This window comes from Haloarcula sp. CGMCC 1.2071, assembly GCF_037078445.1.
In the GTDB taxonomy this organism is placed as follows: domain Archaea; phylum Halobacteriota; class Halobacteria; order Halobacteriales; family Haloarculaceae; genus Haloarcula; species Haloarcula amylolytica.
Genome location: NZ_JAYMGY010000002.1, coordinates 220902 through 642415, shown reverse-complemented (window position 1 = coordinate 642415; position 421514 = coordinate 220902). Strand labels below are relative to the sequence as shown.

The window sequence follows — 421514 nt, the reverse complement described above, 5'->3', positions numbered from 1 at the left end:
AACCTGACCGTCATTACTACTGTCGGGACCGGTGAGATGTCCGGCGTTGAGTCCAATTAAACCGCAGGCTCCTCCGGTTGTGGTGCTCCCCCGCCAATTCCTTTAAGTTTCATCCTTGCAGACGTACTTCCCAGGCGGCTCGCTTCTCGGCTTCCCTAGGGCGCAGCGCAGGCTCGTAGCCTACGGCACACCTAGCGAGCATCGTTTACAGCTAGGACTACCCGGGTATCTAATCCGGTTCGAGACCCTAGCTTTCGTCCCTCACCGTCGGGTCCGTCTTCCTGAGGTGGTTTCCCCATTGGTGGTCCGTCCAGGATTACAGGATTTCACTCCTACCCCGGACGTACCCCTCAGGTCTTCCGGCCCCAAGCCGGACAGTTTCCGCTGGACGCCGACGCGTTGAGCGCGTCGATTTCCCAACGGACTTGTCCGGCCGGCTACGGACGCTTTAGGCCCAATAATATCGGCCATCACTTGGACTGCCGGTATTACCGCGGCGGCTGGCACCGGTCTTGCCCAGTCCTTGTTCCTGTACCACCTTACGGTACAGAAAAGCGAGGGCTATATGCCCTCACACTCGGAGTCCCCCTATCGCACTGTCGTGCAGTGTAAAGGTTTCGCGCCTGCTGCGCCCCGTAGGGCCCGGTATCTTGTCTCAGATACCGTCTCCGGGTTCTTGCTCTCACAACCCGTACCGATTATCGGCATGGTGGGCCGTTACCCCACCATCTACCTAATCGGCCGCAGCCACATCCTACAGCGCCGGAACGTTTCTAACTCTCGGCACTCCAGCATGAGAGTTATATCCGCTATTGGCCTCAGTTTCCCGAGGTTATCGCGGTCTGTAGGGTAGTTTGGCCACGTGTTACTGAGCTATATGCCACGGGTCTAAGCCCGTGCGACTAGCATGGCTAAATCGGACTCCGATAGCAATGGCCTCCGGCAGGATCAACCGGAATGTATCCCGGCACAATGCCGGGGGGTTAGGCGGGATCACACCCATATGATGGGTGTGGTCGCTATCGAAGGGTGTTCGAGGACACCCGTCGACCGAGTGTCACCGAACTATCAGGGCTAACATCAGATCCCATCTTGACGGCGGACCGCAGGGGTGGAATCCTCATTTCTTCGGACCTGATTGTTGTCTCGAAGCCACCATAAAGGCTTCGAGTTTCGTTGGCGAGCCGGCCCCGCCTGGTCCGTATCGGCAGGGGTTCAACACCCCGACCGAACGTCGTTCGCGTTCATTCCGAGTGCTTTATTACACTTAAGGGCATCGGAACGAGTGCGTTCGTTCGGGGGCGTCGGCCCCTGACCGCGTTCGCATTTCATTCCGATGGGTGAGCCACACTTAACCCCGTCGAAGGGAGTCGCCTACGGGACAAGATTACACGGGGGAGAGTGTTGCACACGACTGCAGACGGTCAGTACGGCGTGTCGGGAATGGGACGCCGAAACAGACGTCGACTCCGCGCGCGCACGAACAGTTCAGCAGCCGCTACCGACCGGGCGTTGCACCGAAAATGTCGGGAATGCGACCTAGATCTCGTCTAGGTGTTCGACGCCCTGCTTCGAGACGTTCCCTTTCGTGATGTCGCCGGGCATCCAGTCGGGTTTGTCGTCGGGTGCCTCCTCGACCCATGCCCACGCCTCGTAGATGTGGACTTTGTGGGTTCCTTTCTCCCGTAGTCGTATCTCCTCAGGGTCAGCCTGATCTTCACCGTCGGCCGGCTCGAGTCGACGTGCTGCCTTCAGCGCAGCCTGTCGAGGTGTTCCGCCCGAGAAGACGCTCGATTCGTCACCGTCTTCGCGCAGTGCGAAGTTGCGCTTGTCACTGTCGGGTGCCATGGATTTCACCGCTCCATGCCAATTCAGCACATGGCAGAACATAAATATACCCCCCAATCCGCCCTCCGTCGGGGGATGCTTTTATACACTGATGCCGTCGCGTGGTGTTTCGACCTCCGAAACCGGCCAATTCAAGGCAAATATTCGGACTGAAATCGTCACGCGCGTCCACAAAACCGCCAGCCAGCGACCGGCGGCACGGTAGACTTAAGTGTATCCTGCGGTGAAGTGCGGAGTAGGATAGCGCGATGGTGCGAAAGAAGAAGCTCAGCCCGAGTGGCGCCAAAGATGAGGACGGCGAGTACCACAACGTACATATCAACATTCACGAAGACGAGCTGGCCGTGGCCGGGATGGAGATCGGCGACGAGGTGTTCGTTCGCGTCCGTGACAACAAGATTATCATCCAGAAGGCCGACCCCGAAGAGGTCGAACACGACTTTTGAGGCACCATCGACGGTGACACAGTGCCACCGGGCGGAGATGCCGGAGCCATCGCCCGATATCAACCGATCACCACTGTTTTTCGGGCCAACCGGACTACCATCACAATGAGACCCTACGATATCGCGAAACCACTCCTGTTTTCACTGCCAGCCGAAACTGCCAACCGGAGCGTCCACCGACTGCTGGAAGCAGTCGACGGAACGCGGGTCGCCGAGGCGATGGCCGACCGCTACACCGTCGCTGACGACCGACTCGCAGTAGAGGCGTTCGACCAGACCTTCGACAACCCAGTTGGGGTCGCGGCCGGCTTCGACAAGAACGCGACCATCCCCGGAGCGCTGGCGTCGCTCGGCTTCGGCTTCGCCGAGGTCGGCGGCGTCACGGCCGAGCCACAGGCCGGCAACGCCCGCCCGCGGATGTTCCGGCTCAGGGAGGACGAGGCCATCATCAACCGAATGGGCCTGAACAACGACGGGGCCATCGTCATCGGCGAGCGGCTGAAGAACGTCGATGCGCCGTTCCCGGTCGGCGTCAACATCGCTAAGACGGAACACGTCGGAACGAGCGAGGCCCCCGAGGACTACCGGACCACGTACGAACACGTCGCCGAAGGCGGGGACTTCTTCGTCGTCAACGTCTCCTGTCCCAACTCGGAAGGATTCGAGGAGCTCCAGAACCGCGACGCGATGGAAGCCATCCTCGGCGAACTCCAGAACGCGGGCGCGGCCCCGCTGCTCGTGAAGCTTTCGCCTGACCTCCCCGAGCCGGCAGTCGAGGACGCGCTGGACCTGGTAACCGAACTCGACCTGGACGGCGTCGTTGCGACGAATACGACGACGGAACGGCCCGCCAGCTTACGCTCGCCGAACGCGGTCGAGACGGGTGGCCTTTCCGGGAAGCCGATCGAAAACCAGGCGACCGAGATGGTGCGGTTCGTCGCCGAGCGTGTCGACGTGCCCGTCGTCGGCGTCGGCGGCGTCTCGACACCGGAGGGCGCGTACAGGAAGATCCGCGCCGGAGCCTCGCTCGTCCAACTGTACACCGGCCTGGTGTACCGCGGTCCGTCCATCGCTCGCGAAATCAACGAGGGGCTGCTCGACCTGCTCGCGGAGGACGGCTTCGACTCGGTCGCGGACGCCGTCGGCGCGGACCTGTAGCCGGCGAATCTTGAAGTATAGTTGCGGCGAACCGCCAGCATGGATGACAGTCGCCGCACCCTGCACATCGCCTCCTGGGACGACCGCTTTCTCGCCTGGCTCCTCGACGTCCTGCTCGTCGGTGTCGTCCTTTCCGCACTAGGCGAGGCCGCTGGCGTGTTCTCGCTCCTTACCGGCAGCCTCTCAGTGACCACGCCGTTCACCGGCCTGAACGGACTCGGCCTGTTCGTTTACTGGACAGCTCTCGAAGGCCGGCAGGGCCAGTCGGTCGGGAAGATGGTGATGAACATCGCCGTCACGGACGAACGCGGCAACGCCATCGATTACGGCACGGCAGCCATCGAGAGCTTCGGGAAGGCGTTCCTGCTTCCGATAGACATCCTCGTCGGCTGGCTGGTGTACGAAGAAGAAGGGCTTCGGCTGTTCAACAAGCTCTCCTCAACCGTCGTCATCGAGACCGACGAGGAGGAGGCCGGGAAGCCAAGCGACGTGGAGTACGTGTATCCGGACGAGCGATAGGCCAACCGCTCGCGTTACTCCAGCGCGTCCAGTCGGAACTCGAAGGCCGCCACTGGCAGTTCCAGGTCATGCTCGACGAGTACCTTGGGATGAACCTCTCCGATGACGCCGACTGACTCGCCGTCGAGGACGACCTCGGCGGCGCGGCCGCCGATGAACGACGGATGCGTAGTCGGGGGCGTTTCGAGGTCCTTGTCGAAGGCGTCGGCGAGCGCCTGCAGGCGGGCCTTCGCGTCCTCGTAGGAGGCGTCCGTACGCGCGAGCGCGGCCGCGACGGTGCGGTGCTCGGCAACACCGGTGTTCTCCGAGTCGTCGAGGCCGGCGGCCAGCCCGATTTCGGCGAGGTCCTGCGGGTAGCTCCGGTGGGTGTTGTTCTCCAACACCATCATGATGGACGGGAGCGCCCACGTCCGGAGGATGGTGTAGTCCTCGCTGTAGGGCTCCTGGATGGTGACCGGGGCGGCCTCGCCGACGGCCTGCTCGCGGTTGCCACCGCTCGCCTGTTCGTCGGTCCGTGGGACCGACAACCCCATCCGCTCGAAGTTCTCGGCCTCGTTTATCATGTGGAAGTTCAGCAGGTCCTCGAAGCCCAACCCAACCAGAGCGTCGCGGGCGGCGTCCTCAAGCCGGGACCGCTCGTGGCGACCGCCGACAGTCGACACGTCGGGGTAGGTCGGTTCGAGGCTGTTGAACCCGAGCGCTCGGCCGATGTCGTCGATGATATCCAGCGGGTGGATGACGTCGACGCGGTAGGGCGGAACCTCAACCTCGTAGGCCACGCCGTCGTCGGATTCCGTTTCGGTCGCGTCGAGGCCGGCCCGCTCGGCGTAGTCGATTACCTCGCGGCTGTCCAGCGAGACGCCGAGGATGGATTCGATGCGGTCGTGGGTGACCGTCTTCGTCCGGACAGAGAAGTCAGGACGCTCCAGCGTCTTGCCGGCGTATTCGCCGGGCGCATCGTCGGCGTATGCCACGTCGACTTTCTCGACCTGGCCGCCGCGGGCGGCGAGCGCGTAGCAGACGATGTTACACATGTGGTCGATGGTCCACTGGTCGGTCCCGGTCATCTCGATGAACAGGTCCCGGGAGTCGACGCTGACCTCGGTCCGACGGCCGTTGATGACCGGCGGGAACGAGAACAGCCCGATGGCGTCGTAGATGGCCGGTACGCGGTCGAAGTCGGCCACGAGGTCGCCGTAGGTCTGGCCGGTCTCGTGGGACGCCATGACCTCGCTGGGGGTCATCTCCGCATCGGCGTCCAGCGGAACGAACGTCGCCTCGTCGGGGTCGGCGCTGGTGTAGGTGATAGACTTGCCCGTCTCGTCCGTGACCGAGTCGCCTTTCAACATTGTGAGGTCGTGAACCCCAATCGCACCTTTCGCCCGCTTGCGGCCCATCGTCGCGTGGAGCTTCTCCTGCAGTTGGATGAGCGACTCCAGCGCGGCCTCGTCCATGTCCAGCCCGCGGACGATAGCGCCGGTCACGTACGGGCGTTCGTCGGGCTGGTCCTCGACCTCGATGGTCCAGTCGGCGCTGTTCGTGTTGGGAACCTCCACGCCGCGGTCGTCGCCGTAGTGGTAGCGCAGCGAGCGGGCGACCCCCTCGACGGAGAGACGGTCCAGTCGGTCCGGGGCGAACTCCAGTTGGAACTCGTCGTCCTCGGTCCAGCCCTCGAACTCCAGCCCGAGATTGAACAGGTCCGACTTGAGTTCGTCGTCGTCTTTCTCGCTGTGGCCGGTCAGATACCGCAGTTCGTCGGGGTCGACGTCGACGACCGGCATCAGCGCATCACCTCCGTTTCCCGCAGCAGTTCAAGGTCACACAGCGTCCCGTGCACGTCGCGGATGTCCTCGAAGCCGTACATGAGCATGAGTAGTCGTTCGAGCGAGAGGCCCCACGCCATCACGTCGCAGTCGACGCCAAGCGGCGTAAGCACCTCGTCGCGGAAGATACCGGAGTTGCCGACCTCGACGACCTCGCCGGTCTCGGGGTGGGTGCCGAACAGTTCGAAGCTCGGCTCCGTGTAGGGGTTGTAGTGGGGCTTGAACTCCAGGTCGGTGATGCCGAACTGCTCGTAGAACTCCGTGAACGTCCCCATCAGGTCCCGCACGGAGAGGTCCTCGGCCATCACCCAGCCCTCGATTTGGAAGAACTCCAGCAGGTGCGTCGGGTCCAGCGTATCGTTGCGATACACCTTCTCGACGCTGAAGTAGCGCTCGGGCGGGTCTAGCTCACCCACCTGATGGCCCGAGAGATAGCGCATCGACAGCGAGGTGGTGTGGCCGCGCAGGTCCATCCCGCGAGCGATGTCCTCGGTCCACGGCGAGTGATACCCCTCGCCGTCGGGGCCGACGCCCTCCTTGTGGGCCGAGCGGACCCGTTCGACGAGGTCCGGGGGGAGGTGGCCGATTTCCTCGGGTTCCTCCAAGGCGAACTGGTCCCAGTGGGTTCGCGCCGGGTGGTCCTGTGGCATGAACAGGCAGTCGTTGATCCAGAACTGGGCGTCGGCGTGGGGGCCTTCCATCTCGGAGAAGCCCATGCCGACGAGCGTGTCCTTCACGCGGTTGGCCGTCTGGCGGAGGATGTGTTCCTTGCCGTGGCTCACGTCCTCGGCGTCGGCCTCGACGTTGTACTCGGTGAAGGCCACGTCTTCCCACTCACCGCTGGTGAGCAGCTCGGGGGTGAGCTGGTCGACGGTCTCGGCGGCTTCGACGCCCTCCATCAGCGCGGTGACGCCGTCGTCGGTGAGTTGGACCGAGCGGACGGTCTCCTCACGGACATTGAGGAGGCCACGCCGTTCCAGTTGGTCGAGCGCGTCCGCGTCGGCGTCTTCGACGCGTCCATCTGCGACGGCCTCCAGCGCCAACATCTCGGGATCGGACCCGGGATCGGCGTCCGGGTTGGCCGTGATCTCGCCGCTATCGATCTCGCCGTAGGCTTTGCGGGCGTAGTTCGAGAGCGCGATGTCGACCGCGCCGCCCTCGAGGCCGGACGCGCCAATGGCCTGTCCCATCTGGACTGGTCCGTCGGCAGCGCCAGCGTCGATAGCTGCCTCGTAGAGGTCCTGTTCGGGCAGGCTCTCGCGGACGTACTGGTCGCCCTCGTCGGTGAGTTCGTAGTGTTCCAGCGTCTCCTCAGCGACGGACACCAGCCCGTCGGCTTCGAGTTCGAACGCCGCTCTGGTGGCCGCTTCCGGTTTGAGGTCTGCGTCTGCGGCCACGTCGTCGATACGCCTGTCTTCCTGTGCGTCGGCGGCCTGCAGGACGGCCACCTGTGCCTGTGGTCGTTTCATACGGGTGTCTCGGTCTTGTGGGGATAACCGCGGGTCGCTCAGTTAACGGTTCTCACTTCCTGCTCGCGGTTTCGTCCGACTACGCCTCTCGACGCCGTCAGAGTCCACGCACGGTCAGGCAGTGAAAAAGAAGCCGAACCCCGGACTGTCGGATAGCTGGCGAGCGACGCCGGCACGGTGGGATTCGGGTGCCATATCTGAGCGATTGTGATTAGCGGCTAAAAGCGTTGCGCGTGTACTCGTCCCGACACGAGATAGGGTGTCTCGACCCGGTAGTCAGTCCGCGCTCGTCGGCGCGCGGTCGGAGTCGAGGTCGATATCGAGTTCGTCGAGCTTGTCCTCCCACTCTTCGCGTTTCTCCTGATGGTCTTCGAGGAACTCGGCCATCAGTTCGGCTGCCTGCTCCTTGCAGCCCCCACAGAGGCGCTCGCCGCCGACGCACTCGTCGTACACTTCCTTGGCGAACTCGTCGTCGTCACCCGAGAGCAGGTAGGCGTACAGCTCGTACACCGGGCATTCGTCGGCTTTCCCACCTTTCTCGCGCTGTTCCTCCGCCGTGGAGCGGCCGCCGGTGGTCGCCGACTTGACCTTGTCGTAGCCGTCCTCCGGGTCGTCGAGCAAGGAGATGTGCGAGGCGGGAATCGAGGAGGACATTTTCCCGCCGGTGAGGCCGGTCATGAACCGGTGGTAGATGGAGGACGGCGGCTGGAAGCCGTAGCCGCCGTTGTCGAGTTCGACCTGCCGGGCCAGTTCCTCGGCCTCGGCGTAGTCGAGGTCGAACGTGTCGATGTGCTCGTCGTACACCCGCTTCTCGCCGTCGATGGCCTCGATGAGCGCCTCGAAGGCTCCGTCGGTGGCGTTGCGGTCGAGGAAGCGGATACGCGGGCGGAGCAGTTCCTTCCCCGCCTCGTCGAGTTTGGCGACGACGGACTCGCGGGCGTCGGCGGGCGCGGGCTGGTGGTCGCGGAGCCAGTCGGCAGCCTCGCCACAGCGGGGCCGGTCGACGTCCTCGGCGTACTCCTCCCGAGCATCGTAGGCCTGCCGGAGCAGCGTCCGCTCGACGGCGTCGGCCTCGAAGCTGGCGAAGGCCTCCGTCACGCCGAAGAACCGCATCCGCGCGGCGAGGTCCCGGGCCAGCCGCATGTGGGGGTCCTGGTCCGGGCCGACAGGGATGACCGTCGGCTTCGGCCCGTCCAGTTGCGGGTAGAGGATGTCGGCCATCTGGGTGACGACCGACTGCATGTGGGAGACGTCCGTCTCGCCGTCGAAGTCGTAGATGGCCTGCAGTTCCGAGAAGTTCGCCTCCGCACCGAGTTCGAACGCCAGATCCTGCACCTCGCGGTTGTCGGACTGGCGGTACAGCGTCCCCTCGTCGGGGTCGAACCCGAGCGCGAGCAGCGAGAGGATGTAGTCCGTCGCGTGCTCGTCGATTTCATCCCACGAGAGCCCGCGGGCGCTGTGGGCTTCGAGGTCCGCGATAAGCGCGTGAGCGTCCCCGCCCTGCTGTTGATGCCAGATGATCTCGTCGAAGACCAGCTTGTGGCCGATGTGGGGGTCGCCGGTCGGCATGAACCCCGACAGCGCGGCGAAGGGGTCGTCGTTGCGCATCGCTTCGGCGACCGGTCGGTAGTCCCGGTGGCCGAAGATGACGCCCCGGCGCATCAGGTAGTGAGGGTTGGGGACTTCGGGGAGCACCTCGTCGAACTCCTCGATGCCGAACTGCTCGAACAGTTTGCGGTAGTCGGCGATGGTCGAGGAGCCCCACGGGTCGAGCGTCGCCTCGTCGGCTCCTTCGGCCTCAGTGCCGCCGTCCGGGAGAACCGGCTCGCCGCCGGAGAGCGCGTCGGACCCCCGCCACTGGGCACCCGACTGGCGGCGGTCCTCGTCGGGCGATGCGTCGTCGTGGTGGGAGTCGTCCGTTGTCATGGCTGTGGTGGGCTCGCGGTGAGCCACGTTACAGGTGCTTTGGTCCCGGTCGGCGCAAAAAGGGTTCGTTTCGGTTCGCCACGTCACGCGGCGTATCGGCGGATGTGCAACCAACTGTTGGGCTGTGAGCGAATCAGGGCGTCAGTCGCTCCACAGCCACCCACTCAATGTCGCCGCCGTCCGCCGTGAGCGCGAACACCATCGTCTTCCGGACGCCGTGGGCCAGGCGCACGTCCAGCGCGAGGTCCCGCGGCTCGAACCGGTGGCCGGCCGGCAGCACTCGGACGAGGAGCTCCGAGTGCCCGAGGTTCTCGGCGCTCTCGACATCGGCGTAGGTCCGGAAGTCCGCACCGAACTTGAAGCCGGTCTTCGGCGCGACGCCGCTGGTTCGCAGGGCCGCGTAGACAGCCAGCCGGCGGTCGAACCGGTCGCCTTCGACCTCGCGACCCCGCTCGACGATGGCGTCGGCCCCGCCGTCGACCGTGAGCAGACCTTCCTGTGCGAGATACGCGGCTTCCACGAGCGAGAGCTGGACTGCACCGTCGTCGCCGAGTTGCTGGCCGTAGAACGCCTGCTCGTACAGTTCCGCTGGCGGCTCCCAACACACCACCCGCTCGGCGAGCAGTTCCCCGTTCGTGGTCGGGACGACGGCGTCGCTAGTCCCCTCGACGCCGCGCTGGTCGGTGTCGAGGTACGTGACCTCACTCTCCTCGTCGACGACCGCAAGAACGCAGTCGCCGAGGTCAGCGGCGGCGACGGTGTCGCGCTCGCCGACAACCCGGACCCGGTAGGCCACCTCGTTATCCCACGGCCCCTTCCCGCGCGGGTAGACCACGAAGTCCGTGCCCGCGTCGTCGTCGACCCAGCCCTCGCGGGCCGGCGTGAGGTAGAAGCCGCGGTCCCGCAGGTCCTTGTAGACGGCAAAGTCGACCTCGGAGACGGCCGCCGACCCCAGGAAGGCCCGGAAGTCCATCCCGTCGATACTTTCGATGTCCCCGCGGTAGAGGAGGTGTGCGGCCTCCACCGGGGCCAGGTCGATGTCGCCGCTACGGACCTGGCCGTAGCCGCGCGAGTCGTAGAACCGCTCGCGCGCCTCGTAGCCGGCCCGCACGACATCACCGTCGAGCGTCAGTTCCATGCCCTGACGTGGCTCCCGCGGCGACAAAGCCCCTGCGGGTCCGGACTGTCAGGGTATCCATTTCCACAGTCGCGGATGCAGAGAGCCAGAAAGCCCCGAGACGCTGGGCTACTGCGACTCGCTGCGCGCTTCACTCACTCTGTTCGCTCCAGTGCTTACCTCGTCTCGAACGCCCAGCGTCTCGCCCCTTTCAGTCCCACCCGATAGCGGCTGAGCAACACGGGCTAGATAGGGCTTCTTCGCGGTTCGAAACTGCATCCCCAGTAAACACGGTTGCCGGAACTCACCCCCGTTCCGAACACGCCGAGTCCAGACACCGCGTTCCCCCGGCGGTTTCGAACAGCGGCAGGCCACACTCGCAGTCGCCGACGACGACACCGGACGGCATCGAGAAACCGGTGTCGCAGTCGGGGTAGTGCTCACAGCCGGCGAGCAGGCCACCGCGGCGGAGAATCAGCAGGTCGCCGTCGCAGTTGGGACAGTCCCACTCGCGGTCGAAGGCCGCAGTGACAGCGTCGTCCAGCGAGTCACAGTCCCGGTCAAGACACAGTTCGAACGCCCGCCCGCGTTCCACCCGAAGCGTGGGGAGCCCGCAGTCCCCGCAGCGGCCGCCGGTGACCGCGGCATCGCTCGGAATCCCGTAGGCGGCGTCACAGCCGGTACAGGTGACGTCGCTTCGGGTGCGGACCAGCGTCCCGGCGCAGTCGGGGCAGTCACGCACCGGGACACCGGCGTTCGAGGCCGGATAGCGGGCACTGCCGTGTTCCTCGTGGGGGACCACCCGGAGGAGTTCGTCGCCGTCGCGGGCGGTCACCGCGCCGTCGTCGATGGTGACGCTTTCGGCGCGCGTGAGCCACGCGACCGGCTGATACCCTTCGGCATCGTGAACGAGGACGGTATTGTCCGGTTTGACGACGACGAGCACGTCGCCGCGCTGCTCCCGCTCGCGCGTTCCCTCGAAAACGGTCGTACACTCGCCAGCTATCACACGGGTTCCGTCGTGCATGGGCCGACCTGGCCGGGTTCCGGTACTTAAACCCTCAGTCGGCCGACGGGGCTTCGTAGCGCGGTCGTCGCTCCCGGAGTCGGAACAGCCAAAGCCGTCGCCGAGCGACAGGGAGGCAATGAGCGAACCACCGGCGGCAGTCTGTTTCGATATGGACGGCGTGCTCGTCCAGTCCGAAGAGCACTGGGTCCGTGCCCAGCGCGAGGACATTCTTCCGACGGCCGCACCGAACGACGACATCCCTGTCGCCGCCATTACCGGTCGGAACTACCGGGAAGTGTATCCAGACCTCGACGCCGAGTACGACCTCGAAATCAGCCGCGAGGTATTCGAGGGCCTGTTCGAGGAGCACGGCGAGCGGATTTACGGCGAAGAGGCGGCCTTCCTCGATGGGGCGCACGAGTTGCTCGACGACCTTCGGGACGCCGGCGTCGCGCTAGCGCTGACGACATCCGCGCCGTGGGCCTGGATCGACGTGGCCGACGAGCGCTTCGACCTCCTCTCGAAGTTCGACGTCGCCATCAGTGCCGGCGACATCGACGGCCCCGGCAAGCCGGAGCCGGACATCTACGAGCGGGGCGCGGCAGAACTCGGCGTCGCGCCCGAGGACTGCTGGGCCGTCGAAGACTCCACCGCGGGCGCACGCGCCGCCGTCGCCGCCGGGATGACGACCGTCGGATTCCGGGGCGACGGCGACGAGACGGACCTGTCGATGGTCCACGAGATCGCGGACGACGCCGCGACACTACGCGAGGTGCTGTTAGGCGGTGTATAACAGCCGAGTACCGTCTCTTTGAGATAGCGGGGCGACTCAAAAGCGGAGCGAATAGCTATCCGGTATGGAACTGGGCCGGAGACCGGGAAGCGATACTGTTCGGGTGTTAGTACGGTGTGCAGAGATTCGAGCGTCACAAAACAGCGTGAAATGCCGGCGCGGAGGGGAAAGACCCGGCCAGGTCAGGCGGGGTCACCGTATCCTCGGCCCGCCAGCAGGCCGAAGACGTTGAGGGCAACGACACCCACGAAGATGAGGAAGCTCTGACTGTCCAGCCCGCCCAGCAGCAGCGGCGGATATGCCAGCGGCGTGACGATAGCCAGCCAGAACGCGATGAATTGCAGGGGACGAGTGAGTGACCGGAGGCTAAGGCTACTGGGGGCGGCTTCCATCGGGGAACGGAAGGGCGATGCACTGGACATTGTGGGCTTCCTCACTTCTTCGTAAGAACCCATACCCCCATATAAACGCCAGACCCTTGGGGATAATTCGTGCTCTTTTCGGAATGTTAACCGGATTTCAGCACCTTTCAGCGATGTTTCACGGAGCGCTGTAACGCTTTTAGATAGCTTTGTAAATTTTACCGAGCTATCTGAGCGCGTTTCAGAGAGACAGTCGAAACGTCGATTACCGGACCAGCACGGATCGGGTTTCGGTAATCGTCGGGAGCGGCAGCGCGGGGAACGCGACCTCGACGGTGAACGTGAGTTCGTCCGCGTCCGCGCCGAAGACGGCCACCGGAAGCGTGGCCTCGCCGAGATACGACGGCTTGGCGGTCATCTCACGCCCGTTGACCGTGACCCGCAGGCCCGCGCGGGCGCTGCCCCCGGTGTTTTCGACCGTTACCTCCCGCATATCGTTGTCGCCGGGCGCGATTGTGTCAGGGAAATCGCCCCAGTCGATGGAGACGACGGGGAGGTCCCGCGCGTTCGCCAGCACCTGCTCGGCGACGCCCTCGGAGAGTCCGGCCCGGACGAGGCCGTCTTCGCCGGCTTCGACCACGTCGGCGGGTGACGTGAGCCCCGCAGCGGCGAGTTTACCAGCACGGCCGCTGCCGACGCCGTCGATGGCGGTCAGCCCAACAGCGTCGGCGCTGATACCGTGTTCGACGCGGGCCTCGGCCCGACAGGCCAGGTTCGCGTAGCGGGCCGGCCCCAGCGTGTCGACGAACTCCCGCATCGCCGCGAGCAGGCGAAGGGCGTTCTGGCGGATGACCCACGCATCGCTTTTGAGTTCCGTGGGCGTCGTCCCGGTCATGCCCGAGCGGAGGATGGCCAGCACCTTCCGCTGGCCGGCGTCGAGACTGTCGTCGACGCTGTCTCCCAGAACTGCGTGGACGGCGTCCTCCTCGTCGGAGCGGGCGCTGACGCTGTCGAACTCCGTCGCGCCGGCCACCGCGGTCAGCAGGTCGTCCGCGTCAACGGAGACAGCGGAGTCCGGATCGGCGGCGTCCTGGCACCGTTCGGCGACGTCCGCGAACCGGCGCGCAGTCGAGAGCCGAAGGTAGAACTTCGAGGCTAGCTGGCCGAGCCGCGTCGGTTCGACGTTGAGGCCGTCCTGTTCGACGAAGCCCTCGTCGACGAGTGCGGAAAGCGTGTCACTGACCCGGTTTCGGAGGTCGCTGCCGGCGTCGTACTCGTCGGGGGCTGACTGCGAGCGGGCGTAATAAAAGGTCGTGGCGAGCCAGTCCATCACGTCGTCCACGTCGTCGATGGTCCCGAGCGCGATTTCGGCGTTCAGGTGGGCGTCGAGTTCCGCCGCGAGTCGGGACTCGATTTCCTTGCCGTCCCGGAGCAGGCGGCGGTACTTGTCGGCGTCCGAGCGGTCACAGACGACCCAGGCGTACCCCATGTCGTCGTAGCCGGGCCGGCCCGCGCGGCCGAGCATCTGGAGCACGTCAAGGGGACTCATGTCGACCTCGCCCTCCAGGGGATCGTGGAGTTTGGTGTCGCGGATGACGACACAGCGGGCGGGGAGGTTCACGCCCCACGCCAGCGTCGAGGTCGAGAAGAGCAGCTGAATCTTCCCCTCCTTGAACCACTGCTCGACTTTGTTTTTGTCCTCGCGCGCGAGGCCGGCGTGGTGAAAGCCCACGCCGTCCAGTACGGACTGGCGGAGCGTGTCGTTCGAGAGGTCGGCGGCGTCGTTGTGGAAATCGTAGTCCCCGCGTGCACCCATCGGGATATCTCGCTCGACAATTTCGTCGCGGGCCTTCTTCGCGGCCTGCACCGTGTCCTGGCGCGAGGAGACGAACACGAGCGCCTGGCCCTCCTCGCGGATGTGTGGCTCGGCGAGGTCAAGCGCCCGGTAGAGCCGCCGGTACTTGTCGGCGAAGGCGTTCTCACCGTGGGAGTAGGTCTTCACGTCGGCGTTCAGCGGCACGGGCCGGTACTCCTCGCCGAAGGCGAAGGTCGTCTCCTCGGGGGCGTCGAGCCAGTCGGCCACGTCGTCGATGTTCGGCATCGTCGCCGACAGCGCCACCACGCGCGGGTCACAGAGCCGGCGGAGCCGCGAGACGGTGACTTCGAGCACCGCCCCCCGCCGGTCCGAATCCAGCAGGTGGACCTCGTCGATGACACAGCAGTCCACGTCAGTGATGAACGAGTAGCGGCTCGTTTCGTGTTTCCGGGTGGCCGAGTCGGCCTTCTCCGGCGTCATCACGAGGATGTCGGCCCGCTCGGCGCGGCGGGGGTTCAGGTCTCGCTCGCCGGTGACGACGTAGACGGAGTAGCCCAACTCCTCGAAGCGCTCCCACTCGCTTTCCTTCTCGTTTGTGAGTGCGCGTAGCGGCGCGAGAAACAGCGCGGTCCCGTCCTCGGCGAGCGTCTTGCAGATGGCCAGTTCAGCCAGCGCCGTCTTCCCGCTGGCCGTCGGCGCGCTGACGACGACATTGTCGTCGCGGTTCAGCAGGGCCGGCAGGGCCGCCGACTGCATCCGGTTGAACTCCTCGAAGGGGAAGGCGTCAGCAAAGTCGGGGAGTACCTCCGCGACCGCCACAGTCGGCTCGCTGTCGGTTCGGGATGGCACGTCACAGTCGCAGTTCCGCGACGGCAAAGGCGTTTCTATGGGGGAGCGAAAGCGGGTGAGACGTGGCCACATTTGCGGGGTCGCCGTGTGGCTGGTCGTTGTGAGCGCCCCACACTGCTGGCCAAGAATTAACCCGGCCGGCTGACAGTGCGCAAGCGTGCCTCTCAGCGACCCCGAGGACTACTACGACGAGAACGACGAGAGCGAGTGGGACCGCCTGGCAGCCACGCTACACGGGCAGTTAGAGTGGACGGGAACCGTCGAACAGCTCGAAGCCAACCTTCCCGACACGGGACACGTCCTCGACGTAGGCGGCGGGGCTGGTCGGTACGCCGTCTGGCTGGCCGAACAGGGATACGATGTCACGCTCGTCGACCCAAGCGAGGGCCAGCGGGCTATCGCACGGGAGAAAGTCGCCGAACACGGACACGAGGAGCGGGTGACCGTCGGGGCGGGCGACGTACGCGACCTCGGGTTCGACCGGGACGTATTCGACGCGACGCTGTGTCTGGGTGGGCCGCTTTCGCATGTGCTTGACGCCGACAAACGGGCGGCCGCTGTGCGGGAAGTCCGTCGGGTAACAAAAGCCGGGAGTCCGGTGTTCGCGTCCGTCATGGGACGGCTCAATTGGCTGGTACTCTCACTGGTCGGCGAGTCGGAACACCTCGTCCATGCGGCCGAACTCGCCGAGACGGGCGATTACGACCGCCCCTTCGTGGCGCAACTCGGGCACGACGCGGCGTTCACCGAGACCCATTTCTTCCGCGCCGACGAGTTCGAGGCGCTGTTAGAGGCGGGCGGAGTAACCGTCGAGACGCTGGTCGGGCTGGAAGGGCTGGCGTCAGTACTCGCCGCCGCCCCGCTCCGGGGGACCGCTGACGAGCTGTCAGCGCACCAGCGGGCCGGTGTGCGAGCGCTCGTCGACGAACTCCGTACGGACCGGACCGCCGTCGACATGTCCGCACACATGCTTGCCGTCTGCCGGGCGTGAGTCGGCCACGCGGACAGTAGAGTGTGTGCTCGTGGGGACACGAGCGAGTGGCGGTCGCTTCGGCTGGGCCGCCTGCCCGTCCGATGGTCCGTCCACACAGTGGGTGACGGAACACGCGACCCCCGCACGTTTTTGACCGGGCGAACCTAACTCCGGGTAATGAGTCGTTCGCGCAAGCCTGACTGGCTGAAGATGCGGCCACCGTCGGGCGAGCGGTTCACCGATATCAAGCAGACGCTCCGGGACCGCAACCTCAACACGGTCTGTGAAGAGGCCAACTGCCCCAACCTCGGAGAGTGCTGGAGCGGGCGCGATGGACCGGGGACGGCGACGTTCATGCTGATGGGCGACCGCTGTTCGCGGGGCTGTAACTTCTGTGATGTCGAAACCGGTGGGATGGACCCGTTAGACCCCGACGAGCCACAACAGGTGGCCGACGCCGTCGCGGAGATCGGGCTGGACTACGTGGTGCTGACCAGCGTCGACCGCGACGACCTCCCCGACCAGGGCGCGGGCCACTTCGCCGAGACGATTCGCGCTATCAAAGAGCGCGACCCGTCGATTCTGGTCGAGTGTCTCATTCCCGATTTCCAGGGAGAACCGGACCTCGTCCGGAAGATCATCGACGCCGACCCGGACGTCATCGCCCACAACATCGAGACGGTCGACCGCCTCCAGTGGCCGGTCCGGGACCGCCGGGCGGGCTACGAGCAGTCCCTCTCGGTGCTTCGGCAGGTCGACCGCGAGAGCGACTGCTACAGCAAGACCAGCCTGATGCTGGGCGTCGGCGAGTACGCCCACGAGGTGTACCAGACGCTGTCGGACCTCCGGCAGGCCGGCGTCGACGTGGTCACCTTCGGCCAGTACCTCCAGCCCTCCCGCTCGCATCTGGAGGTCACGGAGTACGTCCATCCGGACGCCTTCGATACCTGGCAGCGGGTCGCCGAGGAGGAGTTCGACTTCCTGTACTGCGCCTCGGGGCCGATGGTCCGGTCGTCCTACCGCGCCGGCGAACTGTTTGTCGAGAGCGTCCTGCGTGAGGGCCAGAGTGCAGACGAGGCGCGGGCGAAAGTGCGCGCTGACAACTGATACATCGGAGTTATCACTAATAAATTGGGCAGAATTTAAACCGTTTCAGAGTGTCTTATACCCCCGTATTCCCAGTAATACCCACGTCGGAGATATTTTTCAGCCCCGCGAAAGCTCTAAAGGTAGTGCGAGTGAACAGTCGTCGTATGCCACTTCGACGGAGGCGGTTTCTATGAGTGTCCTCCAGCGCGACCCAGCGGACAGGGTACAGATTCTCGATGAAGACGGGACAGTGGTCGACGGCGCAACGGTGCCGGACCTCTCGGACGACGAACTGGTAGAGATGTATCGGTATCTCAAACTCGGCCGGCACTTCGACCAGCGGGCGGTGAGTCTGCAACGACAGGGCCGGATGGGGACCTACCCCCCGATGTCGGGACAGGAGGCCTCGCAGGTCGGCAGCGCCTTCGCTCTGCGCGACGGCGACTGGGCCTTCCCGAGCTACCGGGAGCATCTCGCCATGTACGTCAAGGGGTGGAATCTGTCGGACGACCTGTTGTACTGGATGGGGTCGGAGGCGGGTAATTCGCCGCCGGAAGACGTACAGGCGTTCTCGTTTGCGGTCCCGATTGCGACACAGATTCCGCACGCGACCGGGGCCGCGTGGGCCTCGAAGCTCAAGGGCGATGACACCGCTGCCCTCGTGTACTTCGGAGACGGTGCGACCTCCGAGGGCGACTTCCACGAGGGGCTGAACTTCGCGGGCGTGTTCGACGTGCCGGCGGTGTTTTTCTGTAACAACAACCAGTGGGCGATTTCGGTCCCGCGGGAGCGCCAGACGGCCAGCGAGACGCTCGCACAAAAGGCCAACGCATACGGCTTCGACGGCGTCCAGGTCGACGGGATGGACCCGCTCGCGGTGTATCAGGTGACTCGCGAGGCCGTCGAAAAGGCACACGACCCGCCCGAGGACGGACTCCGCCCGACGATGATCGAGGCAGTGCAGTACCGCTTCGGCGCGCACACGACCGCCGACGACCCGTCGGTGTACCGCGACGACAGCGAGGTCGAGCACTGGAAGCAGAAAGACCCGATTCCGCGGATGGAGGCGTTCCTCAGAGACCAGGGCCTGCTCGACGACGAGCGGGTCGACGCCATCGACGAATCGATTCAGGAGGAGGTGGCCACAGCTATCGACGAGGCTGAGGCGACCGAGCGACCGGAACCGGAGGAGATGTTCGCGGACGTGTACGCGGAGATGCCACAGCGACTCGAACAGCAACTGGACTACCTCGAAGACCTGCGCGAGCGACACGGCGACGAGGTGCTACTGGAATGAGTACACAGGACGCAGACACACAGAGTTTGACGCTCGTACAGGCCGTCCGTGACGGCCTCTACGGCGAGATGGAGCGGAACGAAGACGTGGTCGTAATGGGTGAAGACGTCGGGAAGAACGGCGGCGTCTTCCGGGCGACGCAGGGACTCCACGAGGAGTTCGGTGACCAGCGGGTCATCGACACGCCGCTCGCGGAGGCCGGCATCGTCGGAACGGCCATCGGCATGGCCGCCTACGGGCTCCGGCCGGTGCCGGAGATGCAGTTCTCCGGGTTCATGTACCCCGCGTTCGACCAGATCGTCAGTCACGCCGCCCGGCTTCGGAACAGGAGCCGCGGCCGATACAATTGCCCGCTCACCGTTCGCGCGCCCTACGGCGGCGGCATCCGCGCGCCGGAACATCACTCCGAATCCAAGGAGGCGTTCTACGTCCACGAGGCGGGGCTGAAAGTCGTCGTCCCGTCGACGCCGAAGGAGACGAAGGGGCTGCTGACGGCGGCCATCCGGGACCCGGACCCCGTCATCTTCCTCGAACCGAAGCTCATCTACCGGTCGTTCCGCGAGGAGGTCCCCGACGACCCCTACACGGTCGAACTGGGTGAGGCGAAGGTCCGTCGTGAGGGGAGCGACGTGTCCGTGTTCACCTGGGGCGCGATGACCCGGCCGACGGTCGAAGCCGCCGAGGAACTGGCCGAGGAGGGCATCGACGCCGAAGTGATCGACCTGCGAACGCTGTCGCCGATGGACACCGATGCCATCGTCGAATCGTTCAAAAAGACCGGGCGAGCGACTGTCGTCCACGAAGCCCCCAAGACCGGTGGACTGGCCGGCGAGATTATCGCCACCATTCAGGAGGAAGTCCTGTTGTACCAGGAGGCTCCCGTCACCCGGGTGACGGGCTTCGACGTGCCCTACCCGCTATACGCGCTGGAGGACTACTACCTCCCCGAACCCGCCCGCATCAAAGACGGTATCAGAGAGGCAGTGGAGTTCTGACGTATGTTCGAGTTCAATCTCCCGGACCTCGGTGAAGGGGTCGCAGAGGGTGAGGTGTTGACCTGGCACGTCTCGCCGGGCGACGCCGTCACCGAGGATCAGGTCCTCGCGGAGGTGGAGACCGACAAGGCCGCCGTCGACGTGCCGTCGCCGGTCGACGGCGTCGTGCAGGAACTGCACGCCGAAGTCGGCGAGATGGTACAGACTGGCGAGGTGCTCATCACTATCGACGAGGCGGGCGATGCCGAAGCGGACGACGCGGCGGCTGGCAGTGCGGACGACGCCGAATCGGCAGAAGCTACCACAGAGGCGGTAGCCGACGACGCTGCGAGCGAAACCACAGCGGCCGATGCGTCGGACCAGTCTGACGCAAGCACGGCCGACGGGCGCGTGTTCGCCTCGCCGAGCGTCCGTCGACTCGCCCGTGAGAAGGGGGTCGACATCGCGGCCGTCGACGGGAGCGGGCCGGGCGGTCGCGTCACCGAGGGGGATGTCGAGGCGGCCACAGCATCGGCCGCCGAGACGACCGACGGCGACGACGGCCCCACGTCGGTCGTTTCGGAGGCGTCCGACGACGGGGACGGCCCGACCACAGCAGTTTCGCAGGTCGACGATGCGAACACAGACGACGGGAATGCTGTCAAGTCAGCCGTCAGAAGTGTCTCCGGTGACGGACAGGCGGCCGCCAGTCGCGAGCAGACGCTGGCGACGCCAGCCACCAGAAAGGCCGCCCGCGAACTCGACGTGAACATCGACGCCGTCCCGACCGACCAGACCCGGGACGGCCAGCCCTACGTCGACGAGTCGGCCGTTCGGACGTACGCGGAGACCCAGCAGGCCGCGCAGGCGGCTGATGCCGAAGCCGTCAGCGCCGAAGGTGGCGCGGCGGGAACGGCAGCCGAGGCGGGCGACGCTGGGACCGAAACGACGGCCGTCGAGACGGGCGACGGCGAGCGCCGCGAACCGTACCGTGGCGTCCGTCGGTCCATCGGCGAACAGATGGCTCGGTCCCGGAGAGAGGTGCCCCACGCGACCCACCACGACCAAGTCGTCGTGTCTGGCCTCGTCGAGGCCCGTGAGCGGCTCGCCCCACTCGCCGAAGAACATGATGTCACCCTGACGTACACGCCCTTCGTGGTGAAATGCGTCGCCGCGGCGCTGGACCAGCACCCGGTGCTCAACACGGCGCTGGACACCGAAAACGAGGAAATCGTCTACAGAGACGTCCACAACATCGGCGTGGCGGCAGCGACCGACCACGGCCTTGTCGTGCCGGTCGTCGACGACGTGGACGGGAAGGGCCTGGTCGAACTCGCAGACGAGATCAACGACCTCGTCGGGCGGGCCCGAGAGCGTGACATCGAGCGGTCGGAGATGCAGGGCGGGACGTTCACCGTCACGAACTTCGGGGCCATCGGCGGCGAGTACGCCAGCCCGATCATCAACGTCCCCGAGACGGCGATTCTCGGGATCGGGGCGCTGAAGGAGCGGCCGGTGGCCGAAGACGGCGAGGTCGTCGCGAAACCCACGCTCCCGCTCTCGCTGGCAATCGACCACCGCGTCATCGACGGGGCAGACGCCGCGCGCTTCGTCAACACGCTCAAGGAGTACCTGGCGGACCCGACGCGGCTCCTGCTGGAGTAGCCGCTCGGGTTCGCAATCGAAACCGAAATTCGTCACTGGAACGACAGGGCTGGTGATGCCCTCCACGAGAGACACATGGATCTGGTACGGATTAGGCGCACTGTTCGTCCTGCCGCCGGGATGTATGGCCCTCGCCCGGCTGTCGATGGAACTGTTCATATCGTCGGGGTCGGCCAGTGACGGGAGTCTCGGAACGTTCCTCGGCGCGTTTGCTCTGACCGTCCTCGCCAGTTGGGCGAGTGTGCTGTTCAGCCTGCTTCTCACAGTCGGCCTCTTTCTCGACAGTCGACACCTCCGGCGGACCGACGGGGACTGGTCCCCGACACCGCTGTATGCGCTCGCCGGCATCGTCCACGGGGTGGGATCGACACTGCTCGCGGCGTTTGCGGTGTCGGTACCGGTCGTCGGCTACTATCTGTATCGGCGGCGCACGCGAGACACGACAGTGAGGTGAAGGGCGATAGCTTTTCACGGACCCGGACGAGGCACCGCTATGGTCGTTGGAGATGTCACTACTGGAACCGAACTGCTTGTTATCGGCGGCGGTCCGGGCGGCTACGTCGCCGCGATACGGGGCGCGCAACTGGGACTGGACACGACGCTCGTCGAGCGGGACGCCTACGGCGGGACCTGTCTGAACCACGGCTGTATCCCCTCGAAAGCGCTCATCTCGGCCTCGGACGTCGCCCACGACGCCCGACAGGCCGAGTCGATGGGCGTGTTCGCGGACCCGGCCGTCGACATGGCCGGGATGACAGAGTGGAAAGACGGCGTCGTCACACGGCTGACACGGGGCGTCGAATCGCTGTGTGAGAGCGCCGGCGTCAATCTGATTGAGGGGACCGCCGAGTTCGTCGACGACGGGACGGTCCGAGTCGCTCACGGCGGCGAGGGGCAGGGCTCGGAGTCGCTGTCGTTCGAACACGCCATCGTTGCGACGGGGAGCCGACCGATGGCGGTCCCCGGCTTCGAGTTCGACGGCGAGCACATCCTCTCCTCGAAGGACGCGCTCGCGCTCGAATCGGTCCCCGAGAAGCTGCTCGTCGTCGGCGCGGGCTACATCGGCATGGAGCTCTCGACGGTGTTCGCGAAACTGGGCGCGGAGGTCACGGTCGTCGAGATGCTCGACGACGTGTTGCCCGGCTACGAGGACGACGTCGCGGCGGTCGTCCGCGACCGCGCCGAGGATCTGGGAATCGATTTCAACTTCGGCGAGGCGGCCGACGACTGGGACGAGACAGACGAGGGCATTCGCGTCCAGACCGTCGACGAAGACGACTCGGTCACCGAGTACAATGCCGAGAAATGTCTCGTCGCGGTCGGCCGCGAGCCGGTCACGGACACGCTCGCGCTGGAGAATATCGACCTCCAGACGGACGAGAACGGCGTCATCCCGACCGACGACCAGTGCCGGACGGCGTTCGAGTCGGTGTTCGCAGTCGGCGACGTGGCCGGCGAGCCGATGCTTGCCCACAAGGCGATGGCCGAAGGCGAGGTCGCTGCGAGAGCCGCCGCCGGCGAACCGGCCGCGTTCGACCATCAGGCGATTCCCGCCGCGGTGTTCACCGACCCCGAGATCGCCACTGTCGGTATGACCGAAGAGGAAGCCGAGGCGGCGGGCTTCGAGCCGGTCATCGGACAGATGCCGATACGAGCTAACGGCCGCGCGCTCACGGTCAACGAGAAGGAGGGGTTCGTCCGCGTCGTCGCCGATGCCGATGAGGAATTCCTGCTCGGGGCGCAGATCGTCGGCCCGGAAGCATCGGAGCTTATCGCCGAACTCGGGCTGGGTATCGAGATGGGCGCGCGGCTTGAAGACATCGCCGGGACGATCCACACGCACCCGACGCTCTCCGAAGCGGTCCACGAGGCGGCCGCGGCGGCACGCGGCGAAGCGGTTCACACGCGCTGAGAACATTTTGGGCTGATTCGCGAAGATCAGTCAAACACAACTCTGTGGGCGTTTACTGACAGAGAGGCAGAATTTTGCGCCGTGCAAAAGGGTTATATTGTGGATTGAGTAAACTGTCGGTGACTAGGAACCGGTAAGATATGTCTACTGACTCACAGCCCGACGATACCATCGCCCAAGCGATCATTTCGGGGTCGACGTACGAGCGACTCCGCTATGAACGCCACTCGTATCTCAGACAGACCGTCCCGCGGACGCTCGCGCTCCAGAGCGCCCTGCTTGGTGCGCTGGCACTGTTACTACCGATCTACGGCCTGTATCCGGACAGCACCGCGGCGTTTCTCCCGTCGATCGACCCCGGCGTCGCTTCGCCGAAGGTGCTGTTGCTCGGACTGTTCGGCGGCTTCTTGCAGTTGTTCGGTGCGACGTTGCTCGTCGGGTCAGTTCTCTACCGGGTCCGGCTTGCGCCGCTGACCGAGCGACAGGCGCACGCGGCGCTCAACGCAGAGGACTTCGCCCGCTACGTCGGCCTTGGAACCGGCGGACTGGCGATCGTGCTCTCGCTTTGCCTGTTCGCTGTCGGCCTGGGCGGTGGTGACGCAGTGTCCGCATACATCGCGTCCACGGGTCGAAACCCGTTCGTCGACTCCGGGTTCGGCCTGTCGGTTGCGACGGTCTCACTGCTCGCCTTCGTCGCCAGCGTGACGGTTTTTTACGCCTCGCGATACCTTCTCGTTCACCTCGCGCTGTTCCATCGTAGCAACGAGTGAGGAGTGTCACCGTTGACCTCCTCCCACGCCTTCAGGCGTGGGCTTTCGCCTTGCTCCCGCTGTAACGATACAGCAGTAGCGGGATTTCGCGTCCGTGAAAAGTCGAAGACGCCGTCAGTTAGTCGCGACGTCGTTGATACCTGACTGTATCAAGAACCACGAAATGGGACCGAAGACGACGAACAGCAGGAACAGGACCACGCCGCTCTGGTCGGTGACGGCTTCCGCCGCGTTTGAGATCTGCCAGATCCCGATGATGTTTACGAGAGGAATGACTGCCAAAATGGGAGTCAGGTTCTGGTCTGTCCCTGCATCGAGTTGCTTGGCAGTCTTGTACAGCCAGTACAGGCCGTAGAGCGTTCCAGTCACGACAAACAGGACGACCTGCAGGCCGAGTGACCCGTCTTCGAACGCGGTTGCGTCAGTCACTTGCGGTGTTGCTGACATACAGTCGCTATTCGCTCACGCTTGCTGAAAAAAGTACACCCGCTGTAGATTCGCAAGCAGTCGGACGGGTGCCTGTCTGACACGGCACTGACGAGGACCTGGCACGGTTGTCCTGAACGGCGGCTGACGCCACCGAGACAGCGCCAGACGAATACCGCGACCGCCCCGGCACAGCGCTTGCCGATGACCACGGTTCTTTTGGTTCCCACCGCTGTACCCCGGGTATGACCACTGTTACCCTGGGTCCCGAGGGGACCTACTCCCACCGCGCCGCACAGGCAGTCACCGACGACGAGATATCCTTCTCCGAGTCGGTGACCGCCATCGTCGAAGCCGTCGCCAGCGGCGAGGCCGAGCGCGGCGTCGTCCCGGTCGAGAACAGCATCGAGGGCTCCGTCACCGAGTCACTCGACGCCTTCGCGGAGTACGACGTTGCCGTCGTCGAGGAGATCATCACACCGATCCGCCACGCGCTGCTCGCACAGGACGAGTCGTTCTCGCTGGTGGCCAGCCACGCGCAGGCGCTGGCCCAGTGTCGGGGCTGGCTCGACGAGCACTACCCCGGCGTCAACGTCGAGGCCGTCGCGTCGACGGCCCGCGGCGTCGAGCGCGCCCGCGGCGACGCGGACATCGCCGCAATCGGCCACCCCGAGAACGCGACCAACGGGACCGAACTGAAAGTGCTCGCCGAGGACATCCAGGACCAGTCCTCGAACGCCACCCGCTTCGTCGTCGTCGCCCCGACGAGCGAGCGCAGCGAGGCCGGCGGCAAGACCTCCTTCATCGTCTACCCCGACGTCGACTACCCCGGGCTGCTGCTGGAACTGCTGGAGCCGTTCGCCGACCGCGACATCAACCTCACCCGCGTCGAATCTCGACCCAGCGGCGAGCGCCTTGGCGACTACGTCTTCCACATCGACATCTCGGCCGGCCTCTACGAGCAGCGCACGCAGGACGCCCTCGCCGACATCGAAGACATCGCCGAGAAGGGGTGGGTCCGCCGGCTGGGGTCGTACGACTCGCAGACGGTTGTCAACTGAGTCAGCGGGACACCGCCGGCCCCGTTCAAGCGTTAAGTCCCGGGCCCGTGTACCCCCGTGTATGTCTGACCGCGATCCGTTCAGCGAGATCGAGCGCGCGTTCGATATGCTGGAAGAGCAGTTCGGCGTCGACATGGGCGCTATTCCAGTGGACGTCGTCGACGAGGGCGACGCCTTCGTCGTCCACGCGGACCTGCCGGGCTACGACAGCGACGACATCGACGTCCAGCTCGTCGAGGACCGAGAGGTCACCATCAGCGCCACGTCGAGCCGGGAGCAAGAGTCGACTGACGGCCAGTACGTCCAGCGCGAGCGCCGCCAGCAGTCGCTGAGCCGGTCGGTCCGTCTTCCCGAGTCCGTCGACGAAGCGGAGACCACTGCGAGCTACGACAACGGCGTTCTCACCGTTCGGCTTGAGAAGATCGTTCACAGCGAGGGCGACGACGGGACGGACATCCCAGTGAACTGACGATGGTGCTCGAACCCGGCACGGACGTGCCGACGATCAGGGCGACGAACCAGCACGGAAACCCGGTCCAGCCCGCCTTCGAGCAGCCGACGGTGCTGTACTTCTATCCGGCGGACGACACGCCGGGGTGTACGACGGAGGCGGAACAGTTCGAGGAGCACGCAAACCGGTTCGAGGACGCCGGCGTCTCGGTGTACGGCGTCTCGACCGACGGCGTGGAGAGCCACCGCGACTTTGCCGAGGCGAACGGCATCAGCTTCGACCTGCTGGCCGACCCCGAGGGGCGACTGTCCGAAGCGTTCGATGTGTCGCTGGTCGACGGACGGAGCCAGCGGACGACGTACGTCATCGCGAAGGAACGCGTCGTCGCCGTCTACGAGCGTGTCGGTCCCGACGGCCACGCGGCGAGCGTCTTCGAGGACCTCGTCGACACTGGATTAGTCAGCACCGAGTAGGCCGCAACAGGCCGTGTGGCGGACGCTCGGCTACTCGTCGATGTCGATGGCCGGGCGACCGGGACCGGCTTTGCCGACGAGGTCGGGGTCCGCTTCCGCTGGTCCCTGAACGGTTACGTCAGCGCCGAACTCTCGTTCGATGAGCCACGCGGCCCGTTCGAGCGCCGCCTGTTCGCGCTCGGGCGACAGTTGCTCGTCGAGCGACTGTGCGCGGCCGGCCACCTCCTTGGCGAAGTCCGCGGCCGCCTCGCCCTGCTCGCGCAGTTCCTCGTCCTGCATGACGGTCCCGACGACGTTGCCGTCGGCGTTTCGAGCGAGGTCCAGCACGCGGTGCTTCCACTGGGGCGCGACGGCGAGCGTGATGGTCTGTGGGTCCTCGATGCCGACCGTGTCGACGATATCGCGGATGTCCTCGCGGGTGTTCTCGACCAGCCGGCGCTCCATCTCGTAGTCTTCGGGGGCTTCAGGAGCCGGCCACTCGGCCTCCGCGATGAGGGCGTCGTGGCCCAGTTCGGCCCACATCTCCTCGGCGGCGTGGGGGGCGACCGGGGCGAGCAGTTTCGCCGCCGTCGCCAGCCCGCGCTCGAAGGTGTCGGCGTCGGGGGTGGTCGCTTCCTGATACCGGCGCAGCAGCGACACCAGTTCCCGCACGGCCTGGAGCGCGTGGTTGAACCGGAAGTCCTCGAACTCGGCCGTCGCGTTCGCCGCGGTGGCGTCGATTTCGCGGGCGACGTAGGCCGCGATGTCGTTGGTCTCCCCTGTATCAACTTCGCCGCTTGCGTACTCCGAAACCAGCGTGTACACGTTCTGGAGGAAGCTGTGGGCGGACTGCACACCCTCAGGGCTCCAGGCGAACTCCTTCTCTGGCTGGGCGGCCTCCATGATGAACAGCCGGGCCGTGTCCGCGCCGTACTCCTCGATGATGCGCTGTGGCGAGACGCCGTTGCCCAGGCTCTTGGACATCTTGTTGCCGTCCTCGCCGAGCACCATCCCCTGGTTCGTGAGGTTGGTGAAGGGTTCGCGGACGCCGTCGACCATGTCGAGGTCGTCCAGCACCTTCGTGAAGAAGCGGGCGTACAGCAGGTGCATCACGGCGTGTTCGATGCCGCCGACGTACTGGTCGACCGGCATCCAGTCGCTGGCCCGCTCGGCGTCGAAGGGGGCCTCCGTCATCTCCGGCGAGGTGTACCGCAGGAAGTACCACGAGGAGTCGACGAAGGTGTCCATCGTGTCCGTCTCCCGCACCGCGTCGGCCCCGCAGTCGGGGCAGTCGACGTGCTTCCACTCCTCGGCGGCGTCCAGCGGGTTCCCGGTGGTGTGGACGAACTCCGGCAGTTCGACGGGGAGGTCCTCGTCGGGGACCTCGACGTAGCCACAGTCCTCGCAGTGGATCATCGGAATCGGGGTGCCCCAGTAGCGCTGGCGCGAGATGCCCCAGTCCCGGAGGTTGTACTCCGTGCGGTGCTCGCCGTCGAACTCCTCGACGAACCGGTCGCGAGCCGCCTCGCTCGTGAGGCCGTCGAACTCGCCGCTGTTGACCAGCACGCCGTCCTCGGGATACGCTGCCGCCTGTACGTCGATGTCCTCGGGGTCAGCGTCCGCATCATCTGTCGGTTCGACGACCTGCACGATGTCGATGTCGTGGGCCTCGGCGAACTCGTGGTCGCGTTCGTCGTGGGCCGGCACGGCGTACAGCGCGCCCGTCCCCACGTCGGTCAGCACGTAGTCCGCGACGTAGACGGGAATCTCCTCGCCGGTGGCGGGGTTTTCGGCGTACTCGCCGGTGAACACGCCGGAGGTCACGTCCAGTTCATCCTCGTCGGCCCGCTCGGCGGTCTCGATGTACTCGGCGACCTCGTCGTTGTCTTCGGCGATTTCCTGAGCGACGGGGTGGCCCGGGGCCAGCGAGAAGAACGTCGCGCCGTGGATGGTGTCCAGACGGGTCGTGAAGATGTCCACGTCGCCGTAGTCGCCGACCTCGAAGGCGACGCTCGCGCCCTCCTGCTTGCCGATCCAGTTGCGCTGCATCTCCCGGACGTTGTTCGGCCAGCCGTCGAGGTCGTCTAAGTCTTCCAGCAGTTCCTCGGCGTAGTCGGTGATGGTGAAAAACCACTGGTCCATCTCGCGGGCCTCGATTGGCGTGTCACAGCGCCAGCACAGTTCCGCCTCGCCCTCGACCTGCTCGTCAGCGAGGACGGTCTCACAGGAGGGACACCAGTTCAGTTCGGCGGCCTGGCGCTCGACCAGCCCTTCCTCGCGGAACTGCTTGAAGAGCCACTGGTTCCACTGGTAGTACTCGGGCTCACAGGTCGCCAGCTCCCGGTCCCAGTCGTAGCCAAAGCCCATCTCCGTGAGTTGCTCGCGCATCGAGTCGATGCACTGCATCGTCCAGTCCCGCGGGTTGGTGTCGCGTTCCTCGGCGGCGTTCTCCGCGGGGAGGCCGAAGGAGTCCCAGCCCATCGGGTGGAGGACGCTCTCGCCGCGCATCCGCTCGAAGCGGGCGTAGGCGTCCGTGATAGTGTAGTTCCGGACGTGGCCCATGTGGAGGCTCCCGGAGGTGTACGGGAACATCGCCAGGATGTACTCCGGGTCGGTCTCGTCGTCGTCGATCCGGAACACGTCGGCCTCGTCCCACGTGCGCTGCCACCGGGGCTCGATCTCCGTGTGATCGAACCCCCGCTCGCGTTCCTCACCGGTCGTGGTCATGATATCGGAACATCCGGCAGCGACCGTGCTATACCTTTCCCTTCGGGAGGCTATCAGGGTCGGCCGCACGAGCCCACAAGCCGAATGGATGTGAATCCGGGGGACCGGCGTACCACAGAGCGGTAGCGTCGCCGCAGGTCGACCAGCCGCCGGCTATGCCTGACAGTCGACGTTGCCGATGTCGAATCGAGCGCCGCCCGACTCGCTCTCGGACATGGAGATCGTCCAGCCGTGGTCCGCGGCGACCCGGCGAGCGACGTAGAGTCCGAATCCGGTGTTCTCCGGGACAGCGGTGTGGCCCGCGTCGAACACGCGCTCCGGCGGTTCGACATCGATGCCCGGGCCGTCGTCAGCGACGAAGAAGCCGTCGGCCGTCGTACCGACGGTGACGGTGACCGACGCTCCAGCGTGTTCGAGCGCGTTCTGGAACAGTATCTGGAGCAACAGCCCGGCGGACTCCTGATCGGCGACAATGCGGGTGTCCCCATCGAAAGTCAGACACGCCTCACTGCCGGCGAGGGTGTCCCACACCTCCCGACTGAGACGGGAGAGCCAGACGTGTTTTCGCTTCGGAACCTGTTCGATCTCGTCGCGCTGGCTCGAGCGGTTCGGATCGCTCGTGGAGAGTTCGACCACGGTATCGATAATCGTCGAGATCTGGGAGAGCGACTCCTCGATGTCGGCGGTCGAATCGTCACAGTCAGCCAGTTCTTCGAGTCGCCCGTAGGCGATCTGGAGTTCGTTTCGAAGCTCGTGAGACGCCACGAGTGCGACTTTCACCATCCGTTCGTGCTGGCGGCGAAACGCGTGCTCGCGGAGCTTTCGCGCCGTGATATCCTGAGTGTGTCCGACGATTCCCCGAACGTTCCCAGCGGAATCGTACCACGGCATCTTGCGGGTGCGGACGTACGACGCGTCGAGATCGAGGAACTCCTCCACTTCGATCCGGTCCGTGTCGCCCTCGATGACGTCCATCTCATCACGCAGGGCCGCTTTCGCGTGTTCATCGGCCAGTTCCGGGACCTCGACGTCGGTGAGGCCGAGCCGGTCGGTCGGCTCGTTGAACCCCCGACCCATCAGGACGTGTCGGGCCTGCTCGTCTTTCGCGTACAGGTGGTCCGGCAGCTCGTTGAACAGGGAGAGCAACAGCGTCTCCATCGGGGACGGCGGGCGTCCGGCAACAGTCGGTGGCTCAGCGTCGAGACTGTCCCGGAGGGTCTCGGCGACGGCGTCTTCGAGACGTGTCGACGCCTCGACGGCCGTCACGTCGAGGGCATCCGGGACCGCCGACGGGTCCTCGCCAGCGACGATCACCGGCAAGTCGGGAAACAGCTTCCTGACGCCGTACGCGATATCGGTTCCGGACTGGCCATCGACTGTTTCGGGCAGAACGAGAGCGTGGAACGTCGAATGGGTGAGCGTGTCAAAGAGGGCCGTGAGGTCCGACAGATGCGTGATCGAAGCCGGCGTCTCAGCGAGAGCGGATTCGAGAGTCCCGGTATCCAGCCTGTCGGCTGCGACGACGAGCACAGATTTGCTACCCATAGTGCGTTCCCAGTGACCAAACTATTGCGTGTGGTGGACTGTCACTGTTTCGGGTGTTTCGAGGACCAGACGCCGCTCACAACTGCCAGTGCAGCGATGTCGCCCGGACTGTCGAGCCGATAGCGTCGCCGGTACTCCGGCCGAGAGAGCGGCGCCCCACACAAGATTTTTGCCGGTCTCGGCTGGTGTCGGGAGTGTATGGTACACTGCCCTGACTGCCAGATCTCGCTCGAAACGGCCGACGACATCGAGTTCGTCGAAGTGGACGCCAAGACCGGCTTCATCAAAGCCTCCAAGCGCTTTTACACCGCCAACTGCGCGGCCTGTGGCGTCACTATCGGTAGCGGCGTCGCCGGCGCGAAGTCCAACGGAGGTGCAGCCTGATGGTCCACTGTCCGGAATGCGACGCGGAGATGGCCAGCCCGGACGACGTAGAGTTCCTCGACATGGAATCGACGACCGGCTTCTTTACGGCCTCTAAACGGTTCTACCTCGTGGCCTGTGACAACTGCGGGGCTGCCATCGGCAGCGGCGTCGCCGGTGCGATGTAGCCGCCGGGCCTAGGCTTATACACGTCTCAATGCAAGAGAAAGTATGGCGGAATCACCTGACGACGACGCGAAGGACAGCGGACGACTGCCGAAGGCCCTCCGGTCGGTCACGCCGGGGTCGCGGAGCCGTCCCAACGAGGGGATGGACGTGATCGGCTGGGGCATGCTCGCCGGCCTGCTCGTCCTGCTGGTCCCGCTCCTGCCGTTTATCATCATCGTCTGGGGCATCTCGAAAGTGACCGACATGCTCACGCCCTCGTCGTAATCAGGTCGTATCGGTATCGACGAGGGAAAACGGCGTTCCGTCGCCCTCGTCGCTTGCGTTCTCGTAAACGACGTGCGCGGCCGCGACGTCCTGGATAGCTAGCCCCGTGGAGTCGAAGAGGGTTATCCTGTCGTCGTCGGTCCGCCCCGAGAGGGTGCCCGCGACGATGTCGCCGAGTTCCCCGTGGAGATTGTGGTCGGTCAGGACCCCCTCGCCCCACGGGACGTTGATCTCGCCGGAGTGGGTGCACTGTTCGTAGTTGTCGATGACGAGTTTCGCGTCCAGCAGCGTGCGTTCGTCGTGTTCCTGCTTGCCGGCGGCGTCGGCTCCGATGGCGTTGATATGTGTGCACTTTCCGACCCACTCCCGGTCCACGATGGGTGACTCGACGGGCGTAATCGTCGACAGCACGTCACAGCCGGCGGCGTCCTCGATGGTGCCCGCCCGCACGTCGAACCGGTCGGCGAACGCGTCGACGAACGCCTGCTGTTTCTCCGCGTCCCGGTCGGCGACGACCACCGTCTCGATATCTCGGACCGACGAGATAGCGTCCAGTTGCGTGTGGGCCTGCGTGCCGGCCCCGACCAGCCCAAGGGAGTCGGCGTCGGCGACGGCGAGATGATCGGTGGCGACGGCGGCCGCCGCCCCGGTCCGCAGGCGCGTCAGAACGGTGCCGTCCATCACGGCCAGCGGGAACGCCGTCTCGGGGTCCGAGTAGATGAGCGTCCCGAGAACGGTCGGCAGGTCGTGGTCACGGGGGTTGTCCAGGTGGACGTTCACCCACTTGACCGCGGCGGCGTCCCACGTCTCCGCGTTGACGTAGGCAGGCATCGACCTGAAGTCGCCGTTGTACTGCGGCAGGTCGACGTAGGACTTGGCCGGCATGATGGTGTTCTCCCTGGCATCGGCGGCGAAGGCCGCGGCGACCGCGTCGATGACTGCCGGCATCGTCGCATGGTCCTCGACCGCGTCCGCGCCGAGAAGTAGCGTCTGCATACGGTATGTTGACACTCGACGATATTCAGCCCTCCGCCGTCACAGGGGTTATATCGCCACACGACCAGTCACGGGTATGCGTCGCGGGGCGGCGATTGCCGCGGTCTGTCTCTGTCTGCTGAGCGCCGGGTGTGCCGGTCTGTTCGGGGACGGCTCGGCCGCCAGGGAGACGGTGACACCGGCTCCAGTCCCGACCGCGGACGCGCCGACGAGCCCCGAACAACGGGCCCCGGGCGTCGTCGGCGACCGCGTCGTCAACGCCACCGCGCTCGGCCGCGCCCACGTCAGCCAGCTCTCGAACACCTCCTATCGCGTCCACCACACCAGGACCGTCATGAACGGCAGCGGCCTGCACAGCCGCGTCCGGACCCGTGCCAGCGTCAGCGCGGGCTACGAGTCGTACACGGCCACCCGAACGATATCTGGGCAGAGTGTGACAGCGCGTGAGATCCACAGCACCTGGCGGGACGGCCGTGCGCTCAGGCGGACGACCGTCAACGGGTCGACGTCGGCGGAAGTGGTCGCGGACAGCCGCGGTATCGGTGGCCCGCCACGCTCACCTCGGGCCGCGCTGTTCTTCGAACCCACGTTCAACGGGCGTCTCATAGCGCTGCTTTCCGCCACTAACATCACATCCATCCGCCCCGGCGACGAGGTCATCAAGCAACTGTACGGCGTTCCGTTGTATCGCATCAAAGGAACCGGGTCGGCCGACGACAGCGCGGTTGCCACCCGTCCCGTCGACCGTGTGACCAACGTCTCCCTCTCGGCGACCGTGACGCCCAACGGCGTCGTCCGAGGCTACGCGCTCCAGTACACGGTCGTGAACGGAACGGATACCCACAGAGTGACCGAGATTCTCCGCTACAGCGACCTCGGAACGACGGACGTGGTGTTCGAAGACCGACAGCGGACCGAACGCCATCGAAACCGAACAGCGCGTCCCGAATGACGCGAGCAACGGCTGGACGCCGTCGAATCAGTCACAAAACGGAGAGAGGCCCCCACCCGCTGTCACCAGTCCGTCCCACCAAACGGACCGGGACAGTCGATACTTCGCAGAGACGTACCTAACTGTTTCTCCGGTTTCACGTCTCGATATACACGCTGAGATGACTCGGCGCGTTACAGAACCGCAAAAAAACCGAACCGCAAGCGGCGATTCGCTCGTTCGGAGGTCTCTCCGGTCGACCTCCCTGCTCGCGTGTCGCTACGCTCCCGCTCGCAATTCGAGGGCCCTCACTTCGTTCGGTCCCTCGCTTTGCTCACGGACTTCATCCGTTCGCTCGTTCGGAGACTTCGCTCCGCTCAGAACCTCGCTGTTCGCGGCTTTCGCCGCTCACTATTCGAGGGCCCCTCACTTCGTTCGGCCCCTCGCTTACATCATGCCGCCCATACCGCCGCCCATGCCGCCCATACCGCCAGGGGCGCCACCGGGGCCGCCGGGGCCGCCTTCGTCGCCGCCGGAGGTCGAGAGCTCGCCGGCAGCGATGATGTCGTCGATCTTGAGGACCAGGTTCGCGGCCTCTGCAGCCGAGGAGATCGCCTGTCGCTTGGCGTGGGCCGGCTCGACGACGCCGGTGTCGAGCGTGTTCTCGACGTCACCGGAGAAGACGTTCAGGCCGGCGCTGACGTCGCCGTCCTCGTGGGCGGCGCGCAGGTCGACCAGCGTGTCGATGCTGTCGAGACCGGCGTTCTCGGCGAGGGTGCGCGGGATGATCTCCAGCGCGTCGGCGAAGGACTCGATAGCGAGCTGTTCGCGGCCTTCGACGCTGTCGGCGTAGTCGCGGAGCCGGCGAGCGACTTCGACTTCTGGTGCGCCGCCGCCGCCGAGGACGCTGCCGTTGGCGACCGTCGCCGCGACGACGTCGAGCGCGTCCGTGACGCCGCGTTCGAGTTCGTCGACGACGTGGTCGGTCGAGCCACGGAGCAGGAGAGTGACGCCGTGGGCCCCGTCGCCGCTGCCCTCGACGTAGAACAGGCCTTCGACCTCGTCGCGGGTGATGGAGCCGTGCCCGAGGTCCTCCGCGGTCGCGGAGTCGAGGTCCGAGACGATGCGGGCCCCGAGGACTTCCTTGAGGAACTCGATGTCGGACTTCTTGGCGCGGCGGACGGCCAGGATGCCCTTCTCGGCGAGGTAGTGCTGGGCCATGTCGTCGATGCCCTTCTGGCAGAAGACGACGTCAGCGCCGGTGTCGGCGATCTGGTCGACCATCCGCTTGAGCTGCTCTTCTTCCTTGTCGAGGAAGTTCTGGAGCTGGCTCGGGTCGTCGACGGAGAGCTGCGCGTCGACCTCGGTCTCGTCGAGTTCGATGGCCGTGTCGACCAGCAGGACGTCGGCGTCGTCGACTTCGGTCGGCATCTCCTCGTGGACCGGGTCCTTGTCGATGACCGCGCCTTCGAGGAGTTCAGAGTTGCCGGCGGAGCTGCCGGTCTGGGTCTCGATGTTGAGGTATTCGAGGTCGGCGATGACGGAGCCGTCCTCGGCCTCGACGGTGACGGCGTTGACCGCGTCGACGATGAGCTGGGCGAGCAGCTCCTTGTTGAGCTCCGCGCCCTTGCCCGTCATCGAGGTTTCGGCGACTTTCTTCAGGAGTTCCTCGTCGTCGGGGTCGACTTCCGTGGCGATATCCGCGATTTCGTCCTTGGCCTGCGTGGCGGCCATGTCGAACCCTTTGATGATCGCCGTCGGGTGGATGTCCTGTTCGAGGAGGTCCTCGGCGTTCTTGAGGAGTTCGCCTGCGATGGCGACGGCGGAGGTGGTGCCGTCACCGGCCTCGTCTTCCTGTGTCTCGGCAACCTCGACGATCATCGAGGCTGTCGGGTTGTCGATGTCCATCTCCGAGAGGATGGTGACGCCGTCGTTCGTGACGGTGACGTCACCCATCGAGGAGACGAGCATCTTGTCCATCCCCTTCGGGCCGAGCGTCGAGCGTACTGACTCGGCGACCGCGCGAGCGGCCGAGATGTTGTGTTCCTGTGCAGACTTGTCCTTCATCCGCTGGGAGTCCTCTCCCAGGATGATCATCGGCTGGCCCTGCATCTGGCGTTGGCTCATAATCAAGCGAAGATTGCATGTGGTTCTATATAAAAGTACGGGTTATGGGGCGTTCGTCGGTCACCCATTGAGACAGCCAGAACAGGTGAAACCACCAGACAGAGGGAGTACGGTCCGTCGATAGTGGTAGCTGTTGGCACGCCCCATCAAGCGAGCGACGACCTGTTTATATATTCACTCGACGGGTTCCGTCCAGTGGACCGTGACCGACCCGACGACGAAGGCGTCTTTCGAGTCGGTGTCCCGTCGGAACTGGATCGTGTTCTTACCGAGGTGCAGTCGCTCGGGCGCAATCGTGTCCATCCAGAGCTGCCACCCCTCGCCAGGCGCGATGTCGAACCCCGACAGCGCCTCGCCGTTGACAACGATTTCGTGGTCGAAGTCCTCGACGTCGAACACCTGCATCTGCACGTACGGGTCATCCGGTGACGAGGTGGAGATGTCGAAGGAAACCGGATCGGTCGAATCACCGGTGTACTCGGCCCAGGGAACGTCGAGCGAGTCCGCCGACGGGCCGAGGAGCTGCTGGAACTGACAGAGCGCGTAGTTGGCACGACGTGACATACGGGTTACGTCTCCCGGGCGGTATAAAAATCAGTGGTCAGTTGCGGTCGCAGTGTCACCCAGAGGGAACAGAGCACGCACAGGAGAGCGGAGCGCCTATGAGTAGGGGGCTGTTGCCAGTCGGTATGGACGCTGCGCTTGGCCCGCCCGAGAAGATGGCCGAGCTCGAGGAGGACCTGACGCCGATGATGGCGCAGTACTACGAGCTGTGCCGTCAGTACGACGACGCCCTGGTCCTCTTTCAGGTCGGGGACTTCTACGAGGCCTTCTGTGCGGCCGCACAGCGGGTCGCCCGGCTGTGTGAGATCACGCTGACCCAACGCGAGGACTCGACCGGCGAGTACCCGATGGCCGGCATCCCCATCGACAACGCCGAGTCCTACGTCGAGACACTGCTGGACGCGGGCTATCGGGTCGCCATCGCCGATCAGGTCGAGGACCCCGACGAGGTCAGCGGCGTGGTCGAGCGGGCGGTGACGCGGATCGTCACCCCCGGCACACTCACGGAGAGCGAACTGCTGGGCGGGGCGGACAACAACTACGTCGCCGCCCTGACCGCTGGCGAGCGGTACGGGCTGGCGTTACTGGATATCTCGACCGGCGACTGCTACGCGACCAGTGTCGGCTCCGAAACCGCCGTCGCCGACGAACTCAGCCGGTTCGGCCCGGCGGAAGCCATCGTCGGGCCGGAGGTCGACGTGGACCGGGACGCCGTCTTCGGCCCGGCCTGTCTGGTGACGCGGTACGACGCGGCCGCCTTCGACCGGGAGCGCGCCGAGGACCGCGTGGGGCAGTACTTCGGCCCGCCGGAGCGCCTGCTCGCAGGCGACGCGGAAATCCGGGCCTGTGGCGGCCTGCTGGCCTACGCTGAGTACACCCGCGGCAGCAGCGGCGCGGTCGGCCCCGACGGCGAACCGGTCGACGCGGACGTGGACCCCGCCGGCACGCTCGACTACCTCAACCATCTCACGCGGTACGACCCGCGGGAGTACATGCTACTCGACGCCGTGGCCGTCGAGAGCCTCGAACTGTTCGAGCGGCGCTCGGTCCGGGGCCACGAGAACCGCACGCTAGTGGACACGGTCGACGAGACCGCCTGTGCGCTGGGGCGGCGGAAGCTGACCGACTGGCTCCGCCGGCCGCTGCTGGACGCCGACCGCATCGAGGCCCGCCACGGCGCGGTCGCGGAACTCCAGCGAGACCCCGCGACCCGCGAAGCGCTCTCGGGTCTGCTCGCGGATGTGTACGACCTCGAACGGCTCATCTCGCGTGTCTCTCGCGGCCGGGCGAACGCGCGCGATCTCCGGTCGCTGGCCGCCACGCTGTCGGTCGTGCCGGACATCCGGGACCACCTCGCGGACGCCGACGCCCGGCTGCTCGCGGACCTGCACGCCACGCTGGACCCGCTGGTCGACACCCGCGAGGAAATCGAGGCGGCGATCCGCCCGGACCCGCCACAGCAGGTGACGGAGGGCGGCGTCATCCGCGAGGGCTACGACGAGGAACTGGACCGGCTGCGCTCGACCGAGCAGTCGGGCAAGCAGTGGATCGAGGACCTCGAAGCCAGCGAGCGCGAGCGCACCGGCATCGACTCGCTGAAGGTCGGCCACAACTCGGTGCATGGCTACTACATCGAGGTGACCAACGCCAATCTCGATTCCGTCCCCGATGACTACCAGCGCCGCCAGACGCTGAAAAACAGCGAGCGCTACTACACGCCGGAACTCAAGGAGCGCGAAGAGGAGATTCTGCGGGCCGAGAGCGCGGCCGACGATCTGGAGTACGACCTGTTCTGTGCGGTCCGTGACGAGGTGGCCGGCGAGGCCGAGCGCGTGCAGGCGCTTGCCGACCGCCTCGCCCGACTGGACGTGCTGGTCTCCTTCGCCGAGGTCGCGGCGCAGTACGACTACTGCCGACCCACCGTCGGCGGCGACGGCATCGATATCACCGCCGGCCGCCACCCGGTCGTCGAGCGGACCGAGGACGCCTTCGTCCCCAACGACACGCATCTGGGCAGCGGGCCAGTCCCGGCGAGTGGAGACGGAAGCGGCGTCGCGGCGGACGATATACAGCCCTTCCTCGCTGTCGTCACGGGGCCGAACATGAGCGGGAAATCGACGTACATGCGCCAGGTCGCGCTGATCTGCCTGCTCGCACAGGCGGGGAGCTTCGTCCCCGCGAAGGCGGCCGACCTCCCGATTCTCGACCGGGTGTTCACCCGCGTCGGGGCCAGCGACGACATCGCCGGCGGCCGCTCGACGTTCATGATCGAGATGACCGAACTGGCGACGATTCTGGACGCGGCGACGGCCGACTCGCTGGTCCTGCTGGACGAGGTCGGTCGCGGCACGTCGACAGCCGACGGGCTGGCTATCGCCCGCGCCGTCACGGAGCATCTCCACGACGAGGTCGGCGCGTACACGCTGTTTGCGACCCACCACCACGACCTGACGGCCGTCGCCGCGGCGCTGCCCGGCGCGACCAACCGCCACTTCGAGACCAGCCGCGAGGACGACGACGTGCGCTTCGACCACGAACTCGCGCCCGGTCCCGCGGCGGCCTCCTACGGCGTCGAGGTGGCGAGCATGGCGGGCGTGCCCGAATCCGTCGTCGACCGGTCGCGGGACCTCCTGACGGATGCCGAGACGGCCGACTCCGGCACAGATTCCACTGCCACGGAGACTGGGCCGACGGAGAACGGAACAGCGGTGGCCTCGGCCGGCGAGGGTGGAGCGGACGGCCACACACAGGAGACGCTTCGGACGAATGGGGCCGCCGTCGAGGGAGAGTTACCGGAATCAGTGGCACAGCAGTTGGCCTCGCTCGATGTCGCGACGATGACGCCGATAGAGGCGATGAACGCGCTCGCAGACCTGCAAGACCGACTCGAATAACGCGGCGGTCAGCTATCGCCGTCGGCAGTCGGGTCCTCGTGCGGGCAGGCGAACATGGTCGCGACGAGCTTCTGTTCGGCGGCCCGCAAGTGCTTGTGCAGCGTTGGCTCCGAGATGTCGAGGAGTTCAGTCAGATCCGCGGCCGTTGCCCCGCGGGGCCAGTTGTAGTACCCCGCTTCGTGGGCCGTCGCGAGAACTTCCTGCTGGCGGTCGGTCAGTGGCTCGGTGTGGGACATGTAGTTCTGGAACCCGAACAGCGGCACGATGGAATCGCGCTGTTTCTTCGCCGCGAGTTCGGCATCCGAGTGGGCCGTCAGGAACGAATCGATAACCGCAGCCGTATCGGTTTGGTTCGGGACATCGGCTACGATAGTCCCCTGTCCATCGACACTCCGGGCAGTCTGTGGGACTGCCCCGGCGTCCGCGAGCGAGACAACGGGACAGTTGTCCCGCACGTTGATTTCGACGAGCCCACCGTCGCTGGTGCACTCAATCACCCGCGCCGCACCGCTGTTTTCGTCCTCGATGCGTTCGACAAGCCGGCCGGGGCGAGCACCCTCGACCGAAAAAAACTCGGCGTACGTGTCGTCTGTCTGGGGGAGACATTTTTCGAGAATCACGGAACACGATTCGGCTGCAGACACCGAAACGAAGGGATACGACCCATCAGAGAGGGTAAACTTCACACGGGTGACCGCCCGGCCGTTACCAGACTGTTGGGACATACATAAATGCAATCGGCATACTGTGAAGAGTGTTGGCATATATCGTGTTTCGGCGTTTACTATGCTAGCCACACTGAACTTTACATCTACAAGACAAATACGGCATGAGGTCAGAGAACCGTGTCCGGAATATCACCAACCGTTATAGAAGTCCACGGCACCGACCAGTCCATCGTCACGGCAGTCGTTCGCGCTGTCGCGACCGCGGAGAGACGGCCGGTCGAGACGCTCCCCCCACTGGCCGATAGTATCAATCCGGATGCACTGACGACGTGCATCGCTGATTCGAACACCGACGGCCATGTGGCGTTCGACTACAGCGGCTACCGCGTGGTCGTCGACACCGATGGAACGGTTACTGTGGACGGCTAAAGCGGTTACGGCGGCTCGAGCGAGACGAACTCCAGCCCTTTCTCGGCGAGCAACTGACGCGCTCGGTCAGTCACCGACGGAGCGACGAGGATGCCTCGGACCTCGGTGTCGGCGTGCAGGTCGCGCTCCAGGGCATCGACGTACCGACCCAGTTGGCCGACGGCGTCGGGACCCACGCGCCGGCGCTTGAGTTCGAGTATCGTCGTCCGGCCGTCGGCGTCCTCGCCGTAGATGTCGACTGCACCAGCGGGGGTCTCGCGTTCGGTCGCAAGCGGCGTAAAGCCCGACTCCACCAGCGCCGGCTCGTCGAGGATGCGGTCTTTCAGATCGGCCTCCGTTCCGGTGAGCGCGAGGTCCTTGGAGTCTGTCACGTCGAAGGCGGCGGCGTGGGCGACCGTTTCAAAGGCCACTTCGAGCGACTCCTCGGGGGTCGACCGCGTGGAGCGGACGACCAGCGAGCCGTCGTCGACGCTGATGCTGTGCTCACAGCCCGGCGGCTGCCAGTTCACCGGCTGTTGGCCCTCGTCGGTGTGGACCAGCGCGGCCCCGTCGGGCTTGAGCATCACATGGCGGTCGCCGAGCCCCAGCGAACTGGCCGCTCGGCCCTCGTACTCGACCGTACAGGTGCCGACGAGCGTCACCAGCGCGCCGCGGTCGGCGTTGCGCGACGCGAGGTCCAGCGCGTCGGTGGGGTCGGGGTAGGTCAGCGTCTCGACGGCGGTCACGGGTGGCGGTTAGCGGTCCCCGCGTAAAAAGGACGCGTCGTCAGGGCAGTGGACGGACGAAGCGCGGTTTCGGAGCGACGCGAGCAGGGCGCGACGAACAGTTTCCGGGTCGCAGCCGTCGCTATCGAGGGCGCGACAGGCCTCGTCCTTGCGGTCGACCCACCACCTCCGAAACGCATCAGCGTCGGTAGTGCGGGCCAGAACGATATCGTCGAGGTCCGACAGCGTCGGATCGAGCCAGCAAACGGTGTAGGTCCGGACCGACCCGTCAAGCACGACCAACCGGTCGTGGGTGGCATCGATGGCAGCGAGGACAGCCGACGCCGTCCAGTCGTTTCCGAGCGGTCGGGACTGGGCGATGGGGTCGGCGTCGACGCCCCAGTGTGCGATGCGGCAGTCGTAGCGGCCGTCGGGACGGGCGACAGCGACGAGCGTTCGACGACCCATCAGGGACCACCGAGCGTGTAAGCGGGCATGGGGTTCCGTGGCTCCGTGGTCCTATTTGAACGCTGGCCTACAGGATGCCTATCGAGTGCCCGCCAGCCCCACTGAAATCGTCGACCATTGGTAACCCGGCACAACCCTCAAGTAGTACGTTCACGTATCATTACATATGATGGTGAGCGAGTGGCTCTACGGCGCAATCGCGCTTCTCGTGGGGCTCCACGTCCTGACCATGCTGTACGCGTACCGGCACCGGGGTGACCCAGCCGGTGCGACCGGGCAGGGCGATACTGAAGGGCGCCGTGGCAGCGCCACCGACGACAGCACTGAATCCATCGACTGCCCCCACTGCGGGGCGAGGAACGAGCAGGACTACCAGTTCTGCCGGCAGTGCGTCGCCGACCTGACGAGCGGGAGCCCGCAGCGTCAGCCGACGGACCGAAGCCAGCCGTACTGACCGTTTACAAGGCCGGGGTCGAATCAACCGGATTGAGCGCTGCTGTCGGCCAAAGTATTTATTTCTCCGAATATATATTTGAATATACTGACGAACGGGGGTAGACTGTGGAAACCGTTATCGACGTACGTTCCTCGGGTCGACCGGAGATATTCGAGCGAGCGAACACCGACGGGCTGTTCGGACGCACGCGCCGCCTTCAGCAGCCGCTGGGGCAGTATCTACGGGGGACAGAGACGCCACGATATCTCGCGTACAACGACCGGTCCGGCATCGTCGCTGCCCGGGGGAACAACGAGTCGCTCACGCCGGCCGGCGACTACCGCGCGTATCTGCTTGCAACGAACATCCGGGTCGTGTTCGTCGTCGGCGACGACAACGGTGACCGGGCCATCTCGCTGCCCCACGAAGACATCGTGGCCGTACACTGTACGTCGGGGCTCCGCACATCGACACTCGAAATCGTCACCGTCGACGAAGACCGCTGGGCGTTCGAATGTAAGGGCGATCTAGCGCCAGTACGGACGTTCATCGACGAAGCCACACAGGTCTGGACCCGTACGCTAACCGAACTCGACCGGGCAGAATCCCAGGTCGAGGCTGCAACGGCGGCACTGGAGGCGGCGAACCCCGACGCAGCAGCCACGCACATCACGGCCGCACAGGAGGCACTCGATAGCGGACGGGAACGGGTCGAATCGCTGGGAGAGGGAGCGACAGCGACCATCGATACACGCCTCCAGTCAACGCAAGCACAGATCGACACCAGCCAGCGCCGACGGCACGTCAGGGCGGCCGAGGAGCACCGCGACGCGGCCCGGTACGCGTGGGAGGACCTGGCGTACGAGCGGGCCGCGGATGCGTACGCACAGGCCAGCATCGAGTACGACCGAGCGCTGGCGGTAACGGCACCGGAGCCGTCGGTAGAAGCCATCACGGACGCACGGGACGCAGTCGAGGCGGAATACGCCGAGCTCCTCTCGGCCCCAGTCGACGCGGCACAGGCGGCTGCGGGCGCGGCCAGAGCCGCGACGGACCCGGCAGCGCGGGCCACACATTGGGAAGCCGCCCTCGACCGATACCGGACGGCGTACGAACTGGACTGGGGTCGTGACCGCCGCTTCGACGGCGACCGGGCGTCGCTCCGGCAAGCGCTCGCGGACATCGCCGTTGCACTGGTGGATGCACACCGTGAAGCGGGGCGACAGGAGCTACGCGAGGCCAGCGACGAGTCGAAGCGAGAGGCACCCGGAATCGCGTGCGAAGACGCAGCGGCACACTTCGAGCGCGCACGCGAGGTGGCCGCCGAACTCGTGCCCGACAGACGCGAGCCGTCAGCGGACGAACTGGCCGCCGTATCCGAACAGGGTGTCAGTGCCGAGTCAGCGTCCAAAGGTCGGTAATTGTTTATCAGCGGAGAGTCGGGTATCGGTATGCGCTTTGGCATTATTTCGACGGCGAAAATCGCACGCAAGGACGTGATTCCGGGCATCCAGAAGTCGGACCACACGGTCGCGGCAATCAGCTCCAGAACCCGAGACCGTGCCGGCGAGGTCGCCGAGGGCCTCGGTATCGACAGTGCCTTCGGCGACTACGAGACGATGTTCGCCGAGGCGGACATCGACGCGGTGTACAACCCGCTTCCGAACGCGCTCCACGCCGAGTGGAGCCAGCGGGCCGCCGACCACGGGCTCGACGTGCTCTGTGAGAAGCCACTGACCGTCGACACTGCCGGGGCAGTGGACCTCTTCGACTACTGTGCCGAGCAGGGCGTCACGCTGATGGAGGCGTTCATGTATCAGTTCCACCCGCGGACCCGGCGGGCAAGGGAAATCGTCGAAACCGAACTTGGCGAGGTACACACCGTCGACGCGTCGTTCAAGTTCTCGCTTGACGACTCCAGTAACATCCGGCTGGACCCGGAACTGGCCGGCGGGAGCCTGATGGACGTGGGCTGTTACGCCGTCAGCGCGGCCCGGGGCTTCCTCGGCGAGCCGGACCGGGCGTTTGCCCATGCCCGGGATTCCCGGGACAGCGGTGTGGACACGAACTTCAGCGGCGTCCTCTCGTACGACGACGGGCGCGTCGCCTCGGTTTCCTGCGGGTTCGACGGGCCGAGACGGGAGTACTACCGGGTCGAGACCGACGACGGCTGGCTCGAAGCGCCGAACTGCTTCGGCCCGGAACACGACGAGTCAGTCTCGCTGACGTACAGCGTCGACGGCCGCGAGGTCACAGAGACGTTCGACCCGGTTGACCACTATCAGTTGCAGGTCGAGGCGTTCGCGGACGCCGTCGAGAACGACGAGACGCCGCCCATCGACCGGGCCGAGACGCTGGGGAACATGCGCGCCATGGACGCGCTGGCCCGGAGCGCTGACACCGGCCAGCCGGTCGACATCGCCAGTCCCGAGTGAAACGTAAATCGGGCGTGTACCACGACACGACGAGCGCGAAACGGTTTTGACTGCGGCGGATGAGGCACGTACTGTGACACCCCCAACAGTGACGCTTTCGAGTGGCGACGAACTACCGATGGTCGGCGTCGGGACGTGGGACATCGACGGCGATACGCTTCAGGAGTCCGTTCGAGCGGGGCTCGATGCGGGCTACGCCCACGTCGACACCGCCGAGGGCTACAAGAACGAAGCGGAGATCGGCGAAGCCCTGGCCGACTACGACCGCGAGGACGTGTTCCTCACGTCGAAGGTGCTGCCCAAGCACCTCGATTACGAGTCCGTCATCGAAGCCTGTGAGGCGTCGCTCGACCGCCTCGGGACCGACTACCTCGACCTGTATCTCGTTCACTGGCCGAACCCCGCTGTCTCTATCCGCGAGACGATGAACGCGATGGCGACGCTCCACGACCAGGGGAAGATCCGCAACGTCGGCGTCTCGAACTTCAGCGCGTACCAGCTCGGTGCCGCCCAGCACGTCGCCGACGTGCCCATCGCCGTCAATCAGATCGAGTACCACCCCTGGAACACCCAGAACCAAGTCGTCGAGTTCTGCCGCGACACCGACACCGTCGTCGAGGCGGCCGCGCCGCTGGGTCGAACCGAGGTGTTCGCCGATGACGTGATTCAGGAGGTAGCCGAGGAATACGACAAGTCGCCGGCCCAGGTCATCCTGAAGTGGGCGGTCGAGAACGACGTGGTGGTGCTACCGAAGTCCTCCTCGCCCGAGCACGTCCGACAGAACCTCGCGTTGTTCGACTGGGAACTCGACGCCGCCGACCGCGAGCGAATCGATGCCATCGAACGCGAGCAGGCGGTCTACGACACCGGCGTCAACGACTGGGACGACGACACCTACGGCATCTCGCAGTAGTCTCCGATGGTCACACCGCCCGCACTGGACCGCTGGGACGCCACGGCCGCGGCGAGCATTGCCGCTTTGCTTGTCGTGGCATACGTTCTGGTTCCGAACCCGACAGTCCAGTACGGGACGTGGCTGGTCATCTTCTGTATCTGGATGGCCTGGTTCGTCTCTTTCGGTGCCAGATGGTTATACGGGCCCTAGAGGAGTTCGTTGAAGCTTTTACTCGATTCCGTGTCAGCGGAGATTTATTTACTCCCGCTCTCTATACGCACTTGATGCCCCGTATCGAAGTCTCGGAAAACCTGTACCGGCAGATCGAGAGCGAAGCCAACAACGACGACTTCAACGACACGCTGTGGAAGATGGTGGGCTCCTATCGGCGGACGAACAACCCGGAAGCGGACCAGACGTAAACGCACGTATCGCAGTCGTCGACGTCCCGTAGCGAGACAGTTCTGAACGGCCAGTCGTCTCCGATAGCCGCTGTATCCGCGGTCGATTTGACGACGGTGTCCCCGTCACCGCGAGCGGCAATCACTGCCGTCGGTATGCATGTTTTTACGATTTGAGCCGTTGCGTACTGGTAATGAGGCCACGGATCGCCCTGCTGAACGCGGCCCACGACGGCGACGACAACCGCCGGAACTTCCGGCGGGAACTCGACGCCGACCTCGTGGAATACGACGTGACCGAGCGCGAACTGCCCGACACCTTCGCGTTCGATGGCTGTCTGGTCACCGGCAGTCGCGCGTCCGTCTACTGGGACGAGCCCTGGATACGGGACCTCGAATCCTGGGTCGCGGACGCGGTCGACCGCGACATCGCGTTCCTGGGCGTCTGTTTCGGCCACCAGCTGCTGGCGCACGCGCTCGGCGGGACCGTCGAGGCGATGGACGAGTACGAGATCGGCTACCGAACCGTCGAACACGACGGCGAGAACGAACTGCTCACCGGCGTCGACGAGTCGTTTACCGTCTTCACGACGCATTCGGACCGTGTCGCCGAGGTGCCCCCAGGTGCGACCACGTTCGCCGAGAACGACTACGGCGTCCACGGGTTCCGGAAAGAGAACGTCTTCTCGGTGCAGTTCCACCCCGAGTACGACCCCGAGACGGCCGAGACGGTGACGAAAGGCAAGGACGAGCAACTCTCCGACGAGCGCATCAAGGCGGTGCTTGACGGCATCACCGAGGAGAATCACCGCGCGGCCTGCGAGGCCAAGCGACTGTTCGACAACTTCACCGAGTTCGCCGTGCGTCACACGGGCGACGCGACCCGTGCCACCGCTGCCGACGACTGATTCTGTCGGTGCGGTGGGTCTACGGACATCAGGTGAACCGCCCGGTCTCGGCGTCACATTCCGCACAGCGTGTCACCAGCGCGTCCCGGTCGTCCGTCATCTCGACGTAGTTGTGCGTGCGACCGCCACACTCCTCGCAGTGCCGGAGCATATCGGTGTCGCCCATCTCCTGTGGCGCGCCGAGCGCGAGCGCGACGACGCGCTCGTCGCCCTCGTTGTACCCGCGTTGCCACTCGCCGGGAGCGAAGCGGATGGCGTCGCCGGCCTCGACGCGCACGTCGCCGTCCTCCGTCTCGAACGTCGCTGTGCCCGACTGAACGAGAAACACCTCCTCCTGACCCGGGTGACGGTGGTAGCCGAAGCCGAAGGACTCGCCCGGGGCCAGTTCGTAGTAGTTCAGCGCGATGTCGTCGGTGCCGAGCGGCCCGGCGAGCGCCCGCTTGACCGACGCCGGCCCCATTCGCGATTCGACGGCGTCGAGACTGACTTTCTCCATAGTTGCCATGTACAGCGGACAGTCCTTAACCGTTAGTCAGGGCGAGTCACAGCGGTGCCACTGGGGGCACGCCACGGCAGAAGCAGCAAAACGGAGCGTCGGTCACTCGCGTCGGTCGATGTCGAGTTCTTCGTCGAGGTCTTCGAGCCAGTCGGCGTCTTCCAGTTCCGCCATCTGTTCACGGAAATGTGTCTTGCAGACACCAACCTTGACGCCGTCGTTCTCGACGGCGATATCGGCTTCACGGTCGCAGTAGTGACACTGCATACCTGAATAGTAGTCCCGGACGACATTGAACCCTCGGGTTCCGTCTGCCGGTTGTCAGACGCTGAGCGCTGTTTCGACCCGACCCCAGGCGGCGGCGTCCAGGCCGGTGTCACCCAGCGTCTCGCCGTGAGCGTCGCTGCCGCCCGTCGGCACGAGGTCGTATCGCTCGATAGCGTCGTCGACGAGGCTGTCGTCGACCGTACGGCCGTAGGGGTACCACCGTTCGACGGCGTCGAGCGACGCACACTTGGACAGCGCAGCCGCCGTATCGGGGTATCTGAACGGGTGGGCGAGGCCGACCAGTCCACACGCCTCCGAGAGGACTGCACAGCCGCGCTCGAAGGACGGGACCTCTCGGGCGACGTAACAGGGACAGTCGTCGCCAATTAGCTCGTCGAATGCGGACTGGAAGGTGTGGTCCGACACCTCGGCGACTGCGCGGGCGATGTGGGGGCGACCCAGGCCGTCACGCGGTTCGACGGGCAGCGAGACGCCCAACCGGTCCTCGACACAGTCGATGATGCGCGCGCCGCGCTCGCGGCGGTTCCGCTGGACGTGCTCACACTCGGCCCGGAGTTCGTCGGTCGGGTCGACACCGTAGCCCAGCAGGTCCAGTCGCTGGGTCTCGGTTTCGACACGGAGTTCGATACCGTGGAGAAGCGTCACACCGTCCCGTTCAGTGACGGGGCCGTCGAGTTCAGGCTGAAGTCGGTCGTGATCCGTGACGGCGACAACCTCGACGCCCGCTCGTCTCGCGGCGGCCGGGACTTCGTCGAGGGAGAGCGTCCCGTCGGAGCGGGTCGTGTGTACGTGCAAGTCAGCGACGACCATACTACTCCCACAATCCCCAGCAGGAAGCCGCTTCTGGTCGAGCCATGTGTCGTGGGCACACGAAACGTGAGTTCCTTATACGCATTAAGGGATATTATGATTATCTATAGTGAAGGTTTATTATCGACCATGAACTTTCTCGGCATATGCGAATGCTAAGCAACGCGACGGACGCCTTCCAATCGTACGACTACCCGGTTTCCGCCGAAGAGATCATCGAGGGCGACGGCGACATGGAGCTCGAACTGCCAAACGGCACCGAACGGCTGGGCGACGCGCTGAGCCGGTCGGCCCCGGAAACCTTCGAGAGCGCGGAAGACGCCGAGTTCGCGGCGTTCTCGGGCGTGTCGAGCAAGGCCATCGGCCGGAAAGGCTACTCCGACCGCGACCCGGTCTGCATGGGCGAAGACGGGCCGGACGAAGTCTCCTTCTAACGGCCCTGCCGGTTACTTTCGGCTGACCGCGTCCCGCACGCGGCCCCCAGCTCTGGACGGGTTTCCCGTCTCCTTCGTTTTCACATGGGCGAGCAGCAGCGCTATCGCTGTCGGTGAGTGCACACACGGGAGCGGCTACCTGTCGAGAAAGTCCGGTCTGTCAACGGCGTCAGTGCTATCGATTGACTGTCTGTCCAACAGTTCCGAGGAGTCGAGTGCCGACGGCAGGCCGTCGCGGCCGCCGGTCGACACGTCGTCTTCGTCGAGATATGTCTTCTCGCCGTTGATCAGGTCGGCCCAGAGGGCGTCCCGGTCGGCGCTGGTCGTCTCCGCCGCTTCCTTCGCTTCGTTGCGGCCTTCGTCGTACGCGAGTTCGACCATGCTCTTGTGGTACGCCGAGTTCATCTCGGCGTAGATGGCTTCCAGTTCCTCGCGGTTGTACTCCCCGAGGCGCTCGGCGACGCCGATGGCGTAGGCCCGGTCGGTGGCCTCGTCCTTGTCAAGTGTTTCCCAGTCGGTCCCGAACTCGCGCTCGTAGCGGCTCATGTCTCCACTTTCCGGTCAGTGTGGACCTGCAGTCCGGCGTCAGAGAAGGAGATTTCACGGATGTCACAGTCGATGGCGGTGCCCCGCATCTTGATGACCTGGACGCCGCGGGTCATGCTCCCGTTTTCGAGGAAGTTGTGGAAGAAGACGACGCCGTGTGCGAGGTAGTGTTCGTCGCTGTAGGAGGACGGGTCGGTCATCTCAGAGATGAGCAACGTCGTCGCGTCCGTCTGTTTCAGCGCGGAGAGAAAGCCCGTGATCTCGTCTTCGACGTCGTTCATGAAATGCTGCAACAGCATCGTCGAGTCGATGACGACCCGCTGGATGTCGTTCTGTCTGATGTAGGCGACGAGGCGGTTCGTCAGTCCCCCTTCGCTGCCGAACTGCGTGATAGTTCGCTTTCCGCTCTCGGTGACGAGGTTGAGGAACTGGATGGCGTCAGACTGCATGGCCCGGTCGAACCCGAACTCGTAGCCGGCCATGTCCTGCATCAACTCCGTCTTGGTCTCGTGCATCGTCACGTACAGGCACGTCTCGCCCTCTTTGACGCCCTGTGTAATGAACTGTGAGCAGAAAGTAGTCTTCCCGCTGCCCGGCGGGCCGCTGACCACATAAAGACGATTCGGGAGTAGCCCCCCCTCAATGAGTTCGTCGAAGCCGGGGACCCCACTAGAGAGACGCATATCAGCTACCTGAGTCCGTCTGGACATATGCTTTCACATTCTATTTTCACCGGTGATAACTCATTCGGCTGCCTCAGCGTTCGAGGGCGCTGGGGTGGCTCTCAGCCAGTTCGAGCAGTCGCTCCGTGCCACCCTCGTCGAACCGCATCGGCCGTCGCCACCACGGCCCCTTCCCCGAGTCGGACGACAGGTCGGTGACCAGTTCGTTCGCGTCGGTGCCGCCGCTCGGTGCCGACAGCGGGACGACCGTGTCGTACAGTCGTGACTCGTCGGCGTTGCCGCGAATGAGAACGCGAGCGTCGAAGGGGTCGCGTTTCACATGGGCGTTCGAGGCGAACTGTGCCTGTTCCTCGGACGGGAGGTCCCGGTACTCGTCGCCGGTCACCGCGTCACGAGCGAGTTGGAAGTGGCCGATGACGTGGGCCCCCCACTTCGGCGACGCCCAGGCCGAACGCTCGTCGGCCATCGACAGCGTCGCGTAGAAGAACAGGTAGTCACCGGCCGACAGCTCCGAGAGCGGTCCGGCCTTCACACCGTGTTCGTCGCCGTACGTGTAGCGCTCGCCGCCGGCCTCGGGAAACTCCGGGTCGAAGTGGACCGGCTGGTCGGCCACCGCAGAAACGTCGGTCCGCAGGTCAAGGTCGCCGTAGGTCGGCACTGGCTCGCTGGTCGGTTTCGATTCGGGAATGGGAATATACTCGAAGGTGCCGTCGGAGAACAGTGGCCCGCGAAAGCCGGGCTCGTTCGTGTTCGCTCCGACGTTGATGGCGACGCTTCGCATACCAGGGGTTCGGTCGGTGCGGCAAAAGGACTGCCGGCGTGGCCGCACCGGCTACTGGCGGTCCGGCGGCGAGAGGTCCCGCTGGAACTCGTCGAACTGCTCCAGATTATCGGGCAGGGTAACGGACAGTTGCCGTTCGGCACGGCGGTCGACGTTCGCCCCCTCGATTGGCTCCGCGACGGACTCCCAGCCGTCCTTGACAGTCAGGGACTTCGCCGGCGTGCCGGCGGCGATGTGGTGGGCAGGGATGTCCTTGCCGGCGATGGACTTCGCCGCGAGGATGGCGTTTTCCCCGACTTTGACGCCCGCCCGGACCATCGAGTCGTAGGTCAGGCGCACGTCGTCTTCGATGATGGTGTGGTAGTTGTCGACATGGGTCTGGTCGACGGCATCGTGGTCGTGGCTGTAGACGTGGGTGTCGTCGGAGATAGAGACGCGGTCGCCGATAGTGAGTTTCCCGCGGTCGTCCAGGTGGACGTCGTCGTGGACGACGACGTTGTCGCCGACTTCGATGTTGTGGCCGTAGGTGAACGTGATGCCCTTGAAGAAGCGACAGCCCTCGCCACAGGAGTCAAAGAGGTGGTTGGCGAGCATCCGCCGGAACCGGAGCGCGAACTCGACGTTGTCCGCCATCGGTGTCGCGTCGAACTGCCGCCAGAGCCACTGGAGGTGTTTCGAGCGTTTGAACCGCTCCTCGTCTTTCTCGGCGTAGTACTCGCTTTCGAGGGTCGTGTTACAGGGGTCATACCCCTGAAGCCGGACCCGTTCGGCCGGGGAGATATCCGCGCCGTCCTGCCAGCGCTCGTAGGCGTCTCGGTCGCCGTGGAGGTCGACCAACACGTCAGTGACAACATCGCAGGTGTCCTCGTCACCGGAGAGGCGTTCGTCGACCTCATCGATAAACGCCCTAAGCCCCTCTTCAGCGAGCGGTGGCAGCGACACGTGACGCTTCGTCATGTCGAGTACGTGGCTTCGCGGGCAGATAGGGGTTTCCGTTACCTGAAACCTACCCAGTAACACCTGTGTCACGACACCGTGAACCACACAGCTCGGCGAGCAAGCCACAGTTAAGACGCCGCCGTTCCAGACGACGACATGGTCAGGTCGGACTTCATCATGGAGATACGGCGCTACATCGTCAATCCCGCCGAGCGCCGGCTGCGAGCGCCGTGGCGGGTCACACTGTGGGTGTTTCTCGCTGGGTTCGGCCTCGTCCTGCTCTCAGGAGTGGTCGCAGTGGTGTCGTCCGTGGTGGGCGTGACGCCAGCGATCGCAGTCGCGCGCCAGATTGCGCTCTTTGCGGCCGGAACCGTCGTGGCTGTCGTACTCGGCTATCTGCTGGACCGACGGACGCTCTCTGACTACGGGTTGGGGTTCGACCGACAGTGGTGGCGTGACGCCGCGTTCGGCCTCGCGCTCGGGGCGGGGCTTCCCACGCTCGTCCTGCTCGTCGAACTGGGTGCCGGGTTCGTGGAAGTCAGCGTCATCTTCGCTACCGTCGACAGCGGGCCGCTCCCACTGACCGCGTTCGGACCGCCGGTCGCTGTCCTCCTCTTGGGAGCGTTCTTCATCGTCCAGGCGACTGCCGAGGAAGTGCTCGTCCGTGGCTACCTGTTGACGAATGCGGCCGAGGGGCTCGCTGGCTGGGTCGGGAAGCGCCGCGCGGTCATCGCCGCGACGGCGCTGACGGGCGCGCTGTTCGGCGTCCTCCACTGGACGAACCCCAGCGCGTCGCTGCTCAGCGTGACCAACATCACCCTCTACGGCCTCCTGCTCGGTGCGTGTTACGTCCTGACCGGGCGACTCGGGGTCGCCAGCGGCTTCCACGTCGCCTGGAACTACACGCTGGCACTGCTTGGTTTTCCCGTGAGCGGCCTCCGGATGGGTGTCGCCCTGCTCTCGACTGATGCGACCGGCCCGACGCTGGTGACCGGCGGCAACTTTGGCCCCGAAGGCGGACTCATCGCGCTCCCGCTGCTTGGCGTCGGCGGAGCCGCGCTGTACTGGTGGGTCCGCCGCGAGTACGGCACGGTCGAACTGCTCGATGCCATCGCCACCCCCGAACTCCGGATTCGGACGCGGTCCGACACCGCAAACCAAGACGGCTAAGTGGACAGCGCCGCTACGTTGGGTATGGAATACGCGACACTCGGAAACTCCGGCGTCGAGGTCTCGGAAGTCGGATTCGGTGCCTGGGTCGTCGGCACGGACTGGTGGGGCGACCGAACTCGCGACGATGCTATCGACATGGTCCAGCACGCGCTCGAGGAGGACGTGACGTTCTTCGACACCGGCGACGTGTACGGCCACGGCGACAGCGAGGAGATCATCGGCGAGGCGCTGGCGGAACACCGCGACGAGGTCACCGTCTCGACGAAGATCGGCTACGACTTCTACAACAACCCCCAGGCTGGCCACGGCGAACTCCCGAAGAAGGTCACACCTGAGTGGGTTCACACCGCCGTTGACCGCTCGCTCGACCGCCTCGGCATGGACCACGTCGAACTCCTGATGCTCCACAACGCCAACGTCGACGAGGTCGACGAGGACGTCCTGGAGGCGCTGGACGAACTCCGCGAGGAGGGGAAAGTCGAGGCCATCGGCTGGGCGCTCGGCCCCTCTATCGGCTGGCTCGCCGAGGGCGACGCCGCGGTCGCCAACGAGTTCGACGCGCTCCAGACCGTCTTCAACCTCTTCGAGCAGACCCCCGGCCAGCACTTCATCGACACTATCCGCGAGCAGAACGCCGACACGTCGGTACTCGCTCGTGTCCCGCACTCCTCGGGCCTGCTGAACGAGCAGGTGACCCCGGAGACGGAACTCGGCAAGGGCGACCACCGTTCCCACCGGCCGAGCGAGTGGTACGAAACCGGCTGGGAGAAGGTCGAGGAAATCCGGTTCCTGGAACGTGACGGAGCACGGACGATGGGCCAGGCGGCCATCCAGTGGCTCCTCTACAACGACGAGGTGGCGTCGGTCACCCCGACGTTCCGGACGAACGCCGACATCGACGAGTGGGCCGGCGCGCCCGATACGCCGCCGCTCAGCGACGAGGAGTACGACCGCGTGCAGGAGCTATACCGTGATAACTTCGGCATCGACCGCGACGACGGGATGGACGCCCTGCGCTCGTCGGTCGGCGGTGCGGACCTCGAAGAGACCGGGATGAAATCTGCCGGGGACTGACGGCGAGGCGTTGGAGCGCCGACGCACAGGCCACGGCAGACCAGGCAGGCGACTGATTTTCTCGCTGTCCACCGACTTTCGTACCGTCCAAACATGGCGGTTGGACGCTGACATCTCCAGTCGACAGTTTACCCCTGGAGAACATCGACAACCAGACAGCCGTCTGTCGGTTCCCAGCTGTTACCCCTCTGTTTCGACAGGAGATGTACCGCCGTCTTGCGGTTGGGGTGGCGAAGTTTCACATTCACCACGGTGCGTCTGACGGCCGCAAGACGCCGGACGGAAGCGGGTTCGAGGTGAAACGGAGGGGTTCGAGGCGCGGGAGCAGTCCACATACCAGTCCGGGCGGACGCTGTTGCGGGTCTCGAGAACCGCCGGAGAAAAAGTCTGGAATCGTCGCGTCGGTAGTAGTCCTTAGGACTCGGGCTACTCGTTCAGCAGGCCGTCTTCTTCGACGCGCATGACGCCCTCGCCGTCCGGGAGGTTCGGCGCGTCGACGAGTTTGACGATGCGCTTGTTCCCCTTGGACTTCCGGAGGTACATCCGGAACGTGGAGGTGTGGCCGAGGATGTTGCCACCGATGGGCTGGGTCGGGTCGCCGAAGAAGGAGTCGGGGTTGGAGGCGACCTGATTCGTGACGACGACGGCGGTGTTGTTGAGGTCGCCGACGCGCATCAGGTCGTGGAGGTGCTTGTTGAGCTTCTGCTGCCGGTCGGCGAGTTCGCCACGGCCGACGTACTCGGCTCGGAAGTGGGCGGTCAGCGAGTCGACGGCGAGCAGGCGGACGGGGAACTCCTCGTCCTGACTCTCGCTGGCGATCTCCTGTGCCTTCTCGGCCAGGAGGATCTGGTGGTTGGAGTTGAACGCCTTCGCGACGTGGATCTTCTCCAGCACGGAGGCGACGAGGTCATCGAGCAGATCCTCGTCGGTCGGGTCTGCGTCGTCCTCCTCCTCGACGATGCCGTGGAGGACCAGCGTGTCTGCCAGTACCTCGTCGGCGAGGCCCTTGACCATCTGTTCGATACGCTCGGGTCGGAACGTGTCCTCGGAGTCGACGAAGATGGCGCTCCCTTCCAGCCCGCCGTGTTCGGCCGGCAGCTGGACGTTGACTGCGAGCTGGTGTGTTACCTGGGACTTGCCGGCCCCGAACTCGCCGTACACCTCGGTGATGGACTGGGTCTCGACGCCGCCGCCCAGCAGGTCGTCGACCTCGTCGACGCCCCAGGAGAGCTTCCCGATCTGCTCGCGGCGTTCGAGCACCGTCGAGCCGGTCTCGAAGCCGCCGATGTCGGCCGCCTCGCGGGCGGCCTGGATGATGTCTGCCGCCGACGACTCACCGATGTCGGCCGTGTTCGACAGTTCGCCGGGGGAGGCGACCGCAATCCCCTGATAGGAATCGTAGCCGTTGTCTTCGAGTTTCTCTGCTGTCGCCGGACCGACGCCCGGCAGCTCTTCGAGGTCCTCACTTGCGGACATGGACGTGCCTTGTGCGTCCGGGGGTATAAAGCCTCGTTAACACCAGAGTGAAAGTGAAAGTGTGGGACAGCGGCGTGATGGTTCGAGACGGAATCGGGAGTTTTAGATGCGAAGGGGAGTCGAAGTGCGGTGGAACAGATTCAGCCCAGACCCGTTCGACCGAGGTAGACGAGCAGGAGCAGCCCCACGAGAACGAGCCCCGTCAGCGCCGTCTCGGATAGCGGGACGTGGCCCTCGCCGAACGTGCCGACGAGCAGGAACGCAATGGCAACCGCACTGGGGATAGGTCTGGAACGGATCGACCGACCGAGCAGCCACAGCGACCACCGACGGCCGGTGAGCCGTGTGATAGATCGTGTGGCCAGCGAGCTGTTCGTTTCCGGTTTCTCGGCGGACTCGAACGCGTCGAGATCGGCGCGAGCGCCCGTCGCGATTTCGCCAGTGTGGCCGTCGCGGCTGGGCTTGACCGGCCGGACGTGGTCACCGACAGCGACGCCGCCGTCGATCATTTCACTCCCAGGGATGGTAGCCGGGGCGGTCCGGCCACAGCGGGTACCAGTACTCCTTGTCGTCCTCGACGGTGATTTCGTCGCTGAGGTTACTGTCCAGTTTGAACTCCGCGGAGGTGTTGCGCTCGTGGCTGTCGTGGGGGTCCGGCGCGAACGGGTAGTATGCGCCCCGACGGAACGAGTACACCCAGTAGACAGTCTGGTTGTCGCGCGCGTCCTCGAACGAGAACAGCGCCGCGAGCAGGCGCGACCCGTAGCGGCGCTCGACGAGCGTGTCCGCGGCGAAGTGGATCGACGTGAGCAGGTCCTCGAAGTCGTCATCGTGCAGGACGACCCACTGGTAGCCATGGTCGTCGGTCTCGAAAGTCGCGCGCGTTCCCGTCTCGACCATCCCAGCGTCGAGGATGGATTCGACCTCGTCGACGGCGTCCTGGAAGTCCGTGCTGTCGACGTCGGCGAAACACAGTGCCGCCTCGCCGGTCGGCTCGTACCCCAGGTCGGCCTCCATCGTGACGTAGGCGGTGCTCATCCCGAACAGGTCGTCAGGGTCGGCGTCGCGTGTCGCGTCTGCCTCGGCTTTCACCCCGAGGACGCTCTTGAGTCCGTCGAGCAATCCCATATGTGTGCCTCTATGGGCCGGAGCCCAAGGTGGTTTGCGTCTCGACTAGTTGCTGTGGTTGCGTACGAAGACAGGGACAACTGTTCTAACAGCCAGAAAGCCCCGAGTCGCTGGGCTACTGCGACTCGCTGCGCTCTCTGCTCACGGCGCTCTGCGCCGTTCGCATGGTCCGAGGGACCTGTGGTCCCTCGCTACTCACTACGTTGCGGTGCTTACGTCGCCTCGTACGCCCAGCGACTCGCCCCTTTCAGTCCCACCCGTTTCGGCTGCTCAATCAGCCACAGGAGGGACTGAAAGGGGCGGCTGGCTGAACGACGGCGGACGACGTAAGCACTGGAACGAACGGAGTGAGTGAAGCGCGCAGCGAGTTCGTCCGAGAGAGCGAAGCTCTCTCGTGATGACGAAAGACGCGTAGCGTCTTTCGAACCACCCCCGAGTTCAGACAGCCGGGGCTTTCTGGCTCTGTATAGCTGTCACGGTGAGAATCCACACTATCGCGTAGACGACTGCCGGCAAATCAGATAATAAACAGACGTTACCGACTTTCGAGTTCGCGTTCGAGGTCCTGCAGGCGGTCGATACGTTTCTCCGTCGACGGGTGGGTACTGGCCAGGCGGCCGATCCAGCCGACGTCGATGGGGATGATGAAGAAGGCGTTCATCTCCGCCTGGTCGCGCATGTCCTCCTTCGGCACTTTGTCCATCTGGCCGTCGATTTTCATCAGCGCGTTCGCGAGGGCGGCGGGCTTGCCGGTAATCATCGCGCCGCCGCGGTCGGCGGCGTACTCGCGGTAGCGGCTGAGAGTCCGGATCAGGAGGAACGAGATGACCCAGACGACCAGCGAGATGAGGATGGCGACGATGACCGGCACCTGTTGGCCGCCGCGCTCTCGACCGCCGCTGAACAGCCAGCCCCAGCGGACGATGAGGAAGGCAATCGTCGAGAGGAACGACGCGATGGTCATCACCATCACGTCGCGGTTCTTGATGTGGGCCAGCTCGTGGGCCAGTACGCCCTCCAGTTCGTCCTGATCGAGCGTGTCCATGATGCCCGTCGTCACGCAGACGGCCGAACTGTCTTTCGACCGGCCGGTGGCGAAGGCGTTGGGCACCCGAGAATCGGCGACGGCGACCTTCGGCTTCGGGAGGTCGGCCTGCTGAGCCAGGCGGTCGACAGTCCGGTGGAGTTCGGGGTACTCTTCCGGTTCGACCGTCCGGGCTCCCATCGAGTACAGGGCGAGCTTGTCGCTGAAGAAGAACTGCGCACCGAGGAACAGTCCCATGACGACCACGATGAGCGCGAGGTTCTCGAAAGCCACAACGAGCACTCCGAGGAAGACGATGTACAGCGCGAACAGCAGGAACATCGTCAGGGCCATCCGGCCGCGGAGCCCCCAGTCTGTTTGCCACTCCATGCCCCCCGATAGACGGTCGACACTCTAAAACCTCGCTATCGTGGGAAAGCGCCACACGGCGGGTGGTGCCTCGACAGGCGGAACACACGGCTTAAACGGTTCAGTACAGTAGGACCGGTAATGAGCCGGTCGGGAGAGTTCTGTCCACGCTGCGGTGACGAGATACCGGAGGGCACCGACGAGCGCCCGGAGCTTTCGGGTGCTGGCGGCCAGCGCAACTCCGAGCACGTCCTCTGTGACGCCTGCTACTTCGAGGAGTTCGACCTGGTGGATGCCCCCGACACCATCCAAGTGCGGGTCTGTTCGCGATGTGGCGCGGTCCACAAGGGGAACCGCTGGGTCGACATCGGTGCGGAGGACTACACCGACATCGCCGTCGAGCAGGTCAGCGAGGCGCTCGGCATCCACGTCGACGCCCAGTCGGTCGCCTGGCAGGTCGCCCCCGAGCAACTCGACAAGAACAACATCCGGATGCACGCGGAGTTCTCCGGCGTCATCCGCGGGACGCCGGTCACCGAGGAGGTCACCGTCCCCGTCCGCATCTCCCGGCAGACGTGCAAGCGCTGCGGGAAGATCGCCGGCGGGTCCTTCGCCAGCATCGTTCAGGTGCGGGCCGACGGGCGCGACCCGACCGACGACGAGCGCGAGCGGGCCGAAGAAATCGCAGAAGAGTACATCGCCGCCCGTGAAGCGACCGGCGACCGCAACGCCTTCATCACCGAAACGAAGTCCGTCGACGACGGGCTGGACATGAAAATCTCGACCAACCAGATGGGGCTGGGCATCGCCAAGCGCATCACCGCCCAGCTTGGGGGCTCCTACTCGGATTCGCGGCGACTCATCTCTGAGGACGAGGACGGACAGGAACTGTACCGGATGACCTACGCCGTCCGGCTGCCCCGCTACCGACAGGGCGAGGTCATCGACCCGGAGGACGGCGACGGGCCGGTGCTGGTCCGCTCGGTCCAGGGGAACCTCAAAGGGGTTCGCCTGGCGACCGGCGAGGACTACGAGGCCAGTTTCGAGGCCGGCGAAGCACCCGACGCCCGCCGGCTGGGCTTCCGTGAAGACAGCCAGCAGACGACCTTGGTCGCTGTCGAGGACGACAACGCTGTTCAGGTGCTTGACCCCGAAACGTTCGAGAGCAAGACCGTCCCGCGGCCGGGCTACCTCGACACCGACACCGACGAAGTTCCGGTGCTGAAGAGCCACGCCGGGTTACACGTTCTTCCAGCCGAGGGAGATGACACGGATACCGATGAGTGACGAGGGTGCCAGCCGCGAGCCGGGCGAGACGGACGGCCAGCGCCTTGCTGCCGTCGTCGCCAAACCTCGCTCGCAGGTCGCTATCGAGTCCCTGCGAGCCGAAGGCGTCTACGATGACACCAGAAGCGTCACCGAGTGGACCGCAGACAGCGTCGCGGTTCCGGTGACCGCCCCGCCACAGGAGACGCAGTTCCGGGAGGTCGTCCGGCAGGTCGGCGAGCGCCGGCTCAAGACCCTCGACGACCACCTCCGGGAGCGCGGCTGGACCGACGAGGAAATCGATGCCGCTCCGAGTTCTTGGGCCGTGCTGGGCTCCGTCGTGCTGGTCGACATCGGCAACAGCCCCAGACCGGCGGAGGTCGGCGAGGCGCTGCTGGCGCTCCACGGCGAGGCCGAGACGGTGCTGGCCCGCCACGGCATCTCCGGCGAGCACCGCGAACCCAGCGTCGAGGTCATCGCCGGCGACGGCGACACCGAGACGGTCCACACCGAACACGGCACGCGCTACGCGATGGACCTTGCCGAGGTGATGTTCTCGCCCGGGAACAAAGCCGAGCGGGCGCGGATGGGCGATACCGTTTCCGCCGAGGAACGCGTCCTCGACATGTTCGCCGGCATCGGCTACTTTACCCTCCCGATGGCCCGTGCCGGTGCGCACGTCACCGCCATCGAACGCAACCCTACCGCGTTTCGCTTCCTCGTCGAGAACGTCATGCTCAACGACGTGGACGAGCGCGTTCACCCGTATCGGGCCGACTGTCGAGACGTTGTGCCGGGCTTCGCTGAGGAGGCGCGCGCCGACCGGGTAGTGATGGGATACTACGAGGCCTCCGCGCCGCGCGCGGAGGACAGTCGGGCTCCGCCCGGCGCTTCCCACGAGTATCTCGACAGCGCACTGGACGCCCTCGCGCCCGGCGGCGTCCTCCACATGCACGAGGCGACGCCGGACACGCTCGTGTTCGACCGCCCCATCGAGCGCCTGGAGGCGGCCGTCGCCGAGGCCGACCGGGATGTCGAGATTCTGGACACTCGGCGAGTCAAGGAGTACAGCGAGGGCGTCGCCCACGTTGTCGTCGACGCCCGGATCCAGTAGGACGGGTTTACGCAAGCAACCAAGGTTAGAGAACGAATAACGCCCCAGAACAGACGGTCGTAACGCATAACTAGGCCAGTAATCAAGAACACGGCATGGACAGACAGCAGATACTCGCAATTATTCTGGTCATTCTGATGGTCGGTTCGTCGTTCGTCTACGGCGCGAGCTTCCTCTTTTAGTCCCACACGTCCGAAAGCGGGTGACTTCCGTTCCCGGACCGCGACCGAGAGCGGTCGTGCCGGCGTTTGGTCCCCGAACTGAGCGCCGAAAGCGCCTGGTCCGGCGCGAACCGCGGCAAATCGGGCTGTGAGAGGCGGTCGACCTGGGCGCGAAACCAGTCCGGCATATCGTGCTCGGCGCGCTCAAACAGGTCCAGCAGCGACGAGTCCGCGAGGTAGGTCGCCCCGTAGTCGTCGGGTGCACGAACGACGCGACCACAGGCCTGGATGACCGTCCGCAGTGCCGTCCGGTAGTACCAGCCCCACTGGTCGTCTTCGAGCCGCCGGGCGACGCGGGAGTCGCGGGTGTTTGGATAGGGAGCCTTGCACAGCACTTGCCAGCGACAGAGGTCGCCCTCAAGGTCCAGCGCCTCCTCCATCTTCACCGAGAGGAACACGTCGGGGTTGTCGCTGCGCTTCCAGGCGGACAGCGCCCCATCGCGTCCCTCTTTATCGTGAGTCCGGACGCGTGCGCCGACGCCGAAGTCGTCGAGGAGGTCCTTCAGTTGCTCCTGAATAGCGTAGGAATGGCAGTGAATGAGCCCCTTCTCGTCCGTGTGCTGTGCCATGATGCGAACGACGGTCCGGGCGATGTCGGGCAGCGTGTCGTCGCGGTGCTCGTAGGTCATCTTCCCCTGGGCCACGTCGTACAGCGGCCGGTTCTCGACGGGGAAGGTGTGGCCGACCTCCACGAGCGCGACATTGTTGGGGTCGAGGCCGACGTTGGCACAGAACGCCTCCTTGTTGAGGATGGTCGCCGACAGCAGGGCGAAGCGGTTGCCGCGGTCCCAGACGGTGTGTTTGAGGTACCGCTCGGGGTTCATCGGCTTGATTGTCACCGGCGCGTGCTCGCCGTCGGCCTGGTCGACGACCCAGGTGGTCGCGCTCTCGGTGTCGGTGTAGTCCTCGCGGAACCACCCCAGGTCCTGACGGAGCGTGTTCAACGAGTCCCGCTCAGCGACTTCCTCACCGGTCAGTTCCGTCTTGTTCCGCAGTTCCTTGACGCGGCGCTCGGCGAGGTGCTCGACGCGTTCGGTGAAGGCGACGGCCTCGTCCAGCCCGTCGATGTCCGGCACGTCGATGTCGTTCCACATCGGGATGGACTGCGGCGAGAGGTCGATGGTGGCGTACATCTCAGCCCACTCGCCCAAACCGTGGGCCTCGTCGATGACGACCACGTCGCGCTTGCCGAACACGTCGCTGCCGGCGGTCTGCATGAAGTACGCGAGTGTCATCGCGGCGATGCGCCGGTTCGAGGCGATGGCGCGGTCGGAGAAGTACGGACAGCGGTGCTTGACCTGGCAATCGAACTTCCGTTCGCGCACGCACGGGGCCTGGTTCACCGGTGTGTCCGTCTCGCCGGGGAGGATGCAGTCGTAGTTGTTTTTCCCACGGATGACACAGAGGTCCTCGAGCAGGGCGTCCTCGGCCACGTCGTCCAGTTGCGAGACCTGCGGCGTGGTGTAGTAGGCGTCGATGACCTGCTCGGCGGCGGCCTCGCCGGCGGTCCGGGCACACCCGGCGATGGCCCGAGCGAGCAGCGATTTGCCGCTACCGGTCGGGGCGCGAACGAGGACCACGTCCTTGCCGCGCTCGAAGGCCGCACGGATGTCAGCCAGGGCCTGCTTCTGGTTGCCCCGGTAGGACGGGGCCGGGAACTCGTCGGTAATCCGCGCGGGGTACACGCGAGAAAGCAACGGACGAGGCGGCCTAAACCTTTCCTGTCGTCGGATGAGCGTCGGCGGCTAGCCGAGATGACGGGTGTGAGTCGTGTTCACAGACACACGGTCGTGGCACTGGTACTCTCGGAAGTCTTATACATATATCCCCTGTACGTATATTTGCAATGGCAAACGGTAAGGTTGATTTCTTCAACGACACAGGCGGTTACGGTTTCATCTCGACTGAGGACGCGGACGATGACGTTTTCTTCCACATGGAAGACGTTGGCGGCCCTGACCTCGAAGAAGGCGAGGAGATCGAATTCGACATCGAACAGGCCGACAAGGGCCCCCGCGCGACGAACGTCGTCCGCAACTAAGGCAGATTTTCGGTCGCCTTCGGGCGACCACATCTGACACTTGTTCTTATCTGAAGTCACTCGACGAGCAGCGCGTACAGCACGGCACAGAGCCCTGCGACGGTCACGAGACCCCTGACGAGCAACACGATGCCAGCCCCAGCGCCCGCCCAGACAGCGACGGTGACGGCGGCGTAGACACCGGCGGTCAGCGACCCGATTCCGACGGCGAGCCACCGCATCTTCGGCGCGTCGTTGCGCCGATAGCCCCGGTAGGCCAGCGACGCGACGAACAGTCCGACGACGGCCGTCAGGGCTCGCGAGAGTTCCGCGACGGCGTCCGGCGCGAGCAGGTCGAGTGGGACCGTCACGACGACTCACCCCCGTAGACGGTCCACAGGATCGTTCCGAGCCCGAGCAGTTCGCAGGCGCTCACGAGGAGCGAGCGCCGGACGACGCCGACGCCGGTGGCCGTGGGGAGCGCGATGCGGAGGATCTCCGGTACAGTCGTGAGCAGGAGAAGCCCGACGGCGAGCGTCAGCATGCCCGTCCGGCCCGGCCCGCGACGATAGCCGCGGACGAGGACGACGGCGATAGCGGCCGAGAGCAAGACGGAGAGTATCGACAGCGCGACGACGGCCAGCGCAGTTTCCGGATCGGTTCCACCCGTGCGTATCTGCAGTAGCGTCGCGAACATCTCAGGACAGCCCCTCGAACAGGTCGGTGAATCGATCCGCCGGGTCCGACGAGGACCGCGTGACAGCCACGTCGTACGACCCGTCGGCGAACGTGACGGTCACTTCGTCGACGGTCGCGACGTAGCGCTTGTAGTGGTGTCCGTCGGGGTCGACGGCCTGCCGTTCGGCGACGAGGTCGGCGGCTTCCAGTCGGTCGAGGCGGCGGTACGCCGTCGGGTCGGACATCTCGCAGGCCGTACAGAGTTCGGAGACGGACATCGGTCCGGTGGTGAGTTCGGCGATGATAGCCCGCGCGTACTCGTCTTCGAGCAGCGCGAGCAGTTCGTCGTCGCCGACCGCGTCCATGTTCGCTTCCAGCGAGCGAGACGCAATAAAAACGGTCCACTGGCTTCCGAATCAGAAGCAGTGCCCGCGGTGATACGTCGGTCCCGGCCGGTCGTCCGGACATGCCACCCAAGTCACCGGAGCAAAGAGACAGCCGGACGACCCCGAGCGTCGTCGAGCGGACTGTCTCTCGCCTCGCCTGGCCGATCTGGAACAGCATGGACGACAGGCTCAGAGCGCCGCTTCGGGCGGTTCTCCCGGCGGTGCTGTCGTTTCTCGCCCTCGCGGCGCTACAGAGCGTCGTTCGGGCCCGATTCACGCACCCCATCCGAGAACCGCTCGAAGCGGCCGGGATCGGGGTGGTCCTCGTCGCCACGGTGTTCGTCAGCGCGCGGGTCCTCGACCGCCGACCCGTCGGCGAGTACGGCCTGTCGCTCGACCGACACTGGTGGCGGTCGTTCGCCGTCGGCGGCGCGATAGCGACCGTCATCAATGCCGGCGCGCTCGCCGTCGCAGTCGGCGCGGGCTGGGCCACTGTCGTCGGCGTCGCGGAGGGAGCCGGCGATCTCCCGTTTCTGCCGGCGATGGCCGTCGTCTTCAGCTACGTCGCCCTCGCGTCGGCGTGGGAGGAGATCGTCTTCCGTGGGGCGATGCTGAAGAACCTCGCCGAAGGGGCCGACGGGCCCGTCCCGCGGTGGGCCGCGGTCGGCGTGGCGGTGCTCGCGAGTTCGCTCGTCTTCGCCTTCCTGCACGGCGGGAAGGTCGACCACCCGAGCCAGTACGGCTATTACCTGCTCGCCGGACTGGTCCTGAGCGGCGCGTACGTCCTCACCGGCGACCTCGCCCTCCCGATCGGCTTTCACGCCTGGTACAACTTCACCCAGAGCGCGGTGTTCGGTCTCGGCCACTCACAACGGACGCCCGAGCTGATCGCAGTCGATATCGTCGGCCCCGCGCGCTGGATGGGCGAAGAAGGGATCGTCTACTCGCTCTTCGTGGTCGTCGGCGGCCTCCTGCTACTGGCGTTTCTCCGCTGGCGCGACGGCCGTCTTGGAATCGACGAGCGCGTGACGCGGTGGACGCCCGGATTCGAACGGGAGACGTGACGACTTAAAGGGCGGCCACGTCCGCCGCCGTCACCTCGCGGTCGTCGGGAAGCTGGTCGATGCAGTCGTAACAGAGGAAGTGTTCGGTGTCGTCGCCGAGTTCGAGGACGATTCCCTCGGTCGGCCTGGACTCCTGCGACCAGATGTTGGCGATGCCGCCGGCTATCGAAACGTTCGTATCGCACCCGTCGCAGGCTCTAGAGGCCATTAGCGAGTTTTTATGCGCTGTATACACTTCAAGGTAGCTGGCCCCTTCGCACAGTTCAGTGCAGTTAACTCTCGACATACTTTTGTCGTCCGATGGGCACCGTCCAGATAATGCAAATACTGGTCACAGGGGGTGCCGGGTTCATCGGCGGCCACCTGGCACAGCGGTTCGCCGCCGACAGCCACGACGTGGTCGTATTGGACAACCGCGACCCGTTCTACGATCTGGATATCAAGCAACACAACATCGAAGCTGGACAGGCGGCCGCCCGGAACAGCGACGGCAGCTACGAGTTCATCGAGGGCGACGTGCGTGACGCGGAGCTAGTGACGGACCTCGTCGCCGACGCCGACTACGTCTACCACCAGGCCGCCCAGGCCGGCGTCCGCCCGAGCGTCAAGAACCCCCGAAAATACGACGAGGTCAACGTCGACGGCACGCTGAACCTCCTCGACGCCTGCCGCGACGAGGGCATCGAGCGGTTCGTGATGGCCTCCTCCTCCTCCGTTTATGGCAAGCCAGAGTACCTGCCCTACGACGAGCAACATCCCACGACCCCCGTCTCACCCTACGGCGCGTCGAAGCTCGCCGCCGAGCGCTACGCCTGCGCCTACAGCGAGGTGTACGACCTGCCCGCCGTCGCGTTGCGATATTTCACCGTCTACGGCCCGCGGATGCGCCCGAACATGGCCATCTCGAATTTCGTCTCCCGGTGTCACAACGGCGAGCCGCCGGTCATCTACGGCGACGGCACGCAGACGCGCGATTTCACCTACATCGAGGACGTCATCGACGCGAACATGACGCTGTTGCACGAGGACGCCGCCGACGGCCAGGCAATCAACATTGGGTCGACGGACAACATCGAAATCAAGACGCTCGCGACGGAGATCCGCGACCAGATCGACCCGGACCTCGATTTGGTCTACGAGGAACGCCACGACGCCGACGCCGAGCACACCCACGCCGCGACCGACCGCGCCGAGGAACTGCTCGGCTACGACCCGGACCACACCATCCGGGAGGGCGTCGCGAAGTTCATCGACTGGTACCGCGACAACCGCGACTGGTACGAGCCGCTCGTTCGACAGTCCTGACGGGCGACACGAACAGGCCACGGTTTTAACCGCGTCCCGTCCTGCAGGAAGGGTATGCACGTCCTCGTGACCGGTGCAACGGGGTTCGTCGGGGGCCACCTCGCCCCGGCGCTCCTCGCGGCCGGCCACAGCGTCCGCGCGCTCGTTCGCGACCCGAGCGAGTACGCCCCGCCCGACGGCGTCGACGTGGCGACAGGCGACCTGCTCGACGCGGGCAGTTTCGATGCCGCCCTCGCCGGAATCGACGTCGCGTACTACCTCGTCCATTCGATGCGTGCCGGGACCGACTACGCCGAGCGGGACCGGCGCGCGGCGCGGAACTTCCGTCGGGCGGCCGACGCGGCCGGCGTCGACCGAGTCGTCTACCTCGGCGGCCTCGGCGAGGACGACGAGACGCTGTCCGAGCACCTCCGGTCGCGCCGCGAAGTCGAGTTCCTCCTCAAGGAGGGCGAGTACGACCTGACGACGTTCCGGGCGGCCATCATCATCGGCGCGGGCTCAGCGAGCTTTCGGATGATACGCGAACTGACGACGCGGCTACCAGTGCTGGTGACGCCGCGTTGGGTCCGGACCGACTGCCACCCAATCGCTATCGACGACGTCATCGCGTACCTGGTCGACGTGCTCGACACGCCGGAGACGGCCGGCGAGACCTACGAGATTGGCGGCCCGGAGGTGTTGACCTACGCGGAGATACTGCGGCGGACAGGGCGAATCATGGGCACGGGCGAGCCGAAAATCGTGCCGATACCGGTGCTGACGCCGAAGCTGTCTGCGTACTGGGTCGGTCTACTGACCGACGTGCCATCGAGCGTCGCCCGGCCGCTCATCCACGGGCTGAAGACGCCAGTGGTCGCGGACACCGAGGCCGCTCAGGCACAGTTCACGGTCGACCTGACGCCGTTCGCAGACGCGGTCTGGCTGGCCCTCAGCGAGCCGCGGAGTCGCGAAACGGCGCAGGCGGCCGCGGCCACGGGTGGTGCAGGCAGATGAGCGGCGACAGCGCCCGCCCGGAGTACGGCGAGACGTGGGTGTACGAGAGCATCATCGGCGCGCTGCCGGGGATTCGGCTACCGACGTGGGCAGCGATGGCGATACAGCTCCTCATCTTCGAGGTCGCCATCGTCGCTCTGTCGTGGTACTACGAGGTCTGGAGCGCCGCAATCGCCGGAACGGTCGTCGTGTTCGTCGCCACCATCGGGAGCGCCGAGATGCTCCGTATCAGCACGCTCATCCGCCGTATCGACGTGCCGCCGACCTACCGCGCGCTGCTGTTCGCCTCGAACGTCGAGGTCGTGTTGTCCGTCCTCGCGTACGTCGCCCTGCTCACCCACCTGTTCGTCTTCGACCCGCAGGTCAGCTCGACGCCACTTCTGGGCCAGCTGTTCGGGTCGGAGCCGCCGGTACTGGTGGTGTATCTGACCCTACTCATCCTCTGGGACGTGAGCTACCGTATCGGTACGGGCTGGTGGGCCAGCGTCACCGGGCTCTGGCGGTCGGCACGCTATCGGTTCGACCCCGAGACGGCACGGGTGTTCATCCGTGCGGATCTGGAGATATGGGGCTTTGGCGTCTTACAGCTCGTTCTCGTCCCGTTCATTCTCGACCAGCCGGTGCTGCTCGCGGCGCTGGTCGGGCACGTAATAGCCGTCACAGTCGTGACCGCTGTCTCTGTCGGGCTGTTACGCTACCGGTCGAGAACGGCCGCCGTCAATCAGCGTTGATCTGCTTGAACTGGTCAAGCAGTTCCTCTGTCGACTCATCCCCATCGTAGTCGACACTCCCGTGGTACGTGCTCCGGTTGTCGTCTTCCGATAGGTCGACTTCGCTGTTCTTGCGCTCACGGCGTTCGTGTTCGTCGTCGTCATACGCTCCCATCGACATAGGTTACCACAGTGAAGCTTGGTAGTTAGTCACTATCAATGTAACGGTGACCCTCGAAACCGTGATACACGGCCAATAAAGCGGTCAAACGGTCCGATCATGGGGAGTTCCAATAGGGCGGAACGCCCAAGACCACTGACCGTCTACACGCACCCGTGGCTGGTCCCTTACGTCTGCGACAGTCGAACGAGCGATGGAGCGAGAAGCGGGTCCGAACGGACCTGCTGACGCCGCTGCAGAACACGTTCGGTGCGACGATGAGCGGTCCGTGGTTCGCCCCACCGGAGGGGTGGGCCGCGCGCCGACTGGAGATGGATAATGGCGATCTTGCGCTGTTTTGCTGGAACGGCCAGCGAGCGTACTGGGTCGGGAACACCGAGACGCCCAAGACGCTGTGGCGGACGGAGAAGTACACGTTCGACGAGGTGCCTGACGACATCAGCGAGTGGATCCAGCGCGAGCTGTTCGCCCAGCTAGAGATCGAGGAGCCGTGGCTCACCGAGTACGAGACGCTGGCACGGTTCTTCTTGCCCGTGTTTCTCTCGAAGGACGGCCGGGAGTCGACCCGGCGGTTCTTCCGGGACCACGCCGGCGGCTTCCCGGACGCCGACCGGGCGGACGGGCTGGCGTTCTATGACGACTTCCTCACGACCGGCGCACTCGACGACTACCGCTACACCATGGCGAGCAAACTCGGGACCAGCGAGGGGTTCGACCTCTCGCGGATGCGAGCGACGATGGGCGAGTTCAACGTCGCCAAACTGCTCGTCGACGCGGGCAACGACATCAGGCCCGAGGTCGAACTGGATTCGGGCCACTCCGTCGACTTCCGGGTCGAAGACACGCTCGTCGAGGTCACCCGCCCGCGGCCGCCGTCCCGGCGACAGGTCGATACCGCCGTCGCCGCAGTCAAGACGTCCGGTGACGCCAAGACCCGTGATCAGTTGGCGGCCCACCCCGGGGCCGTCCTTGTCGTTGACTGCAGTTCCTTCCCGGACGACGACTGGAAGCGGGTCTACGGTGAAAAGCCGGACGTGGGCTACTCGCCGACCATCGTGTTCCGCGCCCGGCCTGACGGCAGTATAGAAGGGTACGCCTACGGCTCGGTTCCGTTCCCGCTCCCGTTTTAAACGAGGTACAACCAACGGTAGGTCGCGTTATCTTCCCCGAAATTCGGGGCGTAACATATAACGCGCCGGACCAGCAACACTGAGAGAGATAGCCGTGGTGGACGACACAGAGCAACCGGAGACCAGCGGCGCGGGACAGTCGGTCTCGGAGGTAATGGACCGACTCGAATCGCTCCGGTCTGAAGAAGAAGACCGCGCCGAAAGCGCCACCGCCGGCGTATTACTGGACCAGCTCCAAGAGGTCGAACAGCGACTGCTGGCCTTCGGCGAGGCCCTCGGCGGTACAGCCGACACCGTGACGGATCTCCCGTTCACCGAGGAGGCCGGGCTGGACCACATGCCCGAGCCGCTGTACGTCCGACACGACACCGAGATGCTGAACCAGGTCACGTCCTGGCTTCTCCAGGACCAGCACATCGGGTTAGTGAGTCCCTACGGAACTGGAAAGACGGCCTTCCGCGAGATCGTTCTTCGGGACCTCTCGAAACACGAGGGGTTCGTCATCACGCACCTGGACAATCCACGGGAGACCACCCCGCGAAAACTGTACCAGACAGTGCTGACCGCCGCCTACGCAGCGGGGTACTCCATCGACCAGCGCAACTACTCGCAGGTCCGTGACGGGATTCCGTGGGCGACGGCCGAGGCGAAAGACGCCGTCCACGAAATCGTCCGTCGTGTGCGCGATGACGGCAAGACACTTTTGCTGGTCGTCGACGAGATCGAGGTGCTTGAGGCGGACCTGCTGTCGCCGCTACAGGTGGCCGGCGACGCCGGCGTTCGGCTGTTTCTCACCGGAACGCCGGAGGGGAAGCGCCGCGTCGCTGAGATTCGCGGAACACTCGACTCCCGACTGCGCTACTACGAGGGTATCGACCCGTTTTCGCCGGACGACGTAGCCGAATACGCCGCCCGCTCGCTGGCGTATTTCCGGGGCGAACCCTACGACGGACAGGCCCCGGACCTGTTCACCCGGCCCGCAATCGAGGACATCCACGAGCGGACGGAGGGGAACCCCCGCGAGGTCCGTATCGAATGTCGCGAACTGTTCACCAGGGCAGCGTTCGTCTGGTACCGGACCGGCCAGGACATCTCCCGCATCCAGATCACGCCGGAACTGCGCCACCGTCGGTTCGGAATGGGCCGCTGAGCGGCCCTGAATGGGTATATAAACCACCCACGGTATACGGTATCACACTGTCGAGTGTGGCATGCAATAGGGCGATACAGCGGCCATCACCACAGCTTTTATATAGAATCACATTCAATCATCGTTTGACTATGGCTCAACAGCAGATGGGCAACCAGCCCATGATTGTACTTTCCGAGGAGTCCCAGCGGACATCCGGAAAGGACGCGCAGTCGATGAACATCACGGCCGGGACGGCCGTCGCCGAGGCCGTTCGGACGACACTGGGTCCGAAGGGCATGGACAAAATGCTCGTCGACAACTCAGGCTCGGTCGTCGTCACGAACGACGGCGTCACCATCCTCGACGAGATGGACATCGAGCACCCCGCCGCCAACATGATCGTCGAGGTCGCCCAGACCCAGGAAGACGAAGTGGGCGACGGCACGACGACAGCGGTCGTCATGGCCGGCGAACTTCTCTCGAAGGCCGAGGAACTCCTCGACCAGGACATCCACGCCAGCATCCTGGCTCAGGGGTACCGCCAGGCCGCCGAGAAGGCCAAGGAGATTCTCGAAGACAACGCTATCGACGTCGATGCCGACGACACGGAGACCCTCGAAAAGGTCGCCGCGACGGCGATGACCGGCAAGGGCGCTGAATCCTCCAAGGACGTCCTCGCCGAGCTCGTCGTCCGCGCGATCCAGTCTATCGTCGACGACGACGGCAGCGTCGACACCGACAACGTCCAGGTCGAAACCGTCGTGGGCGGCGCAACCGACGAGTCCGAGCTCGTCGAGGGCGTCATCGTGGACAAGGAACGCGTCCATGACAACATGCCCTTCGCCGTTGAAGACGCCGACATTGCCCTTCTCGACACCGCTATCGAGGTTCCGGAGACCGAACTCGACACCGAAGTCAACGTCACGGACCCCGACCAGCTCCAGCAGTTCCTCGACCAGGAAGAGAAACAGCTCAAGGAGATGGTCGACAAGCTCAAAGAAGCCGGTGCTGACGTCGTCTTCTGCCAGAAGGGCATCGACGACATGGCCCAGCACTACCTCGCCCAGGAAGGCATCCTGGCCGTGCGCCGCGCCAAGAAGTCCGACATCGAGGCCCTCTCGCGCTCGACCGGCGCGCGCATCATCTCGAACATCGACGACATCGAAGCCGACGATCTCGGCTTCGCTGGCTCCGTCGCCCAGAAGGACATCGCTGGCGACGAGCGCATCTTCGTCGAGGACGTCGAGGACGCCCGCGCTGTCACGATGATCCTCCGCGGCGGCACCGAACACGTCGTCGACGAAGTCGAGCGCGCCATCGAGGACTCGCTCGGCGTCGTCGCCGCTACGCTGGAGGACGGCAAGGTCCTGCCCGGCGGCGGTGCCCCCGAGACCCAGCTCGCCCTCGGTCTCCGAGACCACGCCGACTCCGTCGGTGGCCGCGAGCAGCTCGCCGTTGAGGCCTTCGCCGACGCCATCGACGTCATCCCGCGCACTCTCGCGGAGAACGCCGGTCTCGACCCGATCGACTCGCTGGTCGACCTCCGCAGCAAGCACGACGGTGGCGCAGTCACCTCCGGGCTTGACGCGTACACCGGTGAGGTCGTCGACATGGAAGAGGACGGCGTCGTCGAGCCGCTCCGTGTCAAGACCCAGGCCGTCGAAAGCGCAACCGAAGCAGCCGTCATGATCCTCCGCATCGACGACGTCATCGCTGCTGGCGACCTCAAGGGTGGCCAGGGCGACGACGACGAGGACGAAGGCGGACCCGGCGGCCCAGGCGGCGCGCCCGGCGGAATGGGCGGCGGCATGGGCGGCATGGGCGGCGGTATGGGCGGCATGATGTAAGCCACCTTTTTGCGCAGGGGCCTCGGGCGCTTCGCGCCCTCAACCCCCGCGCAAAAACGTGGGCGAAAAAGGCGGAATCGCCGCGATGCGGCGATTCCGAGAACCGCGGCCTTCGGCCGCGGATGCCTGCCTCGCCCGTCGATCTCGCAAAGAATCGGTGCGGTTCTACATTTTCTGTCTTTAGTCTGAGTGAGTGACGACGCTGTTTCGATTATCGAAGATATCGGACAGTACACACTTCGCAAGCAGACGCCACGGTCAAACCAGCGCGCCCCCTTAACACGGTATGGACCTGACAGGGACCGAACGGCGGCTGCTGTGGACCGGAACGGCGCTAGCAGGTGTGCTCCATCTGCTCGTTCCCGGCACGTTGCTGTCGCTAGCGCGGCTGGGCTATCGCTGGGTGCTGGCAGTGGAGTTCAGACCACAGGAACGGTCCCGTCGCCGGGTCAGGCTGCTCGGCGTCGCATTTCTCGCAACGGCGGCGGTTCTCAAGCGGGTATTCGGCTAAAAAGTTCGGTTACTGCACGGTGGACTCGACGTAGTCGACGGCGTCGGCGGGCGTCTCGACGTGTTCGATGGCGTCGCAGCCAGCCGCGCTGTCGAGGCGGTGGGTTCCCAGGCCGGCGACGGGCCGCCCCATGTCGAGCGCGTGGCCGAGTTCCGAGAGCGTCCCGGTGCCGCCGTCGACGGCGATGACGGCCGCGCCGTTCAGCACGACGAGGACGTTCCGGGCGTTGCCCAGCCCCGTCGCAATGGCTGTCTGGACGTAGTCGTTCGCGGCGGCACGGCGCTCGCCCGGCAAAATACCGATAGTGTGACCGCCCGCCTCGCTCGCACCGCGACAGACGGCTTCCATCACACCCGTGAGGCCGCCACAGACGACATCGTGGCCGTGCTCACCGAGCTGTTTCCCGACCTCGCGTGCCTGTTGGTACTGTTCGTCGGTAACTGTCGAGCCGCCGATGACCGAGACGCGCATGGCTGGTCGTTCAGCGGGAGACTAGAAAAACCGTCCCGGATTACAGTTGGTCGAGCCAGTCTTGCGCGCGGGACTCGTTGGTCTCGGTGATGTCGGCCAGTTCGGCCGCGTCGTACTCGGCCAGGTCCGCAACCGTCTCGATGCCGGCGTCGTGCAGCCGTTCGGCGTAGGTCGGGCCGATACCGGAGACGCTATCCACGTCAGCGGGTTCGTCGGTCGCGTCGTCTTCGTCCTCGGTAGCGTCGGCATCGACATCCTCAGTCGCGTCGACGTCGATGTCGGTGAGTTCCGACTGGTCCACTGTGTCGTCTTCAGCCGCTTCAGGGGACTCGACCTCGATATCGACTTCATCGGTTCCCTTGCTGCGCTCGGAGTACCACTCGGCGACCTCGGGCCAGAGGTCGGCGTGGGTCGACGACGAGACGGAGAGGCCGATGTGGCCCGTCGAGAACTCGATGGTTCGGGTGTCGTCGCTGGCGATGACGTCGTTGAACGGCTTGGAGGCCTCCGGCGGGATGAGGTGGTCGTACTCACCCATGAGCTGGAGGACTGGCATGTCGATGTTGTCCAGGTCGACGTGCTTTCCGTCGAGTTCCAGTTCGTTCTTGTAGAGTTTGTTGTCCTGGTACACGTCTTCGAGGAACTGAACGTAGGCCTCGCCGGCCACGTCGATGCCGTCACCGAGCCACTGCTCCATCCGGCCGAAGTTCTCGACGAAGCCCTCGTTCTCCATGTTCTCCGCGAACCGGATGTACTTCGTGACGTAGTTCTCGACGGGGTCCATCAGCGCGAAGCCGATGTCGAGCATGTCCGAGGGGACGTTGCCGAACGTATCGACGACGTCCTGCGGGGAATAGTACTCCTCGGAGCCCCACTCTTCGAGGACGCCGCCGGTGTGGTCGAAACAGAGCCCGGCGGCCATCAGGCCCAGGGTGTTGACCTTCTCCTTGTGGAGGGCGGTGTACATCACCGACATCGTGCCGCCCATACAGTAGCCGAGGATGTTGATGGCGTCCTGGCCGGAGCGCTCGCGGACCACGTCGACGCAGTTGTCCATGTAGCGGTTGACGTAGTCATCGAGCGTGAGGTGCTGGTCGAGCCGCGACGGCTCGTTCCAGTCGATGAGGTACACGTCGTGGCCCGCCTCGAGCAGGCGTCGGACGACCGACCGCTCCTCCTGCAGGTCGAGGATGTACGGCCGATTGATGAGGGCGTAGACGATGAGGATCGGAACGTCCTCCTTCTCCTCTTCGGGCACCTCGATACCGGCGGCTTCGGCGTCGTAGTGGAGGAGTTCGAGCTTGTTCTCCTCGTAGACGACGTCGCTTGGCGTCTGGCCGACTTCGACGGACTCCATCAGCTCCAGTCGCTCGTCGGCGATCTGACTGGTCTCGGCGGCGTCGGTCATGTTCTCCAGCGTCTTGCGCTGCCAGTTGAGCGCGGCCTCGAACGGATTGAACGGGTTACTGGACATGAGTTACTCTTCCATGTGTTCGAGAATGCGGTCGAGCTTCTGTTCGACCGCGTGCTGGCGGCGCTCAAGCTCGACGAGCCGCTCAGCAACTTCGTCGACATCGTTGCGCGTTGGGAAGCCCATTTGCTCCAGAGCGTCCTGACTCAGGTCGTCCGCTTCCTGTTGCATCTCCATCATCGACTCGACGAGCTGGCCGTTGGCGGCCGCGAAGGCCGAGGTGCCCATGACGTGTTTGAACGCCTCGTTGGCGGACTGCAGCCAGATATCACGGAATTCGGCGGGGTCGACGTCCTCGCCCTGTGCGGCGTCGGTCGAGCGCTCGACCATCTGCTCGGCGGCGTCGATCCACTCCTCGTAGGCGCGGTTGTAGCCGTCCATCCCGTCAGCAAGGTCCTCTTCTTTGGGAATCGTGTCCTCGACGGCGTCGGCCCACGACTCCACGAAGGCCGCCTGGGCCTTCATGTTCTGCTCCATCGAGTCAGCGACCGCGCTGTTCATCTCCTCAACCATCTCCGTCCATTCCTCCTGAATGTCGTTTGTATTACTCATAATAGTACCTCGGCGGCGGGCGCACAAAAAAACCGACTGTCGTATTTACGCTTCGACGTCGACAGCGTCGGCGGCTTCGGCCTGCACTTCCTCGACCTGCTCCTGAATCTCCTCGACCTGCTCCTGCACTTCTTCGAGTTGCTCGCCGAACTGCTCGGCGGCCTCGACAGACTGCGCTTCGAGTTCCTCGTGGGCCTCGACGAGCATATCGACCTGATCGTTGACGGCGGTGACGTACTCGTCGGTCATCTCGTCGTAGGTGTCAGCGCCCTCTGTGAGCTCCGTTTCCATGTTGTCGAAGACCTCGGCGTGGTTCTCGAGCAGGAAGTCGAACTGCTCGTCGACGGTCTCGCGGATCTGTTCGACGGTTTCGGTCATGCCGGGCATCGTCGACGCCATCGCGTCGAGGTAGCTGTGGAACGCGGTCTGCTGAAGCTCGACGCCGCGGCGCTGTGCCGACTCCTGCGTGTCGAGGCTGTCGATGACCGCGCTGTTGACGTTCTTCTGGAAGGAAACGCTCTGTTCGAGCGCCTTCTGGCTCTGCTCGATCGTGGTACGCTGCATCTCGAACGCTGTCGTGACGGGGGTTGTGTAGTCTACCATTGTTGGATTACTCGCTGTTGTTGTTGTTAGTGACCGGGAGGACGACGGCTTGAACGATATCGCCTTCGTCGATGCCCAGCGCCTCTCGCTCCGCATCGGGGATGCTGATCCGACCCCCGCTTTGCACGCGGGTCTTGAACGTCGCCATCTGACTCATGGCACCGAGCTGATTCATATCGAAACTCGGCATGCCACCGCTGGCGAACATCTGTTTCATCAGCTGCTGTTGCTGTTCCATCGCGTTCTCGCTCGCCTGTTGCATCCCCTTGAACATCGGAGGCCACATCAGGCCATCATCCTCGTCGGCCATCGGTCAACTACATGTACTCTCCTCAACAATATAAACCTTCCGCTGAAAACCATTGGGCACCATTGAGTGGTAGAGAATGGTATTACCGGTTGAGGAGCGTCGAGGGACGTGCTACGCTCTGTAGCACCGATAACGGCAACCCCAAATACGCGTCTGACGCCCGTTAGACGGCATTTACCGACAGCTGAGGCGAAACCAACACCAAGGTTTAATACTCCGACCAATAAATTAGCAGAACAGATGAGTTCTGAATCGCCACGAAACCCGCTGTTAGACACATGGACTGAAACATCGTCACATATGTTCAACAGCGTCGTTGCAGCTAACCGGGCAGCGTTCGCTGCGTTCGGCGTCCAGCAGGAGGACGAGAACGGCGTAACGCCCGCAGACCGTATCGAGCCGGACGAAGATCTCCCAGAATGGCACGTCTCGATCTCCGAAGACCACCCGGGCCGCCTCGGCGTCGGCGACCACGTCGATTTCACGAAGACGATCTCGGAGAACGACGTGCAACAGTTCGCCGCCGCGAGCGGCGACACGAACCCGCTTCACCTGGACGACGAGTTCGCAGAGCAGACGCGCTTCCGCGGCCGCATCGCCCACGGGACGCTCGTCGGCAGCCTCATCAGCGCGGCCTTAGCACGCCTCCCGGGGCTGACGATCTATCTCTCGCAGGACCTGGAGTTCCACAACCCGGTCCGTATCGGCGACCGACTCACTGCCGAGTGTGAAATCGTCGAGGACCTCGGCGACGAACAGTACCGGCTGACAACGCGCGTCCTCGCAGACGACGAAGTCGTCATCGACGGCGAAGCGGTCGTCCTCATCGACGACCTGCCGGAATAACTCAGCAGAACGCTCGAACGGCCCGGTTGAAACGGTCGGGGTGTTCCCGCGGCGGACAGTGCCCGCAGTTCTCGAAGATTTTCAGCGTACTATCAGTGACCGTTCCAGCCGCCTGCTCGGACCACCGACGGGGGAGCAGTGGGTCGACGGCCCCGTGAATCAACATCGTCGGCACGTCTATCTCGTCCAGCCGGTCGGAGTAGTCGGTCCGGAAACCGCACCACTGGAACTCGCTGCGCTGCCAGCGCCGCATCGCCCGGACGGTCTGGCGGTCGACGGCGCTGTCGACGTCGTCGACCAGTTGCTGGGGTGGCTCCCCGGGACCCATGCTTCGGAGACTGTTTCTGATCGCCGACTGGGACGATCCCACGCCCTGCCAGAGCATATTTCCGAGTATCGGCGTCTGCAAGACGCTGCTGGCCGCTGTGCGCCAGTAGGCGTCGGCTCCCAGCCCGTAGCTATCGACCAGTACCAGCCGCTCGACCGGGCCACCATCGAGCGCGTGGCCGAGCGCGATTGCACCGCCCATCGAGAGGCCCGCCAGCGCGGGTTCCTCGATACCGAGCGCGTCGATGAACTCGGCCACGGTCTCAAGGTAATAGTCGGTCGTGTACGCGCGGTCTGGCTTGTCGCTGTCGCCGTGGCCCGGCAAATCGAGCGCGTACACCGTTCGCTCCGGCGCGAGTGCGGGGAGTGCGTGACGCCACGAAACTGTCGCGGCGTCCAGCCCGATGCCGTGGAGAAACACCAAAGGCGGCCCCTCGCCGCCGGTCCGGTAGTGAATATCGACGTCCTCGCCGTCGACGGACAGTTCGACGCGCTCGGACGAAATCCCTGTCGTCATCGGCGTTCGTTCGGGACCGAGGGCGTATGAGCCTTTGTATCCGCCCAGTTATGACGGCGGGGGCGTCCGAAATCGGTCACTCTGATCGCTCGTACGCACCGTCTCGCTGGAGTCGGGCTTGCTCGCGGACGATAGCTGGTGTCCGACAGCGGCCCGGTTCGCCGGTGACCTGCGGGACGGTGCAGTTGTTACAGCTCTCACACAGCGCGTCTGAACCGTCGAGCAAGCGAGCGCCGAGGCGTGGCTCGGCATAGAAGGGGCGGGCCATCCCGACCGCGTCGGCTGCGGGGACGGCCCCAGTCGCACCGAGGTACCGGTCACAGTCGTCGCGCGTCCGGAGGCCGCCTTCCAGTAGGACCGGTACGTCCACGCGCTCGCGGACCGCCCGGCAGAAGTCGGCATTCCAGCCCGGATCGCGGCCGAACCGGCGTGCCTGCAGTCGATTGAGCAGCCGGACGGCACGCGCTCGCAGTCGGCCGCCGAAGACCGCCGCGTAGTCGTCCTGCAGGTCGCTCGCGTCCCAGGCCCGATCCGGGAACGCGCCGCGGACGATGCTCATGTCCCAGAACGGCGAGACCTCGACCGGAACGAGCCCGTCGTAGCCGATGGCCGCCGCCCGCTCGGCGATACCCACGCCATCCCTCCGAGTGAGATGCCGTCGAACGAAACTCGGCGCAACGGTCTCGGCTGGGACTTTCGTGACCAGTGGCACGTCTCCGGCGTGGTCGCGCACGGCGTCGTGGACGGCTTCGAGGAACCGAACGCCGTCCCTGAACTCGTCGTCCCGGCGGTTGTAGAACGGCGAGAGGAACTGCTGTATCAGGCTCATGTTCGCCGTCGAGAGGTGGATGCCGTCGTAGCCCGCGTCGACGGCGTAGCCGGCACACCGTCCGAACTGCTCGGCCAGGTCCCACACCTCGCTCGTCGAGAGCACGTCCGGCTGCAACGAAATCAGGCCCGCCCGGTCAAGCGCCCGGAGCTGCCACGGCGGGCGGCTGACAGCGAGCTGGCGCTGGTCCGGATGCTGTCGGCGATACTCGGCGTGCCACGTCGCCATGCTCCGGAGGCCACCGTGGGCCAGTTGCAGGAAGATACGGCCACCGTGGTCGTGGATAGTCCCGGTGAGCCGTTCGAGGCGCTCGACAAAGGCCGGGTCGTGGACCCGCGTCATGTTCGGCGCGGCACAGCCGCCGCGGTCGGTGACGATGCTCGCCCCCTGAAAGAGGAGGCCGACACCCGAGGCGGCCGTCGGTTCGAGTTCGTCGATGAGCGTGTCGACGGCCCCCTCGCCGTTGCCCGCACACTCCAGTACCGGTGCGCGGTACAGCCGGTTGGGGATCTCGACGCCGCCGATCTGCAGCGGCGTCTCCAGCGCGGTCACGACTGCTCGCGTTCGTCGAAGGTCGCCTCGGTACGGACGCCGTCCTGTGGTGTCACCTGCTGGATGGCCGCCCGGACTTCCGTCGGCGAATCGAACTCGCCGTCGGTACTGCCCGCAAGCGCGTCCGAGAGGTCCGCTGCGGGCGGGTCGGCGCTGCCGTATTCGTCTGCCAGTTCCGCCACGCGGACCGGGTACGCGGCCCCGCCGGTGGTGCGGTCGACCGTCGCCTCGACCCGGCGGGCGCGCTCGCTGGCCCGCTGCCGTGCCGTCCGCTGTGGGTCCATGTGTGAGAATAGCACAGTTATCGTCAAAATTCTATCGCTACTTCTCGACCGGCAACAGCGCAACGCGCTCCCGGACGGCGTCGGGAAGCCCGCCGGCCGTCGCGGCGAGTTCGGTGTCAGTCACGTCGAAGAACGACCGGACGCGGCCCTCATCGTACTCTCCCAGGGTAGACGCAGCCGTAAGCTGCTCGCGAACATCGCTCGCGGCTGCTTCGATACCGTTCTGGTTTCTTTTTCCTACGTGAGAATCTGTCCGTTCGTGGTCGACGATGACCGCGACGACGGGACAGGACCCCTTGCTGACGCCCATCGTCAGCGCGCGGTTGATCTGGCGACGGCCGGCCGCATACAACAGAATCTCGACGCCGAAGTCCTCGGCGATGGTGTCACCCCGCCCATGTGCCCGAGTTGCGAGGTCGACGGCCAGTTCGAGGTGAGCGCGGTCCACGACGTAGCGGGCGTCGAACGCCTGCACCGTGACGCCGTGGCGGTCACCGATTGCACTGAGCGTCTCTACGAACGATCCCACGTCATCAATATCGGCAGTGCCCTCGACGACCTGCATCAGAAATCACCCAGGCTCGACTGATCTTCGTTGGCTGTCGTTTCAGCGTTCGTGTCGCTATCCGAACCGTCGTCGAGGTCGACCTCCACGTCGGGCGCGGGCTCGACGCCCTCCATCGACGGGTCCCGGTGGCCGGCGTTCTCCAGTACGTTCTCGGCCGTCTTCCGGCGGCCCCGGAGCGCTGCCAGCACGACGGCTTTGTCCGCGTCCCGGAGCTGTGCGCGGTCGGTGATGCCGGCCTGGAACAGCCGGCGGGCGCGCTTGCGGCCGACGCCGCGAACGCCGGCCAGGTCGACCAGTTCCTCGCGCACACCGTGTTCGACGCGGATGCGGGCCTCGCTGATAGCTCGGGCGGCGTCCAGATCGACCTCGCTGGCCAGCGATTCGGCGGCTCCGAGCAGCCACTGGGCCGTCTCGACCTTCCCGCGGATGTCGCCCGGGCCGACGCCGTACCGTTCCGTGATGGTCGCCTCGTCGACCTCCGTGGCCCAGTCTTCGAGCAGGCGGGCGGTCTTCAGCGCCGAGAGCCAGTCTTCGAAACGGCCCTCCTCGAACTCCGAGGGCGTGGGGCCGAGCAACTCCTTCTCGCGCTCGAACAGCTCCATTTCGTACTCCTCGCGGTCGCCCGAACGAAGGTACAACTGGTACATGTCCGGCGTCCGCGAGACGAGATGGTACAGGCCCAGCGCGGAGATGTCGTCCGGGTCCCGGTCGGCGTTATTGCTTTCGTCGCCGTCCCCGGCCAGTTCGCTGGCGGTCGTGAAACCGCTGTCAGCCGGCGGTTCAGCGGGTGCGTCAGCCGGCGACCCGCTGGCCGAGGTGCTATCGCTGACGCCCCGCTCCCAGTCCCGGAGGCCGTCGACGATTTCGGCGGCGCTCATCGGGTCGAGATAGAGCCGCGAGACAGTGTGGCCCAGCGACGTGGCATCCAGCTCCCCGCTTTCGATTTCCAGAAAGTCATTGCGCTGGAGGTACGTGAGCACGTCATCGACGACCCGTTCGAGCTGGCCGCTGTCGTCGGTCTGGCTCGCGTACAGCGTCTGTTCGAGGAACTCGAGCAGCCCCTCGCGCGAGCGGGCGAAGCCGGAGGCGACAGTGGCGAGGATGTGGGTCCGCAGGGCCGGTTCGGCCGCGAGCTTCGACCGGACCGGCTCCGGGTCGGCCCAGACGTACCGTTCGAACAACTCGTCCACTTCGTCGTGACTTGAGGCGATGAGAACCGCCTCGCCGTATGGGTCGAGTCCCGGGCGGCCGGCCCGCCCCATCATCTGGTGCACTTCGAGCACCGACAGCGGGGCCATCCCGCCGGCCGAGCCGTCGTAGCGCCGCCAGTCGCGGACCACGACGCGCCGAGAGGGCGTGTTGACGCCGGCCGCGAGCGTCGGCGTCGCACAGACGACCTTCACCAGCCGGTCCCGGAAGGCGTCCTCGACGAGTTCGCGGTGGCCGCGCGAGAGGCCGGCGTGGTGGAACGCCGCCCCGTCCGCGACGGCGTCCGCGAGGTCGTCGCTCGTCTCCGTGTCGCTCACGTCACGGATTTCCTCGGCGATGTCGGCCAGTTGGGCCCGCTCCTCGTCGGTGAGGTGGGGGCGGACGGTGTTCGCCAGCCGGCCCGCGGCCGCCTCAGCGTTGCGCCGGGAGTTGACGAACACCAGCGTCGACCCGTCGTCTTCCAGCGTATTGCGGACGATAGCCGCCGTCTGCTTCTCGTTGTTCTGCACCGAGAGCCGCTGCTGGCTCCCGTCTTCGAGATGCAGCGCCTGCCCGTAGTGGACCCCCTTCTGGAGGTCGATGGGCCGCCAGTCCGAGTCGACGAGCCCCGCGTCGAGCCACGTCGCCAGCGCCTCGGCGTTGCCGATGGTCGCCGACAGCGCGACGGTCTGGAGGTCGGGGTTGAGCCGGCGGAGTTTCGCCAGTGTCACCTCCAGGGTCGGCCCCCGTTCGCCGTCGTCGACCAGGTGGACCTCGTCGGTGACGACGCAGGTGAGGTCCTCGATCCAGGGCGCGTCGTTGCGGACCAGCGAGTCCACCTTCTCGCTGGTCGCGACGACGATGTCCTTGTCCGCGAGCCACCCGCCCTCGGATTCGTAGTTCCCCGTCGAGACGCCGATGTCGAGGCCGTACTGTTCGAACTCCTCGAAGTCGGCCTGCTTCTCGCTGGCCAGCGCCCGCAGCGGGACGATGTACAGCGCCTTGCCGCCGCGGGCGACCGAGGAGAGCATCGCTAGCTCGGCGATGAGCGTCTTCCCGCTCGCCGTCGGAATCGACGCGACCAGGTTCTCCCCCTCCGTAACGCCGGCCTCGACGGCCTCGGCCTGGGGCGGGTACAGCTCCTCGATGCCGTCGTCGCGCAGGTGGTCCGGGAGCCACTCGGGCACGCCCGGCAGGTCCGCAACATCCATTACACCCCGTTTGGGCCCTGCCGTGATTTAAACTGTCGCACTGCAACCGCATCGACTCGCCGGCGTGTCGACCGCCGAGGGGAACGCCTTTGCCCGCGAGCGGCTAACACGAGGTATGCGAGTCGAGTACGACTACGACACCTGTATCGGGATGTTCCAGTGTGTCGCGGAGTGGGACGCCTTCGAGCGCGACGAGGACGCCGGCAAAGCGGTGCTGGCAGACAGTGAGGAACACGGAGAGGACGTGTTTGTCCGGGAGGTCCCCGACGACGCCGAACTGGACGCGAAGTTCGCGGCCCGGTCCTGTCCGGTCGACGCAATCACGATCTACGACGACGACGGCGAACAGCTCATTCCCTGATTATTCCCTCGACAGTCGCTTCGAGCACGACGCTTCCAGCGATATCTTCATCGACCGAGTCCACGACAGCTGGGTCGGCCTGACTGGGTTCGTCGCCGCGGCTGACGCGCCAGACAGTCACGTCACCGACGAGGTTCACACCGCCGTCCGCCCGCGGGTCGACGCTCGCCACGGTAAGTTCACAAACCAGCCGCTCGCCGGTGTACACCGGGCGCTGGAACCGCAGGTCCATCCGCGAGGCGAGCACTTCCAGATCGCCGCCGATGCTGGTCAGCAGTGACGCGGTGAGCAGCCCCTGGACCATCCGCCGCCCGTCCCCATCAGGCTCAGTATGGCGGGCCTGGTCGTCTCCGGAGAGGGCGGCGAACTGGTCGACGTCTTCGGGCCGGAACGTCCGCGTCTCAGTGAACGTCTCGCCGGCTTCGACGGGAGGCATGTGCTGGCCTGTCGGCGCTACGGGAGAAAAATCTACGGCCTCGTCCCGAAACCCACAGGGGGCTGGGCTCCTCAGATCAGAGCGATGTCGACTGGTGGTCCCCTCCGCCGCCTTCTGACTGCGTTCCCCGCGTTGCTGGCCAGTGCAGGGCTCGTCGACCGGGAGAAGGCGACCGCCGCGACGGACCTCGCCGCGCCGGTGATGGTCACGGGCGGCCTCCGGATCCTGCTGCGCCTCGCCGACTTCCTGATGGTCGGGCTGGCGCTCGGTGACGCGGCTATCGCCGGTCTCGAACTCGGCTTCCAGTACTACTTCGTCGGGTTCGGGCTCTCGCTTGCGGTCTCTTCCGGGACGATCAGCGTCGTCTCGCGGCTACAGGGAGCCGATCAACCCGAGCGGGCGAACCTCGCGGTAAAACAGTCGCTGTGGATCGCACTGCTCGTCTCCCTGCCGCTGTCGGCGCTCTGCTGGCGCTATCCGGAGCTTCTGGTGGGGGTTCTCACCGACGACGCGGCGACTATCCGGTTCGGTGCAACGTATCTCGCCATCGTAATGCTGTCGCTGGCCCCGCGGTTCTGGAGCATGGTCGCCGCCCGGGCACTGGCCGGCAGCGCGGACACGAAGACGCCGATGTACGTCCGCCTGCTCACGCTACCGACGAACGTCGCACTCAACGCCGTCCTCATCTTCGGCGTCGGCCCGTTCCCCGAACTCGGCATCGCCGGTGCGGCGTGGGGGACGACCATCGCGAACACGCTTGCAGCGGTGATTTTCCTTGGACTGTTGCTGTCCGGGCGCTACGTCGTCACGCTCCGGCCCGGCGGGACGCAGTTCAGCGCGGGGCTTATGCGCGAAATCGTCCGCGTCGCGCTCCCGCTGTCCGGGATGCGCTTGCTCCAGACGTTCGCCCGCTTCCCGTTCCTGTTCATCCTGGGCGTGCTGGGGACGCCGACGCTCGCGGCCTACGCCATCGGCCGCCGGGTCATGCTGCTGGCGCTGATGCCGGCGTGGGGGTACGCCACCGCCGCGTCGACGCTGGTCGGGCAGTCGCTGGGGGCCGGTGACGAGGGGGAGGCGACCGCCTACGGCTGGCAGACGCTCCGCGTAGCGCTCGCCGTCCAGCTCGTCGTGGCGCTCCTGCTCGTGGTGTTTGCCCGCCCCATCGTCGCCCTGTTCGGGACCGCCTACCCCGAACTGGCGGCCGCGTTCGTCCGCGTCTTCGGCCTGCTCGTTGCCGGGTTCTCCATCTCCCGGACGATGCGGGGCAGCCTGCGTGGCGCCGGCGACACCCGCTGGCCGCTGTACGGGACGTTTCTGGGCGGCTACTGCTACCGGCTCCCGGTGGCTGCCCTCGCGCTCCCGTCGTCGTTCGTCGTGACAATTCCCGTTCTCGACATCGCCGTCTCGCCGGGGCTTGGGCTCGGCCTGCCGGCCATCTTCGCTGCGCTCGTCGGCGATTTCTACCTGAAAGCCGCAGTCAACGCGGGCCGGTTCTGGTCCGGCGGGTGGCGCGACGTAGCCAGACGGTCCGGTGTCGGTACGGCCGACGACTGACGGCGAACGCTATCGTCCACACCGGCCCGCTGTCGACCGCGTCACTCGACCTGTGCGACGGCTTCGACCTCGACGACGGCCTCGGGTGTTGCCAGACCGCTCACCTCGACCATCGTCGCCACGGGGCGCACGTCGCCGAAGAACTCGCTGTGGGCCTCGCCGACCCGCTCCTGGTCGTCGATATCGGTGACGTACATCCGGGTCTGGACCACGTCCTCGATAGCGGTGTCGTGATCCGCGAGCGCGTCCTCGACGATACCGAAGGCGTGTTTCGCCTGTTCGTACGGGTCTCCCGGCGCGACGACCTCGCCGTCGTCGTCCGTAGCGATGGTCCCGGCAACGCGGACGGTATCACCCGCACGTATCGCCCGCGAGTAGCCGACTTGCTCTTCCCAGTCTGTGCCCGTGGAAGTGCGTTCGCGACCCATACCCAATAGACGCTGTGGGCCCCGAAAATCGTTTCTCAAGTTTTAATGTCCGGCCCGAGATACTCATTGGCATGAGCAAGGCTACGAAAATCGTCCTCGGAACAATCGGCGTGTCAGCACTGCTATCCATCGGCATCGTCATCAACCTCGTCCTGTTCTCGGCGTAGATGTTCACCGAGCGTTCACTGACCGGCGATCTGCCGGCAGTACGTGAGGCCTACGCCCCGGAGACGCTCGTACTGAACTGCGACCGTGACTTCGAGACGCTGGACCCCGCAGTCGCCGAGGAACTCCTGCTGGTGACCGACAGTTTAGATCAGATTTCCTACGACGGCGCGTGGCTGCCGACCACAGCGCCAGAGGTGCTACAGGAGTACATCGGCAGCAGCCTCACTATCGGGATGCCGGGCGACGGCGGCGTCGCCTGGACACACCAGACGGTTCCCCCCTGCGTGTTCGTCAAGCCCCGGCTGGAGACGTCGCCCGATGACTTCGTCTCGTTTCTCGTCGCCGAGGCGCTCGTCGAGGTCAGTCTCGACGAACCTGAGCATTTCCTTGGCTTCTTCAGCGAGCGCTACCCGGAGTTCGTGGCCGCCACCGAGGACCACCTCGATGCGAACGCCCGGTACCAGCTCGCAGCGGCGGTGTACACAGCGTATCTGGGCCTCCAGACCCGCGCGGAGTTCACCGACTGGGCCGACAGCTACCCAGAGCTACACGCGGCGTGGGACGACGCCGGCGAGCGTCTGCAGCCCCGCCTCGAAGACCTCCCCAGCGAAATCGCCCAGGGCCAGACAGAGTTCGCCGCGGCGGCCGAACTCGCCTGTAGCGGCGTCAAGCACGGACTCGACCTGCCCGCGCCGTTTGCCGCGCTCGACACCGACGCCTATCTGGAGTACGGTGCTGACTACGCTGTCCAGTGGGCCGAGACGACCTTCGAGAAGATGGAGTAACGGAGTGCCGTGTCGGTGCTCCAGTAAATACGATTTACTACGTTGTACTACAGCCGCTCCAGCACCGCGTCGGCGTCGTAGTTGAGCGTCAGCTCCCGCGACCGACCGCGACCCTCGACGTTGGTGTAGTCGGCGTCGATGATGTCGAGCTGGTCGAGCTTGTTGATGATCTCGGAGTACCGGGTGTAACCCAGGTCCGTCTGCTCGGAGAAGGCGTCGTAGATGTCGCCGGCCTGCTGGCCGTCGTGGGCGGCGATGACTTCCACGAGCGCGGTTTCCGAGTCCGACAGCTCCCGCAACCGGCGGGAGAGGTGGACGTATTTGGACTTGTCGTAGGCCTCCTCGACGTCCTCGGTTTCGACCGAGCGGGAGGCACGCATCTCGGCGTTCATGCCGGCCCGGCGCAGGAGGTCGATGCCAACCCGGAGGTCGCCGCCCTGCTCCTCGGTCAGTTCGGCGACGCGGTCCAGCACCGTGGGGCCGACGACACCTTCGTTGAACCCCCGGTCGGCGCGCTCGCCCAGGATATCCGCGATTTCGGCCTGTCCGTAGGGATTGAAATACACCTCCTCCGGACGGAACACGGACTGGACACGCGTATCGAGTGCGTCGATGACGTCCAGTTCGAGGTCAGAGGAGACACAGATGACGCCGATTTTCGCGCCGGAGTGGGCTTCGTGGGCGCGCAACAGCGAGTACAGCGTGTCGCTGGCCTCGCTCTCGTAGAACAGGTAGTTCACGTCGTCGAGGGCGACGACGAGTACCTCGTCTTCCTCGACCAGCTTGTCGGTAATCTGGGAGAACAGTTTCTTGAAGGAGATGCCCGAGGACGGCGGCTCGTAGTCGAATATCTCGGCGAACAGCCGCGAGAAGACGGCATAGCGCGTCGAGTCCATCTGGCAGTTCACCCGGACGGTTTTCACGTCCGTCTGGGCGGTGAGTTCGTCGAACAGTATCTGGACGGCTGTCGTCTTCCCCGTGCCCGGCGGCCCGCGGGCGATGACGTTGAGCGGGCGCGACCCGCGGACGGCCGGCCGGAGCGCGTACTTCAACGTCTCCATCTGTGTGTCCCGGTGTTTGAACGTCTCCGGGAGCCAGTCGATTTCGAAGACGTGTTCGTCCCGAAAGACGGACTCGTCCCAGCCGAGCATCCGGTCCTCGGGGTCGTCGCTCATCACTTTCACCGAGCTTCGCGGCCCACTTAACCATTTGCCACAGGTTCACGAGCAGTGACAGGTACACGAGGGACCGCGGTTTCGCTGGCCGTCCCTACTCGAACTTCCCGAGCAGGTCGCTGTAGAACCCATCGGCATCGTCGGCACCGTCGTCGGCGAGCTTCTCGACGATGAGCTCCGGCGTCGAACGGGCGAGCTTTCCCTTCACCGGCGAGCGCTCGACGCGCAGTTCGCCGTCTTCCAGCCCCTTGGCTTCGATGCCGTCGATGCTGATGTCGGTCTCGGCGGCCTCGCGGATATCGCGTGCGAGGTGGGAGACGAAAATCGCCGTGGCCTGCCGCTCGCCCAGCGCTTCGAGGATACCGGCCATGATCTTCGCGCTGGCACCGGGCTCGGTGATCGATTCGAGTTCGTCGACCAACACCATCACCGGGCGGTCGTCGGTCCCGGCCGCCGGGTCGTCGCTGTCCGTTGTCGCATCGCCGTCAGCTTCCGCTCCGTTCCCGTCCGCTTCCGTCGACCGGTGGTCCACGTCCGCGACGAGGTCGCCGAACTCCCGAAGCGTGGCCTCGAACGCGCCGGCGTCGAGCGTGCCCTGAGTCTTGGCGTGGTAGTGGAGTTCTGACACCCGGCCGACGCGGGCCGACTCCGCCGGGACGGGCAGGCCCATGTGCGCCAGCGTCGTCACCAGCGCTACGAGGTCCAGCGTCGAGGTCTTGCCACCGCTGTTGACCCCCGAGAGGACGGTGACGCCCTCGACAGCGTAGTCGACGGGCTCGACGGCGTCGAAGGGCACGTCGAGCAGTGGTGATCGTCCGCCCTCGATGGCGACGCCTTCGGACTCGGTCAGTTCCGGCATCGTGCAGTCGAAGTCCGCGGCGAAGCGGGCTATCGCCAGCTCCACGTCGAGTTCCAGCGCCGCGTCGACCAGCGCGGCAGCATCGTCGCGCATCTCGGCGAGGTCGTCGGCCAGCTCTCGCTTGCGGCGGGTCGCGCGCTGGTCGCGTGCGGCAGTCAGTTCCTCGCGGAGGCGGGCGACGACATCCTCGCTGTGTTCGACCGGGTAGGCCGGCTCGTCGGGGAACGCCCGGCGCGCCGTCGCCTCCATGTCTCGGAGCGCCAGCGCGTCGACGAGGTGGTCGCGGGCTTTCTCGACGGCGGCGGCGTACTCGTCGGCCAGTTCCCGCTGGAGCAGCGAGTCGACGCCCGCGCCGCGCTCGACCAGCGACAGCAGGTCCGTCCCCTCGATGGTCACGTCCTGCTCTTCGATGGCCTCCCGGAGATGGTCGTTGGCGACGCTCTCGGCGGTCGAGACCGCCGCGTCGAGGTCGTCGACGGCGGTGGCGAGCCGGTCGAGTTCCTCGTCGCCGCTAACGCTCCCGTCCTCGTCGAGCTGGTCGAGCGCCGACAGGAGCGTCTCCAGGTCACACGAGGCGTCGAGGTCGGCGACGCGGTGGACCTCGGCAGCGGCCCGTATCCGGTCGCGGTTGCTGGCAAAGAAGGTGAGGACTCGCTCGGGCACGACGGATTCGGGCTCTTCGAGCGCGTTCGGTTCCACCCGCACGTCGCCCTCGATGTCGACGCCGGCGAATGCTTCATCCAGCGCGACGACCGTCGAGTACGAGCGGGCGAGCTCGGCCAATTGGCGGGCGTCGTCGACGACCTCGACGCTGACCTCCGGAATCGCGGCCTGCGCGTCGGCGTACCGTTCGGCGTCGCGGGTCGCCAGACAGCGGTCCCGGACCCGCACGTCGCCGGGTTCAGAAAGCGGTTCGACGGCCGACAGGGCGTCGAGAACTGCCGGGTCGGGCTCGCGAGCCATCGCCGACTCGGCGAACGCCCGGACTTCCTCGATGCGACTGCGGACGCCGCTGGGGTAAACTGTCTCCAGTCGCTTCGCGGCGTAGTCGGTCACCGTCCGGTCGGTCAGCAGCGCCAGTGCGTCCTCGTGGATCTCTCTGGCGCGTTTCGTCGCGGTGAACCCGCCGGGGTCGTCGTGTTCGGCCCGGATCGCGCCGCGAGCGATGCGGGCGGCCCGGCCCTCGCTGATGCCCGGTGCGCGTGCGAGCGACGCCACGTCGCCGTCCCGGAGCGCCGCCTCCGGGTCGTCTAGTTCCCGGAGCGCCGCGGCTGTCTTCGCCCCGACGCCCGGAACCGATTCGAGCTCCATCTGCCCGCCCATTCGACGCCAGCGAGAAAAAACCCGTCGCCAGCGGCTCCGGCGACGGAGTGGGCGTCCGACACCGCTTCGACCACGTCAGCTGAACACCGAACGCGAAGGCGTTTTTGCGCTCCACCGAGAAGGGAATCCCATGTCTGCTGTTTCGGAGAAGCTAGCGGCCGCCCGCGAAGACCTCGAATCGCGAGACGGCGTGCTGATCGCCTTCTCCGGTGGTGTCGATTCGAGTGTCGTCGCCGCACTGGCTCACGACGCCCTCGGCGACGACGCCATCGCCTGTACCGCCAAATCTGAGACGCTCCCCGCCGCCGAGCTGACGGACGCCACCCGCGTCGCAGAGGAAATCGGCATCCGTCACGAGATTGTGGAGTTCTCCGAACTCGACAGCGACGAGTTCATCCAGAACGACGACATGCGGTGTTACCACTGCCGGTCGATGCGGCTGGGCGCGATGTACGACCGCGCCCGCGAGCTCGGCATCGACGTGGTGTGTGACGGGACGAACGCCTCCGACGTGGGCGAGGGCCACCGCCCCGGCCTGCGCGCCGTCGAGGAACTCGACGCCTACTCCCCGCTGCTGGAACATGACATCGAGAAGTCCGAAGTCCGCGAAATCGCCCGCGAATACGACCTCTCCGTAGCCGACAAGCCCTCCATGGCCTGTCTCTCCTCGCGGATTCCGACCGGCCTCGAAGTCACCGAAGAGCGCCTCTCCCGTGTCGAGAAAGCCGAGCGCCTCCTGCGAACGTGGGGCTTCGAACAGTTCCGCGTGCGCGATCACGACGGCCTCGCCCGCATCGAGGTCGGCGAGGAAGAGCTCGAAACCGCGCTCGACCCCGACTTCGTCCGCACCGCCCGCGACCACATCGAGGACTGCGGCTTCGACCACGTAACGCTGGACCTCCACGGATACGAAACCGGCAGTGTGAGCCCCGAAACGGAGGAGCCAGCCGAAGCGGAGACTGAGGACGTGGTCAGCAACGTGTTCGACGCCGACTACCCGTCCGTCGACTGAGGAGCCCACGCTCATCGAACATAGTTCTCAGCGGCGACGACCGCTCAGTCAAGCAACGTCCGCCAGCCAGTCAGTTCTTCGCCGACCAGTTCAGGGCCGTCCCCATCGAGCCGAATCTCGTTGACGGCGCAGTTCGGCTGCGAGTCCTTGGCCAGCGCCGCGTCCGGATCTTTGTCCGTGAGTTTCGCCAGCAGGACTTTGATGACGCCGCCGTGGGTGACCACCAGCGTCGTCTCGCCGGTGTCGGTGGTCGTAATCGCTCGGTCCCACGCCGACTCGACCCGCCCGCGGAAGGTCGGAATGCCCTCGCCGCCCTCCGGGGCCGCATCGAGCGAGATGACGCTCGCGTCCCGGTCGTGGTCGGGGTACTCGCCGAGCAGTTCCTCGGCGTACAGGCCCTGCACGATTCCGAAGCCGCGCTCGCGCCAGTCGGTATCGAATTCGGGGTCGGGCAGGCTGCCGTAGCCGTTCCCGACCGCAGCGGCCGTCTCGCGGGTGCGCCGGAGGTCCGAGGCGAAAACGCGGTCCACGTCGTAGCGGTCGTCCAGCCACGCGCCGAGCGCCCTGGCCTGCGTCTGTCCCTGGTCGGTCAGTTTGCTCGGTGCCCATCCCTGGATGCGCCCGTCACGGTTCCACGTCGTCTGGCCGTGCCGGGCCACGAGCAGCGTCTCCATATTATGCCTCCCCGCTTCGCCAGCGCGCGACGGCGATGGTCCCCTCGTAGAGGAGGATGAGGCCGGCGGCGACGGCGATAGCGGCGTTTCGCGGGAGGCTGAACTGGTTCACGAGGCGGAACAGCGTCGGGTCGGGGCTGCCGAGGTAGCCGACGACGATGGCGACGGCCCACACCGGCAGGCGGGCGGCCCGGAACCCGCGCCAGAGCCTGACCGAGCCGTAGTAGTTCTTGTTCACGTACGCCAGCGCCTCGAACAGGACGATCATCCCACCGCCGACGAGCATCGGTGTGGCGTTGCCGAGGCCAACGGCTGCGAGCGTCTCAGTAACCGTGGCCGGTAATTGCTCGTAGTAGCCCGTCGGTACCGGCGCGGGGCTGAGCACGTAGCCGGCGATACCGAAGACCAGCCACGCGGCGGGGCGGCGCGCGGCGAGGTCGTCCGCCGTCGGGACCGGCGACGTGCTGCCGGTCCAGCGGAGGAGCAGCAGGGTCCCCTCGAACAGCCCGATCATCGTCACGGCGACCATGAGCGGGGCCATCCCGGTCGGGTCCGGGCTGAACAGGAACGCCACGGCGGCGAAGCCACCCCAGAAGTACAGCCGCCGGTCCTGAAGCCACTGGCGCGTCGTCACGCCCATCATCACCGCGAGCATCACGAACAGCGGGATCTGGAAGATGAGCGCGAACAGCCCGAGCATCAGGATGATGAGGTTGAACGTCTCGCTCAGGCCGAAGGCCAGGTCGGCCGCGCGGTCGGAGTAGGTGATGAAGTAGTCGAACATCGCCCGCAGCACGGCGAAGTACGCGAAGCCGACGCCGACGGCTGCGAGGACCAGACTGGTCGGGACTGCCGCGAGGTAGTAGCGACGCTCGCGGGGGTACAGTCCCGGCCGCATGAACAGGTACGTCTGGTAGACGAACACCGGCAAGGCGGCGATAAAGCCGACTAGCGAGGACACTTTCAGCCGCGCGAGAATCAGCGCAAGCGGGTTGTACACGTTCGGACAGTCCGCCCCTTCGACGACACTGCCCTCGGCATTCGTCGCGACCTGACCGCATTGGCTTGCCGGGCCATCGAGGAAGGAGTACCACAGGAAATTGATGAGTTCGTCGGAGTACGGCAGGGCGATGACGGCGACGACGGCCATCACGCCGACGACGACGAACAGCCGCATCGCCATCTCCTCGACGTGGTCGGCGAGGGGCATCTCCTCGTCGTCGGGCGCGCCCTCGTCGACGATGTCCTCATCCGGGTCGTAGGTGGGTGCGTTCCCGCCGCCGTGGGTCGGTGCGGCACTGCCACCAGCCGGTGACGGCGTCGACTTGCCCCAGTCGGTCGGGACATCTGCCGGGACAGCGGCAGCAATGTCCGACGCGTCCCGGTCAAACAGCCCGGCGCTGGATTCGGATTCAGTCGGCGTGGCGTGAGAGCCAACGGTATCCTCATTGCCGCCGGCCGGTGCGGGACCGGGGCTCGTTACTTCGTCCGTCTCCCGATCGGCATCGGCCTCGGCCACGGGGTCGGTGGGGATCGACGACTCGTCGGATTCGTCGTCGGACGGTAGTGGCGGCTCTTCGGACCCGCGCCGCTCGTCGTCTGCGTCACCGTCCTCCATCTGTCCCGGGCTTAGACGGTGGGTGTTGTAAACTTTCTTTTCGAGCAGTGGCTGTCACCGGGATGAATAAATTGATAACGCCCACTGGGCTAGGCACAGAGAAGATGGCGAGTGCTATCGACGAGGACACCGTCCAGACGGTCCAGAGCGGGCGCGCCACGCTCGGCGCGATGCTCCGCTCGGCACAGGTGCACCTCCAGAAGGTGTTCATCGTCTTCGTCATCGGGATGATCGGCACGATCATGGGGCTGCAGTACGGCGTCTGGGACACGCTACGTGCCGATCTCCTGTACTCGCAGATGGACCTCACTACGCAGGAGGCCACGAGCATCGTGGCGGTCACGCCGTTCGACGTCATCCTCCTGCAGGTGAAAATCGGGGCCGTCATCGGGATTCTCATGTCGCTGCCGCTGTTGATCTACTTCGGCCGCGACGGGCTCCGCCAGCGCGGCTGGTGGCCGGCAGAACACATCCCGACCTGGAAGGGCGCGCTGTTCGTCACGATCAGCTTGGGTCTGTTTTTCGGCGGCGTCGCCTACGCCTACGAGCTGTTCTTCCCGCTGATGTTCAATTTCCTCGCCGGCGACGCCTTCAAAGCCGGCTTCACGCCGCAGTACTCCATCGTCAAGTGGTTCCAGTTCGTCTTCCTGCTGGCCGTCTCCTTCGGACTCGCCGCCCAGTTGCCCCTCGTGATGACGGTGCTCTCCTACACCGAAATCGTCCCCTACGAGACGTTCCGGGACAAGTGGCGCTACGCGGTGATGGGGATTTTCGCCTTCGGCGCGCTGTTCTCGCCGCCGGACCCCTTCACCCAGATTATGTGGGCCGCGCCGCTGTGTGGCCTCTACGGCATCAGCCTCGCGCTGGCGAAGCTCGCGATGCTGGTCCGTCGCTCCGGTGACCTGGTAAGTACGTGGAGCGTCGCCCGCGGGCACTGGAACACGATTCTCGGCGGTGCAGTGCTGGGCGGCGGCGTGGTGTACTACGTCCTGGCGACGCCGGCATTTCAGTACGTTCAGCGGTTCGCCGAGGTGTTCCCTTCCGACCGGCTCACCGGCGACATCCAGCCGCCAGCGCTGTTCGGGCTCCCCATCGAGAGCACGGCGCTGCTTCTCGCCGCCGTGTTCGGTGTCATCGGCGCTGTCGTCGTCCTCTACTACCACGTCCTGACCGCCCTCTCGGAGAAGGCCGGCCCCGGGCAGGTCGGCGACCCGACGGCCATCGACATCGACGAACTCAACGCCTCGGCCGTCGAGGTCGCCCCGCCGGAAGTGTTCGAGGAGATGACCGAAGACGAGGCGCTCGCTCACGCCGACCGCGCCCTCGCGGACGACAACAAGGAGAAAGCCCAGGCCGTCCTCGACCGGTGGGACATGGCCCACGAGGACGACTCGGTGGGTGAAGGTGGCGACGGCGCGGACGGGACCGCCGAAGCGGACGAGGAAGAGGCGGGCGTGTTCACCTCGACGACCGCCGGCATGGTCGACGCCTTCACCGAGGACGAGACCACCGAAGACGAGATCGGCGGCTACTACTACGACATCCAGTTCATCCTCAGCGCGCTGGCCTCCCGGGCGTTCGTGATTCTGGGCATTTTCGGGGCAGTGCTCGCCGCCGCGTTCCTGTTCCTCTACCAGGGCGGCATCGGGTCGATACAGCGGACGTTCGTCAGCCGACTCCCGCCGGAGATGGCCGCCGACGTGAGCATCGTCACGCTCCACCCCGTCGAGCACCTGGTGTTCATCGTCAAGTTCTCGACGATACTCGGGGCCGTCTCTGTCATCCCCGTGGTGCTGTACTTCGCGTGGCCGGCGATGCGCGAGCGCGGCCTCGTCATCGGCAACCGCAACATCCTGGGCATCTGGGGCGGGACGCTGTTCGCCGCGCTCATCGGCGGGAGCCTGCTCGGGTTCCTCTACGTGGCCCCGATGACCATCTCCTGGATCGCCTACGACCAGCTGAACTCGAACATGGTCATCGCCTACCGCGTGAGCAAGTTCGGTTGGCTCGTGTTCTTCCTCACCATCGGCATCGGCCTGCTGGCGGAGATCCCGGTGACGATGTTCCTGTTCCACAAGGGCGGCATCATCCCGTTCCACCTGATGTACGAGCGCTGGCGGGAGGTCGTCATCGCCATCGTCGCCCTCTCGGCGATTCTCTCGCCCAGCGGCATCTTCACGATGTTCATCGTCGGCATTCCGACCGCGCTGGCGTATATGCTCGGTCTCGGCATCCTCTGGGTGTACACGCTCGGCGGCCGGCGGACGACGAACCGCCGCAGCGAACCGGCTGACTGACCGCAGCCACGGACGCTTGGAATCGTATTCGACGATGATTACGCCGTCGTCGCTGTCATGGAACGTACGAAGATACTCGTAGCGGTCGGTAGCAGCGCTATCACCACGAATACAGCGACGAGCCCCCACCGCCAGCGGTAGACATCCGAGCGTTGCTTGCCGCTTCAATCTGCGGGTATATTCCACAACAGTAACTGCAAAACAAAACGAGTCAGATAGTCATCCCGGCGCATGCCGTCTACGTAGAGACAGACGGTCGTCGAACCACAGTACATATGCTCACCCCTGATATATTCCTCAGATATGCCCAAGATAAGCGTGGAGGTCCCGGCCGAACTGCTGAACGACATCGACAAGCACGTCGGCGAAGACGGGAAGTTCGTCAACCGAAGCGAAGCCATTCGGGCCTCGGTGCGGAAAACGCTCGACGTGCTTGACGACATCGATGAACGTCAGGGACGACTCGACGATGACCAGTGAGCGGTCGGAGGCGGTGCGCGTCGGCCTCGTCGCGCTGTTCGTGACGGCGCTGGTCACTTCACAGGTGACCGCTTCGAAGCTGCTCGCGTTCTCGCTGCCGTTCTCGCTCCCGCTCGCCGGGTCGACGCTCGTCCTGCCCGGGGCCGCGCTGGCGTACGCGCTGACGTTCTTCGCCTCCGACTGCTACGCCGAACTGTACGGCCGGCGGGCCGCGACGGTCGTCGTCAACGTCGGCTTCGCCATGAACTTCGTCCTGCTGGCGCTGGTCTGGAGTACCATCTTCGCCCCCGGGCTCCCGCAGGCGGCCCAGCCGGTGGATCTCGCGGCCTTCCGGAACGTTCTGGGGGCCAGCACAGCCATCGTCGTCGCCAGCCTGTCGGCCTACGTCGTGAGCCAGAACTGGGACGTGTTCGTCTTCCACTGGCTTCGGGACCGAACCGACGGCGAGAAACTCTGGCTCCGTAACATCGGTTCGACGGCCACCAGCCAGCTACTGGATACGGTCATCTTCGTCGGCGTCGGCTTCATCCTGTTTCAGGGCGTCCCGCCGGCCGAGGCACTGGCGCTCATCGTCGGCCAGTACTTGCTGAAGCTCGCTATCGCCGTCCTCGACACGCCGTTCGTCTACGCTGTCGTGGGCTTCGCCCGGCGAAACGACGTCGCACCGACCCCGGCACGGGCCGACTGAAAAACGACTGCCAGCGGCTCACTCGACCGGTTCGGCGAACGCGTACCGGGGCTTCACGTCGTCGATGCGGACCTCGACGGTTTCACCCGCTTCGACGCCGCTGACGAACACAGTGAAATTCTCGACTTTAGCGATACCGTCACCCTCCTCGCCGATGTCGTCGATAGTGACTTCGACGATGTCACCCTCGCGGACCGGCCCGGTCAGGCGGTGTTTCGCCACCAGATACAGCTCCGAGGAGGAGTCACGGGAGGCGTCGGGACGGACCTCACGGACGTACTCGAACTCCGGTTCGATATCGGCGATGAGGTCGTCGAGGTCCTGCCCGTCGAACACCTTCGCACAGAAGTCCCCGCCCGCGTCGAGCAGGTCCGTCGCCACTTCGAAGGCCTGCCGGACCAGGTGGACCGACCGGGCGTGGTCGAGGTCGTACTGGCCAGTCATGTTCGGGGCCATGTCTGAGATGACCACGTCGACCGGGCCGCCGCTGCCGTCTCCCTCGCCAACGATCTCGCGGATCTCGTCTTTCGTACTGTCCTCGGTCATGTCGCCGCGGACGTACTCGACGGTCGGTTCGGGGTCCTCCAGCTCGTCGATGGTCTGGCGGTCGACGCCGACCAGCGTCCCGCGCTCGCCGATGCGCTCGGCCGCGACCTGCATCCAGCCGCCGGGGGCAGCCCCGAGGTCGACGACGGTCCGCCCCTCGCCCAGCAAGCCGGCCGTGTCGTCTAGCTGCTGGAGCTTGTAGGCCGACCGCGCGCGGTACCCCTCCTGCTTCGCTCTGTTGTAGTAGTCGTCTTTGCCCGACATAGTTACCTCACACCGCGCTGTGACACGTTTTGAGCGCCGAAATGCGGCGAAATCGCAGTCATAGTAGTGGGAAGGCGGTCAGCGCTGAAATGGATGCCGACTCGAAGTTTCCGGCCGAGCCACGGCACGACAGTCGCCAGTCGATCGCCGCACCGACAATCAGGGCAAGCGCCAAGGACGTGACTACGTGCTTTACCATCAAGCCGAACACGTTCAGTACTGTTCTTACCGAGCAAGAACACGTCTCAGCGGCTGAGATTTGCCGTCTCCATATATACAGGTCACGCGCTGAGTCCTATCTGTAGGAAGTGACCTCCCAATGTCAACCATTCCGACGGCGACGCGGAGGCGGGTGTTAGAAGCCCTGGGCGTCGGCACGGCCGCGCTTGCGGGCTGTGCCAGCGCACCGGGCGCAAAAGAGCAACCGACCGAGGCGAAGACGACCCCACAGGAGCCAGCTATGAACGCCGCACAACAGACTGACGTCGACCGTATTGCCGCGGACCCGACCGCAATCCCGGACCCCATCGACCGGTCGGAGCCAAAGACCGTGTCGGTCGAGATGACCACCAAAGAGCAGGTCGCAGAGATTGAGCCGGGCGTCACCTACACGTACATGACCTTCGACGACCAGATTCCCGGCCCGATGGTCCGGGTCCGCCGTGGCGACACCGTCGAACTCACCATCACGAACGAGGAGGGGAACTCGATGCCCCACAACATCGACCTCCACGCGGTCCGCGGCCCCGGTGGCGGTGCTGAGGCGTCGATGGTCACGCCGGGCCAGACCAAGACGTTCCGGTTCAAGGCCACCTACCCCGGCGCGTTCATCTACCACTGCGCCGTCCCGAACCTCGATATGCACATCTCCTCGGGGATGTTCGGGATGATACTCGTCGAGCCGAAAGAGGGGCTGCCCGAAGTGGACCACGAGTTCTACTTCGGCCAGCACGAACTGTACACCACCGGCGACACCGGCGAGAAGGGGCACCACGACTTCGACATGGAGGCGATGGCGGCCGAAGAGCCGACGTACGTCCTGATGAACGGCGAGAAGTACGCAATCACGCCGGACGTTCACGGCGCGCCCAGCATGCAGGTGGGTGAGACAGCCCGGGTGTACTTCGTGACCGGCGGTCCGAACCTCGACTCCAGTTTCCACCCCATCGGCTCCGTCTGGGACGAGGTCTGGCAACAGGGCTCTATCGCCGGGCCGCCGAACAAGTTCGTCCAGACCACGCCGGTCAAGCCGGGGTCCTGTGCCATCGCGACCCTCCACGCCGAGGTGCCCGGGCCCATCAAACTGGTCGACCACGCGCTCTCCCGGGTCGCCCGCAAGGGCATGATGGCCGTCATCAACCGTGAAGGGGCGGCAAACCCCGACGTGTTCGAACCGGAGGTCTGACCGCTTCGCCGGAGGAACGCTCCGCACTGCCGCTTCACGTTCGGCCCGATTACTCGATAGCCGGTATCGCTCGTAACCGCGGCCCCGTCCGCGGTCGCTCGCGCGCACGCGGTTTCAATGAGGGACTTTTTAATGGATGGGGGCATAGTCCGGTTCAAGATGTTCAACGCCATCGTGAGCGCAGACACGCTCCAGGCGACTCTCGACTCTGTGAGCGTGCTGGTGGACGAGTGCAAGATCCACCTCGAAGAAGACGGGCTGGAAATCCGGGCAGTCGACCCGGCGAACGTTGGAATGGTCGACCTGCGGCTCGACGCGGCGGCGTTCGAGTCCTACGAGACTGACGGTGGGCTCATCGGCGTCAATCTCTCCCGGCTCGAAGACATCGCCGGCATGGCCGACGCCGGCCAGCTCGTCCACCTCGACCTGGACGAGGAGACCCGAAAGCTCCACATCTCTATCGACGGCCTCGAATACACCCTCGCGCTGATCGACCCCGACTCCATCCGCCAGGAGCCCGACCTCCCGGACCTGGACCTCTCGGCGAACATCGTCATCGAGGGGAAAGACATCGACCGCTCGGTGACCGCCGCGGACATGGTCAGCGACCACATCGCGCTGGGTGTCGACGCGACAGAGGAACTGTTCTACGTCGACGCCGAGGGCGACACCGACGACGTCCACCTCGAACTCACCCGCGACGACCTCATCGACCTCACCCCCGGGGACGCCCACTCGCTGTTCTCGCTGGATTACCTGAAGAACATGAACAAGGCCATCCCGAAAGACGCCGAGGTCGAGATGGAACTCGGCGAGGAGTTCCCGGTCAAGATGCACTTCAGCTTCGCAGAGGGGCAGGGCCGGGTCACCTACATGCTCGCGCCGCGCATCCAGAGCGAATAACGACGGATGGCGTCCGCGCCGCCGATTCCGGCCACCGACTGGCTGCCGGACAATGCCGAGACGGGGTCGCTCTCGCTGCCAGACGGCCGGCGGCTGGCTTACGCCACGTACGGCGACGCCGACGGCTATCCGGTCCTCTTCTGTCACGGGACGCCCGGGTCACACGTCGTCGCACGGCTACTCGCCGCACCGGCCCGCGAGCGCGGCGTCCGCCTCGTCACCCCGGACCGGCCGGGCATCGGGAACTCCGAAGACGCTTCTGTCACACTCGAGGACTGGCCGGACGACGCCGCACATCTCCTGTCCCATCTCGACATTGACGCGGCTGGTGCCGTCGGCTTCTCCGGCGGCGGCCCGTTCGCGCTGGCCTGTCACCGACTGCCCGAGATAGAGCGGATTGCCCTCATCGGCAGCAGCGGCCCCCCGTCGATCGGCGCGACGGGGCGCGTCCAGCAGTTCGCGGGGGCGCTGTCCCGCCACGCACCGTGGGCGCTCGGCCGGCTCTTTCGCCTGCAACGATGGTTCGCCCTCCGCCGGGACCCGTCCTACGCCGTCGGGTTCGTCGCCGAGGAGACGCCTGAAACGGATGCCCTGACAGCCGACGAGGTGGCCCGGATCGTCCGTGCGGATATGCTCACTTCGATGGCACGCGGTCCGAGCGGAATCATCCGCGAGCAGCGACTCCTCTCGCAGCCGTGGCCGTTTGCCCTCGAAGACATTTCGGTGCCGGTCACCGTGTTTCAGGGGCGAGACGACGCCAACGTCGCCCCGTCGACTGGGAAAGCCCTCGCCCAGCGGCTTCCGGACGCCTCGCTCGCCCTCGTCGACAGCGACCATCTCGGTACGTTGACAGCTGCTGGCGACGACGCGCTGGCCGCCGTACAGCGTCGCACACGCGTCTGACGTACCGTTTTGTGGGTCGGGTGCCAACGGGCCGGTATGGAGAACCTCGGGGACGCGTACAACGACCGGCGCTGGGAGGGACGCGATCCCCGCCGCGTCGTTGCCGGTGCGACCCTGGGGTTCGTCGGCGCGCTGGCGGTGGTCGTGGCGATACTTCTGGTGACGACGCCGCTGTCGGCAGTCGTCGGCGCAACCGAACCCCACGCTGCCGAGAAACTCGGCGGGACGCTGGGTGGGCTGGGAATCCCCGCAATGTTCCTGAGCGTCGTCGCCGTGCTCCCCTCGAGCCGCCGGGAACAGAGCGGTGTCACCGTCGGCGCATTCCTCTGTCTAGTCGGCGTCGGGCTGTTTCAGGTAGCATATCCCTACAACTGGACGGTGGGCGGGCAGACGCTGGCGTTCGAAACGACGATGGCGTACTTCATCGGGACGTGTGTGGCGTTCTGGTTCGTCTTTACCGCGATGGCGAGCTTCCGGCGTCGGAACAACCCACACGGCACCGTGAAACTGGAAATTTCGCACAAAGGCGAAACCAAGACTGTGCAGGTGTCCCCACAGGAGTACAAGCGCTACACGCAGGCGGTTCGTGGCGACGGCGGCACGACCGACGAGGTCATTCAGGAACTGGAGTCCCGAATCGAAGACTAAGCGTAGCTGAGCGTTACTCGGCGGCCGTCGTTTCGTTGCCGCTCCGGTCCGACTCCGTCATCGAGTCGCGGTCTGTCTCGTCGATCTCCGTCGTCTCGACTTCGGTCTCCTCGTCGTCATCGTCATTGTCGTCGGCATCTGCACCTTCGCCGACTTCCTCGACTTCGACATCCTTGCCAGCGACGCCGCTCTCCGAGATGACCGGCAGGAGGTTGTAGCCGCCGTTGCCCTTCTTGACGACGTTGATGTCGAAGACGAAGTCGACCGATTCGCCGGCGACGACTTCGAACGGCTTGGTGAGCTGGAGCTTCTCGCTCGGGATCTTCACATCGACCGACGCGCCGTCGACGACCCCGTCGACGGATTCGGCGTACAGTTCGATCTTGTTGTAGCGGCCCGCTTCGAGTTCGCCGTCGAGGACGCCGATGGCCTTGTCCCCGACGACCTCGGTGAGGTCGACGGTCACGCCGTCGAGTTCGCGGACGACGAAGCCGCCCTCACTCTCGTCAGCTTCCTCATCCGTGTCCTCGCCGTCTTCGGCCTCGTCCTCGGCGTCATCTACCGTTTCTGTCTCGGTCGACGCGGCCGTCTCCGTCTCAGTTGAGTCGGCCGTGGCCGTTTCAGTTGCCTCGGCCGTCGCCGTTTCCGTCGCGTCAGTCTCGGTCGCGTCTGCGCTTTCCTCCGTCGCCTCGTCGTCTTTCGCCCGGAAGATACGAGCCCTGGAGAACGACACGTCGAGCGAGTCGAAGTCGCCGATAGCCGCGGGCTGGTCGCTGATCAGCAGCCGGAACGTCCCGACAGTTCCACCGTCGTCCGTCATCGCGTCCTCGTCGGTGGAGCCGCCGTCACTGGTTCCGTCACCGCTGGTCCCGTCAGACCCGCCGGAGTCGCTCGACCCGGAACAGCCGGCGAGAAGACCGACCCCGACGCCCGCGCCCGTGGCGATGAACCGTCGTCGTCTCATCGGCCACGTCCCGTCTGCGCTGTCGTCGCTGTCGATTCTATCGCTGCTGTTGCGAACGTATTCATTCCATAGCGTGGGATGGGACTGGCGCGTATATGCCCCGCGATAGGTCAAATAGAACTGTACCTCTCTGAACGGAATGAACGGTCTGGCCGTATCTGAACGGTTTTACCCCCGTCGCTCCACGTCCTGATAATGGCAAACTCGAACGCGAAGGGCGACCGCCGCGAGCGCGAACTGGTCAACGCACTCGACGAGGCGGGCTTTGCGGTGATGCGCGCGCCGGCGAGCGGGAGCGCGACCGAGCGGGAACTGCCGGACGTGCTCTCGGGCGACGGCGAGACGTTCTACGCTATCGAGGCGAAATCCAGCGCCGGCGACCCCATCTATCTCACCGGTGAGGAGGTCGAGGCGCTACTGTTTTTCGCCCGGAACTTCGGCGCGAAGCCGCGTATCGGTGTCCGGTTCGACCGCGAGGACTGGTACTTCTTCCACCCGGCGGATCTCCACACGACCGACGGCGGCAACTACCGCGTCAAGAAGGAGAAGGCACTCTCCGACGGAACTGACTTCGATGAGTTCGTGGGTAACTCCGAGAAGGTCACGCTGGACGAGGTGGGCGACGACGGCCCCGACCAGAGCGTGCTGGACGTGCTGTCGGCCTTCGAGCGCGGTGACCTCGACAAGGAAGAAGCCGCGGCGATGCTAGAATAGCGGGTCGCAGGCCGTTGGTTACTGGGTCCCACCGCCGACGAGTTCGGCGTCCTCAACGCGGCGAAGTCGCGACAGGGGAAAGGCGTACTCTCGCGGGTCGGTCGCGCTGACGGCGTCGGAGAGATACGTCGCCAGCACCACGAGGTCGTCGGGCGGATAGCCGTCGTTGGTGTCGTAGTCTGCAACTGTCTCGTCTGTCGCCTCGATTGCCCAGTCGTCGGCCGGCGTATCGGTGACAGCCGTAACGACGAGTCTGTCGCCCGTCTCGCGGTCCCGCACGATGTCACCGGTCTCCAATCGGCAGTGCCCACAGAGGTGCGGCGTCTGTTCGTCCGGGGCGACAAAGGTGACAGTGCCACAGGCGTCGCAGGTCGCCCGTTCCTTGCCGGGCGGTGCGACCCGCTTGGCGGTGATTTCGATGGCGACGCGCCGGAGGTGTTTGCAGTGCTCGCCGCGGATGCGGTTGTCGGGGCAGGTACAGGCGTGCTGTCCGATGTCGACGAGGTACGTGCTTTCGCTCTCCGTCGTCACAGCGTACGTACTGCCCGCTCGCGGGCGCACGGCCATGCGCTCGGTCCAGGCGCGGGCGGCCCGGTCCGGGAGGGAACGGAGGTCCGGTGCAAGTGCGGTATGCTGCCGGTCGGCTGTTGGCTCGATGAACGTCATAGGTACGGACGCGGCTGTATTTTCCAATGCGTCCAGTTGAAACGTAGGTGCTACACGGCCCTAAATGGCTCGGCGGTCGGGCTCCGGCGCTTCGATACCCTTTTTGCCGGCCCTGTGAAACCGCAGAGCATGGATATCGAGCGGGAGACGCTCCTGCAAATCGTCATCTCGGCGGTCGCCGTCGTGCTGTTCGTCGGCGCAACTATCACCGCCTCACAGATGTATCTGGACGGGTCAACCGTAGAGGCGACGGGCGGCTACGCGCTTATCGGCGCAATCGGCCTCTTCGTCGTGTTTATGACCGCTGCCGGCCTCTGGCTCGAACGCCAGCAGTTCTAGGCGTCGGCCTCTTCGTCGTCCCCGTCCTCGCGCCAGTCGACCAGTTCCTCCTCGTCGGTGTCGTCTATCTTCTGCTCGTAGTAGCCCATCGGGTGGGAAATCGTCTCACAGAGGTCGTCCATGTTGACACAGTCGCCGTAGGACTGCATGGTCGAACACGCCGGCGTCGAGTACTCCGTCGGGCTGGTATCCCCGCGGATGTGGTCGACCTGATACCGGGTCGCCTCCTCGCCAAAGCCGGGGTTGACCTGGAACAGGTCGACGATTTCGTCCGTCGTCATCCCGATGCCGATGAGGAAGGTCGCGATGGCAAACCGGGAGTGGTGTTCGAGATGTTCGCCCTTCTGCACCTGGTCGAGCAGGGACTTCATACAGGGCGGGAACAGCTCGGGGACGACAGTGTCGATCTCGCGGGTGAGTTCCAGTTCCGAGAGGACTTCTTCGAGGCGGTCGACTTCCTCGGTCAGTTCGTCCGCGATAGCGTCAGGCACGTCGAACGGCAAGCCGTCGGTGACTCGGTGACGTATTGCCTGCTTCAGCAGGACGTTCAGTTCCTCGGCGGTGACCCTGACCTCGCCGTCGGCCAGTGGCCGATTGACCAGCCGCCAGGAATCGCCCCGCTGGTCGGCCGCCAGATCGAGATACGCGCCGACCTCGATGCGGTAGCCGTCACCCGTGTCGCTGACGGCACTTGCGAGGTCGAACTCCGCGAGGAGTTCCGTGCGGTCCAGCGTCTCCCGCTGGGTCGATTTCAGCTCCGTCGTCGTCGCGAACTCCTCGGTGAACCGGTCGTAGGCCGCCTCGGCCTCCGCCTGTGCGTACTTCCGGGTGCAGATGTGCACGTCGACGAGTGACACCAGCACGCGGGCGACCGGGTACGACAGCAGTTCGACGCGGGTCCGCCGGTGTGGCTCCCCGACAGTGCCGTCCGTGATTGCCGATTCGACCCGCTCCAGCGCGCGCGCCGTGACCGTCTCGTCCGTGGCGACGATTTCGCCCAAGTCCACCGCCGCGGCTTCGACGGCCTCCCGCGACCGCGCCAGAAACGGGTAGCGTGCGTGGAGCGGTTCCATTGCCACCACCTTTCGGATGGGAGCGAATAAAATTGCCGTCACCGGGACGGTCGGTGTCGGATTCCCGACAGCCGGTTCGAGAGTCAGTGCGGCGATATCGCGAGGCTATACATATAGTCCCAGGCCGGCGACGGGTGAATACAGCTAGTAGACAAACGGATGCCCGCCACTCTCCAGTGATAAGATGTGGTAAGGACGCGGGTCGGCGACTGCACACGGTTCGGTCGGGGAACCGGACCAGTGCAGTCATGCCCGACGAGGGAACTGCCAGACGAGACACGGAGCACATCGATGACGCACGAGCACGATACCGATTCACAAGAGAGCATCAGAGCGACATTCGAAGAGTACGACGTCGGCGTGGACACGGTCGCCCACATCGGCGACCCCGAAAACCCGTCCGCGTGGGTTCAGTCGACGGTCTTCGTCGACGTAACCGAGTAGGGCTGGGCGACGGTCTATCGGCGACACCAGCGGAGCGAGCGGTTCTGTATCTGTGTGAAGCGAGAGCCCTGCCTGCTACGGGCATGTGAGTTTCTGTCAAACCAGCGATAGCATTTACGCCACGGGGAGCGACCGTGTCGGTATGGTCCCCGTGTGGAGGTGCCTGCGCGATGAGTGACGCCGCCGCCCAGTCCGAGCGGTTCACCGAGGGCGCGCTGCTGTGGCCCCTCCTGACGCTTGCCGCGCCGCTGGTGGCGACCCAGCTCCTGCAGACGGTGTACAACCTCACGGACACGTTCTGGGTCCTCCGGCTGGGCACCGACGCGATGGCCGCGCTGTCGTACTCCTGGCCCGTCGTGTTCCTGCTCATCAGCGTCGGCGGGGGCATGACCGCAGCGGGGACCATCCTCGTCTCGCAGAACACCGGCGCAGAGAACGAAGGCCGCGTGAACTTCGTCGCCGGACAGACGCTGGGCTTCGTGACCCTGCTGTCGCTCGCCCTCTCGATAGCCGGCTATCTGCTGACACCGACGCTCCTCTCGCTGCTGGGCAGCCAGCCCGGGAGTGCCGTGCACACCATGGCGGTGTCGTACACCCGCATCGTCTTCCTCGGCCTGTGGTTCATGTTCGGCTTCTTCGTCTTCCAGGCGCTGCTGCGTGGCTGGGGCGACACGAAGACGCCGATGTACCTGATGACCGGCAGCGTGGCCCTCAATGTCGTCATCGACCCGGTGTTTATCCTCGGGTTCACCGACAACCCCCTGTTCGGCTGGCTCGGTCTGGAACCGCTGGCGGCGTGGCTCTACGCCCACACCGGCTTCGAGGGAATGGGCGTCGCCGGGGCGGCGATTGCGACGGTTGGCTCCCGCGGGCTCGCCGCGGTGGCGGGCTTCTGGCTCCTGTTCAGCGGTCGGGTCGGCATCACGCCGTCGCTGTCGGCACTGCGACCACAGATGGCACCCGTGCGGAAGATCGTCCGCATCGGCGCGCCGGTCAGCGTCGAGCAGAGCACACAGGCCCTGTCGGTCACACTGATGACCGTACTGATCGCGCTCGTCGGCGACAACGCCGTTGCTGCCTACGGCGTCGGGAGCCGCTTTACCACCATCGTCTGGCTCCCGATGGTCGGCATGAGCATGGCCGTCGAAACCGTCGTCGGCCAGAACCTCGGCGCTGGCCGGCGTGACCGCGCCAAGCGGGTCGTCTACCACGCCAGCGCCATCCTCGTGGCGGCGTTCCTGGTCGTCAGCGTCGTCGCGACGCTGTATGCCCGCCCCATCGTCGGCCTGTTTGCCGGCACGAGCAGCGGTCCCGTGGCCGACCACGTAGTGACGTTCATTCACATCGTCGCGCCCACCTACGCCGTGATGGCCGGCTTCCACATGATGAACGGCGCGTTCCACGGCGCTGGCGCGACCCGGCTCTCCATGATTCTGGGCCTGACGACGCTGTGGGGCTTCCGCGCCGCGCTGGCAGGGGTCCTCATCACCGTCGTCGGCCTCGGCGCAGTCGGCGCGTGGTACGGCATCGCCGCCTCGAACGTCGTCTCGACGCTAGCTGCGACCGTCTGCTTCCTGCACGGCGGCTGGCTGGGCAACTCGCTGGCGACCGAGGACGACGAGCCGGCCACCGCGACCGACGCAGCATCGGACGCCGAATCACCGGCCGAGGACGACGGGACAGCGACGTAACGTCCGCTCGTTCAATCAGTCACGGTGGGCGGTCCGCTGGCGAGAAATCGTCTGAGTATCGTAGCCTGTGTCCGGAACCGGACCGCAAACCCCGATTCGGTCGGAACAAGAAATATCATTTCCGGTGATGCCACTGCCGCAGCGTGGTTTTGCTGTCCATCTCCCGGGACGGTCCGCTGGGACGTTGAAACCGGGATGCTGTGCCAACGCTCATACTGTCGGCTGTAAGTCTGTGAAGAATTTCGCCACCCGGGGTGGCGAATATCTTAAAATAGTTACAGCCAACAGTATCAGAGGGAGCGCTGTACCGTCTCCGTGGCGCTCCGGACCACGGTCTCGGCTGGGACGTCTTCGGTGACGGTGGTTCCGGCACCGACGACGGCGTTTTCGCCGACCGTGACGCCCGGGAGAACCACCGCGCCAGCACCGACGAAAGCCCCGTTCTCGATGGTTATCTCGTCGAACGTGTCGTTCTGAAACTCCATGCCCGCGTCGGTGAGGTCGTGGGTTACGCCGACGATGGAGGCGTTGGGCCCGACCTGGACGGACTCGCCAAGCGTCGCGTTCTCGACGTAGGCGTTCGCGTTGATATCGGTCGGTCCGTGGATGGTCGCCTTCTTGATTGATGCCCCCTCGTAAATCTGGACGCCGTCACCGATGTCGGCGTCGTGGATCGTCACGTATTCCCGAATCTCGACGTTGCCCAGCGTCGCGTTCTCGACCTGGACGGTCTCGTGAACAGCCATATGCGGATGTCAGCGCCGACCGTAATCATCGTGGCGGCGGCCAGTGTCGGAACTGGATATGGGAGTCGTAGCGCGGCTCGAAAAAAGTCGCCAGTGGTCGGCGCTCTGGGAGGAATGCCGCCGCTCGACTGAAAGGCGGTCTTCGCTTCGTTCGGAGCGTCCTACGTCTCACGGGTCGCATCGCTCCCCGCACGGGTATTCGAGGCCTCCCGCTGGTCGGCCTCGCTATGTCTCGCGGGTCGCTGCGTTCCCCGCTGCGCGTTCCGGCGGGCCGCTCCTTACGGTCGCGCCCCGCCCTACGTCTCACGGGTCGCATCGCTCCCCGTTCGACTGTTCGGTTCTCGCGCTTGGCGCGAGAACCTACGTCCCGTGCTGCCAGGAATCCATATACTCGACCTGGGTGTCAGTCAGCGAGTCGAAGTCGACGCCCTCAGCGTCGAGCTTGATTTCCGCGACCTCCTTGTCGAGTCGGTCCGGGACGGCGTGGACACCGGCCTCGTAGTCGTCGCCGTTCTCGACCAGTTCGCGGACACAGACGGCCTGCACGCCGAAACTCTGGTCCATCACCTCGACGGGATGGCCCAGTGCGATGGGGGTCGCGAGATTGACCAGCCGGCCCTCGGCCAGCACGTTCAGGCGGCGGCCGTCGGCCATCTCGTAGGTCTGGACGCCGTCGCGGGCCTCGTAGGTGTCGGCGGCGAGGTCCGACAGCGCGTCGAGGTCGACCTCCACGTCGAAGTGGCCGGCGTTGGCGAGCAGGACGCCGTCCTGCATCGCCTCGAAGTGCTCCTCGACGATGACGTCACGGTTGCCGGTGGTCGTGATGAACACGTCACCCTCGGCGGCGGCTTCGGCCATCGGCTTCACTTCGTAGCCCTCCATGTGGGCTTCGAGCGCGCGGCGGGGCTCGACCTCGGTGACAATCACGTCGGCGTTCTGGCCGCTGGCTTTCATCGCAACACCCTTGCCACAGTCGCCGTAGCCGGAGACGACGACGGTCTTGCCGGCCCACGAGAGGTTCGTCGTCATGGCGATGGAGGCCAGCGAGGACTCGCCGGTACCGTGAACGTTGTCGAACAGGCGCTTCATCGGCGTGTCGTTGACCGCGAACACGGGGTAGTCGAGTTCGCCGTCCTCGTCCATCGCGCGCAGTCGGTGGACGCCGGTGGTCGTCTCCTCTGCACCACCGACGATGGTGTCGATGAGTTCCGGGTAGTCCTCGTGGATAGCCGCGACGAGGTCCATTCCGTCGTCGACAGTGATGGTCGGCTCGTGGTCGATGACGGCCTCGATAGCCGCGTAGTACTCCTCGTCGTCGACGCCGCGCTCGGCGTAGGAGGTGATACCGTCGACGGCGTCGAGCGCGGCGCTCACGTCGTCGTGTGTCGAAAGCGGGTTACAGCCGGTGATGGCGACTTCCGCGCCACCGATTGCGAGGATTTCCGCGAGGACGGCAGTCTTGGCTTCGACGTGCATCGCCATGCCGATTCGCTCGCCGTCGAAGGGCTGGTCGGCCTCGAACTGCTCGCGAAGCGCGCCGCAGATGGGCATGTGCTGGATGGCCCAGTCCATCTTTCGGCGGCCGGAATCGCGAGCCTCGTCGAGGTCGTCAAGTCGCTCGGAAATAGGCGTCGTCATGTCACGACAGAGGGAGAGAGTTCCTAAAACGCTACCGAAGCCGCTCAGTTACCGCGCTCGTCCGGCGGGCCGGCGTCGTCCGGTGGGCCACCATTGCCGCCGTTGTTGCCGTTGCCGCCGTCATCGTCGTCCTCGTCAGCGTCGTCTGGCTCCTCAGTCTCGTCGTCCGGTGCTTCGGTTTCGTTCTCGTCGTCTTCGGTTTCGTTCTCCGTGTCGTCGTCATCGCGGTCCTCGGGCGGCCCGGCGTCTTCCGGAGGGCCACGGCGGTCGTCCTCGGTTTCGTTCTCAGTTTCGTTCTCGTCGTCATCGCTGTCCGGGCCGCGGTCCTCGGGCGGTCCGGCGTCCTCGGGCGGGCCGCGTCGGTCGTCCGTCTCGTTTTCGGTCTCGTTCTCGTCGTCACCGAAGATGTCCGCCGGCGGGCCCTGTCGTTCGCTGGGGTGGGTCTCGTTGTCGTCGGACTCGTTTGCACCGGTGACGTGTGCGGGCGGGCCGGCGTGGTCCGGCGCGTTGCCGGGGTTGTTCGCGGTCACGAAGCTGGCGACGGCCGGGCCGATGCCGCCGGTCCGGTTCTCGTCGCTCAACAGGTCGCTCACGTAGGCCGACACTTCGAGTCCGAAGGTGTCGAATTCGGTGACGTTCTCGGGCGCGACGGTCAGGTCCGCCGTCGTCGTCGCGGTGTGGTTGTCGGCCGTCGCGGTCACGTCGACCGTGACGTTCTGCTCGGGCGCTGGCAGTCCGACCGTCCCGTCACTGTCGGTCGTGTAGTTGCCAGTTCCGGCGTAGGAAGCGTTGTCAGCTGTCGCCACGGCGACAGAGGCGTTCTCGACGCCCGTCTCGTTCTGTGTGACCGATACCGTCGCGCTGCCGGCGTCAGCCTGTGAGACACCGACCGCGAGGGTGTTCCCCGCGCCGGTGTTGCCGGCCGAGTCCGCAGCGGCCGCCAGACCCGGACCGACGGCCAGCAGGGCCAGTCCGACAGCGGCGTACAGTGCGAAGAGTTTGGTGCGCATCGTACCCGATACGTTCGCCGAGAGAGCGATAAACACCCCCTCCCGTTCAACTCGTTCACGCCGTTCGCAGCATCGACAACACCGCCTGAGATATATTTATACCGTTTAAAACCCGTTCTCAGCGTTTAATCAGACCAACTCAGTCACCGGCTCGTTCGACCAGCGCGGACGCGTGGTCGCTCGCTCGTTCCCGGACGGCCTGCTCGTCGAACACCTCGACAGTGCGGTCGCGCATGAGCACTTCGCCGTCACAGACCGTGTGGCGAACGTCGCTCCCGTGGACGGCGTAGGCCAGATGCGAGACGAGGTCGTGGGCCGGCGTCAGATGCGGGGCGTCGAGGTCGATGACGGCCAGGTCCGCGTTCGCGCCGGCTTCGATGCGGCCGCTGTCGAAGCCAAGCAGGTTTGCGCCGTTTTCAGTCGCCATCTCGACGACGGTGCTGGCGTCGACCGCGCTGGCATCGTCGGCCGCGAGCTTTCCGATCATCGCCGCATCGCGCATCTCGTCGAACATGTCGAGGTCGTTGTTCGAGGCCGCGCCGTCGGTTCCGATGCCGACGGTGACGCCGGCGTCCAGTAGGTCCTGTACCGGAGCCATCCCGCTGGCGAGCTTCATGTTCGAGGCCGGGCAGTGAGCGACGCCGGTACCAGTTTCGGCCAGCAGGTCGATCTCGCTGTCGTCGACGTGGACGCCGTGGGCCACGTAGGTGTCGCCGTCCAGCAGGCCGATGTCGTCGGCGTAGGCGAGCGGGCGCTGTTTGTGCTCGTCGACGATGGGTGTCACCTCGTCGCGCGTCTCGTTGGCGTGCAGGTGAATCGAACGGTCGTCGTCGAGGGCCTTCGGGACGTACTCGCGCAGATACTCCTCGCCGACGGTCGTCAGCGAGTGCGGTTGGAACGTCGTCCGAATCCGGCCATCGGCCGCCCCGTCGAGTTTCCGAGCCACGTCGAGGCTCTCCTGGAGGTCAGATCGCGCGGCCTCGTCGTCCTTGCCGACGGTGACTGCGGTAAAGCCCAGAACGGCCCGCATCCCGGCCTGGTCGACTGCGTCCGCGATTTCCTCGACCTCGAAGTACATGTCCGATAGTGCTGTCGTCCCCGACCGGATCATCTCGACCAGCCCGAGTTCCGCGCCGGCGCGGATGTCCTCGGCGGTCAGTTCCGCCTCGACGGGCCAGACGTCTTCCTGCAGCCAGGCGTCGAGAGGCTTGTCGTCCGCGAGGCCGCGCAGCAGCGTCATGGCGACGTGGGTGTGGGCGTTGACCAGCCCGGGAATGACCAGGCCGTCGCTGGCGTCGAGTTCGTCGTCGCCGTCCAGTGTGCCCGGTTCGTCGACCGCCACGATATCGCCGCTGTCCTGTGAAACCAGTACGTCCGCACGCTCGACGGTCAGGTCCGGCCGGAGGACCTGCCCGCCGGTGACGAGGAGTTCACTCATGGCGGTGGCTTCGCAACCGCGGGTCTTAGTTCGCCGGGTCCACAGCGCCGCTGTGTGGCGTGTTGCCACACCCCTGGAACAGGCTGACCGCCGAGACGGTGCCTGTTCCGTAGGGGTCTTTCCCCTCCGGCGCGTTCGGAAGGTCAAGAGCATGGCGACGGCAGAGCGCATCCGACAGCGGGTCAGCGCGATGCGGCACGGAAGCCCGGCCCGAATGCTGCTTGCCGTCGCTGCCGGCTGGTTCCTCGTCCTCGGGATGCGGTTCGTCGTGCCTGCGGTTCTGCCGACGATACGCGAGGAGTTCGTCATCTCGAACACACAGGCGGGGCTCGCGGTCACGGTGCTCTGGCTCACGTACGCGACGGTACAGTTTCCGGCAGGAGTTCTGATCGACCGGATCGGGGAGCGGACGCTGTTGGTGGCCGCGGCGTTGCTGTCCGGCGTCGGGTTGCTGGGCTACTTTTTCGCGCCGGTGTTCTCGCTGTTCCTCATCGCGACGGGCGCGTTCGGGCTCGGGACGGGACTGTACGGCCCCACCCGCGGGACCGCCCTCTCGCGGACGTTCGACGCCCGCGAGGGGACCGCCTTCGGTGTCGTGATGGCCGCCGGCTCTCTCGGAGCGGCCGCACTGCCCGCCGTCGCCGCGTTCGTCACAACCCGGTACGGCTGGCGGCTGGCGCTTGCCAGCGCCGCCCCCCTGTTCATGCTTGTCGCCGGCGCGCTCTGGCTCTCGGTCTCGGACCGTCCGACCGTCGAGTCCGAACGGAGCCTCCGGCGGGACCTCCGAACGGTCCTCGTCGGCTTTCGCAACCGCCGGCTCGTGCTGTCGGTCTCCGGCAAGACACTGATGCTGTTCGCGTTCCAGGCCGTGACAGCGTTTCTCACCACGTATCTGGTTACGGTCCGGGACCTCTCACAGGGGACCGCCGGGGCGCTCCTCTCGGTGCTGTTCGTCGGTGGCGCGCTCTCACAGACCGTCACCGGCCGGCTCGCCGACCGGTACGGAACGCCCAGTGTCCTGACCGGTGTCGCGCTCGTCAGTACCGTTCCGCTCGTACTCATTCCGTCCGTCCACGGCGTCGTGCCGCTGGCCATCGTCTCCGGTGTCATCGGGGTTCGGATGAGCGTCGGCCCACTGGCAAACGCCTACATCGTCGATACGCTGCCTGACGCCGCCGAAGGCACCGGCTGGGGCCTGCTCCGGACCGGCTTTTTCGGGATCAGTTCGCTGGGCTCGACCGCTGTCGGCCTGCTCGCCGACCAGAACCTGTTTTCGGTCGCGTTCTACGGTCTCGCCGGTCTGACGCTCCTGGCCGCGGCTACCTTCGTCGTCCTCCCACGCCGGGACCGCCTGTAACGGCTCCGTCCACAGCCGGTCAGTCCAAGGGGAAAGACAGTTGCCCCGCGGCCTGCCAGTAGGCGTATGCGAATCGCCGTCCCCAACAAGGGCCGCCTGCACGAACCAAGCGAGGAACTGCTCGAACGGGCCGGCCTCCACCTGGTCGACGGGGCCGACCGCCAACTGCACGCCGACACCGTCGACCCGGACGTGACCGTTCTGTACGCCCGTGCCGCCGATATTCCCGAATACGTCGCGGACGGCGCTGCCGACGTAGGTATCACCGGCCTCGACCAGGTCCGGGAGTCCGACACCGACGACCTCGTGGAACTCCGCGACCTGGAGTTCGGCCGCTGTCGCCTCGTCCTCGCCGCACCGGAGGACAGCGACATCGAGACCGTGTACGACTTCGAGGGCGGCCGCATCGCCACGGAGTTCCCCAGAATCACCCGGCGGTACTTCGACCAGGTCGACGTCGACGTGGACGTGACCGAGGTGTCCGGCGCGACGGAACTGACCCCTCACGTCGACATCGCCGACGGCATCGTCGACATCACCTCGACCGGGACCACACTCCGGATGAACCGGCTGGCCGTCGTCGACGAAGTCCTCGAAAGCTCTGTCCGCCTGTTCGCCCGCGAAGATACGGCTGACGACGAGAAGGTACAGCAGGTCGACACCGCGCTGGGCTCCGTCCTCGTCGCCGAGGACAAGCGCTATCTGATGATGAACGCCCCAGAGAGCGCCCTCGATGACGTGAAAGAGGTACTCCCGGGCATGGGCGGCCCGACCGTGATGGACATCGCCGGCTCAGACCAGCTCGCCGTCCACGCCGTCGTCGAGGAGCGCGCCGTCTTCGAGACGATCAGCTCGCTCAAGGACGTGGGCGCAAGTGATATACTTGTTACAGAAATAGAACGTCTAGTCGAGTAGGGTCTTTTAGCCCACGCTGCTCCTCGCACGCTTACACAGAGGACTCGACCCTGATACACTCGTCCGCGTCGATTGTGACGACGGACTCGCTGAACCGGAACGAGACCAGATTGCGCTGGCGGGTTTCATGCTCGCTGTCCCATCTGAACAGGTCATTCAGTGCTTCGGGGTTGACTACGCCGTACAGTGACGGGAGCGCCCGCGGGTGGCAGTCCTCAACGGTACTCACAGCCTGCACGACTGCCTCGCTTACCGATTCTGCGGGTCGGACCTCGCGGTTAATCATACTGAGACTATAATTCAGTTAATCTAATTAGTTTTGGTTTTCACTTTCGTTCTGTTATTTATTATCCGGGTGACTCGAAAGACAGCCCGCGAGTACTGTTCCGGGATACGCCTACACTAAGCTAAAGATGTTGTTCAGCGCGAACCCGAGAACGGCGGCGAAGGCCAGGTGCAGCGCCACGAGCGGGGCTGTCGAGCGGGTCGAGAGCCGGTACGTGGTACTAATTGCGATACCGTCGGCCACCATCGTGAGCACGAGGACGACCAGCACACCCAGATCCGCCGAGACGATCCCGGACTCGACCCCCCAGCGCTGGAGAATCAGGGAAACGACCGCCGGTGCGGTGGCGGCTTTGGCCGCGAGCTGGCTGGGCACGTCGCCGATGAAAAACGTCGCGGCCAGGTGGAGCGTGACAGCGTAGAAGAGCCAGGTGACGAGAACGGTAACGAGGACGGCGAGGATACCGCCACCGGTCAGGCTGGAGAACCCGGACTGGAGCATACCCGAGGTTCGGCGGCCGCTCGCTTGTGCGTTTTGTTCCCGGGCGCGACCGGCACGCTCATAGCCGCTCGGCCACACCGCTCGGGCGTGTACGTCCTCGAACTCGGCGGGCAGGACGACGCGTTCGCGCGGCGGGAGGCAGCAAGCGCCGCGAGCGCCGTCGACACCCTCGCGCCCGGACTGGCGACGGCACGGGGCACCAGCGACCGCGTTCGCCACCTCGCGTTCACCCACCGGGCCTGTGACCTGATCGGAACCGCGGACCCCGACATCGAAAGCGCCGCCGCGCTGCTGTCGGCCGCGACCATCGACCGCGAGGGGAGCGTCGCCGTGCGCGCGGTCGACGTGCGAGCGAGCACTGGCATCGACACACAACAGGCCGAGCGGACGCTGGGCGGCGTGCTCACCGACCGCGGCTTTCCCGTCGACCTCGACGACCCCGACCACGTCCTCTATGCCTATCTCTCGGATCCCGACGGCGACGAGGAGGACGGGACCGGCGAGGCCTGCTGTGCGCTGGGCTGGCTCGCCGCCGAGAGCGTGCGGGACTTCGGGGGGCGTCAGCCGACGGACCGCCCGTTCTTCCAGCCCGGCAGCATGGACCCGCTGGAGGCCCGCGCGCTGGTCAACATCGCCGGAGCAGGCCCGGAAGCCACGATACTGGACCCGATGTGTGGCACCGGCGGCCTCCTGCTGGAGGCGGGCCTCGTCGGGGCCGACGTGGTCGGCGGCGACGCACAGCCGAAGATGGTCTCGGGGACGCGCGAGAACCTCCGGTACGCGCTCGACGGCGATGGCCATCCCAACAGGGACGCCTATCCCGAACCGGGCGGCTGGGGGGTGTTCCGCTCCGATGCGTCCGCCCTGCCGGTGGCCGACGACGCCGTCGACGCCGTCGTCTTCGATGCCCCCTACGGCCGTCAGTCCCGTATCGAGGGCGAACTGGCTCCCCTCGTTTCCGGTGCGCTCGGCGAAGCCAGCCGCGTCGCAGGGCGGTGCGTGCTGGTCGCCGACCGCGACTGGCGCGAGGCGGGGAGCGATGCAGGCTGGACCGTCACCGACTACTTCCAGCGGCGAGTGCACCGTTCACTTGTCAGGCACGTCCACGTTCTTGGGTGAACATACGTACACTTTCTCTGGACAGGTGTTGTGATTTATTGCGGTATGAGCAAGATTTATGCCATGACAAATGCTAATTAGTACCAAGTATGCCGACGTGGTCAGACCCCGCCCCGTGCGACGACGACGAACAGTTATTCGAATGCCCGGACTGCGGAAAGCGCCTCTGTAGCGAGCGCTCGACGGTCTCCTGTGGCCGCTGTGAGACAGAAATGCAGAACCTCAGCGTGCCACGGCCGGAATAAAACCAGTCGCGTCCCGTTTTCTCGCCGGTTACTCCGACACGAGCGCAATCGCCCGCTCGGCGTCACCGTCCATCCGCTCCAGCAGCGACCGGACCCGGTCCCGGGCTTCGGCGTCACAGTCTGCCAGCACCATCCCTTCGTCCGGTTGGCCGTACACCACGCTGGCACCAGCAGGCGCGGCAAGCACTGCGGGGAGCGTCGCGAGGTCCTCCTCGCCGTCGACATCGAGAAGCGTCGTGTCGCCGCTGTCGATACCGTCCCTGAGCGCAGCAAGCAGTTCGGCGGTGAGTGTCGCGGCCGGGTTTGACACGTCTCGCTTCCGGTCAAACCCGTCGATAGCCGCCAACACGTCCGCGTCGACGGCCGAGCGTTTGGTCCGTTCGTCGACCAGCGCGAGGTCGGGCACCCGTCCGGCCTCGATGAGGTGGTAGGTGACCATGTCGCCGACGGCGATGATCGGGTCCCCAGCGTCGGCCAGTAGCGCCGCTGTGTCGGTATAAATACGTCCGAGCGGCTCTTTGAGTTCGTGTCGCAGGTCACTCGGGAGTTCGAGAACGACGTCGGACACGTTAGCGGACTTTCAGCGCGTACTTGCCCGGCTCAGTCACTTCCATCTCCGCGGCGATGTCGGAGCGCTCCGGATGCGCGATGACGACGTAGCCGGCCCAGTCCTCGGTCAGTGCGGTGCCGCCACAGGCCTCACACTGGCTTTCGATTTCCGCGCCCTGGACGCGGTGACAGTCGCGGCAGACGAGTCGGTCCGCCATCAGCTATCACCGACTTCCGCCGTCCCTTCGCGGCGCTCGCGCTCCTCCTGGAGCCAGCCGTGCTTGCCCAGGCCGACCTGTTTGGCCGTCAGGCCGATCTTGGAGTCGCGGGGATTGCGCTCGTCGATGCTCTTGGTGACGATGCGCGCCCGGACGGCGTCGCCGACGGTGAGCGTCCGGTTGGACTCCCGCGAAGCGAGCTGCTGGTTCTCCTCGTCGTAGGCCAGATACTCGTCGGATATCTGGGAGACGTGGAGCAGGCCGTCGACCGGCCCGATGCCGATGAAGGCCCCGAAGTTGACGACCTCGACGACCTCGCCGTCGACCACTTCCTGCATCTGTGGGTCGAACGTGAGGGCGTCGAACTCGGCCTCGTAGTAGACGCCGGGCTTGTTCGGCAGCACGGCACCGGTACCGATGTCGTGGACCTCGATGACGGAGACGACGCTGCCGACGTCCTCGTCCATTCGACCTTCGAGTTTCTCTTGCAGGAGCCGTTTGACCAGCCCCGGACTGACCTCCGCCAGAAAGCGTGGCGGGACTTCGACCGTATCGCGTAGGCGTACCCGTTTATACATGTGTTATGGTTGAGTGATACCCAGTTTGTTCCGGCCCCTTAAACTAATTACTGGAACGCCCGCGTCCAGCAGGCGTCGTTTGAGGGGGGTGTCGTTCGTGACCGCGTGTGTCGCATCGTCTGCCTGTGCCAGTTCGAGGACGGCGTCGTCCGCGTAGTCCGCCGCGGTCTCCCGAACCGTACACCGGTCGAGCAGGTCCTGCCCGACCGAGGCGGCCGTCGCTTCCGCGCCGGCTCCGTCGGCCAGTTTCGCCAGTTCGTCGCGGACGGCGGCGGGCGCGACATAGTCCGTCGCGTCCGGCAGCACTCTGTCGAGTTCCTCGAACAGCCGCACGTTGCATTCGACCGGCATCATCAGCGCGTTCGTGTCCAGCACGATCATCACCGCAGCGTGCCGACGCCGATGAGCCGCCACCGAGCGCCGACACGGCGGTTGATGGCGATTTTCGAGCCCGAGGCCGCACAGACCGGGCGCTTGAGCGCGACTTCACATTCGTCGTCGCGCGCGCTCGTGACCGAACCGACCGTGGTAGCGGTACCGATAGTCAGCATGAGCGGTTCGCCGGTCGAGATTTCGTCGACCTCGCCGCCGTCGTCGCCGACGATGCGTTCGAGCAGGTCCACGTCCATCGTGAACGTCTCGTGGACCGGCGGGAGGCTGCCGGGCGGGCCGGCGACCTGGCCGGCAAGCGCGTCGCCTTTCGTGATTGCGGGGTCGAGACCGGTCCCGACGCCGAGCAGGCCGCCCGGCGTGACCGTGTCCACGAAGTCACCGCCGGACTGCAGCGAGCGGACCGTCGTCGTCACGGGCTGCCACTCAGTCTTGCCGCCTTCCTCGACCTCGCGGCCGGGCCGGAGTTCGATTTCGTCGTCGACTTCCAGTTGCCCGCCTACGAGCGAGCCGCCGAGCACGCCGCCCATCAGGTCGTCCCAGGTCGTCCCGGGGCGGTTGATGTCGAACGAGCGCGCGACCATCATGCGGGCGTCCTCGTCCGGGTCCCGTTCCGGCGTCGGAATCTCGGACTGGATGGCCTCGATGAGCAGGTCGATGTTGGCCTCCTGACCCGCGCTGATGGGGACAATCGGTGCCCCCTCCGCGACGGTTCCCTCGACGAACTCCTGAATCTGCTCGTAGTTCTGCATCGCCCGGTCCTCGTCGACGAGGTCGACCTTGTTCTGGGCGATGACGATGTTGTCGATGCCGATGATGTCGAGCGCGCTCAGGTGCTCCTCGGTCTGGGCCTGCGGGACGGGCTCCGTTGCCGAGATGACGAGGACGGCCCCGTCCATGATAGCCGCGCCGGACAGCATCGTGGCCATCAGCGTCTCGTGACCGGGCGCGTCCACGAACGACACCGTCCGGAGGTGGTCGGTGTCGACGTCGTGGTCGTCGCAGTGTTCGTCGACGGTAAACGCCTCCGGCTCCTCGGCCTCCGGACAGCGACGGAACGTCGCGTCGGCGTAGCCGAGTCGGATAGAGATACCGCGCTTCATCTCCTCGGAGTGCTGGTCGGTCCATTCGCCGGACAGCGCCTGTACGAGCGTCGTCTTTCCGTGGTCGACGTGCCCGACGAGTCCGATGTTCACCTCCGGTTGTTTGTTCGATGTCATTTCGAGAGTAATCTTGGTGGAGTTTCGCCGCGTGCAACTGATAAACCTACTGTTTGCGCCCGGAGCACCCCCGCCGAACCCGGTTCAATCGCCGGTTTGGTCTCTGCTGACGGCGGCAACGTCACCATATTGCTCGGTATCGCCCTCGATATAGCGACGCGACCCCTGTCGGTTGGTGCGAGCGACAAGCTGTACGAGTCGGATGTCACGCCGGCAGTCGCCGTTCCGATAGCTCCGGTTTGGTGAGTGAGAGTCCGCCGCTGAGGCGAGCGTGGCTACAGCCCGCTCCCGTCAGAAGTGTTACGTAACTGTGTTTCTGTGAACGCTTTTGTTCCCACGGGAACAAGTTCGCATACGATGCGAGTCGATGAGTCCCCCGAAACTGATGCCGACATCGACCCGGCGACGGCGTTCTCGGTCATCGCGAGCGAGACGCGTCTGGACATCCTCGAGGCGCTGTGGCGCGCTGAGGACCGCCCGGTTCGCTTCTCGGAACTGTTTGATGCCGTGGATCTGTCCGACAGCGGGCAGTTCAACTATCACCTGCAGGAGCTCACCGGCCAGTTCGTCAGCCAGGGAGCGGACGGGTACGACCTCCGACACGCCGGGGCGCAGGTCATCCGTGCGGTGCGGGCGGGAACGTTCACACGGACGCCCGACATCGACCCGTTCCGGGTGACCGGCGCTTGTACGCGGTGTGGCGGCGGCCTGCTGGCCGAGTACGCCGACGAACAGTTCGCTATCGACTGCGAAGACTGCGGGAAGGCCCATGGCGAGTATCCGTTCCCGCCGGGCGGCCTGGTCGACCGGACACCGGCGGAAGTCGCGACGGCCTTCGCCGAGCGGGTGCGACACCTCCACTGTCTGGCCGCTGACGGCGTCTGCCCGGACTGCGCCGGCCGAATGCGGACAGATATATCTCGTGATGGCGACTGCTGTCTCGACGTGTCGGTCCGCGCCGAGTTCGTCTGTGAACAGTGTCGGCACGAACTCTGTTCGCCCGTCGGGCTGACACTACTGGACGACTCCCGCGTCACGGCGTTCTACGACGACCACGGCGTCGACCTGTCGAGTCGCCCCTACTGGACGCTCCCCTGGTGTGTCGACGACCAGTACACGACCGTCGAAGGCACCGACCCGTGGCGACTCGCGGTCCGGATTCCGCTGGCTGAGGCGGAACTGACCGCCTATCTGGACAGGGACCTCCAGCCAGTCGAGTTCGAGCGGCAGGCCTGCGGGCACTGAGCCGACCCGCCGGATATACGGTTGGGGCTGTGCCCAGCGAGCTATTTTCCCGCTGACTGAAATCGTCTTCAGGAGAGGGCCGGTACGCATCTCCCGCAGAAATATCATTCAGATTATATTTATCGCGTTTCGGGACCATCGTTTCACTGTAATGTACCAGCCTGCGCCCTACGCCGACCCCGAACTGTACAGACCGACGTATCCGCCGCTGACCGTTCGTTCCCTCCTCGGAGTGCTGACTGTGTATCTCGGCTTCCTGGCGATACTCTCACTGAGTCCGGTCCTTGTGCTGACGGCGCTGGCCTGTCTCTTCGTCGCTATGCGGTAACCGGGCGCGGGGCTTTTGCCCGTCCCAGCCCTCCGTCCGGCCGTGCGGGAGTTTGACTTCGAACTGGCGCTGTGTGCCCACCTCGAACGCGAGGGCCACCTGGTGAGCCGCCAGCTCGGCGGGGCCATCCACGGCCGGCGCGTCCTCGACACCGTCGTCGTCGAGCCGGGCCCCGAGTTCGACGAGCGGGCGGCCATCACTGCCGACCGGCTGCCGACGGCGGCCATCGAAAGCACCGTCGGCCCGGGTCGGGCGCGGTACTGGAAGGACGCCTTCGACTGCCACCCCGACCGCGCCGAGCGGGCCGTCGAACTGGCCGTCGATCGGGGCTTCTTCGAGCGCGAGCGTCGCGGCGGTCGGACGTACGTCCGCCAGACGACGCGATACCCCGACTGGGTCGGCGAAATCGTCGCCATCGAGAACAAGCCGGACCTGGGCCGGCCCGGCGACCTCGAATCGCAACTGCGGACCGACGTGTCGCTCGCGCTCGCCGACCGCGTCGTGCTGGCGACGGCCTCCTACGTCACTGGAGCCCACCTCAACCGGATCCCCGACGAAGTCGGCGTCTGGCGGTTCGACGCCGACAGCGGAACGATAGACGTCCGTCGGAAGGCGACACCACTGCCGACCGACGATACCGGCGTCGAACTGCTGGAGGAGGGGCCGGTCCGGACGGACGTGCGGATCGTCGATTCCGCTGAAAAGGCCCGCGCGCGTCGGCAACTGGCCGAGCGAGCCTACGGCAAGGGGTGGCGGAGTTTCGACTACCCAGCGTGTGACCACTGTTCGCCCGACAGCGACGGGAGTCCGTACTGCCAGTGGAAGGATCGAGCTGTCCGCGAGAGCGACGAATGCGGCCCGGACTGCGGGGGCTACGAGGCGGCCGACCCGCCGGCCGTCGACGGCGACTCGCTCCGGGCCGAGCGGACGCCGTGGCGGGCGGACCCCGACGGGCGCAGGCGTCGCCAGTCGGGACTGGATCGGTTCGGCTAGGAGAAGTCGTCAACGCTACCGGTCGTCGTCGCTTGACGACGCGTTATCGGGCGGGACGCCGCCATCGCCAGCGGTCGGACGGCCGTGCTGTTCGTAGTTGTCTTCGGTCACCGTCGGAGCCTCGGTTGCGACCTGCGCCGCGTGCTTCCTTCTGGCCTGATAGTTCGCCGCGGCCGCGAGCCCGATGCAGGCCACCAGTCCGACGACGAGCACCCAGTCGATGCTGCCCACGATGACCTGTTGGGCGGCGACTGCGAAGACGCCGCCACCCAGCGACAGCCCACCGACCTCCGCGATGCCGCGCCTGTCCATACAGCGGCATTATCCGCCAGTACCTATAAGCTACGGCCTGTTTCACGGAGCCGAATGGGCCATTAGAGCGTGAACCGCTCGCCGTCGAGTCCGATGTCGTCGGCGAAGGCCCTGTCCGCGGGGACGTAGTGCGCGGTGTGGACGATGCGGTAGTCGTCGGCCCCGATGTCGGCGGCGAAGTCCCGTGCACCGGTCAGGGTCATGTGTTTCGTCCCGAAGGTCCGCGGAACGCCGTCCTCGTCGTGGTGCGTACCGCCTTTCGGGTGATACTCGCAGGCTTCCGGATGGACGATGCCCTCGACGAGCGCGAGGTCGGCCCCGGTCAGCACGGATTTCGAGCGGTCGGGCACGTCGTAGCAGGTGTCGCCTGAAATCGACAGCACCGCGCCGGTCTGTGGTTCCTCGATTCGCAGGCCGTAGCACAAAAGCGGCGGGTGGGTGACCGGGACGAGCGTCACTTCGAAGCCAGCGACGGTGAACGGCTCGAAGGGGGTCTGTGCGTGGACCGACACCGTATCGAGGTAGTCATAGCGGCTCCGGACGCCCTCGGCGACACTCTCGCCGGTCACCGGGTCCGTCTCGTCGGCGGCGTGGACCGGCAGTTCGTCGAACAGTCGGTAGGCGTTGCCGAGGCCGTCGAGGTGGTCGAAGTGGACGTGCGTGACGATGGCCGCGTCCGGCAGCGGGACCGACTCGCGGAGGAACTGGTGGCGGAAGTCCGGGCTCAGGTCGATGAGCAGCGACTCCCCGGTTTCGTCGTTCGCCACGGCCACGGAGAACCGCGACCGCTCAACGCCCCCGGTCGGGTCGATGCCGCGCTCGCGGACGCGGGCCCGGAGTTCCTGGTCGGGGTCGCGCGCCCGTTCACACGTCTCGCAGTCGCACTGGACAGTCGGCGTCCCCGTCGTGTCGCCGGTCCCAAGCAGCGTGACCTCCATTACCGTCCCTTCGGAGGGCGACCCGCCTAAGCCCCTCGCTTTCGTTACTGGGTGTCGGCGATGTCCTCCGGATCGACGCCCTGTCGTTCCATCGTCGCCGCCAGCAGGGACTGTGCGCGCTCGTCGGAGAGGTCGTCGAACAGGCAGTCGAAAAACCCTTCGAGCAGTGCCGGTCGGATGCGCAGGTCGACGTACTCGACCTGTTTCCCGGCGATAACCACGTCTACGTCCCACTCGCCTTCGTCGGGGTCGGTCATGCGAACGTCGACCCACGACTCCGCGGGGTCGTCTGTCTCGGTGAACACGTCGTCGTCAGCCATGGCTACAGGGAATGTCCCCTGTATTGATAAGTAAATCGCTGGTACCGACGGCCAAAACGGACGCTTAAACAAGTGAGACGCCGCTCAGTGGTCGTGGTCGTGATCGTGGTCGCTGCCGCCGTCGCCGGAGAAGCCGCCGCTCCCGGCGACCAGGGCGTCGGCGTCGCCGTCCATCATGTCCATGTTCTTGAGGTTGTCCCGCTCCTCGAAGTCGATGATGGCGTCTTCGAGATCCTGTTGCGTGAGCGTGGTCCGTTCCTCGGTCAGGGCGTTGAGGACGGCCTCACGGAGCACGAGTCGGAGGTCGCTGCCGGTCAGCCCCTCGGTTAGCTCCGCCAGCGTCTCGGGGTCGAAGTCGTCGATCTCCATCTGCTGGGTGACGATACGAAGGATGTCCGCGCGCATCCCGTGGTCTGGCTTGGGGAAGTTGACAATCTCGTCGAAGCGCCGCCAGGCGGCGGCGTCGAGCTGGTCCGGGTGGTTCGTCGCGCCGATGAGCAACACCTCGTCCTGAATCAGGGATATCTCGTCGATGCTCTTGAGCAGGGTGTTGACGGCGCGCTTGATGGCGGCGTGTTCGTCGGAGGACCGGGTCTTGGCGACGAAGTCGAACTCGTCCATGAACAGGATACACGGCGAGAGCCGCTTTGCGACCTCGAACACCTTCTCGACGTTCTTGGCCGTCTCGCCGAGGTACTGGCTGGTGATCATCGACAGCTTCACTTCGACAAAGGGGAGGTCGAGGTCGTGGGCCAGCGCGCGAGCGACGCTGGTCTTGCCGGTCCCCGGCGGACCAACAAAGAGGAGTTTGCCGATCTCTCGCAGGCCGATACGGGCGAGGTAGTCGCGGTGCTCGATGGCTTTGACGATTTTCTGAATCTCGTCTTCCTGGTCGGTGGTCAACACCAGGTCGGCCAGGGTCATCTCCACCTCTTCGGGGGCGCGCACGTCGACCAGGTCCAGCATCTCCTCGTCGTCCTCGTCGTCGGTGTCGAACGCCTCCTCCAGTTTGGCGTCGATGAACGCGCGGTCGGCGCGCGACGGTCGGTTCTGCTCGCGGGCCCGCTCGTAATCCGCACCCTCGACCTGGTCCTCGAAGGCTTTCGCCAGAACCGGGTTGTCTTCGAGGGCCGCGGCGTCGACCCGTTCGAGGAACCACTCCTCGGCGAGGTCGCGGTCCGTCATGGAGATGCTCCCCGAGAAGTCGTCGCGGTCGGTGAACATCAGGCCGGAGATGGCCGCCCAAGGCCGCTCGACGCCGGTGGCCTCGCTCGCGGTCGTGTTGGTGACCGACAGCGGCCGTTCGATCTCGCCGTCGCTCCAGAAGACGGACCGGTACGAGGCCGGGAGGTCGTCCGGTTCGAGGTCCCGCCGCTCGCTGTAGATAGTGGCCGTCAGCAGAAACTCAACGACATCCAGTTCCGGATTGCTCATTCCCACTGATGTTACCACGCAACCGGTATAAGTCACTCGAAGCCCCGGTGACCGACACCAAGGTAATATACCCCCTCTGTGTACTCCCAACGTGGCAACTGATAACACATTAATCAGCGTGTATCGGAACCGCATCGGCGAGCCGACGACCGACGACGAGGCCTACGGCTACTGGCTGTTCGTCATCGGCATCGTGCTCGGTATCGTCGGCCTCCTTCTGTTTTACCTGACAGCATCGCGGAGCACGCCCCGGCAGTTCGGCTATCTGCTGGGAGCTATCGGGCTCATACTGCTGTTTGCGGGACCGACGATCAGACTGCCGCTGACACGGCGTGGGCTGATACTCACCTATCTCGGTGCCGTAATCGGACTGGTCGCGATGGTGTGGTTCACCACGTTCTATCCATCGAACTGGACCGGCCCCGAGGGGAACCCGGCAGTGACGCTGTACATCGTCGGCCTCGGGCTGATGGCAGTCGGTGCGGTCGTTTCCCCGCTGCTGACCGGGCGGAAAGAAGCCTACGACGAGGCGGTTCAGACAGCGCAGGAAGCAACCGAAGTGGCCGAGCAAGCCACACAGGACGCCGACCAGGCGTCCCGGGAAGCGACACAGCAGTCTGAAGTTGCCGACCGAGCGACCCGCAAGCGCAACAGGCTGGCAGAGGAGTTGGCGACCAGCGAGGCCGCCCGCGAGGAACTCGCGACCGTCACCGAGGCGACAGAGGCGGAACTCGCCGCGGCCCACGCCACCATCGCGGCCGCGATGGACAGCAAGGCGACGTTCGAACTGTACGAGGACTCGGCGGGCAAGTACCGCTGGCGGCTCCGCCACCGGAACTCCAATATCATCGCCGACAGCGCACAGGGCTATTCGTCGCGCCAGAAGGCGATGCAGGGGCTCCGCAGCGTCCAGTCCAACGCCGCCGGCGGGACCGTCGTCTTCTTCGAAGACGCGACCGAGGACGACACCGCCGAGGACGTGCCGGTCGTGCCGGCTCCCGAAAGCGACGCGACGTTCGAACTGTTCGAGGATTCGGCCGGAGAGTTCCGCTGGCGCTTGCGCCACGACAACGGCAACATCCTCGCCGACAGCGGCGAGGGGTACGCCTCGAAGTCGAACGTCCGACGGGCGCTGCAGAGCGTTCGCGCGTACGTCCCCGGCGCGGCGTATCTCAGGGTCGACCCCGTCGCCTACGAGGTGTACGCCGACGCCGCCGGCCAGTTCCGCTGGCGCTTGCTCCACCGCAACGGCAACATCCTCGCCGACAGTGGCGAGGGGTACAGCTCCCGGTCGAACGCCCGGCGGGCGGCCCGACGGGTGAGCGAACTCGCGCCCGACTCCGAGGTCGACGACGGCTTCGAGGTGTATCAGGACAACGCCGAGGAGTGGCGCTGGCGGTTGCGTGCGGCCAACGGCGAACTTGTCGCCGACAGCGGCGAAGGCTACGCGAACCGGTCGAAAGCCATGGATGCCGTCGAGCGGGTCCAGTCATACGCCGCCGACGCCGACCTGCTGGATATCGGGAGCGCAGCGTTCGAAGTGTACGAGGACAAGGGCAACGAGTGGCGCTGGCGGCTCCGCCACCGGAACGGCGAGATCATCGCTGACTCCGGCGAGGGGTACGCCGAGCGCAACAAAGCCGTCGCCGCCATCGAGCGGATCAAGCGCCACGCCCCCGGTGCAACACAGGAAGAGTAGCGGCGACCGAGACGCCCCGGCGGGCAATTCCCCGTAGCGAGGAATAGCCGAATTAATTAAACAGGGTTCGGTCGAAGTTACACCTATATGACAATAGATGCACTCGAAGCGGCCGGACTCACGCGCATGGACGACAGCAACATCGCGGCGTTTCTGTCGAACCAGCGGGTCGGCGTGCTGGGCCTGCCGACCGAGAACGGACCGTACATGATTCCCCTGTCGTTCGGGTACGACGGTGACCGCTCGCTGTATTTCACCTTCATCGGTGGGTCGGCGAGTCGCAAACAACAGTTGACCGAGGCGGCAGCGAACGCGGCCGTGCTCGTGTACAAAGTCGAGTCGATGTTCCACTGGGAGAGCGTCCTGCTACAGGGCGGTATCGAAGCCGTCCCCGAGTCCGAGTGGGACGAACTCGCGGACGTGCTCGATACGGCGTGGCGGCCGGAGCTGTTCGAGGACGCCATCGAGGACGGCGACATCACAGTCTACCGGTTCCGCATCGACGAAAAGGAAGGGCTCAGACACGCCGGCCTGCCGCCGGGGTTCGAACAGGAGTGAGCCCACTGTTCGACTGTTGCGGGAAGCGGGTGGCCCGGTCGGAGACAACGGTTCCCCCACTGTGTAGAGTTTGTCAGGTTTTAACACAGGCCGAGACGTTCCGTTGTCCATGCCCACACCTGTCATCGTGGATGCAGTCAGAACGCCACAGGGAAAGGAGGACGGCGCACTCGCCGGCGTCCGGAGCGAAGACCTCTCGGTGCCGCTTATCAACCAGTTGCTCGCGTCGACTGGCGTCGAGGCCGACGACGTCGACGACCTGCTGTGGGGGTGTGCCCAGCAGCGCGGGGAACAGGGCAACAACATGGCCCGGGTCATCGCGTTGTTGTCGGACCTCGGCGAGAGCGTCCCCGCGTCGACGATCAACCGCTGGTGTGCGTCCTCCGCCGAAGCGCTGATGCGGACCGCCGACGCCATCGCGGCCGGCCAGCGCGACGTGCTCATCGCCGGCGGCGTGGAGTCGATGTCCCGCGTACAGATGGACGAGAACACCCACAACGTCCACCCGCGACTGGCCGAGCACTACAACATCGGCGAGCTTCAGATGGGAATGACCGCCGAGAAGGTCGCCAGCGAGATGGCGGTCAGTCGGCAGGAACAGGACGAGTACGCGCTCCGGAGCCACCAGCGCGCCGCCGACGCGACGGAGTCTGGTCGCTTCGACGACGAGATCGTCCCCATCGAGACCGAGGACGGGCAGTTCAAAGCGGACGAGGGTATCCGTCCCGACACCACGCTCGAAAAGCTGTCCCAGCTACCGACAGTGTTCAAGTCGGACGGGTCAGTCACACCCGGCAACGCCTCGCAGGTTTCTGACGGCGCGGCGGGACTGATGGTCACGTCACGCGAGTTCGCAGAAGACCGCGGGCTCGACATCCTGGCGGAGATCGGTTCCCACGAAGTCGCCGGCGTCGACCCGACCGTGATGGGTATCGGTCCGGTCCCCGCCGTCCGGAAACTCACCGAGCGCACCGACCGTGAGACGGACGACTACGACCTCGTGGAACTCAACGAGGCCTTCGCCTCCCAGTGCCTGTACTGCCAGCGCGAACTCGGCTTCGACGACGACATCTACAACGTCAACGGCGGCGCAATCGCCATCGGCCACCCGCTCGGGGCCTCCGGCGCGCGCCTCCCGGTGACGCTCGTCCACGAGATGAACCGCCGTGACGCCGAACTTGGCCTGGCGACGGAGTGTGTCGGCTTCGGCCAGGGTGCGGCAATCGAGTTCCGACTGCCCTGACTGGCTGCTATCGGTGCGGTTTCAGTACTCTACCGCGGGCCGTCGTTTTCGAGTGCGTTCCATCGTTTTCGAGTCCGCTGTTTGCGAACGGTGAGGCGCTCGCGCGAACGATATGAGAGAAAAGACAGTCGCTAATCGGCAGCCATATCGCCGGCCGCCGTCGCCTCAGCAGGACTCGTCAGTGAGTGGATGTAGTCGTCGAGGTCGAGCGCGAAAGTGGCGTCGGTCGGGAGGTCGACCCACGAGAATTCGAACTCCGCGCCGCGCTCCTCACCCGTCCCGGTGACAGTGTGCACCCAGTGGTCCCGGGACTCGTGGACGGGAAGGTGGTAGAACGACCGGACGTACCGCTTCGGGGGCGATTCGCGACGCGTCCAGACGTCGGTGGCGATGTGTTGCAGGCGCTCGAAGGAGGCGAGACCGCTCTCCTCGACGGCTTCCCGTTGGACGGCGGCCCTCGGTTTTTCGCCCGGTTCGACGGTTCCCTTCGGTATCTGTAGCCCGTCGTGGCCCGGCCCGTCGAACACCAGGAGTTCCGATCCGTTTCTGGTGATGTAGGCGCAGGCCTTCTTCACGTACGTCGCCCGCTCTGGTTGCATACTATGCGGTAGCGACAGCAGACATATAGTACTACCCACATATCTGCCTAAAATCATATTAGGACACCGGATGGCTGAGAGGAGGAGTGAGCGGGCGCAGTACGCCGGTAGCGGGGCACCCCAGTACACTGACGCCGTCATTCTCGGTAGCGGATACGCACTGTGATGGTGGCAGTTCCGGCAGTAGATGATCCTCTCTAAATATTAATTTTAGGTAATATTAAAAGGATTAAAGTAGTGTCAACCAGGAGTACTGTGTATGGACGGTCACATCACACCCGAGGAGTGGGAGCGAATCGAAGCGTTCGCACAGAAACCGAGCTACCTGCGCCGCCCGGAGCATCTACTCCCCGAAGAAGCCACGGAGGACGAAGAGAGCGTGGACGGAGCGGTCGCGGGCGACTGACAGGAAGCCGTGTTCTGCAGAACCGACCACACCTGACCCGTTGTTGTTCGTTCTCGGAGACTTATCAGACTCGCTTCCGTTGAGATAGCCATGAGTCTTCAGTCGATGTTCAATGACATCCCGTTTGTCAAGCAGCTAGGGATGGAAATCACGGCCGTCGATGACGGCTATGCAGCAGGCGAACTCCCGTTGGAAGACGGTCATTCCTCGAACCCCGAGTCGATAATCGCACACGGTGGCGTCACGTACTCGCTCGTCGACACCGTCGGCGGGGCGGCCGTCGTCTCGCAATCCGGCACCGTCTCGCCGACGGTCGACATGCGGATCGATTACCTCGCGCCCGCAACCGCCGATTTGCGGACTGAGGCGGAGGTAATCCGGAGCGGCGGGAGCGTCTCCGTCGTCGACGCAGAAGTGTACGACACCGATGGCCATCACATCGCGAGCGCTCGCGGCACGTACAAGACGGACGGCGACCGCGGCGAGTCGCCGTGGACAGAAGGCGTCGACGAGTCAGACGTTACACGGCTTACCGACGACTAGTCGCCACTGACCATTTTCATCCCGTCGCGGACGGACTCCCGACGGCCCAGCAGCGTCACCATGTCGCCTTCTTCGAGGACGTAGTCGGCCGTGGGTACTTCGGCGTTATCGTGGAGTTCGCCACTGACGAGCGCGACCAGACAGGCGTCGGGCAGCATCGGTCCGACCTCGCTGATCGGCTTGCCGATGAGGTCCGGGTTCTTGACCTCGACCTCCTGAACGTCCCCGCTGCGACCGATATCGGTCATCCAGTGGGCGATGGCCGGGCGCTCGATCTGGTTGTCGATGGCCCAGGCCGTCGCCATCGCCGAGGAGATGGTCCGGACGCCGAGGTCCTCGAAGGCCTCGACGTTGTCCGGGTTGTTCGCGCGGGCGATGACGCGCTCGACACCGAACTTCGAACTCGCAAGCTGTGACACCAGCAGGTTCGCGTCGTCGTCGCCGGTCGCCGTGACGACAGTCTTGGCGTTTTCAGCCCCGGCCGACCGCAACATGTCGGTGTCGGTGCCGTCGCCGATTTCGACGGCATAGCCTTCGTTGCGGGCTCGTTCGACGCTCTCTTCTTCCTGCTCGATGATGACGACGTTCTCGCCCCGGTCTTCGAGGCGTGCGGCGAGCGCTCGGCCCACCTGTCCGCCGCCGACGATGATGATTCGCATTGGTATCACATCCAGTTTTTCCGCGATGAATCGCGCCAGCCCGCCCTCGAACAGGGCGGTCGCAAAGATGACGAGGAAGACAGTGCCCAGCAGGATATCCGCCTGCGTCCCCAGTAGTTCGGCCTGTGCCCCGGTGACCTCTTCGGCTGCAGCGTTCAGTTCGACGGCAAACAGCGTGGCGACAGATGCCGGAATAATACCGCGCGGGCCGACGAAGCTGACGAACAGTTTCTCGTTGGTCGTAAACCGGTCACCGACGGCCGAGACGAACACCAGCAACGGCCGGATGACCAGCGCGACGGCGAGAACGACGATAATTCCAGACAGTCCGACGTCGATGAGCGACGCGAGCTCCAACTGGGCCGCCAGCGCGATGAACACGAACGACAGCACCAGCAACGTGATGTCGCCTTTGAACTCCTCGATGTCTTCCTCGTAGGGGTGGTCGACGTTCCCGAGCGCCATCCCCGCCGTCGCGGCGGCGGCGACGCCGGCCTCGGTCGCTATCGTGTTCGCGCCCGCGTAGGCGATGAGCGCCCCGGCGAGCACGAGCAGTCGGGAGTTCCGCGGTGCGTCACCGGGCGAGAGGTCGACGTACTGGAGGAGGTAGTACACGATGCCGGCGACGATGAGACCGACGAGCAGCCCCGTCCCCAGTCGAAGTGCGAACGCCCGCAACAGCCCCTCGCTCGACGCCGCAGGGTTGACCGTCTCGAAGATGACGACGGCGATGATCGCCGCGGTCACGTCGTTGACGATCCCTTCCGTCTCCAGCGCGGCGGCGACGCGGTCCCGGACCGGGACGACGTCGAGAATCGGCGTGATGACCGTCGGGCCAGTCGCGACCAGCAGCGCACCGATCAGGAACGCGAGGTTCCAGGAGACGGCCGCGGAGTTAAACGCGAACTTGACGGCGATAGCGGTCCCCACGAGCGCGATGGCCGCACCGACGGTAACGAGCCTGAACGTCGCGGCCGGGGCCTCCCGCAGGCGGTCGAACCGGAGGTGGTAGGCCCCCTCGAAGACGATGATTGCGACCGCTAAGCCGACGATGGCGGACAGCGCCCCGCCAAAGGTACCGTCACCGATGATTTTCAGTCCGGGCTGGCCGATGATGACTCCCACCAGTAAATAGAAGATGATACTGGGGACGCGCAGGCGCGCGGCGAGGACCTGTGCAAGGACGCCAAGTCCGATGATGCCGGCGACGAGCGGAATCAGTATCCCCGAACTACCAGCCACAGTTGGCCTCCATCTGTCCGGCCTATCGCGTCGCCCTCGTATAAACGCACTCACTCAGCGGTACACGAGGACTCTATCGGGAGCCCAGTCCACGGCCGATGTGACGCTGGCTATGCTTCGCGGTTGTCGAGGGCCACGAGCACGCCCCGGACGTTCAAGCGCATCTCGGCGCGACCCTTCCGCTCGCCCCAGAGGTCGGTGTCGGCCCGCTCGAGGAAGTAATCGATGACAGCCTCGTCGTCGTCGAGTTCTTCGCGCTTGCGCTCGACTTCGGCGACCCACTCGGGCAGAATCTCGGCGTACGTCTCCAGTTTGTCACCGGTCTCGGCCGGGCCGTAGTGGCCGAACATGAGGATTTCGGGGTCGAGGTCCTGTAACATCGCCACGTCGTCGAGGGCCCCCTCCAGCGTGAAGTTGACCGGCGGCGTCGTGACGTGCATCTCGTCGGTCGACGGCGTGTAGATACCGGCGGCGTCGGCGGTGAACACACCGTCGACGACGGGGTCGTAGAAGACGACCTGGTGTGGGGCATGGCCCGGCGCGTGCATGACGTCCAGCGAGTGGTCGCCCAGGTCGATCACGTCGCCGTCGGACAGCGTCTCGATGCGGTCCTCGGGGACTGGAATCGGCTTCCCGTAGTACTCGATCTGGTCGCCGACGGCGTGTTTGGTCCCCTCCCAGAGCCGCTGGGGGTCGACGAGGTGTCGCTTTCCGGACTCGTGGACGTACACCGTCGCGTTCGGACAGTCCTCGACGAGGTAGCCGGCCCCGCCGGCGTGGTCCAGATGGACGTGCGTCGCCGCGATGACCTCCAGGTCCTCGGGCGCGATACCGACCGACTCCATCGCCGAGAGGATGTTCTCGTGGCGCGCGCCGATGCCGGTGTCGACCAGCGCCGGCCGCTCGGCGTCGATGATGTAGACGGAGCCGTACTCGGCTACGTCGTACATCCCGGTGTCGACGTAGTGGACGTCTGTGCAGTCCCCGACCGTCACCTCGTAAACGTCACCGATTCCCATACACTTCCTCGTGACCGGCGGGGGCAAAACCGTTGTGCTGCGGCTGTCCTGACAACCAATAGTCAAGAAGGGCAAAGCCATTTACCCGGAATCAGAAACACCACTGTATGTACGACGCCGTACTCGTTCCGACCGACGGCTCCGAGGGGTCCGTAACCGCGGCCGAACACGCCATCGACCTCGCACAGCGCCACGACGCGAATCTGCACGCGCTGCACGTCCTCGAAACCGAGCAGGTAGTCGAGCAGATTCCCGATTTCGAGGACAGCAGCATCTTCGACCGCCTCGCCGCCGCCGGCCAGCAGGCCGTCGACGACCTTCGCGCGCAGGCCGAAGACGCCGGCATCGACACGGTGACCACGGCGGTCGAGCAGGGCGTCCCCCACGAGGAAGTCGTAGACTACGTCGAGCGCAACGACATCGACGTCGTCGTGATGGCGACGGAGGGGCGGACCGGGCCGTCCAAGGAACTCATCGGCAGCGTCACCGAGTCGGTGGTTCGGGCCTCACCGGTGCCGGTGCTGGCGGTCAAGGTCGGCGGCGAAACGTAACGGAGGAGACGCACAAGTCGACAGTCGGGCCAGCCCCACCGCGGGACCGACACGACTAATTTCTGCCGTCGAGAACCGTCGTCCATGTTATCGAGACAGTTCGTCCGGGAGCACCCCGAGACGGTCCGTGACGCTATCGAACGGAAGGGCGTCACGGGCGTGGACCTCGACGAAATCCTCGAAATCGACGAGGAGTGGCGGGAACTGAAGGCCGAAGGCGACGGCCTCCGGCAAGAACGCAACGAAGTGTCGAGCAAGATCGGCCAGCTCAAACAGGACGGCAAGGACGAGGAGGCACAGGAGGCCATCGACCGCTCGCAGGAACTCAAAGACGAACTGCAGGAGGTCGAGGAGCGCGCCGACGAACTGGAGTCCCGGTTGGAAGAAGCCCTGCTGGAACTGCCGAACGTCCCCCACGAGTCGGTCCCGACCGGCGAGGGCGAGGCCGATAACGTCGAGCGCTACCGCGAGGGGTTCGACGACCTCCGGGACCTGCCCGACGAGGTTATTCCACACTACGACCTCGGCGAGGACCTGGACCTGCTCGACTTCGAGCGCGGCGCGAAGGTGTCCGGCGGCGGCTACCAGTTCGTCAAGGGCGAGGGCGCGCGTCTGGAACACGCCCTCATCCAGTTCATGCTCGATGTCCACCGCGAGCAGGAGTACGTCGACGTGCTTCCGCCGATTCCCGTCAACTCCGATTCGATGGAAGGGACCGGCCAGCTCCCGAAATTCGACGAGGACGCCTACCGCGTCGGCGCGCGCCAGGACGACGACTACGACAGCGACGACCTGTGGCTGCTTCCGACAGCGGAGGTGCCGGTCACCAACATGTACCGCGGCGAGATCCTGCTGGACGACGACCTGCCGGTCAAACACCAGGCGTTCTCGCCGAACTTCCGCCGCGAGGCCGGCGAACACGGGACAGAAACGCGGGGCTACGTCCGCGTCCACCAGTTCCACAAGGTCGAACTCGTCAACTTCGTCCGGCCCGAGAACAGCTACGACCGGCTCGAAGGGCTGCTAGACGAGGCCGCGGAAGTGCTCGACCGCCTCGAACTGCCCTACCGCGTGCTCGACATGTGTACCGGCGACATGGGCTTTACACAGGCCAAGAAGTACGACATCGAGGTGTGGGCCCCCGGCGACGACATGGCGGACGGCCCCGACCGCGGCGGCCGCTGGCTCGAAGTCTCCTCGGTGTCGAACTTCGAGGACTTTCAGGCGCGCCGCGCCGGCCTTCGCTACCGTCCCGAACGGCACGAATCCGCCGACTACCTCCACACGCTGAATGGCTCTGGTCTGGCAGTCCCGCGTGTCCTCGTCGCCATCATGGAGTACTACCAGAACGACGACGGCACCATCACCGTTCCCGAACCCCTTCGCCCGTACATGGGCGGCCAGGAAGTCATCGAAGGCTCCGAGAAAATCGGCGAGAGCGCCGTCGGTGCCGGCGAAAAGGAGTAGGCGGCCGCGGTCCGCTGTGTTCGGCCAGCGTTCCGCGTTCCCGTATGCGGTGCGTTACACGGCACCATATTTCAACACACCATTATATTCGTCCGTCAGCACCGTCGAGGTATGCCGGACGACGCTTTCGGGCAGATGGTACTGGACTTCCGCCGCGACGACCTCGCCGAGCGGCCCCGCTATCGCCGCGACGACGACGATTTGACCGAGGCGCATCTGGCGGGCTACTTCGAGCAGCCAGCGGACTGGCATCCCATCGAGCGGGACCTGTTCTCGGCGGTGACGGGACGGGTCCTCGACGCCGGCTGTGGCGTCGGCCGGCACGCGCTCGCGCTGCAGGAGCGTGGCCACGACGTGCTGGCCGTCGACCGGAGTCCGGGGGCCGTCGCGCTCGCCCGCGAGCGCGGGGTCACGGACGCAGTGGTCGGCGACCTCCGGCGGCCGCCGGGCAATGGGTTCGATACCGTCGTCGCCCTGGGCAAGCAACTCGGCCTCGGCAGTTCGCTGGCGGACCTCCGGACGACGCTCAGCGAACTGGCGGCGGTGACACGGCCCGGTGGCCGTCCCGTCGCCGACGTGGACGCGCTCGACCGGGCGGACCCGGAGACTGGCGCGGCCCACCTCGCCCAGCCCGGTGTCGCCTACCGGACCTTCCGCGTCGAGTACGACGGGCTGGCCGGCCCATGGACGGACTTGCTACTGATTACACCATCGAGGTTCCGCGCCGCGGTTAGCGAGACGCCGTGGTCCGTTGACGCGTTCGTCGGGACCGAAACCGACGGGTCGGCGTACGGCGTTCGGCTGTCGCTGCCGGGACAGTGACACAGCAAATCCGAAAGCAGTCGAGCCTCAGCGCGTGTACGTCTCGATGCGCTCGATATCGTCCCCGGCGAACGTGAACACGTCGACGAAACCGACGATGCACTCGCCGTCCGTATCGAGCAGGCGGCCGCGGGCGACGACCTCGGCTGTCGTCGTGTCGTCGCCGTCGGTCGACTCACCCGCGCTGTCTTTCTGGCGACAGTAGAGGCCGTCCAGCGGGTGCGTGGTGTCTGTCTGGGGTCGCTCTTCACGCATGAACTGTACGAACCGGTCCCGGCCTTCGATAGTCTGATCGGGGCGGTCGTGGACGAACGACGGGGCGAGCAGCGAGGCCAACTGGTCGTAGTCGTCGCCGTCGATGGCGTGGTAATAGGCCCGTGTACGCTGACGGAGATCGGGTCGCGTCACGGGCCTGATTCGGGTTCCTCAGGGGTGTCTCTATCGCTCTCCGTGTCAGATGGCTCGCCGTCTGTTTCCGGGCCCGAACCGTCGTCCGGCTCGGGGTCGACCGCTGCTCCCGTGTCGCCGTCGTCGGCCATCGGGTCGGCCAGGTCCAGTTCGACTGCGTCGTCGGTCTCCGTCTCGGAGGCGGCGGCGTCCGGCGACGGGCCGGCAGTCGACTGCTCGCCGTCCGGCGTGTCCTGTGCCGCGGAGTCGTTGTTTCCATCGATGACCGTGTCGGGTGGCGCCTCAACCATCGTGGTCGGAGTCTCTTCCAGCGGGTCCGTCGGCTCGGTGTCGGCTTCACTGGCGGCCAGTTCGGCCTGTATCTCCTCGATATCGGCGTCATCGACGTCCGAGATATCACCCTCTCCGTCGGGTACCGACACTGACTCCGGCGGCGCGCCGCCGGCCGACGTCGCCTCAGATTCCGGCGCTGACGGTTGGTCTACGGGTGCAGTCGATTCGTCGGTCGAAGGCGGCGGATTCGTCGACTGGTCAGCTGTCCCCGCTGGTGTCGTCTCCTCGGCTGGTTCTGCCGCCGGTCCGTCGGCTGCGTCTCGCATTTCGTCGGCCGCATCGGCGGCTTCGGGTGATGGCATCGAATCCAGCGCCGACTCGGTAGCCGACGATGCTGTCTCCGACAGTTCGCTGTCTGTCCGTTCGACTTCCTCGTCGATATCCACGTCGAGCGAGGTGTCCACAGCTGTCTCGTCCTGTGTGAGGAACGCCGGCCGGTCGTCGTCCTCCTCCTTTTCCAGCGTCTCCAGGTCCGGCGGCCACGGACCGTCGGGGTCGGGCGGTTCCTCGTAGCCGCGGGCGGTTTCCAGCGGCCCCTCGGCGTCGTCCCGGAGTTGCTGGCCCTCGGCTCCGTTCCCGCTAGAGTAGGCGCGAGCGGCCTGTGTGAGCCAGTCGCTGGCCTGCCACAGCGAGTTCGCCTTTGTCTTTGCGTCCTCGTAGATCGGTTTCAGGGACTCGTCGTCGACGAACCGGACAGCGGTGTCGAAGTGGTCCTCGGCGGCTTCGAACTCCTCGCGGGCCTGCTGGAAGTCGCCCTGTGCGACCATCCACTCCGACTCGCGGAAGGCCCCCATCGCCGACGTGAACGCGCGCCGACCCTCCGTGTAGTGGGCGTGGCCGACGCGGTAGCGGGCGAACGCGGTGTCGTCGCCGCCGGTGTCGGCGATGGCGTCCTTGATCTCCCCGACACGGGGGAGTTCCTGAAGGTCGTCGGTACTCCAGGCGTACTGCACGTCGCCGTCGTGGTCGATGACGACGACGGCGCGCTCGATGAGCTGCTGGCCGATGTCGTCCACGAAATCGAGCCCGTACTCGCGTGCGACATCGTGGTCAGTGTCGGACAGCAGCGGGATGTTCAGGCCGTAGCGGTCGGCAAAGGCCCGGTGGCTGTACACCGAATCCGGGCTGATACCCAGGATGCTCACGTCCTTCTGCATCGTGAAGAGGTCGAGTTCGTCCAGGTCACAGGCGGTGTCGTCACAGGCCGGGTTGAAATCCGCCGGATAGAACGCGAGGATGACCACGTCCTCGCCGAGGTAGTCCGACAGCCCGACTCGCTGGCAGTCGCCGTCGACGAGCGCCGGTAGTTCGAACAGTGGTGCCGCCGTCCCCTCTGAAAGCACACGTTGTACAACCAAGCCCGGCTATAACAGTGTTTGCACAGTGTCACTGAACGAGTCGCTTTTATTCGCCAGCGTAGTAGCGCTCGTGTGGAACTGCACGTCCGGTACGAGGGTGACGACGACCCCGATAAATGTAGCGCGCGGAAACTGGCCCGGCTGGACGAGGCCGAACTCCACCGCGCGACGCGGTCGACGCCGCCCGGCATCGTGCTCAACCCCTTCGCCGAGCAGGCGCTGTCTCCGGCGGACCGACCGACCGCCGGCGACGGCGCTCGCCACAGCCGTCTGGTTGCACTCGACTGTTCCTGGGAGACCGCCGAACGGGAGGCGTTCGACCTCGAAGGGGTGCATCGCTCGCTCCCGTTCCTCGTCGCCGGCAATCCGGTCAACTACGGCACGGCCTTTCAGCTCAATACGGTCGAAGCCTTCGCGGGTGCGCTCGCCATTCTCGGGGAGCACGACCACGCCGAGCGGATTCTCTCGACGTTCTCTTGGGGCCACACGTTTCTGGAACTGAACGAGGAACCACTGGAGCGGTACGCGAACTGCGAGGATTCGAGCGACGTCATCGACGTGCAGGACGACTACCTCGCCGAGGAGTAGTCATTTGGGCGTTGCTGGCTTTTCGAGGAGCGGCGCATCACAGTGTGGACAGGCCCGCCGTGCGTGTGCCTCCAGTACGTCGTCGATGCGTTCTCCGCAGGCTTGACACCGCATAACAATAGTTAGCTCTCCAACAATAATGTAGCTTCGGCTTCATTTTTCAGGGTACTTACCAGAACCCGGCCCCGATTCCAGCCGGCGCGTCGGGTGGCGTAAGCGGGCTCGTCGGCAGGTCCGCGTCCGGGTCGGGGTCGTTGTACCCGCCGGGCGCGACGTCGTTCGGCCCGGCAGGGTAGCACAGCGACGCCAGCGCCTGGATGTGGTCGCGGCCGACGCCGAGTTCGAACTGCCCGCCGCCGTACAGATCGATACCGTGTTGCTCACAGTAGTCGATGGTCGCAAGCACCGACTCGACGGTCCCACAGCGGGACGGTTTCATGTTGAGCCACGCCGGTTCGAACGGCAGCGCCTCGATGCTCTCGACGCCGGTAATAGGCACGTCCCAGGTAACGCGCGCTTCTCGACCGTCGAAAATCGGCCGAGTCGCCTCGGTCAGGTCGGGGTCCTCGACCAGCGCGTCCGGGAGGCCGGTGACGACGCGGCGGTAGAACTCCGGGTCGGCCTCGACATCGACATCAGTCCCCTCGTACAGCCCTTTCAGGTCCAGCACGCGAACGTCGTAGTCAGCCAGGTCGTCGACGAGCGCCTCGCTCCAAGACGGCGTGGGGTCGAGCTTGAACGCCAGGTCTCCGTAACGTTCGCACAGCATCGCCAGTCTGTCAGCCGTCGGTGGTGTGTCGTCGTCCGGGTCAGAGAGCCGCGTGGAGACGACGAAGTTCACCGGGTCGTACTGCCGGCCGAGCGCCGTCCCGAGGTCCGTGTCGGCCTGCTTCAGCGCCAGGTCAAGCGCCGCACTCTCGAACCCCCAGCGGCGGTAGTGGCGAAAGCGCTCCTCGTCGGGAGGGGCGGGCCACAGGTCGGCCGCTTCCAGTACCGCGGAAAACGAGTCGACGGAGTACTCGCCGGCCAGCGGAGAGTCCGCACCTTGCAACGTATCGCTGTCCTGCAGCGCGTCGTGGGCTTCAGTCGTGTACGTCACGTCCTCGCCGCTGCCGGTCTCGCCCGCACCGGAGAGCCGGATAACGGTCGTTACTCGGTCGAACCCGCTGGAAGTCGCCCGCTCCAGCCGCTCGAACGTACAGCTCTCGACGGTGACCGACAGGTCCGCGACCTGATCGTACATACTCCGGCTTCGCCGCTCGGGCATCTAAAGCCGGCGGCGGCCTGAAGTGTCGCGATATTCGCAAACGGCCAGAAAGCCCTCACGGAATTCTTCCCGGACCGAAACTCAAAGCTTAAACGCGCGCACCGGAAAGAAGCGCGCATGGCTAGCTTCGAGACTGCGTCCGACCGACTCCTCAACAAGCAGATCTGCATGCGGTGTAACGCTCGGAACCCACAGCGCGCACAGCAGTGCCGGAAGTGCGGCTACGGCAACCTGCGTCCGAAGGCGAAAGAGACCCGCAGCGCCTGATTTTCGGGTCAGTTGCCGCCGGCATTCGGTGGCGGTTCGTCGCCAATCAGCTACTTCTCAGTGGGTTCTCTGTCCGCTGATTGCCGGTCGAGCGTCGCCATGCGAACCGACGCGTGTGAGACGATGAGTTCCAGCAGCTTTTGATCTTCTTCCCCGACAGCCGTCCCGTCCGTCGTGACCGATATGACGACCGTCGTCGTGCCTTCATCGTCCAGAACCACTGCCGATACGCAATCGGTGACAGACTCGGGGACGTCGGTGGAAAACGGCCGGTCGTGAACGGTGACCTCACCCTGTTGCTGTGTCCGGACTTCCTGTGCGAGCGAGCCGACGACGTCGACCGGCACGGTTCGAATAGTGTTCGCGAGCGCCACTGCATCGCCGTCCCTGAGCCGGATGACGGCCGTCTCCTCCATGCCGGTCATCGTCCCGAAGGCCTCGACGACGAAGGCGGCGACGCCGTCGACGCTGGGGGCGCTGGCGATGGCGCGTCCGTAGTTGTTCACGTCGGCCGCCTTGCCAGCGAAGGCCTCGATGCGGTCGCGTTCGGCCGCCAGTTCGCGGAGCCGACTGCGGCTCCGGGCGTCGTACAGCCCGACCAGAACGCCCGCCAGCGCGCCGACGGTGACGAGGTCCACCGTCAGGTACGACGCTCGGGCGAGTGAGCCGGAGGTCACGCGCTGGCTGAACAACAGGAGCGCCGCGATGGCGGCAAACGCCACGGTCCCGCCGGCGGCCCACGCGGCCACTCGGGACGTGGCCCCCTCGAACACCGTGTCGCGAGCGAGCCAGACGCCCGCGTACGCTATCGCCAGCCCCATCGCCGCAAAGGGGAGCGCATCGACCGCGACCGCCACCGGAATCCGGGTCTGCTGGAACGCATGGAACACCTGCATAGCGGCCAGTACGACGCCGGAGAGCGCCAGGGCCGCCCCCGTCAGAAGTCGCTGGTTCATGGAGTCGAATATCGGCCCTATCACTAGAGCGTTGCGCCGGTTTCGAGGGGTTACTCGTCGGGGTACTTCGGCTCGCGGCGCTGGGCTCGTTCGAGGGCGCGCTCGACGACCTCGCGGACGTCGCCGTGGAAGACGCCCCCGTGGCCAGAGTACATATGTTCGACGCCTGCCGGCATTCGGTCGAGAATGCGCTCGATGCTCTCGATGAGGCGCTCGCGGGACTGGCCGGGGCGGTCAGTGCGGCCGAAGGAGCCGCCCTCGAACGCGCCGTCGTCGTGGACGACCACGTCGCCGGAGAACAGGGACGACTCGGAGACGAGCGAGACGTGGTCGTCGGCGTGGCCCGGCGTGTAGACGACCTCACAGTCCTCGTCACCGACCGTGAGCGTGTCGCCGTCGGCGAGTTCGTGGTCCCGACGCGGGTGGGAGCTGTAGGCGTACAGCGGCACGTCGAAGGCGTCGAGGACGGCGTCGAGCTGCTGGACGTGGTCGCCGTGCTGGTGGGTCAAGACGACGGCGTCGAGCGTATCGACGTGCTCGCGGATGACGTCGACGACGCCGCGCATCGCGCCGGCGTCGACCAGCGTCGTCTGCTCGCCGGTCGCGAGATAGGCGTTGCAGGTGAACGTCTCGGCCTCGGCGGTGACGTTGTGAACGTCCATACACGAAGCCTGTGGCGCGGCCCGCTTGAGTGTACTGTCCGCCGGCAACCCGACCGGAATTGGGTATCTCGACTCACAGTGTCGAGAAAATATCGAGTATCAAACACGATAGTGTCGCCGAGTGATTTTTCACTAAGAACGTCATAGTTGTACACGTACCATGGGGTTCGGGAGCTACGACGAATCGGAACAAGACAATCAGGAGTACGACACAGACTTCGAGGACGAGGACGGCCTCGATGCTGAAGAAAACGCCCACGAGGGCGACATCGAGTACGAGTTCACCGCGTCGAACGACGAACTACTCGATAGACTGGAAGACATCAAGGACAACCAGAACACGTGAAATCAGGGGCACGGGCCCTCGGCGTCGCGGAGTCGTATCGGGCGGAAACCAGTCAGTTCGCTGGCGCCGTCGTCCGCGCCAGCAGAGTGGCCGACGGCTTTGTTTTCAGTACTGCCACAGTCGGCGGGAGCGACGCGACCGAGACGGTGTGTGCGATGGTCGACCGACTGGACCGCGAGGACGTTCGTTACCTGTTGGTGGCGGGTATCGCGCCGGCGTGGTTCAACATACTTGACCTCGAACAGATTCACGACCACACCGACCTGCCGGTCGTCTCGGTCACCTTCGAATCCTCCCCGGGGCTTGCGGGAGCCATCCGCGAGGCGTTCGACGACCCCGATGTCGTGCAGGACCGGCTGGCGACCTACCGTGCCCAGCCGGAACGCCGACCGGTGACGGTGAACGACGAGACAGTGTACGTCCGGAGCGTCGGCCTCGACGACAGCGCCGCCGCGGATGTCGTCCGCGCGTTCACGCCGGAGGGCGGCCGTCCGGAACCCCTCCGGGTCGCCCGACTGGCTGCGCGGGGACTGGTCGAGATGGAGTGACTCACGCAGCGGGAGCGACCGACCGGATGCGGTATCGTATTGCCCATCGAAACAATGGACCGCCCGGATTCACCTACTTCAGCTACCCCAACGACTTATTAGCTATTACTAAGTTAGAGATGAGGATTTGAACGACAAACGCGGTAGCAATATTCTATCGTAGATTGTATTTAGCAATAGCTAAAGATAGCCTGATTGTCCGGCACTGTGTTTGTAGAGATACAATGGCAGAAAGCAGAACGCAGGCGAGGAATGCTGTAGAGCCCGCAGAAACGAGCGAACAGACGAACATCAACAGTAGCGTGACCCGGTCCGAGGGCGACCAGCCGACAGAGCACAGCGTGTACGGCACGCGCCAGCAGGACAGCCAACTCGTGTTCTTCGACGGCCAGTTCCCCGACGCGGAAACGGTTCGCAGCGGCGACGTTCAGGAACAGACGCTCGCCGCGCTCGACCAGATTCGTGCCATGGCTGCCGAGTCCGGTCTCGAACCGCGTGACCTGATGCGGACGACGGTGTACCTCGCGGAGATGGACCAGCTACCAGCGGTCAAGCGAGCGTACGCGGCGTTTTTCGACGGGCAGCGACCGTCGCGGACCGTCGTCGGCGTGGCACGCCTGCCGAACGACGCGGCGGTACAGATCGAAGCGACGGGTGTAAAGCGGTAATCGCTGCCAGATCTGGACAGTTGTTGTCGCTGAAGCCAGCGGAACCGGATTCCGACCGAAAGCGTGGCGATGGACCGCTGCGTTTGAGAGCCCCCGGCGCAAACGACGGGGCATGGAGCAGATGGACGGCCTCGACGTCGTCGGCTGTGAGCGCTGTGACGAGCTCTGTCGCTCGCGCTCGCGAATCGTCAACGGCGTCGGCCCGGCTGACGCGGACCTGCTGTTCGTCGGGGAGGCCCCCGGCGCGAACGAGGACGAACAGGGCGAGCCGTTCGTTGGGCGGAGCGGCGACGTGCTCGACGAGGCGCTGCGCGAGGCCGGCCTCGACCGCGGCGACGTGCGCATCACCAACTGTGTGCGCTGTCGCCCGCCGGACAACCGCGACCCGCGAACGGGTGAACTCGCGAACTGCCGCGACTATCTGGAGACGGAAATCGACCGCGTCGACCCCGAAGTCGTCGTCACGCTCGGGAAAGTGCCGGCCGAGCACCTGCTGGAGCGTGACGTCGCCGTCACCGGCGAAGCGGGCGACGTGTTCGACGTGGCTATCGCCGGCCAGCCACGCCGCGTGCTCGTCTCCGTCCACCCGGCGGCGACGCTGTACGACCCCAGCCAGCAGGAGACGTTTGAGGCCGCGATAACGACTGCCGCAGAGTTCACCGACGCCCAGAGCGGACAGTCGCGACTCGGCGAGTTTTAAAATAGTCGGGTAGTGCGGCCCGGAACCGCTACTTCGCTGCGATATCCATCGCCTCTGCCTTCGTGTCGACCAGCGAAATGTCGACACCAGAAATCTCGCCGACCCGGCTCTTGAGCGCCATCTTCTTGATCCCCTCGGAGACGATGACCCAGTCCGTGATACCGAACTCCTTGCCCGCCTCAGCGGCCTCCTGTGCTCGCGTGAATACGTCGTCGTTCAGTGACGCCTCCATCTGGAGGTTCGAGATATGCGTATCGACCGCCGGCTGTGAGGCGAGTTCCTCGAACCGCTCATTGACTTTCGCGAACGTCTCGTCTGTCATCTCTATCTCTTCGGGAAACTCAGCGATGAGAACGTTACCGTCGACGTACAGAACGTCTGTAATATCAACCATCAGCGGGCGTATGCGGTAGGTGAATAAAACTGGGCCGGTCTATTTTCATAGTTGATATCCTTATCAGGTCCGGGTGTCTGACTGTAAGCGACACCTCCCGCCAGACAGTGGTCGTGCCGAAGGCTTGTTCGAACAGGAAGTCACTTAGCCCCTGTTCGCCTACGGTCCCGTATGAGTGTCAGACAGACGACCGCGGACGTGGTCGTCGTCGATTACGGACTGGGGAACCTCCGGAGCGTCACGCGCGGGCTCGAACGCGCCGGCGCAGAGGTCTCCCTTTCGGAGGACCCTGCGGAGTTCGACGCGGCCGACGGCATCGTCCTGCCCGGCGTCGGGGCGTTCTCCGAAGGAATGGACAACGCCGGGCCGTTCCGCGAGGCGCTGGTCGAACAGGCCGAGGCCGGCAAGCCCCTGTTCGGGATCTGCCTCGGGATGCAGATGCTCCTGACGACGAGCGAAGAGGCCGACCACGAAGGCCAGGGCGACGCCGAAGGGCTCGACCTCATTCCCGGGAAGAACGTCCGGTTCAGCCGCGACCAAACCGTGCCACACATGGGCTGGAACGAACTCGACGTGACGCGGGACCATCCGCTCGTCGAGGGCGTCGACGGCGAGCACGCCTACTTCGTCCACTCCTACTACGCCGTCCCCGACGACGAGAACGCGACGGTGGCGACGACTGACTACGGGGCCGACTTCGCCTCCATCGTCGCCAACGACGCCGGCAACGTCTTCGGCACGCAGTTCCACCCGGAGAAATCGGGCGAGACGGGGCTGCGCATCCTCCGGAACTTCGTCGACTACTGCCTCGACCACTGAGTTCTGGACTCGGTATGTGTCCGTATGTCTACAAGTAATTCTGTCGTTCTGCTCACTGGTGCAGCGTCGGGTATCGGAGCGGCGACGGCGCGGGCGTTCGTCGACGACGGCTGGACAGTGTATGCGACGGACGTTCGAGCGGAGTTCCCTGCGGACATCCGCGAGCGCTGTCGCTGTCTCGAACTCGACGTGACCGACGAAGCACAGATCGAAGCCGTCGTCGACCAGGTCATCGAGGAGACAGGCCGACTCGACTGTCTGGTGAACAACGCCGGTTACGGAGTCGCCGGGCCAGTCGAAGACATAGCCAGCGACGACGTTCGCGAGCAGTTCGACGTGCTGGTCCACGGCCCACACCGACTCGCACAGGCAGTGCTCCCCGAGATGCGCGAACACGGCGGGCGCATCATCACGGTATCCAGCGTGCTGGGTCACACCGCGTCGCCGGGCCTGGGCGCGTATTCGGCCGGCAAGGCCGCCGTCGAGTCGCTGACCGACGCGCTCCGGATAGAGATCGCCGGCGAGGACGATATCCACGTCTCGCTCGTCGAACCGGCGTGGGTAGACACCGGCTTCGCCGACAGCGCGCTGGGAAGCCTGAGCGATACGGACCGAACGCCGACCTACGACCGGACGTACGACGCGCTCGAAACCGGCTGGGTGCTCACCGGTGGGCCGCTGGCGACGACGCCGGAGACCGTCGCCGCGACGGTGCTGGCCGCGGCGACCGACGACCCACCGAAGGCCCGCTACCCCGTCGGCAAGTTCGCCACGTTCGTCCGCTGGACCCACTGGCTGCCGGCGCGACTGCAGGACCCGATTCATCGCGGGTTCGGTCGAGTAAGTGCGTTGCTGGGGCGGTGGCTATGACCCAACTGACCGACGGCGACAGAGTTCGGCTCTCGACCGGCCACGAAGTGACGCTCCCGCTGGTCACCGAGGCGACGGTCGCCGGTGCGGTGCTTTCGGCGCGGTACGAGGTTGCCGAGTCGCTGCTACCCGATGGACTGACGCCGGTTCGGGCCACGGCCCGCCGGGCCGCAGTCGTGCTCCTCTGTGTCGAGTACCACCGCATCGGCGACGACGCGATGGCCCCCTACGACGAGTTCGCCGCCATGATTCCAGCGACTACAGTGGGCTGGCGGCCACCGCTGCTCCCGCTGCTGACTCGGGCGGCCGGCAGCTACATCTGGTCGCTCCCGGTGACGACCGAACCCGCGCGCGCCCTCGGCGACGAGATCTGGGGCTACCCGAAGACGGTCGCCGACATCACGCACCACGACGACGCGACCCGCCGCGAGACGACGGTCGTCGAGGACGGCGACCGCGTGGCGACGGTCGGCATCGACTGGCCCCGGACCTGGGAGCGCCGGGAATCCATCGAGAGCTACGCGGTCCGGGAGGGCCAGCTTGAACGGACGCCAATCGAGTTCCAGGGGAAACTGGGGGCCGCGCCGCTGAGCAACCGCGTCGACGTGGACCTGGGCGACCACGAGCGAGCCAACACGCTCCGCTCGCTCGATCTCGGCTCCCGGTCAGTGCTTCGGTTCTCGCTGGAGGGGCGGATTGCGTACGGCGCTGGGCGGTCAGTGGAGCGGTAGCGGGGGCAGTAGCAGGAGCGGAGCAGTGCGGTAGCAGTAGCAGAGCGGTGAGGAAGCCGTACCGCATAGCATACCGCGCGCCGACGGAGCGCGGTTTCACTTCTCGCGACCAGCGGGAGCGAGAAGGTCGTTTTTAGCGTAGATTTTTGCGAGGAGCCCTCCCGCAGCGGCGCTACGCGCCGCGAGGAAGGGCGACGAAGTAAAAAGGTACTATAGGAACTCCCGGACCTCAGAGTACCACATGTCGTGCTCGTCGACGGCGTCGATAGCCTCGGCGACGCGGACGGCGATGGCGTGCCAGCAGAGCTGGTCGGGGTCCTCAGCGTCGAGGTTGTACTCACTGTCGGCGCAGGTACAGCCGCCGTCCTCGACGATATACTCGTCGTCGTGGCCCACGACGACAGTGAAATCGCGGTACTGCTTGACGCGGCTCTCGCCGACAGCCTCGATAGCCTGGTGGCCGCGGTCATCGTGGACGTCGACGATAGCCGACACTGCGTCGGGGGTCAGCTCCCCGGCGGCTTCGAGGTCGGCCACCCACTCCTCGACTCCGGTCACATCCATGCTACGGAAAGGGGTGACAAAACGGCGTCGGCTTCAGCAGCCACGTCCCGGCTGGCTCGCAGCCGCAGCAGGGAGTTATCAGTGCTTGTACTGTGCCCGGAAGAATAAACACGGAATACGGGTTTCTTCCGGCATGAACCTCGACCTCCCGTGGCTGGCACTGGGCTCGTTTGCCTCGGGATTCGGGTCGCTGTATCTGCTGGCCCAGCTCCGGACACACTGGGGCAAGCCCGGCGCACAGTGGTTCGTGGCGACCATCGTCACGCAGACGGGCTGGTGTTTCAGCTACGGCGCGGCGCTGCTGGTGTTCGACCCGACACTGCGTCTCGCCCTGGAGATGGTGTCCTGGCTTGGCATCATCTGGATCGGCTTCTGTTTCCTCTCGTTCGCGCTGGGCTACACCGGCCGGACGACCGTTCTGAAGAGCGGCTGGTACCGGGCCGTGGCGGTGCTCCCGCTCGCCGGAACGGCGCTCGTCGTCACGAACCCACTGCATACCGTGGTCTGGCAGGGATTCCGGATCGTGCCGACCGCCGGCAGCGCGGGGGCCGACTACGCCGTCTTGCCGGCCGGACTGCTCACGATCATCGTCGCGATGCTGTTCGTCAGTTTCGGGACCCTGCTGGTGTTCGATACGGTCGTCAGCTACGGCCCGCTGTACCGGCGCGAGGCGCTGGCGGTGGGCCTGAGCCCGATACCGCCCGGGGCCGCGGTGTTGCTGTGGGCCGGCGGCATCGGGCCGGTTCCGACGATCAATCTGACGACGCTCCTGTTCCTGCCCCACGTCGCCCTTGACCTGTACGCGTTCGTCCGGAGCGACATGTTCGAGTTCCACCCGGCGACCCGGCGGGCCGGCGAACGGGCGGCCATCCACGACATCGCCACGCCGGTCGCCATCGTCGACGAACAGGGTCGGGTCGTGAACCTCAACCCCGCCGCCGAGCGGATGCTCGGCGCGGATAAGCGCGAGAGTCTGACAGAGCCACTGAACGGCTTCCTGGTAGGCGACGATATCACAGCTGACGGCGGGAGTTCGCGGGCGTCCATCGAGGCCGGTGGTCGACGCCACGAGTTCAAAATCCGGCAGACGGCGCTCCGTGACGAGGCGGGCACACAACTGGGGTACACGGTCGTCTTTCAGGACATCACCGACGAGATCCGCCGCGAGCGCCGCCTCGAAGTGCTCAACCGCTTTCTCAGACACAACGTCCGCAACGAGAGCGTCGTCATCCAGGCCCGGGCGGAACTGCTGGCGGCAGAACTCGACGGCGACCAGGCTGACTACGCCGCGACCATCGAGCAGTCGGTCGGTCGCCTCGTCGATTCCGGTGAGAAGGCTCGAACGCTCGCCGAAGCGGGTGCTGGCGACGCGGGCCTGGAATCCGTCGCACTTGCCGACCTCGCCACCGGAGTCGTCGAGTCTGCCCGCGACGGACACAGCGGTTCAGTCGCGGTCGAGATACCCGGCTCTCTCCAACTGACAACCCAGCCGGCCTTGTTAGAGATTCTGCTCGCCAACCTCGTCGAGAACGCCCTCCAGCACGTCCCGGACCCCGTCGTCACCGTCAGCGCCGCGGTCGATGGCGACGATGTCGTACTGACCGTCAGCGACAACGGCCCTGGCGTTCCAGAACACGAACTCGGCGTGCTGGAGCGGGGCCGCGAGACGGACCTGAACCACGGCAGCGGCATCGGCCTCTGGCTCGTCCGCTGGACAGCCACGACGCTGGAGGGTGATCTCGACTTCGACACGAGCGACGGGACGACGGTGACCGTTCGACTGCCCCGAGAGCGGACGACCGCCGAAGCGGCGTGAGTGGTAGTCGGGGATACGGTCCGCTGACCGTGCTGAGTGCGATTACACAGCCGGCATTCTCAGTGCGATTACACAGCCGATACGGGTGGGACTGAAAGGGGCCGAGCGCTGCGAGGGCGAACACAGTGAGCCCTCGAATCGCGTGAACGGGGAACGAAGTGACCCGTGAACGGAGGGCGAGTCTGGCGGCTGTAGCACCGCAGGAACGACCGACGGGAGTGACGAGGAGCGCACGGAGTCAGACGAGTCGTCCGCGAGGGGGCTTTCTGGCCGTTCGTGTGAGACAACTCAGCCACAGATACAACAGCTAGGTTCGAACGACTTAACGGCGCACGCACGGACCGGAGAGTATGCGCGTCAGTGAGGGCCGGGTGACGGTCACGGTGCCGGAACAGCCTGATGCGGGGAAGGGCGCGGACGTGTTCTTCAACCCCGTCCAGGAGCTGAACCGCGACATCACCGTGGCGGCGCTGCGGGCCTACCGAGAGCGAACCCCCCGCGTGTCGACGTACCTGGACGCCACCGCCGCGAGCGGCATCCGGGGCGTCCGCGCGGCGGCCAACGACTGGGAGACGACGCTGTGTGACATCGACGACGACGCGACGGCGCTGTGCGAGCAGAACCTCGAACGGAACGACCTCGCCGCCTCGGTCCGGCGGTCGGACGCGAACGTGCTCATGCACTCCGAGGCGTTCGACGTGGTCGACGTGGACCCCTTCGGCACGCCGATTCCCTTCGCCGACGCGGCGGTGCAGGGCACCAAACACCTCCTCTGTGTGACGGCCACCGACACCGCGCCGCTGTGTGGCGCACACTTCGAGAGCGGCGTCCGGTCCTACGGCGCGGTCCCGCGCAACACCGAGTTCCACGCCGAGATGGGGATGCGCGTCCTCCTGTCGGCGATGGTCCGGACGGCCGCTCGCTACGACATCGCCGCCCGGCCGATTCTCAGCCACGCGACGAAACACTACGCCCGGACCTATCTGGAGTTCGACCACGGGGCGAAAGTCGCCAACGACTGCATCGACGAACTGGGCTACGTCCACCACTGCCAGCACTGCCTCTGGCGCGACCACGACTACGGCCTCATCGCCGACCCGCCCGAGGCCTGTCCGGTCTGTGAGAAACACCTCCAGACGGCCGGCCCCATCTGGCTCGGCCGGACCTGCGACCCGGCGTTCGCCGACGCCGTGTCCGAACAGGTGACCGAGGAGATGGGCACCGCCGACGAAGCGAGAGAACTGCTGGCGACGCTCAGCGAGGAGATCGACACGCCGACCCACTACGACCAGCACCGCCTCTGCAAGCGCTGGGGTCGCGGCGCGGAGGCCATGGACGAGTTCATCGAGAAACTCCGCGATGCCGGCTACGAGGCCTCCCGAACGCACTACGGCGGCACGACGTTCAAGACGGACGCCGACGTGGTCGAAATCCGCGAGGCGACGGCGGAGTAGCAGGGCGGGAATTCAGTTCCGTCTCGACTCGTACTACCGACCGTTCGCCCGGCCAACGCTCTCTCGAACCGCGGAGACGAGATCGTAGCCCAGCAGATACACCGGGCGCAGGAAGTAGTTCGCCATCCCCGCGAGACCGAGCAGTCCGCCGATGGCCTGCACCTCGCCGGGTGTGGCCGACAGGCGGACGAGCAGCGGTAGGGCCGTGATGAGCGGCGCGAGCCACAGCGACTTGACGATGCCGTCCATGTCGACACCGGCGACGGGACCGAATCGGTCCTCGTCCGGTCGGGCGGCGAATAGAACAGCCGTCAGTACCAGCAGGCCCACGACAATCGGCAGGGACGCGCCGACGCCGGCGACGCCGAAACCGATAGCCAGTGCGGCCGCGACGAGCAACAGGACGGTCACCTGCATCGTCCCGTGCCGGATGGCCGCTTCCGTATCCATATCCGGTCGTTGCAGCGGCGCTGTATAAACCCTGTGAGGGCGGCTAGCTGTTCGAGTCTGTGGCGGTAGAGTCGGCATTGTTTCACTGGCGACAGCCGCAAAGAGCCAGAAAGCCCCGAGACGCTGGGCTCCTGCGACTCGCTGCGCGCTTCGCTCATTTCATTCGCTCCAGTGCTTGCTTCCTCTCGAACGCCCAGCGTCTCGCCCCTTTCAGTCCCACCCGCGGCCGGTTTGTCAGTGCTGTCTCTGTGGGACTGAAACGAGCAGGCCGGTATTTCTGGACTGGACCAGTCACGTCTCCTGAAACAACTACACCCGCTGGCCACATTCTAAACCCCTTTTTGCCTCGACCGCAAAGCAGTGGCGAACACGTGCCCTCCACGTACAACCCGGTCCGTGGCGTCCTGCTACTCGTCGGTAGCCTGCTCGCGCGGTTCGGCCTCGTCGAGCGCGAGCGGGTCCGCCGAGCGACGGACCTGTCCTGGCCCCGGATCGTCACCGGGCTCGCCCGGATGTCGAAGTCGACGGTCGACGTGGCGATGGTGGGGCTGGCGCTCGGACCGACCGCCATCGCCGGCGTCGGCTTCGCCGCGCCGTTCTGGGAGTTGGTGTTCGCGCTGGGCGGCGGCGTCGCCGGGGGGACAATCGGGATGGTGTCACAGCGCTACGGGGCCAATGCCGACGAGGAACTGGCGGTCACCGTCACGACCAGCGCCGCCGTCGTGCTGGGGCTGACACTCCCGCTGACGGCGGCGTACTGGGTCGTCCCCGGGCTGCTCGTCGACCTCGTCGGAACGGGGTCCGAAGCCGTCGGGTACGGGGTCCAGTACCTGCGCGTCGTCGCCCTCGGAGTCCCCTTCGCCGCACTGAACCTCATCGCCAGTCGGACGCTCGTGGGAGCCGACGACGCCTGGACGCCGATGCTGTTGCGGGCCGGCGGCGCGGTCGTCAATATCGCGCTGAACGCCGTCTTCATCTTCGGGTTCGGCCTCGGCGTCGTCGGTGCGGCGCTGGGCACGGTCATTGCGAACGTGCTCGTCACGGCTGGGTTCACCGTCGGGCTGGCCCGCGGTGGCCTCCCGATAATCGGCGCGTTTCCGGTCCAGGTTCCGGTGTCGCGGCCGTTCCTCGACCGGGGACTGGGGCGGGACCTCGCGAAAACCGGGACGCCGCTGGTTGGGGCCAACCTCGCGCGGACCGGGGCGCAGTTCCCCCGGCTGTTCATCGTCGGCCTGTTCGGGCCCGGCGTCGTGTCGGCCTACGTCGTGGCGCTCCGCGTCCGGGCGCTGCTCGATACGCCGAACTGGGGGCTGAGCCTCGCGTCGAGCAGCCTCGTCGGACAGGCCCTGGGCGACGATGACGAGGCCGAGGCGACCGTCTGGGCGCAGACGGTGCTCCGGCTGAGTATCGGCGTGTACATCGTCGTCGCAGCGACGCTACTCCCGTTCTCGCGGGGCATCGCCCGCCTGTTCGTCTCGGACCCCACAGTGCTCCCGCTGGTGACGGTGTTCGTCGCCGTCGCCTGTGCCAGCGTCGTGTTCCGGGGCATCGACGGGGGCTCGGTCGGGCCGCTCCGGGCCAGCGGCGACACGCGCTGGCCGTTTTACTCCCAACTGGCCGGGATGTACCTGTTCGCCCTCCCGCTGGCGTATCTCGGCTACGTCACGCCGCTCGGCGAACTCGCGCTGTACGCCTCGCTGGTGGTCGAGACGGCCGTTCCCGCGGCAGTGACCTACTATCGCTTCCGGTCGGGGACGTGGCGGGTCGTGAGCCGGTCCTACCGGCCCGACGCGGCGCTCGACGACTGACGCGTGTCGACGGCCTGAACGACGGTCTGTCGTCAGCCAGTCGACAGTATATTTGGGGTTCCACCCCGACATGCTCGCGTGGATCGCACACGCGCTGTCTCCGTCGCCCGGGATGTCGTCCGCACTGTCCAAGAGGAGGAGGTCTCCTTTCTCGCGGCCGGCATCGCCTACTACATGTTCGTCTCGCTCCTGCCGCTGTTGTTGCTGACGCTGGTCGTCGGCACGCTGGCGGGCGGGGGGGCCTTTGCCGAGCGAATCGTGACGGCTGCGGGGGACGTGCTCTCGCCGACCGCATCGACGCTGCTCGAAGACGCGCTGACCAGCGGGGCCGGCCGCGGGGGCGCGACTGTGCTCGGCGTCGGCGTCACGCTCTGGAGCGCGCTCAAGGTGTTCCGCGGGCTGGATACGGCCTTCAGCCGCGTCTACGGAACCGATGGCCCCGATTCGATTGTCGGCGAACTCGTCGACGGGCTGGCCGCGCTGGGCGGCATCGTCGTGGCGCTGGTCGGGCTCGGCGTCATCGGCGCTCTCGGAACGGTGCTGGGCGTCCAGGTCGCGCTGGGCGGACTCGCACTCATCCCTGTACTGACGGTGGCCTTCCTCCCGCTGTACTACCTGTTCCCCGACCAGGAGATGACGATACGGGAGGCCGTCCCCGGCGCGGTGTTCGCCGGTGCCGGGTGGACGCTGCTCGGGACGGGGTTCAACGTGTACGCGGCGCAGGCCGACTCCTACCAGGTGTACGGCGTCATCGGCGGGGTCCTCCTGCTCGTGACGTGGTTCTACTTCGCCGGACAGGTGCTACTCGTGGGCGCAGCGGTCAACGCGGCGCTCGCGGACCGGCAACTACAACAGGTATCGCGCCGACGGTCCGGCAAAGCGATGAGTGAGGACGCTGACGAGACCGACACACCCCCGCCAGCCGGAACCGGGCCGACCGGACGAGACACTGATGCGCTGACAGACGAGGAGCTAAAGGAACTCCGAGAGGAGTTCGAGTCGTTCCGCGAGGACATCGAGGGCCGGACGCTCCACCGTGACGAGGTGCGGTCGGACCTCAAACAGTACGTCCGCCGCCGGATGCGCCGCGGCCACGCCCGACAGTGGGGCCCCTACATCGTCTTGCTGTACGGCACGATAATGACTCTCGGCGCGTTCTACTACCTGAAAGGCGTCTGGGCCGTCCTGGCGATGCTGGTCATCTGGCTGTCGACGCTCGGCCTCTACGCCGTGATGATTACAGTCGGTGTGACGCTTACCGCCACCGGCATGCCCGGACGGCTCATCGACCGCGTGCGCGACTGGCGACAGTGATACGGGCTGTCGGCGTCACCGAGGTGCTGTCAGCGCTGCCCGGCGCAGTCGTCGTGTTGTTCGCCCTCATCACCCAACTCGGGGATTTCTGGTTCACCTTTCTGGCCTGTGGCCTGCTGTACTGGCTCGGCCCGTGGACGCCGAAACTCGGTCGCGGCCTCACTCGCGACCGGACGGCGATGCTGGTCGCCCTGCTCGCTGTCGCCGTCGCGCTCGTCGTCTCACTGAAAGGCGTGTTCGCGCTGCCGCGGCCGCCCGGAGCGGGTACGGCCACGCACGCCGAACTGCTTCCGGCGGCGCTGCGGGGCGTCTACGAGTCCATGGCGACCGGCGAAGGGTTCGGCTTCCCCAGCGGCCACGCCACCCTTTCGCTGCTCGTCTGGGGCGGCATCGCGTGGGCGCTCCGGGTCGGCACGCGTCGGCAACGAGCCGCCGTCGCCGCGACGATCATCGCCCTCATCGGGCTTTCCCGGCTGGTGCTCGGCGTCCACTACCTCGCCGATATCCTCGCGGGCTTTGCCATCGCCGGTGCGGCCCTCGCGCTCGCCCTCGGTGCGCTCAGAACGCCCGAACGGGTGTTCGGCTTCGCCGCCGTCATCGCCACGGCTGGGTTACTCGTCACTGGTGTCTCACGTAATTCGGCCGGGGCGTTGGGTGTCGCCGTCGCGGGCGCTGTGGTCTGGTGGCTACTGGGTGATGCGATGCCGGAGCCGAGCCGGCACGGTGTCGGCATCACGGCGTTGCTGGGCGTTGTCTCGGTCGGAGCGTTTCTCGGCGTGACGTTCGGGCTAGACCCGTCGCCGGTCGCCGTCACGCTGCTTGCGGCGGTCGGGACCGGCGTCTTGCTGACGCTGCCGCTGGCCGGTGAGCGCCTCGCGAAAAAGGTGTGAGTGGCAGCCGTTAGAACTTCTCGAGGTAGCGGTCGAGTTCCCAGTCGGAGACGTCGACCAGATACTCCTTGTGCTCCTGGGTCTTGGCCTCGACGAAGTTCTCGTAGACGTGCTCGCCGAGAGCGTCCTGAATCACTTCGTCGTCTTCAAGCGCTTCGACGGCTTCGCCGAGGTTCGACGGGAGCGTGGTGATGCCGTACTCCTCGCGTTTCTCCTCGTCGAAGTCGTAGATGTTCTCGCGGACAGGGTCGTCACAATCGAGGTCCTGCTCGACGCCGTCGAGCCCGGCGTGGATGAGCGCGGCGAAGGCGAGGTACGGGTTACACGACGGGTCGGGGAAGCGAGCCTCGATACGGCTTGCAGCTGGCGTTCGGGCGGCCGGCTTGCGGATGAGCGCCGAGCGGTTACGGTCGGACCAGGCGACGTAGACAGGTGCCTCGTAGCCCGGGACCAGACGCTTGTAGGAGTTTACCGTCGGGTTCGAGACGGCCGTGATAGCCGGCGCGTGCTTGAGGATGCCGGCGGTGAAGCTCTTTGCCGTCTCGGAGAGGTTGAACTCGTCGTCCTCGTCGTGGAACGCGTTCTCGCCGTCCTCGGTGAACAGCGAGAGGTGCGTGTGCATCCCGGAGCCGTTGATCTTCGGGATGGGCTTCGGCATGAACGTCGCGTGCAGGTCGTGCTCGGCCGCGATGGCGCGAACGACGGAGCGGAAGGTGGCGACGTTGTCGGCCGTCGAGAGCGCGTCGTCGTAGGTGAAGTTGATCTCGTGCTGGCCCTGGGCGACCTCGTGGTGGGAGGCTTCGATGTCGAAGCCCATGTCTTCGAGGCCGTAGATGATGTCACGGCGCACGTCGGAGGCGAGGTCCTTTGGCGCGAGGTCGAAGTAGCCGCCGGCGTCGTTGGTCTTGGTCGTCGCACGGCCCTCTTCGTCTTCCTCGAACAGGAAGAACTCGGGCTCAGGGGCGGCGTTGACCGTATAGCCCATGTCGTTTGCGCGCTTGATCGCACGCTTCAGGACGCCGCGCGGGTCGCCGGAGAACGGCTCGCCGGTCGAGGTGTCGATGACGTCACAGATGAGGCGGGCACTGGAACCGCCTTCGACGTTTTCCCTCCACGGAAGCACCGAGAACGTCGAGGGGTCCGGGTCCAGACGCATGTCGGACTCCTGAATCCGGACGAAGCCGTCGATCGAGGAGCCGTCGAAGTAGATCCCCTCTGTGAACGCTTTCTCCGCCTGATCGGCTGTGATCGAGACGTTCTTGATGGTGCCGAGGATGTCGGTAAACTGGAGCCGGAGGAAGTCGACGTTCTTCTCTTCGATCTCGTCGAGTACCTCCTGTGCCGCCTCTGAAAGTTCGCTTGTCATCTTTGGACACCCGATAGGAACGGTGCTACTACTAAAACCCTGCTGATTTGCGCAAAGGTTTCGACGCTTTCGCTTACATTTGGACATTCGTAAAATTCTAATCCCTGGGGGGCGTCCACCAATGTAATGACGTACGAAAATCTCGACCGTGAGCTAGTGAATGCACTTCTGGGGGATGGCCGCGCCAGCCTCCGAAGCCTCGGAGAAGACCTCGACGTGTCGGTAACGACCGTCTCAAACCACCTCTCCGATCTCGAGGACGAGGGAATCATCAACGGGTACACCCCCAAAGTCGACTACGACAAGCTCGGCTACGACGTGACGGCCATCATCCAGCTCAAGGTCGAAGGGTCGTCGCTCCCGGCAGTCACCGAGGACCTCGAAGAGCACAAGCAGATGATATCGGTGTACGAGGTCACTGGCGACTACGACGTCATCGCGGTCGGCAAGTTCACCGACACCGACGGCATGAACGCCCAGATCAAAGAACTCCTCACCGACCCGGACATCAGGGAGTCGAACACCTCCGTCGTGCTCAACGCCGCAAGCGAACACGAGCAGTTCGACCTCGACCTGAAGGAGTAGCGACCGTCCTTCTACCATCGTTCCGAACGCTCTCAGAGCGACAGCTCCCGCGAGTCTGATCGCCGGGTGGCATGGCACGCGACCCCACCCTCAAATGGTACCGACGCATTCTTGACTGACCAGTCAGTTAGTTACGCGTAATGAACGACGGCGACACGGCCGACGATATTATGGATGCGACCTACCGTGCGCTGTGTACGCACGGCTACGCGGATCTGACGATGCAGGACATCGCCGACGAGTCGGACAAGAGCAAAGCTGCCCTCCACTACCACTACGACAGCAAGCACGACCTCCTCTGTGCGTTCCTCGAATACCTCTATGACGGGTTCGTCGACCGGATCGAAGACCCCGACGGCGAGAACCCACACGAGCGCCTGCTGGCGCTCATCGATTCCGTGCTGGACAAACCGGACGACGGGAGCGAGGAGTTCGGGACGGCGATTCTCGAAATCCGTGCCCACGCGCCCTACGAACCCGGCTTTCGCGAACGACTCACCAAATTCGACGACTACCTCGTCGACGAACTCGAAGTGATCCTCGAAGACGGTATCACTGACGGGACGTTCAAATCGGACCTCGACGCCGAGGAGACCGCCCAGTTCATCGTCACCGTCCTGACCGGGGCTGCGACCGAGCGCGTCACGACCGGTCGCCCGGTCGAGTGTACCCGACGGATGCTCGCCGAGTACGTCGAGACGCATCTCCTGGACGGACAGCAGGAGGTCACAGCGTGAGCGTCCGGCAGAAACTGGGCCGTCTGGGTGCGCGGCTCGGGAACCTGTTCAAGGGGCAAGAGGAACTGAACCTGACCAGCGGCGACATCGGCAAGCCGCTGCTGTTCCTTTCTTTCCCCATCGTCATCACGAACCTGCTACAGGTGGCGTACAACCTCGCGGATACGTTCTGGCTGGGCCAGTACTCCACGACGGCGCTTGCGGCCATCTCCTTTGCCTTCCCGATGATCTTCCTGCTCATCTCGCTCGGGATGGGGCTGTCGGTGGCCGGGAGCGTGCTGGTCGCCCAGCACACCGGGGCCGAGGAGCACCGCGAGGCCGAGTACGCCGCCTCCCAGACCGTGACGTTCGCGCTGCTGGCCTCCGTGTTGCTCGGCGCGACCGGCTACTTCTTCGTCGAGGACTTCCTGTCGCTTTTGGGCGCGTCCAGCGAGGTGCTGCCGGGCGCGACGGGCTACCTGCAGGTCGTCTCGCTCGGGCTGACGGCGATGTTCGGCTTCTTCGTGTTCATCTCGCTGATGCGCGGGGCCGGCGACACCATCACGCCGATGCTCGTGATGTTCGGGACTGTCGTGCTGAACATCGTCATCGACCCGTTCCTCATCTTCGGCTGGTGGGTGTTCCCCGAGATGGGCGTCGTCGGCGCGGCCGTCGCGACCATCTTCTCGCGTGCCGTGGCGCTGGTCGTCGGCATCGGTATCCTGCTGTCGGGCAGGCGCGGCGTGCGGATTCACCTCAGTGATATGGCCCCCGACCTGGAGTACCTCCGGAAACTGCTCAGACTGGGCATCCCGGCCTCCGTCGAAGGCACCGGGCGCGCCGTGTCGGTCAACGCCATGCTGTTCATCGTCGGGACGTTCTCCGTCACCGTTGTCGCGGCCTTCGGCGTCGGCATCCGCGTGTTCTCGCTGGTGTTCATGCCGGCTATCGCGATGGATCGGGGTGTCGAGACGATGACCGGCCAGAACCTCGGGGCCGAGCGGCCGGACCGCGCGGCGACGGCCAACCACTTCGCCGCAAAAGTCTCGTTTGCCATCCTCTCTGTGCTGGGTATCGTCACGATATTCGCCGCACCAGCCGTCGTCAGCGTGTTCAGCGACGACCCCGAGGTCGTCCGCATCGGGGCCGAGTTCCTCCAGTGGGTCGCCCCGACCTTCGGCTTCATCGGCGTCGTCCGGGCCTACTCCGGCGGGTTCCGCGGGGCCGGCAAGACGCTCACCGCAGCGGCGCTAGCGGTTACCATGCTGGGAATCATCCGCCTGCCGGTCGCCTGGGTCGCATCCCGCCCGGTCACGGTGCCGGCGTGGCTCGGCCCGCAGGTTGTCGACCTCTTCGCGTACTCGCTGGCCGAACAGGGCATCTGGCTGGCCTTCGCCGTCTCGAACGTCCTCGCGGCCGGCCTCGCCGCGGCCTGGTTCCTCCGCGGGACGTGGCGCGAGGCCGACCCCCGGGCCGGCAGCGAACCGGCCGTTGCAGACGACTGATGGCACTGGTCACTGAGAGACAACCGCAAAAGCGTTCTAAAATCGCGTGTCAGCGCCGCTCGGCCCGCTCGAAGCGTTCGTCCGTGAGGTACACCTCGCCGTCCCGAACCGTGACCTCGATACTGTCGAGGGCGTCGCCGGCGCAGGGGCCGTGCGTGCAGACGCCGTCGTCGCGTTCGAACTGCGCGCCGTGCTTGTGACACACCAGACGGTCACCCCGCACAATCGCGCCACGGCCCGGGTCAAGCGGGACTTCGGGCTGGTGGGGACAGGAGTTTCGCCAGGCGGCGACGGCGTCACCCGAGCGGTGCAGGATGCAGTTGACGCCGCGCCGGCCGTCGCGCGCCTCGAACACGAGCGTACTGTCGGTGGGCACCGAGTCGAGTTCGGCGATGCGGCGCGGGTCGTCGTTGCCGTCGTCAGGCGACTGATCGTCGTTGCCGCCGGGCGACTGCTCGTCGTCGCCGCCAACCGCCTGCCCATCGTCGCCAGTGCCGGAAAAACTGAATCGGACGGTTGCGTCGCCGGCTTCGACCTCGCCACCGTCGTCGTGGATACGGACCGATTCCGACTCGTCGTCGGTGTCGACGGTCACGTCCACGGGGTCGCTCATAGCAATGGGTCATCGGTTGACACACATAGCGATGTCGAAGTCGGTCGCAACGTGCCGGTTGCAAAACTGAGTTATGTCAGCCCCTCGGAAGGTCGGTATGGACCGAGACGACGTTTCCGTCGAAGTGGAGGTCGAGGTAGCGGTAGATACAGCGGAACTGGAAGCCGAAGTCGAAGACATGGCGGAGTTCGAAGCCGAACTGGAAGGCAAGGGCGTCGAAATCGAACTTGAGGCCGAAGTCGAGTTCGCCGAACACGACGAACACGAGGAGATGGACGAGACAGAAGACGAGACGGCGGCCTCCGAAACCGGCGACGAGGTGGACGAGACAGAAGGCGGCGACGAAGACCAGGAGTAGTCGCGGGCAGCAACGGACGTGGGGCAGGGCACCCCCAGGAGCACGGGTGAACTGCTGTCAAATCACAGGTGCGTATCGGCCTCAGCAGTGAATCTCGGCAGCGGTGTGACCGATAGAATTCGGTCTATGTTCATCGATATCAGCCGTCGGGACTGATTCACGATGTCACTACGGCCTGACCCGTGACTTCCTGTCAGAATACGCACTGAAACTTTTTTCTCAGAGTACTTACTAATTAGCGGTGGCTACGAACAGGCACACGATGCACGACACGCCACACGTTATCGGTATCAGCGGAAGCCTCCGCGACGACAGCGGAACCAGAATCGCCGTCCAGCGCGCTCTCGACGCGGCAGTGGGGGATGGTGCAACGATCGAGCACATCGACCTCCGGGAGTGGGACCTCCCGCTGTTCGACCCCGACGCGGGTGAGGCCGACTCCGGTGAGGGTCCGGAACTCGCCGCCCGTGTCCGCGAGGCCGACGCCCTGGTCCTCGGAACTCCCGTGTATCACGGCACCATCGCCTCACCGCTGAAGACGGCGCTTGACTACTGCAGTATTGACGACGTCGAAGGGACGACCGTCGGTATCCTCGCAGTGGCCGGCGGCGGGTTCCCCACGCCGACGCTACAGCATCTTCGCGCCTCTGTACTGGAGTTGAAGGGCTGGCCGCTTCCGCAAGCCGTTGCCATCCCCGAATCGTGGGCCGCCTTCGAGGACGGACACATCGCCGACGAAGACATCGCAGCGCGCGTCGAGGAACTGGGCTCAAACGTCGTCGCGTACACGGGTGTTGCGGACCGACGCGAAGAAACAGAACAGTCGGAACTGGCGACCGGCGACTGATACTGTTGACTGTCCCTTCGTGAAGACAGTCGCCAGCTCGGGGTGGCAATATTCGTCAGGGGAGTACAGCCAACAGTATGACTCACTCGAACCAGTCGACGAAACTGCCCTCCAGCAGCGTCTCCTCCTGATGCCGGATGTAGGTGGCCTGCATCCCCCAGATCGCTTCGGCCAGCGGGACGTTCTCCTCGACGCGGCGGCGGACGTAGTCGTGTTTCCAGCGCGCGGGCGTGAGCCGGCGGTCGACGCGCTCGCGTAACGGCCGGATGTACCCGTGGGCTTCCTCCGCCGAGAGGCCGCGCTGTTCGAGGCCCTCGCGTGCGTGTTCGAACAGTTCGCCGTATATCTCCTCGGTGCTGGTCGTCGTCGCCCCGTCGGCGGTGATCCACTCGATTTTCCCCCGCAGGCCGTTCCGCGCAGCGGTGTAGAAGTTCCGCTTCGCCGTCTCCCAGTCCAGCGACCGGATAGGGTGTTCGAGCTGGGGCAGGCTCTCCATCAGGCCGGCGAAGACGGCCGCAAAGCCGATTGCGTCGTCGACGGTCGGCTGTGCGGCCAGCGGGCGGAACTCGATGCGGGCGTTGGCCGCCGACCGCGTGGCCCCCTCGAACACCGGTCTGACCCACCGCCAGTACGAGCCGTGCTTGTGCCGGAAGTGAACGAAGTCGTCGTCGAAGCGGGTCCCGGCCTGCAGGTCGACCGGGACGATGGTGTCGTCGGCGACGATATCGTCGATGGCCTCCTCGACGGAGTCGAAATCCGGCGGGAAGCAGACTTTCGGCGGCGTCGAGTCGCCGTCGGGCGGATTGAGTACCGACTCGAAGACGCCGATGCGGTTCTCCATGTTCGCCCCGGCGACGATTTCGGGGTCGGGCGCGTCGTCGTAGAGGTCCGGTGGGAAAAACGGCGAGTTGACGCCAAGCGCCAGTAGCGGCGCGGCGATGCGGAGCGCGTACGTGAAATACTCCGGCAGGTCCGGGGCGTGGGGAATCTGATAGTGGGGTTGAATCGAGGTGATGAGCGACTCCGGCATCACCGTCTCGGCCTGTAGCGAGACGTGTGGCGCATCGATCTCGAACGCCGAGGGGTAGTCCGTGTTGGCCATCGTATGATAGCGGACGGAGTCCGACATGTTCGTCCCGATGCGGACGCCGCTCTGTTCGACGCAGTCACAGAGGTACTCCCGGGCCGTCTCGCCGGCGGGCGGAACGGTCCACATGCCATCAGAGACGAGGCGGATACCTTCGTTGCGCACCCGTTGCTGGGCCGGCATCAGCGACGCCTTCAGTTCGTTGCGCTGGGCCGCCAGCCCGTGGGTGTTCAGCGGCTGCGGACTCGTCTGCATCTCGGCGTTGTGCAGGCCGAGTTCCTTTTCGAACCCGATGAGTTCGAGCAACTGACGCGGGACCCGCTGGAGCGCGTCGGTCTGCTCATCGACGGCATACAGCTCCAGTTCCATGCCGACGATCGCCTCCGAGTTGTCGAAGGTCCCGCTCCGGACCGCGGATTTGAGCGCTTCGGCTTCCTCGCGGGCCTGTTCGTTGAACGACTCGCTGTCCGCTGCAAGCACCTCGGCCACCCGGTCTGCCAGTTCCGAAGCCGACATATCTCCGGGTTTGCAGTCACGAGTGTTAAGCGTGCCCCAGACAGTACGCGAAGAGCGAGAAAACGGTTTCTACACCGTCATAACGGATTGGTAACACTTTCACTCCCGACCTCGCCGAGAAAGCAGATCACACATCCTCACAGCAGCTCGCCGACGTCGCTCATCGTCTCCCCTAACGGGTCCCGCTCCTCGGTCGTAAGCGCCCCCTCTACCGCATCGCGGGCCGCAGGCAGCGGCTCGTGCGTCTCGACGTACACGGCTAGGGCAAACTCCTGCTCGGTCACGTCAGCGAGTGCGATGGCATCGCTGCGAGAGAGGTCCCCGGCGAGCCAATCGGCGATTATCTCACGGCCCTGTGGGCCGACCGGTGACACTTGCTCACCGACGAGATGGAGCGTCTTGGCGGCCATCACAGGCGCAACACCGGCGGCGCGGCCCGCATCGCCGACGCTCTTGCCGGCTGCGTAGGCCTCGACGACGGTCGCCGCTGTCGCCGCCGAGCACGGGAGGTCGTCGGCCACCGGGGCCAATCGCTCCGGGAGCGGGGCGTCCGTCTCGTCGACGGCAGCGACGCCGCGATCACACTGGTGGGTCGTGACCTCGACACCGGCAGCGATATCCGACAGCGCCATTAAAATTTCGTTCTTTGTGCCGGAATTTAATGCTGTCGGTATCCCGATAGGCGCGGGCGTCGATCCCGATAACTACCTACCGGTTACCGGTCGGCAGTTGCATCGAAAACCGCCCGGAAGCCCGCCTTTGCATCGGTTTTTTAACCCCACACCCAGCCGTAGGTGGGAATATGAGCGCGACGGTAACGCAATGTCCGGAGTGTAACGGGTCAGTCAAACAGCAGGGCGTCGAATCGGTCTGTGGGAGCTGTGGACTGGTCGTCGGCGAGGACGCCATCGACCCCGGGCCGGAGTGGCGGTCGTTCGACGACGATGACACTGACCGGGCACGCACGGGCGCGCCGCTGACGCGGTCGCGTCACGACCGCGGCCTCTCGACGAAGATCGGCCGGTCGACACGGCTGAAAGGGCGCAAGCGCCGGCAGTTCGCCCGCCTCCGCCGCGAGCACAACCGCGCCCAGATCAGCTCGAAACGCGAGCGAAACAAGGTGTACGCCTTCACCGAGATCCGACGTATCATCAGTTCGATGGCACTCTCTGATGCGATTCGGGACCGGGCCTGCGTGCTGTTCGAGTCCGCACAGAACGAGGACCTGCTGCAGGGGCGAACGCTGGAAGGATTCGCGGCCGCGGCCGTCTACGCTACCTGCCGAACCGAAGGCGTTGCCCGGACCGTCGATGAACTCTGTACCGTCGCCAAGGCGACCCAGGCGGAGCTTCGCGCGGCCTACGACGCTCTGAACAGGGAGCTCGGGCTGCCGACCGGTCCGATTGACCCACGCGAGTACGTCCCTCGGTTCGCGACGACACTGGACCTGCCGACGGCGGTCCGCCAGCGCGCGGAACGGCTCGTCGACGAGGCACAGGACCGTGGGCTGGTCAGCGGCCGCAATCCAGCCGGCGTCGCGGCGGCGTGTCTCTACACCGCGGCGCAGGAACGGGACGTGGCGCTCACGCAGGCCGAGGCGGCGGAGACAGCGGACGTGACGCCGGTCACGCTACGGGGAACCTACACCGAGCTACAGGAGTAGACGGCGTCAGCGAGCGATTCGAGCGAGCGCCGCGCCGGCGTGTCCGGCGCTGTTTCTCGAAGCGGCTGTCCGTGCGCCTGCGCCGTCGCCAGCGGCTCGCTCTCCGGGACAGCGACGGTCGGTGCACCGAACCGGTCCGCGACGGCCGCGGTCGCGGGGTTCGGACCGGCACGGTTGAGGACGACCCGACAGAGTCCGGCGTCGAGTTCACGGGCCAGCGCTCGGACCCGGAGGGCGTCAGCGAGCGCCGCGCCCTCCGGCGTCGTGACGAGTATCGCGGCGTCGGCGGCTGCGAGGGGCAGACCCACGTCGGCGTGCAGACCCGCCGGCGAGTCCACGATGACCCAGCGGTAGGTCCGCTCCAGCGCGGCGAATACGTCCGTGAGGCCCTGCAGCTCGGCGCTTCGAGCGCCGGCCAGCGTCCGCCCGCAGGGAACGAGGGTCACGGGGCCGGTCTCACGGACAGCCTCGTGCGGGTCGGCGCGGTCGGCGAGCACGTCGTGCAGGTCGGGGCCGTGACTGGACGGGAGGTCCGCCATCCCGAGGTCGCCGTCGACGACGACGCTCCCAGCGTTCGCGTTCGAGCGCGAGTCCCTGCTGTTAGCCCGTTCGAGCGCGTCGAGTTCCGCCGCGAGATTGTACGCGATAGTGGACTTGCCGACGCCGCCCTTGCCGCCGGTGACTGCCAAGATCATGCCAGGCGCGACAGCGTCTCGGTCGGCACCGTGGCGGCCGCCCGTCGGTCGGCGAGCCGTTCGGCCCGCCGGGCCAACGCACGGAGCATCTGCTCGTCAGTATCGCCGCGTGTCGCGACCGTCCGGACGCCGGACAGGCCGTCCGCCGCGCGAACCGCAGCTGTCGCCGCCGACAGCGAGTCCGCCTCGGCCAGCCGCTCTGCGCGGTCGACGCGTCGAGCAACGGTTTCGAGCCACTGCGAGACAGCGTCGGGGAGCTGCTGGTCCGGTCGCTGGCCGCTTGGAGTCCTCGACTCGGCTGGCGATTTGACGGTCGCTCGCTGCGGGTCCATCTCCTGTTCGACCGTGGATTCATTCGACCGCCGACTCGCGGCTTCGGCCGCCTGCGATGGCTCGCCTACAGGCACAGCATCAACAGGCGGTGACGGGTCGCCCAGTTCCCTGAGGACGGCATCGGTGGAGTCGAGTCGCTTGTCCACCGGAGGAGTATCGGACGTCGGGTCGGCACGCACCAGCTCCGCCGGCTGGTCAGATAGTGGGGCCGGGGTCGCGTAACCGAGCGCGTGCGTTCCCGGGCCGACGACGCCCTCGAACCCGTCATCGGACCAGCCGGCCTCGAGAACGCCCTGCTTTCTCGGCGGCCAGAGGGGGCCATCGAGACAGTTCCGAACAGTAATTCGAGTCGGTTCGGCAACGTCGCCGACGGTCGCCGTGACGAGCGTCACGCCGTCGACTCGCTCGGCGCGACAGTCGAAGGTAACCATAGGGGGGGTGGCCCGGCCTTCCGATTTAAAAGTCAGCAGCGGACGACAGGGGCGTCGAGGCAGTCCGACGCAGCCGTCGGTGACCTGAACCGATCCGTTCCGAGGACGACTGGTGCGGGTGTCCGGGCGACCCGGAGTACGGCCAGCGCGGCCGTTACTGGGTCGGCGTCGAACGGGCTGTCCGGGACCGGCCCCGGAACGGCTTCGATGGCCCGAGCGAACGCATCGGCGCATCGGTCGACGAGGGTCGCCCGGGCACTCCGTCGGAGATTCGCCAGTTCGTCAGCAAGCCGTCGCTGCTCCTCCAGCGTATCCCGGTAGGCGCGTGCCCGCTCCCGGCGGAGTTCGCGGGTCTCTCTGGCGGCAGCCCGACGTGTCTCCCGTTCGCTCAGTTCTGTCGCCGCGTCCCGGAGGTCAGCCTGTACCGCCCCGTCGTCCGCCCCGACCGCCTGCCGAGCGGTGAGACGGCCGCGGTGGGTCGCGACCGCTTCTTGCAAGCCGTCGATGGTCGACTCCGGGACGGGGTCGACAGAGTCCGGCAGATCCGGCGGCGAACATTCGAGGTCGGCCAGCTGGGCGCGGCACTCAGCGATAGCGTCGTCCTGCGGGGTCTCGTGTCCCCGTGACCGAGCGGCGGCCGCGAGCGCGGTCCGCGTTCGGAGTCCCATCGACGGGTGGACGTATCCGGCGTAGGTGTACACGGCCGGTGGTTCCGGACAGGAAAGGGCCGGAAAGCACCGCTGCCCACGGATACTTGCGGCGATGATTCGACCGTCGACGTCTCGCGCTCGGAGGTCGACGACAGCGCCCGCGTAAGTGGTTCCAGCGACGCGGAGCTTCACAGGTCGACGCCTCGGAGTTGGTCCGGGTCCGGGAGGTCACGCCCCGACGCGAACCGCTCGTAGGGCGTCGCCGGTTCCTCGCGTGCCTCGTACCGTTTGGCCGCCTCGCGGACGTGCTTCGGGACGTCTGTCGGCTCGAACGGCTCGACGTGTTCGATCTGTATGTCGAGGTCGTGTTTCTCGTGGAGTCGGAGCGCCTGGAAGGCCCCGAACTCGGTTCCGGAGAACAGCGCTGCTCTCCCGAACTGCCGAACGACACAGTCTTCGTGGGCACGACAGACGTTCCGCAGGTCTGTGCGTGCCGCCCGGGAGTACGTGACGACGAGTAGCACTGGGTAGACATTACTATTATTACTATAAAATTTTACTGAATTGAATTTGGTTTAAACTGAATATATATGACGACTGGCCAGAAAGATAGCGGCGGCAGTCGGACTCCGGAGTCGACACTGTGGACAGCAGATGGAGACGCCGACAGTACCCGCGGTGCTAGAGAACGCCCTACTCGACGACTGTAACGGTAAATTCGCCGGCGTCCGCGACGAGGGCTTGCACCCGTTCGCGGGCTGCTGTCTCGGATGGCGCGAGGACGACAAGGCCGTCCACGGCGGCCTCACCGCTTGCCCGGTAGGCCTGCAAGTCTCCCTCGAACTCAGTCGCGTAGGTTCGGAGCATCCCGCGAACGTCCTGTTCGAGGTCACTGAGTGACTTCGACCCTGTCTCGAACTCGGCCAGCGCCTCCTCGATGTTGCGGAGTGCGGAAATGCGGTCCATATCAGGTCGTCCGGAGGTGGTCTGTTCGGGGCTCGTACACCTCGCCTTTCTGTTTCAGCTTGTCGATTTCGTGTTCGGCCTTCGACTCGTCGATGCCGACCTCCTCGGCGCGTTCGATGACCACGTCGGCGGGTGCGCCCTCGTCGTACTCGTCTTCGATGTCCGAGATGATGCCCTTGATGTTCTGGATACGGTCGCGCTGGGTCTTGGACTGGCCGGTCTCGACAACGTCGGCGTCGAACTCGCCGGTCTCGGGGTCGACACCGATCTCCTTCAGGCAGTAGTGGGCGATGTCGACCGCTCGGTCGGCGTCGGCTTCGTCGACGGTGTCGGAGAGGCGTATGCGTGCAGAGGCCTCGGCAAGCCGGACCAGCGCCTCCAGTTTCCGGGCGGTGACGGGCACCGGCGCGTCCTCGTCCTGTCCCTTCATCCGGAGGTCGACGTAGAAATCCTCGATGCGCGTCTTCGCCTCCTCAGTCATCGTCGGGAAGCAGTTCCGCTTGGCGTAGGCGACGTACTTCCGGAGGAGATCCGGTTCGATGGTCGGCGCGACCTCCTCGGTGACGGTCCCGACCTCCTCTTCGCTGAAGTTCGAGGTCGGGTTCTCCGTCCGGTGGGTGTGGAGTTCGCCGGCGTAGTTGGTCTGGATGATGTGCTCGGCGAGGTTCCGGTCTTTCTCCTCGTCGGGCTTGTCCGTCACGGTGAAGATGAGGTCGAACCGGGAGATGAGCGCCGGTTCGAGGTCGATCTGCTCTCCGATGGGTTCGTACTGGTCGAAGCGGCCGTACTTGGGGTTAGCCGCACCGAGTAGCGAACAGCGGGATTTGAGCGTCGCGTTGATTCCGGCCTTCGAGACGCTGATACGCTGCTGTTCCAGCGCCTCGTGCATCGCCGATCGGTCTTCCGGTGACATCTTATCGAGTTCGTCGATAGCGGCGATGCCCTGATCGGCGAGCACGAGCGCCCCCGCTTCCAGCGTCCACTGCTGGCCGTCACCGAAGTCGTCGCGCACGGCGGCCGCAGTGAGCCCCGCGCTCGACGACCCTTTGCCGGAGGTGTAGACAGAGCGTGGTGCGATATTCTCGATATATGATAACATCTGCGATTTTCCGGTTCCAGGGTCTCCTATCAGCAACATATGGAGGTCGCCACGTATTCGAGATCCGTCAGGAAGCTCTTTTGTCACGCCCGAAAAGAGCTGGAGCATCATCGCGAGCTTCTCCTTCTCGTAGCCGTAGATGGAGGGCGCGATAGCGCCGACCATCTTGTCGTAGATGTCGGCTTCGTTGGAGAGCTCGACGATCTCCTTCTTGTCGGCGTCGGTGATCTCCATGTCCTCGAACTGCTCGTCCTCGATTTCGACGCTGACGCCTTCCATGTAAATGTCGAACATCGGGGACTTCTCGTTGTCGTTGCCCCGCTGGTCGAGCTTGAGGATGCCGGTCACGCGAACGTGGTCACCGGCGGTAACGTGGCCCGTGATGTCGTCCTCGATGTTGATGTCGATGGACTGGGGCGTCTCCCCGCCGCGCAGTCCCTCGGGGGACTCCTGGACGCGGAGCTTCTGTGCGTCGATGAACTGGGACTGGTCGGTGTTGAGCCGGAACGGGCCCTGTCGTTCACAGCCCTGGCAGTCGTGGGGTTCCTGGAAGTCGCCGGCGGTCTGGGGGATGCGCGTGAGCGTGCCACAGCGCTGGCACTCGAAGGCCGCCTCGATGACTTTCGGACGCACGTCGGTCGCTTTCCGGATGATGCCCCGGACGGCGACGAGGTTGCCGTGGTGTTCGTGGCGCAGATCGCGGATATCCTCGGATTCGGGGAGGTTCCGGACGCGGACGTGGGCCTGCCCGAGTGAGACGTCCACCGGGAGGTCGTACAGTCGCAGGGCCTCCTCGGCGTACTCCTGAATCTGCTCGGGCTTGGTGCGGTAGTCGTCGGCCAGGTCCGGGTCGAAGCGATAGAGGTCGTCCCAGTCGATATACAGCGATTTCTGGTCGTTCGGGTATTTCTGGGCGAGCTCACCGATCTCGTTGCGGTAGTAGTTGCGGTAGAACTCCTCGAAGCGGTCGATGAGTTCGGTGTTCTCGGCGGTCGCCATTTGAGTGGACAGTGGTTATGCCCACTGGCCTAAGAAGGTTCGCAAACCGGGGTGGAACTGAAGCGAGGGAACCAGCGGGCGCACGGGTGCTGGTGATATGGGCCGGTGAAGACAAAGGATTCCCCACGAGGCTCTGATCGAATCGGGTGACTGGGGGTAACGAAACTGACTGAGATTATCTTTAGTAGGACTTACAATCGACACAATCACTACTGCAAACGACTGTCGGTTTAATCGACAGTTACTGCACAGGAGACTGCCTCACGGGCAATTTCGGATAATAGCTTCACCACTGTAGCGTCACAAAGGCGCCACCAATATCAGTGCCGAGAATTGGGACCAATAGTTTTTGCTGATATACCTGATTCACTCAGAGTAGAATAACCGTGCGCGATCAAAAAATCACAAGGCGTCGGCTCCTCGCCAGCGGCAGCGCGGCCGCGACCGCAACGCTCGCCGGCTGTGCAGGCCGCTTCGGGGATTTCGGAGGGAGCGGCGACGAGGACACCAGCGACAGCCAGCAAGCGACCGAAAGCGACATCGACGTGAGCGATGCGGCGGCGACTGTCGGAATGGTGTACGCACTGGGCGGGCTCGATGACCGCTCGTTCAACGATGCGGCGAACCGCGGCATTCAGCGCGCGCGGCTCGATGACGGGGTCGAATACACGAACCACGAGCCAAACAGCGTCGCCGGCTTCGCGGAGGTACAGGCCGAACTGGCGAGTTCGTCGAACCCGCCATACGACCTGATCTGTTGTATCGGATTCCTGCAGGCCGAGGGGCTGTCTGAGACTGCACCGGAGTACACAGACCAGCAATTCATGATCGTCGACTCTGTCGTGGAGGCCGACAACGTGGCGAGTTACGTGTTCCGCGAACACGAGGGGTCGTTTCAGGCCGGGAACCTCGCTGGGCTGCTCACGACCAGAGAGGTCGATCTCGGGGCAGGCGCAACGAACCCGGACGAGACGACCGTCGGGTTCGTCGGCGGCCTCGACCAGCCTCTCATCCACAAGTTCGAGGCCGGCTTCAGAGCCGGCGTCGAACACGCCAACACGGACGTCGATGTCCTCACGGAGTACCTCGGGAACTTCGACGACGTGCAGGGTGCCCGCGACATCGCAGCCGGGATGTACGACGATGGGGCGGACATCGTCTACCACGCAGCGGGTGGCGCAGGTGTCGGCATCTTCCAGGCCGCACAGGCCAGTGGCCGGTACGCAATCGGGGTGGACTCGGACCAGTCCCGCAGTAACCCCCGGTACGCGGACGTCGTGCTCGCGAGCATGGTCAAGCGGGTGAACGTAGCCGTCTACGACGCTGCGACGGCGACGGTCGCGGACAACCTCCCCGCTGGTGAGGTCGTCTCTCTCGGGCTGGATAGTGACGGCGTCGGCGTCGTCTATGGCACCTCCCTCGAACCGGCAATTCCCGACGACGTCAGGGAGGCGCTGTCGACGTCGCGGGAGCAGGTCGCCACCGGCGACATCGTCGTGCCCACTGAGCGCTCCAACACAGGTGGTGCCTGATGGCGGGCGGTCCGCTCGACGGACTGGCGAGTGCGCTTGACCGGGTCGCCCCCGAGTTCGTCCGGCAGCGGTTCGCTGCGAAGTTCGCTGTTGCGTTCCTCGCCGTGTTGCTCGTCATCGCGGGCGCTGGCGCGTTCACCTTCCAGGCGACATCCACAGCCGTCGAACGCCAGACGACCGGACAGCTCGCCGAGACCAGCCAGCTGGAGGGGGACTCTATCGGTTCGTGGGTCGAACAGCAACGCACGCACACGCGCTCCGTCTCACAGGGCGAACCGCTCCGGAGCGACCGGCGCGCCGCGGCGTACATCCTACTGCAAGACCAGCTACTGCCCGACGATGTTGTCAGTATGCACCTCGTAAACGATACTCGTGGCGAAGTGGTCGCCAGCACGGAACTCCCGCTCGAGGGACGGTCGCTGTCCGAACTTGACGCGCCGTGGACGGCCGCCGAAGTGCCGGAAGGACCCGGGAACAACAGTCAGGTGTGGTCGAGTAGTCGGTCGTACCGCTCACCGGTTCTCAACGACGAGCCCGTGATGGCGTTCGCTAGCTCGGTCCCGAAGCGCGACGGCTCGCACCTCGTCGTCGTCACGCGCATCCAGAGCCAGGTCGACCGGCTCAGCGATACCAATTCCACGAAGGAAACCACGATTCTGAACACCAACGACGAGACGGTGTTGAACATCGACCGCGAGTTCGATGCCGACACGCACAGTGAGAGCCTCGCGGCGATCCGCGACGCGAACGGCACTGCGGCGCCGGTGACAGCGGTTTCCGATGGTCGCGTGTACGCGTTCGCGCCCGTCCCGACCACGAACTGGATCACAGTTACGAGTCTGGACACGGCCCAGGCGTTCAGTGTCCGGGATACGGTCGGTCAGACGGTCGGACTGCTTGTACTGCTGGCACTGGTTTCGCTGTCGGCCGTCGGTCTCGTGCTCGGGAAACGCACGGTCGACCCCCTGAAGCAGTTGCGGGACCGTGCCGAACGCATCGAGGCCGGCGACTTCGATGTCGACCTCTCGACGAACCGCGCCGACGAAATCGGCCGCCTCTACGGCACCTTCGACGACATGCGGATTTCCCTCCAGAACCGCATTCAGGAAGCGGAGGATGCGGTCGAGGAAGCGAAGACGGCGCGGGCGGAAGCCGAAGAGCTCCGCACTGAAGCGGAGGACGCACGGGCCGAAGCGGAGGAAGCCAGCCAGCGTCTGCAGGAGCGCGCCACCGAGTACAGCGCGGTGATGCAAGACATCGCCGACGGTGACCTCACGGAGCGACTCGACGAGGACGCTGAGGAGACAGCGATGCGAGAAGTCGCGGTGGAGTTCAACGCGATGCTCGACGGCCTCGAAGCCACCGTCAGCGAGGTCGCGGCGTTCGCCGACGAAGTCGCGAACGCCACAATCGAGGTCGCGACCGGGGCCGAGGAAATCGAGACGACGAGCCAGACCGTCAGCGATCGCATACAGGAGATCGCCGACGGCGCTATCAGACAGCACGACGACCTCGAGGAGGCCGCCGCCGAGATGGACCAGCTATCGGCGAGCATCGAGGAAGTCGCAGCGTCGTCGACAACGGTCGCAGAGACGGCCAGGGAAGCCGTCGACCGTGGCGAAACGGGCCGGGAAGCCGCCGAATCGGCCATCGACGACATGGCGGAAATCGAGTCCCGCTCGGCAGACGCGGTCGACCAGATTCTCACGTTACAGGAGCGGATGGACGACATCGGCGAGATCGTCGACTTCATCTCGGATATCGCCGAGCAGACGAATATGCTCGCCCTGAACGCCAACATCGAGGCCGCCCGTGCCGACAAGGACGGCGAGGGCTTCGCCGTTGTCGCCGACGAGGTCAAGAGCCTCGCCGAGGAGACGAAACAGGCGGCCGCAGAGATCGAAGCCGAGATCGCGGCCGTGCAAACGGAGACCGACGAGACTGTCACGGACATCCGCGCGACCAGCGACCACATCGACACCGGTGTCGAGACTGTCCGCGAGGCTGCCGACGCGATCGAGGATACCGTCGAGGCAATCGAGGACGCCAACGACGGGATTCAGGAGATCGCGGATGCCACCGAAGACCAGGCCGACGCGACACAGAGCGTCGTCCACCGCGTCGACGGTGTTTCCGAGATCAGCCAGAACGTGACAGAGGACGCCGAGCAGGTATCGGCGGCCGCCGAGGAGCAGTCCGCGTCCGTCGCCGAAATCGCCCAGAGCGCGGACGAACTCCGCGACCGCGCCGACTCGCTGGCCGCGACTGTCGATCAGTTCGACACCAGTGGCGAGGGCGACGACCACGGCGATGCCGACGGTGCCGGCGAGGAGCGCACTCCGCGTTCCACCCCCGACGAGACTGGCGACTAGCGCGGCGTGCCATCGCTACAGCTTCTTTTCGCAGTGTAGCTCGGGTATTCGCTGGTAGCATGTCGGCGGAAGTCGGAACGCGAGTACGACGACGAAGAGCGATGACTCCGAGGACGATCAGGACGAGTATCTGAAGGAACGACAGTAGAAGCGGCAAAAAGGCCACTTCGAGTGTGGTAGGGATGGGATCGCCCAGATTTGAACTAGGGGCACGGGCACCCAAGGCCCGAAGGTTACCAAGCTACCCCACGATCCCGCATCAACATCTCGACCGGACAGCGAGTAAAGGGTTTCGTTGCGAGGCCGCCGTGTCACGCGGGAGCGAGGCCCCAGAAGTACGCGATGCCGAGCGTGGTCACGACGGCGAAGACGGCCTGTAGCGGCGCTCCAACGCGAAGGTAGTCAGTGAAGCGGTATCCACCGGGACCGTAGACGAGGAGGTTCGTCTGGTACCCGACCGGCGTCATGAACGCCGTCGAGGCGGCGAAGGTGACGGCGAGGACGAACGCGAAGGCGTTGGCGTTCAGCTGTTGGGCGGTCTCGATGGCGACGGGGATCATCAGGACGACGGAGGCGTTGTTCGAGATGATGTTCGTCAGCAGCGCCGTGACGAGGTACATCAGCCCGAGGACGACGGCGAGGCCGCCCCCGGCGGTGAGGACGCTGCCGGCACCCACGACGAACAGCTCCGCGAGCAGGTCAGCGCCGCCGGTCTCCTGCAGGGCGACACCCAACGGGATGACGCCGGCAAGCAGAAAGACGACGTCCCATTGGACGGCGTCGTACAGTTCCGACGGGCGGAGACAGCCGGTGAGGACCATCGCGAGCGCGCCGCCCAGCGCCGAGATGACGATGTGAATCGGCGTCAGCGCGGCGACGCCGACGACGGCGGCGACGATGCCGACTGCGACGGGAATCTTCGACCGGCGGAAGTCCGGCCGTTCGACCTCCTGGGCGACGATGAAGTCGTTGTTGCGGTTGAGACGGTCGATGCTGTCGGGGGTGGCCTGCACTAACAGCGTATCGCCGATGCGGAGTTTGACATGGTCCATCCGCTGGCGGTACAGCTCCTGGCCGTGGCGAAGTGCCAGCACGGTCGCGTCGTAGCGCTGGCGGAAGCTCGTGGAGACGAGCGTCTCACCGATGAGCGAGGAGCCGGGAGCGACGACGACCTCGACGAGGTTCTTTCGCTCGTTTGCGGCCTCCAGTTCTGCCTCACCGACCTCGACTTCGGGAATCACGTCCAGCCCTTCGACGTCGAGGAGGTCGACGAGCGTGTCCCGGCCCGTCCGAATCGCGAAGACGTCGCCGGCTCGAATCGTTTTCTGGCCGAACGGTTCGAGGAACGTGCGTTTCTCGCGGACCAACTGGACGATGTCCACGTCGAACTCAGAGACCCTGAGCGCCTCCTCGACGGTCTGGCCGATGAGCGGAGAATCGTCGCGGACAATGACCTCGGTGAGATACTCGCCCATCTCGAACTCCTCGGTGAGGTCTTCTTCCGCCGGGATGCGCGATGGAACCAGATAGCGCCCGACGGTAAGCAGATAGATTGTCCCGACGATGGTCACGATGATGCCGAGCTGGGTGAACTCGAACATGCTGAACGGGCGGCCGAGCAGTTCCGCCGAGAGCTGCGAGGCGAGGATGTTCGTCGAGGTGCCGATGAGCGTCAGCATCCCGCCGAACATCGAGGCGTAGGACAGCGGCAGCAGCAGTTTCGACGGCGAGAGCTTGCCCTTGTGCGCGATATCGGTGACCATCGGCAGGAGGATGGCGACGGCGGCGGTGTTGTTGATGAACCCGGAGATGGGCGCGACCAGACCGACGGTCGCACCGAGCTGTCTCGTCTCGCTGTCCCCGGTCAGCGAGGCGATTTTCGCGCCGAGGATCTGGACGATACCCGTCCGCTGGACGCCGTCGGAGAGAATGAACATCGCCAGCACCGTTATCGTCGCCGTCGAGGCGAAGCCGGAGAGCCCGCGGTCCAGCGGCGAAATCCCGTCACCGGCCTGGTGTAACACGTACACCGGCTCGGCGAGCAGCCCGAGGTCGACCGCGAGCACCGTCACCGGTTCGGCCAGCATCAGCGCGACCATGACGGCGATAGCAGTCACGTCGACTGGCAGCGCCTCCGTCGCAAACAGCACCAGCGCAGCGACGATAACCGCGAAGACGAACAACATCCCCGGCGTAACAGGTGGCAGCGACACGTCTGGCCCCTGCGCCGCCAGTGACAAAAGCATGGGTCGTTTGCAAGCGAGGGCGTCCGCTCACACCCTGACCAGGCAGCCGACGTTTATCCCTGTCCGGGCCGAAGGAGTGGCAATGAGCCTTTTCAACGATCTCGGTCGAAAAGTCGAGGAGCTGAAACAGGAGGTCGGGAGCGCGACCGACGACGAAGCTACCCACCGGTGTATCGAGTGTGACACGCTCCTCTACACGGACCACGACGAGTGTCCCGAATGTGGGAGTACATCGGTCATACCCCTGTCCGACTAGGAACAGCGGGGAACGTGGCCGGCGTCGCGTCGCTCACCGCGTCGGCCCGTCACGACCCAGGTCTTGGAGTAGAGCGTCGTAGCTCCGGCCGAACACCGCCTGTTTTCTGAGCGACGTTATCGCGACCTCGAAGACGGGGACGGCGAACTGCCCGGCCGGCCCGCCGACGACGACAGCCGCTTCGTGATCCGTCTCGTCGGTCCACTCGCCGTCGAGTTGCCGGACGAGCACCTCGCCGAAGTAGCCGCCGAGTTCCCGCACGACGCTGGTGAACGCGCGGTCGTCGAACGACGCGTCGCTCCCGAACGTCGTCTCGGCGAAGCGCTCGTCGTCCCACTCCGCGTCGACCAGATCGTCGAGCCGCGAAAGCGAGGCCGGCGAGAAGTCGAGGTCGTGTTCGCCCCAGAAGTCGGCGAACTCGACGGCGGTGTCGGCGTGTTCTGCGCGGACTGTTCCGGGCTCCCACGAGCGATCCATCGAGTCAGCGGTCGAGTCGCCGTCGGTGGGGATGGCTGTCTCACCCTCGTCGGGGGCCGCTGTCTCAGCCGTCTCGTCAGCGGCCGCGCTCTGTGACGGTGCAGTCTCAGTGGCATCAGACGTCTCGACATCCCCGACAGGAGCCGATGTGTCGGGACGATCATCGGACTGTTCCACGGCATCGGATTCCGCAACGGCTGCCGGCGTGTCATCGACTCCCGCGGCGTCAGCGGTGTCTGCAGGCGACTCGTCACCCGTGGTTTCGGAAACCGCCTCCGCGTCTGTAGCGGCGTCTGACGACGCATCCGGCGAGATATCGGGCTTCGATTCGTCGTCTATCGATATCCCGGCCGCTCCGTCGTCGGCTGTATCGGTCGCTGCTTCGTCAGCAGATGTGTCAGTTGCCGCTCCCGCGGACGCGTCGACAGTTCGGTCCTCGTCGCGAGTGTCGACAGCCGAGTCTTCGGGAAGTGTCTCGGCCGCCGGCGCTTCGTCCGAGGGGTCCGCTGTAGCACTGTCGGCTGCCGGTTCCGCTTCGTCGATGTACGCGGCCGCTTCGTCGGCAGCGGCCATATCAGCGGTATCATCGGCCGTCGTCTCGACAGCATCAGTCGTGTCAGCAGTCGGTCCGTCTTCAGAGGCGTCGAGGGCTGAGTCCGCTGCCGGTGTTTCGGCGGTTGGTTGCTCATCGGCGGTATCAACAGCCGACTGCTCGGCAGCGGTGTCGGTGCCCGACCCTGCATCGCTTGAGTCGATAGTCGACCCCTCCTCGGTGGTTTCAGCGGCCGACGGCTCGCTGCCGGCATCGTCTGACGCTGACTCGGTCGTCTCTGGATCTGCGTCCTCGCCGATGTCAGCGGTCGAGCCGTCGGCATCGTCACTGCCCCACGGTGGCTCGTTCTCTGGCTCGTCAGCGGCCTCACTGACGGCTGGTGTGGGGTCGGTGTCGTCCGATCGGTCGTCGCCTTCCGACTCGGATTCGACCCGCCGGACGATTCGGGTCGGCTCTGTTTCGATGGCCTGGGACGAATCGGTAGCAGCGGTGTCGCCGGCAGTTGCCTCACCTCGCTCGTCTGTCGCCGCCGGTTCGGGAGGCGCGTCGCGCTCGTTTGCTTGTCCGTCGTCGACGCGGCGAACGATCCGCGTCGGGTCGGAGACGGCGCTGTCGGCGTCGGTTTCGTCCGCGCCCGGCTCTGTCAGACCTTCGTCGTCGGTACTCTGTATGCTATCCAGTTCCAGTTCGGACTCCAGGCGCGTCACGACGGCCGCAAACACCGGCTCGTCGCCGAACGAGCGGGCGGCCACGTCGAACACCGCGACCGCCACCTCGTCGTCCGGCCCGGCAACGGCGACGCCCCATCGACCGTCGGACTGGACCCACTCGCCGTCGTAGGCTCGCACGAGGAGTTCGCCGAGGTAGCTCCCGAACCGAACCGTGTTCTCGGTGTAGGTCGTCACACTCGCGGCGTCGCCGACGGTTTTGCCGTCGTAGCTCTCCTCGATAGCCGTATCGAGGCGGGCAAGCGCATCGGGGTCGAAGGTCAGCGGGTCCGCGCCGTCGACGACGTGCTCGGCGTACTCCCGGAACGTCGTCGGGTCGAGCGTCGCTGTATCCAGAAGGTCCGGCCCGTCGTCGGACGGCGGGTCGCCCCTGGCCGCCCGCTCGTCTCCATCGGTCGACGAGTCATCGCCACCGACGGCGCGACGGATCGTATCGAACAGGCCCATGGACACCGGAAGTACGTGCCGCTACAAGAATGTACGCCGAAAGGATACTCGGCCGACAGGTCTGCGGAACGAAAACGGTTCAGTGCTCGTCGCGCAGTTCCATGTCGGCGACGATCTCGTAGGGGTGCTGTCCCTTCCGGATGCCGTCGAGCAGTTGGAACGACTCGTCGGGCGCGAGGAAGTGCCGGGTCACGGCTCGGCCGAGCGGCGTCGGCGAGAGGCCGTCGATAAATTCGTACTCCAGTAGCTTCCCCAGCGCGTGTTTCGTCGGCACCTCGCCGACCATCCGGTCGTTGAGCCGCTTGGCCTGCTTGCCGGCGACGGTGACGTTCGCCAGCGTCTCCTCGACGGCCGCGCCCTCGTCGTAGCGGGTAATGACCGGCTCCATCTCGCCTTTCAGGAGCTTGAACGCCACCTCGTCCTCGGTCATCTCCATGCTGTTGTGGTACGAACAGTCCGGCTCGACCAGCATGTAGACGGTGCCCTTGTCGTGGTAGTCCGGGCGGCCGGCCCGGCCGAGCATCTGGCTGAACTCCTGGACGGTGAGCCACTCGATACCCATCGCAAGCGAGTCGAAGATGACCTGTGAGGCCGGGAAGTCGACCCCCGCTGCGAGGGCCGCCGTCGTCACAACCGCCGCGAGGTCCTGGTCGGCGAACTGCCGCTCGACCCGCTGGCGCTTCCGGTTGTCCAGCCCGGCGTGGTACGGCGCGGAGCTGTACTCCAGTTTCCGTGAAATCTGGTGGCAGCGCCGTCGGGAGTTCGTGAAGATGATAGTCTGACCGCGGTACCCCTTGCTGGACTTGTTGTCGAAGGCCCGCTTGACGAGCTTCTTTTCCGTCTCGATCTTCTCGCGGCCGTCGGCGAACGTGACGTGGCGCTCGATGGGGACCGGCCGCTCCTCGAACTCGATGAGCGTCGCCCGGAGCTGGTCGGCCAGTTGGCCTGGATTGCCGACCGTCGCCGAGAGGTAGATCCACTGCGTGTCGCCGCTGTCAGGTGCGCCACCTGATTCACAGTAGTATTTGAGTCTGGAAATCAGGCCGTCGAGCCGGTGTCCCCGTTCGTCTTCACCGAGCGTGTGGACCTCGTCGATGACGACGGTCCCGACCGTCCCGAGGTCCTTGCCGGTCCGGAGCGCGTGGTCGATTCCCTCGTAGGTCCCGACGATGACATCGGCTTCGGGGTCGAACCGCCCACCCTCGTCAGCGATGCGGCTCGCGCCCACGCGCAGCGACACGTCGACCATGTCGCCGTAGCGGTCTTGAAACTGCTCGTACTTCTGGTTCGCGAGTGCGACCAGCGGGACGAGAAACAGCATCGTGCCCTTGTTGTTCAGGACGCGGTCGATACCCGCCATCTCGCCGATGAGCGTCTTCCCCGTCGCCGTCGCGCTCACGACCAGCTGGTCGCGGCCCTCGGTGGCCCCGTGCTCGACGGCGAGACTCTGGACCGGCAGCAGCGTGTCGAACCGGGATTCGAGATGGTCCTGCATTCCCGGGTGAAGGTCCAGCGAGTCGACGCGAACGGGGTCGACCTCGTCGACGGTGGCCGAAATCTCGTCGAACTTCGTCAGGTCCGGGTCCAGTTGGCCCGACAGGAGGTTCGTCACCCGGTCGAGGTCCTGCACCTCGAGTAAGAGCTCTTCGAGCCGGTCGCGGGCGTCGCCGCTGATACTCCCCTTGAACGCGAGTTCGCGGTCGAGCTGGTGGCGAGCGCACTCCGGGCAGATGGTCTCGTCGTCAGTCTCGATAGCCGTCTCGCTGGTAATCGGCGAGTAGCGCCCGTCGGAGGCACACAGCCGGCAGGTCCGGACGACCTTGGCCTCGATCTGGTACGCGTCGAGCATCTCGCGGATTCGCTCGCGTGCACGCGGAGCAGTCTGCTCGGAAATACGAATGCGGGCCGCACGGCGGGCGAGGTCGACGAACTGGTCGGGCGACCGAAGCTCCTCGCTGGTCCCGTCCTTGACTCGGAGCCGACGCGGGCGGGGGCCGGCGTCGGTCTCTTTCAGTTCGAGGATGCCGTGGAAGAGGCGCTCGCCGTCCCGGTGCGCGGCGACGCGGAACTCCTCGCCGTGTTCGTGGAGGAACAGCGTCTCTACCTGTGCGGCCTGCTGTGACACAGTCGTCTAGAGGCGACTGCGCTACTTGAGCGGTTCGGACTAGCTGTGGGTGTTACTGGTGCTGTGACAGTTGATTTAAACAGCCGGAAAGCCCCGGTCGGCTACGCTCCCGCGCCTCGCTGTGCGCTTCCCTCGCTTCGCTCGGTACAGTGCTTGCGTCGTCGGGGTTCGCGTAGCCGACCGCCCCTTTCAGTCCCACCCAGCATGGCTTGTCCAACGAGCGACGGGTAGGGCAGTCTGGCCCGCACTGTTCCAAGTACGGGGAGAAGTGAACTGTTGCTCCGGGTCACCCTTGCAGTTTGATTTCGTCGTCGCCGGCGGGAACCGCACAGAGGAACGCGCCCGGTTCGTCGCCGTCGTTACGGTACCAGTGGACAGCGCCGGCGGGGATGTGGAGGCTGTCACCGGCCTCGACTGCGTGCTCCTCGCCTTCGATGCCGACGGTGTACCGTCCGGAAAGGACGTACTGCTCGTGTTCGATTTCGTTGGTGTGTTTCGGCACGCTGCCGCCGGGGGCGAGCGTGAAGCGACGGAGTGCGAGGTTCCCGCCGCCGTTACCCTCGCCGATGAGGACACCCTTTTCCAGCCCGTCGGCGGCGTCGACGGGTTCGTACTCGATGTCGTCCGCGCAGCGAATCAGTGGGTCGCTCATGTGTGGTCCATCGCAGGTGCGTTGCAAAAGGCGTGCCGGCGTCGGTAACCGTGGCAGTCCCGCCAAGGGGGCTTAAGACCGTCCCCCGACAAACGACGGGTATGCGCCGGTTTCGTATCGGAAGCGCGTTCGGAATCCCCATCCAGTTGGATCTGACGTTTCTCCTCGTGCTACCGCTGTTCGCCTGGATTATCGGGACACGGATCGAACAGACGACCGAGCTGTTGAACGGGACGCTGAACGCCGGGCTGGACGTGGCCGTCCTCACCGACGGCGCACTCGTCTGGGTGCTCGGCATCGGTGCGGCGGTCGGCCTGTTCACCGGTGTCGTCCTCCACGAACTCGGCCACTCCCTCGTGGCCATCCGCTATGGCTTCCCTATCGACTCCATCACGCTCTGGCTGTTCGGCGGCATCGCCCAGCTCAGCGAGATGCCCGAAGACTGGAAACAGGAGCTGGTCATCGCTATCGCCGGCCCCATCGTCAGCATCGCCGTAGGCGTTGTCTGTTTTGTCGCGTTTCAGATTCTCCCGAGCGGTGTGGGGACCATCGTCGAATCGGCACGGTTCATCCTCGGCTATCTCGCGCTGATGAACCTCGCGCTGGCGGCGTTCAATATGCTCCCGGGCTTCCCGATGGACGGCGGCCGCGTCCTGCGCGCACTGCTGGCCCGCCGGCGGTCCTACGCCAGAGCCACCACCATCGCCGCCGAAGTCGGAAAGGTGTTCGCCGTCTTCCTCGGCCTCTTCGGCATCTTCGTCCTCGGGAATATCTTCCTCGCCGGCCTCGCCTTCTTCATCTACATCGGCGCGGCGGGCGAGTCCCGCCAGACCTCGATGCGGGCCGCGTTCGAGGGCGTCACCGTCGCGGACGTGATGACGCCGGCGGACCACGTAACGACAGTCCCCGAGAACATGTCCGTCCGGGAGCTCATCCAGACGATGTTCAAGGAGCGCCACACCGGCTATCCGGTCGAGCGCGGCGGCGAGGTCGTCGGCCTCGTCACGCTCGAAGACGCCCGCGCCGTCCAGGAGGTCGAGCGCGAGGCCTACACCGTCGGCGACGTGATGACGACGGAGATCATCACGATCAGCCCGGACACCGATGTGATGGACGCGCTGACCTCGCTCCAGCAGAACTCCGTCGGTCGCCTGCTCGTCACTGACGAGGACGACTCCTTCGAGGGGTTACTCACCCGGACAGACATCATGACAGCGCTCTCGATTATCAAGTCCAGCGGCGACTTTACCCCCATCGGTGAGACGGAGACCGAGACTGTCCGGCCGGAATCAAGGATAGAGCGGTAACGGTCACTCGCCGTCGAGATACGACATCGCGTCCTCGTCGGAAACCTGGTCGAACTGCTCGTAGTACTGGCCGACAGCGCGGAACGCCGACGGGACTTCCAGACAGACCACTTCGTCGACCAGCGCTTCGAGGTCCGAAATCGCCCGCGGCGAAGCGACCGGCACCGCAAGCACGAGTCGCTCGGGACCGGCCTGTCGAATCTGCTCGATGCAGGCCCGCGCCGTCGCGCCCGTCGCCACGCCGTCGTCGACGAGACACACCCGCTTGCCTGTGAGCGGCGACGACTCCGAGTCGCGGTAGCGCTGGGCTTTCTGTCGGGCGGCGTCCGCCATTTCCGCTCGTGTGCTCGCAACGTAGTCGCGGGGAACCTCTCGTCGCTCGATGACATCGGTGTTGAGCCAGACCGACCCGTCGGCGGCGACAGCGCCGATAGCGTACTCGGGGTTGTTCGGTGCGCCGATCTTCTTTGCGACCGCGATGTCCAGCGGCACGTCCAGCGCGTCAGCAACGGGACGCGCCACTGGCAGCCCACCGCGCGGTATCGCGAGGACGATGTCGACCGCGATGTCCCGCTCGCGCAACGCCTCTCCCAGCCGCCGACCGGCAGTCTGCCTGTTCTCGAACGTCGGGGAGCGGTTGCGTCCCATACTGGTTAGTTCGCTGTCGGGAGGCAAATATCTCCGCATTCTAACGACTGCTGGATTGCCAACTGGACTCTCGCCCCAGTCGACGACGGCGTTACTCGTCGGACAGCGCCGCGGCAATCGCTTCGAGTTCCCCCTTCCGGAAGGGCTGCTCCGCGTCCGCCGGGTCATCGTCGTCCCGCTCACCGATTTGCCAGAGAATTCCCGCCCGCATCTGTGGTTTCGACGGCAACCGGTCGGTGTCGATATCGTACCCGACAGCCCCGCAGATAGCCGCCAGAGCTTCCTTGGTAAAAGCCGTCGAAACCGGGCGTTCGTACCGCCCGACAGCCTCGCGGATCTCGTTCCGCAGTTCGTCGACAGTGGGTGACATACGCGTACTGGCGGCGGGACTGATTGTGTAGATTCCGGTCCGGTTACGCCATCGCGCCGCCTACGACGGGGGCATCAGTCCGAGGGATGCCGGCCCGCCAGCGCAGTTCCGACGGCGAGACCCGACCGAACTCCGCGCGGCGATGACAGCCCGGACACAGCGAGACGACGTTGTCCAGCGTGTGTGCGTCCCGGACGGCGAGGGCCGGCATCGCGGCGAACAGCCGGACCGGCACGATGTGGTGCACGTCCGGGTTCCGCCCCAGGTCGTCGGCAGCAGCGCCACACAGCACGCAGGCGTGGTCGTCGCGCTCCAGGGCCTGCTCGCGCACCGCCCGCCATCCCGGCCCGTATTCGCCGACGCCACCGCCGCGCCAGTTCGGATGTCCGTCGCCGGTGAACGCCTCCGAGAGCCACTCGGCGTGGCAGTCGCGGCTGCAAAGGACGACTTCACCGGTCACATCGCTCGGATATCGCTCAACGGGGCTGTCACAGACAGAACAATCGAAGCTGAGCGTTCCGCCGTTCCAGTTCGGGTTGTCAGCCCCGGAAATCTGTCGCGTGTGTCGCCACTCAGCGTTCTCGACACAGTCCGGGCAATAACACCCCTCCTTTTCTGATGGGTAGTACTCGAAACTCGTGCCGCAGTTGTCACAGGTCGTCTCCTCCTTCGCGCTGGAATAGTTCGGGTTATCGGCCCCTGAAAAGGAGACTGCGGTGTCGCGGCATTCGTCAGAGCAGTACCGTTTCTCGTATTCAGAGTAGAATCTGTCCGAACAGCGGTCACATTCCCTGTTTGGCAGGCGTTCGCCGTGAGCACTGCTGTGGTGAACGCCGAGGCCGCGTTTAGAGTCAAACGTCCGGTCACAGGAGGGGCAGTCGTGGCTTGCCATCAGAAAGTACTACATCCTGACACATTATAAATAAGCGGAGACGGGAATGAAAGTGAAAACCGACAGATGCTGAAGGTGTCGAAATCGACGGGAAGAAGGTCTAGGTCCGGGCGCGGGAATTGAACCCGCCTCTTAGCCACCACAAGGCTAAAGGATGCCACTACCCCAGCCCGGACACGCTTTTGAAGCATTCATAGATATTCCGCTGGAACAGAAATACGTTACGAATCTGGAAACCAGTGAGTCGTGAGAGCGCATGACAGCGGTTGTACATCGGTTCGGAGTGGATTTCGTCCAGGTCACCGGCTGCTTCGAGACGCTTTTACACAGCCGACGCGTACAGCGAGGCACGCGTGGCCATCACGGACAAGATATACGTCAAGAACCACCAGCAACTCGCCTCCCAGCTAGAGACGAGCTTTCCGAAGGGGGCGTTCAAGGGCGCGACGCTGGACATCCTCTTCCAGGGCGAAGGGCTGGCAAAGCTCGACGAAGCCTCTAGGGAGCGAGTCCTCGATTTCGCTGAGGACTTCCTCGACTGTGACTGTGAGGCCAACCCACACTGTGGCTGTGCCGAGCGGAAGTTCATCTCGTACCTGCTGGAACTGCGCGAGCAGGGCATGGGGCCGGACGCGATCGTCGACGTGATGAGCGACGACTACATGCTGTATGCCTATCCGGGCGACGTGCTCTCGTTCCTCGATAACTCCGTCAGAACGTTAGAAGCCGTGGAGACCCTGGCCGACGTCGATGGGCGCGACGACGTCGCCGAGGACGTACAGCAGAAACGCCAGCGGTTACTCTAGGTCGTCGAAGCTGCCGATGCGATAGGAGGCGTCCTCCTCTTCGCCCTGGTCGAGGTCTTCGAGGTGAATGACCTCGTCTTGGTCCATCTCGTCGAGTTGCTGGCGGAGTTTGGTGACGTAACGCTTGTGTTCTTCCAGTTGTTCGCGGAGGTGTTCGGCTTCGAGTTCGAGCCGTTCGTGTTCGCGGACGAAGCTCTTCGGAACTTCGACTTTCGGCGGGAAGCTCTCGGTGCTGGTCTCGGTCGCGTCGTCCTCGAACTCGTGTTCCGGCGCGACCTTCACCTGACCGTCGTGGGAAACAAGCGTGTCGACGTAATCCCGGAAGACGGCGGACAGCGAGATATCGCGTTCCTCGGCGATTTCGCGGAGGGTTTCGAATTTGTCCTCGCTGACGCGAAAGGAGATTGTTTTGTTTTTGTTGCCCATAGTTACGTACTGTTTTAGTAGCAACGTATTTAATCGTTTGTCAGACGCTACCGGACCGATTCCCTGGTAGCCGTGAGTCGCAACAGTCGAACCGCTGTGATTTAACAGCCGGCCGACCACGGTTCCGGACAGAGATGGCGACAGACATCGACGCAACCGCTCACCACTTCGGTATCATCGTCAGCGACCTGGACCGTGCCATTGAGTTCTACCGCGACGTGCTCGGACTCGACGTGCTGACGCGCTTCTCGGTCGGTGACGAGGCGTTCGGCACCGCTGTCGACATCGAGGGAGCCAGCGCCGAACTGGTCCACCTCGACGCTGGCGGCGTACGCCTGGAACTGGCGACCTACGAGCCGGAAGGCGAGGCGATGCCGGACCCGGACCTCAATCGACCGGGAGCGACCCATCCCGGGCTGGAAGTCGACGACCTCGACGCCGTCACCGACCGACTGCCCGACGAAGTCGAAACGCTCAGCGGCCCGCAAACGACCGAGAGCGGGACGACGATCATGTTCGTCGTCGATCCAGAAGGGAACCGAATCGAGCTACTAGAGCCGTAGCGTCGGCAAAACCGCTAAAGTCGAAAAAGCGGGCCGAGACCAGTCCGTCTCAGTCCGCGCTGGCTTCGGCCTGTTCGTCCTGCAGGCTTTCGAGTGCGCCGACGACCGACTGCCGGTAGTTCTCGATTGACAACTGCTCGTACTCCTCGTCGGCCATCGCGATGTACTCGTCGGTGGCCGGGTCCTCGAGGTCGGCCTCCTTGTACCGCTTGACCCGGTCGAGCGTGCGCTCGGCCGTCTCCACGACCCAGCGGTCCCGCGTCGCCTCGTCGACCTCCGAGATAGACTCGGGGCGGATCGAGACGTTGACCTCGCCCTCGTCGGTCTCGTAGGTGCGTGGCTTGCCGACGACGGCGACGTAGGCCGGGGGCTCCAGTTCGCGCAGCATCGACGCCGCGTCGGGCTGGTACTGCCCGGCGTACATGAAGAACGTGTCGCCGTTGGGGTCGACGACCCGTCCCTGCCAGTACTCGCTGTCCTCGCCGACGTCTTCGGTCTCGGTGAGGGTCCCGACCAGGAACACGCGGTTGGCGCGCTGGCCGGTCGGCAGGAGGACGTACACCGGCGCGCGGTCGTCGTCGGATTCTTTGAACGTGTAACTCGCGTCGTTGAACTCGCGTGCGAAGACGCGCCGTGCGACCTCGCGGGTGGGTGTACTCGCCATTTAGATCGACCTCGCTTTGATGAGAATCTCGTCTGCATCCACGGCCCCGGTCAGTCGCTCCTGCTCGTCGGCGAGCAGGTAGCGGCCGAAGGTCGGGCCCCGGACGCGGTAGTACCGGCCGAGAATCTTCTGTCGCATCTCGTCTGCGACGACGGTCGTGTCGAGCGCGTCCATCGCCATCTCTTTCGCCTCTTCGAGGGCGATGCCGGTCAGTTCCTCTGTCGCCTCCTCGTCGAAGATGACCTCGGTGACCTCCTCGCCGTCGTCGAGGACGCCCTTGATGCGGAGGTCGAACTCGCCTTCGACCTCGCCGTGTTCGCTACAGCGGCCGTTCTGGAGGACGCGCGTGCAGTCGTCCTCGGGACAGCGCTTGATGAGCCCGGAGCCGGACTGGATGTCGACCAGTGCGCCCTCGGCCTCGACGCTGTCGTCGCCGACCTCGATTGCTTCGTCCAGTTCCTCGATGGTCGTCGTCCGGTTGAGCTTCACGGAGAAGCGGCCCTGGTACTCGTCGGTGACGACGTTGCGCAGGGCGTAGGACTTGCCTTCTTCGAGCGACGGGAGGTCGGACTTCGACCACTTCGTGAACTTGATCGTGCCCGTCTCGTCGCCCAGCAGGCCGACCTGGGCCACGGCGTCGGCGCGCGGCTCCCAGAGTTCGACGACCGTCGCGCGGACGTCGACCCACTCCTCGGGGGCGTCGACGTCGGCGACGTCCACCTGCTCGTTGCCGCCGCCGTCGCCGCCGCCCAGCTGGTCGCGGTCCATACCGGCCTCGTCGAGGTACGTGTTAACGACGCTTCGGCGGGCCTCGCTGATCGGGACCTGATAGTCGTTCACCAGCGTATCGAGCCGCTCGACGACGTCGTCGACGTCGATCTCTAGCTGGTCGGAAAACTGCTCGTGTATCTCTGTCGCGTGGGTACGCAAATCTGACTCAGTCATTGGCTTTCACTGTCTCCGCCTGGTTTTCGTTGGGAGACATCCGACGCTTGGTCGCCTTCGGTAATAAACACTCGCCCGGCGGAGTGAAAGTGAAGCTGCGTTCGGATGTCGTGGCCCCTGAATTGAGCTGTGAGAGCCACGCGAGAAGATTGATTTGTCGGCGGGCACAACGGTCGGTATGGCCGACGACGACCGCCTCGCACGGTTCATCCGAGATACCTTGCGGTCGGCCGAGCAGCAGCTCTCGGACGCGAAGAAGGCCTATCAGAACGGCAAGCGGTCGGCGGAGGCCGGCCTGCCCAGGGACGAGGAGGGGCGGGCCCGCATCGTCTGTCGCCGCCACGCCGAGTACCGCGCGGTGTCGATGGACGAGCAGCGCCGGCCGGTGTGTTACGACGCCGAGAACCCGGACTGTCAGGGCTGTGTCGAAGACATCAGAGACGGCACGATAGAGACGTGGTAGCCAACCGACGGCAGTGGATTCACCGGGTCGCATCTCGGTCACCAGTACAACACTTTAGCACCGGCCGGGCGAACGCCGAGTATGGAGCGACCAATCGTCGCGCTCGTCCTGGCCGGGGGAACCGGCACACGGCTGTATCCGGCGAGCCGGAGCGACCGGCCAAAGCAGTTTCTCTCCTTTGGCCGAGAACAGTCCCTGCTCGCCGAGACGGTCAACCGTGTCGGCTTCGCGGACGAGACATACGTTCTGACCCGGGAGTCATTCGCCGACGGGGTGCGTGAACGCGCCCCTAGTGCGGCAGTGCTGACCGAACCCGAGCCCAAAGACACCGGCCCGGCGCTGGCGTACGCGGCACACCGTATCCGCGAGCAGGTCGGGGACTGTGTCCTGCTGTGTCTGCCGAGCGATCACCGGATTTCGGGGCCGTTCGCGGAAGTCGCACGCACGGCAGCGCGGGTCGCAGTGGAAACCGAGGGGCTCGTCACCGTCGGCATCGAGCCGGACCGGCCGGCGACCGGCTACGGCTACATCAAGCCCGGGACGTCCGAGAACGGCTTCGCGCCGGTCGAGACGTTCCACGAGAAACCCGACCGGGAGACCGCAGAGCGGTACGTCCGGGAGGGGTTCTACTGGAACGCCGGGCTGTTCGCGTGGACGCCGACGGCTTTCCTGTCTGCTGCCGCGTCCTCGCCGCTTGCACCGATGATCGAGCGGTTGGATCAAGGCGATTACGACGCCGCATTCGACGCCGTCGACCCGGTGAGCATCGACTACGCCGTGCTCGAAGACGCCGAGAACGCCTTCGTCGTCCCGGCGGCGCTGGACTGGGACGACCTGGGGTCGTGGGACGCCTTCGAGCGCATCCTCGACAAACAGGACGGAAACGCGGTGCTGGGGGAGGCGGTCACCATCGACGCCGACGGGAACGTGCTGGCGAGCGACGGGCACGTCAGCGCCGTCGGCGTCGAAGACCTCGTGGTAGCCACCTTCGACGACCGAACGCTCGTCGTCCCGAAAGACGAGGCTCAGCGCGTTCGGGAGGTCGTGTCGGAGCTACGCGATGACGAGCGATTCTGAGCGGATCGGCGGCCAGGGCTGTTAGCTCCGCATCGCGCCGCCGTCGACGGGCAGGGCCGTCCCGGTGACGTAGGAGGAGCGGGCCGACGAGAGGAACGCCACCACGTCTCCGAGTTCCTCGGGCTGGCCGACGCGCTGGAGCGGCGCGTCGGACCAGGATTCGATGCCCTCCTCGTAGGAGTCGTACTCGCCGCGCTCGACGGCCGCCTCGACGAGTTCCTCGATGCGGGGCGTCTCGTGTGCGCCGGGCAGGACCGCGTTCACGCGGACTTCCGGTGCGAACTCGCGGGCCTGCGTCTTCATCAGGCCGATGACGGCTCGACGGACAGCGTTCGAGAGCACCAGGTCGTCGATGACCTCCCGGACTGAACGGGAGGTGATGTTGACGATGGTCCCGGCCTCCGACTCCCGGAGGTAGGGGTAGGCGGTCTTGGTCGTCCAGACGGCGCTCATCACCAGCAGGTCGTACGCGCCGTACCAGTCCCGTTCCGTCGTCTCCATGAACGGTCCGGGGGCGGGGCCACCGGCGCTGGTGACGACGTGATCGAGGCCGCCGAAGCTGTCGACGGTCTCCTCGACGAGCGCCTCGATCTGGTCGGGGTCAGTGATGTCGGCCTCGACGGCCAGTACATCGCCGTCGCCGACCGATTCGAGCCGGTCCCGTGCCTCGTCGACGTGTTCGGGCGTTCGGCCACAGACGGCCACGTCGGCTCCCTCAGCGGCGAGGGCTTCGGCGCTCGCGAGTCCGAGGCCGCTCGTCGCGGCGGTACACAGCGCTGCGTTGCCATCGAGTTCGAGGTCCATGTCCGGGAGAAGTACCGACTGTCCCAAAGAAGTCCCGCTCGCAAACTGTCCCAATGACTGTCGACCGCGGACTGTCCTAGCTGCCCCAGAAGTTGTCCCGGCTCCCGAGACGCCGGCCGTCGTCGGGGTCGTCGTCCGTCTCGTCGGTCTCGGTGTCGCTCTCGTCGGTTTCGGATTCGGAGAGCTCTTCGTCCATCTCCAGTCGCTCGACCTCCTCGGCGCGGGCGTGGTTCGAGTGGACGTTGGTCACCTTGACCAGCGAGCGGGCCGGCGGGAGCACGCCGTCCACCATGATGATGAAGCCGTCCTCGGTCCGACCGACGCCGGCACCGCTCTCGTGGATGTCCTCGACGTCGACGGCGACTTCCTCGCCCATCTTGACCGGCTGGCTCTTGAGCTCCGAGATCGGCTGGTTGTAGTGATTGCACCACTCGGCGCCGCCACGGTCGCCGTAGTGGGTACAGCCCATCCCCTGGATTCGTTCGGTGAATTTGGGACAGTCGTCTGCGAGCGGACAATCGGCCATATCAGGGGATAACGTGGCCGCTGGCAAAACGCTTGCGACCCCATCTCCGCGCCGCACAGCCTGTTATTACGTTTGAGATTTTCACCGGCACACACTTTACTGCCACTCGCTGGTTGTCGCGTAGCATTCGGCAGTGCCCAGAGCTATGAGAACGCAGATGTCGGCAGGGCTGGTTTGCCTGCTTCTGGTTTGCACGTCTCCAGTCGCCCTCGGTGTCGAGTCGAGTCCACCGGCACAAATCGGCACCAGCGACAGCGATAATTCGATTGATGTCCGGTACACAGTCGACAGAGAGCCGACCCAGACCGGTCGGGTACGGGTGACCGCGACGATTGAGCGACCACGGCACGTCACTGGACTGTCAGTTCGGACGCCGGCGGAGACGACTGTGCTTCGAGCCGACGGCCTCGAGTCCGATGGCGACCGCTGGCGTCTCAGCGGCGATACGAGGACAGCACAGTTGACCTACACTGTGCCGGTCGGACTCTCGACGACGTTCGGCCAGCGGACCGCCGACACCGACAACTGGACGCTGCTGGCCAGACAGGAAGTGTCACTGCGTGCCCGCTGGCGCTGGCACGTCGGGCCGCGGCCCACGTGGAACGAGTCGCTCGCGCTCGCGCCCGGCCAGAACGGTGTCGCCGGGCGTACGGCCGCCTACATCGGTCCCCACGAGACAGAAACCAGAACAGTCGACAGGGACCGAATCACGCTCGTTGTCCCGGCGGCTTCGGACCTGCGACCCAACCGAACCGCCGTCTTGGACTCCATCAGCCACGCGAAGCGTGCCTCGACCGCCGGAGCGGACCACGACCACATCCGCGTGTTTGTCGCGCCGAACGAACTCGCACCGGGCGGGTACACCCCGTCGAACGGCGAGTCAGATGTCATCGTCAACGCCGGCGAACCCGTCCTGACACCGGTCAACGTCTGGGTCCACGAGTACCGCCACACCCGGGAGACGTTCGAGACGACACCGGCGATGGACTGGCTCAGTGAGGGGAGCGCGGACTATCACACCGCGGCGCTCACCTACAGCGCGGGCGGTATCGAAAAAGACCAGTTTCATGAGAGGATTACGACCGAGCGCCACGAAACCGCTGACCTGACACAGCCCGATAGCTGGGTCGGACCGGGCGCGCAGTACCACAAGGGAACGCGTGTCGTCGCGGCCATCGACGCCCGCCTCCGGCAGGCGACCGACGGTAACCGAACGTTCGAAACCGTCCTCGACAGGCTGACCCGGCGAGACGAGCGAATTACACTCAGGCTGTTCGCCGAGACAGTGTCGGCTGTCGCCGGGGACGACCTCGACGCGTTCGTTCGACAGGCTGTCACTGACACCGCGCCGTCGGTCCAGACCGACGCACTCAGTGACCGCGACCTGCGGCGAAGCAGCGCGGCGGATACGACCGGCCGGCGGGCGAATTTCGCGCCGTCAGTCGATAGCGGCGCGGCCACAGCGACCAGCGCCGACGACGAGGGCAAGCACGGCATCGGTACCGCACAGCCCATCACCGACCGTCACGGGGAGTGGACCGTGCTCGGGACGCTCGGCATACTGTCGGTGGTACTGGTCGGTCGGCAGCGACGGCGCAAACGGCTGTAGCGCTTCGATGATCGCTTCGCCTGCTTTGAGAGGGGCTAGGCCACGCATCGCGTCCGAGCGCCAACGCGGCGTTCTGTGCCGAATATGTTTTTCCACAACTGTCATGCCGGCCGCTTACCTGTCACCTGACAATGGCATCACAGTCCATCTTCGAGCGGATCGGCGGTCGCGACGCGGTCGACGCGGTGGTCTCGGATTTCTACGACCGGGTGCTCGACGACCCGGTGCTCGACCCGTACTTCGAAGCGACCGACATGGACCAGCTCCGCAGCCACCAGGCGCAGTTCATCAGTGCCGTCGCCGGCGGACCGGTCGACTACGACGGCGATGACATGCAGACCGCCCACGAGGGCATGGGAATCACCGAGGAAGCGTTCGCCAACGTCGCGACCCACCTCGAAGCCGCGCTCCGGGAGAACGGCGTCCCCGACGACGACGTCGAAGCGATTCTCACGGAGGTCGCTGCCATGGAAGACGACATCGTAGAAGCGTAGCACTGGGGTTCGGATGCATTCAGACACAGCGCTGGAGCCGTTTGGAGACCGGAACAGCTCGGTGTCGCTGTAGGTCCGGCCCTGTGAACGAGAGCCGAGACGGCGACCGCCACACCAACGGTTCACCCATGTTTTCAAAACAATAGCTGGGTGTGAAAATGTCGCTGTTTCATACATCTCGCCGGGAAAACCATGGCTGTGGAGGGTACGAAACCGATACCATCCCCCCAAGTCGGGTTGCCGTGCCTCTGACAAGTCATGCGAGCCGACTAGGTATCGGCAGTAGTGTGCCCTTCACTGCGACATTCTGAGGACTGGTTCTGGTGGGACATACCGATGGTGACAGGCAGTTTCAGAGCGGTCAGTCGGCAGCGAACCGCGGGGGACGCTGGAATGCGACCGATGGCGCGTTTGTTGTTTTGAGAATGTGACTCCTCGGCGTGTCGCGTGGCTGTCTACGTTGCTTTTATTCGGAGATAACGGGATGGTGGGATTCTCACCCGAGGCCAGGCCTCACTCCGTTCAGTCTGGCGTGATTCGAATCCCCTGCGTGCTGCGGTTCAGCACGCTTCACTATCGTTCAGCGGCTTCACGGGCACGGTGGGATTCGAACCCACGACCGTCGGATATCTTCCCCCGATGGCACAGCCAGCGGAGATAGAAGTCCGACGCTCTATCCGGACTGAGCTACGTGCCCTCGCTGTCGTGTACTTCCGGTGGTGACAAAAGAAATGCGGAACGCGGTCGCCGGTTAGTCACCGTGGTCGAGGTCTTCTTCGACGTCATCAGCCGTCGTAATGGCGTTGACGTTCCCGGTCTGAATCGCGGTCAGCCCGTCCAGCTCACAGAGGGCGTCGATTTCGTCCTGCGTGGTCGAGACCAGCAGGTCGTCGAACTGGAGGCGGCGCTCGACGGTCGCGCCGGCGGCCGCCGCGGCCGCGGCGACACGCTCGGAGTCGGCGTCGTCGGCCGTTTCGAGAACCAGGTCGACAGGCTCGCCTTCGATGGGGTCCGCACGCAGACTCTCGACGGCACGGGAGACATACATCACTCGGACGAGGGACCGCCGGGGCCTTGATTGTGCTGTTCGGGGTGGTCGAAGCGGGCCTCCGCGACGGCGAAGGCCAGCGTGCTGACCAGGCCGAGCAGCGTCCCGCCGGTGAGCATCACCGCGAGGTACTCCAGATCCCGAACCCCGAGGAAGAAGGCGCTGACGGCGTGCAATACGGCGGCAATCGACAGAACATAGAAGGGGGCGTTGAGATACCGCCAGCGGAAGCTGCCGTCGAGATACTCGTCGGTCACGCGGCCGAGGCTGGAGGTGATGCCGGCGGCGGCGAACCACTGGATCGCTCCCGAAACCAGCGACGCGATGACTTCGAGGGCGTCGGGGTCGGTCTGGCGTTCGAGTTCCTGAACGCCGCTGACGCCGCCGATGGCGAGCAGCGCGGCCGCGACGACGTAGGTGATGATCGTCACGCGACCGGCGTACAGCCCTGAAGTCACCCGTTCGACCGCTTCGTCCAGTATCTTCTCAGCGCCGAGGCCCCGGGCGAGGATGTAGAGCCCAAGCAGGCCAGAGATGACACCCAGCGCGGAGCCGGGGTAGCCCAGCGCCTCGATGGCGATTGTCAGCGGGTAGATGAGCAGGAGGATACCGAGCGGAACCAAAATTGTGCCGCGGGTCTCCGGGTCGTCGAGCACCTGCTTGATGGTGTAGTACATCGATTCGAGGTTCTGTGCCTGGCGGACGACGACGCGGCGGACGCCGTCGATGCGGACCCGCGAGCGGATGACGGGGACCACCGATTCGTCCTGTGCGCCGTCAGTGACGATGAGCGCCCGCACGTCCTCGCTGGCCGCCAGCGACGCGAGAACGGTATCGACCTCCTCGCCGACCGCCCGGTTGGCGGCGACGTCGCTTCCGTCGACACCGGTGACGGCCGCGACTTCGACCGGTTCGTCGGTGATGTCGTCGTAGATGTGGACGCCCTCGAAGAGGACGTTCACGTCGGAGTCCTCCGGGTCGTTCGAGGCCAGCGCCACCGCTGCGTCTACGACGGCATCGCGCCCGATGACTGGCGTCTCGATACCGGTCTTGCGGCCGAGGTCGTCGTCGAGGTCGATACACAGCACCAGCAGCATCTACCGGCGCTACGCCGTCTGTGTTTAACTTCTTTCGGGACCGCCTCACTCTGATTCCGGCAGCGTCCCGCGGGTCCGCCGCTCGACGAGCAGCAGTGCGGCGAGCCCGAGAATGATGAGCGTGTACGCCGCTGCGGCGGTGAGCGCGGCCTGTTCGGAGCTGTACTCACCGGTGCGGAAGATGATAGCCTTCCGGACCATTGCGATGACGCCCGTGTAGATGACCAGGCGAACGATACGTCGGGTTTCACTTTCCTGCGTGTACGCGACGACGGTCTGGTACACCTCGACGATGATGAACAGGAGGAGGGCAGTGTCGATGAAACCGACGACGACCAGCGGGTCGGTGATGTCGCCACGGAGCGCGCTCTGGAATATCTGGAGGCTCAGGTCGAACACGCCGATAGCAAAGAGGAGGACGATCACCAGTGCCGCGACGACTTCGACGTACCGAATCGCCGTCTCGCTGATTCCGAGCACCTTGTCGTCAAACGACTTCGCCGCCGGTAGCGGCCCGCCGACGGGGTCGGACTCCTCGTCGTCCATACGCACGAAACGAACGCCAGCCCATTCAAAGCAGGCCCCATCTAGCGTGGGTCCGCCGGCCGGGGCTCGTAGGACTCCGGTGTCGCGCCCAATCTGGCGACGAGCCACAGCACCGGGAGCAACAGGACGCTCCCGACGACGAAGGGCGACCAGTAGCCGACGGCGAAGTACAGTCCCCCCATGACCGGCGGGCCGACGGTCCGGGCGAGACTGCCAGCGCCCTGCGTGACGCCGAAGGCGCTCCCCTGGAGGGCCGCGCTGGCCTGCTGGGAAACCAGCGCTGTCAGCGTCACCGAGAGGATACCGTTGCCGAGCGGCAGCACTGTCAGCACGAGAAGCAAGCCAAGCAGGTCAGCAGTAAGAAACGGGACGAGATTGGTCAGGTCGGGGAGTACCGACCCGATGGGCCGCGAAATCGGGATCGCGCCGACGCCGACGGCGAGCAGCCCGGTCCCGAACACCGAGAGCCGGACCGGGCTGTAGCGGGCCGAGAGCCGGCCGACGAGGACCCCCTGCGTGATGACCGCGACGACGCCGATGTAGGTCAACAGCAGCGCGCTCTGGGCCGCGGTGTAGCCGTAGATGTCGGCGACGTAGGGGACGAACATCACCTGCACGCCGGAGAAGGCGAAAGAGACGAGAAAGAAGGCCACGAGCAGGGGACGGAGACCCGGCGTCGCCACCGCCGTGCGGAGTTGCGTAACCGCAGACGTACGTTCCGTCGTGTCCGTGGACGTGGACGCTCTTCTGGACTCGGGGAGAAAGAGGAGTGCGACGAACACGCCACCCAGGCTCGCGGCCGCGGCGGCGAAGCTCGGGAGCGAAAACCGGGTTATCGGGACGGCCGCCGGCAAAAGGCCGTCGACGGCGGTAACCGTGGCGTCGAAGCTCAACACCGCGCCGATACCGGGGCCGAAGATGAAGCCGAGGCCGAACGCGGCCCCGATGAACCCCAGGGCCGCGGCCCGCCGCTCCGGCGGCGTCACGTCGGCGACGTAGGCCTGTGCCGTCGAGAGGTTCCCGCCCATCGCGCCGGCCAGCATCCGGGACAGAAACAGGAGCCACAGCGCGTCGGCCAGCCCAAACACCGTCCACGCGACGACGGAGCCACACAGCGACACCACCAGCACCGGGCGGCGACCGACGCGGTCCGACAGCGAGCCAAGCAGCGGTGCGAAGACGAACTGCATCGCGGAGTAGGACGCCGCGAGCAGTCCGATGACGAACTCCGTGCCGCCCGGGAACGTGCGCGTGTAGTACGGCAGAATGGGGATGATGATACCGAACCCCAGCAGGTCCAGAAAGACCACGAAGAAGACGACCGCGAGGCCGCGACGGCGGCGGGATCCGGTGATTCCGGTCCCGGTGTCTGTCATACCACCGTCTGCGTCGGGGAGCGGGATAAGAGCCAGGGAGGCCAGGACAGTCAGGGGGACGACCCATGCCGTCCCGTCCCACGCCAGAACCGATGCGCACGCTTTTTCCCGCTGGGCGGAGTGGCTAGAGACAATGATTTCCGAGGGCTGCGAACAGTGCGCCAAAGGCGGCAAGATGGTGCTGTTCGTCTACGGCTACTGCGACCAGCGAGACTGCTTCTACTGTCCCCTCGGGGAAAACCGCAAGAACGTCACCCAGATGTACGCCAACGAGCGTCCCGTCGAGGACGACTCGGACGTCATCGAGGAGGCCAAGCGCATGAGCGCGCTCGGCACATCGATCACCGGCGGCGAACCCCAAGAAGTGCTCGACCGGACCTGTCACTATCTGGAACTGCTGAAAGACGAGTTCGGCGAGGATCACCACACGCACCTCTACACCGGCATCCCCGGCGGCCGCGAGAACATGCGCCGCCTCTCGGAAGCGGGTCTCGACGAGATCCGCTTCCACCCGCCCCTGGAGCAGTGGGGTGACCTCCACGGGACCGAGTGGGAGGACATCCTCTACATCGCCCGCGAGGAGGGGCTGACCCCCGCCTTCGAGATTCCCGGCATCCGCGCGGAGGAGGAGTTCCTCGAATTCCTCGACGAGGGCGCGGCCGACTTCTGTAACATCAACGAGTTCGAGATGTCCGACGGGAACTACCGCCGGATGCAGGAGGAGGGCTTCGAACTGAAGGAAGACCACATGAGCGCTGTCGAGGGCTCCCACGACATCCTGGAGAAGATGGGCGACCACGAGAAGGTGTACTTCTGTACGAGCGTGTTCAAAGACGCCGCCCAGCACCGCTCACGGCTCAAGCGGATGGCCCGCAACATCCGCCGGCCCTTCGACGACGTGACTGACGACGGCACGCTCGTCTACGGGAAGGCGTGGACCTCCGAAGCACGACTCGAAACCCTCGGCGTCCCCGAGGAGTACTACACAGTCAAATCCGAGCACGTCGAACTCGCCTGGTGGCTGCTCGAAGAGATGGTCGAAGAGGGCGACGTCGAGAAGGGCGAAATCGTCGAGCAGTACCCGACGTACGACGGGACGGTTGTCGAGCGGACGCCGCTGTCGGCTTCGAATCCGCAGTCGGAGCAGTCGGCGGTGGGGGACTGAGTCGTTCTGGACGCGAACGAGCGAAGCGAGTGAGACGTCCGGTTTTTTAGCGTAGATTTTTCGAGGAGTGGTTCCCGCAGTGAGCGGAGCGAGCGAGGAAACCCGACGATGAAAAAGGTACTCGCGGCAGTACCCGACATACGACGGGACGGTCGTCGAGCGGACGCCGCTGTCCAACGGTGCTGACGCTGGACGAGCAACGGCTGACGACTGAGACATGGGTTCCGTTTTTCTGCCCGGTTTCTGCATCACACAGGCCTGTACTCTCCAGCCGTGGCTTTATTTATCAGCTAAGAGAAATGCCAGTGACCCTCCATGCGCCTGGCTATCGACAGCGGCAAACTGCTGTACGCACTCGGTGTCCTGTTCGCCGCGGCGGCGCTGCTGTATTTCGTCCGGGACGTCGTGTTCGATCTCTCGATAACAGTGAAAGCGGCGCTGCTGTTGCTGGGCTTTGTTGCGCTGTTCGTTGCGGGCGTGGCCCTCGAACGGGACGTGCTTGACGTCGTCGCCTTCGCTCTCAGTGGCGTGACCTACGTCGTGTTCGCCGGCTACGTCGTCGTCCGGTATTCGCCGGGTGAAACTGGCACGTTCCTGTTGCTCGCCGCGTCCGCGGGGCTGTTCGTTGGCCTCGGCTACGCGCTCCGAGCGGGGATTCCGACACCGTCGCGGCAAACAGCGGCAGTCGCCCTCGGCGGCCTCCTCGTCGTGAGCGGCGTGCTCGTGGGAGCCGACGCGCTCAGTGGCGGGGTGACCTACGAAGTGCAGACGAACGGGTCCGTCACCGTGCCGGCTCCGGAGGCAGGAGAGAGCCAGGACAGGTACCCGTACATCGAGGCGGAGATCGGAGCCGTTACCGCATCGAACCCGTCACCGTTCCTGCGAGCGCTAGACCTCCCCTCGCTTTCGGGCTGTCTGGTCGGGCCGACAGACCACCCGCAGGACAGCGTGTACGTGGACACCGACATCCAGTGGGACGAAGACACCATCGGCGCTTCGACGACGAAGTCCTACGCCGTCACCGCCGAGTTACCGATTGACCCGAACCGGACGGAGCCAAAAACGTACGCCGTCGAGCGAGACATCGACTGCAGCGCGGAGCGCTCCGAGCCGACGATAGCGATTCAGGTCGACGAAGGCGACACGTTAGACTGACTACTCCAGTTCCCTGAGACATTCCTGACAGTAGGTGGCGTCTTGCATGTTCGGCGTTCCACAGGTGCTACAGGTCACGACCGACATATTGGTCGCCGACAGCGGTGACGCCTCGGCGTCGGTCAATACGTCGGCCGACCAGTCGGGTCTGGTCGGCGACTGGTCTTTCATCTCGGCGCGCCGGTGGACCTGCTGGATGAGTTCGTCGTCACGCATCGCTTCGAGGCCGCGCCACAGTCCAAGAAACAGCAGCGTCGGCGCGACGATGACGAACAGGCCAGCGATGACGCGCAACGCCAGTTCCACCTGGCCGAGTGGCATACAGTCACAATGGGCTGGAACGTCGAGTATCCTTCGCCGCATCCGTCGGCTCGGGGCCGTCAGGCCGCGTCGACGCCTTCTTGCCCCGCCTCGCTGAAGACAGGGTATGAGTGGCCCTATCGTGGCAGTCGGTGGCGGACTCGCCGTGGTCTTGCTCCTCGGGTTGAGCGCGTTCTTTTCGAGCTCGGAGATCGCAGTGTTCTCGCTACAGAAGGACTGGATAGCACAGCAGGCGGCGACGGGCGACCGACAGGCCCAGGTGCTGGAAGAGCTGTACGACAACCCACACCGCCTGCTGGTGACACTGCTGGTCGGCAACAACATCGTCAACATCGCGATTTCGAGCATCATCACCGTGCTCGTCGCGAGCTATCTCTCTCCGGGGCCGGCGGTCGTTGCAACCACGGTCGTCACCAGCTTCCTCATCCTGATTTTCGGCGAGATCGTGCCGAAGGCGTTCGGCCTCGGCAACGCGCAAGAATGGGCCCTGACCGTCGCATCGCCGGTCCGGATCGTCGAGCGCGTGCTCTCCCCGCTTATCACGTTGTTCGACGGAATTACCAGTCGCATAAACGCCCTCATCCCCGTCGAGACGGACATCGAGAAGCCGTATCTGGACTGACCGTCAGTACTGGTACAGCGAAACGACGAACGGGAGCTTGTTGTACATCCAGATCGCCAGCGGGAGGCCGATGATCGTCACCGACAGCGCGTACGCGACGCCGGTCCAGATGCCGCTGGCCCACCAGCCGACGAAGACGAACCAGACGGCGCGGACGAGCAGCGAGTGTTGCGAGCCACCGTCGGTCTCTGTGACGAGTCGGTCGCGCCGCTTGAGCGTCAGCACGAGCGGTACCCTGTTTATCATCTTGATGCCCAGCGGGATGCCGATGATCGTGACGTTCAGTAGCCACGCGACCGAGAGCCAGATGCCCGTCACCCACCAGCCGACGAGCAGAAACCACACCGCCCGAACGAGGAGGGACCGCTGTTCACTCATACAGGAGCTACCATACCTGCCGGCATAAGTTTCTGGTTCGGTGGCGGGATGCGTCATCATAGGTGTACCCACACTGTCGGGCGTCTACCAGATCAGTATCAGAGGTGATACCCGACGCATAGCAGATGATATATTCACGGACAGGTCTCAAAAATGGGATGAGTATATCGTCCATCAGATCGCCTGAAAATGCCGTTCTCTGGCCAATATGTTCGTATATGCCTCAGTCAGTAATTCTATATATGTGGCAGCTTTTTGTATAATAATTAGAAACCGGCGGACGAATGGTGAGCCAACGCTTTCGTCCGTCCCGGTTCCGGGTTTCACGGTTCGTCCCGGATGCTATCCGGAAACGATTCGTCAGGAAGTTTCTCGCGGCCGTGCTAGTGGCAGTACTGGTCGCCGGTGGCATCGGAGCGGCGTTCTACGTCGACACCACGCGAACGCTCGACCGCCGTGTCGAGTCACAGGTCGTCTCGACCGCCGAGTTACAGGCGGACGGTCTCGACAACTGGGTCGACGGTTTCCGCCGGCAGACCCGAACGCTCTCGTCGGTCAAGGAGTTCCAGAACGGACAGCCGGGCGTCATCAAGGACTATCTCCTGCTAGAGTCGAGTGACCTTACCTCCGAGTTCGTCGCCGTGCATTACGTACAGGCGTCGGACGGGACGGTGGAGGCAAGCACCGCGAACGGGATCCGCGGGCAGACACTCGCCGAGTTGGGTGTACCGTGGGGCTCGGAGATGGCGGGGGTCGACAGCGAAACCGACACGTCGGGGGCCGTCGTTGTGCCGGAAGAGCCCTACAAGTCGCCGGTGACCAACGACAACGTTCTCGCGTTCGTCAGTTCGCCCCCGCGAAACACCGAACACGTCGTCGTCGTCGAAGCGAACCTCTCCGCCCGGACCGAGGAGTTCCGCGGATCGATGACCGACGGTGAGACGACAATTCTCGGACCGGACGGGTCAGCAGTCGTCGGCCAGAGCGTCCCCTCGGCAACGGCCACGGCGTTTGCGAGCGGCGACGGGGACGGGTTCGAGCAGTCCTCGGGAACGGTGTACGGCTACGCGAACCTCGATAGCGTCCGCTGGACTGTCGTGACCCAGGTACCGGCGTCGAGCGCCTACGCCATGCGGAACCAAATCGGGACCAGCCTCCTCCTGACGCTCGCGTCCGCGCTGGTCGTCCTCGGGGGCGTGACCATCGGCATGGGGAAGCGGTCGGCGACGACTCTCGCGGACCTCGCCGAAACGGCCGACAGGATGAAAACAGGCGACCTCGACGTGACGCTCGACACGGCCCGCGACGACGAGATCGGCCGCCTGTTCGACGCGTTCGACGAGATGCGTCGGTCCCTGCGGGAGCAGATTACCGACACCGAACGGGCCAGGGAAAGCGCCGAGTCAGCGAGGAGCGAGGCGGAATCGGCCAAGCGGGAAGCCGAATCGGCTCGCGAGGACGCGCTGGAACTCAGTGAGCAACTGCAGGACCGCGCCGCGGCCTACGGTGACGTCATGGACGCCTGCGCCGACGGCGATCTGACGGCGCGGATGGCGACAGACGCGGACAACGAGTCGATGACCCACATCGCGACGACGTACAACGCGATGCTCGACGAGTGGGAGGACACCATGCGCGAGGTCCGGACATTCAGTGAGTCGGTCCAGGCCGCCAGCGGGACTGTCTCCGAGAACGTCGCCGCGGTCCACGACCGCAGCACCGGTGTCAAGGACTCGGCGACGGAGATGGCCGACGGCGCGGAGGCCCAGTCGGCGAAGCTCGATACCGTTCTGGCGGAGCTGGAAGACCTCTCTGCCACCGTCGAAGAGGTATCGACCGCCGCCGACACCGTCAGGGACCGCGCCGACGAGGCGCTCGACCGGTCGCAAGACGGGCGCGCGGCGGCCCAGCGTGCAGCGACGGCCCTCGACGAAATCGAGATCTCGACCGGAGAGACCGTCGTTCAGGTCGAGGAACTCGACGCGCTGATGAGTGAGGTCGAAGCCGTAACCGACCTCATCGCGGACATCGCGGACCAGACGACAATGCTCGCACTGAACGCAAACATCGAAGCCGCCCGTGCCGGGACCAGCGGTGAGGGCGACGGGTTCGCCGTTGTCGCCGACGAGGTGAAGGCTCTCGCAGACGAGACGGTCGCCGCGACCGACGACATCGAGACCGCCATCGGCGAGATGCGCGAACAGGTCGAACGCACCGTCGACGAGATGCACACCACTCAGTCGAAGGTCGCCACCGGGGCCGAGACCGTCGGCGAGGCGCTGGCGGCGTTCGACGGCATCGTCGACGACATCGAGGACGCGACCACCGGAATGCGGGAGATCGACAGGGCGACCGACGAACAGGCGGCGTCCACGCAGGAAGTCGTCTCGATGGTCGAGGGAGTCGGCGATATCAGCGACGCCACAGCGACCGAAGCGGCAGCCGTCGCCGACGCGGCGACCGAGCAAGTCACGGCCGTCGATAGCGTCGAATCCTCCGTCACACAGCTCTCCGAGCGCGCCACTGATCTCGGGCAGCTGCTCGAAGCGTTCACTGTCGACGAAGAGCTCGGTAGCATCGACGGTGAGACCGACGTGTTCGATGCAGCGATCAAGAACCAGACAGAAGTAGAGTCAACAGGAGACGACTGAGCGGTCAGCGGCTCTCCGACGAGGACCCTACCCAGCCGTTAGTCCTCGAACCCGTCTTCGAAGACGAACGTCCCGTTCCGCTGGACGACTTGCACCGACCTTTTTCGGCGTCGGGTCGCCGCTGGCGACCGCTCCTTGAAAACGTCGATGAAAAGGCCGACCGCTCACTCCGTTCGCGGTCGGTACTCAGTCCTCGAACCCGTCTTCGAAGACGAACGTCCCGTTCCGCTGGACGACTTCGCCGTCGACTTCGATGAACGAGTCCTCGCTCATGTCGACGATCATGTCGACGTGGACGGCCGATTCGTTTTGCTCGTTGTCCTCGCCAACCGTCTCGTCGTAGGCTCGCCCTACCGCCATATGAACGGTGTCGCCCATCTTTTCATCGAACAGCATGTTGTAGGAGAACTGGTCGATATCCCGGTTCATTCCGATACCCAGTTCGCCGAGTCGGCTCGCACCGTCATCAGTCGACAGCACCTCTGTCAGGAGGGCCTCGTTCTTGGCGGCGCTGTGCTCGACGACTTCGCCGTCCTCGAAGCGGAGGAATACGTCGGTCACTTCTCGGCCCTGGTGGTACAGCGGCTTGTCGAACAGCACCTCGCCCTCGACGCTGTCGGAGACTGGCGCAGTGAACACCTCACCGCCGGGCAGGTTCTTCTCGCCGTAGTCGTTGAGCGTCTCGTTGCCGGCGACAGACATCGTCACGTCCGTCGTCTCCCCCGAGACGATGCGGACTTCCTCGGCGGGGTCGAGTATCTCGACCATCTGTGCCTGGTGCTCGCGAACGGCGTCCCAGTCTTTGAGGACGGCGTCCCAGACGAAGTTCTCGTATCCCTCTGTGGAGGTCTGGGCGAGCTGGGCGTTCGCGGGCGCGGGGTACTGCGTGAGACACCAGGTCTTCGAGAGCCGCTCGTTCAAGAGTGGCTGCTGGGACTGCTGGTAGGCGGCTGTCGTTTCGGGGTCAACGTCGCTGGTCTCGGTGACGTTGTCGCTGCCCTTGATAGCGATGTACGCGTCCATCTCCTCGTACAGCGCCTCGATGTGGCTCGGTGTCTCGAACTCGTCCCGGTTGCGGAGGTAGGCGCGCCGGAACCGCTCGCCGAGACGGTCCTGCACGACAAGCGGGTTCGCGCCGCGGTCGGCGGCGAACTCGTGTAGCGCGGTGACGAGGTCCGAAGCCTGCGGGTGGGCGTCGATAACGAGGTTGTCGCCTTCGCTCAGGTCGATAGAGTGGTCGACGATGACTTCCGCGTGTTCGCGAATACGTGGGTCCATACAGATAGGCACCACCGACGGCCCCTAATCGTTACCCTCCCGGCTACTTCTTCTTGCTCTGCTGGAACCCCTCTTTGAATCCCTGGAAGGTCCGCCGGAGCATCAGATACATAAAGAAGAAAAACAGGAGCACAGCAGCGAGGAGTGCGTAGGTGAGCAGGTCAGCCATACCGGCGGTTGTCGAGCCGACATCAAAGTCCTTTCGGGAGACCCGCCTTCGGGCGTCTACCGGTCGATATCGGAGGGTAAAATACGGGTTTGACCGATAGCTACAACGATCACTGTGCTTTGGCAAAGACTCATAATCCCATAGAACATACAGATAGTCATGTCGTTGCTGCCCTCTCGGGACCCGGCGACCCCGGACGCCGAACCCCGAGTAATCGGTGTCGACAGTGATGATGCGGACGACGTGCTGTCGGCACTCTCGGCAGAGACAGCGCGCAACTTACTGTCAGAGCTAAACAAGGAGCCAGCACCGCCGTCGGAGCTGGCCGACCGGGTGGATACGTCGCTACAGAACGCACAGTATCACCTGAAAAAACTCAAAAACGCCGGTGCGGTCGAGGTCGTCGATACGGCCTACTCCGAGAAGGGACGCGAGATGGACGTGTTCGCGCCGGCCAACCAGCCGCTCGTTATCTGTGCCGGCGACGAACAGGAGACGTCGGGGCTGCGGGCGGCGCTAGCGAACATTATCGGCGGGCTCGCGATCATCGGCTTCGCCAGCCTGCTGGTCCAGCAGGTGTTCGGGAACGGGCTTGGGTCGCTGTTCGGTGGCCCGACAGTGTCCTCCGGGAGTGCGGACACTGACCCCCGGAATCCGAGTCTCTACGCCGAGAACGCAACCGTGACGGACGGCGGCTTCGAGGCCACTGCGGGCGCGCTCGACACCGCCGCACAGGGCGGCGCTGAAGCCGCCGCTGCTGTGATTCCGCCGGGACTGGCGTTCTTCGCCGGCGGCGCGTTCGTCATCGCAGGCATGGCGGCGCTGTGGTACATGCGCCAGTAGCCGCTGATTCGGTTCACTGTGGCGCGAGCTTTTGACGGAAAGTTACCGTGTAACTGTCTCACCGTTCGACGATAGTCGTCGATATCGGCGTGCCATCCGGGGAGCGGAGACGGACGCGAACGTCACCGGCCATCACATCCAGTTCCGCGTGGGCCGGCTGATAGCGCCGCGGGTCCGCGTAACTGCCAGGATTGACCAGCGTCCAGCCGCCGAAATCAGTCAGTACGGGTTTGTGCGAGTGACCGACGACGACGACATCGGCGTTTTCCTGCCGAGCCAGCATCCCGAGGGCGGTTTCGGTGTGCTCGTGGCCGTGGACAACGACGATGGTCAGCCCCTCCCAGGAGACGGTCGCAACGTCGGGGAGGCGGGCGCGGACCGCCGGTCTATCGTTGTTCCCGACGACGCCGGTCAGTTCGTCGCATTCGGCGTCGATAGCGTCGAGGACCCGCTCGGTCATGAAATCGCCCGCGTGGAGAACATGGTCAGCCTCGCGGACAGCATCGAGCGTCCGACCTGACAGTCGATGGTCGTCCGTCCCGTGCGTATCTGAGATGACAGTGAGCATACCGCCGGTAACGGAGCCAGGTATAAATCCAGAAGCATTTTGCGTGATGGATGTGACGGAAAAATAATGGCAGGGAGCAAATCAGTCGTCATCGCCGCACTGATAGCCAACGGCGCGATTGCGATTTTGAAGTTCTTCGGCTTCCTCCTTACTGGGAGTGCCGCGATGCTGTCGGAGACGTACCACAGCATCTCAGACACCGGAAACCAGGTGTTCCTGCTCATCGGGATTCGGTTCAGCGAGCGGGAGCGGGACCGTCGCCACCCCTTTGGCTACGGCAAGGCGCAGTTCTTCTACAGTTTTCTCGTCTCCGTGTTCCTGTTCGGCATCGCCGGCTGGGAGAGCGCGAAACACGGCTACAACCAACTGACCGCCGGCGGGCACGGCGGCGGTGGACACGCCGGCGAGGCGGTTGAGTTCCTGTTTTTCTCCTTCCAGCCGCCGGCATGGCTGGACCCGCTGTGGGTCAACTACACCGTCCTCCTCGGTGCGTTCGTCTTCGAGACGTACGCGCTGATAAAGGCCCGCGCCGAAATGAAACGCCAGATCGACCGGAACGACTGGTCGGGCTACCGCGAGGCGTTCCGCAAGACCAGCGACGTGACGACGCTGACCGCGCTCACTGAGGACACCATCGCGCTGGCAGGTATCGTCATCGCGCTGGTTGGCCTGTTCCTCGAACAGCAGACCGGCAACCCGTTTTTCGACCGGGTCTCCGCGCTGCTCATCGGGATTATGCTGATGGGCTTCGCCCTGGCGCTGGCCTGGGAGAACAAGCGCCTCCTGCTGGGGGAAAGTCTCCCGACGGACGAGGAACAGCGACTCCGTGACGTCATCATGCAGAACGAGAACGTGACGGGGATCATCGGCTTCCGGACGGTCTACTTCGGGCCGAACGAGGTCATCGTCTTCGCGGACCTACAGTTCGACCCGGCACTCGATACTGAGTTGATGGACGACGAGATAACGACCCTCGAATCAGCGATGCAGGACACTAACGGCGACATCAGGAAAGTCTACATCGAGCCGGAGTCGTAGGGGTCGCTGTCTTCGAGCCACCACGGAATCGGGACGCGCTCGGTGTCGGTCGTGACCGTCACTGTCGTATCGATGTCCGGCCGGTCCGGTCGACGTTCGGTGTGTTCGACGTATCTGATTACCCCCTGTCGGTCGACGTACAGCCGCGACCGCCCGATTTCGGACTCGTTCTCGCCAATCGGCGTCTCGACCGTCTCCGTCGCGGCCAGAACAGCGACCGGCCGTCCGTTCCACTGGAAGGAATCCACCTGCCGGTACTCGGTATTCGACAGGAGTTGTCGGAGCAGATTAGTCCCGGCTGTCGAGGTGACCAGCGACGTGTTCGGTGTCGCGGGCGTGGTGGCGTACGGCGTATCGGGATCGTCTCGGACGTTGGTGTACACCGTCCCATTGGCGAGGACCACGTCGTCGGATATCGGACCGAACCGCCGTCTGACGCGCTGGACCTCTCGCTCACGGTCTACCCAGACGTCGAGCGTGTTCTGTGGCCCCGCCTGTTCGACATGGCGGTGGAAGCTCCGGGTCGAAAGCACCTGCTGGTGACGGTCCAGTAGTCGGTCCACGTCGACGGTTCCGTTGCTAGTCGGGACTGTCACTGTCGCGTCCGGCGAGCTAGTGGGGACGGGCGCTGGCGTCACCGGGTCGCCGCCGTCCGCTGTCGACCCGGCCGAAAAGAGCCCGGAACAGCCCGCGAGAAGCGCGATGGCGACAGTGAGCGTGACACGCCACATACGTTTCAGGAAGGGCGCTCGCGGCAAGTAGCTGTGGGCCGAACCCTTTTGCCGGTGAACGGCCAATCGAGAGTACGTGGCAACGACGGACGACGGCTACATGCGGTTTTTCCCCTTCGAGGAGCCGTACGACCATCAGCAGGAGGCGATGGGAACGATATACGATGCCCTCGACGAGGGCCGGGATGTGCTGTTCGAAGGGGCGTGTGGGACCGGCAAGACGCTCGCCTCACTGGTCCCCGCGCTGGAACACGCCCGTGAGACGGGCAAGACCGTCGTCATCACGACGAACGTCCACCAGCAGATGCGTCAGTTCGTCGAGGACGCCAGAGCGATTACCGCCCAGGAGCGACTGCGAGCGGTTGTCTTCCGGGGGAAAGGGTCGATGTGTCACATCGACGTGGACTACGAGGAGTGCCAGGCGCTGCGGGATACGACCCGTGACCTGGTCGAAGTCGAGAGCGACATCGCCGAACTCGAACAGCGCGAGGGGGAACTGCTCTCGGACGGCCAGGCGGGCAGCAGCGAGGCGATGGAGGCTCGGAACGCCGTGGTCGAGGAACTCCGGGATCTGCAGGACGAGCGTGAGGAAATCGAAACCGAGCGGTCGACCTGCGACCACTACTACCGGAACCTGACCGTCGACACCAGCGAGTTCTACGCGTGGCTGTTCGACGACGTGCGGACGCCCGACGACGTGTACGAGTACGCTCACCAGCAGGGGCTGTGTGGCTACGAACTGCTGAAGGAGGGGATGGACGGCGTCGACCTCGTGGTGTGTAACTACCACCACCTGCTGGACCCGACCATCCGCGAGCAGTTCTTCAACTGGATCGGCCGCGACCCCGAGGACATCATCGCCGTCTTCGACGAGGCCCACAACGTCGAGTCCGCCGCCCGCGACCACGCCCGGCGGACGCTCACCGAGAACACGCTCGATCAGGCGCTGGAGGAACTCGACAGCGAGGAGGACGCCCGAACGGACGCCGCGGCCAACGTCATCGAGACGTTCCGGGACGCGCTCGTCGAGGCCTACGAGGACTCCTTCGAGTTCGGTGGCCGTGCGGCCGTCGACGAGCACTGGGACGACATCACCATCGCCAACGACGACCGGAAGGACGACCTGACGCTTGCCTTCCTCCAGGGGTACACCGGCCCCGGCTTCCACGAGGAACTGGACCGCGCGCTGGAACTCGGCCGGGACCTCGACGCCCGCTACCAGAAGGCGTTCAAAGAGGGCGATCTGGACACCAGAAAGGAGTGTCAGACCCTGCAGGCCGCCGGCTTCATTTCCGACTGGCTCGACGAATCGGACGACACCGGCCAGTATCCCGTGGTCAGCGTCCGCCGCGACGAGTCGACCGACGACGTGTACGGCCGCGCGGAGCTGTACACCTGCATCCCCGAGGAAGTCACCCGCGACCTGTTCGAGGACCTGCACGCGGCGGTGCTGATGAGCGCCACGCTCCGGCCGTTCGACGTGACCGAGAACGTGGTCGGCGTCGAGGACCCGGTAACGATGGCCTACGGCGCGCAGTTCCCCGAGGAGCGCCGCCGAACCTACGCCGTCGACGGCCCCGCGCTGTTCTCCAGCGAACGGGACGACCCCCAGACCCAGCAACGCATCGCCCGCACGCTCGAAGACATCGTTCGCTTCACGCCCGGCAATACGCTCGTCTTCTGTCCCTCCTACAGCGAGGCCGAGCGCTACCACGACATGACCGCCGTCAGCGCGACGCGGTATCTGGACGAACCGGGAACCCAGGCGCGTGACCTCCGCGAGGCCTTTACCGACGGCGACGACGGAGTTCTGTACACCTCGCTGTGGGGGACGCTTGGCGAAGGGGTGAGCTACGACGGCGACGACGCCCGGACGGTCGTGGTCGTCGGCGTTCCCTACCCGCACCTCGACGACCGGATGGACGCCGTGCAGGACGCCTACGACACGACCTTCGGCGATGGCGAGGACGATGCCGGCTGGCGCTACGCCGTCGAAATTCCGACCGTCCGCAAGACCAGACAGGCCCTCGGTCGCGTGGTCCGCTCGCCGGACGACTTCGGCGCGCGCATCCTGCTGGACAAGCGCTACACCGAAGCCGCCGAGATGGAGATGCACGACTACGCCGTTCGCGGAACTTTTCCGCCCGAAGAGCGCCGCGAGATGGTCGACATCGGCCCCGAGAAGCTCAAGTTCGCGATGCTGAACTTCTATCAGGACATGGACGCCTACGACGGGCCGCCACCGAAGCCGTAGAGCGGATCTGTGACGTCTTCCCGTGAGTCCGTTGCATAAAGAGCCTCAGACTCAGAGAGGGGTGCTGCTCCCTGCTCTTGTCGCTGTGTTCGTCACAGGATAATTTTAATTTTGATGTCAATTTGATCATAAAGTTGTCGATACGTCGGATCGTTTGCAAGGATTGGAAAACTGCTCGTGACTTTATTCTCCGGTGTTTTGAACCGGACGTCCTGAGAAAGTGCGATGAAACCAACGACAGACATCTCACGTCGCGAGTTCGTCACGGTGGCCGGCGCAGTCACTACCAGTGCGCTAGCGGGTTGTTCCGGGAGCACCGTTGAAACAACGGAATCAGCGATGGAGACCACTGATGGGAGCACAACAGGCGCGAATACGACCGATGGCGGAGCAACAGAGACAAATGACCTCGTCAAGGCTATCGATAGCCAGGCAGTTCCGTTCGAACTGAGATCCTCGTCCAGTGGGCTCGACGACATCGCCACCCGACTCGCTGAGACGCCTATCGTCGGGATCGGAGAGAGTTCACACGGGGTGAAGGAATTCAAAGCGATCCCTCGACAACTCGTTCAGCGACTGGTCGGCGACCACGGCTACCGTCTGGTGGCGATAGAAGGGACACTCGGGGACTTCGCTCCCGTGAACGCGTACGTCACTGGCGGGGAAGGTGACCTCGACGCGGCGCTGTCGTCACTCGAATTCTACTTCTGGCAGACCGACGAGATTCGCCGGCTGTTCCAGTGGCTACGGGAGTTCAACGACGGGCGACCCAGTGCGGACCAGGCTGTCGTGCGGGGGTACGATGCCCAGTTCTATCACATCAACGCGAGGGCCATCCGGTCGTACCTCGATAGCGTGGACCCGGAGTATCTGGCGGAGATCGAGGACTCGCTCGAACCGTTGACGACGCGGTTTCAGGCGACCGATCCCTCCGCGGTCGCGACCGATTCCCAGGTGGCACTGATCGAGGATCTCGAAGAGCGGCTGCGGACCCACGAGAGTCGCTACGTGGAGCAGCGTTCGGAGACCGAGTTCCGGCTTATGCAGCGCCACGTCTGGACGCTGGAGCGAGGGCTACGGTTCGTGGAGAAACTCGCTGCCGAGGAGTACACACAGGGTAAAACGATCCGAGACGCAGCGATGGCCGACAACGTCGCGTGGCTCCGTGAGTGGACGGGTTCGGAGCGCGCCATCGTGATGGGGAACGCCAACCACACGATGAGAAATGTCGGGGACGCATCGGAGAACGGAGCGCGAATGGGGCAGCACCTGACAGAACGGTTTGGCTCGGACTACTACTCGCTCGGACTGCTGTTCGGGTCGGGTTCGTTCGCAGTGCCGGCAAACCACGAGAGAACCGAGTTCGAGACGTTCGACCTCGGTGGCCCAGTCGCCGAGACGCTGGAAGCGACGCTGGCGGAGGCGTCACACCCACAGTTTTTCCTTGATTTCGAAGACGTACGGGAGCGGGACTCGATCGACCGCTCGGTCGCGAATACGTCGAAGATGCAGGTGACGGCCCCGAAGGCACCCCAAAAAGGTGCGATGGGGATTCCAGTACCTCCCTACGAACTGATGGATGGCGTCGTTTTCGTCCGCGAGGTCTCGCCCGCAGCGTTCTCCGGGTCAGCGTAGCCACAGCGAAGTCGTCTTTTTACAAACCGGTCACGACGGCTGGTTCAGGTTCGCGTCAGTATGTCCCGTATTCGCGGCGACTGCTGGTGCTCCCAAATCAGGACCCGAGAGAGGCGCTGTGAGACCGGTCCGGCGAGATGGAGAGCCCACTGCGGATCGTCGGATACCCGCTCGGCGTTGTCGGTTGACCAGCCGAAACCGGATGTTTTGAAACCCTCCACGCGAAACTCGGAGGCAATGCTAGTCGCTTTCGACTTCGACGGGACGCTCTCCGATTCGGAGATGACGGTCCTGCTGGGGAGCCAGAACGGGACGGCCGAGGACATGGCCGACATCACCGAGCGCGCGATGAACAACGAAATCGAGTACGCCGAGAGCCTCCGCCAGCGGTGTGCGCTCCTCGAAGGTCTCTCCGAGGAGAAGGCACAGGACGCCTTCGACGAGGTCGCCCTGCGCCCCGGTGCGGCGCGGGTCATCGAGGCGCTACGGGACGCCGGCGTTTACGTCGCTATCCTCACCGGAGGATTCGAGCGCGGCGTCGAGGCTGCACTCGAAACGGAGGGGGTCGAGGTTGACGCCATCGTCGCCAATCGGCTGGTTATGCAAGACGGGGAACTCACCGGCGAGGTCCACGGCCCGCTCATCACCGGAACGAAAGACGACGCGATGGAGGTCGTGACCGCAGTCACCGGCGAGGACCGGGACACGACGGTCGCCGTCGGCGACGGAGCCAACGACCTGCCGATGCTCGAAGTCGCAAACCTGGCTATCGGCTTCGATCCGAAGCCGGCCGTCGCCCCGTCGTGTGACACGTCAGTCGAGACGATGGATGAACTGTACGACCTGCTGGAAGCCGAAGACGTCCTGTAGCGCAGTTTCCGCGCTCGCGCTCCGGATAGCGCATTGAAGCCGTTCTCGCCGCTGAACAGTATCGGATGAGAGATTGAAGCAGGGAGAGGCACGCTCCCCACGGATGCGAGCATTCGTTGTCGGACCAATGACAGAGTATGGTTGAGCGTGAACCGACGCGTGCTCGCTATCGGCGACGGTTCATTGAATACATTATCCTCTCCCGTAATAAACCTAGTGAACAGGAGGATTCTTGCGCCGCTTTGGTACGATTGTCCAGATATTTTCCCCAGAATACTGTATCTTCGGTTAGTTGGTTGCCTGACCGATAGCCTGATCGAGGTCGGCTTTGATGTCCTCGACAGATTCGGTCCCGACAGAGAGACGGACCATGTCGTCGGTGACGCCAGCAGCGGCCTTCTCCTCGTCGGTGAGTTGCTGGTGGGTGGTCGAGGCCGGGTGGATGATGAGCGTCTTCGCGTCGCCGACGTTGGCCAGCAGTGAGGCGATCTCCGTCGATTCGACAGTCGTTCGGGCGGCGTCGTACCCCGCTTCGAGGCCGAACGTTATCATGCCGCCGTAGCCGCCGTCGAGGTATTCGCTGGCGGTGTCGTGCGTTTCGTGGTCTTCGAGGCCGGGGTAGGTAACCCAGGAGACCTCGGGGTGGTCGGCGAGGAACTCGGCGACACCGATCGCGTTGTCGCAGTGGCGGTCCATCCGCGCGGGCAGCGTCTCCAGGCCCTGCATCGTCTGCCAGGCGTCGAAAGGCGACTGCTGGCAGCCCAGGTCCCGGAGACCGCGGGCGATGGCGGCGTAGGTGAAGGCCGCGTCGTCGAATCGCTCCCGGAAGTTGACGCCGTGGTACGCGGGGTTGTCGCCGGCGATTTCGGGGTATTTGTCGGCGTGTTCCTCCCACGGGAACGAGCCGCCGTCGACGAGCACGCCGCCGACGGTGGTGCCGTGGCCGTGAATCCACTTCGTCGTGGAGTTCCAGACGAGGTCGGCCCCGTGCTCGATTGGGTTGCAGAGGTACGGGGTCGCGAAGGTGTTGTCGACGAAGAAGGGAACGCCGTGGTCGTGGGCGATCTCGGCGAGGCGCTCGAAGTCGGGCGTGACGAGCGACGGGTTGCCGATAGTCTCACAGTGGACGTAGGCGGTGTTCTCGTCGATAGCCTCGGCGTAGGCGTCGTAGTCGAGCGTGTCGACGAAGCGGGTCTCGACGCCGTTGCGCGGCGCGGTGTGGGTGTAGTAGGTGTAGGTGCCGCCGTACAGCGACGACGCCGTGACGACGTTGTCGCCGACGTCCGCGAGCAGGAACGTCGCCAGATTCAGCGACGCCATTCCCGACGCGGTGGCGACCGCACCGACGCCGCCCTCCAGCGCCGCCAGCCGTTCCTGCAGCATGCCGACGGTGGGGTTCATCAGCCGCGAGTAGATGTGGCCCGGCTTCTCCAGTGCGAACTGCTTTGCGGCGTCTTCGGCGTCCTCGAAGACGTAGGAGGTGGTCTGGTACAGCGGCGGCGCGCGAGAGCGGGTCTCGGCGTCCGGCTCTTCCTGCCCGACGTGCAGCGCGTCGGTTTCGAATCCGTGGTCTTGGTCGTCACTCATACACCCCGCTTTCGCCTGATAGGTCTTAATAACAGCCACACCGGTCAGCCCCGCCACTGCTACGAGATACCGGTGATTCTTCGCACTAATGCCGAATGGGTTCGGCCATGGGTCGACAGGGTACAATCTGGGCGGTGCTGTCGAGACAACGTACAAACAGGCGGACGGCCGGGAGCGAGTGGTGCGACGACTGTCGCACCCGAAGCGACCCGGGGAAGGGCAGGCCTGCGGTCGTGCCGGGCGGTTAGCATACCGGTCGCCTGGCGACCGGTTTCACCGGACGCGAACGGAGTGAGCGTCCGGCCTTTTTCGCCCACGTTTTTGTACGGGGGTTGAGCGCTCGGCCCCGGCGAGCGCGAGGCCCCCGTGGAAAAACGTGGTTTAGCTGAATTTGCGGACCGTCATCGAAAGCGTATCGAGGTCCAGAATCGGCGCGAAGCCGGCGTCCGGGTCGATGTTGACGCTCTTCTGGAACTCGGTCTGGGCCTGCCAGCATCCTGAGTTCAGCGCAACGACGTTGTGATACTCGCCCCAGCCGAGCTTGTGGACGTGGCCGGTGTGGAACACGTCGGGGACCTCCTCCATCACCAGATAGTCGCGGTCCTCGGGGGCAAGCCGGGTGTGGCCCCCGTACTGCGGCGCGACGTGGCGCTTTTTCAGGAGCTGATACATCGCCTTGTGTGGCTCCTCGTAGCTGGCTTCCTCGTCCGGGAGTTCGGCGATGACCTCGTCGAGCGAGACGCCGTGGTACATGAGAACGGTGACGCCCTCGACGGTGACCAGCGAGGGGTTGGAGTGGACCTGGGCGTCGTGGGCGGTCATGATATCTCGGAGTTCCTCGTCGAAGCCGGGCTGGGGCTCGGCCAGCCGAACGGCGTCGTGGTTGCCCGGAATCATCCGAATCTCCATGTCGCCCGGGACCTCCTTGAGGTACTCCGAGAACGCGCGGTACTGGTCGTAGATGTCGATGATGTCCAGCTCCTCGTCCTGCTCGGGATAAATGCCAACGCCCTCCACCATGTCGCCGGCGATGAGCAGGTATTCGACGTTCTCGGCTTCGGAAGTGTGGAGCCAATCGGTAAAGCGGTGCCAGGCGTCTTCCATGAACTCCTGGCTCCCGACGTGAACGTCGGAGATGAGCGCCGCCTGGACGTGCCGGTCAGCGGTCGAAGGGCTGTGCGTTCGGGGCACGTCCGGGAAGTACAGCGAGTCCACGAACAGGATGCCGGCGTCGTCGGCCAGCGTCCCCTCGACGGCGATAACCTCGTCCATGAGCAACTGCTGCACGAGGTCGGCGATAGGGCGGTCTTTCATCACGAGGCAGGGGAAGGTCCCGTTCGTGTCTTCCAGTTCGACCAGCCAGTGCCCGCTGGCGGTCGACCGAATATCCGAGACCATCCCGATGAGTGCGGCGTCGCTGCCACCGCCCATGTTCTCGATGGCGTCAGTCGGTCGGTGGTTCACTCTGCCGCGCAGCTTGCTCGCCAATTTCTCGTAGCGGTCCCGGAACACCGCGACGAAGTCCGAGTACTCGCCGGTCCCAGTGGACTGGCCAGTCATGTCGTTCGCGACTTCGATTGCCCGGAGGGATGTGTCCACGTCCCGTGACCCCCCCGTTTCAGGTGGAGCGGACGCACCCGGTTCGGTCGACGAGGCTGCGTCAGTTCCAGTTGAAACGGAGGGGTGTGATTGAGTCGGAGCGCCGGTTGTTTCGTTTCCGCGGTCTGGTTCGGTATTTGACGTTCCCTCACCGTTTTCTGTCGCTTCAATCACAGATTCGACGTGGTCTGTTGTCAGCTTCAGCGCGTCGTCGGGGAGGGTTTCGAGTGCGCGTTCCAGCGTCGCCGATGGGTCCGGTGTGTCGGCGATCCGAGTCACTGCCTCGCGCTCCGCGTTGTAGCCGTGGCTCGCGAGTTCGCTGACGATTCGTGCCGGCGTCTCCAGAGGCACGTTCCACACTCAGTGTCTGCGGGCAAAAGGATAGCGAACCAACGGCCGTCACAAGATTGATACGCCGCTGTCGGCAATCCGAGATAGGATGGGCCGGGACGAACCGACCAGTAGCACGCCTCCAGACGGGACAGAGGAGTCTGTGGAGGCCAGCCCTGCGTTTCGTCTCGCGCTATACGTCCGTGACATCGGTACGAGCGTCGGGGCCGTGGTGCTCGTCGGCGCGTTCCTGTTTGCTGTCAGCGGGGTGTGGCCGCCACTGGTCGCCATCGAAAGCGGGAGCATGGAGCCACACATCGACACCGGCGATATGGTGTTCGTCATGGACGCGGAGCGGTTCTCGGGACAGGAGGCCCGTCACGGCGTTGTAACGGCAGCGGCCGGGACAGAGACCGGGTATCGGACCTTTCAGCAGTCCGGGGACGTCATCGTCTTCGAACCTAACGGTAACGAGCAGCGAACGCCGATCATCCACCGGTCGATGCTGTGGGTCGATGCCGGCGAGAACTGGTACGACCGCGCGAACCAGACGTACGTCGGGAGCGCGGACAGTTGCGACGAACTACAGAACTGTCCGGCGCCGCATGCTGGATTTATTACGAAAGGTGACAACAAAGTAACCAACACTAGATACGATCAGGTCACCGGGGCGAGTACCGTTGTCCGTCCTGAGTGGGTCATTGGGACCGGTACTTTCCGAATTCCGCGTCTGGGATACGTGCGGGTCCAGCCGTCTCAGCTGTGGCACACGTCGGTGTCGATACCGGTCGGAGGAGCTACAGCACCAGCGGCAGCCTGACCAAACCGGAAGATAGCGTTCGGTCCAACAACAGAAAGTTGATTGGCCGCCTCCGAGTATTCGTGGTACGAATGGCCGGGTCAGACCGTCGGTCGTCGGACGGAGACGAAACCGAAGGACCGGGAGGGATGATGTACGTGGCCGATATCGTCAGTAGCGCCGGCTCGGTCCTGCTCGTCGGGGTGTTGCTGTTCGCCGTCAGCGGTGTGTGGCCCCCGCTCGTCGCTATCGAAAGCCCGAGCATGGACCCCCATATCAAGGAAGGCGACCTCGTGTTCGTGATGGAAGAGGAGCGGTTCTCCGGCCCGGGTGATCACGAGGGTGTCGTCACCGCAGCGAACGACGACAGCTATCGGACGTTCCAGCGTCCGGGCGACGTTATCGTATACGAGCCCGACGGCAACAGTCGGCAGACTCCGATCATCCACCGAGCGATGCTGTGGGTCGAGGAGGACGAGAACTGGTACGACCGCGCGAACAAGGACTACATCGGGAGTGCGGACAGTTGTGACGACCTCAGCTCCTGTCCGGCCGACCACGCCGGCTTCATCACCAAGGGCGACAAAAACGGCCGATACGATCAGGTCGGCTCTCCCCCGATCAGCGAACCGGTCAAACCCGGGTGGGTCGTCGGTACGGCAGAGATACGCGTCCCGTTGCTGGGACAGGTCCGACTCCAGTGGAACAAGGCCGGAGCGACTGGTGTAGTAACGGACGAGGCGGGGCCGACGGTGACGGACGAGACGGGACCCACAGCGGTGAACGGCACCGCGGCCGGGTAGCCGTAGCACTCGAAGGGGACTGTTTCACCTGGAACGGCCGAGCTGTCGAGCGCGAATACAGTTCGCAGGTCAGTTGTCGAACCGGGCCTGGACGAACGGCTGGACGTCGTCGATATCGCCGAGTCTCGAATCCGACAGGAGCACCGCCTCCGTTTCTTCGGTTGGAACCGAGAGGGAGATCTCTTTCGTGCGCCCGTAGCGGCCCTTCGAGACGACGACGGCGTTGACGATGCCGAGCATGTCCAGCTCCGAGATGAGGTCTGTGACGCGGCGCTGTGTCAGGATGTCGGCGTCGATCTCCTCACAGAGGTTCTTGTAGATGTTGAACACCTCGCCGGTGTTGATGTTGTGGACGCCGTTCTTTTCCAGCAGGATGATGGCAAACAGGACGATCTTCGACTGCGTGGGGAGCGTCCGGACGACCTCGACGACGCGGTCGAGTTCGATCTTCTCCTGAGCCTGCCGGACGTGGTCTTCGAGGACGTTGTCCGTCTGGTCACGCTCGGCGAGTTCGCCGGCCGTCCGGAGGAGGTCGAGCGCCCGGCGTGCGTCCCCGTGTTCCTGTGCGGCGAAGGCCGCACACAGCGGGATGACGTCCTCAGTGAGCGCGTCGCCTTTGAACGCCACGTCAGAGCGTGCCTGTAGGATGTCCCGAAGCTGGTTCGCGTCGTAGGGCGGGAAGACGATCTCCTCCTCGCCGAGGCTGGATTTGACCCGTGGATCGAGGAAGTCGGTGAACTTCAGATCGTTCGAGATGCCCATGATGGAGACACGGGAGTTCTCCAGTTCGGAGTTCATCCGGGAGAGGTTGTACAGCGTGTCGTCGCCGCTTTTCTCGACGAGCTTGTCGATCTCGTCGAGCATGATGACGACCACGCGCTCGTGGTAGTCGACGGCGTCGAAAAAGGAGCTGTACACCCGATCCGTCGGCCACCCCGTCATCGGGACTTCCTCGAACTCCGCCTTGTCGGCTTCCAGCGATTCGATTTCGGTTTCGATGTCGTCGAGGGAATCGAACGCCGTCTCTTCGAGTGCAGCCGCGTTCTCGCGTGCGCGTGATTGAACATCCTCGAGTTCGGCGATGCGGTCGTCGATGAGCTGGGCGTTCTTGTCGATGAACTTGTTCGCGAGCTGGGCCAGCACGCGGTACTGGGTGTCGGTCACCTCGCAGTTGATGTACTCCACTTCACAGGGGACCTCGTACTTCTGTGAGGTCGTTTCGAGTTCCTCGCTGACGAACTTCGCGGACGCGGTTTTCCCCGTTCCAGTCTTGCCATAGATGAGGATGTTCGACGGCGTATCGCCGCGCAAGGCGGTGACGAGAATCGTCGCCATGTTGTTGATCTGCTCCTCGCGGTGGGGGAGTTTGTGCGGCGTGTAGGAGGGGCGGAGGACCTCCTTGTTCTCGAAAATGGGTTCCCCTTCGAGAAGGTCGTCGAACAGGCCGCGGGACGCCTCGTCTGAGGGATCGTCGGATCCGGCATCGAGATTGTCGAGAATAACGTCGTCGAGATCGGACGGCCCGGTCGATGTCCCGGAGTCCGTTTCGACATCGAGTTGCTCGTCGGACCCGTCGGCGTCGTTCGACGTCTCTGTCGTCGACGGGTCGGATGCCGGGGCCGAGTTGTCGCTTTCGTCAGTCATAGTCGAGAGAGTCCCCTTCGTTTCGTGTGGAGAGAGTTGGAGACACCGGAACAGAGGGAGCGAGGAGTGCGTCAGTGCCGTCGTTAGTGAGCATCAGCGCTCTCCGGTGCGTCCAGTTGAACCACATGAACCGTACCGTGAGTCGATATTAAATATTTCGGTACACCACCCATGAAACATATATGTTGTCATATTTATGATTTCTCCCGCATGGGTTCCGTTGTCGTAAAGAGGACTATAGCTTCAGTTTCACTGGGTTAGACGGGCATGGTACGGCAGGGGAATGAGTGGAGGGGAGGGAAGCCATGGAGTGGTTCCGGGAGCTGGTACGCTGTGTGAACACGACTGGTGGTACCACGGAAGGACGGGACCTGTAGGACAAAGCGACCGTAACGGGCCAACCCCCCCACCCCTTCGTTTCCGGTGGAACGGGAAACAGGCCCGGGGGGAGGGGGTGAGGGGGGCGAAAATGCCCTCTAGTAAGGAGAAAGGTTTAATACACTACCTCAAAAACCAAAGCCGTACTAGATAAAACAAATTCCTAGTAGAGGGTAGTGTTCAGTTTTCTAGTGTCTAGGCCGTTCTAACTAGTGGTATCGCAAGTCGCGCCGATTTGAACAGCTGGTCCGCTCCCGATTTGATCGGTAATTCTCCACCCCCTCCCCAGGGGTGTCTGTCGTTCCACCTGAAACAAAGGGGTGGGGGGCTAGGATGGTCCACCCCCAATCCGAATCGCTGGGTTTCGGATGACCGGACTCCACCCGAACAGTTCCCGTCACGATCGCATCCGCGGAAACGCGCACACGCTGATCTGTGCTATGCCTCCCCATGTCAGAAAAAGGACTAATGTCTGACGTAGGCTTAAGTGAATTCGCCTATCTTTTACGGGCAGAGCCGCCATACCGGACGACTCCGGGCGGCGGGAGGATAGGATGGGATTGTTAACAAACCTCAAAGATAGCATCTCACGCGCGGCATCGACGCTGTTCTCCGAAGAGGATCCGAAGCGGATCGGTATCTACGGCCCGCCGAACGCCGGCAAGACGACGCTGGCAAATCGCATCGCACGCGACTGGACCGGCGACGCCGTCGGTCCGGAGAGTCACGTTCCACACGAGACTCGCCGTGCGCGCCGAAAGGAGAACGTCGAGATCGAACGCGACGGGAAGAAAGTGACAATCGACATCGTCGACACGCCGGGCGTGACGACGAAGGTCGATTACACCGAATTCCTCGAACACGACATGGAGAAAGACGACGCCGTCCGTCGCTCCCGCGAAGCGACCGAGGGCGTCGCCGAAGCGATGCACTGGCTCCGCGAGGACGTCGACGGTGTCATTTACGTGCTTGACTCCGCGACCGATCCGTTCACGCAGGTCAACACCATGCTCATTGGCATCATCGAGAGCCAGGACCTTCCGGTGTTGATCCTCGCGAACAAGATCGATCTGGAGGAGTCCTCCGTCCAGCGCATCCGAAACGCCTACCCCCAGCACGAGACGATTCCGCTGTCGGCGCTCGAGGGAGACAACATGGACGAAGTCTACGACAAAATCGCGGAGTACTTCGGGTGATATAATGGCAGAAGTCAAAGACCCAGACGACGGCGTCCAGATCGACCTCATCAGCGGCGAACGCATGGCCGGACTGGCCTCGATGGAGAAGATCCGAATGATTCTCGACGGGGTTCGTGACGGCAACATCGTCATCCTCGAAGAGGGACTCTCCCCCGACGAGGAGTCCCGCCTGATCGAAGTCACGATGACGGAGATCAGCCCCGACGAGTTCAACGGCATCGAAATCGAGACCTACCCCAAGTCCGAGGCTGCCGACGCTAGCATCCTCGACCGTCTGATGGGCAAACAGTCGACCCAGAAGCTGACAGTCATCGGGCCGGCGAACCAGATAGAGACGCTCCATAAGGACGAAACGCTCATCAGCGCGCTCGTCTCCCGGAAATAATGCCCCACCAGTGTACGGACTGTGGCCGTGGCTTCGACGACGGGTCGAAGGAGATGCTCTCGGGCTGTCCCAACTGCGGCGGGAACAAGTTCCAGTATCAGCCCGAGGGGGCCGACATCTCCGAGACGCCGGACGCGGAGCCACCGGAACCACCGGGACCTGACAGCACTGTCGCCCGTACCGTCGGCAAGACCGCCGCCTCGGTACGTGACTTCGTCAGTGGCTCCGCTCCGGACGGCAACCGTCCCGCCGAACAGTCCCATCTCGACGCCGACCGGTCGGCTGACTCACAGCCGAGTGACCCATCCCACACGTCCGGCTCGCCGTCGACCGAACCCGACCGCACGTCTGCGGCTGAGGATTCAGCCCAGGCCAGTGCCCGCGGCGATATCGTCGAACCGGACGAACTCCCGTCCGACGCACCGTCGGCGTCCGAATCAGAACACCAGTTCCGCCCTGTCGGTGCGGACCCTGACCCACCGGCGGAACCAGAGCAGGAAGACCGACCCGACCTGGAGGAACTGCGCGCGGAACTCAACGACCAGTTCGAGTCGATCAAGGTACTGGAACCCGGCCAGTACGAACTGAACCTGATGGAACTGTACGACCGCGAGGAGTACATCATCGCGCTGCAGGAAGACGGGCACTACTCGATTCAGGTCCCCGAAACCATCCGTTCCGAGTGACCGACACGGTCTTATCGCCGCTTTCACCCATTCGTTAGCCCGAATTATGCCGTAGAACGGCTGCACACTCCATTGAGTATCAACGCGGGCACAACCATTATATAATATGCCGTGGATGCTTCGGATAACGCCATGAGCCACCGAGAACTCTCGACATCGGATTCACACCTCGAAGAGTGGGCGTCACTCCTCGGTGCTGATATCGACGACGACGGGCGTGACAGCGACTTGCTTGACGACCAGGACGACCCCGCTTGACATCCTCTCCGCCCTGAAGGGCGAAGATTCCCGACTGCCGTTGGGATATTGTGGTCTACGGGACAACCTGTTCTTGTGGGCGTAATCTGCCCGTTGATTTATCGAACAGGCGCACCGATGGCTGTGCCAAACAGCCGTTACTCCTATCCTGTGACGGACTCGGAGTTACCGTCGCTCGCATATTCTCCGCCGCATTCAGATCACTGTTCGCAACCAAATCACACTCTGAACACACATACAACCCGCGCTCAACACGGTTAGAATCCGCTTCTGTGCCACACTCACAGCATGTTTTCGAGGTTTTTAATCCGCCTTCGGGAACGCGCTCTATACTGATGCCGCGTTCTTCGGCTTTGTATTCAATGTGGCTCAACAGCGTTTCAAACGCCCAATCGTGCAGCCGCTTGTTCCCGTGGCGTCCCCAATCAGAGTCGTCACGAATCTTTTTCGGATGACCTATTGCTATCGTCCCGACATTGCGAGTGGCGCATTGCTCCACAATATCTTTCGATAGTGCGTGCAAGAAATGGTCTTGCCGCCGGGACTTCTTTTGTCGAAGTCGCTGTGCCTCATTGCTCGGGCCGTTTTCACCCTCTGTGTTGTATTCTTCATGACGGAAGTAGTGAGTATCTTCTTTCAGGGCGTTGCCCGGATACAATAGCGTCTCGTCACCGATAGAGACAGCCGCCGTGTTGCAGATACCAAGATCAACACCAGCCGTCTTCTCGCCGGGACTCTCCGACGTTTCAATCTGCATTTCGCAGACGAAATGCAGTTCCCACTGGTTGCCAGTCCAGACAGAACGCACCGTCTGGACGGTTTCAACATCGGAAAGCGTCTGGTCGTCTGCTTGGATCGTGTATTCACAGAGGATGTAGTCTGCGGCGTACCGAGACTCCTTCATATTCGTGCCCTTTGAGAGACGAACGCGGTTGTACTCGGTATCCAGTTTGAAGCCCTTATTTTTCCACGTCACGGTTGAACGCGGGTGTTCGTCGCCGTGTTTGCGATAACCGGGCGGATTCGCGTCAGGATCGTCCTGCTCGTACCACGAGACGAACGCCTCACCAAGTTCTTGGAGAACTCGTTGACTGGACTGAGAATGTAGGTCCGCGTAGCGTTCGTGATTTTTGAGGTACGAGCAGAGTTCGTCGGCGCTTGGGATATGGTCGATAGCGTCCCAAACACGAGAGATTGTCCATCGCCCGATGTTCCAGAGTTTGCTGGCGGCGAAGCCATGCGAATCAAGGTCGTCAGAGACTTGCGAGTGATTAGTGACACTCGCTTTCAGTGTCCGAGTGACGACCTGATTCGACACACGTAAGCATAGTATTATTACTTATATAATTGTTCGGGTGATGTCTAATAGTGGAATATCCAGCCGTAGCTACGGGTGTAGCATGACGCCAATTTGTCGGATTCATGGCCGCCGTGAACGGCGAGGCTTTCTCCTCGTTTTCCCGTAACGATCACGGTTCGTCAGGGAGCACCTCTCGCAGTTACAGCCACGTCTCTCACACCGCTGGCGAGGCGAAAAATACAGCTCGGGACGGATACCGTCCCGAAACCCGTCGGTCGCGAGCGATACCGGGTTACGAGATTTTGTCGTACTGGTCGGAGAGCTTCTCGGCGGCGTCGGCCATCAGGTCCTGCTCGTAGTCGTCGAGGTCCCACTCGACGATTTCTTCGACGCCGTTGCTCCCGAGACGGACCGGGACACCGAATGCGGTGTCCTCGTGCCCGAACTCGCCTTCGAGCTTGACCGACGCCGGTAGCACTTCGCCGGTGTCGTGGAGGATAGCTTCGACCATGTGTGCGACGCCGCGGGCCGGCCCCCACTCGGTCGCACCCTTGCGCTCGATGACGTCCATCGCCGATTCCTGCAGGTCGCCCAGCAGCGCCTCCTTCTCGTCGTCGCTGAACTCGGGGTCGGTGCCGTCGACGCGGACCTTCGAGAACACGGGGACCTGCGCGTCGCCGTGTTCCCCGAGAATCGTCCCTTCGACGTTCTGAACCGGCGCGTCGAACTCCTCGCTCAGCACGTAGCGGAACCGCGCGGAGTCCAGGCGGCCGCCGAAGCCGATGACCTGCTCGCGCGAGCGGTCGCCAGCCTCGTAGAGGTGGCGGTTGAGCAGGTCGACGGGGTTCGACGTGGTCAGCGAGATATAGTCGTCGTTGTGCTCGTCCAGCGAGGACTGGATGTCCTCCATGATCGGCGCGTTGTCGCCGGCGAGGTCGATACGGGTCTGGCCGGGCTGGCGGGGGATGCCGGCCGTGATGACGACCACGTCGGAGCCGGCGGTGTCCTCGTAGCCGCCCTGGCGGACACGCGTGTTCGAATCGTAGGCGATGCCGTGGTTCGTGTCGGCGGCCTGCCCGACCGTGTCGTCTTCCTTGTCCGGGATGTCCACGAAAACGACTTCGTCAGCGATGTCACGGAGCGCGATGTTGTACCCTGCGGCTGCGCCGACTGTGCCGGCTGCGCCGACTACGCTTACCTTTGTCATACCATTCGGAAAGGCTCGGGCGCGAACGTTAAACGTGTCGAAACCCCGATTCCGCCGCACAGCGTTCAGGCAATACCGACATCTCGCACCCGTAAACTGTTTTCAGCCCCGTGGCGTTGTGACTTGTATGAGCGACTTCGACAAGGAAGCCGAACGCGAGAAACTCCGCGAGAAGTTCGAGCAAGAGGAGGACAACCGGGCGGCGACAGAGCAGATGAGCGAACTCCTGTTGAAGGGCGCGACGATGACGAACGCCCACTGCAGCGAGTGTGGCGACCCCATCTTCCGCTACGACGGCCAGGAGTTCTGTCCGACCTGTCAGAAGCCGGTCGCTCGCGACGCGCAGGCTGACCGGGCGGAGACGGACGACGGCGACGAAGAGACGGCGGACAGTGCGGGCGACGGGGACAACATCGAGATGGCCGACCCCAGCGACGAGGCCCGCGTCCAGTTCGGCGACGACAGCAACGAGCCGGACCAGACTGCGGCCGAAGCCGGAGCGGCGGACGGGCAGACCGCACCGGACGCTGCTCCCTCCGCCTCTCAGGAACCATCCCACTCGGACTCGTCGACGGACGCACCACATTCTCCACTCGAAGCGGGGGGCGATAGGACCACACAACCCCGGAGCCAGCCCGATTCACCCGCCCAGAACGCCCGAACCGGCGCTCCGAACCCCGCTGACCGGACCACTGAATCCGAGCGGCAGCCCGGGAACAGTTCACAGGACCCCCCCGTTTCCGCTCGACAGCCCGCGCCATCCGAAGGTGGGGCCGGTGACGTTGCGGCAAATCTCGATGCGGCGTCTGCGCTCCTGGCCGAGACAGTTCACCGCTTCGCCGAGCGCGCCGCGGCGACCGAGAACCCACGCGAGGCTCGCGAGCATCTGCAGGCAGCGAGAGAAGCGGCGGAAGCGCTGGACGCGACGCGGTTCTGAGCGGAGCTACGGGTCGTAGTCGCTGGCGATAACTTCTCGAATCCGGTCGGCGGTCACGTCGCCGATGCCGGACACGCCCAGCAGGTCGTCTTTGTCGGCGGTCATCACCGCCTCGACGCTACCGAAGGCTTCCAGCAGCGTGCGCGCGGTCACCGGCCCGACTTCGGCTATCGAGGCGACGACGTACTCCTGTTGTTCCGGGAGCGTCTTCGACTGTTTCTCCCCGTGAACGCTCACCTCACGGTCGGCCACCTCCTGTTCCCGTTCGGCGATGACCTCCAGCAGGTCGGCGGTCTCGTCTTCGTCGCTGGTCCGGAGGACACTCGCGCCGAAGTCGACGGCCAGCGACGCGAGCGCCCCCTGAATCGCCTTGTGGTGGACGTTACGCGCGCCGAAGAGGTCCTCCCCCTCGATAACGACCACGGGCCGGCCGTAATTTCGCGTGGCGTCGCCGACCTGCTCGAACATCGACCGGTCGCCGCCCGTCAGCGTGTCCATGAAGTCCGCGACGGTCTTGCGCTCGACGACCACGCGGTCTGAGAGGACGTAGTCCCCAACGGCCAGTGTTTCGAGTCGAGTCTCGATACCGTCCCGTGTCGAGAGATCCCGGGCGATGTTGGAGTCGAGTTCCCGCTGGTCGGCGACGATTTCGACGGGGTCGCCCTCGTCGTCTCGGCCGGCGGTAGCGACCGTTCCCTTGTCGGCCGCTGTCCCAGCGGTCCCTTCGCCACCTGCAGTCCCGGTGTCTTCCCCGTCGCTCTGCGTCGCGTCCCCGTCGACTTCGGCCGCTTCCGACGGGTCGTCTGCGAAGGCGTCCAGCCCGGCCTGCCCGTCGCCGTCGTCGTTCTCATCGGCTGACTTGTTAGCTTCGCTACCCCTCCCGTTTCCAGTGGAACCCGACTGCCCTGTTGCGGTTTCCTCCTCCCCGGTTCCACTCGAAGCGGTCCCCTCGGCGTCCTCGTACTCGTCGAGACCGGTCTGGTCGAGGCGGGCTTCCAACTCGCCGGCGACGCTTTTGAGCTCGTTCAGTTCGCGTTTCATCCGCTTCTGGTCGTTGCGGGCCTTCCAGAAGTACGCCTCGTCGCGGGTGTCCTCGGCCAGCAGGACGACGACGCGGCCCTCGGCCTGTCGGCCAGTCCGGCCCTTCCGCTGGATGGCTCGAATCGCGGTCGGCACCGGTTCGTAGAACAACACTAGATCGACTTCGGGCACGTCAAGCCCCTCCTCGGCGACGGATGTCGAGACGAGCACCTCGAACTCGCCGTCCCGGAACCGGTCCAGCGTCTCCTGTTGCTGGCTCTGGCTCATCCCCTCGCTGCCGTCGGTGTCGCTCTGACCGACGAACTTCTGGGTCGTGAAGTGGTCCGAGAGGAAGTCCACGAGCGTCTCGGCGGTGTCCCGCGATTCGGTGAAGACGATGACGCGTTCGCCGTTCTCGATGCCCAGCGTCTCGGCCAGCAACATCCGGGTCTGTCGGAACTTCGGATGCAGGTCGTCGTAGTCACTGGCCTTCCGCATCGCCTCGCGGACCTTCGGCTCGCTGACGAGGCGCTGGTCGGCCTTCGACGCGCCGGAGGAGCGGGCAGCCTCCTTTAGCCGCTCGAAGTACCGCCGCAGGGACTCGACGCTCTGCGTTTCGACGTACGTGACGGCAGTCCGGAGCTTGCGGACCTCCGCGAGAAAGCTCATCCCCTGGTAGCCCTCGCTCTGGTCGTTGTTCATCAGGTCCCGCAGTTGCCCCTGAATCTGCTGGATTTCGCGCTCGGAGATGTCCGCCGAGGATTTGTTCGTGACGCCGAGTTCCCGTAGTTGGTCCAGCCGGTCTTCGATGACCTCGTTGATCGCGTCGCGGATCTCGACGACGACCTCGGGCAGTTCGATGCGGTTCCAGTCGACGCTGGTGTCGTGGGTGTACTCGGCCACGTCGGCGTCGTTCTCGGTCATCACCGCGACTTCGGACAGGCCGAGGTTCTCACACACTTCGAGTATCGCCTCCTCGTCGTCGCCGGGGGAGGCGCTCATGCCCGTCACAAGCGGGTCTTCGGCGTCGGCGTGGTAGCGGTCAGCGATGTAGTTGTAGGCGTAATCGCCGGTCGCCCGGTGGCACTCGTCGAAGGTGCAGTGGGTCACGTCGGCAAGGGAGATACGGTTGCCGACGAGGTCGTTTTCGACGACCTGCGGCGTCGCGATGACGATGCGGGCGTCGTCCCAGAGCGCGGCCCGGTCGTCGGGTCGGACCTCGCCGGTGAACACGACGACGTCCTCGTCGTCGATCTCCAGGGCTTCGCGGTAGAACTCGGCGTGTTGCTGGACCAGCGGCTTCGTCGGGGCCAGCATGAGCGCTTTCCCGCCGACGGCGTGCAGCCGTTCGGCGGTCACCAGTAGCGAGACAGTCGTCTTGCCCAGCCCGGTCGGGAGACAGACGAGCGTGTGGTCTCCGCTCGCCGTTTCCGCCAGTTCGGTCTGGTAGCGGCGGTTCTCCAGGAACTCCGGCGTCACCAGCGGGCGCTCGACGTGCTCGCCACCGGCGTCGGTGGTCGCCATTACCCACGCGTTCGTCCTGCCGGTGGTTAAGGGTTCAGATACCAGGGTGAAAGTGAACGGACGGCCTCAGAGGCCGAAGCCGGGCAGGTACTGGACGCCGACCCACATCGCCAGCGCGCCAAGCACCGGAATCGAGAAGTTGTCGTCGATGACGTACCCGGCGATCCGGGGTTTGACGCCGTCGGCGAACGTCGCCGCGATACCGCCAAGCACGGCTGCCGCGGGGGGGACGAACGGAGCCGCAAGCAGCGTGCAGACGCCGAACATCACGAGCAGGACCCAGGCCTGTTTGACGTTGCTGGCATCAGCCGAGCCCAGCAGGCCGCTGATGGGGTCGCCGATGGCGAGCATCAACATCGCCGGGACGGCGACCGTCTCGGTCATACTCGGAAGCTCGACGGCGAAGGCGACGATGGCTATCCCGACGATGTACAGCGCGTAGCCGGCGGGGTTGTCCTGTTCGTACTCGCGGGTGAGCCGGTCGTACACCACCCAGTCCAGGCCGGTCGTCAGCCGTACGGCTTCGAGAACACACACGACGACGAGCGCCACGGCTAGGAATCCCTGTACGACGCGCCACGTAATCAGGTCCGGCCGCAGCAGATGCGCGAGCGGCACCGTCGCGCCGGTGACGTGAACGAGTCGCCGGGATACCTCGTCGGCCATCTACAGGTCGTCGAAGGTCAGGTCGCCGGTTGCGAGCCGTTCGAGCCGGTCGGCGAGCCCGTCGATGGGGAGGCGTTTCTGCTCGGTCGTGTCGCGTTCGCGTACCGTGACCTCGCCGTCTTCCAAGCTCTCGTAATCTATGGTCACGCAGTAGGGCGTCCCCACCTCGTCCTGGCGGCGGTAGCGCCGCCCGATGGCCCCGGAGTCGTCGTAGGTGACCGAGAGACCGGCGGCCCGGAGGTCGTCGGCGATGTCGCTTGCGAGCTCGGCCATTCCGTCCTTGTCCATCAGCGGGAAGACGCCGACCGTGGTCGGGGCCTGCTCGGGCGGGAGGTCGAGGTAGGTCCGCTCCTCGCCGTCGACCTCGTCGGTCTCGTATGCGTGTGCGAGCACGGTGTAGATGATCCGGCCCACGCCAAAGGAGGGTTCGACGACGTGTGGGCGGATGTGTTCGCCGTTCTCGGTGACCTCGTCGACGCTGAAGTTCGTCTCCTCGACGGGGACGGTGTGGGACTCGCCGTCGACCTCGACGGTGACCTCGTCGTCATCGAAGGCGTCCGGGTTCCGCTCGGCCAGCGCTTCGAGCGCGTCGGCGACCGCGCCGGCGTCCCCGCCGAACTCCGGCCCGAGGTAGCTCATGTCGGGATCGACGGTCGCGCGCTCGACGGTGATCGGCTCGTCGTACTGCTTGAACACCGTGTAGTCCTCGCCGGAGTGCTCGGCGTGTTTCGAGAGGTCGTAGTCGCCCCGGTATGCGAAGCCCGTGATCTCTATCCAGTCGCCGTCGACCTCGCTCTCGGCGTCCCAGCAGTCGGAGGCGTAGTGGGCGCGCTCGCCGGCCAGGTGCTGTCGGTAGCGAAAGCGGTCCATGTCGACGCCGACGCGCTCGTACCACTCCGTGGAGACGCCCAGGTAGTAGGCGACCCACTCGCTCTCGACGATACCCTGGTCGACAGCCTCGCGGACAGTCAGTTCCTGCATCCCGCCGTCCTCGGACTCCTGTGCCGCGGCGGAGTACAGCGGCAGCGTCACGTCCTCGACCTCGGCCAGCGGCGGTTCGTCCTCCTCGGGGTCGATAAAGTGTTCCAGTTCGGCCTGGGTGAACTCCCGGACGCGGACCAGCGACTTCCGCGGGGAGATCTCGTTCCGGTAGGCCTTCCCGATCTGGGCGACGCCGAAGGGAAGCTGATTCCGGGCGTACTCCGAAAGCTGCGGGAACTCCACGAAGATGCCCTGTGCGGTCTCCGGGCGGAGATAGCCCGGCGACGACGACCCCGGGCCGATGTTGGTCTCGAACATCAGGTTGAAGTTGTCGACCGGCTGGTCGGCCAGGGACGTGTGACAGGAGGGACACTCGATGCCGTGGTCGGCAATGAGGTCCATCACCTCCTCGTTGGGGAGCGATTCGGCCTCCTCGATGTCCGTGTTGTCCTCGACCAGGTGGTCCGCGCGGTGGGTCGCCCCGCACTCGCCACATTCGACGATCATGTCGTCGAAGCCGTCGAGGTGGCCCGAGGCCTCGAAGACGGGCTCGGGCATGATGTCGGGGGCCGAAATCTCCTGGTGGCCTTCCTTGACGACGTAGCGGTCCCGCCAGGCGTCCTCGATGTTCGATTTCAGCGCAGCGCCCTGTGGCCCGTAGGTCCAGAAGCCCGCCGCGCCGCCGTAGGCGCTTGACGAAGGGAAGTAGAAGCCGCGACGCTTTGCCAGCTCGGTGAGGCGTTCGCCCTCGCTCATAGGCCTCGCAGCAGGTCGATATCCCGGACGATGCCGGTGAGCTCGTCACCCGACAGCAGCGGGATCTGTTCGATGTCGTGCTCGATCATCAGCTGTGCCGCCTCCTCGGCGGTGCGGCGCTTGTTCACCGTCACGACCTCGTCGGTCATGAACTCGCGGACGGGCTCGGCAGGGAGCTCGACGTTGCGAGTGGGCATGTACCGACCGCCGACGGCTTTGATGCCTTCCCAGGCCCAGTCGTCGTCCTGATTGGCGATGGAGTCGCCGGTGTCGTCCTCGCCCTCGACGACGCGGGCGACCGCGATGATATCGACCTCGGTGAGCATCCCCGACATGTCGCCGTCGTCGCCGAGCACGACGCCGTATGGGACGTTCGCGTGGGAAAGCTCCCGTTCGGCGACGGTCAGCGGCGTGCCTTCGTACACGCAGTTGATGTCGCGGTTGGCGAGATCACCGACGATCCTGTCGCCGTCGACGTCGCCGTTGGCGATGGACCGAATCACGTCGGTCACTGTAATGATCCCTTTGAGCTGGCCGTCGACGATGGGGAGGCGTCGCTCGCCGTCCTCGACCATCACCTGCGCGGCGGCTTCGATAGACGTGTCCTCGCTGATCGCCGGGACTTCCTCGACGAGCAGGGCTAGCTGGTCTTCGTCGGGGCTCTCGATGAGCGCATCGCGTGAAATAATCCCTCTGAACTCCTCGCCCCCGTCGGTCTCCTTGATGACCGGGACCGACGAGAAGGCCTGCTCCTGGAGGTACTCCAGTGCGTCATCACGGGTCCCAGGAATGGTGACCGTGACGACCTCCGAGCGTGGCGTCATAGCGTCTGCGACGTTCATACTGCCAGAACTTCCTTCCCGCATCTACTAAGTCCTTAACATCCGTCCGTTTTCGGCATCCGGGTAGCACGCCGGCCGGCCATCGGCTCTCGCCGACGACCGTGCAGACGCCTTCTCGGAAACCCAGGGACTGTGCCGCCTCGAAAACCCTTCGTCTTCTGCCATATTGATGTTCCGCATCTTGGTATGAATAGAACCACGGAGACAGCCGCTGATAGTTGATGTATAAGGCTCTGTGTGTACTGGCTCACGGACCATATCGTCCCAATATTGACAGGATACGAACTATTGTCAGACAGTTGGCGCTGGATCATACTCTTGCCCTCTATGGGTTTCGCTAAGTTTTTATATGGTTGTTACATATTATCATGCATGGAGTCGGATACTGTCGCTCCGGTTGAGATGGCCGCGGACGGAGACATCATGGCATCCGTCGAAGAGGGTCCAACGGACCAGTTTATCGTCGCTGACGTGACCCGAGACGACGCCTATCTCACAACCCCGCTCGCGGACGCTGCTTCGCTGCCGGCCTGGCGGTAGGGCGGCCCGGCCGAGGCACAGGTTTTCCGGTTAATTAACCCAGTCAACAGCCCCCGGCCGTGCCGTGGACGGGCCTTGGCGCTGGTTCTCGTCCCGGGGACTCGTAGCGAGGTAGTTTAAGGCGCTGTAACACGTTTGTCTATAAATGTCACAGGACGAGTACGAAACTGAACTGACAGGCAGTCGTGCGGACGTGGCGGCAGCGATACATGGCGTAGCAGACGGGGTGCTCGCAGGTGCTATCCGCCTGGAAGGCGGTGAGGAGGCTATCACAGTCGACACCCCGGAGTCGCTCTCACTCGAAATCGAACTCGAAACGGACGACGACGAGGTGAGCCTGGAACTCGAACTGGAGTGGTCCGCTGCTACTGTGGACTCCACTGAGACCGGGGTGGCCGTGTCACCGGCCGAAGTGTCGACAGGAGTCGCGGCGGCCGATGGACAGTCGGACCCGGACGGGGAGACAGGGATCGACACGGCGGCAGAATCGGGAGTTGATGCGGAGGCGAAACCGGAAGACGGCGCAGCAACGGAAACCGACACCGACAGCCGTTCCGACGCCGCCGCTGTTCCGGCGGCCGCGGCCGACGCGTCGCAGTCGCTCGCCCGGTTCGAGGTGTTCCGCGACAGGCGCGAGGAGTGGCGCTGGCGGCTCCGACACCGAAACGGCAACGTTATGGCGACCAGCGGTGAGGGGTACACCCGCAAACACAACGCCTGGAAGGGCCTGCGCAGTGTGATGGCGAACTCACCGGAAGCGACTGTCGTCGACGAGTCCCTGGAGTAGGGGTGGCGACGCACGTACGCCACATCTGTTCTGTCGGGCAGCCACCAGCACCGATGCCGCTCCGTTCGGACGGAGAAAACAAGCGTTATGCCGCCCCAGTAAGTTCGATTCGGTATGAAGGTACTCGTTACGGACCCTATCGCTGATGCCGGTCTCACGCGGCTCCGTGAGGCGGGCCACGACGTCGAAACAGCCTACGAGGTCGAGGGCGACGCGCTCCTCGACGCGGTGGCCGACGCGAACGCGCTCATCGTCCGCTCGGGCACCGAGGTCACCGAGGAAGTGTTCGCGGCCGCGCCCGACCTCATCATCGTCGGTCGGGCCGGTATCGGCGTGGACAACATCGACATCGACGCCGCGACCGACCACGGCGTCATCGTCGCCAACGCCCCGGAGGGCAACGTCCGCGCCGCCGCGGAACACTCTGTTGCGATGGCGTTTGCCACCGCGCGCTCCATTCCCCAGGCCCACGACCGCCTGAAAAGCGGCGAGTGGGCGAAAGGCGAGTTCCTCGGAACGGAGGTCAACAACAAGACCCTCGGCATCGTCGGCTTCGGCCGCGTCGGCCAGCAGGTCGCCAAGCGGCTCGGTAGCTTGGGCATGGACATCGTCACCTTCGACCCCTACATCAGCCAGGAGCGCGCCGACCAGTTCGGCGCGGAACTGGTCGATGACCTCGACGACTGTCTCGCCAAGTCCGATTTCATCACCATCCACACGCCGCTGACTCCCGAGACAGAGAACATGATCGGCGAGGAAGAGCTCGCCGAACTCGAAGGCGGCTACGTCGTCAACTGCGCGCGCGGCGGCATCATCGACGAGCCGGCCCTGGCCGAGGCCGTCGAGGACGGCGTCCTAAAGGGCGCAGCGCTCGACGTGTTCGGCGAGGAACCCCTGCCCGATGACAGCCCGCTGCTCGACGTTGAGGACATCATCGTCACGCCCCACCTGGGCGCGTCGACGGAGGCGGCACAGGAGAACGTCGCCACCTCCACGGCCGACCAGATCATCGCCGCGGCCAACGGCCAGCCCGTCGCCAACGCCCTGAACGCGCCGTCGCTGGACGAGGCGACGTTCAAGCAGGTCGGGCCGTACCTCGACCTCGCCGATACTGCCGGTCGCATCGCCGTGCAGTTGTTCGGCGGTCACATGTCCGAAGTGCAGGTCACCTACGCTGGCGACATCGCCGAGGAGGACGTGGAGTACGTCACCGCCAGCGCGCTGAAGGGCGTGTTCGCACCCTCGGATCTGCAGGTCAACGCCGTCAACGCCCCGCAGATCGCCGAGGACCGGGGCATCGACGTGACCGAGTCCAAGACCCGCTCTTCCGAGGACTACCAGAGCCTCATCACCGTCACCGTCTCCGACGGCGAGGAATCCGTCTCCGTCTGTGGGACCCAGTTCGGCGGCGAGGAGCCCCGCATCGTCCGCATCGACGACCACCGCATCGAGGCCGTCCCCCACGGGCACATGCTGGTCGTCCGCAATCGCGACGAGCCCGGCACCATCGGGTACATCGGGACCGTGCTGGGCGAGGCCGACATCAACATCGCCGGGATGTTCAACGGCCGCGAGACCATCGGCGGAGAGGCCCTGTCCGTCTACAACCTCGACGAACAGCCGCCACAGGACATCATCGAGCGACTCAACGGCGACAGCCGCATCATCGAGACGACCTACGTCGAACTCGGCGACGAGTAACACGCGGCGGAATTTTTCGAAAGCCAGTCGCGGGTTATTTGCTGTCGATAAGGCGCTCGTACCGGTCGACGACGGCCTGGCGGTGTTCGCGCTCCTGTTCGAGCGCGGTTTCGAGTGTCGCCACCTGCGAGCGCAACAGCGCGATCTGTATCTGATAGATCGTACTGGGCGTCTGTCGGGCCGATGGTGACGGGGAGCCCGACCGGTCCCCGGAGTCGAACGGCGGCGCTGAATCGCGGGACGAGGCCATACCCGTGACAGGACCGCCACAGGCAAAAACACCCGTCGGACGGCCGTCACGCGCCCGTCTGTCGACCTGATGAATCCGGGTGCTACTGTCGCTCACATGAAGTCCGCGATGCCCGACTGCTTGTTGTGGTCGTTCTCGAACACCGACTCGATTTTCCGTTCCAGTATCTTGAGCCGCTGTTTCGTGTAGTCGCGCGCGCCGAACTCGTCGGCGACGCGGATGGCCGTGTCGATGTACTTGTTGACCGACCCCTCGTGGACGGTGAGGTTGACGCGGCCGCCACACTCTCGGCAGTCGCCGGTCAGGGGCGCGCGGCGGAACGACTCCCCGCAGTCCAGACAGCGAGTCTCTTGCCGGGAGAACGCCCGGAGGTTCCCGATGAGGTCCGGCAGGAAGTGGTACTCGATGATGCGCTCGGCCACGTCGCTCTCGACGACGGCCCGGAGTTTCCGGGAGATCTCAAGCTGGGCGTCCATCTTGTCTTCCATCGACCCGAGCGTCTTGTACGCCGAGAGGTCCGGCCCGGCGGCGATGTTCGCCGTGTCGTGGGTGTGGCGGAACTCGGTGTACTCGCGGTCGGTCCCCAGCGTCTCCTCGGCGATCTTCATCACGTCCTCGACCTCGGTCGGGTCTTTCATCTCGCGGGTGGCCTCGTAAAACTCCCGAGGGTAGGACGCCATGATGTCCATGTTGTGGGCCTCGTCGTCGATCTCGCTGGGGTCGATGCGCGAGGACATCACCAGCGGGGCGTCCATCTGTCCGCCGCGCTGGTTCGGGAGGTAGGACTTCGAGAAGTTCAGCAGACCGTCCATCAGTAGCATCACGCAGTCCTCGTCACCGTCGCACTGGCCGACGTAGGTTCCTTCGACGGCAACGCGGTGCGTGTCGACGACCGTGAGACAGTAGACGTGGTCCACGTCGCTTTCGACGTACTCGACAGTCTCGACGGTGTCCGTCGGGGCTGCACCGTCGGTGGCTGCCGTCGAGGCCTCGCCGCGTGCCGTCATCGTGGTAGTCTCGCCGCCGTCGTAGGCCGGGAGTTCGTCGCCGGGGGTCAGGTCGCTGGCCGGGACCTCCTCGATCCCATCGGGACCGGCCCGGAGCATCGTGTGGTCGGGCGTGACCCGGAGTGTTCGGTCCCCGACGGAAATCTCGACGAGGTGGTCCGGTGCGGGGTGTTTCGAGACGGCGTCGACGGGCTGGCGACAGGGGCCGTCCTCGCCCAGCGACGACACGGTCACCTCGCCGTCGAGTTCCTGTACGAGCGTGCCGAAGTCGTCTTCCTCGGGGTCGTCCAGCCGGTCTTCGACCAGCTCCTCGATAGGACCGTATTCCCAGCTGCCGCCTTCGTCCTCATACCACAGTCGGGTGTCCGGGTGGAAGCAGTTCCGGCGTTTGGCGGCGTGGAAGTACGGATGCGCGTAGCCGACGGCGGCGGAGGTGAAGCCGACGACGCGGCCGACCGTCGCCGCGCTGGTGTGTGGGGCCATCCCGAACACGAGTTCGCCGACGAGGTCCTCGCGGTCGTCGAACTCGTAGAACCGCTCCAGCCCGTAGTACTGCTCCAGCAGGTCGTCGACGAAGCGAGCGGTCTGGAGCATGTGCTCGGCCGCGCCGTCGGAGAGGACGATGTCCTGAACCTTCAGCTCGACCAGTTGGTCGTCGTGGGTCAGCGGGTCGCCGTGGATGTCCTCCGTGTAGCCCAGGCCGCGGAGTCGCTCGGCGGAGACGTCCAGTTCCGCGGCCCGGACCGCCGTCACCGGCAGGTCCGTCATGTCGTAGCGGACGGTGCCGTCCTTGAACGCGGAGACGTCGTGTTTCGCCCGGAGGATCCCCTTCTCCATCGGCTCAGGGACTTTCTCCTCGGAGGTGAGCCCCTTGACCGCTTTCAGTTGCTCGAAGGCTGTCTCGCGCTCGCCGACGTTCTGCAGGGCATCGCGGTAGGCCTCTTGCAGGTCGAGCACTTTGTACTGGGTCGGCGAAGCGAGCGTCTCACAGCGCGAACACTCCGCCCGGCCGGACTCGTCGCGCTCGACCTCGGCCTCGCAGTCGGGGCAGACGTACACCGGCTCGGTGGTGCCGCCGCAGTCGACACAGTTCGCCTGGTGGGTCTCGGTCCCGCAGTCGGGACAGCGCCGGCGGGCGATCTCCACCTCGACGCGGCCGGGCGTGTCGCTCATCCCGTCGGCGTGTTTCGTCGCCTTGGCCACGTCACGCTGTGCGCCGCCGGCCTCACCGATGGGGCTGAGCGTGTGGACGGCCGGGGAGAGGTCCCGCCGCTCGGATTTCTCGGGGCGACCCATCCGGTTGCCGATGCGGGTCGGGGCGCGCTCACGGACCTGAAACGGCGCGATCTCGTTGATGGCTTCGATGGCGTTCTGGCCGTCTTCGCGTTCGGCGTCCTCGGCAACCCCGATTGCGTCGAGCGACTCGCTCTCGCCGTAGGTCTTGGCGCGCTCGGAGAGGTCCGCAGGCGTCCAGTCCCGCTCTAACGAGCGGGAGAACCCGAGTGTCCGCACCAGCGGCACCCAGTCGGTGACGGTAATCGTGTCGTCGTCTTGGGTGTGCTCGACGAGGAGGTGTTCCAGCGTCTCCTGGACGGCATCGGTGCGGGACAGGACGAGCGCGCCGTCGTCGCTGTACGTCTCGCCCGCTGTACCATTCACCTCCGGGTCGGCGTACGCGCCGTCGGCCTGTGCGACCTGTGCATCCTCGACGGCGTCGGCGAGCGCACACACCTGGTCGACGCTCACGTCGTGCCAGAGGTAGGTGTATTTCGGGTGCAACGGGGCGTCGTAGTCGGTCGCCCACTCGATGGCTTCCTCGGCGCTCGGGTCGGCGAGGTCGACGTGGGGCGAGTCCTGCATCGCCTGCACGTCCGCGCCCGCGGCGTCGAGGTCCTGTTCCCACCACTCGACGGTGTAGGAGGCCGGCGCGAGCGGGTGGTTGTTCTCGACGAACTCGCCGTAGTTGACCAGGTACTCGCCCAGGTCGAGTATCTTCTCGACGCCGTTGCGGACTTCCAGCGCCTCCTCGGCGTCGTCGATGCGGCGCACGTCGCCGTTGGCCAGGCGGACTGTTGGCCCCTCGATGGTGTCGACCGGCACGACGCCAGCGGCTTTCCCCGGCCGCTCGGTCTTGATCTGTGTGCCGGTCGCGAGGAAGTCGTCGACGAGATGCATCGTCGCCGGGTGGACGCCCGCGGTCGCGAAGCCGTGGTTGCGCGACCGCCCGTAGCGAAGCCGGAACCCGCCCGCCTTCGACGGGTGGGAGAACACCGGTCGGCCGGCGATGAGGTCCCGGAGGTATTTGTCGGCTGGCTCGACGCGGGGCGGCCCCGACTGCTCGTCAGCGTCGTCCTCGCCGCCGTCGTCCGCTCCCTCGCTCGCGTCGTCTCCACTCGCGTCTTCCGAGCCGTCCGCCTGGTCGGCCTCGTCCTTGCCGATGGTCCCGTCGATGAGATCCTGCAGCCACGGCCAGTCGACCTCGTCTAAGTTCCGGGTGTAGCGCTGGATCTTCGGCGCTTTCAGGGCAATCCCTTCGGCCAGTACCAGACACATCCCGCCACGCGGCGAGTTCGAGTCGACACGTTCGAGGTCGCGATACCCGGACACCTCCTCGTCGCCGGTCGCCTCGCCGTCGAGCATGATGGGCATGTGCTCGGCGATGAACTTCGTCTCCTTCTCCTTGGGCGAGTACTGCAGGCCGGTATCCTTGTCGTAGAGGTCGATCTCCTCGGCGTAGCGGCCGATCTCCTCCTCGCGGGCCTTGTACTGGTCGATGCCCAGCAGCGCGCGGGCGTAGTCGGCGACCAGCACCGACAGCGCTTGCGCGGTCCCGCCGGCGGAGCGGATCGGGCCGGCGTAGTAGACGTTGATGAACTCCGTCCCGTCGTCGTTTTCCAGCAGTTCGACGCGGTCGATGCCCTCTATCGGGGCGGCGACGACACCCTCGGTCAGCAGGGCAACGGCGGTCCGGACCGCCCCCTCGACTTTCCCTTCGCGGCTGTCGTAGTCGCCGACAGTCCCCTCGACGAAGTCCTCGACCAGTTCCAGCGCGGCCTCCTCGCGGGACATCTGCCCCTCCAGCTCTCGAACCCGCTCGGCGACGCCGTCGATGCCGAGGATGTTCTCGACCCGGTCGGCCATGTCGCGCGCGGTCGGGATTTCGACTTCTGGCTTCGGGTCGCCGCCGCGCTCCTTGGCCCGTTCGGCGACGTCGAAGGCGGCTTCGAGCTGGGTTTCTAGCGTCTCGAAGTACTGTTCGTCGGCCTCCCGCATCTTAGATGTTCCAGAGGTCGAGGTCGGTCGGCTCGTCGTGCTCCCGTTCCAGTGCCGTGTCGAACCCGCGGACGTACAGCTCGCCCGCCCAGACTGTGCCGGCGTTCAGGTGGCCGGCAATCGCTTCGCCGTCGGGCCGCGAGAGAACGGCGTGAGTGTGGGCGAACCGCTCCCCGTCCAGCTGCGAGATGTTGCCCATACAGGCGGCGACTTCCAGCGGTTCGTCGAAGGTCAGCGAGTCGTACTCGGTCCGGTCCTGGTCGTAGAACATGAGCTCCACGTCCTGGACTGCCCCGAGCCCGTAGAAGAAGCCGGCGTCGATGCCCTGTTCGTCCGCGAAGGCCTCGATTTCGCCCCGCCAGTCCGCGCCGTGTGCCAGTCGGCAGACGTACTCGGACGTACTGTCGACTTCCCGGTAATCCATATACGTACTCGATGGCAGGCCGCTCCAAAAGCGTTGCTTTCGGTGCGACCGTTTATATCCGAGGCCGGGATCACCGCCGCCATGACGTAGCCACGACCCGGCGCGCTCAGCGATTGCGCGGCACACCGCGCCGGGACCGACCCGTGCCGCCTGTTCGCCATTGTGCCGGGACAGACGACCGACCGGCGTTACCCCGGCAGCGACACCCGACTGACCGGCTGGTTCCGGTCAGCGTCGTAGAACGAGAGTTCGTCGACGGTCCACCGGATCGGCTCGATGTCCCGCTCGACCAGCCGAGCGGCCGCGTCGCGGTCCCCGGCGCGGGCGACGGTTACGTGCGGGACGTACTCGTCGCCCTCCATGCCGTCGACGGGATCGAACCGCTCGCAGAGCCGCTCGTGCAGGGCGACAAGCCCCGGGCTCTCGACGGCGAGATACACCACCGGCGATGGACCGGTCACGGCCGTCTCGAACTGCTCGACGCCCGAAATCCGCGCCTCGAACGCCGGCTGGCCGCGAAGCGCCTCACGCCCCTGCGCTTCCAGTCGCGCGTAGGCCGCGTGGTCGCCGCCGCCCAGTCGCTTGGCGACTAACGTGTGCTCGCCCCGACCCCGCCGCTGTGCGAGCGGCAGTTCGGCTGCGAGGTCGGCCGCCAGCGACGTGACTGCCGACGGGAGCGGGACGTTGATGCTGTACACAGTGAGCGGGTCGCTCGCTGCGGGCAAAAAGAGCGCGGTCCTACAGCCGGTCGAGCAGCCACAGGACGATGAGGACGATCAGCACTACGCCGAGTATCGGCTGGAGCGGCCCGAGAAGCCACCCCAATACCCCCAGAATCCCACCGATAATTTCGAGCACTAACCAGACCACAACGAGGACGAGGACAATCTTCAGCAGTGTGTCCACGTCCAGTTTGGCTCTGTCCATGCTCGACAGGACTCCCTCGTGGGGCAAACCCCTTGTGGCTGTGGGGGCTGACCATTCGGGTGCGGCACGGAAGCGGCCTGTGATGCAAGGCCGCTGACTATCAGTTCACACAATCGGCAATAAACGATATACCTGCTGAGGGGATAGCCGCGGTAGGATGGGCCGGAGCGCTGGAACGCTGGTCGTCGTATTCGTCGCGATAGCACTGCTTGTACCGACAGCGACCGGAGTCGGTTTCGGCAGCCTCGGCCAGCAGTCCGTCGACGCGGACGTGGTCGTGATGACGGCGGACGTGAACCCCGATGGAACGGCCGACTGGACGGTCGCCTACCGAATCCGACTAGACGACGATAACGCAACGCAGGCATTCGAGGACCTGCGGGCGGATATTCAGGCCAACCCGTCGGCGTACACGGACCGCTTCGAGAGCCGGATGCAAAGCACCGCTGGGGCCGCGGAGAACGCAACCGGCCGCGAGATGGCTATCGAAAACGTCGGTGTGACCGCGCGCGAGGAGACGTTCGGCCAGACGTACGGCGTCATCACCTATCGGTTCCAGTGGACGAACTTCGCCGGTGTCTCCGGCGACCGCATCGAGATCGGCGACGCGCTCTCGGGGCTGTTTCTGGACAGCGAGACCTCGTTGACCGTGCGCTGGCCGGCGAACTACCAGGCTGACTCCGTCGCGCCACAGGCCGACGAACGGGAGAACGCCTCTGTCACCTGGCGGGGGCAACAGACGTTCGGGGAAAACGAGCCGCGAGTGGTCGTCCGTCCGGGGGACGCCGCTAGCGGGGAGGACGGATCGAACGGACTCCTCATCGGCGGACTCCTCGCGCTGGTTGGCATCGCCGTCGGGGCGTACGCCCTTCGGCGGTACGGCGTGCTCGGCGGCGGTGAGCCGGCCGAACCGCCGGCGTCGATGGTCGAGTCGGATGGTTCCGAAGCGGAGACGGCCGCCGGCACGGACCCCGACGCTGGCGCACCGCCGGCCGAACTCTTGAGCAACGAGGAGCAGGTCCTGCAACTGCTCGAATCGAACGGCGGGCGGCTCAAACAGCAGCAGGTGGCCGGCGAACTCGACTGGACCGACGCCAAGACGAGTCAGGTCATCGGCGGCCTGCGCGACGAAGACAAGGTCGAGACGTTCCGTATCGGCCGGGAGAACGTGGTGACGCTGCCGGACACCGACGTGACTGGTGGGGACGGTGACGGGAGCGACGGAGCCGACAGCGGCGGCGAAACACAGTAATAAAGGTACCGACAGTTCACCCGAACCTATCACTTGATACGGTCGCAGTACTGCGGTTTTAATTCGGCTTAATCGGCGCTAACCCGGCATCATTGACTCCTATTTATAGGGTGTTCGGTGGTCAAGTAACGGCTATAATGAGACGAGCCACTCCGGTAGTGCTGGCAGTCGTGCTCGTGGTGAGCACGCTCGCCGCGGTGCCCGCCGCGACGATGGCACAGGAGACTGAAACGATGACCGAACAGGCCGACGAGAACGCGACGGCCCCCGGCGCACAGCTGGCGGGCGTCGTCAGCGTGCAGGAAGCTGAACTTGACGGTGAGGTCCAGTCACGGACGTTCGGGATCCGCATCGCGCAGGCGAACACTGACGACGCGAAGGCGTCTGTCGTCGCCGACCAACTGAACGACTCCGAGGAACGACTCGCGGAGCTGGAACAGCGAAAGCAGGCGCTCGCCGAGGCCCGCGAGAACGGCTCGATGAGGGAGGGCGAGTACCGGGCGAAGGCTGCACAGCTCCACGCCGAAACGAAGAACGTTCAGCGATTGGCTAACGAAACGAACGAAACCGCCAGCCAGCTCCCCGCCGAAGCCCTGGATAGGCAGGGCGTCGACGCGGCGGCAATCAAGACCCTCTCACAGCGCGCGAGCGAACTGAGTGGTCCGGAAGTCGCCGCTATCGCACAGGGTATCGCCGGGCCGAACGTCGGACAGCAGGCTCGACCTGACGCTGCCGGCGACCGCGGCGGCGATGCGGTGAACCGCTCCGAGGCAGACGACCGTCCCGGGGTCGAGCGGGAACGAACTCAGGCAGGTGAACGGACAGACGATATCGATGCCACGCCGGCCAACGAGACGGCCACCGATGGCGGTGAAACCGAGCCGCCGACCGACGTCGGGTCCGACACTGTCGACGCTGGCCAATAGCACAAAAGAAGGCGAAGATACTGTTTAACGCTCGTCACACAGCGGTCTGCGTGCCGCTACTGGCCGCTACGGGCGATGCGATGGCTACTGTGTCCATGTGTCTGGGGACCATACACACGCCACTACTAACACGGAAACTATTAGTACTCGAATCACACAGCAGGTAGTACATGACGCGGACCTCTCGCTCCACGATGCTCGCTGCGGACAGCGAGGGGTCCCTCCGTTTCTCCCCACGACGACGACCGGGCCGTTTCTAGGCCCACTACTACTTACTCTTCACTCGACAGGTTCGTTTCGTCGCTAGACGCCGTCGTCGTCGGTTCGATGGGATACTCGATCTGTTGTTCGATCGAGAAACCGACAGGCACACCACGGAACCAATTCAGAACACATCCATGCCAGAAGGAAACGGAACCGTCGCGCTCGCCTTCTCGGGCGGGCTCGACACGACAGTCTGCGTATCGCTGCTGAAAGAAGAGTACGGCTACGACGAGGTCATCGGCGTCACCGTCGATGTCGGCCAGCCCGACTACGAGTTCGAGGAGGCCGAGGAGACCGCCGAGGCGCTGGGCGTCGAACAGCACGTCGTCGACGCGACCGAGGAGTTCGCGGACCTCTGTATGGAGGCCGTCAAAGCCAACGCCGACTACCAGGGCTACCCGCTCGGGACTGCCCTCGCGCGCCCGGTCATCGCCAAGGCCATTCTCTCGGTCGCTGAAGAAGAGGGCTGTTCGGCCGTTGCCCACGGCTGTACCGGCAAGGGCAACGACCAACTCCGCTTCGAGGCCGTCTGGCGTGACTCCGACCTGGATGTTATCGCGCCGGTGCGCGAACTCGGACTCACCCGCGAGTGGGAAAACGAGTACGCCGCGGAGAAGGGCCTGCCCGTTGAGGGCGGCGACGGCGGCCGCTACTCCATCGACACGAACCTCTGGAGCCGCTCCATCGAGGGCTCCGAACTCGAAGACCCAAGCACTATCCCGTCGGACGACATCTACAAGTGGACCGACAACCCCTCCGACAAGGACGCCGAACTCGTCGAGGTCGCGTTCGAGGACGGCATCCCGGTCGCCGTCGACGGCGAGGAACTCGGCGGCGTCGAACTCATCGAGCAACTCAACGCGCAGGCGGGCGCCCACGGCATCGGCCGTACGGACATGATGGAAGACCGCATGCTCGGGCTCAAGGTCCGCGAAAACTACGAACACCCCGCGGCCACCGTCCTGCTGACGGCCCACGAGGCGCTTGAAGGCCTCGTCCTCACGCAGGAAGAGCGCCAGTTCAAGGCTCAGGTCGATCAGGAGTGGTCCCAGAAGGCCTACCAGGGTCTCGTCGACGCGCCGTTGACCGGCGCGCTCGAAGCGTTCATTGACGACACTAACGAGCGCGTCACCGGCACTGTGACGGTGAAACTCGAAGGCGGGCACTGCCGCGCCGTTTCGCGTGAATCCGACTACGCCGTCTACAGCGAGTCGGCGGCCTCGTTCAACGAGGAGGACGTCTCCGGCGGTATCACCCAGCAGGACGCGACCGGCGTCGCGAAGTACCACGGTTTCCAGTCCCGCCTCGCGAACAAGATTCTGAACGATGCGAAGAAAGGGGCCGCCGTGACGGACGGCAGCGGCGACCACGCCGCGAGCGAGGCCACGGAGGAGTAAGCGAATGAGCGACGGCGAGGACCACGAGACGGCGGACGCGAGCGCCGACTCCGGCGGTGAGGCGGTCGTCCGCCGCGACCGCTTCGCGGGCGGGCCCGCCCGGTCGTTCCTCTCCTCGCTGTCCGACGACGAGCGCATCTTCGCGGCCGACCTGGCCGTCGACCGCGCCCACGTCGTGATGCTGGCCGAACAGGAGATCATCGACCGCGAGACGGCCGGCGAGGTACTGGCCGCGCTGGCGGACGTAGAGGATGCGGGCCATGATGCGCTACCCGACGCCGAGGACGTCCACGAGGCCATCGAGAGCGCCGTCATCGAGCGCGTCGGTCCCGACGGCGGGAAGATGCACACCGCCCGCTCGCGCAACGACGAGGTGGCGGCCTGCATCCGCTACCGGCTGCGTGCGGACGTTCTGGACCTCGTCGAAACTGTCGTCGGGGCCCGCGAGCAACTCATCGAAGTGGCTCGCGCCGAGCGCGAGACGGTGATGCCGGGATACACGCATCTCCAGCCCGCCCAGCCGACGACGGTCGCCCACTGGGTACTGTCCTACGAGCAGGCGCTGCAGCGCGACACCGCACGTCTGCTCGATGCCTACGAGCGGGTCAATCAGAACCCGCTTGGGTCGGCCGCGTTCGCCGGGACGCCCTTCGATGTGGACCGCGAGCGCACCGCGGAACTGCTCGGATTCGACTCGGTGGCGGAGAACTCGATGGACGCCTCGGCGACACGCGATTTCCTCGTCGAGGCCACCAGCGCCGTCGCGACGCTGGCGACGAATCTGTCAGGGCTGGCCGAGGACGTGGTCGTGATGGCGAGCAAGGGCCACGTCGACCTCGACGACGACTACGCCTCGACGTCCTCGATTATGCCCCAGAAGAAGAACCCGGACACGCTGGAACTGGTCCGCGGTCGCACGGGCGATGCCGTCGCCGGGCTGAACGGCCTGCTGACCAATCTGAAGGGCCAGCCCCGGGCGTACAACCGCGACCTCCAGCGCGCCGGTCGCCACGCCTGGGACGCAATCGACAGCGTCACCGAGAGCACGGCGGTGGCCGCCGGCGCGGTCGCGACCGCCGACTGGCCCGCCGAGACCCTGGCGGATGCGGCCACCGATGGGTTCGCGACGGCGACCGGCGTGGCCGACCTGCTGGCGATGGCCGGCGTGCCGTTCCGGACGGCCCACGAGGTCGTCGCCGAGGCCGCCGCGCAGCTGGGTCCCGAGGAAGACGCGCCCGAGTACGAGGCGCTGTCGGCTGTCGCCGAAGACGTGCTTGGCGAACCCCTGTCAGCCTACGTCGACCGCGAGGCGCTTTCGGCCGCACTCGACCCGACCGAAAGTGTCGCGATGCGGGACTCTCGCGGCGGCCCGGCCCCCGACGCTGTTGCCGAGCAGGTGTCGGTAGCAGCGGACGCTCTCGCCGCTGACCGCGAGGTACTGGCTGACCGCCGGCAGGCTGTTTCACAGGCGGCTGACCGCCGCCAGACGGAGGTGGACCGGTATGTTTGAGCGACCACCGTCCCCTCGTGGGACAATTATACCATAATTCTGATATACGATTCAGAAACGTAGCGGATTCGGGCCTTTCACACCATTAGAGTGCTGTCTGTGTAGTAAATTTATTCTGATATGTTCGAAGGCTTTAAGTGGATCCCTGTCACAGGATGAACTACAATGGCAGAATGCATCGAGTGCGGGGCGGACGTGTCCCTGCACGACAACCTCGAAGTCGGAGAGATCGTTGACTGTGCCACCTGCGGTGCCGAACTCGAAGTCGTCGGCGCCGACCCCGTCGAGCTCGACAGCGCACCCGAGCTCGAAGAGGACTGGGGTGAGTGAGGTGTTCGCGGTGGCGCGGCGCTCGACGCCGTACGTGACCGTGGCGCTCGACGCCGCGAGCCGCGAACCCACGGAGGACTCAGTATGAAAGTCGGACTCCTCTACTCGCGCATCCGCCGGGACGAGAAGCTCCTGCTGTCGGAACTGCGCGAGCGCGACCACGAGATCGAGAAGATAGACGTTCGCAAACAGCAGTTCAACATCCACGAAGCCCCCGAGGCCTTCGAAGATTTGGACATCGTCGTCGACCGCTGTCTGGCGACCAGCCGCAGCGTGTACGCGACGAAGTTCGCGAAGGCCTACGGCGTCCCCGTGGTCAACGGGCCAGAGGTCGCCGACACCTGCGCGGACAAGGTCAACAACAGCCTCGCGCTGGAAGCGGCGGGCGTGCCGACGCCCAACACCGACGTGGCGTTCACAAAGGATGCGGCGCTGGAATCCATCGAGAAGTTCGGCTACCCCTGCGTCCTGAAGCCCGTCGTCGGCTCCTGGGGTCGCCTGATGGCGAAGATCGACTCCCGCTCGGCCGCCGAGGCCATCCTCGAACACAAGGAGACGCTCGGCCACTACGAGCACAAGATCTTCTACGTCCAGGAGTTCGTCGACAAGCCCGGTCGCGACATGCGCGTCCTGGCCGTCGACGGAGAACCCATCGCGGCGATGGTTCGCTCCTCGGACCACTGGCTCACGAACGCCGCGAAGGGCGCAGAGACCGCCGAGTTCGAACTGGACGACCGCGCACTGGAACTGGTCGAGAAGGCCTCCGACGCGGTCGGCGGCGGACTGCTCGGTATCGACCTGATGGAAGTCGGGGTGTCGCAAAGCGACACCCAGGACGCGCGCGAGTTCGAGGACTACACCGTCCACGAGGTCAACCACACCGTCGAGTTCAAGGCGCTGAACGAGGTCACCGACGTGGACGTGCCCGCGAAGGTCGTCGACTGGCTCGAACAGAAGGCGGCGACGGAAGCCGACGCCGAGGTGACAGCATGACGTACACGGCGAGTGTCGTCGGCGGCTCCGGTTTCACCGGCGGGGAACTGCTTCGCATCCTCGATGGCCACCCCGAGTTCGAACTGGCCCAGGCCACCAGCCGCTCGAAGGAGAACAAGACCATCGGGCACTCCCATCCGAACCTCCGGCACTCGGACCTGCGCTTTTCCTCGCCGGCGGACCTGGAGTCGGTCGACGTGCTGTTCGCCGCGACGCCCCACGGCGTCTCGATGGAGCAGATCGATGCCTTCCAGGAGGCCGCCGGCACGGTCGTCGACCTCTCGGCGGACTTCCGACTCGATTCGGAGGCCCAGTACGACGAGTGGTACGACGGGCACACGCGCCCGGAACTGCTTGACCAGAGCGAGTACGCCCTGCCGGAACTCAACCGCGACAATCTCGAAGGGGCCGACCTCATCGCCTCCGGTGGCTGTAACGCCACGGCGACGATTTTGGGCCTGCTCCCGCTGTTCGAAGCCGACATCCTTTCCGGCGACGAGCAGGTCGTCGTCGACGTGAAAGTCGGCTCCAGCGAGGGCGGGGCCGGCGGCGGCGAGGCATCCTCGCATCCGGAGCGCTTGGGTGTCGTCCGCCCGTACGCGCCCACGGGCCACCGCCACGAGGCCGAGATTCAGCAGTTCCTCGGTCTCGACGTGTCTTTCACCGTCCACGCGGTGGACATGATCCGCGGCGCGAGCGCGACCTGCCACGTCTTTCCGGAGGGCCCGGTTTCGAAGGGCGACCTCTGGGGGGCCTACCGCGGCGAGTACGAGGACGAACCGTTCGTCGAACTCGTCGCCGGCGGCGGTGGCGTCTACCGCTACCCTGAACCCAAGTCGGTCGCGGGGACGAACCGCGCCGAGGTCGGCTTCGAACTCGACCCCGGAAACAAGCGACTGGTCGTGTTCTCGGCCATCGACAACATGATGAAAGGGTCGGCGGGCCAGGCGGTCCACGCGGCCAACGTCGCCCTCGGCATCGAAGAGACGGCGGGCCTGGAGTTCCAGGGGCTCCACCCCGTCGGCGCACCGTAACTCCTGGAGGTTGTTTTTATGACAGTAGTTATCAAAGTCGGAGGCGCTCGCGCGGTCGACCCCACGGGGGCGCTTGCGGACGTGGCATCGTTAGTGGCCGATGGTGAGCGCGTCGTCGTCGTACACGGCGGCTCCACCAAAGTCGACGAGACGCTCGAACGGCTCGGCGTCGAGCCCGAATACGTCGAGACGCCGTCGGGCGTCGTCGGCCGGTTCACCGACGAGACCACGATGGAGGTGTTCGAGATGGCCTTCGGCCACCTGAACACCCAGCTCGTCGCCGGCCTCCAGAGCGAGGGCGTCGACGCGGTCGGACTCTCCGGCGTCGACGGCAAACTGCTCTACGGACCACGGAAGTCCGCAGTGCGGGTCGTCGAGGACGGCAAGAAGAAGATTCGTCGTGGCGACCACTCGGGGACCATCAAGCAGGTCAACGGCGACCTGCTGGAGACGCTGCTCGACGACGGGTACACGCCGGTCGCTGCGCCACCCATGGCGGGAGATGACGACGGCGAAGTGATTCCCGTCAACACCGACGCCGACCGCTCGGCCGCGGCGATTGCCGGCGAACTCGACGCGCAGTTGGTGCTGTTGACCGACGTGGAGGGCGTCTACGCGGACCCAGATGACCCGTCGACGCTCATCAAGTCGGTCGAGACGGCAAGCGACTGGGCCGCCCTCGAAGCCGCTGCTGAGGGGTTCATGGGCCGTAAAATCATGGCCGCCGAGGAGGCGCTCGACGGCGGCGCACCCGAGGTCGTGGTGGCCGACGCCAACGCCGACGAGCCGATTCTGTCGGCGCTCGACGGCGACGGGACCCACGTCCACGCGAGCGCACTCGAACAGGACACAGACCAGACAGCGACGGAGGAACAATGAGCGGATTCGTCTTCAACGAGAAACCCATCCAGATCGAACGTGGCGACGGTGCCTACGTCTACGACGACGGCGGCACAGAGTATCTAGACATGGGCGCGTCCTACGCCTGTGTCCCGCTTGGCCACGGCCATCCGGCGGTCCAGAGCGCCGTCAGCGAGCAGCTAGAGAAGATCACGTACGTCCAGGCGTCGTATCCGAACGCCGAGCGGACGGCGCTGTACGACCTGCTCGCCGACACCGCGCCGGATCCGATAGACAAGACCTGGCTCTGTAACTCCGGGACCGAGGCCAACGAGGCCGCGCTGAAGTTCGCCCGGTCGGCGACGGGGGACTCGAAAATCGTCGCGACGATGCAGGGCTTCCACGGCCGGACGATGGGCGCGCTGGCGACGACGTGGAAGAACAAGTACAAGAAGCCCTACGAGCCGCTCATCGGCGACGTGGAGTTCGTCCCCTACGACGACAGCGAGGCGCTGGACGAGGCCGTCGACGAGGACACGGCCGCGTTCATCGTCGAACCGGTCCAGGGCGAGGGCGGCATCAACCCGGCCTCGGACGGCTATCTCGAAGCCGCACGGGAGATCACCGAGGACGCCGGGGCCGCACTCATTTTCGACGAGGTCCAGACCGGGATGGGCCGGACCGGTGCGCTGTGGAACTCACAGCGTGCCGCCGTCGCGCCGGACATGATAACCGCGGCGAAGGGGCTGGGCAACGGCCTCCCCGTCGGCGCGACGCTGTGTCGGGACTGGATCGCCGAGAACTACGGCTCCCACGCCTCGACGTTCTCCGGCGGGCCGGTCATCTCGGCGGCCGCCGGCGCGACCGTCTCGACCGTCATCGACGACGATGTTCCAGCAAACGCCGCCGCGATGGGCGATTACCTCCAGACGGAACTGGAGGCTGCCATCGGCGACGAGGTGCGGGACATCCGCGGCGAGGGCCTGATGATCGGCGTCGAGGTCGGCCGCGGCGCGAACGCGGCCCTGAAGAAACTCGCGCTGAACCACCAGGTGCTCGCGCTGCCGGCCGGCCGCACGGTCGTCCGCCTGCTTCCGCCGTTGACCATCGACGAGTCCCACGCCGACGCCGTCGTCGACGCGATGGCGGAGGTGGTGGAATGAGCGAAGCCGCGAGCCGCGAGGCCGACACGGAGGCCCGCGACCTCCTCGAAGCGGTCGTCCGCACCCCGTCGGTCTCGCGGAACGAGGCCGAGGCGGCCGAACGGCTGGCGGAGTTCTTCGAGGCCCACGACCGCGAGGTGTACCTCGACGAGGTCGGCAACGTCCGCGCGCCAGCCGACGACGGCGTCTTGCTCACCTCCCACATCGACACTGTCCCGGGTGACATCCCGGTACGCGTCGAGGAAACTGACGAGGGCGACGTGCTGTGGGGCCGCGGCAGCGTCGACGCGAAGGGGCCGCTGTGTGCGATGGCCGTCGCGGCCGTCCGCACCGGCGCTTCCTTTGTCGGCGTCGTCGGCGAGGAAGTCGACTCGAAGGGGGCCCGCTATCTGGTCGAGGACCGCGAGACAGCACCCGACGCCGTCATCAACGGCGAACCCTCCGGCTGGGAGGGCATCACGCTCGGCTACCGCGGCCTGCTGGCCGGAACGTACGTCGCCACCAGCGAGTCCGGCCACTCCTCGCGCCCGGAGAACAACGCGATTCAGGACGCTATCGACTGGTGGTCGGCGGTCGACGACGAGTTCGAGACGGACGAGTGGCACCCGGTCTTCGAACGGGTCACCTGCAAGCCCGTCGACTTCAAGGGCGGCACGTCCAGCGACGGACTGAGCGTCGAAGCGACGATGGACGTGCAACTTCGGGTCCCGCCGGAGTACAGCACTGACGAGATCCGGGAAATCGCAGACGGGTTCCTCGAGAACGGGACGGTCAACTGGGACGACAAAGTCGAACCGGTGATGCAGAGCCCCCGGACCAGCGCCGCCCGGGCGTTCCGGGCCGCGATTCGGCAGGCGGACGGCGAGCCCACGTTGCTTCGCAAGACCGGCACCAGCGACATGAACGTCTACGCGAAGGCGTGGGACTGTCCGATGGTGACCTACGGGCCCGGCGACTCCGACCTCGACCACGCACCGAACGAGCACCTTCCGCTCGACGAGTACGACCGCTCCGTCGCGGTGCTCGAAACCGCGACCGAACGCCTGCTGGAGGACTGACATGGACATACTCGACGTCGACGACCTCACGACCGACGAACTGGCGACCGTCCTCGACCGCGCCGCGGCCATCAAGGCCGACCACGGCGGGGGGAGCCCGAGCGACCTGCTGGATCAGCAGACGCTCGGCATGATATTCGAGAAGCCGTCGACACGAACCCGGGTCTCCTTCGAGACGGGGATGACGCAACTGGGCGGCCACGCCGTGTTCCTCGGCCCCGACGACATCCACCTGGGCCACGGCGAACCGGTCAAGGACACCGCCCGCGCGCTCGGGCGCTACGTCGATTTCATCATGGCGCGCGTGTTCGACCACGCCGATGCCGAGGAACTGGCCGAATACGCCGAGGTCCCGGTCATCAACGGGCTGACCGACGATGCCCACCCCTGCCAGACACTCGCCGACCTGTTGACCATTCGCGAGCAGTTCGGCGACTTCGAGGACGTGTCCGTGGCGTGGGTCGGCGACGGCAACAACGTCTGCCAGTCGTTCGTCATCGGCGCGGCGATGGTCGGTCTCGACCTCACCGTCGCCACGCCGAAGGGCTACGGCATTTCCGACGACGTGGCCGACCGCGCCGCCGCCTTCGGCAACGCGCCCGAAACGACTCACGACCCCGACGCTGCTGTGGCTGACGCCGACGTGGTGTACTCCGACGTGTGGGTCAGCATGGGGCAGGAGGACCAGCGCGGCCGGAAACTCGAAGACTTCGAGGGGTTCCAGATCACGACGGACCTGCTGGAAGACCGGCCGTTCATGCACTGCCTGCCCGCCCACCGCGGCGAGGAGGTCACCGACGACGCCATTGAATCGGACAACGCCATCGTCTGGGCGCAGGCGGAGAACCGCCTGCACGCGCAGAAAGGGCTGCTCGTGTGGCTGTCTGAGCAGGCGTAGACCGTTCCGAGCGGAGCGAGGGGCGGCGTTTTCCCACCGAAAGACTCGTTTCGCTCCGCTCAGCAAAAACGTGGCCTAGAGAAACACCGACGAGGCCCGCTTGACGAAGTCCACTGGGTCTGACCTGAGCTGGTCGACGTACCTGAGCGGGTCGGACTTGACGGCTTCGATGGACATCCGACCGTTTCTGGCGACGCGGGTCAGATACCCCTGCTGGAGCATTCGGTTTTGCTCCTTGCTGTAGACTGGTTTGTTCGTCTGCATAGCGATCGTTCGGGCCTGGGAGTGTGAGCTCTCGATGAACAGCTTGGCGTCCGAAGATCCGTACACCTCGGCCTTGTACTCGCCGTGGTTGCCCGCGGCGACCCGCGTAGCCTTGTCCGGGTACTGCATCATCACCAGTTCGTCGTACTCGATTCCGTGCTCGTCGAGCCAGGCGGCGGTCTCGCTGCGATACTTCTCCAGTCGGCAGGTGACGATCTGCCCGATTTCCACCGAGGGAACACAGATCGGGTCGACAGTCGAGATAAACTCCCGGTATTTCGGCCCGTCGTCGTTCTCTTCGGGCGTCGGATCGCGACAGAGGATGCCGTCAAGGTCGACGCAGGAATCCACGAGGAAGTCGTGGTGCATCATGTTCCACTCGAATACCCTCGGGAACGGTAGGGTCTGGGCGTAGGTATCGACGAACCGCTCGGAACCCTCGTCCACGTACACAGCGCCGTAGTACACGTCCGCGGACAGATCAAACCCGTCAATGGTCGACTGCGCATCGGTCATTTCGCTCCCGGTGTAGACGGTGTCGTCGACGACCAGTATCGTCGAGAACTCCGAGAGGTCGAACTCACCGTCGTACCGTTCCCCCGTCTGTAGGAGTCTGCCCTCCCGCAACCCGTCGATATCCGTCATCGGGAGATTGAGATGCAGCGAAAGTAAGTTTGACACTAGCATCCCGCTTCTCGGTATTCCGACGATCAGATCCAGGTCGTCTGGTAGATCGACGATCCACTCCTGCGTATCAGCACTGAGGTGGTCGAAACTCCTGTAGTTCATTGGTTTCTGGGATCGGGAAGTATTAGCATCCTCGTCGTAGCTCGGACACCACGAGGAGAAATGCGCTTATTTCTTTTAAAGTGACATTAGCCGGTGAGTATTAATGCTTTTGATATGTACTTCGACGAGACATTCTTATGCGGATATAGGTGATCTGTGGCAGCTCTGGTTCGTATGAGGACAATCTCCACCCGAAACAGCACCCTTTTCGATGTATTCGGCATTGTTTCACACAGTACTAGTTACTATTGGAATCCTGCTAGCTGGTCCCTCTAGCTGAAACAGTAACTATCCCTATATATTCGACAACTGTTCACAGGGGTCTGTTTCCCGAGCCGCTGCCGACAGCTCGGAACCGGATGGAAGCGGACAGCGACGATTCCGTCGCGGTGAGGTTGAGGTAACGACCCAGTTTATCCGGGTTGGAATAATACAGAGGGGTATGTCTGTCAACCCCTCTCCGGACCAGTTCCACGAGCTGATGGTCGACGACGAACCGAACCTCTCGGACGTGATGGCCTGTGTTTTCGGCGTTCAGGAACACGAAGTACGGACGTACCAGACATTGCTTGAGACTCCTGCAAGCACCGTCGAGGAACTCGCTGACGAACTCGGTCGGGACCGCTCGAACGTCAACCGGTCGCTGTCGACGCTCCGGGAGAAGGGGCTCGCGACGCGGAAACGACGGTTGCTCGACGGCGGCGGCCACGTCTACCAGTACGCCGCGACACCGCTGTCGGAGGCCCGTGAACTGATGCACGAGACCCTCGACGAGTGGACTGCCGCGGTCCACCACCGCATCGACGAGTTCGACGCCAGCCCCAGCGAGTGACAGCCTCCGTGCCGTGAGTGCCGGTGGTATGGCCGACAACCGTCCGACTTTTGCCCACTGGGAGCATGGTCCCGACAATGGCTGACCTGCAACTCACCGACGACGTGCCGCCGGTTGCCGACGACGGCGTCTGGCTGGCCTGTATCGAGTGTGGTGAGACGTTCGCTCCCTTCGACGCGATTCGCTACACCTGCGACGACTGTGACGGTCTGCTCGAGGTCCGCTACGACGACCTGCCGACCTTCGACGAGTTCGAGGGGTCGGGGGTCTGGCGGTACAACGCCGCCCTGCCCTTCGAAGAGGGTGTCACGCTCCCCGAGGGTGACACGCCGCTGCACGAGATGCCGCGCCTGAAAGACGACATCGGCGTCGACGCGCTCCGCGTGAAACACGAGGGGATGAACCCCACCGGCTCGTTCAAGGACCGCGGCATGACCGTCGGTGTCCGGGTCGCCCAGGAGGTCGGCGTCGACCGACTGGCCTGTGCCTCGACGGGCAACACCTCCGCGGCGCTTGCGGCCTACGGCGCTCGCGGCGGGATGGAGACGCTCGTCCTCCTGCCCGCCGGGAAGGTCGCGGCCGGCAAGATCGCACAGGCGAGCCTCCACCGCGCGCGCATCCTCGAAGTCGACGGCAACTTCGACCAGTGTCTCGACATCGTGCAGGACCTCGCACAGCGCGGTGAGGCCTATCTCCTCAATTCGCTGAATCCCTTCCGTCTGGAGGGCCAGAAGACCATCGGGCTGGAGATCATGGAGGAGTTCTACGCCGACCACGGCGAGTATCCGGACCGCATCGTCCTGCCGGTCGGCAACGCCGGCAACACCGCGGCGCTGTACAAGTGCTTCCGCGAACTCGTCAAGGCCGGCGCAATCACCGAAGATCAGGTGCCCAAACTCACCGGCGTCCAGGCCGAGGGGGCCGCCCCGATGGTCGAGGCCATCGAGAACGGGTACGAGGACACCCGCCGCTGGGAGGACGTGGAAACCCGCGCGACCGCCATCCGCATCGGCAATCCGGTCAACGCGCCGAAGGCGCTGCCGGGCATCCGGGAGACCGGCGGCACCGCCGTCGCCGTCTCCGACGAGGAGATCACCGAAGCGCAGCGCGACATCGCTGGGGAGGGCGTCGGCGTCGAACCGGCTTCCGCGGCATCCGTCGCCGGCCTCCGGAAACTCCGGCGCGAGGGCGAGGTCGGTAGCGACGAGTCGGTCGTCTGCCTGACCACGGGCCACCTGCTCAAAGACCCCGAGGCGGCCGCCGAGGCCGGGAACGAGCCGGAGCCGGTCGAAAACAGTACCGAAGCCGTGCTGGACCTCATCGAAGAACCGTCGTCGGTCGCCCAGACGGTTCGCCGACAGGCGTCGAAGGCCGCCGACGCGCCGCTGGTCCCGGCGCTGGTCGCCGGCGGCCTCGGCGTCGCGTACCTCTACCGAAAGTTCCTCTCGAAGAAGTAACGCCGGCGAGCGCGGTCGCAAACCGCTCCGCGGCTGTACTGATGCCTCCGGCGGAAAACTGACTGCACCGGCGCTCCGTTCGATATTTTCCTGCCACCTACCCAGTAGAAATATCTATCTGCCACGGAAATAGCGAGCCGATGGACGAACGGACCCGTGGTGCGACGGGAGCGCCGTACCGGACCACTGCCGTCGAGACGCCGCTTGTACTGGCGACGCCACCGGCTCGGGTGGTGCTGTGACGGGCGTCTACGAACGGGCGCTGGGCGAGGCCGCGGCCGACCTCCATCCGAAGGTCCGCGACCGCTACAGTCTCGGCCCCGACGACGGGACCGTCTGTGTCGGCCGCGGCGAGATGGACATCACCCGCGGAACGCTGGTGCTGCCCGCGCTGTACGCGATGACGACGCAGAATATGCTGTTTCCCGAAGCCGGCGAGGACGTGCCGTTTTCGGTGACGACGGTGGCCTACACGACCGATGGCGGTCACGAGGCCATGACGACCCGCCGCGCGTTCGACTTCGGCGACACTACCCGCCTGTTCGACTCGCTGACCGTGTGGGACGCCGAGGCCGGGCGGCTGCTCGACTTCCTGGGGACCCACGGGCGAATCGCCAGTGAACTCCACCCGCGGGTCGAGGACGGTGCGCTCGTGGTGGCCGGCGGCCGGCAGTGGGCTCGGCTGGGTAATCGGTACGTTCCTCTGCCGGGGCCGCTGGCCGCCGATGTCGAGGTGCGCGACCGCTACGACGAGACCGACGAGCGGTACCACGTCACCGCGACCGTCGAGAACGACCTCGTGGGCCACATGCTCGGCTACCGCGGGACGTTCACACAGGAGCAGACCAGCGGTGACGGGACGCCCGACGACCTTCGAATCGTCCGCGGGCTCGACCGGCTCCCGCCGCGATGAGCGACCGCGCCGGCGGGTCCCGGCAGCCAGCGCCCGGCAGCGTCGCCCAGCCGACAATCGGGAGCATTGCCGTGGCGGACCTGAGCGCGGCGCTCGGGGCGGCGGCCTGGCTGGCGCTGACTGTCGCTGGCGAACTGACCGCCATCGAACGGGCGCTCGCACTCGCGCCGCTCGTGCTGGTCCCGCTCGCGCTCCGAACGGCGGCGACCGGGGCGTTTGAGGGGGCTGCGAGTCGACTCACGACCGCGACCATCTGGCTTCAGCCGGTCGGCGCACTCCTGTTTGCGGTATCGCTACTCGTCCCGTCCCCGTCCCCCCTGGCCGCCGGGCTCGCAACACCGTGGCTGGCCGTCACCGGTCTCCTCGGACTCGCCGCGCTTGCACGGACGCGGGTTCGAGGCGACCTGACGCTCCCGGAGACTGCTATCGACGCCGGCTTCGCCTACGTCTCAGTCGGTGCGGTCGCACTCCTGCTCGCACATCTCGACTTGACGTTCTGGTTCGACCGCGTTATTATTCGACTGACGGCGGTCCACTTCCACTACGCCGGGTTCGTCCTCCCGGTTGCGGCGGGACTGACCGGACGACACCTCGGTGACCGCTCGCGGGGATTCCGCACCGTTGCGGGTGTCATCCTCGTCGGCCCGGCGCTCATCGCGGTCGGCATCGCCTTCTCGCCGCTGGTGGAGGTCGTCGCAGTGAGTCTCTTCACCGTCGCCGTCGCGGCCTTCGGCGTCGTGGTCCTGCGTCGCGTCGCCCTCACCTGCCCTCGACCGCAAGGGGTCTTGCTTGGCATCGCGGCTGTGGCGCTCCCGATTTCGATGGCGCTCGCGCTCGGCTACGGGGTGTCGACGTTCACCGGCCGCTCGCTGGGTCTGACGATTTCGACGATGGTCGCGCTCCACGGCTCGCTCAACGCCTTCGGGTTCGGGCTGTGTGCGACGCTCGGGTGGCGGCTCTCGGTCCAGTGACGCCGGTCAGTGCTCCGCTCGCTCCGGCTCTAACCGGTAGCGCGTCGTCTCCTGTCCGTCGAACCGGGGGCCGTTTCCGGTGGAGGTGAACCCGACCGTCTCGACGGCGGCCCGGACTTCTGACTCGTCTTCCGGCAGCAGTAGCTCCACGGACATGTGTTCCCGGCGCGCGAACTCGATAGGGTCGGTCAGGAGTACTTCGCAGGCGTCGCTCGACCCGGCCAGCTGCGTTACGTGGACGGTCCCACGCTCGGCGTCGAAGCTCACGAACCCCACGATGTCGTCGTTCTCTTCGGCCACGCGGACGGTGCGGTCGTGAACGAGGTTCTGCATTACGTCCGGCGGCCCGTCAGCGAGGGTGGCCAGTCGCTCGGCGTCGTCCTCGATAGCGTCGCGGATATCCATGCATATGTGTGGGAACCCCACGCAAATAAACGGTGTGTCGGACGCTTCGGGTCGCGTTCGCTTCCGTAGCAATAGGTCGTCACGCGACGGACTCTGTCGGGTCCTGCCGACAGTGCGGTGTGGAAACAGATGGACACAGTTATCCCGAGTGACGGATAACGCGAGGGCAATGACTCACGTACACATGGACACGGTGGTAGCATGCGCGTAGTCGCCAAGTTCGGTGGGACGAGCCTCGGCAGCGGCGACCGCATCAACCGGGCCGCTGACTCGATTGCTGCGGCCGTCCAGCAGGGCCACGAGGTCGCGGTCGTCGCCTCGGCGATGGGCAACACGACCGACGAACTGCTCGACGAGATCAACTACGACGCCGACTCCGCGGACCGCGCCGAAATCGTCTCGATGGGCGAACGGACCTCCGTCCGGATGCTCAAAGGGGCACTCGCCGCCCGCGGCATCGAGGCCGTCTTCCTCGAACCCGGCAGCGAGGACTGGCCGATCATCACCGACGAGTACGGCGAGGTCGACGTCGAGGAGACACAGAAGCGCGCCCACGCGCTGGCCGGCCAGCTCAAGGACGTCGTCCCGGTCATCACCGGCTTCCTGGCACAAGACTATCAGGGCAACGTGACGACGCTCGGCCGCGGCGGCTCCGACACGAGCGCCGTGATGATGGGCGACTACATGGACGCCGACGAAGTCGTCATCGTCACCGACGTCGAGGGTGTCATGACCGGGGACCCGCGTGTCGTCGAAGGCGCACGGAACGTCGGCAAAATCTCCGTCGACGAACTCCGTTCGCTGTCGTTCCGCGGGGCCGAGGTGGTCGCGCCGTCGGCGCTGTCGTACAAGAGCGACGATCTCGGTGTTCGCGTCGTCCACTACCAGCACGGCGACCTGCTCGCCGGTGGCACGTCCATCGAGGGCGAGTTCCAGAACCTCATCGACCTGCAGGAACAGCCCATCGCCTGCGTGACCGTCGCCGGCCGCGCTATCCGGAACAGTCCGGGCATCCTCGCGGACCTGGCCAGCGCTATCGCCGACGAGGAGATAAATATCGAGGCCAACTCCTCGGGAATGGACTCGCTGACGTTCTACGTCGACGAAGACGACGCCGAGGAAGCCGAAGCACTGCTGCACGCCCGTATCGTCGACGACGAGACGCTCTCGTCGGTCACCGTCGAGGACGATATCGCCGTCATCCGTGTCACCGGCGGCGATCCGAGCCAGTCGGCGCTCGCCCATCAGGTCGTCGCACCGCTGGCCGACGCTCACATCCACCTCTACGACGTGATCACGTCCGCGACGTCGGTCTCGGTGTTCGTTCCGTGGGAGGACCGCGAACAGGCCCTCTCGCTCGTACAGGACGTGTTCTGACCGCTGGGTTCTTTTTAATCGGTCGAGGAGGCCTGCTCGAACCGACTCGCGGGCAGCAGGAGTTCGCTGACTTCGGGAAGGTGTTTCAGGTTGTAGACGATCCTCGCGTCGTCAGACACCGGTGCGGCGATACACGAGAGCCGAATCCCCTTCTCGGTGAGGTCCGGCGGGAGAATGTGGCTCGCCGGCGACGGCATCTCGCCCTCGACGACCGCGACGGCACAGTTCGTACACGCGCCGCCGCGACAGGCAAAGGGCCACGCGAAACCGTTCTTCTCGGCCGCTTCCAGCAGCGTGTCGTTCGGATCGACGTAGAACCGCCCGAAATCAGACGACCGCAGGTTCGCGTCGGCGGCTTTCTCGAACAGGTCATCGTCTTCGAGCGCCCAGCCGTGGTCCTCCAGCACCTCGAAGTTGAGAAACTCCACCAGCGGGTCGTCCGGTTCCGGCGGGGCTTGCTCGGTCTCGGACCCGGGTTCGGCCGTCGGTGACTCGTCCGGCAGCGGGTCCCCGGGCTCGTAGCCGTTCTGCAGTCGCTCGTAGGCGTCTTTGATCGCCTGGAACTCCTCCGTCGAGCCGCCCTGGTCCGGGTGGGCTTCCTTCACCCGCTCGCGGTACGCATCGACGATCTCCCCGTCGTCCGCGTCCGGCGGAATTCCGAGGACCTCGAATGGGGACTCCACACCACACGGTAGCGGTCACGGACATAAATTCCCTCCTCCCGCTGCAGTTTCTGCAGGCTGCCGGCAACAGGCGACGTACACTCCCTGTGGCTACCGGCCCTGCGTCAACCGGAAGCCGATTTGCCGCGGCAGGTCAGCGTCGGTAACCGCGTCGATGACCTCGCTCGTGTCGTAGGCCACGCGGTGCTCCTCGACAGTCAGGTCCGCGAGGTCGAGCACGGCGTAGGCCGCCCGGTGGTCCTTGTCGCGGGGCTGGCCCACGCTGCCGGGGTTCATCACGATGCCGTCCTCGTACACCTCGTGGTGTTGATGGTGTGTGTGCCCCATCACGAGTACGTCCTCGTCGCCCAGCAGGTCCGGGCCGAACTCCTCGGGGTAGGTGTAGTGGTCCGGGTCGTCAGGGTGGCCGTGGACGAGTTTTACCCGGTCGTCACAGACGCGGCGCTCGTCGGGCAGCGCCGCCAGCCACTCGATCTGCTCGTCGGATAACTGCTCCGTGGCGTGTTCGACGCCGGCCTGTGCCATCCCGTTGAACGCGAACGGCGTCTCGGCGGCGACCGCTCTGTCGTGGTTGCCCATCACCGTCGGGACTTCTTCGGTCGGCCAGGGAACGTCCGCTGGGAGCCCATCGGTGTGCCCCCGCATCGCGTCGACACAGTCGGCGTGCCAGGGGTTGTAGCCGACCACGTCGCCCGCACAGACCAGCCTGTCGACCGGCGGCATGTCCGCAAGCACCGCCGCTAGCGCCACCCGATTGCCGTGGATATCAGAGAGTATGCCGAGTTTCATTGCTAGTGTCTACCCCCTGTGGGGTCTTGAGTGTCGGTCCTGACTCAGTATCTGTGCCCGCTGTGCGGCCATCCGCTCACTCCCCGTTGTACACTGCCACGTCGAACTCGCCCGCTGACCCCGCGACGCCGGCCGAACAGACGGCGTGCTCGTACTCGTGGTCGTACACCTCGCGGGCCACCTCGCCGGCCTCGGTCGCAGCCAGGTCGAACGCCGTCGGGCTGTTCTCCTCGTAGGTCGCCACCAGCGTCGGCTCGGTGACCTCCTCGACCAGCAGCGCGTCTCGGCGGACGGTCCCGATGACCGCTCCCGGCCCGTCGGCGTTGGTCGTCGGGTCCGCCCCGTCGACGCCGACGATGCCGGCGACCCGTGGCGTGTCGTAGTCGTCCTTCTCGAAGTCGAGCGAGAGGAGCGGCTCCGCGATAGCGTCCCGTGCCGGATAGCCGAGTTCGAGCTTCTCCGCGATTGGGTCGACGTGGGAACCGTTGCCGACGACCGCGCCGTGCTCAGTGACGCGGACGCCGTTGTAGGAGATGTATGGGTTGTCCGTCTCCGGGGCGTCCGGCGTCGGCTCGACGGTCACCGTGCCGTCGCGCTGTACTGTCTGGCGGTTGGGGAACGAGCGCGAGGAGACGCGGTACGCGCCGACCTCGGGACTGACGACGACGAATCGTCCAACGTACATATGCGGGTGTGCACAGCACCCCGAAAAAGCGCTGTCGATGTTCGGCTCCGCGGGGTTCCACCTGAAGTGAGAGTGGGGAGCGGATTTGAGGGCTGGTGGCATACGACATACGGCGATGAATCGCGCAACGCTTACAAAGGGGCACCCGATACTGTAGAGTGCGCACAGTCCATTGGGGTAGAGGCCAATCCTGAAGCCTTCTGGGGGCTTCGACCCTGGTTCGAATCCAGGATGGACTACTCTTGTCGCGAACAATCCGTGAGCGACAGTGTCGTGATTAGTGGATTCGAACCCCGCCAGTCGCGCGCAGCGAAGCGAGCACGTCTGGCTCCGGTTCGAATCCAGGATGGACTACTCTTGTCGCGAACAACCCGTGAGCGACAGCGTCGTGATTAGTGGATTCGAGCCCTGGAAGACGAGCGAAGCGAGTCTTCCTCCGGTTCGAATCCAGGATGGACTATTTCTGCGGCGAGCAAACTGGCGAGCCGCGAAATCGTAATTACTGATTCGAAACCTACCAGTCGCACACAGCGAAGCGAGTCTTCCACTGGTTCGAACTCATGTGGGACGGGCTTGACACACATCTGGCAAGCGCCGGCTTGCCCGTGGCTACTTGTAGCTTCCTGCCAGAGAGAACATATGGCACCGACGCACGTCCTCGTCCCGCTGGACGGCTCACCGCTGGCTGACGAGGCGCTGACGTACGCGCTGGAGACGTTCGACTGTCGGATTACGGTCCTGAACGTCGTCGCGCCGCTCGATACGGGAATGAGTGAAGGTGGGATGCTCGAACCGGGCGCGGATCGCCGGGCGGCGGCCGACGAGCGGGCCGCGACTCTCGTCGACCGGGCGTCACAGCAGGCCAGCGAGGCCGGTCAACAGGTCGAGACGGCCGTCGAGACCGGTAATCCAGCCGAAACGATCCTGGACTACGTCGAGGCGGTCGACGTGGACCAGGTGGTGATGGGTGGTCACGGCGGGACGCGAAACGAGATCGCCCGGCGGTTGCTCGGGACCGTTGCGACGGCGGTCGTCAGCGAAGCGCCGGTGACGGTGACGGTCGTCCGGTAGCCGTCGACCCGGAGACAGCACGCGGGACCGTCTCAGGCCTGGCTGCCGAGGGCCGCTTCCAGCACCTGATACACGCCGAAGCCGAGCGCGACGCTGGTGACGAGCGTGATGAGCCAGAACCCGACAGTCACGCCGATCTTCCGGCGCGAGACACCAGCGGAGCCACCGGCCAGGCCGCCGCCGATGACCCCGGAGATGATGATGTTGTTGAACGAGATGGGGATGCCCAGCGCGATGGCGGCCTGTGCGATGATGAACCCGGGAACCAGTGCGGCGATTGAGCGCCGGACGCCCAGCTGTGCGTACTCGCGGGAGGTCGCCTGTAGCAGGCGGGGCGCGCCCATCCACGCACCCCCAAGGATACCCACCGCACCGAGTGCCAGCAACACGAACCCGGGCAGGCCGAGTTCGGCGCGGTAGAGGTTCTCCAGTGGTCCGGTCGCGAGGCCGACCTGACTCCCGCCACTGGAGAAGGCGACGACGCTGCCGAGAACGACGAGAAAGGTCTTGATACCCTTGTCGACGGAGGCCTGGGTCTGCAGGCGGATGTAGTAGAAGCTCCCGGCGGCAACCAGCAGCGTCGCGGCGACGGCGGCGATATCCGTTCCGGTGACCATCGCGGCGAAGCCGGCCAGCGAGCCCTGGTCGGTGCCGGCCGGCGACGGGATGATGCTCAACTGGACGTTGGCGACGATACCGCCGACGACGCCGGCGAGTAACGGGACTCCGACCGTCTCGGGGATGTCGTCCCGGCGCAACACGGTCGCGGTGAGATAGGCCAGGCTCCCCGACACTGGCGGGACGAGCAGCCAGAACGTGACGATGCGGCGGTAGGTGTCGAAGACCGGCTGGCCGCCCAGCGAGAGCCCGACGCCGACCATCGCGCCCGTCGTTGCGAACGCCGCCGGAACGGGGTAGCCCGAGTAGATCCCGAACGCCATGAACCCCGTCGCGGTCAACAGGCCGGCAATGGCCGCGAGCGATGTGATGGCGACACCGTCGATGAGGCCGGCTCCGACTGTCTCGGAGATACTCCCGCCCTGGGTCAGTGCGCCCAGCGCGGCGAGGATGCCGATCATGAAGGCGGCACGCATCGTCGAAATGGCGTTCGCGCCGATAGCCGGGGCGAAGGGCGGCGAGTTGCTGTTCGCACCGAGTGTCCAGGCCGTCACCAGCCCGGTGAGCGTCGCGAGGGCGACCAGCGCCCCGAAGACGACGGTAGTCACCGCGTGCTGGGGCCCGTCAGGGCCTGCCAGTTGCTGCTGTGTGAACGCGACCAGACTGTCATTGCCAGCCGTTCACACCCAGTACATAAAATGTCCGCGGCGTCGGTATCGACAGCTGATCGGCCCGCCTTGCCATGATTTGTCGCCGATGTGGCTAATGTGCGACACCGAAGTCTTTAACGCCTATCGACACCGCTGGTGGGACATGTCACAGCGGAGACGCACGTTCATCAGTAGTGTTGGTACCGCAACTGCAATCGGGTTAGCCGGATGCCTCGGTGGCGATGGCGGGGACGGCGGCGGAGGCGACGGCGGGGACACCGACAGCGATGGCGGGGACGGCGGCGACAGCGGCCCGGCCGCTCGTGTCGGAATGGTGTACGCGACGGGCGGGCTCGGTGACGGGTCGTTCAACGACCAGGCTCAGACCGGCGCTATCCGGGCGGCAGACGAGCTGAGTATCGAATACGACGAGTCTCAGCCGGAAGCGGTACAGGACTTCGGCAGCCTCCAGCAGCAGTACGCGCAGTCCTCGAACCCGGACTACGACCTCGTCTGCTGTATCGGCTTCCTGCAGGCGGACGCCCTTACAGAAACCGCCGAACAATACCCGGACCAGAACTTCATGATCGTCGACTCCGTCGTCGAGGCGGACAACGTCGGCTCGTACGTGTTCGGTGAGCATCAGGGCTCGTTCCTCATCGGACTGATGGCCGCTAAGCTGACCAGTCAGGACTTCTCGGCTGGAGCCGGATCCACGCAGGGTGACTCCGCGAGCGTCGGCTTCGTCGGCGGCGTCGAGGGTGACCTCATCGGCCGCTTCGAAGCCGGCTACAAAGCCGGCGTCAAGCACGCGGAGGAGGACGTCGAGGTACAGTCGGCCTACGTCGGCGACTTCAACGACCCCTCCGGCGGACAGGAGGCGGCCCTCTCGATGTACGAATCCGGTGCGGACATCGTCTACCACGCGGCCGGCAACACCGGGACTGGCGTGTTCCGTGCGGCGCAGGAGGCGGGGCGCTTCGCAGTCGGCGTCGACCGCGATCAGTCAGTCACGAAAGAGAACTTCAGTGACGTCATCCTCGCGAGTATGGTCAAACGCGTCGACAACGCGGTGTACACGTCGGTCGAATCGGTCGTCAACGACAACTTCGATGGCGGTGCCGTGAACACGCTCGGTCTCGAACAGAACGGTGTCGAAGCGGTGTACGGCCAGCAGATCGGCTCGGAGATCCCACAGGGCGTCAAAGACGAGGTGTCCGAGGTCCGCCAGAGCATCATCGACGGCGACATCAGCGTGCCGACTGACCCCGACAATGCCTGAGACGGATTGTTAAAGCGATTTGTCGATCTGTTCCGCCCCGCGGTCGGAATTATCCGAAAATAATATACAACAACCCGTCCCAGTCACCGCGGCCACACACGCAGTTGCCGCATATTTTTGCCAGACATGTGGAACCGTGAAGTTAAAACAACGGGAAGGTAACGGCTCAGAGTATGGAACAGGCCGTCCACCTCGATGGTATTACAAAGCGGTTTCCGGGGGTAGTCGCGAATGACGACGTCGATCTGGCGGTTGAGAAGGGGACGGTTCACGCACTGCTCGGCGAGAACGGTGCGGGAAAAACCACCCTGATGAACGTCCTCTACGGGCTCTACCAGCCCACCGAGGGGACGGTCAACGTGCACGGCGAGACACAGCAGTTCGACTCGCCGCGCGACGCCATCGACGAGGGTGTCGGTATGATCCACCAGCACTTCATGCTGGTCGATCCGATGACCGTCACCGAAAACATCACGCTTGGGAACGAGCCCCGCAAGTGGCTTGGACTCACGGTTGACAGTGAACAGTCCCGAGAACAGGTCCGTGAACTGTCCGAGCGGTACGGGTTCGACGTGGACCCCGACGCTCGCATCGAAGACGTCGGCGTCGGCGTCCAGCAGCGCGTCGAGATCCTCAAAGCGCTCTACCGCGGCGCAGACGTCCTGATTCTGGACGAACCGACGGCAGTACTCACGCCACAGGAAGTCGAGGACCTCTTTCGCGTGCTCGAAGAGCTGACCGACCAGGGCAAGACGATTATCTTCATCACGCACAAGCTCGGCGAGGCGATGGAGGCTGCCGACGAAATCACCGTCCTGCGCGAGGGGAAAAACGTCGGGACGGTGCCCGCCGACGATATTACTCGGGAGGAACTGGCCGAGATGATGGTCGGCCGGGAGGTGCTGCTGGATCTCGACCGGGAGCCCGCCGAGCCGGGCCGGTCTATCCTCGACGTCGATGACCTCGTCGTGGAGGACGACCGGGGCGTCCGCGCGGTCGACGGGATTTCGCTCGAGGTCCGGGCCGGCGAGGTACTCGGTATCGCTGGCGTCGACGGGAACGGCCAGTCGGAACTGGTCGAAGCGATCACCGGGCTCCAGATGCCTGACGAGGGGACGATAACGTACGACGACGTCGACCGGACCACCGACAGCCGTCGGGAGCGCATCGAGGCCGGGCTGGCCTACATCCCGGAAGACCGACAGGAGCGGGGACTGGTGATGGACTTCGACCTCGTCGAGAACGGCCTGCTGGGGAGCCAGCACGCGGCCGACTACACCTCGAAGGGGCGCATCGACTGGAACCACACGCGCGACCACGCGGAGGAGATAATCGAAGAGTACGACGTTCGGCCGCCGGATGCCAACGCCCACGCCAAGTCCCTCTCCGGCGGGAACCAGCAGAAGTTCGTCGTCGGCCGGGAGTTCGCCCGGGACCCGCGTCTCGTCGTCGCCTCTCACCCCACCCGCGGCGTCGACGTAGGGTCGATGGAGTTCATCCACGACCAGATCAACGCGCTCCGCGAAGCAGGACGGGCCGTGTTGCTCATCTCCTCGAACCTCGACGAGGTCCAGTCGCTCTCGGACCGTCTTGCCGTCGTCTACGAGGGCGAGATCGTCGACATCGTCGACCCCGAGCGCGTGACCGAGGAACAGCTCGGACTGCTGATGGCCGGGCAGCAACCTGACGCCGTCCCGACCATTGCGGCGAACGGGGAGGGTCACCAATGAGCGACGACGGCCCGTCGCGGAACGGCGACGACCCGCCGGCACCGGCCTCGGACGACCGATGGTCACAGTACCGGCAGCGACTCATCAGGCTGGGTCAGACCTCCGTCGGCGAGCGGATTCTCATCGCCGTCTCGGCGCTGTTGCTATCTCTCGTCGTCGGGACGATTATCGTCACCGCTGCGGGACTGATGGCGACGTGCCGGTCGCCGGTCCTTACCTTCGGTTCCACGACGCTGTGCTACGACCCGTTCTACGTGTTCAACCGCCTGTTCCTCGGCGCACTGGGTGACCCCTTCACGGGCGGCTGGTCGCCGCTGAACGCGCAGTTCGCGGCGACACTCCGGGAGACGACGATTCTGGTGTTCACCGGACTCTCGGTGGCCTTAGCCTTCCGTGCGGGCATCTTCAACATCGGGACGCAGGGCCAGCTCATCATCGGCGCGCTGGCGGCCGCACTGACGGTGCTGTGGGCCGGCTCGCTGGTCTCCGGAACGATCGCGCTCGTTCTGTTCATCCCGCTCGGGCTGCTCGCCGGCGCGATCGGCGGCGGCCTCTACGGTGCGATACCCGGTGCGTTGAAAGCCTACGCCGACGCGAACGAGGTAATTACCACTATCATGCTCAACTTCGTCGCTGTCCGGGTCTCGCTGTATCTCGTCCGGAACCACTTCGCCGACCCGACGAGCCAGGCGACACAGACCCGAACACTGCCCGTCGAGGGGCAGTTCCCCTCGATACTGTTCGACCCGCGGACGGACTTCTCCTTGCTCGCGCTCCTGATTGCGCTCGTGTTCGTCGGCGGCGTCTACTACCTGCTCGAACACACGGCCTTCGGCTACGACCTGCGGACCGCCGGCATCCAGCCCGCGGCCGCGGAGTACGGCGGTGTCGACTCCGCCCGGACCATCCTGACCTCGCTGACGCTGTCCGGTGCGCTCGGCGGCATCGGTGGGGCCGTGTTCGTGATGATGACCCTCGGGAAGTTCCAGACTGGCATCCCGAGCTACGGCTTCGACGGGATCACCGTCTCTATCCTCGCCGGCAACAACCCCATCGGGGCCGTCTTCGCCGCGTTCCTCTTCGGCGTCCTCAAATCCGGGTCGAACGTGGTGGCGTTCGCGACTAACGTGCCGCCACAGTTGGTCGGTGTCCTGCGCGGGCTCATCATCCTGTTCGTCGCGATGCCGGAGTTCTTCCGTATCATCGGTCGGCGGCTCGCAAGGGGACAGAGCGACAGACAGGCCACCGCGACCGCGGGAGGTGGTGCCGATGACTAACGACAGCGCAATGGATCGGCTCTCGTCGATGTCAGGCCGGCTGTTCATCGCCGCCGCGGCGGTCCTCTCACTGGCCGTCCTCGCCGGCTTCGGCCTCCTTGCGCCGGCGTCGACGCCCGGGCAGATATTCTGGGTACTGGCCTCGAAATCGACGCTGTCCTCGACGCTACGGCTCTCGGTCCCGATCGTGCTGGCCGCGCTCGGTGGCATCTTCGCCGAGAAGAGCGGCATCATCAACATCGGGCTCGAAGGCCTGCTCATCATCTCGGCCTTCGCAGCTATCTTCGGGGCCGACGCCACCGGGTCGCTGTGGCTCGGGTTCCTCATCGGCATCGTCGCGTCGACGCTGCTCGCTGCCGTGTTCGCCGTCGTCTGTATCGAGTTCCGCGCCGACCAGATCATCGCCGGCCTGGCCGTCTGGCTCATCGCGCTCGGCCTCGCGCCGTTCGCCTCGCAGGTGTTCTACGGCGGGCCGAACACCAGCAACGTCGGCACCTTCGATACGATAACAGTCCCAGCGCTGGCCGACATCCCGTTCTTCGGCGCGCTGTTCGACGCCTCGCCCGCGGTGTACATCATGTTCCTCGCCGTGGCGGCGTCGTGGTACGTGCTGAACCGCACCACCTTCGGCCGCTGGGTCCGGGCCGCCGGCGAGAACCCGAAGGCGCTGGACACCGCTGGCGTCGACGTGTCCCGCGTCCGCTACGCAGCCGTCCTCCTCTCCGGCGTTCTCTCGGGGATGGGCGGGGCCGCGCTGGCCATCAACATCGGCCAGTTCACCGGCAACGGCCCGACGATGGTCAACGGCAAGGGGTTCATCGCCATCGTCGCCTATCTGTTCGGCAACTACAACCCGGTCGGCGCGCTGCTGTCGACGACGCTGTTTGCCGGCCTCGACGCCGTCCAGTTGCGCCTCCAGACGGCCGATGTCATCGCCGTCCCCGATTCACTGGTCCAGGCCATTCCGTTCGTCGCCGTCATCGTCGTCCTCGCGCTGGTGGGCAAAACCCGCCTGCCAGAAGCCGCTGGCGAGCACTACGAGTCCGGCGAGGAATGAGCTAGGAACAACCTTCTCTGGACTTGTTTCTGCCCGCAGCAGTTGATCGAATGCGAACAGCCAGAAAGCCCCTGCCGTCTCGGCTCCCGCGACTCGCTGTCGTTCGAGAGAGCGAAGCTCTCTCGTGATGACGAAAGACGCTTCGCGTCTTTCGAACCACCCCCGAGTTCAGCCAGGGCGAGAGCTTCGCTCTCGCGGGCAATCGGACGCTGCGCGTCCGATGACAGCCGGGGCTTTCTGGCTGTACACAACCACTGTCTCACTACGACTCGCCACCTTTCCTAGCCGAACACTCATGTGCGCGGCAGGCACAGGACGAGGTAGCAAATGTCGCGCCGATATGACCACGCCCGGGTTCAAGAGTACTGGCAGCAGGCCTGGGAGCGAGACGAGGTCTTCGAGTGCCCCACTGACGCCGCGGACCCGACGTACGTGCTGGGGATGTTCCCCTACACGTCCGGCTCACTGCACATGGGACACATCCGGAACTACGCTATCACCGACGCGTACGCCCGATACCGGCGGATGGCAGGCGACGACGTACTCCACCCGATGGGGTGGGACGCCTTCGGCCTGCCGGCGGAGAACGCGGCCTACGAGCGGGACACCGACCCCGAATCCTGGACTCGGACGTGTATCGACCAGATGAAAGACGACCTCCGGGAGATGGGCTTTGGCTACGACTGGTCCCGGGAGATCACCACCTGCGACCCCGAGTACTACCAGTGGAACCAGTGGCTGTTTACCCAGTTCTACGACGAGGGACTGGTCGATTACGGCGCGGCGACGGTAAACTGGTGTCCGGATTGTGAGACGGTGCTTGCTGACGCACAGGTCGAGACGTCACCGGAAGCGGACGAGGGCGAGACGACTGCCGGCACCGGCCACAGCCACACTCACGGCGGCGGCGTCTGCTGGCGCTGTGGCACCGGCGTCGAGCAGCGCGACCTCGACCAGTGGTTCTTCGCCATCACCGACTACGCCGAGGAGCTGTATCACGGGCTGGACGACCTGGAGGGCTGGCCCGACGGCGTGCGGGACAGCCAGCGCAACTGGATCGGCCGCCAGGAGGGTGCTCGCGTCTCGTTTACCGTCGGCCACGACGACCACGACACCGTCGAGGCGTTCACGACGCGACTCGACACGGTGTACGGCGCGACGTATCTGGCGCTCTCGCCGGGCCACGACCTCGCGCGAGCGCTGGCCGACGAGGACGACGCCGTCGCCGAGTACGTGGAATCAGTGGCGAGCACGGACGACGCCGGGATGAGCGGCGTCGAGACGGACCGCACCGCGACCCACCCGTACACCGGCGCGGAACTGCCGGTGTACGTCGCGGCATACGTGCTGGACGACGTGGGCACGGGCGCGGTCATGGGCGTGCCGGCCCACAACGAGCAGGACCACGCCTTCGCCGCGGAGCACGACCTGCCCGTGGAACAGGCTGTCGAACCGGTCGACGGCAGCGGAACGGACCTCCCGCACGCGCCCTACACCGGTGACGGGATGCTCACGGACAGCGGCGAGTACGACGGCCTCGCCAGTTCCGCCGCCCGCGAGCGCCTGCGCGAGCACGAAGCTGCCGAGTCCGCGGTGACCTACCGCCTGCGGGACTGGCTCATCTCCCGCCAGCGCTACTGGGGGACGCCGATTCCCATCGTCCACTGCGACGACTGCGGCCACGTCCCGGTTCCCGAGGACGACCTGCCGGTGGAACTGCCCGACTACGTCCAGACGACCGGGAATCCACTCGATGCCGCTGAGGAGTGGAAACAGACGACCTGTCCCGACTGCGGGGCCGACGCGGAGCGGGAGACGGACACGATGGACACGTTCGTCGACTCCTCGTGGTACTTCCTCAGGTATCTCTCGCCGCACTTCGAGGACGCCCCCTTCGACCAGGAAACCGCCGACGAGTGGCTCCCGGTCGACGTGTACGTCGGCGGCGAGGAACACGCGGTGCTCCACCTGCTGTACATCCGCTTTTTTACCCGCGCGCTGTCGGACATCGGCCTGCTGGACCGCGAAGAGCCCGTCGACCGGCTCATCAACCAGGGGACGGTGCTCCACAGCGGCGAGAAGATGTCCAAGTCCAAGGGCAACGACATCGCGCCCCACGAGTACGGGGCCGAGACGACGCGGCTGTTCGTCCTCTCGGCGGCCCACCCCTCTCAGGACTTCGAGTGGACTGTCAAGGACGTTTCAACGGCCTACGATTTCCAGCAGACGCTGTACCGACTGGTCGCCGAGTACACCGACCGAACCGAGACCCGGACCGAGAGCACCGACCACGATGCCTATCTGGAGCGGGAAATCGACCGGACCATCGCGGCTGTTACCGAGGAGTACGACCGCTTCCGGTTCCACCGCGTCGTCAGCGAACTCCAGCGGTTCGCCCGCCTGCTCGGGCGCTACGCCAGCTACGACCGGCCCTACCAGTTCGCCTACGGCCGCGGCTTGCGGGTGCTCGCCGGCTTAGTTGCGCCTATCGCGCCGTTTCTCGCCGAGGAGATGTGGCAGCTACTCGACGAGGACGGCCTCATCGCCGAGAGCCGCTGGCCGGAACCGCTGCGAGATGTGACCGACTACCGCATCGAGCGCCAGGTCGTCCGCCGGACGCTCGACGACGTGCGCGAGATCACGGAGGTCGTCGACATCGAGGCCCCGAACGAGATCGAACTCGTCGTCGCCGCCGACTGGAAGTACCGGGCCTACGAGATCGCCCGCGAGTCCGACCCTGACGACGCTATCGTGGGCGAAATCATGGCCGACGAAGATATCAAACAGCACGGCGACGCGGCCGCCGAGTTCGCCGACCGACTGGCCGACCGCGGGGCGGGACTCGAACCGATTATCGACGGCGAGCGCGAACTCGACACGCTCCAGCAGGCCGCGTGGCTGTTCGAAGACGAGTTCGAGTGTGAGGTGGTCGTCCGGCGAGCCTCACCGGACGACGACCTCGCGGCTAAAGCGCGGCCGAACAAGCCCGCGATCCACATCTCCTGACTACTCGGTCGCGGCCGCTGCCCCCTCTTGAGCGCTCTCGTGACCGTCGGTCACCGCACTGAGCAGCCTGTCCCGCTGCTCGTGGTATATCAAGTGCGAGCGACAGTCACAGTCCGAACAGCCGAAGGCGTCGATGCGATCGAACCCCTCCGCGCTGGGCCTGTCGACCTGCTGGGCGACGGCGCATTCGATGTCGGCCTCGGTCGTGATGACCCGGTCGACGGTCGTCGCCGCGTCACCGAGCAAATAGTCGATGTGCCAGTGGCGGGTGTCGTTGTCGCCGGCGGCGACCGCGCGGTGGCGGTCGATGCGGCCGAAGCCGCCGCTGCCCAGTGCGCTCCCGGTGTAGGCGTACCAGCCCGCTGGAAACGCTTGCTCGCCAAGCGCGCCGACCGTAATCGGCCCGCTGGTGTCCCGTTCGAGTACCAGCGTGTAGGTGCCGCCAGGCATGTCCACTCAGGTCCCGATATCGGGGTCAGCGGCGAGTTCGCCGAACCCGTCGATACGGAACGGCCGGGAGTCGGTGCAGTCCTCGTTCTCGGCGGCGAGTTCGCCGATGACCCAGTTGAACTGGCGGTCGAACCCGTCGTAAGGCGCGTCCGCGAGCAGGTCGGTGACGCGGTCGCTCGTCAGGTCCTCGTCGTACTCCTCGGCGAAGGCGGCGATGTTCTCGGCGGCTTCCTGTGCGACTGCTTCGTCGGTCTCGTCGGCGAACGCCGTGGCGAGCGTCTCGCTCAGATCGGACATACACGAGTGGACGCGACGACGTCACGTATGCGTTCTGAAACGGCGCGGGCGTCCGAGCGTTTCTTGTATCGCGGGCGACAATCCCGGCCCAATGAAGCCGCTGCGTGAAAGCCCTACTGTGGTCACGCTGGCCGTTATCGTTGGTGTGTTCCTCGCCCAGCAGGCCGCCGGCGTGGTCACCGCTCCGCGGGGCCTGTTTGCCCTCTCGCCCCCGTTGCTCGCTCGCCCGTGGACACTCGTCACCAGCGTGTACGCACACGCCGGCCTGTCACATCTCCTCGCAAACGCCGCCGGGCTGGCCCTCGCTGGCGTCGTCCTCGAACGACGGACAACGCCGCTCCGGTTCCACGCCTTCTTCGTCTCGACCGGCGCACTCGCCGGCGTTTCACAGGTTTCGGTAACAAGTCTCCTCGGCCCGCTTGTCCCAGGGATGGTCAGCCACGTCTCCGTGCTTGGGGCCAGCGGCGCGGTGTTTGGCCTCTTTGGCTATCTGCTCGCTGCCAACCGCCTGACTGACACCGTCATCGGCGGATTCGAACTCGCGCCGCGCGTCCAGTTGACGCTGGCCGGCATCGTCGCCGCCGCGATCACGCTTGCGACCGCCAACCCCGGTGTCGCGCTCATCGCGCATTTCACCGGCCTTTTGCTTGGATTCCTTTCCGGACGTGTCCATCTGCTGCGGCCGACGGACTCGCCACAGATGCCGGACGCTGCGAACTACTGAGCCACGTCTAGATCTTCCTGTAAATTGCTGTGCTATACACTTCCCGGTGGCACGTAGTTGGTAAATGCTACCAAATAACTCGGCTGCGTAGGCCGATGGGATGGGACGGAGTCGCTGGGTTGGGACACTGCTAGTCGCGGCGCTACTGGTACTTGCTGGCTGTAGCGGGATCGCGGCCAACGGCGGGGACGGCGGCGCGAACCCGCCGACCGCCACCGAGACGGCAACGCCGAACACGCCTTCACCGGGCGAAGCAAACGGAACGCTAGAGGTCCACTTCATCAACGTCGGCCAGTCGGCGGCAACCCTGCTGGTCAGCCCCGACAACGAGACGATGCTCATCGACTCCGGGGACTTCACCGACGACGGCGAGCACGTCCTCCAGTACCTCGACCGGCAGAATATCGACCGCATTGACCACTTCGTCGTCTCGCACAACGACGCCGACCACATCGGCGGCAACGCGGCCGTTATCAGGCACTACGAGACCGAGGAAAACGGTATCGGCGCGGTGTACGACCCCGGTATCGGCGCGAGCACGCAGACCTACGAGCGATACCTCGACGCCGTCGAAGCCCACAACGTGACGCTGTACGAAACGCGCGAGGGTGACCGGATTCGCTTTTCCGGCGTCGAGACGACTGTGCTCGGCCCGCCGGAGCCGTATCTGGAAAACGAGGCCCGAAACGAGAACAGCATCGTCCTCCGTATCGAACACGGCGAGACGAGCTTTCTCTTTCCGGGCGACGCGGAGGACGACCAGGAAGAGTATCTCGTCGAGAGGTACGGGACAGAACTCAGATCGACGGTGCTGAAAGCCGGCCACCACGGCAGTGCGTCCAGCACGAGCGGGCCGCTGCTTGACGCTGCTAGCCCCCGAACCGTTGTGGTTTCGAGCGCCTACGACTCGCAGTACGGTCATCCAAGCAACGAGACGCTCCAGCGACTCGCCGCGCGGTCGATTCCGACGTACTGGACTGCTACCCATGGCGACATCGTGCTGGCCAGCAACGGGACTGCCGTGACCGTCAGCACGCAGCAAGCAGCGCCGACCGAACCGCTGTCGCTGCGTTCCGGTGACCCGATTGCGCCCGACGCGACTGACCCGGTCACGCAGCGAGCGACCTACCTGGCCTGCTCGTCCCCACGGACTGACACGCCGGTCGCGACTGACGGCGGAACATCCACCGAGAACACGAGCGGCGACCTCGTCATCGACCGGGTTCGCGCCGACGCGGCGGGCGACGACCGGGACAATCTCAACGACGAGTACGTCGTGTTCCGGAACGCGGGCGCGGAACCGCTGGAAATGGGCGGCTGGATGGTCGCCGATGAAGCCGACCACACCTACACTGTCCCCGACGGATTCACCCTCGAACCCGGCGACACCGTGACCCTCCACACCGGCAGCGGCACCGACACGGACACCGACCTTTACTGGGGGTCGGGGCGTCCGATATGGAACAACGGCGGCGACACGGTGACTGTGACTGATGCCGACAACGAGACCGTGCTGGAACGGAGTTATTGATGCTACCTGATGGAACTCACACTGCTGTCGTCGACCGAATCGAGGACGGGATCGCCACGCTGGAAGTGGACGCAGCGGACGGGCTGTACGGCCTCGAAATCGAGGCGGCCGAACTGCCGACGGAGGCGCAAACGGCAGATGCAGTTCTAGAAATAACTGTCGAGGATTCGGCGCTTGCGAGTGTGACGTACGAACCTGACGAGACTACCGACCGGGGGAGCGAGGCCCAGCGTCGGTTCGACCGGCTATCGAAGCGGCCGCCGCGGGACGGCGACGACGACACGTAAGGGCCGCACATCTCGTAGGAACTTGGTAACAATATGTATTGAGTGCGTAGCTCAGTGTATGTGGGACAGTGACATAGAGACGACCGACCCACCGCTCGGGAAGTGTCCAGTCTGCGACGTGACGATCCCCGCAGCGAATCTCGTCGTCGCGTACGACACGGCCGGTGACTGGCCGCGAATGCTCGCCGAATGTCCGGACTGTGCGGACGCCGTGAATCCAGTGTGATCTCTCACGGAACAGATCTGACAGTATGGGCTACGTGAATACACATAGATGCGCTGGAGTAACCGCCTATATGTGTAGTAACCACCAATTAGGCGTGGTATACCGTTGTTTCGTCCAATGATACCGAGACCAGACAGGGTGAGTGACGGTGGGGTCATCGAGCGGCGATAACCCCCCGCTACCCCACCAGAGCGACACCGACAGGTTACGACCGTCGGACACCGGTCGATACCTTGACGCGCTTGCGTTTGCAGTCCGCGGGCTCTGGACCGTAACACTCGCCGGTATCCGACCGTTCGCGTTCTGGGGCGCGGTATTACTGCCGCTGCTGTATCTCCCATCGCTCTACGGCGTCGGTACAGGACAGGATACGGTACTGTTTATCGAACTCGTCGTCTGGCACGTCGCCTCTATCGTCCTCGGACACGGACACACGCCCTTCTGGAGTCGATAGCCCGACACGAGCACTCTCAGTAGCACTCTATGGACGTTCGTTATACTCTCTCATTCCACTCGAAACAAAGGGGGTATGGTGAACGTTACCGCCCTCGATATCAGCCGACGAAAACCCGCTCATCGAGCCGGTCTGTCGCGGTCTCGGCCAACGTCTTGAGATTCACCGTGTCCTCACGATTGTACGACACCAGCGTTTCGAGTGCACCGTCGCGGCCCTGCTCGTGTTCCCGCCAGAGCCGCACTGCGTCCCGGCCCGAGATGTCCGGCCGGTCCCGTTCGATGCCGATGTCTTTCTCGACCTGTTTGAGCCCGCCGGAGAGCCCGATTTTCTTGCAGGTGTACATCAGATCCAGATGCGGCCGGTCGAGGTCGATGTCGAAGTTCGCTTCGAGGAAGGGCACGTCGAAGCGCTTGCCGTTGAACGTCACCAGCAGATCCGCGCCGCCGAAGGCGGCCCGGAGGTTCTCGGCGGTCAGGTCGTCGCCGGCGATGAGCGTCTGTGTCTCCCCGTCCTGATGGAGGCTCACCGTCGTCACCTGGTTTCGGTCCTGATCTAGCCCGGTTGTCTCGATGTCGAAAAAGCAGGCCCGCTCGCGGAACGTCTCGTACAGCCGCCAGCGCTCGCCGCTTGGGAACGTGTGGTCGAAGTAGGAGACGTCGGTCTCGGCGACTCGATCCCGTCCCTCGTCGATGAACTGCTGGATTCGGTCGCCGCGCTGCCCGCCGACGACGGACGGTTCGAACTCGTCCCAGTGGGTCACGCCCTGCTCCCAGATGGACCGCTCGGTCTTCTCCCCGACGCCGTCGGTGCCGATGAAACTGTTTTCGACGCGCACGCTCTCGGGTACAGGTTGGGCTGTATGTAAGCCCGTCGGTGCCGGTGGGCTCCCTCACTGTTCGGCTATCGTTGGCGTCGGCGAGTGACTGCTGCTCACCGACACATCGAGAGGATGCTGTCGTACACTGACTGACTCTCTATGGGCACAACAACCGTGCTGTCGCAACTATCACACACTGACTGTGGCCGGTCGAACATCTGTTCGCAGAACGGACAGACGAACAGCGCCGTACTCGTGGTCTCGGATAGAGACATGGCTTCGCAAGACGATCTGTGGGTGAGTAGCCATCCGCTACGTGTATGCTACGCCTGCGATTCCGCCGCTATCTGTATAGCTGCCCGTTCGCTGTGGGACTCTGCGTCGAGCGAAAGCCCGAAGCCGAACGCCGCCACACAGGAACCTATGACGACGTTTCTGCTCGCCACCAGTTCTGTTCACGTCACCGCGGCCGCCGCTGACTACCTGCAGGACCGACTCGATCCAGCGAGTGACGACGATATCGTCGTGGTCGCCGTCCGTGACCCAGCCGCACCCTCACGCGACGCTGGTGACGCCGTCAACGTCGCCCGTTCGCGGCTTGCCGGATTCATGCCCACAATAGAAACGAAGGATGGTGAGCCAGTGACGGAGATCCTGACCACCGTCGACGAGTACGACCCGAACGAACTCCTCATCGGGCCGCACCACGGTGCCGACGACAGCGACGGCATCGGGTCGACGGCTCAGGAACTTCTGGCCCGAGTCGACCGCCCAGTCATCGTCCTCCCACTTCCCTAGCGGGAGAACAGGCCGTCGTCCTCGAAGGTCAGGCCGAGGTCGACATCAAGCAGGTCCTCGGCCATCGCAGCGACGGTCGGTGCGACATCGGAATCGGGGTCCGTCGCAAGTGGTCTGGACGCGCCCGCGCCGATGTGCGGAACCGTGTGTGCGGCGTCCTCGACGGGTTCGCTGTCATCGCCGTGGACACGCGTCGCGACGACGGCAGAGGCCGGCGCACCGATGTCTCGAAGCCGGCCCTGCTGTCTCGGAAGGAGGTCGCCGCCGCGCCGGCTGGCTGGCACCACGAGCGCCCGCCGCTGTGCGGTCGTGGCAGCGGCGACGCCCTGATTCGACGCAATCGGCGGCACGTCGAGCAGGACGTGGTCGTAGCGACCGGCCACCTCCTCGATAACCCGTTCGAGCGTCTGTGCGCTCTCGGCCGTTTTCGCCCGCGCGAGGCGCTCGAACGGCGCGTGGGCCGGACAGAGCGCGACCCGCCCGTCGGCGTCGATATCCCACTCGAACAGCGCGTCGTCGACCGGCACGTCGCCGACGGCCACCGCAGTCACGTCGGCGTCGAGCCGCCCGTCGACGTACGTTGCCAGCCCCTGCGTGCCGAAGGCCGCGTCGACGACGGCGACGGACCGCCCACCCCGGGCCAGCGTCGCCGCCGTTTCGACTGTCAGCCTGGTCGTTCCAGCCCCACCGGTACACCCCACGAACGCGAGCGTCGGAACCCCCATGCGTCGCTGTTGGATTATCTTTCGATAAAAAGATACGGAATTTTACGCCTGCTCGGACACGATGTCGTCCTCGATGTCGTCTAGTTCGTCGTCGGAGAGGTCAGGACGGTCGGTGACCAGCGCGTGGATCGGCCGGCCGCCGTCGTCTTCGAACCGCGGGACGATGTGGCCGTGGACGTGCGGGACTTCCTGGCCGGCCGCCTCGCCGTTGTTGAACGCGACCGTGCTGGCGGGGGCGTCGACGGCCGCCTCGACGGCGGGGACGAGTTCGTGCAGGGTCGACAGCACCTCGCCCGCCACGTCAGCCGGCGTGTCGTTCAGCCGTTCGTGGTGGGCCTTCGGGATGACGAGCGTGTGCCCCGGCGAGAGGGGATTTGCATCGAGGAACGCGAACACGGTGTCGTCCTCGTAGACGGTTCGGCTCGGGATGTCACCGGCGACAATCTGGCAGAAGATGCAGTCCTCGCTCATGGTCGTCCCTGTGTCCGGCGGTCACAAGAAGGTTCTAGGTGTCATCGACACTGGTGACCGTGTCGGCGATGGCCGCCGTGTACTCGTCGTAACTGTAGCCCAGCCGCGAGAGCCAGACCTCCTGATACGAGGGGTGGAGCAGCGGGACCACGGGAACGCTCAGCGCCTCGCTCTGCAGCGGGTCGAGCACGCTGTCGAGAAACCCGTCGAGGCTGTCGTCGTCCAGCGCCAGCACGGTCTTCGTCGCGTGCTTGCCGGTGGTCAGCACCGCCGCTGGCTCGATTGCTTCGACTTCCTCGACGAGGTAGGGGCGGCAGTTCGCCAACTCCGCGTCGGTCGGATCGCGGTTCTCCGGCGGATGGCACTTCACGGCGTTGGTGTAGTAGCAGTCGTCGTGGCCGAACCCGGCGTCGGCGAGCACTTGCCGGACTTTCCGGCCGGAGCGCCGCGAGGTGTAGGCCATCCCGGTCAGGTTGCCGCCCCGCCACTGCTCGGCGTCGGGGTCCCCCTCGGCCGGGCCCTCGCCGATGACCACGAGGTCGGCCGACGGCGGGCCGTTGCCCCACGAGATGCAGGTCCGGCTCTCGGCGAGTTCGGGACAGCGCTGGCAGTCTTCCGCGAGGGCGTTTCGCTCCGCTCCCTCCGGCAACTCTGGCACGTTCGGTGTGAGGGCTGTGAAGGGCAAATCGGTGGCGGTCAGCGCACGATTCAGTCGTCACCCGGCACAAAACGTTTGTCGGTGGCCGCTATCACAACGCGTGTATGCCCTCCTACGAATACAAGACGCTCGATGTCGATACCGGGATGTTCGGCAGCAGTAGCGTCCCGACAGACGAACTGAACGACCTCGGCGCGGACGGCTGGGAAGTCGTCGCGCCGATAACCGAAAACAGCGGGCAGACGGCCGGCTTACTCCTCCAGCGCGAGCGCTAACCGTCGCCGCGGGGTTGCCGACTGCACTGTCTGAACGGCACACACACAATCGATTGTCCTTTATTGCCGGCGGCGGATGGAACGGGTATGGAACGTTTCGCCGCTGTCGACGACCAGTACGACCCCGAGGACGTGGAGGACGGCGTCTTCGAGTACTGGGACGACGTCGACGCCTACGAGCAGACGAAGGCCCACCGGGCCGACGGCGAGGACTACTTCTTCGTCGACGGACCGCCCTACACCTCCGGCGCGGCCCACATGGGGACGACATGGAACAAGACCCTGAAGGACTGTTACATCCGCTACCTGCGGATGCAGGGCTACGACGTCACCGACCGACCGGGCTACGACATGCACGGCCTCCCCATCGAGACCAAAGTCGAGGAGCGACTCGACTTCGAGAACAAGAAGGACATCGAACGCTTCGGCGAGGAGAACTTCATCGAGGAGTGCAAGGACTTCGCCGAGGAGCAACTCGAAGGCCTCCAGACGGATTTCCAAGACTTCGGCGTCTGGATGGACTGGGACGACCCCTACAAGACGGTCAACCCCGAGTACATGGAGGCCGCCTGGTGGGGCTTCCAGCAGGCCCACGAACGCGGGCTGGTCGAGCAGGGCCAGCGCTCCATCAACCAGTGCCCGCGGTGTGAGACCGGCATCGCCAACAACGAGGTCGAGTACCACGACGTCGGCAAGCCGTCGATTTATGTGAAATTCCCTCTATCGGAGCAGGAAGGCAGCCTGGTCATCTGGACGACGACCCCGTGGACCATCGTCGCCAACACCTTCGTTGCCGTCGACGGCGACCTCGACTACGTGGGCGTCGACGCTGAGAAAGACGGCGAAACCGAGCGGCTCTACGTCGCCGAGGCCTGCGTCGAGGACGTGCTGAAAGCCGGCCGCTACGACGACTACGAGGTCGTCGAGGAACTCACAGGCGAAGACATGGTCGGCTGGGAGTACGACCACCCGCTGGCCGAGGAAGTGCCGGACCACGCCCAGGGCGAGGGCTCCGGGCAGGTCTACACCGCTGACTACGTCGAGGCCGACCGCACGGGCCTCGTCCATTCCGCGCCCGGCCACGGTGAGGAGGACTTCGAGCGCGGCCAGGAACTCGGCCTCGAAATCTTCTGCCCGGTCGGCAGCAACGGCGTCTACACCGACGATGCCGGGAAGTACGCCGGCACGTTCGTCCGCGACGCCAACGACACGGTCATCGACGACCTCGACGACAACGGTTTCCTGCTCTCAAGTGAGGAGGGTCACACCGTCCGCGAGGGGCAGTGCTGGCGCTGTGACACCGACATCGTTCGCATTGTCACCGACCAATGGTTCATCACGGTCACCGACATCAAGGACGAACTGCTGGCGAACATCGAGGACAGCGAGTGGTACCCGCAGTGGGCGCGGGACAACCGCTTCCGGGACTTCGTCGAGGATGCGCCGGACTGGAACGTCTCCCGGCAGCGCTACTGGGGCATTCCGATTCCGATCTGGTTACCGGAGGACTGGTCCGGCGACATGGCCGACGCCATCGTCGTCGGCGACCGCGAGGAACTCGCCGAGCGGGTCGACCAGGACATCGACCCCGAGAGCGTGGACCTGCACAAGGGCACGGTCGACGACCTCACCATCACGGAGGACGGCACGACCTACACCCGCGTCGGTGACGTGTTCGACGTGTGGCTCGACTCTTCCGTCGCGACGTGGGGGACCGTCAACTACCCCGAACAGACCGAGGACTTTGAGGAGCTGTGGCCCGCCGACCTCATCATGGAGGCCCACGACCAGACCCGCGGGTGGTTCTGGTCCCAGCTGGGCATGAGCACCGCCGCGACCGGCGACATCCCGTACAAGCAGGTGCTGATGCACGGCTACGCCAACATGCCCGACGGCCGCGGCATGTCCAAGTCCAAGGGCGTCCTCATCGACCCCCACGAGGTCATCGAGAAGCACGGCCGCGACCCGATGCGGCTGTTCCTGCTGTCGGTGACCGCCCAGGGCGAGGACATGAACTTCTCGTGGGAGGAGACCGCCGAGATGCAGCGGCGGCTGAACATCCTCTGGAACGTCGCCCGGTTCCCGCTGCCGTACATGCGTGCGGATGACTTTGACCCAGAGGAAACGACGGTCGAGGACGTTCGGGAGGACCTCGAACTCGTCGACGAGTGGGTCCTCTCCCGGCTCCAGAGCGTGACCGAGGCGATGACCGACTCGATGGAGGACTTCGAGAACGACAAAGCAGTCGACGAACTGCTCGAATTCGTCGTCGAGGACGTCTCCCGGTTCTACATTCAGGTCGTCCGCGAGCGGATGTGGGAGGAGGAAGACAGCGCCTCGAAGCAGGCCGCCTACGCCACGCTCTATCGCGTGCTCGAATCCGTGGCCGCGCTGTTTGCCCCGTTCACGCCGTTCGTCGCCGAACAGGTGTACGGCGCGCTCACCGGCGATGCCGGCCACCCGACGGTCCACATGTGCGACTGGCCCGAGGTTGACGCCGACCTGCACGACCCCGCACTCGAACGCGAGATCGAGGTCGTCCGCGAGGTCGAGGAAGCGGGCTCGAACGCCCGCCAGCAGGCCGAGCGCAAACTCCGCTGGCCCGTCACCCGCGTCGTCGTCGACGTCGACAGCGACGACGTGGCCGACGCGGTCCGCGCCCAGGAGGCCATCATCGCCGACCGACTCAACGCCCGCGCCGTCGAGGTCGTCGGCGCTGCCGATGAGTGGGGCGAACTCCAGTACTCCGCCGAGGCCGACATGAGCGAACTCGGCCCGGCCTTCGGCGACGACGCCGGCCGCGTCATGAACGCGCTCAACGAGGCCCGTGTCGCCGAGCAGTCACTCGATACCCTCGAAGGCACAGTACGCGAGGCGCTCGGTGAGGACATCGACCTCACCGAGGAGATGGTCGAATTCCGCCGCGAGACGCCCGAAGGCGTCACCGGGACGGAGTTCGCCGCCCTCGACGGCGGCGGCGTCGTCTACGTCGACACTGCGCTCACCGAGGACATCGAGAGCGAGGGGTACGCCCGCGAGGTCATCCGCCGGGTTCAGGAGATGCGCAAAGACCTCGAACTGGACATCGAGGAGCGCATTGTCGTGGATCTCGCTATCGACGACGAGCGCGTGGATTCGCTCGTTCGCGAGCACGAATCCCTGATCAAAGAGGAGGTCCGTGCTGACGAACTCGGCAGCGTTGAGGACGGCCACCGCAAGACGTGGGACGTCGAAGGAACCGAGATGGAAATCGCGATAGCACCGGTCGCTGCTGCTGAAGCGTCTGATTAGAACAGCACGCGACCAGCGGGAGCGTGCTGCTTTTTCGCCCACGTTTTTCGAGGAGCGGTTCGCGAGTATCGCGAGCGAACCCGACGCTGAAAAAGGTGGATGCGGGATTACGATTGCGCCGTGCGAGGCCGACCAGCGGGAGGCCTCGGAACAGGCGAGCGGCGACTAAGAGGAGCCGCGAGCCGTGGCGGCTGCGGAAGCGTCGGATTAAGTCTGTTCACGGCACGGCCGGCCGCGAGGTGTCTACAACTGGTCTGCGACGACCGGCGCGGCGCTGACCTCGCTGACGGCGCGTTCCAGCGTGTCCGTCCCGTAAACTGCTTCGACGCCGGCGCTGTTGAGTTTCGTCAGGGCGTTGCTGGCGAGCATCGGGTGGACGCAACTGACGAAGATCCGCTGGGCGTCGCGGTCGTCGAGGACGCCGACGGACTCGCTCATCGTCGACCCGGTAGCGATGATATCATCGACCAGCACCACATCACGGCCCTCGACCGGCGCGTCGCTGGGGCTGATCTCGATGTCGCCGGTGTCGTAGTCCCGGTCCTTCTCGAAGAAGTCCGTCTCGCCCTCGCCGTATGCGTCCCGGACCGTCGTCGCGAGGGCGATTGCGCCCTCGTCGGGCGAGAGAAAGAGCGGGTCCGTCAGGTCCGCAGGCAGCGGGTCGGCGAGAACACTCGCCGCGTCGACGTTGGTGGCTGGCACGTCGAAGAAATCGCAGACGGCCGGTTCGTGGGGATTTACGGTCAGTACGCGGTCAGTTCCCGTCGAGATGGCGCGGGCCATCGCCCGCGAGGAGACCGGCTCGCCGGGCTTGAACGCTTCGTCCTGGCGGGCGTAGCCCATGTACGGGATGACGGTGACGACCTCGCTCGCGCCGCTCTCGCGGGCCGCGTCCTGCAACTGGAGTAACTGCAGGTGCGCGTCGCTGTCGACGGTCGAGGCAACGACGACAGCGCGCTCGCCGGAGACTGTTTCGGGAACCCGGACAACGTGTTCACCGTCCGGGAACCGCTCGTACTCGACCCGTCCCAGCCGCTCGCCCGTCGCCTCGGCGAGGGTCGCCGCGAACGCCTGCGTGTCCGCCCCGGGGATAATCATGTGCGGTGGGTGGCTGTCCGGGCTAAACCTCTTTTCGATTCCGTAAGCGGGTGTGTCCCGTGAGACAGGCACGCGGCCGCTCGGCTCCGCCGGGCCGCGTCACCGCCGGGTGTCAGGCCACAGCGACGCCAACGACATCGGGGACGCCCAGCGAGCGCTGTCGCCAGCCGCCCTGTCCGTCGGCGGTCGCCTCGGCGGCGGTCGCGACGAGAAAGGTCCCGTTCTCGGTGATAGCGTAGGTGTCGTCGCCGTACGTCACGTCGACGACGCGTTCGGTCGCCGGCAACGAACAGGGCTCCCACGCGCCGTTTGACAGTTCATACAGGCCGTCCGCCGCGGCAGCGTGGACGCGCTCACCGTCGCTTGCAACCGCCAGATGTCGGCCCGACCGGACCTCGCTCCACTCGCCGTCGCTGTCGGCGCTCTCGCCGTCGTAGCGGTACAGCCCGCTCTCGGTCGCGGCGTAGTCGCCGGCCACATCGGCCACGTCCACCAGGCCGAGTCGGTCGAGCGACGGCAGGGCGTACACGCCCTCGGCCGCGGCGAGGTGGTCGCCGTCGATGGCACGGACGTCCGCGATTTCGCCGACGTCTCGCCACTCCCCGTCGTACCGAGCGACGCGGCCGTCGCCGGCTGCGAGCAGCCCGTCGCTGTCGTAGCCGACGGCGGTGGCCGGCCCGAACCCGGTCGGAACGAAGCCGTCGTCGGTCAACACGAGCACGTCCTCGTCGGTGGCGACCGCGACTTCGCCGCTTGCGCCGGCCACATCACGGGCATTGCACCGTTCGCTCAGGCTGAACCGCCCGATCTGGCCGCCGGCCGTCTCGACGCGGGTGACGCCCAGTCCTGACGCGACGTACGCGTAGGTCTCCGGACGTTTCGCCCCGTACATCCGCTTCTCGGACAGTGCGATGTCGTCGTCGCTCACCTCATATCGCCTCTTTGTATGCTTCGAGCGCATTCTCTATGTCTTCACCTGTGTGGGCATCACAGATGAACTGTGACTCGAACTGGTTCGCCGTGAGGAACACGCCCTGGTCCTTCATTGCGGGCCAGAACAGCCGCTCCCACCGCTCGGTCTCGGCCTGTGTCACGTCGTGACCGGTCTTCGGACAGTAGTCGAAGCGCGGACAGGACTCCCGCTGCCGGCAGCCAGCCTCGCAATGTCCGTCGAAGGAATCCGGGCCGTCACGGGTGAAGATGACTTTGAACATCGAGTCCCGGCCGACGACGGTGTACTCGGGAGCCTGGTCTTCGAGGATGTCCTGCAGCCCCGACCGGAGGCGGTCGCCGAGGTCGTTGACGTGGTCGTATACGTCGTGTTCAGCTGCATACCGCAGCGTCTCCAGGCCGGCCGCCATCGTCACGGGGTGGCCAGAGAACGTTCCGGACTGGAACACATCGCCAGCGGGGGTGAACTGCTCGATGATTTCGCTTTTGCCGCCGATGGCCCCGACCGGGAAGCCGCCGCCGACGATTTTCCCGAACGTGGTGATGTCGGGGTCGATGTCGAACGCGCCCTGGGCACACTGGAGGCCGCCGACGCGGAAGCCGGTGATGACCTCGTCGAAAATCAGCAGCGAGCCGTGGTCGTCACACAGCTGTCGGAGCGTGTCGTGGTAGCCCTCGACCGGGTGGACGATGCCGTAGTTCCCGAGGATAGGTTCGGTGAGAACGGCCGCGATGTCGTCGCCGTGTTCCTCGAACACCTCGTGGGCGGCTTCCTCGTCGTTGAACGGCACGGTCAGCGTGTGTTCGGCGAAGCTCTCGGGGATGCCGGGACTGGACGGGGCGGTGTGGTCTCCCTCGCCCTCGACCAGCGTGGACTCCTGTGCGCCGTGGTAGCCGCTCTGCATCACGACGATTTTGTCCCGCCCCGTGTAGCCACGAGCCAGGCGGACCGCCGAGACTGTGGCCTCGGTTCCGCTGTTGACGAACCGGAGCATCTCGACGCTGGGGACGTGCCGGGTGACGAACTCGGCCAGTTCGACCTCGACTTCGGTGGGTGCGCCGTACATCGGCCCCTCAGCGGCGTGTCGCTGGATGGCTGACTGGACCTGCTCGGGCAGGCTGTGGCCCAGCAGCAGCGGACCATAGCCCATGACGAAGTCGATGTAGCGGTTGCCGTCGGCGTCGATGACGTGTCCGCCGTCGCCCTTCTCGACGAAGAACGGGTAGGGTCGTGTCGCTCGCACGGAGGAGTTGACGCCGCCAGACAGCACCGACAGGGCGCGGTCATACAGCGCTCGCGACTGCTCGTGGTTCATACGCTGCCGTTTGACCGCTGTCAGAAAGAAACTGTTGTTAGCTCGCGGTCCCACCGACCTAGTGGACGGATGTCATGCGTTCACCGGTAAAATAAATATTTCGTAAAGAGTCACTGTTATACGGTGCGTATTCATCTATGTAATTACGATAATGGCATCCGAACGTACTGCGATATCATGCCAAACTGGACAAATGGGCGTCTTGACGGCGCGTGGGCGGCTGTGAGCGACTGGGTACCGACGACGTGTATGCGGTGTGCCGTTGGCTGTGGCCACATGCACCAGGGCGCCGACGAAGGGTACGGTATCGACGCTGTTCGTGGCGACGCCGCCCATCCGGTCAGTCAGGGGCTCGCCTGTGCGCGTGGCCTCCGGGAGAGCAAGGCCCCCGACGGGGAGTGGCTCACCCGACCGATGGTCCGCAGCGACGGCGAACTCCGCCAGACACAGTGGGACGTCGCGCTGGCTCGCGCCGTCGAGGGACTCCAGGCCGTCCACCAGCAGGACCCCGACTCCGTCGCCGTACTGGGCAGCGGCCAGCAGACGAACGAGGCCGCATACGCGCTGGGGAAGGTCGCCCGCGGCGGCTTCGGCACGACGAACTACGACGCCAACACGACGCTGTGCATGGCCAGCGCCGTTACCGCCTACTACCAGGCCTTCGGCAGCGACGCGCCGCCGTGTACCTACGCCGACATCAGCGACGCCGACCGACACGTCGTCTGGGGGGCGAACCCGGCGGTCGCCCACCCCGTGATGTTCCGTTGGATTCAGCAGTCTGCTGACGAGGATGGCGTCGAAATCATCGTCGTCGACCCCGTCCGCTCCGAGACCGCAGAGAACTCCGAACACCACGTCGCGCCCGACCCGGGGAAGGACCTCGCGCTGGCCCGGGCTGTCCTCGCCCGCATTGTCGAAACGGGCCGAGTCGACCGCGAGTTCGTCGACGCGGCGACCGCCGGGTTCGAGGATCTGCTCGCGACGCTGCCCGACGCCACGGACGCAGCCGCCGAGGCCGGCGTCGAGATGGCCGAGGTGGACCTGCTGGCCGACGCGATGGACCAGCAGGCGCTCATCTACTGGGGGATGGGCATCAATCAGCACGTCCAGGGAACCGAGACCGCCCGGGCGCTCATCGACCTGACGCTGGCGACGGGGAACCTCCGGCCCGGCGGCGGCCCGTTCTCGCTGACCGGCCAGGCCAACTCGATGGGGACCCGCATCTGCTCCTCGAAGGGGTCCTGGCCCGGCCAGCGGGCCTTCGAGGACCCGGACCACCGCCGCCTCGTTGCCGACCACTGGGACGTGCCGGTCGACCGCCTCCCCGATGACACCGGCCCCGGCCCGGTCGGGATGCTCGAAGGCGAGCCGGACGCCGTCTGGGCCGTCGCCACGAACCCCGTCGCCGGAATGCCGGAAGCCGATTCAGTCCGCGAGACACTGGAGGACGCCTTCGTCGTCGTGCAGGACGCCTTCCACACTGAAACGACGGAAATCGCCGACGTGGTCCTGCCCGCCGCGACGTGGGGCGAGAGCGACGGAACGACGACGAACATGGAGCGGACCATCTCTCGGGTCCGGTCGGCGACCGACCTGCCAAGCGGCGTCAGGCCGGACCTGGACATCATCGCCACCATCGGTTCACGGCTGTTCCCCGGCCTGTTCGAGCGCACGTCGCCGGACCCGTCGGCCGTGTTCGACGAGTTCACCGCCCTCACCGAGGGGACGGTCGCCGACTGTTCGGGCATCACCTACGAGCGCCTCGAAGAGAGCCACGCCGTCAGGTGGCCCGCGCCCGACGGGGAGAGTTCGGGCGGCTACCGCTACTACGACGACGGGTCGTGGTCGTTCCCCACTGCCTCCGGCCGCGCACAGTTCTCGACCGGCCGGCAGGGGTCGCTCCCGGAACCGACCGACGACGACTACCCGCTGACGCTGACCACCGCCCGCGAGGCCGACGGGTACAACACCGGCGTCCGGTCCCGCGGGGGCGAGGCCGGTCCGCTGGTGGCCCGCATCCACCCCGAGACGGTCGCGGAACACAGCGGCCTCGTCACCGACGAGACACTGACTGTCGAGACCCGTCGCGGCTCCGCGACAGTCGACATCGACCGCGACGAGGGCGTTCCCCGCGGGATGGTCTGGCTGCCGATTCACCATCCGGCGACGAACCGGCTGACGCTGTCGGACCGGGACCCGCAGTCCGACGAACCCAACTTCAAGCAGTGTGCCGCCCGCCTCGTCGCCGCCGAGGCTGAACTGCCGCCCGCCACGGCCGACTGAGCCGATATCGGGCGCAGCCCCGACGGCTCGTCGACACACGCTTCTCCATCGGCGTCCCAAGTAATCCAAATATGTCCAATTATTCCCTCGTCCGCTGGGCGTTCAATGTCCTTAAAGAGGGGATATCCGATGATATATTTGCGGTCTATCCACTCAGACCGGAGAGAATAGTCGCTCTGTAAAGGGTTACTGTTATTAAATGGTGGGTCTTTCGAACTTCATGTACTGATGTGGGCACACATCCAAAATAAAAGCGGATTGGTGGACAAAGTCTCGTTACCGACCGTGAACAATGCCGGGTCCGTAACCGAGGTGTCGGCATGGGACTGATCAAGATGACGAAGTACCGGACGCTGCTGCTTGCGACTATCGGATTCAACTTCTCGTTTCTCATCTGGTTCTCCTTCGCGCCGTTTACCGGCCCGATGGCCGAGGAGTTCGGGCTCTCGACCGCGGAAATCGGTATTCTCGCCAGTTCGGCCATCTGGATGGCACCGTTCGGCCGGATGCTCACCGGGTGGCTCTCGGATAAGTTCGGTGCGCCGGCCATCTTCGCCATCGTGCTGGCGTACGTTGGCGTATTCTCGATCGGAAGCGCCTTCGCACAGGATTACTCCGTGTTCTTCGTGCTGCGACTCATCGTGGCGACGGCCGGCATCACGTTCGTCATCGGCATTCAGCACGTCGCCGAGTGGTTCGAAGAGGAGAACCTCGGCCTGGCGGAGGGCATCTACGCCGGCGTCGGGAACGCCGGTGCCGCCGGCGGCGCACTGATTCTCCCCCGCGTGTTCGGCTCCGACTGGAGCGGACCGCTGTTCTCGACGAACTGGCGAGCCGCGTTCTTCTACACCGGCATCGTCTCCATCTTCCTCGCAATCGCCTACTACACGCTCGGCGAGGCCGCGAAAAGCGAGGCGAAACGTCAGGCGACCAAAGAGAACACCAGCTTCAAAGGCTGGATGCACACGGCCACGCGGTACGGCACTGTCGTCCTCGCCGCCGCGTACATCATGTCCTTCGGCCTCGAACTGTCGATGAACGGGTGGCTCGCCACCTACTACCGCGAGGCGTTCAACCAGGACAACCTCGTCATCGCGAGCACGTTCGCGGCGACGTTCTCGATTGCCGCGGGATTGCTCCGGCCGTTCGGTGGCTACGGCAGCGACCTGCTGGCCCGCAAGGAGAAGGACATCCTGCCGTTCTTCGAGGGCCAGTACCGCGAGCAGTGGACGTTCCTCGGCCTCTGCTTTATCGTGCTGATGATGTTCGCCATGACGCTGGCCGGCCTCTCCGGCGTCTTGCTGAACGCTGTCGTCATCGGCTTCCTCGTGGGCACGGGCTGTGCCTGGGCCGAGGGCGCCATCTTCGCGCAGGTACCGGCGATGTTCCCGAACGACTCGGGCTCGGTCGCGGGCGTCGTCGGCGGCGTCGGCACCGTCGGCGGCATCGTCTACCCGCTGTTTTACTCCGCGCCGTGGCTGGCGAATCTCCACATCGGGTACTCCGTGGCCGCCGTCACCATGATTCCGATAGTGCTGCTGTCCGCGTGGGTGTTCCAGCCGGAAATCGCCAAAGTCGCCAACACGGCCGGGTTCGTCGGGGGCACGCAGGAAAGCCCCACCGCCGCCTCCGGCGACGACTGACGCCTATCGGCCTCGAAGACCCTTTTTGTCTCTTTCCTACACGCTATAGTAGCCATTGAAAATCAATGCACACCTGATCGCACGACTGCAGTGCGATCAGTGTGTAAATCGTTTCAATTGTTACTATAGCACCGGTGGACCAACTGCTGTGCCGCGTGTCGTCCTCCGTCGGCTCGCCGCGCGCGCGACTGCCCCCAGTTCTGCGGGGTCACGGCCCGGTCGGGCGAAGCACGCACGCGGAGTGCGCCCGAAGTACCGGTCCGGCACTCGACCGACTATCCGACTGCCGTCCTGCGTTTTTGCCCGTTTCACTGGGGCAGTGTATAACCTCTTTAAAGACCTCTCAGACGGTATAATTCTGGACGGCCGTTTCCTAACCACCTCTAACTCTTTACTTCTTTAACGAATACCGTTATAAGGAGTCAAGCTCAGTACTTAGACGTGAATTAGCGGACATTCAGATAAATATGAGAGATAAAAAGCTACATCCATTAAGAACGGGGGAGCGCGAAGATGGCACATAAAAAGGAGGAGTACAAGGCGGAGCTGTACGGCGACGAGGTACGGGAAAAGTTAGAGGAGTTCGCCGAGAAGGGCTGGGACTCCATCCCTGAAGACGAGCGCGAGAAGTGGTTCTCGCGGTTCAAGTTCTGGGGCGTGTTCCACCACCGCGGCGGGCAGGAGTCGTATTTCATGATGCGGCTGACCAACTGCGGCGGCGTCTTGGAGCCCGACCAGCTCCGGGTCATCGGCGAGGTCGCCCGGGACTACGCGAAGGGACCGGCCGAGAACCCCGAGTTCGGGAACGGCTGGATCGACCTCACGACGCGACAGTCCATCCAACTCCACTGGCTCAAGCTCGAGGACATCCCGGAGATCTGGGAGAAGCTCGAAGCCGTCGGCGTCTCCTCGCGCTCGGCGGGCGGTGACACGATGCGGAACATCTCCGGCTGCCCGGTCGCCGGCAAGGCCGAGGAGTACGTCGAGTCCCGCCCGATTCTGGACGAAATTCAGGAGACCATCCGCGACGACAACGACCTCTCCAATATGCCCCGGAAATTCAACATCTCAGTGACGGGGTGCAAGCAGGGGTGTGCCCAGGACAGCATCAACGACATCGGGCTGGAGCCGGCCCACAAGATCATCGATGGCGAGGAAGTCGAGGGATTCAACGTCCGTGTCGGTGGCGGCCTCGGCGGCCGCGAACCGCGCGAAGCCCGCCCGCTCGACCTGTTCATCCGGCCCGAGCACGCCGTCGAAACGGTCCGGGAATTCGTCGAATACTACCACGAAGCGGGCAACCGCCAGAACCGCTCGAAGAACCGCGCTCGGTTCTTCGTCGACGAGCACGGCACCGACGCCATCCGCGAGGAACTGGAGGAGCGGCTGGACTTCGAACTCGAAACCGCCGGCACCGACTTCCGCGGGGCGTACACGTACAACGCCGGCAAGTCGGCCGAGCACGGGGCCCACGACCACGTCGGCGTCTACGACCAGCAAGGCGACAAGAACTACGTCGGACTTTCGGTGCCGGTCGGCCGACTCTCCGCCGAGGACGCCATCGAGCTCGCGGATCTCGCCGACGCCTACGGCTCCGGCGAGGTACGACTGACTCGCCGGCAGAACCCGCTCATCATGGACGTACCCGACGGGAAGCTCTCGAACCTCCTCAACGAGCCGCTGCTGGAGAAGCACTCGCCCGAGCCGAACCCGTTCGTCCAGGGCGCGATGGCCTGTACCGGGACGGAGTTCTGCTCGCTCGCGCTCACGGAGACAAAGGCGCGCATGGCCCGCCTCCTCCGCTGGCTCGGTGACAACGTCGACGTGCCCGACGACGTGGACCGCATCAAGATGCACTTCTCGGGCTGTACGGCCGACTGCGGCCAGGCGATGACGGCCGACATCGGCCTGCAGGGGATGCGCGCCCGCAAGGACGGCCGCATGGTCGAGGCCGTCGACGTGGGGGTCGGCGGCGGTATCGGCGAGGAGCCGACGTTCATCGAGTGGGTGCGCCAGCGTGTCCCCGCCGACGAGGTGCCGGGGATGATAGCTAACATCGTCGAGGCCTACGCGGCGCTCCGCTCGGAGGGCCAGACGTTCCGGGAGTGGGTCGACGCCACCGGCCACGAGACGATCGTCGAACTGGCCGAACCCAACGAGGTCGAGGGGTACACCGACCCGTGTCTGGCCGACGGCAAGCAGTCGTGGTACCCCTTCGACGACGGCGACAGCCCGGCCCCGACCGACGCCGAGGGCCAGCCGATTTCGGCGGACGACTGACCATGACGGACAGTTCGACCGACAACGACGAGGCGGCCGACCGGTCGGAATCTGTAGTCAAGGGGGTGGCATACGACGCGGCACCGGAGCTACTGGAGTAACGCGGCCCCGGCTCCGAACAGCCGGATACGCCGACGTGACGTGCCCGTCTCAGGGCGCGTCCGTCTGCCTCTGACAGCTGGGGACTGCTCGTGTCCACGTCCCCGCTCGGTTCTCCGTTTGCCGTATTTTTTCCGTTGCTCAACAGCCATCGAGTCGTGGCCGTACACTGTCGGCTATACGCCTGTACCGAATCTCGCCACCGCGAAGCCCTTACAGTAGTTACAGCTGACAGCACTACTCGCCGTAGTCTCCGAGTTCGCATTCGGCGGCCGGGCCGCCGTCACAGTCGTACCCGACCGCCTTCGTGACGCTGAGCAGGTCGTAGAATCGGCCGAGAGACTGCCCGGACTCGGGAAGCCCTTCGACTACCGGCACGCCACGCTGGGCCTGATGGTCACAGCTCCGCATCGTCTGGCTGCCAAGCCCGACCGAGTATTCGTGGTCTTCCAGCTCCCGGATAACCGCCGGCGGGTAGAAGGTGCCGGCCCGCTCGACGGCCGCGGCGTACTGGAGCGTCTGCGCGTAGGCCAGATGGGCCACGCCGGAGGGCCGCTGTGCGTTCCCGTACTCGGCGGTGAAGGCGTTCTTGAACTCGTTTGAGAGGTCAGACGAGACGCTGGTGTCCCACGCGACCGTCCCGACGACGCCGTCGAGCGCCTTCGAGGCGTTCTGTGCCACGATGCGGTTGTACAGCGGCACCACAATCCCCACCTCGTCCGGAAGAATCTCCTGGGCTTTTGTCAGTGAGTTCGCGGCGTCCAGTCCGTAGTGATCGAGGAAGACGACCTCCGCGCCGGCGTCCCGGGCCTGTTTGAGCGGCTCCTCGTAGTCCGTCGTCCCGAGACGCGTCGGGATGCTCGTGAGTTCGACCCAGCCGCTCGACGTGAAGAAATCACGTATCGACGACTCCATGGTCTTGCCCCAGTTGTAGTCCGCGTAGATCTGAACGTACTGAGCCTCCCGGCCGAACCGTTCCTTGAGCACCGGAAGCAGCGCCTGTGCGGTCATGTACGCGTTGAACATCTCCCGGAAGCTGTAGCGGACACAGTCCCGTCCCGTCGTGTCGTTCGAGTGGGTCAGACAGCACATGTACGGGACCTTCTGGGCCTGTGCGACGTCCTGCTGGGCGATGGCGACGGAACTGGACGAGCCACCGGAGAACATGATGACGTCGTCTTGCTCGATCATCTCCTCGGCATTGGCCGTCGCAACTTCCGGCTTCGTCTCTGTGTCCGCAGTGACGTACTCGATGGTCTTTCCGAGCACGCCGTCGCCGCTGAGTACGTCAAAGGAGCGCTGACCGACCCAGCCGCCGCCCTCGTTGAGATGTGTGACGGCGAGCTCGTACCCCCGGAGTTCGTCGCGTCCTTCGGCGGCGTAGGTCCCCGACTGTGGGACGTTGAAGCCGAGTGTGACCGCGTCACCTTCGACCGGATAGTTCCCGAGCGGTGGATGCTCCGGTGTGTTTTCGGTTGTCGAACCCCCGCCCTGGCACCCCGCCAGCCCGGCGAGGCCTGCGGTACCGACCCCACCGGCAATCTGTAGTACGGACCGCCTGTCAACTGCGTCTCCCCCTCTTTCCGATCCCATACCAGCTGTTTTGATGGTAAATATATATAATACTTTTTTCAGTAGGAATGGGTGAACAATTAGCACAGACGGTGTTGGTATCAGGTATCGATGGACCTCAGACTGTCCTCTCGGCGATTACGTCCACTCTGGCCGCGCGATGAACAGGGGAATAGAGATCGCGTGCCGATGTCAGTCAAGAATGTCGCTGGCTTCGGTGTCTACCGCCACGTCAGTGTCGAGGTCGATGTCCTGAATAAGCGCGACGAGGTCCTCCAGTTCGGGGAACGTGTACACGGTCATCCCGAGGTCGCCGTCGTCGACGGTGATACGCGAATCGACGACGAACACCAGGTCTGAGTCCGGCCAGCCACCCATCTCGTCGATGATGCCGTCGGCCGGCCCGAACACGAAGTTCGGTGTCCCCATGTCGATGGTCGTCTCCAGCACGTTGGCCCACCCGTCGATGAACGCGGATGTCATGATGTTGCCGATCTCCTGCATCGCCGACCGTTCCATGTCGGAGAACCCCTCGCCCTCGCTTGGCTCACCCATTCCACCCATCATCGCACTGGCCATCTGCTTGCTGTCGGCCGGTTCGAGCAGAAACAGGACGTAGCCGTATGGCGGCTCGTTCAACTCGACGTAGATGCCGACGCCCTTGTCGTCGCCGATGTGTGTCTTGACGTCCGCAATGTCGAGAAAATTGATCTGTGAGGTCCGAACTGTCGCGTCGAGCCCGGTCAGCTGACCGAGGTTCTCCGCGACTGTCCCAGACCCCTCCTTTGCCATCTGATTGAAAAGGTCCAGCTTCCGCACGTCCACTTTCAAGCCCATATCTTCTGGAGCGGCGCGAGCGGCTTAACGCCACCGCCCGTCAACTGTCGGCCGTCTCGGGTTCGTACGGCCCCAGGTCAGTACACTCGCTTGCCGGATACTCCTCACAGCCGTACGCGACGTCCGTCGAAATCTGGATGACGTCGAGTACCTCGGGACCCTGACTGGATCCTTCGACGACCAGAACTGGCCCTATAGACTGATGATCACATGCCCGCAGCGTCGCCTCGCCGAGTCCGGCCTGGTACGTGGTGCCTTCGAGTTCACGGATGACGGCCGGTGGTTCGAACGTCCCGGCCCGCTCGACGGCCGCGGCGTACTGGAGCGTCTGCGCGTAGGCCAGTCGGGCCTGGTCCGACGGGACCCGGACCTGGTCGTTGGCATACGCCGCATCGAACGACTCCGTGAACGCCGTTGAGAGCGGCGTATCGATGCTGTAATCCCACGAAATGGTGCCGGCGATACTGGCCATGTCGGCGCCGGCATCGCGGGCCAGTTGCCGACTCACGATCGGCATGACGATGTCCATCTCTTCTGGGACTATGTCTTTCGCCTGGTTCAGCGCGGTGACTGCGTCGCGCCCGCGGCAGGACAACACGATGGCGTCGACGTCGGTGTCCACGGCCTCCCGAAACTGCGGTCTGAAGTCCTCCGTTCCGACCCGTGTCTTCGCCGCCCCCATCTCGCTCCAGTTCTCCGACTGGAACCGGCGCTTGAACTGCTCGGACTGCGTGAAGCCGAAATCGGAGCTGGCGTGCAACTGGTAGAACTCCGTTCGCCCGTCGAACCGCTCGGTCAACACCGGAGCCAGCGCGTTGGCGGCCATCCGACCGTTGTGCATCTCCTGAAACCCGTACCGCGAGCAGCCGATCCCCGTGACGTTCGTCCCCGGCGCGAACCCGAGCATGTGGACCACGCCGCGGGTCGGACAGTACTTGAGCAACTCCCGGGCTGTGTTCGTCGACCCGCCGCCGGCGACCATCACGGCACCGTCCTGCTCGACCAGCGTCTCCGCCACGTCCCGGGCCGTTTTCGAACTGGACTCCGTGTCAGCTATGACGCTCTCGACCGTCCGGCCGAGAATGCCGTCCCCGGACAGCGCCTGCCACGCGTCGGTGTCGACCCAGCCGCCGCCCTCGTTGAGGTGGTCGATGGCCAGTTCGAACCCGCGCTGCTGGCCGGTCCCAAGCGGCGAGAACGACCCCGACTGCGGGACTGTGAGGCCAAGCGTCACCTGGTCGTCGTCGACCGGCTGGTTCGCGTACGCTGTGGCACTGCTTGTCGGCGTCGTGGCGCGACTGCCCCCGCCACAGCCGGCAAGTCCGGCGAGCGAACTCGTTCCGACGGCTCCGAGTAGCTCCCGTCGCGTCACCGTTGACCCCCGAGCATCCCAATCCATGATGAAAAATATATTACTACTGCTGTAATTAAACCTTCCTTCATCGCTCAATAGGTCTCCAAACCGATACGGGACGCTACTCACTGCTGTGGTTGCCAGTCGGAAAAACAGGCGTCGTCCTCAGGCGTCAGTTCCGTCGACCGGGAACTGCTCGTGTTCGCACACCGTATTCAGTACGACTGACGTCGAGGCAGATCGGATATCCTCGTCGGTCAGCAGCGTCTTTATCCGCTCGTTCATCGACTTTGTGTCGGTGAACTTCCCGACGGCCACGATGTCGTGGTCGCCGGTCACCTCGTAGACAGCGATCATCTCGCGTCGATCCCGTAACTGGTCCACCACCCGTCCGAGTCCGTCGCCCTCGACGGAGAGCTGGAACACGGCGGTCACGTCGTAACCCAGCGCCCCGTAATCGATGTCGACGGTGTATTCGTCGATCACACCGGTCGCCTCCAGGTCGTCCATCCGGCGCGATACCGTGGTCGCCGCGATACCGGTCGCGGCGGCGACGTCACGGGCGCTCGCCCGGCCGTCCTGGAGCAGTGCGTTCACTACCTGTCTGTCGGTATCATCGACCATTTCGTCCGCTTAGACTGCCTCTGGGCCTTCTTTGCCGGTTCGGACCTGGTAGGCGTTGTCCACGGGGAGGACGAATATCTTACCGTCACCTTTCTCGCCGGTGTGAGCGCCGTCGGCGATGGCGTCGACGACATCCTCCGCGGGGATGTCCGCGACGACCGTCTCGACTTTGACCTTCTGGTGCAGGTCGACGACGTACTCCTCGCCGCGCCACTGCCCCTTCTTTGCGGGCTGTGAGCCGCGGCCGGAGACGTTCGTCACTGTCAGCGAGGGCGCGCCGACCTCCGCCAGCGCCTTCTTCACGTCCCCGAGTTTGTCAGGTCGAACCATTGCCACTACCATCTTGATCTCTGAGTCGTCGGTTTCAGTCATCTTTGGAACCTCCGTCAGTACGCATGCTCGGACTCACTTTACCACCATCGGCGACAACGCTTTCGCCACCACCGAACTCGGGGTAGGTCTCGACGCCGTGCTCGCTGACGTCCAGCCCTTCCTGCTCGTGTTCGGGCGTGACCCGAGCCTGGCCGGCCGCCTTGAGGGCGTACCAGACGACTCCGGTTGCGACAATCGTCCAGCCCGCGATGGCGGCGACACCGATCAGCTGTGCGATAAAGGCGTTAATGACCGACCCGACCGTGCCGGACGTGGCAACGAACGGGAACAGCAGCGTGCCGAGCACACCGGCGCTCCCGTGGACCGGGAAGACGGCACAGACGTCGTCGATTTTCATCCGGTTCTCGATGAAGCTGAACACGACCGGCAGCTGTCCGCCCGCGAGGCCGCCGACGACGATTGCGCCCCACCACGTCGTGGTGTCGGGGATCGCCGTGATGCCGACCAGCCCGGCGAGCAGTCCGTTTGCCACGTACAGGGTGTCGACCTTCCCGGTCTTCAGCCACGCGACCAGTCCGGCACCCATCGCACCGCAGGCCATCGCGATAGTCGTCGTCATCGCGACACGGCCGACCGTCGCGAACGCGCCGAGGGCGAGCGATCCGTCCTCGACGACGAAGACGGTCGCCGCCGTCCCGACGTTGAAACCGTACCAGCCGAACGCGAGGATGAGCGTTCCCAGAACGGCGAAGGTCAGGGAGTGGCCCGGAATGACGTTCGCGGAGCCGTCCTCGTTGTACCGGCCCATGCGTGGGCCGAGGACGTACGCCGCCGTGAGGCCCGCGATGCCGCCCATGCCGTGGACGATCATCCCGCCGGCGAAGTCGTGGAACGCCTCGCCGCCGAAGCTGATGTACGCGCCGGCCCACGTGATCCCGGTGACAACGGGGTAGATGACCGCCGCCAGCAGGAACGTGTACGTGATGTACGCACGGAGCTTGGCCCGTCCGGCGACCGCGCCGGAGACGATGGTCGCTGCCGTCATCGCGAAGACGGCACCGAACAGCCAGCCGACGTAGTCGTTTGCGGCCCCGGCGCCGAAGGCGGGCGAGAAGCCGCTCCCGCCGACCAGGGCACTGATCCCCGAGCCGATCAGGAAGAACACCGTCACGCCGACCGACCAGGTCAGGAGGTTCTTCGTTAGCTGGTTCGCGACGTTCTTCGAGCGCACCTGCCCCGCCTCGAGCATGGCGAAGCCCGCGTGCATGAAGAAGATCAGGAACGATACCACCAGTACCCACAGCAGGTTAACCCCCTCTGCGAGTACGCTCGGATCTACCTGTAGTGCAGTGTAGCTCATTTCTAGCTCACCTGTTTCGTTTTCGTATCTGCAGGCGTCTGAATGTCCAACTTCACTCCACTTTGGCTCAACTTCTTCAACTCTTTCACGAGAAAGGCTCTGGTAACAACACTACATAAGGTTTGCCTTTATGAACACGGAAATTAGAGGGGATATGGTAGACGACCGTCCAGATTAGGGTATGATATTATGGATATAAGGTTGTTCTCCGTCAAGAAAGTCCGTATATGCACACTGGAATTTTGGACGTTTGTTGCCCCCAGTTCCGGCCAGAGGGGGCCAAATAGGCCGTTTTCCCTTGCGCGCGCTCCTGTCTGGCGGGTGTTGCCAGCGACAACAGGGTTATATCTCGCGAACACAGATTCGGATTCAGTATAAATACCCGGAAATCAGTGGGGAGACGTGGCACAAAGTACCGATAAACTGTACAAACAAATCACCCACCGGAGGATTCATAGCTGATTATGGCTTCGGATCACTACCCCTCCGTTCCGGACCAGTCGACGGCCGTGACAGAGGAACGGGCAGTCGCGAACGCACAGGGTGCACTGGATGTCGTTCAGGCGGCGTCGGCGACCGTCGGCGAGCAACTCGCGGCGATTGACGACCGCGCAACGGCACAGGCGACCGACGCACAGCAGATCGCCGACGATGTCTCGTCGCTTTCCGCCACAATCGAGGAAATCGCTGCGACTGCGACCGAGGTCAGCGAGCAGAGCCAGCGGGCGACGGATGCGGCAAACGACGGCCGGGAGGCCGCATCCGACGCTATCGACTCGATGGATGAAGTCCGCGAACTGGGGCAGGCAGTTGCCGCGGAGGTGGCCGCTCTGGAGGACCGGGTCGACCGTATTGCCGATGCACTGGCCGGTATCGACCGCATTGCCGATCAGACGAACATGCTCGCGCTGAACGCCTCGATAGAGGCGGCGCGGGCGAGCGACACCACCGACACAGACGGGTTCGCCGTCGTTGCAGACGAAATCAAGGGGCTCGCCGAGGAGTCCCAGCAGCAGGCTGCGGACATCGAAACGACGCTGGCTGCGGTTCGCGAAGCCACAGACGACACCGTTGCACAGCTCAACGAGGCCATCGACGGAATCGACACTGGGGCCGAGCAGGTCACTACGGCGATGGCACGACTCGACGACGTGGCCGACACCGTCGCGGAGACGGCCGACGGTATCGCCTCTGTCTCGGCAGCGACCGACGAGCAGGCGACGACGACGAAGCGGTCGCCCAGCGGTGTGAGACGGTTTCGGACCGCGCCGCCGCCATCGAGGACGACCTCTCGGAGATACGTGCCGCTCGCTCCGAGCAGACCGCGATGCTGGACGAGATCGACGACGTCCTCGCCGCCGCCGAGGCCGACCGGCAGGACCGACTGGCGGACGCCCCGACAGTCCCGACCGGTATCGACGGCCTCGACGACCTCTGTGGCGGCGGGCTCGTCATGGGTGGACAGGCCGTCCTCAGGTACGCCGATGGGACGCAGGTCGCCGGCGCCATCGCTCAGTTGTGCGCGACGGCCGTTGCCGCCGACCGGGCGGTCTCGCTGACGCCACCCCCGTCCCTGGACCGGTCGACGCTGGCCGCCGCGTTCGCGGCGACCGACCGCTCGCTCACGGACGCACTCGACGGCGACGCCCTGTTCATCCTCGACTCCTTCGGGGACTGGGACGCCCGCTACAACGTGTTCGACCTCGAACGGACCTCGCTCGCTGCCGCGAACGAGACGACGGCTACCAGACGGGACGCCCCGCTGGTCATTGTCGGAAACATCCAGGGCGAGATACGGATGATGGGCGAACAGGCGGCCAGAGAAGCCCGATACGAGAACGACGACGGCGTCTTCGAACCCCACGACACGGTGGTCAACGTCATCAACGACGACGCGGTCCCGGCCACGCTCGGGGCGTTCTACTCGGGCGCTGCCGACCAGGAACTCACGCTGGCACGGACTGACGGCCGCGAGTACCTGACGCTCACGGCCTCGCCGCGTGGCGCTGTGGGGGAGAAACAGGCGGTATCGCACCTGTCGAGCCCACCCTTCCTCCGAATCAGAGACGACTGATGTTCGGCATCGACGACACTGGTCGGTTCACGTTCGCGACGGACGAATTCGCCGCATTGCTTGGGCGGACGCCTGCCGAACTTGTTGGAACACCTGTCGAGGCGGTGGTCGCAGCCGAGGACCGTGAGCCACTGAGCACAGCGAGACAGGCCGTCAGCAGTGCGCCAGACAGGCTGACCGAGGCCTGTCAGGTCAGGTTCCCGCAAAGCGACTTCTCCGGTCCGGTTACCGTCGAACTCACGACGGCAACCGGCGGGTCTGTCGTCGGGACTGTCTGCCGAACTGCCGGGACATCCGACCCGTTCCAGTACTTGTTCGACCTCATCCAGGACGCGGTCGTCGGCTTCGAAATCGTCAATTTCGTCCCGATTGTGCGAACGGTCAACCCCGCGTTCGTCGAGACGTTCGGATACGACCGGGACGAGATCGTCGGCGAACCGCTCAACGAATACATCGTTCCCGGCGACCGCGTCGAGGAGGCGGTTAACTACGACCAGCGAACGGCGTCCGGTGAAATCAACTACGCTATCGTCTCCCGGGAGACGGCCGACGGCTGCCGCGAGTTCATCTACCGCGGCGTCCCGTACGACACGGCCGACGGCCGTCGCTGCGGGTTCGCCATGTACACGGATGTGACAGATAGCAGGCGACAAAAGCGGCGCCTCCGCGTGCTTCACCGCGTCCTGCGGCACAATCTCCGCAACGAACTCTCTGTCGTGCTCGGGACGGCCGAATACGTCCGTGCCCACGCAGCCGACTCGTCCGTCTCGCTGGCCGCGTCGCGCGCCCTCGACGCGGCTGACCGCCTCGTCGCCGTCAGCGAAAAGGCCCGAAGCGTCGAGACCGCGCTCGACGGGGAATCCGATCAGCCGGTCGACGCGGCGGCGCTGGCTCGGTCCGTCGCCGACAGTTATCGCCCCGATACACCGGTCGAAACAGCGCTTCCGAGAACACTCCCTGTCACCGGAGGGACGGCCGTCTACGACGCGCTCGACAACCTCGTCGAGAACGCGGTGAGCCACACACCAGAGAGCACCGCCGTCCGAATCACGGCCGAGCGGACCGGTGGAGACGCGTTCGTCCGCGTTCGCGACGACGGCCCCGGTATCCCTGCTGTCGAACGGGCAGTCGTGTTCGAGGACGCGGATATCACCAATCTCCAGCACGGGAGCGGCCTCGGTATCTGGCTCGCTCGGTGGGTCGCCGAGGCGGCCGGCGGCGGCATCGAGTACAAACGAACCGACGGGTGGACGACCGTCTCGCTCAGGCTCCCGCTCTCCGATGCTGACGACGTACTTATGCTGGCTGAGACGCTGGAATCAGCGGCCGAACCGACGTCGAAGTGATATCCGCCTTCTCCCGTCCGCTGTGGCGCTAGCGCCTGAGCGCCGCGGTCAGCGCGATTGCACCCAGCACGACGCTCGCCAGCGCCAGCGGTGACAGCGGCGGTACATCGAGCTGAAAGAGCAGGGTCGTCACCACGACAGCCCCTCCGACCAGCCCTGTCGTCCCCGCGACGTGCGTGAGTTCCACGGGCGTTCCGGGCGCTGTTCCGAGGTCCGCATAGAGGTCGATAGCCGCATGGGCGAACGTCCAGGCCAGCACCGTCGCGCCGCCGGCAACCAGTACTGTCGTCGTCGTTGCTCCCTGAAGGGCGGCCACTAACAGCGCCAGAAACAGCGACGCGCTGGCGAGGTCGACCAGCCGCCCGGACTGAATCAGTTGCCCGCCGGCGAGCAGCACCACGCCGACGAGGGCGGCGGCAGTCGAGACGGCGCTAATGCCGGCGACGAACAGCGTCACGACACCCGACGCCAACGCTGCACCGCCACAGACGAGGCCGGTTCGGCTGGTCATTGGCCACCTCGCCGGACCCGTTCAGTGACTCGTTCCAGCGGCTCAGTTGCGGGCCAGTCGTGGACGGCGATGCCGGCGGCTCGCAACCGACGGAGCCGCTCACGGCGTTCGAGCCGTGCCAGCCGGTGGCCCGCCGTGTCCGTCGCGGTCGGGTCGGGGCTCAGGACCGTCACCGGGTGGCCGCTGGCGGCGAGTCGACGGACCAGCGCCTCGCTATCGTCGTCACACAGCGGGCCGAGGAAGACGACGTTCGCCGCTGTCGGCAGTTGTGCGATGAGCTTCGTTGTGTCCGGTGTTCGGGTGACCGATGTCGCGGCGAACGCGCGGTCGGTCCTGAGCAGGTCCCGGGCCTGTTGCTGGTGGGCCGCGCTCGTGCCCGGTGCGAGCCACGCGTCATGTGGCGAGTACGCCGCGACGCCGACCTCGTGGCCGTCCTCGGGGAGCCCCTCGACGAGGGCGACGGCGGCCATCGTCGATCGCTCGATGGCCGTCTCGGCGTCCGGTCGCGGGGCCAGCGCGGCGGCCGACCTGGCGTCGACGACGACCACGACCGTCGCGGACTGCTCGCGGCGGAACTCGACGGTCCGCAGGTCGCCGGTGCGGGCGTACTGATTCCAGTCGACGCGCGAGAGTGGGTCGTTCGAGCGGTGCTCCCTGACCGCGTAGAAGGAGACTCCCTCACCCCCCTCATCGACGGGGACTGTCCCAGGCCGACGGGCGACCGCCGGGACCAGCGGCAACAGCGCCGAACTCGCTGGCTGCTCCCAGGTGACGGTGTCGGGTTCGGCCGTGACGTGCGTTCGTCGGGCGACGACGCCGACCACGTCCCTGACGACGACCGTCGCCGGGTCGAACACGCAGCGGTCGGTCCCGCCGGTAATCTCGTAGGTAATCGTCGTCGACGCGCCGGGCCGCAGCGCCGTCCCCAGCGACGCCGACCCCTCGACGACCCGCACGGTGTCGGGCACGCCGTCGGCGAGCCGGAGGTCCGGAATCGTTCGGCTCCCATCGTTGCGGACGGTGAGCGCCACGGTGACCCGCTCGCCGAGCGCGGGTTCTGTCGGTGTGATGGACCGCTGTATCGACACGTCCGCCGCCGGCGGGACAGCGACCCGGTCGTACGCGCTTAGCGTGACGCCGAGCCCGCCCAGCAACACGAGCGCGGGGACCTGGCCCACCAGCCCGACGCCGACGGCGACCAGCGCGGCCCCGGCCAGCCCGAACCACCGGCCGGTCCGTTGGGTCTCGCTCATCGCTCCTCGTCGCGCCGCCGGAGTTCGGCCGTCGCGTGGGCGACACGCCGCTGGAACGGGCGGACGCCCGAGAGCCATCCGGACAGCCGCGCCCGGAGCGATATCGGCGTGCCGTCGAACAGTTCCCGCGCCGGCTCCCTGTCCGTCCACGCGCCGGACCGGAGCGCGTCCGTTGCCTCGTCGGGAGAGAGCCCGTCGCGCTGGAGGACGGTGACCGCGACTCCCTCGACACGCTGCCGGATGGCTTCCTGTCCGGCCCCAGCAGCAAGCGCCTCGTCGATATCGTCGCCGGGGACCGTGACGTACTGGCTGTCAGTGTCCGGCAGCGCCACGCCGCGCTCGCTGTCGAGGGAGCGAACGAGGAGCGCCAGCAGCGCGACACCGCCGGCGAAGACGGCCACGGCGAGTATCGGGAGGTCCGAGACCGCGCCGGAGGGCAACAGCGGCGCGCCGAGGGCGGCGAGTCCGATTCCGATGGCCGTCGCGACGAGGCCGAGCGCCAGCGGGACCCGGCGCAGTGTCACGCCTTGCCCTCCCCGACTGACCCGTCGGCGTCTTTGTCCGCAGAAGGCATCTCGTCGGGATTCGCCGCGATATCGTCCGCGTTGTCGGCGGCCCGTTCCAGCGCCGCACGGGCTTGGGACTCCAGGTCGGCGTCCGGCCGCTCCCGGCCGTAGCGAACCCGCTCGAACACCGACCGGAGCGAGGCGACGGCGTCGGGGTCGGCCCCGGCCGCCGTCGCGTCCGCCTCGATGTCCTGCGGGGACGACGCATCGTCGTCCACGGTCACCGCGTCTTCGAGGGCAGCCCACGCGCGGTACACGTCGTTGGTCAGGGGCACGTCGATTGCAGCCGCGCTATGCGAGGGGGTTTCCGCGGCGTCCGCGGTTGCGACGGCTGGCGTCTCGCCGCCCGTCTCGTCGATGGTCCGGCTCTGGCCGGCCAGCCGCCAGAGGACGACCAGACCCACTGCGAGGCCGACGGCGAGCGCACCGACTGCCGGAGCGGGGACACTCGGCAGCAGCGCGCGGGCACCGTTCTCGCTTTCCGGCGGATCGATGCTACCTGGCGGGTCGCTGAGGCCCTGTCCGTCGGGGTTGTCGATCTCGCTGTCGTCCCGGGTCATCTCCGCCTGGTCGGACCCGGTGGCAGCGTCGATGCTCGCGGCCCCGACGCTGAACGACAGCAGCGCAATCGCGGCGACAACCGCCACGAGGAGGGACTGTCGCTGCATACAGCCACTCCGCTCCTGGCACATGAATAGGTTAGGGACCTGTCTGCAACTGGTCGGCCAATCCGGACTGGGTGGGGCTGAAAGGGACCGAGCGCTGCGAGGGCGAACACAGCGGGCTCGCACGTCGCGTGACCGAGCCCCTCTCTAAAACCGTCCCTGAGTTGGCTATTCAGAGTTCGTCCGCGAGGTCCTCGGCGAAGTAGGTCAGAATCAGGTCTGCGCCGGCGCGTTTGATGGACAGCAGCGACTCGTAGGCCACCGCTTCGAGGTCGAGCCAGCCCTTCTCGGCAGCGGCGTGCAGCATGGCGTACTCGCCGGAGACGTTGTAGGCGGCGACGGGATGGTCGTAGGACTCCCGGATTTCCTTGACGATGTCCAGGTACGGCAGCGCGGGCTTGACCATCAGCACGTCCGCGCCCTGCTCGACGTCGAGGTCGACCTCGCGGCGGGCCTCGCGTGCGTTCGCGGGGTCCATCTGGTAGTGCCGCCGGTCGCCGAAGGCCGGCGCGCCGTCGGCGGCGTCCCGGAACGGGCCGTAGAAGGCCGACTCGTACTTGGCGGCGTAGCTCATGATGGGTACGTCGGTGTTGCCCTGGTCGTCTAAGGCCTCCCGAATCGCGCCGACCATGCCGTCGATCATCCCCGACGGCGCGACCATGTCGGCCCCGGCCGCGGCGTGGCTCGCGGCGATTTCCCCCAGCAAATCGAGGGTCTCGTCGTTGCGCACCGTCAGCCGCGGGTCCTCGGCGGCGGCGTCTTCGAGGACGCCGCAGTGGCCGTGGTCGGTGTACTCACAGAGGCAGACGTCCGTGATGACGTAGGCGTCCGTCTCGCTCGTGATGCGGCGCGTGGCTTCCTGCACGACGCCGTCTTCGGCCCAGGCGCGGCTCCCGCGCTCGTCTTTCGATTCGGGGACGCCGAACAGCATCACCGCTTCGACGCCGGTTTCGAGAATCTCCGCGACGCGGTCGACCGCCGCATCGACAGGGACCCGTTCGTGGCCCGGCATCGTCTCGATGGGGACGCGCTCGTCGGTTGTCGCGTCGACGAACACCGGTGCGATGAGGTCCGACGCCGAGAGGTCCGTCTCGCGCACCAGCGGACGCACGCCGTCGGTTCGCAGGCGGCGCGGGCGCTGTGTCAAATTCATACTGCCATTTCAGTCCGTGACTGGCATGAACCCACCGTTTGTGTGCTTAAACGCAACCGCTATTTTGGCGGACGGAAGCCTATATCAGGGATGTCGCTCTGTCGTCGTGGCCCGATTTACGAATATGTCGCCGAACTGGCCGTATTACCGGCTGTAACTGAATATCCCGGCCGGTCTGGACAGTCAGGCCACGCACTTCACACGAACCTGAGCGAAGCTCTCCCATCCATACACTGGCTTGTCCCGATCTATCTCTTACCGGTGGCATTGAAGTCTCAATAGGAGCAGAATACGCAACTCAGCAAGGAGTGACGGTATCACCGGACAGTCTTTCAGTCCCTGTTTTGGCTACGAGATAGCGGGCATAGTGCTCAGCGTCATACACTGCTTCGCCCTTTGCCGTTGAATATGGTCGTCTAACCCGAACAGTGATGCCACGATCTGAGTGGTTTACGACGGTCACCTTTGGACCAACAGTGAATGAACCGACATCCCAGCTATCAAGACAACTCGCATTCTGAAGCCGCTCAGTCACATAGTTGGTTTCTGAGCGTAATGCGCGTTCTTTTGCTTCAGAGACGTTAATTTGTGCGCCAATGGTCTGAGTTTCTTGACCACTGGTTACGACTGATTTCGGCGTTGCTGGGTCATCGGAAAGCGTAGAACATCCCGTGAGTGCTAGGCTACAGACAATAGCGAGAAGTAGAGCCCTTTGATGGTACATATAAACAAGTAACTGATTGCTGACAAATGTTTTGTGGGTAATCGTAGTCTATGACGCGCCATCTATTGCCGTTCTAGCTGTGCCCGCAGAAGTGGCTACCAGATACTGGGACCTTGTCGCACCGATCCGGGCCGTCACCAGATACCAGGAGCCTGTGGCGGGTTCGAGGGAATCCCCGGAAAGCAGTTCATTCGATATCGACAACCTCGATTCGCTCGCGGAGCCAGGCCGCCGCGTCGGCGACGGTCGCGGGGTCATCGCCGGTGATCTTCACCCGTCCCGGCGTGTCGTCCTTGCGCGGGTAGCTCCCGACGGCAACCGCGAACTGCTCGCGGGCCGCCGTGATGTGCGTGACGAGCGCGCCCTCGGGTGCGGGCGTGTGAATCGTCTTCGTCGTCCGGTCGCCATCGAACTCGTCGGCGACGGTCTCGTACATCGCTTTCAGTTCCTCGGGGATGCCCGGCAGGACGTACACGCGGTCGATGACACAGCCGGCGGCGAAGCTCTCGTCGGTCAGCAGCGCCTGCCCGCCCTCGGGAACTGACGCCCACGCGTCGAGGTCGAGGTCCATGTCGTAGCGGTCCACCAGTTCGGGGTTGTCGTCGGCGAACCGCTCGGCCTTCGCTTCGAGGTGTGCCCGCACGTCGTCGGGAACGACGAGGTCGCGGCCGAACGCCCGCGCCACAGCGGCCTTCGTTATGTCGTCGGGCGTTCCGCCGATGCCACCGGTGACGATGACCGCGTCGAAGGCGTCGTGATATTGCGCCACAGCGTCGGCGATGACCGCCTCGTCGTCGGGCACAGTCAGAACGCGGGTGACGCTCGCACCGGCCTCGGTAAGCTGACGGCCCAGCCACGACGCGTTCGTGTTCTCCGTGTCGCCAGCGAGCAGTTCGTCACCGACGGTGAGCAGTGCGACCTCCATCATCTCGCTGTGAGAGTCTGGCGGCGTTAAGCGTTTGGCTGGACGCAGGTGGACACAGGCTCCGACGTCGTCGTCCTGCTGCGGGTTGACCGCATCTAAATGCGTATAATGACATTATATCTCGCCTAGCCATATTTCGGTAACATACATATACTGGGTCCGGCAAAGCAAAAGTATGGTACTTGTCACCAATTGTGCTGATTGCGTCAAACGGGTGTACCCGAACCGAAGCCGTGTGTCGAACACGGACCGGGACAGTGCTGACCCAGTCGACGAAATGCCCACAACACGCGCTGGAACGCTGACAGACTGACGCTGCCAGCGGCGCACTGCGCTAGCCCGCCACTGGGACTGGCACCACCCGCCGTGATGTGTCGTACCGATAGCTCAGCAGAGAGCTACAGCAAGGGAACGTAGCGATAGCAGTACAGGGCCGGACCGGTCGCTGCCCCAGCAGCTTTCCAGACCGTTTCTCGTGTTTGTCGGACTGGTCGCCGGTGTGCTCGGATCCGTCACATGACGGGGCAGTGCGACGTTGACACCTGTGTCTGGGAGTCGGCAAACATCCGATACCAGGTCAGTCGTTAGTCCTCGGACAGTTCGGATTCGAGTGTCTCGACCCGCCGTTCGAGTTCGGAAACCCGCTTCTCGTAGCCGCGTTTACCGTCGAGAAAGTTGTAGACGAGTACCATGCCAGCGGCTGGTAGTCCGATGTACACCGCCAGTACGAGTACCATGAGGACTAGTTCCGTTGCGCCGGGGAGTCCCGGTATCTGGAGGAGGGCCATGGTGGGCCTTTTCGTTTCAGCTACTTGGAAATTCACATCCGAGCGGTCAGACTCCCGCGTCCCCGACCGCTTCAGCGAGTAGCTCCGTGACCCCGACGATTTCGATGTCGTCCTCGTAGCCGCCGGTTTTGCGCCCGTCCTCGTACATCGTCATGCACATCGGGCAGGCGACGACGAACTTCTCGACGGCCGCGCCCGCCTCGGTGTCTTCGAGGGCCTCGCGCAGGCGTTCCTCGCTGGGTTTGCTCTCCTCTTCGAGGTCCATCCAGAGGCCGCCGCCGCCACCGCCACAGCAGAACGAATCGTCCCGGTTGCGCGGCATCTCGTGGAGGTCTGCGCCGGTCGCGCGGATGAGGTCCCGCGGGGCCTCGAACTCGCCGTTGTACCGCCCGAGGTGACAGGGGTCGTGGTAGGTGACGGTGTAGTCCAGTTCCGAGCCCGAGAGACCGAGCGCGCCCGAACTGGCGAGGTCGGCGACGACCTGCGTGTAGTGGAACACGTCGTCTTCGCCCCACTCGCAGGCCTCGAACTCGGGGTACTCGTTCATGAACGTGTTGTAAGCGTGGGGGTCCGTCGTGACGATGGAGTCGAACTCACAGTCCAGCATCGCTTCGGCGTTGTCCTCGACGAGCATCTCGTAGAGCCCTTCCTCGCCGACCCGGCGCACGTCGTTGCCGTCGGTCTGTTCGGCCTCGTAGAGGATGCCGTAGTCCACGCCGGCGGCCTCGAAGACGCGAGCCAGCGCGCGTGCTATCTTCTGGTTGCGCTCGTCGTAGCTTGGGTAGTCGCCGACGTACCAGAGGAACTCCACGGGTTCGTCGCGGGCGTCCGGCACCTCGAAGTCGAGGTCCTCGGTCCAGTCCGGCCGGGCGCGCTCGGGGTCGCCGAAGGTGTTGCCGTGCTGGAACACGTTCATCATCGCGTCCTGGACGTGTTCGTCCATTTCGCCGGCCTCGGTGAGCCGGCGGTTCATCTCGGTGAACTGCGTGACGTGCTCGATGTCGACCGGGCAGGCGTCCATGCAGGCCATACAGGACATGCAGGACTCCATCGTGTGAGCGTCGATGACCGAGGTGCCGCCGTCGGCGATGATAGGCACGTCCTCGCCGCCGGCGTCGCGCTCCTCGCGGTAGCGTTTCAGGTCGAGGATGACGTTTCGCGGGTCCAGCGGCCGCCCGGAGGCTTTTGCTGGACAGACCGACGAGCACCGGCCACACTTGGTACAGGCGTCGTGGTCGAGCAGTTGCTTCCAGGAGAAGTCGTCGATGTCGCTGGGGCCGATGTCGTCGGGGTCAGCGTCGGCCGGGACGCCCGGCAGTCGCACGCCGGCTTTCTCGTCGCGGGCGACGAGGTTGGCAAACGACGAGAGCATGTGGAACGGCTTCGCGTAGGGAATCCAGGCGACGAACCACAGCGCGACCAGCGAGTGGCTCCACCAGACGAACGGGTACGCGCCCGCTGCCATCTCCGGCGTCATCCCGGCCATAACGAGTCCTTCCTTGACCGACCAGCCGACGAAGCTCACCGTCTCGAAGGAGACGTCCCGGACCGTCGAGGTGCCGAGAATCCGGATGCCTTCGGTCAGGTAGCCGCCGACGCCCAGCACGAACAGCGCGCCCAGAAACAGGTCGTCCTCGCGGGAGGTGTGGCGGTCGTGGAGGCGGTCGAGTTTGCGGCCGTAGCGCCGCCACAGCGCGACACCGACGCCGACGACGAACAGCAGCCCCATCGCGTCCATGACGAACGAGTAGGAGAGGTAGAACTGGCCGACGAAGAAGGATTCACCGGTCAGCGGCCGATAGAGGTCCATGTCGATACCCAGAATCGTCGTCCCGATGAGTAGCGTCAGAAAGCCCCAGACGATGAACGCGTGCATCACGCCGGCGACGGTATCGCGGTCCAACTGCTTCCGGTTCGACAGCGCCAACTGCGCCGCCGCGAGGGTCCGCTGGGGCAACTCGTCCAGGCGGTCGAAAGGGTCGTCGCTGCCCTGGGCATAGCGGGTGACGCGGTCGTACACACCGTACAGAAAGACGATGATGGCGAGCGCCGCCAGATAGTAGAACAGCGCTTTCCCCACGTCGCCGATACGCCAGAACGTCGGGCGCGTGGTCGTCTGGAGTATAGATGACATACGGTAACACGCACTGCGTGTCCGCTTAAATCTTGCCACGCCCCGTCGCGGTCTTGCGAGAATTAGGGATTTGTTGAAAGTTTTCCCGCGTCACGTTGCCCATCCGACAGATATATCACTCCCGAGAAGTAGTTTCATGTTCGATGGACGAGAAGACCGAAGAACTCCGTGACATCTTCATGGACGTCTCCGACGAGGAGGCTGTGACGGAGTCTCAGGAAGCGTCGAGAGGGTCCCTGGCCGATACTGACGAGGCCGGTGTCGCGGACCGACTCGGTGATATCATCGCGCGGATGCGCGAGCGGTACGAGTTCCGAACCGAACTCGCCGACGAGGCCCTGGTGACAGTGGTCCGACTGTTCTACGAGGGAAGCGACGATGCGGGCATCGCGGCCGAAATCGGCGCGGACGAGCCTGACGTGGTCGAGGCGCGGCTGGACCTGCATCTCCTCCGCGACGAGGACACAGAGGCACCGTTCGACCTGGCCGAGTTCCGCCGCCGCGTCGCCGACGACGACCCGTCCGTCGCCGACCTCGCCGCCGAGTTCGACATCGACGAGTCCTGGGCCGCCCACTACCGCCGCGTCGTCGCCGCACAGGACGCCGCGCGCCGGGTCTCCCACCGGTTCCAGAGCGAGTTCGAGGACGTGCTCACCGACGCCGGGCTGTCGACACAGCACGCTGTCGGCCTCCGCGAAGACGGTCTCGACGAAGCCACTGAGGACATCGACTCGCTGGATTCCGGCGCTGACGTGTCGATGTAACGCTGCGCATTCTTCTGTGCTAGCGGTCGGCTGAGATGGCGGGCCTTTCTGGCTGTGCGAAACACGACCGTTCCGTCCCGCCGAACCTTCTTGTAGGAGTACACGACCAGGCGGGGCCATGTCGACCCATACGTTCCGGGAACTGGAAACGGCCGCCTACTGTCCGCGAAAGCTCTACTACCGCCGCCGCGACGGTGCGAGCGAGATTCCAGACGAAATCGAGTCGGTTCGCCGGCTCGCCCGCGATTACGAGCGGCTGCTGACCGACGACGCCGCCCTGCTGGCCGCCCCTATCGAAGTGGGACCGGACGAGTACCGCGACCGCCTCAGAGGGCTTCGAGAGCGCCTGGCCGACTGGGACGCGCTGGTCGCGCCGGCGGCGACGGACGCGTATCTCGAAGGGAAGGACGCCCGCGGTATCGCACACAAGGTCGTCGCAGGGCGGGACGGCCCCGCGCCGTCGCTCGTGTTCGCCGGTCGGCCGCCGGAGGAGGGCGTCTGGGAGCCCCAGACCGTGCGGTTAGTCGCCGCTGCGAAGGCGCTCTCCTGGGAGCGCGATCGAAATATCGACGTCGCCTACGCTGAGTATCCGGCGTACGGCGTCATCCGACGTATCGAGGTGAACGCACGGCGGGCCGGCGTCTACCGTCGTGCGGTCAGAACCGCCGACAGCATCGACGGGCCACCGGGGCGAGTACGTAACGACGCCAAATGCCAGCCCTGTGAGTTCAGTGAGGACTGCGGGGTGAAAACGCGGTCGCTAAGATCGATGTTGCGGTGAGTCGGCAGGGCTTGGACGAGTGACCCGCCAGTCAGTCCCGGGCCGCGAGCCACGACTCGACGGCGTCGGCGTGTGCGCCGCGGCGGTGTATCGTCCCGCTGTCGACGTTCACCACCGTCGACCCGGTCCCGCCGTCGGTCTCGCCGGCGTCGAGTACTACCGCGGCGCGCTCACGGATGGCGTCGAGATCGTCGATGGTGCGGGCGCTGGGGTTACCGGAGATGTTGGCGCTGGTGGCGGTTAGCGGCCCGGTTTCGGCAAGCAATTCGAGCGCGAGGTCGTGGTCGGGGACCCGAACCCCGACGCGGTCACGGCCGGCGACCAGCACGTCCGGCACTGCGTCGCGGCGCTCGACGACGACGGTGACCGGGCCGGGGAGGAACTCACGCATGAACGCCAGTTCGCGGTCGCTCGGGCGCGTGTACTCGCGGGCGGACTCGACATCGGGGACGGCCATCGACACCGGCTTGTCGCGCTCGCGGCCTTTCGCCTCGAACACGCGCTCCACGGCAGCAGCGTCGAGCGCGTCCGCACCGAGCCCGTACACCGTTTCCGTCGGATAGACGACCAGCTCTCCGTTGCGGACTGCCGACGCGGCGTCGTCGACTGTCGCCATCGTCAGAGCTGGGCTTCGACTTCGTCGTAGTTCGGGAAGTCGGGCCACTCCTGGGCCACCCAGGCGTATTCGATGGTCCGGTCGCTATCGAGGACGAACACCGACGGGCGCGGTTCCTCGATTCCGGCCATCCCGTCGAGGTCCATGTCGATGTCGTACTGCTCTGCGACGCCGTTGGCCGGGTCCGAGAACAGCCGGTAGTCCCCCTCGATATCCCGCTCTTCGAGCAACTGCTTGTGCTCGTACGGCGTCGAGATGGAGACGCCGACGACGGTGGCCTGCTCGTGCCACGCGCGGTCGCGGATCTCGTTCCAGATGTACGTCGCCGGGAACGCGCCGTCCATCGCGTGGAACACGAGGACGACCCGGTCGCTGTCGGCACACAGCGACGCGAGCGACTCGTCCTCCCAGAACTCGTCGTTGACGAGCGGGCGCGTGAAATCCGGCGCGGTGTCGCCTTCCTCGGGGTGGTCGACCGGGTCGAGGTCGACGACGTCGAAATCGAGTTCCATCAGGCCGCACCCCCTGCCGTCTCCTCACCCTCTCCGTACGTCCGTTCCAGATACGCGACGATGTTCGCGCTCTCGGACATCGTGACGCCGGTGTTCTCGTCGACGATGGCCGGGACGGTCCGCTTGCCGGACAGTCGCTTGACAACGTCGCGGTCGGCGTGCATCGGCTCGACGAACCGCGACTGGTAGTCGAGGTCGTAGGCGTCCAGCTTTCGGACGACGCGCTCACAGAACGGACACGCCTGCAACCGGTACAGCGTGATATCGGACTCGCTCATACTCTGTGGAGTGATACGCGTGAAAGCCGGGTAAGGGCTTCGCTGACAACCCCTTCATGACAAGCCTTAATCCGCACCCATTACAACTTCGACCGTTGATGGCCCTGGATCCACCTGCGCCGTTTGAGCTGTCTACAGCGATGTTGCAGGCTATCGAATACGCCGGCGTCATGATTCCCGAAACCGTGGTGCTGGTCGGTGGTACCGCCACTATCGTCTTCCTCATCGTCCTGTCGGCGTTCTTCTCGTCCTCGGAGATCGCCATGTTCTCGTTGCCCGCACACCGGACGGAGTCACTCGTCGAGGACGGCGTGCCGGGTGCGAAGACGCTCAAGCAACTCAAAGCGGACCCCCATCGCCTGCTCGTGACGATTCTCGTGGGGAACAACCTCGTCAACATCGCGATGTCGTCTATCGCGACGGGACTACTGGCGATGTATCTCTCACAGGGGCAAGCCGTCGCCGTCGCGACGTTCGGAATCACGGCTATCGTGCTGCTGTTCGGCGAGAGCGCGCCAAAGAGCTACGCCGTCGAGAATACCGAATCCTGGGCGCTGCGCATCTCCAAGCCGCTCAAGGTCGCCGAGAAGGTGCTGCTCCCGCTCATCCTGCTGTTCGACTACCTCACGCGCGTCGTCAACAAGATCACCGGGGGGCGCTCCGCTATCGAGACCTCCTACGTCACCCGCGAAGAGATACAGGACATCATCGAGACGGGAGAGCGCGAAGGTGTCCTCGACGAGGACGAACGGGAGATGCTCCAGCGCACGCTGCGGTTCAACGACACCATTGCCAAGGAAGTGATGACGCCGCGGCTGGACATGACGGCCGTCGCCAAGGACGCCTCCGTCGAGGAAGCGCTGGAGACCTGTATCCAGAGCGGCCACGCCCGCATCCCGGTCTACGAGGGAAGTCTGGACAACGTTATCGGCGTCATCCACATCCGCGACCTCGTTCGGGACCTCAACTACGGCGAGGCGCTGGCCCGCGATATGGACCTCGAAGACCTCATCGAGCCGACCCTGCACGTCCCCGAATCGAAGAACGTCGACGACCTGTTGACCGAGATGCGGGCCGAGCGCCTCCACATGGTCATCGTCATCGACGAGTTCGGGACCACCGAGGGGCTGGTGACGATGGAGGACCTGACCGAGGAGATTGTCGGCGAGATACTCGAAGGCGAAGAGGAAGAGCCGATCGAGTACGTCGACGACGACACGGTCACGGTCAAAGGCGAGGTCAACATCGAGGAGGTCAACGAGGCACTGGACCTTGAACTGCCCGAAGGCGAGGAGTTCGAGACCATCGCCGGCTTCATCTTCAACCGGGCGGGCCGACTGGTCGAGGAGGGCGAGACCATCACCTACGACGGTGTTGAAATCCGTGTCGAACAGGTCGAGAACACGCGCATCATGAAGGCTCGCGTTGTCCGCCTCGAAACCGACGAAACAGAGTCAGTCGACGCCGAAGAGGCCACGGACTGATTCCAGTCGGTAGCAGTCGTTTTACCTCGGTCGCCGTCGACAGTAGTGGTATGGGCTATCACCACCTCGCGGTCGACGACATCGAGCCGACACCGGACCGACCCAGTGTCCAGCGCTCCATCAGTGACGCGGCCGGTCTCGAAAACGCGGCCGTGAACGTCTACGAGGTCGCTCCCGGCGAGGATATCCCGCTCGCGTACCACTACCACGATAATCAGGAGGAACTGTTCTACGTCCTCTCGGGGACGCTCGCCGTCGAGACGCCGGAGCAGACCTACGAGGTCGGCGAAGACGAGGCGTTCGTCGTCGAACCGGACAGCCCCCAGCGGGCGCACAACCCCGAGTCGGCGACCGAATCAGTACGGACGCTCGTCGTCGGCGCGCCCGCGGTGGACGACGTCCACCCGTACGACCCCGAGTAAGCCGAGCGTCGAGATCGTTCCGTTGGCCCGCTACTGGAGCGTAATGGCATAGGTCAGTGCGAACAGCAGTATCGCGCCGGTCGCGACGTTGATAGCCGTCAGTTCCGCCGCGCCGATGACGCTCAGCCCCCAGACGATAGTGGCCGCAAACACCGTCGAGAGTACGACGTTCATCGCGATGAGTACCCGTGGGTCACCCTGCGACCCGCTCGCCCCCTCCTCGAACCCGTCCGCGTCGCTCATGCCCACGAACACGGACGGGACGCCCCTTAGCTCTTTGGCAGTGCCCGGCGTGCCCGTCCTGTCCGCTCCGGCCGGGCGCGGTCGAGTCGCGCAACTAAACACGCTCGGAGCCCAACACGGGCGTATGAACGTTCAAAATCGTCATGGGGACCCGGTCGACCCGGTCCCGTTTCTCGTCTGTACCGCGACGGCGGTGATGCTGCTGTTCTCCGTCGGCCCGCTGTACGGCCTCGCGTACGGGCTGCCAGTGTGGGCCGGCCTGACCGTTGCGACAGCCGGCACCGTCGCTGTCTCCGCCGTCGCGTACCACCGTCTGGTCTGGACGGCCCCGCCGCCCTGGGTACAGATCGCCCCGGAACTCCGATTTCAGCGGCTCATCTACATCGGTATCGGCTTCGCTGTCTTGCTGGTTGCCGTCTCGGCTCCGCTGGCCCTGTGATTTACTACCCCGGTACGCATGTGGACTGGTATGCGCGAGGTCGAACGCTCTCGGTTCGTGATGGCGCGGCCGCCGGCTGTCCACCGCACGCTCTCGCCGGAGGCGGTCGTCGCGGCGGAGGGGACGTTCACGGTGACGGCCGTCGAAGAGACTGATACGGGAACCCTGGTTACTGCCGCCGGCCCCGGGATGTCGGTCCCGCTGCGCTTCGAATCGCGGGACGACGGGCTCCGGTACACCGCCGAGGGCGAGGTCGGCCCCTTCGACCATCTGGAGACGCAGATTACTGTCACGCCGGAAGAGAACGGGTCTCGACTCACGATGCGCTCGACCGTTTCGCTGAACCTGCCGCTCCCCTTTGCCGACCGCATCGCCGTCTGGAAGCGCGGAAACGAGCTAGAGCGGGCTATCGAAGACCTGGCGGCCGACGTACCCGGTGCGTGAGCCGGCGACGGCGCATCCGGCCCGTTCGGCGCTGGTCGTGAGATGACTGCACACAACCACGGTACGTTTAGTAGCCGTAATTTCAATATACGATCATGAGCATCCTCGACAGCGTCAAGGACGCACTCACGTCACAGTCGGACACGAAGTCCCGGCCGGACGACGGGTCCAAGGGGGCGTACTGGTGTGACGACTGCGGCGTTCGCATCAGGGACGTCGAACTGGAGGGCGAACCGGTCTGTCCGGACTGCGGCGAGGAGATGCGGTTCGAGCGTGCGGCCGGTCGTGACTGCGCCTGCTAAGGGCTCCGGATAACCGTCTCATCCCCCTGTTCTGCCGGGAACGGCCCCGTGAGCGACTCGCTGTCCGTCCATTCCTCGTCCGTGACGAGCGCGTCGTCGAGCGCCGTCCGAAGGGCGTCTTCGTCGTAGTCTGTTCCAATGAACACCAGTTCAGTCCGGCGGTCGCCGTGTTCGTCGTGCCAGTCGAGTTCCGGCCGGTTCGAGCGGTACATATCCCGCTCGACTTCGGGCAGGCTCGCGATCCAGGGTCCCTGTGCTTCGGCCCGTATCGAGGGGCCGGCCTGGCCGATGACGACGCGGCGCTCGGTGCCCGCCAGCCAAACGGTGCCCTTCGAGCGGACGACACCCGACGGGAGGTCCCGCAGCACGTCGGCGAGCCGGTCGGGGTGGAACGGCCGGCGGCGGCGGTAGGTGTAGGAGGTGACGCCGTACACGTCCTCGGGATGGTGGTGGCCGTCGTGTCCGTGGCCGGTGTCGTCTGCATCACCCTCGACACCGTGGTCGTGGCCGTCTTCGCCATGGCTATGCCCAGCGTCGGCCAGCGCTCGCTTCCAGCCCGGCAGGTCGTTGATTTCGGTCTGATCGAACAGCTTGCGGTCGAACAGCCGGTCGGGAGCGACCTCTGAGAAGGTCGTTCGGATGGTCTCGGCGTCGGGCTGGAGCGCCCGTACCAACTCTTCGGCTTCGTCCAGTTCCGCGTCCGTACAGAGGTCCGTCTTGTTCATCACAACGAGGTTCGACAGTTCGACCTGTTCGACCATCAAATCCGAGAGCGGGCGGTCGGCGTCGGCGGCCGCTGCGTCGGTGGTATCCCCATCGGCGCTCGCTTCCACGGCCCCCCGGCGCTCCGGCGTCTCGCCGGCGAATGAGTCGAGAAACAGTCGGGTATCCAGTACGGTCACGAGCGTGTCGACCCGATACAGCGCGGCCACGCGCGACTCGGTAGTGAACAGCCGCGCTACCGGTGCCGGCTCGGAGATGCCAGAGGACTCGACGACGAGCGCGTCGAAGTCCCGGTCGTTCACCAGCCGGACGACCGCCGTTTCGAGGTCGTCCTGCAGTTCACAGCAGATACAGCCGTTGGATAGCTCCGCGACGCCGTCGTCGACGTCCAGTTCCGACCCTTCCGCGATGAGTTCGGCGTCGACGTTGACCGTCCCCATATCGTTGACGAGGACGGCGATGTCGCGGTCGCCGGCCTCGGTCAGCAGGTGGTTCAGCAGCGTCGTCTTCCCGGCCCCGAGGCTCCCGGAGAGAATCGTGACGGGAATGGTGTCGCGCATACCTCCCGTTGTGGGCCGGCTCCCTTCAAATCGCGCCTCGTTTCCGGGAGCCGAACACGACCGCTGTCCCGCCAGAGCGCGTGGGTACTATCGACGGGTAACTGCGACAGCTTTTACTCCGTGCCTCTCGCACACACGACCCACGATGGAACTGGCCGACCGAATCGAGCGCTTTCGCCGGACGCTGCGGGAGTGGGCCCGCGGGCTGTACCACGGCATGATAACGCACCCGGCCTACGAGAAAATTGAGAAGGAGGCCGAGGACATCGAGGACGCGTTCATGCTGGCCTGTTTCCCCGACGCCTTCGGCATCCCCTCGCCGGTGTCGTACTACACCGCCGAACTGCTGCCGTACCTCGAAGACACCTTCGAGGCCTGGGAGCGGCGGCTGTGGGACCGGGGCTCGTACATCGAACGCAAGGGACAGCAGTACCACTTCTGATGGAGCCGTTCGTCTTCTTCGGCGGCAAGGGCGGGGTCGGCAAGACCACCGTCTCCTGTGCGTACGGAGTGAAATCCGCACGCGCGGGCCTGGATACGCTCGTCGTCTCGACGGACCCTGCCCACTCCGTCACCGACGTGTTCGACCAGTCGTTCAGCGACGACCCGGAGTCCGTCGAGGGCGTCGACGGCCTCGACGCGATGGAGATCGACCCGGAGACCGAGGCTCAGCGCCACCTGGACGGCATCCGCAACGACCTCTCCGAGCAGGTGTCGGCGGCGATGGTCAACGAGATCAACCAGCAACTCGAGATGGCCCACCAGACGCCGGGGGCCTACGAGTCGGCGCTGTTCGACCGCTTCGTCGACGTGATGCGCAACGCCGACCCGTACGACCGGGTCGTCTTCGACACCTCCCCGACCGGCAGCACGCTCCGCCTGCTCGGCCTGCCGGAGTTCCTCGAAGGGTGGATCGACCGGCTGATGCACAAACGCGAGAAGAGCATCGACCTCTTCGAGAAGGCCGCTATCGGCAGCAACGAGCCCCGGCGCGTCATGGACGGCGACCCGGTGCTTGCCCGCCTGCAGGACCGCAAGGAGTTCTTCGAGTTCGCCGGCGGCGCGCTCCAGGCCGACGCCGCCTTCTTCCTCGTGCTCAATCCCGACCAGCTCTCGGTCAACGAGACGCGGCGCGCCATCGCCGAGATGCGTGAGCGCGACCTCTCGGTTCGGGGCCTCGTCGCGAACAAGCTCACGCCCGAACCGGACCCCGACGAAAACGGCCGCGGGGCCCGCTATCTCAGGGACCGCGTCGCCACTGAGAACGAGCGGCTTCAGGAGGTCCGAGAGACGCTCGACCCGCCGCTGGTCGCGGAAATCACGACCCGCACGGCGGAGGTGAAAGGCGACCTGCTCGACGATGTCGCCGCCGAATTCGACGTCGAGACGGACGCCGAGGCACCGACGTTCGTCTGAGCCGGCGACCCGCCGCTCATGTGTGGGCCGCGCATAACCGATAAGTAATCAGATATTAGATTTTCGTTGATAGTCGAAGCCGTGTGACCGAGCGTATTCTGACGGATTTGAGATATATAAGAAATATATAATAACTATTAATAGCTTGATGTTGGTTACCATTCATGCACATACATGACACAGGTAATCTGGATCGTCCTGGCAGTACTGGTGACGTTCAGCGTGGGGTACCTGGGGTATTCGAAGTACCTCGCGCGGTTCCTCGAACTCGACAACGCCAACGAGACTCCGGCACACAAGTACGAAGACGGGCAGGAATACGTCCCGTCGAAGAAACCGGTGTTGCTGGGTCACCACTACTCCAGTATCGCGGGTGGGGCACCGATTGTCGGACCGATTACTGCGGGGGCCATCTGGGGGTGGGTTCCCGCACTGCTGTGGATCGCCATCGGCAACCCGCTGATGGGCAGCGTCCACGACTTCGTCTCGCTGTCGGGGTCGCTCCGACACGAAGGGAAGTCCATCGGCTACATCGTCGGTGAGTACGTCGGCGAGGGCGGGAAGAACATGCTGCTGTGGTTCGCGTTCCTGACGATTATCCTCGTCGTCGCAGTGTTCGCGCTGGTGGTCGGGATCGTGTTCAACGCCTATCCCGAGGTGGTGACGGCGTCGCTGGTCTACATCGCCCTCGCGCTGGCGTTCGGCGTGTACCTTTACCAGCTCAACGGCCCGTTCATCCCCGGCACAGTCCTGTTCGTCGCAGGCGTTTTCGCCGGCGTCTACGCCGGGATTCAGTTCCCGATTGCCCTGTTCGAGCCGACGGCCGAACGGACCGCGGAGATATCCGTCATCGTGTTGCTCGGCGGGAGCGGTTCCTGGGTGCCTGGCGCGAGCGCACTGGGCGGCAACACTGCGGCGTGGATACCGGTCATCATGGCCTACGCCGCCGTCGCCAGCGCGCTCCCGGTGTGGGTGTTGCTCCAGCCGCGTGACTACCTCTCCTCGTTCCTGCTGTACACCGGCGTCGGCGGCGCGCTGCTCGCCATTATCGTCGGGACCATCCTCGGCTCGTCGAGCCAGCCGCTGGTCATCGACAGCTCGCTGGGTGCGTTCAACGGCTTCTGGGGCGTCGAGGGTGCGGGCCTGTACCCGCTGTTCCCGCTGCTGTTCATCACCATCGCCTGTGGAACCATCAGCGGCTTCCACTCGCTGGTCTCCTCCGGGACGACGGCGAAGCAACTCGATAAGGAGACCGACGCCCGCCTCATCGGCTACGGCGGGATGCTGGGCGAGGGCCTGCTCGCGGCCGTCGCGCTGTCGACGCTCGCGGTCGCCGGTTTCCCCGACCCCGCAGGCGGTATCGGCGCGGCGCTGCCGAACTTCGCGACCGGTGGTGGCATCATCCTGACGAGCCTCGGCCTCCCACAGTCCTTCGGCGCGCCGTTCATGGCGCTCGTCCTCGTGAGCTTCCTGCTTACGTCTACTGACACGGCTGTCCGGCTCGGCCGCTACATGATGGAAGAGATCGTCGGCCTGCCGGCCGGCCAGACGTCGACTGGCCTCGACGTGGGCGGCGGCATCCGTTCGACGCTGGGCGAACTCGGCCGCGGTCGGTACACGAACCCGATCATCCAGTGTGTCCTCGCGTACGTGATGGTCATCTCCGGCCAGTGGGTCGTCCTGTGGGCGCTGTTCGGCGGTGCGAACCAGCTGCTGGCCGCGCTCGCACTGCTGACCGCGACGGTCTGGCTGGCTAACTGGGACAAGAGCAAACAGCTGTACTCCACGGGCGTACCGATGGCCGTCATGGTGGCGATAACCGTGCTCGGCCTCGGCTGGCTCGCGTTCTACCAGAACATCTACCAGACGATTATCGTGGGCGGTGCGAGCGGTGTGCAACTGTTCGCAACGATTATCCAGACGCTTCTGGCACTGACCCTCATCGGCCTCGCTCTGGCGCTGGTCAAGAAGGGGTACGACAACATCAGCACTGTCCGCGAGAGCTACGGCGGCGGTGCCGTCGAACCGAGCGACGACTGACGCAACCGATCACTTCTCCGTTTTTTCGGCACTGACAGCGACTGCTACCCGAGCGTCATTTCCAGAACCGCTTGGCGAGCCGCGAGAGCACCCCTTCCTCGGGCTGGGTCACGTCTTCCCAGAGGACGAACGCCTCGACCACGTCGGCGGCCTCGCCGGCGACGGCTTCCTGCTCGTCCGGAACGACGACGCCCAGATTGACCTCGTAATGGCCGTAGTAGCCGTACTTCAACAGCGTGCGCTCGCGCTGGCCCTCGACGAACGACCGGACTTCCTCGGGCAGTTCGTCGGCGACGAGGACGAACGTGAAGTCGGTGCGGTAATGCTCTTCGTTGGCGGTCACGCGCTCGTCGGCCAGGTCGTGGCCGAGTTCGACCAGCCGCTTCAGTTCGCCAACCGTCGGCCGGGTGACGCGGCGAGCATAGAGGTACTCCTCTGACTCGTGGTCGCCGTAGGACAGCGCCGGGTGGAAGAACTGCTTCTGATTGAGGATCCGCATCTCGCCGTAGAGGTCCCAGCGCTCGCCACGGAGCCGGTGGTCCCGTTCCAGCGTGTAGTTGTACATCAGGCGGTCGCTCACCCGGTCGAAGTACGGGTCGTCTGTCCAGTGTGGGACTTCCTCGATGATTTCGTCGGGCAGCTCCGATTTCGGGACCGCCCCAGTGACGGGGTCCTCCCAGTCGTCCGCACCGTAGTCCGGGGGTTCCTCGACCGGCCCGGGCTCTGTTTCCTCGCTCATCGTGTCGAGCCGCGTGGGCGTTTAGTTCGCACCGGCCCTATGCCGCGGTAGCTCATACCATGCCGATGCCGTGTCGGCGTCTTAAGCGCGTCGGTCAGCCGACGGTCGTTCACGGGCCGTACACGACCGCCGCGGCAGGTTTTTGACGCTGGCCTCCGAATTAATCACCAACAATCATGGCGAAAGACACCGAAGCCTGCGGCCGCTGCTCGATGACCGTCGTCGTCGACGCCGTCGACGAAACTGCGGACGAACAGCCCCACGACCCCTTCGGCGACGACCGCATCGAGGTCGACCAGCGGGACATCGAGCGTATCTCGCCCGAGGCCTGGATGGGCCGGCTCTCGACCCGCGTCAACGAGGCCGTGAGTCGCTACGTCTGGGGTCGCTAAGCGAGTCAGAGGAGTGCGTCGATAATCCAGAAGAGGCCGTAGCTCAGTCCGAACGCCAGCGCGAGCGACCCGATCCAGGCCAGCACCGTCTTGCCCATCTTCTCTCGACTGACTTCGCCGCCGCCGGCGGCCGCGCCGGAGCCGACGATAGCGGAGACGATGATCTCGTTGAACGACACCGGAATGCCGAAGAAGACGGCTGCCTGCGCGATGATGAAGCTCGGAATCAGCGCGCCGATAGACCGGCGCGGCCCGAGCGAGGAGTAGTCCTGTGCCAGCGCTTTGATCATCCGCGGCGCGCCCGTCCAGGACCCGATGAGGAGGCCGAGGCCGCCGAACAACAGGACCCCGGTGATGGGGATGGCTGCCGTCGGCCCTTCCCCGAGTAGCGGGACCAGCGGCCCCAGCGCCAGACCGACCTGGCTCCCGCCGGCGGAGAAGGCCACGAGCCCGCCCATCACCAGCAGGAAGTGCCGTTGCCCGGCGGCCGCATCCGCTCTGATATCCAGATACAGCAGTCCACCGGCGAGCACCCCGATGAGAAGCGTCACGACGACTATCGACGGGACCATCGGCGTCCCGGCCGCCTGCGCGACGGCGCTGGCCACCGATGCCTGCTCGTTACCCGGTGCCAGCAGCACGAACTCGATGTTCGCCAGAATCACACCGACCAGCCCGCCCAGCAGCGGCACGAGCCGTTCTTCGGTGGTGGCCTCGTGCCGGAGCGACCACGCCGTCCCGAAGGCGATGCCCCCGCCGACGAAGGGGGTCAGGACCCACAGCGAGACGATTTCGATGTATTTGGCCGTCGCCGGCTGGCCGCCCATCGCCAGTCCGACGCCGACCACCGCACCGGTGACGGTGAACGCCGTCGCGATGGGGTAGCCAGTGAAAATCCCGACGGCGACCAGCACCGCCGCGGTGATGAGGGCGACGATGGCGGCGATAGCCGAGAGGCCGCCGCCGCTCGGGAACAGAACGAGTTCGCTCCCGACAGCCTCCGTGACGTTGGCCCCCTGCAGGACCGCGCCGGCCAGCCCGAGGATGCCGACGAAGAACCCGGCCCGCATCACCGAGATCGCGTTCGCACCGACGGCCGGCGCGAACGGAGTGGACCCGGACGACCCGGCACCGATGGCCCAGGCCATGAACAGACTCGCGGCTGACGCGACAACAAGCGTCGCAATCGTACTCGTCGCGACCATCTGTCACGGCGTTTGCTCCGGCCTGCAATGAGCCTACCGTTCGCGCGCCCTTGTGAGGCTGACTGCCGACACTGACGCGGGCCTCACAGGCAAACGTTCAGGTGCCAGTGCGTAGTTCAATCCCGTATGTCCGCCTCCGAAGAGACTGTCCGCGTCTGGCTGGTCGAACGAACGTACTCCGACGACGAACAGAACCTCATCATCCTCACGTACGCGACGCCAGACGGCGAACAGTACTTCCGTAAGGAGCGCGCCCTAACCTCGTTTTCCGACGTGCGAGAGACCACAGCTGCCGTCGACGCGGACCCGGACAACCTCGGGTCTGTCGATGACGGCGACCTCCAGGCGCAGTACGCGACCGAAGCGACGCGGATGGCCGAGAAACACGACCCCGACGACGCTATCTGACTGTCTGCAGAGCCACGCTCGCGTTTCGTTCGTCTTCGCCTCTCGGACGCAAAACCGATGCCGGCGGCAGAGCGCCGCCTTAGTTCGTTTTTGCGTCGGCGATGCTGGAAGCCGATGCCGCTCGCCCGGCGGCGAGCTTAGTTCGTCTTCGCATCGGTCTCTTCCCCCGGCTCTGTCGCATCCACACCCTCCGCCGCTTCGACAGCGTCGGTGACTTTCTCGGTGTCGACGTGCCAGCGGTCGACGGCCTGCTCGAAGTCGGCGAGCTTGTTCGAGACGCGCATCTTCAGGTCGTCGTCGTTGACGTTGACCTCGAAGACGTACTCGGGGCGGTCGCCGTCGCCGACGCGGCGGAGGTTCGCGCTGATGAGGTCGTTGTCGAAGTAGTAGGGCGCGATCTGTGTCATCACGTTGCGGTAGACGGTGTCCTCGACCTTCCGCAGGGCCTTCCGGCTGGCGGAGTCGGCCGCGCGGGCCACATAGTCGACGGACTCGCTCCAGCGCTCCATCGCCTCGTCGGGCTCGTCGAGGTTGTCGTAGGACTCGCTGAGCTTCTCGCCGGCGGTCTGGAGGTCCTCGTCCGGCCCCTTGCCGGCCTGTTCCCCCTTGCCCTCGGCGACGCTCGCCTGGTCAGCGGTTTTCTCGTTGACGTCCTCGTCCAGTCGCTCGTGGCTTTTCGGTCGCCACTCGTCGAACTCACTGAGGGCGTCGTCGTCGACATTCTCGTCCGAAGCGATGTCTTTCAGCGCCTGCGTGATGCGCTCGCCGTGCTCGACGATGTCGACCCAGCCGCCTTTCGTCTTGAATCCTGAAACGCTCTCTTCGATGTCTGCCATGGTATAATAGATCGGTCTATGACAGCCGCGGGACCTGCTGCAGTGGGCTGTCCATCTGTACACAGCGGATTGCTGCTCAGTAGGGTTAAACGTTTCCGCCATGGCGGTAGACATGATACTTACCCGCCCTACTCCTCCCCAGCCCTCGATACCGGCACGCAGACGACGTGCTGCCACTGCATAGCGACCCGCCCGCTCGGCCCGCTTCGCTCAACACCGAACGGCCGCTTATAAGGATTGCACGCGAACGGTTGTATGATGCCATCCGCACTATTCGTCGTAAGCGAACACGGGTACTGGGGCGAAGAATGCATCGAGCCGCTGACAACACTCTCGGACGCCGGTCTGGATATCACGGTGGCGACACCGACCGGCGAGCCGCCGGTGCTTGACGAACGCTCCGTCGATCCGGAAGAAGTCGGCGAAGACCTCTCGGAGCACGTTCGGGAGGTCCACGAGACCGACGAGCGCCTGAACAACCCGATCCCGCTGGCCCAGGCCGACGCCGAGGACTACGACACCGTCGTGTTCCCCGGTGGCCACGGCGCGGAGTGGGATATCACGCAGGACGTCCACGCCCGCGGACTGCTGCGTGAGAGCGTCGCCGGCGACGACGGCAAGGCGCTCGTCGTCTGTCACACGGTCGGGATTCTGGCCTTCACCAGAAACGCTGACGGAGAGTTCCTCGCCGACGGCCGCTCGGTCACCGGCTTCCCGAACGCCTGGGAGGAAGGCATCGTCGACGAGAACGACCTGCTCCCCGACGGCCGGAAGCTTCCGTACTGGGTCGAAGACGAAGTGAAGGCCGTCGGTGCTGACTGGGACGCCGAACTCGATGCCGACACCAGCGTCACGGTCGACGGCGACCTCATCACGGCTCGTGGCCCGCCGTCGTCGGCTGCGGCCGCCCGGACGCTCCTCGACGAACTCGGTATCGAGACGTCCGCGTAACGGGGTCCGGCACGCCAGCTACGGACACACGTCAAACCAGCTGAATTTCTCCGAACAAAGGACATCTCGCCCGGTCGTGTTACCCCGCCCGGTCGTCGTCCCCGAGAATACGGTGCCATACGGTATCGCACAATATAGTCAAATAACGACTGTGTACTAGCTAACCTTCTTGAAGGCCCCGTGCAACGTAGACATACGTATGACTAACAACTCCACGCGCAGGCGGTTCCTCAAGACAGCAGGCGTTGCAGGTGTCGCGGCTCTCGCCGGTTGTGGCGGCGACGGTGGCGACGGCGGATCGACTGAAGGCGATGGCGAGATGACTGACGGCGACGGCGGGATGACCGAGGGCGACGACACGACCGAAGGCGACGGTGGCGACACGGAGACCCGCCTCTCGTGGCACGCCGGTGGGACCGGTGGGACCTACTTCCCGCTCTCGAACGAGTTCAAGACGGTCGTCGAGGACAACACGGACTTCACGCTGAACGTCCAGTCGACCGGTGCAAGCGTCGAGAACGTCGGCAGCCTCGCCAACGGCGACGCCGACTTCGCGCTCATCCAGAACGACATCGCCTCGTTCGCGAAGAACGGCACCGGCATCGATGCGTTCCAGGACAACGCCATCGAGAACCTCCGCGGCGTTGCGACCCTGTACCCCGAAACGATCACGGTCGTCACCCTCGCGGACACGGGCATCACGCAGCTCTCCGACCTCGAAGGCGCGACGATCAACACCGGCGACCTCGGGAGCGGGACCCAGGTCAACGCGCTCCAGATTCTGGAGTCGGTCGGCATCTCCGACTTCACCGAGCAGAACGCCTCGTTCTCCCAGGCCGCCGACCAGCTCCGGAACGGCGACATCGACGCCGCGTTCGTCGTCGGCGGCTGGCCGGTCGGCGCTATCGAGGACCTCGCGAACACGAACGACCTCGTCATCGTCCCTATCTCCGGTGACAACCGCGACGCAGCGAAAGAGGACGCGTCCTGGTTCGCCGACGACACCATCCCCGGCGGCACCTACACCGGTGTCGACGAGGACGTCGAAACGATCGCCGTCCAGGCGATGATCGCGACGAACGCCGAGCAACCCGAAGGGACGGTTGAATCGGTCACCGCAGCTATCTTCGACAACGTCGACGACCTCTCGATCAAGACGGACTTCATCAGCAAGGACTCCGCACAGGACGGGATGTCCATCGAACTCCACCCCGGCGCGGCGACCTACTTCGACGCGTAACGCCGACTGACGTCATCCGCATCGTTCACTACCCGTCTTCTATTACCCAGCAACCGGAATGAGACGACGATACGTCGCCATCGCGGTGCTCGTTTCCCTCCTCCTCATCGGGACTGTAGCGGCGCTACCCGGCGGACGCGCACTGGTCGTTGCGGACGCCGAGACCGGCGACCAGTATCTGACGGTCCCGGTCGAGGACGGGACGACCGTGGCGCTGGAATATATGCACAGTGTTGAAAAAACGCGCGTCTACGACGAGTACACGGTCCGTGGCGACCATCTCGAAATGACCCGCATGGAGTTCGAATCGTTCGGCTGGGGGCTTCCGAGCGGGGCCAACGTCACCCGGGAAGACGGGGTGTACGTCTTCGACCCACCGGGCAACTACACGCGTGTGACAGTCTCTCCCGGTGATGTTGCAGGGCATAAACTTCACGTCGGAGCCGAAACCTACGATTTGGTAGCCCGCACCAACGGCCGCTCGGTCCATCTCTACGTGACCCAGCGTTCGGCGTTCGGTGCTGCGAAAGACCAGCTCAACACATGACTGACGACACACGACCTGACGACGGCGGGGAGGCCGTATCGGACGAGGAAGTCGACGAAGTACTGCAGGAGATTGAGCGAAAACGCTCGCTCAGAGGCTGGGCGCTCGTCCTCGTCGCGCTCATCGGCATCTCGTTTTCGGTGTTTCAGATGTGGCTCGCGGCGAAAGGGTTCAACCTCTCGATTTCGCTTCCGGGTGTCGGCGACCCGGACCAAGTCCCCGAGGTCGTGTTCGCGTCGCTGCAACTGCTCCAGATAAACGCCGTCCACGTCTCCTTCGGCCTCATCCTGACCTTCCTGCTGTATCCCGGCAGCACCGGCGACGGCCCGCTCTCCCGGCGCTGTATCGCGCTCGGGACGCTGGTCGACGAGAAATTCGGCGCGGAGCATCCGGTGTCTCGCGTCGTTCACGCTATCGGCGACGCGCTCGCCTGGGCGTTTCTGGACGCCGAGATGGACCGCGTGACGCCCTCTGATTTCGTTTTCATCGCGCTGTCGGTGCTGTCGGCCGCGTACTTCATCACCGACTTCGACGAGATCCAGCGCATGCGTGCGCTGGGACTTGAACGCGGCCGACCGATTCAGGAAGTGTTCACCTTTCTGGAACCGATAGCAGGCCTGCTCGGGCCACTTGCCGATACCTCCTACGCGTTCGTGCTGGGTGTGCTTGGCGTCCTGCTCGTCCTCGAAGCGACCCGCCGGGCCATCAGCCTCTGGCTGATGGTCATCGTCGCGGCCTTTGTCGTTTACGCCCGCTTTGGCGTACTCATTCCACAGAACGCCGCTTACGTCGGCGTCCTTTCCATCCCGGAACTGTCCTGGCCCTCTATCATCCAGAACCTCTGGTACAACACCGAAAACGGGGTGTTCGGGATTCCGGTCACCGTCTCCGTGCAGTTCATCTACATCTTCATCCTGTTTGGCGCGTTCCTCGAAATGTCCGGCGCGGGGAAGTGGTTCATCGACCTCGCGTACGGCGCAACGGGGACGCGAAAGGGCGGCCCGGCGAAGGCGTCCATTCTCGCCAGCGGATTTATGGGAACCATCTCCGGGTCTTCCATTGCGAACACGGTGACGACCGGCGCGTTCACGATTCCGCTGATGAAGCGGTCGGGCTACTCGCCGGAGTTCTCCGGGGGCGTGGAGGCCTCTGCCTCCTCGGGCGGCCAGATCCTCCCTCCGGTGATGGGGGCCGCCGCGTTCCTCATCGTCCAGTACACGGCGACGCCGTTCGCCGACGTCATCGTCGTCGCGACGATTCCCGCCATCGTCTTCTTCTTCGGCGTCTGGGTGATGGTCCACTTCGAGGCGGTCAAGGAGGATATCGGCGGCCTCGACTCTTCGGAACTGGTGAACATCCGTAGCCACCTCCGGAGCGGATGGTTCTACCTCGTCCCGCTCGTTCTTTTGCTGTACTACCTCATCATCGAGCGGCTGTCTGTCGCCCGCTCGGCGTGGTTTACGCTCATCGCAATCGGAGCCCTCATCGCACTTGTGGCGGCCTACAGCGACGAGACGCGGGCCCGACTCGGCATTACACTTGCGTCCCTCTTCGGGCTGACGACGCTCACGCAGTACTTCACTGGGCAAGGCATTTTCGGATACCTGTTCAATCGGTTCGTACAGGCCACGACAGCGTTCCCGCCGCTGTTCAACCGCATCGATGGCCTTGTCGCGGCAGACCTGGCAGCGGAAGGGGCGCTTGCACTGCCCGGCCCCCAACCGCTTGGTGCCGCGTTTTCCGCGGCGCTCGGCAATGTCGGCACGCTGATCATCCTCGCCGGCGTTCTCACGCTGATTTCCCGGCCCAGACTCGACTCGCCGCTGCTGTCGTTCGACAATGCCGTCGACGACGCCGCCGAGACGACCGCCGACGCCGTCGGCCGGCCGGACCTCGCCTCCAACGGACTGTACAAGCTCGGTATCTTCCTCGGGAAATCTATGGAGAGTGGGGCCAGAACCGCCGTTCCAGTCGTTATCGCCGTCGCCGCTGCCGGCATCATCCCGGGTGTCATCAGCGTCTCCGGCCTCGGCCCGAACCTCGTCTCGCTCATCACGGCTGTCGCCGGCGGGTCGCTGGTCTTGCTGTTGCTCGTCACCGCGTTCTCGTCGATTATCCTCGGGATGGGGATGCCGACGACGGTGACCTACATCATCCTCGTCTCTCTGCTCGCGCCGGCGCTGACGGCGTTCGGCGTTCCGCTGCTCGCGGCGCACCTGTTCATCCTCTACTTCGGCGTCATCGCCGACATCACGCCGCCGGTCGCGGTGGCCGCCTACGCCGCCTCGGGCGTCGCGAAGTCAGACGCGTTCCAGACCGGTATCGAGGCGTTCTCGCTGTCGCTCAACAAGGCTATCGTCCCGTTCGCGTTCATCGTCACGCCGGGCATCATCCTGCTGCGGCGCAACCCTGACGCTGCAAGCCTCGACGTCGGAGACAAATACCGGGTCGTCGGGACCGCGGACCTCCTCGATGTCGGCTACTCCATCCCCGAGATACTGATTCCCGTCGTCGGTGTGTTCCTCGGCGTCATCGCGCTCGCGGCCACAGTCATCGGGTTCGCGTACGCGCCGGTCTCCCGGGGCGAGCGGGCGGCGTTCGCGTTCAGTTCGCTCCTGTTGATGGCTCCTGCGCTCGCTGTGTCCGGGGTGTACGACCTCCTCGGTCTCGTCGGCATCGCCGGCGGCGAGATGACGGTCCTGCTCGACGTTGTACTCCGCGGCGTCGGCCTCGCCCTGTTCCTCTTCCTTATGGCGAAGAACCGCCAGCGCGGCGGTGACCCTGCGGGACGGTCCGGCACGGCTGAGCCGGCGTGAGTGAGAACCGTTTAACCCATCGGGGGTCAACGGGCACGATATGCCAATCGAACAGCGCGGCGACGCCTCCGTCGTCACGCACGCGCTGGCGCGAGATGAACTGACGCGGATACGAAACGTCGAGACCGAACAGGTCGCGTTCCGGAAGGGACTGGTCCGTCTCGGCCGCATCTGTGGCTACGAGATCATCGACGGTCGGATGGAGACCGAGTACACGGAGGTCCAGACGCCGCTGACTACGATGATGGGCGAGCGCGTCAAGGGACTCGACGACGTGGTCATCGTCAACGTCCTCCGTGCGGCGACGCCGTTCGTCGAGGGACTGCTCAAGGCGTTCCCCCGCGCCAGGCAGGGCGTCATCTCTGCCAGCCGCGACGAGGAAGCCGGGATGAACGACGACGGGGAGTTCCCTATCTCAGTCGAATACGTCAAACTGCCCGAAATCACCGAGGACGACACCGTCATCATCGCGGACCCGATGCTCGCGACCGGGTCGACGATGGCCACGGTACTGGACTACATCACCTCGGAGAAGACCGAACCGGAGAACCTGCTCGTTCTGGCGGCGGTTTCCGCGCCGGAGGGCATCGTCCGCGTCTCGGAGTCCCAGTCGGACGCAGACATCATTAGCGTCGCTATCGACGACGAACTCGACGAGGACGGGTTCATCGTTCCGGGACTCGGCGACGCCGGTGACCGGGCCTTCCGGACGACGTAAGCGGTCGCGGTCCGCTCGACCTCTCAACTGCGGGACGAAACGTTTTTATTTGTGGCCCGAATCAGCCGATGATGTCGCGATTTTCCGTCAGCTCCCAGCCGCTGTACCCCCTCGCTTCACATGGAAACCGATAGACGGCAGCGTAATTTCGGTCCAGTTGAAACGAGAATGACGGCCGTGAACCGCCCCGCGGCGACCGGGCGTGGCTCCTGTCGGACAGTGGTGGACCGGGAGGCTTTCGTACTGACGGCACGGCAACCCCGTATGGCTCGACGCCGATATCGCGTCGCGGACACTGCCCAGCAGCTCGTCGGGGGGTTCCTGCTCGCGGGGCCGTTCGTCGTGACCGAAGAGGTATGGGTGCTGGCCGAGAATATGTCCTGGTATCACGCGGTAGTCGTCGTCGGTATCGTGTTCGCTATCGGCTACGGGGCGCTGTACAAGGCTGACGCCGGCCGGGACATCGACACAGAGGCTGAGGTGGCAGGTATTCCAGTCCGCTTCGTCTCGCTGATGATTGTGGCGTTCGGCTCGGTCGCTATCCTCGCGACAGCATTGACCGCCCCGGACACGTTTCTCGTCGACGGTGGGATTCTGGCGGACCCGACGCCGATGGCCGTCACCCTGACGACCCTGAAGGCGATCATCGTCGGTGCGATTTTCAGCGTCGTCGGGGCTGCGACGGCGGACAGCGTGTTCTGACCGCGACCCGCACACTTAATTGGGTGCCACTCTCCTTGATGTGCATATGGAGTATACGCTGGCTATCGACAACGCACCGGAGACCGTTCCGGGTGGCACAGGGGTACTGCTCCTGCATCCGAGTACCGGCGAGACGGATCGACTCGACACGGATTTCCTCGCGACCGACACGGATTCGATGCTCGTCATCTCGACCCGGACCACCGCCCGGGAGGTCAAGCAGAAACTGGAGTACTACGAGGTCGACGAGTCGAAGGCGACCATCCTCGACACGCTGTCGGTCGAACGCGGCTACACCCGTCGCCGCTCCGAGGGCGTTCGGTACGTTTCTGCACCGGATGACCTGTCCGGCATCGTCTCGGAGACCGAGACGTTCCTGCAGGAACACGACGGGAAACTCCGCGTAACGTTCGACTCCCTGACGGAACTCATCTACTACGCCGACGAGGACGGCGCGCTCTCGGCCGTCGAAGACATCCTCGACCTGCTTGCGGAGTACGACGCCGTCGGGATGTTCCACCTCGCCGACGAGGTCCACGACGAGGAGACGGTCGCGGCGTTCCGGGAACTCTTCGACGGTGTCATCGAACTGTCCGAGGACGGAACCATCACCAGTTCCTTCGAGGAGTAACTGGACACGCGCTCCTGAATCCGCCGCTCCTTCGATGAAATTGTGGCAGTCGGTCGACACTACTTCGCCCATCGAGTACCTCGATGCCGTTCCCCTCTCTCGAACGAAACGGTGTTTTCACCCGGCAGCGACGCCAACACCCCGTATGCCAACTCTTACCAGACCAACAACAATTAAGAGGGTATGACCCACATACAGGGTTGTATGCCGGAATGCCAGAACTGCGGTAATTTTGTAACGGCTGACTATGCGCGTGTGTTCACGCCGAACGGGGTCGAAAAGCCCAGGGTCTGTCCGCAGTGCGAGGACAAGATTCGCGACGGGGCAGACGTCCGTGAGGCCCGGTCCACACGTCGCGGATAGAACCGGTCAGGAACTGCCGCCCTGTGACCTGACGGTTGCGGGGACGTTTTCCTCGCCGGCTGCACTCGCTACCAACCGCTGTGTTACTGCACAGGCGTTTCAGCGGCTATGCTAATGCATCTGTCAGGCGTGTCCGTGCTTCCTCGAACACCGCGTCAGCGCGGTCCGCGTCACGGGCTTCGGCGGTGATCCGAACGAGCGGCTGGGTCCCACTGGCCCGCAGGAGGAACCACGCATCGCCGAGGTCGACCCGGACCCCGTCGAGCGTCGTCACGTCGTCGTAGGCGGCGGTCACTGTCTCCCGAACCCGGTCCATCACGGTTTCCTTCTGGTCGGTTTCGACGCTGTCCCGGCGGATGGGGTACTCCGGCACGTCGTCGGCGCGGTCACCCAGCGGGCGCTCGCCGTCCAGTGCCGCGGCGGTACAGGCCGCCAGCGGCCCGTCTGGACACAGCGTTCGCTCGGGCCAGATCCACGCGCCGCTCGGCTCGCCGCCGAAGGCGACCCCGTCCTCGCTCGCGGCCTCGGCGACGTACACGTCCCCGACCGGAGTGTACTCGACGGCCACGTCGATGTCGCTGAGGTGGTCCTCGACGGCGAGGCTCGTATCGACCGGGACGGCGACCCGATCGCCCGGTGACGCCGCAGTACGGGCGAACACGGCCAGCAACACGTCGCCCGAGAGGAAGGTCCCGTCGGCCGAAACCGCCCGCATCCGGTCGGCGTCGCCGTCGTGTGCGATGCCGAGGTCGGCGTCGGATTCGGCCACCAGCGTCGCCAGGGACTCGCAGTTCTCGGCTTTCGGTTCCGAGGGGCGACCGGGAAACGCGCCGTCGGGCTGGCCGTTGAGCGTCTCGACGGAACAGCCCAGTTCGGTGAGTGCGTCGACGCTGACCCGGCCCGCGCCGTTGCCGAGGTCGACGACGACGTGGCTGTCGAGGTCCGTCTCGCCGACTTCCGCGACCAGCGCCTCGACGTGGCGCTGGCCGGCGTCCCAGGACTCGCTGTCGCCGCTCTCGTCCCACGCCGCTGGCTGGAACGCATCCTCGTCCAGTCGCTGTTCAATCGTCTCCCGCAGGTCCGCGTCGAAGGCTTGCCCGCTGGGCTGCCAGAGCTTGATACCGTTGTCCTGGGGCGGGTTGTGGCTCGCCGTCACTGCGACGCCGGCGTCGGCGTCCTGCCACGCCACCGCCCGGCCGATAGTCGGCGTCGCCGCGCCGCCGAGGTCGACCACGTCGACGCCGCTCTCACGGAGTCCTGCCACCAGCGCCGCTTGCAAGTACTCGCCGCTCGCTCGCGGGTCCCGACCCACGACAACCCGCTCGCAGTCGATGCCAAGCGCCCGCCCCACCGAGAGCGCCACCTCGGTCGTGACTGTCTCGCCGACGGGACCCCGAATCCCGCTCGTTCCGAACTGTGTCATTACTGCTCTCTGGGGCGGGCCGCCCCTAAAATCCATCCGGCATCAGACAGGTACTGCGGGCCGGTAGTGCCGACGCCGCTCCGCTACTGCGTCGGCGACCACTCACAGGCGGTCCCGGTCGTCAGCCCCGCTTCGTCGATGTGAGCCGAGAGGCAGCCGTAGTTGCAGAACTGCGCTGTCGGCTTCCCGTCGGGCGTCTCGCTAACGTAGACGGGGTCGTGGTCCTCGACCGGGGAGCCACAGTACGTGCAGTCGGTCATACGTACGCTTGCGGCCGGGAGAACAAACGTTTTGTCCGCGTCTGTCGACCCACCGCACATGAAACAGGGCGGCTCTGATGCGGCGAAACAGGCGGCGGGGGAATCGGCGGCCGAGACCGTTGAGGACGGCATGGTCGTCGGCCTCGGCACGGGGTCGACGGCGGCCCACGCTATCCGCGCTATCGGGCGAGCGGTCGACGCAGGACTCGATGTCGTCGGCGTCCCAACGTCATTTCAGTCCCGCCAGCTGGCCCGGGACTGCGGGATTCCACTCGCGGACCTCGACGACGTGTCGGTCGACCTCGCCATCGACGGGGCCGACGAGGTGGCCGACGGCAATCTCATCAAAGGCGGCGGCGCGGCTCACGCCCGGGAGAAGGTCGTCGACGCGAGCGCCGACCGCTTCCTCGTCGTCGCCGACCCGACGAAGGAGGCTGAGCGGCTCTCGGTGCCGGTGCCGGTCGAGGTACTTCCGATGGCCCGCTCGACGGTCGCCACGGCGGTTGCGGACTTGGACGGTGACCCGACGCTCCGGTGTGCAGAACGCAAGGACGGCCCCGTCGTCACCGACAACGGGAACCTCGTGCTCGACTGTGATTTCGGCCCTATCGACGACCCCGCCGCGCTCGCCAGCGACCTCGCCGCACTCCCCGGTGTCGTCGAGCACGGGCTGTTCGTCGATGTGGCCGACGAAATCCACGTCGGCACTACTGACGGCGTCACCGTCCGAGCGCTATCGAAGTAGCTGTCGCTGGTCGGCTTGCGTCGAAAAAATACACTGCTTGAAACGACCTTACAGGTCGCGCGGCTGGACCGTCTTCCGGTCGTTCTCGTCGGCTCGGCGGGCTGCGTCCTGGAGCAGCTCTTCGACTTCCTCGTCGAGTGCGTCGTAGAAGTCGGACGCTACGTTCATGTCGCTGAGCTCTTCCTTAACGGCGGCTTTGACGATTAGGTCTGCCATACAGACGAGGTATCGACGGGGGTTACTTATATACTTTCTCCAATTAGTTCGCTCTCGACCCTATTACCGGCAGTTTGAGGCATTATACGACACATAACCCCTTATAAATCCGCATTTGTGTCCGAATAGATCCATCAGAATACGCCATTTCGGCTGCGCCGGACGGCTATTGTCGCGTTACTCCGGTCGAGCGTCGCTCACGCGCGCTCGCACAGGTCGGCCCTGAAACGGGCGATTCGTTCGTCTCGGACCGACGGATAGGAGTGGCCGTATCACTGAATGGGTCCTATGCGCGACATACTCGATTCGGTTGCGGCGGGTGACCTCTCCCCGGTAGAGGCCGAGGCGGCGCTTGCGGGCTACGCGACCAGCGGGGCCGGTCGGTTCGACGCCGCCCGGGAGGACCGTGCCGGCGTTCCTGAGGCCGTCCTTGCAGATGGGAAGACGCCGGCGGAAGTGGCGGATTTGGCGGCGACAGCTATCGAAACGACGGACCGGGCTATCGTGACGCGGCTGGATACGTCCACTGTGACGGCCGTTCGGGAACAGTTGGACGAGACCGCTCCGGACGCGACGGTCCGGTGGGACGACCGCTCGAACTGGCTGGTGGCGACGACGCCCGCGTTCGAACGGCCGTCGCTGGACGCGTCAGTCGGTATTGTCACCGCGGGGACCTCCGACGCCGTTCCGGCCGGTGAGGCCGCACTCATCGCCGAGGAGATGGGTGCGACCGTGACCCGTATCGACGATGTCGGCGTCGCCAGCCTCGCCCGGACGATAGATGCGGTCGATGGCTTCCGGGACCAGGACGTCCTCATCGTCGCGGCGGGCCGCGAGGGCGCGCTCCCGACGGTCGTCGCCGGTCTCGTGGATGTCCCGGTCATCGGCCTGCCCGTCTCGACCGGCTACGGCCACGGTGGCGAGGGTGAGGCGGCCCTCTCGGGGCTGCTCCAGTCCTGCACTGCCCTCTCCGTCGTGAACATCGACGCCGGCTTCACCGCCGGGACACAGGCCGGCCTAATCGCCAGACAGCTCGACGATGCGCGCACATAGACTCCCCCACAAACCGCAGGCATACCCAAGTATTTGGGTAAAGAGCTATGAGAACAACGCGCGTACGCGTATACGTCGGCGGTGGTGTCGCCGACGAACACGATGCCTGAATGTGATCATTGCGGCGCGCACGTCTCAGACCAGTTCGCCCGAGTGTTCGCGGATGAACGCGGACATATCCGGGCGTGTCCCAACTGCTCGGCGAACGCTGGCATTGCCGAGGTATCGAGAGAGCGCGCCCAAAAAGTGTGAGGCCCGCTGGGCCACCAGCATCGTGCGATGACTACCGCGCGGAGCCCTTACCACGTGTACGTCCTCCGCTGTAGCGACAACACGTTTTACACCGGTTACACGACCGATGTGGAGCGCCGCGTCCGCGAACACGACGCCGGCGACGGCGCGAAGTACACGCGCGGCCGAACCCCGGTCGAACTGATCCACGTCGAGCCGTTCGACTCACAGTCCGAAGCGATGAGCCGTGAGTACGAGATCAAGCAGTACTCCAGAGCACAGAAGGAACGGCTCGTCGAATCCAGCGACGCCGAAGCTGACTTCGATACCTGAGCCGCCGAAACGATTGAAGAATTAGCAGCGATACCGCCTCAGATGCCGAGGCTCACCTCTTCCCGTCGGTAGCCGTGAAGTGACAGTTTTGCGATGGGGCGTGATTTTTTGTCGAGGGGCTGAGAACCGCGAGATATGGACAACGACGCGGATGTCGACGCAGGTGCGATCGCCTTCGGGACGGACGGCTGGCGGGCGACGCTGGACGTGTTCACGAAGCCGCGGATCCGGATGGTGGGACAGGCCGTCGCCACCACCCTGCAGGAACGCGGGGCAAGCGGGACCGTCGCCATCGGGTACGACGCCCGCGAAACCTCGCCCGGGTTCGCTGACGAACTCGCACACGTCCTGCGCGCGAACGGCTTCGACGTGCTCTTGCCGGACCGGGACACACCGACGCCGATTGTCGCCTGGACGGTGAAAGACCGCGACCTCGCAGGGGCGCTCCAGATTACGGCCAGCCACAATCCCCCGGAGTACAACGGCGTGAAGTTCATTCCTGGCGACGGGTCGCCGGCGCTGCCGGACTGGACGGCCGCCTTCGAGGAGAACCTCGCCGTGCTCGACCCGCTGCCCGAGGACGAGTGGGGCGAGCGAACGGAGGAGGACCTGATCGGGCCGTTCCACGACCACGCGCTGGACTTCGTCGACACCGACCTCGATGGCCTGTCAGTCGCCTACGACGCGCTGTACGGGAGCGGCCGCGGCGTCACGGACGCACTGCTCGAAGCGGCCGGAGCCGAGGTGACACGCCTCAACTGCGTACAGGACCCCGACTTTGGCGGCGGGTCGCCCGAACCGTCGGCGGAGAACGCCGAGGGGCTCGTCAGCGAAGTCAGCGACGGCGACGCCACGCTGGGAATCATCAACGACGGCGACGCCGACCGCATCGGCGTCGTCACACCCGAGCGGGGCTATCTGGACCCGAACCTGTTTTTCGCCGCGATGTACGACTTCCTGCTCGAAACTGGCTCGGGCGACGTGGTCCGAACGGTCTCGACGTCCAGTATCGTCGACCGCGTCGCCGAGGCCCACGGCCAGAACGTCCACGAGGTCGCCGTCGGCTTCAAGTGGGTCGCCGAGGCGATGGCCGAGCACGACGCGCTGTTCGGCGGCGAGGAGTCCGGCGGCTTCGGCCTGCCGGACCACCTGCGGAACAAGGACGGCGTGCTGGTGGCGCTGGTCGCCGCCGCCGCCGAACGCGAGGAACCGCTTGACGCTCGTGTCGACCGATTGCTGGACGAACACGGCGAAATCCACCAGGACCGTATCAGCGTCGACTGTCCGGACGACCGCAAGGAGTCCGTCCTCGCCGACCTCGAAACCGCACTTCCAGACACGCTGGCGGGAGTCGCTGTCGACGGCATTAACACCGTCGACGGGTTCAAAATCCGGCTCGAAGACGGGACGTGGGTGCTGGTCCGCCCGTCCGGGACGGAGCCGAAACTCCGTGTGTACGCCGAGGCGTCGAGTGCGGAGCGCGTCGAGGACCTGTTAGAGGCGGGTCGGGACCTGGTCGAGCCGCTGGTCTGACCTCACTTGGTTGTGCTGACGACGTACGTGCCGGCCACGCGGTCACCGAGGCGCTGTGCGTCGTCGCTCACGAACATGACGGCCGCTTCGACGAGGAGCCAACCGGCCATGAGAACGAGCGCGAAGACGAACCCGAATCCGCCGAGAATACCACCGAGCAGGAGCATGATTGGGAACGGGGCGAGCAGTACCGCCGTTCGGAGCAGGCGGTCACGCTGGCTCGGCGGCGACCCGGTCTCGTCGACGACCGCGACGTTCTGGGACCGCTTCCCGACTGTCTCGTTGGTCTCGGCGTAGTAGCCGAAGTAGTAGACGAGTACCGCGCCGATGGCGAGCCAGAGGGCGAAGTTGACGACGATACCCAGAAGCCCCGCAGCCATCACCGATCCACCGCCCATCGCGCCCGGACTCTCGGGTGAGGCGGCGGCCATCGCGCCGACCGAGAGAACCGTGTTGAGAACGAATGTGACGAGCCACAGCCCGAACGCGACGGCGCTCAGGATGGCGAAATCGATGAGGTATGCGACGACGCGGTCGCCCCGCGCTTCGACCGCGTTTTCAGAGACAGTTGCTGACATCGTTTTAAAACCATTCTCGAAACTATTTAAAAAATGTTACGACGGCGTGTCAACTGTTTCCACCCTCTTTGCGCACTTGCGGCCACTACTCACGCTCACCACGAAAGCGGTCGGCTTCGTCGGCGAGCGGCGTCACGTCGAACCCCAGCGCCTCGTAGAACGGCCGAACGTCAGCGTCGAACTCGGCGGTGACACAATCTCGCCGGTCGAGCGCAGCCTCGACGAGCGCCGTCCCGATACCCTGCCCGCGACGACGCCGACGGACAGCGACGGCCTCGATGTGAGTGTCGTCGAGTACGAGTGCGCCGAGGACGCGCCCGTCCGTCTCGTCGTCACCGGACACTGCGACGAGTGTGCCGCCGTCTTCAGCACCCGCTCGCACGGTTTCAACGGCTATCGAGAGGACCGCCCCGTCGAGGACATTCATGACCGCCGGTATCTCGTCGGCGTTCGCTGTGCGGACGTGCATATCTGTTAGCGGGCGCTGCTTGGCGGTTCAGCCGCCTTTGATGAGCCTGACGACCCGAACGTGGTCGTGCTCGACGGGCTGATCCGTCGGAACGTGCTCGCCGTCGACGAGGACTGACACCTCGTGGGGGCTCAGGTCGACCGGCGAAAGCAGGTCGGCGTAGATCGCATCCGCGTCCACCTCCAGTTCGTGGGTGTCCTCGCCGGCGATTTCGACGGTGACGTACATACACCGACTACTCCGCCGACGTACCTGAGACTGTCGAATCACGCGGGGTTTAAGACCGGCCCACGCTTCCCATCGTCCATGAGTGAGGCCGAGTCCGAGTCGCGGGCGGGACGCGAGGAGGTCTGGATCGAGAAGTACCGCCCGCAGACGCTCGACGACGTGATGGGCCACGAGAACATCGTCGGGCGACTCAAGAGCTACGTCTCGCGCAACGACCTGAGCCACATGCTGTTTTCCGGCCCCGCGGGGACGGGGAAGACGACGTGTGCAACCGCTATCGCCCGCGAACTGTACGGCGAGGACTGGCGCGAGCACTTCCTCGAACTGAACGCCTCCGACGAGCGCGGTATCGACGTAGTCCGGGACCGCATCAAGAACTTCGCCCGGACGAGTTTCGGCGGCGTCGAATACCGTATCATCTTCCTCGACGAGGCCGACGCGCTGACCAGCGACGCCCAGTCGGCGCTGCGCCGGACGATGGAGCAGTTCTCGAACAACGTCCGCTTTATCCTCTCGTGTAACTACTCCAGCCAGATCATCGATCCGATTCAGTCCCGCTGTGCGGTCTTCCGGTTTTCCCCGCTGGCCGACGACGCCGTTGCCGAGGAAATCCGAAACATCGCCGCCGAAGAGGGCATCGAACTGACCGAGGACGGACTGGACGCGCTCGTCTACGCCGCCGACGGGGATATGCGGAAAGCCATCAACGGCCTCCAGGCGGCCTCCGTCAGCGGTGACACAGTCGACGAGTCGGCGGTGTACGCGATCACCTCGACGGCCCGCCCGGAAGAGATCCGGACGATGGTCCAGTCGGCGCTGGACGGCGACTTCACGGCCTCCCGTGCGACCCTCGATAGACTGCTGACCGAAGAGGGTATCGCCGGCGGCGATATAATCGACCAACTGCATCGCTCCATCTGGGAGTTCGATATCGAGGACGAAGCAGCCGTCCGAGTGCTCGAACGCATCGGCGAAACCGATTATCGGATCACCCGCGGTGCGAACGAGCGCGTGCAACTCGAAGCGATGCTGGCCTCGCTCGCCCAGGGCGAGTAAGGCCGTACTACCGCTACGATCCGATTTTTCACACCTGATAACTGGCGGGTGAGCTTTATGATGAAAGGAAAGTAAGAATATCAACAACTGAAATGCAACGTTTACGACCATCTACGGAGGGGACGGGTGAGGACCGCGGTCAGGTCGGGATCGGGACGCTCATCGTGTTTATCGCGATGGTGCTGGTCGCGGCAATCGCGGCGGGCGTGCTCATCAACACTGCGGGCTTCCTGCAGAGTTCCGCCCAGGCGACGGGCCAGCAGTCCAGCGATTCGACGACCAACCGCATTCAGGTTGTGGGGATTACCGGGGACCACTTCACCGACAACAGCGAGATCGGCGTGGTTGACATCGTCGTCAGGCGGGCACCGGGTGCAGGCAACGTCGACCTAGACAAGACGACCGTCCAGTGGATCGGCCCGAGCGGGTCGTACTACCAGCTCGCGGCTGGCGGCGCAGACGGCAACCCCGATGGGCGGTTCGCTATCTCTACCGTGCAGGACAACGACGGCTCCCAGCCGGTGCTGAACGACGTTGAAGACCGGTTCAGAATCACGCTCGACCTGGGGACGGATAATTCCGTTGGCGCTGAGCCATTCGGTGAGGAACTGCCCGAAGGAGAGACTGCGACACTCCGCATTACCTCGCCAGCCGGCGGGATGACGACCGAGGAAGTCGTCGCACCGAAGACGCTCTCCGGGGAATCCTCTGTCACGCTCTGACGGCCAGGGATACCGCCAGCCCCTTCGGAACAGTTTTAGGCGAACGTGGGCCAACTGAACACCAATGAGCGACCTCGACGAGGCCTACCAACTCGACTACTTCGAAGAGGAAGGCTTCCACAGACAGGAGTGTGCCTCCTGTGGCGATATGTTCTGGTCCCGTGTCGAGCGCGAGACCTGCGGCGAACCGCCGTGTGCGGAGTACGACTTCATCGACAACCCCGGCTTCGACGAGTCCCACTCGCTGACGGAGATGCGCGAGGCGTTCCTCTCTTTCTTCGAGGACCGTGACCACGAGCGCATCGACCCGTACCCGGTGGCGGCCAACCGCTGGCGCGACGACGTGTTGTTGACCCAGGCGTCGATCTACGACTTCCAGCCGCTGGTCACCTCGGGGACGACGCCGCCCCCGGCGAACCCGCTGTGTATCAGCCAGCCCTGTATCCGGATGCAGGACATCGACAACGTCGGCAAGACGGGGCGGCACACGATGGCCTTCGAGATGATGGCCCACCACGCGTTCAACGCGCGCGAGGACATCGAGGACCCCGAGCAGTACGCCTACGAGGGCGAGGTGTACTGGAAAGACGAGACGGTCCGGTACTGCGACGAACTGTTCGAGGAGATGGGCGCGAACCTGGACGAAATCGTCTACATCGAGGACCCGTGGGTCGGTGGCGGCAACGCCGGCCCGGCTATCGAGGTCATCTACCGCGGGGCGGAACTCGCCACGCTCGTCTTCATGTCGATGGAGCAGGACCCCGAGGGCGAGTACGAGATGAAAGACGGCAACCGGTACTCGCCGATGGACACTTACATCGTCGACACCGGCTACGGGCTCGAACGCTGGACCTGGATGAGCCAGGGAACCCCGACGGTGTACGAGGCCGTCTACCCCGACATGATCGCCTTCCTCAAGGACAACGCCGGCATTGAACTCACCGACGAGGAGGAGCGCATCGTCCACGAGGCCGCGAAACTCGCGGGCCGAATGGACATCGACGAGGCCGAAGACATCGAGGCCGAACGCGACACCATCGCCGCCGAGATCGGCGTCGGGGTCGAGGAGATGCGGGACCTGATGGCACCACTCGAGGACATCTACGCCATCGCCGACCACTGCCGGACGCTCGCGTACATGCTCGGCGACGGCATCGTCCCGTCGAACGTCGGGACGGGCTATCTGGCCCGGATGGTGCTGCGCCGGACGAAGCGACTGGTCGACGGCGTCGGCGTCGACGCGCCACTCGACGAACTCGTTGATATGCAGGCCGAGCGACTGGGCTACGAGAACCGCGACACCATCCGCGACATCGTCCGCACCGAGGTCGAGAAGTACCGCGAGACGCTGGACCGGGGTGGCCGGCGCGTCCGCCAGTTGGCCGACGAGTACGCCGAGAAGGGCGAGCCGATCCCGACCGCGGAACTGGTCGAACTGTACGACTCCCACGGGATTCAGCCGGACATGGTCGAGGAGATCGCCGCCGAGAAAGGCGTCGCGGTCGACGTGCCCGACGACTTCTACGCGGTCGTCGCCCAGCGACACGGCGGCGACGACACCGCCACCGAGGAGTCACGGACGCCCTACGAGGACCGGCTCGAAGAACTGCCCGAGACCGACCGGCTCTACTACGAGGACCAGCAGCGGACCGAGTTCGAGGCCGTCGTCCTTGAGGTGTTCGACCGCGACGACGACACCTACGACGTGGTGCTCGACCAGACCATGTTCTACCCCGAAGGCGGTGGCCAGCCGCCGGACCGGGGAACACTGTCGACCGACGACGTCTCCGCCGAGGTGACCGACGTCCAGCAGTACGGCGACGTCATCGTCCACACCTGCGACGACGACCCTGGCAAGGGCGAGTTCGTCCGCGGCCAGGTCGACGCCACCCGCCGGCAGCGCCTGATGCAACACCACACGGCGACCCACATCGTCATCCACAGCGCCCGGCAGGTGCTCGGCGAGCACGTCAGGCAAGCCGGTGCCCAGAAGGGCACTGACTCCGCCCGCATCGACATCCGCCACTACGAGTCGGTGAGCCGCGAGGAGGTCAAGGAGATCGAACGCCTCGCGAACGACATCGTGCAGGACAACATCGCCGTCTCCCAGGCGTGGCCCGACCGCAACGAGGCCGAGGAGCGCCACGGCTTCGACCTCTACCAGGGCGGCATCCCGGCCGGCGAGCAGATCCGGCTCATCACCGTCGGCGACGACGTGCAGGCCTGCGGTGGCACCCACGTCGCCCGAACCGGTGACATCGGGGCTGTCAAGCTCCTGAACACCGAGCGGATTCAGGACGGCGTCATCCGGCTAACGTTCGCGGCGGGCAACGCCGCCATCGAGGCCACCCAGCGTACCGAAGACGCACTCACCGAGGCCGCGGATATCCTCGACGTCGCGCCCGAAGCGGTGCCGGAGACCGCCGAGCGGTTCTTCGACGAGTGGAAGGCCCGCGGCAAGGAGATCGAACAGCTCAAGGAACAGCTCGCCGAGGCCCGCGCCAGCGGCGGCGGCGACAGCGAGGAAGTCGACGTGGGCGAGGCGACCGCCGTCGTCCAGCGCATCGACGCCGACATGGACGAACTTCGCGCGCAAGCGAACGCTATCGTCGAACAGGGCAACATCGCGGTGCTCGGGTCGGGCCTCGACGGCGCGCAGTTCGTCGTTTCCGTGCCCGACGGCGTCGACGTCGACGCCGGTGAGGTCGTCGGTGAACTCGCCGGTCGCGTCGGCGGCGGCGGCGGCGGCCCGCCGGACTTCGCACAGGGCGGCGGCCCAGACACGGACGCGCTGGACGAGGCGCTTGAGGACGCCCCGGAGATACTGCGAACTGTGGCGAACGTCTGAGACGGACTGCTGCATCATTTCCGCATCGACCACCTGCGGACGGCGACTATCACGGGAACCAGGGACAGCGTCCGCCTGAATCGTCCCCGTTCTTTCTCACCGCTGGTTCCGTTCTACGCTCGGTTACCTCGGACAGTTGTCCGATTAAGACTCGATATTCTGCCCGAACGGTCCGAATACACTCAAGAGATACAATTACATTTAGTTGTAGTAGGTGTATCTGGATGAGTTTCCAAAAGTATTTTCAGTAACTGCCCATCTATAGCAGATATGAGCGGAGAACGTGACCTCGCACACATTCAGTCCCATACCGAATACATACGGTCACAACGGACGTGTCGGCGATGTGGGACCAGTATTCCCGCTGCTAGCGGTCGTACTACCGATGAACTGTGTGAAAACTGCAGTGCCACCCGTGCTACCTGACCCATGAGTACGACCACGACGCCCCCGTCGGACACTGACCTGGACGAAGCGCCGGAGTTCGAACTGGACTGCCTGTACGACGACCCCGAGAACCCCTCGGAGCTGACGATTTTCCCCTCGGACCGCCAGCAATCCGTGACCGAGTGGGTCACTGCGGATCGGTCAGCGGCCGTCTCTCTCGACGAACTGCGCTGAGCGGCGCGTCACGCTCGCCTATTTACCCTGACACAGCCGTCTGGCGTCCCGCATCGCCTCGTTGGTCTCGCAGACGAGTGTCAGGTGGTCGCCGCTCGCGAGGCGGAAATCGCTGTCGGGGACTCTGTCTGTTCCGTTACGGCTTACCATTGCGACCAGGCAGCCGTCCGGGAGCTTGTCGGCGGTTTCCTCTATCGTCCGGTCGATCAGCGACTCGTTCCTGAGTTCGACCTCCAGCACGTCCCCCGTTCGCCCGGAGTCCGACAGCCAGTGGGCCAGCGCCGGTCGCTCGACCGCGTCGTCGATGGCGTCGGCGACGGCGAAGCCGGCGGAGATCGTTTCGACGTCGAGGTCCTCGAAGGCCTCGACGTTGTTCGGCTGGTTCGCTCTGGCGACCACGGTATCGACGTCGAACCGAGTCGTCGCCAGTTGTGCGACGAGCAGGTTCACGTCGTCGTCTGCGGTTGCGGCGACGACAACGGACGCCCGGTCCGCCCCTGCTTCTTCGAGGACGTGCGCGTTCGTCGCGTCCCCGTGGACGATGCGGTGGCCGTCGGCCCGCGTCCGCTCGACCGTGTCCTCGTCGCTGTCGATGAGGACGACCTCCTCGCCGCGTGATTCGTATCGTACTGCCAGTTCCCGGCCGACGCGACCGCCGCCGACGATGAGTGTTTGCATGGGAAGGATGTCGAGCGCTTGCGCGAAGTGACGGGCCAGCCCGCCTTGAAACATGACGGTCGTGAAGATGACGAGAAAGACAGTCCCGACGAGGACCGTCGCGGCATCCGGGTTCTCGGGACGCAGTTCGATGGCGAACAGCGTGGCGACGCTGGCCGGGACGATACCGCGCGGCCCCATCGCGCCGACGAACATCCGCTCCCGAACGGTCAGTCGTCCACCCAGCGTCGAGAGGAACACGCCGAGCGGACGGACGAGCGCGACAACGACGATGACGACGACGAGTCCGCCGATCCCGAGCGCACGCAGGTCACCGAGCGATAGCTGGGCGGCCAACACGATGAAGACGAACGAGAGGACAAACAGCGTGATACCGCCCTTGAACTCGGCGATCTCCTCTTCGTGGGGGAGGTCAGCGTTCCCCAGTACGATACCGGCAACGGCGGCGGCCGCGATGCCGGCCTCCGAGAGCCACATGCTTCCCAGCGCGTACGCCAGCAGCGCCGCGGTCAGGACCACCGCCCGGGCGTTTTGCATGGCGTTGTCCGCCGAAAGGTGCCACCGCCGGAGCAGGAGTGCGATGCCGCCGCCGACGGCGATACCGACGATGTGGCCCACGACCAGCCGGGCGACGAACGCCTCGACGACGACCACCGGCGAGGACTGGCTCGCGATGACGAACTCGAACGTCGCCACCGCAAGGATGGCTGCGGTCACGTCGTTGATGATGCCCTCGGTCTCCAGCGCTGCGGCGACCCGATCCCTGACTGGGACCACCTGCATGATCGGCGTGATGACCGTCGGCCCGGTGGCGATCAGCAGGCTCCCGACGAGGACGGCAACTGGCCACGTCGTCCCGAACACGACCTTGACGGCGACGGCGGTTCCGACGAGCGAGACGAACGCGCCGATTGTCACCAGTCCAAGCGCCTCCCTGGACGCTTCACGGACTCGCTCGACGGTGAGGTGGAACGCCCCCTCGAAGACGATGATACCGACGCTGAGGCCGACGATAGCCTGCAGCCCGGCCTGTCCGAATATCGCGGGGTCGACGAGGTCGAGGGCCTGCGGGCCGACGAAGACGCCGGCGACCAGCAGGAACGCGACGCTCGGGATCTGGAGCCAGTCGGCGACCAGTTGCGCGGCGACACCCAGACTCACGACCAACACGACAGCGCCGATAAGTGATGCTGCTCCGGACACGGGATTGGCGGCCCTTCGACAGCCAGCGCTAAAGACCTACTCACCGAAAGAGACACACCGCCGGCGCGGGAATCGACGGACAATGCCGACCGCACGCAATCGCGACGTGTCCCTCTATTACGAGGCTGACGGCGACGGCCCCACCGTCGTGTTCATCAACGACGTGGGGTACGGGGCGTGGCTCTGGGGCTGGCACTACGACGCCGTCGCCGGCCCCTACGAGACGGTGGTGTGGGACCTCCGCGGAACCGGCCGGTCGGACGCGCCGGCGGGACCGTACGACGTGGGAACGCTGGCCGCTGACCTCGAAGCCGTCCTGGCCGACCACGGCGTCGGGAGCGCCCACCTCGTCGGGGCCGGCCTCGGCGGGATGGTCGCGCTCGAATACGCCCACCAGTACAACCGCGCCCGTTCGCTGACGCTGTACTGTACGGCGGGATCTGGCGATGCGGTGGATCGGGCGGAACTGGACGTGCTCGCACTCGACGCCCCATCATCGCTCGAAGGAGCGTTTTCGCCGGCGTTCCGCGAGCACGACCCGGACCTCATGGAGCGGATCGCAGGCTGGCGCGCTGACGAGGACGCTACTGGCGCGGCCCGCGACGCGCAGGCCAACGCAATGACGGCTTTCGACCCGCCGCCGCTGTACGAGATTACCCAGCCCGCCGAGGTGTACTACGGCCTGGACGACCCCGTCGTGTCGCCGGCGGCCGCGCAGTCACTGGCGGCGGACCTCCCCCGCGGGACCGGCGAGGCCGTCGAGGGACGCCACTGCTGTTTCGTCGAACACGCGCCGGCGGTGACCGACCGATTGCTGGCGCTACTGGACGAGCAGACAGAGTAACTATTGGACCGGGTGGCCGGACGCAATCCACAAATACGCGGCCTGATAGGTGATACGTATGACCGACCGGACGGCGGCCGTCACGCGGACCACGGCCGAGACGGACATCGAGGTCACGCTCGACGTCGACGGCGACGGCGACAGCACCATCGACACCGGCATCGGCTTCTTCGACCACATGCTCGACTCCTTTTCGACTCACGGGCTGTTCGACCTGACCGTGCAGTGCGACGGCGACCTGGATATCGACGATCACCACACCGTCGAGGACGTCGCCATCACGCTCGGCGAGGCGTTCACCGAGGCGCTGGGCGACAAGCGCGGCATCCGTCGGTTCGCCGACCGCAAGGTCCCGCTGGACGAGGCTGTTGCGAGCGTCGTCGTCGACATCTCCGGCCGGCCGTACTTCGAGTTCGACGGTAAGTTCTCACAGGCCTCGGTCGGTGGGATGACCAGCCACATGGCCAAGCATTTCTGCCGCTCACTGTCGATGAACGCCGGGCTGACGCTGCACTGCGGCGTCGAGGGCGAGAACGCTCATCACGAGATCGAGGCGCTGTTCAAGGGGCTGGCGCGGGCGCTCGACGATGCGACCCGTATCGACGAGCGACGCTCCGACGTGGCGAGTACGAAGGGCGAACTGTAGCCGACCGCGACCCCTTGTTTCGACCGCTGTCGGCACCGATTAGTGGCCCCGCGTCCACCGTTCCGTATGTTCGACGAGATCATGCAGAAATTCGAGGACTCTCCCGGTCAGCAGGACGTCATCCGCTTGCTGCTGGAACGAGGGTTCTCCGTCAACGAGGACGGCCGCGTCGTCTCGGGCGGTATCGAAATCCCGAACACGGGTATCGCCCGCGAGGCCGACGTCGACCGCCGCGTGGTCAACGCGACGACGGACGCGATTCTCGACGACGACGACCTGCGGCGCATCTTCCGCAACATCTCCTCCGTGCCGAGCCTGCTCGATCTCGCCCCGGTGCTCGATCTGCATGCAATCACTGTTACCGTCCGCGCAGCCGACGAGTCCGGCATCGTCTCGACGGTCACGTCGGCTATCGCCGACCACGGCATCTCTATCCGCCAGGTCCTGAGCGAAGACCCCGAGTTCACCGACGAACCGAAACTGTACGTCATCACTGACGAGGAACTGCCCGGCGACCTCATCAACGAAATCCGTCGCCTGGCGTTCGTCCGGACCATCGAACTGGCGTAATGGCAGCAACGCTCACCGTCGAGACGCCCGCGGGAGAAACCCACGAACTCACCGCCGAACGTGGGGCTGTCCTCCGGGACGTGCTTCTCGATGCCGACCTCTCGCCGCACGGCCGCTACGCCAAGCGGGTCAACTGCGGCGGCCGCGGCATCTGTGCCACCTGCGGCGTCCGTCTCGCCGAGCCGCCCGACCCCGACCACTGGCACGACGACCTCGCCGACCGCTTTGGCTACCCGCGACTCTCCTGTCAGCTCCGGGTTCGGGACGGAATGCGGGTCAAACTGCTTGACAAGCGGGTCTGGGGGTCGCGGCAACCGGACGGCAGGACGGACTGACTCACTGCTGGGAGCGCGAACGACAAACGCTATTCCGCCGCCGGGCGTACGCCGGCCCGTGACGGACAGCTATCGGACCGTTCCGGGCCGCGGCGAGGCGCGCTTCGAGGTACGGGGCTCGGAGTTCATCGGCCACGTCGCGCCGGCGACGACCGTCGAGGACGCCGAAGCGTTCGTCGACGCCGTCAGGGAGGAGTACGCCGACGCGACCCACAACGTCCCCGCCTACCGCGTCCGCGCGGACCCTTTTCGGGAGTATGCCAGCGACGACGGCGAACCGAGCGGCAGCGCCGGCGACCCCGCGCTGAACGTTCTCCAGCAACGCGATATCGAGAACGTCGTCGCCGTCGTCACGCGCTACTACGGCGGGACGAACCTCGGCGTCGGCGGCCTAGCCAGTGCCTACTCCAGAGCGGTGAAAGAGGGCGTTGACGACGCAGGCGTGGTCGAGGAGGTGCCCCACGAGCAGTTCACCGTAACCGTCGCCTACGACGACTCCGGCACCGTTCGGAGCCTGCTTGAATCAGCAGGTGTCGAGTTCGAGGCCGACTACGAGGCAGAAGTCGTCTTCGAGGTTCGGGTGCCCACTGTGGAGGGCAGCGAACTGCGGGACCGAATTCGGAGCGCGACCAGCGGGCGGGCGGCTATCGAACTGGCGTGACCCCCGCTACTCGTAGGTCGGCAACCGCGCCGACTGCGCCGAGCCGTCGATAAAGGGCAGGTCGACCTGCTGTGCGCTGACCGGTTCACCGTCGATGCGGATGGTCAGCGCGTCTTCGGGCCGTTCCCAACTGAGATTCGCCAGCGCAATCGGGGCCTCCCGCATCGGGCTCCGGCCGGCCCGGGTCACGTCGCCGACGTGCTCGTCGCCAGCGAACACCGCGGCACCGGATTCGGGGCATTCCTCGACGGCGAGGCCGACTAATCGTTGAGTGGGGTGGCCCCGGTTCTCGATGCGGGAGACGACCTCCTGACCGACGTAACACCCTTTCTCGAAGTCGAGAGCGTTCCGCAGGCCCAGATTGTTTGGAAGCGCCCCCTCGATTTCGGTGTCGAACAGCGGCGTGCCGGCCTCTAACGTCAGCGTCTCCCAGGTCCGGTAGCCGAAGGGAACGGCGTTGAGCCCGCGGTTGACGAGCGTGTCGAAGACGGCCTCGGCGTCATCGGCGCTACAGACCACGTCGTAGCTCTCCTCACCGGCGAGGTTGTCCGTCCGGATGACGGAGACGCCGGCGTCGCCGAGTTCGCCGCGCTCGAAGGTCAGCGGCGCTGGCGGGGTCCCGGTCTGGTGGAGGACGCTGGCGATTTTTTCCGTTGCCTTCGGCCCGTGGACGCCGAAGACGGCGAAGTCGTCGGTCGCCACCTCGAACTCGACGTCCTGAATGAACGTCTTGTCCGCCCACTCCGCGGCAAGGTCCTCGGCTTTCTGGGGCGGTGTGAACACGAGCAGGCGCTCGCCGGCGTTGTACACGTACATGTCCGTGTCGACGCGGCCGTCGGGGTCGAGCAGGAGCGCGTAACAGCCCGCGCCGTCATCGTCTGGCACGCGGTTCGAGACGGCATTGTCGACGTAGTCGACGCGGTCCTCGCCGGTGACGACAATCACGCCGTAGCCGTACTCCATCGCTCCGACGACGTTCCGAACTGCGCGGTGGGTCCGCTCCGGTCGCCCGTAGTTGTCGACGACGCGCCGACCACCGACCTCCCTGAACGTCGCTCCGTGGGCCTCGTGAACGGACTCGAGAACAGTCATTGTACGGGCATGCGGCCCTCGTGGGGAAAAACGTCCCGTTAGCGCCGTCGGTGTGTGCGGGAAGGGGCTACAAGCCGTGCGGCCATCGTCACGGCGGCGGTGACGCGCTGACCGCTGCCGTCTGTCGCGTCCACGGTCTAATTGTCACCGCGTCACGGCGGACGTCCCTGGCTCATAGCGGAGTAAACAGAGATCGGAACGGCCGGCCGGTACGTGCCACCTACGGCCGTCTGGACTGCTGTGAATCGACGAGACGCTCGACCTCGGACGGTTCGAGCGGTGTCAGCGGCCCCGACAGTGTCCGGGAGAGGGCTGCTGCTGCGACACCGTGGAGCAGCGCTTCGTCCGTGTCAGCGCCGGCGGCCAGTTGCTGGAGCGTCGCGCCGATGAAGGCCTCGTGTTGTCCCGACTCGTCGACGGCGGTCGTCTCGATGGCATCCTGCTCGTGAATGACGCCGTCGTGGTAGGCCACCGCGCCGTACTCGCTCCGTGTGAGAATCACGCGGGTGAGATCGTACTCCGTCGCGAGCGTGTGAACGACTTCGCGCGGACTCCCCGTCGTGTCAAACACCGCGGAAACCTGCTCTTCGGCGGCAAAGAGGGTATCGACGGCCGGTAGCAGGTCTGCAAGCGCGTCGCGGGCGTCTTCGGCGTCCCACAGCCCTGGGTGGAAATCGAGATCGAATGCTCGCATCCCTGCGGCCGCTCTGAGCAGCGCTCCCGTCGTGTCAGCGGCTGTGTCAGAGAGTGAGAGGGTCGCGCCCGAGGTGAACACTACGTCCGCGTTCTGTATCGCGCCCATCGGAAGTTCACCGGGCGTCAGCGTCGCCATCGCGGTGTTACCGCGGTCCTGTAGCAGCCGCTCGGTACGGGGCGGGTCGGCGTCCTCGTGGAACGTGAGCCCTTGCCGTCCAGCGTCCGGGTCTGCCCAGACGATGTCCGTTTCCAGCCCGAACTCGTGGAGTTCCGCGACGACGCGCCGCCCGAGTGGTGTGTCCGGGATCTTCGAGAGCCACCGTGCGTCAGCCCCGAGTCGGCCGGCTGTTGCCGCAACGCCGCTCGCGGTTCCGTCGACGCGAATCGACGCCTCGCGGGCCGTCTCGAATCGCTGTCCGTCAGGGGGTGCAAATCTCAGAGCGGTCTCACCGAACGTTACGAGTGACATACCGCGTGCATCGGGAGACGGAGGTTTAGTTCAATCGGCTGTATCGATTGTTGTGTCGGTGCCGCCCTCTCAGGCTATCGCCGCCGACCGCCGTGTCCGGGGTAATCCCGCTCGAACCGGTCTTCCAGTTCCTGCCGGTCGATGTGGATGACCGTCGGTCGTCCGTGGGGACACGCGTAGGGGTTCTCACACTCGTCCAGCGCGGCGAGTAGCTCCCGGACGGAGCCTTCGGTCAGCGATGTGTTCCCGGTCACCGAGGGGTAACACGCCAGGTCGCCGAGCAGTTCGTCGGCCGCCGCTTCGACCGTCGCCGCCGCTTCGTCGTCGCCGGCGACGAACGCGCCCAGTACGTCCCTGACGATATCCGGGCCGGCCGCATCGGCGATGACGCCCGGAAGGGTCCGGACCTCGACGCTGCGTTCACCCGTCCGCGCCGTGTGGAACCCCAGACTCGCCAGCGCGTCGCTGCGCCGGTCGAACACCTCGGCTTCGCGTGCGGTCAGTTCCAGTTCGACAGGGTTAGCAAGTGCCTGCGTCGTCGTTTCGCCCTCGAACTTGGCTTTGAGCCGCTCGTAGTTGACCCGCTCGTCCGCCGCGTGCTGGTCGACCAGTACGAGGCCGTCGTCCGTCTCCGCGACGACGTAGGTGTCGGCTAACTGTCCGAGAATCCGCATCGAGGGCAGCGACTCGTGGGTCGCTTCCGGGTCGTCGCCGAGGCGCGCCTGCTCCTGGCCGCCGGTGAACTTCCGGTCCTCGTGCTCTGTCTCTGTCCGGCCCGTTGCGGACGCGTCACGGCGCTCACCATTGCTATTTCCACTCGAAACACTACCCTCTGGATCGCGCACCCCGGATTCGCCCGACGCATCGTCCGTTGGGCCGGTCGCGGAGGCCCGTTTCGTGTCGTCTGATTGAATGTATTGGGCTGTGTCGGAGGACTGGCGACCCGCTGACTCGGTCTGCGTGCTTTCCGGGCGGTCTGTGGGCTCGGTATCCGGCTCCTGTGCTGTTGCATCAGCGCTTCCCGTTGCGGTGGTATCCGTCCGTCCCGGCGTTGCTGCTTCGTCTCCGGTGTCCCGGCCGTCCGGACTCGACCGTTCGCGCTCGCTGTCGTTCGCTCCGTCCGATTCGGGCGTTATCTCCGTCTGCTCGGGTGCTGATCGGCCACGCGGCGCTGTCGAGCGCAGTAATCCTTCCCGTAACAGCGCGTCCTCGACGGCAGTCCGGACCTGCTCGCGAACGCCCTCGTCGTCGGCGAATCTGACCTCCATTTTTCGGGGATGGACGTTCACGTCCACATCACCCGCGGGCACGTCCAGAAAGAGGACGGCGAAGGGGTAGCGGTCCGGCGCGATCTGGGTGCCGTAGGCGTCGATAACGGCGTCGCGAACGGTGCCGGCCCGGACGTAGCGACCGTTGACGTACGTCGAGAGGTACTCGCGGCCGGCCCGGTTCGTCTCGGGGTGCGAGACGAGGCCGTGGACGCCGTCGAGCGGCCCGTCAGGGAAACTATCACTCTCGTCGCCATCCGCGTTCGCTTCCGAACCCGCTCCGACCGATATCATCGACTCGGCGACTTCCCGGCCGTAGACGGACATCACCGTCTCGCGCAGGTCGTCCTGGCCGGTCGTCGAGAACGTCTCGCGGTCGCCGTGGGTCAACGAGACCGCCACATCCGGGTTAGCCAGCGCGTAACTGGCGACGACGGTGTTGACGTGTGCGAACTCCGTCGACTCCTGTTTGAGGTACTTCCGGCGGGCCGGGACATTATAGAAGAGGTCCTCGACTGCTATCGTCGTCCCCTCCGGACAGCCGGCGGGGCCGACCGACGTGACGTCGCCGCCTTCGAGGACGAGTTCCGTTCCCACGTCGCCGCCGCGGGGCCTGGTTCGGACCGTCAGCCGTGAGACCGCCCCGATTGCGTGCAGGGCCTCGCCGCGGAAGCCGAGCGTTCCCACGCCGCCCTCCAGGTCCGCGATGTCGCGGATCTTCGACGTCGTGTGTTTCTCGACGGCCGTTTCGACGGCCTCGCGGTCCATCCCGACGCCGTCGTCCGTGACGCGAATCCCGTCGGTTCCGCCGGCTTCGACGACGACCTCGACCCGGGTCGCGTCGGCGTCGATGGCGTTCTCGACCAGTTCCTTGACGACGGAGGCCGGCCGCTCGACCACCTCGCCGGCCGCGATGCGTTCGACGGTCCGGTCGTCGAGTCGCTGGATATCGGTCATACGTGCCTCCGCATGTGCTTGCCACCGGCTAACGGGCGAAGCGACTTGATACTGTCTGCCTTCGCCGCGCCTATCAGCATAGTCATGAAAATAGTTAACACAGAACAGTCCTGACCCTCGCATGGTGACGACCCATGTGCCACCACAGAGAACGCTCCTGGACCGAAGCGACGGCGGACGACGAGGCAACTGACGAGGACGAGGAAGAACTCCCGTCCTTCCTCAACGAGGAGGCGACCGAAACCGAGGTGCTGACCGACGGCGGCGACGAGGCGTAGCAGCGGCCCGCCCCTCGGCAGCGGTGTTGGCAAACCAGCCGTTTTTTGCTGCGAGTACCGTAAACCCGATAGCTAAAGTGCGCCCGCCGTCAGTCGCCACTATCCTGTGGATATCGACATGGAACAATACGACCAACTCTACCGTCTGTATAAGAGCGTAGACACGACGACGCTGCGCGGCTATCAGGAGTTCGTCGACCTGTTTCCCCCGCTCAGCTCGACCGTCGCGCTGGAACAGTGGGAAACCGCCAGTGACCGCCTCGACGCCCTCAAATCCGACATCACTGACGAGTTTCCCGGGACCGGCGAGACCTATGTGGAAATCGCAGCGCGGCTGACCCGCGACGAGGCCTTTACCGCGCTCGACCTCTACTCGAAGTACGACCGGTCGGTGAACGTGCTCGTGCTGGACGTCGACGAGACGCTCCGGTCGGCCGGTGACACCGACAACGAAATCCCCCGCGACACGCTGTATCTCCTGACGCAGTTCCACGAAGCGGGCGTCCCCATCGTCGTCTGTACCGGCCAGACCTTAGAGAACGTCAAGGGGTTCATGATACAGGGGCTTGGTAACGACCTCGTCTCCTCCGGCCAGATGAGCATCGTCTACGAGTCCGGCAACGGCGTGTTCACGCCCAAGCACGGCGAGGAAACCAAGCGACTCCTCTACGAGCGTCTCGACGACGCGGTCGTGGACGTGTTCGAGACCGTCCGCCGGCGGGTCCTCTCGGAGGCCCCCGACGCCGTCGGCAAGCGCTGTCACCTCCAGGGCAACGAGTTCAACGTCACGCTGAAACCCAACGCCGAGGTCGGCAGCGACAACGCCGTCGAAATCATCGACGAGTCGCTGCGGTACCTCTGTGGACTGGTCGGCGACGCCATCGCCGCGCAGGTCGACGCCGAGGTCGCGGACCCAGCGGCGTACGCCCGGGCCTACTTCAGCCGCGACCCGGAGATCCTCGACGTGCTCCAGGCCGGCGGCCTCTCGACCGACGCCGACATCGACGACGCGCCCGAGGCGTTCCGCGACATCCTCGAACGCGTCGACCTGGGCTACTACGAGGGCGACGCGGCCGAACTCGTGAGCCTCGAACTGGACAAGTCCGCCGGCGTCGAGGAGGCCTTCGACGTGCTCGGCATCGACGACCCGTTCGCGCTCGTGATGGGCGACAGCAAGAGCGACCTGCGGGTGATGCGCTGGGTCGACGAGAATGACGCCGGTATCGCTGCTGCTCCCGCCCATTCCTCGCCCGACGTGCTCGACCACGTCAGTTCGAGGGACGACCTGGTGTACGAGGCCGGCGACGCCAGCACGGTTCTGCGGACGATCTACGGTATCAGCCTCGTCGAGCAACTGGACGAGCAGGGCGAGTGAGCCGACGCCCTACGTGTTGACCGCGGCTTTGCCGCTGCGGTGCCGTTCGGGCCACTCGCCAGCCGACGGTGACTGCGGGTCGACATCCGCGACGAACCGCATCGTCGTGATATTGAGTACGAGCCCCAGCAGTCCGCCGCCCACGATCCCCATGGGGAGGCCGACCGCGGGGACGTTGACGACGGTAGTGGTCGCCACCGCTGAGACGAGCAAAACGAGTCCCGCGTAGCCGACTGTGTAGGCGAGGTAGGCTCCACCGTCGACAGCCAGTTCGTACGAGCCCCGAGCCGCCGCCAGCAGGCCGGTTTCGCGCAACACGATCAGATACGGCGTGGCCCAGAACAGATATCCGACGGCCAGCAGCAGCGGCACGAGGATGACGATTACCCCGAGAACCGCGCCACCGCCACCGACCCCTCCGACGCCGACTGCGCCCAGCGCGAACGGCACAACGAACAGATACGGCAACACGGTTATCGCGAGAAACGGGAGGAAATAGGTCCGGACGCTGGTAGCGAAGTCGTCGTCGCGGCCGACGAGATGCGCGGCGATAGCGCCAAAATAGCCCGCGCTCAGGCCGGCCCGCAAGAGGACCGCCAACGGGACGACCACCACGGCGAACGGAAGCGATAGCGGGAGGCCGGCGTTCACCGACACGCCGGTACTGGGCGGGTCAACGAACTGCCAGATGGTCACGACGGACGCGGGGACGCCGAACTTGATACCGAAGTGGACCCCGTCGTAGGTGAGTACTTGCCGGATACTATCCGTCTGCATGACCGCCAGCAGTATCGGGATCAAGATGAACGACATGTGATCGCCCGCTCTCTTCCAGCCATCGGCCAGTCGGACGGTGAACGTCGGCATCAGTTGCGGTCCCTCGCCGGGCTGGAGTGTTCGTTTGGTACTGACCGTGGTCCACGCAGTGCTCCCGGTTCGAGGCGTCGCTGTGCAGCGATTGTGCGATTGGTGGAGGGCATCGGCTCAGATATCCGCACACGATTTGATATGTGTTCTGGTGGGGCCGCTCTGGCGTCTCGTTCCCCCTTCACTACCCAACAATTAGGCGTCTCCCCGCCGAATTACAACCATGAGTCTCGATACCGTGTTCGGGCAGGTGCCGGACCCGCAGTCGTACTCCTTCCCGGACTACTCGCTCCCGCAGGGCGACCCCGTCAAACCCATCGCGCTGACCGACGACGAACTGACGGCGTTGCTTGACCTGTACGACGCGTTCAGCGCTGTGGACCCGACGGGCATGGACTCGAACCCGTTCCTGCGGGCGACCAGCGAGTTCCTCCAGCAGACGCTCGGTGCGCCACTCACCCGGCCCGACGAGCAACTGAACGACGATATTGCTGCCTTGCTCAACGACTTTTCCGACGGCCTGGGCGGACGGTCGATGGGCGTCGTCGACGCGACGCCGGCCCACCACCGGACGCTGTACTTCTTCCTGACCAGTTGCAAGGCGTACCACACCGCGCCGCACCTGCAGTTCGACCCCGACCCGGACGCCGTCGAGACGCTGTATGCCGTCTACGAACGCGTCACCGAGCAGGCGTTCTACCTCAAACGGCCCAAGAGCGTGCTGGAGTGACTGTCAGCCTGTGCCCACGGAACGCTCCGGTCCGTTTATCGGGGAGCGAAAGAAACTGCCGTCAATGACAGCCGACCAGCCCGAGATTCCGGTCGTATGCGAGGAGTGCGGGACGCGGACATCGGTCGCCTTCGAGGACGTCGAGGACGCCGTCGCGCGCCACAACGAACAGCTTCACGACGGTGAGCCGGTCGCCGAGGTCGACCCCGATGTGCTGGAAGAACTCGCCGACCGTCTGGCGAAGGACATCGGTCTGCTGGAGTAGTCCGTCGGTCAGCGTCAGTCGTCCAGCGGGAGCCGCTCGTAGGCCTCGCGGTCAGCGCCGGCGGCGAGCGCCCGCGACCGCAGCCGGCAGACGTTCTTGACCGTCCGCGGGCCAAGGATGTGTGGCGAGACGAACCGCGGTCGTCCCGGCTCGGTTCCGGGGCCGTCGCCCAGCGCGAGCACCGCACCGTTGAGGTCGGCGAGCGGGATACACGCCAGGTCGCCGTTCGCCGATTCGAACTGGACGTGGGTCGTATCGCCGGGCATCGCCGCCGCCTCCAGCAGGTCGAATACGGCGACGCCGGTGTATTCGCGTTCGATCCGGTCCCCGGAGGCACACTCGAACGCGACCGGCCCGCGGACGACATCGAACGGGAGCGTTTCGGGTGCAACGTCCCAGGGGAGCAATATCGGGTCAGCCCCGTCGATGCGGACCGTCGGCCGTCCCTCCGGTGTCTGCGTCATACGTATCCTTTCCGCCTGAGACCCTTCAGCGGTTCGGGACGGCTGTGATTCGCCACGCACATCCGACTCTCACTCCCGGGAGTGGAGCGAGTATGCGATAAAGAGGACGCCGACGAACTGGAAGGCGCGAGTGACGAGCGTCAGCGGTTGCTGGAACTGACTGGAGAGCAGACCCTGACGAAGGAGGACTGAGCCGGCGAACGCGACCACGAAGACCACCGCCGTGAGGCAGAACAGCCCGACTGAGAGGTACTGCATCGCGCGGCTGTTGTGCCGGCGATACCCCCGGTAGGCCTGGTAGCCGACGTACCCACCCAGTACTGTCGAGCCAAACGCCAGGGCGGTGATGAGCCAGTCCATCAGCGTCTCGATGGCGACCATATCAGAGATTCTCCCACATTTTTGTGAATCGGTCCGCGGTGTCCTGTTCGTCCTGTCCCGGGAACGTCGGCGGTTCGGTCCGCTCGATATCGGTTTCGAAGTCACCGTCAGCAAGCGCCAGCGAGAACTCCGAGAGCGTGGCAGCGAACACGCTGTAGTCGTTGCCGCCCGTTTCTATCTGGGTCTGTTCCTCGATGAGGCCGTACTCCTGAAGCCACTCGACCCGTCTGTACACGGTCGGTTGTGACATCTCACACTGGTCGGCGAGCTGTTTCGCGGACATGGGTTTGACACTCGTTGCTGCGAGGATGTCCCGGGCGTACTCGTCACTGAGCAGGTCGAGGATGTCGCCCACGGCCGGGTCCTCACTCACGTACTGGACCAACGTCCCGTCCCCGAATAAAAGGTCCCGTCAGTTTCCGAGTCAGAAGTCAGCCGCGTCAGAGAAGGGCGCAGTGTCAGCGGAGACCGGCGGGGTCAGGGCACCGCCCTTGGGCGAAGGTGGGGCGAGGTAGGGGACCAGTTCGCGGGCGGCCTGGCCCACATTCCCCCCAGGGTGGCGGCCCTGGGGAACCATAGGGCAGTATGGTGGACAGACAGCGGCTATTGCCGGAGGGCGCTGGTGGCACGGTGTTGTCAGGGCCGCTGCACTCGAATTGAGGAGCGGTTCCATAATATAACGTGCAGTCGAACTTCTGGCCCAGAAAACGGCGGCTTGATATGCCAGCGAGGGTGCTCACTCGCCGCCGGGACAGCCGATTGACTGGCCGACCGTGACGAGTCGGTCCGCGGACACGCCCTCACCGCGAACGGTGTATCGGTAGCGCTCACAGCTCCACGAAACTGAGGTTGTCAGTCCGTAGCTGACCTGTGCCGGGTGCCCGTCGATTGTCACCGCTCCGCTGGCGCTGTCCCTGTTAGCGGGCCGGTCGTATTTGCCGACAGTGATGAGACTGGTCCGGTTCATGTAGCGGAGGCCGACGCTGTGGATCCGCCCCCGCGTCTGCGTCGCATAGGTCAGTTCGTACCCCGGCGGGATGTCGGGCTCCGGAACCTGGATCTCGGTGTCGGCTTCGAGCGCACCGACCGACTCGTAGGTCTGTCTTTCGGGCGTCTCTGGGACAGTGACAGTCGTGTTGTCGGGGAAGTTGGGGGTAAACACGTCCTCGGACACACCGGTGTCGTAGGTGACGTTCGTGTGCGTCGTCGTCACGACTGTTCGCTCACCGTCGGCTGTCCACGCAGTGCGCTTTCTCACCGGGAAGAACTGTTCTGTGTCCACCCAGACCGTCTGCTCGTAGGCCGCTGTGGCGTCTTTCGGTGCCACATGAATGACGTAGGCGTCACGCCCGTCGATTGATTCAGTACCGCGATAACTGACGCTCATCGAGCCGGCAGAGACGGTCGGCCGCTGCTCGCCGCGGGGAACGACGGGCAGCGGCTCAACCGACGGTGAGTCGGTCGTCGTGTCGGTTGTCGTCTCCATGTTGAGATTCGCAAACAGACGCTGCAGCCGCTCACCCTGGTCTGAATCGGTTCTGCTGAGAGAGATGCGTGTCGCCTTCGCGCGGCGCTGGTCGTACAGCCACAGCATCGACCCGTTCGACACCCGGCGGTCGTATCGCTCGACGGTGCTGTTGACGACCGCCAGCCGTTTCTTCTGGGTCCCCGGCCGGAGCGCGGCGTCGTAGGTCGTCCGGCTCGCAACTGTCCCGTTCCGGGTGATCGTCGTCGTCTGTGTCGCGTTCACGCCGTCTATCGACTGGTAGCGTTGTTGTACGTCCGCGTCGATCTGGGGCTGATCAGCGGTTCCGGTACTCGCGAACGCAAGCGACCAGATCGCAACAGCCAGTACACCAACGACGACGACCGTCGCGACGGTGAGGACCAGTCGTTCCGATGTGAGGTGTCGAGTGGCCATATGTCAGGTTACCGGGTGTGGGGAACTGCCCGACTGCGTTCGGTCTGTCTGAACGACAATATTATGTAGCACATAACTGGCAGCGCAGGTAAAACCTCCTATCTGATGGTTCCGGAACGCTGACTGCTGTGTCGTCCGGGAAGTCGGGGGCAAACTCGTCATGGGGAACTCCGGTGTCGTAGGTGACGTTCGCAAACCTCGTCGTCACGACTGTGTGCTTCTCGTCTGCCGTCCAGGCAGTCCGCTGCTTGGCCGGGAAAAACCGCTGTGTGTCGACCCAGACGGTTTGCTCGTATGCTTTTGTCCCGTTTCTCGGCGTCACATGGACGACGTACGCTTCGCGGCCGTCAACCGGCTCCGTGCCCCGGTAGCTGACGGTCATCCCCTCGGTTGAGTTGACCGGCCGTCGCTCGCCTCGAGGGACAACGGGTAGTGGTTCAACTGACCGGGGGTCCGCTGTCGACTCGTCGAGTTTCGTGAAGAGGCGCTGTAGCCGCTCACCTCTGTCGGACTCAGTCTCGGAGAGGGGTATTCGTGTCGCCCTTCCACGACTGTCGTTGTACAGCCACAGCGTTGACCCGTCCGAGAGACGCACGTCATTCGCCTGTGACGTACTGTTGACGAGTACGAGCCGTCTCTTCTGGGTCCCCGGTTGGAGCGTCGCGTCGTAGGTTATTCTGCTCGTAACTGTCCCGTTCTGTGAGACTATCGTCGTCTGGGTCGCGCTGACACCGTCTATCGACTCGTAGCGTTGCTGTACGTCCCTGTCGATCTGGGGTTGGTCGGCGGCGCCGTCACTCGCGAACACGAGCGACCACGTCGCAACAGCCAGCACACCAACGACGACCACTGTCGCAATGGTGGGCACCAGCCGTTCCGATGAGAGATATCGAGTGACCATTTGTGGGGTGCAGGGCAGAGGACCGCCCGACGCTGTGTGCGTAGCCCGAGCGAGAGTGTTACCTATCACATAACCGGCACCTCAAGTAAAACCTCCTGTCTACCGAAGTCAGTAGTCGCCGAGTACGCCGAGTCGTCTGGCCCGACGGGTCGTGTACTGGAACACGACGTACCCCAGCAGGACGTAGCCGGCCGGGACGCCGACGAGGAGTCCTAGGTCGATGGCCGAGAACTGCCAGAGTCGGGTCCCGTCGACCATCGCCCGCTGGAGGAGCGCGCTCCCGTGGGCCAGCGGCAGCACCCGCGTCCAGCCGAGTTCGAACACGGGCGCGGAGATGAGGATAATGAACCCGAACTGGAGCAGATTGAGCCAGTTCCCGATGCGCTTGTACAGCACCGCGACGCCGCCGGCAGCGAATCCCAGACCAAGCACCGAGGCGATGGTCAGCGACGCGACGACGACGACGGTCAGGACGTTCAACTGGAGCGTCGTCCCGGTAATCGCAAGCATCACCGCCAGCACCACCGTCGAGGTGATGAACGTCCGGACGACCTTCGCGACGCCCTTGCAGAACGCGACCGGCGCGAAGCCAAACGGCGTCATGACGTGGCGTTCGAGCGTGCCCCACTGGGCCTCGCTTCCGATGTCGTTCGAGATGGACTGGTACGCGCCGACGGAAAGCGACCACAGGAAGTAGCCGACGATGATGCCCTCGATGGAGTCGGTTATCGCCTGCCCGGCCAGCATCCGGCCGCCGTAGAACAGCAGGCCGAAGAAGAACACCGAGATGACGATGCCGCCGACGGCGTTGGCCGGATAGCGGACGAAGATGAGGTACTCACGGTACAGCACCGCCCGCGCGAGGTCGAGATAGCCCGCCTGCATGGCGGCTCTGACAGCCTGGGCACTGGTCTCATCACTGTCTTCTGTGCGCGTGTCGGCGCTCGCAGTCATCGTCTCGGCTCCGCCTCTCTCATCGTTTCTGCCCCGTGATTTCGACGAACACGTCCTCCAGATCCGGTTCGACCGTGCCGACGGCGGCAAGCGTCACGTCGTGGTCGCGACACAGCGCAAGCAGGCGGTAGAACCCGTCGCTGTCGGTCGCTACCTCGACGCGCCGGCCCCGCTCGACGCTCGTCACGTCGGCCACCTCGAAGCGCTCCCGGACCGTCGCAAGCAGGTCGTCGGTGATGTCGGGACTGGTGACGGCGAACGCGTTCGCGGTGAACTGGTTGAGGACGGCCGCCACGTTGTCGTCGGCGATGATCTCTCCCTCGTTCATGATGATGACCCGGTCGCAGACGTCCTCGATGACGTCCATGTCGTGGCTGCTGACGACGGCCGTGAGGTCGCGCTCGTCGACGATGCGGCGCAGTTCCCGACGCAGCGTCAGCGAGCTTTCCACGTCGAGTCCAAGCGTCGGCTCGTCGAGAAACACCAGATCGGACTCGCTGGCCAGCACACTCGCCAGCGACACCTTCTGTTTCATTCCGCGGGAGAGGTCCCGGACCGGCTCGTCGGCCTTCTCCAGGAGGTCGAGTTTCGCCAGCAGCCGCTCGTGACGGTCGGCGACGGCATCCGGCTTGACGCCCTTGATGGTCGAGAAATAGCGCAGGTTCTCCCGGACGGTCAGCCGCCAGTAGTCGTTTCGCGCCCCTTCGAGCATCCCGTCGACGTGGCGGTAGGCTGCCCGCGGGTTCTCGCTCATGTCGATACCCTGGACCTGAATACTGCCGGCGTCCGGCAACACCAGCCCGAGAATCGATTTTATCGTCGTTGTCTTGCCCGCCCCGTTGGGTCCCAGCAGGCCGACAACGGTGCCTTGCTCGATGTGAAACGACACGTCGTCGACGGCCGTCACCACGTCCGAACCGCTGCCGAACTGCTTTGACAACCCCTCGACGGCGAGTGCGGGCGTCGCTTCGTCCCTCGGCGCAGCCGACTGCTCGGCGGGCCGCGAGCCCCGCCGGGGAGGGCGCTGGGATGACATTACCCATACTGAGGGCTTCAGAACCAAAAGGCCAGTCACGTCCCGCAGTGGACCTGCCGCAGATGTCGCTGGCCTGCCTGCTCAGGCAGGTTCGAGACCCGTTACCTCGAACCGCGCGCCGCCGGCCTCGCTCTCGGTGGCTGTGACCGTCCACCCGTGGACCTCGGCGATCCGCTTGACGATTTTGAGCCCGAACCCGGTCCCGTTCTCGCCGGTCGAGTAGCCCCCCTCGAACACCTGTTCGCGGTCCTCCGATGGAATGCCCGGCCCGTCGTCGGCGACGTAGAAACCGTGCCGATCCGTGTCTTCGACTGTCCCGACCCGCACAGTTAGCTTCTCCTCGTCGTGTTCCGCGGTGCGGTCGGACGGTGGCTGAGCGCGCGTGGATCCGTGTTCCACGCTGTTCCGGAGGAGGTTCGACACCAGCCGACGGAGTTTCGCCGTATCAGCCCGAATCTGACGGTCGGTCTCGACGACGAGCGTCGCCCGGTCCCCCTCGACGGTCTGCCAGCACTCCTCGACGATGTTCGCGAGCGTGACGGATTCGAGGTCGGTCGCCGTTTCGCCGGCGCGTGCGAAGGTGAGGAGGTCGTCTATCAGCGCTCGCATTCGCTCGTGGGCACGCGACACCTCGTCGAGATAGTCGCTGTCGCGTTCTGTTCTGGCCAGTTCCAGATTCCCCTCCGCGACTGTCAGCGGGTTTCGGAGGTCGTGGCTGACGATACTGGTGAACTCGTCGAGGCGCTCGTTCTTCCGTTCCAGTCGCCGTTCGTACGCCCTGCGCTGGGAGATGTCCCGCCCGATACCCACGGTCCCGGCGACCGCTCCATCAGCGTCTGTCAACCGGGTGCCGGCAAACTCGTACGGAATCCGCTCTCCATCGGCAGTCAGAATCTCGGCTTCGAGAGTTACTCGGCCGGTGGTTCGCGTCTCGTCTATCGCTGCTTCGACTGCCCCGTGCTCGTCATCGGGGAAGAAGTCAGCGACCGCCATCTCGCCGATTTCGTCGTCGCTGTATCCCGTGACTTCGGGGATGCGCTCGTTCCACCGCCGAAGGCTGCCGTCCGTGCCGATGACGTAGAACAGGTCGTCGAGCGTATCCAGCGCTTGGTCGATGAACTCGCGTTCCTCGCGGAGCTGGCGATCACGGTCGAGACGGTTAAGCGCCGCCGTCGCGTGGACCGAGAGCGTCCGTGCGAGTGTGACGTCCGTGTCGTCGAACGCACTGACCTCGCTCGACCCGATGAGGAGGACGCCGTGGTCCCCGAGCGGAAGGATGAGCTCGCTGCGGATGTCCGTCTCCGGGTTGTACCGGTCCGGGCTCGACGTGATATCGTCGTGGACCCGGGCCTCGCCGGTTTCGAAAGCCTGCCACGCGAGCGCTTCTCCGGCCTCGAACACCGGGGGCGTGCCGATGAGCGCCTCGACCTGTTCGGTCCAGGCGACCGGATACAGGCTGTCGCCGTCAGCGAAGTGGACGCCGTTGGCCGGCATATTGAGGATGGTTCTGGCGGTGTCCACTGTGACTTGGGCAACCGCATCCTCAGTCGTGGCTCGCATGAACGCCCTGGCGGTGGAGTGTAGCTCCTCGATAGCGCGCTCGCGTCGCGTGTTCTGTGCGTGTTCGATGTTGTCGGCTGTCCGTTCGACGGCGTCGACGACGGTGTGTGCGAGCCGTGCGTACGGCTCGGCGCCGCCGTCGACCCGGAGATACTCGGTGACACCGGCGGAAATCGCGTTGCTGGCGGCTGCTTCGCTCCCCTCGCTGGTGAACAGGATGAACGGCAGGTCCGGCGCTCGCTTGCGGACCGCGTCGAGGAACTCGACGCCGGTCTGCTCCGGCAGGTCGTAACCGGCAACGACACAGTCGAACGCGTCGCTGTTGAGCCGTTCGATGCCGTCGGCAACGCTCGTCGCTGTCTCGACCGTGATGCCACAGTGCTCCTGTTCCAGAGCGCTCGTGGCCGCTTCGACGACAGCCGGGTCGTCGTCGACGTGGAGAACGCGGATCCGGTCGGTCATTGCCTTCTAGCAGTGACAACTCCCCTATACCCTTTCGGGCGTGAGTATCTCCGTTGAAAATCGGGTGACGTCTGCTACTCGTCGTCCAGTTCGGCCTGCCACTCCTGTACCTTCGCCATCAGCTCGACCGGTGGCGTCTCGTTGACATCTAGTTCGGTCAGCTCCGAGAGAACGGTCTCCGTCTCAGGGTCGAGGGACGCTGCCGCCTCGTCGCCGTCAGGGGCCTCGGCCGCGGCCTCCCCGGTCGCGTGTTCGGGGTCACCGTCGGTCGCGACCGGCTCAGCCGTCGAACCGGCTGATGTGTTCGCCGACTGAGCCGTGCCGTCCCTGAACTGCCCCGAATCCAGGTCGAACACGGCCTGCGTCGTCCCGCCGTCGTCCCGCTCGCTGCCCCGAATCTCGATAGCTTTGTCGTCGCGCAAGCGGTCGAGCACCTCCTGTGAGCGACTGACGACCGGTTCGGGAACCCCGGCGAGGTCGGCGACGTGGACGCCGTAGGAGCGGTCGGTCGGGCCGTCCCGGACCGTTCGGAGGAACGTCACGTCGCCGTCCCCCTCCGCGGAGCGGGGCTCGCCGTCGACCGCGACGTGGACGTTCTCGACGGCCGGTAGCTCCTCGCCCAGCGCCGTCAGTTCGTGGTAGTGGGTCGCAAACAGCGTCTTCGACTGGATGGAGTTGACGATGTACTCCGTCGCCGCCCAGGCGATAGAGATGCCGTCGAAGGTAGCCGTCCCGCGGCCGACCTCGTCCAGAATCACCAGCGACTCGTCGGTGGCCGAGTGGAGGATGTTCGACAGTTCCTGCATCTCGACCATGAACGTCGAGCGGCCCTGCGCCAGTTCGTCCAGCGCGCCGACGCGGGTGAAGATGCCGTCCACGAGGCCGACCGTCGCCGACCGCGCCGGCACGAAACTGCCCACCTGGGCAAGCAGCGTGATGAGCGCCGCCTGACGCATGTACGTCGACTTCCCGCTCATGTTCGGCCCGGTGACGATGAGGAACTGCCGGTCGTCGTCCATGTAGAGGTCGTTCGGAACGAACTCGGTGGTCTGCTCGACGACCGGGTGGCGGCCGGCCTCGATAGAGAGTTCGTTGCCCTCGACGACCGCCGGCCGGGTCCAGTCGTTCTCGACGGCGTGGACCGCGAGCGACGCGAACGCGTCCAGTTCCGCGAGTGCCCGGCCCACGTCCTGCAACAGCGTCGCGCGCTCGGCCACCCGCCCTCGGAGTGTCTGGAACCGCTCGTACTCCATGTCGTGGCGGCGCTCCTCCAAGCGCAGCACGTCCCGCTCTTTCTCGTCGAGTTCGGATGTCGTGTACCGCTTCGAGTTTTTCAGCGTCTTGATGTGCTGGTACTCCTCGGGGACGGCGTCGGTCTCGCTCTTGCCGACCTGGATGTAGTAGCCGTCGGTCTTGTTCCGGTCGACCGAGAGGTGGGTGATGCCGGTCCGCTCCTTCTCGCGGTCCGGCAGCGTCTCCAGCCACTCCAGCGCGGCCTCGTGCTCGTCGATGATTTCGTCGAGGTCGTCGTCGAATCCCCGTTTGAACAGCCCACCCTGTCGGACCGTCCCCGGCGGGTCCGCGACCAGTGCACTGTCGAGTTCCGCGGCCAGCGCGTCGGCCGCCTCGCGGTCAGCGCCGTCGAGAGCGTCGGCAAGCGGCGACTCGGCCAGCCGCTCGGTCTCGGTGACGGCGTCGGCGACCTGCCCCAACAGTGCCAGCGTCTCCTCGACCGCTCGCAGGTCCCGCGCGTCCGCACTCCCGGAGGTGGCCCGGGCGGCCAGCCGTTCGAGGTCGTAGGCGTCCGACAGCGTCTCTCGAATCCGCTCGCGGGCCATCGCCGCCTCCGACAGCGCCGCCACGCAGGACTGCCGACGCCGGAGTTCGGCCCGGTTGCGCCGGGGTCGCTGGAGCCACTGCTGGAGCAGTCGCCCGCCGGCGGCCGTGACGGTGTGGTCGATGGTGTCGAACAGCGACCCCGAACTGTCGCCCTGCATGGTCTCGGTGAGTTCGAGGTTGCGCTGTGTGGTCGCGTCGAGGTCGACGTGGTCGCGCTCGCCGTACGCTTGCAGGCGCGTGACCGCCGCCAGCGTTCCGACGCCGGTGTCCTCGACGTAGGACAGCACCGCACCGGCGGCCTGTACCGCCACGTCCTGGTCGCCGATGCCGACGCTGTCGACCGTCTCGCCCCCGAACTGCTCGCGGACGGTGTGGCTCGCCCGTCCCGGCTCGAACGATGCTGAGTCGTGCAGCGTCAGCGCCGCGCCCGTCCGCTCGCGCAGGCGGTCCAGGAACTCGTCGTCGTTCCGCAACTCCGGTCCGGGAAGAATCTCCGCCGGTGCGAACGTGTACAGCTCCGTCAGCGCCTCGCCCGCGTCGGCGTCGTCCAGTTGCGTGACCTGGAACTGGCCCGTGGTCACGTCCGTCGCGGCGATGCCGTAGGTGTCACCGCCGTCCCGGCTGGTCTCTCGGACGACTGCGGCGAGGTACTGCGCCGACTCGTCGCCGGTCTCCAGATGCGTCCCGGGCGTAACTACCCGCGTTATTTCGCGGGCGTGGCCGTTCTCGGTCTCGTGCTGGTCGGCGATGGCGACCCGGTAGCCCCGCTCGACCAGCGCAGAGACGTACGGCGTCAGGTCGTCGACCGGCACCCCCGCCATCGGGTACGACGAGCCATGGGAGGACTTCTGGCTCACCTTCAGGTCGAGTTCGTCGGCGACGATCTCGGCGTCCTCGTCGAAAAACTCGTAGAAGTCGCCACACTGCATCGCCAGCAGGTCCGCGTCGGTCCCCTCCTTGAGCGTGAGGAACTCCCCGACGATTCCCGTCGCCTCTGTCATACTCGTCCGTGTGGCCGTCCGCGGCGTAAGGATTGCGGGTCCGGTGTGAGGAGCAGTAATTAAACCGGGACTGGTGTCTCGAACAGCCAGAGCATCGGGTGTGTCAGTGAAGTGTCTGGCCACTGTACGGAACCACATGAACGCCAGAGAGACTATCGCGGCCTACTACGCGGCGCTCCGGGCCGGCGAGCCGCTCGGCCCCTTTTTTGCCGACGACGCGGACCGCTCGGTCGTCAAGTTCGGCATCTCCGAACAGCTGGTCGGGACTGACGCCACCACGACAGGCCTACAGGAGCAGACCGAGACGACGAGAGACTGGACCGTCGAGAGCCGTGCGCTCCGAGTGACCGAACGCGAGGGCTACGCGTGGTTCAGCGACGCCGTCGACCTGTGCTGGCTCGACACCGAGGCCGGGGTCCGCCACGAGTACGACACGCGCTGGAGCGGGACGCTGGAAGCCACCGGTGGGGCACGCGAGTGGCAGTTCGTCGGGATGCACGTCAGCACGGCCGACGACTTGGGGGAGTAGGCGGTCGCTAATCGCCGTCGAGCGTGGCGAAGACGAACTCGCTATCGCTCCCGAGGGGGTCCGTCGCAGTGACCGTCTCTGTCTCGCTGAAGCCGGCGTCGGCCAACTGGTCGAGGGTCGTTCGCCGACCCGGTGCTGAGAAGAACATCGACCCGCCCATCCAGCCGCGCCGGACGGTTTCGAACTGGCCGCTCGGCAGCGTCATCAACACAGTGCCGCCCGGCCGGAGGACGCGGGCGAACTCCCGGTAGACTTCCGGGTGCTGGTCTCGCTGGACGTGAAAGACGGCGTGGTAGGCCGTGACGGCGTCCACGCCGTCGGTCGCAATCGGGAGCGCCGTCATATCCCCCTGAACGAGACGGCTGTCCGGCACCGTCTCGGCGGCGAGGTCCAGGCCCACACGCGAGAAATCGAGCCCAACGCTGTTCGACGGAAGATTCGCAAGCGTTCGCGCGCCGTCGCCACAGCCCACGTCGAGGACTGTCGGCGTTTCGGGGAGCCGTTCGAGCAGGTCGTCGAGCAGGGCTGCGTCCGACCCGCTCGGGTCGCGCCGTTCGGCGTAGGTCTCAGAGACGCTGTCCCATGCGCGACGCACCTCGTTGCGGTCCATATCTACATTATGGGTGCGAGCCGGATAGGCGTTCAGCCACCCCTCATTTCGGCTGCAACGCGATATTCCGATGGTGTTCACTGCCTCACTGACCAACTGGTACGTAATTCTAGGTGAACTTTTATTATTGACCCGTGGCAGGAACGACTCGATGTTTGAAGAAAGATCACAGCCTAAATCAAAACCGAGCCGAAGACAGTTCCTCGGTGGGATTGGTTCACTCCTCGCCGCGTCGGCGTTCTCGGTCTCCGTCTCCGACGACGCTGCCGCACAGGTGACAGCGGGCGACGACTCGGCCACACGGACTGTCTCGTCGCCCGACGGGACAGTCACACTCACTGTCGATGTCAGCGACGGTGTGCCAACATACGAGGTTGCACACGACGGGACGACGCTCATTGGGGCGTCGGAACTGGGCTTCGAGTTCCGGAATCAGGATGCCTTCGCCGCTGGCCTGACAGTCACCGGGAGCGAGCGGACCGAGGTCGACACCAGCTGGACGCCGGTCTGGGACCGTTACGACGAAATCACCGAGCGGTACACGGAACTCCGGCTGGGGGTCGCGGAGTCGGCCGGGGCGGAGCGGTTCGGGACGCTCGTCTTCCGGGTGTTCGACGACGGCGTCGGCTTCCGATTCATCTTCGGGGAGCCCTTCGGCGACCAGTTCGTCGTCACATCCGAGCGGACCGAGTACAATTTCGCCGGGGACTACACCTCGTGGTGGATTCCCAACGACTACAACAACTTCGAGGTGGAGTACGAGGAGACGCCGCTGAGCGAGGTGGCCGGCGAACTCGACGGCACTGGCTTCGACGGCGTCCACACGCCGATAACGATGCGAACCGACGACGGCCGTCACCTCGCCGTCCACGAGGCCGACCTCACGGACTACGCCTCGCTCGCGCTCACACCGTCGGACGCCGGTGACACGACCTTCCAATCGACGCTCGCGCCGCTGCCCGACGGGACCAAGGTGTCGGCGTCGGCCCCGCACGTCACCCCATGGCGAACAGTTCAGGTGGGGACCAGCGCCGGCGACCTCGTCGAGTCGAATCTGGTGGTGAACCTCAACGAAGACTACGACGAGGAGGTGTTCACGCAGGGCGTCGACTGGATAGAGCCCCAGAAGTTCATCGGCGTCTGGTGGCTGATGATAACCGGCCGCGCCGACTGGGAGTACACCGGGGAGACCTCCGGCAACCACGGCGCACAGACCGGCCGCGCCACGCAGTACATGGACTTCGCCAGCGAGCACGACATCCCCGGCGTCCTCGTCGAGGGGTGGAACGAGGGGTGGTCGAGCTATCCGGGCGATGGCAGTGGATTCGATTTCTCGACACCGTATCCGGACTTCGACCTGGAGGAAGTGACCGACTACGGTGCGAGCCTCGATCCGCCGACCCAGATGACGATGCACAACGAGACCGCCGGGGACTTCCGGAACTACGAATCACAGCTCGACGAGGCATTTTCGTTGTACGACGACCTCGGAATCCGGACCATCAAGAACGGCTACGTCTCCGACAGCGGTGACCTTGCGGGCGAGAGTTACAGCCACCACAACCAGATACTCGTCAACCACCACACGCTGGTCGCCGAGACCGCGGCGGCCAACCGCCAGATGCTCGACATTCACGAGCCGATTCACCCGACCGGCCGCCGGCGGACCTATCCGAACCTGATGACCCGCGAGGGGGTCAAAGGCCAGGAGTACGACTCCTTCGGCGACGTGAGCCCCGAACACCACGTCACCTTCCCGTTTACGCGGATGCTGGGCGGGCCGGTCGAGTACACGCCGGGCATCTTCGACATGGACTCGGGGTCGGGCGGCATCGAGACCACCCGCGCCAAGCAACTGGCGATGTACCCGACGTACTTCAGCGGCCTCCAGATGGCCGCCGACCTACCCAGTTCCTATCTGGCCGACCAGCCGTCGACGGCCGCCGTCGGCGAGGTCGCCCAGGCCGAGTGGGGCGACATCGAGGGCTTCTCGACGGCCGCCCGCTGGGCCAACGCCCAGGGCGAGCAGTACGTCGCCATCGACCCCAACAGCGCCGCGCCCGGTGCGACCGTCTCCTGGGCTGTCGAAGGTGCGAGCGAGGGCGAGTATGAGGTTCATTTCCGGTACGCCAGCGACGCCGAGGAGAACGCCGTTTCGCCGGACACCGACCGCACCGCGACGGTGCTGGTCGACGGCAGCGAGGCCGGCCAGCTAACGTTCCCGCCCACCGAGTACTGGGACGTCTGGGAGACCGTCTCGACGACCGTCTCGCTGTCGGGCGACGAGGACGAACTCGCCCTCTCGCTGACCGCCGAGGACACTGGCGGCTTCAACCTCGACTCGATGGCGGTCACCGCATCCGGCGAATCGATGCCCGAACCCGAGACGCCGCCCATCCGCGGCGAGACCGTCGAGGCGTTCCAGTTCATCGAGGACGTTCCGGCCGCAGGCTGGGACGACACACGCGTCCTCGACGCCGAGATCGGCGATTACATGGTCACTGTACGGCAGAAAGGCGAGGAATGGTATCTCGGCGCGATGACCGACGAGGGCGGCCGCGCCGTCGACGTACCCCTGGAGTTCCTCTCGCCTGCTTCGGACAGCAACGGACAGGGGCCGGGGAACGACAACGGCGAGAAGAACGGGACGAACGAAGCCGGCGGCAACGGCAGGAAGAACGGCACGGGCAACGGTAACGGCCCCAGCGGCCCGAAGTACGTCGCCGAAATCTACGCCGACGGCATTGACGCGGCCTACGACGAGAACCTGACCGACGTTCGCGTCGACGAGGCAATCGTCACTCCGGGGACGACCCTGCTCGCGTCGATGGTCGGCAGCGGCGGGACGGCCGTCCGCTTCCGACGCGCGACGGGGCAGGAAATCAACGATCTGCCGGCGTACGAGCGGCCAGCACAGGACTTCGACGTCACCATCGGCGACGAGGTGTTCATCCAGGAGCCGTTCATTCGGGCCACCGGGCGCAACGACGGGGCGTTCATCGGCGGGACCACGGTGACGCTCCGCGTCGGCGGCGAGACTGTCAGGACAGAGAACGTCCGCTTCCCGCCCAACACAGGCGACGCCACCTACGAGTTCGGCTACAGCATCGACGCGGCTGGCGAGTACGAGGTGACGGTCACGCTCCCGGACGGGACGACGCTGGCAAGCGGAACGGTGACGGTCAAGCCGCCCGCGACGGTGGCCGAACTCGCCGACCCGTCCGGCGACGACACCGGCCCCGGCGAGTACACCTACCCGACCAGCGACGACTTCGAGTCGGGCGCGTTCGATCTGGAGTCGCTGACTGTCGAGCAGACGCCGAGCCTCCACCGCTTCACCTTCGAGGTGGCGAGCCTCTACAACGCCTTCGGCAGCAGTCGCGGCTTCTCGCCGCAGTGGTTCGTCCTCTGGCTCCGAGACCCGAGCGCCGACAGCGGGTCGACGACCAGCCTCGACGACCTCGGCGCGACCGTCGACTTCGAGGCCCCGTGGCAGTACCGCATCGAAATCAGCGGCTTCTCCAAGAGCGCGGTCGACGCCAGCGGTGCGGCGCTGACCGACGACGACGGGGAGGCGGTCTCACTCGGTGAGGCCGTCGACGTAGATGCGGGGACGGTCACGCTCTCCCTCGACAGAGAAGCCGTCGGCGGCGCGGACGCGGCGGACCTCGAAGTCGTCGCGATGGTGCAGTCGGAGGACCGCGGGTCGCTACGGCCCGTTGCCGAAGAAGCCGAGGCTTACGTCTTCGGCGGCGCGAAGCCGGATGCGGTCGAGAACGCCCCGCGAATCATGGACCTGACGACGCCCGAGGGAGTGAGCCAGTCCGACGCGCTGGCCTACAGCGCCGACTCGCGGGCGACGCTGCCGTTCGTCCCGCTCGATTAATCCTCGGCGAGCGCGTCGATCGCCGCGTCGAGCGTGAACTGCCCCTCGTAGAGCGCGCTGCCGACGACGACGGCGGCGGCCCCGGCCGACCGTAGCGATAGCACGTCGTCGATGGTCGCCACGCCGCCGCTTGCGATAACCGGGATGTCGACGCTGTCGACCAGCCGGCGGACCGGATCGGTCCGAACTCCTTCGAGCTGCCCTTCTACGTCCACGTCGGTAAAGAGGATGCCGCCGGCCCCGAGGTCGGCGTACCGCTCGGCGGCTTCCGCGGGGTCCAGACCGGTCCCTTCGGTCCACCCGGAGACGACCACCTCGCCGTCCTTCGCGTCGAGGCTCACGAGCACACTGCCGGGGTGTTCGTCGCTGATCTCGCGGACGATCTCCGGCGTCTCGACGGCCGCCGTGCCGAGGATGACGCGGTCAAGCCCGCGGTCGAGCAGCGAGATGGCGTCCTCGGCGGTCCGGATGCCGCCGCCGAGTTGCACGCCCACGTCGTCACCCACCGCGTCGAGGACGGCGTCGATGGCCGCCGCGTTCTGTCGCTCGCCCTCGAACGCGCCGTCGAGGTCGACGAGATGAAGCGTCCGCGCGCCGGCGTCGACCCACCGCTGAGCGGCCTCGACCGGATCGCCGTAGGTCTTTTCGGTGCCGCGTTCGCCGCCGACCAGCTGGACCACCTGTCCGTCCTGCATGTCGACTGCGGGGACGACCTCGAATTCGGGGAACATGGCCGGTGGTCCGGCGGCGGCCGTCGAAAGCGTGTCGGTCCGATACGTGCGGACGGCCGTCTCCCTCCAGTGACCCGCATCCTTTTAAGCCGTGATAGGGAAGGTTCGCCATGGTTACTGCCACACTCGTCCTCACACCGCTTGCCCGTCGGCTCGAAGCAATCATGTTCGGGCGGTACGAGCGCGAGTACCGGCTGTTCGAACAGGCCGTACTGGTCACCGCCGTCGGCCTGGCGCTGGCCTGGGGTTTGGCTTCCTTCGGTGTCCTGCCGCTGGGTGCCGGCACGACGTCGGTGCTCGCGACTGCCGCGAGCGTCGCCATCTCGGCATTCGTCGTCGTCGGCTTGCTACAGTTCCTCGTCCTCGCGAACGTCCTCGAACGGACGAACGAGGACGTCGCCACGAAGGCCGCTGAACTCGAAGAGGCCGCCGAGCAACTGGAAACGACAGCCGAGGAGCTAGAGACGACCGCCGACGAGGTCGAAAACGCCGCCGAGACGGTCGACGAGGCTGCCGAAGATGTCGAACAGACCGCGGACGAAGTCGAGCAGACGGCCGGCGAGGTCGAGCAGACAGCGGACGAAGTGGAGGAGACCGTCGACGAGGTCGAGCAGACAGCCGACGAAGTCGAGCGGACGGCCGACGAAGTCGAACAGACTGCGACCGAGACCGGCGACGAGGACGCCGCCGAGAAGGTGACCGAAGTCAAGGACAAGACGACCGAAGTCAAGGACAAGACGACCGAGGTGAAGGACAAGACGACCCAGGTCAAGGACAAGGCGACGGACACGAAAGACCGGACGACAGAAGTGAAAGACAAGACCACCGAGGTCAAAGACAAGACCAGCGACGCGAAGCAGACAGCCGAATCGGTCACTGACGAGGTTGAAGCGGCCAAGGAAACGGCAAGCGAAGTCGAGGAGACCGCGGCGGCGGTCGAGGAGACGATGCCGGCTGACGACGAGCACCTCGCGGAGGAGGGTGGCAAGTCCGACACCGACGAGGGTAGATCGGACGAGCGGTCGTCGTAGCGGCGGTCGCCGTCGCTTGGCGCAGTACCCGTTCGGTATGTTTTAACCCAGTGAGGGACTGGCACCTGTATGGTCGAAGTTCTCTTTGCCCTCGGTGTTCTGGTGGCTATCTTCGTCGGCTTCAACATCGGGGGATCTTCGACGGGTGTCGCGTTCGGGCCTGCAGTCGGGTCAGATACGCTTTCGAAACTGTCCGCGGCGGCCCTGATGACCATCTTCGCGCTGGCCGGGGGACTCATCGTCGGCCCGGAAGTCGTCGAAAGCCTCGGGAGCGACCTCGTCGAGACCGCCTTCTCGCCGCTCATCAGCATCGTCGTCCTGTTTTTCATCGGCGTCGCGCTGTTTCTCTCGAACGTGGTCGGCGTCCCCGCGTCGACATCGATGACTGCCGTCGGCGCTATCGCCGGTCTCGGCCTCGCTCGCGGGACGCTAAACGCCGCCCTGATGCTCGAAATCGTCTCGTGGTGGCTCGTTTCCCCGATTATCGCCTTCTGGGTCAGCGGGGTCATCGGCCGGTACTTCTACCCGCGCCTCGTCGAGTGGTTCGCTGTCTCCCAGAGCGAGGGGTCGCTACTGGATTTCGACCGGTCCGGCTCGATTCCACAGCCGTCACTCGGCGAGAACACGACGCCGCGTGAGTTCGTCGGGACCGTCGTCGTCATCGGTATCGGCTGTTACATGGCTTTCTCGGCGGGCGCGTCGAACGTTGCCAACGCCGTCGCCCCCCTTGTGGGGAACGGCTCGCTAGATATGTACCCGGCTATCCTGCTCGGCGGCGGGGCCATCGGTCTCGGTGCGTTCACCATTGCCCGCCGAACGATGGACACGGTCGGCAACGACCTGACCGACCTCCCGCTGGTCGCCGCCATCGTGGTCGCGGCGGTCGCCTCCACCATCGTCACCTTCCTCTCCGCGCTGGGTATTCCGGCGAGTTTCGTCATCATCGCCACGATGAGTATCGTCGGTCTCGGGTGGGGCCGTGCAACGCGAACGACGAGTATCTCCGATACTGTGCATGGTGAGACCCCCGTCGCGTCTGTCGGTGCGCTGACCACCGACGCGGAGGCTGCGGACGCGCCGACCGTCGGCGGAAAAAAGGGGACGCCGAAGCCGGCCGAGACCGAACCCATCGGCGAGGAATCACGGGAGGACATCCCGTCGGCGTCGGACCTGTTCGAACCCGGGACCACCGCCAGAGTGATTTTCCTCCAGAACATCGTCCCGTCGATTGCGACGCTCGCGGCGTATCTGGTGTTCAAGTTTTTGCCGATCGCCTGAACAGTATCGGCCCGAACAGATGCCGTCAGTTCCGACGAATCCCCGCGTTGTCCCTCATTATTTTGCACGGCCTAAAACCGAAGGGCAAAGTCTAACAGGGCGGGGTTCGAACCAATCAGGTGATGCCCACGGTAGAGTACCTTAACTACGAAGTAGTGGACGATAACGGCTGGGACATGTACGACGACGACGTCTTCGCAGAGGCGTCAGATATGGACCTCGACGGTGAGGACTACGGGTCCCTCGAGGTGAACGAAGGCGAGTACATCCTTGAGGCCGCCGAGGCGCAGGGCTACGACTGGCCCTTCTCGTGCCGCGCCGGTGCCTGTGCGAACTGTGCCGCCATCGTTCTCGAAGGCGACATCGACATGGACATGCAGCAGATCCTCAGCGACGAGGAAGTCGAAGACAAGAACGTTCGCCTGACCTGTATCGGCAGCCCGGACGCCGACGAGGTCAAGATCGTCTACAACGCCAAGCACCTCGACTACCTGCAGAACCGCGTCATCTAACGCGGCTCCTGCAGCGCACTACACTTTCTTCTTCCAGCAGCGACTGCCTTGGACAGCCGTCGTACCGGAACCATTAGGGATACCCCTGTATTGCGTACAGCCGTGCTTGGGTCGATACCGGACCTGCTTCGGCTGGTCGCCGTCCCGGTGTTCGGGTGGGCGGCCTACCGCGACGTGAAAACCCGCCGGGTGCCCAACCGGACCTGGACCCCGCTTGCCGTGCTGGCGGTCGTGCTCCTGCTGTGGGACGCCTACACCGTCTGGGCCGGCCCGACAGCGGTCGGCCAGCGGCTGTTCTTCGTTCAGGTCGCGATCAGTCTCGGCTTCGTCATTCCGCTGTCGTACGGTTTCTGGCTCATCGGCGGGTTCGGTGGGGCCGACGCGAAGGCGTTCATGCTCGTCGCCGTTCTCTTTCCCGTCTATCCGGTGTACTACCTGCCCATGCCAAGCGTCGCGCTCCCGCTCCAGCAGAGCGCTATCGGCGTGTTCTCGCTGACGATTCTCTCGAACACCGTGCTTGCTGGCATCGTCTATCCGCTTGCCGTCGCCGCCGGGAACCTCGCCCGAGGTCGTTTTTCACTGGCGATGTTCATCGGGCGGCCGGTCCCCGTCGGCAGCGTCACTGAGGAGTACGGTCGGCTGCTGGAATCGCCTGACGGGTTCGACCGCGGCGGCCTTGACCTCGACGCGCTCCGGATGTACCTCCAGTGGCGCGGTTGCTCGCTGGCCGACATCCGCGCCGACCCAGACCAGCACCGGCGTCCGACTTCCCTCCCAGCGGTCCCGAACGACCCCGGCGACGGCTCGCTGGCGACCGACGGCGGCGACCCGGTGGCTGGCGATATAGATGGACCGGCAGGCCGTGACGCCGGGACCGGTGGGGCCGACCGTCCCGGCCCCGTCGACGACCCGTGGGGAGCCGAGCGGTTCCTTGACGACATCGACCACTCGGCCTACGGCACGTCGTCGGCCCAGCTCCGTGACGGACTGGACGTGCTCGCCGAACAGGACGAGGTGTGGATTTCGCCCGGAATTCCGTTTCTCGTCCCCATGTTCGCCGGGCTGGTCGTCTCGCTCACCTACGGCGACGTGTTGTTCTCGCTGTTGCAGGCTGTTGGGCTGGCCTGACCCCCCGCAGCAGAAGACCTATTTTGCGGACACGCCTCGGCCCGAGTATGACCGAGGTCGACCTCGCGTTCGACGAGCAGGAGTACATCCCCGCTGTCGCACAGGACGCAGACACCGGCGAGGTGCTCATGCTCGCCTACGTCACAGAGGAAGCGCTCCGGAAGACCCGCGAGACGGGGGAAGCCCACTACTACTCGCGGAGCCGGGACGAACTCTGGCACAAGGGCGGGACCAGCGGCCACACGCAGGCCGTCGAAGAGGTGCGGGTCGACTGCGACGGGGACGCACTGCTGTACATCGTTGACCAGACCGGCGGGGCGTGCCACACTGGCTACGAGTCCTGCTTCCACCGAACTGTCGACGGCGAGACGGTCGGTGAACAGGTGTTCGACCCCGACGACGTGTACTGATGGCGCGAACCGACACTGACATCGACATCAACGCCGGGACACCCGATGCCGTGGAGCGCCTCGAACAGGCCGCCGAAGCGTACGACCGGGCACAGGAACGCGTTGAGGAAATCGGCGCGGACGCGTTGCGTGACTGCCGCGACATCTACAGCGAACTGTGGAACCTGCTCGAGAGCTACGACGGCCGAGCGACCGGCGGCGGCGACTTCGAGGCGTTCATGGAGTTTCAGGGCCGGGTCGGGACGCTGACCGACGACCTCCCCGAGGACATGCCCGAACGAGACACGTTCGAAGAAATCGACGATTTCCTCCAGCAGCGGCGGCTCACCGAGAGCGACTTCGAGCAGGCCCGCGAGATGTTGTCGCCCATCGGCGACCTCGTCGGGCGGCTCGACGAACTCGACGACGCACGCGAGCAGTACAAGAAAGCCCGGACCGATGCGAACCGTCGGCGCGGCGAACTGAGCGACCGCATCGACGACCTGGAACGCCTCCAGCGCCTCGGCGACGCCGATCTCGATGCCCCGGTCGAGCACCTCCGTGACCCAATCGAGCGCTACAACGATGCCGTCACCGAGGCGTTCACCGAGTTTCGGCGCAACACCCCGGCCAGAGACGCCTTAGCGGTCATCGAGCGAGCGGACGCGTACCCGCTGGTCGAGTTCCGGTCCCCGCCCGCGGAACTGCTGACGTACGTCCGCGAGCACGACGCCGGCACGGAGCCGATTCCGAAACTACTGGAGTACGCCGACTACTCCGCCTCGAAGCTGGACCACTACGTCGACGACGCCGCGGCGCTGCGGAGTGCCGTCGCCACCCGGCGGACGTATCTCCGGCGGCTCGACGCCGAGCCGGTGCGGATCGACTGGCCGCCGCCGTCGGCAGACGCCCTGCCGTGGTACTGCCGGGAGTACCGCTCCGTCGTCGCCCGCTTCGCCGACGAGTCCGTGGTCGCGGCACTACGGGAGGTGCGTGGACTCGCGGAGCGGGACGACTACGAGCGGCTCCGGGAGAGCGCCGTCGCTCGCTCGGAACTCACGGAAACGGAGCGCGAACGGCTGGCGAGCGGTGCTGTCGAGCAGGAACTGTCGACCGCTCGCGAGGCCAGAGCGGCTATCGACGACGCGCTGGAAACTTATTCGTCGCTGTAGCGGCTCGTTTGCTGGGTCGCCCGGCTGACCATCGTCTCGGCCAGTTCCTCGGCCCGGTCGAGCGTGCGCGCTTCTGCGTAGACCCGGACGACGGGCTCCGTGCCGGACGGCCGGGCCAGCACCCAGCCGTCGCCGTAGTCGAGGCGGTAGCCGTCCGTCGTGTCGAGGTCGGCCGTCGCGTCGTTCGCGTGGGCCTCGATACCCTTGAGCATCGCCTCGCGCTCGTCTTCGGTCTCGTATTTGAGGTTCCGCCGGACGTTGTAGTAGTCGTCGTAGTCCGCGGCGACCTCGCTCGCGGGCCGCTCGGCGACGAGTTCGAGGAACTTCGCGGCGGTGAACGCGCCGTCTCTGGCGATGCGGTAGTCGGGAAAGAGGATGCCGCCGTTGCCTTCGCCGGCAATCGCGACGTGGGTCCCCTCGTCCTGCAGTTTGCGGATGCGGCTGACGATGTACGTCGAGCCGATGGGGGTCAGCGAGAGGGTCGTGCCGGCGTCCTCGACCACGTCCACAAGGCGCTGGGAGGCGTTGACCGCAGAGACGACGCCGTCGCCCGACTCGATTTCCGCCGCCGCGAGCGCCGCCAGCGCGGCGTCGCCTTCGATGTGTGTCCCGGTTTCATCGACGAACATCCCGCGGTCGGCGTCGCCGTCGTGGGCAAAGCCGAGGTCGGCGTCGGTCGCCCGGACGAACGCCCGGAGGTCTCCGAGGTTCTCGGCGACGGGTTCGGGGTCGCGGCCGGGGAAGTGGCCGTCGGGCTGGGTGTTGACGGTGTGGACCTCACAGCCGAGTTCGCGGAACAGGTCGGGGCTCGTCAGCGAGCCCGCGCCGTGCCCGGGGTCGACGACGATAGTGAGGTCGGCGTCGGCGATACGGTCGCGGTCGACGGCAGACAGCACCTGCTCGCGGTAGCGGCGGCGGGCGCTATCGATGGCGGTGTCGGACCCGACTGTCTCCCAGTCCGCGTAGGCCGGGGTGTCGTCTCGCAGAGACTGCTCGACGTGGTCGAGCGTGTCCCGCGTCAGTTCGACGCCGTCCGCGCCGATGAGCTTCACGCCGTTGTACGCGGCCGGATTGTGACTCGCAGTAATCATCACGCCCGGAACCCCTTCACGCTCACAGTAGGCCTGCAGCCCTGGCGTCGGCACGACGCCGAGGCGGTCGACGTCGAACTCGACGGTCGTCAGGCCGCTCGTCGCGGCGTTGATAAACGTCCGCCCGGTCGTCCGCGTGTCCCGGGCGATTGCCACGCGGTCGTGGTCGTCACGCCAGACGTCCCCGGCGGCCTGTGCAACCCGAAGGACGTACCGCGGTGTCAGCTCATCGCCCGCGACACCCCGGACGCCGCTCGACCCGAAAACTTGCATTCGAGCGAGTGTCTGACGCGGAGGGGCTTAGGAATGTCGCTGTCCGAATTCAACAGTCATTAGCCCCGTGACCGTGCAGTGAGCGTATGGCAAACGACGACCTCATCGCGGCGCTACGGGACGCCGACGCCGTCAAGTTCGGGGAGTTTGAGCTCTCCCACGGCGGCACGTCGAACTACTACGTCGACAAGTACGTCTTCGAGACAAACCCCGACTGTCTGGATCTCATCGCCGGGGCCTTCGCCGAGCGCATCGCCGAGTGGGACACGGACGCCACGCTCGCCGGCGTCGCCCTCGGTGCGGTCCCGCTGGTCGCAGTCACCAGTGTCGAGACGGGCATCCCCTACGTTATCGCCCGCAAGCAGGCCAAGGAGTACGGCACGGGCAACCGAATCGAAGGGGATCTGGCCGACGGCGAGGAGGTCATCATCCTCGAAGACATCGCGACGACCGGCCAGAGCGCGGTCGACGCCGCCGAGGCGCTCCGCGAGGCCGGCGCTGTCGTCAATCGCGTGCTCGTCGTCGTCGACCGCGAGGAGGGGGCCAGCGAGAACCTCGCTGACCACGACCTCGAACTGTCCTCGCTCGTGACGGCGTCGGACCTGCTGGCCGACGCACCCGACGATATCGACGTGTAGCGCTGGCCGGAACGTTCTCGGCCCTGCGCGGCCGGGACACACCACCGATGTGTTCTTGACGCTGGCTCGCCTACCCACGAGTGCAAATGGCTAATCTCGAACTCTACGAACTCGAGGGGTGTCCGTACTGTGCGAAGGTAATCAAGAAACTCGACGAGCTGGGCCTCGACTACGAGTCCCACATGGTCCCGCGGTCCCACGGCGAGCGGACCGAAGTGAAGGAGGTTTCGGGCCAGACGGGCGTTCCCGTCCTCGTCGACGAGGACAACGGCGTCGACGGGATGCCTGAATCCGACGACATCGTCGAGTATCTCGAAGAAACGTACGGGCAGTAAGACATCTCTATCGCGGTCGCGCTACGCGCGACCGTTTTTCGCCCACGTTTTTCGAGTCGAGCGGGACCGAAGGTCCCGCTGACCATGCGAACGGGCGCATCGCGCCCGTGAGCAGAGACCCCTCCCGCAGCGAGTGGAACGAGCGAGGAGGGGTAACGACGAAAAAGGTGGATTGTCGAGTATCTCGAAGAGACGTACGGGCAGTAGACCCGGGGCTTGCGGTGGTTCTCGTTTTTACGTGACAGCGAAGACTGAGAGCGCCCGCTCAGGCGACTTCCTCGCGGTCCTCGCCGCGCTCCATAATGAGGTCGCGCAGGTCGATGGCGTCCTCGATGTTCTCCATCTCCTCTTTTTCGATGAGCGCGGTCCCCTCGACGGACTCCCGCCGGAGTTCGTCGACGACGTACACCGACCGGGTCCGGGTTACCTCGCCGACCGAGGACATGATGCGCGCCCGTTTCTCGGCCGTCTCGGTGAACGCCGAGTGACCGGCAAGGACCTGCCCGTGCTCGTCGTCGCTCTCGTTGACGCTCTTGAAGGGCGCGCGGTCCGTCGGGTGGACCTCGAAGCCGATACGGGTGAATACCGTCACAATCGGCTGGTCTTCCGGTGCGACATCGGGGTCGTCCGGTGTCGGCTCGTCGTCCCGGACCTCTTCGGCGCCGTCGAGGACGCTCACCGGCGAGGTCAGCGGCGCGTCGAACAGGTCCTCCAGTTCGGCGGCCACCTCGACGGAGGCGTCCATCCCGTCCTCGTATTTCGAGACTGTCCGCCGGGAGACGCCCAGTTCCTTCGCCAGTCGGCCGAGCGACCAGTCGCGGTCCTCGCGCACGTCGGCAAGAATCTCCGAGTCGATGTTGACGTAAAGCCCGCCCGGAGCGGCGTAGATGAGCGGTGGGACCTCCTCGACGAACAGGTCCATCGCGGTGTCGGGCGACAGCACGGGGACGCCGTGCCGGAAGTAGACGACGCCGGGTTTCAGTTCCTCGTCGCGCGTCCGGAGGCCGATGACAATCGGCGTGGCGTTCAGGTACGTGCCCAGTCGCCGCATCTCGCCCCCAGTCTGTGCGTCGAAGGCGTCGATGTTGCCCAGTATCTTCAGGAGCAACACGTCCTCACCGCGACGAGCAGCGATGTCGAAACTCTTCGGACGAATCGCACAGCGGTCGCTGACGAGGAAGCCAGCGTCTTCGAGCATCGCCATGACGTTTTCCACCAGCGCCGACCGTGACATAGTACTCTGTACCTCTACTGAGTCTAGACCGTTCACCCATTATATGCATTGCGCCGTTCGTTGAGGTTTCAGGCCGGGAACCGGGACGTGACGAAAGGGGTTTGACTGTTTCGGGGCTACAGGCGCTTGTGACTGTCGTCGGCCTCGATGATACTGACTCGCGCGAGCGGGGGATGTGTACGACCTACGCCGCCGCCACCCTCGCGGAGGCGATACGCGACGCCGGGGGGACCGTCGAGCGACTGCTGCTCGTCCGGCTGAACCCCGCCGTCGAGCACAAGACCCGCGGGAACGCGGCGCTGGCGGTGCATACTGACCTCGACGCCGACACGGTGCGTGGACTGGCCGAGGACGTGCTCGACATGGCCGAGACCGACGACCCGCGGACCAACCCCGGCGCTGTCGTCGCCGACTGCGACCCCGAAGACGTCCCACCGCAGGTCGCAACGTTCGCCCGCGAGACAATCCAGTCGATACAGGACCCGATGGCTGCGACGACGCTAGCCGACGTGGTCGGGTTCGCCCGTTGCCAGCGGGGCAACGGCCGCGGCCTCGTCGGCGCGCTCGCGGCGGTCGGGGCCTGGGCCGCGCTGTCGGACTGGACCTACGAACACATCGCCTACCGGGAGCAAGACCGGTGGGGCACTGAGCGGGCGGTCGACGGCGAGAGCGTCCGCGCCGTGGCGGCCGAGTACTACCCCGACGTGTGGGACACTGTCGACCGTGCATCGGGCTATCCGGTCTGCGTTCCCCGGACGCCGTGTCCGATTCTCTACGGGATCCGCGGCGACGACCCCGACGCCTGTCGCGCCGTCGCCGACGCGATCGACAGCGAACCCATCGCCCGGCGAGCGACGTTCGTGACGAACCAGGGGACGGACGTCCATCTACAGGACGCGACCCTCGACGCGGTCACGGCTGACAGCGCCTACCGCGTCACCGGCGACGTGGTCGAGGCCCCCGAAACGCGGGAGGGCGGGCATGTGTTCGTTACGCTCGAGGGCGACGATACGACCCTCGACTGTGCGGCCTTCGAGCCGACAAAGGGCTTTCGCGATCGGGTCCGCTCGCTCAGGGTGGGCGACCGAATCACTGCCTGTGGCGAAGTGACCGACGGCACGCTCAAACTGGAGAAGTTCGCGGCTCGGGAACTCGTTCGGACGGAACCCGTGACGCCGGACTGCCCGGACTGTGGGCGGTCGATGAAATCTGCCGGCCGGAACCAGGGCTATCGGTGTCGGGACTGCGGTACCAGCGCCGACGGCAAGACCGAGCAGTCAATAGAGCGGGGACTGGAACGCGGCTGGTACGAAGTGCCGCCGGTCGCGCGCCGCCACATCGCCAAGCCGCTGGTCCGTGGCGGGTTCGACGCACCCACTCACCCGTCCCGCTGAGACGGATTAGCGTCGCGGTGTACCGGTCTCTCTCGACCTCGGGGACGACTTATGCGGAAATGAGCGACAACAATTCGAATGCGGTGTGACATCGTCGCGTAAACATCCCACCCGACGATCAATCGTGGCCCTGGTCCTGTCTTCCATCTGGTTCGAACCGGCTACCGTCGAGTAAGCACCACGAATATTCCGGTAATACGGGGATATACCTCGATTTAGACTACGGATAACAATATTGATATACCGTTATGTGCGGCCATGAGCACCGAAGGGGCAGACACCCAGCGGCGAAATACGACGGACGGCGAGGCCGCCGAGAAGCTATTGACTGTCGAACACGAGCCGGCTGCGGGCGGCGGCCAGCGCTCGATCCTGTATCCGCCCGGCAGCACGCCCTCCGAACTGGAAGCGAACTGGCTGGTCGTTTCGTCTGACCTTCTCGTCCCGCTTGACGACGTTCAGTAGCCCTTACGCCCGATAATCGACAGGTAACAATAATGATACCTGTCGTGAATCGAGACATGGACTCCGATACCCGGTCGACGAGTGCGGTGACGGCAGCGGCTGACGCTGACGAGGGAACGCTACCTGCCGTGGTACGCTCCCGTCCCGACGGTAGTGAGCGACTCATCTGCTACGCGCCAGATGTCGACACGACAGACGTAGAGGACCAGTGGCTCTCCGTCGATGCCGACTTTCCGGTCTCGACACTGCTGATGCGGTAGGCTAGTCGTTTCGTCCGGTCAACGCAACAACCACGTCGTCACCGTCCTGGAGTTCTCCCCGCTCTCTGAACTGAGGGAGCGCCGCCGTCGCCGTCGCACACGTCGGCTCGACGTGAAACCCTGCCCCACTGAGTCGGTCGCGCTCTCGCTCGGTTGCCGCCGCGGAGACGGCGACGGCGGCACCATCGGTTTCGTCGATTGCATGCCGTATCTGATGGGCACGCGGCGGGTCACGGATGTGGATCCCGTCGGCGAGATCGTTGGCAGCAGCGGCGTCCGGTGTACTGCCCTCCTCGTCGGCGATGGGACTGTACCCGACCGCTTGCGTCCCCAGTATACGCGGGATAGCGTCCGTCCATCCAGCTTGCTCCAGTGCCCGAAACCCGCGGTAGAGGCCGAGAAACAGCGTCCCGTGACCGAGCGGTGTGACGACGGCGTCCGGCACGCTCCAGTTTCTCTGGGCGGCGATTTCGTAGGCGGCCGTCGCCGTCCCGGCGAAGAACGCGGGGTTCCAGGCGTGGCTGGCGTACCAGCCCGCCCCGTTCTCCACGGCGTCGATACAGGCCGCGGTTACGGACTCTCTACTCCCCTCGACCGGGACCACGTCGGCTCCGGTCCGTTCGATGCGGCGAACCTTCGCTTCCTTCGCGCTCGCCGGGACGTATATCTTCGCGTCCAGGCCCGCTCGTGCCGCGTAGGACGCGACTGCCAGCCCGGCGTTGCCCGAGGAATCTTCGAGCACGCGGTCGGCTCCGACTTCGAGCGCTTCGGCGATGACCGTCGCCGCGCCGCGGTCCTTGAAACTCCCCGTCGGGTGGAGATACTCCAGTTTGAACGTGGCGTCCCACTCGGGCGCGTCGACCAGCGGCGTCCAGCCTTCGCCTAAACTGACCCGCTCACCCATCGGGAGGAAGTCAGCGAAGTCCCAGACGCCGCTGGCACGCGAGAACTGCGCCGGTCGGCTGTCGGGCAGGGGCTGGCTGGCGTAATCAAGCGGAGCCCCGCAGGAACACCGCCAGGGTTCCTCACGGGGGTACTCCCGGTCGCAGACGCTACAGGTGCGCATGGGCTTGCTCCGTGGCGAACCGTCCAAAAGCTGGCGGCGTCTGTGGCGCGGTAGTCGGTGCCTGCGGCTGGGCTGGCGGAGCGCACAGAGCGATGGCCGGGCGGCCGCACCGCAGCCGAGGACACCCTCCGAAGTGAAAAGTGGTTGTTAGTAGGTATCCACGTTCGTCCCGACCGAGCAGACGTACTCGCCGGTCGCGACCTGCGGGAGTCGACGGGCACGCCAGAACACGCCGCTGGAGTCGGCGGTGATTTCGGCCTTCGGCTCGCCGAACACGTCGGTCACTTCGAACAGCGTCTCGCCGCGGGCGACGCGGTCGCCGAGGTCGGGCTTGAGGTCGATGAGGCCGCCGACGGGAGAGCCGTACTGTTCGAACCCGGAAGCGCGGGTCTGGGGGCGCGTGTCGTGGTGACCGTCGAGGAACCCGTAGTAGTTCAGGACGTTGAAGACGCCGTTGACACCGCGCTGGATGGATTGTTCGTCCCAGCCGACGCAGCCGCCGAGTTCGGGGTCGATTGTCGGCACGCCCTCGTCGGGGGCGGCGCGGGCCAACTGGCCGTCGGGGCCTTTCTGGTCGAGGATGTAGCCACAGCCGAACACTTTCGCGAGTTCGAGACACTCCTCGTGGAGGCGGTGGCGGGTGCCACACCGGACCCGCACCTCGTCGATCATTTGCGAGGTCGACCCCTGATGTAGGTCGAGCACGTAATCGGCGCTGATGGCGGCGTTGAACGTCGCCGCGGCGATGCGCTCGCTCGACGTGCCCGTTTTGTCGCCCGGATACGCCCGGTTCATCTTCGTGTCGTCGATCGGGTTGCGGTGCTCGGCGACCTGGAACGCGTGGTAGTTGACGACGCCACAGACCAGAATCGTCCCGGATAGCTCCGTCGGGTCGAGCTGCGGGAGTGTTCGCTGGATGACGCCGACGCCGTTCAGTTCGTCGCCGTCGCTGGCCGCCTGTATGTAGAGTGTCCGTCCGTCGTCGACACCGTTGACGACGGCGACCGGTAGCCCGAACGTCGACCCGTCGCGGGTCTCACCGACCTCCAGCCGCCCCGTGTCTTTCTCACCGGGGGCGGCGGTCGCCGTACCGAAAGTAACCATTGTTCCCACGTTTGCCTTGGGAGCCTTTACTGGTTCGGATTTCGCCAGCAGTTGCGCCGGACCGACGGCATCTTGGGGCCGCCGACCCTATCGACAGGTGTGTCCCAGTCCGAGCCACAGAGCGGGAAAGCGGCGATGGTCGCGGCGCTGAACGTGCCACGGAACGCGAAAATCGGCTTCGTACTCGCCGGCCTGTTCACGGCGGGGCTGTTCGCCCTGTTCGTCCTGCCGGGGACCCAGCGCCCGATGGGGTTCTACGTGGCGCTGGGGTTCGTTCTCGCGACGTCGCTGGGCGGTCTGCTGACGGCGCTGTTCACGGCCCTGTCGGCTGTGCGACTCGCAAGACAGTAGCAAAACGCTATTTTCCCTCGGCCAGTTCTGTAAGCCGACCGCCGCCGGTTCGAGTCCCCTTCGCGATGAGCACGTCGCCCGTCTGAATCTGCGTTTCCGGCCCTGGCGAGACGACCCAGTCGCCGCCCTCGCGCCCGGTCCGTTCACTCTCCCCGGCCCCGCGACGTATCGCGATGATCCGCATACCCGTCGCCGTCTTGACCGCCGCGTCGCCGATGGTCGTCCCCGCGAGATCGCTGTCGGGGTACACTGTCGTCCGAACGATGACCTCGTCGGACTCCTGGACGGCCTCGGCGACGACCGGATGCGTCGACAGCCCTCGCAGGACACCCTCGCTCATCTCCAGTGCGGCGTCGGAGATAACCTCTGTCGACCGGGCCAGGTGGACGAGGCCCCGCAGCGACACGGGGTCGTCGATGTCAGCGGCGGCCCGGAGCGTCCAGGCCTCGAAGCGGGACTGCAGCGCGTCGACCTCGGCTTCGAGTTCGACGACCTCTTCGGCGACCTCTGTGCTGTCGAACAGTACCGCGCCGTAGGCTAGGTCAACCGCCAGCTCGCCCATGTCTTTCATCAGGACGATAGAGTCGACGGCGCGTTCGAGGTCCCGGACGCCACCCTCGGGCGGTTCCGGCGGTTCGTACACGTCGCCGGTCGCGTCCTGATACACCTCGGCGATACCGTCCTCGGGGCCACGGAACAGCACCACGTCGTCCGCTTCGAGGCGCGTCTCCCGGTCGGGGTTGAGCAGCCAGTTCCCCTGCCGGCGAATCGCCAGCGCGCGGACGCCGGTCTCGGTTTCGAGGTTCAGGCCCCCCAGCGTCTCATTGGCTAGCCGAGAGTCCGAACCGATTGTCGCCCGCACGAGCGTCTCGACGGCTTCGGGCAGGGCCGCCCGCATCGTATCCGGCAGGCCGATATCCTCTAGGACTATCTTGGCGATGTCACCGGCGGCGTCGCTGATCTTCTCGGCGGCCCCGACCATCCCCAGGACGGGGGCCAGCGACTCCGCGTCCGCCGTCGACCGGCAGGCCATCAGGAGGCTCATGCGTGCGCGCAACTGGAGCACGTCCATCTTCTCCTCTAACTCCAGCACCTCCGCGGCCACGTCGTCGCTACCCAGCAGGACAGCCGAGTACGAGAGGTCGATGAGCAACTCGGCGGTGTCTTTCATCTCGGCCAGTACCTGCTTGACGCTGACCGGTTCGTACTCGACCGTCCCTGTCGGGTCCATGGCCGCCGGTTCGATGCCCCCGAGCAAAAACGTTCCTCACTGTGTGAGGAGATAGCGCGCCCCGCTATTGGCTATGACTGGCCGTTTGCATACCAGTGTGGGTGCTACGTTGGGGTATCGACCCAAATAGACCGGTAATCAGATGGACAGTCGTCCAATAACTGTTCCTGACATTGTGCCACACACGCTCGGAAAGAAAATGTTTTTCCCGGAAGGTAGGGAAGAGATTGCGTATGTCCGACGACCTCAAGAAGGGACTCGAGGGTGTCATCGTCGCCGAGTCCGAACTCAGCGTTATCGACGGCGACGCTGGCAAACTCGTGTATCGGGGGTACACCATCGAGGACCTCGCGAAGGGTGCCAGCTACGAAGAGGTGCTGTACCTGCTCTGGCACGGCCACCTGCCGAACCGGGACGAACTCTCCGAGTTCAAGCAGGCGATGGTGGACGCGCGCGACGTGGACGACGACGTCATCTCGACCGTGCGACAACTCGCCGAAGCGGACGAGAACCCGATGGCAGCGCTGCGGACCGCGGTGTCGATGCTCTCGGCGTTCGACCCTGCGCCCGAGGACGCCGAACCGACCGACGAGACGGTCAATCTCGAAACTGGGCGGCGGATCACGGCCAAGATTCCGACCATCATCGCGGCGTTCACTCGCATCCGCGACGGCAAGGAACCCGTCGCACCTCGCGACGACCTCGACCACGCCGCGAACTTCCTGTACATGCTCAACGGCGAGGAGCCCGACGACGTGCTCGCCGACGTGTTCGACCAGGCACTCGTCCTCCACGCCGACCACGGGCTTAACGCCTCGACGTTCTCGGCCATCACGACGGCGTCGACGCTATCGGACGTTCACAGCGCGGTCACCTCCGCCATCGGGACGCTGAAAGGACCGCTCCACGGCGGGGCCAACCAGGACGTTATGGAGATGCTAAAGGAGGTCGACGACGCCGAATCCGACCCGCTGGACTGGGTCAAGAACGCCCTCGACGAGGGCCGCCGCGTCTCCGGCTTCGGCCACCGCGTCTACAACGTCAAGGACCCGCGCGCGAAGATTCTCGGCGAGCGCTCGAAGGAACTCGGCGAGGCCGCCGGGACGCTCAAGTGGTACGAGATGTCGACCACCATCGAGGACTACCTCATGGAAGAGAAGGGGCTGGCCCCCAACGTCGACTTCTACTCGGCATCGACGTACTACCAGATGGGCATCCCCATCGACATCTACACCCCCATCTTCGCGATGTCTCGCGTCGGTGGCTGGGTCGCCCACGTCTTCGAGTACATCGAGGACAACCGCCTGATTCGACCCCGTGCTCGCTACGTCGGCAAGAACCCCGACGAGACTGAGTTCGTGCCGCTGGACGAGCGGTAAGGCGCTCCCGCTGTCAGTCGTCCGTAGCCTATCACTACCGCGTGGCCGTGAGCGCGTTTCATCGCGCGAACCGGGGAAGGGCAGGGCGGCCAGCGTCCGGCGGCGACGCCGCCGGTTCTCGGAATCGGCACAAGATGCATCTCTTGTCGAGTCTCTCCAATATCGAACTCTGCGGTAACGGACGCGTAGCGACTGTCGGCGAACGAAGTGAGCGGTTCACCGAACGCGAGCATAGCGAGCGTTCGGCCTTTTTCGCCACCGAAAGACTCGCGAGGCTCGTCTTTCGAGCCTTGCTTCGTGGTTCGAGAGAGCTTCGCTCTCTCGTCATCACGAGGGGCGCAAGCGCCCCTCGAACGACTCCGCTCAGCAAGACCACGTTTTTGCGCCGAGCGGTGCATGAAGCGTACCTGAGGCGGAAAAAGGTGGTTAGCCAAACACCGACTTGAACCGCGTCACGCCGTCGTCGGTGCCGGCGATGACGAGCTTGTCAGTCGGTTCGATAGTCACGTCAGGACCGAGGTCGGTGATGACTGCGCCGTCGCGTTCGATGGCGACGACCGTACAGCCCGTCCGCGAGCGGACATCGGCCTCGCCGAGCGTCGTACCACCGAGGCCGTCGGCAGCGACGCGGATGACCTCGACTTGCTGGTCCATCGAGATGACGTCTTCGTCTTCGAGGATCGTGGAGGCGAGCATCCGGCCGCTGACCGTCGACAGCGCGAGGACGTAGTCCGCGCCCGCCCGGTACATCTTCTGGACGTTCTCGCTTTCCTCGGCGCGGGCGATGATTTCGACATCTGGGTTGAGGTCACGGATGACAAGTGTCGCGAACTCGGTGTCGGTGTCCTCCGATAGGGCAAGAATAACCGTTCTGGCCGCGCCGACGCCAGCATGTCGCAGGTCATCGGGCTCCGTGGCGTCACCGACGACATCGACACCGGGCTCGTCGGTCTGATCGAGCACTGTGTGCGGCACCCCGGCGTTCGTGAGCGCCGACGTGATCGTCTGGCCGACCTCGCCGGCACCGATGATGACCGTCTCCCCGCGGCGGAAGCCGCGCACGCTGGAAAGAGTCATTTCCTTGAGCTTTTCCAGCTGACGTTCGGTCCCCGAGACCAGCAGGACAGTACTGCCGTCGAGTTCAGCGTCAGGGTCGGGCGGACTCACGAACTGGCCGCGGAACCACGCACCGATGACGTTGACGCCGGTCCCCTCGCGGATGCCGCTGTCGGCCAGCGTTGTTCCGACGAGGTCGCTCCCGCGGTGGATCGGCAGTTCGGCGATGTCGAAGTCCTCGCCGATCTCTATCGAATCCCCGAGTGTCGTCGAGACGCCGGTCGTGACCTTGCTCGCGAAGCTCTCGCCGAGTAGGCCTCGCGGTGACAGGACGGCGTCGGCGCCGGCGAGGTCGTGGTACTTCGCCCGGTCGGGTTCCTTGACGACGCTGACGGTCTGGACGGACTCGTCGACTTCGCGGGCGGTGAGGATGATACTGGTGTTCACCTGGTCGGACGCGTCGGCCACGACCGCGCGGGCGGACGACAGATGGGCCCGTTCGAGCCCGTCGACGGACTGCGGGTCGGCGTGGATGACGTAGTACCCGTCTTCGTAGAGGTCGTTGGCCCGGTCCCGGTCCGGTTCGACGACGACGTAGTCGACGTCCCAGGTGTCGAGTTCGGTGACGAGCGTCTCGCCGCGGGGGGAGAACTGACAGATGACGACGTGGTCGCTGAGACCGTTTTCGACCGTATTCGGGGCTTTCGTCTCCATCGCCTCTTCGAACAGCGGAAACAGCAACACCGGCAGTGCGAGGAAGATGAGCACGACGCCGGTGATGTCCATCACGATGACGAGTAGCCGCATCTCCGTAGTGCTCCACGGCGCGTCCGAGCCGTACCCGGTCGTGGTGAACGTTTCGACCACGACGCGAAGCGACCGCAGGAACGGTTGCGGGTCGTTTTCGAACGTCGCCATTCCGTAGTCGTACGCGAACGCGTACCCCAGGATGATGCCGCCAAGTGCGACGATATACACCAGCGTCCGTCGCAGCCAGGTATCCATCTACTACGTTCTGGGATACCGAGTGTAAAACAGTTCTGTCCGGCTAGCCAACGTTCACTTCATGTGATGAACGACAGGTGGGCAGCTCCACCCGAACGCTGTCATGCACTTTCACTTTCACCGCGCTACGACGGGATTTAAGTCAATCGCGTTCGTTCTCCCGCGTGCAGTCACACGCTCCCCCCTTTCCGTTTCAGGACATTACCCGAGCAGTCGCGGCTATGGCGACCGTCGATGCCGCATGGTCGGCCGACAGTATAACATGGTCCGGTGAATAGCCACTCCCATGCTCTCATTTGAGGACGTCCTCGCGGCACAGGACACCGTCTCTGAAACGGCCAGGCACACACCGCTCGATTACTCGCACACGTTTTCGGCGATGACCGGCGCGGATGTCCATCTCAAGCTCGAACTGTTCCAGCGCACGGGGTCGTTCAAGATACGGGGTGCGACCAACCGCATCGCGTCGCTCTCGGACGCTGAACGGGAAGCCGGTGTCGTCACGGCGAGCGCCGGCAACCACGCCCAGGGAGTTGCACTGGCCGCCACGCGAATCGGCGTCGATTCGAAAATCGTGATGCCGGAACGAGCACCGGTCTCGAAAGTGAAGGCGACCCGGAGCTACGGCGGCAACGTGGTCCTCCACGGCAGGGACTACGACGCGGCCGCCGAGCGCGCCCACGAACTCGAGCGCGAAGAGGGCCGGACCTACGTCCACGCTTTCGACGACGAGAAAGTGATGGCGGGTCAGGGGACCATCGGACTGGAAATCTACGAGGACCTCCCCGGTGTGGACACGGTCGTCGTTCCAATCGGCGGCGGCGGGCTCATCAGCGGCATCGCCACGGCGCTCAAAGGCAAGGACGAAAGCATCCGCGTCGTCGGCGTTCAGGCCGAGGGAGCGTCCAGCGTGGCCGAATCCCTGGAGAAGGGCCACCGTATCGAACGTGACAGCGTCGAGACCATCGCTGACGGCATCGCCACTCGTACCACCGGCGAACAGACGTTCGAGGTCATCAGCGAACGCGTCGACGAGGTCGTGACGGTGTCGGACTCCGAGATCGCTGTCGCCCTGACGACGCTGTTAGAGCGCTCGAAAACACTCGCCGAGGGCGCGGGTGCCGTCGCGCTGGCCGCCGTCATGGAGGGGAAGTTCGATTTCGAGGACGGCGAGACGATTGTCCCCGCGCTGTGTGGCGGGAACATCGACCTGAACATGTTGACCAACGTCATCATGCGCGGCCTCGTCGAGACCGGCCGCTATCTCAAGATACGGACCGTCCTCCAGGACCGCCCCGGCGCGCTGGAGGAACTCGTCGAGGTCCTCTCGCGCGAGCAGGTCAACATCTACGGCATCGAGCACGACCGGACCAGTCGCGACGTGGCGATGAGTTCGGCCGAGGTCGAACTGGATCTGGAGACCCGCGGCCACGACCACGTCGACGAACTCATCGACGCGCTCACCGACGAGGGGTACGAGGTCGACGTGCTCGTCTGACTGGGTCTCTCCCCCGAGCCAGAGCGCGCCGAGCGAACTGTTCTCGACTGATTCCGGCGAGGCTTTAGCCGTGGCGGCCACCGCTTCGTGTATGCGACGGCTCGCACGGACAGTACCTGCCGATACAACAGCACGGAGCGGAGGGCGCTGATGGACCCACGAACGAAGGGCAGCATCCTGTGGGGCGTCGTCGGGAGCCTCGCGTTTCTGGTTCTCGTTCAGGGTTACGAACTGCTGGCCGGGACGCCGGTGTCGATATCGGCCAAAGCTGGCGTCGCCGTAGCCGTCGGCATCGGGGCGACGCTGGCCTCTTACCGCATGCAGCCCCGGCTGTTCGGAAACGAAAGCCCTTAATCGCCCGCCCTCGCACTCTCGAAATACGTGCCAGGATGGCCGAACGGTAAGGCGCACGCCTGGAAAGCGTGTTCCCTTTCGGGATTCTGGGTTCAAATCCCAGTCCTGGCGTTTTCTGTGACTGACTGCGAGTGAGGAGCGACAGCGACGAGCGAGCCAGCAGTCACGAAACGTACATTGACTGGGATTTGAGCACGCGAGTCGCAGCCCCGGGAGCACAGCGAAGCGAGCACCCCGGAACGTCTCGCCATCGGTTCAAATCCCAGTCCTGGCGTAGGGAAGTTCGAACGAAGTGAGAACCTCCGGAAACGCAAACGGCGAACGGAGTGAGCCGTGAGCGGATGTTTTCTGTGACTGACTGCGAGTGAGGAGCGACAGCGCCTGTCACATTGCTGTTCCGCCTGCCAGTGCAACCACCGCACCGTTTTCCCGGCCCCAGCACTGATACTCGGTCGATGGTCGAACAGCGTGATGGCGACGAGATAGACCTGCTGGACTCCTCGATTCTGACGAGCAGCGGGGCGCTGTTCTCGACGACGCTGTTCGTGCTCAGCGGCATCGTCTACGCGTTCGTCACGTCGCCTGGGGCGACTGGCACGTATTTCTTCGTCAGCATCTCGGTCTCGCTCGTCCTCCGTCCGATCCGGGGTATCAGCCAGACGCTGCAGAAGGTCGGCAGCGAACGGGGCGAAGCTGTCGGCCCGTATTTCGGCCTGGCGATACTCTTTGCCCTCGGCTATCTCGTCGTCGCCGGTGGGGCTGTGGCCGCGCTGGCCGGCGTCATCGTCCGCAATACCGTGGTGTCCCCGGGACTGCTCGCGCCTGTCGGTCTGTACGCCCTTGCGGTTGCACTGTCGATGATCGCGACGAGTCTGGTCGGTGCCATCGGCTACCCGAGCGTACAGACGTGGCTCACCGGCACGCAGAGCGCTATCCAGCTCAGCATCCTGCTGGCGCTGGCTCCGGCACTGACGACCGCCGGAGACTTGCTGCTCGTTGTGGCCGGGGTTCGCCTGGCGGTGCTCGTTCCCGTGACCGTCGCGCTGGGCGTCGTCCCGACGCTGCCGGATCGACACGCCGTCGAGCGCGCCTGGAACTTCGCCAAGTGGAGCGTCCCGGACCAGATTCTCGACCGCCTGTCGTACAACATGCCGGTGTACGTGTTAGGCGTGGTCGCGACCCCGGCGGCCGTCGGTATCTACGAGGCCGCCGACCGGTTCGCCGACTTCGGGGCGACGATCTCCTGGCGGCTCTCCTCCCCGCTGCTCACGAAGGTCAGCGGGGACTCCTCCGCCGGCGACACGCAACTCGCGTACCTCGACGGGGCTGTTACCGGCGGGACGGGCGTCACCTTCGTCGTTTTCGGCTACCTGTTGGCCGCACACGACGTGGTTGCGCGGATCGCTTTCGCCGGCTCGGAGGGTGTCTTCTCGACGACTGTCTTGCTCGTCGGCGGCGTGAACATCCTCCGCGGCTTCTGGACGCTCACGTCACACGCCATGGAGGGTGTCGGGAAACCGAGCGTGACCTTCCGCACGAAGCTCTACGGACTGGCGTTCAGCGTTCCAGTGCCCGCGATCTTCGGGGCGGAGTTCGGGGCGGTCGCCGGGGCCGCCGGGTACGGCGTCATGAATCTGGTCGTCTTCGGGTACGTCATCTACTACGCTCGGGGCGTCTTCGGGCGGATTCCGCTCGAACCCGGGATTGCGGCGTATCTCACTATCGGCCTCGGCGTCTCGTTTGCACTCACGACGGGTGCAGTCGCCGGCCTCACGCGTGCCGGCCTCTCCCCGATTGTCGTTGCCAGCGTGGCCGCCGTGACGTGTCTCGTCGGCTTCGGCGGCTTCCTCGCTGCGGTGTCCGCACCGGCCCGACTCGTCGCCACCCGGACGGCAGCGTTGTGGCGCAGCCGGGTGCGCTCCCTGCTTGGGTGAGCACTGCTCGTTCGCCGTCGGTCCCGCCGCTCAGAGCCAGCGGTAGAACTCCAGCGTGTACCCTTCGGGGTCCTCGACGAAGGCGGCGAACGCGTCGGCGGCGTCGATTTCCGTCGGTTCGAGCACCGGCGCAGCGCCGGCGTCGATAGCTGTCTCGAAGGTCGCCTCGACATCGTCGACGGTGAACGCGATGTGGTCCACGTCGGCGCGATTCGGCGCGATTGGGGTGGTACGGCCGGGGTCGTAGCGCAGTTGCAGGTCGCCGTCACCGTCCCGGCCGAGATAGACGTTCTCGACGCCGTCTAACGTGAACCGATTCGTCTCCTCGAAGCCCAGCGCGTCGTAGAACTCCATTGCGCGGTCGAGGTCCGAGACGCAGATCGCGGTGTGTGCGAGGTCCATGCCGCGGCGTTGTGGACGGGGCGAAATGAGTGTGCCGGTAACGCGGCTGTCGCGGTCGCTTACAGCAGATCGCCGCGAGCGACGGGGACGACGCTGCCGCCGACCCGGACGCTGATGTCCTCGCCGCTGCCGTCAGTCGAGAGGTGCAACAGCGACGGTCGCCCCATCTCGTAGCCCTGCTCGACCCGGGCCTCGACGGCGGGGCTTCCGAGCATCTCGTGGCGGGCGAGATACGCGGCCAGGCAGCCGTTCGAGGAGCCGGTCGCGGGGTCCTCCGGCACGTTGTAGAACGGCGCGAACACGCGGACGGCGAGGTCGTTGTCCTCGCTTCGCGGCTCTCGACAGACCGCCAGGACGTTCTTCGCGTCGCGGTCGCCGGTCACGGCGTCGTAGGCGTCGCGGTCCAGTTCGATGGCTTCTAGCGCGTCGCGGTCGGCCACCGGCACGACGATTGTCGCCAGCCCCGTCGAGACGATTTCCACCGGCCAATCGTGGTCCAATCGGTCAGCGGGCAGGCCGAGTACAGCAGCGAGGTCCTCGTGGGCCAACTGTTCGCCGAACTCCGGCGATTGCTGTGTCATCCACAGGGTTTCCCGCCCGTCGCGCTCTCGCACTTCGACCGGAACCTCACCGACGGGCAGGTCAAGTGTCACCGTTTCGGGATGCCCCTCAGCCAGATGGTCCCGGATGACCTGTACCGTCCCGAGGGTCGGGTGGCCGGCGAAGGGGACCTCGGCCGCGGGCGTGAAGATGCGGACCGGCCACGCGCCGTCGCTCGGCTCCCCGGTGACGAACGTCGTCTCCGAGTAATCCATCTCCGCGGCGATAGCCTGCATCTCGTCCTCGTGCAGGTCATCGGCGTCCGTCACGACGGCGAGCTGGTTGCCGGTGTATCGCTCCTGCGCGAACACGTCGACGATGTGAAACGGGTGGGACATACCTGTCCGCTCGGCGGCGTCGGCAAAGAGCGCTCCGGACAACTGTCGGACGGTACCGAGACCCGCACAATCACCGGGCTATTTGCCGCTGTCAGCCGTGTCGTGGGCATGGACACTGTCGCCATCGCCTGCTTCGACGGGTTCGACGAACTGGACGCCATCGGCCCCTACGAGGTGTTCGAGAACGCGGCGCGCTTTGGCGCGTCGTGGGACGTGACGCTTCGCTCGGTACGCGAATCGGATATAGTCACCGCGAGCCATGGGCTTCGGGTCGAGCCTGACGGCCCGCTCGCCGACGTTGTGCCGGACTTGCTCGTCGTGGCCGGCGGCGGATGGAACGACCGAAACGAGGCCGGCGTCTGGACAGAGGCCGAACGCGGGGACCTGCCCGAGGCCGTCGCGGCGGCACACGACCGCGGGACGACTGTTGTCGGCGTCTGTACCGGCGGGATGGTCCTCTCCCGGGCCGGTCTGCTCGACGGCCGGCCCGCGGTGACACACGGCGGGGCAATCGAGGACCTGCGGGCGACCGACGCGACAGTGGTCGATGCCCGGGTCGTCGACGACGGCGACGTCTTGACCTGTGGCGGCGTCACGTCGGGGCTGGACCTCGCGGTGCATCTCGTCGAGCGCGAGTGGAGCGCGGACGTGGCTACCGCTGTCTGTGAGGAGATGGAGTACGAGCCCCGCGGCGATGTCTTCCGCGGTGAATTGGCGTAAAACGCGGAATCAGGCGTTCGCGCGGGCGTCGTCGAGCAGCGCCTGCACGTCGACGGCCTCGCCGGTTTCGCTGCTCTCGATGGCGGCGAAGACGATGGCCATCGATTCGAGGACGCTGTCGACGTTCGTCGGCATCGGGTCGCCGCCGTCGATCCAGTCGCAGAACTGCTCGATGAGCCAGGCGTTTTTCCAGTGGGGCCGCTCTGCCAGCGGTACCGTCTTGCCGTCGCCCTTGCCGATGCTCTCGAAGTTCCCGGTGTCGTATGCGTCGGCGTGGAACCGCTCGACGTCGCGGCGGTCGAGGAGGACCGTCTGGTCCGAGCACTCGGCGCGGAACTGCTCGTGGCCCCAGCCGTTCAGCGTCGTCGCGTTGGCGTAACTGCCCTCGTACTGGGCGCGGGTGCCGTCAGCGAAATGCAGCGTCACGAGGCCGCTGCAGTCACCGTCGTAGTCGGCCTCCTCGGGCGTCCACGTCTCGGCGTACACCCGCTCGCAGGGCGAATCGGCCAGTGACGCGAGGATGTCGAGGTGGTGGATTGCGCCGTCGAGCAGGAGCATGTTCTCCATCTCGTAGACGTAGTCGGCGTAGAACCCTCGCTCGCGGACGTTACCCGTGTACCGAGCCGTCAGATAGTCGATGTCGCCGGCCTCCTCGACAGCGCGCCGGAACGTCGTCTTGTCCCGGTCGAACCGGTGGCTCATCGTGACCCCCATCTTCTTGCCGGCCTTATCGACCTTCTCGGCGACCCGAACCGACGCCTCTAGCGTGTGGGCGATCGGTTTTTCGGAGATGATGTGCAGGTCGTGGGCGAGCGCCGTCTCCACCACGGCCTCGTGGGTCGACGGCGGCGTCACGATAGAACAGATGTCGGCCGGCCGCTCCGAGAGCGCGGTTTCGAGGTCGGTGTAACACTCCTCGGGCGACAGCCCGAGTTCCCGTTCGGCTACTTCGTGCCGTTCCGGGTCGGTATCGACCGCGGCGACGACCTCGATTCGGTCGTCGTGAACGTTCGGCGGAATCGCGTCTGTCGCCCAGGTAGAGCCCTGGCCGCCCAGACCGACGTGGACTAATCGGTGTGTCATGGCTCCGTTATTGCTTCAACGAATAAATGCTGCACTATCTCATCAGTACTCGTCCGCGTCCGGGAACTCGACACGTCGCTCCATCCCGTCTTCCGCGAGCACGACCTCACCGTCGAACGCGTCGCGGGCTTCGTCGACTAACTGGTCGGCGCTCGCGGCGTAGCGCGTCGAGATGTGCGTCAGCGCCAGCGTCGACGCCCCAGCCTGTCGCGCCACGTCGGCGGCTTCCCGAGCAGTGGAGTGGGCCGTCGCCTTCGCTCGTTCCTTCCGGTCCTCCGCGAAGGTGGCGTCGTGGACGAGCAGGTCCGCGCCCTCGCTCGCCTCGATGACGCTCTCTTTCGGGAGCGTGTCGCCGGTGTAGACGAACCGTCGGCCGGGACGGGGCGGCCCGACGACGGCCTCCGGCTGGATGGTCTCGCCCTCGTGTTCGACGGGTTCGCCACGGTGGAGCTTGGAGTATTTCGGCCCCGGCGGAATGCCGAACTTCTCCTCGGCTTTCTCCCGGTCGAACTTCCCCTTCCGGTCGTCCTCGTCGAGGACGTAGCCGACGCTGGCACAGCGATGGGCCGTCTCGATGGCTCGAATCTCGTACTCCGGCCGGTCGAGGACTACGTCTCCGGCCGACACCTCGTTGATGCGGACGGGAAACGAGGGTGTCGTCCCGTTGGCCTGGATGAGCTGTTTGATGTTCCCGCGCGTGCCCGCCGGCGTGTGGACGGCAATCGGCCGCTCGCGTTCGTTGAAGTCCCACGTCTGGAGCAGCCCTGGAATCCCGAGGACGTGGTCGCCGTGGAGATGCGTGACGAACAGGTGGTCGATAGCGAAGCCGGTGCCGTAGCGCATCATCTGCCGCTGTGTGCCCTCGCCGCAGTCGAAGAGGAGGTAGTCGCCGTCGCGGTTGACGAAGATGCTGCTCGTGTTGCGCTGGGTCGTCGGCACGGCCCCACTCGTCCCGAGAAACGTCACGCGCATAGTCATCGAATCCTCTACTGTCGACGGGTAAACCGGTGTCGAAAGGGTGTCGTCACAGGTGCGGTAGCACTCTTCGTCTTGTCACTGCGACGCTCGTTTGTGTGTCGGGATGTGACATGACTGTTTCTACTGACCGGTAATAGCGGCTGCTTTCCGGCGTCACACACTGTCTCGCGCGCTTCTCCGTCGAGACCTTAACCACCAGCAAAACAATTTAACACTGGGTAAGTATCACTCAGTCTCACTTTCCCGAGCCAGCAGTAACAGATGACGGCTTAGCAGGTTATTATATTCTATTGAACTGTCTCGTCAGTTTATGTGTTGGTCACCCGTTGCATCGTTCGCATTGCCTTCCGATCACCGCAGAACTGCATCATGATACGCACACGCACACTCGCCGTTTTCGCTGCGCTACTCGTCGTCGGCGGCCTCACCGCACAGGTCGGGGCTGTACCGGGCGTGACAGCGCAACAGGCATCGCCGTCAGAACAAGCCGGGAACACAGGTGTCGCAGTCCATTCCCTGACTGCCCCGGAGAGCGTCGCACCGAACTCGACTGCTGACGTGGCCGCGACGGTCACGAACAACGAGAACACTACAGTGACTGAATCCGTGGCGTTCCGGTTCGACGGGGCTGTCGTCGACCGGACGCTCGTCACGCTTGAGCCCAACGAGACCACCACAGTCCAGTTCTCCGCGGACACAACCGGCGTCGCGCCCGGTGACTACCGCCACGGTGTCTTCACCAGCGACGACGGGCAGGTCGCTCCAGTTACCGTCTCTGAATCGTTCACCCTGGAGAGCCTCGACGCACCGACGACCGCTACCGCCGGTGACAACATCACTGTCGACGCGTCCGTCGCCAACCCGAACGACTTCAACACGACACAGACCGTCGAGTTCCGACTGGGTGGCCAGCCGCTGGCCTCCGAGTCTGTGACCCTCGACGCGAACGAATCCACTGACGTGACGTTCACCGTTGACACGACCGGCGTCGAGCCGGATACGTACACTCATAGCGTCTTCACGCGCGACGACGGCGCGTTCGCCGAGATAACCATCGAGTCGGCCGTCGATGTGCCCGAAGAGCCGACTGAGAACGAGACTGAGGTGCCGACCGAAGGCGAAACTGAAGAGCCGCCCGCAAACGAGACCGAAGAGCCGCCCGCGAACGAGACTGAGGAGCCGCCCGCGAACGAGACCGAAGAGCCGCCGGCGAACGAGACTGAGGAGCCGACCGAAGGCGAAACTGAAGAGCCGCCAGCAGACGAGACTGAAGAGCCGCCAGCAGACGAGACCGAAGAGCCGCCAGCAGACGAGACCGAAGAGTCGACCGAAGACGGAACCGAGGAGACTGACGAAAGCGACGAGACTGACGAAACGGACAACGCGACTGAAGAAGCCGCGACGACAGAAGGCTAACGCGCGCCACCCTGTCACCCGTTCACATTTTTAATGGTGGCCGTCGTACCGTCGTCCATGAAGTTCGTTATCGTTGGCTATGGCCGCGTCGGCATTCGGACCGCACGGATTCTGCAGAGCGAGGGCCACGAGGTTGTTATCGTCGACAACGACCCCGTAAAGGTCGAACGGGCCACGGAGACCGGGTTCGAGACTATCCAGGGTGACGGCAACGAGGAGAGCGTCCTCATCGATGCCGGCATCGAAACCGCGGACGCTATCGGCGGCCTCACGGGCGACCTGAACACGAACTTCACCGCCTGTATGATCGGCAAGGAGTTCGGCTGTCGAACCGTCCTGCGGATCGACGCCGACTACCGCGAGGAGATCTACGAGAAGTACGCCGCCGACGTGGACGAGATCATCTACCCCGAGCGGCTGGGCGCGGCCGGCGCGAAGACGGCACTGCTGGGCGGTGACTTCAACGTTCTCGCCGACCTGACCGAACAGCTCTCGGTCGCGAGTATCCGAATCCCCGACGACTCGCCGTTCGTCGGGAAACGAGTCGTCGAGGTGGAACTGCCCGGTGACGCACACATCTACGCACACGGCAAAGACCACGAACCGATGACGATTCCGCTCCCACAGACCGAAATCGAACCGGGCGACAGCGTTGCGATCATGGCTGACCCCGGCGGGCTGGACGACATTCGGGCGACGCTTCGTGGCGACGCGTCAGCCTGAGATTCCGGGACCGCATCCCGCGTTGTCGTCTCTTTTTCAGGACGATAGCGCTTGCCGTCTGCGGCGAAAGCCGGGGGAGTAGAATATGAAAGGGAGGATCGCGGTGTCCGGGCGCGTCTGGGGAGGATAGGATGGCACGCAGTGGCACCGACGTCCACTGGAGCCGTGGAAACGCGCCCGTACCGGGTGGAATGCTACCGGTAGACATAAATACCCGTCAGACAGGCGGCCGACGGACGACAGACGGCACGGCTTTTTGCCCGTTCAGCTACTGCTTCCTGCTATGACCTGGGCGACGTTGTTCGAACGCGCGGCGGACCACCAGACCACGGTCGACGCTGTCCGTGTGGCCCTCGACGAGCACCGGGCGGAGGACGACGATGCGTGAGCCGTCGCCGGCGCGTGTCGTCGCAGACGCCGACGTCCTCGCCGCCGATCTGCTGTGTGGACCAGACAGCGATGCCCGTGCCGCTATCGACCACATCCGCCGGCACTCGTGGGTCACGCTCGTCGCGAGTGACCACCTGTTAGCCGATGCTACTGCCGTCATCGCCGACCTCGCTGACGACGACCTGGCAGCCGATTGGCGGGCGCGGATCGAACCCGACTGTGACATCGTCGACCACCCGGCCGGCGACCAGCCCGCGCTGGCATCGGCCTATCGGGGCGGCGCACAGCACCTCCTCTCCTACGATGATACCCTGCGCAGCGCCCGGACCAGCGCGTCGCTCAACCGTCATATGTCTCTGAGTGTCAGACCACCGGACGCCTTCGCGCGCCTGTTCGACCCGGAGTCACTGTACCCAGTCGTCGAGGACGGCGAGTATCCCGGTCCGGACCGTGACCCACGCGCGTAGCGAGTGGTCTTGCTGCTCAGTCGTCAGCCGTCGTTACGGTGGTTGTGGCGCCTTCTCCCGACGGCCCGGCTGCGTCCTCGGCAACGTCGAATTCCGCAAGCACCTCACGCAACTCGTCGGTCTGGGCTGCCATCTCCTGTACTTCGGTGGTCACTTCGGTAATCGTCGCGGTCTGTTCCTCGGTCGCGGCGGCGACGGCCTCGGACTCCTCGTTGGTCTGCTCGCTCACAGTCGCGACTTCGTCGACCATATCGACGACCTCCTGCGTGGTCTCCGCCTGTTCGGAGGTAGCTCCCGATATCTCCTGAATCGAATCGTTGACTTCGCCGAGCACGTCGACGATGTCCTCGAAGTCCCGGAGCGCCGACTCGATGGTCGCGGCGCTGTCGGTCACCTGCTGGTTCGTCGCCTCTACGTCGCTGACGGTCTCGCTGGCCTCGTGCTGGACCGATTCGATGCGGTCCGACACGTCTGTCGCGGCGTCGCGGGTCTCCTCGGCGAGCGTCTTCACCTCGTCGGCGACGACGGCGAACCCGTCACCGCTCCCGTCCGCGCGGGCCGCCTCGATGGAGGCGTTCAGCGCGAGCATATTGGTCTGCTCGGCGATGTCCGTGATGACCTCGACGATGTCGTCAATCTCGCTGATCTGGTCGACCAGACTCTCGACCGCAACGGCGATGTCGTCGATACGGGCCTCCATCTCGTCGAGTTCACCGATAGCTTGCTCGGCGTCTGCGCGTCCCTCTCGGCCTCGCTGTGTCGCCTGCTCGGCGGTCGCGGCGGCGCTTTCGGCGGTCGCGGCGATCTCTTCGACGGTGGCAGACAGCCTGTTCATCTCCGAGGCGACGTCGTCGTGACGCGACGCCTGCTGACTGGCTCCGGCCGAGATCTCCTGAACCGACCGGGAAATCTCGTCGCTCGCATCGTCGATCTCTTCGACGCTCCGGGTGACGTGATCGCTCGTCTCGTCGACGTCCTCTGCGAACGCGGCGACGGTGGCAACTGTCTCCCCCAGCGTCGTCACGAGGTCGTTGTAGTTCTGGACAACGGCGTCGAACTGCTCGTCGTCGGCCTCGAAGTCCTCGTCGATAGTGGCCGTCAGGTCCCCGTCTTTCGCCCGTTCGGCGGCGTCACCGAAGGCGACGACGAGGTCGTTCAGCGCCTGGGAGCGCCGTTCGAGGTCGCTGGTCATCGTCTTGAGTTCGGTGGTGTAGTCGTCCATACTGGCGGCCATCTTCTCCAGCGACTCTCCGAAAGCTCCGGGGACATCCTCATCAAGCACATCGGCGTCGAACTCCTGCCGGGAGAGCGCGTCGGCTTGCCGGGACACCGTTAGCAGATAGGATTGCATCGACCTGAACGACGAGAGCAGTTCGGCGACCTCGTCGTCGCGCTCGCTCTCTGGCAGTTCCACGTCGAGTTCGCCGGACGCGATGTGGTCCGCACCCGCGGCCATGGCTGTGATTGGCTCGACGAAGTCCTCGCGGGTGATGAACACCGTGTTGGCGAACGCGACGATAGCGCCAGCGAGCAATACACCGGTGACGACGAACCGGACGGTCCCGCTGGCGACGAGAGAGACGACTGCCAGCGCGACCGAGGCGGCAAACTGTAGACCGACGGCCGCGAGCACCTTCCGCTCGACGGAGCCGGAGACGCCGAAGAAGTCCAGTGATTCGCGTATCACCGCTTTGTACTGTCCGACCAGATCTGTGAGCATACGAACCCTTTTCTTACAGTGTTTAATAATGTTCCAGTCTAATTCTCGGATATTGAAAAGGAATCAGTAGACGAAGACTCAGAACATGGCGATACGAGCCTCGTTCAGATGGCATTCTCGCTCTTGATTCTCTACCGGCCTCGATTGACCAGCGCTGCGACGCGCCGGACGACCCAGCGCGGCGTCACCCTGACCAGCCGGTCGATAAGCCGCATCGACCGCCGCGGAATCACGACAGTCTCGCCAGTGGCGGCCCCTTCGTAGGCCGCCGATGCGACTGCTTCGGGCGTATTCGAGGCGACAGATCCAACCATCGAGTCCGCCATCCCGGCTCGTTCCTGAAACTCTGTGTCGACCGGGCCGGGACAGACGACCGTCACATCGACCGGAGTCTCACGGAGTTCCTCGGTCAGCGCCTCGCTGAAGCTGTTGATGTACGCTTTGCTCGCGTAGTAGCCAGCGAGATTCGGTCCCGGCTGGAACCCGGCGACTGAACCCACGTTGATAACCGCGCCGCCGTCGTCGAACTCGTCGAGGAATAGCCGCGTCAGTTCGACCGGGAGCATGACGTTCAGCCGCAACTGCGTCCGCTCGGCGTCGAGATCGCTTTCGGCGAACGGGCCGTAGGTCCCCACGCCGACGTTGTTGACGAGGACACCGATGTCCAGCCCGCGGTCCAGCACCTCCTCGTACAGGGCTTCGGCGGCCGCCGCGTGGTCGAGGTCCATCGTGATTGGTGTCGCCGTGATGCCCCTCGTTTCGAGATCCTCGGCCAACCGCTCCAGTTTCTCCTCGCTCCGGGCGACCAGCACCACGTCGTGCCCGCGTGCGGCGAACTCCTGTGCCAGCGATTTGCCGATGCCCGCCGACGCACCGGTTATCAGGGCGGTGCCGCCGGTCCCGACGACCGGCACGTCGCTACCGCTCACCGTACCACTCCGCGACCGGTGTCGCTTCGGGTTCCAGCGCCGTCGGTCCCTCGCCGCTGGAACTTCCGAGGGATGCGGCACATCCCTCGACGGACGGTTCGCTACCGCTCACCGTACCACTCCGCGACCGGTGTCGCTTCGGGTTCCAGCGCCGTCGGTCCCTCGCCGCTGGAACTTCCGAGGGATGCGGCACATCCCTCGACGGACGGTTCGCTACCGCTCACCGTACCACTCCGCGAACTTCGACAACGCCCGCCCGCGGTGGGAGATCGCGTTTTTCTGCTCGGTGCTCATCTCCGCGAACGTCGTTCCGTCGTGCTCGAAGATCGGGTCGAAGCCGAACCCGCCCTCGCTGCGCGGGGCGACAATCTCGCCGTTCACGCGCCCCTCGAACAGCTTTACCGGGACTGTCTCGCTGCTCCTCCCCGCGCTCCCGTCGTGGACCTGTTCGTCCGTCGTCGCCGCGCCGCGGTCTTCGGCCGCCAGGTCCTGTCCGCGCCGGTCCTCGCGGTCGATCCCGCCCGGATCAGGCGTCGCCTCGAACCCTTCGCCGTCGCAGTAGGCGATGACCGTCTTGAACGCCGCGCCGCGGTCGTCCTCCGGCTCGGTCATGCGCCAGACGCGCTCCACGCCGACGGTGTCCTCGACGTAGGAGGAGTACGGCCCGGGGAACCCGTCGAAGGCGTCGATGAACAGCCCTGCGTCGTCGACGATGACTGACCCGTCAGCCGCTCGGTAGGCCGCCCGCGCCCCCTCGGCCGCGACCGTTTTCAGGTCATCGGCCTGGACTTCCGGGTAGTCGAAGTCGAACTGTTCGACCTCGTCGTCGAGATACTCGGTCGCTTCCCGTACCTTTCCGGGATTGGTCGTGACAAAACTGAGCATACCGGCACACAGCGACCGGCGATAAAAGAGCCGTCGAAACTCCGCAACCGCTCAACCAATCCGTCTCAGTCGACGACGACTTCGACCGGTTCGTCCTCGCTCTCGGACTCGAACTCCTCGCTGCTGCCGCCGCGTTCGAGATACAGCATCACGCCGGCGACCGCCAGCACGACCCACGAGCGCCAGTTCGCCAGGTTCAGCGTGTAGCCGATGCCGAACGGCTTCTCCACCAGCATGTCATCGCCCGGCTTCCAATAGGCCGACACCAACCGCTTGAGGCTCGGTCGTTCAAAGTTGTACGGCACGCCGAACAACGTTCCCGACTGGGGTTTTTCTGCCATACCGATTCCTATTCGGGCCGAGGTTAAACCATTTGTCCACCACCTTTTTCATCGTCACCGTTCCTCGCTCGCTTCGCTCGCTGCGGGGACGGCTCCTCGAAAAACGTGGGCGAAAAAAGCGCGAATCGCGGAGCGATTCGCGTGAAACCGCTCGCTACGCTCGCGGTATGCTTTCTCCGCCGACCGCGACTCAGCACCTCCCTTGGTTCCTATTCTACTGATACCGGCCCCGACCTTCGATATCGTCGAGGCTGGCGAACACTGCGTCGGCGTGGTCGCTCTCGGTCCGGTAGGCGTCCTCAGCAGCCGACAGCAGCGTCTCGGGATCGTCCGCGGTCCCGGCGAGCGACTGGGCGAGGACGTGGAGGTCCATCGCGTGGTCCTCGGCCTCCTGCGTGTAGTAGCCGAGGCCGAAGTCGATGAGGAAGGTCCGTTCGCCCTGCCCGCCACGGCTACCGACTCGGACGTTTCGCGTCGTGGGGTCGCCGTGGACGAAGCCGGCGTCGTGGATGCGAGCGAGCCAGCGCCCCACGTCCGCGACGCGCGCCTCCGACAGCCCCTCACGGAGGTCCGCCTCGCCCACGCGCTGGAAGACGATGCGGGATTCCTGCGGGTCCACGTCCCGCACGAGCGGCGTCGGGACGCCGTGTCGGCGCGCCTCGCTGGTGAGCCGGGCTTCCTGTCGGGTCCGCTCGGTTCGGAGGCGTTCGTCGAGCGTTGGATGGCGGTAGCTCCGCGGCACGCGCTCCTTGATGACTCGGTCCTCCTCGAAGCGGACGGTCGCCTCCGCGCCCTGGACTTCGTCGTCCGCCGCTCGATAGCTGTCGACTGACTCCTCGGCCCCGCGCCAGGTGACGGTCACTTCGTCGGGCCGGAAGTTCGAGTCGATCTGTGAGTCTTCGATGGCGATTGTGTCGCCGGCCGCGTACATCTTCGCGCCGAGCATCGCGATCATCCCGGCGTTGTCCCGCAGGAAGCGGTCCTCGGGGGCGTAGAACGCCGCGCCGCGTTGCTCGCACATCTCGCCGAGCATCCGCTGGAGGCGGTCGTTCTGGCCGACACCGCCGCCCAGCACCAGTTCGTCAGCACCGGTCAGCGACAGCGCCCGCTCGGAGACTTCCGTCAGCATCGCGAAGATGGTCTCCTCCATCCCGCGACAGACGTCGTCGACCGGGACGCCCTCGTCAACGGCCTGCTTGGCAGCGCTCATGATGCCCGAGAAGGAGAAATCCATCCCCTTGACGACGTAGGGCAGTTCGTGGTACTCGCCGTCGCGGGCGTGCTGTTCGACCTTCGGTCCACCGGGATGGGACCAGCCGATGTGGCGGGTGAACTTGTCGATAGCGTTGCCGACGCCGGTGTCCATCGTCTCGCCCAGCACGCGGTAGCGGCCGTTCCGGTAGCCCAGGATGTGAGCGTTCGCGCCGGAGGCGTTCAGACACACCGGCGAATCGAAGCCCGAGCGATGGCGACCCACTTCGAGGTGAGCGACCATGTGGTTCACGCCGACCAGCGGCACGTCGAACCGTTGGGCGACCGCCCGAGCGGCTGTGGCGACGATGCGAAGACAGGGGCCGAGTCCCGGGCCACGAGCGAAGGCGATGGCGTCAATCGGCGCGCTGTCGTCTCCGTCCCCGTTCGTACCGCCAGCGGCCGCCCGCTCGTGTGCATGTCCGATGGCCGTCTCGACGACGGTCGGGATGGCCTCGCCCATGTGCTCGGCGGCCTCGCGCGGGTGGATGCCGCCGCTGTCTGGGGCGTACGCGTCAGTTTCGATAAAAACGTAGTCGTCGTCGGTTACCCGGGCTGGGTCCGGCGTCTCGAACACCGAAGCACTGGCTGCCCAGGCGGTACCTTCGATACCCAGAATACGCATCGGGCGGCCTTACTTCCACTCGGTGTAGCCGCACTTGCCGCAGTGCTGGCGGTCCTCGTGCTCGGCGAGGACGGTGTCACCGCACCGGGGACAGGTCTCGCGGTCGAGTTCGCCGTCGTCGCTGTAGTACTCGTTGTGTGGCATCTATGCTTCCTCCGCTTCCTCTTCGCCGTCGGCGACGATCTTGTTGCGTTCGAGCATGTGGTCCTGCTCGACGTCGCGGGCGTACTCAGGGTTGTCGTAGACCTTCGCGTAGCCGACCGTCTTCCGCATGCCGAACTTGGTGTCGAGCTTGTGGATGACGACTTCTTCCGCGTCCTTGTTCAGCGTGGCCGCAAGAGAGTCGCGGACAGAGAGACGGGAGGGGGTGGCTTCGTCGTGGACGACCTCGAACCGGACGTCCGTGCGGTGCAACATGGGATTCTCGTCTTCTTCGATGATGTCGATATCCATGGTTCGTTGTCCGTATCTACCCGCCGAAGCGCGTAAAAGGATTTCGAAGCGGTTGACGCCGCCTCGGCGGCTGAGCGTCCGCGATTCCATGTCACCGCGCCGTATCGCGGTTCGGCAAGAGGCGCGGGAACGTACAGTAGCGGCCGGCTGTGTCCCGTACAGCGCCCCAGAGCATTATCGGCCGGCAGCCGTTCCCTACCGCTCGCCCAGTTGTGCGAGGAAGTGTGAGAGATGGATTCGCTCGTTGGCCGCGTCCACGAGCGCCATATCCGTCTCTCCGGCCATCTCGTGAATCTCGGCCAGTCGGTCCCCGGAGTAGCGTGACCGGGCCACTTCCAGCATATCGTCGAGGATATCGGACGCGCCGTATCCCTCGTCGACGAGCAGGTCGTCAAGCGTCGCCCGCGCGTCGGTAAAGCGTCCGTCTTCGGCCGCGTCGATCATCTGCTCGACCTGGTCGTCGGCTTCGACGGCGTTCAGGGTCTCGAAGGCGGCGTCCATCGTCACCTCGCCCTCGGCTTCGGCAGTCGTCTGGGCGGCCAGCACTGCGGTCCGGAGGTCACCCTCCGCGTAGCCGGCGACGTACTCGATGCCGTCGTCGTCATGGTCGACGCCCTCCGCGGTGACGATGTCCTCCAGTACGGACGCCGTCTCCTCGTGAGTCGGTTCGCGCATCACGACCGGGAAACACCGCGAGCGGATCGGCGGGATAACGGCCGAGGGCTGGCGCGTCGCGATAACGAACTGCGTCGCCTCGTAGTACTGCTCCATCACCCGGCGCAGTGCCTGCTGGAAGTCCTCGCGCATCCCCTCGGCATTGTCCAGCAGGATGGTCTTGTAGCTGCCCGACACCGGCGAGTAGCTGGCGGACTCCTTGAGGACGTGGTTGATGAGGTCTGCCTTCGAGGATTCGCGGCGGCGCTTGCTGTCGATGAACGACGCGAACCGCGGGTCGTTCGAGACCTCCTTTTTCGTCATGCCGAACACGTCGGCCATGTTGAGTTCCGTGAAGTCCGCGTCGGGGTTCTCGTGGACTTCCCGGGCAAAGGCTCGGACAGCGGCCGTCTTCCCGCTCCCTTTCGGTCCGTGGACCAGGAGGTTCATCGGCTCCTCGATGGCTCCTTGCAGGTGCTCGCGGGCCTTCGGCTGGCGGATGTCCGACAACTCCGGGGCGTGTGTCTCCGTCCACAGCGGCGCGTCCATCTGTTGGCACTGGGTATGCCCGGCCCCGACAAGTATCCCGCGGTCCGCGGGCTGTGTCGCTCACACTGGGAAACGACGGGAAGAATGCCTCGGCCGGGAGTGAGCGAACCAGTCCGTTCGCGAACATCGGACAGTAAACGACCGCAGGGAATGCGCCGGCCGGGAATTGAACCCGATGGCGAGACTCACTCTGTTCGCCTCGCGTGATTCAATTCCCGTGGACTGCATTTGCTGCTCGCGACTTGCTCGCATCAAAATGCGCCGGCCGGGAATTGAACCCGATGGCGAGACTCACTCTGTTCGCCTCGCGTGATTCAATTCCCGTGGACTGCATTTGCTGCTCGCGACTTGCTCGCATCAAAATGCGCCGGCCGGGAATTGAACCCGGGCTATTGCCTTGGGAAGGCAATGTCCTACCACTGGACCACCGGCGCGCATCGTTCACTACGTTCACTCGCGCGCCGAGGCTCGCAAATCCGTCGGATTTGCTCACCACCGGCGCACTTCGGTAGACTGCAGGTCGGTCGGACCTGCGAACCCCGTATCGAACTGTCAACAGCGACCGCACTTGAACGTAGCGTTTCGACTGGACGGTCGTCCGAAAATATCGCGCCGATGGATGGGTATTAGTTCCGCCCGGCCAACTAGTAGATATGGCAACAGCGGACTCCGTCGTACGGGCCAACGACCCGATCGACCTGACGTTCTCCGAGGCTGAACTGGACGCCCACCGCGACCATATCACGTCGTTCATCGAGGAGCAGGTCGACGCCGCCGGTGTCGACACCGTGGTGCTGGGGCTCTCGGGCGGCATCGACAGCACACTCGTCTCACACCTGGCTGTCGAGGCGCTCGGCCGCGACGCTGTCCACGGCCTCGTGATGCCCAGCGAGGTCAACCGCGCGGACAACATGAGCGACGCCGAGCGCGTGGCCAACGACCTGCTCGGCATCGAGTACGACGTCATCGAAATTAACCCGCTCGTCGACGCGTTCCTCGACGCCTATCCCGACGCCGAGGGTGACCAGCTCGCCGTCGGCAATCTCCGGGTTCGCTGCCGGGCGGTGCTGAACTATCTCGTCGGGAACCACGAGAACGCGCTGGTACTGGGCACCGGTAACCGGAGCGAGGCGCTGGTCGGCTACTACACGAAGTACGGCGACGGCGCGGTCGACTGCCATCCCATCGCGGCGCTGTACAAACAGCAGGTCCGGCAGCTGGCGAAACACGTCGGCGTCCCCGACGACCTCGCGGAGAAGACCGCCAGCGCCGAGATGTGGGCCGGCCAGACCGACGCCGACGAGATGGGGATGGACTACGACACGCTCGACTCTATCCTCGCCCTGCATATCGACGGCGGCGTCCCGGCGGCTGCGACGGCCGACCGGCTCGGTGTCCCGCTGGATGTTGTCGAGACTGTCCGAGAAATGTACGAATCGAGCGCCCACAAGCGAGCGATGCCGCCGGGTGCGGACCCGCTGTACTGAGGCCTGTTCCTTCGAGTTAGCCGTCAGCGGACCGGGTTCTCCGGCCCGCGGCCCAGATACTCCGAGAGGAACGCGTGGACGGTGTCGGCGTCGTAGCTGTCCAGCGTTAGCTCGTGCCGCCACGCCGTCACGACGTAGGTCGCCCGCGGGTCGTCGTTGGGGTTCGGGACGGCGACGACGCTCCGCCAGGTGCCGGTGTGGGTGCTGGAGAACTCCCGAAGGCTCTCTCTGGCTTCTGGGGAAATTGCATCGGGGTCGTAGTAGACGATGACCGCTCCGTGTTCGAGCGTGTGGACGAGCGAACCGAGCAGCGGCGTCGCCTCGTAGAAGCCTGCATCGACTGTCGAAGCGTAGTGCGTCCCGGAGAGTGGCGGGACCCGCTGGTAGTCGATAGCACTGCCTTCTTCGACGTGGGTGGTCCCTCTGTCCGGGAACTGCTCGACGCCGGCCAGTCGGTCGCTGTCGCCGGTGTCGTCCAATGGCGACGCTTCGACCCCGGAGGCCTCGACTGCCGAAAGCGGCTGTGCGCCCGCCGTCCCGACGAGGTCCGTGTCGCTGCCGCCGTCCCCCCCACTTAGCTGAGTCGCGTATGCTGTGAGTCCGATCGCAAACACCACGACGATGCCGATGATGATTGGACCCATCGGAAGGGTCCCGTCGTCCTCGCCTCCGGTGTGTTCCTCGACGCGCCGACGGTCGATAGCCCCCAGTTCGCCGTCGTGGGCGTCGGCGAGGTGGTCGAGATAGGCGTCGTCACCGTCGAACGATTCCGCGCAGTACTCACAGTCGACCATTGGCGGCCCGTATGCGAGGCGTCGTCTTGTACCCTTCCCTACTCCGTCTTCGCGCTGAGGTCGGCGAAGGCCTGCTGTTCACGGCGCTCCTGGGTCTCCCTGTCGGCGTCGTCCCGCATCCGTGCTTTCAGCACTCGTAGCGCGTCCGTGTCGACGGCCGCCACTTCCTCGGCGACGGCCCGAGGCTCCGCAGTGACCCGCGAGACAAGCCCCATCTGCAGGGCCGTCTCGGCATCAAGCGTTCGGCCAGAGAGCGCGATATCCAGCGCGTCGCCGGTCCCGACGATGTCGGGGAGCCGCGCCGTCCCGCCCCAGGCCCCGAACAGGCCGAGTTTGACCCCGGTTTCGGCCAGCGTTGCGCCGGGCGTCGCCACCCGGATATCGCAGGCCAGCGCCAGTTCGACGCCGCCGCCCCGCGCCGCGCCGTCGATACCGGCGACGACGGCCCCGTCGTAGGATTCGAGCGTCCGAGCGACCCGCTGGCCCAGCGCCGCGAACGCCTCGGCGCGCTCCGAATCGAGGGCCTTGACCTCGTCGAGGTCCGCGCCGGCGCAGAACGCCTCGCCAGCGCCGTGGAGGTACAGCACTGGCTCGGTCGCTGACTCGACTGCTGCTTCGAGGTCACGTAGCGCCGTGCTGGTGAGCGCATTGCGCTGGTCGGGCCGGTCGAGCGTCAGGGTCCGGATACCATCGCCGCTCGTGGTCTGTACCATGCCTGCTGTGACTCTGCGGTTTCCAAAGGTCTTTGCCCTTCCCGTCGCTAGACCCTCATAATGGAGGAAGTGGCGGCAGTTCGCCGAGCGGCGTTGGCGGCAGTCGACGATGTCGAGCCTGACCGGCTTCACGAGCGGATCGCCGCTCGCCTGGACGACGCGTCGCTTGCGCCCGGCGTCCTGACGCTCGTCAGCGCGGGCGCGACCAGCGACCCACCGGTCGACCTGGCTGACGGCGTCGCCGACCGAGCCGCCGGCGTCCAACTCATCTACGAGGGACTCTCGCTCACTCGCCAACTGGCCCGCGACGACCCCTGGGTCAACGGCGACCGCGACACGGCCGACCTGGATATCCTCATCGCGGACATCCTCGTCTCGCGTGGCTTCTACCTGCTCGCCAGGACCGAGGCCGCCGACGCCGCCGTCTCCGTCGTCCGTTCGTTCGGTCACGACCAGACAGTCCGTCAGACGACCAACGACGACAGTCTCGACACCGCGCTCGAAACTGACATTCTGGAACTCGCCGTGGTCGCCGGCGTCACCGCCGCCGGCATCCGTCCCACCCCGACACTCCGCGAGTACGCGACTGAACTGGCCGTCGACGGCCTCCCGCCCAACGCCGAGTTGCTCCGTGAGGAGGTCGCCGACGCGCTCCGGGCCCGCGCGGGGGCCGAACAGCCATCCGGCGACGGGACCGAGGCCGCGGCCGACCACTGATACTAATCGACACACCGGCCCCGAATCGAAACGACTTTAGACAATTGCCGGATACACACTGATGCGTGCCTGGGTAGCTTAGCGGTAAAGCGCGTCCTTGGTAAGGACGAGACCCCGGATTCAAATTCCGGCCTAGGCTTTCCCGACCACATTTCTTCGAGGCGCTCCGTCGCCGAGCAACTGCTGTGGTCGGGAGACCGGTACCGGGATTTGAATCCCTGGAAGACGACCAGCGGGAGTCTTCCATCGGTTCAAATTCCGGCCGAAACTCCGAATGAGAACCACTGCGTAGCGATAGGATTCCGCGGATGGTTGCGATGATGATACCGCCCGCTACTCCCGCTTCGGTTCTTCGGCGAGTGCCGTCTCACGCAGTCGCTTGCACTCCTCGCTCTCGGCGGTCAGGTCAGGAACCGGCGTGGGCGTGCCGTCGTCGACGGCGACGAAGGTAGCATAGGCGCTGGTCGTCTCCTCGGTGTCGCCGGTGTGTGGGTCCTCGCGGGCGACTTCGATGCGGACTCGAACGCTGGTCCGGCCTGTGGCGTAGGCGTATGACTCGATGAGCGCGGTGTCACCGATGGGTATCGGGCGCTCGAAGTCGACGCGAGACATCTGTGCGGTCACGCAGGACTCCCTGGCGGCCCGCATGGCAGACATCGCCCCGATCTCGTCCATCCACTTCATCACGATTCCCCCGTGGGCGCTGTTGTAGTTGTTCGCGTGGGTCGGCTGGACGCGCTCCCGGTTGACGATATGGGTATCGGCGATGGTCGGCATACCGTCTCGTAGAGCGTGTTTCGGGAAAACGGTGTGGTGCGCCGCTGACGGGATTCAGCAGTGACCGTACGCACTCATACTGTCGCCGTGGCTCGCAATCGCCAGCCAGACAGCTAATTTACCGGAGTTACCCGGTGAACTGGTGGTATTCGAGGCCTTTGTGCTTCATCTCGTTGTGCTTGCGTTCGAGGAACGAGTAGACGGAGCCGTGGGGAGCCCCGTCCAGAATCATCTCGGCGGCCTCTCGCACGGCGTCGACCTGCTCCGGGCCGCCGATGATGCCCAGCGTCGACCCGTAGATGACCACGGCCGCGCCGGAGAGTTCCTGCATGAGTTCCCGCGTCCGGCCGCCCTCACCGATGAGCCGGCCCTTCTGGCGGCGGAAGTCGTTCTTGTTTCGGGAGGCGGCCTCGATGTCGATGAGTTCGAACATCATCATATCGTCCTCGAGCAGCGCCAGCGCGTCGTCGGGCGCGAACCCGCGGCCGATGGCCTTCACGATGTCGGGGCCTTTCAGCGCCGTCACGGGGTCGCCGACGGACTCGACTTTCACCGTGCCGTCCTCGGAATCGATATCCAGCCGGACCTCTGCGCGCTCCTCGATCTCGCGCATGGTCTCACCTCCCTCGCCGATCAACACACCGATACGGTCCTGCGGAATCTTCACGTGTTGCATAAGTATACCTCTCTGTAGGAGGGTCTGCCTGTTTAAAACTTCGGCAGTCGCGTGACTGTAAGATGCCGGGCGCCCGTCCGCCGGCAGAAGCCATTTCAGTCCAGGAACTCGACGCCGGTAATTTCGAACCGCGCGCCGCCCGTGTCGCTGTCGGTGACGAGGATGTCCCAGCCGTGTGCGCCCGCGATGGTCCGGACAATCGAGAGCCCGTAGCCGCTGCCGTCTTCGGCAGTCGTGAAGCCGTGGTCGAACACGTCGTCCTGATTGTCGGCCGGGATGCCGGGGCCGTCGTCCTCGACGTAGAAGCCGTGGTCCAGCGGGCCGACGCGGACGATAACAGCTCCGTCGCCGTGCCTGATACTGTTCTGAAAGAGGTTCTCGAACAGTTCGATGAGGCGGTCGGCGTCGGCGCTCACCGAGCCGACGTGGTCGTAGTGGAGCGTGGCTCGCTCGGTGGTTCCGCCGGCTCCTTCCCAGGCGGTGTCGACGACGTCCTTGACGTTCGTCGTTTCCGGATCGGTGACGACGTTGCCCTGCTTGGCGACAGAGAGCAGGTCATCGACGAGGCGGGCCATCCTGTCGCTCGTCTCTTCGAGCGCGTCGAGGTGTTCCTCGTCGCCCGTCTCGCGGGCCAGATGCACCCGTGAGGAGATGACGCTGAGTGGGCTCCGCAGGTCGTGGGCGAGGATATCCGTGAACTCCTTGAGCCGGTCGTTCTGGCGTTCGAGCATCTTGTCGTACTGGTGTTTCTCGGTCGTGTCCTGGCTGACTGCGACGAACCCTTCGGATTCCCCATCTTCGAGCGGTGAGAGCGAGAGTGTCGCCCAGAACACCGACCCGTCAGCCTGTCGGTGCCAGTGCTGTGTCTCGATGGGCTCGTCCACCGCCTCCGCCAGAAGTGATTCGACGGTCGTCTCCATCTCCTCGGGGTCGGCAAACAGCATGTCGACGTGGTGGCCGACCGCCGCGTCCCGGTCGTAGCCGTACAGCGTCGCTGCCGGGTCGGGCCAGGTCGTGATGGTGCCATCAGCGTCGAGCATGAACACCGCATGCGAGGACAGTCCCTCGATGAGGCGCTCAGACACCGAGGCGTCGCTGTTCGCGGTCTGCTGATCCGAACTGCTGTCTGATGGGGTGGTGTCCATCAGCCGCACCTGCTTGGAACAGGCCAGCGCCGACTCACACAGCATGGGTAGCACTGTGACAGGTCATCCATGTGTATATATACGCCCTCTAACATTTTACGTACCGTGGTTTTCACAGTCAAACCGGGTTGTGAGGAAGCGGGTAACAACGGCAGTGTGCTGCGGTTTGTCTGCCGGAACTCAGTGCCATGGGTGATAATGGCTACAATTCACATATCGCCGCTGCGATAAGATTCTACCCCCCAAAAAACATCACGCGAACAGAACGCTGGTGGTTACTCGTCGTCACGACGGTCGGCTGGCGTCCCCTGCGGGACGGCGTCGTCGTCGCTCCCCGGGGCGGTGTCGTCCTTGTCCTTCGGTGTCGCGTACTCCCGGACGTACGCGAGCAGGTCCTCGGGCGCAGCGTCGACGCCCTGTCTGGCGAAGAAGTTCGCGACGTTGCGGCAGTCCCGTTCGAGGAAATCGTCGGCGTTGGGGTGGTGGATGGTCACCGCCTGGCCCAGGTCGATGATGTACAGTTGGCCCTCGTGGAAGACGATGTTGTACTCCGAGAGGTCGCCGTGGACGAGGCCGGCGTCGTACAGCCGGCGGGTGTACTCCTTGACGACCTCGTAGGCCGTCTCTGGGTTCTCGATGTGGACCTCGCTGAGACGTTTGCTGCGGCCTTCTTCGGTTCCGAGGTACTCCATCACGAGGACGTTTCGCTCAACGGCGATGGGCTCCGGCGTGCGGACGCCCGCTCGTCGGGCGCGCTTGAGATTCGAGGACTCCTTGCGGACCCACGCGGTGACGACCTTCTTCTTGTCCGAGCCGATGCCCTCGAACCGGGGGTCGCCGTCGAGATAGCTCCGCATGTCCTTGAAATCGGAGGCGTTGATGCGGTACACTTTGACGGCGACCTCCTTGTCGCCAGAGAGTGCGGTGTAGACGTTGGCCTCTTTTCCGGTCGAGATTGGGCCACCGAAGGCGTCGATGTGGCCGTCCTGCACGAGCTTGTACAGCGCGCCGTAGGTGGCGTCGTCGAAGACGCTGGCCTCGACCTTGAACTGGTCGGCGTCCTTGATGCGCTCGCGGAACTCGCTGAACTCGCGGTCCCGCTTGCGGGCGATGCGGTCGGCTTCCGTGTCGGAGACGTCGACCTCTTCCCATTCGTCACCCGGTGAGTCAACGTCGTCCGTATCGAGCAGGCCGAACTGCCCCTCGGTCACGCTTTTGCCTCCGTCGAGCCCGCGGCCAGATACATGTCAGGCTACTCCTGGATGTGCCCCTCCTCGCGCAGTTGGTCGGCGTCCTGTTTCTCATAGCGCCATGTGATGTCGGCTTTCTCGTCTTGCCAGTCCCAGGGTTCGACGAGGACTACGTCGTCTTCGCGTATCCAGATCCGCTTTTGCATCTTGCCCGGAATCCGGGCTGTGCGCTCGACGCCGTCCATACAGCGTACCTTGACGCGGTTCGCGCCAAGCATGTCCATGACGACGGCGAACACCTCGTCCTCTTCCGGCATCCGCAGGTTCTTTCTGCTGTCGTTGTCGCTCATAGACGGTACTTCGACGGGGAGAGGTTTAAGGTTTGGAAAAGTTGGACCGAGAACCCGGTCCGTGGCCCCCGTGACGGTGTGGGACAGACGCTGGGGCCGTACGGAAAAGCGATGTCGTCGCGTCAGTCAGCGCCGAGACAGCCGACCCACGAGCAGTCGGTGCAACTCTCGATGCCGGTCGCCGTCGTCGTCTCCCCGCGACAGCGCGGGCAGACGGAGCCGACCTCCGGCGGCTGGACAGACTTACTCATCCGTGATGATGTCCGCCGACAGCCCCTGTGCCATCTCGATGTCCTTGGAGTTGTTCAGCGTCCAGGCGGTGCGCTCGGTGACGGCCTCGATGACCTCGCGGCCGCTCGGGAGGCCGTTGCCGGACTTCTTGACGCCGCCGAAGGGCAGGTGGACCTCCGCGCCGATACACGGGAGGTTGCCGTAGGCGAGGCCGATTTCGGCTTCGTCGCGGAACTGGTTGATCTGGCGGTAGTCCTCGGAGATGATGGCGCCGGCGAGGCCGTAGTCGACACTGTTGTGCATCTCCAGTGCGCGGTCGAAGTCACCGGAGTATTCCAGCAGCGCGACGTGGGGCCCGAACACTTCCTCGTTGATACAGCGCAGGTCCTCGTCGTAGTCGATCTCGTAGACGAACGGGCCGACCCAGTGGCCCTCCTCGTGACCCTCGGGAATCTCTTCGGCACCGAGGTCGGCGCGGTCGACGAGCACATTTGCGCCCTCCTCGCGGGCGAGGTCGTTGTAGCGTTTGAACTTCTCGACCTGGTCGTCCTCGATGAGCGGCCCCATGAAGGTGTCTTCCTCCAGCGGGTCGCCGACGGCGATGTCCGCGGCGATGTCGACGAACCGCTCCTTGAACTCGTCGTAGAGGTCCTCGTGGACGATGAGCCGCTCCGAGGAGACACAGCGCTGGCCGGTCGTCTTGAAGCTGGACATCACGGCCGAGTGGACGGCGATGTCGAGGTCGGCTTCCTCCGTGACGATGACGGCGTTCTTTCCGCCCATCTCGCAAGCGGCGATCTTGCCGGGTTCGCCGCCGACCTTGGAGGCGATCTTGTGGCCGACTTCCGCGCTCCCGGTAAAGAGGACCGTCTCGACGCGGTCGTCCTCGACGATGGCGTTGCCGGCGTCGCCGTAGCCCTGCACGAGGTTGAACACGCCGTCCGGGATGCCCGAGTCCTCGAACATCTCGGCGATGATGTGGGCACACCACGGCGTCTGCTCGGCGGGCTTCCAGACGACGGTGTTGCCCTCGACCAGCGTCACTGCGAGGTGCCAGAACGGGATGGCGACCGGGAAGTTCCACGGGGTGATACAGCCGACGACGCCCTTCGGCTTACGCCGCATGTAGGCGTCTTTGCTGGCGATTTCGGACGGTACCACGTCGCCGTGTGGATGGCGGGCGTTGCCGGCGGCCCACTCGACCATGTGCCAGGACTCGGTCACGTCGGCCAGCCCTTCGCTGATCTCCTTGCCACACTCCATGGTGACGATTTCGCCGAGTTCCTCGTGGCGGTCACGCAGCTCGTGGTAGATGTCCCAGAGGTACTCCGCGCGGTCGATGTGCGAGAGCGAGCGCCACTCGTCGTACGCGTCCTCTGCCGCGGCTAGCGCGCGGTCGACGTCGTCTTCGGTCCCGCGGTGGAACGAGGCGAGCGCCTCGCCCGTGGCCGGGTTCTGACTTGTGAACGTTTCGTCGCCGGTGCCTGTCGTCCATTCACCGTCGATGTAGTGTCGCCGTGAGTCGTCTGTACTCATGGTAGGTACTGTACGCGTCCCCCACCAATATGTTCCACCGTCCATGGTCAGGGGGCCGGTCGTAGCCTGATATGCCATTTACAATCCGGCATTATCTCCCATGGTCGGTGTTCCCCTTATGAACCGCACCTTTATCTGCGTCCATATCGTGACTGTCTTTAGCACCCCTTCATACGGAGGGCGCCCAGTATGAGTGAAGCACAATCAGAACACGGGGGACTCCAGCTCACCCTGAGCATCTGGCATCCTGACTGCTGGACCCTCGAAGTCACCGATCAGACCGCGGCGGGCCTGTTGGCTCACGGCGTGTACAACACGCAGAACGGCAGCGTGAAGGGCCTGTTTACGGCGTACGCAGACAGTATTAACGACGTCGAGGACCTCATCGACGCGACCCGTGATTCGTCGTTGACCGACTCCGTGCTGGAGTTACGCGAGCGCCACGGCGCGACTGGCACGGGCTCGTCGCCGGGGAACACGACCCGCGAGCTGTTCGTCGAGTACGACCCGGACAACACCATCAGCGACAGCCTCCTCTCGCGGGGGTTCATCCACAACGACCCGGTTCGGGTCCGTCACGGTCGCGAACACTGGCCGGTGTTTTTCCCGGACTCCCGCGACGAGGCCGAGTCGCTCCTCGACGAAATCCGCGAGGAACAGTCGGCCGATATCGAAGTGACTCGAATCACGTCCGCCGGCGGCGGCAATCCGCAGCAACTCCGGCGGATGGACCGGCTCTCGGACAGCCAGCGCGAGGCGTTCGAACTCGCCAGACAGGAGGACTACTACGCGTGGCCGCGGGGCATCTCGACGCGCGAACTCGCGTCGAAACTCGGCGTTTCGAAGACGACGCTGCTCGAACACCTCCGGAAAGCAGAAGCGAAACTGCTCGACCCGGACCAGTAGCCACAGCGAGAGTGGCGTGAATCGCCTCGGGGTCAAGCCCCGAGGCTTCCCGTTTCCACGACGCGCTTTGCAGACACACGCTGAAAGTCAGGTGTGTCCGTAGGGAGCGCAGTCTCCACGGGCGTCTCTTCGGGCCATCCCAGCCCTAGTTCAGAAAAGCCTCTCTGCAAGACGTTCATCGCCGCGTTCGCGTCCCTGTCCGTCTCGAATCCGCACGACGGACAGGAGTGCTCACGCACCCAGATGGACTTCGCTGTCTCCACACCACACGACGCACATTCTTTGGTGGTGCCTCGCGCTTCGACCTGCACGACGTGACAACCGTACAGGTCGGCCTTGTAATCAAGGAGAGTGATGAACTGTCGCCACGCCGCGTCCTGCTTGTTGCGAGCGTTGTGCGACTGTTCCAACATTCCCTTCACGTCCAAATCCTCGACAAACACCGCGTCGTACTCACGGACGAGCCACGTCGTAATCTTGTGCTGGTAGTCCAGCACCTTCTGCCGAATGTGACGCTTGACCTTCGCCACTTCCCGACGCTGTTTCTCGTAGTTGTTCGACCCTTTCTGCTTCCGTGAGAGCTTGCGTTGCTCGCGGCGGAGTCGCTCGTACTCGTCTTCGAGGTCGAGCCAATCCACCGTCTTGCCGTCGCTGGTGTGGACGTAGTTGAAGATTCCGAGGTCGATACCCACGCTGTTGCTTGAATCTAACTCGTCCAGCGCGGGTTTCTCGGGCAGGGCAGCGTCGTCGGTTTCGAGGCCGAAGGAGACGAACCAGTCACCGGTCGTCTCTTTTTTGACCGTGACTTCTTTGATGTCCGCTTCGTCAGGGATTTTGCGGTGGTAGCGGATTTTGATGTCTCCGATTTTGGAGAGCCAGAGTATCGCGTGTCGGCCACTCGTGTTTTTGAGTTCGAAGCCGGACTGCGAATACGTC

Annotated in this window: 435 protein-coding genes, 5 tRNA genes, 1 rRNA gene and 1 pseudogene (1 of these 442 only partly in view); 223 read left to right on the top strand and 219 right to left on the bottom strand. The window is 65.2% G+C overall.

Annotated elements, in window-relative coordinates; all coding sequences use genetic code 11:
* Together VI234_RS07300 and VI234_RS07295 are read right to left on the bottom strand one after the other, a co-directional pair.
* Nucleotides 1–959, bottom strand: a 16S ribosomal RNA gene (locus tag VI234_RS07300); the annotation flags it as partial.
* 580 nt (nucleotides 960–1539) lie between these two features.
* Nucleotides 1540–1848 (bottom strand): non-histone chromosomal MC1 family protein, encoded by a 309-nt coding sequence (locus tag VI234_RS07295; protein WP_004516406.1) that lies wholly within the window; start codon nucleotides 1846–1848, stop codon nucleotides 1540–1542.
* A gap of 248 nt (nucleotides 1849–2096) precedes the next feature.
* On the opposite strand from VI234_RS07295, the gene VI234_RS07290 reads away from it, so the two are divergent.
* From VI234_RS07290 to VI234_RS07280, 3 genes are all read left to right on the top strand, one after another.
* Nucleotides 2097–2294, top strand: a complete 198-nt coding sequence (locus tag VI234_RS07290) for a hypothetical protein (protein ID WP_004516407.1) — start codon at nucleotides 2097–2099, stop codon at nucleotides 2292–2294.
* Nucleotides 2295–2399: 105 nt separating this feature from the next.
* Nucleotides 2400–3452, top strand: coding sequence for a quinone-dependent dihydroorotate dehydrogenase (locus tag VI234_RS07285; protein WP_008306876.1), 1053 nt, complete (start codon nucleotides 2400–2402; stop codon nucleotides 3450–3452).
* 39 nt (nucleotides 3453–3491) lie between these two features.
* Entirely contained in the window at nucleotides 3492–3971 is a 480-nt protein-coding gene (locus tag VI234_RS07280) for an RDD family protein (RefSeq protein WP_008306877.1), read from the top strand.
* A gap of 14 nt (nucleotides 3972–3985) precedes the next feature.
* Here VI234_RS07280 and pheT read toward each other — a convergent pair whose 3' ends face one another.
* The 5 genes from pheT to VI234_RS07255 form a co-directional block, all read right to left on the bottom strand.
* Nucleotides 3986–5752, bottom strand: a complete 1767-nt coding sequence (gene pheT / locus VI234_RS07275) for a phenylalanine--tRNA ligase subunit beta (protein ID WP_336329625.1) — start codon at nucleotides 5750–5752, stop codon at nucleotides 3986–3988.
* Nucleotides 5752–7263, bottom strand: a complete 1512-nt coding sequence (pheS, locus tag VI234_RS07270; protein ID WP_336329624.1) for a phenylalanine--tRNA ligase subunit alpha — start codon at nucleotides 7261–7263, stop codon at nucleotides 5752–5754. The genes pheT and pheS overlap by 1 nt, the downstream gene beginning before the upstream one ends.
* Before the next feature lie 276 nt (nucleotides 7264–7539).
* Nucleotides 7540–9189, bottom strand: coding sequence for a tryptophan--tRNA ligase (locus VI234_RS07265; RefSeq protein WP_336329623.1), 1650 nt, complete (start codon nucleotides 9187–9189; stop codon nucleotides 7540–7542).
* Nucleotides 9190–9322: 133 nt separating this feature from the next.
* The gene (endA, locus tag VI234_RS07260; protein ID WP_336329622.1) at nucleotides 9323–10327 is read right to left on the bottom strand and encodes a tRNA-intron lyase; all 1005 of its coding nucleotides are present in this window, start codon (nucleotides 10325–10327) and stop codon (nucleotides 9323–9325) included.
* Nucleotides 10328–10610: 283 nt separating this feature from the next.
* On the bottom strand, nucleotides 10611–11333 hold the full coding sequence (locus tag VI234_RS07255; RefSeq protein WP_336329621.1) for a DUF91 domain-containing protein: 723 nt from the start codon (nucleotides 11331–11333) through the stop codon (nucleotides 10611–10613).
* Between the two features lie 118 nt (nucleotides 11334–11451).
* On the opposite strand from VI234_RS07255, the gene VI234_RS07250 reads away from it, so the two are divergent.
* Nucleotides 11452–12108 carry an HAD family hydrolase gene (locus VI234_RS07250; protein ID WP_336329620.1) on the top strand — a complete coding sequence of 219 codons (657 nt, stop codon included), beginning with the start codon at nucleotides 11452–11454 and terminating at the stop codon, nucleotides 12106–12108.
* A 182-nt stretch (nucleotides 12109–12290) separates the two neighbouring features.
* Here VI234_RS07250 and VI234_RS07245 read toward each other — a convergent pair whose 3' ends face one another.
* The gene (locus VI234_RS07245; RefSeq protein ID WP_239642241.1) at nucleotides 12291–12530 is read right to left on the bottom strand and encodes a hypothetical protein; all 240 of its coding nucleotides are present in this window, start codon (nucleotides 12528–12530) and stop codon (nucleotides 12291–12293) included.
* A 205-nt stretch (nucleotides 12531–12735) separates the two neighbouring features.
* A complete protein-coding gene (locus tag VI234_RS07240; RefSeq protein WP_336329638.1) occupies nucleotides 12736–15105 on the bottom strand; it encodes a DEAD/DEAH box helicase in 2370 nt (789 codons plus the stop codon).
* A 187-nt stretch (nucleotides 15106–15292) separates the two neighbouring features.
* On the opposite strand from VI234_RS07240, the gene VI234_RS07235 reads away from it, so the two are divergent.
* The 8 genes from VI234_RS07235 (at nucleotide 15293) to VI234_RS07200 (ending at nucleotide 23815) form a co-directional block, all read left to right on the top strand.
* Nucleotides 15293–16126, top strand: coding sequence for a class I SAM-dependent methyltransferase (locus VI234_RS07235; protein ID WP_336329619.1), 834 nt, complete (start codon nucleotides 15293–15295; stop codon nucleotides 16124–16126).
* 159 nt (nucleotides 16127–16285) lie between these two features.
* Nucleotides 16286–17215 carry a lipoyl synthase gene (gene lipA / locus VI234_RS07230; RefSeq protein ID WP_336329618.1) on the top strand — a complete coding sequence of 310 codons (930 nt, stop codon included), beginning with the start codon at nucleotides 16286–16288 and terminating at the stop codon, nucleotides 17213–17215.
* Between the two features lie 172 nt (nucleotides 17216–17387).
* Complete coding sequence (gene pdhA / locus VI234_RS07225; RefSeq protein WP_008306888.1) at nucleotides 17388–18494, top strand: pyruvate dehydrogenase (acetyl-transferring) E1 component subunit alpha; 1107 nt, start codon at nucleotides 17388–17390, stop codon at nucleotides 18492–18494.
* Entirely contained in the window at nucleotides 18491–19489 is a 999-nt protein-coding gene (locus VI234_RS07220; RefSeq protein WP_008306889.1) for an alpha-ketoacid dehydrogenase subunit beta, read from the top strand. Before pdhA ends, VI234_RS07220 begins: the two co-directional genes overlap by 4 nt.
* Nucleotides 19490–19492: 3 nt before the next feature.
* Nucleotides 19493–21133, top strand: coding sequence for a dihydrolipoamide acetyltransferase family protein (locus VI234_RS07215; protein WP_336329617.1), 1641 nt, complete (start codon nucleotides 19493–19495; stop codon nucleotides 21131–21133).
* Between the two features lie 145 nt (nucleotides 21134–21278).
* Nucleotides 21279–21587 carry a hypothetical protein gene (locus tag VI234_RS07210; protein WP_049942745.1) on the top strand — a complete coding sequence of 103 codons (309 nt, stop codon included), beginning with the start codon at nucleotides 21279–21281 and terminating at the stop codon, nucleotides 21585–21587.
* 39 nt (nucleotides 21588–21626) lie between these two features.
* The gene (lpdA, locus tag VI234_RS07205; RefSeq protein WP_336329616.1) at nucleotides 21627–23045 is read left to right on the top strand and encodes a dihydrolipoyl dehydrogenase; all 1419 of its coding nucleotides are present in this window, start codon (nucleotides 21627–21629) and stop codon (nucleotides 23043–23045) included.
* A 140-nt stretch (nucleotides 23046–23185) separates the two neighbouring features.
* Nucleotides 23186–23815, top strand: coding sequence for a hypothetical protein (locus tag VI234_RS07200; protein WP_336329615.1), 630 nt, complete (start codon nucleotides 23186–23188; stop codon nucleotides 23813–23815).
* Nucleotides 23816–23929: 114 nt separating this feature from the next.
* Here VI234_RS07200 and VI234_RS07195 read toward each other — a convergent pair whose 3' ends face one another.
* Nucleotides 23930–24262: a hypothetical protein gene (locus VI234_RS07195; protein WP_239642243.1), complete on the bottom strand. Its 333-nt coding sequence runs from the start codon at nucleotides 24260–24262 to the stop codon at nucleotides 23930–23932.
* Between the two features lie 224 nt (nucleotides 24263–24486).
* On the opposite strand from VI234_RS07195, the gene pheA reads away from it, so the two are divergent.
* From pheA to VI234_RS07180, 3 genes are all read left to right on the top strand, one after another.
* Nucleotides 24487–25302 (top strand): prephenate dehydratase, encoded by an 816-nt coding sequence (pheA, locus tag VI234_RS07190; protein ID WP_008306894.1) that lies wholly within the window; start codon nucleotides 24487–24489, stop codon nucleotides 25300–25302.
* Between the two features lie 61 nt (nucleotides 25303–25363).
* The gene (locus tag VI234_RS07185) at nucleotides 25364–25771 is read left to right on the top strand and encodes an Hsp20/alpha crystallin family protein (protein ID WP_336329614.1); all 408 of its coding nucleotides are present in this window, start codon (nucleotides 25364–25366) and stop codon (nucleotides 25769–25771) included.
* 2 nt (nucleotides 25772–25773) lie between these two features.
* Nucleotides 25774–26226, top strand: coding sequence for a peroxiredoxin (locus tag VI234_RS07180; RefSeq protein ID WP_008306896.1), 453 nt, complete (start codon nucleotides 25774–25776; stop codon nucleotides 26224–26226).
* A gap of 30 nt (nucleotides 26227–26256) precedes the next feature.
* Here the strand turns inward: VI234_RS07180 and leuS (VI234_RS07175) are convergent, their stop codons facing one another.
* Nucleotides 26257–28932 (bottom strand): leucine--tRNA ligase, encoded by a 2676-nt coding sequence (gene leuS / locus VI234_RS07175; RefSeq protein ID WP_336329613.1) that lies wholly within the window; start codon nucleotides 28930–28932, stop codon nucleotides 26257–26259.
* Between the two features lie 153 nt (nucleotides 28933–29085).
* The gene (locus VI234_RS07170) at nucleotides 29086–30477 is read right to left on the bottom strand and encodes a sensor histidine kinase (protein ID WP_008306898.1); all 1392 of its coding nucleotides are present in this window, start codon (nucleotides 30475–30477) and stop codon (nucleotides 29086–29088) included.
* Nucleotides 30478–30675: 198 nt separating this feature from the next.
* Here VI234_RS07170 and VI234_RS07165 point away from each other — a divergent pair, with 198 nt between their 5' ends.
* The 3 genes from VI234_RS07165 to VI234_RS07155 are packed head-to-tail and all read left to right on the top strand — an operon-like array spanning nucleotide 30676 to nucleotide 31293.
* Entirely contained in the window at nucleotides 30676–30861 is a 186-nt protein-coding gene (locus tag VI234_RS07165; RefSeq protein WP_336329612.1) for a hypothetical protein, read from the top strand.
* Entirely contained in the window at nucleotides 30861–31028 is a 168-nt protein-coding gene (locus tag VI234_RS07160; protein WP_008306900.1) for a hypothetical protein, read from the top strand. The genes VI234_RS07165 and VI234_RS07160 overlap by 1 nt, the downstream gene beginning before the upstream one ends.
* Before the next feature lie 43 nt (nucleotides 31029–31071).
* Nucleotides 31072–31293 (top strand): DUF7535 family protein, encoded by a 222-nt coding sequence (locus tag VI234_RS07155; RefSeq protein WP_008306901.1) that lies wholly within the window; start codon nucleotides 31072–31074, stop codon nucleotides 31291–31293.
* Here VI234_RS07155 and VI234_RS07150 read toward each other — a convergent pair whose 3' ends face one another.
* Complete coding sequence (locus tag VI234_RS07150; protein ID WP_336329611.1) at nucleotides 31294–32289, bottom strand: ornithine cyclodeaminase family protein; 996 nt, start codon at nucleotides 32287–32289, stop codon at nucleotides 31294–31296.
* A 76-nt stretch (nucleotides 32290–32365) separates the two neighbouring features.
* On the opposite strand from VI234_RS07150, the gene VI234_RS07145 reads away from it, so the two are divergent.
* Nucleotides 32366–33241 carry a hypothetical protein gene (locus VI234_RS07145; RefSeq protein ID WP_008306903.1) on the top strand — a complete coding sequence of 292 codons (876 nt, stop codon included), beginning with the start codon at nucleotides 32366–32368 and terminating at the stop codon, nucleotides 33239–33241.
* A 426-nt stretch (nucleotides 33242–33667) separates the two neighbouring features.
* Here the strand turns inward: VI234_RS07145 and thsB are convergent, their stop codons facing one another.
* Nucleotides 33668–35347 (bottom strand): thermosome subunit beta, encoded by a 1680-nt coding sequence (gene thsB / locus VI234_RS07140; RefSeq protein ID WP_442905021.1) that lies wholly within the window; start codon nucleotides 35345–35347, stop codon nucleotides 33668–33670.
* 174 nt (nucleotides 35348–35521) lie between these two features.
* Nucleotides 35522–35911, bottom strand: coding sequence for a DUF7383 domain-containing protein (locus tag VI234_RS07135; protein WP_008306905.1), 390 nt, complete (start codon nucleotides 35909–35911; stop codon nucleotides 35522–35524).
* A 125-nt stretch (nucleotides 35912–36036) separates the two neighbouring features.
* Between VI234_RS07135 and mutS (VI234_RS07130) the strand changes: the two genes are divergently transcribed.
* Nucleotides 36037–38805: a DNA mismatch repair protein MutS gene (mutS, locus tag VI234_RS07130; RefSeq protein WP_336329610.1), complete on the top strand. Its 2769-nt coding sequence runs from the start codon at nucleotides 36037–36039 to the stop codon at nucleotides 38803–38805.
* Between the two features lie 8 nt (nucleotides 38806–38813).
* Here mutS (VI234_RS07130) and VI234_RS07125 read toward each other — a convergent pair whose 3' ends face one another.
* Entirely contained in the window at nucleotides 38814–39530 is a 717-nt protein-coding gene (locus VI234_RS07125; RefSeq protein ID WP_336329609.1) for a helix-turn-helix domain-containing protein, read from the bottom strand.
* Nucleotides 39531–39650: 120 nt separating this feature from the next.
* Between VI234_RS07125 and VI234_RS07120 the strand changes: the two genes are divergently transcribed.
* The gene (locus VI234_RS07120) at nucleotides 39651–39902 is read left to right on the top strand and encodes a HalOD1 output domain-containing protein (RefSeq protein WP_336329608.1); all 252 of its coding nucleotides are present in this window, start codon (nucleotides 39651–39653) and stop codon (nucleotides 39900–39902) included.
* Nucleotides 39903–39907: 5 nt separating this feature from the next.
* Here the strand turns inward: VI234_RS07120 and nucS are convergent, their stop codons facing one another.
* Together nucS and VI234_RS07110 are read right to left on the bottom strand one after the other, a co-directional pair.
* The gene (gene nucS, locus VI234_RS07115; RefSeq protein ID WP_008306909.1) at nucleotides 39908–40627 is read right to left on the bottom strand and encodes an endonuclease NucS; all 720 of its coding nucleotides are present in this window, start codon (nucleotides 40625–40627) and stop codon (nucleotides 39908–39910) included.
* A 9-nt stretch (nucleotides 40628–40636) separates the two neighbouring features.
* Nucleotides 40637–41074, bottom strand: coding sequence for a DUF6735 family protein (locus tag VI234_RS07110; protein ID WP_008306910.1), 438 nt, complete (start codon nucleotides 41072–41074; stop codon nucleotides 40637–40639).
* Between the two features lie 166 nt (nucleotides 41075–41240).
* Here VI234_RS07110 and VI234_RS07105 point away from each other — a divergent pair, with 166 nt between their 5' ends.
* From VI234_RS07105 to VI234_RS07075, 7 genes are all read left to right on the top strand, one after another.
* Nucleotides 41241–41528, top strand: coding sequence for a zinc ribbon domain-containing protein (locus VI234_RS07105; RefSeq protein ID WP_004590026.1), 288 nt, complete (start codon nucleotides 41241–41243; stop codon nucleotides 41526–41528).
* Between the two features lie 107 nt (nucleotides 41529–41635).
* Nucleotides 41636–42931, top strand: coding sequence for a hypothetical protein (locus VI234_RS07100; protein ID WP_336329607.1), 1296 nt, complete (start codon nucleotides 41636–41638; stop codon nucleotides 42929–42931).
* A 30-nt stretch (nucleotides 42932–42961) separates the two neighbouring features.
* A complete protein-coding gene (locus VI234_RS07095) occupies nucleotides 42962–43945 on the top strand; it encodes a Gfo/Idh/MocA family protein (protein ID WP_008306912.1) in 984 nt (327 codons plus the stop codon).
* Between the two features lie 118 nt (nucleotides 43946–44063).
* On the top strand, nucleotides 44064–44858 hold the full coding sequence (locus tag VI234_RS07090; protein ID WP_336329636.1) for an aldo/keto reductase: 795 nt from the start codon (nucleotides 44064–44066) through the stop codon (nucleotides 44856–44858).
* A 6-nt stretch (nucleotides 44859–44864) separates the two neighbouring features.
* The gene (locus VI234_RS07085) at nucleotides 44865–45050 is read left to right on the top strand and encodes a hypothetical protein (protein WP_336329606.1); all 186 of its coding nucleotides are present in this window, start codon (nucleotides 44865–44867) and stop codon (nucleotides 45048–45050) included.
* A 74-nt stretch (nucleotides 45051–45124) separates the two neighbouring features.
* Nucleotides 45125–45262, top strand: a complete 138-nt coding sequence (locus VI234_RS07080; RefSeq protein WP_004516449.1) for a hypothetical protein — start codon at nucleotides 45125–45127, stop codon at nucleotides 45260–45262.
* Nucleotides 45263–45435: 173 nt separating this feature from the next.
* On the top strand, nucleotides 45436–46149 hold the full coding sequence (locus VI234_RS07075; protein ID WP_008306915.1) for a type 1 glutamine amidotransferase: 714 nt from the start codon (nucleotides 45436–45438) through the stop codon (nucleotides 46147–46149).
* Nucleotides 46150–46177: 28 nt separating this feature from the next.
* Here VI234_RS07075 and VI234_RS07070 read toward each other — a convergent pair whose 3' ends face one another.
* The 3 genes from VI234_RS07070 to VI234_RS07060 form a co-directional block, all read right to left on the bottom strand.
* Complete coding sequence (locus tag VI234_RS07070) at nucleotides 46178–46645, bottom strand: cupin domain-containing protein (protein ID WP_008306916.1); 468 nt, start codon at nucleotides 46643–46645, stop codon at nucleotides 46178–46180.
* A 102-nt stretch (nucleotides 46646–46747) separates the two neighbouring features.
* Complete coding sequence (locus VI234_RS07065) at nucleotides 46748–46912, bottom strand: DUF6757 family protein (protein WP_004516452.1); 165 nt, start codon at nucleotides 46910–46912, stop codon at nucleotides 46748–46750.
* A gap of 54 nt (nucleotides 46913–46966) precedes the next feature.
* Nucleotides 46967–47743 (bottom strand): PHP domain-containing protein, encoded by a 777-nt coding sequence (locus VI234_RS07060; protein ID WP_008306917.1) that lies wholly within the window; start codon nucleotides 47741–47743, stop codon nucleotides 46967–46969.
* Nucleotides 47744–47889: 146 nt separating this feature from the next.
* Here VI234_RS07060 and VI234_RS07055 point away from each other — a divergent pair, with 146 nt between their 5' ends.
* A complete protein-coding gene (locus VI234_RS07055; protein ID WP_008306918.1) occupies nucleotides 47890–48177 on the top strand; it encodes a DUF5789 family protein in 288 nt (95 codons plus the stop codon).
* Nucleotides 48178–48312: 135 nt separating this feature from the next.
* Here the strand turns inward: VI234_RS07055 and VI234_RS07050 are convergent, their stop codons facing one another.
* The 4 genes from VI234_RS07050 to VI234_RS07035 all read right to left on the bottom strand — a co-directional run bounded on the left by VI234_RS07050 (nucleotide 48313) and on the right by VI234_RS07035 (nucleotide 51144).
* Nucleotides 48313–48723, bottom strand: a complete 411-nt coding sequence (locus VI234_RS07050; RefSeq protein WP_336329605.1) for a hypothetical protein — start codon at nucleotides 48721–48723, stop codon at nucleotides 48313–48315.
* A complete protein-coding gene (locus VI234_RS07045; RefSeq protein ID WP_170096435.1) occupies nucleotides 48720–49406 on the bottom strand; it encodes an RAD55 family ATPase in 687 nt (228 codons plus the stop codon). Before VI234_RS07045 ends, VI234_RS07050 begins: the two co-directional genes overlap by 4 nt.
* Before the next feature lie 73 nt (nucleotides 49407–49479).
* Nucleotides 49480–50187 (bottom strand): hypothetical protein, encoded by a 708-nt coding sequence (locus VI234_RS07040; protein WP_336329604.1) that lies wholly within the window; start codon nucleotides 50185–50187, stop codon nucleotides 49480–49482.
* 51 nt (nucleotides 50188–50238) lie between these two features.
* A complete protein-coding gene (locus VI234_RS07035; RefSeq protein WP_336329603.1) occupies nucleotides 50239–51144 on the bottom strand; it encodes an acyltransferase in 906 nt (301 codons plus the stop codon).
* 138 nt (nucleotides 51145–51282) lie between these two features.
* Between VI234_RS07035 and VI234_RS07030 the strand changes: the two genes are divergently transcribed.
* Both VI234_RS07030 and VI234_RS07025 read left to right on the top strand, forming a co-directional pair.
* On the top strand, nucleotides 51283–52296 hold the full coding sequence (locus VI234_RS07030; RefSeq protein WP_336329602.1) for a CPBP family intramembrane glutamic endopeptidase: 1014 nt from the start codon (nucleotides 51283–51285) through the stop codon (nucleotides 52294–52296).
* Nucleotides 52297–52320: 24 nt separating this feature from the next.
* The gene (locus tag VI234_RS07025) at nucleotides 52321–53373 is read left to right on the top strand and encodes an aldo/keto reductase (protein ID WP_008306927.1); all 1053 of its coding nucleotides are present in this window, start codon (nucleotides 52321–52323) and stop codon (nucleotides 53371–53373) included.
* A gap of 426 nt (nucleotides 53374–53799) precedes the next feature.
* Here VI234_RS07025 and radA read toward each other — a convergent pair whose 3' ends face one another.
* The 4 genes from radA to htpX all read right to left on the bottom strand — a co-directional run bounded on the left by radA (nucleotide 53800) and on the right by htpX (nucleotide 57391).
* On the bottom strand, nucleotides 53800–54849 hold the full coding sequence (radA, locus tag VI234_RS07020; protein ID WP_008306928.1) for a DNA repair and recombination protein RadA: 1050 nt from the start codon (nucleotides 54847–54849) through the stop codon (nucleotides 53800–53802).
* Between the two features lie 140 nt (nucleotides 54850–54989).
* Nucleotides 54990–55358 carry a hypothetical protein gene (locus VI234_RS07015; protein ID WP_336329601.1) on the bottom strand — a complete coding sequence of 123 codons (369 nt, stop codon included), beginning with the start codon at nucleotides 55356–55358 and terminating at the stop codon, nucleotides 54990–54992.
* Nucleotide 55359: 1 nt separating this feature from the next.
* Nucleotides 55360–55977, bottom strand: coding sequence for a PspA-associated protein PspAB (pspAB, locus tag VI234_RS07010; protein ID WP_336329600.1), 618 nt, complete (start codon nucleotides 55975–55977; stop codon nucleotides 55360–55362).
* A gap of 535 nt (nucleotides 55978–56512) precedes the next feature.
* Nucleotides 56513–57391, bottom strand: coding sequence for a zinc metalloprotease HtpX (htpX, locus tag VI234_RS07005; RefSeq protein WP_008306935.1), 879 nt, complete (start codon nucleotides 57389–57391; stop codon nucleotides 56513–56515).
* A 120-nt stretch (nucleotides 57392–57511) separates the two neighbouring features.
* Between htpX and VI234_RS07000 the strand changes: the two genes are divergently transcribed.
* Both VI234_RS07000 and VI234_RS06995 read left to right on the top strand, forming a co-directional pair.
* Nucleotides 57512–58657: a 60S ribosomal export protein NMD3 gene (locus VI234_RS07000; RefSeq protein ID WP_336329599.1), complete on the top strand. Its 1146-nt coding sequence runs from the start codon at nucleotides 57512–57514 to the stop codon at nucleotides 58655–58657.
* Nucleotides 58650–59750 (top strand): class I SAM-dependent methyltransferase, encoded by a 1101-nt coding sequence (locus VI234_RS06995; protein ID WP_336329598.1) that lies wholly within the window; start codon nucleotides 58650–58652, stop codon nucleotides 59748–59750. The genes VI234_RS07000 and VI234_RS06995 overlap by 8 nt, the downstream gene beginning before the upstream one ends.
* A gap of 178 nt (nucleotides 59751–59928) precedes the next feature.
* Here the strand turns inward: VI234_RS06995 and VI234_RS06990 are convergent, their stop codons facing one another.
* Nucleotides 59929–61656, bottom strand: a complete 1728-nt coding sequence (locus VI234_RS06990) for an ATP-dependent DNA helicase (protein ID WP_336329597.1) — start codon at nucleotides 61654–61656, stop codon at nucleotides 59929–59931.
* A 161-nt stretch (nucleotides 61657–61817) separates the two neighbouring features.
* Here VI234_RS06990 and VI234_RS06985 point away from each other — a divergent pair, with 161 nt between their 5' ends.
* Complete coding sequence (locus tag VI234_RS06985; RefSeq protein ID WP_004516469.1) at nucleotides 61818–62012, top strand: cold-shock protein; 195 nt, start codon at nucleotides 61818–61820, stop codon at nucleotides 62010–62012.
* Between the two features lie 56 nt (nucleotides 62013–62068).
* Here VI234_RS06985 and VI234_RS06980 read toward each other — a convergent pair whose 3' ends face one another.
* From VI234_RS06980 to VI234_RS06970, 3 genes are read right to left on the bottom strand one after another with little or no spacing between them, the layout of a single operon-like run.
* A complete protein-coding gene (locus VI234_RS06980) occupies nucleotides 62069–62362 on the bottom strand; it encodes a DUF7521 family protein (RefSeq protein ID WP_336329596.1) in 294 nt (97 codons plus the stop codon).
* Nucleotides 62359–62688 carry a hypothetical protein gene (locus VI234_RS06975; protein WP_008306946.1) on the bottom strand — a complete coding sequence of 110 codons (330 nt, stop codon included), beginning with the start codon at nucleotides 62686–62688 and terminating at the stop codon, nucleotides 62359–62361. Before VI234_RS06975 ends, VI234_RS06980 begins: the two co-directional genes overlap by 4 nt.
* 1 nt (nucleotide 62689) lies before the next feature.
* Nucleotides 62690–63034, bottom strand: coding sequence for an ArsR/SmtB family transcription factor (locus VI234_RS06970; protein WP_008306947.1), 345 nt, complete (start codon nucleotides 63032–63034; stop codon nucleotides 62690–62692).
* 101 nt (nucleotides 63035–63135) lie between these two features.
* On the opposite strand from VI234_RS06970, the gene VI234_RS06965 reads away from it, so the two are divergent.
* The gene (locus VI234_RS06965) at nucleotides 63136–64119 is read left to right on the top strand and encodes a CPBP family intramembrane glutamic endopeptidase (protein WP_008306948.1); all 984 of its coding nucleotides are present in this window, start codon (nucleotides 63136–63138) and stop codon (nucleotides 64117–64119) included.
* Between the two features lie 4 nt (nucleotides 64120–64123).
* Here the strand turns inward: VI234_RS06965 and VI234_RS06960 are convergent, their stop codons facing one another.
* Complete coding sequence (locus VI234_RS06960; RefSeq protein WP_008306949.1) at nucleotides 64124–64327, bottom strand: DUF7561 family protein; 204 nt, start codon at nucleotides 64325–64327, stop codon at nucleotides 64124–64126.
* A 110-nt stretch (nucleotides 64328–64437) separates the two neighbouring features.
* Between VI234_RS06960 and VI234_RS06955 the strand changes: the two genes are divergently transcribed.
* The 3 genes from VI234_RS06955 to VI234_RS06945 are packed head-to-tail and all read left to right on the top strand — an operon-like array spanning nucleotide 64438 to nucleotide 67148.
* Nucleotides 64438–65424, top strand: coding sequence for an SDR family oxidoreductase (locus VI234_RS06955; protein ID WP_008306950.1), 987 nt, complete (start codon nucleotides 64438–64440; stop codon nucleotides 65422–65424).
* Between the two features lie 54 nt (nucleotides 65425–65478).
* Entirely contained in the window at nucleotides 65479–66417 is a 939-nt protein-coding gene (locus VI234_RS06950) for an NAD(P)H-binding protein (RefSeq protein WP_008306951.1), read from the top strand.
* On the top strand, nucleotides 66414–67148 hold the full coding sequence (locus VI234_RS06945) for a DUF7530 family protein (RefSeq protein WP_336329595.1): 735 nt from the start codon (nucleotides 66414–66416) through the stop codon (nucleotides 67146–67148). The genes VI234_RS06950 and VI234_RS06945 overlap by 4 nt, the downstream gene beginning before the upstream one ends.
* On the opposite strand, the gene VI234_RS06940 is transcribed toward VI234_RS06945, so the two are convergent.
* On the bottom strand, nucleotides 67135–67308 hold the full coding sequence (locus VI234_RS06940) for a DUF5786 family protein (protein ID WP_336329594.1): 174 nt from the start codon (nucleotides 67306–67308) through the stop codon (nucleotides 67135–67137). The genes VI234_RS06945 and VI234_RS06940 overlap by 14 nt on opposite strands.
* 155 nt (nucleotides 67309–67463) lie before the next feature.
* On the opposite strand from VI234_RS06940, the gene VI234_RS06935 reads away from it, so the two are divergent.
* The 4 genes from VI234_RS06935 (at nucleotide 67464) to VI234_RS06920 (ending at nucleotide 71928) form a co-directional block, all read left to right on the top strand.
* Complete coding sequence (locus tag VI234_RS06935) at nucleotides 67464–68438, top strand: DUF5784 family protein (protein WP_336329593.1); 975 nt, start codon at nucleotides 67464–67466, stop codon at nucleotides 68436–68438.
* Between the two features lie 154 nt (nucleotides 68439–68592).
* A complete protein-coding gene (locus VI234_RS06930; RefSeq protein WP_336329635.1) occupies nucleotides 68593–69588 on the top strand; it encodes an AAA family ATPase in 996 nt (331 codons plus the stop codon).
* Nucleotides 69589–69734: 146 nt separating this feature from the next.
* Nucleotides 69735–71417: a thermosome subunit alpha gene (gene thsA, locus VI234_RS06925; protein WP_336329634.1), complete on the top strand. Its 1683-nt coding sequence runs from the start codon at nucleotides 69735–69737 to the stop codon at nucleotides 71415–71417.
* Nucleotides 71418–71703: 286 nt separating this feature from the next.
* Nucleotides 71704–71928, top strand: a complete 225-nt coding sequence (locus VI234_RS06920) for a hypothetical protein (protein WP_008306970.1) — start codon at nucleotides 71704–71706, stop codon at nucleotides 71926–71928.
* 9 nt (nucleotides 71929–71937) lie between these two features.
* Here VI234_RS06920 and VI234_RS06915 read toward each other — a convergent pair whose 3' ends face one another.
* The 5 genes from VI234_RS06915 to VI234_RS06895 are packed head-to-tail and all read right to left on the bottom strand — an operon-like array spanning nucleotide 71938 to nucleotide 75335.
* Complete coding sequence (locus VI234_RS06915) at nucleotides 71938–72399, bottom strand: TIGR00725 family protein (protein WP_008306971.1); 462 nt, start codon at nucleotides 72397–72399, stop codon at nucleotides 71938–71940.
* Between the two features lie 40 nt (nucleotides 72400–72439).
* A complete protein-coding gene (phaC, locus tag VI234_RS06910) occupies nucleotides 72440–73873 on the bottom strand; it encodes a poly(3-hydroxyalkanoate) polymerase subunit PhaC (RefSeq protein ID WP_336329592.1) in 1434 nt (477 codons plus the stop codon).
* Nucleotides 73874–73876: 3 nt separating this feature from the next.
* Nucleotides 73877–74422 (bottom strand): poly(R)-hydroxyalkanoic acid synthase subunit PhaE, encoded by a 546-nt coding sequence (locus VI234_RS06905; RefSeq protein ID WP_049942747.1) that lies wholly within the window; start codon nucleotides 74420–74422, stop codon nucleotides 73877–73879.
* Between the two features lie 45 nt (nucleotides 74423–74467).
* Nucleotides 74468–75025, bottom strand: a complete 558-nt coding sequence (locus VI234_RS06900) for a hypothetical protein (protein ID WP_008306975.1) — start codon at nucleotides 75023–75025, stop codon at nucleotides 74468–74470.
* 7 nt (nucleotides 75026–75032) lie between these two features.
* A complete protein-coding gene (locus VI234_RS06895; RefSeq protein WP_008306977.1) occupies nucleotides 75033–75335 on the bottom strand; it encodes an AbrB/MazE/SpoVT family DNA-binding domain-containing protein in 303 nt (100 codons plus the stop codon).
* 300 nt (nucleotides 75336–75635) lie between these two features.
* Here VI234_RS06895 and VI234_RS06890 point away from each other — a divergent pair, with 300 nt between their 5' ends.
* Nucleotides 75636–76181 (top strand): MaoC family dehydratase, encoded by a 546-nt coding sequence (locus VI234_RS06890; protein ID WP_008306979.1) that lies wholly within the window; start codon nucleotides 75636–75638, stop codon nucleotides 76179–76181.
* Between the two features lies 1 nt (nucleotide 76182).
* Here the strand turns inward: VI234_RS06890 and VI234_RS06885 are convergent, their stop codons facing one another.
* From VI234_RS06885 to VI234_RS06865, 5 genes are all read right to left on the bottom strand, one after another.
* Nucleotides 76183–77025: an alpha/beta fold hydrolase gene (locus VI234_RS06885; protein ID WP_008306980.1), complete on the bottom strand. Its 843-nt coding sequence runs from the start codon at nucleotides 77023–77025 to the stop codon at nucleotides 76183–76185.
* Nucleotides 77026–77101: 76 nt separating this feature from the next.
* Nucleotides 77102–78406 (bottom strand): oxidoreductase, encoded by a 1305-nt coding sequence (locus tag VI234_RS06880; RefSeq protein ID WP_336329591.1) that lies wholly within the window; start codon nucleotides 78404–78406, stop codon nucleotides 77102–77104.
* Complete coding sequence (locus VI234_RS06875) at nucleotides 78403–78690, bottom strand: hypothetical protein (protein WP_008306984.1); 288 nt, start codon at nucleotides 78688–78690, stop codon at nucleotides 78403–78405. The genes VI234_RS06880 and VI234_RS06875 overlap by 4 nt, the downstream gene beginning before the upstream one ends.
* A gap of 37 nt (nucleotides 78691–78727) precedes the next feature.
* Complete coding sequence (cgi121, locus tag VI234_RS06870; RefSeq protein WP_336329590.1) at nucleotides 78728–79255, bottom strand: KEOPS complex subunit Cgi121; 528 nt, start codon at nucleotides 79253–79255, stop codon at nucleotides 78728–78730.
* Nucleotides 79255–81657 (bottom strand): ATP-dependent DNA helicase, encoded by a 2403-nt coding sequence (locus tag VI234_RS06865; protein WP_008306991.1) that lies wholly within the window; start codon nucleotides 81655–81657, stop codon nucleotides 79255–79257. The genes cgi121 and VI234_RS06865 overlap by 1 nt, the downstream gene beginning before the upstream one ends.
* Nucleotides 81658–81772: 115 nt before the next feature.
* Here VI234_RS06865 and VI234_RS06860 point away from each other — a divergent pair, with 115 nt between their 5' ends.
* Nucleotides 81773–82018: a ferredoxin gene (locus tag VI234_RS06860; RefSeq protein ID WP_008306993.1), complete on the top strand. Its 246-nt coding sequence runs from the start codon at nucleotides 81773–81775 to the stop codon at nucleotides 82016–82018.
* On the opposite strand, the gene VI234_RS06855 is transcribed toward VI234_RS06860, so the two are convergent.
* Nucleotides 82008–82454 carry an enoyl-CoA hydratase gene (locus tag VI234_RS06855; protein ID WP_336329589.1) on the bottom strand — a complete coding sequence of 149 codons (447 nt, stop codon included), beginning with the start codon at nucleotides 82452–82454 and terminating at the stop codon, nucleotides 82008–82010. The genes VI234_RS06860 and VI234_RS06855 overlap by 11 nt on opposite strands.
* Before the next feature lie 84 nt (nucleotides 82455–82538).
* Here VI234_RS06855 and VI234_RS06850 point away from each other — a divergent pair, with 84 nt between their 5' ends.
* Nucleotides 82539–84008 (top strand): MATE family efflux transporter, encoded by a 1470-nt coding sequence (locus VI234_RS06850; protein WP_008306996.1) that lies wholly within the window; start codon nucleotides 82539–82541, stop codon nucleotides 84006–84008.
* Between the two features lie 41 nt (nucleotides 84009–84049).
* On the opposite strand, the gene VI234_RS06845 is transcribed toward VI234_RS06850, so the two are convergent.
* Nucleotides 84050–84436, bottom strand: a complete 387-nt coding sequence (locus VI234_RS06845) for a RidA family protein (RefSeq protein WP_336329588.1) — start codon at nucleotides 84434–84436, stop codon at nucleotides 84050–84052.
* Between the two features lie 71 nt (nucleotides 84437–84507).
* On the opposite strand from VI234_RS06845, the gene VI234_RS21280 reads away from it, so the two are divergent.
* Both VI234_RS21280 and VI234_RS06840 read left to right on the top strand, forming a co-directional pair.
* The gene (locus VI234_RS21280; protein ID WP_008306998.1) at nucleotides 84508–84603 is read left to right on the top strand and encodes a hypothetical protein; all 96 of its coding nucleotides are present in this window, start codon (nucleotides 84508–84510) and stop codon (nucleotides 84601–84603) included.
* Nucleotides 84604–85389 (top strand): DUF7089 family protein, encoded by a 786-nt coding sequence (locus VI234_RS06840; RefSeq protein WP_336329587.1) that lies wholly within the window; start codon nucleotides 84604–84606, stop codon nucleotides 85387–85389.
* A gap of 47 nt (nucleotides 85390–85436) precedes the next feature.
* Here the strand turns inward: VI234_RS06840 and VI234_RS06835 are convergent, their stop codons facing one another.
* Both VI234_RS06835 and VI234_RS06830 read right to left on the bottom strand, forming a co-directional pair.
* On the bottom strand, nucleotides 85437–86564 hold the full coding sequence (locus tag VI234_RS06835) for an ORC1-type DNA replication protein (protein ID WP_008307001.1): 1128 nt from the start codon (nucleotides 86562–86564) through the stop codon (nucleotides 85437–85439).
* Between the two features lie 94 nt (nucleotides 86565–86658).
* A complete protein-coding gene (locus VI234_RS06830; protein WP_336329586.1) occupies nucleotides 86659–88734 on the bottom strand; it encodes a helix-hairpin-helix domain-containing protein in 2076 nt (691 codons plus the stop codon).
* A 142-nt stretch (nucleotides 88735–88876) separates the two neighbouring features.
* Between VI234_RS06830 and larE the strand changes: the two genes are divergently transcribed.
* Nucleotides 88877–89758, top strand: a complete 882-nt coding sequence (larE, locus tag VI234_RS06825) for an ATP-dependent sacrificial sulfur transferase LarE (RefSeq protein ID WP_008307006.1) — start codon at nucleotides 88877–88879, stop codon at nucleotides 89756–89758.
* Nucleotides 89759–89802: 44 nt separating this feature from the next.
* Here larE and VI234_RS06820 read toward each other — a convergent pair whose 3' ends face one another.
* Together VI234_RS06820 and VI234_RS06815 are read right to left on the bottom strand one after the other, a co-directional pair.
* Complete coding sequence (locus tag VI234_RS06820; protein WP_008307011.1) at nucleotides 89803–90432, bottom strand: histidine phosphatase family protein; 630 nt, start codon at nucleotides 90430–90432, stop codon at nucleotides 89803–89805.
* Nucleotide 90433: 1 nt separating this feature from the next.
* Nucleotides 90434–92050 carry a twin-arginine translocase subunit TatC gene (locus VI234_RS06815; protein ID WP_336329585.1) on the bottom strand — a complete coding sequence of 539 codons (1617 nt, stop codon included), beginning with the start codon at nucleotides 92048–92050 and terminating at the stop codon, nucleotides 90434–90436.
* A gap of 104 nt (nucleotides 92051–92154) precedes the next feature.
* Here VI234_RS06815 and VI234_RS06810 point away from each other — a divergent pair, with 104 nt between their 5' ends.
* The 3 genes from VI234_RS06810 (at nucleotide 92155) to VI234_RS06800 (ending at nucleotide 95515) form a co-directional block, all read left to right on the top strand.
* Nucleotides 92155–94347, top strand: coding sequence for a twin-arginine translocase subunit TatC (locus VI234_RS06810; RefSeq protein WP_336329584.1), 2193 nt, complete (start codon nucleotides 92155–92157; stop codon nucleotides 94345–94347).
* Between the two features lie 303 nt (nucleotides 94348–94650).
* The gene (locus tag VI234_RS06805) at nucleotides 94651–94827 is read left to right on the top strand and encodes a ribbon-helix-helix domain-containing protein (RefSeq protein ID WP_008307016.1); all 177 of its coding nucleotides are present in this window, start codon (nucleotides 94651–94653) and stop codon (nucleotides 94825–94827) included.
* Nucleotides 94817–95515: a queuosine precursor transporter gene (locus tag VI234_RS06800; RefSeq protein WP_008307018.1), complete on the top strand. Its 699-nt coding sequence runs from the start codon at nucleotides 94817–94819 to the stop codon at nucleotides 95513–95515. The genes VI234_RS06805 and VI234_RS06800 overlap by 11 nt, the downstream gene beginning before the upstream one ends.
* 18 nt (nucleotides 95516–95533) lie before the next feature.
* On the opposite strand, the gene VI234_RS06795 is transcribed toward VI234_RS06800, so the two are convergent.
* Nucleotides 95534–96325, bottom strand: a complete 792-nt coding sequence (locus tag VI234_RS06795) for a 23S rRNA (uridine(2552)-2'-O)-methyltransferase (RefSeq protein ID WP_008307020.1) — start codon at nucleotides 96323–96325, stop codon at nucleotides 95534–95536.
* A gap of 319 nt (nucleotides 96326–96644) precedes the next feature.
* Here VI234_RS06795 and nirK point away from each other — a divergent pair, with 319 nt between their 5' ends.
* From nirK to VI234_RS06775, 4 genes are all read left to right on the top strand, one after another.
* The gene (nirK, locus tag VI234_RS06790; protein ID WP_336329583.1) at nucleotides 96645–97730 is read left to right on the top strand and encodes a copper-containing nitrite reductase; all 1086 of its coding nucleotides are present in this window, start codon (nucleotides 96645–96647) and stop codon (nucleotides 97728–97730) included.
* 159 nt (nucleotides 97731–97889) lie between these two features.
* Nucleotides 97890–98633, top strand: coding sequence for a DNA polymerase sliding clamp (locus VI234_RS06785; RefSeq protein ID WP_004516027.1), 744 nt, complete (start codon nucleotides 97890–97892; stop codon nucleotides 98631–98633).
* A gap of 6 nt (nucleotides 98634–98639) precedes the next feature.
* Nucleotides 98640–99536: an alpha/beta fold hydrolase gene (locus tag VI234_RS06780; protein ID WP_336329582.1), complete on the top strand. Its 897-nt coding sequence runs from the start codon at nucleotides 98640–98642 to the stop codon at nucleotides 99534–99536.
* Nucleotides 99537–99572: 36 nt separating this feature from the next.
* A complete protein-coding gene (locus VI234_RS06775) occupies nucleotides 99573–100184 on the top strand; it encodes a DUF7139 domain-containing protein (RefSeq protein WP_336329581.1) in 612 nt (203 codons plus the stop codon).
* 13 nt (nucleotides 100185–100197) lie between these two features.
* Here the strand turns inward: VI234_RS06775 and VI234_RS06770 are convergent, their stop codons facing one another.
* A complete protein-coding gene (locus VI234_RS06770; RefSeq protein ID WP_336329580.1) occupies nucleotides 100198–101148 on the bottom strand; it encodes a DUF4382 domain-containing protein in 951 nt (316 codons plus the stop codon).
* A 195-nt stretch (nucleotides 101149–101343) separates the two neighbouring features.
* Here VI234_RS06770 and hjc point away from each other — a divergent pair, with 195 nt between their 5' ends.
* A complete protein-coding gene (gene hjc / locus VI234_RS06765; RefSeq protein ID WP_014039144.1) occupies nucleotides 101344–101862 on the top strand; it encodes a Holliday junction resolvase Hjc in 519 nt (172 codons plus the stop codon).
* Between the two features lie 18 nt (nucleotides 101863–101880).
* Here the strand turns inward: hjc and VI234_RS06760 are convergent, their stop codons facing one another.
* The gene (locus VI234_RS06760) at nucleotides 101881–102528 is read right to left on the bottom strand and encodes an SWIM zinc finger family protein (protein ID WP_008307035.1); all 648 of its coding nucleotides are present in this window, start codon (nucleotides 102526–102528) and stop codon (nucleotides 101881–101883) included.
* 129 nt (nucleotides 102529–102657) lie between these two features.
* Between VI234_RS06760 and VI234_RS06755 the strand changes: the two genes are divergently transcribed.
* On the top strand, nucleotides 102658–102867 hold the full coding sequence (locus VI234_RS06755; RefSeq protein ID WP_014039142.1) for a DUF7472 family protein: 210 nt from the start codon (nucleotides 102658–102660) through the stop codon (nucleotides 102865–102867).
* Here the strand turns inward: VI234_RS06755 and priL are convergent.
* Entirely contained in the window at nucleotides 102864–103940 is a 1077-nt protein-coding gene (gene priL / locus VI234_RS06750; protein ID WP_336329579.1) for a DNA primase regulatory subunit PriL, read from the bottom strand. The genes VI234_RS06755 and priL overlap by 4 nt on opposite strands.
* Before the next feature lie 291 nt (nucleotides 103941–104231).
* Between priL and VI234_RS06745 the strand changes: the two genes are divergently transcribed.
* Both VI234_RS06745 and VI234_RS06740 read left to right on the top strand, forming a co-directional pair.
* The gene (locus VI234_RS06745) at nucleotides 104232–104384 is read left to right on the top strand and encodes a hypothetical protein (RefSeq protein ID WP_336329578.1); all 153 of its coding nucleotides are present in this window, start codon (nucleotides 104232–104234) and stop codon (nucleotides 104382–104384) included.
* A gap of 170 nt (nucleotides 104385–104554) precedes the next feature.
* On the top strand, nucleotides 104555–106075 hold the full coding sequence (locus tag VI234_RS06740; protein WP_008307042.1) for an MATE family efflux transporter: 1521 nt from the start codon (nucleotides 104555–104557) through the stop codon (nucleotides 106073–106075).
* A gap of 290 nt (nucleotides 106076–106365) precedes the next feature.
* Here the strand turns inward: VI234_RS06740 and VI234_RS06735 are convergent, their stop codons facing one another.
* The 4 genes from VI234_RS06735 to VI234_RS06720 all read right to left on the bottom strand — a co-directional run bounded on the left by VI234_RS06735 (nucleotide 106366) and on the right by VI234_RS06720 (nucleotide 110907).
* Nucleotides 106366–106821 carry an acyltransferase gene (locus VI234_RS06735; protein ID WP_008307048.1) on the bottom strand — a complete coding sequence of 152 codons (456 nt, stop codon included), beginning with the start codon at nucleotides 106819–106821 and terminating at the stop codon, nucleotides 106366–106368.
* A 360-nt stretch (nucleotides 106822–107181) separates the two neighbouring features.
* Entirely contained in the window at nucleotides 107182–108459 is a 1278-nt protein-coding gene (locus VI234_RS06730) for an adenosylhomocysteinase (RefSeq protein ID WP_336329577.1), read from the bottom strand.
* A 44-nt stretch (nucleotides 108460–108503) separates the two neighbouring features.
* Nucleotides 108504–109469, bottom strand: coding sequence for a hypothetical protein (locus VI234_RS06725; RefSeq protein WP_336329576.1), 966 nt, complete (start codon nucleotides 109467–109469; stop codon nucleotides 108504–108506).
* 139 nt (nucleotides 109470–109608) lie between these two features.
* On the bottom strand, nucleotides 109609–110907 hold the full coding sequence (locus tag VI234_RS06720; RefSeq protein ID WP_336329575.1) for an amidohydrolase: 1299 nt from the start codon (nucleotides 110905–110907) through the stop codon (nucleotides 109609–109611).
* Between the two features lie 214 nt (nucleotides 110908–111121).
* Here VI234_RS06720 and VI234_RS06715 point away from each other — a divergent pair, with 214 nt between their 5' ends.
* Nucleotides 111122–112264, top strand: a complete 1143-nt coding sequence (locus VI234_RS06715) for an MFS transporter (protein WP_336329633.1) — start codon at nucleotides 111122–111124, stop codon at nucleotides 112262–112264.
* A gap of 66 nt (nucleotides 112265–112330) precedes the next feature.
* The gene (hisG, locus tag VI234_RS06710; protein WP_336329574.1) at nucleotides 112331–113179 is read left to right on the top strand and encodes an ATP phosphoribosyltransferase; all 849 of its coding nucleotides are present in this window, start codon (nucleotides 112331–112333) and stop codon (nucleotides 113177–113179) included.
* A gap of 31 nt (nucleotides 113180–113210) precedes the next feature.
* Here the strand turns inward: hisG and VI234_RS06705 are convergent, their stop codons facing one another.
* Nucleotides 113211–113465, bottom strand: coding sequence for a HalOD1 output domain-containing protein (locus VI234_RS06705; RefSeq protein WP_336329573.1), 255 nt, complete (start codon nucleotides 113463–113465; stop codon nucleotides 113211–113213).
* 111 nt (nucleotides 113466–113576) lie between these two features.
* Nucleotides 113577–113966: a DUF7473 family protein gene (locus VI234_RS06700; protein WP_336329572.1), complete on the bottom strand. Its 390-nt coding sequence runs from the start codon at nucleotides 113964–113966 to the stop codon at nucleotides 113577–113579.
* Nucleotides 113967–114053: 87 nt separating this feature from the next.
* Between VI234_RS06700 and VI234_RS06695 the strand changes: the two genes are divergently transcribed.
* Both VI234_RS06695 and VI234_RS06690 read left to right on the top strand, forming a co-directional pair.
* Entirely contained in the window at nucleotides 114054–115085 is a 1032-nt protein-coding gene (locus VI234_RS06695) for a TIGR01177 family methyltransferase (protein ID WP_336329571.1), read from the top strand.
* A gap of 89 nt (nucleotides 115086–115174) precedes the next feature.
* On the top strand, nucleotides 115175–115330 hold the full coding sequence (locus tag VI234_RS06690) for a rubrerythrin-like domain-containing protein (protein ID WP_004960444.1): 156 nt from the start codon (nucleotides 115175–115177) through the stop codon (nucleotides 115328–115330).
* 28 nt (nucleotides 115331–115358) lie between these two features.
* On the opposite strand, the gene VI234_RS06685 is transcribed toward VI234_RS06690, so the two are convergent.
* Genes VI234_RS06685 through VI234_RS06665 form a run of 5 tightly spaced genes read right to left on the bottom strand, consistent with a single transcriptional unit; the run spans nucleotide 115359 to nucleotide 118285 of the window.
* Complete coding sequence (locus VI234_RS06685; protein WP_008307064.1) at nucleotides 115359–115898, bottom strand: GTP-dependent dephospho-CoA kinase family protein; 540 nt, start codon at nucleotides 115896–115898, stop codon at nucleotides 115359–115361.
* Nucleotide 115899: 1 nt separating this feature from the next.
* Complete coding sequence (gene spt4, locus VI234_RS06680) at nucleotides 115900–116097, bottom strand: transcription elongation factor subunit Spt4 (protein WP_008307065.1); 198 nt, start codon at nucleotides 116095–116097, stop codon at nucleotides 115900–115902.
* Nucleotides 116097–116675, bottom strand: a complete 579-nt coding sequence (locus VI234_RS06675; protein ID WP_008307067.1) for a DNA-directed RNA polymerase — start codon at nucleotides 116673–116675, stop codon at nucleotides 116097–116099. Before VI234_RS06675 ends, spt4 begins: the two co-directional genes overlap by 1 nt.
* Before the next feature lie 3 nt (nucleotides 116676–116678).
* Complete coding sequence (locus tag VI234_RS06670) at nucleotides 116679–117056, bottom strand: DUF188 domain-containing protein (RefSeq protein WP_336329570.1); 378 nt, start codon at nucleotides 117054–117056, stop codon at nucleotides 116679–116681.
* Entirely contained in the window at nucleotides 117056–118285 is a 1230-nt protein-coding gene (locus tag VI234_RS06665) for a translation initiation factor IF-2 subunit gamma (RefSeq protein ID WP_008307071.1), read from the bottom strand. The genes VI234_RS06670 and VI234_RS06665 overlap by 1 nt, the downstream gene beginning before the upstream one ends.
* Nucleotides 118286–118642: 357 nt before the next feature.
* Between VI234_RS06665 and VI234_RS06660 the strand changes: the two genes are divergently transcribed.
* From VI234_RS06660 to VI234_RS06650, 3 genes are all read left to right on the top strand, one after another.
* The gene (locus VI234_RS06660) at nucleotides 118643–119530 is read left to right on the top strand and encodes a helix-turn-helix domain-containing protein (protein WP_336329569.1); all 888 of its coding nucleotides are present in this window, start codon (nucleotides 118643–118645) and stop codon (nucleotides 119528–119530) included.
* Between the two features lie 151 nt (nucleotides 119531–119681).
* Complete coding sequence (locus VI234_RS06655) at nucleotides 119682–119858, top strand: hypothetical protein (RefSeq protein ID WP_336329568.1); 177 nt, start codon at nucleotides 119682–119684, stop codon at nucleotides 119856–119858.
* 42 nt (nucleotides 119859–119900) lie between these two features.
* Nucleotides 119901–120851: a DUF5787 family protein gene (locus tag VI234_RS06650; protein WP_336329567.1), complete on the top strand. Its 951-nt coding sequence runs from the start codon at nucleotides 119901–119903 to the stop codon at nucleotides 120849–120851.
* 15 nt (nucleotides 120852–120866) lie between these two features.
* Here VI234_RS06650 and VI234_RS06645 read toward each other — a convergent pair whose 3' ends face one another.
* The 4 genes from VI234_RS06645 to VI234_RS06630 all read right to left on the bottom strand — a co-directional run bounded on the left by VI234_RS06645 (nucleotide 120867) and on the right by VI234_RS06630 (nucleotide 123855).
* A complete protein-coding gene (locus tag VI234_RS06645; protein WP_151102749.1) occupies nucleotides 120867–121163 on the bottom strand; it encodes a hypothetical protein in 297 nt (98 codons plus the stop codon).
* A 62-nt stretch (nucleotides 121164–121225) separates the two neighbouring features.
* Nucleotides 121226–122101 (bottom strand): MBL fold metallo-hydrolase, encoded by an 876-nt coding sequence (locus VI234_RS06640; RefSeq protein WP_336329566.1) that lies wholly within the window; start codon nucleotides 122099–122101, stop codon nucleotides 121226–121228.
* Nucleotides 122102–122145: 44 nt separating this feature from the next.
* The gene (locus tag VI234_RS06635) at nucleotides 122146–122421 is read right to left on the bottom strand and encodes a hypothetical protein (protein ID WP_008307078.1); all 276 of its coding nucleotides are present in this window, start codon (nucleotides 122419–122421) and stop codon (nucleotides 122146–122148) included.
* An 84-nt stretch (nucleotides 122422–122505) separates the two neighbouring features.
* Nucleotides 122506–123855, bottom strand: coding sequence for an ATP-binding protein (locus tag VI234_RS06630; RefSeq protein WP_008307079.1), 1350 nt, complete (start codon nucleotides 123853–123855; stop codon nucleotides 122506–122508).
* Nucleotides 123856–123973: 118 nt separating this feature from the next.
* On the opposite strand from VI234_RS06630, the gene VI234_RS06625 reads away from it, so the two are divergent.
* The 3 genes from VI234_RS06625 (at nucleotide 123974) to VI234_RS06615 (ending at nucleotide 127355) form a co-directional block, all read left to right on the top strand.
* Complete coding sequence (locus tag VI234_RS06625) at nucleotides 123974–125554, top strand: HVO_2922 family protein (RefSeq protein ID WP_008307080.1); 1581 nt, start codon at nucleotides 123974–123976, stop codon at nucleotides 125552–125554.
* An 87-nt stretch (nucleotides 125555–125641) separates the two neighbouring features.
* Nucleotides 125642–126112 (top strand): pyridoxamine 5'-phosphate oxidase family protein, encoded by a 471-nt coding sequence (locus tag VI234_RS06620; protein WP_049942749.1) that lies wholly within the window; start codon nucleotides 125642–125644, stop codon nucleotides 126110–126112.
* Between the two features lie 109 nt (nucleotides 126113–126221).
* Complete coding sequence (locus VI234_RS06615; RefSeq protein WP_336329565.1) at nucleotides 126222–127355, top strand: thiolase family protein; 1134 nt, start codon at nucleotides 126222–126224, stop codon at nucleotides 127353–127355.
* A 131-nt stretch (nucleotides 127356–127486) separates the two neighbouring features.
* On the opposite strand, the gene VI234_RS06610 is transcribed toward VI234_RS06615, so the two are convergent.
* Complete coding sequence (locus VI234_RS06610) at nucleotides 127487–127954, bottom strand: NUDIX hydrolase (RefSeq protein WP_336329564.1); 468 nt, start codon at nucleotides 127952–127954, stop codon at nucleotides 127487–127489.
* Between the two features lie 259 nt (nucleotides 127955–128213).
* Between VI234_RS06610 and VI234_RS06605 the strand changes: the two genes are divergently transcribed.
* On the top strand, nucleotides 128214–128360 hold the full coding sequence (locus tag VI234_RS06605) for a hypothetical protein (RefSeq protein ID WP_008307084.1): 147 nt from the start codon (nucleotides 128214–128216) through the stop codon (nucleotides 128358–128360).
* 90 nt (nucleotides 128361–128450) lie between these two features.
* Nucleotides 128451–128903, top strand: a complete 453-nt coding sequence (locus tag VI234_RS06600; RefSeq protein ID WP_008307085.1) for a PaaI family thioesterase — start codon at nucleotides 128451–128453, stop codon at nucleotides 128901–128903.
* Here VI234_RS06600 and VI234_RS06595 read toward each other — a convergent pair.
* Both VI234_RS06595 and VI234_RS06590 read right to left on the bottom strand, forming a co-directional pair.
* On the bottom strand, nucleotides 128900–130804 hold the full coding sequence (locus VI234_RS06595; protein ID WP_336329563.1) for a cation:proton antiporter domain-containing protein: 1905 nt from the start codon (nucleotides 130802–130804) through the stop codon (nucleotides 128900–128902). The two genes, VI234_RS06600 and VI234_RS06595, sit on opposite strands and share 4 nt — an antisense overlap.
* Before the next feature lie 110 nt (nucleotides 130805–130914).
* On the bottom strand, nucleotides 130915–131823 hold the full coding sequence (locus VI234_RS06590) for an MBL fold metallo-hydrolase (protein ID WP_336329562.1): 909 nt from the start codon (nucleotides 131821–131823) through the stop codon (nucleotides 130915–130917).
* A 107-nt stretch (nucleotides 131824–131930) separates the two neighbouring features.
* On the opposite strand from VI234_RS06590, the gene VI234_RS06585 reads away from it, so the two are divergent.
* From VI234_RS06585 to VI234_RS06575, 3 genes are all read left to right on the top strand, one after another.
* The gene (locus tag VI234_RS06585; RefSeq protein ID WP_336329561.1) at nucleotides 131931–132374 is read left to right on the top strand and encodes a universal stress protein; all 444 of its coding nucleotides are present in this window, start codon (nucleotides 131931–131933) and stop codon (nucleotides 132372–132374) included.
* 84 nt (nucleotides 132375–132458) lie between these two features.
* Complete coding sequence (serS, locus tag VI234_RS06580; protein WP_336329560.1) at nucleotides 132459–133841, top strand: serine--tRNA ligase; 1383 nt, start codon at nucleotides 132459–132461, stop codon at nucleotides 133839–133841.
* 111 nt (nucleotides 133842–133952) lie between these two features.
* Nucleotides 133953–134663, top strand: a complete 711-nt coding sequence (locus VI234_RS06575; protein WP_336329559.1) for a class I SAM-dependent methyltransferase — start codon at nucleotides 133953–133955, stop codon at nucleotides 134661–134663.
* Nucleotides 134664–134690: 27 nt separating this feature from the next.
* Here VI234_RS06575 and VI234_RS06570 read toward each other — a convergent pair whose 3' ends face one another.
* Nucleotides 134691–135071, bottom strand: a complete 381-nt coding sequence (locus tag VI234_RS06570) for a nuclear transport factor 2 family protein (protein ID WP_008307091.1) — start codon at nucleotides 135069–135071, stop codon at nucleotides 134691–134693.
* The gene (locus tag VI234_RS06565) at nucleotides 135068–136747 is read right to left on the bottom strand and encodes a redoxin domain-containing protein (RefSeq protein ID WP_008307092.1); all 1680 of its coding nucleotides are present in this window, start codon (nucleotides 136745–136747) and stop codon (nucleotides 135068–135070) included. The genes VI234_RS06570 and VI234_RS06565 overlap by 4 nt, the downstream gene beginning before the upstream one ends.
* An 87-nt stretch (nucleotides 136748–136834) precedes the next feature.
* Here VI234_RS06565 and VI234_RS06560 point away from each other — a divergent pair, with 87 nt between their 5' ends.
* On the top strand, nucleotides 136835–137350 hold the full coding sequence (locus VI234_RS06560; RefSeq protein WP_008307093.1) for a DUF367 family protein: 516 nt from the start codon (nucleotides 136835–136837) through the stop codon (nucleotides 137348–137350).
* 169 nt (nucleotides 137351–137519) lie between these two features.
* On the opposite strand, the gene VI234_RS06555 is transcribed toward VI234_RS06560, so the two are convergent.
* Complete coding sequence (locus VI234_RS06555) at nucleotides 137520–138593, bottom strand: hypothetical protein (RefSeq protein ID WP_336329558.1); 1074 nt, start codon at nucleotides 138591–138593, stop codon at nucleotides 137520–137522.
* Nucleotides 138594–138734: 141 nt separating this feature from the next.
* On the opposite strand from VI234_RS06555, the gene VI234_RS06550 reads away from it, so the two are divergent.
* Nucleotides 138735–138884, top strand: coding sequence for a 50S ribosomal protein L40e (locus VI234_RS06550; RefSeq protein ID WP_004960523.1), 150 nt, complete (start codon nucleotides 138735–138737; stop codon nucleotides 138882–138884).
* 50 nt (nucleotides 138885–138934) lie between these two features.
* Here the strand turns inward: VI234_RS06550 and VI234_RS06545 are convergent, their stop codons facing one another.
* Complete coding sequence (locus tag VI234_RS06545; protein ID WP_008307098.1) at nucleotides 138935–139840, bottom strand: hypothetical protein; 906 nt, start codon at nucleotides 139838–139840, stop codon at nucleotides 138935–138937.
* A 50-nt stretch (nucleotides 139841–139890) separates the two neighbouring features.
* Complete coding sequence (locus tag VI234_RS06540) at nucleotides 139891–140502, bottom strand: MBL fold metallo-hydrolase (protein ID WP_008307099.1); 612 nt, start codon at nucleotides 140500–140502, stop codon at nucleotides 139891–139893.
* Nucleotides 140503–140662: 160 nt separating this feature from the next.
* Here VI234_RS06540 and VI234_RS06535 point away from each other — a divergent pair, with 160 nt between their 5' ends.
* The 4 genes from VI234_RS06535 (at nucleotide 140663) to VI234_RS06520 (ending at nucleotide 142764) form a co-directional block, all read left to right on the top strand.
* Entirely contained in the window at nucleotides 140663–140848 is a 186-nt protein-coding gene (locus VI234_RS06535) for a DUF5786 family protein (protein ID WP_004515979.1), read from the top strand.
* Nucleotides 140845–141396, top strand: coding sequence for an endonuclease dU (locus VI234_RS06530; RefSeq protein ID WP_008307100.1), 552 nt, complete (start codon nucleotides 140845–140847; stop codon nucleotides 141394–141396). The genes VI234_RS06535 and VI234_RS06530 overlap by 4 nt, the downstream gene beginning before the upstream one ends.
* A 224-nt stretch (nucleotides 141397–141620) precedes the next feature.
* Nucleotides 141621–142064, top strand: a complete 444-nt coding sequence (locus tag VI234_RS06525) for a RidA family protein (protein WP_008307101.1) — start codon at nucleotides 141621–141623, stop codon at nucleotides 142062–142064.
* Nucleotides 142065–142176: 112 nt separating this feature from the next.
* Nucleotides 142177–142764 (top strand): uracil-DNA glycosylase, encoded by a 588-nt coding sequence (locus VI234_RS06520; RefSeq protein WP_336329557.1) that lies wholly within the window; start codon nucleotides 142177–142179, stop codon nucleotides 142762–142764.
* A 28-nt stretch (nucleotides 142765–142792) separates the two neighbouring features.
* Here the strand turns inward: VI234_RS06520 and VI234_RS06515 are convergent, their stop codons facing one another.
* Nucleotides 142793–143158: a hypothetical protein gene (locus tag VI234_RS06515; RefSeq protein WP_336329556.1), complete on the bottom strand. Its 366-nt coding sequence runs from the start codon at nucleotides 143156–143158 to the stop codon at nucleotides 142793–142795.
* A 171-nt stretch (nucleotides 143159–143329) separates the two neighbouring features.
* Here VI234_RS06515 and hisH point away from each other — a divergent pair, with 171 nt between their 5' ends.
* From hisH to VI234_RS06500, 3 genes are read left to right on the top strand one after another with little or no spacing between them, the layout of a single operon-like run.
* A complete protein-coding gene (gene hisH / locus VI234_RS06510; RefSeq protein ID WP_008307104.1) occupies nucleotides 143330–143977 on the top strand; it encodes an imidazole glycerol phosphate synthase subunit HisH in 648 nt (215 codons plus the stop codon).
* A 24-nt stretch (nucleotides 143978–144001) separates the two neighbouring features.
* Nucleotides 144002–144847 carry an SDR family oxidoreductase gene (locus VI234_RS06505; RefSeq protein ID WP_336329555.1) on the top strand — a complete coding sequence of 282 codons (846 nt, stop codon included), beginning with the start codon at nucleotides 144002–144004 and terminating at the stop codon, nucleotides 144845–144847.
* On the top strand, nucleotides 144844–145578 hold the full coding sequence (locus VI234_RS06500) for an acetoacetate decarboxylase family protein (protein WP_336329554.1): 735 nt from the start codon (nucleotides 144844–144846) through the stop codon (nucleotides 145576–145578). Before VI234_RS06505 ends, VI234_RS06500 begins: the two co-directional genes overlap by 4 nt.
* A gap of 210 nt (nucleotides 145579–145788) precedes the next feature.
* Here VI234_RS06500 and VI234_RS06495 read toward each other — a convergent pair whose 3' ends face one another.
* The gene (locus tag VI234_RS06495) at nucleotides 145789–146142 is read right to left on the bottom strand and encodes a zinc finger SWIM domain-containing protein (RefSeq protein ID WP_008307107.1); all 354 of its coding nucleotides are present in this window, start codon (nucleotides 146140–146142) and stop codon (nucleotides 145789–145791) included.
* A 133-nt stretch (nucleotides 146143–146275) separates the two neighbouring features.
* Here VI234_RS06495 and VI234_RS06490 point away from each other — a divergent pair, with 133 nt between their 5' ends.
* Entirely contained in the window at nucleotides 146276–147958 is a 1683-nt protein-coding gene (locus VI234_RS06490) for a histidine kinase N-terminal 7TM domain-containing protein (protein WP_336329553.1), read from the top strand.
* Nucleotides 147959–148308: 350 nt separating this feature from the next.
* Complete coding sequence (locus VI234_RS06485; RefSeq protein WP_336329552.1) at nucleotides 148309–149412, top strand: tRNA (guanine(26)-N(2))-dimethyltransferase; 1104 nt, start codon at nucleotides 148309–148311, stop codon at nucleotides 149410–149412.
* Nucleotides 149413–149445: 33 nt separating this feature from the next.
* Here the strand turns inward: VI234_RS06485 and VI234_RS06480 are convergent, their stop codons facing one another.
* A complete protein-coding gene (locus tag VI234_RS06480) occupies nucleotides 149446–149862 on the bottom strand; it encodes a hypothetical protein (protein ID WP_008307110.1) in 417 nt (138 codons plus the stop codon).
* 371 nt (nucleotides 149863–150233) lie between these two features.
* On the opposite strand from VI234_RS06480, the gene VI234_RS06475 reads away from it, so the two are divergent.
* From VI234_RS06475 to VI234_RS06465, 3 genes are all read left to right on the top strand, one after another.
* Nucleotides 150234–151670 (top strand): MATE family efflux transporter, encoded by a 1437-nt coding sequence (locus VI234_RS06475; RefSeq protein ID WP_336329551.1) that lies wholly within the window; start codon nucleotides 150234–150236, stop codon nucleotides 151668–151670.
* Nucleotides 151671–151748: 78 nt separating this feature from the next.
* Nucleotides 151749–152984 carry a YihY/virulence factor BrkB family protein gene (locus VI234_RS06470; RefSeq protein WP_008307112.1) on the top strand — a complete coding sequence of 412 codons (1236 nt, stop codon included), beginning with the start codon at nucleotides 151749–151751 and terminating at the stop codon, nucleotides 152982–152984.
* Nucleotides 152981–153874 carry a phosphatase PAP2 family protein gene (locus VI234_RS06465; protein ID WP_008307113.1) on the top strand — a complete coding sequence of 298 codons (894 nt, stop codon included), beginning with the start codon at nucleotides 152981–152983 and terminating at the stop codon, nucleotides 153872–153874. Before VI234_RS06470 ends, VI234_RS06465 begins: the two co-directional genes overlap by 4 nt.
* A 10-nt stretch (nucleotides 153875–153884) precedes the next feature.
* On the opposite strand, the gene glnA is transcribed toward VI234_RS06465, so the two are convergent.
* Nucleotides 153885–155240, bottom strand: coding sequence for a type I glutamate--ammonia ligase (glnA, locus tag VI234_RS06460; RefSeq protein WP_336329550.1), 1356 nt, complete (start codon nucleotides 155238–155240; stop codon nucleotides 153885–153887).
* A 126-nt stretch (nucleotides 155241–155366) separates the two neighbouring features.
* Between glnA and lrp (VI234_RS06455) the strand changes: the two genes are divergently transcribed.
* The 3 genes from lrp (VI234_RS06455) to VI234_RS06445 all read left to right on the top strand — a co-directional run bounded on the left by lrp (VI234_RS06455) (nucleotide 155367) and on the right by VI234_RS06445 (nucleotide 158046).
* The gene (gene lrp, locus VI234_RS06455; RefSeq protein ID WP_005536716.1) at nucleotides 155367–155825 is read left to right on the top strand and encodes an HTH-type transcriptional regulator Lrp; all 459 of its coding nucleotides are present in this window, start codon (nucleotides 155367–155369) and stop codon (nucleotides 155823–155825) included.
* Between the two features lie 140 nt (nucleotides 155826–155965).
* The gene (locus VI234_RS06450; RefSeq protein WP_008307119.1) at nucleotides 155966–156562 is read left to right on the top strand and encodes a TetR/AcrR family transcriptional regulator; all 597 of its coding nucleotides are present in this window, start codon (nucleotides 155966–155968) and stop codon (nucleotides 156560–156562) included.
* Nucleotides 156559–158046, top strand: a complete 1488-nt coding sequence (locus VI234_RS06445; protein WP_336329549.1) for an MATE family efflux transporter — start codon at nucleotides 156559–156561, stop codon at nucleotides 158044–158046. The genes VI234_RS06450 and VI234_RS06445 overlap by 4 nt, the downstream gene beginning before the upstream one ends.
* Nucleotides 158047–158095: 49 nt before the next feature.
* On the opposite strand, the gene VI234_RS06440 is transcribed toward VI234_RS06445, so the two are convergent.
* Nucleotides 158096–158659: a Rieske (2Fe-2S) protein gene (locus VI234_RS06440; RefSeq protein WP_336329548.1), complete on the bottom strand. Its 564-nt coding sequence runs from the start codon at nucleotides 158657–158659 to the stop codon at nucleotides 158096–158098.
* Nucleotides 158660–158756: 97 nt separating this feature from the next.
* On the opposite strand from VI234_RS06440, the gene VI234_RS06435 reads away from it, so the two are divergent.
* Entirely contained in the window at nucleotides 158757–159017 is a 261-nt protein-coding gene (locus VI234_RS06435) for a hypothetical protein (protein WP_336329547.1), read from the top strand.
* Nucleotides 159018–159279: 262 nt separating this feature from the next.
* A complete protein-coding gene (locus tag VI234_RS06430) occupies nucleotides 159280–159864 on the top strand; it encodes an NADPH-dependent FMN reductase (protein WP_008307125.1) in 585 nt (194 codons plus the stop codon).
* An 82-nt stretch (nucleotides 159865–159946) separates the two neighbouring features.
* Here the strand turns inward: VI234_RS06430 and VI234_RS06425 are convergent, their stop codons facing one another.
* Nucleotides 159947–161467 (bottom strand): hypothetical protein, encoded by a 1521-nt coding sequence (locus VI234_RS06425; RefSeq protein WP_008307126.1) that lies wholly within the window; start codon nucleotides 161465–161467, stop codon nucleotides 159947–159949.
* 137 nt (nucleotides 161468–161604) lie between these two features.
* Nucleotides 161605–162099 carry a DUF7858 family protein gene (locus tag VI234_RS06420; RefSeq protein WP_336329546.1) on the bottom strand — a complete coding sequence of 165 codons (495 nt, stop codon included), beginning with the start codon at nucleotides 162097–162099 and terminating at the stop codon, nucleotides 161605–161607.
* 170 nt (nucleotides 162100–162269) lie between these two features.
* On the opposite strand from VI234_RS06420, the gene VI234_RS06415 reads away from it, so the two are divergent.
* Nucleotides 162270–163130, top strand: coding sequence for a transcription initiation factor IIB (locus VI234_RS06415; RefSeq protein ID WP_008307129.1), 861 nt, complete (start codon nucleotides 162270–162272; stop codon nucleotides 163128–163130).
* Here the strand turns inward: VI234_RS06415 and VI234_RS06410 are convergent.
* The 6 genes from VI234_RS06410 to VI234_RS06385 form a co-directional block, all read right to left on the bottom strand.
* Entirely contained in the window at nucleotides 163109–163825 is a 717-nt protein-coding gene (locus tag VI234_RS06410) for a MinD/ParA family ATP-binding protein (RefSeq protein ID WP_336329545.1), read from the bottom strand. The genes VI234_RS06415 and VI234_RS06410 overlap by 22 nt on opposite strands.
* A complete protein-coding gene (locus tag VI234_RS06405; protein WP_336329544.1) occupies nucleotides 163822–164589 on the bottom strand; it encodes a DUF7857 domain-containing protein in 768 nt (255 codons plus the stop codon). Before VI234_RS06405 ends, VI234_RS06410 begins: the two co-directional genes overlap by 4 nt.
* A gap of 32 nt (nucleotides 164590–164621) precedes the next feature.
* Nucleotides 164622–165431: a DUF7856 family protein gene (locus VI234_RS06400; protein WP_336329543.1), complete on the bottom strand. Its 810-nt coding sequence runs from the start codon at nucleotides 165429–165431 to the stop codon at nucleotides 164622–164624.
* A complete protein-coding gene (locus tag VI234_RS06395) occupies nucleotides 165428–165763 on the bottom strand; it encodes a DUF7855 family protein (protein WP_008307136.1) in 336 nt (111 codons plus the stop codon). The genes VI234_RS06400 and VI234_RS06395 overlap by 4 nt, the downstream gene beginning before the upstream one ends.
* A 169-nt stretch (nucleotides 165764–165932) precedes the next feature.
* On the bottom strand, nucleotides 165933–166205 hold the full coding sequence (locus VI234_RS06390; protein WP_336329542.1) for a DUF7854 family protein: 273 nt from the start codon (nucleotides 166203–166205) through the stop codon (nucleotides 165933–165935).
* A gap of 1 nt (nucleotide 166206) precedes the next feature.
* Nucleotides 166207–168303, bottom strand: a complete 2097-nt coding sequence (locus tag VI234_RS06385) for a minichromosome maintenance protein MCM (protein ID WP_336329541.1) — start codon at nucleotides 168301–168303, stop codon at nucleotides 166207–166209.
* Nucleotides 168304–168689: 386 nt separating this feature from the next.
* On the opposite strand from VI234_RS06385, the gene VI234_RS06380 reads away from it, so the two are divergent.
* Nucleotides 168690–169835 (top strand): BMP family lipoprotein, encoded by a 1146-nt coding sequence (locus VI234_RS06380; protein ID WP_008307140.1) that lies wholly within the window; start codon nucleotides 168690–168692, stop codon nucleotides 169833–169835.
* Entirely contained in the window at nucleotides 169835–172207 is a 2373-nt protein-coding gene (locus VI234_RS06375; protein WP_336329540.1) for a methyl-accepting chemotaxis protein, read from the top strand. Before VI234_RS06380 ends, VI234_RS06375 begins: the two co-directional genes overlap by 1 nt.
* A 183-nt stretch (nucleotides 172208–172390) precedes the next feature.
* Here the strand turns inward: VI234_RS06375 and VI234_RS06370 are convergent.
* Together VI234_RS06370 and VI234_RS06365 are read right to left on the bottom strand one after the other, a co-directional pair.
* A tRNA-Pro gene (locus VI234_RS06370) sits at nucleotides 172391–172463 on the bottom strand.
* A gap of 55 nt (nucleotides 172464–172518) precedes the next feature.
* Nucleotides 172519–174393 carry an SLC13 family permease gene (locus VI234_RS06365; protein WP_336329632.1) on the bottom strand — a complete coding sequence of 625 codons (1875 nt, stop codon included), beginning with the start codon at nucleotides 174391–174393 and terminating at the stop codon, nucleotides 172519–172521.
* A 142-nt stretch (nucleotides 174394–174535) separates the two neighbouring features.
* Here VI234_RS06365 and VI234_RS06360 point away from each other — a divergent pair, with 142 nt between their 5' ends.
* A complete protein-coding gene (locus tag VI234_RS06360; protein ID WP_008307145.1) occupies nucleotides 174536–174709 on the top strand; it encodes a hypothetical protein in 174 nt (57 codons plus the stop codon).
* 33 nt (nucleotides 174710–174742) lie between these two features.
* Here VI234_RS06360 and VI234_RS06355 read toward each other — a convergent pair whose 3' ends face one another.
* From VI234_RS06355 to VI234_RS06345, 3 genes are all read right to left on the bottom strand, one after another.
* A complete protein-coding gene (locus VI234_RS06355; RefSeq protein WP_336329539.1) occupies nucleotides 174743–176914 on the bottom strand; it encodes a hypothetical protein in 2172 nt (723 codons plus the stop codon).
* 79 nt (nucleotides 176915–176993) lie between these two features.
* Nucleotides 176994–179039, bottom strand: a complete 2046-nt coding sequence (locus tag VI234_RS06350; RefSeq protein WP_008307148.1) for a DEAD/DEAH box helicase — start codon at nucleotides 179037–179039, stop codon at nucleotides 176994–176996.
* 286 nt (nucleotides 179040–179325) lie between these two features.
* Entirely contained in the window at nucleotides 179326–179691 is a 366-nt protein-coding gene (locus VI234_RS06345; RefSeq protein ID WP_008307150.1) for a cupin domain-containing protein, read from the bottom strand.
* A 101-nt stretch (nucleotides 179692–179792) separates the two neighbouring features.
* Between VI234_RS06345 and VI234_RS06340 the strand changes: the two genes are divergently transcribed.
* A complete protein-coding gene (locus VI234_RS06340; RefSeq protein ID WP_336329538.1) occupies nucleotides 179793–180998 on the top strand; it encodes a CBS domain-containing protein in 1206 nt (401 codons plus the stop codon).
* 3 nt (nucleotides 180999–181001) lie between these two features.
* Here the strand turns inward: VI234_RS06340 and VI234_RS06335 are convergent, their stop codons facing one another.
* The 3 genes from VI234_RS06335 to VI234_RS06325 form a co-directional block, all read right to left on the bottom strand.
* The gene (locus VI234_RS06335) at nucleotides 181002–181646 is read right to left on the bottom strand and encodes a phosphoribosyltransferase (RefSeq protein ID WP_008307152.1); all 645 of its coding nucleotides are present in this window, start codon (nucleotides 181644–181646) and stop codon (nucleotides 181002–181004) included.
* Between the two features lie 91 nt (nucleotides 181647–181737).
* On the bottom strand, nucleotides 181738–182016 hold the full coding sequence (locus VI234_RS06330) for a hypothetical protein (protein WP_008307154.1): 279 nt from the start codon (nucleotides 182014–182016) through the stop codon (nucleotides 181738–181740).
* Nucleotides 182017–182059: 43 nt separating this feature from the next.
* Nucleotides 182060–182908 (bottom strand): HNH endonuclease, encoded by an 849-nt coding sequence (locus VI234_RS06325; protein WP_336329537.1) that lies wholly within the window; start codon nucleotides 182906–182908, stop codon nucleotides 182060–182062.
* Nucleotides 182909–183261: 353 nt separating this feature from the next.
* Here VI234_RS06325 and VI234_RS06320 point away from each other — a divergent pair, with 353 nt between their 5' ends.
* A complete protein-coding gene (locus VI234_RS06320; RefSeq protein ID WP_004590290.1) occupies nucleotides 183262–183714 on the top strand; it encodes a DUF5814 domain-containing protein in 453 nt (150 codons plus the stop codon).
* Here the strand turns inward: VI234_RS06320 and VI234_RS06315 are convergent.
* Nucleotides 183706–184140 (bottom strand): CopG family transcriptional regulator, encoded by a 435-nt coding sequence (locus tag VI234_RS06315; protein ID WP_004515935.1) that lies wholly within the window; start codon nucleotides 184138–184140, stop codon nucleotides 183706–183708. The two genes, VI234_RS06320 and VI234_RS06315, sit on opposite strands and share 9 nt — an antisense overlap.
* Nucleotides 184141–184274: 134 nt before the next feature.
* Between VI234_RS06315 and VI234_RS06310 the strand changes: the two genes are divergently transcribed.
* Nucleotides 184275–184703 carry a VOC family protein gene (locus tag VI234_RS06310; protein ID WP_336329536.1) on the top strand — a complete coding sequence of 143 codons (429 nt, stop codon included), beginning with the start codon at nucleotides 184275–184277 and terminating at the stop codon, nucleotides 184701–184703.
* Between the two features lie 49 nt (nucleotides 184704–184752).
* On the opposite strand, the gene VI234_RS06305 is transcribed toward VI234_RS06310, so the two are convergent.
* Nucleotides 184753–185367 (bottom strand): RPA family protein, encoded by a 615-nt coding sequence (locus tag VI234_RS06305; protein WP_004590293.1) that lies wholly within the window; start codon nucleotides 185365–185367, stop codon nucleotides 184753–184755.
* On the bottom strand, nucleotides 185368–186312 hold the full coding sequence (locus VI234_RS06300; RefSeq protein WP_008307158.1) for a replication factor A: 945 nt from the start codon (nucleotides 186310–186312) through the stop codon (nucleotides 185368–185370). It abuts the gene before it with no gap.
* A gap of 178 nt (nucleotides 186313–186490) precedes the next feature.
* Here VI234_RS06300 and VI234_RS06295 point away from each other — a divergent pair, with 178 nt between their 5' ends.
* Both VI234_RS06295 and VI234_RS06290 read left to right on the top strand, forming a co-directional pair.
* The gene (locus VI234_RS06295) at nucleotides 186491–186775 is read left to right on the top strand and encodes a DUF7091 family protein (protein WP_008307159.1); all 285 of its coding nucleotides are present in this window, start codon (nucleotides 186491–186493) and stop codon (nucleotides 186773–186775) included.
* Between the two features lie 81 nt (nucleotides 186776–186856).
* Nucleotides 186857–187852, top strand: a complete 996-nt coding sequence (locus tag VI234_RS06290) for a mannose-1-phosphate guanylyltransferase (RefSeq protein WP_336329535.1) — start codon at nucleotides 186857–186859, stop codon at nucleotides 187850–187852.
* Nucleotides 187853–187873: 21 nt separating this feature from the next.
* On the opposite strand, the gene VI234_RS06285 is transcribed toward VI234_RS06290, so the two are convergent.
* Together VI234_RS06285 and VI234_RS06280 are read right to left on the bottom strand one after the other, a co-directional pair.
* Nucleotides 187874–188656 (bottom strand): SDR family oxidoreductase, encoded by a 783-nt coding sequence (locus tag VI234_RS06285; protein ID WP_008307161.1) that lies wholly within the window; start codon nucleotides 188654–188656, stop codon nucleotides 187874–187876.
* A gap of 76 nt (nucleotides 188657–188732) precedes the next feature.
* On the bottom strand, nucleotides 188733–189182 hold the full coding sequence (locus VI234_RS06280; protein ID WP_050037309.1) for a TRAM domain-containing protein: 450 nt from the start codon (nucleotides 189180–189182) through the stop codon (nucleotides 188733–188735).
* A 145-nt stretch (nucleotides 189183–189327) separates the two neighbouring features.
* Between VI234_RS06280 and VI234_RS06275 the strand changes: the two genes are divergently transcribed.
* Nucleotides 189328–190791 carry a hypothetical protein gene (locus VI234_RS06275; RefSeq protein ID WP_336329534.1) on the top strand — a complete coding sequence of 488 codons (1464 nt, stop codon included), beginning with the start codon at nucleotides 189328–189330 and terminating at the stop codon, nucleotides 190789–190791.
* Between the two features lie 131 nt (nucleotides 190792–190922).
* Complete coding sequence (locus tag VI234_RS06270; RefSeq protein ID WP_050037307.1) at nucleotides 190923–191285, top strand: group I truncated hemoglobin; 363 nt, start codon at nucleotides 190923–190925, stop codon at nucleotides 191283–191285.
* Between the two features lie 592 nt (nucleotides 191286–191877).
* Here VI234_RS06270 and VI234_RS06265 read toward each other — a convergent pair.
* The 5 genes from VI234_RS06265 to VI234_RS06245 all read right to left on the bottom strand — a co-directional run bounded on the left by VI234_RS06265 (nucleotide 191878) and on the right by VI234_RS06245 (nucleotide 195352).
* Nucleotides 191878–191982: transfer RNA gene (locus VI234_RS06265), tRNA-Arg, on the bottom strand.
* Nucleotides 191983–192036: 54 nt separating this feature from the next.
* A complete protein-coding gene (locus VI234_RS06260) occupies nucleotides 192037–192333 on the bottom strand; it encodes a hypothetical protein (protein ID WP_008307165.1) in 297 nt (98 codons plus the stop codon).
* On the bottom strand, nucleotides 192333–193430 hold the full coding sequence (locus tag VI234_RS06255) for a DUF373 family protein (RefSeq protein ID WP_008307166.1): 1098 nt from the start codon (nucleotides 193428–193430) through the stop codon (nucleotides 192333–192335). Before VI234_RS06255 ends, VI234_RS06260 begins: the two co-directional genes overlap by 1 nt.
* 45 nt (nucleotides 193431–193475) lie before the next feature.
* The gene (locus VI234_RS06250; protein WP_008307167.1) at nucleotides 193476–193976 is read right to left on the bottom strand and encodes a phosphate-starvation-inducible PsiE family protein; all 501 of its coding nucleotides are present in this window, start codon (nucleotides 193974–193976) and stop codon (nucleotides 193476–193478) included.
* Nucleotides 193977–194017: 41 nt separating this feature from the next.
* Entirely contained in the window at nucleotides 194018–195352 is a 1335-nt protein-coding gene (locus tag VI234_RS06245; RefSeq protein ID WP_336329533.1) for an MFS transporter, read from the bottom strand.
* A 133-nt stretch (nucleotides 195353–195485) separates the two neighbouring features.
* Between VI234_RS06245 and VI234_RS06240 the strand changes: the two genes are divergently transcribed.
* Together VI234_RS06240 and VI234_RS06235 are read left to right on the top strand one after the other, a co-directional pair.
* Complete coding sequence (locus VI234_RS06240) at nucleotides 195486–196517, top strand: radical SAM protein (protein WP_008307169.1); 1032 nt, start codon at nucleotides 195486–195488, stop codon at nucleotides 196515–196517.
* 315 nt (nucleotides 196518–196832) lie between these two features.
* Nucleotides 196833–197672: a DUF1109 domain-containing protein gene (locus VI234_RS06235; RefSeq protein ID WP_336329532.1), complete on the top strand. Its 840-nt coding sequence runs from the start codon at nucleotides 196833–196835 to the stop codon at nucleotides 197670–197672.
* Here the strand turns inward: VI234_RS06235 and VI234_RS06230 are convergent, their stop codons facing one another.
* On the bottom strand, nucleotides 197673–197993 hold the full coding sequence (locus tag VI234_RS06230; RefSeq protein ID WP_336329531.1) for a DUF7577 domain-containing protein: 321 nt from the start codon (nucleotides 197991–197993) through the stop codon (nucleotides 197673–197675).
* Nucleotides 197994–198099: 106 nt separating this feature from the next.
* On the opposite strand from VI234_RS06230, the gene VI234_RS06225 reads away from it, so the two are divergent.
* Entirely contained in the window at nucleotides 198100–198615 is a 516-nt protein-coding gene (locus tag VI234_RS06225; protein WP_008307172.1) for a CNNM domain-containing protein, read from the top strand.
* Nucleotides 198616–198618: 3 nt separating this feature from the next.
* On the opposite strand, the gene VI234_RS06220 is transcribed toward VI234_RS06225, so the two are convergent.
* Nucleotides 198619–198993, bottom strand: coding sequence for a YccF domain-containing protein (locus VI234_RS06220; RefSeq protein WP_336329530.1), 375 nt, complete (start codon nucleotides 198991–198993; stop codon nucleotides 198619–198621).
* A 284-nt stretch (nucleotides 198994–199277) separates the two neighbouring features.
* Between VI234_RS06220 and VI234_RS06215 the strand changes: the two genes are divergently transcribed.
* Nucleotides 199278–201644, top strand: a complete 2367-nt coding sequence (locus VI234_RS06215) for a methyl-accepting chemotaxis protein (protein WP_336329529.1) — start codon at nucleotides 199278–199280, stop codon at nucleotides 201642–201644.
* Nucleotides 201645–201830: 186 nt separating this feature from the next.
* Here the strand turns inward: VI234_RS06215 and VI234_RS06210 are convergent, their stop codons facing one another.
* Together VI234_RS06210 and VI234_RS06205 are read right to left on the bottom strand one after the other, a co-directional pair.
* Entirely contained in the window at nucleotides 201831–202922 is a 1092-nt protein-coding gene (locus tag VI234_RS06210) for an aminopeptidase (protein WP_008307175.1), read from the bottom strand.
* A 43-nt stretch (nucleotides 202923–202965) separates the two neighbouring features.
* A complete protein-coding gene (locus tag VI234_RS06205; RefSeq protein ID WP_004959992.1) occupies nucleotides 202966–203091 on the bottom strand; it encodes a DUF7859 family protein in 126 nt (41 codons plus the stop codon).
* A gap of 159 nt (nucleotides 203092–203250) precedes the next feature.
* Between VI234_RS06205 and VI234_RS06200 the strand changes: the two genes are divergently transcribed.
* Nucleotides 203251–203934 carry an ArsR/SmtB family transcription factor gene (locus tag VI234_RS06200; RefSeq protein ID WP_008307176.1) on the top strand — a complete coding sequence of 228 codons (684 nt, stop codon included), beginning with the start codon at nucleotides 203251–203253 and terminating at the stop codon, nucleotides 203932–203934.
* A gap of 58 nt (nucleotides 203935–203992) precedes the next feature.
* Here VI234_RS06200 and VI234_RS06195 read toward each other — a convergent pair whose 3' ends face one another.
* The gene (locus VI234_RS06195; RefSeq protein ID WP_008307177.1) at nucleotides 203993–204502 is read right to left on the bottom strand and encodes a metallophosphoesterase; all 510 of its coding nucleotides are present in this window, start codon (nucleotides 204500–204502) and stop codon (nucleotides 203993–203995) included.
* Nucleotides 204503–204568: 66 nt separating this feature from the next.
* On the opposite strand from VI234_RS06195, the gene VI234_RS06190 reads away from it, so the two are divergent.
* Nucleotides 204569–205540, top strand: a complete 972-nt coding sequence (locus tag VI234_RS06190) for a cation diffusion facilitator family transporter (RefSeq protein ID WP_336329528.1) — start codon at nucleotides 204569–204571, stop codon at nucleotides 205538–205540.
* Here the strand turns inward: VI234_RS06190 and VI234_RS06185 are convergent.
* Nucleotides 205519–206271 (bottom strand): hypothetical protein, encoded by a 753-nt coding sequence (locus tag VI234_RS06185; protein ID WP_008307179.1) that lies wholly within the window; start codon nucleotides 206269–206271, stop codon nucleotides 205519–205521. The genes VI234_RS06190 and VI234_RS06185 overlap by 22 nt on opposite strands.
* A 76-nt stretch (nucleotides 206272–206347) precedes the next feature.
* Here VI234_RS06185 and VI234_RS06180 point away from each other — a divergent pair, with 76 nt between their 5' ends.
* The 3 genes from VI234_RS06180 (at nucleotide 206348) to serB (ending at nucleotide 211030) form a co-directional block, all read left to right on the top strand.
* Nucleotides 206348–208525 carry an ATP-dependent DNA helicase gene (locus VI234_RS06180; protein WP_008307180.1) on the top strand — a complete coding sequence of 726 codons (2178 nt, stop codon included), beginning with the start codon at nucleotides 206348–206350 and terminating at the stop codon, nucleotides 208523–208525.
* A 225-nt stretch (nucleotides 208526–208750) separates the two neighbouring features.
* Entirely contained in the window at nucleotides 208751–210160 is a 1410-nt protein-coding gene (locus VI234_RS06175; RefSeq protein ID WP_049942754.1) for an erythromycin esterase family protein, read from the top strand.
* A gap of 207 nt (nucleotides 210161–210367) precedes the next feature.
* Entirely contained in the window at nucleotides 210368–211030 is a 663-nt protein-coding gene (serB, locus tag VI234_RS06170; RefSeq protein ID WP_442905020.1) for a phosphoserine phosphatase SerB, read from the top strand.
* 288 nt (nucleotides 211031–211318) lie between these two features.
* Here the strand turns inward: serB and VI234_RS06165 are convergent, their stop codons facing one another.
* Nucleotides 211319–212617, bottom strand: coding sequence for an O-acetylhomoserine aminocarboxypropyltransferase/cysteine synthase family protein (locus tag VI234_RS06165; RefSeq protein WP_336329526.1), 1299 nt, complete (start codon nucleotides 212615–212617; stop codon nucleotides 211319–211321).
* A gap of 381 nt (nucleotides 212618–212998) precedes the next feature.
* Nucleotides 212999–214567, bottom strand: coding sequence for a DNA-directed DNA polymerase II small subunit (locus VI234_RS06160; protein WP_336329525.1), 1569 nt, complete (start codon nucleotides 214565–214567; stop codon nucleotides 212999–213001).
* A gap of 88 nt (nucleotides 214568–214655) precedes the next feature.
* Between VI234_RS06160 and VI234_RS06155 the strand changes: the two genes are divergently transcribed.
* Together VI234_RS06155 and VI234_RS06150 are read left to right on the top strand one after the other, a co-directional pair.
* Nucleotides 214656–215366, top strand: coding sequence for a S26 family signal peptidase (locus VI234_RS06155; protein WP_008307185.1), 711 nt, complete (start codon nucleotides 214656–214658; stop codon nucleotides 215364–215366).
* A 128-nt stretch (nucleotides 215367–215494) separates the two neighbouring features.
* Nucleotides 215495–216148 (top strand): S26 family signal peptidase, encoded by a 654-nt coding sequence (locus VI234_RS06150; protein WP_008307186.1) that lies wholly within the window; start codon nucleotides 215495–215497, stop codon nucleotides 216146–216148.
* Nucleotides 216149–216217: 69 nt separating this feature from the next.
* On the opposite strand, the gene VI234_RS06145 is transcribed toward VI234_RS06150, so the two are convergent.
* Entirely contained in the window at nucleotides 216218–217792 is a 1575-nt protein-coding gene (locus VI234_RS06145) for a Cdc6/Cdc18 family protein (protein WP_008307187.1), read from the bottom strand.
* A gap of 932 nt (nucleotides 217793–218724) precedes the next feature.
* Here VI234_RS06145 and VI234_RS06140 point away from each other — a divergent pair.
* The 4 genes from VI234_RS06140 to VI234_RS06125 all read left to right on the top strand — a co-directional run bounded on the left by VI234_RS06140 (nucleotide 218725) and on the right by VI234_RS06125 (nucleotide 220698).
* Nucleotides 218725–219366 (top strand): Era-like GTP-binding protein, encoded by a 642-nt coding sequence (locus VI234_RS06140; protein ID WP_004590329.1) that lies wholly within the window; start codon nucleotides 218725–218727, stop codon nucleotides 219364–219366.
* A 4-nt stretch (nucleotides 219367–219370) separates the two neighbouring features.
* On the top strand, nucleotides 219371–219754 hold the full coding sequence (locus VI234_RS06135; RefSeq protein WP_004517591.1) for a DUF2073 domain-containing protein: 384 nt from the start codon (nucleotides 219371–219373) through the stop codon (nucleotides 219752–219754).
* Nucleotides 219754–220440, top strand: coding sequence for an OapC/ArvC family zinc-ribbon domain-containing protein (locus tag VI234_RS06130; protein WP_336329524.1), 687 nt, complete (start codon nucleotides 219754–219756; stop codon nucleotides 220438–220440). The genes VI234_RS06135 and VI234_RS06130 overlap by 1 nt, the downstream gene beginning before the upstream one ends.
* Before the next feature lie 132 nt (nucleotides 220441–220572).
* On the top strand, nucleotides 220573–220698 hold the full coding sequence (locus VI234_RS06125; protein WP_008307189.1) for a hypothetical protein: 126 nt from the start codon (nucleotides 220573–220575) through the stop codon (nucleotides 220696–220698).
* 55 nt (nucleotides 220699–220753) lie between these two features.
* On the opposite strand, the gene VI234_RS06120 is transcribed toward VI234_RS06125, so the two are convergent.
* Both VI234_RS06120 and mdh read right to left on the bottom strand, forming a co-directional pair.
* Entirely contained in the window at nucleotides 220754–222016 is a 1263-nt protein-coding gene (locus tag VI234_RS06120; RefSeq protein WP_008307190.1) for an RNA-guided endonuclease InsQ/TnpB family protein, read from the bottom strand.
* A 274-nt stretch (nucleotides 222017–222290) separates the two neighbouring features.
* Nucleotides 222291–223205 carry a malate dehydrogenase gene (gene mdh, locus VI234_RS06115; protein ID WP_008307191.1) on the bottom strand — a complete coding sequence of 305 codons (915 nt, stop codon included), beginning with the start codon at nucleotides 223203–223205 and terminating at the stop codon, nucleotides 222291–222293.
* Nucleotides 223206–223332: 127 nt separating this feature from the next.
* On the opposite strand from mdh, the gene VI234_RS06110 reads away from it, so the two are divergent.
* A complete protein-coding gene (locus VI234_RS06110; RefSeq protein WP_336329523.1) occupies nucleotides 223333–224142 on the top strand; it encodes an Sjogren's syndrome/scleroderma autoantigen 1 family protein in 810 nt (269 codons plus the stop codon).
* A 6-nt stretch (nucleotides 224143–224148) separates the two neighbouring features.
* Here the strand turns inward: VI234_RS06110 and VI234_RS06105 are convergent, their stop codons facing one another.
* The 4 genes from VI234_RS06105 to VI234_RS06090 form a co-directional block, all read right to left on the bottom strand.
* A complete protein-coding gene (locus VI234_RS06105; protein ID WP_336329522.1) occupies nucleotides 224149–226686 on the bottom strand; it encodes a DEAD/DEAH box helicase in 2538 nt (845 codons plus the stop codon).
* A 66-nt stretch (nucleotides 226687–226752) separates the two neighbouring features.
* Nucleotides 226753–227352 carry a dolichol kinase gene (locus VI234_RS06100; protein WP_336329521.1) on the bottom strand — a complete coding sequence of 200 codons (600 nt, stop codon included), beginning with the start codon at nucleotides 227350–227352 and terminating at the stop codon, nucleotides 226753–226755.
* On the bottom strand, nucleotides 227353–229089 hold the full coding sequence (gene glyS / locus VI234_RS06095; protein WP_336329520.1) for a glycine--tRNA ligase: 1737 nt from the start codon (nucleotides 229087–229089) through the stop codon (nucleotides 227353–227355).
* Nucleotides 229086–229931 carry a CBS domain-containing protein gene (locus tag VI234_RS06090; RefSeq protein ID WP_008307196.1) on the bottom strand — a complete coding sequence of 282 codons (846 nt, stop codon included), beginning with the start codon at nucleotides 229929–229931 and terminating at the stop codon, nucleotides 229086–229088. Before VI234_RS06090 ends, glyS begins: the two co-directional genes overlap by 4 nt.
* Nucleotides 229932–230303: 372 nt before the next feature.
* Here VI234_RS06090 and VI234_RS06085 point away from each other — a divergent pair, with 372 nt between their 5' ends.
* The 3 genes from VI234_RS06085 (at nucleotide 230304) to serA (ending at nucleotide 232959) form a co-directional block, all read left to right on the top strand.
* Complete coding sequence (locus VI234_RS06085; protein ID WP_167320669.1) at nucleotides 230304–230471, top strand: DUF7556 family protein; 168 nt, start codon at nucleotides 230304–230306, stop codon at nucleotides 230469–230471.
* Nucleotides 230472–230616: 145 nt separating this feature from the next.
* On the top strand, nucleotides 230617–231258 hold the full coding sequence (locus VI234_RS06080) for an amphi-Trp domain-containing protein (protein ID WP_336329519.1): 642 nt from the start codon (nucleotides 230617–230619) through the stop codon (nucleotides 231256–231258).
* A 114-nt stretch (nucleotides 231259–231372) separates the two neighbouring features.
* Nucleotides 231373–232959 carry a phosphoglycerate dehydrogenase gene (gene serA, locus VI234_RS06075; protein WP_336329518.1) on the top strand — a complete coding sequence of 529 codons (1587 nt, stop codon included), beginning with the start codon at nucleotides 231373–231375 and terminating at the stop codon, nucleotides 232957–232959.
* Between the two features lie 34 nt (nucleotides 232960–232993).
* Here serA and VI234_RS06070 read toward each other — a convergent pair whose 3' ends face one another.
* From VI234_RS06070 to VI234_RS06050, 5 genes are all read right to left on the bottom strand, one after another.
* Entirely contained in the window at nucleotides 232994–233209 is a 216-nt protein-coding gene (locus tag VI234_RS06070) for a hypothetical protein (RefSeq protein ID WP_008307200.1), read from the bottom strand.
* A 92-nt stretch (nucleotides 233210–233301) separates the two neighbouring features.
* Complete coding sequence (locus VI234_RS06065) at nucleotides 233302–237489, bottom strand: DNA-directed DNA polymerase II large subunit (protein ID WP_336329517.1); 4188 nt, start codon at nucleotides 237487–237489, stop codon at nucleotides 233302–233304.
* Between the two features lies 1 nt (nucleotide 237490).
* Entirely contained in the window at nucleotides 237491–237913 is a 423-nt protein-coding gene (locus tag VI234_RS06060) for a PPC domain-containing DNA-binding protein (RefSeq protein WP_336329516.1), read from the bottom strand.
* Between the two features lie 188 nt (nucleotides 237914–238101).
* Nucleotides 238102–238611, bottom strand: coding sequence for a 2'-5' RNA ligase family protein (locus tag VI234_RS06055; protein WP_336329515.1), 510 nt, complete (start codon nucleotides 238609–238611; stop codon nucleotides 238102–238104).
* Between the two features lie 40 nt (nucleotides 238612–238651).
* Entirely contained in the window at nucleotides 238652–238840 is a 189-nt protein-coding gene (locus VI234_RS06050; RefSeq protein WP_008307204.1) for a DUF7554 family protein, read from the bottom strand.
* A gap of 157 nt (nucleotides 238841–238997) precedes the next feature.
* Between VI234_RS06050 and VI234_RS06045 the strand changes: the two genes are divergently transcribed.
* The 11 genes from VI234_RS06045 to argF all read left to right on the top strand — a co-directional run bounded on the left by VI234_RS06045 (nucleotide 238998) and on the right by argF (nucleotide 250505).
* Nucleotides 238998–240092, top strand: coding sequence for a helix-turn-helix transcriptional regulator (locus VI234_RS06045; protein ID WP_336329514.1), 1095 nt, complete (start codon nucleotides 238998–239000; stop codon nucleotides 240090–240092).
* Between the two features lie 137 nt (nucleotides 240093–240229).
* The gene (locus VI234_RS06040) at nucleotides 240230–241018 is read left to right on the top strand and encodes a hypothetical protein (RefSeq protein WP_336329513.1); all 789 of its coding nucleotides are present in this window, start codon (nucleotides 240230–240232) and stop codon (nucleotides 241016–241018) included.
* A gap of 398 nt (nucleotides 241019–241416) precedes the next feature.
* Nucleotides 241417–242679 carry an argininosuccinate synthase gene (locus tag VI234_RS06035; RefSeq protein ID WP_008307207.1) on the top strand — a complete coding sequence of 421 codons (1263 nt, stop codon included), beginning with the start codon at nucleotides 241417–241419 and terminating at the stop codon, nucleotides 242677–242679.
* 4 nt (nucleotides 242680–242683) lie between these two features.
* Nucleotides 242684–244189 (top strand): argininosuccinate lyase, encoded by a 1506-nt coding sequence (gene argH, locus VI234_RS06030; RefSeq protein ID WP_336329512.1) that lies wholly within the window; start codon nucleotides 242684–242686, stop codon nucleotides 244187–244189.
* A gap of 165 nt (nucleotides 244190–244354) precedes the next feature.
* Complete coding sequence (gene lysW / locus VI234_RS06025) at nucleotides 244355–244519, top strand: lysine biosynthesis protein LysW (RefSeq protein ID WP_004959888.1); 165 nt, start codon at nucleotides 244355–244357, stop codon at nucleotides 244517–244519.
* 84 nt (nucleotides 244520–244603) lie between these two features.
* Entirely contained in the window at nucleotides 244604–245512 is a 909-nt protein-coding gene (lysX, locus tag VI234_RS06020; RefSeq protein ID WP_336329511.1) for a lysine biosynthesis protein LysX, read from the top strand.
* Nucleotides 245509–246546, top strand: coding sequence for an N-acetyl-gamma-glutamyl-phosphate reductase (gene argC, locus VI234_RS06015; RefSeq protein WP_336329510.1), 1038 nt, complete (start codon nucleotides 245509–245511; stop codon nucleotides 246544–246546). Before lysX ends, argC begins: the two co-directional genes overlap by 4 nt.
* A gap of 18 nt (nucleotides 246547–246564) precedes the next feature.
* Nucleotides 246565–247425 carry an acetylglutamate/acetylaminoadipate kinase gene (locus VI234_RS06010; protein WP_336329509.1) on the top strand — a complete coding sequence of 287 codons (861 nt, stop codon included), beginning with the start codon at nucleotides 246565–246567 and terminating at the stop codon, nucleotides 247423–247425.
* Nucleotides 247422–248549, top strand: coding sequence for an aspartate aminotransferase family protein (locus VI234_RS06005; RefSeq protein WP_336329508.1), 1128 nt, complete (start codon nucleotides 247422–247424; stop codon nucleotides 248547–248549). Before VI234_RS06010 ends, VI234_RS06005 begins: the two co-directional genes overlap by 4 nt.
* On the top strand, nucleotides 248546–249607 hold the full coding sequence (locus VI234_RS06000) for a [LysW]-lysine hydrolase (RefSeq protein ID WP_336329507.1): 1062 nt from the start codon (nucleotides 248546–248548) through the stop codon (nucleotides 249605–249607). The genes VI234_RS06005 and VI234_RS06000 overlap by 4 nt, the downstream gene beginning before the upstream one ends.
* Nucleotide 249608: 1 nt before the next feature.
* The gene (gene argF, locus VI234_RS05995) at nucleotides 249609–250505 is read left to right on the top strand and encodes an ornithine carbamoyltransferase (RefSeq protein ID WP_008307214.1); all 897 of its coding nucleotides are present in this window, start codon (nucleotides 249609–249611) and stop codon (nucleotides 250503–250505) included.
* Nucleotides 250506–250580: 75 nt separating this feature from the next.
* Here the strand turns inward: argF and VI234_RS05990 are convergent, their stop codons facing one another.
* Nucleotides 250581–251558, bottom strand: coding sequence for an orotate phosphoribosyltransferase (locus VI234_RS05990; protein ID WP_050037269.1), 978 nt, complete (start codon nucleotides 251556–251558; stop codon nucleotides 250581–250583).
* Nucleotides 251559–252000: 442 nt separating this feature from the next.
* Here VI234_RS05990 and VI234_RS05985 point away from each other — a divergent pair, with 442 nt between their 5' ends.
* The 4 genes from VI234_RS05985 to VI234_RS05970 all read left to right on the top strand — a co-directional run bounded on the left by VI234_RS05985 (nucleotide 252001) and on the right by VI234_RS05970 (nucleotide 255731).
* A complete protein-coding gene (locus VI234_RS05985) occupies nucleotides 252001–252390 on the top strand; it encodes a helix-turn-helix domain-containing protein (RefSeq protein ID WP_008307216.1) in 390 nt (129 codons plus the stop codon).
* 65 nt (nucleotides 252391–252455) lie between these two features.
* Nucleotides 252456–253847 carry a threonine synthase gene (gene thrC, locus VI234_RS05980; RefSeq protein WP_336329506.1) on the top strand — a complete coding sequence of 464 codons (1392 nt, stop codon included), beginning with the start codon at nucleotides 252456–252458 and terminating at the stop codon, nucleotides 253845–253847.
* A 238-nt stretch (nucleotides 253848–254085) separates the two neighbouring features.
* Entirely contained in the window at nucleotides 254086–254760 is a 675-nt protein-coding gene (locus VI234_RS05975) for a DUF4166 domain-containing protein (RefSeq protein ID WP_008307218.1), read from the top strand.
* Nucleotides 254757–255731, top strand: coding sequence for a YndJ family protein (locus VI234_RS05970; RefSeq protein ID WP_336329505.1), 975 nt, complete (start codon nucleotides 254757–254759; stop codon nucleotides 255729–255731). Before VI234_RS05975 ends, VI234_RS05970 begins: the two co-directional genes overlap by 4 nt.
* A gap of 6 nt (nucleotides 255732–255737) precedes the next feature.
* Here VI234_RS05970 and VI234_RS05965 read toward each other — a convergent pair whose 3' ends face one another.
* Nucleotides 255738–256136, bottom strand: coding sequence for a hypothetical protein (locus VI234_RS05965; protein WP_336329504.1), 399 nt, complete (start codon nucleotides 256134–256136; stop codon nucleotides 255738–255740).
* 201 nt (nucleotides 256137–256337) lie between these two features.
* On the opposite strand from VI234_RS05965, the gene VI234_RS05960 reads away from it, so the two are divergent.
* On the top strand, nucleotides 256338–257513 hold the full coding sequence (locus VI234_RS05960) for an aspartate kinase (protein ID WP_008307221.1): 1176 nt from the start codon (nucleotides 256338–256340) through the stop codon (nucleotides 257511–257513).
* 14 nt (nucleotides 257514–257527) lie between these two features.
* Here the strand turns inward: VI234_RS05960 and fer are convergent, their stop codons facing one another.
* The 3 genes from fer to VI234_RS05945 all read right to left on the bottom strand — a co-directional run bounded on the left by fer (nucleotide 257528) and on the right by VI234_RS05945 (nucleotide 259670).
* Nucleotides 257528–258196: a ferredoxin Fer gene (fer, locus tag VI234_RS05955; RefSeq protein ID WP_336329503.1), complete on the bottom strand. Its 669-nt coding sequence runs from the start codon at nucleotides 258194–258196 to the stop codon at nucleotides 257528–257530.
* 90 nt (nucleotides 258197–258286) lie between these two features.
* Nucleotides 258287–258985: a metallophosphoesterase family protein gene (locus VI234_RS05950; protein WP_008307223.1), complete on the bottom strand. Its 699-nt coding sequence runs from the start codon at nucleotides 258983–258985 to the stop codon at nucleotides 258287–258289.
* A 76-nt stretch (nucleotides 258986–259061) separates the two neighbouring features.
* Nucleotides 259062–259670 (bottom strand): IMP cyclohydrolase, encoded by a 609-nt coding sequence (locus VI234_RS05945; RefSeq protein ID WP_336329502.1) that lies wholly within the window; start codon nucleotides 259668–259670, stop codon nucleotides 259062–259064.
* 639 nt (nucleotides 259671–260309) lie between these two features.
* Here VI234_RS05945 and VI234_RS05940 point away from each other — a divergent pair.
* Entirely contained in the window at nucleotides 260310–260741 is a 432-nt protein-coding gene (locus VI234_RS05940) for a universal stress protein (RefSeq protein ID WP_008307225.1), read from the top strand.
* 32 nt (nucleotides 260742–260773) lie between these two features.
* Here VI234_RS05940 and VI234_RS05935 read toward each other — a convergent pair whose 3' ends face one another.
* A complete protein-coding gene (locus VI234_RS05935; protein ID WP_336329501.1) occupies nucleotides 260774–261967 on the bottom strand; it encodes an inorganic phosphate transporter in 1194 nt (397 codons plus the stop codon).
* A 157-nt stretch (nucleotides 261968–262124) separates the two neighbouring features.
* Between VI234_RS05935 and VI234_RS05930 the strand changes: the two genes are divergently transcribed.
* From VI234_RS05930 to leuS (VI234_RS05910), 5 genes are all read left to right on the top strand, one after another.
* Nucleotides 262125–263291 carry a BMP family lipoprotein gene (locus VI234_RS05930; protein ID WP_442905019.1) on the top strand — a complete coding sequence of 389 codons (1167 nt, stop codon included), beginning with the start codon at nucleotides 262125–262127 and terminating at the stop codon, nucleotides 263289–263291.
* Nucleotides 263292–263464: 173 nt separating this feature from the next.
* Nucleotides 263465–265021 carry an ABC transporter ATP-binding protein gene (locus VI234_RS05925; protein WP_008307228.1) on the top strand — a complete coding sequence of 519 codons (1557 nt, stop codon included), beginning with the start codon at nucleotides 263465–263467 and terminating at the stop codon, nucleotides 265019–265021.
* A complete protein-coding gene (locus tag VI234_RS05920; protein ID WP_008307229.1) occupies nucleotides 265018–266298 on the top strand; it encodes an ABC transporter permease in 1281 nt (426 codons plus the stop codon). The genes VI234_RS05925 and VI234_RS05920 overlap by 4 nt, the downstream gene beginning before the upstream one ends.
* Before the next feature lie 10 nt (nucleotides 266299–266308).
* Nucleotides 266309–267355 carry an ABC transporter permease gene (locus VI234_RS05915; RefSeq protein WP_008307230.1) on the top strand — a complete coding sequence of 349 codons (1047 nt, stop codon included), beginning with the start codon at nucleotides 266309–266311 and terminating at the stop codon, nucleotides 267353–267355.
* A gap of 327 nt (nucleotides 267356–267682) precedes the next feature.
* Complete coding sequence (gene leuS / locus VI234_RS05910) at nucleotides 267683–270361, top strand: leucine--tRNA ligase (protein WP_336329499.1); 2679 nt, start codon at nucleotides 267683–267685, stop codon at nucleotides 270359–270361.
* Here leuS (VI234_RS05910) and VI234_RS05905 read toward each other — a convergent pair whose 3' ends face one another.
* Complete coding sequence (locus VI234_RS05905; RefSeq protein WP_336329498.1) at nucleotides 270362–270811, bottom strand: GIY-YIG nuclease family protein; 450 nt, start codon at nucleotides 270809–270811, stop codon at nucleotides 270362–270364.
* Between the two features lie 6 nt (nucleotides 270812–270817).
* On the bottom strand, nucleotides 270818–271108 hold the full coding sequence (locus VI234_RS05900; RefSeq protein ID WP_336329497.1) for a hypothetical protein: 291 nt from the start codon (nucleotides 271106–271108) through the stop codon (nucleotides 270818–270820).
* Between the two features lie 91 nt (nucleotides 271109–271199).
* On the opposite strand from VI234_RS05900, the gene VI234_RS05895 reads away from it, so the two are divergent.
* The 5 genes from VI234_RS05895 to VI234_RS05875 all read left to right on the top strand — a co-directional run bounded on the left by VI234_RS05895 (nucleotide 271200) and on the right by VI234_RS05875 (nucleotide 274330).
* A complete protein-coding gene (locus tag VI234_RS05895) occupies nucleotides 271200–271832 on the top strand; it encodes a rhomboid family intramembrane serine protease (protein ID WP_336329496.1) in 633 nt (210 codons plus the stop codon).
* 100 nt (nucleotides 271833–271932) lie between these two features.
* Nucleotides 271933–273363: a lamin tail domain-containing protein gene (locus VI234_RS05890; RefSeq protein ID WP_336329495.1), complete on the top strand. Its 1431-nt coding sequence runs from the start codon at nucleotides 271933–271935 to the stop codon at nucleotides 273361–273363.
* Nucleotides 273363–273650, top strand: a complete 288-nt coding sequence (locus VI234_RS05885) for a DUF3006 domain-containing protein (RefSeq protein WP_336329494.1) — start codon at nucleotides 273363–273365, stop codon at nucleotides 273648–273650. The genes VI234_RS05890 and VI234_RS05885 overlap by 1 nt, the downstream gene beginning before the upstream one ends.
* A gap of 58 nt (nucleotides 273651–273708) precedes the next feature.
* Nucleotides 273709–273876 carry a DUF7837 family putative zinc-binding protein gene (locus VI234_RS05880; protein WP_336329493.1) on the top strand — a complete coding sequence of 56 codons (168 nt, stop codon included), beginning with the start codon at nucleotides 273709–273711 and terminating at the stop codon, nucleotides 273874–273876.
* A gap of 148 nt (nucleotides 273877–274024) precedes the next feature.
* Nucleotides 274025–274330: a hypothetical protein gene (locus VI234_RS05875; RefSeq protein WP_336329492.1), complete on the top strand. Its 306-nt coding sequence runs from the start codon at nucleotides 274025–274027 to the stop codon at nucleotides 274328–274330.
* Nucleotides 274331–274430: 100 nt separating this feature from the next.
* Here the strand turns inward: VI234_RS05875 and VI234_RS05870 are convergent, their stop codons facing one another.
* Complete coding sequence (locus VI234_RS05870) at nucleotides 274431–275168, bottom strand: ribonuclease H-like domain-containing protein (RefSeq protein ID WP_336329491.1); 738 nt, start codon at nucleotides 275166–275168, stop codon at nucleotides 274431–274433.
* 405 nt (nucleotides 275169–275573) lie between these two features.
* On the opposite strand from VI234_RS05870, the gene VI234_RS05865 reads away from it, so the two are divergent.
* Nucleotides 275574–275948 carry a universal stress protein gene (locus tag VI234_RS05865; RefSeq protein ID WP_336329490.1) on the top strand — a complete coding sequence of 125 codons (375 nt, stop codon included), beginning with the start codon at nucleotides 275574–275576 and terminating at the stop codon, nucleotides 275946–275948.
* Here VI234_RS05865 and VI234_RS05860 read toward each other — a convergent pair.
* Genes VI234_RS05860 through VI234_RS05850 form a run of 3 tightly spaced genes read right to left on the bottom strand, consistent with a single transcriptional unit; the run spans nucleotide 275945 to nucleotide 277802 of the window.
* Nucleotides 275945–276673, bottom strand: coding sequence for a ParA family protein (locus VI234_RS05860; RefSeq protein WP_008307239.1), 729 nt, complete (start codon nucleotides 276671–276673; stop codon nucleotides 275945–275947). The two genes, VI234_RS05865 and VI234_RS05860, sit on opposite strands and share 4 nt — an antisense overlap.
* Before the next feature lie 42 nt (nucleotides 276674–276715).
* Nucleotides 276716–277144, bottom strand: coding sequence for an HIT family protein (locus tag VI234_RS05855; RefSeq protein WP_336329489.1), 429 nt, complete (start codon nucleotides 277142–277144; stop codon nucleotides 276716–276718).
* 34 nt (nucleotides 277145–277178) lie between these two features.
* A complete protein-coding gene (locus VI234_RS05850) occupies nucleotides 277179–277802 on the bottom strand; it encodes a uracil-DNA glycosylase (RefSeq protein WP_336329488.1) in 624 nt (207 codons plus the stop codon).
* 104 nt (nucleotides 277803–277906) lie between these two features.
* Between VI234_RS05850 and VI234_RS05845 the strand changes: the two genes are divergently transcribed.
* Complete coding sequence (locus tag VI234_RS05845) at nucleotides 277907–278077, top strand: DUF4177 domain-containing protein (protein WP_008307242.1); 171 nt, start codon at nucleotides 277907–277909, stop codon at nucleotides 278075–278077.
* An 87-nt stretch (nucleotides 278078–278164) separates the two neighbouring features.
* Entirely contained in the window at nucleotides 278165–281368 is a 3204-nt protein-coding gene (gene ileS, locus VI234_RS05840) for an isoleucine--tRNA ligase (protein WP_336329487.1), read from the top strand.
* Between the two features lie 243 nt (nucleotides 281369–281611).
* Here the strand turns inward: ileS and VI234_RS05835 are convergent, their stop codons facing one another.
* From VI234_RS05835 to hemL, 3 genes are all read right to left on the bottom strand, one after another.
* Entirely contained in the window at nucleotides 281612–282466 is an 855-nt protein-coding gene (locus tag VI234_RS05835) for a ribose-phosphate diphosphokinase (protein ID WP_336329486.1), read from the bottom strand.
* 112 nt (nucleotides 282467–282578) lie between these two features.
* The gene (locus VI234_RS05830; RefSeq protein ID WP_336329485.1) at nucleotides 282579–283394 is read right to left on the bottom strand and encodes an HVO_0234 family beta-propeller protein; all 816 of its coding nucleotides are present in this window, start codon (nucleotides 283392–283394) and stop codon (nucleotides 282579–282581) included.
* A 1-nt stretch (nucleotide 283395) separates the two neighbouring features.
* Nucleotides 283396–284733: a glutamate-1-semialdehyde 2,1-aminomutase gene (gene hemL / locus VI234_RS05825; RefSeq protein ID WP_336329484.1), complete on the bottom strand. Its 1338-nt coding sequence runs from the start codon at nucleotides 284731–284733 to the stop codon at nucleotides 283396–283398.
* Nucleotides 284734–284910: 177 nt separating this feature from the next.
* Here hemL and nasA point away from each other — a divergent pair, with 177 nt between their 5' ends.
* From nasA to VI234_RS05810, 3 genes are all read left to right on the top strand, one after another.
* A complete protein-coding gene (gene nasA, locus VI234_RS05820; protein WP_336329483.1) occupies nucleotides 284911–287016 on the top strand; it encodes an assimilatory nitrate reductase NasA in 2106 nt (701 codons plus the stop codon).
* A gap of 320 nt (nucleotides 287017–287336) precedes the next feature.
* A complete protein-coding gene (locus tag VI234_RS05815) occupies nucleotides 287337–288659 on the top strand; it encodes an MFS transporter (protein WP_008307248.1) in 1323 nt (440 codons plus the stop codon).
* A 513-nt stretch (nucleotides 288660–289172) separates the two neighbouring features.
* The gene (locus VI234_RS05810) at nucleotides 289173–290939 is read left to right on the top strand and encodes a nitrite/sulfite reductase (protein WP_008307249.1); all 1767 of its coding nucleotides are present in this window, start codon (nucleotides 289173–289175) and stop codon (nucleotides 290937–290939) included.
* A gap of 336 nt (nucleotides 290940–291275) precedes the next feature.
* Here VI234_RS05810 and VI234_RS05805 read toward each other — a convergent pair whose 3' ends face one another.
* From VI234_RS05805 to VI234_RS05780, 6 genes are all read right to left on the bottom strand, one after another.
* Nucleotides 291276–292631 carry a substrate-binding protein gene (locus VI234_RS05805; RefSeq protein ID WP_336329482.1) on the bottom strand — a complete coding sequence of 452 codons (1356 nt, stop codon included), beginning with the start codon at nucleotides 292629–292631 and terminating at the stop codon, nucleotides 291276–291278.
* Nucleotides 292632–292802: 171 nt separating this feature from the next.
* Complete coding sequence (locus VI234_RS05800; protein WP_004517661.1) at nucleotides 292803–293447, bottom strand: chemotaxis protein CheC; 645 nt, start codon at nucleotides 293445–293447, stop codon at nucleotides 292803–292805.
* Nucleotides 293448–293487: 40 nt separating this feature from the next.
* Complete coding sequence (locus VI234_RS05795) at nucleotides 293488–294846, bottom strand: substrate-binding protein (RefSeq protein ID WP_336329481.1); 1359 nt, start codon at nucleotides 294844–294846, stop codon at nucleotides 293488–293490.
* A gap of 120 nt (nucleotides 294847–294966) precedes the next feature.
* The gene (gene lrp, locus VI234_RS05790) at nucleotides 294967–295425 is read right to left on the bottom strand and encodes an HTH-type transcriptional regulator Lrp (protein ID WP_008307253.1); all 459 of its coding nucleotides are present in this window, start codon (nucleotides 295423–295425) and stop codon (nucleotides 294967–294969) included.
* A gap of 9 nt (nucleotides 295426–295434) precedes the next feature.
* Nucleotides 295435–295797 carry a P-II family nitrogen regulator gene (locus tag VI234_RS05785; protein ID WP_008307254.1) on the bottom strand — a complete coding sequence of 121 codons (363 nt, stop codon included), beginning with the start codon at nucleotides 295795–295797 and terminating at the stop codon, nucleotides 295435–295437.
* Nucleotides 295790–297118, bottom strand: coding sequence for an ammonium transporter (locus VI234_RS05780; protein ID WP_008307255.1), 1329 nt, complete (start codon nucleotides 297116–297118; stop codon nucleotides 295790–295792). The genes VI234_RS05785 and VI234_RS05780 overlap by 8 nt, the downstream gene beginning before the upstream one ends.
* Nucleotides 297119–297582: 464 nt before the next feature.
* Here VI234_RS05780 and VI234_RS05775 point away from each other — a divergent pair.
* A pseudogene (locus VI234_RS05775) lies at nucleotides 297583–299192 on the top strand (methyl-accepting chemotaxis protein).
* A complete protein-coding gene (locus VI234_RS05765; protein WP_336329478.1) occupies nucleotides 299192–300538 on the top strand; it encodes a sensor histidine kinase in 1347 nt (448 codons plus the stop codon). The pseudogene VI234_RS05775 and the gene VI234_RS05765 overlap by 1 nt, the downstream one beginning before the upstream one ends.
* 28 nt (nucleotides 300539–300566) lie before the next feature.
* Here VI234_RS05765 and VI234_RS05760 read toward each other — a convergent pair whose 3' ends face one another.
* From VI234_RS05760 to VI234_RS05725, 8 genes are all read right to left on the bottom strand, one after another.
* Entirely contained in the window at nucleotides 300567–301049 is a 483-nt protein-coding gene (locus VI234_RS05760; RefSeq protein WP_336329477.1) for a DUF7519 family protein, read from the bottom strand.
* Nucleotides 301046–302302 (bottom strand): DUF58 domain-containing protein, encoded by a 1257-nt coding sequence (locus VI234_RS05755; RefSeq protein ID WP_336329476.1) that lies wholly within the window; start codon nucleotides 302300–302302, stop codon nucleotides 301046–301048. Before VI234_RS05755 ends, VI234_RS05760 begins: the two co-directional genes overlap by 4 nt.
* Nucleotides 302299–302826 carry a DUF7269 family protein gene (locus VI234_RS05750; RefSeq protein ID WP_008307260.1) on the bottom strand — a complete coding sequence of 176 codons (528 nt, stop codon included), beginning with the start codon at nucleotides 302824–302826 and terminating at the stop codon, nucleotides 302299–302301. The genes VI234_RS05755 and VI234_RS05750 overlap by 4 nt, the downstream gene beginning before the upstream one ends.
* Nucleotides 302823–303536 carry a DUF4129 domain-containing protein gene (locus VI234_RS05745; RefSeq protein ID WP_336329475.1) on the bottom strand — a complete coding sequence of 238 codons (714 nt, stop codon included), beginning with the start codon at nucleotides 303534–303536 and terminating at the stop codon, nucleotides 302823–302825. The genes VI234_RS05750 and VI234_RS05745 overlap by 4 nt, the downstream gene beginning before the upstream one ends.
* A gap of 169 nt (nucleotides 303537–303705) precedes the next feature.
* Complete coding sequence (hemB, locus tag VI234_RS05740) at nucleotides 303706–304686, bottom strand: porphobilinogen synthase (protein ID WP_008307262.1); 981 nt, start codon at nucleotides 304684–304686, stop codon at nucleotides 303706–303708.
* A gap of 911 nt (nucleotides 304687–305597) precedes the next feature.
* The gene (locus tag VI234_RS05735; protein WP_049942761.1) at nucleotides 305598–306335 is read right to left on the bottom strand and encodes a competence/damage-inducible protein A; all 738 of its coding nucleotides are present in this window, start codon (nucleotides 306333–306335) and stop codon (nucleotides 305598–305600) included.
* 584 nt (nucleotides 306336–306919) lie between these two features.
* On the bottom strand, nucleotides 306920–307123 hold the full coding sequence (locus VI234_RS05730) for a hypothetical protein (protein WP_008307264.1): 204 nt from the start codon (nucleotides 307121–307123) through the stop codon (nucleotides 306920–306922).
* A gap of 46 nt (nucleotides 307124–307169) precedes the next feature.
* Nucleotides 307170–309257, bottom strand: coding sequence for a (Fe-S)-binding protein (locus VI234_RS05725; protein ID WP_336329474.1), 2088 nt, complete (start codon nucleotides 309255–309257; stop codon nucleotides 307170–307172).
* Nucleotides 309258–309400: 143 nt separating this feature from the next.
* Here VI234_RS05725 and VI234_RS05720 point away from each other — a divergent pair, with 143 nt between their 5' ends.
* The gene (locus VI234_RS05720; protein WP_336329473.1) at nucleotides 309401–310021 is read left to right on the top strand and encodes a conditioned medium-induced protein 4; all 621 of its coding nucleotides are present in this window, start codon (nucleotides 309401–309403) and stop codon (nucleotides 310019–310021) included.
* 118 nt (nucleotides 310022–310139) lie between these two features.
* Entirely contained in the window at nucleotides 310140–310802 is a 663-nt protein-coding gene (locus tag VI234_RS05715) for a CRISPR-associated protein Cas4 (protein WP_336329472.1), read from the top strand.
* A gap of 31 nt (nucleotides 310803–310833) precedes the next feature.
* Here VI234_RS05715 and VI234_RS05710 read toward each other — a convergent pair whose 3' ends face one another.
* From VI234_RS05710 to VI234_RS05700, 3 genes are read right to left on the bottom strand one after another with little or no spacing between them, the layout of a single operon-like run.
* Entirely contained in the window at nucleotides 310834–311418 is a 585-nt protein-coding gene (locus tag VI234_RS05710; protein WP_008307268.1) for an L-threonylcarbamoyladenylate synthase, read from the bottom strand.
* Nucleotides 311419–311420: 2 nt separating this feature from the next.
* Entirely contained in the window at nucleotides 311421–311930 is a 510-nt protein-coding gene (locus tag VI234_RS05705) for a redoxin domain-containing protein (RefSeq protein WP_008307269.1), read from the bottom strand.
* On the bottom strand, nucleotides 311930–312208 hold the full coding sequence (locus VI234_RS05700; protein ID WP_008307270.1) for a glutathione S-transferase N-terminal domain-containing protein: 279 nt from the start codon (nucleotides 312206–312208) through the stop codon (nucleotides 311930–311932). The genes VI234_RS05705 and VI234_RS05700 overlap by 1 nt, the downstream gene beginning before the upstream one ends.
* 98 nt (nucleotides 312209–312306) lie before the next feature.
* Here VI234_RS05700 and VI234_RS05695 point away from each other — a divergent pair, with 98 nt between their 5' ends.
* Together VI234_RS05695 and VI234_RS05690 are read left to right on the top strand one after the other, a co-directional pair.
* Nucleotides 312307–313692: a hemolysin family protein gene (locus VI234_RS05695; protein WP_008307271.1), complete on the top strand. Its 1386-nt coding sequence runs from the start codon at nucleotides 312307–312309 to the stop codon at nucleotides 313690–313692.
* Between the two features lie 50 nt (nucleotides 313693–313742).
* The gene (locus tag VI234_RS05690; protein ID WP_008307272.1) at nucleotides 313743–314114 is read left to right on the top strand and encodes a cupin domain-containing protein; all 372 of its coding nucleotides are present in this window, start codon (nucleotides 313743–313745) and stop codon (nucleotides 314112–314114) included.
* Between the two features lie 30 nt (nucleotides 314115–314144).
* Here VI234_RS05690 and VI234_RS05685 read toward each other — a convergent pair whose 3' ends face one another.
* Nucleotides 314145–314357, bottom strand: coding sequence for a hypothetical protein (locus VI234_RS05685; protein WP_008307273.1), 213 nt, complete (start codon nucleotides 314355–314357; stop codon nucleotides 314145–314147).
* Between the two features lie 124 nt (nucleotides 314358–314481).
* Here VI234_RS05685 and VI234_RS05680 point away from each other — a divergent pair, with 124 nt between their 5' ends.
* From VI234_RS05680 to VI234_RS05670, 3 genes are all read left to right on the top strand, one after another.
* Nucleotides 314482–314796: a hypothetical protein gene (locus VI234_RS05680; protein ID WP_008307274.1), complete on the top strand. Its 315-nt coding sequence runs from the start codon at nucleotides 314482–314484 to the stop codon at nucleotides 314794–314796.
* A 30-nt stretch (nucleotides 314797–314826) separates the two neighbouring features.
* Entirely contained in the window at nucleotides 314827–315240 is a 414-nt protein-coding gene (locus tag VI234_RS05675; protein WP_008307275.1) for a hypothetical protein, read from the top strand.
* A gap of 95 nt (nucleotides 315241–315335) precedes the next feature.
* Complete coding sequence (locus tag VI234_RS05670; protein ID WP_008307276.1) at nucleotides 315336–315542, top strand: hypothetical protein; 207 nt, start codon at nucleotides 315336–315338, stop codon at nucleotides 315540–315542.
* Here VI234_RS05670 and VI234_RS05665 read toward each other — a convergent pair.
* On the bottom strand, nucleotides 315539–316825 hold the full coding sequence (locus VI234_RS05665; RefSeq protein WP_336329471.1) for a CobW family GTP-binding protein: 1287 nt from the start codon (nucleotides 316823–316825) through the stop codon (nucleotides 315539–315541). The genes VI234_RS05670 and VI234_RS05665 overlap by 4 nt on opposite strands.
* Nucleotides 316826–316970: 145 nt before the next feature.
* Here VI234_RS05665 and VI234_RS05660 point away from each other — a divergent pair, with 145 nt between their 5' ends.
* From VI234_RS05660 to VI234_RS05650, 3 genes are all read left to right on the top strand, one after another.
* A complete protein-coding gene (locus tag VI234_RS05660; protein WP_004959670.1) occupies nucleotides 316971–317267 on the top strand; it encodes a hypothetical protein in 297 nt (98 codons plus the stop codon).
* Entirely contained in the window at nucleotides 317267–318241 is a 975-nt protein-coding gene (locus VI234_RS05655) for an ArsA family ATPase (protein WP_008307284.1), read from the top strand. The genes VI234_RS05660 and VI234_RS05655 overlap by 1 nt, the downstream gene beginning before the upstream one ends.
* A 174-nt stretch (nucleotides 318242–318415) precedes the next feature.
* Nucleotides 318416–320281 carry a carbon starvation CstA family protein gene (locus VI234_RS05650; protein WP_336329470.1) on the top strand — a complete coding sequence of 622 codons (1866 nt, stop codon included), beginning with the start codon at nucleotides 318416–318418 and terminating at the stop codon, nucleotides 320279–320281.
* Nucleotides 320282–320336: 55 nt separating this feature from the next.
* Here VI234_RS05650 and VI234_RS05645 read toward each other — a convergent pair whose 3' ends face one another.
* Nucleotides 320337–321020 (bottom strand): hypothetical protein, encoded by a 684-nt coding sequence (locus tag VI234_RS05645; RefSeq protein WP_008307286.1) that lies wholly within the window; start codon nucleotides 321018–321020, stop codon nucleotides 320337–320339.
* Between the two features lie 176 nt (nucleotides 321021–321196).
* Between VI234_RS05645 and VI234_RS05640 the strand changes: the two genes are divergently transcribed.
* Nucleotides 321197–321412 (top strand): hypothetical protein, encoded by a 216-nt coding sequence (locus VI234_RS05640; RefSeq protein ID WP_008307288.1) that lies wholly within the window; start codon nucleotides 321197–321199, stop codon nucleotides 321410–321412.
* A 5-nt stretch (nucleotides 321413–321417) separates the two neighbouring features.
* On the opposite strand, the gene VI234_RS05635 is transcribed toward VI234_RS05640, so the two are convergent.
* Entirely contained in the window at nucleotides 321418–322617 is a 1200-nt protein-coding gene (locus tag VI234_RS05635; RefSeq protein ID WP_336329469.1) for an inorganic phosphate transporter, read from the bottom strand.
* 126 nt (nucleotides 322618–322743) lie between these two features.
* Here VI234_RS05635 and VI234_RS05630 point away from each other — a divergent pair, with 126 nt between their 5' ends.
* Nucleotides 322744–323025: a hypothetical protein gene (locus VI234_RS05630; RefSeq protein WP_008307291.1), complete on the top strand. Its 282-nt coding sequence runs from the start codon at nucleotides 322744–322746 to the stop codon at nucleotides 323023–323025.
* 137 nt (nucleotides 323026–323162) lie between these two features.
* On the opposite strand, the gene VI234_RS05625 is transcribed toward VI234_RS05630, so the two are convergent.
* Nucleotides 323163–323861 (bottom strand): DUF5828 family protein, encoded by a 699-nt coding sequence (locus VI234_RS05625; protein WP_336329468.1) that lies wholly within the window; start codon nucleotides 323859–323861, stop codon nucleotides 323163–323165.
* A 258-nt stretch (nucleotides 323862–324119) separates the two neighbouring features.
* On the opposite strand from VI234_RS05625, the gene VI234_RS05620 reads away from it, so the two are divergent.
* The 8 genes from VI234_RS05620 to VI234_RS21275 all read left to right on the top strand — a co-directional run bounded on the left by VI234_RS05620 (nucleotide 324120) and on the right by VI234_RS21275 (nucleotide 331829).
* The gene (locus VI234_RS05620; protein WP_336329467.1) at nucleotides 324120–324812 is read left to right on the top strand and encodes a type 1 glutamine amidotransferase domain-containing protein; all 693 of its coding nucleotides are present in this window, start codon (nucleotides 324120–324122) and stop codon (nucleotides 324810–324812) included.
* A gap of 199 nt (nucleotides 324813–325011) precedes the next feature.
* Nucleotides 325012–326052 (top strand): TAXI family TRAP transporter solute-binding subunit, encoded by a 1041-nt coding sequence (locus tag VI234_RS05615; RefSeq protein ID WP_336329466.1) that lies wholly within the window; start codon nucleotides 325012–325014, stop codon nucleotides 326050–326052.
* 58 nt (nucleotides 326053–326110) lie between these two features.
* Nucleotides 326111–326599 (top strand): DUF1850 domain-containing protein, encoded by a 489-nt coding sequence (locus VI234_RS05610; protein WP_336329465.1) that lies wholly within the window; start codon nucleotides 326111–326113, stop codon nucleotides 326597–326599.
* Nucleotides 326596–329415: a TRAP transporter permease gene (locus VI234_RS05605; protein ID WP_336329464.1), complete on the top strand. Its 2820-nt coding sequence runs from the start codon at nucleotides 326596–326598 to the stop codon at nucleotides 329413–329415. The genes VI234_RS05610 and VI234_RS05605 overlap by 4 nt, the downstream gene beginning before the upstream one ends.
* Before the next feature lie 40 nt (nucleotides 329416–329455).
* Nucleotides 329456–330133, top strand: a complete 678-nt coding sequence (gene upp / locus VI234_RS05600; RefSeq protein ID WP_336329463.1) for a uracil phosphoribosyltransferase — start codon at nucleotides 329456–329458, stop codon at nucleotides 330131–330133.
* Between the two features lie 264 nt (nucleotides 330134–330397).
* The gene (locus tag VI234_RS05595) at nucleotides 330398–330835 is read left to right on the top strand and encodes a DUF2391 domain-containing protein (protein WP_336329462.1); all 438 of its coding nucleotides are present in this window, start codon (nucleotides 330398–330400) and stop codon (nucleotides 330833–330835) included.
* Between the two features lie 46 nt (nucleotides 330836–330881).
* Nucleotides 330882–331466, top strand: coding sequence for a DUF7090 family protein (locus VI234_RS05590; protein WP_008307296.1), 585 nt, complete (start codon nucleotides 330882–330884; stop codon nucleotides 331464–331466).
* Between the two features lie 204 nt (nucleotides 331467–331670).
* Nucleotides 331671–331829 carry a DUF7563 family protein gene (locus tag VI234_RS21275; protein WP_044952319.1) on the top strand — a complete coding sequence of 53 codons (159 nt, stop codon included), beginning with the start codon at nucleotides 331671–331673 and terminating at the stop codon, nucleotides 331827–331829.
* Nucleotides 331830–331935: 106 nt separating this feature from the next.
* Here the strand turns inward: VI234_RS21275 and glmM (VI234_RS05585) are convergent, their stop codons facing one another.
* A complete protein-coding gene (gene glmM, locus VI234_RS05585; RefSeq protein ID WP_336329461.1) occupies nucleotides 331936–333252 on the bottom strand; it encodes a phosphoglucosamine mutase in 1317 nt (438 codons plus the stop codon).
* Between the two features lie 83 nt (nucleotides 333253–333335).
* The gene (locus VI234_RS05580; RefSeq protein ID WP_394324893.1) at nucleotides 333336–333512 is read right to left on the bottom strand and encodes a hypothetical protein; all 177 of its coding nucleotides are present in this window, start codon (nucleotides 333510–333512) and stop codon (nucleotides 333336–333338) included.
* A gap of 58 nt (nucleotides 333513–333570) precedes the next feature.
* Between VI234_RS05580 and rpiA the strand changes: the two genes are divergently transcribed.
* Complete coding sequence (gene rpiA / locus VI234_RS05575) at nucleotides 333571–334257, top strand: ribose-5-phosphate isomerase RpiA (protein WP_008307299.1); 687 nt, start codon at nucleotides 333571–333573, stop codon at nucleotides 334255–334257.
* A gap of 48 nt (nucleotides 334258–334305) precedes the next feature.
* Here rpiA and VI234_RS05570 read toward each other — a convergent pair whose 3' ends face one another.
* Nucleotides 334306–334473: a DUF1931 domain-containing protein gene (locus VI234_RS05570; RefSeq protein WP_137683435.1), complete on the bottom strand. Its 168-nt coding sequence runs from the start codon at nucleotides 334471–334473 to the stop codon at nucleotides 334306–334308.
* 288 nt (nucleotides 334474–334761) lie between these two features.
* On the opposite strand from VI234_RS05570, the gene larB reads away from it, so the two are divergent.
* The 4 genes from larB (at nucleotide 334762) to VI234_RS05555 (ending at nucleotide 337623) form a co-directional block, all read left to right on the top strand.
* On the top strand, nucleotides 334762–335526 hold the full coding sequence (gene larB, locus VI234_RS05565) for a nickel pincer cofactor biosynthesis protein LarB (protein WP_336329460.1): 765 nt from the start codon (nucleotides 334762–334764) through the stop codon (nucleotides 335524–335526).
* 102 nt (nucleotides 335527–335628) lie between these two features.
* On the top strand, nucleotides 335629–335778 hold the full coding sequence (locus VI234_RS21270; protein WP_023843454.1) for a DUF7563 family protein: 150 nt from the start codon (nucleotides 335629–335631) through the stop codon (nucleotides 335776–335778).
* A gap of 27 nt (nucleotides 335779–335805) precedes the next feature.
* Complete coding sequence (locus tag VI234_RS05560; protein ID WP_049942762.1) at nucleotides 335806–336090, top strand: GIY-YIG nuclease family protein; 285 nt, start codon at nucleotides 335806–335808, stop codon at nucleotides 336088–336090.
* A gap of 135 nt (nucleotides 336091–336225) precedes the next feature.
* Nucleotides 336226–337623 carry a phosphoglucomutase/phosphomannomutase family protein gene (locus VI234_RS05555; protein ID WP_336329459.1) on the top strand — a complete coding sequence of 466 codons (1398 nt, stop codon included), beginning with the start codon at nucleotides 336226–336228 and terminating at the stop codon, nucleotides 337621–337623.
* 2 nt (nucleotides 337624–337625) lie between these two features.
* Here the strand turns inward: VI234_RS05555 and VI234_RS05550 are convergent, their stop codons facing one another.
* The 3 genes from VI234_RS05550 to samp2 form a co-directional block, all read right to left on the bottom strand.
* A complete protein-coding gene (locus tag VI234_RS05550) occupies nucleotides 337626–338201 on the bottom strand; it encodes an RDD family protein (protein ID WP_008307307.1) in 576 nt (191 codons plus the stop codon).
* Nucleotides 338202–338286: 85 nt separating this feature from the next.
* The gene (locus VI234_RS05545; RefSeq protein ID WP_008307309.1) at nucleotides 338287–338670 is read right to left on the bottom strand and encodes a GNAT family N-acetyltransferase; all 384 of its coding nucleotides are present in this window, start codon (nucleotides 338668–338670) and stop codon (nucleotides 338287–338289) included.
* Nucleotides 338671–338697: 27 nt separating this feature from the next.
* Nucleotides 338698–338898, bottom strand: a complete 201-nt coding sequence (samp2, locus tag VI234_RS05540; protein WP_008307310.1) for a ubiquitin-like small modifier protein SAMP2 — start codon at nucleotides 338896–338898, stop codon at nucleotides 338698–338700.
* A 78-nt stretch (nucleotides 338899–338976) separates the two neighbouring features.
* Between samp2 and VI234_RS05535 the strand changes: the two genes are divergently transcribed.
* The 4 genes from VI234_RS05535 (at nucleotide 338977) to VI234_RS05520 (ending at nucleotide 344145) form a co-directional block, all read left to right on the top strand.
* Nucleotides 338977–339954: a replication factor C small subunit gene (locus VI234_RS05535; protein WP_008307311.1), complete on the top strand. Its 978-nt coding sequence runs from the start codon at nucleotides 338977–338979 to the stop codon at nucleotides 339952–339954.
* Between the two features lie 92 nt (nucleotides 339955–340046).
* Nucleotides 340047–340676, top strand: coding sequence for an archaellin/type IV pilin N-terminal domain-containing protein (locus VI234_RS05530; protein ID WP_008307313.1), 630 nt, complete (start codon nucleotides 340047–340049; stop codon nucleotides 340674–340676).
* Nucleotides 340677–340740: 64 nt separating this feature from the next.
* Nucleotides 340741–343524: an alanine--tRNA ligase gene (gene alaS, locus VI234_RS05525; protein ID WP_008307314.1), complete on the top strand. Its 2784-nt coding sequence runs from the start codon at nucleotides 340741–340743 to the stop codon at nucleotides 343522–343524.
* Nucleotides 343525–343953: 429 nt separating this feature from the next.
* Nucleotides 343954–344145, top strand: a complete 192-nt coding sequence (locus VI234_RS05520) for a DUF7511 domain-containing protein (RefSeq protein ID WP_008307315.1) — start codon at nucleotides 343954–343956, stop codon at nucleotides 344143–344145.
* A gap of 18 nt (nucleotides 344146–344163) precedes the next feature.
* On the opposite strand, the gene VI234_RS05515 is transcribed toward VI234_RS05520, so the two are convergent.
* A complete protein-coding gene (locus VI234_RS05515) occupies nucleotides 344164–346026 on the bottom strand; it encodes a cation:proton antiporter domain-containing protein (RefSeq protein ID WP_336329458.1) in 1863 nt (620 codons plus the stop codon).
* An 82-nt stretch (nucleotides 346027–346108) separates the two neighbouring features.
* On the opposite strand from VI234_RS05515, the gene VI234_RS05510 reads away from it, so the two are divergent.
* From VI234_RS05510 to VI234_RS05490, 5 genes are all read left to right on the top strand, one after another.
* Nucleotides 346109–346870 carry an alpha/beta fold hydrolase gene (locus VI234_RS05510; protein ID WP_336329457.1) on the top strand — a complete coding sequence of 254 codons (762 nt, stop codon included), beginning with the start codon at nucleotides 346109–346111 and terminating at the stop codon, nucleotides 346868–346870.
* 58 nt (nucleotides 346871–346928) lie between these two features.
* Entirely contained in the window at nucleotides 346929–347516 is a 588-nt protein-coding gene (gene hisB / locus VI234_RS05505) for an imidazoleglycerol-phosphate dehydratase HisB (RefSeq protein ID WP_336329456.1), read from the top strand.
* 66 nt (nucleotides 347517–347582) lie between these two features.
* Nucleotides 347583–348086 carry an ACT domain-containing protein gene (locus VI234_RS05500; RefSeq protein ID WP_336329455.1) on the top strand — a complete coding sequence of 168 codons (504 nt, stop codon included), beginning with the start codon at nucleotides 347583–347585 and terminating at the stop codon, nucleotides 348084–348086.
* Nucleotides 348086–348421 carry a 2Fe-2S iron-sulfur cluster binding domain-containing protein gene (locus tag VI234_RS05495; RefSeq protein WP_008307321.1) on the top strand — a complete coding sequence of 112 codons (336 nt, stop codon included), beginning with the start codon at nucleotides 348086–348088 and terminating at the stop codon, nucleotides 348419–348421. Before VI234_RS05500 ends, VI234_RS05495 begins: the two co-directional genes overlap by 1 nt.
* Before the next feature lie 58 nt (nucleotides 348422–348479).
* Nucleotides 348480–349082, top strand: coding sequence for an IMPACT family protein (locus VI234_RS05490; protein WP_336329454.1), 603 nt, complete (start codon nucleotides 348480–348482; stop codon nucleotides 349080–349082).
* A 6-nt stretch (nucleotides 349083–349088) separates the two neighbouring features.
* Here VI234_RS05490 and ygfZ read toward each other — a convergent pair whose 3' ends face one another.
* From ygfZ to mutL, 3 genes are all read right to left on the bottom strand, one after another.
* Nucleotides 349089–350174, bottom strand: coding sequence for a CAF17-like 4Fe-4S cluster assembly/insertion protein YgfZ (gene ygfZ / locus VI234_RS05485; RefSeq protein ID WP_336329453.1), 1086 nt, complete (start codon nucleotides 350172–350174; stop codon nucleotides 349089–349091).
* 220 nt (nucleotides 350175–350394) lie between these two features.
* Nucleotides 350395–351339 carry a sugar kinase gene (locus VI234_RS05480; protein ID WP_336329452.1) on the bottom strand — a complete coding sequence of 315 codons (945 nt, stop codon included), beginning with the start codon at nucleotides 351337–351339 and terminating at the stop codon, nucleotides 350395–350397.
* Between the two features lie 74 nt (nucleotides 351340–351413).
* A complete protein-coding gene (gene mutL, locus VI234_RS05475) occupies nucleotides 351414–353564 on the bottom strand; it encodes a DNA mismatch repair endonuclease MutL (protein ID WP_336329451.1) in 2151 nt (716 codons plus the stop codon).
* Nucleotides 353565–353698: 134 nt separating this feature from the next.
* On the opposite strand from mutL, the gene VI234_RS05470 reads away from it, so the two are divergent.
* Together VI234_RS05470 and VI234_RS05465 are read left to right on the top strand one after the other, a co-directional pair.
* Nucleotides 353699–353842, top strand: coding sequence for a hypothetical protein (locus tag VI234_RS05470; protein ID WP_004590504.1), 144 nt, complete (start codon nucleotides 353699–353701; stop codon nucleotides 353840–353842).
* A 106-nt stretch (nucleotides 353843–353948) separates the two neighbouring features.
* Complete coding sequence (locus tag VI234_RS05465) at nucleotides 353949–355217, top strand: HAD family hydrolase (RefSeq protein ID WP_336329450.1); 1269 nt, start codon at nucleotides 353949–353951, stop codon at nucleotides 355215–355217.
* A 9-nt stretch (nucleotides 355218–355226) separates the two neighbouring features.
* Here VI234_RS05465 and VI234_RS05460 read toward each other — a convergent pair whose 3' ends face one another.
* Nucleotides 355227–356084: a hypothetical protein gene (locus VI234_RS05460; protein ID WP_336329449.1), complete on the bottom strand. Its 858-nt coding sequence runs from the start codon at nucleotides 356082–356084 to the stop codon at nucleotides 355227–355229.
* Between the two features lie 223 nt (nucleotides 356085–356307).
* On the opposite strand from VI234_RS05460, the gene VI234_RS05455 reads away from it, so the two are divergent.
* Together VI234_RS05455 and VI234_RS05450 are read left to right on the top strand one after the other, a co-directional pair.
* The gene (locus tag VI234_RS05455) at nucleotides 356308–356814 is read left to right on the top strand and encodes a hypothetical protein (protein WP_336329448.1); all 507 of its coding nucleotides are present in this window, start codon (nucleotides 356308–356310) and stop codon (nucleotides 356812–356814) included.
* Between the two features lie 64 nt (nucleotides 356815–356878).
* Nucleotides 356879–357079: a hypothetical protein gene (locus tag VI234_RS05450; RefSeq protein WP_008307333.1), complete on the top strand. Its 201-nt coding sequence runs from the start codon at nucleotides 356879–356881 to the stop codon at nucleotides 357077–357079.
* Nucleotides 357080–357093: 14 nt separating this feature from the next.
* On the opposite strand, the gene VI234_RS05445 is transcribed toward VI234_RS05450, so the two are convergent.
* From VI234_RS05445 to mutS (VI234_RS05405), 9 genes are all read right to left on the bottom strand, one after another.
* Entirely contained in the window at nucleotides 357094–357543 is a 450-nt protein-coding gene (locus tag VI234_RS05445) for a hypothetical protein (RefSeq protein ID WP_336329447.1), read from the bottom strand.
* A 69-nt stretch (nucleotides 357544–357612) separates the two neighbouring features.
* Nucleotides 357613–357924: a DUF7521 family protein gene (locus tag VI234_RS05440; RefSeq protein WP_336329446.1), complete on the bottom strand. Its 312-nt coding sequence runs from the start codon at nucleotides 357922–357924 to the stop codon at nucleotides 357613–357615.
* A 1-nt stretch (nucleotide 357925) separates the two neighbouring features.
* Nucleotides 357926–358297, bottom strand: coding sequence for an ArsR/SmtB family transcription factor (locus tag VI234_RS05435; RefSeq protein WP_049942764.1), 372 nt, complete (start codon nucleotides 358295–358297; stop codon nucleotides 357926–357928).
* A gap of 363 nt (nucleotides 358298–358660) precedes the next feature.
* Entirely contained in the window at nucleotides 358661–359845 is a 1185-nt protein-coding gene (locus tag VI234_RS05430; protein WP_336329445.1) for a LolA family protein, read from the bottom strand.
* A gap of 61 nt (nucleotides 359846–359906) precedes the next feature.
* Nucleotides 359907–360713 carry a LolA family protein gene (locus VI234_RS05425; RefSeq protein ID WP_336329444.1) on the bottom strand — a complete coding sequence of 269 codons (807 nt, stop codon included), beginning with the start codon at nucleotides 360711–360713 and terminating at the stop codon, nucleotides 359907–359909.
* 141 nt (nucleotides 360714–360854) lie between these two features.
* Nucleotides 360855–361700, bottom strand: coding sequence for an ABC transporter permease (locus VI234_RS05420; protein WP_336329443.1), 846 nt, complete (start codon nucleotides 361698–361700; stop codon nucleotides 360855–360857).
* 19 nt (nucleotides 361701–361719) lie between these two features.
* Complete coding sequence (locus VI234_RS05415; protein WP_336329442.1) at nucleotides 361720–362736, bottom strand: ABC transporter ATP-binding protein; 1017 nt, start codon at nucleotides 362734–362736, stop codon at nucleotides 361720–361722.
* An 81-nt stretch (nucleotides 362737–362817) separates the two neighbouring features.
* Nucleotides 362818–364758 (bottom strand): hybrid sensor histidine kinase/response regulator, encoded by a 1941-nt coding sequence (locus VI234_RS05410; protein ID WP_008307343.1) that lies wholly within the window; start codon nucleotides 364756–364758, stop codon nucleotides 362818–362820.
* Between the two features lie 74 nt (nucleotides 364759–364832).
* On the bottom strand, nucleotides 364833–367598 hold the full coding sequence (gene mutS / locus VI234_RS05405) for a DNA mismatch repair protein MutS (RefSeq protein WP_336329441.1): 2766 nt from the start codon (nucleotides 367596–367598) through the stop codon (nucleotides 364833–364835).
* 136 nt (nucleotides 367599–367734) lie between these two features.
* Here mutS (VI234_RS05405) and VI234_RS05400 point away from each other — a divergent pair, with 136 nt between their 5' ends.
* Nucleotides 367735–368127 carry a nuclear transport factor 2 family protein gene (locus tag VI234_RS05400; RefSeq protein ID WP_336329440.1) on the top strand — a complete coding sequence of 131 codons (393 nt, stop codon included), beginning with the start codon at nucleotides 367735–367737 and terminating at the stop codon, nucleotides 368125–368127.
* A gap of 7 nt (nucleotides 368128–368134) precedes the next feature.
* Here VI234_RS05400 and VI234_RS05395 read toward each other — a convergent pair whose 3' ends face one another.
* On the bottom strand, nucleotides 368135–368737 hold the full coding sequence (locus VI234_RS05395) for a class I SAM-dependent methyltransferase (protein WP_008307349.1): 603 nt from the start codon (nucleotides 368735–368737) through the stop codon (nucleotides 368135–368137).
* Between the two features lie 151 nt (nucleotides 368738–368888).
* On the opposite strand from VI234_RS05395, the gene VI234_RS05390 reads away from it, so the two are divergent.
* On the top strand, nucleotides 368889–372623 hold the full coding sequence (locus VI234_RS05390) for a glycoside hydrolase family 97 catalytic domain-containing protein (RefSeq protein WP_336329439.1): 3735 nt from the start codon (nucleotides 368889–368891) through the stop codon (nucleotides 372621–372623).
* Here the strand turns inward: VI234_RS05390 and hisA are convergent.
* On the bottom strand, nucleotides 372620–373354 hold the full coding sequence (gene hisA / locus VI234_RS05385) for a 1-(5-phosphoribosyl)-5-[(5-phosphoribosylamino)methylideneamino]imidazole-4-carboxamide isomerase (RefSeq protein ID WP_008307352.1): 735 nt from the start codon (nucleotides 373352–373354) through the stop codon (nucleotides 372620–372622). The two genes, VI234_RS05390 and hisA, sit on opposite strands and share 4 nt — an antisense overlap.
* Nucleotides 373355–373464: 110 nt before the next feature.
* Here hisA and VI234_RS05380 point away from each other — a divergent pair, with 110 nt between their 5' ends.
* The 6 genes from VI234_RS05380 (at nucleotide 373465) to VI234_RS05355 (ending at nucleotide 378864) form a co-directional block, all read left to right on the top strand.
* On the top strand, nucleotides 373465–374385 hold the full coding sequence (locus tag VI234_RS05380; protein ID WP_336329438.1) for a hypothetical protein: 921 nt from the start codon (nucleotides 373465–373467) through the stop codon (nucleotides 374383–374385).
* Nucleotides 374386–374454: 69 nt separating this feature from the next.
* The gene (locus VI234_RS05375) at nucleotides 374455–375663 is read left to right on the top strand and encodes an inorganic phosphate transporter (protein ID WP_008307357.1); all 1209 of its coding nucleotides are present in this window, start codon (nucleotides 374455–374457) and stop codon (nucleotides 375661–375663) included.
* Between the two features lie 122 nt (nucleotides 375664–375785).
* Nucleotides 375786–376175, top strand: a complete 390-nt coding sequence (fer1, locus tag VI234_RS05370; RefSeq protein WP_004590522.1) for a ferredoxin Fer1 — start codon at nucleotides 375786–375788, stop codon at nucleotides 376173–376175.
* A gap of 102 nt (nucleotides 376176–376277) precedes the next feature.
* On the top strand, nucleotides 376278–377303 hold the full coding sequence (locus tag VI234_RS05365) for an A24 family peptidase (protein ID WP_336329437.1): 1026 nt from the start codon (nucleotides 376278–376280) through the stop codon (nucleotides 377301–377303).
* 47 nt (nucleotides 377304–377350) lie between these two features.
* Nucleotides 377351–377713, top strand: coding sequence for a phosphoribosyl-AMP cyclohydrolase (gene hisI / locus VI234_RS05360; protein WP_336329436.1), 363 nt, complete (start codon nucleotides 377351–377353; stop codon nucleotides 377711–377713).
* Nucleotides 377713–378864 (top strand): DUF7118 family protein, encoded by a 1152-nt coding sequence (locus VI234_RS05355; RefSeq protein WP_336329435.1) that lies wholly within the window; start codon nucleotides 377713–377715, stop codon nucleotides 378862–378864. Before hisI ends, VI234_RS05355 begins: the two co-directional genes overlap by 1 nt.
* Here VI234_RS05355 and glmM (VI234_RS05350) read toward each other — a convergent pair.
* Nucleotides 378849–380228, bottom strand: coding sequence for a phosphoglucosamine mutase (gene glmM, locus VI234_RS05350; RefSeq protein WP_336329434.1), 1380 nt, complete (start codon nucleotides 380226–380228; stop codon nucleotides 378849–378851). The genes VI234_RS05355 and glmM (VI234_RS05350) overlap by 16 nt on opposite strands.
* Before the next feature lie 86 nt (nucleotides 380229–380314).
* Between glmM (VI234_RS05350) and pyrE the strand changes: the two genes are divergently transcribed.
* Together pyrE and VI234_RS05340 are read left to right on the top strand one after the other, a co-directional pair.
* The gene (pyrE, locus tag VI234_RS05345) at nucleotides 380315–380866 is read left to right on the top strand and encodes an orotate phosphoribosyltransferase (RefSeq protein WP_008307366.1); all 552 of its coding nucleotides are present in this window, start codon (nucleotides 380315–380317) and stop codon (nucleotides 380864–380866) included.
* An 86-nt stretch (nucleotides 380867–380952) separates the two neighbouring features.
* On the top strand, nucleotides 380953–381201 hold the full coding sequence (locus VI234_RS05340; protein WP_008307368.1) for a glutathione S-transferase N-terminal domain-containing protein: 249 nt from the start codon (nucleotides 380953–380955) through the stop codon (nucleotides 381199–381201).
* A 265-nt stretch (nucleotides 381202–381466) separates the two neighbouring features.
* Here VI234_RS05340 and VI234_RS05335 read toward each other — a convergent pair whose 3' ends face one another.
* Nucleotides 381467–382435, bottom strand: coding sequence for a transcriptional regulator (locus VI234_RS05335; protein WP_008307370.1), 969 nt, complete (start codon nucleotides 382433–382435; stop codon nucleotides 381467–381469).
* A 128-nt stretch (nucleotides 382436–382563) separates the two neighbouring features.
* Here VI234_RS05335 and VI234_RS05330 point away from each other — a divergent pair, with 128 nt between their 5' ends.
* The 3 genes from VI234_RS05330 to VI234_RS05320 all read left to right on the top strand — a co-directional run bounded on the left by VI234_RS05330 (nucleotide 382564) and on the right by VI234_RS05320 (nucleotide 384554).
* Nucleotides 382564–383829, top strand: coding sequence for a tRNA(Ile)(2)-agmatinylcytidine synthase (locus VI234_RS05330; protein ID WP_336329631.1), 1266 nt, complete (start codon nucleotides 382564–382566; stop codon nucleotides 383827–383829).
* Nucleotides 383830–384087: 258 nt separating this feature from the next.
* Nucleotides 384088–384294 carry a hypothetical protein gene (locus tag VI234_RS05325; protein WP_336329433.1) on the top strand — a complete coding sequence of 69 codons (207 nt, stop codon included), beginning with the start codon at nucleotides 384088–384090 and terminating at the stop codon, nucleotides 384292–384294.
* A 32-nt stretch (nucleotides 384295–384326) separates the two neighbouring features.
* Nucleotides 384327–384554 (top strand): hypothetical protein, encoded by a 228-nt coding sequence (locus tag VI234_RS05320; RefSeq protein WP_225306728.1) that lies wholly within the window; start codon nucleotides 384327–384329, stop codon nucleotides 384552–384554.
* Between the two features lies 1 nt (nucleotide 384555).
* On the opposite strand, the gene VI234_RS05315 is transcribed toward VI234_RS05320, so the two are convergent.
* A complete protein-coding gene (locus tag VI234_RS05315) occupies nucleotides 384556–385620 on the bottom strand; it encodes a pyridoxal-phosphate dependent enzyme (protein WP_008307377.1) in 1065 nt (354 codons plus the stop codon).
* 147 nt (nucleotides 385621–385767) lie between these two features.
* The gene (locus VI234_RS05310; RefSeq protein WP_336329432.1) at nucleotides 385768–386724 is read right to left on the bottom strand and encodes a succinylglutamate desuccinylase/aspartoacylase family protein; all 957 of its coding nucleotides are present in this window, start codon (nucleotides 386722–386724) and stop codon (nucleotides 385768–385770) included.
* Between the two features lie 99 nt (nucleotides 386725–386823).
* On the opposite strand from VI234_RS05310, the gene VI234_RS05305 reads away from it, so the two are divergent.
* Nucleotides 386824–387075: a DUF7536 family protein gene (locus VI234_RS05305; RefSeq protein ID WP_420182172.1), complete on the top strand. Its 252-nt coding sequence runs from the start codon at nucleotides 386824–386826 to the stop codon at nucleotides 387073–387075.
* 7 nt (nucleotides 387076–387082) lie between these two features.
* Here the strand turns inward: VI234_RS05305 and VI234_RS05300 are convergent, their stop codons facing one another.
* On the bottom strand, nucleotides 387083–388306 hold the full coding sequence (locus tag VI234_RS05300) for a potassium channel family protein (RefSeq protein ID WP_049942765.1): 1224 nt from the start codon (nucleotides 388304–388306) through the stop codon (nucleotides 387083–387085).
* Nucleotides 388307–388539: 233 nt separating this feature from the next.
* On the opposite strand from VI234_RS05300, the gene citZ reads away from it, so the two are divergent.
* On the top strand, nucleotides 388540–389685 hold the full coding sequence (citZ, locus tag VI234_RS05295; RefSeq protein ID WP_008307382.1) for a citrate synthase: 1146 nt from the start codon (nucleotides 388540–388542) through the stop codon (nucleotides 389683–389685).
* A 426-nt stretch (nucleotides 389686–390111) separates the two neighbouring features.
* Here citZ and VI234_RS05290 read toward each other — a convergent pair whose 3' ends face one another.
* The gene (locus VI234_RS05290; protein ID WP_336329431.1) at nucleotides 390112–391746 is read right to left on the bottom strand and encodes a potassium channel family protein; all 1635 of its coding nucleotides are present in this window, start codon (nucleotides 391744–391746) and stop codon (nucleotides 390112–390114) included.
* Between the two features lie 286 nt (nucleotides 391747–392032).
* On the opposite strand from VI234_RS05290, the gene ilvA reads away from it, so the two are divergent.
* The 4 genes from ilvA to VI234_RS05270 all read left to right on the top strand — a co-directional run bounded on the left by ilvA (nucleotide 392033) and on the right by VI234_RS05270 (nucleotide 395532).
* Complete coding sequence (gene ilvA / locus VI234_RS05285) at nucleotides 392033–393244, top strand: threonine ammonia-lyase (protein WP_336329430.1); 1212 nt, start codon at nucleotides 392033–392035, stop codon at nucleotides 393242–393244.
* A gap of 150 nt (nucleotides 393245–393394) precedes the next feature.
* The gene (locus VI234_RS05280; RefSeq protein WP_008307388.1) at nucleotides 393395–393598 is read left to right on the top strand and encodes a hypothetical protein; all 204 of its coding nucleotides are present in this window, start codon (nucleotides 393395–393397) and stop codon (nucleotides 393596–393598) included.
* Nucleotides 393599–393627: 29 nt separating this feature from the next.
* Nucleotides 393628–393709 (top strand) — tRNA-Ser (locus VI234_RS05275).
* A gap of 344 nt (nucleotides 393710–394053) precedes the next feature.
* Nucleotides 394054–395532: a transporter gene (locus VI234_RS05270; RefSeq protein WP_336329429.1), complete on the top strand. Its 1479-nt coding sequence runs from the start codon at nucleotides 394054–394056 to the stop codon at nucleotides 395530–395532.
* Nucleotides 395533–395562: 30 nt separating this feature from the next.
* Here VI234_RS05270 and VI234_RS05265 read toward each other — a convergent pair whose 3' ends face one another.
* Both VI234_RS05265 and VI234_RS05260 read right to left on the bottom strand, forming a co-directional pair.
* Nucleotides 395563–395934, bottom strand: coding sequence for a VOC family protein (locus VI234_RS05265; RefSeq protein ID WP_008307390.1), 372 nt, complete (start codon nucleotides 395932–395934; stop codon nucleotides 395563–395565).
* Nucleotides 395935–395993: 59 nt separating this feature from the next.
* A complete protein-coding gene (locus VI234_RS05260; RefSeq protein WP_336329428.1) occupies nucleotides 395994–396872 on the bottom strand; it encodes a PhzF family phenazine biosynthesis protein in 879 nt (292 codons plus the stop codon).
* On the opposite strand from VI234_RS05260, the gene VI234_RS05255 reads away from it, so the two are divergent.
* A complete protein-coding gene (locus tag VI234_RS05255) occupies nucleotides 396864–397592 on the top strand; it encodes a DJ-1/PfpI family protein (protein WP_336329427.1) in 729 nt (242 codons plus the stop codon). The two genes, VI234_RS05260 and VI234_RS05255, sit on opposite strands and share 9 nt — an antisense overlap.
* 9 nt (nucleotides 397593–397601) lie before the next feature.
* Here the strand turns inward: VI234_RS05255 and VI234_RS05250 are convergent, their stop codons facing one another.
* Entirely contained in the window at nucleotides 397602–398675 is a 1074-nt protein-coding gene (locus VI234_RS05250; RefSeq protein ID WP_008307393.1) for a Gfo/Idh/MocA family protein, read from the bottom strand.
* 42 nt (nucleotides 398676–398717) lie between these two features.
* Nucleotides 398718–399653, bottom strand: a complete 936-nt coding sequence (rnz, locus tag VI234_RS05245) for a ribonuclease Z (protein ID WP_008307395.1) — start codon at nucleotides 399651–399653, stop codon at nucleotides 398718–398720.
* A 369-nt stretch (nucleotides 399654–400022) separates the two neighbouring features.
* Here rnz and VI234_RS05240 point away from each other — a divergent pair, with 369 nt between their 5' ends.
* The 3 genes from VI234_RS05240 to VI234_RS05230 all read left to right on the top strand — a co-directional run bounded on the left by VI234_RS05240 (nucleotide 400023) and on the right by VI234_RS05230 (nucleotide 402649).
* Nucleotides 400023–401069 carry a hypothetical protein gene (locus VI234_RS05240; protein WP_336329426.1) on the top strand — a complete coding sequence of 349 codons (1047 nt, stop codon included), beginning with the start codon at nucleotides 400023–400025 and terminating at the stop codon, nucleotides 401067–401069.
* A 57-nt stretch (nucleotides 401070–401126) separates the two neighbouring features.
* The gene (locus VI234_RS05235; protein WP_336329425.1) at nucleotides 401127–401792 is read left to right on the top strand and encodes a potassium channel family protein; all 666 of its coding nucleotides are present in this window, start codon (nucleotides 401127–401129) and stop codon (nucleotides 401790–401792) included.
* A gap of 380 nt (nucleotides 401793–402172) precedes the next feature.
* Entirely contained in the window at nucleotides 402173–402649 is a 477-nt protein-coding gene (locus tag VI234_RS05230) for a PIN domain-containing protein (protein WP_008307403.1), read from the top strand.
* A 16-nt stretch (nucleotides 402650–402665) separates the two neighbouring features.
* On the opposite strand, the gene VI234_RS05225 is transcribed toward VI234_RS05230, so the two are convergent.
* From VI234_RS05225 to VI234_RS05175, 11 genes are all read right to left on the bottom strand, one after another.
* A complete protein-coding gene (locus VI234_RS05225; RefSeq protein WP_336329424.1) occupies nucleotides 402666–404369 on the bottom strand; it encodes a methyl-accepting chemotaxis protein in 1704 nt (567 codons plus the stop codon).
* A gap of 131 nt (nucleotides 404370–404500) precedes the next feature.
* Nucleotides 404501–405298, bottom strand: a complete 798-nt coding sequence (locus VI234_RS05220; protein WP_336329423.1) for an SDR family NAD(P)-dependent oxidoreductase — start codon at nucleotides 405296–405298, stop codon at nucleotides 404501–404503.
* On the bottom strand, nucleotides 405288–405410 hold the full coding sequence (locus VI234_RS05215) for a hypothetical protein (RefSeq protein ID WP_275039400.1): 123 nt from the start codon (nucleotides 405408–405410) through the stop codon (nucleotides 405288–405290). The genes VI234_RS05220 and VI234_RS05215 overlap by 11 nt, the downstream gene beginning before the upstream one ends.
* Nucleotides 405400–405522 carry a hypothetical protein gene (locus tag VI234_RS05210; RefSeq protein WP_275039400.1) on the bottom strand — a complete coding sequence of 41 codons (123 nt, stop codon included), beginning with the start codon at nucleotides 405520–405522 and terminating at the stop codon, nucleotides 405400–405402. The genes VI234_RS05215 and VI234_RS05210 overlap by 11 nt, the downstream gene beginning before the upstream one ends.
* Nucleotides 405512–406183, bottom strand: a complete 672-nt coding sequence (locus tag VI234_RS05205) for a non-canonical purine NTP pyrophosphatase (RefSeq protein ID WP_336329422.1) — start codon at nucleotides 406181–406183, stop codon at nucleotides 405512–405514. The genes VI234_RS05210 and VI234_RS05205 overlap by 11 nt, the downstream gene beginning before the upstream one ends.
* Nucleotides 406184–406248: 65 nt before the next feature.
* Nucleotides 406249–406524 (bottom strand): DUF5808 domain-containing protein, encoded by a 276-nt coding sequence (locus VI234_RS05200; RefSeq protein WP_004590574.1) that lies wholly within the window; start codon nucleotides 406522–406524, stop codon nucleotides 406249–406251.
* A gap of 214 nt (nucleotides 406525–406738) precedes the next feature.
* Entirely contained in the window at nucleotides 406739–408400 is a 1662-nt protein-coding gene (locus tag VI234_RS05195) for a bifunctional N(6)-L-threonylcarbamoyladenine synthase/serine/threonine protein kinase (RefSeq protein ID WP_336329421.1), read from the bottom strand.
* A gap of 9 nt (nucleotides 408401–408409) precedes the next feature.
* A complete protein-coding gene (locus VI234_RS05190) occupies nucleotides 408410–408544 on the bottom strand; it encodes a 30S ribosomal protein S27ae (protein ID WP_004590578.1) in 135 nt (44 codons plus the stop codon).
* A complete protein-coding gene (locus tag VI234_RS05185) occupies nucleotides 408545–408853 on the bottom strand; it encodes a 30S ribosomal protein S24e (protein ID WP_004516108.1) in 309 nt (102 codons plus the stop codon).
* Between the two features lie 195 nt (nucleotides 408854–409048).
* A complete protein-coding gene (locus VI234_RS05180; protein WP_336329420.1) occupies nucleotides 409049–410056 on the bottom strand; it encodes an AAA family ATPase in 1008 nt (335 codons plus the stop codon).
* A 363-nt stretch (nucleotides 410057–410419) separates the two neighbouring features.
* Nucleotides 410420–410490, bottom strand: a tRNA-Gly gene (locus VI234_RS05175).
* Between the two features lie 219 nt (nucleotides 410491–410709).
* On the opposite strand from VI234_RS05175, the gene VI234_RS05170 reads away from it, so the two are divergent.
* Entirely contained in the window at nucleotides 410710–411543 is an 834-nt protein-coding gene (locus VI234_RS05170; protein ID WP_008307418.1) for an NAD+ synthase, read from the top strand.
* Between the two features lie 23 nt (nucleotides 411544–411566).
* On the opposite strand, the gene VI234_RS05165 is transcribed toward VI234_RS05170, so the two are convergent.
* Nucleotides 411567–412337: a DUF3105 domain-containing protein gene (locus VI234_RS05165; protein ID WP_008307420.1), complete on the bottom strand. Its 771-nt coding sequence runs from the start codon at nucleotides 412335–412337 to the stop codon at nucleotides 411567–411569.
* 38 nt (nucleotides 412338–412375) lie between these two features.
* A complete protein-coding gene (locus tag VI234_RS05160; protein ID WP_008307422.1) occupies nucleotides 412376–413050 on the bottom strand; it encodes an enoyl-CoA hydratase/isomerase family protein in 675 nt (224 codons plus the stop codon).
* Between the two features lie 60 nt (nucleotides 413051–413110).
* Between VI234_RS05160 and VI234_RS05155 the strand changes: the two genes are divergently transcribed.
* Complete coding sequence (locus tag VI234_RS05155) at nucleotides 413111–413767, top strand: DUF7114 family protein (protein WP_336329419.1); 657 nt, start codon at nucleotides 413111–413113, stop codon at nucleotides 413765–413767.
* A 67-nt stretch (nucleotides 413768–413834) separates the two neighbouring features.
* Nucleotides 413835–413906 (top strand) — tRNA-Thr (locus VI234_RS05150).
* 194 nt (nucleotides 413907–414100) lie between these two features.
* Here VI234_RS05150 and VI234_RS05145 read toward each other — a convergent pair.
* From VI234_RS05145 to VI234_RS05115, 7 genes are all read right to left on the bottom strand, one after another.
* Nucleotides 414101–414544 carry an acyl-CoA thioesterase gene (locus VI234_RS05145; protein ID WP_336329418.1) on the bottom strand — a complete coding sequence of 148 codons (444 nt, stop codon included), beginning with the start codon at nucleotides 414542–414544 and terminating at the stop codon, nucleotides 414101–414103.
* Between the two features lie 127 nt (nucleotides 414545–414671).
* Nucleotides 414672–415220, bottom strand: a complete 549-nt coding sequence (locus VI234_RS05140) for a KH domain-containing protein (protein ID WP_004590591.1) — start codon at nucleotides 415218–415220, stop codon at nucleotides 414672–414674.
* A 95-nt stretch (nucleotides 415221–415315) separates the two neighbouring features.
* On the bottom strand, nucleotides 415316–416365 hold the full coding sequence (locus tag VI234_RS05135; RefSeq protein WP_336329630.1) for a two-component system sensor histidine kinase NtrB: 1050 nt from the start codon (nucleotides 416363–416365) through the stop codon (nucleotides 415316–415318).
* A gap of 275 nt (nucleotides 416366–416640) precedes the next feature.
* Entirely contained in the window at nucleotides 416641–417576 is a 936-nt protein-coding gene (gene rio1, locus VI234_RS05130; protein ID WP_008307435.1) for a serine/threonine-protein kinase Rio1, read from the bottom strand.
* Nucleotides 417577–417617: 41 nt separating this feature from the next.
* On the bottom strand, nucleotides 417618–417905 hold the full coding sequence (gene eif1A / locus VI234_RS05125) for a translation initiation factor eIF-1A (RefSeq protein ID WP_004516096.1): 288 nt from the start codon (nucleotides 417903–417905) through the stop codon (nucleotides 417618–417620).
* 122 nt (nucleotides 417906–418027) lie between these two features.
* On the bottom strand, nucleotides 418028–418156 hold the full coding sequence (locus VI234_RS05120) for a hypothetical protein (protein ID WP_275039401.1): 129 nt from the start codon (nucleotides 418154–418156) through the stop codon (nucleotides 418028–418030).
* Nucleotides 418149–419672: an aldehyde dehydrogenase family protein gene (locus tag VI234_RS05115; protein ID WP_008307436.1), complete on the bottom strand. Its 1524-nt coding sequence runs from the start codon at nucleotides 419670–419672 to the stop codon at nucleotides 418149–418151. The genes VI234_RS05120 and VI234_RS05115 overlap by 8 nt, the downstream gene beginning before the upstream one ends.
* A gap of 189 nt (nucleotides 419673–419861) precedes the next feature.
* Between VI234_RS05115 and VI234_RS05110 the strand changes: the two genes are divergently transcribed.
* Nucleotides 419862–420578: a helix-turn-helix domain-containing protein gene (locus VI234_RS05110; protein ID WP_008307437.1), complete on the top strand. Its 717-nt coding sequence runs from the start codon at nucleotides 419862–419864 to the stop codon at nucleotides 420576–420578.
* 32 nt (nucleotides 420579–420610) lie between these two features.
* On the opposite strand, the gene VI234_RS05105 is transcribed toward VI234_RS05110, so the two are convergent.
* A protein-coding gene (locus VI234_RS05105; RefSeq protein ID WP_008307438.1) for an RNA-guided endonuclease InsQ/TnpB family protein crosses the window boundary here: on the bottom strand, nucleotides 420611–421514 show its 3' portion. It continues 134 nt past the right edge of the window; the window shows 904 of its 1038 coding nt (coding positions 135–1038); its start codon lies off the right edge, out of view — the gene reads right to left on this strand; the stop codon is at nucleotides 420611–420613.

Coding starts and splice junctions, on each gene's coding strand:
- VI234_RS07295 (WP_004516406.1), bottom strand. CDS start 1,848: ATGGCACCCGACAGTGACAAGCGCAACTTCGCACTGCGCGAAGACGGT.
- VI234_RS07290 (WP_004516407.1), top strand. CDS start 2,097: ATGGTGCGAAAGAAGAAGCTCAGCCCGAGTGGCGCCAAAGATGAGGAC.
- VI234_RS07285 (WP_008306876.1), top strand. CDS start 2,400: ATGAGACCCTACGATATCGCGAAACCACTCCTGTTTTCACTGCCAGCC.
- VI234_RS07280 (WP_008306877.1), top strand. CDS start 3,492: ATGGATGACAGTCGCCGCACCCTGCACATCGCCTCCTGGGACGACCGC.
- pheT (WP_336329625.1), bottom strand. CDS start 5,752: ATGCCGGTCGTCGACGTCGACCCCGACGAACTGCGGTATCTGACCGGC.
- pheS (WP_336329624.1), bottom strand. CDS start 7,263: ATGAAACGACCACAGGCACAGGTGGCCGTCCTGCAGGCCGCCGACGCA.
- VI234_RS07265 (WP_336329623.1), bottom strand. CDS start 9,189: ATGACAACGGACGACTCCCACCACGACGACGCATCGCCCGACGAGGAC.
- endA (WP_336329622.1), bottom strand. CDS start 10,327: ATGGAACTGACGCTCGACGGTGATGTCGTGCGGGCCGGCTACGAGGCG.
- VI234_RS07255 (WP_336329621.1), bottom strand. CDS start 11,333: ATGCACGACGGAACCCGTGTGATAGCTGGCGAGTGTACGACCGTTTTC.
- VI234_RS07250 (WP_336329620.1), top strand. CDS start 11,452: ATGAGCGAACCACCGGCGGCAGTCTGTTTCGATATGGACGGCGTGCTC.
- VI234_RS07245 (WP_239642241.1), bottom strand. CDS start 12,530: ATGTCCAGTGCATCGCCCTTCCGTTCCCCGATGGAAGCCGCCCCCAGT.
- lipA (WP_336329618.1), top strand. CDS start 16,286: ATGAGTCGTTCGCGCAAGCCTGACTGGCTGAAGATGCGGCCACCGTCG.
- pdhA (WP_008306888.1), top strand. CDS start 17,388: ATGAGTGTCCTCCAGCGCGACCCAGCGGACAGGGTACAGATTCTCGAT.
- VI234_RS07220 (WP_008306889.1), top strand. CDS start 18,491: ATGAGTACACAGGACGCAGACACACAGAGTTTGACGCTCGTACAGGCC.
- VI234_RS07215 (WP_336329617.1), top strand. CDS start 19,493: ATGTTCGAGTTCAATCTCCCGGACCTCGGTGAAGGGGTCGCAGAGGGT.
- VI234_RS07210 (WP_049942745.1), top strand. CDS start 21,279: ATGGAACTGTTCATATCGTCGGGGTCGGCCAGTGACGGGAGTCTCGGA.
- lpdA (WP_336329616.1), top strand. CDS start 21,627: ATGGTCGTTGGAGATGTCACTACTGGAACCGAACTGCTTGTTATCGGC.
- VI234_RS07200 (WP_336329615.1), top strand. CDS start 23,186: ATGTCTACTGACTCACAGCCCGACGATACCATCGCCCAAGCGATCATT.
- VI234_RS07195 (WP_239642243.1), bottom strand. CDS start 24,262: ATGTCAGCAACACCGCAAGTGACTGACGCAACCGCGTTCGAAGACGGG.
- pheA (WP_008306894.1), top strand. CDS start 24,487: ATGACCACTGTTACCCTGGGTCCCGAGGGGACCTACTCCCACCGCGCC.
- VI234_RS07185 (WP_336329614.1), top strand. CDS start 25,364: ATGTCTGACCGCGATCCGTTCAGCGAGATCGAGCGCGCGTTCGATATG.
- VI234_RS07180 (WP_008306896.1), top strand. CDS start 25,774: ATGGTGCTCGAACCCGGCACGGACGTGCCGACGATCAGGGCGACGAAC.
- leuS (WP_336329613.1), bottom strand. CDS start 28,932: ATGACCACGACCGGTGAGGAACGCGAGCGGGGGTTCGATCACACGGAG.
- VI234_RS07170 (WP_008306898.1), bottom strand. CDS start 30,477: ATGGGTAGCAAATCTGTGCTCGTCGTCGCAGCCGACAGGCTGGATACC.
- VI234_RS07165 (WP_336329612.1), top strand. CDS start 30,676: ATGGTACACTGCCCTGACTGCCAGATCTCGCTCGAAACGGCCGACGAC.
- VI234_RS07160 (WP_008306900.1), top strand. CDS start 30,861: ATGGTCCACTGTCCGGAATGCGACGCGGAGATGGCCAGCCCGGACGAC.
- VI234_RS07155 (WP_008306901.1), top strand. CDS start 31,072: ATGGCGGAATCACCTGACGACGACGCGAAGGACAGCGGACGACTGCCG.
- VI234_RS07150 (WP_336329611.1), bottom strand. CDS start 32,289: ATGCAGACGCTACTTCTCGGCGCGGACGCGGTCGAGGACCATGCGACG.
- VI234_RS07145 (WP_008306903.1), top strand. CDS start 32,366: ATGCGTCGCGGGGCGGCGATTGCCGCGGTCTGTCTCTGTCTGCTGAGC.
- thsB (WP_442905021.1), bottom strand. CDS start 35,347: ATGAGCCAACGCCAGATGCAGGGCCAGCCGATGATCATCCTGGGAGAG.
- VI234_RS07135 (WP_008306905.1), bottom strand. CDS start 35,911: ATGTCACGTCGTGCCAACTACGCGCTCTGTCAGTTCCAGCAGCTCCTC.
- mutS (WP_336329610.1), top strand. CDS start 36,037: ATGGACGCTGCGCTTGGCCCGCCCGAGAAGATGGCCGAGCTCGAGGAG.
- VI234_RS07125 (WP_336329609.1), bottom strand. CDS start 39,530: ATGTCCCAACAGTCTGGTAACGGCCGGGCGGTCACCCGTGTGAAGTTT.
- VI234_RS07110 (WP_008306910.1), bottom strand. CDS start 41,074: ATGGGTCGTCGAACGCTCGTCGCTGTCGCCCGTCCCGACGGCCGCTAC.
- VI234_RS07105 (WP_004590026.1), top strand. CDS start 41,241: ATGATGGTGAGCGAGTGGCTCTACGGCGCAATCGCGCTTCTCGTGGGG.
- VI234_RS07095 (WP_008306912.1), top strand. CDS start 42,962: ATGCGCTTTGGCATTATTTCGACGGCGAAAATCGCACGCAAGGACGTG.
- VI234_RS07090 (WP_336329636.1), top strand. CDS start 44,064: ATGGTCGGCGTCGGGACGTGGGACATCGACGGCGATACGCTTCAGGAG.
- VI234_RS07085 (WP_336329606.1), top strand. CDS start 44,865: ATGGTCACACCGCCCGCACTGGACCGCTGGGACGCCACGGCCGCGGCG.
- VI234_RS07080 (WP_004516449.1), top strand. CDS start 45,125: ATGCCCCGTATCGAAGTCTCGGAAAACCTGTACCGGCAGATCGAGAGC.
- VI234_RS07075 (WP_008306915.1), top strand. CDS start 45,436: ATGAGGCCACGGATCGCCCTGCTGAACGCGGCCCACGACGGCGACGAC.
- VI234_RS07070 (WP_008306916.1), bottom strand. CDS start 46,645: ATGGAGAAAGTCAGTCTCGACGCCGTCGAATCGCGAATGGGGCCGGCG.
- VI234_RS07065 (WP_004516452.1), bottom strand. CDS start 46,912: ATGCAGTGTCACTACTGCGACCGTGAAGCCGATATCGCCGTCGAGAAC.
- VI234_RS07060 (WP_008306917.1), bottom strand. CDS start 47,743: ATGGTCGTCGCTGACTTGCACGTACACACGACCCGCTCCGACGGGACG.
- VI234_RS07055 (WP_008306918.1), top strand. CDS start 47,890: ATGCGAATGCTAAGCAACGCGACGGACGCCTTCCAATCGTACGACTAC.
- VI234_RS07050 (WP_336329605.1), bottom strand. CDS start 48,723: ATGAGCCGCTACGAGCGCGAGTTCGGGACCGACTGGGAAACACTTGAC.
- VI234_RS07045 (WP_170096435.1), bottom strand. CDS start 49,406: ATGCGTCTCTCTAGTGGGGTCCCCGGCTTCGACGAACTCATTGAGGGG.
- VI234_RS07040 (WP_336329604.1), bottom strand. CDS start 50,187: ATGCGAAGCGTCGCCATCAACGTCGGAGCGAACACGAACGAGCCCGGC.
- VI234_RS07035 (WP_336329603.1), bottom strand. CDS start 51,144: ATGACGAAGCGTCACGTGTCGCTGCCACCGCTCGCTGAAGAGGGGCTT.
- VI234_RS07030 (WP_336329602.1), top strand. CDS start 51,283: ATGGTCAGGTCGGACTTCATCATGGAGATACGGCGCTACATCGTCAAT.
- VI234_RS07025 (WP_008306927.1), top strand. CDS start 52,321: ATGGAATACGCGACACTCGGAAACTCCGGCGTCGAGGTCTCGGAAGTC.
- radA (WP_008306928.1), bottom strand. CDS start 54,849: ATGTCCGCAAGTGAGGACCTCGAAGAGCTGCCGGGCGTCGGTCCGGCG.
- VI234_RS07015 (WP_336329601.1), bottom strand. CDS start 55,358: ATGATCGACGGCGGCGTCGCTGTCGGTGACCACGTCCGGCCGGTCAAG.
- pspAB (WP_336329600.1), bottom strand. CDS start 55,977: ATGGGATTGCTCGACGGACTCAAGAGCGTCCTCGGGGTGAAAGCCGAG.
- htpX (WP_008306935.1), bottom strand. CDS start 57,391: ATGGAGTGGCAAACAGACTGGGGGCTCCGCGGCCGGATGGCCCTGACG.
- VI234_RS07000 (WP_336329599.1), top strand. CDS start 57,512: ATGAGCCGGTCGGGAGAGTTCTGTCCACGCTGCGGTGACGAGATACCG.
- VI234_RS06995 (WP_336329598.1), top strand. CDS start 58,650: ATGAGTGACGAGGGTGCCAGCCGCGAGCCGGGCGAGACGGACGGCCAG.
- VI234_RS06985 (WP_004516469.1), top strand. CDS start 61,818: ATGGCAAACGGTAAGGTTGATTTCTTCAACGACACAGGCGGTTACGGT.
- VI234_RS06975 (WP_008306946.1), bottom strand. CDS start 62,688: ATGTTCGCGACGCTACTGCAGATACGCACGGGTGGAACCGATCCGGAA.
- VI234_RS06970 (WP_008306947.1), bottom strand. CDS start 63,034: ATGGACGCGGTCGGCGACGACGAACTGCTCGCGCTGCTCGAAGACGAG.
- VI234_RS06965 (WP_008306948.1), top strand. CDS start 63,136: ATGCCACCCAAGTCACCGGAGCAAAGAGACAGCCGGACGACCCCGAGC.
- VI234_RS06960 (WP_008306949.1), bottom strand. CDS start 64,327: ATGGCCTCTAGAGCCTGCGACGGGTGCGATACGAACGTTTCGATAGCC.
- VI234_RS06955 (WP_008306950.1), top strand. CDS start 64,438: ATGCAAATACTGGTCACAGGGGGTGCCGGGTTCATCGGCGGCCACCTG.
- VI234_RS06950 (WP_008306951.1), top strand. CDS start 65,479: ATGCACGTCCTCGTGACCGGTGCAACGGGGTTCGTCGGGGGCCACCTC.
- VI234_RS06945 (WP_336329595.1), top strand. CDS start 66,414: ATGAGCGGCGACAGCGCCCGCCCGGAGTACGGCGAGACGTGGGTGTAC.
- VI234_RS06940 (WP_336329594.1), bottom strand. CDS start 67,308: ATGTCGATGGGAGCGTATGACGACGACGAACACGAACGCCGTGAGCGC.
- VI234_RS06930 (WP_336329635.1), top strand. CDS start 68,593: ATGGACCGACTCGAATCGCTCCGGTCTGAAGAAGAAGACCGCGCCGAA.
- thsA (WP_336329634.1), top strand. CDS start 69,735: ATGGGCAACCAGCCCATGATTGTACTTTCCGAGGAGTCCCAGCGGACA.
- VI234_RS06920 (WP_008306970.1), top strand. CDS start 71,704: ATGGACCTGACAGGGACCGAACGGCGGCTGCTGTGGACCGGAACGGCG.
- VI234_RS06915 (WP_008306971.1), bottom strand. CDS start 72,399: ATGCGCGTCTCGGTCATCGGCGGCTCGACAGTTACCGACGAACAGTAC.
- phaC (WP_336329592.1), bottom strand. CDS start 73,873: ATGTCCAGTAACCCGTTCAATCCGTTCGAGGCCGCGCTCAACTGGCAG.
- VI234_RS06905 (WP_049942747.1), bottom strand. CDS start 74,422: ATGAGTAATACAAACGACATTCAGGAGGAATGGACGGAGATGGTTGAG.
- VI234_RS06900 (WP_008306975.1), bottom strand. CDS start 75,025: ATGGTAGACTACACAACCCCCGTCACGACAGCGTTCGAGATGCAGCGT.
- VI234_RS06895 (WP_008306977.1), bottom strand. CDS start 75,335: ATGGCCGACGAGGATGATGGCCTGATGTGGCCTCCGATGTTCAAGGGG.
- VI234_RS06890 (WP_008306979.1), top strand. CDS start 75,636: ATGTTCAACAGCGTCGTTGCAGCTAACCGGGCAGCGTTCGCTGCGTTC.
- VI234_RS06885 (WP_008306980.1), bottom strand. CDS start 77,025: ATGACGACAGGGATTTCGTCCGAGCGCGTCGAACTGTCCGTCGACGGC.
- VI234_RS06875 (WP_008306984.1), bottom strand. CDS start 78,690: ATGGACCCACAGCGGACGGCACGGCAGCGGGCCAGCGAGCGCGCCCGC.
- cgi121 (WP_336329590.1), bottom strand. CDS start 79,255: ATGCAGGTCGTCGAGGGCACTGCCGATATTGATGACGTGGGATCGTTC.
- VI234_RS06865 (WP_008306991.1), bottom strand. CDS start 81,657: ATGGATGTTGCGGACCTGCCGGGCGTGCCCGAGTGGCTCCCGGACCAC.
- VI234_RS06860 (WP_008306993.1), top strand. CDS start 81,773: ATGCGAGTCGAGTACGACTACGACACCTGTATCGGGATGTTCCAGTGT.
- VI234_RS06855 (WP_336329589.1), bottom strand. CDS start 82,454: ATGCCTCCCGTCGAAGCCGGCGAGACGTTCACTGAGACGCGGACGTTC.
- VI234_RS06850 (WP_008306996.1), top strand. CDS start 82,539: ATGTCGACTGGTGGTCCCCTCCGCCGCCTTCTGACTGCGTTCCCCGCG.
- VI234_RS06845 (WP_336329588.1), bottom strand. CDS start 84,436: ATGGGTCGCGAACGCACTTCCACGGGCACAGACTGGGAAGAGCAAGTC.
- VI234_RS21280 (WP_008306998.1), top strand. CDS start 84,508: ATGAGCAAGGCTACGAAAATCGTCCTCGGAACAATCGGCGTGTCAGCA.
- VI234_RS06840 (WP_336329587.1), top strand. CDS start 84,604: ATGTTCACCGAGCGTTCACTGACCGGCGATCTGCCGGCAGTACGTGAG.
- VI234_RS06835 (WP_008307001.1), bottom strand. CDS start 86,564: ATGAGCGACGACCCCGAGGACCGGATGCTCGGCTGGGACGAGTCCGTC.
- VI234_RS06830 (WP_336329586.1), bottom strand. CDS start 88,734: ATGGAGCTCGAATCGGTTCCGGGCGTCGGGGCGAAGACAGCCGCGGCG.
- larE (WP_008307006.1), top strand. CDS start 88,877: ATGTCTGCTGTTTCGGAGAAGCTAGCGGCCGCCCGCGAAGACCTCGAA.
- VI234_RS06820 (WP_008307011.1), bottom strand. CDS start 90,432: ATGGAGACGCTGCTCGTGGCCCGGCACGGCCAGACGACGTGGAACCGT.
- VI234_RS06815 (WP_336329585.1), bottom strand. CDS start 92,050: ATGGAGGACGGTGACGCAGACGACGAGCGGCGCGGGTCCGAAGAGCCG.
- VI234_RS06810 (WP_336329584.1), top strand. CDS start 92,155: ATGGCGAGTGCTATCGACGAGGACACCGTCCAGACGGTCCAGAGCGGG.
- VI234_RS06805 (WP_008307016.1), top strand. CDS start 94,651: ATGCCCAAGATAAGCGTGGAGGTCCCGGCCGAACTGCTGAACGACATC.
- VI234_RS06800 (WP_008307018.1), top strand. CDS start 94,817: ATGACCAGTGAGCGGTCGGAGGCGGTGCGCGTCGGCCTCGTCGCGCTG.
- VI234_RS06795 (WP_008307020.1), bottom strand. CDS start 96,325: ATGTCGGGCAAAGACGACTACTACAACAGAGCGAAGCAGGAGGGGTAC.
- nirK (WP_336329583.1), top strand. CDS start 96,645: ATGTCAACCATTCCGACGGCGACGCGGAGGCGGGTGTTAGAAGCCCTG.
- VI234_RS06785 (WP_004516027.1), top strand. CDS start 97,890: ATGTTCAACGCCATCGTGAGCGCAGACACGCTCCAGGCGACTCTCGAC.
- VI234_RS06780 (WP_336329582.1), top strand. CDS start 98,640: ATGGCGTCCGCGCCGCCGATTCCGGCCACCGACTGGCTGCCGGACAAT.
- VI234_RS06775 (WP_336329581.1), top strand. CDS start 99,573: ATGGAGAACCTCGGGGACGCGTACAACGACCGGCGCTGGGAGGGACGC.
- VI234_RS06770 (WP_336329580.1), bottom strand. CDS start 101,148: ATGAGACGACGACGGTTCATCGCCACGGGCGCGGGCGTCGGGGTCGGT.
- hjc (WP_014039144.1), top strand. CDS start 101,344: ATGGCAAACTCGAACGCGAAGGGCGACCGCCGCGAGCGCGAACTGGTC.
- VI234_RS06760 (WP_008307035.1), bottom strand. CDS start 102,528: ATGACGTTCATCGAGCCAACAGCCGACCGGCAGCATACCGCACTTGCA.
- VI234_RS06755 (WP_014039142.1), top strand. CDS start 102,658: ATGGATATCGAGCGGGAGACGCTCCTGCAAATCGTCATCTCGGCGGTC.
- priL (WP_336329579.1), bottom strand. CDS start 103,940: ATGGAACCGCTCCACGCACGCTACCCGTTTCTGGCGCGGTCGCGGGAG.
- VI234_RS06745 (WP_336329578.1), top strand. CDS start 104,232: ATGACGCACGAGCACGATACCGATTCACAAGAGAGCATCAGAGCGACA.
- VI234_RS06740 (WP_008307042.1), top strand. CDS start 104,555: ATGAGTGACGCCGCCGCCCAGTCCGAGCGGTTCACCGAGGGCGCGCTG.
- VI234_RS06735 (WP_008307048.1), bottom strand. CDS start 106,821: ATGGCTGTTCACGAGACCGTCCAGGTCGAGAACGCGACGCTGGGCAAC.
- VI234_RS06730 (WP_336329577.1), bottom strand. CDS start 108,459: ATGACGACGCCTATTTCCGAGCGACTTGACGACCTCGACGAGGCTCGC.
- VI234_RS06725 (WP_336329576.1), bottom strand. CDS start 109,469: ATGCGCACCAAACTCTTCGCACTGTACGCCGCTGTCGGACTGGCCCTG.
- VI234_RS06720 (WP_336329575.1), bottom strand. CDS start 110,907: ATGAGTGAACTCCTCGTCACCGGCGGGCAGGTCCTCCGGCCGGACCTG.
- VI234_RS06715 (WP_336329633.1), top strand. CDS start 111,122: ATGCTGCTTGCCGTCGCTGCCGGCTGGTTCCTCGTCCTCGGGATGCGG.
- hisG (WP_336329574.1), top strand. CDS start 112,331: ATGCGAATCGCCGTCCCCAACAAGGGCCGCCTGCACGAACCAAGCGAG.
- VI234_RS06705 (WP_336329573.1), bottom strand. CDS start 113,465: ATGATTAACCGCGAGGTCCGACCCGCAGAATCGGTAAGCGAGGCAGTC.
- VI234_RS06700 (WP_336329572.1), bottom strand. CDS start 113,966: ATGCTCCAGTCCGGGTTCTCCAGCCTGACCGGTGGCGGTATCCTCGCC.
- VI234_RS06690 (WP_004960444.1), top strand. CDS start 115,175: ATGCCGACGTGGTCAGACCCCGCCCCGTGCGACGACGACGAACAGTTA.
- spt4 (WP_008307065.1), bottom strand. CDS start 116,097: ATGGCGGACCGACTCGTCTGCCGCGACTGTCACCGCGTCCAGGGCGCG.
- VI234_RS06675 (WP_008307067.1), bottom strand. CDS start 116,675: ATGTATAAACGGGTACGCCTACGCGATACGGTCGAAGTCCCGCCACGC.
- VI234_RS06670 (WP_336329570.1), bottom strand. CDS start 117,056: ATGATCGTGCTGGACACGAACGCGCTGATGATGCCGGTCGAATGCAAC.
- VI234_RS06665 (WP_008307071.1), bottom strand. CDS start 118,285: ATGACATCGAACAAACAACCGGAGGTGAACATCGGACTCGTCGGGCAC.
- VI234_RS06660 (WP_336329569.1), top strand. CDS start 118,643: ATGCGAGTCGATGAGTCCCCCGAAACTGATGCCGACATCGACCCGGCG.
- VI234_RS06655 (WP_336329568.1), top strand. CDS start 119,682: ATGTACCAGCCTGCGCCCTACGCCGACCCCGAACTGTACAGACCGACG.
- VI234_RS06645 (WP_151102749.1), bottom strand. CDS start 121,163: ATGGACAGGCGCGGCATCGCGGAGGTCGGTGGGCTGTCGCTGGGTGGC.
- VI234_RS06640 (WP_336329566.1), bottom strand. CDS start 122,101: ATGGAGGTCACGCTGCTTGGGACCGGCGACACGACGGGGACGCCGACT.
- VI234_RS06635 (WP_008307078.1), bottom strand. CDS start 122,421: ATGGCTGACGACGACGTGTTCACCGAGACAGACGACCCCGCGGAGTCG.
- VI234_RS06630 (WP_008307079.1), bottom strand. CDS start 123,855: ATGAGCAATCCGGAACTGGATGTCGTTGAGTTTCTGCTGACGGCCACT.
- VI234_RS06620 (WP_049942749.1), top strand. CDS start 125,642: ATGACAATAGATGCACTCGAAGCGGCCGGACTCACGCGCATGGACGAC.
- VI234_RS06615 (WP_336329565.1), top strand. CDS start 126,222: ATGCCCACACCTGTCATCGTGGATGCAGTCAGAACGCCACAGGGAAAG.
- VI234_RS06610 (WP_336329564.1), bottom strand. CDS start 127,954: ATGCAACCAGAGCGGGCGACGTACGTGAAGAAGGCCTGCGCCTACATC.
- VI234_RS06605 (WP_008307084.1), top strand. CDS start 128,214: ATGGACGGTCACATCACACCCGAGGAGTGGGAGCGAATCGAAGCGTTC.
- VI234_RS06600 (WP_008307085.1), top strand. CDS start 128,451: ATGAGTCTTCAGTCGATGTTCAATGACATCCCGTTTGTCAAGCAGCTA.
- VI234_RS06590 (WP_336329562.1), bottom strand. CDS start 131,823: ATGGGAATCGGTGACGTTTACGAGGTGACGGTCGGGGACTGCACAGAC.
- VI234_RS06585 (WP_336329561.1), top strand. CDS start 131,931: ATGTACGACGCCGTACTCGTTCCGACCGACGGCTCCGAGGGGTCCGTA.
- serS (WP_336329560.1), top strand. CDS start 132,459: ATGTTATCGAGACAGTTCGTCCGGGAGCACCCCGAGACGGTCCGTGAC.
- VI234_RS06575 (WP_336329559.1), top strand. CDS start 133,953: ATGCCGGACGACGCTTTCGGGCAGATGGTACTGGACTTCCGCCGCGAC.
- VI234_RS06555 (WP_336329558.1), bottom strand. CDS start 138,593: ATGTACGATCAGGTCGCGGACCTGTCGGTCACCGTCGAGAGCTGTACG.
- VI234_RS06550 (WP_004960523.1), top strand. CDS start 138,735: ATGGCTAGCTTCGAGACTGCGTCCGACCGACTCCTCAACAAGCAGATC.
- VI234_RS06545 (WP_008307098.1), bottom strand. CDS start 139,840: ATGAACCAGCGACTTCTGACGGGGGCGGCCCTGGCGCTCTCCGGCGTC.
- VI234_RS06540 (WP_008307099.1), bottom strand. CDS start 140,502: ATGGACGTTCACAACGTCACCGCCGAGGCCGAGACGTTCACCTGCAAC.
- VI234_RS06535 (WP_004515979.1), top strand. CDS start 140,663: ATGGGGTTCGGGAGCTACGACGAATCGGAACAAGACAATCAGGAGTAC.
- VI234_RS06525 (WP_008307101.1), top strand. CDS start 141,621: ATGGCAGAAAGCAGAACGCAGGCGAGGAATGCTGTAGAGCCCGCAGAA.
- VI234_RS06520 (WP_336329557.1), top strand. CDS start 142,177: ATGGAGCAGATGGACGGCCTCGACGTCGTCGGCTGTGAGCGCTGTGAC.
- VI234_RS06515 (WP_336329556.1), bottom strand. CDS start 143,158: ATGGTTGATATTACAGACGTTCTGTACGTCGACGGTAACGTTCTCATC.
- hisH (WP_008307104.1), top strand. CDS start 143,330: ATGAGTGTCAGACAGACGACCGCGGACGTGGTCGTCGTCGATTACGGA.
- VI234_RS06505 (WP_336329555.1), top strand. CDS start 144,002: ATGTCTACAAGTAATTCTGTCGTTCTGCTCACTGGTGCAGCGTCGGGT.
- VI234_RS06500 (WP_336329554.1), top strand. CDS start 144,844: ATGACCCAACTGACCGACGGCGACAGAGTTCGGCTCTCGACCGGCCAC.
- VI234_RS06495 (WP_008307107.1), bottom strand. CDS start 146,142: ATGGATGTGACCGGAGTCGAGGAGTGGGTGGCCGACCTCGAAGCCGCC.
- VI234_RS06490 (WP_336329553.1), top strand. CDS start 146,276: ATGAACCTCGACCTCCCGTGGCTGGCACTGGGCTCGTTTGCCTCGGGA.
- VI234_RS06485 (WP_336329552.1), top strand. CDS start 148,309: ATGCGCGTCAGTGAGGGCCGGGTGACGGTCACGGTGCCGGAACAGCCT.
- VI234_RS06480 (WP_008307110.1), bottom strand. CDS start 149,862: ATGGATACGGAAGCGGCCATCCGGCACGGGACGATGCAGGTGACCGTC.
- glnA (WP_336329550.1), bottom strand. CDS start 155,240: ATGACAAGCGAACTTTCAGAGGCGGCACAGGAGGTACTCGACGAGATC.
- lrp (WP_005536716.1), top strand. CDS start 155,367: ATGACGTACGAAAATCTCGACCGTGAGCTAGTGAATGCACTTCTGGGG.
- VI234_RS06450 (WP_008307119.1), top strand. CDS start 155,966: ATGAACGACGGCGACACGGCCGACGATATTATGGATGCGACCTACCGT.
- VI234_RS06440 (WP_336329548.1), bottom strand. CDS start 158,659: ATGAGCGACCCCGTGGACGTGACCGTCGACACCGACGACGAGTCGGAA.
- VI234_RS06435 (WP_336329547.1), top strand. CDS start 158,757: ATGGACCGAGACGACGTTTCCGTCGAAGTGGAGGTCGAGGTAGCGGTA.
- VI234_RS06430 (WP_008307125.1), top strand. CDS start 159,280: ATGCACGACACGCCACACGTTATCGGTATCAGCGGAAGCCTCCGCGAC.
- VI234_RS06425 (WP_008307126.1), bottom strand. CDS start 161,467: ATGTCGGCTTCGGAACTGGCAGACCGGGTGGCCGAGGTGCTTGCAGCG.
- VI234_RS06420 (WP_336329546.1), bottom strand. CDS start 162,099: ATGGCGCTGTCGGATATCGCTGCCGGTGTCGAGGTCACGACCCACCAG.
- VI234_RS06415 (WP_008307129.1), top strand. CDS start 162,270: ATGAGCGCGACGGTAACGCAATGTCCGGAGTGTAACGGGTCAGTCAAA.
- VI234_RS06410 (WP_336329545.1), bottom strand. CDS start 163,825: ATGATCTTGGCAGTCACCGGCGGCAAGGGCGGCGTCGGCAAGTCCACT.
- VI234_RS06405 (WP_336329544.1), bottom strand. CDS start 164,589: ATGGTTACCTTCGACTGTCGCGCCGAGCGAGTCGACGGCGTGACGCTC.
- VI234_RS06390 (WP_336329542.1), bottom strand. CDS start 166,205: ATGGACCGCATTTCCGCACTCCGCAACATCGAGGAGGCGCTGGCCGAG.
- VI234_RS06385 (WP_336329541.1), bottom strand. CDS start 168,303: ATGGCGACCGCCGAGAACACCGAACTCATCGACCGCTTCGAGGAGTTC.
- VI234_RS06375 (WP_336329540.1), top strand. CDS start 169,835: ATGGCGGGCGGTCCGCTCGACGGACTGGCGAGTGCGCTTGACCGGGTC.
- VI234_RS06365 (WP_336329632.1), bottom strand. CDS start 174,393: ATGTTGTTCGTCTTCGCGGTTATCGTCGCTGCGCTGGTGCTGTTTGCG.
- VI234_RS06360 (WP_008307145.1), top strand. CDS start 174,536: ATGAGCCTTTTCAACGATCTCGGTCGAAAAGTCGAGGAGCTGAAACAG.
- VI234_RS06355 (WP_336329539.1), bottom strand. CDS start 176,914: ATGGGCCTGTTCGATACGATCCGTCGCGCCGTCGGTGGCGATGACTCG.
- VI234_RS06345 (WP_008307150.1), bottom strand. CDS start 179,691: ATGAGCGACCCACTGATTCGCTGCGCGGACGACATCGAGTACGAACCC.
- VI234_RS06340 (WP_336329538.1), top strand. CDS start 179,793: ATGCGCCGGTTTCGTATCGGAAGCGCGTTCGGAATCCCCATCCAGTTG.
- VI234_RS06335 (WP_008307152.1), bottom strand. CDS start 181,646: ATGGGACGCAACCGCTCCCCGACGTTCGAGAACAGGCAGACTGCCGGT.
- VI234_RS06330 (WP_008307154.1), bottom strand. CDS start 182,016: ATGTCACCCACTGTCGACGAACTGCGGAACGAGATCCGCGAGGCTGTC.
- VI234_RS06325 (WP_336329537.1), bottom strand. CDS start 182,908: ATGGCAAGCCACGACTGCCCCTCCTGTGACCGGACGTTTGACTCTAAA.
- VI234_RS06315 (WP_004515935.1), bottom strand. CDS start 184,140: ATGGGCAACAAAAACAAAACAATCTCCTTTCGCGTCAGCGAGGACAAA.
- VI234_RS06310 (WP_336329536.1), top strand. CDS start 184,275: ATGGCGACAGACATCGACGCAACCGCTCACCACTTCGGTATCATCGTC.
- VI234_RS06305 (WP_004590293.1), bottom strand. CDS start 185,367: ATGGCGAGTACACCCACCCGCGAGGTCGCACGGCGCGTCTTCGCACGC.
- VI234_RS06300 (WP_008307158.1), bottom strand. CDS start 186,312: ATGACTGAGTCAGATTTGCGTACCCACGCGACAGAGATACACGAGCAG.
- VI234_RS06295 (WP_008307159.1), top strand. CDS start 186,491: ATGGCCGACGACGACCGCCTCGCACGGTTCATCCGAGATACCTTGCGG.
- VI234_RS06290 (WP_336329535.1), top strand. CDS start 186,857: ATGGAGCGACCAATCGTCGCGCTCGTCCTGGCCGGGGGAACCGGCACA.
- VI234_RS06285 (WP_008307161.1), bottom strand. CDS start 188,656: ATGGACCTCGAACTCGATGGCAACGCAGCGCTGTGTACCGCCGCGACG.
- VI234_RS06280 (WP_050037309.1), bottom strand. CDS start 189,182: ATGGCCGATTGTCCGCTCGCAGACGACTGTCCCAAATTCACCGAACGA.
- VI234_RS06275 (WP_336329534.1), top strand. CDS start 189,328: ATGAGAACGCAGATGTCGGCAGGGCTGGTTTGCCTGCTTCTGGTTTGC.
- VI234_RS06270 (WP_050037307.1), top strand. CDS start 190,923: ATGGCATCACAGTCCATCTTCGAGCGGATCGGCGGTCGCGACGCGGTC.
- VI234_RS06260 (WP_008307165.1), bottom strand. CDS start 192,333: ATGTATGTCTCCCGTGCCGTCGAGAGTCTGCGTGCGGACCCCATCGAA.
- VI234_RS06255 (WP_008307166.1), bottom strand. CDS start 193,430: ATGCTGCTGGTGCTGTGTATCGACCTCGACGACGACCTCGGCCGCAAG.
- VI234_RS06250 (WP_008307167.1), bottom strand. CDS start 193,976: ATGGACGACGAGGAGTCCGACCCCGTCGGCGGGCCGCTACCGGCGGCG.
- VI234_RS06245 (WP_336329533.1), bottom strand. CDS start 195,352: ATGACAGACACCGGGACCGGAATCACCGGATCCCGCCGCCGTCGCGGC.
- VI234_RS06240 (WP_008307169.1), top strand. CDS start 195,486: ATGATTTCCGAGGGCTGCGAACAGTGCGCCAAAGGCGGCAAGATGGTG.
- VI234_RS06235 (WP_336329532.1), top strand. CDS start 196,833: ATGCGCCTGGCTATCGACAGCGGCAAACTGCTGTACGCACTCGGTGTC.
- VI234_RS06230 (WP_336329531.1), bottom strand. CDS start 197,993: ATGCCACTCGGCCAGGTGGAACTGGCGTTGCGCGTCATCGCTGGCCTG.
- VI234_RS06225 (WP_008307172.1), top strand. CDS start 198,100: ATGAGTGGCCCTATCGTGGCAGTCGGTGGCGGACTCGCCGTGGTCTTG.
- VI234_RS06220 (WP_336329530.1), bottom strand. CDS start 198,993: ATGAGTGAACAGCGGTCCCTCCTCGTTCGGGCGGTGTGGTTTCTGCTC.
- VI234_RS06215 (WP_336329529.1), top strand. CDS start 199,278: ATGGTGAGCCAACGCTTTCGTCCGTCCCGGTTCCGGGTTTCACGGTTC.
- VI234_RS06210 (WP_008307175.1), bottom strand. CDS start 202,922: ATGGACCCACGTATTCGCGAACACGCGGAAGTCATCGTCGACCACTCT.
- VI234_RS06205 (WP_004959992.1), bottom strand. CDS start 203,091: ATGGCTGACCTGCTCACCTACGCACTCCTCGCTGCTGTGCTCCTGTTT.
- VI234_RS06200 (WP_008307176.1), top strand. CDS start 203,251: ATGTCGTTGCTGCCCTCTCGGGACCCGGCGACCCCGGACGCCGAACCC.
- VI234_RS06195 (WP_008307177.1), bottom strand. CDS start 204,502: ATGCTCACTGTCATCTCAGATACGCACGGGACGGACGACCATCGACTG.
- VI234_RS06190 (WP_336329528.1), top strand. CDS start 204,569: ATGGCAGGGAGCAAATCAGTCGTCATCGCCGCACTGATAGCCAACGGC.
- VI234_RS06185 (WP_008307179.1), bottom strand. CDS start 206,271: ATGTGGCGTGTCACGCTCACTGTCGCCATCGCGCTTCTCGCGGGCTGT.
- VI234_RS06175 (WP_049942754.1), top strand. CDS start 208,751: ATGAAACCAACGACAGACATCTCACGTCGCGAGTTCGTCACGGTGGCC.
- VI234_RS06165 (WP_336329526.1), bottom strand. CDS start 212,617: ATGAGTGACGACCAAGACCACGGATTCGAAACCGACGCGCTGCACGTC.
- VI234_RS06155 (WP_008307185.1), top strand. CDS start 214,656: ATGGGCCGGGACGAACCGACCAGTAGCACGCCTCCAGACGGGACAGAG.
- VI234_RS06150 (WP_008307186.1), top strand. CDS start 215,495: ATGATGTACGTGGCCGATATCGTCAGTAGCGCCGGCTCGGTCCTGCTC.
- VI234_RS06145 (WP_008307187.1), bottom strand. CDS start 217,792: ATGACTGACGAAAGCGACAACTCGGCCCCGGCATCCGACCCGTCGACG.
- VI234_RS06140 (WP_004590329.1), top strand. CDS start 218,725: ATGGGATTGTTAACAAACCTCAAAGATAGCATCTCACGCGCGGCATCG.
- VI234_RS06135 (WP_004517591.1), top strand. CDS start 219,371: ATGGCAGAAGTCAAAGACCCAGACGACGGCGTCCAGATCGACCTCATC.
- VI234_RS06130 (WP_336329524.1), top strand. CDS start 219,754: ATGCCCCACCAGTGTACGGACTGTGGCCGTGGCTTCGACGACGGGTCG.
- VI234_RS06125 (WP_008307189.1), top strand. CDS start 220,573: ATGAGCCACCGAGAACTCTCGACATCGGATTCACACCTCGAAGAGTGG.
- mdh (WP_008307191.1), bottom strand. CDS start 223,205: ATGACAAAGGTAAGCGTAGTCGGCGCAGCCGGCACAGTCGGCGCAGCC.
- VI234_RS06110 (WP_336329523.1), top strand. CDS start 223,333: ATGAGCGACTTCGACAAGGAAGCCGAACGCGAGAAACTCCGCGAGAAG.
- VI234_RS06105 (WP_336329522.1), bottom strand. CDS start 226,686: ATGGCGACCACCGACGCCGGTGGCGAGCACGTCGAGCGCCCGCTGGTG.
- VI234_RS06100 (WP_336329521.1), bottom strand. CDS start 227,352: ATGGCCGACGAGGTATCCCGGCGACTCGTTCACGTCACCGGCGCGACG.
- glyS (WP_336329520.1), bottom strand. CDS start 229,089: ATGAGCGAGGGCGAACGCCTCACCGAGCTGGCAAAGCGTCGCGGCTTC.
- VI234_RS06090 (WP_008307196.1), bottom strand. CDS start 229,931: ATGAACGTCGCAGACGCTATGACGCCACGCTCGGAGGTCGTCACGGTC.
- VI234_RS06085 (WP_167320669.1), top strand. CDS start 230,304: ATGGAGTCGGATACTGTCGCTCCGGTTGAGATGGCCGCGGACGGAGAC.
- VI234_RS06080 (WP_336329519.1), top strand. CDS start 230,617: ATGTCACAGGACGAGTACGAAACTGAACTGACAGGCAGTCGTGCGGAC.
- serA (WP_336329518.1), top strand. CDS start 231,373: ATGAAGGTACTCGTTACGGACCCTATCGCTGATGCCGGTCTCACGCGG.
- VI234_RS06070 (WP_008307200.1), bottom strand. CDS start 233,209: ATGGCCTCGTCCCGCGATTCAGCGCCGCCGTTCGACTCCGGGGACCGG.
- VI234_RS06065 (WP_336329517.1), bottom strand. CDS start 237,489: ATGCGGGAGGCCGACGAACAGTACTTCGAGACGCTAGAAACCCAGCTC.
- VI234_RS06060 (WP_336329516.1), bottom strand. CDS start 237,913: ATGGATTACCGGGAAGTCGACAGTACGTCCGAGTACGTCTGCCGACTG.
- VI234_RS06050 (WP_008307204.1), bottom strand. CDS start 238,840: ATGGACAGAGCCAAACTGGACGTGGACACACTGCTGAAGATTGTCCTC.
- VI234_RS06045 (WP_336329514.1), top strand. CDS start 238,998: ATGGGCCGGAGCGCTGGAACGCTGGTCGTCGTATTCGTCGCGATAGCA.
- VI234_RS06040 (WP_336329513.1), top strand. CDS start 240,230: ATGAGACGAGCCACTCCGGTAGTGCTGGCAGTCGTGCTCGTGGTGAGC.
- VI234_RS06035 (WP_008307207.1), top strand. CDS start 241,417: ATGCCAGAAGGAAACGGAACCGTCGCGCTCGCCTTCTCGGGCGGGCTC.
- argH (WP_336329512.1), top strand. CDS start 242,684: ATGAGCGACGGCGAGGACCACGAGACGGCGGACGCGAGCGCCGACTCC.
- lysW (WP_004959888.1), top strand. CDS start 244,355: ATGGCAGAATGCATCGAGTGCGGGGCGGACGTGTCCCTGCACGACAAC.
- lysX (WP_336329511.1), top strand. CDS start 244,604: ATGAAAGTCGGACTCCTCTACTCGCGCATCCGCCGGGACGAGAAGCTC.
- argC (WP_336329510.1), top strand. CDS start 245,509: ATGACGTACACGGCGAGTGTCGTCGGCGGCTCCGGTTTCACCGGCGGG.
- VI234_RS06010 (WP_336329509.1), top strand. CDS start 246,565: ATGACAGTAGTTATCAAAGTCGGAGGCGCTCGCGCGGTCGACCCCACG.
- VI234_RS06005 (WP_336329508.1), top strand. CDS start 247,422: ATGAGCGGATTCGTCTTCAACGAGAAACCCATCCAGATCGAACGTGGC.
- VI234_RS06000 (WP_336329507.1), top strand. CDS start 248,546: ATGAGCGAAGCCGCGAGCCGCGAGGCCGACACGGAGGCCCGCGACCTC.
- argF (WP_008307214.1), top strand. CDS start 249,609: ATGGACATACTCGACGTCGACGACCTCACGACCGACGAACTGGCGACC.
- VI234_RS05990 (WP_050037269.1), bottom strand. CDS start 251,558: ATGAACTACAGGAGTTTCGACCACCTCAGTGCTGATACGCAGGAGTGG.
- VI234_RS05985 (WP_008307216.1), top strand. CDS start 252,001: ATGTCTGTCAACCCCTCTCCGGACCAGTTCCACGAGCTGATGGTCGAC.
- thrC (WP_336329506.1), top strand. CDS start 252,456: ATGGTCCCGACAATGGCTGACCTGCAACTCACCGACGACGTGCCGCCG.
- VI234_RS05970 (WP_336329505.1), top strand. CDS start 254,757: ATGAGCGACCGCGCCGGCGGGTCCCGGCAGCCAGCGCCCGGCAGCGTC.
- VI234_RS05965 (WP_336329504.1), bottom strand. CDS start 256,136: ATGGATATCCGCGACGCTATCGAGGACGACGCCGAGCGACTGGCCACC.
- VI234_RS05960 (WP_008307221.1), top strand. CDS start 256,338: ATGCGCGTAGTCGCCAAGTTCGGTGGGACGAGCCTCGGCAGCGGCGAC.
- VI234_RS05950 (WP_008307223.1), bottom strand. CDS start 258,985: ATGAAACTCGGCATACTCTCTGATATCCACGGCAATCGGGTGGCGCTA.
- VI234_RS05945 (WP_336329502.1), bottom strand. CDS start 259,670: ATGTACGTTGGACGATTCGTCGTCGTCAGTCCCGAGGTCGGCGCGTAC.
- VI234_RS05940 (WP_008307225.1), top strand. CDS start 260,310: ATGGCACCGACGCACGTCCTCGTCCCGCTGGACGGCTCACCGCTGGCT.
- VI234_RS05930 (WP_442905019.1), top strand. CDS start 262,125: ATGTGCGACACCGAAGTCTTTAACGCCTATCGACACCGCTGGTGGGAC.
- VI234_RS05925 (WP_008307228.1), top strand. CDS start 263,465: ATGGAACAGGCCGTCCACCTCGATGGTATTACAAAGCGGTTTCCGGGG.
- VI234_RS05920 (WP_008307229.1), top strand. CDS start 265,018: ATGAGCGACGACGGCCCGTCGCGGAACGGCGACGACCCGCCGGCACCG.
- VI234_RS05915 (WP_008307230.1), top strand. CDS start 266,309: ATGGATCGGCTCTCGTCGATGTCAGGCCGGCTGTTCATCGCCGCCGCG.
- leuS (WP_336329499.1), top strand. CDS start 267,683: ATGTCGCGCCGATATGACCACGCCCGGGTTCAAGAGTACTGGCAGCAG.
- VI234_RS05905 (WP_336329498.1), bottom strand. CDS start 270,811: ATGCCTGGCGGCACCTACACGCTGGTACTCGAACGGGACACCAGCGGG.
- VI234_RS05900 (WP_336329497.1), bottom strand. CDS start 271,108: ATGTCCGATCTGAGCGAGACGCTCGCCACGGCGTTCGCCGACGAGACC.
- VI234_RS05895 (WP_336329496.1), top strand. CDS start 271,200: ATGAAGCCGCTGCGTGAAAGCCCTACTGTGGTCACGCTGGCCGTTATC.
- VI234_RS05890 (WP_336329495.1), top strand. CDS start 271,933: ATGGGACGGAGTCGCTGGGTTGGGACACTGCTAGTCGCGGCGCTACTG.
- VI234_RS05885 (WP_336329494.1), top strand. CDS start 273,363: ATGCTACCTGATGGAACTCACACTGCTGTCGTCGACCGAATCGAGGAC.
- VI234_RS05880 (WP_336329493.1), top strand. CDS start 273,709: ATGTGGGACAGTGACATAGAGACGACCGACCCACCGCTCGGGAAGTGT.
- VI234_RS05865 (WP_336329490.1), top strand. CDS start 275,574: ATGACGACGTTTCTGCTCGCCACCAGTTCTGTTCACGTCACCGCGGCC.
- VI234_RS05860 (WP_008307239.1), bottom strand. CDS start 276,673: ATGGGGGTTCCGACGCTCGCGTTCGTGGGGTGTACCGGTGGGGCTGGA.
- VI234_RS05855 (WP_336329489.1), bottom strand. CDS start 277,144: ATGAGCGAGGACTGCATCTTCTGCCAGATTGTCGCCGGTGACATCCCG.
- VI234_RS05845 (WP_008307242.1), top strand. CDS start 277,907: ATGCCCTCCTACGAATACAAGACGCTCGATGTCGATACCGGGATGTTC.
- ileS (WP_336329487.1), top strand. CDS start 278,165: ATGGAACGTTTCGCCGCTGTCGACGACCAGTACGACCCCGAGGACGTG.
- VI234_RS05835 (WP_336329486.1), bottom strand. CDS start 282,466: ATGATTATCCCCGGGGCGGACACGCAGGCGTTCGCGGCGACCCTCGCC.
- hemL (WP_336329484.1), bottom strand. CDS start 284,733: ATGAACCACGAGCAGTCGCGAGCGCTGTATGACCGCGCCCTGTCGGTG.
- nasA (WP_336329483.1), top strand. CDS start 284,911: ATGCCAAACTGGACAAATGGGCGTCTTGACGGCGCGTGGGCGGCTGTG.
- VI234_RS05815 (WP_008307248.1), top strand. CDS start 287,337: ATGGGACTGATCAAGATGACGAAGTACCGGACGCTGCTGCTTGCGACT.
- VI234_RS05810 (WP_008307249.1), top strand. CDS start 289,173: ATGGCACATAAAAAGGAGGAGTACAAGGCGGAGCTGTACGGCGACGAG.
- VI234_RS05805 (WP_336329482.1), bottom strand. CDS start 292,631: ATGGGATCGGAAAGAGGGGGAGACGCAGTTGACAGGCGGTCCGTACTA.
- VI234_RS05800 (WP_004517661.1), bottom strand. CDS start 293,447: ATGGGCTTGAAAGTGGACGTGCGGAAGCTGGACCTTTTCAATCAGATG.
- VI234_RS05795 (WP_336329481.1), bottom strand. CDS start 294,846: ATGGATTGGGATGCTCGGGGGTCAACGGTGACGCGACGGGAGCTACTC.
- lrp (WP_008307253.1), bottom strand. CDS start 295,425: ATGGTCGATGATACCGACAGACAGGTAGTGAACGCACTGCTCCAGGAC.
- VI234_RS05785 (WP_008307254.1), bottom strand. CDS start 295,797: ATGACTGAAACCGACGACTCAGAGATCAAGATGGTAGTGGCAATGGTT.
- VI234_RS05780 (WP_008307255.1), bottom strand. CDS start 297,118: ATGAGCTACACTGCACTACAGGTAGATCCGAGCGTACTCGCAGAGGGG.
- VI234_RS05765 (WP_336329478.1), top strand. CDS start 299,192: ATGTTCGGCATCGACGACACTGGTCGGTTCACGTTCGCGACGGACGAA.
- VI234_RS05760 (WP_336329477.1), bottom strand. CDS start 301,049: ATGACCAGCCGAACCGGCCTCGTCTGTGGCGGTGCAGCGTTGGCGTCG.
- VI234_RS05755 (WP_336329476.1), bottom strand. CDS start 302,302: ATGAGCGAGACCCAACGGACCGGCCGGTGGTTCGGGCTGGCCGGGGCC.
- VI234_RS05745 (WP_336329475.1), bottom strand. CDS start 303,536: ATGCAGCGACAGTCCCTCCTCGTGGCGGTTGTCGCCGCGATTGCGCTG.
- hemB (WP_008307262.1), bottom strand. CDS start 304,686: ATGAATTTGACACAGCGCCCGCGCCGCCTGCGAACCGACGGCGTGCGT.
- VI234_RS05735 (WP_049942761.1), bottom strand. CDS start 306,335: ATGGAGGTCGCACTGCTCACCGTCGGTGACGAACTGCTCGCTGGCGAC.
- VI234_RS05730 (WP_008307264.1), bottom strand. CDS start 307,123: ATGGCCCTCCTCCAGATACCGGGACTCCCCGGCGCAACGGAACTAGTC.
- VI234_RS05725 (WP_336329474.1), bottom strand. CDS start 309,257: ATGTCATCTATACTCCAGACGACCACGCGCCCGACGTTCTGGCGTATC.
- VI234_RS05720 (WP_336329473.1), top strand. CDS start 309,401: ATGGACGAGAAGACCGAAGAACTCCGTGACATCTTCATGGACGTCTCC.
- VI234_RS05715 (WP_336329472.1), top strand. CDS start 310,140: ATGTCGACCCATACGTTCCGGGAACTGGAAACGGCCGCCTACTGTCCG.
- VI234_RS05710 (WP_008307268.1), bottom strand. CDS start 311,418: ATGGCGACAGTCGACGACGCCGCGTCGGCAGTCCGCAACGGAGAGCTG.
- VI234_RS05705 (WP_008307269.1), bottom strand. CDS start 311,930: ATGGAACTCGATTTCGACGTCGTCGACCTCGACCCGGTCGACCACCCC.
- VI234_RS05700 (WP_008307270.1), bottom strand. CDS start 312,208: ATGAGCGAGTCCGATATCACGCTGTACCGGTTGCAGGCGTGTCCGTTC.
- VI234_RS05695 (WP_008307271.1), top strand. CDS start 312,307: ATGGCCCTGGATCCACCTGCGCCGTTTGAGCTGTCTACAGCGATGTTG.
- VI234_RS05690 (WP_008307272.1), top strand. CDS start 313,743: ATGGGCTATCACCACCTCGCGGTCGACGACATCGAGCCGACACCGGAC.
- VI234_RS05685 (WP_008307273.1), bottom strand. CDS start 314,357: ATGAGCGACGCGGACGGGTTCGAGGAGGGGGCGAGCGGGTCGCAGGGT.
- VI234_RS05680 (WP_008307274.1), top strand. CDS start 314,482: ATGAACGTTCAAAATCGTCATGGGGACCCGGTCGACCCGGTCCCGTTT.
- VI234_RS05675 (WP_008307275.1), top strand. CDS start 314,827: ATGCGCGAGGTCGAACGCTCTCGGTTCGTGATGGCGCGGCCGCCGGCT.
- VI234_RS05670 (WP_008307276.1), top strand. CDS start 315,336: ATGAGCATCCTCGACAGCGTCAAGGACGCACTCACGTCACAGTCGGAC.
- VI234_RS05665 (WP_336329471.1), bottom strand. CDS start 316,825: ATGCGCGACACCATTCCCGTCACGATTCTCTCCGGGAGCCTCGGGGCC.
- VI234_RS05660 (WP_004959670.1), top strand. CDS start 316,971: ATGGAACTGGCCGACCGAATCGAGCGCTTTCGCCGGACGCTGCGGGAG.
- VI234_RS05655 (WP_008307284.1), top strand. CDS start 317,267: ATGGAGCCGTTCGTCTTCTTCGGCGGCAAGGGCGGGGTCGGCAAGACC.
- VI234_RS05650 (WP_336329470.1), top strand. CDS start 318,416: ATGACACAGGTAATCTGGATCGTCCTGGCAGTACTGGTGACGTTCAGC.
- VI234_RS05645 (WP_008307286.1), bottom strand. CDS start 321,020: ATGAGCGAGGAAACAGAGCCCGGGCCGGTCGAGGAACCCCCGGACTAC.
- VI234_RS05640 (WP_008307288.1), top strand. CDS start 321,197: ATGGCGAAAGACACCGAAGCCTGCGGCCGCTGCTCGATGACCGTCGTC.
- VI234_RS05635 (WP_336329469.1), bottom strand. CDS start 322,617: ATGGTCGCGACGAGTACGATTGCGACGCTTGTTGTCGCGTCAGCCGCG.
- VI234_RS05630 (WP_008307291.1), top strand. CDS start 322,744: ATGTCCGCCTCCGAAGAGACTGTCCGCGTCTGGCTGGTCGAACGAACG.
- VI234_RS05625 (WP_336329468.1), bottom strand. CDS start 323,861: ATGGCAGACATCGAAGAGAGCGTTTCAGGATTCAAGACGAAAGGCGGC.
- VI234_RS05620 (WP_336329467.1), top strand. CDS start 324,120: ATGCCATCCGCACTATTCGTCGTAAGCGAACACGGGTACTGGGGCGAA.
- VI234_RS05615 (WP_336329466.1), top strand. CDS start 325,012: ATGACTAACAACTCCACGCGCAGGCGGTTCCTCAAGACAGCAGGCGTT.
- VI234_RS05610 (WP_336329465.1), top strand. CDS start 326,111: ATGAGACGACGATACGTCGCCATCGCGGTGCTCGTTTCCCTCCTCCTC.
- VI234_RS05605 (WP_336329464.1), top strand. CDS start 326,596: ATGACTGACGACACACGACCTGACGACGGCGGGGAGGCCGTATCGGAC.
- upp (WP_336329463.1), top strand. CDS start 329,456: ATGCCAATCGAACAGCGCGGCGACGCCTCCGTCGTCACGCACGCGCTG.
- VI234_RS05595 (WP_336329462.1), top strand. CDS start 330,398: ATGGCTCGACGCCGATATCGCGTCGCGGACACTGCCCAGCAGCTCGTC.
- VI234_RS05590 (WP_008307296.1), top strand. CDS start 330,882: ATGGAGTATACGCTGGCTATCGACAACGCACCGGAGACCGTTCCGGGT.
- VI234_RS21275 (WP_044952319.1), top strand. CDS start 331,671: ATGCCGGAATGCCAGAACTGCGGTAATTTTGTAACGGCTGACTATGCG.
- glmM (WP_336329461.1), bottom strand. CDS start 333,252: ATGACACAGTTCGGAACGAGCGGGATTCGGGGTCCCGTCGGCGAGACA.
- VI234_RS05580 (WP_394324893.1), bottom strand. CDS start 333,512: ATGACCGACTGCACGTACTGTGGCTCCCCGGTCGAGGACCACGACCCC.
- rpiA (WP_008307299.1), top strand. CDS start 333,571: ATGAAACAGGGCGGCTCTGATGCGGCGAAACAGGCGGCGGGGGAATCG.
- VI234_RS05570 (WP_137683435.1), bottom strand. CDS start 334,473: ATGGCAGACCTAATCGTCAAAGCCGCCGTTAAGGAAGAGCTCAGCGAC.
- larB (WP_336329460.1), top strand. CDS start 334,762: ATGCGCGACATACTCGATTCGGTTGCGGCGGGTGACCTCTCCCCGGTA.
- VI234_RS21270 (WP_023843454.1), top strand. CDS start 335,629: ATGCCTGAATGTGATCATTGCGGCGCGCACGTCTCAGACCAGTTCGCC.
- VI234_RS05560 (WP_049942762.1), top strand. CDS start 335,806: ATGACTACCGCGCGGAGCCCTTACCACGTGTACGTCCTCCGCTGTAGC.
- VI234_RS05555 (WP_336329459.1), top strand. CDS start 336,226: ATGGACAACGACGCGGATGTCGACGCAGGTGCGATCGCCTTCGGGACG.
- VI234_RS05550 (WP_008307307.1), bottom strand. CDS start 338,201: ATGTCAGCAACTGTCTCTGAAAACGCGGTCGAAGCGCGGGGCGACCGC.
- VI234_RS05545 (WP_008307309.1), bottom strand. CDS start 338,670: ATGCACGTCCGCACAGCGAACGCCGACGAGATACCGGCGGTCATGAAT.
- samp2 (WP_008307310.1), bottom strand. CDS start 338,898: ATGTACGTCACCGTCGAAATCGCCGGCGAGGACACCCACGAACTGGAG.
- VI234_RS05535 (WP_008307311.1), top strand. CDS start 338,977: ATGAGTGAGGCCGAGTCCGAGTCGCGGGCGGGACGCGAGGAGGTCTGG.
- VI234_RS05530 (WP_008307313.1), top strand. CDS start 340,047: ATGCAACGTTTACGACCATCTACGGAGGGGACGGGTGAGGACCGCGGT.
- alaS (WP_008307314.1), top strand. CDS start 340,741: ATGAGCGACCTCGACGAGGCCTACCAACTCGACTACTTCGAAGAGGAA.
- VI234_RS05520 (WP_008307315.1), top strand. CDS start 343,954: ATGAGTACGACCACGACGCCCCCGTCGGACACTGACCTGGACGAAGCG.
- VI234_RS05510 (WP_336329457.1), top strand. CDS start 346,109: ATGCCGACCGCACGCAATCGCGACGTGTCCCTCTATTACGAGGCTGAC.
- hisB (WP_336329456.1), top strand. CDS start 346,929: ATGACCGACCGGACGGCGGCCGTCACGCGGACCACGGCCGAGACGGAC.
- VI234_RS05500 (WP_336329455.1), top strand. CDS start 347,583: ATGTTCGACGAGATCATGCAGAAATTCGAGGACTCTCCCGGTCAGCAG.
- VI234_RS05495 (WP_008307321.1), top strand. CDS start 348,086: ATGGCAGCAACGCTCACCGTCGAGACGCCCGCGGGAGAAACCCACGAA.
- ygfZ (WP_336329453.1), bottom strand. CDS start 350,174: ATGACTGTTCTCGAGTCCGTTCACGAGGCCCACGGAGCGACGTTCAGG.
- VI234_RS05480 (WP_336329452.1), bottom strand. CDS start 351,339: ATGTCACTCGTAACGTTCGGTGAGACCGCTCTGAGATTTGCACCCCCT.
- mutL (WP_336329451.1), bottom strand. CDS start 353,564: ATGACCGATATCCAGCGACTCGACGACCGGACCGTCGAACGCATCGCG.
- VI234_RS05470 (WP_004590504.1), top strand. CDS start 353,699: ATGTGCCACCACAGAGAACGCTCCTGGACCGAAGCGACGGCGGACGAC.
- VI234_RS05460 (WP_336329449.1), bottom strand. CDS start 356,084: ATGCCGACGTTCACCGTCCGACTGGCCGATGGCTGGAAGAGAGCGGGC.
- VI234_RS05455 (WP_336329448.1), top strand. CDS start 356,308: ATGAGTCTCGATACCGTGTTCGGGCAGGTGCCGGACCCGCAGTCGTAC.
- VI234_RS05450 (WP_008307333.1), top strand. CDS start 356,879: ATGACAGCCGACCAGCCCGAGATTCCGGTCGTATGCGAGGAGTGCGGG.
- VI234_RS05445 (WP_336329447.1), bottom strand. CDS start 357,543: ATGACGCAGACACCGGAGGGACGGCCGACGGTCCGCATCGACGGGGCT.
- VI234_RS05440 (WP_336329446.1), bottom strand. CDS start 357,924: ATGGTCGCCATCGAGACGCTGATGGACTGGCTCATCACCGCCCTGGCG.
- VI234_RS05430 (WP_336329445.1), bottom strand. CDS start 359,845: ATGGCCACTCGACACCTCACATCGGAACGACTGGTCCTCACCGTCGCG.
- VI234_RS05420 (WP_336329443.1), bottom strand. CDS start 361,700: ATGACTGCGAGCGCCGACACGCGCACAGAAGACAGTGATGAGACCAGT.
- VI234_RS05415 (WP_336329442.1), bottom strand. CDS start 362,736: ATGTCATCCCAGCGCCCTCCCCGGCGGGGCTCGCGGCCCGCCGAGCAG.
- VI234_RS05410 (WP_008307343.1), bottom strand. CDS start 364,758: ATGACCGACCGGATCCGCGTTCTCCACGTCGACGACGACCCGGCTGTC.
- mutS (WP_336329441.1), bottom strand. CDS start 367,598: ATGACAGAGGCGACGGGAATCGTCGGGGAGTTCCTCACGCTCAAGGAG.
- VI234_RS05400 (WP_336329440.1), top strand. CDS start 367,735: ATGAACGCCAGAGAGACTATCGCGGCCTACTACGCGGCGCTCCGGGCC.
- VI234_RS05395 (WP_008307349.1), bottom strand. CDS start 368,737: ATGGACCGCAACGAGGTGCGTCGCGCATGGGACAGCGTCTCTGAGACC.
- VI234_RS05390 (WP_336329439.1), top strand. CDS start 368,889: ATGTTTGAAGAAAGATCACAGCCTAAATCAAAACCGAGCCGAAGACAG.
- hisA (WP_008307352.1), bottom strand. CDS start 373,354: ATGTTCCCCGAATTCGAGGTCGTCCCCGCAGTCGACATGCAGGACGGA.
- VI234_RS05380 (WP_336329438.1), top strand. CDS start 373,465: ATGGTTACTGCCACACTCGTCCTCACACCGCTTGCCCGTCGGCTCGAA.
- VI234_RS05375 (WP_008307357.1), top strand. CDS start 374,455: ATGGTCGAAGTTCTCTTTGCCCTCGGTGTTCTGGTGGCTATCTTCGTC.
- fer1 (WP_004590522.1), top strand. CDS start 375,786: ATGCCCACGGTAGAGTACCTTAACTACGAAGTAGTGGACGATAACGGC.
- hisI (WP_336329436.1), top strand. CDS start 377,351: ATGACCGAGGTCGACCTCGCGTTCGACGAGCAGGAGTACATCCCCGCT.
- VI234_RS05355 (WP_336329435.1), top strand. CDS start 377,713: ATGGCGCGAACCGACACTGACATCGACATCAACGCCGGGACACCCGAT.
- glmM (WP_336329434.1), bottom strand. CDS start 380,228: ATGCAAGTTTTCGGGTCGAGCGGCGTCCGGGGTGTCGCGGGCGATGAG.
- pyrE (WP_008307366.1), top strand. CDS start 380,315: ATGGCAAACGACGACCTCATCGCGGCGCTACGGGACGCCGACGCCGTC.
- VI234_RS05340 (WP_008307368.1), top strand. CDS start 380,953: ATGGCTAATCTCGAACTCTACGAACTCGAGGGGTGTCCGTACTGTGCG.
- VI234_RS05335 (WP_008307370.1), bottom strand. CDS start 382,435: ATGTCACGGTCGGCGCTGGTGGAAAACGTCATGGCGATGCTCGAAGAC.
- VI234_RS05325 (WP_336329433.1), top strand. CDS start 384,088: ATGAGCACCGAAGGGGCAGACACCCAGCGGCGAAATACGACGGACGGC.
- VI234_RS05320 (WP_225306728.1), top strand. CDS start 384,327: ATGATACCTGTCGTGAATCGAGACATGGACTCCGATACCCGGTCGACG.
- VI234_RS05315 (WP_008307377.1), bottom strand. CDS start 385,620: ATGCGCACCTGTAGCGTCTGCGACCGGGAGTACCCCCGTGAGGAACCC.
- VI234_RS05310 (WP_336329432.1), bottom strand. CDS start 386,724: ATGGTTACTTTCGGTACGGCGACCGCCGCCCCCGGTGAGAAAGACACG.
- VI234_RS05300 (WP_049942765.1), bottom strand. CDS start 388,306: ATGGACCCGACAGGGACGGTCGAGTACGAACCGGTCAGCGTCAAGCAG.
- citZ (WP_008307382.1), top strand. CDS start 388,540: ATGTCCGACGACCTCAAGAAGGGACTCGAGGGTGTCATCGTCGCCGAG.
- VI234_RS05290 (WP_336329431.1), bottom strand. CDS start 391,746: ATGGATACCTGGCTGCGACGGACGCTGGTGTATATCGTCGCACTTGGC.
- ilvA (WP_336329430.1), top strand. CDS start 392,033: ATGCTCTCATTTGAGGACGTCCTCGCGGCACAGGACACCGTCTCTGAA.
- VI234_RS05280 (WP_008307388.1), top strand. CDS start 393,395: ATGGACCCACGAACGAAGGGCAGCATCCTGTGGGGCGTCGTCGGGAGC.
- VI234_RS05270 (WP_336329429.1), top strand. CDS start 394,054: ATGGTCGAACAGCGTGATGGCGACGAGATAGACCTGCTGGACTCCTCG.
- VI234_RS05265 (WP_008307390.1), bottom strand. CDS start 395,934: ATGGACCTCGCACACACCGCGATCTGCGTCTCGGACCTCGACCGCGCA.
- VI234_RS05260 (WP_336329428.1), bottom strand. CDS start 396,872: ATGTCCCACCCGTTTCACATCGTCGACGTGTTCGCGCAGGAGCGATAC.
- VI234_RS05250 (WP_008307393.1), bottom strand. CDS start 398,675: ATGACACACCGATTAGTCCACGTCGGTCTGGGCGGCCAGGGCTCTACC.
- rnz (WP_008307395.1), bottom strand. CDS start 399,653: ATGACTATGCGCGTGACGTTTCTCGGGACGAGTGGGGCCGTGCCGACG.
- VI234_RS05240 (WP_336329426.1), top strand. CDS start 400,023: ATGATACGCACACGCACACTCGCCGTTTTCGCTGCGCTACTCGTCGTC.
- VI234_RS05235 (WP_336329425.1), top strand. CDS start 401,127: ATGAAGTTCGTTATCGTTGGCTATGGCCGCGTCGGCATTCGGACCGCA.
- VI234_RS05230 (WP_008307403.1), top strand. CDS start 402,173: ATGCGTGAGCCGTCGCCGGCGCGTGTCGTCGCAGACGCCGACGTCCTC.
- VI234_RS05225 (WP_336329424.1), bottom strand. CDS start 404,369: ATGCTCACAGATCTGGTCGGACAGTACAAAGCGGTGATACGCGAATCA.
- VI234_RS05205 (WP_336329422.1), bottom strand. CDS start 406,183: ATGCTCAGTTTTGTCACGACCAATCCCGGAAAGGTACGGGAAGCGACC.
- VI234_RS05200 (WP_004590574.1), bottom strand. CDS start 406,524: ATGGCAGAAAAACCCCAGTCGGGAACGTTGTTCGGCGTGCCGTACAAC.
- VI234_RS05195 (WP_336329421.1), bottom strand. CDS start 408,400: ATGCGTATTCTGGGTATCGAAGGTACCGCCTGGGCAGCCAGTGCTTCG.
- VI234_RS05190 (WP_004590578.1), bottom strand. CDS start 408,544: ATGCCACACAACGAGTACTACAGCGACGACGGCGAACTCGACCGCGAG.
- VI234_RS05185 (WP_004516108.1), bottom strand. CDS start 408,853: ATGGATATCGACATCATCGAAGAAGACGAGAATCCCATGTTGCACCGC.
- VI234_RS05180 (WP_336329420.1), bottom strand. CDS start 410,056: ATGGACGCGCCGCTGTGGACGGAGACACACGCCCCGGAGTTGTCGGAC.
- VI234_RS05170 (WP_008307418.1), top strand. CDS start 410,710: ATGGCAACAGCGGACTCCGTCGTACGGGCCAACGACCCGATCGACCTG.
- VI234_RS05165 (WP_008307420.1), bottom strand. CDS start 412,337: ATGGTCGACTGTGAGTACTGCGCGGAATCGTTCGACGGTGACGACGCC.
- VI234_RS05160 (WP_008307422.1), bottom strand. CDS start 413,050: ATGGTACAGACCACGAGCGGCGATGGTATCCGGACCCTGACGCTCGAC.
- VI234_RS05155 (WP_336329419.1), top strand. CDS start 413,111: ATGGAGGAAGTGGCGGCAGTTCGCCGAGCGGCGTTGGCGGCAGTCGAC.
- VI234_RS05145 (WP_336329418.1), bottom strand. CDS start 414,544: ATGCCGACCATCGCCGATACCCATATCGTCAACCGGGAGCGCGTCCAG.
- VI234_RS05140 (WP_004590591.1), bottom strand. CDS start 415,220: ATGCAACACGTGAAGATTCCGCAGGACCGTATCGGTGTGTTGATCGGC.
- VI234_RS05135 (WP_336329630.1), bottom strand. CDS start 416,365: ATGGACACCACCCCATCAGACAGCAGTTCGGATCAGCAGACCGCGAAC.
- eif1A (WP_004516096.1), bottom strand. CDS start 417,905: ATGAGCGACAACGACAGCAGAAAGAACCTGCGGATGCCGGAAGAGGAC.
- VI234_RS05120 (WP_275039401.1), bottom strand. CDS start 418,156: ATGAGTAAGTCTGTCCAGCCGCCGGAGGTCGGCTCCGTCTGCCCGCGC.
- VI234_RS05115 (WP_008307436.1), bottom strand. CDS start 419,672: ATGAGTACAGACGACTCACGGCGACACTACATCGACGGTGAATGGACG.
- VI234_RS05110 (WP_008307437.1), top strand. CDS start 419,862: ATGAGTGAAGCACAATCAGAACACGGGGGACTCCAGCTCACCCTGAGC.